This is a genomic window from Pseudomonas sp. PvP089 (assembly GCF_017875165.1).
Lineage (GTDB): Bacteria > Pseudomonadota > Gammaproteobacteria > Pseudomonadales > Pseudomonadaceae > Aquipseudomonas > Aquipseudomonas fortuita.
Map to the genome: position 1 here is coordinate 451609 of NZ_JAGGME010000001.1, position 458050 is coordinate 909658.

Annotated in this window: 411 protein-coding genes, 4 tRNA genes, 1 other RNA gene, 8 pseudogenes, 2 riboswitches and 1 other annotated feature (2 of these 427 running past the window's edge); of the genes and pseudogenes, 251 read left to right on the plus strand and 173 right to left on the minus strand. The window is 60.9% G+C overall.

Translation table 11 applies throughout. The annotated features are described in order from the left end of the window. The 3 genes from J3A71_RS02050 to J3A71_RS02060 all read right to left on the minus strand — a co-directional run. Positions 1 to 507 carry the 5' portion of a 16S rRNA (uracil(1498)-N(3))-methyltransferase gene (locus tag J3A71_RS02050; protein WP_096426859.1) on the minus strand. It extends 213 nt beyond the left edge of the window, so the window shows 507 of its 720 coding nt (coding positions 1-507); its start codon is at positions 505 to 507; its stop codon lies off the left edge, out of view. A gap of 147 nt (positions 508 to 654) precedes the next feature. After that, a complete protein-coding gene (locus J3A71_RS02055) occupies positions 655 to 2061 on the minus strand; it encodes an adenosylmethionine--8-amino-7-oxononanoate transaminase (RefSeq protein WP_095116407.1) in 1407 nt (468 codons plus the stop codon). Positions 2062 to 2140: 79 nt separating this feature from the next. Next, positions 2141 to 2632, minus strand: coding sequence for a hypothetical protein (locus tag J3A71_RS02060; protein ID WP_016489533.1), 492 nt, complete (start codon positions 2630 to 2632; stop codon positions 2141 to 2143). A 211-nt stretch (positions 2633 to 2843) separates the two neighbouring features. Between J3A71_RS02060 and J3A71_RS02065 the strand changes: the two genes are divergently transcribed. The 3 genes from J3A71_RS02065 to J3A71_RS02075 all read left to right on the plus strand — a co-directional run bounded on the left by J3A71_RS02065 (position 2844) and on the right by J3A71_RS02075 (position 6192). Beyond that, entirely contained in the window at positions 2844 to 4709 is a 1866-nt protein-coding gene (locus tag J3A71_RS02065; RefSeq protein WP_096426858.1) for a flavin monoamine oxidase family protein, read from the plus strand. Positions 4710 to 5027: 318 nt separating this feature from the next. Continuing rightward, positions 5028 to 5579, plus strand: a complete 552-nt coding sequence (locus J3A71_RS02070) for a cytochrome b (RefSeq protein ID WP_095116411.1) — start codon at positions 5028 to 5030, stop codon at positions 5577 to 5579. 34 nt (positions 5580 to 5613) lie between these two features. Further along, positions 5614 to 6192 (plus strand): YceI family protein, encoded by a 579-nt coding sequence (locus J3A71_RS02075; protein ID WP_016489530.1) that lies wholly within the window; start codon positions 5614 to 5616, stop codon positions 6190 to 6192. Positions 6193 to 6285: 93 nt separating this feature from the next. Here the strand turns inward: J3A71_RS02075 and J3A71_RS02080 are convergent, their stop codons facing one another. The 5 genes from J3A71_RS02080 to ahcY form a co-directional block, all read right to left on the minus strand. Beyond that, positions 6286 to 8163, minus strand: a complete 1878-nt coding sequence (locus J3A71_RS02080) for a DEAD/DEAH box helicase (RefSeq protein ID WP_016489529.1) — start codon at positions 8161 to 8163, stop codon at positions 6286 to 6288. A 217-nt stretch (positions 8164 to 8380) separates the two neighbouring features. Then, complete coding sequence (locus tag J3A71_RS02085; RefSeq protein ID WP_016489528.1) at positions 8381 to 9169, minus strand: transporter substrate-binding domain-containing protein; 789 nt, start codon at positions 9167 to 9169, stop codon at positions 8381 to 8383. Between the two features lie 47 nt (positions 9170 to 9216). Then, positions 9217 to 10293, minus strand: coding sequence for a hypothetical protein (locus J3A71_RS02090; RefSeq protein WP_096426857.1), 1077 nt, complete (start codon positions 10291 to 10293; stop codon positions 9217 to 9219). Positions 10294 to 10385: 92 nt separating this feature from the next. After that, a complete protein-coding gene (gene metF / locus J3A71_RS02095; protein ID WP_023046975.1) occupies positions 10386 to 11231 on the minus strand; it encodes a methylenetetrahydrofolate reductase [NAD(P)H] in 846 nt (281 codons plus the stop codon). Between the two features lie 108 nt (positions 11232 to 11339). Then, positions 11340 to 12749 (minus strand): adenosylhomocysteinase, encoded by a 1410-nt coding sequence (gene ahcY / locus J3A71_RS02100; protein ID WP_016489525.1) that lies wholly within the window; start codon positions 12747 to 12749, stop codon positions 11340 to 11342. A 20-nt stretch (positions 12750 to 12769) separates the two neighbouring features. Continuing rightward, a riboswitch (S-adenosyl-L-homocysteine riboswitch) is annotated at positions 12770 to 12866 on the minus strand. A 178-nt stretch (positions 12867 to 13044) separates the two neighbouring features. Here ahcY and J3A71_RS02105 point away from each other — a divergent pair. After that, the gene (locus J3A71_RS02105) at positions 13045 to 13446 is read left to right on the plus strand and encodes a hotdog domain-containing protein (RefSeq protein WP_016489524.1); all 402 of its coding nucleotides are present in this window, start codon (positions 13045 to 13047) and stop codon (positions 13444 to 13446) included. Between the two features lie 116 nt (positions 13447 to 13562). On the opposite strand, the gene J3A71_RS02110 is transcribed toward J3A71_RS02105, so the two are convergent. Then, the gene (locus J3A71_RS02110; protein ID WP_023046976.1) at positions 13563 to 14798 is read right to left on the minus strand and encodes a sodium:proton antiporter; all 1236 of its coding nucleotides are present in this window, start codon (positions 14796 to 14798) and stop codon (positions 13563 to 13565) included. Positions 14799 to 14991: 193 nt separating this feature from the next. On the opposite strand from J3A71_RS02110, the gene J3A71_RS02115 reads away from it, so the two are divergent. Beyond that, on the plus strand, positions 14992 to 15825 hold the full coding sequence (locus tag J3A71_RS02115) for a DMT family transporter (RefSeq protein WP_016489522.1): 834 nt from the start codon (positions 14992 to 14994) through the stop codon (positions 15823 to 15825). Positions 15826 to 15852: 27 nt separating this feature from the next. Continuing rightward, the gene (locus J3A71_RS02120; protein WP_016489521.1) at positions 15853 to 16239 is read left to right on the plus strand and encodes an MAPEG family protein; all 387 of its coding nucleotides are present in this window, start codon (positions 15853 to 15855) and stop codon (positions 16237 to 16239) included. Between the two features lie 49 nt (positions 16240 to 16288). Here the strand turns inward: J3A71_RS02120 and J3A71_RS02125 are convergent, their stop codons facing one another. After that, complete coding sequence (locus tag J3A71_RS02125; protein WP_016489520.1) at positions 16289 to 17440, minus strand: MltA domain-containing protein; 1152 nt, start codon at positions 17438 to 17440, stop codon at positions 16289 to 16291. Between the two features lie 119 nt (positions 17441 to 17559). On the opposite strand from J3A71_RS02125, the gene J3A71_RS02130 reads away from it, so the two are divergent. Then, positions 17560 to 18006, plus strand: coding sequence for a cytochrome c (locus J3A71_RS02130; protein WP_016489519.1), 447 nt, complete (start codon positions 17560 to 17562; stop codon positions 18004 to 18006). Between the two features lie 128 nt (positions 18007 to 18134). Here J3A71_RS02130 and J3A71_RS02135 read toward each other — a convergent pair whose 3' ends face one another. From J3A71_RS02135 to J3A71_RS02150, 4 genes are all read right to left on the minus strand, one after another. After that, a complete protein-coding gene (locus tag J3A71_RS02135; RefSeq protein WP_023046978.1) occupies positions 18135 to 18527 on the minus strand; it encodes a DUF1090 domain-containing protein in 393 nt (130 codons plus the stop codon). Between the two features lie 132 nt (positions 18528 to 18659). After that, on the minus strand, positions 18660 to 20360 hold the full coding sequence (gene ligB / locus J3A71_RS02140) for an NAD-dependent DNA ligase LigB (protein WP_096426997.1): 1701 nt from the start codon (positions 20358 to 20360) through the stop codon (positions 18660 to 18662). A 144-nt stretch (positions 20361 to 20504) separates the two neighbouring features. After that, positions 20505 to 21695: a methionine adenosyltransferase gene (metK, locus tag J3A71_RS02145; protein WP_016489516.1), complete on the minus strand. Its 1191-nt coding sequence runs from the start codon at positions 21693 to 21695 to the stop codon at positions 20505 to 20507. Between the two features lie 18 nt (positions 21696 to 21713). Continuing rightward, positions 21714 to 22706, minus strand: coding sequence for a metalloregulator ArsR/SmtB family transcription factor (locus tag J3A71_RS02150; RefSeq protein WP_209953623.1), 993 nt, complete (start codon positions 22704 to 22706; stop codon positions 21714 to 21716). A gap of 227 nt (positions 22707 to 22933) precedes the next feature. Between J3A71_RS02150 and tkt the strand changes: the two genes are divergently transcribed. The 9 genes from tkt to J3A71_RS02195 all read left to right on the plus strand — a co-directional run bounded on the left by tkt (position 22934) and on the right by J3A71_RS02195 (position 32323). Beyond that, positions 22934 to 24931, plus strand: coding sequence for a transketolase (gene tkt, locus J3A71_RS02155; RefSeq protein WP_023046980.1), 1998 nt, complete (start codon positions 22934 to 22936; stop codon positions 24929 to 24931). A gap of 150 nt (positions 24932 to 25081) precedes the next feature. After that, positions 25082 to 26143 carry an erythrose-4-phosphate dehydrogenase gene (gene epd / locus J3A71_RS02160; RefSeq protein WP_023046981.1) on the plus strand — a complete coding sequence of 354 codons (1062 nt, stop codon included), beginning with the start codon at positions 25082 to 25084 and terminating at the stop codon, positions 26141 to 26143. A gap of 12 nt (positions 26144 to 26155) precedes the next feature. Next, positions 26156 to 27319 carry a phosphoglycerate kinase gene (locus tag J3A71_RS02165; RefSeq protein WP_016489512.1) on the plus strand — a complete coding sequence of 388 codons (1164 nt, stop codon included), beginning with the start codon at positions 26156 to 26158 and terminating at the stop codon, positions 27317 to 27319. Further along, entirely contained in the window at positions 27319 to 27570 is a 252-nt protein-coding gene (locus J3A71_RS02170) for a hypothetical protein (RefSeq protein ID WP_016489511.1), read from the plus strand. Before J3A71_RS02165 ends, J3A71_RS02170 begins: the two co-directional genes overlap by 1 nt. Positions 27571 to 27632: 62 nt before the next feature. Next, positions 27633 to 27962 carry an MliC family protein gene (locus J3A71_RS02175; protein WP_016489510.1) on the plus strand — a complete coding sequence of 110 codons (330 nt, stop codon included), beginning with the start codon at positions 27633 to 27635 and terminating at the stop codon, positions 27960 to 27962. A 100-nt stretch (positions 27963 to 28062) separates the two neighbouring features. Next, positions 28063 to 29127: a class II fructose-bisphosphate aldolase gene (gene fba / locus J3A71_RS02180; protein WP_016501943.1), complete on the plus strand. Its 1065-nt coding sequence runs from the start codon at positions 28063 to 28065 to the stop codon at positions 29125 to 29127. A 214-nt stretch (positions 29128 to 29341) separates the two neighbouring features. Further along, positions 29342 to 31474, plus strand: a complete 2133-nt coding sequence (locus tag J3A71_RS02185; protein WP_096426856.1) for an EAL domain-containing protein — start codon at positions 29342 to 29344, stop codon at positions 31472 to 31474. A 39-nt stretch (positions 31475 to 31513) separates the two neighbouring features. Then, positions 31514 to 32014 (plus strand): M48 family metallopeptidase, encoded by a 501-nt coding sequence (locus J3A71_RS02190; RefSeq protein WP_031311603.1) that lies wholly within the window; start codon positions 31514 to 31516, stop codon positions 32012 to 32014. 12 nt (positions 32015 to 32026) lie between these two features. Further along, the gene (locus J3A71_RS02195; protein WP_016489506.1) at positions 32027 to 32323 is read left to right on the plus strand and encodes a winged helix-turn-helix domain-containing protein; all 297 of its coding nucleotides are present in this window, start codon (positions 32027 to 32029) and stop codon (positions 32321 to 32323) included. 132 nt (positions 32324 to 32455) lie between these two features. Here J3A71_RS02195 and J3A71_RS02200 read toward each other — a convergent pair whose 3' ends face one another. Continuing rightward, positions 32456 to 32908, minus strand: a complete 453-nt coding sequence (locus tag J3A71_RS02200) for a GNAT family N-acetyltransferase (RefSeq protein ID WP_024717355.1) — start codon at positions 32906 to 32908, stop codon at positions 32456 to 32458. Between the two features lie 155 nt (positions 32909 to 33063). Between J3A71_RS02200 and J3A71_RS02205 the strand changes: the two genes are divergently transcribed. Then, entirely contained in the window at positions 33064 to 33801 is a 738-nt protein-coding gene (locus J3A71_RS02205; RefSeq protein WP_016489504.1) for a transporter substrate-binding domain-containing protein, read from the plus strand. Positions 33802 to 33912: 111 nt separating this feature from the next. Here the strand turns inward: J3A71_RS02205 and yccS are convergent, their stop codons facing one another. From yccS to J3A71_RS02240, 7 genes are all read right to left on the minus strand, one after another. Then, positions 33913 to 36096 (minus strand): YccS family putative transporter, encoded by a 2184-nt coding sequence (yccS, locus tag J3A71_RS02210; RefSeq protein ID WP_016489503.1) that lies wholly within the window; start codon positions 36094 to 36096, stop codon positions 33913 to 33915. A gap of 128 nt (positions 36097 to 36224) precedes the next feature. Then, positions 36225 to 37406, minus strand: coding sequence for an NAD(P)/FAD-dependent oxidoreductase (locus tag J3A71_RS02215; protein WP_016489502.1), 1182 nt, complete (start codon positions 37404 to 37406; stop codon positions 36225 to 36227). A gap of 79 nt (positions 37407 to 37485) precedes the next feature. Continuing rightward, entirely contained in the window at positions 37486 to 38823 is a 1338-nt protein-coding gene (gene dbpA, locus J3A71_RS02220; RefSeq protein ID WP_231995348.1) for an ATP-dependent RNA helicase DbpA, read from the minus strand. 113 nt (positions 38824 to 38936) lie between these two features. Then, positions 38937 to 40364, minus strand: a complete 1428-nt coding sequence (gene mdtD, locus J3A71_RS02225) for a multidrug transporter subunit MdtD (protein WP_016489500.1) — start codon at positions 40362 to 40364, stop codon at positions 38937 to 38939. A 129-nt stretch (positions 40365 to 40493) separates the two neighbouring features. Next, positions 40494 to 41813, minus strand: coding sequence for a TldD/PmbA family protein (locus J3A71_RS02230; protein WP_096426855.1), 1320 nt, complete (start codon positions 41811 to 41813; stop codon positions 40494 to 40496). Then, positions 41813 to 43255, minus strand: a complete 1443-nt coding sequence (locus J3A71_RS02235) for a TldD/PmbA family protein (RefSeq protein WP_102667695.1) — start codon at positions 43253 to 43255, stop codon at positions 41813 to 41815. Before J3A71_RS02235 ends, J3A71_RS02230 begins: the two co-directional genes overlap by 1 nt. Before the next feature lie 32 nt (positions 43256 to 43287). Beyond that, positions 43288 to 45090: an acyl-CoA dehydrogenase gene (locus J3A71_RS02240; protein ID WP_096426853.1), complete on the minus strand. Its 1803-nt coding sequence runs from the start codon at positions 45088 to 45090 to the stop codon at positions 43288 to 43290. A gap of 756 nt (positions 45091 to 45846) precedes the next feature. Between J3A71_RS02240 and J3A71_RS02245 the strand changes: the two genes are divergently transcribed. Next, positions 45847 to 46089, plus strand: coding sequence for a hypothetical protein (locus J3A71_RS02245; protein ID WP_096426996.1), 243 nt, complete (start codon positions 45847 to 45849; stop codon positions 46087 to 46089). Between the two features lie 93 nt (positions 46090 to 46182). Further along, on the plus strand, positions 46183 to 46446 hold the full coding sequence (locus J3A71_RS02250; protein ID WP_096426852.1) for a DUF3077 domain-containing protein: 264 nt from the start codon (positions 46183 to 46185) through the stop codon (positions 46444 to 46446). 431 nt (positions 46447 to 46877) lie between these two features. On the opposite strand, the gene putA is transcribed toward J3A71_RS02250, so the two are convergent. Beyond that, on the minus strand, positions 46878 to 50831 hold the full coding sequence (gene putA, locus J3A71_RS02255) for a trifunctional transcriptional regulator/proline dehydrogenase/L-glutamate gamma-semialdehyde dehydrogenase (protein WP_096426851.1): 3954 nt from the start codon (positions 50829 to 50831) through the stop codon (positions 46878 to 46880). Positions 50832 to 51189: 358 nt separating this feature from the next. Here putA and putP point away from each other — a divergent pair, with 358 nt between their 5' ends. Then, positions 51190 to 52668 (plus strand): sodium/proline symporter PutP, encoded by a 1479-nt coding sequence (gene putP / locus J3A71_RS02260; protein WP_016489493.1) that lies wholly within the window; start codon positions 51190 to 51192, stop codon positions 52666 to 52668. A gap of 77 nt (positions 52669 to 52745) precedes the next feature. On the opposite strand, the gene J3A71_RS02265 is transcribed toward putP, so the two are convergent. Beyond that, positions 52746 to 53000: a hypothetical protein gene (locus J3A71_RS02265; RefSeq protein WP_016489492.1), complete on the minus strand. Its 255-nt coding sequence runs from the start codon at positions 52998 to 53000 to the stop codon at positions 52746 to 52748. 186 nt (positions 53001 to 53186) lie between these two features. Here J3A71_RS02265 and rlmJ point away from each other — a divergent pair, with 186 nt between their 5' ends. The 8 genes from rlmJ (at position 53187) to J3A71_RS02305 (ending at position 62383) form a co-directional block, all read left to right on the plus strand. Beyond that, positions 53187 to 54023: a 23S rRNA (adenine(2030)-N(6))-methyltransferase RlmJ gene (gene rlmJ / locus J3A71_RS02270; protein WP_016489491.1), complete on the plus strand. Its 837-nt coding sequence runs from the start codon at positions 53187 to 53189 to the stop codon at positions 54021 to 54023. A 220-nt stretch (positions 54024 to 54243) separates the two neighbouring features. Continuing rightward, positions 54244 to 56001, plus strand: a complete 1758-nt coding sequence (locus J3A71_RS02275) for a carbamoyltransferase (protein ID WP_016489490.1) — start codon at positions 54244 to 54246, stop codon at positions 55999 to 56001. Continuing rightward, positions 55985 to 57115, plus strand: a complete 1131-nt coding sequence (locus J3A71_RS02280; RefSeq protein WP_096426850.1) for a glycosyltransferase — start codon at positions 55985 to 55987, stop codon at positions 57113 to 57115. The genes J3A71_RS02275 and J3A71_RS02280 overlap by 17 nt, the downstream gene beginning before the upstream one ends. Next, positions 57115 to 58011 carry an antimicrobial resistance protein Mig-14 gene (locus J3A71_RS02285; RefSeq protein WP_016489488.1) on the plus strand — a complete coding sequence of 299 codons (897 nt, stop codon included), beginning with the start codon at positions 57115 to 57117 and terminating at the stop codon, positions 58009 to 58011. Before J3A71_RS02280 ends, J3A71_RS02285 begins: the two co-directional genes overlap by 1 nt. Next, the gene (locus J3A71_RS02290; RefSeq protein WP_060516864.1) at positions 58008 to 59411 is read left to right on the plus strand and encodes a PIG-L family deacetylase; all 1404 of its coding nucleotides are present in this window, start codon (positions 58008 to 58010) and stop codon (positions 59409 to 59411) included. The genes J3A71_RS02285 and J3A71_RS02290 overlap by 4 nt, the downstream gene beginning before the upstream one ends. Positions 59412 to 59459: 48 nt before the next feature. Then, entirely contained in the window at positions 59460 to 60416 is a 957-nt protein-coding gene (locus J3A71_RS02295; protein ID WP_060516862.1) for a glycosyltransferase, read from the plus strand. Positions 60417 to 60480: 64 nt separating this feature from the next. Next, positions 60481 to 61254, plus strand: a complete 774-nt coding sequence (locus J3A71_RS02300) for a hypothetical protein (protein WP_016489485.1) — start codon at positions 60481 to 60483, stop codon at positions 61252 to 61254. 37 nt (positions 61255 to 61291) lie between these two features. Next, positions 61292 to 62383 carry a glycosyltransferase gene (locus J3A71_RS02305; RefSeq protein WP_095116431.1) on the plus strand — a complete coding sequence of 364 codons (1092 nt, stop codon included), beginning with the start codon at positions 61292 to 61294 and terminating at the stop codon, positions 62381 to 62383. A 3-nt stretch (positions 62384 to 62386) separates the two neighbouring features. Here the strand turns inward: J3A71_RS02305 and J3A71_RS02310 are convergent, their stop codons facing one another. After that, positions 62387 to 62992 carry a hypothetical protein gene (locus J3A71_RS02310; protein WP_016489483.1) on the minus strand — a complete coding sequence of 202 codons (606 nt, stop codon included), beginning with the start codon at positions 62990 to 62992 and terminating at the stop codon, positions 62387 to 62389. Between the two features lie 101 nt (positions 62993 to 63093). On the opposite strand from J3A71_RS02310, the gene J3A71_RS02315 reads away from it, so the two are divergent. The 3 genes from J3A71_RS02315 to hldE all read left to right on the plus strand — a co-directional run bounded on the left by J3A71_RS02315 (position 63094) and on the right by hldE (position 67645). Next, positions 63094 to 64269: an O-antigen ligase family protein gene (locus J3A71_RS02315; protein WP_024717358.1), complete on the plus strand. Its 1176-nt coding sequence runs from the start codon at positions 63094 to 63096 to the stop codon at positions 64267 to 64269. Between the two features lie 15 nt (positions 64270 to 64284). Then, on the plus strand, positions 64285 to 66093 hold the full coding sequence (gene msbA / locus J3A71_RS02320; RefSeq protein WP_016489481.1) for a lipid A export permease/ATP-binding protein MsbA: 1809 nt from the start codon (positions 64285 to 64287) through the stop codon (positions 66091 to 66093). A gap of 130 nt (positions 66094 to 66223) precedes the next feature. After that, positions 66224 to 67645 (plus strand): bifunctional D-glycero-beta-D-manno-heptose-7-phosphate kinase/D-glycero-beta-D-manno-heptose 1-phosphate adenylyltransferase HldE, encoded by a 1422-nt coding sequence (hldE, locus tag J3A71_RS02325; protein WP_016489480.1) that lies wholly within the window; start codon positions 66224 to 66226, stop codon positions 67643 to 67645. Between the two features lie 132 nt (positions 67646 to 67777). Here hldE and J3A71_RS02330 read toward each other — a convergent pair whose 3' ends face one another. Genes J3A71_RS02330 through J3A71_RS02340 form a run of 3 tightly spaced genes read right to left on the minus strand, consistent with a single transcriptional unit; the run spans position 67778 to position 70783 of the window. After that, positions 67778 to 68746, minus strand: coding sequence for a hypothetical protein (locus J3A71_RS02330; protein WP_016489479.1), 969 nt, complete (start codon positions 68744 to 68746; stop codon positions 67778 to 67780). A 52-nt stretch (positions 68747 to 68798) separates the two neighbouring features. Continuing rightward, on the minus strand, positions 68799 to 69611 hold the full coding sequence (locus J3A71_RS02335; RefSeq protein WP_016489478.1) for an aldo/keto reductase: 813 nt from the start codon (positions 69609 to 69611) through the stop codon (positions 68799 to 68801). Beyond that, on the minus strand, positions 69608 to 70783 hold the full coding sequence (locus tag J3A71_RS02340) for an FAD-dependent oxidoreductase (protein ID WP_095116435.1): 1176 nt from the start codon (positions 70781 to 70783) through the stop codon (positions 69608 to 69610). Before J3A71_RS02340 ends, J3A71_RS02335 begins: the two co-directional genes overlap by 4 nt. Positions 70784 to 70989: 206 nt before the next feature. Here J3A71_RS02340 and J3A71_RS02345 point away from each other — a divergent pair, with 206 nt between their 5' ends. Then, a complete protein-coding gene (locus J3A71_RS02345; protein ID WP_146018909.1) occupies positions 70990 to 71547 on the plus strand; it encodes a hypothetical protein in 558 nt (185 codons plus the stop codon). Between the two features lie 72 nt (positions 71548 to 71619). Here the strand turns inward: J3A71_RS02345 and J3A71_RS02350 are convergent, their stop codons facing one another. After that, positions 71620 to 71952: a multidrug efflux SMR transporter gene (locus J3A71_RS02350; RefSeq protein ID WP_024717360.1), complete on the minus strand. Its 333-nt coding sequence runs from the start codon at positions 71950 to 71952 to the stop codon at positions 71620 to 71622. 87 nt (positions 71953 to 72039) lie between these two features. Here J3A71_RS02350 and J3A71_RS02355 point away from each other — a divergent pair, with 87 nt between their 5' ends. Continuing rightward, the gene (locus tag J3A71_RS02355) at positions 72040 to 72930 is read left to right on the plus strand and encodes a LysR family transcriptional regulator (RefSeq protein WP_016489474.1); all 891 of its coding nucleotides are present in this window, start codon (positions 72040 to 72042) and stop codon (positions 72928 to 72930) included. A gap of 11 nt (positions 72931 to 72941) precedes the next feature. Further along, entirely contained in the window at positions 72942 to 74213 is a 1272-nt protein-coding gene (waaA, locus tag J3A71_RS02360; RefSeq protein ID WP_209953625.1) for a lipid IV(A) 3-deoxy-D-manno-octulosonic acid transferase, read from the plus strand. Positions 74214 to 74365: 152 nt separating this feature from the next. Here the strand turns inward: waaA and J3A71_RS02365 are convergent, their stop codons facing one another. Further along, positions 74366 to 75799, minus strand: coding sequence for a TolC family outer membrane protein (locus J3A71_RS02365; RefSeq protein ID WP_016489472.1), 1434 nt, complete (start codon positions 75797 to 75799; stop codon positions 74366 to 74368). A gap of 160 nt (positions 75800 to 75959) precedes the next feature. After that, positions 75960 to 76066: riboswitch (TPP riboswitch) on the plus strand. Positions 76067 to 76220: 154 nt separating this feature from the next. Here J3A71_RS02365 and thiC point away from each other — a divergent pair. After that, a complete protein-coding gene (gene thiC, locus J3A71_RS02370; RefSeq protein WP_016489471.1) occupies positions 76221 to 78101 on the plus strand; it encodes a phosphomethylpyrimidine synthase ThiC in 1881 nt (626 codons plus the stop codon). Between the two features lie 148 nt (positions 78102 to 78249). After that, positions 78250 to 79533, plus strand: coding sequence for a putative hydroxymethylpyrimidine transporter CytX (cytX, locus tag J3A71_RS02375; protein WP_016489470.1), 1284 nt, complete (start codon positions 78250 to 78252; stop codon positions 79531 to 79533). Here cytX and J3A71_RS02380 read toward each other — a convergent pair. Continuing rightward, positions 79502 to 80248 (minus strand): RsiV family protein, encoded by a 747-nt coding sequence (locus tag J3A71_RS02380; protein ID WP_016489469.1) that lies wholly within the window; start codon positions 80246 to 80248, stop codon positions 79502 to 79504. The genes cytX and J3A71_RS02380 overlap by 32 nt on opposite strands. Before the next feature lie 184 nt (positions 80249 to 80432). Here J3A71_RS02380 and J3A71_RS02385 point away from each other — a divergent pair, with 184 nt between their 5' ends. From J3A71_RS02385 to J3A71_RS02425, 9 genes are all read left to right on the plus strand, one after another. After that, a complete protein-coding gene (locus tag J3A71_RS02385; protein WP_016489468.1) occupies positions 80433 to 81050 on the plus strand; it encodes an NUDIX domain-containing protein in 618 nt (205 codons plus the stop codon). Next, entirely contained in the window at positions 81041 to 81493 is a 453-nt protein-coding gene (locus J3A71_RS02390; protein ID WP_016501905.1) for a DUF1249 domain-containing protein, read from the plus strand. Before J3A71_RS02385 ends, J3A71_RS02390 begins: the two co-directional genes overlap by 10 nt. Position 81494: 1 nt before the next feature. After that, positions 81495 to 82292 carry a 3',5'-cyclic-AMP phosphodiesterase gene (gene cpdA, locus J3A71_RS02395; RefSeq protein ID WP_095116437.1) on the plus strand — a complete coding sequence of 266 codons (798 nt, stop codon included), beginning with the start codon at positions 81495 to 81497 and terminating at the stop codon, positions 82290 to 82292. A 240-nt stretch (positions 82293 to 82532) separates the two neighbouring features. Continuing rightward, positions 82533 to 83141, plus strand: a complete 609-nt coding sequence (locus J3A71_RS02400; protein WP_016489466.1) for a YqiA/YcfP family alpha/beta fold hydrolase — start codon at positions 82533 to 82535, stop codon at positions 83139 to 83141. A gap of 35 nt (positions 83142 to 83176) precedes the next feature. Beyond that, on the plus strand, positions 83177 to 85081 hold the full coding sequence (parE, locus tag J3A71_RS02405; RefSeq protein ID WP_016489465.1) for a DNA topoisomerase IV subunit B: 1905 nt from the start codon (positions 83177 to 83179) through the stop codon (positions 85079 to 85081). Then, positions 85078 to 86064, plus strand: a complete 987-nt coding sequence (locus J3A71_RS02410) for an esterase-like activity of phytase family protein (protein ID WP_023047363.1) — start codon at positions 85078 to 85080, stop codon at positions 86062 to 86064. Before parE ends, J3A71_RS02410 begins: the two co-directional genes overlap by 4 nt. Next, complete coding sequence (locus J3A71_RS02415) at positions 86061 to 86579, plus strand: TIGR02281 family clan AA aspartic protease (RefSeq protein WP_060516852.1); 519 nt, start codon at positions 86061 to 86063, stop codon at positions 86577 to 86579. Before J3A71_RS02410 ends, J3A71_RS02415 begins: the two co-directional genes overlap by 4 nt. A gap of 10 nt (positions 86580 to 86589) precedes the next feature. Then, positions 86590 to 88848, plus strand: coding sequence for a DNA topoisomerase IV subunit A (gene parC, locus J3A71_RS02420; protein WP_016489462.1), 2259 nt, complete (start codon positions 86590 to 86592; stop codon positions 88846 to 88848). Between the two features lie 171 nt (positions 88849 to 89019). After that, the gene (locus J3A71_RS02425; RefSeq protein WP_016489461.1) at positions 89020 to 89730 is read left to right on the plus strand and encodes an ABC-type transport auxiliary lipoprotein family protein; all 711 of its coding nucleotides are present in this window, start codon (positions 89020 to 89022) and stop codon (positions 89728 to 89730) included. A 111-nt stretch (positions 89731 to 89841) separates the two neighbouring features. Here the strand turns inward: J3A71_RS02425 and J3A71_RS02430 are convergent, their stop codons facing one another. Beyond that, positions 89842 to 91296, minus strand: coding sequence for an AhpA/YtjB family protein (locus J3A71_RS02430; protein ID WP_016489460.1), 1455 nt, complete (start codon positions 91294 to 91296; stop codon positions 89842 to 89844). 134 nt (positions 91297 to 91430) lie between these two features. Here J3A71_RS02430 and serB point away from each other — a divergent pair, with 134 nt between their 5' ends. Continuing rightward, the gene (gene serB / locus J3A71_RS02435) at positions 91431 to 92645 is read left to right on the plus strand and encodes a phosphoserine phosphatase SerB (RefSeq protein ID WP_060516846.1); all 1215 of its coding nucleotides are present in this window, start codon (positions 91431 to 91433) and stop codon (positions 92643 to 92645) included. Between the two features lie 108 nt (positions 92646 to 92753). On the opposite strand, the gene asd is transcribed toward serB, so the two are convergent. From asd to J3A71_RS02445, 3 genes are read right to left on the minus strand one after another with little or no spacing between them, the layout of a single operon-like run. Continuing rightward, positions 92754 to 93617, minus strand: a complete 864-nt coding sequence (gene asd, locus J3A71_RS31255; RefSeq protein WP_024717361.1) for an archaetidylserine decarboxylase — start codon at positions 93615 to 93617, stop codon at positions 92754 to 92756. 9 nt (positions 93618 to 93626) lie between these two features. After that, complete coding sequence (locus J3A71_RS31260; protein ID WP_016489457.1) at positions 93627 to 94436, minus strand: rhodanese-like domain-containing protein; 810 nt, start codon at positions 94434 to 94436, stop codon at positions 93627 to 93629. A 44-nt stretch (positions 94437 to 94480) separates the two neighbouring features. Then, positions 94481 to 96016, minus strand: coding sequence for an HDOD domain-containing protein (locus J3A71_RS02445; protein WP_023048988.1), 1536 nt, complete (start codon positions 96014 to 96016; stop codon positions 94481 to 94483). A 130-nt stretch (positions 96017 to 96146) separates the two neighbouring features. Between J3A71_RS02445 and motA the strand changes: the two genes are divergently transcribed. Further along, positions 96147 to 96998, plus strand: a complete 852-nt coding sequence (gene motA / locus J3A71_RS02450) for a flagellar motor stator protein MotA (protein WP_016489455.1) — start codon at positions 96147 to 96149, stop codon at positions 96996 to 96998. Between the two features lie 3 nt (positions 96999 to 97001). Continuing rightward, positions 97002 to 98036 (plus strand): flagellar motor protein MotB, encoded by a 1035-nt coding sequence (gene motB, locus J3A71_RS02455; protein WP_096426848.1) that lies wholly within the window; start codon positions 97002 to 97004, stop codon positions 98034 to 98036. Between the two features lie 174 nt (positions 98037 to 98210). On the opposite strand, the gene rsgA is transcribed toward motB, so the two are convergent. Continuing rightward, the gene (gene rsgA, locus J3A71_RS02460) at positions 98211 to 99242 is read right to left on the minus strand and encodes a small ribosomal subunit biogenesis GTPase RsgA (RefSeq protein ID WP_016489453.1); all 1032 of its coding nucleotides are present in this window, start codon (positions 99240 to 99242) and stop codon (positions 98211 to 98213) included. Positions 99243 to 99394: 152 nt separating this feature from the next. On the opposite strand from rsgA, the gene orn reads away from it, so the two are divergent. Together orn and J3A71_RS02470 are read left to right on the plus strand one after the other, a co-directional pair. Further along, on the plus strand, positions 99395 to 99937 hold the full coding sequence (gene orn, locus J3A71_RS02465; protein WP_016489452.1) for an oligoribonuclease: 543 nt from the start codon (positions 99395 to 99397) through the stop codon (positions 99935 to 99937). Between the two features lie 91 nt (positions 99938 to 100028). After that, positions 100029 to 100640 carry a trimeric intracellular cation channel family protein gene (locus tag J3A71_RS02470; protein ID WP_003249516.1) on the plus strand — a complete coding sequence of 204 codons (612 nt, stop codon included), beginning with the start codon at positions 100029 to 100031 and terminating at the stop codon, positions 100638 to 100640. Between the two features lie 40 nt (positions 100641 to 100680). On the opposite strand, the gene queG is transcribed toward J3A71_RS02470, so the two are convergent. After that, positions 100681 to 101745 (minus strand): tRNA epoxyqueuosine(34) reductase QueG, encoded by a 1065-nt coding sequence (gene queG / locus J3A71_RS02475; RefSeq protein ID WP_023048990.1) that lies wholly within the window; start codon positions 101743 to 101745, stop codon positions 100681 to 100683. Positions 101746 to 101810: 65 nt separating this feature from the next. On the opposite strand from queG, the gene J3A71_RS02480 reads away from it, so the two are divergent. The 12 genes from J3A71_RS02480 to J3A71_RS02535 all read left to right on the plus strand — a co-directional run bounded on the left by J3A71_RS02480 (position 101811) and on the right by J3A71_RS02535 (position 116290). Further along, positions 101811 to 102671 carry an NAD(P)H-hydrate dehydratase gene (locus tag J3A71_RS02480; protein ID WP_024717362.1) on the plus strand — a complete coding sequence of 287 codons (861 nt, stop codon included), beginning with the start codon at positions 101811 to 101813 and terminating at the stop codon, positions 102669 to 102671. Beyond that, positions 102659 to 103132 (plus strand): tRNA (adenosine(37)-N6)-threonylcarbamoyltransferase complex ATPase subunit type 1 TsaE, encoded by a 474-nt coding sequence (gene tsaE, locus J3A71_RS02485; protein WP_016489449.1) that lies wholly within the window; start codon positions 102659 to 102661, stop codon positions 103130 to 103132. Before J3A71_RS02480 ends, tsaE begins: the two co-directional genes overlap by 13 nt. A gap of 11 nt (positions 103133 to 103143) precedes the next feature. Next, positions 103144 to 104574 carry an N-acetylmuramoyl-L-alanine amidase gene (locus tag J3A71_RS02490; RefSeq protein ID WP_016489448.1) on the plus strand — a complete coding sequence of 477 codons (1431 nt, stop codon included), beginning with the start codon at positions 103144 to 103146 and terminating at the stop codon, positions 104572 to 104574. Further along, a complete protein-coding gene (mutL, locus tag J3A71_RS02495) occupies positions 104571 to 106469 on the plus strand; it encodes a DNA mismatch repair endonuclease MutL (RefSeq protein WP_060516842.1) in 1899 nt (632 codons plus the stop codon). The genes J3A71_RS02490 and mutL overlap by 4 nt, the downstream gene beginning before the upstream one ends. Before the next feature lies 1 nt (position 106470). After that, positions 106471 to 107442 (plus strand): tRNA (adenosine(37)-N6)-dimethylallyltransferase MiaA, encoded by a 972-nt coding sequence (gene miaA / locus J3A71_RS02500; RefSeq protein WP_023048022.1) that lies wholly within the window; start codon positions 106471 to 106473, stop codon positions 107440 to 107442. A 94-nt stretch (positions 107443 to 107536) separates the two neighbouring features. Continuing rightward, on the plus strand, positions 107537 to 107797 hold the full coding sequence (gene hfq, locus J3A71_RS02505; protein ID WP_016489445.1) for an RNA chaperone Hfq: 261 nt from the start codon (positions 107537 to 107539) through the stop codon (positions 107795 to 107797). 12 nt (positions 107798 to 107809) lie between these two features. Next, complete coding sequence (gene hflX / locus J3A71_RS02510) at positions 107810 to 109111, plus strand: ribosome rescue GTPase HflX (protein ID WP_016489444.1); 1302 nt, start codon at positions 107810 to 107812, stop codon at positions 109109 to 109111. Between the two features lie 96 nt (positions 109112 to 109207). Next, positions 109208 to 110389 carry an FtsH protease activity modulator HflK gene (gene hflK, locus J3A71_RS02515; RefSeq protein WP_016489443.1) on the plus strand — a complete coding sequence of 394 codons (1182 nt, stop codon included), beginning with the start codon at positions 109208 to 109210 and terminating at the stop codon, positions 110387 to 110389. Continuing rightward, positions 110389 to 111258, plus strand: coding sequence for a protease modulator HflC (gene hflC / locus J3A71_RS02520; RefSeq protein WP_012274454.1), 870 nt, complete (start codon positions 110389 to 110391; stop codon positions 111256 to 111258). The genes hflK and hflC overlap by 1 nt, the downstream gene beginning before the upstream one ends. A 301-nt stretch (positions 111259 to 111559) precedes the next feature. Continuing rightward, positions 111560 to 112747, plus strand: coding sequence for an ATP phosphoribosyltransferase regulatory subunit (locus tag J3A71_RS02525; RefSeq protein WP_016489442.1), 1188 nt, complete (start codon positions 111560 to 111562; stop codon positions 112745 to 112747). A 56-nt stretch (positions 112748 to 112803) separates the two neighbouring features. Continuing rightward, entirely contained in the window at positions 112804 to 114096 is a 1293-nt protein-coding gene (locus J3A71_RS02530; RefSeq protein ID WP_016489441.1) for an adenylosuccinate synthase, read from the plus strand. 259 nt (positions 114097 to 114355) lie between these two features. After that, entirely contained in the window at positions 114356 to 116290 is a 1935-nt protein-coding gene (locus tag J3A71_RS02535; protein ID WP_096426847.1) for a methyl-accepting chemotaxis protein, read from the plus strand. A gap of 292 nt (positions 116291 to 116582) precedes the next feature. On the opposite strand, the gene J3A71_RS02540 is transcribed toward J3A71_RS02535, so the two are convergent. The 4 genes from J3A71_RS02540 to J3A71_RS02555 form a co-directional block, all read right to left on the minus strand. Continuing rightward, the gene (locus tag J3A71_RS02540) at positions 116583 to 118148 is read right to left on the minus strand and encodes an iron ABC transporter permease (protein ID WP_016489439.1); all 1566 of its coding nucleotides are present in this window, start codon (positions 118146 to 118148) and stop codon (positions 116583 to 116585) included. After that, a complete protein-coding gene (locus J3A71_RS02545; RefSeq protein WP_016489438.1) occupies positions 118148 to 119161 on the minus strand; it encodes an extracellular solute-binding protein in 1014 nt (337 codons plus the stop codon). The genes J3A71_RS02540 and J3A71_RS02545 overlap by 1 nt, the downstream gene beginning before the upstream one ends. Positions 119162 to 119345: 184 nt before the next feature. Next, positions 119346 to 119432, minus strand: a tRNA-Leu gene (locus tag J3A71_RS02550). A gap of 87 nt (positions 119433 to 119519) precedes the next feature. Next, positions 119520 to 119606, minus strand: a tRNA-Leu gene (locus J3A71_RS02555). A 271-nt stretch (positions 119607 to 119877) separates the two neighbouring features. Between J3A71_RS02555 and rnr the strand changes: the two genes are divergently transcribed. Both rnr and rlmB read left to right on the plus strand, forming a co-directional pair. Continuing rightward, on the plus strand, positions 119878 to 122463 hold the full coding sequence (rnr, locus tag J3A71_RS02560) for a ribonuclease R (protein ID WP_070086515.1): 2586 nt from the start codon (positions 119878 to 119880) through the stop codon (positions 122461 to 122463). Further along, complete coding sequence (rlmB, locus tag J3A71_RS02565; RefSeq protein WP_016489436.1) at positions 122460 to 123206, plus strand: 23S rRNA (guanosine(2251)-2'-O)-methyltransferase RlmB; 747 nt, start codon at positions 122460 to 122462, stop codon at positions 123204 to 123206. The genes rnr and rlmB overlap by 4 nt, the downstream gene beginning before the upstream one ends. Before the next feature lie 232 nt (positions 123207 to 123438). Here rlmB and J3A71_RS02570 read toward each other — a convergent pair whose 3' ends face one another. Continuing rightward, complete coding sequence (locus tag J3A71_RS02570; RefSeq protein WP_016489612.1) at positions 123439 to 124374, minus strand: IS110 family transposase; 936 nt, start codon at positions 124372 to 124374, stop codon at positions 123439 to 123441. 433 nt (positions 124375 to 124807) lie between these two features. Here J3A71_RS02570 and rpsF point away from each other — a divergent pair, with 433 nt between their 5' ends. The 5 genes from rpsF (at position 124808) to dnaB (ending at position 128367) form a co-directional block, all read left to right on the plus strand. Continuing rightward, positions 124808 to 125233 carry a 30S ribosomal protein S6 gene (rpsF, locus tag J3A71_RS02575; protein WP_003249557.1) on the plus strand — a complete coding sequence of 142 codons (426 nt, stop codon included), beginning with the start codon at positions 124808 to 124810 and terminating at the stop codon, positions 125231 to 125233. A 28-nt stretch (positions 125234 to 125261) separates the two neighbouring features. After that, the gene (gene rpsR, locus J3A71_RS02580) at positions 125262 to 125492 is read left to right on the plus strand and encodes a 30S ribosomal protein S18 (protein WP_003249563.1); all 231 of its coding nucleotides are present in this window, start codon (positions 125262 to 125264) and stop codon (positions 125490 to 125492) included. Between the two features lie 33 nt (positions 125493 to 125525). Continuing rightward, positions 125526 to 126389: a hypothetical protein gene (locus tag J3A71_RS02585; RefSeq protein ID WP_016489435.1), complete on the plus strand. Its 864-nt coding sequence runs from the start codon at positions 125526 to 125528 to the stop codon at positions 126387 to 126389. Between the two features lie 20 nt (positions 126390 to 126409). Next, positions 126410 to 126856: a 50S ribosomal protein L9 gene (gene rplI / locus J3A71_RS02590; RefSeq protein ID WP_012316464.1), complete on the plus strand. Its 447-nt coding sequence runs from the start codon at positions 126410 to 126412 to the stop codon at positions 126854 to 126856. Between the two features lie 113 nt (positions 126857 to 126969). Further along, positions 126970 to 128367, plus strand: coding sequence for a replicative DNA helicase (dnaB, locus tag J3A71_RS02595; RefSeq protein WP_023046912.1), 1398 nt, complete (start codon positions 126970 to 126972; stop codon positions 128365 to 128367). 171 nt (positions 128368 to 128538) lie between these two features. Here the strand turns inward: dnaB and J3A71_RS02600 are convergent, their stop codons facing one another. Then, entirely contained in the window at positions 128539 to 130143 is a 1605-nt protein-coding gene (locus tag J3A71_RS02600; RefSeq protein WP_209953627.1) for an ATP-binding cassette domain-containing protein, read from the minus strand. A gap of 1157 nt (positions 130144 to 131300) precedes the next feature. Between J3A71_RS02600 and J3A71_RS02605 the strand changes: the two genes are divergently transcribed. Next, positions 131301 to 133601 (plus strand): YgiQ family radical SAM protein, encoded by a 2301-nt coding sequence (locus tag J3A71_RS02605; RefSeq protein WP_096426844.1) that lies wholly within the window; start codon positions 131301 to 131303, stop codon positions 133599 to 133601. 128 nt (positions 133602 to 133729) lie between these two features. Here J3A71_RS02605 and J3A71_RS02610 read toward each other — a convergent pair whose 3' ends face one another. Continuing rightward, a complete protein-coding gene (locus J3A71_RS02610) occupies positions 133730 to 134317 on the minus strand; it encodes a TIGR00730 family Rossman fold protein (protein ID WP_096426843.1) in 588 nt (195 codons plus the stop codon). A 349-nt stretch (positions 134318 to 134666) separates the two neighbouring features. On the opposite strand from J3A71_RS02610, the gene azu reads away from it, so the two are divergent. Next, positions 134667 to 135116: an azurin gene (gene azu / locus J3A71_RS02615; RefSeq protein ID WP_024717363.1), complete on the plus strand. Its 450-nt coding sequence runs from the start codon at positions 134667 to 134669 to the stop codon at positions 135114 to 135116. Between the two features lie 114 nt (positions 135117 to 135230). On the opposite strand, the gene nadE is transcribed toward azu, so the two are convergent. Both nadE and pncB read right to left on the minus strand, forming a co-directional pair. Continuing rightward, positions 135231 to 136058 (minus strand): ammonia-dependent NAD(+) synthetase, encoded by an 828-nt coding sequence (gene nadE / locus J3A71_RS02620; RefSeq protein WP_016489425.1) that lies wholly within the window; start codon positions 136056 to 136058, stop codon positions 135231 to 135233. Positions 136059 to 136061: 3 nt separating this feature from the next. Next, the gene (gene pncB, locus J3A71_RS02625; RefSeq protein ID WP_016489424.1) at positions 136062 to 137267 is read right to left on the minus strand and encodes a nicotinate phosphoribosyltransferase; all 1206 of its coding nucleotides are present in this window, start codon (positions 137265 to 137267) and stop codon (positions 136062 to 136064) included. Positions 137268 to 137736: 469 nt separating this feature from the next. Here pncB and J3A71_RS02630 point away from each other — a divergent pair, with 469 nt between their 5' ends. From J3A71_RS02630 to J3A71_RS02655, 6 genes are all read left to right on the plus strand, one after another. Next, complete coding sequence (locus tag J3A71_RS02630; protein ID WP_095116455.1) at positions 137737 to 138873, plus strand: branched-chain amino acid ABC transporter substrate-binding protein; 1137 nt, start codon at positions 137737 to 137739, stop codon at positions 138871 to 138873. A gap of 154 nt (positions 138874 to 139027) precedes the next feature. Beyond that, on the plus strand, positions 139028 to 139942 hold the full coding sequence (locus J3A71_RS02635) for a branched-chain amino acid ABC transporter permease (RefSeq protein WP_016489422.1): 915 nt from the start codon (positions 139028 to 139030) through the stop codon (positions 139940 to 139942). A gap of 2 nt (positions 139943 to 139944) precedes the next feature. Beyond that, entirely contained in the window at positions 139945 to 141246 is a 1302-nt protein-coding gene (livM, locus tag J3A71_RS02640) for a high-affinity branched-chain amino acid ABC transporter permease LivM (protein ID WP_096426842.1), read from the plus strand. Beyond that, positions 141243 to 142118, plus strand: coding sequence for an ATP-binding cassette domain-containing protein (locus tag J3A71_RS02645; protein WP_016489420.1), 876 nt, complete (start codon positions 141243 to 141245; stop codon positions 142116 to 142118). The genes livM and J3A71_RS02645 overlap by 4 nt, the downstream gene beginning before the upstream one ends. Next, positions 142115 to 142831 carry an ABC transporter ATP-binding protein gene (locus J3A71_RS02650; protein ID WP_016489419.1) on the plus strand — a complete coding sequence of 239 codons (717 nt, stop codon included), beginning with the start codon at positions 142115 to 142117 and terminating at the stop codon, positions 142829 to 142831. Before J3A71_RS02645 ends, J3A71_RS02650 begins: the two co-directional genes overlap by 4 nt. Positions 142832 to 143425: 594 nt before the next feature. Next, positions 143426 to 144193 (plus strand): SDR family oxidoreductase, encoded by a 768-nt coding sequence (locus J3A71_RS02655; RefSeq protein ID WP_209953629.1) that lies wholly within the window; start codon positions 143426 to 143428, stop codon positions 144191 to 144193. 118 nt (positions 144194 to 144311) lie between these two features. Here J3A71_RS02655 and J3A71_RS02660 read toward each other — a convergent pair whose 3' ends face one another. The 3 genes from J3A71_RS02660 to J3A71_RS02670 all read right to left on the minus strand — a co-directional run bounded on the left by J3A71_RS02660 (position 144312) and on the right by J3A71_RS02670 (position 146573). Beyond that, a complete protein-coding gene (locus tag J3A71_RS02660) occupies positions 144312 to 145409 on the minus strand; it encodes an AGE family epimerase/isomerase (protein WP_060516800.1) in 1098 nt (365 codons plus the stop codon). A 43-nt stretch (positions 145410 to 145452) separates the two neighbouring features. Next, positions 145453 to 146088: a TetR family transcriptional regulator gene (locus tag J3A71_RS02665; protein WP_023046917.1), complete on the minus strand. Its 636-nt coding sequence runs from the start codon at positions 146086 to 146088 to the stop codon at positions 145453 to 145455. A gap of 122 nt (positions 146089 to 146210) precedes the next feature. Continuing rightward, positions 146211 to 146573, minus strand: coding sequence for a hypothetical protein (locus tag J3A71_RS02670; RefSeq protein ID WP_016489415.1), 363 nt, complete (start codon positions 146571 to 146573; stop codon positions 146211 to 146213). A gap of 340 nt (positions 146574 to 146913) precedes the next feature. Here J3A71_RS02670 and J3A71_RS02675 point away from each other — a divergent pair, with 340 nt between their 5' ends. After that, positions 146914 to 148980, plus strand: coding sequence for an AsmA family protein (locus tag J3A71_RS02675; protein WP_096426840.1), 2067 nt, complete (start codon positions 146914 to 146916; stop codon positions 148978 to 148980). 111 nt (positions 148981 to 149091) lie between these two features. Here J3A71_RS02675 and J3A71_RS02680 read toward each other — a convergent pair whose 3' ends face one another. Together J3A71_RS02680 and osmE are read right to left on the minus strand one after the other, a co-directional pair. Then, positions 149092 to 149622 carry a ferritin-like domain-containing protein gene (locus tag J3A71_RS02680; RefSeq protein WP_016489413.1) on the minus strand — a complete coding sequence of 177 codons (531 nt, stop codon included), beginning with the start codon at positions 149620 to 149622 and terminating at the stop codon, positions 149092 to 149094. Positions 149623 to 149664: 42 nt separating this feature from the next. Beyond that, positions 149665 to 150006: an osmotically-inducible lipoprotein OsmE gene (gene osmE / locus J3A71_RS02685; RefSeq protein ID WP_096426839.1), complete on the minus strand. Its 342-nt coding sequence runs from the start codon at positions 150004 to 150006 to the stop codon at positions 149665 to 149667. 123 nt (positions 150007 to 150129) lie between these two features. Between osmE and J3A71_RS02690 the strand changes: the two genes are divergently transcribed. Further along, entirely contained in the window at positions 150130 to 151020 is an 891-nt protein-coding gene (locus tag J3A71_RS02690) for a triacylglycerol lipase (RefSeq protein WP_016489411.1), read from the plus strand. On the opposite strand, the gene J3A71_RS02695 is transcribed toward J3A71_RS02690, so the two are convergent. Beyond that, on the minus strand, positions 151017 to 151889 hold the full coding sequence (locus tag J3A71_RS02695; RefSeq protein ID WP_016489410.1) for a DMT family transporter: 873 nt from the start codon (positions 151887 to 151889) through the stop codon (positions 151017 to 151019). The two genes, J3A71_RS02690 and J3A71_RS02695, sit on opposite strands and share 4 nt — an antisense overlap. A gap of 127 nt (positions 151890 to 152016) precedes the next feature. On the opposite strand from J3A71_RS02695, the gene J3A71_RS02700 reads away from it, so the two are divergent. The 3 genes from J3A71_RS02700 (at position 152017) to J3A71_RS02710 (ending at position 154234) form a co-directional block, all read left to right on the plus strand. Then, positions 152017 to 152805: a helix-turn-helix transcriptional regulator gene (locus tag J3A71_RS02700; RefSeq protein ID WP_095116465.1), complete on the plus strand. Its 789-nt coding sequence runs from the start codon at positions 152017 to 152019 to the stop codon at positions 152803 to 152805. 63 nt (positions 152806 to 152868) lie between these two features. Then, positions 152869 to 153156: a PsiF family protein gene (locus J3A71_RS02705; protein WP_012274424.1), complete on the plus strand. Its 288-nt coding sequence runs from the start codon at positions 152869 to 152871 to the stop codon at positions 153154 to 153156. A 70-nt stretch (positions 153157 to 153226) separates the two neighbouring features. Further along, positions 153227 to 154234 (plus strand): hypothetical protein, encoded by a 1008-nt coding sequence (locus tag J3A71_RS02710; protein WP_096426838.1) that lies wholly within the window; start codon positions 153227 to 153229, stop codon positions 154232 to 154234. A gap of 36 nt (positions 154235 to 154270) precedes the next feature. Here J3A71_RS02710 and J3A71_RS02715 read toward each other — a convergent pair whose 3' ends face one another. Next, a complete protein-coding gene (locus J3A71_RS02715; protein ID WP_023046920.1) occupies positions 154271 to 155542 on the minus strand; it encodes an Hsp70 family protein in 1272 nt (423 codons plus the stop codon). A gap of 164 nt (positions 155543 to 155706) precedes the next feature. Between J3A71_RS02715 and cbpA the strand changes: the two genes are divergently transcribed. Next, positions 155707 to 156660: a curved DNA-binding protein gene (gene cbpA / locus J3A71_RS02720; protein ID WP_016489405.1), complete on the plus strand. Its 954-nt coding sequence runs from the start codon at positions 155707 to 155709 to the stop codon at positions 156658 to 156660. A 2-nt stretch (positions 156661 to 156662) separates the two neighbouring features. Continuing rightward, on the plus strand, positions 156663 to 156968 hold the full coding sequence (locus tag J3A71_RS02725; RefSeq protein ID WP_016489404.1) for a chaperone modulator CbpM: 306 nt from the start codon (positions 156663 to 156665) through the stop codon (positions 156966 to 156968). Positions 156969 to 157100: 132 nt separating this feature from the next. Here J3A71_RS02725 and J3A71_RS02730 read toward each other — a convergent pair whose 3' ends face one another. The 17 genes from J3A71_RS02730 to cbiE all read right to left on the minus strand — a co-directional run bounded on the left by J3A71_RS02730 (position 157101) and on the right by cbiE (position 174979). Next, positions 157101 to 157616, minus strand: coding sequence for a GNAT family N-acetyltransferase (locus J3A71_RS02730; RefSeq protein ID WP_016489403.1), 516 nt, complete (start codon positions 157614 to 157616; stop codon positions 157101 to 157103). 31 nt (positions 157617 to 157647) lie between these two features. Continuing rightward, positions 157648 to 158346: an urea ABC transporter ATP-binding subunit UrtE gene (gene urtE, locus J3A71_RS02735; RefSeq protein WP_023046921.1), complete on the minus strand. Its 699-nt coding sequence runs from the start codon at positions 158344 to 158346 to the stop codon at positions 157648 to 157650. Between the two features lie 146 nt (positions 158347 to 158492). Further along, positions 158493 to 159350, minus strand: coding sequence for an urea ABC transporter ATP-binding protein UrtD (urtD, locus tag J3A71_RS02740; RefSeq protein WP_096426836.1), 858 nt, complete (start codon positions 159348 to 159350; stop codon positions 158493 to 158495). After that, positions 159347 to 160435 carry an urea ABC transporter permease subunit UrtC gene (gene urtC, locus J3A71_RS02745; RefSeq protein WP_096426835.1) on the minus strand — a complete coding sequence of 363 codons (1089 nt, stop codon included), beginning with the start codon at positions 160433 to 160435 and terminating at the stop codon, positions 159347 to 159349. Before urtC ends, urtD begins: the two co-directional genes overlap by 4 nt. Further along, entirely contained in the window at positions 160435 to 161883 is a 1449-nt protein-coding gene (gene urtB, locus J3A71_RS02750) for an urea ABC transporter permease subunit UrtB (RefSeq protein WP_231995347.1), read from the minus strand. The genes urtC and urtB overlap by 1 nt, the downstream gene beginning before the upstream one ends. 178 nt (positions 161884 to 162061) lie before the next feature. Then, positions 162062 to 163327: an urea ABC transporter substrate-binding protein gene (urtA, locus tag J3A71_RS02755; RefSeq protein WP_016395201.1), complete on the minus strand. Its 1266-nt coding sequence runs from the start codon at positions 163325 to 163327 to the stop codon at positions 162062 to 162064. Positions 163328 to 163590: 263 nt separating this feature from the next. Then, positions 163591 to 164997, minus strand: a complete 1407-nt coding sequence (cycA, locus tag J3A71_RS02760; protein WP_016489398.1) for a D-serine/D-alanine/glycine transporter — start codon at positions 164995 to 164997, stop codon at positions 163591 to 163593. Positions 164998 to 165235: 238 nt separating this feature from the next. Continuing rightward, complete coding sequence (locus tag J3A71_RS02765) at positions 165236 to 166603, minus strand: PepSY domain-containing protein (RefSeq protein ID WP_096426833.1); 1368 nt, start codon at positions 166601 to 166603, stop codon at positions 165236 to 165238. A 58-nt stretch (positions 166604 to 166661) separates the two neighbouring features. Continuing rightward, positions 166662 to 168728, minus strand: coding sequence for a TonB-dependent copper receptor (locus tag J3A71_RS02770; protein ID WP_096426832.1), 2067 nt, complete (start codon positions 168726 to 168728; stop codon positions 166662 to 166664). 66 nt (positions 168729 to 168794) lie between these two features. Beyond that, positions 168795 to 169226, minus strand: a complete 432-nt coding sequence (locus J3A71_RS02775) for a DUF2946 domain-containing protein (RefSeq protein ID WP_096426831.1) — start codon at positions 169224 to 169226, stop codon at positions 168795 to 168797. A gap of 22 nt (positions 169227 to 169248) precedes the next feature. Continuing rightward, positions 169249 to 169734 (minus strand): copper chaperone PCu(A)C, encoded by a 486-nt coding sequence (locus J3A71_RS02780; protein WP_016489394.1) that lies wholly within the window; start codon positions 169732 to 169734, stop codon positions 169249 to 169251. A 46-nt stretch (positions 169735 to 169780) separates the two neighbouring features. Beyond that, complete coding sequence (locus tag J3A71_RS02785) at positions 169781 to 170170, minus strand: DUF2946 domain-containing protein (protein WP_060518567.1); 390 nt, start codon at positions 170168 to 170170, stop codon at positions 169781 to 169783. Between the two features lie 220 nt (positions 170171 to 170390). Continuing rightward, the gene (locus tag J3A71_RS02790) at positions 170391 to 171245 is read right to left on the minus strand and encodes an SPFH domain-containing protein (RefSeq protein ID WP_016489392.1); all 855 of its coding nucleotides are present in this window, start codon (positions 171243 to 171245) and stop codon (positions 170391 to 170393) included. 26 nt (positions 171246 to 171271) lie between these two features. Next, entirely contained in the window at positions 171272 to 171709 is a 438-nt protein-coding gene (locus J3A71_RS02795; RefSeq protein WP_016489391.1) for an NfeD family protein, read from the minus strand. Positions 171710 to 171940: 231 nt separating this feature from the next. Further along, entirely contained in the window at positions 171941 to 172684 is a 744-nt protein-coding gene (locus J3A71_RS02800; protein WP_016489390.1) for a cobalt-precorrin-6A reductase, read from the minus strand. Beyond that, a complete protein-coding gene (locus J3A71_RS02805) occupies positions 172681 to 173775 on the minus strand; it encodes a cobalt-precorrin-5B (C(1))-methyltransferase (protein WP_016489389.1) in 1095 nt (364 codons plus the stop codon). Before J3A71_RS02805 ends, J3A71_RS02800 begins: the two co-directional genes overlap by 4 nt. Further along, positions 173768 to 174979 carry a precorrin-6y C5,15-methyltransferase (decarboxylating) subunit CbiE gene (gene cbiE, locus J3A71_RS02810; RefSeq protein WP_102667840.1) on the minus strand — a complete coding sequence of 404 codons (1212 nt, stop codon included), beginning with the start codon at positions 174977 to 174979 and terminating at the stop codon, positions 173768 to 173770. The genes J3A71_RS02805 and cbiE overlap by 8 nt, the downstream gene beginning before the upstream one ends. 244 nt (positions 174980 to 175223) lie before the next feature. Here cbiE and cobG point away from each other — a divergent pair, with 244 nt between their 5' ends. The 7 genes from cobG (at position 175224) to J3A71_RS02845 (ending at position 181732) form a co-directional block, all read left to right on the plus strand. Next, complete coding sequence (cobG, locus tag J3A71_RS02815) at positions 175224 to 176555, plus strand: precorrin-3B synthase (protein ID WP_096426828.1); 1332 nt, start codon at positions 175224 to 175226, stop codon at positions 176553 to 176555. After that, positions 176548 to 177174: a precorrin-8X methylmutase gene (locus tag J3A71_RS02820; RefSeq protein WP_016489386.1), complete on the plus strand. Its 627-nt coding sequence runs from the start codon at positions 176548 to 176550 to the stop codon at positions 177172 to 177174. The genes cobG and J3A71_RS02820 overlap by 8 nt, the downstream gene beginning before the upstream one ends. Beyond that, positions 177174 to 177905 carry a precorrin-2 C(20)-methyltransferase gene (locus J3A71_RS02825; RefSeq protein WP_016489385.1) on the plus strand — a complete coding sequence of 244 codons (732 nt, stop codon included), beginning with the start codon at positions 177174 to 177176 and terminating at the stop codon, positions 177903 to 177905. Before J3A71_RS02820 ends, J3A71_RS02825 begins: the two co-directional genes overlap by 1 nt. Further along, a complete protein-coding gene (cobJ, locus tag J3A71_RS02830) occupies positions 177893 to 179590 on the plus strand; it encodes a precorrin-3B C(17)-methyltransferase (protein WP_096426827.1) in 1698 nt (565 codons plus the stop codon). Before J3A71_RS02825 ends, cobJ begins: the two co-directional genes overlap by 13 nt. A gap of 92 nt (positions 179591 to 179682) precedes the next feature. Beyond that, complete coding sequence (locus tag J3A71_RS02835; RefSeq protein WP_016489383.1) at positions 179683 to 180363, plus strand: hypothetical protein; 681 nt, start codon at positions 179683 to 179685, stop codon at positions 180361 to 180363. 59 nt (positions 180364 to 180422) lie between these two features. Beyond that, positions 180423 to 181112, plus strand: a complete 690-nt coding sequence (locus J3A71_RS02840) for a hypothetical protein (protein WP_024717366.1) — start codon at positions 180423 to 180425, stop codon at positions 181110 to 181112. Then, on the plus strand, positions 181109 to 181732 hold the full coding sequence (locus J3A71_RS02845) for a hypothetical protein (RefSeq protein ID WP_096426826.1): 624 nt from the start codon (positions 181109 to 181111) through the stop codon (positions 181730 to 181732). The genes J3A71_RS02840 and J3A71_RS02845 overlap by 4 nt, the downstream gene beginning before the upstream one ends. Here J3A71_RS02845 and J3A71_RS02850 read toward each other — a convergent pair. From J3A71_RS02850 to J3A71_RS02890, 9 genes are all read right to left on the minus strand, one after another. Continuing rightward, positions 181729 to 182325 (minus strand): MarC family protein, encoded by a 597-nt coding sequence (locus J3A71_RS02850; protein ID WP_016489380.1) that lies wholly within the window; start codon positions 182323 to 182325, stop codon positions 181729 to 181731. The genes J3A71_RS02845 and J3A71_RS02850 overlap by 4 nt on opposite strands. Positions 182326 to 182422: 97 nt before the next feature. Next, positions 182423 to 185194 (minus strand): hybrid sensor histidine kinase/response regulator, encoded by a 2772-nt coding sequence (locus J3A71_RS02855; protein ID WP_023049271.1) that lies wholly within the window; start codon positions 185192 to 185194, stop codon positions 182423 to 182425. 150 nt (positions 185195 to 185344) lie between these two features. Then, positions 185345 to 186640: a phosphoribosylamine--glycine ligase gene (purD, locus tag J3A71_RS02860; RefSeq protein WP_016489378.1), complete on the minus strand. Its 1296-nt coding sequence runs from the start codon at positions 186638 to 186640 to the stop codon at positions 185345 to 185347. Between the two features lie 182 nt (positions 186641 to 186822). Beyond that, positions 186823 to 188430 (minus strand): bifunctional phosphoribosylaminoimidazolecarboxamide formyltransferase/IMP cyclohydrolase, encoded by a 1608-nt coding sequence (gene purH, locus J3A71_RS02865; protein ID WP_016489377.1) that lies wholly within the window; start codon positions 188428 to 188430, stop codon positions 186823 to 186825. Between the two features lie 81 nt (positions 188431 to 188511). Continuing rightward, positions 188512 to 188832, minus strand: a complete 321-nt coding sequence (fis, locus tag J3A71_RS02870; protein ID WP_012274390.1) for a DNA-binding transcriptional regulator Fis — start codon at positions 188830 to 188832, stop codon at positions 188512 to 188514. After that, positions 188829 to 189842, minus strand: coding sequence for a tRNA dihydrouridine synthase DusB (gene dusB, locus J3A71_RS02875; protein ID WP_016489376.1), 1014 nt, complete (start codon positions 189840 to 189842; stop codon positions 188829 to 188831). The genes fis and dusB overlap by 4 nt, the downstream gene beginning before the upstream one ends. A gap of 196 nt (positions 189843 to 190038) precedes the next feature. After that, positions 190039 to 191400 (minus strand): DUF3426 domain-containing protein, encoded by a 1362-nt coding sequence (locus J3A71_RS02880; protein WP_096426825.1) that lies wholly within the window; start codon positions 191398 to 191400, stop codon positions 190039 to 190041. A gap of 42 nt (positions 191401 to 191442) precedes the next feature. Next, the gene (gene prmA / locus J3A71_RS02885) at positions 191443 to 192321 is read right to left on the minus strand and encodes a 50S ribosomal protein L11 methyltransferase (RefSeq protein ID WP_016489374.1); all 879 of its coding nucleotides are present in this window, start codon (positions 192319 to 192321) and stop codon (positions 191443 to 191445) included. Positions 192322 to 192517: 196 nt separating this feature from the next. Beyond that, a complete protein-coding gene (locus J3A71_RS02890) occupies positions 192518 to 192973 on the minus strand; it encodes a MaoC family dehydratase (RefSeq protein WP_209953631.1) in 456 nt (151 codons plus the stop codon). Positions 192974 to 193116: 143 nt separating this feature from the next. Here J3A71_RS02890 and J3A71_RS02895 point away from each other — a divergent pair, with 143 nt between their 5' ends. The 3 genes from J3A71_RS02895 to J3A71_RS02905 are packed head-to-tail and all read left to right on the plus strand — an operon-like array spanning position 193117 to position 194792. Beyond that, the gene (locus J3A71_RS02895; RefSeq protein ID WP_016489372.1) at positions 193117 to 193479 is read left to right on the plus strand and encodes a CidA/LrgA family protein; all 363 of its coding nucleotides are present in this window, start codon (positions 193117 to 193119) and stop codon (positions 193477 to 193479) included. Further along, positions 193476 to 194192 carry an LrgB family protein gene (locus J3A71_RS02900; RefSeq protein ID WP_016489371.1) on the plus strand — a complete coding sequence of 239 codons (717 nt, stop codon included), beginning with the start codon at positions 193476 to 193478 and terminating at the stop codon, positions 194190 to 194192. Before J3A71_RS02895 ends, J3A71_RS02900 begins: the two co-directional genes overlap by 4 nt. A 9-nt stretch (positions 194193 to 194201) precedes the next feature. Then, positions 194202 to 194792, plus strand: a complete 591-nt coding sequence (locus tag J3A71_RS02905) for an LON peptidase substrate-binding domain-containing protein (protein ID WP_016489370.1) — start codon at positions 194202 to 194204, stop codon at positions 194790 to 194792. Positions 194793 to 194920: 128 nt separating this feature from the next. Here J3A71_RS02905 and J3A71_RS02910 read toward each other — a convergent pair whose 3' ends face one another. Together J3A71_RS02910 and J3A71_RS02915 are read right to left on the minus strand one after the other, a co-directional pair. Beyond that, entirely contained in the window at positions 194921 to 196237 is a 1317-nt protein-coding gene (locus J3A71_RS02910; protein ID WP_016489369.1) for a bifunctional DedA family/phosphatase PAP2 family protein, read from the minus strand. A gap of 2 nt (positions 196238 to 196239) precedes the next feature. Further along, on the minus strand, positions 196240 to 196908 hold the full coding sequence (locus tag J3A71_RS02915) for a DNA-3-methyladenine glycosylase (RefSeq protein WP_023047864.1): 669 nt from the start codon (positions 196906 to 196908) through the stop codon (positions 196240 to 196242). A 297-nt stretch (positions 196909 to 197205) separates the two neighbouring features. Here J3A71_RS02915 and J3A71_RS02920 point away from each other — a divergent pair, with 297 nt between their 5' ends. The 13 genes from J3A71_RS02920 to J3A71_RS02980 all read left to right on the plus strand — a co-directional run bounded on the left by J3A71_RS02920 (position 197206) and on the right by J3A71_RS02980 (position 209642). Beyond that, positions 197206 to 198477 carry a glutamate-5-semialdehyde dehydrogenase gene (locus J3A71_RS02920; protein ID WP_016489368.1) on the plus strand — a complete coding sequence of 424 codons (1272 nt, stop codon included), beginning with the start codon at positions 197206 to 197208 and terminating at the stop codon, positions 198475 to 198477. Position 198478: 1 nt separating this feature from the next. Continuing rightward, the gene (nadD, locus tag J3A71_RS02925) at positions 198479 to 199138 is read left to right on the plus strand and encodes a nicotinate-nucleotide adenylyltransferase (protein ID WP_016489367.1); all 660 of its coding nucleotides are present in this window, start codon (positions 198479 to 198481) and stop codon (positions 199136 to 199138) included. Positions 199139 to 199181: 43 nt separating this feature from the next. Continuing rightward, positions 199182 to 199613 carry a ribosome silencing factor gene (rsfS, locus tag J3A71_RS02930; protein ID WP_016489366.1) on the plus strand — a complete coding sequence of 144 codons (432 nt, stop codon included), beginning with the start codon at positions 199182 to 199184 and terminating at the stop codon, positions 199611 to 199613. Positions 199614 to 199622: 9 nt separating this feature from the next. Beyond that, positions 199623 to 200090: a 23S rRNA (pseudouridine(1915)-N(3))-methyltransferase RlmH gene (rlmH, locus tag J3A71_RS02935; protein WP_003249722.1), complete on the plus strand. Its 468-nt coding sequence runs from the start codon at positions 199623 to 199625 to the stop codon at positions 200088 to 200090. A 16-nt stretch (positions 200091 to 200106) separates the two neighbouring features. Next, positions 200107 to 201996 (plus strand): penicillin-binding protein 2, encoded by a 1890-nt coding sequence (mrdA, locus tag J3A71_RS02940; RefSeq protein WP_016489365.1) that lies wholly within the window; start codon positions 200107 to 200109, stop codon positions 201994 to 201996. Between the two features lie 38 nt (positions 201997 to 202034). Then, a complete protein-coding gene (gene rodA, locus J3A71_RS02945; RefSeq protein WP_049275595.1) occupies positions 202035 to 203138 on the plus strand; it encodes a rod shape-determining protein RodA in 1104 nt (367 codons plus the stop codon). A 17-nt stretch (positions 203139 to 203155) separates the two neighbouring features. Next, the gene (gene mltB / locus J3A71_RS02950; protein ID WP_016489363.1) at positions 203156 to 204166 is read left to right on the plus strand and encodes a lytic murein transglycosylase B; all 1011 of its coding nucleotides are present in this window, start codon (positions 203156 to 203158) and stop codon (positions 204164 to 204166) included. After that, a complete protein-coding gene (locus tag J3A71_RS02955) occupies positions 204166 to 205167 on the plus strand; it encodes a septal ring lytic transglycosylase RlpA family protein (protein ID WP_016489362.1) in 1002 nt (333 codons plus the stop codon). Before mltB ends, J3A71_RS02955 begins: the two co-directional genes overlap by 1 nt. 272 nt (positions 205168 to 205439) lie before the next feature. After that, positions 205440 to 206600 carry a D-alanyl-D-alanine carboxypeptidase family protein gene (locus J3A71_RS02960; protein WP_016489361.1) on the plus strand — a complete coding sequence of 387 codons (1161 nt, stop codon included), beginning with the start codon at positions 205440 to 205442 and terminating at the stop codon, positions 206598 to 206600. 73 nt (positions 206601 to 206673) lie between these two features. Then, the gene (locus tag J3A71_RS02965; RefSeq protein ID WP_016489360.1) at positions 206674 to 206949 is read left to right on the plus strand and encodes a DUF493 domain-containing protein; all 276 of its coding nucleotides are present in this window, start codon (positions 206674 to 206676) and stop codon (positions 206947 to 206949) included. Further along, positions 206949 to 207596: a lipoyl(octanoyl) transferase LipB gene (gene lipB / locus J3A71_RS02970; protein WP_016489359.1), complete on the plus strand. Its 648-nt coding sequence runs from the start codon at positions 206949 to 206951 to the stop codon at positions 207594 to 207596. Before J3A71_RS02965 ends, lipB begins: the two co-directional genes overlap by 1 nt. A 2-nt stretch (positions 207597 to 207598) precedes the next feature. Next, a complete protein-coding gene (lipA, locus tag J3A71_RS02975; protein WP_016489358.1) occupies positions 207599 to 208615 on the plus strand; it encodes a lipoyl synthase in 1017 nt (338 codons plus the stop codon). Positions 208616 to 208703: 88 nt separating this feature from the next. Then, positions 208704 to 209642: an LD-carboxypeptidase gene (locus J3A71_RS02980; protein WP_060518556.1), complete on the plus strand. Its 939-nt coding sequence runs from the start codon at positions 208704 to 208706 to the stop codon at positions 209640 to 209642. 106 nt (positions 209643 to 209748) lie between these two features. Here J3A71_RS02980 and J3A71_RS02985 read toward each other — a convergent pair whose 3' ends face one another. From J3A71_RS02985 to leuS, 5 genes are all read right to left on the minus strand, one after another. After that, positions 209749 to 211065, minus strand: coding sequence for a lytic murein transglycosylase (locus J3A71_RS02985; protein WP_016489356.1), 1317 nt, complete (start codon positions 211063 to 211065; stop codon positions 209749 to 209751). A gap of 60 nt (positions 211066 to 211125) precedes the next feature. Further along, positions 211126 to 211290 (minus strand): alternative ribosome rescue factor ArfA, encoded by a 165-nt coding sequence (gene arfA, locus J3A71_RS02990; RefSeq protein WP_016489355.1) that lies wholly within the window; start codon positions 211288 to 211290, stop codon positions 211126 to 211128. A gap of 113 nt (positions 211291 to 211403) precedes the next feature. After that, a complete protein-coding gene (holA, locus tag J3A71_RS02995; protein WP_016489354.1) occupies positions 211404 to 212441 on the minus strand; it encodes a DNA polymerase III subunit delta in 1038 nt (345 codons plus the stop codon). A gap of 39 nt (positions 212442 to 212480) precedes the next feature. Continuing rightward, positions 212481 to 213086, minus strand: coding sequence for an LPS assembly lipoprotein LptE (gene lptE, locus J3A71_RS03000; protein ID WP_016489353.1), 606 nt, complete (start codon positions 213084 to 213086; stop codon positions 212481 to 212483). 61 nt (positions 213087 to 213147) lie between these two features. Further along, the gene (gene leuS / locus J3A71_RS03005) at positions 213148 to 215754 is read right to left on the minus strand and encodes a leucine--tRNA ligase (protein ID WP_016489352.1); all 2607 of its coding nucleotides are present in this window, start codon (positions 215752 to 215754) and stop codon (positions 213148 to 213150) included. A gap of 228 nt (positions 215755 to 215982) precedes the next feature. On the opposite strand from leuS, the gene J3A71_RS03010 reads away from it, so the two are divergent. Together J3A71_RS03010 and J3A71_RS03015 are read left to right on the plus strand one after the other, a co-directional pair. Next, entirely contained in the window at positions 215983 to 216297 is a 315-nt protein-coding gene (locus J3A71_RS03010) for a hypothetical protein (protein WP_016489351.1), read from the plus strand. A gap of 143 nt (positions 216298 to 216440) precedes the next feature. Then, positions 216441 to 217202, plus strand: coding sequence for a YdcF family protein (locus J3A71_RS03015; RefSeq protein WP_095116493.1), 762 nt, complete (start codon positions 216441 to 216443; stop codon positions 217200 to 217202). Between the two features lie 129 nt (positions 217203 to 217331). Here J3A71_RS03015 and lnt read toward each other — a convergent pair whose 3' ends face one another. The 4 genes from lnt to J3A71_RS03035 are packed head-to-tail and all read right to left on the minus strand — an operon-like array spanning position 217332 to position 221187. Beyond that, positions 217332 to 218849, minus strand: a complete 1518-nt coding sequence (gene lnt / locus J3A71_RS03020; RefSeq protein WP_016489349.1) for an apolipoprotein N-acyltransferase — start codon at positions 218847 to 218849, stop codon at positions 217332 to 217334. 8 nt (positions 218850 to 218857) lie between these two features. Beyond that, positions 218858 to 219697, minus strand: a complete 840-nt coding sequence (locus J3A71_RS03025; RefSeq protein WP_003249762.1) for an HlyC/CorC family transporter — start codon at positions 219695 to 219697, stop codon at positions 218858 to 218860. 25 nt (positions 219698 to 219722) lie between these two features. Continuing rightward, on the minus strand, positions 219723 to 220196 hold the full coding sequence (gene ybeY, locus J3A71_RS03030; RefSeq protein WP_023048414.1) for an rRNA maturation RNase YbeY: 474 nt from the start codon (positions 220194 to 220196) through the stop codon (positions 219723 to 219725). Continuing rightward, on the minus strand, positions 220189 to 221187 hold the full coding sequence (locus J3A71_RS03035; RefSeq protein ID WP_096426824.1) for a PhoH family protein: 999 nt from the start codon (positions 221185 to 221187) through the stop codon (positions 220189 to 220191). Before J3A71_RS03035 ends, ybeY begins: the two co-directional genes overlap by 8 nt. Before the next feature lie 232 nt (positions 221188 to 221419). On the opposite strand from J3A71_RS03035, the gene J3A71_RS03040 reads away from it, so the two are divergent. Further along, a complete protein-coding gene (locus tag J3A71_RS03040; protein WP_016489346.1) occupies positions 221420 to 221746 on the plus strand; it encodes a DUF1820 family protein in 327 nt (108 codons plus the stop codon). A 3-nt stretch (positions 221747 to 221749) separates the two neighbouring features. Here J3A71_RS03040 and J3A71_RS03045 read toward each other — a convergent pair whose 3' ends face one another. From J3A71_RS03045 to J3A71_RS03060, 4 genes are all read right to left on the minus strand, one after another. Next, positions 221750 to 222295, minus strand: coding sequence for a tetratricopeptide repeat protein (locus J3A71_RS03045; RefSeq protein WP_016489345.1), 546 nt, complete (start codon positions 222293 to 222295; stop codon positions 221750 to 221752). A gap of 200 nt (positions 222296 to 222495) precedes the next feature. Continuing rightward, the gene (gene hemL, locus J3A71_RS03050) at positions 222496 to 223779 is read right to left on the minus strand and encodes a glutamate-1-semialdehyde 2,1-aminomutase (protein WP_016489344.1); all 1284 of its coding nucleotides are present in this window, start codon (positions 223777 to 223779) and stop codon (positions 222496 to 222498) included. Between the two features lie 17 nt (positions 223780 to 223796). Continuing rightward, a complete protein-coding gene (thiE, locus tag J3A71_RS03055) occupies positions 223797 to 224420 on the minus strand; it encodes a thiamine phosphate synthase (RefSeq protein WP_016489343.1) in 624 nt (207 codons plus the stop codon). 13 nt (positions 224421 to 224433) lie between these two features. Beyond that, complete coding sequence (locus tag J3A71_RS03060; RefSeq protein WP_096426823.1) at positions 224434 to 225231, minus strand: hydroxymethylpyrimidine/phosphomethylpyrimidine kinase; 798 nt, start codon at positions 225229 to 225231, stop codon at positions 224434 to 224436. Positions 225232 to 225496: 265 nt separating this feature from the next. Between J3A71_RS03060 and J3A71_RS03065 the strand changes: the two genes are divergently transcribed. After that, the gene (locus tag J3A71_RS03065; protein WP_060518548.1) at positions 225497 to 227485 is read left to right on the plus strand and encodes a hybrid sensor histidine kinase/response regulator; all 1989 of its coding nucleotides are present in this window, start codon (positions 225497 to 225499) and stop codon (positions 227483 to 227485) included. 394 nt (positions 227486 to 227879) lie between these two features. Next, on the plus strand, positions 227880 to 228140 hold the full coding sequence (locus tag J3A71_RS03070) for a DUF3077 domain-containing protein (RefSeq protein ID WP_016501785.1): 261 nt from the start codon (positions 227880 to 227882) through the stop codon (positions 228138 to 228140). An 85-nt stretch (positions 228141 to 228225) separates the two neighbouring features. On the opposite strand, the gene J3A71_RS03075 is transcribed toward J3A71_RS03070, so the two are convergent. Both J3A71_RS03075 and J3A71_RS03080 read right to left on the minus strand, forming a co-directional pair. Then, positions 228226 to 228612, minus strand: coding sequence for a hypothetical protein (locus tag J3A71_RS03075; protein ID WP_082422026.1), 387 nt, complete (start codon positions 228610 to 228612; stop codon positions 228226 to 228228). Further along, positions 228605 to 230011 carry a PAAR domain-containing protein gene (locus J3A71_RS03080; protein WP_096426822.1) on the minus strand — a complete coding sequence of 469 codons (1407 nt, stop codon included), beginning with the start codon at positions 230009 to 230011 and terminating at the stop codon, positions 228605 to 228607. Before J3A71_RS03080 ends, J3A71_RS03075 begins: the two co-directional genes overlap by 8 nt. A gap of 267 nt (positions 230012 to 230278) precedes the next feature. Here J3A71_RS03080 and J3A71_RS03085 point away from each other — a divergent pair, with 267 nt between their 5' ends. The 3 genes from J3A71_RS03085 (at position 230279) to J3A71_RS03095 (ending at position 234225) form a co-directional block, all read left to right on the plus strand. After that, a complete protein-coding gene (locus J3A71_RS03085; protein WP_016489334.1) occupies positions 230279 to 231931 on the plus strand; it encodes an acyl-CoA dehydrogenase family protein in 1653 nt (550 codons plus the stop codon). Positions 231932 to 232116: 185 nt separating this feature from the next. Next, on the plus strand, positions 232117 to 233580 hold the full coding sequence (amn, locus tag J3A71_RS03090) for an AMP nucleosidase (RefSeq protein WP_016489333.1): 1464 nt from the start codon (positions 232117 to 232119) through the stop codon (positions 233578 to 233580). 6 nt (positions 233581 to 233586) lie between these two features. Beyond that, a complete protein-coding gene (locus J3A71_RS03095) occupies positions 233587 to 234225 on the plus strand; it encodes a pseudouridine synthase (protein WP_245353434.1) in 639 nt (212 codons plus the stop codon). A 120-nt stretch (positions 234226 to 234345) separates the two neighbouring features. Here the strand turns inward: J3A71_RS03095 and J3A71_RS03100 are convergent, their stop codons facing one another. Next, positions 234346 to 234549 (minus strand): DUF2788 domain-containing protein, encoded by a 204-nt coding sequence (locus J3A71_RS03100; protein WP_003249787.1) that lies wholly within the window; start codon positions 234547 to 234549, stop codon positions 234346 to 234348. Positions 234550 to 234603: 54 nt separating this feature from the next. After that, a complete protein-coding gene (locus J3A71_RS03105) occupies positions 234604 to 235080 on the minus strand; it encodes an Lrp/AsnC family transcriptional regulator (RefSeq protein WP_016489331.1) in 477 nt (158 codons plus the stop codon). A gap of 395 nt (positions 235081 to 235475) precedes the next feature. Here J3A71_RS03105 and J3A71_RS03110 point away from each other — a divergent pair, with 395 nt between their 5' ends. Continuing rightward, entirely contained in the window at positions 235476 to 236312 is an 837-nt protein-coding gene (locus tag J3A71_RS03110) for a DUF6515 family protein (RefSeq protein WP_096426821.1), read from the plus strand. A 115-nt stretch (positions 236313 to 236427) separates the two neighbouring features. Here J3A71_RS03110 and J3A71_RS03115 read toward each other — a convergent pair whose 3' ends face one another. Continuing rightward, positions 236428 to 237297 (minus strand): cation diffusion facilitator family transporter, encoded by an 870-nt coding sequence (locus J3A71_RS03115; protein WP_016489329.1) that lies wholly within the window; start codon positions 237295 to 237297, stop codon positions 236428 to 236430. A gap of 25 nt (positions 237298 to 237322) precedes the next feature. Then, positions 237323 to 237742 carry a polyribonucleotide nucleotidyltransferase gene (locus J3A71_RS03120; RefSeq protein WP_096426820.1) on the minus strand — a complete coding sequence of 140 codons (420 nt, stop codon included), beginning with the start codon at positions 237740 to 237742 and terminating at the stop codon, positions 237323 to 237325. Positions 237743 to 237859: 117 nt separating this feature from the next. On the opposite strand from J3A71_RS03120, the gene hrpB (J3A71_RS03125) reads away from it, so the two are divergent. The 9 genes and pseudogenes from hrpB (J3A71_RS03125) to J3A71_RS03165 form a co-directional block, all read left to right on the plus strand. Further along, positions 237860 to 240343 (plus strand): ATP-dependent helicase HrpB, encoded by a 2484-nt coding sequence (gene hrpB, locus J3A71_RS03125; RefSeq protein ID WP_095116501.1) that lies wholly within the window; start codon positions 237860 to 237862, stop codon positions 240341 to 240343. Between the two features lie 98 nt (positions 240344 to 240441). Continuing rightward, positions 240442 to 241935, plus strand: coding sequence for a site-specific integrase (locus J3A71_RS03130; RefSeq protein ID WP_028698519.1), 1494 nt, complete (start codon positions 240442 to 240444; stop codon positions 241933 to 241935). After that, on the plus strand, positions 241925 to 243817 hold the full coding sequence (locus tag J3A71_RS03135; protein WP_028698520.1) for a hypothetical protein: 1893 nt from the start codon (positions 241925 to 241927) through the stop codon (positions 243815 to 243817). The genes J3A71_RS03130 and J3A71_RS03135 overlap by 11 nt, the downstream gene beginning before the upstream one ends. After that, the gene (locus tag J3A71_RS03140; RefSeq protein ID WP_028698521.1) at positions 243817 to 245868 is read left to right on the plus strand and encodes an integrase; all 2052 of its coding nucleotides are present in this window, start codon (positions 243817 to 243819) and stop codon (positions 245866 to 245868) included. The genes J3A71_RS03135 and J3A71_RS03140 overlap by 1 nt, the downstream gene beginning before the upstream one ends. Before the next feature lies 1 nt (position 245869). After that, positions 245870 to 246283 carry a hypothetical protein gene (locus tag J3A71_RS03145; RefSeq protein ID WP_028698522.1) on the plus strand — a complete coding sequence of 138 codons (414 nt, stop codon included), beginning with the start codon at positions 245870 to 245872 and terminating at the stop codon, positions 246281 to 246283. 131 nt (positions 246284 to 246414) lie between these two features. Continuing rightward, a pseudogene (hrpB, locus tag J3A71_RS03150) lies at positions 246415 to 248517 on the plus strand (ATP-dependent helicase HrpB); the annotation flags it as partial. A 202-nt stretch (positions 248518 to 248719) separates the two neighbouring features. Further along, complete coding sequence (istA, locus tag J3A71_RS03155; RefSeq protein WP_019437638.1) at positions 248720 to 250234, plus strand: IS21-like element ISPpu7 family transposase; 1515 nt, start codon at positions 248720 to 248722, stop codon at positions 250232 to 250234. A 17-nt stretch (positions 250235 to 250251) separates the two neighbouring features. Then, complete coding sequence (istB, locus tag J3A71_RS03160) at positions 250252 to 251007, plus strand: IS21-like element ISPpu7 family helper ATPase IstB (RefSeq protein ID WP_019437637.1); 756 nt, start codon at positions 250252 to 250254, stop codon at positions 251005 to 251007. A gap of 115 nt (positions 251008 to 251122) precedes the next feature. Then, positions 251123 to 251551: pseudogene (locus J3A71_RS03165) on the plus strand (ATP-dependent helicase C-terminal domain-containing protein); the annotation flags it as partial. A gap of 79 nt (positions 251552 to 251630) precedes the next feature. Here the strand turns inward: J3A71_RS03165 and J3A71_RS03170 are convergent. Beyond that, a complete protein-coding gene (locus J3A71_RS03170) occupies positions 251631 to 252143 on the minus strand; it encodes a helix-turn-helix transcriptional regulator (protein WP_080693987.1) in 513 nt (170 codons plus the stop codon). Positions 252144 to 252340: 197 nt separating this feature from the next. Between J3A71_RS03170 and J3A71_RS03175 the strand changes: the two genes are divergently transcribed. The 4 genes from J3A71_RS03175 to J3A71_RS03190 all read left to right on the plus strand — a co-directional run bounded on the left by J3A71_RS03175 (position 252341) and on the right by J3A71_RS03190 (position 254386). Continuing rightward, positions 252341 to 252721: a hypothetical protein gene (locus J3A71_RS03175; protein ID WP_028698525.1), complete on the plus strand. Its 381-nt coding sequence runs from the start codon at positions 252341 to 252343 to the stop codon at positions 252719 to 252721. Positions 252722 to 252724: 3 nt separating this feature from the next. Then, entirely contained in the window at positions 252725 to 253120 is a 396-nt protein-coding gene (locus tag J3A71_RS03180) for a hypothetical protein (RefSeq protein ID WP_028698526.1), read from the plus strand. A 79-nt stretch (positions 253121 to 253199) separates the two neighbouring features. After that, positions 253200 to 253928 (plus strand): metallophosphoesterase family protein, encoded by a 729-nt coding sequence (locus J3A71_RS03185; RefSeq protein WP_028697835.1) that lies wholly within the window; start codon positions 253200 to 253202, stop codon positions 253926 to 253928. A 62-nt stretch (positions 253929 to 253990) separates the two neighbouring features. Beyond that, positions 253991 to 254386: a hypothetical protein gene (locus tag J3A71_RS03190; RefSeq protein ID WP_042131944.1), complete on the plus strand. Its 396-nt coding sequence runs from the start codon at positions 253991 to 253993 to the stop codon at positions 254384 to 254386. A 17-nt stretch (positions 254387 to 254403) separates the two neighbouring features. On the opposite strand, the gene J3A71_RS03195 is transcribed toward J3A71_RS03190, so the two are convergent. Continuing rightward, positions 254404 to 254697, minus strand: coding sequence for a hypothetical protein (locus J3A71_RS03195; protein ID WP_042131946.1), 294 nt, complete (start codon positions 254695 to 254697; stop codon positions 254404 to 254406). A gap of 188 nt (positions 254698 to 254885) precedes the next feature. Here J3A71_RS03195 and J3A71_RS03200 point away from each other — a divergent pair, with 188 nt between their 5' ends. The 3 genes from J3A71_RS03200 to J3A71_RS03210 all read left to right on the plus strand — a co-directional run bounded on the left by J3A71_RS03200 (position 254886) and on the right by J3A71_RS03210 (position 256980). Beyond that, on the plus strand, positions 254886 to 255203 hold the full coding sequence (locus tag J3A71_RS03200; protein ID WP_028697834.1) for a hypothetical protein: 318 nt from the start codon (positions 254886 to 254888) through the stop codon (positions 255201 to 255203). 272 nt (positions 255204 to 255475) lie between these two features. Then, positions 255476 to 255694 carry a sensor histidine kinase gene (locus J3A71_RS03205; RefSeq protein ID WP_080693989.1) on the plus strand — a complete coding sequence of 73 codons (219 nt, stop codon included), beginning with the start codon at positions 255476 to 255478 and terminating at the stop codon, positions 255692 to 255694. Positions 255695 to 255840: 146 nt separating this feature from the next. Next, positions 255841 to 256980 (plus strand): glutathione-independent formaldehyde dehydrogenase, encoded by a 1140-nt coding sequence (locus tag J3A71_RS03210; protein ID WP_028697833.1) that lies wholly within the window; start codon positions 255841 to 255843, stop codon positions 256978 to 256980. Positions 256981 to 257071: 91 nt separating this feature from the next. Here the strand turns inward: J3A71_RS03210 and J3A71_RS03215 are convergent, their stop codons facing one another. The 3 genes from J3A71_RS03215 to J3A71_RS03225 all read right to left on the minus strand — a co-directional run bounded on the left by J3A71_RS03215 (position 257072) and on the right by J3A71_RS03225 (position 259709). Then, positions 257072 to 257320: a hypothetical protein gene (locus tag J3A71_RS03215; RefSeq protein ID WP_028698527.1), complete on the minus strand. Its 249-nt coding sequence runs from the start codon at positions 257318 to 257320 to the stop codon at positions 257072 to 257074. A gap of 78 nt (positions 257321 to 257398) precedes the next feature. After that, positions 257399 to 257863 carry a hemerythrin domain-containing protein gene (locus J3A71_RS03220; protein ID WP_028697831.1) on the minus strand — a complete coding sequence of 155 codons (465 nt, stop codon included), beginning with the start codon at positions 257861 to 257863 and terminating at the stop codon, positions 257399 to 257401. A 91-nt stretch (positions 257864 to 257954) separates the two neighbouring features. After that, the gene (locus J3A71_RS03225; protein WP_028698528.1) at positions 257955 to 259709 is read right to left on the minus strand and encodes a glycoside hydrolase family 15 protein; all 1755 of its coding nucleotides are present in this window, start codon (positions 259707 to 259709) and stop codon (positions 257955 to 257957) included. Positions 259710 to 260050: 341 nt separating this feature from the next. On the opposite strand from J3A71_RS03225, the gene J3A71_RS03230 reads away from it, so the two are divergent. Further along, the gene (locus J3A71_RS03230; protein WP_167398654.1) at positions 260051 to 260191 is read left to right on the plus strand and encodes a hypothetical protein; all 141 of its coding nucleotides are present in this window, start codon (positions 260051 to 260053) and stop codon (positions 260189 to 260191) included. A 35-nt stretch (positions 260192 to 260226) separates the two neighbouring features. Here the strand turns inward: J3A71_RS03230 and J3A71_RS03235 are convergent, their stop codons facing one another. From J3A71_RS03235 to J3A71_RS31265, 6 genes and pseudogenes are all read right to left on the minus strand, one after another. Continuing rightward, entirely contained in the window at positions 260227 to 260670 is a 444-nt protein-coding gene (locus J3A71_RS03235) for a YetF domain-containing protein (protein WP_028698529.1), read from the minus strand. A gap of 9 nt (positions 260671 to 260679) precedes the next feature. Further along, a complete protein-coding gene (locus J3A71_RS03240) occupies positions 260680 to 261132 on the minus strand; it encodes a hypothetical protein (protein WP_080693988.1) in 453 nt (150 codons plus the stop codon). Positions 261133 to 261197: 65 nt separating this feature from the next. After that, positions 261198 to 261701 (minus strand): CinA family protein, encoded by a 504-nt coding sequence (locus tag J3A71_RS03245; RefSeq protein WP_028697827.1) that lies wholly within the window; start codon positions 261699 to 261701, stop codon positions 261198 to 261200. Positions 261702 to 262068: 367 nt separating this feature from the next. After that, complete coding sequence (locus tag J3A71_RS03250; protein ID WP_028697826.1) at positions 262069 to 262926, minus strand: SDR family oxidoreductase; 858 nt, start codon at positions 262924 to 262926, stop codon at positions 262069 to 262071. Between the two features lie 252 nt (positions 262927 to 263178). Then, positions 263179 to 263718, minus strand: a complete 540-nt coding sequence (locus tag J3A71_RS03255) for a type 1 glutamine amidotransferase domain-containing protein (RefSeq protein ID WP_028697825.1) — start codon at positions 263716 to 263718, stop codon at positions 263179 to 263181. A gap of 280 nt (positions 263719 to 263998) precedes the next feature. Then, a pseudogene (locus J3A71_RS31265) lies at positions 263999 to 264274 on the minus strand (short-chain dehydrogenase); the annotation flags it as partial. Between the two features lie 198 nt (positions 264275 to 264472). Here J3A71_RS31265 and J3A71_RS03265 point away from each other — a divergent pair. The 5 genes from J3A71_RS03265 to J3A71_RS03285 all read left to right on the plus strand — a co-directional run bounded on the left by J3A71_RS03265 (position 264473) and on the right by J3A71_RS03285 (position 266155). Further along, positions 264473 to 264766, plus strand: a complete 294-nt coding sequence (locus J3A71_RS03265) for a DUF6555 family protein (protein WP_028697823.1) — start codon at positions 264473 to 264475, stop codon at positions 264764 to 264766. 36 nt (positions 264767 to 264802) lie between these two features. Continuing rightward, the gene (locus tag J3A71_RS03270; protein ID WP_162838439.1) at positions 264803 to 264961 is read left to right on the plus strand and encodes a hypothetical protein; all 159 of its coding nucleotides are present in this window, start codon (positions 264803 to 264805) and stop codon (positions 264959 to 264961) included. A gap of 17 nt (positions 264962 to 264978) precedes the next feature. Next, entirely contained in the window at positions 264979 to 265203 is a 225-nt protein-coding gene (locus J3A71_RS03275) for a DUF2188 domain-containing protein (protein ID WP_028697822.1), read from the plus strand. Continuing rightward, a complete protein-coding gene (locus tag J3A71_RS03280; RefSeq protein ID WP_028697821.1) occupies positions 265200 to 265634 on the plus strand; it encodes a DNA methylase in 435 nt (144 codons plus the stop codon). Before J3A71_RS03275 ends, J3A71_RS03280 begins: the two co-directional genes overlap by 4 nt. A gap of 83 nt (positions 265635 to 265717) precedes the next feature. Continuing rightward, positions 265718 to 266155 (plus strand): response regulator, encoded by a 438-nt coding sequence (locus tag J3A71_RS03285; RefSeq protein WP_028697820.1) that lies wholly within the window; start codon positions 265718 to 265720, stop codon positions 266153 to 266155. Here the strand turns inward: J3A71_RS03285 and J3A71_RS03290 are convergent. Beyond that, positions 266152 to 266568, minus strand: a complete 417-nt coding sequence (locus J3A71_RS03290) for a low affinity iron permease family protein (protein ID WP_028697819.1) — start codon at positions 266566 to 266568, stop codon at positions 266152 to 266154. The genes J3A71_RS03285 and J3A71_RS03290 overlap by 4 nt on opposite strands. Before the next feature lie 165 nt (positions 266569 to 266733). Here J3A71_RS03290 and J3A71_RS03295 point away from each other — a divergent pair, with 165 nt between their 5' ends. Further along, positions 266734 to 268068 carry a cation:proton antiporter gene (locus J3A71_RS03295; protein ID WP_028697818.1) on the plus strand — a complete coding sequence of 445 codons (1335 nt, stop codon included), beginning with the start codon at positions 266734 to 266736 and terminating at the stop codon, positions 268066 to 268068. 15 nt (positions 268069 to 268083) lie between these two features. Here J3A71_RS03295 and J3A71_RS03300 read toward each other — a convergent pair whose 3' ends face one another. After that, positions 268084 to 268464: a response regulator gene (locus J3A71_RS03300; RefSeq protein ID WP_028697817.1), complete on the minus strand. Its 381-nt coding sequence runs from the start codon at positions 268462 to 268464 to the stop codon at positions 268084 to 268086. 142 nt (positions 268465 to 268606) lie between these two features. Between J3A71_RS03300 and J3A71_RS03305 the strand changes: the two genes are divergently transcribed. Together J3A71_RS03305 and J3A71_RS03310 are read left to right on the plus strand one after the other, a co-directional pair. Continuing rightward, the gene (locus J3A71_RS03305) at positions 268607 to 269587 is read left to right on the plus strand and encodes an IS5-like element ISPa41 family transposase (protein ID WP_014003920.1); all 981 of its coding nucleotides are present in this window, start codon (positions 268607 to 268609) and stop codon (positions 269585 to 269587) included. A gap of 232 nt (positions 269588 to 269819) precedes the next feature. Beyond that, positions 269820 to 271373, plus strand: a complete 1554-nt coding sequence (locus J3A71_RS03310; RefSeq protein WP_028697816.1) for a histidine kinase dimerization/phosphoacceptor domain -containing protein — start codon at positions 269820 to 269822, stop codon at positions 271371 to 271373. 376 nt (positions 271374 to 271749) lie between these two features. Here J3A71_RS03310 and J3A71_RS03315 read toward each other — a convergent pair whose 3' ends face one another. Together J3A71_RS03315 and J3A71_RS03320 are read right to left on the minus strand one after the other, a co-directional pair. After that, positions 271750 to 272034 (minus strand): general stress protein, encoded by a 285-nt coding sequence (locus J3A71_RS03315; RefSeq protein ID WP_028699941.1) that lies wholly within the window; start codon positions 272032 to 272034, stop codon positions 271750 to 271752. A 136-nt stretch (positions 272035 to 272170) separates the two neighbouring features. Then, positions 272171 to 272623 (minus strand): response regulator, encoded by a 453-nt coding sequence (locus J3A71_RS03320; protein ID WP_009681427.1) that lies wholly within the window; start codon positions 272621 to 272623, stop codon positions 272171 to 272173. A 267-nt stretch (positions 272624 to 272890) separates the two neighbouring features. Between J3A71_RS03320 and J3A71_RS03325 the strand changes: the two genes are divergently transcribed. Then, positions 272891 to 273169 carry a hypothetical protein gene (locus J3A71_RS03325; protein WP_028697813.1) on the plus strand — a complete coding sequence of 93 codons (279 nt, stop codon included), beginning with the start codon at positions 272891 to 272893 and terminating at the stop codon, positions 273167 to 273169. Positions 273170 to 273226: 57 nt separating this feature from the next. Here J3A71_RS03325 and J3A71_RS03330 read toward each other — a convergent pair whose 3' ends face one another. The 3 genes from J3A71_RS03330 to J3A71_RS03340 are packed head-to-tail and all read right to left on the minus strand — an operon-like array spanning position 273227 to position 276034. Continuing rightward, entirely contained in the window at positions 273227 to 274552 is a 1326-nt protein-coding gene (locus tag J3A71_RS03330; RefSeq protein WP_028699940.1) for an SDR family oxidoreductase, read from the minus strand. Between the two features lie 32 nt (positions 274553 to 274584). Further along, complete coding sequence (locus J3A71_RS03335) at positions 274585 to 274818, minus strand: PLDc N-terminal domain-containing protein (protein ID WP_028697811.1); 234 nt, start codon at positions 274816 to 274818, stop codon at positions 274585 to 274587. Between the two features lie 13 nt (positions 274819 to 274831). Further along, a complete protein-coding gene (locus J3A71_RS03340; RefSeq protein WP_028697810.1) occupies positions 274832 to 276034 on the minus strand; it encodes a zinc-dependent alcohol dehydrogenase in 1203 nt (400 codons plus the stop codon). A 206-nt stretch (positions 276035 to 276240) separates the two neighbouring features. Here J3A71_RS03340 and J3A71_RS03345 point away from each other — a divergent pair, with 206 nt between their 5' ends. Beyond that, positions 276241 to 276549 carry a hypothetical protein gene (locus J3A71_RS03345; protein WP_028699939.1) on the plus strand — a complete coding sequence of 103 codons (309 nt, stop codon included), beginning with the start codon at positions 276241 to 276243 and terminating at the stop codon, positions 276547 to 276549. 1 nt (position 276550) lies between these two features. Here the strand turns inward: J3A71_RS03345 and J3A71_RS03350 are convergent. Beyond that, positions 276551 to 277773 (minus strand): IS3 family transposase gene (locus J3A71_RS03350; RefSeq protein ID WP_154670344.1). Its coding sequence is split into 2 segments (ribosomal slippage): positions 276551 to 277488 and positions 277488 to 277773, totalling 1224 coding nucleotides; the frame shifts between segments, so codons are not numbered across the junction. Further along, positions 277379 to 277495: a sequence feature (AL1L pseudoknot), on the minus strand. (Overlaps the previous gene by 117 nt.) A 181-nt stretch (positions 277774 to 277954) precedes the next feature. Here J3A71_RS03350 and J3A71_RS03355 point away from each other — a divergent pair. Further along, positions 277955 to 278809, plus strand: coding sequence for a hypothetical protein (locus tag J3A71_RS03355; protein ID WP_049275214.1), 855 nt, complete (start codon positions 277955 to 277957; stop codon positions 278807 to 278809). Between the two features lie 155 nt (positions 278810 to 278964). On the opposite strand, the gene J3A71_RS03360 is transcribed toward J3A71_RS03355, so the two are convergent. Continuing rightward, a complete protein-coding gene (locus J3A71_RS03360) occupies positions 278965 to 280086 on the minus strand; it encodes a YiiX/YebB-like N1pC/P60 family cysteine hydrolase (protein WP_028699936.1) in 1122 nt (373 codons plus the stop codon). A gap of 86 nt (positions 280087 to 280172) precedes the next feature. Continuing rightward, positions 280173 to 280745: a hypothetical protein gene (locus J3A71_RS03365; RefSeq protein ID WP_028699935.1), complete on the minus strand. Its 573-nt coding sequence runs from the start codon at positions 280743 to 280745 to the stop codon at positions 280173 to 280175. Between the two features lie 388 nt (positions 280746 to 281133). Here J3A71_RS03365 and J3A71_RS03370 point away from each other — a divergent pair, with 388 nt between their 5' ends. Next, entirely contained in the window at positions 281134 to 282045 is a 912-nt protein-coding gene (locus J3A71_RS03370; RefSeq protein ID WP_028699934.1) for a CAAX amino protease, read from the plus strand. An 88-nt stretch (positions 282046 to 282133) separates the two neighbouring features. On the opposite strand, the gene J3A71_RS03375 is transcribed toward J3A71_RS03370, so the two are convergent. The 3 genes from J3A71_RS03375 to J3A71_RS03385 all read right to left on the minus strand — a co-directional run bounded on the left by J3A71_RS03375 (position 282134) and on the right by J3A71_RS03385 (position 286596). Next, positions 282134 to 284614: a DEAD/DEAH box helicase gene (locus J3A71_RS03375; RefSeq protein WP_028699933.1), complete on the minus strand. Its 2481-nt coding sequence runs from the start codon at positions 284612 to 284614 to the stop codon at positions 282134 to 282136. Then, positions 284615 to 285409, minus strand: coding sequence for a Hachiman antiphage defense system protein HamA (locus J3A71_RS03380; RefSeq protein WP_028699932.1), 795 nt, complete (start codon positions 285407 to 285409; stop codon positions 284615 to 284617). 533 nt (positions 285410 to 285942) lie between these two features. Continuing rightward, complete coding sequence (locus tag J3A71_RS03385) at positions 285943 to 286596, minus strand: YciC family protein (protein ID WP_023048888.1); 654 nt, start codon at positions 286594 to 286596, stop codon at positions 285943 to 285945. A 167-nt stretch (positions 286597 to 286763) separates the two neighbouring features. Here J3A71_RS03385 and J3A71_RS03390 point away from each other — a divergent pair, with 167 nt between their 5' ends. The 5 genes from J3A71_RS03390 (at position 286764) to J3A71_RS03410 (ending at position 291205) form a co-directional block, all read left to right on the plus strand. Further along, on the plus strand, positions 286764 to 287528 hold the full coding sequence (locus J3A71_RS03390) for a DUF2076 domain-containing protein (protein WP_096426819.1): 765 nt from the start codon (positions 286764 to 286766) through the stop codon (positions 287526 to 287528). Between the two features lie 159 nt (positions 287529 to 287687). Next, positions 287688 to 288167: an NYN domain-containing protein gene (locus J3A71_RS03395; protein WP_016489324.1), complete on the plus strand. Its 480-nt coding sequence runs from the start codon at positions 287688 to 287690 to the stop codon at positions 288165 to 288167. Between the two features lie 9 nt (positions 288168 to 288176). After that, positions 288177 to 288782, plus strand: coding sequence for a 3'-5' exonuclease (locus J3A71_RS03400; protein ID WP_096426818.1), 606 nt, complete (start codon positions 288177 to 288179; stop codon positions 288780 to 288782). A gap of 124 nt (positions 288783 to 288906) precedes the next feature. Further along, on the plus strand, positions 288907 to 289827 hold the full coding sequence (gene yedA / locus J3A71_RS03405; RefSeq protein ID WP_023048887.1) for a drug/metabolite exporter YedA: 921 nt from the start codon (positions 288907 to 288909) through the stop codon (positions 289825 to 289827). Between the two features lie 55 nt (positions 289828 to 289882). Beyond that, positions 289883 to 291205, plus strand: a complete 1323-nt coding sequence (locus tag J3A71_RS03410) for a DEAD/DEAH box helicase (protein WP_060518539.1) — start codon at positions 289883 to 289885, stop codon at positions 291203 to 291205. A gap of 34 nt (positions 291206 to 291239) precedes the next feature. Here J3A71_RS03410 and J3A71_RS03415 read toward each other — a convergent pair whose 3' ends face one another. From J3A71_RS03415 to J3A71_RS03425, 3 genes are all read right to left on the minus strand, one after another. Next, positions 291240 to 292481 carry a TIGR03862 family flavoprotein gene (locus tag J3A71_RS03415; RefSeq protein ID WP_016489320.1) on the minus strand — a complete coding sequence of 414 codons (1242 nt, stop codon included), beginning with the start codon at positions 292479 to 292481 and terminating at the stop codon, positions 291240 to 291242. Between the two features lie 148 nt (positions 292482 to 292629). Further along, positions 292630 to 293544, minus strand: a complete 915-nt coding sequence (locus J3A71_RS03420; protein ID WP_016489319.1) for a histone deacetylase — start codon at positions 293542 to 293544, stop codon at positions 292630 to 292632. A gap of 154 nt (positions 293545 to 293698) precedes the next feature. Then, entirely contained in the window at positions 293699 to 294385 is a 687-nt protein-coding gene (locus J3A71_RS03425; RefSeq protein WP_016489318.1) for a histidine phosphatase family protein, read from the minus strand. Positions 294386 to 294564: 179 nt separating this feature from the next. On the opposite strand from J3A71_RS03425, the gene J3A71_RS03430 reads away from it, so the two are divergent. The 4 genes from J3A71_RS03430 (at position 294565) to J3A71_RS03445 (ending at position 298008) form a co-directional block, all read left to right on the plus strand. Next, a complete protein-coding gene (locus J3A71_RS03430) occupies positions 294565 to 295134 on the plus strand; it encodes a GNAT family N-acetyltransferase (RefSeq protein WP_023048884.1) in 570 nt (189 codons plus the stop codon). A 96-nt stretch (positions 295135 to 295230) separates the two neighbouring features. Then, entirely contained in the window at positions 295231 to 296100 is an 870-nt protein-coding gene (tesB, locus tag J3A71_RS03435) for an acyl-CoA thioesterase II (protein ID WP_016489316.1), read from the plus strand. After that, positions 296097 to 296687, plus strand: coding sequence for an HAD family hydrolase (locus tag J3A71_RS03440; RefSeq protein ID WP_016489315.1), 591 nt, complete (start codon positions 296097 to 296099; stop codon positions 296685 to 296687). Before tesB ends, J3A71_RS03440 begins: the two co-directional genes overlap by 4 nt. Before the next feature lie 310 nt (positions 296688 to 296997). Then, on the plus strand, positions 296998 to 298008 hold the full coding sequence (locus J3A71_RS03445; RefSeq protein WP_209953634.1) for an NAD(P)-dependent alcohol dehydrogenase: 1011 nt from the start codon (positions 296998 to 297000) through the stop codon (positions 298006 to 298008). A gap of 58 nt (positions 298009 to 298066) precedes the next feature. Here J3A71_RS03445 and J3A71_RS03450 read toward each other — a convergent pair whose 3' ends face one another. Beyond that, positions 298067 to 298768, minus strand: a complete 702-nt coding sequence (locus J3A71_RS03450; RefSeq protein WP_096426817.1) for a FadR/GntR family transcriptional regulator — start codon at positions 298766 to 298768, stop codon at positions 298067 to 298069. 261 nt (positions 298769 to 299029) lie between these two features. Between J3A71_RS03450 and J3A71_RS03455 the strand changes: the two genes are divergently transcribed. The 3 genes from J3A71_RS03455 to J3A71_RS03465 all read left to right on the plus strand — a co-directional run bounded on the left by J3A71_RS03455 (position 299030) and on the right by J3A71_RS03465 (position 303546). Then, positions 299030 to 300382, plus strand: coding sequence for an MFS transporter (locus J3A71_RS03455; protein ID WP_016489312.1), 1353 nt, complete (start codon positions 299030 to 299032; stop codon positions 300380 to 300382). Between the two features lie 19 nt (positions 300383 to 300401). Then, entirely contained in the window at positions 300402 to 301757 is a 1356-nt protein-coding gene (gene gudD, locus J3A71_RS03460; protein ID WP_070086784.1) for a glucarate dehydratase, read from the plus strand. Between the two features lie 397 nt (positions 301758 to 302154). Then, entirely contained in the window at positions 302155 to 303546 is a 1392-nt protein-coding gene (locus J3A71_RS03465) for an amino acid permease (protein WP_016489310.1), read from the plus strand. A gap of 68 nt (positions 303547 to 303614) precedes the next feature. On the opposite strand, the gene J3A71_RS03470 is transcribed toward J3A71_RS03465, so the two are convergent. Next, a complete protein-coding gene (locus tag J3A71_RS03470; protein ID WP_060518531.1) occupies positions 303615 to 304478 on the minus strand; it encodes a LysR family transcriptional regulator in 864 nt (287 codons plus the stop codon). 280 nt (positions 304479 to 304758) lie between these two features. Here J3A71_RS03470 and J3A71_RS03475 point away from each other — a divergent pair, with 280 nt between their 5' ends. The 23 genes from J3A71_RS03475 to J3A71_RS03585 all read left to right on the plus strand — a co-directional run bounded on the left by J3A71_RS03475 (position 304759) and on the right by J3A71_RS03585 (position 329305). Then, entirely contained in the window at positions 304759 to 306291 is a 1533-nt protein-coding gene (locus J3A71_RS03475) for an MFS transporter (RefSeq protein ID WP_016489308.1), read from the plus strand. A gap of 849 nt (positions 306292 to 307140) precedes the next feature. Beyond that, on the plus strand, positions 307141 to 307407 hold the full coding sequence (locus J3A71_RS03480) for a hypothetical protein (protein ID WP_016489307.1): 267 nt from the start codon (positions 307141 to 307143) through the stop codon (positions 307405 to 307407). Then, on the plus strand, positions 307397 to 308161 hold the full coding sequence (locus J3A71_RS03485; protein ID WP_016489306.1) for a DotI/IcmL family type IV secretion protein: 765 nt from the start codon (positions 307397 to 307399) through the stop codon (positions 308159 to 308161). The genes J3A71_RS03480 and J3A71_RS03485 overlap by 11 nt, the downstream gene beginning before the upstream one ends. 2 nt (positions 308162 to 308163) lie before the next feature. After that, entirely contained in the window at positions 308164 to 309177 is a 1014-nt protein-coding gene (locus tag J3A71_RS03490) for a DotH/IcmK family type IV secretion protein (protein ID WP_016489305.1), read from the plus strand. Then, positions 309174 to 310607 carry a DotG/IcmE/VirB10 family protein gene (locus J3A71_RS03495; RefSeq protein ID WP_016489304.1) on the plus strand — a complete coding sequence of 478 codons (1434 nt, stop codon included), beginning with the start codon at positions 309174 to 309176 and terminating at the stop codon, positions 310605 to 310607. The genes J3A71_RS03490 and J3A71_RS03495 overlap by 4 nt, the downstream gene beginning before the upstream one ends. A gap of 10 nt (positions 310608 to 310617) precedes the next feature. Beyond that, entirely contained in the window at positions 310618 to 311241 is a 624-nt protein-coding gene (locus J3A71_RS03500) for a hypothetical protein (protein ID WP_016489303.1), read from the plus strand. A gap of 14 nt (positions 311242 to 311255) precedes the next feature. Beyond that, on the plus strand, positions 311256 to 311840 hold the full coding sequence (locus J3A71_RS03505; RefSeq protein WP_016489302.1) for a hypothetical protein: 585 nt from the start codon (positions 311256 to 311258) through the stop codon (positions 311838 to 311840). Positions 311841 to 311877: 37 nt separating this feature from the next. After that, positions 311878 to 312258, plus strand: coding sequence for a hypothetical protein (locus J3A71_RS03510; protein WP_016489301.1), 381 nt, complete (start codon positions 311878 to 311880; stop codon positions 312256 to 312258). Between the two features lie 72 nt (positions 312259 to 312330). Next, positions 312331 to 313077 (plus strand): HNH endonuclease, encoded by a 747-nt coding sequence (locus tag J3A71_RS03515; protein WP_096426816.1) that lies wholly within the window; start codon positions 312331 to 312333, stop codon positions 313075 to 313077. Between the two features lie 63 nt (positions 313078 to 313140). Then, complete coding sequence (locus J3A71_RS03520; RefSeq protein WP_016489299.1) at positions 313141 to 316203, plus strand: type IV secretion system protein IcmB/DotO; 3063 nt, start codon at positions 313141 to 313143, stop codon at positions 316201 to 316203. An 11-nt stretch (positions 316204 to 316214) separates the two neighbouring features. Beyond that, complete coding sequence (locus J3A71_RS03525; protein WP_096426815.1) at positions 316215 to 319154, plus strand: type IV secretion protein DotL; 2940 nt, start codon at positions 316215 to 316217, stop codon at positions 319152 to 319154. 117 nt (positions 319155 to 319271) lie between these two features. Continuing rightward, positions 319272 to 319889 (plus strand): hypothetical protein, encoded by a 618-nt coding sequence (locus tag J3A71_RS03530; protein ID WP_096426814.1) that lies wholly within the window; start codon positions 319272 to 319274, stop codon positions 319887 to 319889. Between the two features lie 2 nt (positions 319890 to 319891). Then, complete coding sequence (locus tag J3A71_RS03535) at positions 319892 to 320416, plus strand: transglycosylase SLT domain-containing protein (RefSeq protein ID WP_016489296.1); 525 nt, start codon at positions 319892 to 319894, stop codon at positions 320414 to 320416. Between the two features lie 64 nt (positions 320417 to 320480). Then, positions 320481 to 320981, plus strand: a complete 501-nt coding sequence (locus tag J3A71_RS03540) for a DotD/TraH family lipoprotein (protein WP_231995295.1) — start codon at positions 320481 to 320483, stop codon at positions 320979 to 320981. Positions 320982 to 320995: 14 nt separating this feature from the next. Beyond that, positions 320996 to 321943, plus strand: a complete 948-nt coding sequence (locus J3A71_RS03545; RefSeq protein WP_224372393.1) for a type IV secretory system conjugative DNA transfer family protein — start codon at positions 320996 to 320998, stop codon at positions 321941 to 321943. Then, positions 321940 to 323139 carry an ATPase, T2SS/T4P/T4SS family gene (locus J3A71_RS03550; RefSeq protein WP_016489293.1) on the plus strand — a complete coding sequence of 400 codons (1200 nt, stop codon included), beginning with the start codon at positions 321940 to 321942 and terminating at the stop codon, positions 323137 to 323139. The genes J3A71_RS03545 and J3A71_RS03550 overlap by 4 nt, the downstream gene beginning before the upstream one ends. A gap of 46 nt (positions 323140 to 323185) precedes the next feature. Further along, on the plus strand, positions 323186 to 323458 hold the full coding sequence (locus J3A71_RS03555; RefSeq protein ID WP_172455929.1) for a hypothetical protein: 273 nt from the start codon (positions 323186 to 323188) through the stop codon (positions 323456 to 323458). Between the two features lie 54 nt (positions 323459 to 323512). Beyond that, positions 323513 to 324832 (plus strand): type IV secretion protein, encoded by a 1320-nt coding sequence (locus tag J3A71_RS03560; protein WP_096426812.1) that lies wholly within the window; start codon positions 323513 to 323515, stop codon positions 324830 to 324832. Between the two features lie 134 nt (positions 324833 to 324966). Beyond that, positions 324967 to 325935, plus strand: a complete 969-nt coding sequence (locus tag J3A71_RS03565; protein WP_096426811.1) for a hypothetical protein — start codon at positions 324967 to 324969, stop codon at positions 325933 to 325935. 12 nt (positions 325936 to 325947) lie between these two features. Continuing rightward, positions 325948 to 326751 (plus strand): hypothetical protein, encoded by an 804-nt coding sequence (locus tag J3A71_RS03570; protein WP_096426810.1) that lies wholly within the window; start codon positions 325948 to 325950, stop codon positions 326749 to 326751. Between the two features lie 249 nt (positions 326752 to 327000). Next, positions 327001 to 327843, plus strand: a complete 843-nt coding sequence (locus tag J3A71_RS03575; protein ID WP_016489288.1) for a hypothetical protein — start codon at positions 327001 to 327003, stop codon at positions 327841 to 327843. Positions 327844 to 327847: 4 nt separating this feature from the next. Next, positions 327848 to 328420 (plus strand): hypothetical protein, encoded by a 573-nt coding sequence (locus tag J3A71_RS03580; RefSeq protein WP_245353432.1) that lies wholly within the window; start codon positions 327848 to 327850, stop codon positions 328418 to 328420. A 36-nt stretch (positions 328421 to 328456) separates the two neighbouring features. Next, a complete protein-coding gene (locus J3A71_RS03585; protein WP_016489286.1) occupies positions 328457 to 329305 on the plus strand; it encodes a hypothetical protein in 849 nt (282 codons plus the stop codon). A gap of 82 nt (positions 329306 to 329387) precedes the next feature. On the opposite strand, the gene J3A71_RS03590 is transcribed toward J3A71_RS03585, so the two are convergent. Together J3A71_RS03590 and J3A71_RS03595 are read right to left on the minus strand one after the other, a co-directional pair. Then, entirely contained in the window at positions 329388 to 329741 is a 354-nt protein-coding gene (locus J3A71_RS03590; protein ID WP_023049287.1) for a hypothetical protein, read from the minus strand. An 11-nt stretch (positions 329742 to 329752) separates the two neighbouring features. After that, positions 329753 to 330298: a hypothetical protein gene (locus tag J3A71_RS03595; RefSeq protein WP_016489284.1), complete on the minus strand. Its 546-nt coding sequence runs from the start codon at positions 330296 to 330298 to the stop codon at positions 329753 to 329755. 961 nt (positions 330299 to 331259) lie between these two features. Between J3A71_RS03595 and J3A71_RS03600 the strand changes: the two genes are divergently transcribed. The 5 genes from J3A71_RS03600 (at position 331260) to J3A71_RS03620 (ending at position 337653) form a co-directional block, all read left to right on the plus strand. Further along, entirely contained in the window at positions 331260 to 334190 is a 2931-nt protein-coding gene (locus J3A71_RS03600; RefSeq protein WP_209953636.1) for a DotA/TraY family protein, read from the plus strand. A 164-nt stretch (positions 334191 to 334354) separates the two neighbouring features. Beyond that, positions 334355 to 334732, plus strand: a complete 378-nt coding sequence (locus J3A71_RS03605; RefSeq protein ID WP_016489282.1) for a hypothetical protein — start codon at positions 334355 to 334357, stop codon at positions 334730 to 334732. Positions 334733 to 334791: 59 nt separating this feature from the next. Further along, positions 334792 to 335244: a hypothetical protein gene (locus tag J3A71_RS03610; protein ID WP_096426808.1), complete on the plus strand. Its 453-nt coding sequence runs from the start codon at positions 334792 to 334794 to the stop codon at positions 335242 to 335244. Between the two features lie 28 nt (positions 335245 to 335272). Continuing rightward, positions 335273 to 337093 (plus strand): DUF2235 domain-containing protein, encoded by a 1821-nt coding sequence (locus J3A71_RS03615; RefSeq protein ID WP_231995293.1) that lies wholly within the window; start codon positions 335273 to 335275, stop codon positions 337091 to 337093. Between the two features lie 125 nt (positions 337094 to 337218). Then, the gene (locus tag J3A71_RS03620) at positions 337219 to 337653 is read left to right on the plus strand and encodes a hypothetical protein (protein ID WP_016489279.1); all 435 of its coding nucleotides are present in this window, start codon (positions 337219 to 337221) and stop codon (positions 337651 to 337653) included. A 31-nt stretch (positions 337654 to 337684) separates the two neighbouring features. Here the strand turns inward: J3A71_RS03620 and J3A71_RS03625 are convergent, their stop codons facing one another. Both J3A71_RS03625 and J3A71_RS03630 read right to left on the minus strand, forming a co-directional pair. Next, positions 337685 to 338938 (minus strand): DUF6685 family protein, encoded by a 1254-nt coding sequence (locus tag J3A71_RS03625; RefSeq protein ID WP_060518517.1) that lies wholly within the window; start codon positions 338936 to 338938, stop codon positions 337685 to 337687. Between the two features lie 34 nt (positions 338939 to 338972). Further along, positions 338973 to 339506, minus strand: a complete 534-nt coding sequence (locus J3A71_RS03630; protein WP_096426806.1) for a hypothetical protein — start codon at positions 339504 to 339506, stop codon at positions 338973 to 338975. A gap of 306 nt (positions 339507 to 339812) precedes the next feature. Between J3A71_RS03630 and J3A71_RS03635 the strand changes: the two genes are divergently transcribed. Further along, positions 339813 to 340304, plus strand: coding sequence for a hypothetical protein (locus J3A71_RS03635; RefSeq protein WP_209953639.1), 492 nt, complete (start codon positions 339813 to 339815; stop codon positions 340302 to 340304). After that, positions 340301 to 340954 carry an OmpA family protein gene (locus tag J3A71_RS03640; RefSeq protein WP_016489275.1) on the plus strand — a complete coding sequence of 218 codons (654 nt, stop codon included), beginning with the start codon at positions 340301 to 340303 and terminating at the stop codon, positions 340952 to 340954. The genes J3A71_RS03635 and J3A71_RS03640 overlap by 4 nt, the downstream gene beginning before the upstream one ends. A 22-nt stretch (positions 340955 to 340976) precedes the next feature. Here J3A71_RS03640 and J3A71_RS03645 read toward each other — a convergent pair whose 3' ends face one another. After that, positions 340977 to 341324 carry a hypothetical protein gene (locus tag J3A71_RS03645; protein WP_016489274.1) on the minus strand — a complete coding sequence of 116 codons (348 nt, stop codon included), beginning with the start codon at positions 341322 to 341324 and terminating at the stop codon, positions 340977 to 340979. Between the two features lie 113 nt (positions 341325 to 341437). Here J3A71_RS03645 and J3A71_RS03650 point away from each other — a divergent pair, with 113 nt between their 5' ends. Next, a complete protein-coding gene (locus tag J3A71_RS03650) occupies positions 341438 to 342049 on the plus strand; it encodes a hypothetical protein (RefSeq protein WP_016489273.1) in 612 nt (203 codons plus the stop codon). Between the two features lie 102 nt (positions 342050 to 342151). Next, entirely contained in the window at positions 342152 to 342910 is a 759-nt protein-coding gene (locus J3A71_RS03655) for a hypothetical protein (RefSeq protein ID WP_096426805.1), read from the plus strand. Positions 342911 to 342954: 44 nt separating this feature from the next. Here J3A71_RS03655 and J3A71_RS03660 read toward each other — a convergent pair whose 3' ends face one another. The 9 genes from J3A71_RS03660 to J3A71_RS03700 all read right to left on the minus strand — a co-directional run bounded on the left by J3A71_RS03660 (position 342955) and on the right by J3A71_RS03700 (position 350898). After that, the gene (locus J3A71_RS03660) at positions 342955 to 343386 is read right to left on the minus strand and encodes a hypothetical protein (protein WP_245353431.1); all 432 of its coding nucleotides are present in this window, start codon (positions 343384 to 343386) and stop codon (positions 342955 to 342957) included. 28 nt (positions 343387 to 343414) lie between these two features. Then, complete coding sequence (locus J3A71_RS03665; protein ID WP_016489270.1) at positions 343415 to 343840, minus strand: hypothetical protein; 426 nt, start codon at positions 343838 to 343840, stop codon at positions 343415 to 343417. Positions 343841 to 343928: 88 nt separating this feature from the next. Continuing rightward, positions 343929 to 345278, minus strand: a complete 1350-nt coding sequence (locus tag J3A71_RS03670; RefSeq protein WP_023047579.1) for a hypothetical protein — start codon at positions 345276 to 345278, stop codon at positions 343929 to 343931. 27 nt (positions 345279 to 345305) lie between these two features. Next, positions 345306 to 346439 (minus strand): M23 family metallopeptidase, encoded by a 1134-nt coding sequence (locus J3A71_RS03675; RefSeq protein ID WP_095116520.1) that lies wholly within the window; start codon positions 346437 to 346439, stop codon positions 345306 to 345308. Positions 346440 to 346452: 13 nt separating this feature from the next. Next, a complete protein-coding gene (locus J3A71_RS03680) occupies positions 346453 to 347628 on the minus strand; it encodes a hypothetical protein (protein ID WP_096426803.1) in 1176 nt (391 codons plus the stop codon). A gap of 7 nt (positions 347629 to 347635) precedes the next feature. Further along, positions 347636 to 348772, minus strand: coding sequence for a hypothetical protein (locus J3A71_RS03685; RefSeq protein ID WP_096426802.1), 1137 nt, complete (start codon positions 348770 to 348772; stop codon positions 347636 to 347638). Position 348773: 1 nt separating this feature from the next. Then, the gene (locus J3A71_RS03690) at positions 348774 to 349529 is read right to left on the minus strand and encodes a hypothetical protein (protein WP_016489265.1); all 756 of its coding nucleotides are present in this window, start codon (positions 349527 to 349529) and stop codon (positions 348774 to 348776) included. A gap of 12 nt (positions 349530 to 349541) precedes the next feature. Beyond that, positions 349542 to 350387, minus strand: a complete 846-nt coding sequence (locus J3A71_RS03695) for a hypothetical protein (RefSeq protein WP_016489264.1) — start codon at positions 350385 to 350387, stop codon at positions 349542 to 349544. Further along, positions 350380 to 350898: a type IV secretion protein IcmW gene (locus J3A71_RS03700; RefSeq protein WP_095116522.1), complete on the minus strand. Its 519-nt coding sequence runs from the start codon at positions 350896 to 350898 to the stop codon at positions 350380 to 350382. The genes J3A71_RS03695 and J3A71_RS03700 overlap by 8 nt, the downstream gene beginning before the upstream one ends. Positions 350899 to 351022: 124 nt before the next feature. Between J3A71_RS03700 and J3A71_RS03705 the strand changes: the two genes are divergently transcribed. After that, the gene (locus J3A71_RS03705; protein ID WP_096426801.1) at positions 351023 to 351661 is read left to right on the plus strand and encodes a hypothetical protein; all 639 of its coding nucleotides are present in this window, start codon (positions 351023 to 351025) and stop codon (positions 351659 to 351661) included. 158 nt (positions 351662 to 351819) lie between these two features. After that, positions 351820 to 354213 carry a TonB-dependent siderophore receptor gene (locus J3A71_RS03710; RefSeq protein WP_023047584.1) on the plus strand — a complete coding sequence of 798 codons (2394 nt, stop codon included), beginning with the start codon at positions 351820 to 351822 and terminating at the stop codon, positions 354211 to 354213. 96 nt (positions 354214 to 354309) lie between these two features. Here the strand turns inward: J3A71_RS03710 and J3A71_RS03715 are convergent, their stop codons facing one another. After that, on the minus strand, positions 354310 to 354957 hold the full coding sequence (locus tag J3A71_RS03715) for a TetR/AcrR family transcriptional regulator (protein ID WP_016489260.1): 648 nt from the start codon (positions 354955 to 354957) through the stop codon (positions 354310 to 354312). A gap of 122 nt (positions 354958 to 355079) precedes the next feature. Here J3A71_RS03715 and J3A71_RS03720 point away from each other — a divergent pair, with 122 nt between their 5' ends. From J3A71_RS03720 to J3A71_RS03750, 7 genes are all read left to right on the plus strand, one after another. Then, the gene (locus J3A71_RS03720; protein WP_096426800.1) at positions 355080 to 357116 is read left to right on the plus strand and encodes an NADH:flavin oxidoreductase; all 2037 of its coding nucleotides are present in this window, start codon (positions 355080 to 355082) and stop codon (positions 357114 to 357116) included. 100 nt (positions 357117 to 357216) lie between these two features. Continuing rightward, positions 357217 to 358524, plus strand: coding sequence for a Xaa-Pro peptidase family protein (locus J3A71_RS03725; RefSeq protein ID WP_096426799.1), 1308 nt, complete (start codon positions 357217 to 357219; stop codon positions 358522 to 358524). Between the two features lie 13 nt (positions 358525 to 358537). After that, entirely contained in the window at positions 358538 to 359347 is an 810-nt protein-coding gene (locus J3A71_RS03730; RefSeq protein WP_016489257.1) for an amino acid ABC transporter ATP-binding protein, read from the plus strand. After that, positions 359347 to 359988 (plus strand): amino acid ABC transporter permease, encoded by a 642-nt coding sequence (locus J3A71_RS03735; protein WP_016489256.1) that lies wholly within the window; start codon positions 359347 to 359349, stop codon positions 359986 to 359988. The genes J3A71_RS03730 and J3A71_RS03735 overlap by 1 nt, the downstream gene beginning before the upstream one ends. Then, positions 359985 to 360644: an amino acid ABC transporter permease gene (locus tag J3A71_RS03740; RefSeq protein ID WP_016489255.1), complete on the plus strand. Its 660-nt coding sequence runs from the start codon at positions 359985 to 359987 to the stop codon at positions 360642 to 360644. The genes J3A71_RS03735 and J3A71_RS03740 overlap by 4 nt, the downstream gene beginning before the upstream one ends. 58 nt (positions 360645 to 360702) lie before the next feature. Next, positions 360703 to 361536: a transporter substrate-binding domain-containing protein gene (locus J3A71_RS03745; RefSeq protein WP_016489254.1), complete on the plus strand. Its 834-nt coding sequence runs from the start codon at positions 360703 to 360705 to the stop codon at positions 361534 to 361536. Positions 361537 to 361626: 90 nt separating this feature from the next. Continuing rightward, a complete protein-coding gene (locus J3A71_RS03750; protein WP_096426798.1) occupies positions 361627 to 362634 on the plus strand; it encodes an Ldh family oxidoreductase in 1008 nt (335 codons plus the stop codon). A gap of 113 nt (positions 362635 to 362747) precedes the next feature. Here the strand turns inward: J3A71_RS03750 and J3A71_RS03755 are convergent, their stop codons facing one another. Beyond that, the gene (locus J3A71_RS03755; RefSeq protein WP_016489250.1) at positions 362748 to 363011 is read right to left on the minus strand and encodes a DUF3077 domain-containing protein; all 264 of its coding nucleotides are present in this window, start codon (positions 363009 to 363011) and stop codon (positions 362748 to 362750) included. Positions 363012 to 363098: 87 nt separating this feature from the next. Then, a pseudogene (locus tag J3A71_RS31270) lies at positions 363099 to 363340 on the minus strand (hypothetical protein). A gap of 557 nt (positions 363341 to 363897) precedes the next feature. On the opposite strand from J3A71_RS31270, the pseudogene J3A71_RS03760 reads away from it, so the two are divergent. After that, a pseudogene (locus J3A71_RS03760) lies at positions 363898 to 364298 on the plus strand (transposase); the annotation flags it as partial. A gap of 1500 nt (positions 364299 to 365798) precedes the next feature. Here the strand turns inward: J3A71_RS03760 and J3A71_RS03765 are convergent. Beyond that, entirely contained in the window at positions 365799 to 366479 is a 681-nt protein-coding gene (locus J3A71_RS03765) for a hypothetical protein (RefSeq protein WP_146018919.1), read from the minus strand. A gap of 661 nt (positions 366480 to 367140) precedes the next feature. On the opposite strand from J3A71_RS03765, the gene J3A71_RS03770 reads away from it, so the two are divergent. From J3A71_RS03770 to J3A71_RS03780, 3 genes are all read left to right on the plus strand, one after another. Next, positions 367141 to 368001 (plus strand): hypothetical protein, encoded by an 861-nt coding sequence (locus tag J3A71_RS03770; protein ID WP_146018918.1) that lies wholly within the window; start codon positions 367141 to 367143, stop codon positions 367999 to 368001. A gap of 78 nt (positions 368002 to 368079) precedes the next feature. Next, positions 368080 to 368259, plus strand: coding sequence for an AlpA family transcriptional regulator (locus J3A71_RS03775; RefSeq protein ID WP_023442851.1), 180 nt, complete (start codon positions 368080 to 368082; stop codon positions 368257 to 368259). Positions 368260 to 368748: 489 nt separating this feature from the next. Continuing rightward, the gene (locus J3A71_RS03780) at positions 368749 to 369417 is read left to right on the plus strand and encodes an inovirus Gp2 family protein (RefSeq protein WP_034100791.1); all 669 of its coding nucleotides are present in this window, start codon (positions 368749 to 368751) and stop codon (positions 369415 to 369417) included. Between the two features lie 239 nt (positions 369418 to 369656). Here the strand turns inward: J3A71_RS03780 and J3A71_RS03785 are convergent, their stop codons facing one another. After that, positions 369657 to 370304 (minus strand): HEPN domain-containing protein, encoded by a 648-nt coding sequence (locus tag J3A71_RS03785; protein WP_033968774.1) that lies wholly within the window; start codon positions 370302 to 370304, stop codon positions 369657 to 369659. A 219-nt stretch (positions 370305 to 370523) separates the two neighbouring features. On the opposite strand from J3A71_RS03785, the gene J3A71_RS03790 reads away from it, so the two are divergent. From J3A71_RS03790 to J3A71_RS03800, 3 genes are all read left to right on the plus strand, one after another. Next, a complete protein-coding gene (locus J3A71_RS03790; protein WP_096426795.1) occupies positions 370524 to 372005 on the plus strand; it encodes a hypothetical protein in 1482 nt (493 codons plus the stop codon). A 65-nt stretch (positions 372006 to 372070) separates the two neighbouring features. Beyond that, entirely contained in the window at positions 372071 to 375481 is a 3411-nt protein-coding gene (locus tag J3A71_RS03795; RefSeq protein WP_096426794.1) for a TM0106 family RecB-like putative nuclease, read from the plus strand. 229 nt (positions 375482 to 375710) lie between these two features. Continuing rightward, on the plus strand, positions 375711 to 375923 hold the full coding sequence (locus J3A71_RS03800; protein ID WP_172901756.1) for a hypothetical protein: 213 nt from the start codon (positions 375711 to 375713) through the stop codon (positions 375921 to 375923). 195 nt (positions 375924 to 376118) lie between these two features. On the opposite strand, the gene J3A71_RS03805 is transcribed toward J3A71_RS03800, so the two are convergent. Continuing rightward, on the minus strand, positions 376119 to 376994 hold the full coding sequence (locus tag J3A71_RS03805) for a WYL domain-containing protein (protein ID WP_096426792.1): 876 nt from the start codon (positions 376992 to 376994) through the stop codon (positions 376119 to 376121). 119 nt (positions 376995 to 377113) lie between these two features. On the opposite strand from J3A71_RS03805, the gene J3A71_RS03810 reads away from it, so the two are divergent. The 5 genes from J3A71_RS03810 to J3A71_RS31275 all read left to right on the plus strand — a co-directional run bounded on the left by J3A71_RS03810 (position 377114) and on the right by J3A71_RS31275 (position 381283). Then, positions 377114 to 377371 (plus strand): hypothetical protein, encoded by a 258-nt coding sequence (locus tag J3A71_RS03810; RefSeq protein ID WP_096426791.1) that lies wholly within the window; start codon positions 377114 to 377116, stop codon positions 377369 to 377371. 9 nt (positions 377372 to 377380) lie between these two features. Further along, positions 377381 to 378457, plus strand: coding sequence for an ADP-ribosylglycohydrolase family protein (locus J3A71_RS03815; protein WP_209953641.1), 1077 nt, complete (start codon positions 377381 to 377383; stop codon positions 378455 to 378457). Between the two features lie 151 nt (positions 378458 to 378608). After that, on the plus strand, positions 378609 to 380123 hold the full coding sequence (gene istA / locus J3A71_RS03820) for an IS21-like element ISPpu7 family transposase (protein ID WP_019437638.1): 1515 nt from the start codon (positions 378609 to 378611) through the stop codon (positions 380121 to 380123). A 17-nt stretch (positions 380124 to 380140) separates the two neighbouring features. Beyond that, complete coding sequence (istB, locus tag J3A71_RS03825) at positions 380141 to 380896, plus strand: IS21-like element ISPpu7 family helper ATPase IstB (RefSeq protein ID WP_019437637.1); 756 nt, start codon at positions 380141 to 380143, stop codon at positions 380894 to 380896. A 186-nt stretch (positions 380897 to 381082) separates the two neighbouring features. Then, on the plus strand, positions 381083 to 381283 hold the full coding sequence (locus tag J3A71_RS31275; RefSeq protein ID WP_034100781.1) for a hypothetical protein: 201 nt from the start codon (positions 381083 to 381085) through the stop codon (positions 381281 to 381283). Between the two features lie 85 nt (positions 381284 to 381368). Here the strand turns inward: J3A71_RS31275 and J3A71_RS03830 are convergent, their stop codons facing one another. From J3A71_RS03830 to J3A71_RS03840, 3 genes are read right to left on the minus strand one after another with little or no spacing between them, the layout of a single operon-like run. Further along, positions 381369 to 383714: a dynamin family protein gene (locus J3A71_RS03830; RefSeq protein ID WP_096426789.1), complete on the minus strand. Its 2346-nt coding sequence runs from the start codon at positions 383712 to 383714 to the stop codon at positions 381369 to 381371. Next, entirely contained in the window at positions 383711 to 385954 is a 2244-nt protein-coding gene (locus tag J3A71_RS03835; RefSeq protein ID WP_096426788.1) for a dynamin family protein, read from the minus strand. Before J3A71_RS03835 ends, J3A71_RS03830 begins: the two co-directional genes overlap by 4 nt. A gap of 13 nt (positions 385955 to 385967) precedes the next feature. Further along, positions 385968 to 387674 (minus strand): dynamin family protein, encoded by a 1707-nt coding sequence (locus J3A71_RS03840; RefSeq protein WP_096426787.1) that lies wholly within the window; start codon positions 387672 to 387674, stop codon positions 385968 to 385970. Positions 387675 to 388375: 701 nt separating this feature from the next. Here J3A71_RS03840 and J3A71_RS03845 point away from each other — a divergent pair. Beyond that, positions 388376 to 388861 (plus strand): hypothetical protein, encoded by a 486-nt coding sequence (locus J3A71_RS03845; RefSeq protein WP_096426786.1) that lies wholly within the window; start codon positions 388376 to 388378, stop codon positions 388859 to 388861. A 52-nt stretch (positions 388862 to 388913) separates the two neighbouring features. Here J3A71_RS03845 and J3A71_RS03850 read toward each other — a convergent pair. Beyond that, a pseudogene (locus J3A71_RS03850) lies at positions 388914 to 389192 on the minus strand (WYL domain-containing protein); the annotation flags it as partial. Positions 389193 to 389296: 104 nt separating this feature from the next. Here J3A71_RS03850 and J3A71_RS31280 point away from each other — a divergent pair. The 9 genes and pseudogenes from J3A71_RS31280 (at position 389297) to brxL (ending at position 404812) form a co-directional block, all read left to right on the plus strand. Continuing rightward, positions 389297 to 389519 (plus strand): annotated as a pseudogene (locus tag J3A71_RS31280) (hypothetical protein). Positions 389520 to 389695: 176 nt separating this feature from the next. Next, complete coding sequence (locus tag J3A71_RS03855; RefSeq protein ID WP_096426785.1) at positions 389696 to 389893, plus strand: helix-turn-helix domain-containing protein; 198 nt, start codon at positions 389696 to 389698, stop codon at positions 389891 to 389893. Next, positions 389890 to 390504, plus strand: coding sequence for a DUF1819 family protein (locus J3A71_RS03860; protein ID WP_096426784.1), 615 nt, complete (start codon positions 389890 to 389892; stop codon positions 390502 to 390504). The genes J3A71_RS03855 and J3A71_RS03860 overlap by 4 nt, the downstream gene beginning before the upstream one ends. Next, the gene (locus J3A71_RS03865) at positions 390501 to 391157 is read left to right on the plus strand and encodes a DUF1788 domain-containing protein (protein WP_096426783.1); all 657 of its coding nucleotides are present in this window, start codon (positions 390501 to 390503) and stop codon (positions 391155 to 391157) included. The genes J3A71_RS03860 and J3A71_RS03865 overlap by 4 nt, the downstream gene beginning before the upstream one ends. Before the next feature lie 11 nt (positions 391158 to 391168). Next, positions 391169 to 394726 carry a BREX system P-loop protein BrxC gene (brxC, locus tag J3A71_RS03870; RefSeq protein ID WP_096426782.1) on the plus strand — a complete coding sequence of 1186 codons (3558 nt, stop codon included), beginning with the start codon at positions 391169 to 391171 and terminating at the stop codon, positions 394724 to 394726. A gap of 90 nt (positions 394727 to 394816) precedes the next feature. Then, positions 394817 to 398320 (plus strand): BREX-1 system adenine-specific DNA-methyltransferase PglX, encoded by a 3504-nt coding sequence (gene pglX / locus J3A71_RS03875; RefSeq protein ID WP_096426781.1) that lies wholly within the window; start codon positions 394817 to 394819, stop codon positions 398318 to 398320. A gap of 1 nt (position 398321) precedes the next feature. Further along, on the plus strand, positions 398322 to 400196 hold the full coding sequence (locus tag J3A71_RS03880; protein WP_209953643.1) for a DUF262 domain-containing protein: 1875 nt from the start codon (positions 398322 to 398324) through the stop codon (positions 400194 to 400196). Further along, positions 400193 to 402700, plus strand: coding sequence for a BREX-1 system phosphatase PglZ type A (gene pglZ / locus J3A71_RS03885; RefSeq protein WP_096426779.1), 2508 nt, complete (start codon positions 400193 to 400195; stop codon positions 402698 to 402700). The genes J3A71_RS03880 and pglZ overlap by 4 nt, the downstream gene beginning before the upstream one ends. Positions 402701 to 402712: 12 nt before the next feature. Beyond that, on the plus strand, positions 402713 to 404812 hold the full coding sequence (gene brxL / locus J3A71_RS03890) for a BREX system Lon protease-like protein BrxL (RefSeq protein ID WP_096426778.1): 2100 nt from the start codon (positions 402713 to 402715) through the stop codon (positions 404810 to 404812). 193 nt (positions 404813 to 405005) lie between these two features. On the opposite strand, the gene radC is transcribed toward brxL, so the two are convergent. The 5 genes from radC to J3A71_RS03915 all read right to left on the minus strand — a co-directional run bounded on the left by radC (position 405006) and on the right by J3A71_RS03915 (position 408998). Next, positions 405006 to 405503, minus strand: a complete 498-nt coding sequence (gene radC, locus J3A71_RS03895; protein WP_096426777.1) for a DNA repair protein RadC — start codon at positions 405501 to 405503, stop codon at positions 405006 to 405008. Positions 405504 to 405559: 56 nt separating this feature from the next. Continuing rightward, the gene (locus J3A71_RS03900) at positions 405560 to 406471 is read right to left on the minus strand and encodes a hydrolase or metal-binding protein (protein ID WP_096426776.1); all 912 of its coding nucleotides are present in this window, start codon (positions 406469 to 406471) and stop codon (positions 405560 to 405562) included. Positions 406472 to 406548: 77 nt separating this feature from the next. Next, positions 406549 to 407553: a lambda-exonuclease family protein gene (locus tag J3A71_RS03905; RefSeq protein WP_096426775.1), complete on the minus strand. Its 1005-nt coding sequence runs from the start codon at positions 407551 to 407553 to the stop codon at positions 406549 to 406551. A gap of 75 nt (positions 407554 to 407628) precedes the next feature. After that, complete coding sequence (locus J3A71_RS03910) at positions 407629 to 408597, minus strand: DUF932 domain-containing protein (RefSeq protein ID WP_096426774.1); 969 nt, start codon at positions 408595 to 408597, stop codon at positions 407629 to 407631. 71 nt (positions 408598 to 408668) lie between these two features. Continuing rightward, positions 408669 to 408998: a hypothetical protein gene (locus J3A71_RS03915; protein WP_096426773.1), complete on the minus strand. Its 330-nt coding sequence runs from the start codon at positions 408996 to 408998 to the stop codon at positions 408669 to 408671. 263 nt (positions 408999 to 409261) lie between these two features. On the opposite strand from J3A71_RS03915, the gene J3A71_RS03920 reads away from it, so the two are divergent. From J3A71_RS03920 to J3A71_RS03930, 3 genes are all read left to right on the plus strand, one after another. Further along, positions 409262 to 409594, plus strand: coding sequence for a transposase (locus J3A71_RS03920; protein ID WP_009684096.1), 333 nt, complete (start codon positions 409262 to 409264; stop codon positions 409592 to 409594). After that, positions 409591 to 409926 carry an IS66 family insertion sequence element accessory protein TnpB gene (tnpB, locus tag J3A71_RS31285; RefSeq protein WP_009684097.1) on the plus strand — a complete coding sequence of 112 codons (336 nt, stop codon included), beginning with the start codon at positions 409591 to 409593 and terminating at the stop codon, positions 409924 to 409926. Before J3A71_RS03920 ends, tnpB begins: the two co-directional genes overlap by 4 nt. Before the next feature lie 61 nt (positions 409927 to 409987). Next, positions 409988 to 411523: an IS66 family transposase gene (locus tag J3A71_RS03930; protein ID WP_009684098.1), complete on the plus strand. Its 1536-nt coding sequence runs from the start codon at positions 409988 to 409990 to the stop codon at positions 411521 to 411523. Between the two features lie 33 nt (positions 411524 to 411556). Here J3A71_RS03930 and J3A71_RS03935 read toward each other — a convergent pair whose 3' ends face one another. The 9 genes and pseudogenes from J3A71_RS03935 to J3A71_RS03975 form a co-directional block, all read right to left on the minus strand. Then, complete coding sequence (locus J3A71_RS03935) at positions 411557 to 412090, minus strand: NUDIX domain-containing protein (protein ID WP_024947944.1); 534 nt, start codon at positions 412088 to 412090, stop codon at positions 411557 to 411559. Positions 412091 to 412181: 91 nt separating this feature from the next. Next, a complete protein-coding gene (locus J3A71_RS03940) occupies positions 412182 to 413033 on the minus strand; it encodes a universal stress protein (RefSeq protein WP_024947943.1) in 852 nt (283 codons plus the stop codon). Positions 413034 to 413044: 11 nt separating this feature from the next. Next, positions 413045 to 414532 (minus strand): SulP family inorganic anion transporter, encoded by a 1488-nt coding sequence (locus tag J3A71_RS03945; RefSeq protein WP_053870531.1) that lies wholly within the window; start codon positions 414530 to 414532, stop codon positions 413045 to 413047. 611 nt (positions 414533 to 415143) lie between these two features. Further along, positions 415144 to 416402 (minus strand): annotated as a pseudogene (locus tag J3A71_RS03950) (integrase domain-containing protein). Between the two features lie 184 nt (positions 416403 to 416586). Beyond that, positions 416587 to 416985: a transfer-messenger RNA gene (ssrA, locus tag J3A71_RS03955) on the minus strand. Positions 416986 to 417084: 99 nt separating this feature from the next. After that, positions 417085 to 417375, minus strand: coding sequence for a hypothetical protein (locus tag J3A71_RS03960; RefSeq protein ID WP_023047600.1), 291 nt, complete (start codon positions 417373 to 417375; stop codon positions 417085 to 417087). 581 nt (positions 417376 to 417956) lie between these two features. Further along, complete coding sequence (locus J3A71_RS03965) at positions 417957 to 420767, minus strand: FAD-binding and (Fe-S)-binding domain-containing protein (RefSeq protein ID WP_096426770.1); 2811 nt, start codon at positions 420765 to 420767, stop codon at positions 417957 to 417959. A 75-nt stretch (positions 420768 to 420842) separates the two neighbouring features. Further along, positions 420843 to 421988 carry an FMN-dependent L-lactate dehydrogenase LldD gene (lldD, locus tag J3A71_RS03970; RefSeq protein ID WP_019470436.1) on the minus strand — a complete coding sequence of 382 codons (1146 nt, stop codon included), beginning with the start codon at positions 421986 to 421988 and terminating at the stop codon, positions 420843 to 420845. A 63-nt stretch (positions 421989 to 422051) separates the two neighbouring features. Continuing rightward, complete coding sequence (locus J3A71_RS03975; RefSeq protein ID WP_016489185.1) at positions 422052 to 423722, minus strand: lactate permease LctP family transporter; 1671 nt, start codon at positions 423720 to 423722, stop codon at positions 422052 to 422054. Between the two features lie 254 nt (positions 423723 to 423976). Between J3A71_RS03975 and J3A71_RS03980 the strand changes: the two genes are divergently transcribed. Beyond that, complete coding sequence (locus tag J3A71_RS03980; protein ID WP_016489184.1) at positions 423977 to 424744, plus strand: FCD domain-containing protein; 768 nt, start codon at positions 423977 to 423979, stop codon at positions 424742 to 424744. 134 nt (positions 424745 to 424878) lie between these two features. Here the strand turns inward: J3A71_RS03980 and smpB are convergent, their stop codons facing one another. After that, positions 424879 to 425361 carry an SsrA-binding protein SmpB gene (smpB, locus tag J3A71_RS03985; protein ID WP_016489183.1) on the minus strand — a complete coding sequence of 161 codons (483 nt, stop codon included), beginning with the start codon at positions 425359 to 425361 and terminating at the stop codon, positions 424879 to 424881. Between the two features lie 163 nt (positions 425362 to 425524). Between smpB and J3A71_RS03990 the strand changes: the two genes are divergently transcribed. After that, positions 425525 to 425959: a type II toxin-antitoxin system RatA family toxin gene (locus J3A71_RS03990; RefSeq protein ID WP_016489182.1), complete on the plus strand. Its 435-nt coding sequence runs from the start codon at positions 425525 to 425527 to the stop codon at positions 425957 to 425959. Positions 425960 to 426022: 63 nt separating this feature from the next. Here the strand turns inward: J3A71_RS03990 and J3A71_RS03995 are convergent, their stop codons facing one another. After that, complete coding sequence (locus tag J3A71_RS03995) at positions 426023 to 426559, minus strand: outer membrane protein assembly factor BamE (protein ID WP_096426769.1); 537 nt, start codon at positions 426557 to 426559, stop codon at positions 426023 to 426025. Between the two features lie 97 nt (positions 426560 to 426656). Between J3A71_RS03995 and fur the strand changes: the two genes are divergently transcribed. Continuing rightward, positions 426657 to 427061, plus strand: a complete 405-nt coding sequence (gene fur, locus J3A71_RS04000) for a ferric iron uptake transcriptional regulator (protein WP_003249922.1) — start codon at positions 426657 to 426659, stop codon at positions 427059 to 427061. Positions 427062 to 427168: 107 nt separating this feature from the next. Here the strand turns inward: fur and recN are convergent, their stop codons facing one another. Continuing rightward, positions 427169 to 428842 (minus strand): DNA repair protein RecN, encoded by a 1674-nt coding sequence (gene recN / locus J3A71_RS04005; protein ID WP_016489180.1) that lies wholly within the window; start codon positions 428840 to 428842, stop codon positions 427169 to 427171. A gap of 192 nt (positions 428843 to 429034) precedes the next feature. Here recN and grpE point away from each other — a divergent pair, with 192 nt between their 5' ends. From grpE to J3A71_RS04045, 8 genes are all read left to right on the plus strand, one after another. After that, on the plus strand, positions 429035 to 429592 hold the full coding sequence (grpE, locus tag J3A71_RS04010; RefSeq protein ID WP_016489179.1) for a nucleotide exchange factor GrpE: 558 nt from the start codon (positions 429035 to 429037) through the stop codon (positions 429590 to 429592). Positions 429593 to 429693: 101 nt separating this feature from the next. Beyond that, the gene (gene dnaK, locus J3A71_RS04015; RefSeq protein ID WP_003249929.1) at positions 429694 to 431619 is read left to right on the plus strand and encodes a molecular chaperone DnaK; all 1926 of its coding nucleotides are present in this window, start codon (positions 429694 to 429696) and stop codon (positions 431617 to 431619) included. 196 nt (positions 431620 to 431815) lie between these two features. After that, entirely contained in the window at positions 431816 to 432940 is a 1125-nt protein-coding gene (gene dnaJ, locus J3A71_RS04020; RefSeq protein ID WP_016489178.1) for a molecular chaperone DnaJ, read from the plus strand. Between the two features lie 13 nt (positions 432941 to 432953). Continuing rightward, complete coding sequence (dapB, locus tag J3A71_RS04025) at positions 432954 to 433757, plus strand: 4-hydroxy-tetrahydrodipicolinate reductase (protein WP_016489177.1); 804 nt, start codon at positions 432954 to 432956, stop codon at positions 433755 to 433757. Positions 433758 to 434084: 327 nt separating this feature from the next. Next, entirely contained in the window at positions 434085 to 435221 is a 1137-nt protein-coding gene (gene carA / locus J3A71_RS04030) for a glutamine-hydrolyzing carbamoyl-phosphate synthase small subunit (protein WP_016391781.1), read from the plus strand. A 105-nt stretch (positions 435222 to 435326) separates the two neighbouring features. After that, on the plus strand, positions 435327 to 438548 hold the full coding sequence (gene carB, locus J3A71_RS04035; protein ID WP_016489176.1) for a carbamoyl-phosphate synthase large subunit: 3222 nt from the start codon (positions 435327 to 435329) through the stop codon (positions 438546 to 438548). Continuing rightward, on the plus strand, positions 438545 to 439027 hold the full coding sequence (greA, locus tag J3A71_RS04040; RefSeq protein ID WP_003249939.1) for a transcription elongation factor GreA: 483 nt from the start codon (positions 438545 to 438547) through the stop codon (positions 439025 to 439027). Before carB ends, greA begins: the two co-directional genes overlap by 4 nt. Continuing rightward, a complete protein-coding gene (locus J3A71_RS04045; RefSeq protein WP_080641087.1) occupies positions 439005 to 439454 on the plus strand; it encodes an MFS transporter in 450 nt (149 codons plus the stop codon). Before greA ends, J3A71_RS04045 begins: the two co-directional genes overlap by 23 nt. 12 nt (positions 439455 to 439466) lie before the next feature. Here the strand turns inward: J3A71_RS04045 and J3A71_RS04050 are convergent, their stop codons facing one another. Then, the gene (locus J3A71_RS04050; protein ID WP_016489174.1) at positions 439467 to 439775 is read right to left on the minus strand and encodes a YhbY family RNA-binding protein; all 309 of its coding nucleotides are present in this window, start codon (positions 439773 to 439775) and stop codon (positions 439467 to 439469) included. Positions 439776 to 439877: 102 nt separating this feature from the next. On the opposite strand from J3A71_RS04050, the gene rlmE reads away from it, so the two are divergent. The 16 genes from rlmE to J3A71_RS04130 all read left to right on the plus strand — a co-directional run bounded on the left by rlmE (position 439878) and on the right by J3A71_RS04130 (position 455844). After that, a complete protein-coding gene (gene rlmE, locus J3A71_RS04055) occupies positions 439878 to 440504 on the plus strand; it encodes a 23S rRNA (uridine(2552)-2'-O)-methyltransferase RlmE (protein WP_012274251.1) in 627 nt (208 codons plus the stop codon). A gap of 203 nt (positions 440505 to 440707) precedes the next feature. Continuing rightward, positions 440708 to 442612, plus strand: a complete 1905-nt coding sequence (gene ftsH / locus J3A71_RS04060; RefSeq protein ID WP_016489173.1) for an ATP-dependent zinc metalloprotease FtsH — start codon at positions 440708 to 440710, stop codon at positions 442610 to 442612. Between the two features lie 8 nt (positions 442613 to 442620). Then, the gene (gene folP / locus J3A71_RS04065; RefSeq protein WP_023047603.1) at positions 442621 to 443472 is read left to right on the plus strand and encodes a dihydropteroate synthase; all 852 of its coding nucleotides are present in this window, start codon (positions 442621 to 442623) and stop codon (positions 443470 to 443472) included. Between the two features lie 16 nt (positions 443473 to 443488). Further along, positions 443489 to 444829: a phosphoglucosamine mutase gene (gene glmM / locus J3A71_RS04070; RefSeq protein ID WP_016489171.1), complete on the plus strand. Its 1341-nt coding sequence runs from the start codon at positions 443489 to 443491 to the stop codon at positions 444827 to 444829. A gap of 65 nt (positions 444830 to 444894) precedes the next feature. Continuing rightward, positions 444895 to 445650 carry a triose-phosphate isomerase gene (gene tpiA / locus J3A71_RS04075; RefSeq protein WP_016489170.1) on the plus strand — a complete coding sequence of 252 codons (756 nt, stop codon included), beginning with the start codon at positions 444895 to 444897 and terminating at the stop codon, positions 445648 to 445650. 4 nt (positions 445651 to 445654) lie between these two features. Beyond that, the gene (secG, locus tag J3A71_RS04080; protein WP_016489169.1) at positions 445655 to 446053 is read left to right on the plus strand and encodes a preprotein translocase subunit SecG; all 399 of its coding nucleotides are present in this window, start codon (positions 445655 to 445657) and stop codon (positions 446051 to 446053) included. Between the two features lie 21 nt (positions 446054 to 446074). Further along, positions 446075 to 446160: transfer RNA gene (locus J3A71_RS04085), tRNA-Leu, on the plus strand. Between the two features lie 100 nt (positions 446161 to 446260). Next, positions 446261 to 446337, plus strand: a tRNA-Met gene (locus J3A71_RS04090). A 130-nt stretch (positions 446338 to 446467) separates the two neighbouring features. After that, complete coding sequence (rimP, locus tag J3A71_RS04095) at positions 446468 to 446926, plus strand: ribosome maturation factor RimP (protein WP_024717415.1); 459 nt, start codon at positions 446468 to 446470, stop codon at positions 446924 to 446926. Positions 446927 to 446985: 59 nt separating this feature from the next. Continuing rightward, positions 446986 to 448467, plus strand: a complete 1482-nt coding sequence (gene nusA / locus J3A71_RS04100; protein ID WP_016489167.1) for a transcription termination factor NusA — start codon at positions 446986 to 446988, stop codon at positions 448465 to 448467. A gap of 27 nt (positions 448468 to 448494) precedes the next feature. Continuing rightward, positions 448495 to 451023, plus strand: a complete 2529-nt coding sequence (infB, locus tag J3A71_RS04105) for a translation initiation factor IF-2 (RefSeq protein ID WP_070086914.1) — start codon at positions 448495 to 448497, stop codon at positions 451021 to 451023. A gap of 116 nt (positions 451024 to 451139) precedes the next feature. Continuing rightward, positions 451140 to 451538 carry a 30S ribosome-binding factor RbfA gene (gene rbfA / locus J3A71_RS04110; protein WP_016489165.1) on the plus strand — a complete coding sequence of 133 codons (399 nt, stop codon included), beginning with the start codon at positions 451140 to 451142 and terminating at the stop codon, positions 451536 to 451538. Positions 451539 to 451541: 3 nt separating this feature from the next. Beyond that, positions 451542 to 452459 carry a tRNA pseudouridine(55) synthase TruB gene (gene truB, locus J3A71_RS04115; protein WP_016489164.1) on the plus strand — a complete coding sequence of 306 codons (918 nt, stop codon included), beginning with the start codon at positions 451542 to 451544 and terminating at the stop codon, positions 452457 to 452459. A 147-nt stretch (positions 452460 to 452606) separates the two neighbouring features. Beyond that, positions 452607 to 452876 carry a 30S ribosomal protein S15 gene (gene rpsO / locus J3A71_RS04120; protein WP_016489163.1) on the plus strand — a complete coding sequence of 90 codons (270 nt, stop codon included), beginning with the start codon at positions 452607 to 452609 and terminating at the stop codon, positions 452874 to 452876. A 249-nt stretch (positions 452877 to 453125) separates the two neighbouring features. Further along, entirely contained in the window at positions 453126 to 455231 is a 2106-nt protein-coding gene (pnp, locus tag J3A71_RS04125; protein ID WP_060518476.1) for a polyribonucleotide nucleotidyltransferase, read from the plus strand. A 262-nt stretch (positions 455232 to 455493) separates the two neighbouring features. Next, entirely contained in the window at positions 455494 to 455844 is a 351-nt protein-coding gene (locus tag J3A71_RS04130; RefSeq protein WP_016489161.1) for a BON domain-containing protein, read from the plus strand. Between the two features lie 77 nt (positions 455845 to 455921). Here the strand turns inward: J3A71_RS04130 and J3A71_RS04135 are convergent, their stop codons facing one another. After that, positions 455922 to 456224, minus strand: a complete 303-nt coding sequence (locus tag J3A71_RS04135) for a putative quinol monooxygenase (protein WP_096426767.1) — start codon at positions 456222 to 456224, stop codon at positions 455922 to 455924. 60 nt (positions 456225 to 456284) lie between these two features. Between J3A71_RS04135 and J3A71_RS04140 the strand changes: the two genes are divergently transcribed. Next, on the plus strand, positions 456285 to 456698 hold the full coding sequence (locus tag J3A71_RS04140; protein WP_010955354.1) for a VOC family protein: 414 nt from the start codon (positions 456285 to 456287) through the stop codon (positions 456696 to 456698). Positions 456699 to 456757: 59 nt separating this feature from the next. Here J3A71_RS04140 and J3A71_RS04145 read toward each other — a convergent pair whose 3' ends face one another. After that, positions 456758 to 458050: the final stretch of a DUF748 domain-containing protein gene (locus J3A71_RS04145; RefSeq protein WP_070087006.1), read on the minus strand. Its footprint extends 1644 nt past the window's final position; only the last 1293 of its 2937 coding nucleotides appear in the window; its start codon lies beyond the right edge, outside the window; its stop codon occupies positions 456758 to 456760.

A 458050-nucleotide genomic window follows, 5' to 3' on the forward strand; every position in this document is an offset into this window, starting at 1 on the left:
GACCAGTTTCAGGTCCGCCTTGCTGCTGCCCAGCCATTCGGCCAGGGTCACGGGTGGGTGGATGACCGGCAAGGTAGAACGACCGCATTGTTCACAGGCGCTGATTGCCACTTGCCGCCAATGGGCCAGGCGCTTGTCGGCGCGCTCGTCTTTCAGCCGCACTTCGCAGCGCTCGCTGACGATCGGGGTGATTGCATTGGCGCCCAGCTCGGTGGCCTTCTGGATCGCCCAATCCATACGCTCGCCGCGGGACAGGCCTTGGCCGAGGTGCACGTGCAGCGGTGAATCGGCCTGGCCGGCAATGACCCGGTCAAGGTTGACGCGTACGGTTTTCTTGCCCACTTCAAGCAGCTGACCGAGGTATTCCTGGCCGCTGCCGTCGAATAGCTGCACGGCGTCGCCGGGGGCCATGCGTAGTACGCGGCCGATGTAGTGGGCCTGGGCTTCAGGCAGGTCGTGCTCGCCAAGGCTCAGGGGGGCGTCGATGAAGAAGCGGGACAGTCTCATGGGTTTGCTCGGTAAATAGAGAGACACAGATCCCCTGTGGGAGCGGGCGTGCCCGCGAATCAGGCGCTGCGGTGCCTGGCAAGGGCTTCGCCCTTGTTCGCGAGCACGCTCGCACCCACAGGAAAAGTGGTGTGGCGAATTGCCGGGCTAGCCCGGGTCGCGGAAATCGGGGTGGAAGTTGGCCGGCACGGCAACACTGACGCTGTCGCGGGTGGCGATGTCGATGCCTTCGCTGGCGACCTCGGCAAGGAAATCGATCTGCTCAGGGGTGATCACGTACGGTGGCAGGAAGTACACCACGCTGCCCAGCGGCCGCAGCAAGGCGCCGCGGGTCAGGGCATGCTCGAACACCTTCAGGCCGCGACGCTCCTGCCAGGGGTAGGCCACCTTGCCAGCCTTGTCCTGAACCATTTCGATAGCCAGGGCCATGCCGGTCTGGCGGATTTCGGCAACGTGAGCATGCTCGGCCAGGTGCGCAGTGGCGGTGGCCATGCGCGTGGCCAGGGCCTTGTTGGCTTCGATCACGTTGTCCTGCTCGAAGATATCCAGGGTCGCCAGCGCCGCAGCACAAGCCAGCGGGTTGCCGGTGTAGCTGTGCGAGTGCAGGAACGCGCGCAGGGTCGGGTAGTCGTCATAGAACGCCTGGTAGACCTTGTCGGTGGTCAGGCAGGCGGCCAGCGGCAGGTAGCCACCGGTCAGGGCCTTGGACAGGCACAGGAAGTCCGGGCGGATACCGGCCTGTTCGCAGGCGAACATCGTGCCGGTGCGGCCAAAGCCCACGGCGATTTCGTCGTGGATCAGGTGCACGTCATAGCGGTCGCAGGCCTCGCGCAGCAGCTTGAGGTACACCGGGTGGTACATGCGCATGCCGCCGGCACCCTGGATCAGCGGCTCGACGATCACGGCGCTGATCGAGGCGTGGTGTTCGGCCAGGGTCTGCTCCATGGCGGCGAACATGTTGCGCGAATGCTCCTCCCAGCTCATGCCTTCGGGGCGCAGGTAGCAGTCGGGGCTAGGCACCTTGATCGTGTCCAGCAGCAACGCCTTGTAGGTTTCGGTGAACAGCGGCACATCACCTACCGACATGGCGGCGATGGTTTCGCCGTGGTAGCTGTTGGTCAGAGTGACGAAGCGCTTCTTGCCCGGCTTGCCGACGTTCTGCCAGTAGTGGAAGCTCATCTTCAGCGCCACTTCGATACACGACGAGCCGTTGTCGGCGTAGAACACCCGGTCAAGGCCGGCCGGGGTCATGGCCACCAGGCGCTCGGACAGCTCGATTACCGGCTGATGGCTGAAACCGGCCAGGATCACGTGCTCCAGTTGGTCGACTTGGTCCTTGATGCGCTGGTTGATGCGCGGGTTGGCGTGGCCGAACACATTGACCCACCAGCTGCTCACCGCGTCCAGGTAGCGCTTGCCTTCGAAGTCCTCAAGCCACACGCCTTCGCCGCGCTTGATCGGGATCAGCGGCAGCTGCTCGTGGTCTTTCATCTGGGTACAGGGGTGCCACAGGACCTTGAGGTCACGTTGCATCCACTGATCGTTGAGGCCCATGGGCACTTCTCCTGGCTTTGCGGCGTGGTTCGACCGCGTAAGCCTAAGCAATGCCGCAGGGCAGGACAACCGCTGCCTTTCAATGACGTTGGGTGCCGGTCCATTCCAGCCGGCGGATGTGCACGGTTCCGGCCTGCGAAGTGGAGATGGTCAGGCGGCGGAAGGGGCCGTCGATCACCTGGTGGTAGGGGTACGTGGCAATGGGGCCGGGGCGCAGGTCGCTAAACCCGCTGCCTTCCACTGTGAGCCAGTAAAAGGTGCGCGGGACCGGGGCGACCAGGTCGTAATCAACCCTTTCAGCATCGAACAGCATGTGCAGGTCGTCGCAGAGAAAGTCGCTGACTACGTAGTATTCCAGGCGCAGGCACTCGACTTCCTGGGCGAAGACGATCTCTACGTCGCTGTGTTCACCGATGACCAGTTCGGTACCGTCTTCACCCTTGAACGCTTCATGAAAGCCGGTCCAAGAGGTGCTGTTGGAGCGGATACTTAGGCCGGAGGCTGTATGAAGCGTTTTTTTGTGCCATAGAAACTGCCGTTCGACGTGTTGGAAGTGCTCCTCGAAGATCATGCGCATGCCCTCCTGGCGGGGCTTCTGGCCAGTTTCGCCAGCTTCGCCTGCCGCCGTGTGACATGGCTACTGGCAAAAATGTCAGTTGCCAAAAGGACTTGATGTCACTGCGCTGGCAGGGCCGGCGGAGCTGACGTATTCTTAACGCATCTCTCTCGGGGCATTCCTGCCTCTCCCTGTTTCTGTAACCTCTGACTCGGAGTTCGCCGACATGGCTGCTGCTTGGGTGCGCCTGTGCGCGTTGGTATTGATTGGTGTCACCAGCGGCGCCGCGCTGGCAAAGGACAAGACGCCCACGGCGATTGTCGTGGGTGGCGGCCTGGCTGGCCTGACGGCAGCCTATGAGCTGCAGGACAAAGGCTGGCAGGTGACCCTGCTGGAGGCCAAATCGGGCATGGGTGGGCGTTCGGGCCTGGCCACCAGCGAGTGGATCGGCAATGCCAAGGCGCAGCCGGTGCTCAACCATTACCTGGACCGTTTCAAGCTTGAAACACTGGCGGCACCGGAGTTCGTGCGTACCCCTGGTTACCTCATCGACGGTGAGTACTTCAGCGCCACCGACCTGGCCACCAAGCAACCGGCTACCGCCGAAGCGCTCAAGCGCTACGAGAAAACCCTCGATGACTTGGCCCGTTCGATCGATGACCCGCTGAACCCGCAGGCAACCAGCACGCTGTTCGCACTCGACCAGATCAACGTCTCCACCTGGCTGGACAAACTGCAACTGCCGGCCACTGCCCGTCAGCTGATCAACCAGCAGATCCGTACCCGTTACGATGAGCCGTCGCGTCTGTCGCTGCTGTATTTCGCCCAGCAGAACCGAGTGTACCGTGGTGTCAGCGACCGCGACCTGCGTGCCGCGCGCCTGCCCGGTGGCAGCCCGGTGCTGGCCCAGGCCTTCGTCAAGCAGCTGAAGACCATCAAGACCAGTTCACCTGTCACTGCCATCGTCCAGGACAAGGATGGTGTAACGGTCAAAGTTGGCAGTGTCGGCTACCAGGCGGATTACCTGGTCATGGCCGTACCACTGCGCGCCCTGGCCAAGATCCAGATGACTCCAGGCCTGGACAACCAGCACCTGGCGGCGCTTAAAGGCACCAATTATGGCTGGCGCGACCAGCTGATGCTCAAGTTCAAGAAGCCCGTGTGGGAAAGCCGCGCGCGCATGTCGGGCGAAATCTTCAGTAATACCGGCCTCGGCATGCTGTGGATCGAGCCCGCGCTCAAGGGCGGCGCCAACGTGGTGATCAACCTTTCCGGCGACAATGCCCGCCTGCTGCAGGCGTTTGGCGACAAGCAGATGGTCGACCAGGTGCTGATCCGCCTGCATGCGTTCTACCCGCAAGCCCGCGGTGCCTTTACCGGTTACGAGGTGAAGCGCTACAGCACCGATGCTGGTACTGGCGGCGCGTACCTGGCCTATGGCCCGGGGCAGATCAGCAAGTACTGGCGCCTGTGGGAGCGCCCAGTGCAGCGCATCACCTTTGCCGGTGAGCACACCGACGCCCTGTACCCAGGCACCCTGGAAGGCGCCCTGCGCAGTGGCCAGCGTGCGGCCAGCCAGGCGCAGGACCTGCTGGCCGGCAAGTCGTTCGTCCCCGCCAAGGCGGTGCCGGTTGCGGCGGCAGCGGCAGCCGGTGCAGCGGCCACCAAGGACAGCAAGGGCGGGTTCTTCTCCAATATGTTTGGTGGTTCGTCCGATAAGGGCGACAAGGCTGACAAGGCGCCGGCCAAAGCTGAGCCTAAGCAGCCCGAAGAGGCCAAGCAGGACAAGCCAGGCTTCTTCAAACGCCTGTTCGGTGGGGCGCAAGCGCCAGAGGTGAAGGCTGAGCCAATCGCCAAAGCTGAGGAAGTGGCGCCGGCACCTGCGCCTGCTCCACAGGCCGCGTCGGCCCCGGCAGCGCCTGCGCCTGTAGCCAAGGAACCGGCTGCCAAGCCTGCGGCAACCAAGGCCGCCCCGGCCAAGCATGCCCCGGCGCACAAGCCAGCTCCCAAGCCTGCCGAAACCAAGAAGGCGACAGCCAAATCCGAGCCGACCAAGAAACCTGTGGCCAATAACCAGGCCAAGGCTGGCTGATTGATCGAAGGTGCTGGCTGCTCCCTCAGAGTCACGCTAACTCCCTGAGTTAGCGGGGACTCTGTGGGAGCGGGCTTGCCCCGCGAACACCGGCAAAGCCGGTGCCAGACACCGCGTGCCCTCCTTCGCGGAACAAGCCCGCTTCCACAGCAGCTTGCTTGTTGCCGGTGTTCTCCCCGACTATCGTTAATGTTTCCTTAATGGGAAGCTTACACAATACATATCGGATTTCTCGATAATCCGAAGCAATTTTTCCCGCTTTTATTCGATACGTTACGCGTTAGTCTGTGCACAGCTTCCACGGAGAAACACGCCAACATGCAACTGCGCAATTCACCTTCTCGCTACGGCGTGGTCAGCATCATCCTGCACTGGGGCGTGGCGCTGGCAGTTTTCGGCCTGTTCGGCCTCGGCCTGTGGATGGTCGGCCTCGACTACTACAGCCCTTGGCGCAAGGCCGGCCCGGACCTGCACAAGAGCATCGGCCTGGTGCTGCTGGCGGTGATGCTGTTGCGGGTAGTCTGGCGTTTCATCAGCCCGCCACCACCGGCACCTGCCAACCACGGCGCGGCCACACGGCTAGCGGCCAAGCTGGGCCATCTGGCGCTGTACCTTGGCCTGTTTGCGGTGATGGCTGCCGGTTACCTGATTTCTACCGCTGACGGCGTCGGCATATCGGTGTTTGGCCTGTTCGAAGTACCGGCACTGGTCAGCGACCTGCCTGATCAGGCAGATGTGGCTGGCGTGATTCATCTGTGGCTTGCCTGGGGCCTGGTGATTTTTGCCGTGCTGCATGGCCTGGCAGCGCTCAAGCACCATTTCATCGACCGTGACGCGACCCTGACCCGCATGTTGGGCCGCAAAGCTTGACTCTCAACCTCAATTGCATAGGAAGGAAATAAGGATGTTGAAAAAGACTTTTGCCGCTCTGGCGCTCGGTACCGCTCTGCTTTCCGCCGGCCAGGTCATGGCTGCCGAGTACAAGATCGACAAGGAAGGCCAGCACGCGTTTGTCGACTGGAAGATCAGCCACCTGGGTTACAGCTTTATTCACGGTACCTTCAAGGATTTCGACGGCAACTTCACCTGGGATAGCGCCAAGCCTGAAGCCAGCAAGATCAGCGTCGACCTGAAAACCGCCAGCCTGTGGTCGAACCATGCCGAGCGTGACAAGCACATCGCCAGCGCCGACTTCCTAGACGTGAAGAAGTATCCTGAAGCCAAGTTCGTCTCCACCGCCGTCAAGTCGACTGGCGACAAGACTGCTGACGTGACCGGCGACCTGACCCTGCACGGCGTGACCAAGCCGGTCACCTTCAAGGCCACCTTCAACGGTGAAGGCAAGGACCCATGGGGTGGTGAGCGTGCTGGTTTCAACGCCACCACCACCCTTAACCTGAACGACTTCGGTATCAAAGGCCCAGGCCCGACTTCGCAGACCCTCGACCTGGATATCAGTGTCGAAGGTGTGAAGCAGAAGTAAGCATTGCCTTGGCAATAGAAAACGCCGCCCATTGGGCGGCGTTTTCATTTCCCGTTCAGGGCCCTGACAGGGCCGCTACAGGCTGCCTCTAGCTTAACCTTTTCGGGTCAACAGGGCGGGACGCTCACCGCGCGGGCGGCTCGGCAGATCATCCAGTTGCTCAGGCGTCGGGAAACGGTCGAGCTTGGACTCCTTGCGGATGATCACCGGCTGTTTTTCCGGCTGGCGCGTGTTGCGCACGGCCGGCTCTTGCCGGGCAGCATCGTCACGGGCCGGGCGCCCACGGCCACCGCCATCACGGCGAGCACCACCACCGTTGTTATTGCGCGGCGGGCGCTTCTCACCGTTTGCAGTGCGTGGCTGGCCGCCGTTGCGAGCCTGACCACCGCCACCGTTGCTACGCGGGGCAGCACCTCCTTGGCTCTGGCCTGCACCAGTACCACCGCCAGGACGACGGTTACGTCCCTGGTTCTTGCCTTGGTACGGGCTGACGTAATCGGCGCGGTTACCGAAGTTGTCGACTTCGTCATCCAGGAACTCATCCGGGGCACGGTCGGCTGGCGGCTTGGGCACGCTGTTCTGGCTGGCCTGCTGCTGGCGCGGCTTGTTGTCACGCGGCTTGCGCTGCTGCGGCTTGTCGCCGGACTTTTCCTTGTCTGCAGGCTTGCCGGCCGCTGGCTGCTTGGCCTTGCCTTTATCCTTGCCTTTGTCCTTGCGGCCACCGTTGGCGTCTTTGCCACCTTCGCCGCGGGGCTGGTTGCGACCGCCACGGCCGTTGTTCTGCGGGCGTTCGCGTACTTCCGGTTTTTCGGCTTCTACCTGGCTGGCGTCGAAGCCCATCAGGTCGCCGTCCGCGATCTTCTGCCGGGTGACCCGCTCGATGCTCTTGAGCAACTTCTCTTCATCTGGCGCGACCAGCGAAATGGCCTCGCCCGAGCGACCGGCGCGGCCAGTACGGCCGATGCGGTGCACGTAATCTTCCTCAACATTCGGCAGCTCAAAGTTGACCACGTGGGGCAACTGGTCGATGTCCAGGCCGCGGGCAGCGATGTCGGTGGCGACCAGTACGCGGACGCTGTTGGCCTTGAAGTCGGCCAGGGCCTTGGTGCGGGCGTTCTGGCTCTTGTTACCGTGAATCGCGGCAGCGGTCAGGCCTTGCTTTTCCAGGTACTCGGCCAGACGGTTGGCGCCGTGCTTGGTACGGGTAAACACCAGTACCTGTTCCCAGGCACCCAGGGTGATCAGGTGTGCCAGCAGCGCACGCTTGTGGCTGGCAGGCAGGCGGTAGACACGCTGCTCGATACGTTCGACAGTGGTGTTCGGCGGCGTGACCTCGATACGCTCCGGGTTATGCAGGAGCTTGTCGGCGAGGTCGGTGATGTCCTTGGAGAAGGTGGCCGAAAACAGCAGGTTCTGGCGCTTGGATGGCAGGCGCGCCAGTACCTTCTTGACGTCGTGGATGAAGCCCATGTCGAGCATGCGGTCGGCTTCGTCGAGCACCAGGATTTCCACATGGGCCAGGTCGACCTTGCCTTGGCCGGCCAGGTCGAGCAGGCGGCCCGGGCAGGCAACCAGCACGTCAACGCCCTTGGCAATCGCCTGGACTTGCGGGTTCATGCCAACGCCGCCGAAGACGCAGGCGCTGACCAGTGGCAGGTCACGGGCATAGACCTTGAAGCTGTCGTGCACCTGGGCTGCCAGCTCCCGGGTTGGGGTCAGGACCAGCACGCGAGGCTGGCGAGGGCCGTGGCGCTGCGACTTGTCGGGGTGACCGGCGGGGAACAGGCGCTCGAGAATCGGCAGGGCGAAGCCGCCGGTTTTACCAGTACCTGTCTGAGCGGCAACCATCAGGTCGCGGCCTTGCAACACGGCGGGAATCGCCCGCTGTTGCACGGGGGTCGGCTGGGTATAGCCCGCAGCCTCGATAGCGCGGACAAGAGCCTCGGAGAGACCGAGGGAAGCAAAGGACATGGGCGATCCTGTTCTCGTGTGGGCTGGGCCCGTTGGGATGTTCTGCCTGGCGCGACGGGCATCGGTGGGATGCGATCGCGTCCGGTCCAGCTGGGCTTTCACTGCACATCCGGGAAACGGAGGGTGACGCGAAGGTGCGTCGGTGCCGATCGGGATGCCTGTTACGAGGCCGAGCGTCCGGGCGTGAGCCGGGCGGGAAGGCCCGAGTATAACAGAGCTATCGCGCTGTGCTGCTTTCCTGCTGCTCAACGGCGTTGAGAATGTTTCCGATGTCGCCTGTGTAACGGTGGCTGATGGCGGCAAAGGCCGGTTCGTGCTTGAACCGCTGCAGTTCTTCGGCAAAGGCCAGGGCCAGTGTTTCGCGCCCTGGCTTGCGCACCAACCCCAGGTACTGGGCTTGGCGGCTGATTGCCAGCGGGAGTTCCTCGACTTGTTGTTCAAGGCCCAGACGGCGAATCAGGTAATGCCCGACCACGCGGTCGGTGATTGCCAGGTCGATACGGCCCAGCAGCAGTTTGCCGAAGTTGGCTTCCTGCGTTGGCGCGGCTTCACGCCGAAAATGGGTCGCCTGGTTGAACGCGTCGCCATAGGCGTAGCCGGGCGAGGTGCCGACGGTGAGGCCCGCCAGGTCCTTGAACCCGGCCACGGCATGGCGGCGTGCGCGGGCCTGAAACAGCACGAACTCGACCTCCGACATGGGCTCGGGGGCGTACACCAGATAGGGCCGCCGCGTCTCGCTCTGGAAGATGTCCAGAATACCGTCGGCCAAGCCTTTCTCGATCATTGCCAGGCAGCGCTTCCATGGCAGGAACTGCCATTCCACCTCAACCCCAAGGCGTTTGAATACCTCGGTGGTGACTTCGTAGTCGATACCGAGGGGCTGGCCCTCGTGCTGATAAATGTAGGGCGCCCAGTCATCGGATACCAGGCGCAGGCGCTCGCCCAGAGCCAACGGGCTCAGGCAGGCGAGCAGCAGGATCCAGAACAGGCGGGCGACGAGTGGCATGGCCGCAGATTACGCGCTCGGCCGATTCAAGGCCAGCACAGGGCTGCTCAAGCCTGGGAAGACCTCAGCAAATATGCCTCGACATCTTTGCGCCGTTCGCCCAGCGACAACCGCAGCCCCGGGTGACGCAGGCATTGACGTAGCCGCTCGGGTGCCATACGGCCATGGCGTGCATGGAGGTTTTCCAGGGCTTTGTCCCACCAGGCCGGCGCGCAGGCGCGGTCGAATTCATTGGGATAGGGGTAGCAGCCATAGAGCAATTCGCGCGCAAACTGGCGCTCGTGGCTGGGCAGGGTCAGGCTCAGTGCCTTGTAACCCAAGCGGTGCAGGGTAGGGGGGCGCGGCAGTTGGTCGTTGACCAACGCAACGTCAGCCAGCGCTTCGCCGCCCAATGGGTCGTGGCCGTGCTTGCGCAGCCAGGCTTGGATCTTGGCACGGAACTGGGCTTTGCGGCTCCAGTAGTGGTGGATGACGTCGGTACACTCGGCCACCTCCAGTTTGCGGTATGCCGCCACTGCCAGGCAGAACTCCTCAAGGGTATAGGCCTCGCGAGCCAAGGGGTAGAACTCGTCCATCATGTCGATGGAGCGGTCCAGGGTGCCGGCATCCTCGGCTGTGAGGCCAATTACCCCAGAGTTGACCAGTGGCATCTGGCAGTCGGCCAGGCCCCGGGTTTGCAGGATGGACAGCAGGTTCCGGTACAGCAGGCACTTCTGGTTTGCGCCATAGCGCGGGCCGATGGCATTGCACAGCAGCTTGCCTGGGGCCACTCGGGCGAACAGGTGCAGCGGCGATGTGCGGAAGAAGGTATCGGTGTCGATCAGCACTGCCAGCGGGTGTCGTTGTAGCACCTGGCGAAGCAGCACATGCTTGCTGCGAAAATGATAACCGTGAGGAGCGTTCCATGCCTGGCGCGTGGCTTCGCCCAGCAAGTGGACAGTGACGGGCAGCTTGGCGTAGGGCTGTGGGTTGTCGGTGTACACCTGGATGCCAATGGCATCGGCTGCTGTCGTCCCCAAGTGGGCGAGGGCGCTGACAATGCTGAAGCAGGCTTCCTGATGATAGGTTGCCGGGCCAAAAGCCAGATAGACAAGCTGTGGGCGCGATGGCTGGGGATGCTGCATGGCTGGCAAGACCTGTATACCCGAAAATGATTAAGGCTTTAGTCTATGACCAAAGCCTTAATCATTTCTTAAGCAGACTTTGCCAAAAGGTTTCAGCGCGGCAGCTTCAGGTTGTTCCAGATCGCCAGGCTTGGGTCGGCCTGGTTCAACGTGTAGAAGTGCAGGCCCGGTGCGCCGCCTTGCAGCAGCTGTTCGCACATGCGGGTAATCACTTCTTCGCCGAATGCCTGGATGCTGGCGGTGTCGTCGGCATAGGCCTCCAGCTGCTTGCGGATCCAGCGCGGGATTTCGGCGCCACAGGCGTCGGAGAAGCGCGCCAGCTTGCTGTAGTTGGTGATCGGCATGATGCCGGGTACCACCGGGATGTCCACGCCCAGCTTCTGTGCGCGCTCGACGAAGTAGAAGTAGCTGTCGGCGTTGAAGAAGTACTGGGTGATGGCGCTGTCGGCGCCCGCCTTGACCTTGTGCACGAAGTTGGCCAGGTCGGTTTCAAAATTACGAGCCTGCGGGTGCATTTCGGGGTAGGCGGCCACTTCCAGGTGAAAGTGGTCAGCGGTTTCCTGGCGAATGAACTCGACCAGGTCGCTGGCGTAGCGCAGTTCACCACTGGCCATGCCCATGCCGGAGGGCAGGTCGCCACGCAGGGCGACGATGCGCTTGATGCCGGCAGCCTTGTATTCCGCCAGCAAGGCGCGCAGGTCGTCCTTGGAGTCGCCCACGCACGACAGGTGCGGTGCGGCCGGTACCTTCACTTCGCTCTCCAGCTGCAGCACGGTGTTCAGCGTGCGGTCGCGGGTCGAGCCACCGGCACCGTAGGTGCAGGAGAAGAAGTCCGGGTTGTAGGTGGCCAGCTGGCGAGCGACGCCCATCAGCTTTTCGTGACCGGCGTCGGTCTTGGTCGGGAAGAACTCGAAACTGTAGCGGCGTTCTTGTGACATCACTCGTTCCTCAAGCAGCCTGCTTCAAGCGGCAGGCTGCAAGTAAAAGCCAGGGCGGTGTGGGCCGGCCTGGCTTGGGCATCGTTGCGAAGCGTTGCCTGCGGCTACTTAGTAGCGGTAGGCGTGCGGCTTGAACGGGCCTTCGACGGTCACGCCGATGTAGTCGGCTTGCTGCTTGGTCAGCTTGGTGACCACGCCGCCGAAGCCGCGGACCATTTCCAGGGCCACTTCTTCGTCGAGTTTCTTCGGCAGTACTTCAACGGTCAGGCGCTCGGCTTTCTGCTCGGCCGACAGGTCGGCGTACTTCTGCTCGAACAGGAAGATTTGTGCCAGCACCTGGTTGGCGAACGAACCGTCCATGATGCGGCTTGGGTGGCCAGTGGCGTTACCCAGGTTGACCAGGCGGCCTTCTGCCAGCAGGATCAGGTAGTCGTCGTTCTGCGGGTCGAAGCTGCCAGCGCCGGTGCGGTGGATCTTGTGCACCTGCGGCTTGACCTCTTCCCAGGCCCAGTTCTTGCGCATGAAGGCGGTATCGATCTCATTGTCGAAGTGGCCGATGTTGCAGACCACGGCACGCTTCTTCAGGGCCTTGAGCATGTTGGCATCGCAGACGTTGACGTTACCGGTGGTGGTGACGATCAGGTCGATCTTGCCCAGCAGGGCCTTGTCGATGCTGGCTTCGGTGCCGTCGTTGATACCGTCGATGAACGGCGAGACCAGCTCGAAGCCGTCCATGCAGGCCTGCATGGCGCAGATCGGGTCAACTTCGGTGACCTTGACGATCATGCCTTCCTGACGCAGGGACTGGGCCGAGCCCTTGCCCACGTCACCGTAGCCGATCACCAGCGCTTGCTTGCCCGACAGCAGGTGGTCGGTACCACGCTTGATGGCGTCGTTCAGGCTGTGACGGCAGCCATACTTGTTGTCGTTCTTGCTCTTGGTGACCGAGTCGTTGACGTTGATCGCCGGGACTTTCAGCTCGCCCTTGGCCAGCATGTCCAGCAGGCGATGCACGCCAGTGGTGGTCTCTTCGGTTACACCGTGCACGCGGTCCAGCACTTGCGGGTATTTCTTGTGCAGCAGCTCGGTCAGGTCACCACCGTCGTCGAGGATCATGTTGGCGTCCCATGGCTGGCCATCCTTGAGGATGGTCTGCTCCAGGCACCACTCGTACTCTTCTTCGGTTTCACCTTTCCAGGCGAATACCGGGATACCGGCGGCGGCGATCGAAGCGGCGGCCTGGTCTTGAGTAGAGAAGATGTTGCAGGACGACCAGCGCACTTCGGCACCCAGGGCAACCAGGGTTTCGATCAGCACGGCAGTCTGGATGGTCATGTGGATGCAGCCCAGGATCTTCGCACCCTTGAGCGGTTGCTCGGCCAGGTACTTGCGACGCAGGCCCATCAGCGCAGGCATTTCCGATTCGGCAATGATGGTTTCGCGACGGCCCCAGGCGGCCAGGGAGATGTCAGCGACTTTGTAATCGGTAAAACCAGCAGGCATGTTTGCAGCGCTCATGAGAGCCTCCATTCGTAGTGCGCGAATGGGCGCCGTTGTGCGTTAAGCGCCCGCGAGAGCGAGCAACGCCCCATCCGAGCCTGACAGGCCTAGCCTGCTGCAGCGCCCCTCGGACAGGTGGCGGGCATGGCACCGCTGTGGGCAACCATGTGAAGCGGCGCAGATTATAGCCGCCCCCGGCAGCTTGCCCAAGGTTTTCCGTCGATTAATCGCGACGATAGTCGATGTTCAATGGAGCGAAGGCAGCCGCTCTGCCATCATTGCTACACGTTAGCCAAGCAGGTCAGGAGCAAAGATGAACTTTCACACCCGTAAGTGGGTTAAACCCGAAGACCTCAACCCTAATGGCACCCTGTTCGGTGGCAGCCTGTTGCGCTGGATCGACGAAGAGGCGGCCATCTACGCCATCGTCCAGTTGGGCAACCAGCGTGTAGTGACCAAGTACATTTCCGAAATCAACTTCGTCAGTGCTTCGCGTCAGGGTGACATCATCGAACTGGGCATTACTGCCACCGAATTCGGCCGCACCTCGATCACCCTCAAGTGCGAAGTGCGCAACAAGATCACCCGCAAGAGCATTCTTACCGTCGACAAGATGGTGTTCGTCAACCTCGGTGACGACGGCTTGCCGGCAGCGCACGGGCGCACCGAGATCAAGTATGTCCAGGACCAGTTCCCGGATTCGGCAGTCGAGTGATTTTCTGGGGCTGCTCCGCAGCCCATCGCGACACAAGGCCGCGCCCACAGGAAGTCGCATTCTCGCTGTGGGAGCGGCCTTGTGCCGTGAGTGGCCGCAAAGCGGCCCCGGCAATCTCAAGGCTGGGCGCTGACCTTGCGCACCACTCGCCCGATGCTCAAGCCCTGCACCAGGATCGACGACAACACCACGATGTAGGTGATCGACAGCAGCAGGTCACGCTCCTCGCCCAGTGGCAGCGACAGCGCCAGGGCCACCGACACCCCGCCACGCAGGCCACCCCAGGTCAGCACCCGCACCGTGCCTTTGGGCACCGGGCGCCAGCGGCGCAGCAGGACGATGGCCGGGGCCACGGTCAGCAGCCTCGACAGCAGCACCGCCAGCGCCAGCACGCTGCCGGCCGCCAGGTGCATCCAGTTGAACGGCAGCAGCAACAGCTCCAGGCCGATCAGTGCGAACAGCAGGGCATTGAGCATGTCATCGATCAGCTCCCAGAAACCGTCCATGTAGCGACGGGTCATGTCGTTCATCGCCAGGTTGCGTCCCAGGTTGCCGATGATCAGGCCGGCCACCACCATGGCGATCGGCGCCGAAACGTGTAGCTCGTAGCACATGGCCGAGCCACCGATGACCAGCGCCAGGGTCAGCATGACTTCCACCTGGTACTGCTCGATGCTCTTGATCATGCGGTAGGTGGCGTAGCCGATCAGGCCACCAAACACCACGCCACCGATGGCCTCGCGGGCGAACAGGATCGCCGTGTCGGTCATGCTCGGCGTTTCACCCAGCTGGATGATGCCCAGCAACACGGTGAACACCACTACCGCAGTGCCGTCGTTGAACAGCGACTCGCCGACGATGGTGGTTTTGAGCGGTTTGGAGGCGTTGGCGGTACGCAGCGCGCCCAGCACGGCAATCGGGTCGGTGGGCGAGATGAGCGCACCGAACAGCAGGCAGTAGATCAGCGGCACTTGCCAGCCAAACATCGCGAATACCCAGTGCGACAGGTAGCCGATGACCACGGTGGCGATCAGCACCCCAATCGTTGCGAGCAACCCTATCGGCCAGCGGTAACTGCGCAAATCGCTGAGGTTCACGTGCAAGGCGCCGGCAAACAGCAGGAACGCCAGCATCCAGTGCATCAACAGGTCGTTGAAATCGATCTGGTTCATCAGCCCTTCGACGCGCTCTTCCAGGCCAGGGAAGCCGATCAGGCTAAGGCCCTGCAGTATCAGGGAGAACAGCAGTGCCGTGACCATCACACCGATGGCGGGCGGCAGGCCGATGAAACGGTAATTTACATAGGTGAGGAGGGTGGTGAGGCAGATAAACGCGGCAACTAATTCAAGCATCCCGAATCCTGTGACAGTGGCTTCCAAGTCGTTACCCGAATGGCTCGGGCAGTTCTTTGATGACCTGGCACGGGGTTCGGGACACAAGCTTTGACCGGATTCGTTCCAATCGTTCCCATGTAAGGGGGCCGCACAGCGGCCCCTGAACGCTATATATTCACAGCAATAAAAAAGCCATTAAGGATAAGAAGGCGTGTTGGCAACATCCCTGGTGCTGGTCGCCGCCCTGCTGCATGCGACCTGGAATACCCTGATCAAATTCAGCGGCGAGCGCTTGCTGGTGATCGCCAGCATGGACACGGTGGCCCTGGTGTTCGCGGTGCTGGCGGTCGCCTTCGTCGATGTGCCGCCGGCGGAAATATGGCCCTGGTTGGTTGCCTCGGCGCTGGCCGAGCAGCTGTACCGCTATCTGCTGATCAAGGCCTACCGCGTGGGCGACCTGGGGCTGGTCTATCCTCTGATGCGCGGGCTGTCACCGTTAGTGGTGCTGGGCTTGACCTTGGCCTTTGCCGGGGAGTCGCTGAGCCAGCAGCAGATCATCGGCATCTTGCTGATCCCTTGTGGCATGGCTTGCCTGTTATGGCAGGGCGGTGGCGGTGACCGGCTGCCCTGGTCGATGCTGCCGGTGGTCGCCCTGATCGGTCTGTGCATCGGCTGTTACACCTGGTTCGACGGCCAGGCGGTGCGCTTATGGGGCAAACCGTGGGATTACCTGGTGTGGCTGACTCTGCTCAGTGCCTGGCAATTCCCGCTGCTGGCCGGTGTGGCGCGGCGGGCTCCGTTCGCCCTGTTCTGGCGAACGCAATGGCGCCTGGGCCTGGCGGTAGGGCTCTGCGTGTTGTTCAGTTATGCGCTGGTGTTGTGGGCCATGCACCTGGGGTCGGTGGCCGAGGCGGCTGCGTTGCGGGAGTTGAGCGTGATCCTGGTGGTGTTGCTGGGTATGCGTTACCTCAAAGAACCTTTTGGCGGGCCAAGACTCCTAGCTTGCGGGCTGGTCCTTGCAGGCATGCTGGTGATGAAGCTCTAACCTATTTTCGAACAAGGAGTCCTGAGCATGACCGTTGCCCTGTGGTGCATCCTGATCGCGCTGATGCTGAACCCGCTGTGTGCCTTGATCGCCAAAGTGGCCAGCGGCCGGTTTGGCCTCAAGGACAATCACGACCCGCGCGCTTTCCTTGATACCTTGTCGGGCTTGCCGCGGCGGGCCCATGCAGCGCAGCAGAATGGCTACGAGGCGTTCCCGGCGTTTGCTGCTGCGGTACTGGTGGCGGATATCGTCGGCAATGCCGAGCAGGTGACGCAGGATGTGCTGGGGGTGATGTACATCACCAGCCGCTTGCTTTACATCATCTGCTACCTGGCCGATTGGGCGGCCTTGCGCTCGCTGGTGTGGTTTGCCGGGTTGGCAATTATCGTGTCGTTCTTCGTGGTTTCCATCTGAAACCGCGTTGCCTGCTTCGCGGGCGAGCCCGCGAAGAATCCACCGCCGATCAAGGTACCTTAGGTACCTCAGGTAGTGGCTGGCCTTTAGGCCAGAGCATCCAGATCTGCCCCTGCTGCTTCATGTTCCCCGCCAGCTCGCCGGCTTCCGGCCCGGTGCCCCAGAACAGGTCGGCGCGCACTTCACCCGCAATCGCCCCTCCCGTGTCCTGCGCACCCACCGGGCGCACCACTGGCGAGCCGTCCGGGCGCGTGGTGGAAAGCCACAACAGGCTGCCCAGCGGAATCACCTTGCGGTCGATGGCCACGCTGTAGCCCGCTGTCAGCGGTACGTTCAACGAACCGCGCGGGCCTTCGTTACTGTCCGGGCGGGTGCTGAAGAACACATAGCTGGGGTTGCTGGCCAGCAGTTCCGGTACTCGCTGCGGATTGGCCTGGGCCCAGGCATGAATGGCACCCATGCTCACGTCTTCTTTTTTCAACTGACCCTGCTCCACCAGCCAGCGGCCGATCGGCCGGTAGGGGTGGCCGTTCTGATCGGCGTAGCCCAGGCGCAGCTGACGGCCGTCTTCCAGTTGTACCCGCCCAGAACCCTGGATCTGCAGGAATTGCAGGTCCATCGGGTCGGTCAGCCAGGCCAGCACCGGTGCCTTGACGCCGTTACGGTTGATCACTTCGGCAGTGTCGTATGGCTTGAGCACCCGGCCATCAAGCCGGCCGCGCAGGCGTTTACCCTTGAGTTCGGGGTACACGCTGGCAAGGTCGACCACGATCATGTCATCAGGAATGCCGTAGACCGCCACATGGTTGGTCGCTGACTGGCTCAGGCTGCCGGGGTAGACCGGCTCGTAGTAGCCGGTAATCAGGCCGTTGGCCTTGTTCTCGGCGGAGCGCAGGCCGTATACCTGCAGGTTCTGTTCAAGGAATGTACGTACCTGGGCGGCGCTCGCCGTGGCGTTGCCGGCCGCTTCGCAGGTGGCGGCCCACACTGGGTCGCGCTTGAGTTTCTCACAGCCGTTGCGCCAGGCGTAGAAACCGGCCAGCAGGTCTTCGTCGCTGACTGCGGGCAGGTCTTTGAATGTGGCCGGAGCATAAGTGGCGATGGCGTGGGGCTCGGGCTTGGCGGTCTCGCCGCCGTTGCAGCCGGCCAGCAACGCCAGCACCGGAAGTGTCCAGGCCAGGTGGCGCAAGGCAGATGTCATGTGTGCATTCCTGTCATGGGCGAACATGAAGATTCGCCCCTGTTTTTTATGTGGCTATTGGTGTTTGGCCCTTGGACGGCGATACTGGCCGCCCATTTGCGTAGGCCGAAGTGAGCGTGATGTTGAAGCGATTGACCGTTGTTCTGCTGGCAGCCCTGGCCCTGAGCGGTTGCGACCGGGTTGACCCGAACTCGCCGCTGGGCAAGCGCAAGGTAATCTTCAAGGACATGCTCAAGACCAGCGAAGACCTGGGCGGTATGCTGCGTGGCCGGCTGCCGTTCGACGGGCTGAAGTTTGCCGATGGCGCGCTGAAGCTGGACAGCCTTTCGCACCAGCCCTGGCAGCACTTCCCCGAGGTACGCGATGGCGGTGATAGCGCCGCGCGCGCAGCGGTATGGGAGCGCCAGGCGCGCTTTCATGAACTGGCCCGGCAGCTGGAAAGCGTTACGGGCGAGCTGGTCGATGTCAGCCGCAGCCAGCCGCTGGACGCTGCACAGCTGAAAGCGCCGATGGACAAGGTCGAAGCGGCGTGCAAGGCGTGCCATACCGAGTTTCGTAATCATTGATGGCCTGCTGTGGCCTCATCGCCGGCAAGCCAGCCCCCACAGGTACTGCGCAGTAATTGAGGGCAGTGTGATACCTGTGGGAGCTGGCTTGCCGGCGATGAGGCCAGTAAGGGCAACGCAAATCGCTGTCAGTGATCCAGATCGTCTACCGCTTTCTGCAATTCTTTACGCGATTCGGCAAGCTTGTCCTTGCGCTTGTTGATCTTCTCCGCGTCGCCTTTTTTCTCGGCTTTCTTCAGGTCTTTTTCCCGCTGCACCACTTCGTGACGTGCATCCAGCACCTTCTGCTCACGCTCTTTGCGCAGGCTCGCGTCGGTGCAGTTGTCCACGCCACGCAGTGCTTCCTCCAGCCCTGCGACCTGGTCGCTGTTGCCGTGGTCGCGGGCGATTTTCAACTGGTTCTCGATGGCGCTGCGTTTGGCGGCGCAACCGGTCAGGCCTGGGTCCGGCTGGGCCGCTTGTACAGCTCCCGCAGCCAAACCCAGTGATGCGAGCAGGAAAAGAGTCGAAATGCGTTTCATGAAAAGCCTCCTGAACGGGGCGGGGCAGCAAAAGTTGGTGGAAATCCTGCCTTGGTTTTGCCCATTTAGGAACCCTTGGTGAGGTTTTCGGCTTGAATCTCGGGTTTTTCCTACGAGCTAAATGGTAAAAAATCATTGCTCAATGCGCTGGGGGCTAGCGGGGAACCCCTCTATGCCGGTTTTCGCCAACCGTGCAGCAATGGCCTGCACCTCAGGGGCCGCGAAGAAATCCACAAGTTGGCGCGAGCGTTTTGCGCCAATGCCGGGCACGGTTTGCCATTGCCCGGCACTGCGTGAAGCCAGCTCTGCCCAGTCGCCCGTCAGTTGCAGATGCTTGCTGACGGGCGCGCCAATGCCCCGCAGCCACAGATCGAATGGCCGTGAGCGTGCTTGGTCGAAACTGCCCAGCAGCTGTGCGGCCGTCAGGCTACTTATGCCGGGTACCTGCTGCAGGCGCTCGGCATCAAGATGCAGCCAATCGGTCATTGATGTTACCAAGCCCGCTTCGACCAGCCGGCGCCACGTGCCGGGCCCGGTACGCGGCAAGGCCAGGCCTTGTTTTCCGCCAAGCCAGGTAAGCCGGGCGATGAATTGCTCTTCACAGCCTTCGCTGGCCTGCCAGCAGCTGTGGGCATGATGCTGGTCGGGTGCAGGCGCGGCCAGTGGCTGGCGCTCGACAGCGCGGTGCACGACGTGGTCCAGGCGTGGAATGGTCAGCCCGGCAAGACTGATGGCCACCTGGTCGCCGGGGCGGATGTCCAAGGCTTGCCAGCGCGCCAGCGAGCCAAGGCTTACCTGGGAAATGCGCCGGTCATCGAGGGTTACCGGCTGTACCTGCACAATGGGCGTGACCCTGCCGGTGCGGCCAACCCGAAAGCGCACGTCGCGCACTTCGGCCAAGGCTTGTACATAGGGGTATTTCCAGGCCGCGATCCAGTACGGTGCCTTGGCCTGCCAGCGCTTGGCGGGCGGCCGGCGGCCCTGGCGCAGGATCACGCCGTCGGTGGCGAAGGGCAGGGGGGAGTTGTACCAGTGCCCACGCCAGTGCGTTGCATCTTCCAACGTGTCGATGGCGATGCTGTAACGCTGGCTATCCGGGAAACCCAGGTGCGCGAGCTGTGCGAGGCGTTCGGCTTGTTGGTCGGGGCCCTGCGGCCAGCCCCATACGAACAGGCCGATAGTGTCCCCTTGCTCGGCGGTCAGTTGCTTGCGTGCGAGCAGCCCGGCCACAGTGCCGCGGGCGTTGGTACTGCCTGCCTTGGCTTGTATATGTTCGTTCAGGCGCAGATACAGCTCACCTTGCAAGTGCAGGTCAATCGGCATGGGCAACTGTCGGGTGACTGCGCCCAGTTGTGGAATGTGTCGGCTCCAGTCATGGCCATGTACACCGTCACCCCGGCTGGTGAGCTGCACCAATCGACCCTGCTGGTAAGTGAGGGAAACTGCAACACCGTCGACCTTGGGCTGTACCCACACGCCGGTCTTGCCGGCCATCCATCGCGCTACGGCCTGGCGGTCTGCCAGCTTGTCGACGCCGGTATGCGGCACGGGGTGGGTGACCGGGCCACGAGCGCTGGCCAAAGGGGAGGGGCTGCTGCCAACCGCGAAGCACTGCTGCAGGTGATTCAGGCGCTCGCGGCTTTGGTCGTACAGTTCATCGGCGACCAGGGCAACACCCTGGCGATGGTAGTGCTCGTCCCATCGGGTGAGCGTGGCGCGCAGCTGCGCAACTTCGGCCTCGGCCTGTTGCGGGCTCCAGTCAGGGCATGAGGTAGCCCTGGCCAATGGGGCGTTCAGCGTAAATAGCAGGGTGAACAACAGCAGATACGGCATGGCCAGCATCCTTGCATGGCGGGTGGGCCCTCCAGCCTAGGCAGGTTCGCGGGCGCTTGCCGCCGCGCGATTGTCAGCCGATATGTCACAAAAAAGCCCCTGCCGATTGCTCGGCAGGGGCTTTCGCCTGGTGCTGTAGGAGGCTTACAGGCCGGCAGCGTCACGCAACGACTGGGCGCGGTCGGTGCGCTCCCAGGTGAAGGTGGTGAAGGTGTCGTCGCCGACAGTCTTCTGCTGCGGCTCGCGGCCGAAGTGGCCGTAGGCAGCGGTTTCCTGGTACATCGGGTGCAGCAGGTCGAGCATGGTGGTGATGGCGTACGGACGCAGGTCGAAGCACTCGCGCACCAGCTGGATGATCTTGTCGTCGGAGACCTTGCCGGTACCGAAGGTGTTGATCGAGATGGAGGTCGGCTGGGCCACGCCAATGGCGTACGACACCTGGATCTCGCAACGCTCGGCCAGGCCGGCGGCAACGATGTTCTTGGCTACGTAGCGGCCGGCATAGGCGGCGGAACGGTCGACCTTGGACGGGTCCTTGCCGGAGAACGCACCACCACCATGGCGGGCCATGCCGCCGTAGGAGTCGACGATGATCTTGCGGCCGGTCAGGCCACAGTCACCCACCGGGCCACCGATGATGAAGTTGCCGGTCGGGTTGATGTGGTACTGGGTGCCCTTGTGCAGCAGCTCGGCAGGCAGGGTGTGCTTGACGATCAGCTCCATCACGGCTTCTTGCAGGTCTTTCTGCGAGACTTCAGGGTTGTGCTGGGTCGACAGCACCACGGCGTCGATACCGACCACCTTGCCGTTTTCGTAGCGGCAGGTGACCTGCGACTTCGCATCCGGGCGCAGCCACGGCAGCAGGCCGGACTTGCGCGCTTCGGCCTGGCGCTCAACCAGACGGTGCGAGAAGCAGATCGGTGCCGGCATCAGTACTTCGGTTTCGTTGCTGGCATAACCGAACATCAGGCCCTGGTCACCGGCGCCCTGGTCTTCAGGTTTGGAGCGGTCCACGCCCTGGGCGATGTCCACAGACTGCTTGCCGATGATGTTCATCACGGCGCAGGTGGCGCCGTCGAAGCCGACGTCGGAGCTGTTGTAGCCGATGTCGATGATGACCTTGCGCACCAGGTCTTCCAGGTCGACCCAGGCCGAGGTGGTGACTTCGCCGGCAATGATGGCGACACCGGTCTTGACCAGGGTTTCGCACGCTACGCGGGCATATTTGTCCTGGGCGATGATGGCATCAAGGACGGCGTCCGAAATCTGGTCGGCGATCTTGTCCGGATGCCCTTCGGACACGGACTCGGAGGTGAAAAGGGAGTATTCGCTCATCTCGAAGGTTCCTGAAATTTACCGATGGTGTATGTCGCCAGCCGTCCGCTGGAAATGGCGGACCTGGATCTGGAAACCGTTACGCAAGCCCACGTACAGGCTGTCCCCATGGGCCAGCCCGGCAGCGTTGGCCCAGCGGGCCAGGTCGTCCTGTTCAAAGCCAAGCCAAAGGTCGCCGCAGGCGTCCCGCGCCCACCCTTGGTCATGGCTGCACAACTCGGTGACCAGCAGGCTGCCGCCTGCCTTCACCCGCTTGGCCAGCTGGCGCAAGGCCAGGGCCGGATCGCTGAAATGGTGCAGCACCATGTTCAGCACAACGCAGTCGGCGGCCACATCCGTTGCACCCAGTGCATCGGCCAACTGCAGGTTCACGTTGTCGAGCCCCTCGCGCTGGCAGACCTGGCGCGCCAGTTCGAGCATGGTCGGGCTGTTGTCCAGCGCGGTGACCCGGGCGAAGCGCCGGGCCAGGTCGGGGAGGAAGCCACCGTCCCCGGGGCCGACCTCCAGGGCACTGGCGGCCGGGTCGAAATGCAGTTTGTCGAGCAGCGCCAGCAGGCTTTCGCGGTACTGCGGCAGCCCGGCGATCAGGTCTTGCTGTGCGCGAAACTTCTCTTCCACGCGCAGGAAGAAATCCTGGCTGATAACCGCGCGGCGTTGTTGCACCTGGGCTATTCGCGCCTGCACGGCCGGCGGCAGGGCCAGCTCGTCGACTTCTTCGAGCAGCGCCGCATGCAGCCGACCGCCCAGGCGCAGGCTGTCGGGCAGTGCACGGCGATAGAAGATGGCGTTGCCTTCGCGGCGCGTTGCCACCAGCTCGGCCTGGGCCAGCACCTTCAGGTGGTGGCTCATGCCCGACTGGCCGATGTCGAAGATCTGCGCCAGCTCCAGCACGCCGAACGAGTCGTTGGCCAGGGCGCGCAATACGTTCAGGCGCAGCGCGTCCCCACTGGCTTTGCACAAGGCGGCCAATGTTTCGTGTTGCTCGGGGTTTGATTGCGCACGCAGGTTCATGGGGCGGCAGTCTAGACAGGCATCGATGCCCTAGCAAGGCCAATATCAAAAAGTTTTGATATTGGGTGATGGGCGGGGCGGTTAACCCGGTTTTGCCCCGAATTGAATGCCAATCACAGGAAAATCCCCCGACTGCGACCATACGTCATTGCCCCAAGCCCCCCCAGTGGGCGAAAATGGCCGCCTTTTTCGTAACACTACCTATTCAAGCCCCCAGGAGATCAGCGATGCCCAGCCGTCGTGAACGTGCCAACGCCATTCGTGCCCTCAGCATGGATGCCGTGCAAAAGGCCAACAGCGGCCATCCAGGTGCCCCCATGGGCATGGCGGATATCGCCGAAGTGCTTTGGCGCGACTATCTGAAGCACAACCCGAGCAACCCGAGTTTCGCCGACCGTGACCGCTTTGTGCTGTCCAACGGCCACGGCTCGATGCTGATCTACTCGCTGCTGCACCTGACCGGCTACGACGTCACCCTCGATGACCTCAAGTCGTTCCGCCAGCTGCACAGCCGTACCCCGGGCCACCCGGAGTTCGGCTACACCCCGGGTGTCGAAACCACCACCGGCCCGCTGGGCCAGGGCCTGGCCAACGCCGTGGGCTTTGCCCTGGCCGAGAAAGTACTGGGCGCCCAGTTCAACCGTGAAGGCCACAACGTCGTCGACCACCACACCTATGTGTTCCTGGGCGATGGCTGCATGATGGAAGGTATCTCCCACGAAGTCGCCTCGCTGGCCGGCACCCTGGGCCTGAACAAGCTGGTCGCCTTCTACGACGACAACGGCATTTCCATCGACGGTGAAGTGGAAGGCTGGTTCACTGACGACACGCCGAAGCGTTTCGAGTCCTACAACTGGCTGGTGATCCGCAACGTCAACGGCCACGACGCCGACGAGATCCGTACCGCCATCGAGACCGCCCGCAAGAGCGACCGTCCGACCCTGATCTGCTGCAAGACCATCATCGGTTTCGGTTCGCCGAACAAGCAGGGCAAGGAAGACTGCCACGGTGCTCCGCTGGGCAACGACGAAATCGCCCTGGCGCGCAAGGAACTGAACTGGAACCACGGTCCGTTCGAAGTCCCTGCCGACATCTACGCCGAGTGGGACGCCAAGCAAGCCGGTGCCAAGGCCGAAGCCGAATGGAACCAGCGTTTCGATGCCTATGCCGCTGCCTTCCCGGAACTGGCCAGCGAACTCAAGCGCCGCCTGAGCGGTGAGCTGCCGGCCGACTTCGCAGAAAAAGCCGCTGCCTATATTGCTGAAGTCGCGGCCAAGGGCGAGACCATTGCCAGCCGCAAGGCCAGCCAGAACACCCTGAACGCCTTTGGCCCGCTGCTGCCGGAATTGCTGGGCGGCTCGGCCGACCTGGCCGGCTCCAACCTGACCTTGTGGAAAGGTTGCAAGGGCGTCAGCCATGAAGATGCCAATGGCAACTACATGTACTACGGCGTGCGCGAGTTCGGCATGACCGCGATCATGAACGGCGTTGCCCTGCACGGTGGCCTGGTGCCTTACGGCGCGACCTTCCTGATGTTCATGGAATACGCCCGCAACGCCGTGCGCATGTCTGCCCTGATGAAGCAGCGCGTGATCCACGTCTACACCCACGATTCCATCGGCCTGGGCGAAGACGGCCCGACCCACCAGCCGATCGAGCAGCTGGCCAGCCTGCGCAGCACGCCAAACCTGGACACCTGGCGCCCGGCCGATGCGGTGGAATCCGCCGTGTCCTGGAAGCACGCTCTGGAGCGCAAGGACGGCCCGTCGGCGCTGATCTTCTCGCGTCAGAACCTGCAGCATCAGGTGCGCAGCGATGCGCAGATCGCCGACATCGCCCGTGGCGGTTACGTGCTCAAGGATTGCGCTGGCGAGCCTGAGCTGATCCTGATCGCCACCGGTTCGGAAGTGGGCCTGGCTGTTCAGGCGTTCGACAAACTGACCGAGCAAGGCCGCAAGGTGCGTGTCGTGTCGATGCCGAGCACCAGCGTGTTCGACGCTCAGGATGCAGCCTACAAGCAGTCCGTGCTGCCGCTGGAAGTGGGTGCGCGCATCGCCATCGAAGCTGCCCACGCCGACTTCTGGTACAAGTACGTCGGCCTGGAAGGCCGTATCATTGGCATGACCACTTACGGTGAGTCGGCGCCAGCTTCGGCACTGTTCGAAGAGTTCGGCTTCACCCTGGAAAACATCCTCGGTACTGCCGAAGAGCTGCTGGAAGACTGATACAAGGAAGGCGAGGGCCGTTGGCCCTCGTTCGCGGCACAAGGCCGCTCCCACAGGGTATTGCGCATGCCGTTCTCTGTGGGAGCGGCCTTGTGTCGCGAATGGGCCGCATGGCGGCCCCGTTCAACTGCCGGAGTTCAAGAGCTACCTATGCCCCACCTGCGTCCCTACAAAGTTGCACTCAACGGTTATGGCCGCATCGGCCGCTGTGTCCTGCGCGCGCTGGTCGAGCGGGGGGCAAAGGCCGGGTTCGAGATCGTCGCGCTGAACGACCTGGCCGACCAGGCCAGCCTTGAGTACCTGACACGCTTCGACTCCACCCACGGGCGTTTCCCCGGCGAGGTGAAAGTCGACGGTGACTGTCTGCATATCAATGGCGACTGCGTGAAGGTTATGCGCAGTGCCACCCCCGAAGGCATCGACTGGGCTGCGCTGGACATCGACCTGGTGCTGGAGTGCACCGGTGCCTACAACACCCGTGCTGATGGCCAGCGCTTTCTCGACGCCGGCGCGCCGCGCGTGCTGTTCTCGCAACCGATGGCCAGTGAAGCCGACGTCGATGCCACGGTGGTCTACGGCATCAACCAGGCGTGCCTGACCGGCAGCGAGCGCCTGGTGTCCAATGCCTCGTGCACCACCAACTGCGGCGTGCCACTGCTGCGTGTGCTGGACCAGGCGTTCGGCATCGAATACGTGCAGATCACCACCATCCACTCGGCGATGAACGACCAGCCGGTGATCGACGCCTACCACCACGAAGACCTGCGCCGCACGCGTTCGGCCTTCCAGTCGGTGATCCCGGTGTCCACTGGTCTGGCCCGTGGCATCGAGCGCCTGCTCCCGGAACTTGCCGGGCGAATCCAGGCCAAAGCGGTACGTGTACCGACCGTCAACGTCTCGTGCCTGGACATCACCCTGCAGACCGCCCGCGACACCAGCGCGGCCGAGGTCAACCGGGTGTTGCGCGAGGCCGCGCTGGAAGGCCCGCTGAAAGGCTTGTTGGCCTACACCGAGTTGCCGCACGCCAGCTGTGATTTCAACCATGACCCGCATTCGGCGATTGTCGATGCCAGCCAGACCCGTGTTTCCGGCCCCCGCCTGGTGAACTTGCTGGCCTGGTTCGACAACGAATGGGGTTTTGCCAACCGTATGCTCGACGTTGCCGAACACTTTCTGCACGTCGTTCACCCAACCCGCAACAAACAGCCCTGAAGGACTGCATTCATGACCGTGTTGAAGATGACCGACCTCGACCTGCAAGGTAAGCGCGTACTGATCCGCGAAGACCTCAACGTGCCTGTGAAGGACGGTGTGGTAACCAGCGACGCGCGTATCCTGGCAGCGCTGCCGACCATCAAGCTGGCGCTGGAGAAGGGCGCGGCGGTAATGGTCTGCTCGCACCTGGGCCGCCCGACCGAAGGCGAATTCTCTGCCGAGAACAGCCTCAAGCCGGTTGCCGACTACCTGAGCAAGGCCCTGGGCCGTGATGTGCCGCTGGTGGCCGACTACCTGGACGGTGTCGCGGTACAGGCCGGTGAGCTGGTGCTGTTCGAGAACGTGCGCTTCAACAAGGGCGAGAAAAAGAACGCCGACGAGCTGGCGCAGAAGTACGCTGCCCTGTGCGATGTGTTCGTCATGGACGCTTTCGGCACCGCTCACCGCGCCGAAGGTTCGACCCACGGTGTGGCCAAGTTCGCCAAGGTTGCCGCTGCCGGTCCGCTGCTGGCGGCCGAGCTGGATGCCCTGGGCAAAGCTCTGAAAGCCCCGGCCAAGCCGATGGCGGCCATTGTTGCCGGCTCCAAGGTGTCTACCAAGCTGGACGTGCTGAACAGCCTGAGCAGTGTGTGCGACCAGCTGATCGTCGGTGGCGGTATTGCCAACACCTTCCTGGCTGCGGCCGGCCACCCGGTGGGCAAGTCGCTGTACGAGCCGGACCTGGTAGACACCGCCAAGGCCATCGCCGCCAAGGTCAGTGTACCGCTGCCAGTCGACGTGGTGGTTGCCAAGGCGTTCGCCGAGAGCGCCGAAGCTACCGTCAAGGCTATTGCCGACGTTGCTGCCGACGACATGATCCTGGATATCGGCCCGCAAACCGCGGCCAACTTCGCTGAGCTGCTGAAGTCGTCGAAGACCATCCTGTGGAACGGCCCGGTCGGCGTGTTCGAGTTCGACCAGTTCGGCAACGGCACCAAGGTGCTGGCCAAAGCCATTGCCGAGAGCGCAGCGTTTTCTATCGCCGGTGGCGGTGACACCCTGGCCGCCATCGACAAATATGGCGTTAGCGAGCAAATCTCCTACATTTCTACCGGTGGTGGTGCTTTCCTCGAGTTCGTCGAGGGCAAGGTCCTGCCAGCGGTAGCAATCCTGGAAGAGCGGGCCAAAGCCTGATGACGTCGGCGCTTGGCAAAGGGAGTGGCCTGATGGTCAAGCAATTGCCTGTGATGATGCTGGCTGGCCTGCTGAGCGCCTGCTCCGGCAGCCCGGCCTCGGATGGCGACCCGGCGCATCCGCCCAAGGGTGGTTGCTACCAGTCCGAGTGGCAGGCCGAAACCGTGCCGGTCATCAGCAAGCGCGTAGGCCCGGAAGGCCTGGAAAAGTACGACGAAGACCACCAGCGCAAGGCGCCGGGTTGCCCATGACCCCGCGTTTCGTCGGGCCAGGCAACCAAGCGGCTGCTCTGTGGTCATCTAGAGGAAATGTAATGAAAGCGCTTTTGGCCGTAACGGCCCTGGCGACACTGGCAGGATGCTCACTGCTGCAGCCGGCGCCACCCGCCCCGGCAGACAACTGGACCCGTTGGGTCTGCGACACCCAGGTCGAAGTGCTGTGGCGCTTCGCCGATGCACAACGCGACCAGGTCGACGTGCGCCTTGGCGGCGGTGACCAGGTCTACCGGCTCAAGTCCGAGCCGGGTGCTTCGGGTGCGTTGTACAGCGATGGCATGCTGGCCTTCCACACCAAGGGCGAAGAAGGCCTGGTGTACTGGGTGGCAACCAACGATCTGATTGGGCGGGGCTGCAAGGCACCGTGACTGGCCGGGCTGCGTGAATGGCCCACACTACTTGAACAGCAACCGCCCCTGCGGCAGGCTTGCACGAAACAAACGACGCTTGTCGGGAGAGAGATACACAATGGCACTCATTAGCATGCGCCAGATGCTGGACCACGCCGCCGAGTTCGGTTACGGCGTACCAGCTTTCAACGTCAACAACCTCGAGCAGATGCGCGCCATCATGGAAGCGGCTGACAAGACCGACTCCCCGGTGATCGTCCAGGCCTCGGCCGGCGCCCGCAAATACGCCGGTGCCCCGTTCCTGCGTCACCTGATCCTGGCCGCCATCGAAGAATTCCCGCACATCCCGGTGTGCATGCACCAGGACCACGGCACCAGCCCTGACGTTTGCCAGCGCTCCATCCAGCTGGGCTTCAGCTCGGTGATGATGGACGGCTCGCTGGGTGAAGACGGCAAGACCCCGACCGACTACGAGTACAACGTCCGCGTTACTCAGCAAACCGTTGCCATGGCGCACGCTTGCGGCGTTTCGGTTGAGGGCGAGCTGGGCTGCCTGGGTTCGCTGGAAACCGGCATGGCCGGTGAAGAAGACGGCATCGGTGCCGAAGGCGTGCTGGACCACAGCCAGATGCTGACCGACCCGGAAGAAGCGGCCGATTTCGTCAAGAAGACCCAGGTGGACGCCTTGGCGATCGCCATCGGTACCAGCCACGGTGCTTACAAGTTCACCAAGCCACCTACCGGTGACGTGCTGGCCATCGACCGCATCAAGGAAATCCACAAGCGCATCCCCAACACCCACCTGGTGATGCACGGTTCTTCCTCGGTCCCGCAAGAGTGGCTGGCGATCATCAACCAGTACGGCGGCGACATCAAGGAAACCTACGGCGTACCGGTCGAAGAGATCGTCGAAGGCATCAAGCACGGCGTGCGCAAGGTCAACATCGACACCGACCTGCGCCTGGCGTCCACCGGTGCAATGCGTCGCCTGATGGCGCAAAACCCGAGCGAGTTCGACCCACGCAAGTTCTTCGGTGAAACCGTCAAGGCCATGCGTGACGTGTGCATCGCCCGTTACGAAGCCTTCGGCACTGCCGGTAATGCCTCGAAGATCAAGCCGATCTCCCTGGAAGGCATGTACCAGCGCTACCTGAAAGGTGAGCTGGCCGCCAAGGTCAACTGATCGACTGGCAGCAGTAAAAAAACCCGCAGCGATGCGGGTTTTTTTATGGGCAACAAAAAGGCGGAACATAATTCCGGCAAACCGACCGTTAGTCGGCTACCGTACAGTTGAACCACTGATAGCGTTCTGATTCCATTGCGTGTTGACACCTCAGGGCTAGAGTACTCATGGATCCAACCGTATTTTGAAGTCGGTCACATAACAGAGAAGCAGCATGGATGGCGCTCAAGCTCAAGTTCAACCACAGCCACTGGATGGCAGCTCGGTCCTTCTGGTGGTAGATGACTACCCCGAGAACCTCATCAGCATGCGGGCGTTGCTGGCCCGGCAGGATTGGCAGGTGTTGACGGCAAGCTCGGGGACGGAAGCCTTGAGTGCGTTGCTCGAACACGATGTCGACCTGGTGTTGCTGGATGTACAGATGCCGGAGATGGATGGTTTCGAAGTCGCCCGGCTTATGCGTGGCAGCCAGCGCACCCGGCTGACACCGATCATATTCCTCACCGCCAACGAACAGTCCGAAGCGGCCGTACTCAAAGGGTACGCCAGCGGCGCTGTGGACTACATGTTCAAACCGTTCGACCCGCAAATTCTCAAGCCCAAGGTCCAGGCCTTGCTCGACCAGCAGCGCAACCGGCGCATGCTGCAGCGCCTGACCCGCGAGCTGGAGGCAGCCAGGGCGTTCAATGCGTCGGTCCTGGAGAACGCTGCCGAGGGCATTCTGGTGGTGGATGCCCAGGGCGTGATCAGTTTTGCCAACCCGGCCATTTCGCGCTTGCTGGCGGCCCCGGTGCAGCATTTTCAGGGGGTACACCTGCTCGACCTCGTGCAACTGGCCAGTGCCAGCCTGTGGGCGGAGTCTGACTTCTACCAGGCCTACCTCGGGCGGCGTATTTTCCGCGTGCATGATGCTCAGTTGCGTACCCTCGATGGCGAACTGGTGCCGGTGGCGTTGTCCTGCGCACCGTTGCCGGCGGACCAGCAGGCCATGGTTGTCACCGTGCTGGACATGTCGGTGGTGCGCAACCTGCACCAGCAGCTGGAATATCAGGCCGTCACCGACCCGCTGACCGGCCTGCTCAACCGCCGTGGTTTCTACCAGGCTGCCGAAGGTGCGTTGCTGCGCAACGAGCGCTCGGACAAGGCGCAGGCATTGATGTACATGGACCTGGATGGCTTCAAGCGCATCAACGACTCGTTGGGCCACGACACCGGTGACCGTGTGCTGCGTTGGGTGGGCGAGCAACTGAAGGATTGCCTGGGCAGCCAGGCCCTGCTGGCACGGATGGGAGGGGATGAATTCACCGCGCTTTTCGACAGCCTGCCCTATCCCGAACAGGCCGGGCGCTATGCCGAGCAATTGCTTGAGCGTATTTCGATCAGCCACCAGATCGAAGGGCTTGATGTGTGCCTTGGGGTCAGTATCGGCATTGCCACCTACCCGGACTGCGGAGCCAATGTCGAAGGCCTGCTGCGCGCAGCCGATGCGGCGATGTACGCCGCCAAGCAGGCTGGGCGCCAGCAGTACCGTTTCTACGACCAGGAGCTCAACGGCCGGGCGCGCTCGCGGCTGATGCTGGAAGACGGTGTGCGCACCGCCATCGAACAGCAGGATTTCACCTTGGTGTATCAGCCGCAAGTGTCTTTCATTGATGGCCGTCTGCGTGGCTTCGAGGCCTTGTTGCGCTGGCAGCATCCCAGCGTGGGCGACGTACCGCCGGGGCTGTTCATTCCGTTGCTGGAAGAAGCACGCCTGATCAACCGCCTGGCCAGCTGGATCTACCGCCAAGGGGCGGCCCAGCGCCAGGCCTGGTACGAACGCTTCCCGGCAGACCTTGTGCTCGGCATCAGCCTGAGCCGCGCGCAGTTTGTCATGCCCGGCCTGGTCGAAGAGTTGCAGCGGGTGATCCAGCTTTACCAGCTTGACCCGGCGCAGCTGGAGGTGGAAGTCGCGGAAACCTCGCTGATGTACAACATTGATGCAGCTATCAAGCAGATACACCGCTTGCGTGAGCTGGGGGTACGTGTGGCCCTGGACGATTTTGGCGCAGGCGACTGTTCGTTGCGCATGCTGCGTGACTTGCCGATCGACACCTTGAAGCTCGACCGCCACCTGGTGGCGCGCTTGCCTGATTCGGCGGTGGATGCTGCCTTGGTCCGCAGTGTGATCGGCCTGTGTGCCGACTACGGCATCACGGTGATCGCCGAGGGTGTTGAAACCCAGGCCCAGGCGGCCTGGCTGAAGGCCAATGGTTGCGAGTATGTGCAGGGTTTTCTGGTGGCTCACCCGATGACCGCGGCGGATGCCAGCGGCTTTCCGGCAATTTTCTCCTGGCTTGGGCCATGATTGGCTAGAATCGGCATTCGTTACGCCGAATGCAGCGCCATGACCGTATTACGTTATCTGCAAGCCTACCCACCGCACCTGCAAGAGCAGGTGCGGCAGATGATCGACAGCGACCGCCTGGGTGACTACCTGCAGCGCCGCTACCCCGACCGCCATGATGTGCAAAGCGACAAGGCGCTGTATGGCTATGCCCAGGATCTGCGCCAGCAGTACCTGCGCAGTGCGCCGAACCTCGACAAGGTGCTGTTCGACAACCGTCTCGACCTGACCCATCGGGCCTTGGGCCTGAACACGGCAGTGTCGCGGGTGCAGGGCGGCAAGCTCAAGGCGAAGAAGGAAATCCGCATTGCCTCGCTATTCAAGGAGGCTGCGCCGCAGTTCTTGCGCATGATCGTGGTGCACGAACTGGCGCACCTGCGCGAGCGCGATCACAACAAGGCGTTCTACCAGCTCTGCCAGCACATGGAGCCGGACTACCACCAACTGGAATTCGACCTGCGCGTCTACCTGACCTATCGGGAGCTGCCGGGCAACTGCTAAGGACCACGCAGCATGGAAGTGAGCAAGACCAAGAGCAGCTTCTACCGTCGCCTGTACGTCGCCTGGCTGATTGACAGCCAGACCGCGACCAGCGTGCCCGCCCTGATGGAGGCTACCGGCATGCCACGGCGCACGGCCCAGGACACCATCGCCGCGCTGGCCGACCTGGACATCGTCTGCGAGTTCGAACAGCTGGAAGGTGCACGCAACCACGCCGGGCATTACCGCATTCATGACTGGGGGGCGATCGACAAGCAGTGGATCATCCGCCACTTGCGCCAGATCCGCGAAGTGCTGGGTTACCCCTGAGATTTCTGGCGTCTGTACTGGCCTCATCGCCGGCAAGCCAGCTCCCACAGATAAGGCGTGTCTCTGAGGCCTGCGCGGAACCTGTGGGAGCTGGCTTGCCGACGAAAGGGGTGCAAAGCACCCCTGGCAATGTCAGCCTTTGCGCATCCCGATGTGCGGGATGTCATCTTCAAGATGTTCCTCGCCCACCACCGCAAACCCATGGCTGGCATAAAACGCCTGCAAATGCGTCTGCGCCGACAGGTAGACCGGCACCCCCGGCCAGCAATGCTCCGCTGCCTCTAGCCCTTTGAGCAGCAGCTGTTCTTCAAGACCTGACTCGCGTGCCGCAGGTGAAGTCACCACTCGCCCGATCACCACATCCCCGCCTTGGGACTGCGGATCGAGCAGGCGCAGGTACGCCACCAGCTTGTCATCCTGCCAGGCCATGAGGTGCAGGGTATCGTCCGTAAGGTCCTGGCCATCGACTTCCTGATAGGCGCAGCGCTGCTCCACCACGAGCACTTCCGTGCGCAATTGCAGAATGGCGTACAGCTGGTCTTTGCCGAGGTCGGTGTGGTGCTTGCAGAGCCAGTCGACGGACATTGGCGCGAACTCCTTGAGTGGGCCTTCGATCATCGCATGGTCTATGCCCTTCGGCCAAAATAGAGGCTAAATGACACTATTGGCGGCTGCCCTCGGCGGCAGCTTTGTGTAATCTCGTCGGCAGTGTGTGCCCTCCATAACGAAAGGACGTGAGCATGCGGCCACTGCTTTGTGTTCTGGGGTTACTGGCAATGATGCTGGCAACCCCCGCACCGGGTCACGGCAAGCTGCGCCTGGTGGCTGATAGCTGGCCACCGTTTACTGATGCCAATATGCCGGGCGGCGGCCTGGCGACCAGCATCGTCACCACGGCGCTGGCCCGTGCCGGCTACACCAGCGGCTATGAAGAGGCGCCCTGGGCGCGGGCGCTGCTGGGGGTAGGTGAGGGGCGCTACGACGTACTGATCAATGCCTGGTACAACGACTCACGCGCCAACATCGGGCAGTTTTCCAACGCTTACCTGACTAACCGTATTCATCTGTTGCAACGCAAGGGTGAGACATTCCACTACAAGCGCCAGTCGGATTTGTACGCCTACAGCATCGCCGTGGTGCGTGATTACGCCTACTCGCCGGAATTTGACGGCGATACCCGTCTGCACAAGGTGCCGGTGCGCAACTTTTCATCGGCGGTGCGAATGCTGGCGGCAGGGCGGGTGAACCTGGCGGTGGAAGACGAGTATGTGGCCCGCTACAACTTGCAGCGTGAGCCGCAGGAAGTGCGTGATGGGGTGATGCTGGTCGAGCCGCCGCTAGGGGAGAACACCCTGCATATTCTGGTGAGCCTGAAGCACCCGGAACATAAGCGCATCGTCGAGCGCTTCGAGCAGGCGATTGCGGCGATGAAGGCCGATGGCAGCTATGCCCGGCTAATGCGCCAGCATGGCTTCTGATCTGTATCGCCTGTGCCGGCCTCTTCGCGGGCACTCCATATGTCTCAAGCCCTGTGAAGTCCCTGTGGGAGCGGGTTTACCCGCGAAGAGGCAATCACAGGCACCCTAAAATCAGGCCGGAGCACCTTCCTTGATCAGGTGTGCCGCCAAGGTCCGTAACGGCCCCAACTGTCGGCAAATCAACGCCAACTGTGTCTGCACCAATCGCTGATGTTCATCCAGCTCTTCCGGCATCTGCTCCAGTGCATTGGCCAGCGCCTCTTCGGCATCGCTGTGAATCGCCACCGGTAACCGCGCGGCCAGGCCGTTGGCAATCTCGTCCAGGCTGCTGGCCAGGCTTTGCCCGGCGCCTTCGATCAACTGCTCCTGCACCTCTGCCGGCAAGGCCGTGTCGCGGTGCGCGCCCAACCCCGAGAGGTAGCTGAGCAAGGTGTGCGACAACACCAGGAAGCGGAAGCCAACGTCGGCCTCCTTTCGGAAATGCCCTGGCTCCATCAGCATGTTGGCCAGGGTAGTGGACAGCGCCGCGTCGGCGTTATGGGCATTGCGCCGGGCCAGGCGGTAGGCCAGGTCGTCCCGCTTGCCATGGGCATACTGCTGCATGATCTGGCGCAGGTACACGCTGGCGCAGGCCAGGGTATTGGCCAGTGCCTTGTTCAACCGTCGTCCTTGCCAGTCAGGCAGGAACAGGAACACCGCCAGAATGGCGATCAGGCTGCCCACCAGGGTATCGAACAAGCGTGGCAGGAACAGCCCATAGCCATCGCCGATCTGATTGAAGCAGAACAGCACCATCAAGGTGATCGCGGCCGTGGCCAAGGTGTAGCGGGTGGTGCGGTTGACGAAGAACACCACCCCGGCGACCACGGCGAACAAAGACTGGATGACCGGGTTGGGGAACAGGTCGAACAGGGCCCAGCCCACTGTCAGGCCGACGGCAGTGCCGAAAATTCGCTGCACCAGTTTGCGCCGGGTTGCCCCGTAGTTTGGCTGGCACACGAACAGCGTGGTCAGGATGATCCAGTAGCCCTGGGTCGGGTGAATCAGGTGCACCATGCCGTAGCCGATCGACAGCGCCAGCGGCAGGCGCAGGGCATGGCGGAACAACAGCGAGGTCGGCGTGAGCTGGGTGCGCAGGCGTGTCCATACGTCTTTCAGCGAGCGTGGCGAGCGGTCGAGCAGGCTGCTGTCGCTGGCATCGGCCAGGCTGTCCGGGTTGCTGGCGGCGCTCAGCAGGCGGTCCAGTGTTGCCAGGTTGGCGGCCAGTGCCCGCAGCGAGCGCAAAAGGCTGCGCCAGGCCGGGTTGTTCTGGAGGCGCAGGTGCTCCAGCGAAGCGTTGAGGTCTTCGAGGGCTTCTGGGTAACCACTGGCCAGCACAAACGGCTGGCGCAGGCGGATCGAGCGGGCCAGCTCCTGGCAGGACGAGCCTTGTTTACGCAGCAGGCGCTGGCAGCGGAACATCACGTCGCTGTGGAAAAACGCCTCGGTCAGGCCGTTGTAGGGGTAGTGCGAGGCACTGACCCGCTCGTGAATGTCCTGGGCCAGGAAGTACAGCTTCAGGTAGCGGCTGACCTTGGAGTTTGGCTGGCTGTTGCCCACCCGGTGCAGGATGATCTCCTTGGCTGCGTTGAGCGCTGCCACCACCTTGCCGTTCTGCTGGGCCAGCTCCAGGCGCCTGGCCTCGACGTCGAGGGTGCGGATGGGCTCGAACAGGCTGGCCTTGAGCTTGAGGTAACTGCCCAGTTCGAAGAACAGCTTGGCCAGGCTCTGCTGCACAGGCTGGTTGGAAAACAGTGCCTGCCACAGTACCGAAAGCAGCCCGTACCAGGCCGCCCCAGCCACCAGCAGCAGCGGTTCGTGCCAGAAGTCCGTGACTTGGCCGCCGCGCTGGTCCACCCCGATCATGGTGTAAACCGCCGTGATCAGTGTCGCCGAGGCAATCGCACCATAGCGCTCGCCCAAGGCGCCGAGCATGGTCAGGCCAAACGCCGCCAAGGCCAGGGCGACGGCAAAGATCCAGGGGTAGGGAAACAGCAACTCGACCGCCAGTGCAGCGATGGCGAAACACACCAATGTAACGGCCAGGGCGCTGAGGCGGCCCTGCCAGCTATCGTCGGTTTCGGCCAGGGCGCTGGCGATAATGCCGAGGAACAGCGGAATCAGCAGGGCCATCTCGTTCTGGTACCAGCACAGGGCCAGGCTGCCGGTGAGGGCGATGGTGACCCGGATGCTGTAGCTGAACTTGTCTTGGCCCCACAGGCGACGCAGTGACTGACGGAACGAGCTCGATGACATGATGGCCTGCTAGGCAGTGATCAGAAGAATACCTTTCAGGGCCGGTTATTGGGGCGCGCGGCGGCCCCAGTAACGGCTCCAAGCACGGGCCAGCAAGAAGCGTTCCGTGCTGCTGAATGGATTCTACTCTACACGAACTGCGCTGCGGCGTTGGCCGACGCCCACGCCCACTGGAAGTTGAAGCCACCCAGGTGGCCAGTGACATCCAGCACTTCCCCGATGAAATACAGCCCGGGGCTTTTCAGCGATTCCATGGTCTTGGACGACACCTCGCGGGTATCCACGCCGCCCAGGGTCACTTCGGCGGTGCGGTAGCCTTCGGTGCCGGCCGGCACCACTTGCCAGTTCGCCAGTTTTTCTGCGATCTGTGCCAGTTCCGCAGGGGTGTACTGCTTCATCGGCCTGGACTCGAACCATTGCTCGGCCAGCAGGTTGGCCAGCTTGCGGGTGAATACCTCGCCCAGCACGGTCTTCAGCTCGGCATTGGCACGTTCGGCCTGCATCTGTTGCAGCCAGGTCAGCGCATCGCGGTCCGGCAGCAGGTTGATCTCGACCGTGTCACCGGCTTCCCAGAACGACGAAATCTGCAAGATCGCCGGGCCGCTCAGCCCGCGGTGGGTGAACAGCAGGTTCTCGCGGAAGCTGGTGCCGTTGCAGCTGGCGGTGCAGTCCAGCGAGGTGCCGGACAACTCGGTGCACAGTGCCTTGAGTTGGGGCTCGGTGATGGTGAACGGCACCAGCCCGGCGCGGGTTGGCAGCAGGGTGTGGCCAAACTGGCGCGCCACCTGGTAGCCGAAGCCGGTGGCGCCCAGGGTCGGGATCGACAGGCCGCCGGTGGCGATCACCAGTGACTGGCAGGCGAACTGGCCGCCGCTGGTCTGCAGCAGGTAGCCGCTTTCGGTCTTCTCGATGTGTTCGATGCTGGTGTGCATGCGGATCTCGGCGCCGGCCTCGTCGCATTCGGCCAGCAGCATGTCGAGGATGTCGCTGGCCTTGTTGTCGCAGAACAGCTGGCCGAGTTTCTTCTCGTGATACGCAACGCCATGCTTGCACACCAGTTCGATGAAGTCCCACTGGGTGTAGCGGGCCAGGGCCGACTTGCAGAAGTGCGCGTTGTGCGACAGAAAGTTGGCTGGCTCGGTGTACATGTTGGTGAAATTGCAGCGGCCGCCGCCGGACATGAGAATTTTTTTGCCGGGCTTGTTGGCGTGGTCGAGCAGCAGCACCCGGCGACCACGGCGGGCGCTGAGCTGGGCGCACATCAGGCCTGCGGCGCCGGCGCCGAGGATGATCACGTCGGTGGAGTGCACGGTATGAACCTTCAGATTTGAAATGCTGAACCCTGTGGAAGCGGGTTAATCGGAGCGCCCACAGGGACCTTGCCGAATTTTAGAGAATACGGACTTTCAGGGCGCGGCCCTTGATCTTGCCGCTGTTCAGCCGCTGCATGGCCTGCTTGGCCAGGGCGCGCTCGACGGCAACAAACGCCTGGAAGTCGAAGATGGCAATCTTGCCCACCTGCTTGCCCGGGATGCCGGCATCACCGGTCAGCGCACCAAGAATATCCCCAGGGCGCAGTTTGTCCTTGCGGCCTGCGGCAATGCACAGCGTGGTCATCACGGGCAGCAGCGGTTCACCGCCCTTGTTCTTCAAGCTGTCCAGCGAGTCCCAGCGCAGCGGGCTTTTCTGCAGGTCTTCGATGGCCTGGGCACGGTGGCCTTCGGCTGGCGCCACCAGGCTGACCGCAACACCTTTCTCGCCGGCACGGCCTGTACGGCCCACGCGGTGCACGTGGATTTCTGCATCACGCGCCAGTTCCACGTTAATGACCATGTCCAGGCCATCGATGTCCAGGCCGCGTGCGGCCACGTCGGTGGCCACCAGCACCGAGCTGCTGCGGTTGGCGAACATGGCCAGTACCTGGTCACGGTCGCGCTGCTCCAGGTCACCGTGCAAGGCTTGGGCGACGATGCCCTTGGCCGTCAGGTGGGCAACCACGTCCTCGCACTGCTGCTTGGTGAAGCAGAACGCCACGCAGGATTGCGGGCGGTAGTGGCCGAGCACACGGGTGACGGCTTCAAGGCGGTGCTGTGGGTCGATCTCGATGAAGCTCTGTTCGATCTGGTTGTCGGTGTGCAGGCTCTCGACCTTGACCTGTTGCGGGTTGCGCATGAAGTCGGCGGCCAGCTGCTTGATGCCGGACGGGTAGGTGGCCGAGAACAGCAGGGTCTGGCGGCGCGATGGGGTCTTGCCGATGATGCTGGCGATGGCGTCGAAGAAACCCATGTCGAGCATGCGGTCGGCTTCGTCCAGCACCAGCGTGTTCAGGCCGTCGAGCACCAGGGTGCCTTTGTCCAGGTGCTGCTGGATGCGCCCCGGGGTGCCGACGATGATGTGCGCACCGTGCTCCAGCGAAGCGATCTGCGGGCCCAGCGAAACGCCACCGCACAGGGTCAGGATCTTGATGTTGTCCTCGGCGCGGGCCAGGCGGCGCAGCTCTTTGGCCACCTGGTCGGCGAGCTCGCGGGTAGGGCACAGCACCAGCGCCTGGCAGCCGAAGTAGCGCGGGTTGATCGGGTTGAGCAGGCCGATGCCGAAGGCGGCGGTCTTGCCGCTGCCGGTCTTGGCCTGGGCGATCAGGTCCTGACCCTTGAGGATGACGGGCAGGCTCTGGGCCTGGATCGGCGTCATCGAGGCATAGCCGAGGGCGTCCAGGTTCGCCAGCATGGCGGCGGACAACGGCAAAGTGGCAAAGGCGGTGGATTCGGTGGTCACGAGGCGGGCCTGCGTTGCGAAGCGAAAAAATGCCGCACAGTCTACCAGCCTCGTGGCCATTCGCCCTACGGTTCCATGTGTTGTTCCGGACGACGGGCACGCCTTCCGTCCGTCGGCGCCAGTTGCAGGAAGATCGCTGCCGCCAGCATCGCCATTATGCCAATGGTGACAAACGTCAGCTGGAAGGCGCCGAGGGTGGTCTCCACGCCTTCGGCACTGCCCGCCGCGGTAAAGCCGCCCAGCAGGGCGCCGGCACAGGCTACGCCCAAGCTCAGCGCCAACTGTGCGACTACTGACAGCAGGCTGTTGCCACTGCTGGCGCTGGCGTCGTCGAGGTCGATCAGGGTCACCGTATTCATCGCGGTGAACTGCATGGAGTTCACCGCGCCCAGAAGGCCAAGTTGGACCAGCAGCAGCCAATAGGGCGTCTGCTCGTCCACCAACCCCAGGCTTGCCAGCAGCACCCCCAGCAGCAATGTGTTGCCAGTGAGAATGATGCGATAACCGAACCGTTCGATCAGCGGCCGGGCAATCGACTTGGCCAGCATGGCCGCCGCTGCCAGCGGGATCATGCTCATGCCGGCCTGCGCCGGCGAGTAGCCCAGCGCCACCTGCAGCAGCAACGGCACGAGGAACGGCAGGGCGCCGCTACCCAGGCGAGCGAACAGGTTGCCGAGGATCCCGATGGCGAAGGTGCGCACGCGGAACAGGCTGGGCGAGAACAGCGGCTCGGGGTCGCGCCCGGCACGCAGCCAGTAGGCGGCCAGGCAGGCCATGCCGGCGAACAGCAGCAACATCACCCGCAGGTGCGGCAGGTGCAATTCGCCCAGGCCTTCCATGGCGATGGTGATGAGTACCATGGCTGCGCCAAACAGCAGGAATCCAGGGCCGTCGAACGAGGTTCGTTCCGCGCCGCGCAGGTCCGGGATGAACTTCCACACGGCAATGCAGCCGATCAGCCCTACTGGCAGGTTGAGCAGGAAGATCCAGTGCCAGCTGAGGATTTCCACCAGCCAGCCGCCGACGGTTGGCCCTAGCAATGGCCCGAGCAGGCCTGGGATGGTGATGAAGCTCATGATCCGCACCAGCTCGCTGCGCGGGTAGGCGCGCAGCACCACCAGCCGCCCGACCGGCAGCATCAGCGCACCGCCCAGGCCCTGCACGACGCGGGCGAAGATCAGAAAACCGAGGCTGTTGGCGGCGGCGCACAGCAGCGAGCCGAAGCTGAACAGCAAGATGGCGCTGAAGAAGATGCGCTTGGTGCCAAAGCGGTCTGCAATCCAGCCCGAGGCGGGGATCAGCAGGGCCACCGTGAGCATGTAGGCGATGATCACACCCTGCATGCGCAGCGGGTCTTCAGCGAGTGAACGGGCCATGGCCGGCAGCGCAGTGTTGAGGATGGTGCCGTCCAGGGATTGCATGAAGAAAGCGATGGCTACCACCCAGGGGATCCAGCGGGCGGTGACGGGGTCCAGCGGGGTGCGCTCAGGCATGACGTCCTCTTTTGTCTGTGCCGGCCTCTTCGCGGGGCAAGCCCGCTCCCACAAAATCTCCACTGCCCTCTGATGTGGTGAGATCTCTGTGAAAGCGGGCTTGCCCCGCGAAAGGGTCGGTAATGCCAATCACAATGTCAGGGTCAGGCCTTTGACCAGTGCGCCGGGTAAATGACTCGACCCGGTGCTGCGCTGCCCATAGGTGCTGGTCGACAAGATCATCTCGCGCTCCCGGGTCAGGTCCTCCAGCTGGCTACCCAGCAGGCTGTACAGGCTGTCATCGAAGCGCATGGTGCTCACCGGCCCCTGGATCTGCCCGTTTTCCACCCAGAAGGTCGCGAAGCGGGTCAGCCCGGTCATCCGCGCTGCCGGCAGGTCAGAGTAGTTCAGGTACCACAGGTTGCTGATGTACAGCCCGGTGCCTAGCCGCTCAAGGATCTGTTCGCTGGCCAGGTTGCCAGGCGCCAGGCTGAGCGCGCAGGGCGACTCGTAGCTGTCGGCACCGTTGGCCTGCAGTTCGAACTCGGCCGCACTGCGCGCACTGACCAAGCGTTGCAGCGCTGCGCCTTGCTGGATCAACGGCACATCCAGGCGTGGCGCTCCTTCATCGGAAAACGCCGGGCTCAGCGAGCCGCTGACCTGTTCGGTGAAGCTCACCAGCGCGCTTAACCGTGCATCGCCGTTGTACAGGCGCTGCAAGGCGCTGTTGCCGGTGGCGAGGGCCTGCGCGGAAAACCCGCCCCAGCACAGCATGCCGGCAATTTCGTCCATGGCCGCAGGCGCCAGGTAGGCGCGGTAGCTGCCGGGCTTGAGGGTGACCGCCGTGCGACCTAGGAATCCCAGTTGTTCACGTGCCTGGCGCAAGCGTGCGATGAAGTCGTCGGCGCTCCACAGCTGGCCGGCACAGTTGGCCTTCACCGCCTGGCCGTTTTCGTGGAACAGGCTCCAGTCAAAGTTGAAGCTGTTGGCCTGGTGCCAGCCAAAGGCCCCGAAGGAACTGGCAAAGCCCCGGCAGATCGGGCCGGCGGCGTAGATGCCGACCAGGTCCAGGTCGCCAGCTTCACGGTCGAGCAGGGCCAGTACTTCGTCCAGTGCGGGCAGGGGGTGTTCCTGCTGGCTGTGGCTGTGCCAGGCGCTTTGGTCCAGGCGCAGGTAAGGGTCGAGGGCCAGCAGCGGCAAGGTCTGGCGCAGCTGCTCAAGCGCATCGCTCAGGCGCTGGCGATCCAGTTGCACGTCGCCACTCAAGGTCACCTGCTGTTCCGCCTGGCGCCCATCGCGCACCAGCCGCAGCTGCGCGCTGGCCTGGCTCACTTCACCGGCCTGGCGAACCTTGGCGTGATTGAAGCGCACGAATTGCGACTGTTCTGCGCTGTAGCCGAGGGTGAACTGCTCGCCTGCTTGCAGGGCGGCGCGCACATCCGCAACCAAGGTTTCGAAAGCATGCTTCATCAGGCGTCTCCTCCGAATACATCGATCTGGCGGAACACACAGGCCGGCGATGCGTGGCCGACCCGCACCACCTGGTTGGGTTCGCCCTTGCCGCAGTTGGGCGTGCCCAGCACCTGGAAGGTACTGCGGTCGCCGACCGCCGACAGGTTGCGCCAGAACTGCGCGGAGATGCCACGGTAGTTGGGGTTTTTGACGATGCCTTTGAGCTCGCCGTTTTCAATCAACTGGCCCCATTCACAGCCAAACTGGAACTTGTTGCGCGCATCGTCGATGGACCAGGAGCGGTTGGTACGCATCAGGATGCCGTGCTCGATGCCCTGGATCAGCTGGTGCAGGCTCTGGTCACCCGGCTCGATGTTGAGGTTGGCCATACGGTCGATCGGCGCACGGTTCCAGCCACAGGCGCGGCTGTTGGCCACGCCGTCCAGGCCTGAGCGGAACTGCGACAGCGCGCCGCCCAGTGGGCGCAGCAGCAAGCCGTCGCGGATCAGGAACTGCTTGCTGGCCAGGGTGCCGTCATCATCAAAGCTGTAGCTGGCCAGTTCTTCGCCGATGGTCGGGTCGAAGGTCACGTTCAACAGACGGGAGCCGTACTGCAGGTGGCCGAAGTCGCTGGCTTTGACGAAGCTGGTGCCCGCGTAGTTGCGCTCGTCGCCAAGGATGCGGTCCATTTCCAGCGGGTGGCCGATGGACTCGTGGATCTGCAGCATCATCTGGTCGGGCATCAGCAGCAGGTCGCGCGGGCCGCTGGGGGTGTTGGGGGCCAGCAGCAGTTGCAGTGCCTCGTCGGCCACCCGCCGGGCGGCGCCGACCAGCCCGCAGCGCTCGATGATTTCGAAACCGCCCTGCTGGCCGAAGTTGTCGCGGCCCAGGCTGCGGCTCTGGCTGTCCTGGCCATCGCTGGCGGTTACGCCCAGCCCCGGGAACAGGAAACGCTGTGCGTGGCGCAGTTCGGCGCCCGCGGAGTTCAGGTAGGTTTGCTCCACCAGGCTCAGGCCCAGACTGGCCTGCCAGTCCACAAGACGGCTGTCTTTGGGCACGCTGGCCGATTCGGCGGCGAGCAGGCCAAGGCAGTCGGCGAGGGAGGGGACGGGCTGGTCGAAGTTGGGCGAGATATGGTCGTGGCGTGCGCTGGTCACCGGCTGGTTGCGCAGGTCCAGCAGGCTGTGTCGGGCAATCTGCCGGGCCAGCGCCTCGGCTTGTTCCAATGCGCGTTGCAGGCCAGCCTTGGAGAGGTCGGCGGTGGCCGCATAGGCCTCCACGCCATTGACCCGCGCGGTGAGCATGGCGCCTTCGTCCTGGCTGAAGAGCGGCGGTTCGGCAACATTGCGGCGAACCGACAGCGCCTGGTGCGACTGTTTCACATGGCGCAGGGAAAACAACTCGGCCGTACTGCGCAGCGCGGCAAAGCGCTGGCGCAGCAGGGCGCTGGAATCGAACATGCAAAAGCCTCCGTGTACACGGTGGCTCCCCCTTAGAACCACTCGTCCTGCATGGTGAGGCAAGTGTTGTCGCGCGCCTCTAGCAATGCCAGCTCATTATGGCAGCCCGGTACTTCCCAGGTCAGGAAATAACGCGCGGCCTGCAGCTTGCCCTGATAGAAGTCGCGATCGGCAGGGCGACCTTTCTGCAGGCCAAGCTCGGCGTGAATGGCCTGTTCCAACCAGCGCCAGCCGATCACGCAATGGCCGAAGGCCTTGAGGTACAAGGCCGAATTTGCCAAGGCACCAGCGACTTCGCCTTGGGCCATGTCGCCGAGCAGGGCCAGTGTCACGCCCTGCAGGCGGTTGACCAGTTGCTCCAGTGGCTGGCGCAGTGGGTCGAGTTTGGGGTGGTGGCTTGCACGTTCGCCGGTGGTGGCGATCAGGCGGATCAGTTGCTTGAGGCCGGCACCATGGTTCTGTGCCAGCTTGCGGCCGAGCAAGTCGAGCGACTGGATGCCTTCGGTGCCCTCGTGGATCGGGTTCAGGCGATTGTCGCGGTAGTACTGTTCCACCGGGTATTCGCGGGTATAGCCGTGGCCACCGAGAATCTGGATCGCCAGTTCGTTGGCCTTGAGGCAGAACGTCGAGGGCCACGACTTGACGATCGGGGTCAGCAGGTCGAGCAGCGCCTGCGCTTGTGTGCGGGACGTTTCGTCATCGGCGGTGTGGGTATCGTCGAACAGGCGCGCGGCGTAAAGGCCCAGGTCGAAGGCGCCTTCCACGTACGCCTTCTGTGCCAGCAGCATACGTTTCACATCGGTGTGCGCGATGATCGGCACCGCCGGGCTGAGCGGGTCTTTGTTGTCCGGCATCCGGCCTTGCGGCCGTTGGCGGGCATATTCCAGCGAATACAGGTAGCCGGCGTATCCGAGCATCACCGCGCCCATGCCAACGCCGATACGCGCCTCGTTCATCATCTGGAACATGCAGGCCAGGCCTTGGTGCGGCTGGCCGACCAGGTAGCCGACGCACTGGTCGTTGTCGCCGAAGTTCAGCGCGGTGGAGGTGGTACCGCGCCAGCCCATCTTGTGGAACAGCCCGGCCAGCAGCACGTCGTTGCGCGGGCCACGGCTGCCGTCGGGGTTGACGTTGTACTTGGGCACGATGAACAGCGAGATGCCTTTCACCCCGGGCGGTGCGTCCGGCAGCTTTGCCAGCACCATGTGCACGATGTTTTCCGACAGTTCGTGGTCGCCACCGGAGATGAAGATTTTGTTGCCCTTGAGCCGGTAGCTGCCGTCGCCCGCAGGTTCGGCACGGGTGCGGATGTCGGCCAGAGACGAGCCAGCGTGGGGCTCGGTCAGCGCCATGGTGCCGAAGTAGCGGCCCTCGATCATTGGCTGCAGGAACAGACGCTTCTGTTCCTCTGTGCCGAAACTTTCGATCAGGTTGGCTGCGCCCATGGTCAGGAACGGGTAGGCCGTGGTGCCGGCGTTGGCAGCCTGGAAGTGAGCGAAGCAGGCCTGCGAAACCAGGCTGGGCAGCTGCATGCCGCCGAACTCGAAGTCCCGGTTGGCGTTGAGGAAGCCGGCTTCGAGGAATGCGTCGACGGCAGGCTTGACCTCGGGGATCAGTTCAGCGCGGCCGTCCACGTAGCGCGGCTCGTTTTCGTCGGCCTTGCGGTTGTGCGGGGCGAAGTACTTTTCGGCGATGATGCGGGCGGTAGCCAGTGCCGCGTCGAAGGTTTCGCGGCTGTGCTCGGCAAAGCGCGGGCGCTGGGTGAGGGCTTGGGCGTCGAGCACTTCGTAGAGCTCAAAGGCCAGGTTGCGGGGGCTGAGCAGGGTCTCGGGCATGGGGGCGGTCCTGAGGCGGGATGCTGCGAGTGTAGGGAATCGGGTGGGGTGGGGGGAGGTTAATAGGTTTGGGTGATATGGGTTTAGAACGGGTGGGGCATACAGGTGCTTGCCTTGATTTTTTCTGCGCCTGCAAGACCGAGCGCCGCCCGCGCGGCGCATCGCGACGCAAGGCCGCTCCCACATTTGTTTCGGGCCAATCCATCCTGTAAGGCCACCGCTGTCCGCCTTGGTTGTTCCATGCGGTATTGAAGGGGGTGCAGTCGCTCTTTATCGATCTCCAGCCATGCACCCAGGGTGCGCGCGCCATAGGCACAGGAGAGACTGGCCCGAAACAGATGTGGGAGCGGCCTTGCGTCGCGATGCGCCGCGCGGGCGGCGCGCGATTTCACAGGCGCTGCAAAAGGTGAGCGAACACCTTCCAGCCTCACCGCATTCCGGCCAGTTTCGGCAGATCATTTTAGGTTTTCACCTATTCCATGTAGTCCATTTCCCAAACATACTCCCAACCCCCTTCAAGCCATTGCGGTGCTCTGGATCGGGCCCTAGTCTCGGGTGGTCGCTGCCAAATCAGTGACCGGCTTTGACAGGCCGCTTAGGTCAAACCGCATCGCTTTGCCTTTATGGCAGCTGTGCATGGGGCACTTCGTGTGCGCCGGGTTTTGGTTTGCCTACCGGTCTGTCAACCCATGTACAGCTGCCACCCTCTTGTTTGACAGCAGGTGTGTAGTGGTCTTTATCACTAGGTGAACCATGATGCTGAAGATAGTCCCCGATCCACCCCTTAACGCCCATTCCCTTGAAGACACCCTGATCCAGGCCACGGATCACGCGCTGTGTGCCGCAACCGTGGTGCACCACGCCATACAGCTGCAGCCCAGGTCGCCGGCTTCGATCCTGATGATGACCACGATGCATGAACTGGAGGCGCTGCGGGCTTTGCTTGAGTCTGCATTGGTTCAGGTGCAGATGCCCGCTGAGGCCAGGCCTGTGCATTGAGGCTGCGTAATGTGTTGCCTGGGCTGGCCTCTTCGCGGGTAAACCCGCGAAAGGGCCAGGCCAGGCAGTCGAGAATTATCAGGGGATTGAACAATGACAACAGAAGACACCCAGTTCACCGTCGGCAAGACAACTTTCTACCAAGGCGAAAACCGCACGCATCGATTGTTCCGCATCGAGCCCGGTATCCCGTGCAGGGATGCCCGCGAGCAGTCGTCGGAATTGATGGGCTATGTGCGCGAACTGACCATTACCGGGCTGATGGATGAGAAGCCAATGATGATATGGGCTGCCCATTACCTGAGTGCCATGGCAAAGGCACTGATGGATGATGCCGAGTTGGGCATGAAGCAGTGAGGGCTTGCCTTCCGGTTGCGTGAAGGCGGCCAGGTGTTAGTCACAACATTTTCTGCGCCTGCAAGACCGAGCGCCGCCCGCGCGGCGCATCGCGACGCAAGGCCGCTCCCACATTTGTTCCGGGCCAGTCCATTCTGTGAGGCCACCGCTGTCCGCCTTGTTTGTTCCATGCGGTATTGAAGTGGGCGCAGTCGCTCTTTATCGATCTCCAGCCATGCACCCAGGGTGCGCGCGCCATAGGCACAGGAGAGACTGGCCCGAAACAGATGTGGGAGCGGCCTTGCGTCGCGATGCGCCGCGCGGGCGGCGCTCGGTCTCACACGCGCAGAAAATGTTGTGGCGAGCACCTGTCAGCCCAACCCAATCTCAAACAAACCCCCATAAAAAAGGGAGAGCCGAAGCTCTCCCTTTACTTTCAACAACCCTCAGCCTCAGCCAATGGTCATCAAGCTGGCATTACCGCCGGCAGCAGCAGTGTTCACACTCACCGCCCGCTCAATCACCAACCGCTCCAGCGCAATCTGGTGATCCCCGCTGGACAGCCCGTGCACACCGACGATGGCACCAGCACGCTTGGCCACCTGCTGGCAGACGCTGCGCAGCTGGTCCGAATCGCCATGGTGAATCACGGCGTCGAACGCCACTTCATCCTTGTTCCAGTCTGCCACCAGCTTCACCTTGGCCTGCAGCTCACGCGGCAGGCGGGCACGCAGGGCTTTGCCAGGCTCGCTGTCTGCCCACACCGCCGAGCTGCCGACGGCCAGTACGGCGGCCAACTGCGCCAGCAGGTCAGCCTCGTTGTCGGCCAGGCACAGCACGTGCTCACGCGGCAGGATGGTGTAGCTGTTGCGCTCGCCGGTCGGGCCTGGCAGCAGGCGGGCGATGCCGCTCTGCGACTGGCTGGCGAACTGGTCACAGAGCGCAGCCAGGTCGGCCAGTTGGTTGCTCTGGGCCCAGGCCTTCAGGCCGTGCAGCGGCTTGACCAGCTGTTCGTGCAGGGTGCGGTCTGGCTTGCCTTCGCCGTCCTGCTGCTGGAAGTAGCGGCCAATGGCATCGGCCGGGCGGGTCGACAACAGGCGGTACAGGTACAGTGGGCCGCCGGCTTTCGGGCCGGTGCCAGACAGGCCTTCACCACCGAACGGCTGCACGCCCACCACTGCACCCACAATGTTGCGGTTGACGTACATGTTGCCGGCGTTGGCGGTTTCCACCACCTTGGCGATGGTCTCGTCGATGCGGGTATGCACGCCGAGGGTCAGGCCGTAGCCGGAGTTGTTGATCTGCTCGATCAGTTGGTCCAGGTTGCGGCGGTTGTAACGCACCACGTGCAGCACCGGGCCGAAGATTTCACGCTTCAGTTCGTCGAAGCTTTCCAGCTCGATCAGGGTCGGCATCACGAAGGTGCCACGTTTGACCTCGGTCGCGTCGGCAATGGCCACCTGATAGACCGCGCGGCCTTTCTCGCGCATGCCCTGGATGTGCTTCTCGATGCCGGCCTTGGCTTCGGCGTCGATCACCGGGCCAATGTCCACGGCCAGGCGGTCCGGGCAGCCCAGACGGCTTTCGGCCATGGCGCCCTTGAGCATTTCGATTACGCGGTCGGCGGAGTCTTCCTGCAGGCACAGCACGCGCAGGGCCGAGCAACGCTGGCCGGCACTGTCGAAGGCCGAGGACACCACGTCGATCACCACCTGCTCGGTCAGCGCCGAGGAGTCGACGATCATCGCGTTCTGGCCGCCGGTTTCGGCAATCAGCGGGATCGGGCGGCCCTGGTTGTCCAGGCGGCCGGCGACGTTGCGCTGCAGCAGGCGGGCAACCTCGGTGGAGCCGGTGAACATTACGCCTTTAACGCGCTCGTCACCCACCAGGCCGGCGCCGACGGTTTCGCCGCGGCCCGGCAGCAGTTGCAGCACGCCCTCGGGGATGCCGGCTTCCAGCAGCAGGCGCACGGCCTGGGCGGCGATCAGCGGGGTTTGCTCGGCGGGCTTCGCCAGCACCGGGTTGCCGGCAGCCAGGGCCGCAGCTACCTGGCCGGTAAAGATCGCCAGCGGGAAGTTCCATGGGCTGATGCACACCACTGGGCCCAGGGGGCGGTGGGCGTCGTTGCTGAAATCGTTGCGTGCCTGCACGGCGTAGTAGCGCAGGAAGTCCACGGCTTCACGCACTTCAGCGATGGCGTTGGCGAAGGTCTTGCCGGCTTCGCGGATGAGCAGACCCATCAGCGGCTGGATTTCGGCCTCCATCAGGTCGGCGGTGCGTTCCAGAATGGCCGCGCGCTCGGCGGGTGGGGTGGCCTGCCAGATCGGCGCGGCGTTCAAAGCGCACTGGATGGCGTTGTCCACGTCGGCAACGGTGGCTTCCTGTACATGGCCGACCACGTCGCGGTGATCCGCTGGGTTCAGTACCGGCGCGGCAGCGCTTTCACTGGCGGCGCAGGCCAGCATCGGGGCGGCCTTCCAGTCGTTGTGAGCGGTGGCCAGCATGGCGCAGGACAGTGACGCCAGGCGGTGCTCGTTGGCCATGTCGATGCCGGCCGAGTTGGCCCGCTCAGTGCCATACAGGTCGCGCGGCAACGGGATACGCGGGTGTGGCAGGCCGATGTTGCCTTCCTGGGTGCCCATGCGCTCGATGCTGGCGACCGGGTCGGCGACCAGTTCCTGAATGGAGATCGAGTGGTCGGCGATGCGGTTGACGAACGAGGTGTTGGCGCCGTTTTCCAGCAGGCGGCGTACCAGGTAGGCCAGCAGCGTCTCGTGGGTACCAACCGGCGCATAGACCCGGCACGGGCGATTCAGCTTGCCATCGGCAATCTTGCCGACCACTTGCTCGTACAGCGGCTCGCCCATGCCGTGCAGGCATTGGAACTCGTATTGGCCCGGGTAGTAGTTCTGCCCGGCAATGTGGTAAATGGCCGACAGGGTGTGGGCGTTGTGGGTGGCGAACTGCGGGTAGATGGCTTCTGGTACGGCCAGTAGCTTGCGGGCGCAGGCGACGTAGGAAACGTCGGTGTACACCTTGCGGGTATAGACCGGGTAGCCTTCCAGGCCTTCGACCTGGGCGCGCTTGATCTCGCTGTCCCAGTAGGCGCCTTTTACCAGGCGGATCATCAGGCGGTGGCGGCTGCGCTTGGCCAGGTCGATGACGTAGTCGATCACGTACGGGCAGCGCTTCTGGTAGGCCTGGATAACGAAACCGATACCGTTCCAGCCCGCCAACGACGGCTCGAAGCACAGGCGCTCGAGCAGGTCGAGCGACAGCTCCAGGCGGTCGGCTTCTTCGGCGTCGATGTTCAGGCCGATGTCGTACTGCTTGGCCAGCAGGGTCAGCGACAGCAGGCGCGGGTACAGCTCTTCCATCACGCGCTCGTACTGGGCGCGGCTGTAGCGCGGGTGCAGTGCCGACAGTTTGATGGAGATGCCCGGGCCTTCATAGATGCCGCGGCCATGGGAGGCCTTGCCGATCGAGTGGATGGCTTGCTCGTAGGAGGCCAGGTACTTTTGCGCGTCGTGCTCGGTCAGTGCGGCTTCGCCGAGCATGTCGTAGGAATAGCGGAAACCCTTGGCCTCGAAGCGGCTGGCGTTGGCCAGGGCTTCGGCAATGGTCTCACCGGTGACGAACTGCTCGCCCATCAGGCGCATGGCCATGTCGACGCCCTTGCGGATCATCGGCTCGCCGCTCTTGCCGATGATGCGGGTGAGCGAGGAGGTGAGGCCGGATTCGTTGTGGGTGCTGACCAGCTTGCCGGTCAGCAGCAGGCCCCAGGTGGCGGCGTTGACGAACAGCGACGGGCTGTTGCCCAGGTGCGGCTGCCAGTTGCCGGTGCTTATCTTGTCGCGGATCAGCGCATCGCGGGTGCCCTTGTCGGGGATGCGCAGCAGGGCTTCGGCCAGGCACATCAGCGCCACGCCCTCCTGGGACGACAGCGAGAACTCCTGCAGCAGGCCCTGGACGATGCCGGCGCGACCGCCAGCACTCTTCTGATTACGCAGTTTTTCGGCAATGCCGGCGGCCAGCTTGTTGGTGGCTTCGGCCAGCGGTGCGCTCAGGCGCGCCTGTTCCAGCAGCATCGGCACCACCTCTTGCTCGGGGCGGCGGTAGGCGGCGGTGATTGCCGCGCGAAGTACCGACTGCGGCAGGATGCTCTCGGCAAATTCGAGGAAGCACTGGTGGCTGTGGTCGGCCGGGATCTCACCGGCATCGTCGACAAGGTTGCCGACATGGCCGTTAAGTTCGGTCAGGGTGGCACCACCCTCAAGCTTCTCCAGATAATTGAAGATCGCTTGCTTGATCAACCAGTGCGGCGTGCGGTCAATGGACTGCGCAGCTGCTTTGAGTCGCTCACGGGTCGGGTCGTCGAGTTTGACCCCAAGGGTGGTAGTCGCCATTTCTTATCCTCGTTATTGCCACGGCTGTGGCCTAAGCTGGCGCCAAGAGTAGCTGTAGGACAATTCGGGTGCAACCAGGTGCAACCGCATTTTTTGGCGCTATAGGTGCAACTCGTCTGACAGACATTTCCATGCCCTTCAATAAGGGCTTTAAGGGTGAGTTTTCTTATGAAAAACCCCTGTGATGCTCCAAAAAGGAGCAAAAAAGTGCCTCCTACGGAATATTGACGAGCGGGTGCAACTTCCAAATGAAAAATGGTTGCACCTGCTTTGCGTTGTTGCATAGGATTCGCCGCCTGGGTGCAACCGTCACGACTATGGTTGTGCATGAGATAAAAACAAACGCCAGGGCACACGCATGGGCAATCCACTTACGATCACTTTCGTGGTCTACATCGCAGCAATGGTACTGATCGGCTTCGCCGCCTATCGCGCCACCAACAACCTTTCCGATTACATTCTGGGTGGTCGCAGCCTGGGTAGCGTTGTTACAGCGCTGTCTGCCGGGGCATCCGACATGAGCGGCTGGCTGCTGATGGGCCTGCCGGGCGCCATCTACTTTTCGGGCCTGTCCGAGGCCTGGATCGCCATCGGTTTGACCGTTGGTGCTTACCTGAACTGGCTGTTCGTCGCTGGCCGGTTGCGTGTCCAGACCGAGCACAACGGCGATGCGCTGACTCTGCCGGACTACTTCTCCAGCCGATTCGAAGACAATAGCGGCCTGCTGCGGATTATTTCGGCGATCGTCATCCTGGTGTTCTTCACCATCTACTGCGCTTCTGGCATCGTTGCCGGTGCCCGCCTGTTCGAAAGCACCTTTGGCATGTCTTACGAGACTGCCCTGTGGGCTGGCGCCGCAGCGACCATCGCCTACACCTTCGTCGGTGGTTTCCTGGCGGTGAGCTGGACTGATACGGTTCAGGCTTCGCTGATGATCTTCGCGCTCATCCTGACCCCGGTGATCGTGCTGATTTCCACGGGCGGTTTCGACACCACCTTTGCTGCCATCGAGGCGGTGAACCCAGCCAATTTCGACATGTTCAAAGGTGCTACCTTCATCGGCATCATCTCGCTGATGGGCTGGGGCCTGGGCTACTTTGGCCAGCCGCACATCCTGGCGCGCTTCATGGCCGCCGATTCGGTGAAGTCGATCGCCAAGGCTCGCCGCATCTCCATGACCTGGATGATCCTGTGCCTGGCCGGTACCTGCGCCGTGGGCTTCTTCGGCATCGCCTACTTCTCGGCCAACCCTGACCTGGCGGGCCCGGTCACCGAGAACCATGAGCGTGTGTTCATAGAGCTGGCCAAGATCCTGTTCAACCCATGGGTCGCCGGCGTACTGCTGTCGGCCATTCTTGCGGCGGTAATGAGCACCCTGAGCTGCCAGTTGCTGGTGTGCTCCAGTGCATTGACCGAAGACTTCTACAAGGCCTTCCTGCGCAAGAACGCTTCGCAGCTCGAGCTGGTGTGGGTCGGTCGCCTGATGGTGCTGGCCGTGGCCCTGATTGCCATCGCCATGGCTGCCAACCCGGAAAACCGCGTGCTGGGCCTTGTGGCCTACGCCTGGGCTGGCTTCGGTGCCGCCTTCGGTCCGGTGGTGCTGATTTCGGTGCTGTGGAAAGGCATGACCCGAAACGGCGCGCTGGCCGGTATCGTGGTGGGTGCACTGACCGTTATCCTGTGGAAGCAGATCGATACCTGGGGCCTGTACGAAATTATCCCGGGCTTCCTGCTGGCGAGCATCGCCATCGTTCTGGTGAGCAAGCTGGGCAGCCCCTCCAGGGCAATGGTGCAGCGCTTCGAGACGGCAGACGCGGCGTATCACGCTGACAAGTGATGAGTGCTGGGTAGGCAACGAGTACGGCCCGAACAACAGTGTTGTTCGGGCCGTACTCGTTTGTAGCGGATGATTGCTTACAGGGTGAACTCGCACCGCGTTGGTTCGAACGCACCGGCCACACGTGGCACGATCAGGGCTTCATACTTGCCAGGGCCATGCCGGTCCAGGCCAACCTCCCATTCGTCGGATTTCGAGCTTGGCACTACCAGTGTCTCAGTAACGCCTTCAGGGTTCTTGAGTTTGAGCTGGGCGGTATAAGGCACATTGTCCAGGCCCAGTTTGCCGTGCAGGCGGTTTTGAGTTTTATCGTATTGGATGGAAGCTTTCATTTCATTTGCTCCTGGTTGGTGGAGACTCGATTCTTGGGATTTGCAGGGGCGCAGCGAATCAGGAATTCATTCCGAACGATGAGGGTTTTCATGGCTTCTCAACGGCGCGAGGGCGTTTGCGGTTGATTGCTGCACCTGACTCCGTCTGCAAGGCAAGGTAAACTTGCCACCCCCGCAGGAGTTGCCATGAACTATCGTCACGCCTTCCACGCCGGCAACCACGCCGACGTCCTCAAGCACATCGTGCTGACCCGCCTCATCGCCTTGATGTCGCGCAAGGAGCAGCCATTTGCCTACATCGATACCCACGCTGGGCTTGGTCTGTACGACCTGCAAGGCGACCAGGCAACCCGGACCGGCGAGTACCTGGAAGGCGTCGCCCGCTTGTGGGGCCGCGATGATGTGCCAGCCATGGCTGCCGACTACCTGCGCGTCATCAAGCGCCTGAACGCGGACGGCGAGCTGCGTTACTACCCCGGTTCGCCCGAGCTGGCTCGCCGCCTGATGCGCCAGCAAGACCGCGCCCTGCTCAACGAAAAGCATCCTGAAGACGGGCCGCTGCTCAAAGAGAACATGAAAAAAGACCCGCGTGTGGTCGTGCACCTGGGCGAAGGCTGGCATGTGCCCAGGGCCCTGCTACCGGTGCAGGAAAAGCGCGCGATCATGCTGATCGACCCGCCGTTCGAGCAGGCCGATGAGCTCAAGCGCTGCACCCATTCCATGAAAGAGGCCATCAGCCGCATGCGCCAGACCGTCGCGGCTATCTGGTACCCCATCAAGGACCAGCGCTCGCTGACGCGTTACTACCAGGACCTGACCAGCACTGGCGCGCCAAAATTGCTGCGGGTCGAGCTGTATGTGCACCACCAGGACAGCCCGCAGGGCCTTAATGGCTCGGGCCTGGCCATCGCCAACCCGCCATGGGGCCTGGAAGAAGAGCTCAAGGAGCTGCTGCCGTGGCTGGCCAAGGAGCTGGCGCAGACGGACGGTAGCTATCGCATGGACTGGCTCATCGCCGAATAGTATTGCCTGCCTGTACTGGCCTCATCGCCGGCAAGCCAGCTCCTGCAAGTACTGCATCTCCCTTGAGGGCAGCGGTGTTCCTGTGGGAGCTGGCTTGCCGGCGATGAGGCCAGTACGGGTTGCCGCGTTGCGCGCATGTTTGCGTTATAATCCCGCCCTTTAGCCGCCACCCGCCCATGAGGCCGCTGGCGCATTTTTACCGAATGAAGAGGCTAATCCCTTGGCATTGACGATTCTTGGCCTGTCCGGCGCCCTTAGCCATGACCCTTCCGCGGCCCTGTACATTGACGGCAAGCTGATTGCCGCCGCCGAAGAAGAGCGCTTCGTGCGTGACAAGCATGCGAAGAACCGCATGCCCTACGAGTCGGCGAAGTTCTGCCTGGAGCAGGCAGGCATCAAGCCGTCCGACGTCGACGTGGTAGCCATCCCGTTCGCCCCGATCAGCCTGTTCGGCAAGGCGCGCTGGCACTATGCCAAGCGCTATTGGTACGCCCCGGATCGCGCCCTCGATGCGATCCTGATGGGCAACCGTCGCTACAAGCGCTATCGCAAGAAAATCGTCTGGTGCCTGGAGCAGCTGGGCTTCGACCCGAAAAAGGTCAAGATCGAGCCGGTCGAGCATCACCTGGCCCACGCCTCCAGTGCCTACCACTGCTCTGGCTTCAAGGAAAAAACCGCGATCCTCGGCATTGATGGTAAAGGCGAATACGCCACCACCTTCTTTGGCTACGGCGAAAACGGCAAGATCCACAAGATCAAGGAATTCTTCGACCCGGACTCCCTGGGTGGCCTGTACGGTGCGATCACCGAGTTCCTCGGCTTCGAAATGCTCGACGGCGAGTTCAAGGTCATGGGCATGGCGCCGTACGGCGACGCCAGCAAGTACGACTTCTCGCGGTTGGCCAGCTTCGAAAACGGCGAACTGGTGATCAACACCGATTACGCCAACGTCATTGGCCTGCGCCGCTATAAAGAGAAGGGCAAGGGTTTCTACTTCTCGCCGAAGCTGATCGAATGGCTGGGCCCCAAGCGCGAAGGCGACATCGCAGACGAGCCGTACATCCATTACGCCGCCAGCATGCAGGCGCTGTTCGAGAAGCTGGCGCTGCAGATGATCGACCACTACCTGGGCGACACCCTGCGTGAAACCGGCAAGCTGGCCTTCGCCGGCGGCTGCGCGCTGAACGTCAAGCTCAACCAGAAGATCATCGCCCGCCCGGACGTGAAAGAGCTGTTCGTCCAGCCGGCCTCCGGCGACGCCGGTACTGCTGTCGGCGCCGCAGCCTATGTTTCCCACGCCCGCGGCGTACCGGTGGAGAAGATGGAGCATGTGTATCTCGGCCCTTCGTACTCCAACGAAGACGTGATCGCCGCCTGCGCCCGTCACCCGAACCAGCCCAAGTGGCGCAAGCTCGACAACATGCCGCAGCAAATCGCCCAGATCATGGTCGACGGCAACCCGGTGGCCTGGTTCCAGGGCCGCATGGAGTTCGGCCCGCGCGCCCTGGGTGGCCGTTCGATCATCGGCTGCCCGAGCGTCGAAGGCGTGGCTGACCGCATCAACCACCAGATCAAGTTCCGCGAGCGCTGGAGACCTTTCTGCCCGTCGATGCTCGACACCGTCGCCCCGCAGATGATCAAGGTCGACCACCCGGCACCGTTCATGACCTTCACCTTCGAAGTGGCTGAAGAGTGGAAGACCCGCGTACCGGAAGTGGTGCACGAGGACGGTACTTCGCGTGCCCAGGTGCTCAAGCGCGAGTACAACCCGCGCTACTACGACATGATGAAGGCGCTGGAAGACCTGACCGGCAATGGCGTGTCGCTGAACACCTCGCTCAACCGTCGCGGTGAACCTATGATCTGCTCGCCGACCGATGCCCTGAACATGTTCTTCGGCTCGGACCTGCAGTACCTGATCATGGAAGACATCCTGGTGGTGAAGGACGGCGCGGCCGCCTATGACCAGCCGCTCTGAACCGCGCATCCTGCAGTTCTGCCATGGCTATGACGGGCCGTTCCTCGACTGTGCCCGTCAGTACGCCAGCCTGTTCCAGGGGCGTGGCTACCAGGTCACCACGGTGTTCCTCACCGGTGCCGCCGACCCGCAGGTGGCGGCCGGTTGCGCGTCTGACGAGGTGCTGTTCCTTGAGTTCAGCTCCAAGGCCGTGCGTGGCCTCAAGCTCGGTGCCATCCGTGCCTTGCGGCGCATTGCGGCCGAGCGCAACTTCGCCTTCTGCATTGCCCACCGCTTCAAGCCCATCTACGTGGCCCTGCTGGGCACCGGCCTGCCGGTGATCGGCGTGCACCATGCCTTTGGCGACTATGAGCGCAAAGGCCGCCGGCTGTTCGCCAACCTGTTCAGCAAGCGCCTGATCCTGCTGGGCGTGTCAGACGCGGTGCGTGACGACATGCGCCGCTGCCTGCCACAGTGGCCAGCCGAACGCATCCAGACTTTGTATAACCGCATCGACATCGACGCCCTGCAAACGGCCCTGGTGCCGCGCGCCGAGGCTCGCCGGGCTCTGGGCCTGGACACGCAGGCGTGGGTCGTCGGCAATGTCGGTCGCCTGCACCCGGACAAGGACCAGGCCACTTTGTTGCGTGGTTTTGCCCAGGCGCTGCCCAAGCTGCCGGCCGGCGCGCGCCTGGCGATCCTCGGCAAGGGCCGGCTAGAGGCCGAGCTCAAGGCCTTGGCCGCCGAGCTGGGGATTGCCGGCCAGGTGAGCTTCCTGGGCCAGGTGCCGGATGCACGCCGCTACTTCGAGGCATTCGATGTGTTCGCCCTGAGCTCCGACCACGAGCCGTTCGGCATGGTCCTGCTCGAAGCCATGGTCGCTGGCGTACCGGTGCTGGCCACGGCTTGCGGCGGGGCTCGTGAAGTGGTCGAGGGTGTGGGTGTGCTGTTCCCGTTGGGCGATGCTGCCCAGTTGGCTCAGGGCCTGGAGCATATGGCCACGCTGAGCGCCGAACAGCGCCAGGCCTGTGCTGAGCACATGCTGCAACGCCTGCGTGAACGCTTCTCCGACCAGGCGGTACGCGAGACCTTCTGGCAGTTGCCGCAGGTACGTGCACTGGTGGGGCAGGCTTGATGCTCAATCGTATCCAGGCCTTCCGCGAGCGCGGGTGGCAAACGATCGACGCCAAGGCCTACGCCGAGGCATGGGCGCGTTTTGGTGGCAGTGTCGCCACCCATCCGCTGGTGGTCGAGCAACTGGCTGACCTGGCGCAGATCCCGGTACGTTACCTGGGCTGGTATCAGGCCGGCGAGCTGAAAGCCGCCATCCCGACCTGGGGGCGCCACCTGGCGCTGGCCAAGGACGTGCTCAAGCGTGCCGGCAAAAAAGCCCTGTTCGACTTGGGCAATGCCGAAATCATCCTGCCAGCTGCGGCCGATGCCGCTGCACCGTTGCGCCATACCGCACGCTACCTGTCCGAACTGAGCCAGGGCCGTTTCACGGGCCTCAAGGAACAGAAGGAACAGCTGGCGATGGCGCGGGCGCACGAAGACCTGTCGAAGAAATTCCGCTACAACCAGCGCCGCGAACTGCGCCTGCTGGAAGAGGCGGGTGGCGTGGTGCGCCCGATCAGCGACTTCAGTGCCCAGCAAATCGCCAGCATGTACTGCGACCTGTTCCAGCGCCGCTGGGGCTTCCCTGCCACCGGTGCCGAGCGCATGGCCGAGGTGCTGGAGCGTCTGCGCGAGCTGCTGATCGGCTCTGTGCTGATGCTGGACGGCAAGCCGATTGCCATTCAGCTGGTGTACCGCGTCGAAGCGCCGGACTGGGTCAGCGTCGAGTACATCAATGGCGGTGTAGACCCTGAAACCAAGGCCTTCAGCCCAGGCAGCGTGCTGAGTTTCCTCAATACCCAGGCCGCCTGGGAAGACGCCCGGGCGCGCAACAAACCATTGCGGTTCTCGTTCGGCCGTGCCGACCGCGAATACAAGGACCGTTGGTGCAACCCTGTGCCGGTGTATCAGGCGTGAGCCGTAAGCAGCAGTTGCTCAAGCGCCACCGGCGCAACAAGCGTCTGGGCTTGCTGGCAGGCCTGGTTGCGCTGGTCGCCCTCGGTGTACTGGCCTGGTGGTGGCTGCCGCTGTTGCTGTTGCCGCTGCTCTGGGCCGCCCACGAGGCCTGGTTTGCCGACCACCTGTTCTACGCACCCGGCGAGGACTACGCCTACGACTTCGGTGACCAGGCGCGGCAAGTACCTGCCAGCCTGCACGCGGGCCTGCTCAAGGCCGACTGCGTGCTACAGGGCGATGAAACCCTTGTGCTTGAGCTGCGGGTAAAAGGCAGCTGGCTCGGTCGGTTCCTGGACCCGCAGGTCGCGCTGCTGGCGGGTGAGCAGGCCGATCGGCAAACCTTCGAGCGTGGCGTCGATGGCGTGCGCTTCCTCAACCTGACCGGCCTGGCTGCGCCGCTCCAGGCCGGCGCATTGCGCCTGCGTGGTCGCCATTGCCGGCTGCTGGGCGAGCCGCGTCTGTGGATAACGCCGGCGGTCGAACTGCAACGGCGCCGGGTGATGGTGATTGCGCCGCATGCCGACGACGCCGAGCTTGCTGCGTATGGCCTTTACAGCCAGGCAGATGAAACCTGGGTAGTGACGCTGACCGCCGGTGAAATCGAGGCCGAGCACTATCAGCAGATGGGCCTGGGCAAGGCCGAGGCCGCGCGCCTGAAGGGCCGCCTGCGCGCCTGGGACAGCATCGCCGTGCCGCGTTGGGCCGGTGTGCCGGAGTCGCGTTGCGTACAGCTGGGCTACTTCTGCCTGCAGTTGCCTGCCATGCAGGCCGCGCCAGAGCAGCCTGTTGCGTCACGCGAGGCCGAGCTGGCCGATATCCGCGTATTTCGCCAGTTCAACCCGTTCCCGCTGCCGGCCGACAGCGATGGTGCGCCAACCTGGAACAACCTGCTGGCCGACCTGCGTACCTTGCTGGAAATGGCCAGGCCGCAAGTCCTGGTAATGCCGCACCCGCAACTCGACCCGCACCCCGATCACATCTGCGCTCAGGCAGCGGTGCTGGAGGCCTTGCAAGGCCTGGCCTGGCAGCCACAAACCCTGCTGTGCTACGCCAACCACCTGCATGACAACGACCGCTGGCCCATGGGCGACAGCGGCGATGGTGTGGCCTTGCCTCCGCAGTTGAGTGCTGTGCAGGCCTGGGCACCTTGCAGCCTGGTCCTGGACGTGGCTACCCAGCACGACAAGGCCATGGCCCTGGGCATGATGCACGACCTGCAGCCGGCCCCGCCATTCAAGCGCCGCCTGCGCCGCTTGCTGCAACGCTGGCTGGCCGGACGGCGGCCGTCGCCTTATGGGGAGAACGAGTTCTTCCGCAAGGCCGTGCGCCGACACGAACTGTTCTGGCGGCGCGAGCTGTAAGTACGCCCAATGGTTGACCGCGATGGCGCAGAGCGCCCAAGGAAAGCAATGAAAGTCCTATTTCTGGTGCAGAAGGAACAGCGGGCGATTCTCGACCGCCTGTACGATGGCGTCGCGGCCAACTGCGAGTGCGACCTGCGTTGGCTGACCAGCGAAGACCAGCGCAACCTGCGTCGCTACTTCAAGCGTGAAGTGCAGGTCGAGCGTTATGACCGCATCGTGTTCTTTCTGCGCTTCAAGCAGGAAATCCGTCAGGTGGCCTTCATCCGTACCGTACCGAACCTGGTCATCCTCGAGCACGACGCCTACCAGAACTACATCCCGTGCAAGTACACCGGCAAGTTCAGCGCCCATTACCGCCAGTTGCCATGGGCGCGGGTGATCAGCTCTGGCTACATGGTCAGCGAGCGCCTGCGCCAGGAAGGTTTCGATGCGGTGTTCGTGCCCAAGGGCTATGACGAGCAGTTGCTGGCCGACCAAGGGCGTGAGCGCGACATCGAACTGGCCTTCGTCGGCAGTGTCAACAGCGTGGCCTACAGCGGTCGCAAGGCGCTGCTGGATGAGTTGGGGCAGGTCGAGAACCTGCTGGTCACCCGCACCAAGTCGGGTGAAGACTACTGCAACACGCTCAACCGTATTCGTTTCTTCGTCAGTGCCGACGTCGGCATGGGCGAATACATGATCAAGAACTTCGAAGCCATGGCCTGCGGCTGTGTACTGCTGGCGTACGACCAGGGCGAGGAGGAAAACCGCGCGCTGGGCCTGGAAGACATGCACAACGTGGTGTTCTATGACAACATCCCGACCCTTCAGGAAAAGCTCCGCCGTTTGCGTGCAGACCCAGAACTTGCCCGGCAGATTGCTGAAAATGGCCGCCATCTGGCGGTTTCCCGTTTCAGTTTCGCCGCCGTTGGACGTAGCATCGTCGACCACATGCGCCCGGCGCTCAGGCCCCACCCGCCGTTGTCTGCGTGGCAGCGGCTACGCCTGACGCTGGGCATCTAAACAAGAGCTTTCGCGCCCAGGAGCGGGTGTTGAAAGCCGATAGTCGCAATGCGGAGGGAGTCCGGTGCGCTTTTCAGAAGAAAGTGATGTCACGCTCGTCGTGACCAGTTGTGGGCGGTTCGATCTGCTCAAAGACACCCTTGAGAGTTTCGATCGCTACAACACAGCGCCCATTCGCGAAGTGTTCATCACCGAAGATTCCGGTGACGATGCCGTGCATGCTGCGGTGCCTGAGCACTGGAGACCGTACTGCAAGGTGTTCGTCAACCGGCCCAAACTCGGCCAGTTGCCCTCGATCGACCTGGCCTACAGTCACGTCACGACGCCTTACATCTTCCACTGCGAAGACGACTGGCACTTCTACCGCCAGAGCTTTGTCGAAGACTCGCGGGCTATCCTGGATGCCAGGCCTGACCTGCTGCAAGTGTGGCTGCGCAGCCATGCCCATGACTTGGCTATCCACAGCCCTTACATTCACCTGGGCGATCGCCAGGTCATTGCCGGCGTGCCGTGTTATCCGCTGCTGTCCGACAAGGCCGAATGGCAAGCGTTTTCGCTCAATCCCGGCCTGCGTCGATTGAGTGATTATCAGCGCTGTGCGCCATTCGCCGCCTATGCTGGAGAGAAGGCGCTTTCCCGACGCTACGCTGAGTTTAATTTGACAGCGGTCACCTTGGAAGGTGATGCAGTGTTGCACACTGGCTTTGGCAATCACGTGACCTTGCCCATCGAAGTGGCGCGCAAGGCCAAACGTCGTCAACGTGATCGTATCAAGCTGGCATTGACGCTGGTGACAGGTGCTTTGATCGGCATGGGTATCACCCTTTTTGTTCAATGAAGTCGCTGTCCCACCTGACATGAGCGGGAGAGGGCCCATGAACATCGTCAATATGATGTGGGCGGGTGGAACGCCGTACATGTCCATCCACAAGGTGCATCGGCAAGTGCTGTCGCACGCCGGCACCGATGCCCGGATCAGTAACTGGTTGCTGCTGGGTAGCGGGCTGTGCTGTGGGCTCGGTTCAACACGGGAGTGGCACATGCCACCACGAGCTCTGAAAGGGCGGCACCTGTGGCGCCTGCTGCGGCCGTGGTTGCGCATGCGCTTGCGCAAGGGGCTGACAGAGGCCAAGGCAGAAATCGTACTGCTCGATGGTATTGGGGTTGCGCGGCTGGTATTGCCGCTACTGCGGAACATTCCCCATGTTCGGGCCAAGGTGCTGTTCCATGGCAAAACGCGCCTGAACAACAGTGACATTCGCCTGTTGCGCATGTTTCCGGGCGAGCGGCTGAGCATCGCGGCCGTGTCGCATACGCTGGCCAAATCGCTGGAACATGACCTGGGCAGGCCAGTGCAGACCCTGCGCATGGCGCTCGACCCGCTGGCGTTCGTCGAACCGTTGCTGAGCCGGAACCAGGCCAGGCAGGCGTTGCAGCTGCCTCAGGCCGACGGGGTGATGCTGGGCGCGGTAGGGCGGTTGGTAGAGAGCAAAGGATTTGAAATGCTGATCGAGGCCTTCGCCAAGGCCAGTGCGCGGCAACCAGGCCTGCAGCTGGCGATTATCGGCGAGGGGCCACAGCATGCCTTGCTGCAGCAGCGTATCAATGCGCTGGGCCTGGCTGGGCGCGTGCATCTGCGCGGTCACCGCGAAGACCTGCAGCTGCTGTATCGAGCGTTCGACTGGCTGTTGGTGCCCTCGCGTTCCGAGGGCTTGGGGCTGGTGGTGCAAGAGGCTGTGATGGCCGATGTACCGGTCGTGTGCAGTGACCTGCAGGTGTTCCGCGAACAGTTGTGCGACACCGGGGTCTACCTGCCCATCGCCGACGAAAGCGCCTGGGCTGATGCGATCGAGCGTTGCACAGCCCTCAGCGCCCCGGCGGTTGCCGCGCGGCAGCGTCAGGCACTGGCGCCGGAGCAGGCCTGGCAGGCGTTCTGTACCGGCTCACAGAGCCTGTTGCGCAACTGACGCTCAGCGCGCCAGCAGGGCTGCCTCGAAGGCGGCGAGGGGGAACTGGTCGCCCAGGTTCTCCCGCTCGATATAACGCACCATGTGCTGCACATTGCGACGAATCATGCGTGCCGAGAGCGGCGGGCGCAGGAAGCGCATGTCGGCCACATCGATCAGGCCCAGGTGCTGGTCGGGGGTAACCACCACATTGCCCAAGTGCAACGAACGGAAGTACACGCCACTGCGGTGCAGCTGGCGAACCAGCTGGATCAGTTGCGGCAGGTAAGTATCCCAGCTGAAGCCGTCATCACGCGACATTTGCAGCAAGGTGCGGCCGGGTAACGGGCGGTACAGCACGGCAGTGCGGCCTGGCACGTCGAGCTTGTGCTGGCTGATCACTTCGAGCGTGGGGATACCCAGTTCCGCCAGCCGCGCGGCGTTATCGACGAATCGCTGGGAGTATGGGCGCAGCAGTGCAGATGAAATCAGCCGCTTCCTACGAAAAACCTTTAGGAAATTACCATCCGCGAGCAGGTAGACTTTGGCGCCATGGCTGTCTGCCTCAAGCACCTGTGCGCCTTGTGTCAGCTGATCGAAGTCGACCTGGGTGAGCCGGGAGCATTGCATGAATAGAGCCTTGTCGTCTGGCGAGCAAAATGACCGGCAATAATGCCGAAAATAATGTTCTAGCACCATGGATGGTGTTTTTGATTCATCGGGGGAAATGGATGCTGTATCAAAAAAACTGGGCGCAGGCCTGGCTGGGATTGGGTCTGGTCTGGTTTCTGGCAGCGATTGCCCTGGCGCCGAGCAACAAGATTTATCAGCAAGGCCTGGTGCTGTTCCTGTGGCTACCGACATTGGTGCTGGCATGGTCCGCCCGCGAGGTGCTGGTGCAAGGCTGGAAGCGTCAGCCGGCGCTATGGATGAGTGTGATGGTGCTGTTGGCCTGGAGTGGCTTGAGCCTGGCCTGGTCGCCCGCAGAGGACACGGGGCGTGAAATCAAGCGGCTGCTCTACATTCTGGTGTTCCTGCTCGCGTTCCCCTTGTTGGCTCAGCTTGGCCTTGCGAGGATTCGCCAGCTGTTGCTGCTAGGGAGCGGCCTGCTGGCCCTCGCTGCGCTGGTGTCGATCATCAATTTCTACGGGCTGCAGGGTGAGCCGTTGCTGGTCCGCCTGGCCGGGATTGGCGAGATATCACACCCCATTCTGGGCGCTTATGTCGTTGGCTCGGCCGTTCTTTTCCTGCTGTATGAGCCGCCGCAGCAGCGTGGCCCGCAGCTGTTGTGGGTGCTCGCACTGGCTTGTCTTGGCGCGTTTGCCGTGCTCAGTCAAAGCCGTGGCGCGCTGTTGGCCCTGGTGCTCACCGTCATGATCGCACCGCTGTGGTTCCGTGACCGCCACAGCCGGGTGTTCGCCATCCTGGCAGTCATTGCAACCGGCTTTGCCTTGTATGCGGCGTATGACCTGATCGCCGAGCGCGGTTCATCCTACCGGCCAGAAATTTTCCATGCCGTGGTCAACATGATTGCCGCGCACCCCTGGACAGGCCTGGGCCTGGGGGCTGACTACGATGTCAGTGCGGTGGGCAGGCACTTCGACCACACCCACAACATGTTCACCCACGTTGCCGTGGAGATGGGCCTGCCTGGCATGCTGCTCTGGGTCATGGTGTGGTTGTTCACCTTGGGTGAAATCATCCGCGCGCGCGGTACCCTGTTCGGCAAGCTCCTGCTGGGCTTATGGGTGTACTCGACACTGGCCATGCAGTTCGATGCCGCCAGCCTTACCGGTACGCCACGTGCAGAATGGTTCATCAGCTGGCTGCCTGTTGGCCTTGCCATGATGCTGCCATGGGGGCGTGCCGAAAATGACGCCTGTGGTAAAATTTCCGGTTCAACCTGAACAGCGAGCTCGATAATGGCCGAAACACCGCGACCGGCGGAGCACACCTCCAGCCTGAAGATCTATTTCCGGCTGTTGGGCTATGTGAAACCCTATGTCGGCATTTTCCTGCTGAGCATTGTCGGTTTCGTGATCTTTGCCTCGACCCAGCCGATGCTGGCCGGCATTCTCAAGTACTTTGTCGATGGGCTGAGCAACCCTGAAGCGGTGTTGTTCCCCAACGTCCCCTACCTGCGCGACCTGCAATTGCTGCAGGCGGTGCCGTTGCTGATCATCCTGATCGCTGCGTGGCAGGGCCTGGGGTCTTTCCTTGGCAACTATTTCCTGGCCAAGGTTTCCCTGTGCCTGGTGCACGACCTGCGCGTGGAGTTGTTCAACAAGCTGCTGGTACTGCCCAACCGCTACTTCGACAACCACAACTCCGGGCACCTGATTTCGCGTATCACCTTCAACGTGACCATGGTCACCGGTGCTGCCACCGATGCAATCAAGGTGGTCATCCGTGAAGGCCTGACCGTGGTGTTCCTGTTCGCCTACCTGTTGTGGATGAACTGGCACCTCACCTTGGTCATGGTCGCCATCCTGCCGGTGATCGCGGTAATGGTCAGCATCGCCAGCAAGAAATTCCGCAAGCAGAGCAAGAAGATCCAGGTGGCGATGGGTGACGTCACCCACGTCGCGTCGGAAACCATCCAGGGTTATCGCGTTGTCCGTAGCTTCGGCGGCGAGGCTTACGAAGAGCAGCGGTTCAGCAAGGCCAGCCAGAGCAACACCGACAAGCAGCTGCGCATGACCAAGACCGGCTCCCTGTACACGCCAATGCTGCAGCTGGTGATCTACAGCGCCATGGCGGCGCTGATGTTCCTGGTGCTGTTCCTGCGTGGTGAGTCCACCGCCGGTGACCTGGTGGCCTATATCACTGCTGCCGGCCTGCTGCCCAAGCCGATTCGTCAGTTGTCGGAAGTCAGCTCGACCATCCAGAAGGGCCTGGCAGGTGCAGAAAGCATCTTCGAGCAACTGGACGAAGAGCCTGAACTGGACACCGGTACGGTCGAGAAGGACCGTGTGGAAGGCCGCCTGGAAGTGCGCAACCTGAGCTTCACCTACCCAGGTACCGAGCGTGAAGTGCTGAGCGACATCAGCTTTGTCGCCGAGCCAGGGCAGATGATCGCCCTGGTTGGCCGCTCTGGCAGCGGCAAATCGACCCTTGCGGCGCTGATCCCGCGCTTCTATCACCATGACCAGGGGCAGATCCTGCTCGATGGTGTGGAGATCGAGAACTACCGCCTGCGCAACCTGCGCCGCCACGTTTCGCAGGTGACCCAGCACGTTACCCTGTTCAACGACACCGTGGCCAACAACATCGCCTATGGCGATCTGGCAGGTGCCCCACGCGCAGACATCGAAGCCGCTGCGGCCGATGCCTACGCCAAGGAGTTCGTCGACCGCTTGCCGAAGGGCTTCGATACCGACGTGGGTGAAAACGGCGTGCTGCTCTCCGGCGGCCAGCGCCAGCGCCTGGCCATTGCCAGGGCACTGCTGAAGAACGCGCCGCTGCTGATTCTGGATGAGGCCACCTCGGCCCTGGATACCGAATCCGAGCGGCACATCCAGGCTGCCCTGGACCATGTGATGCAAGGCCGTACCACGCTGGTGATCGCCCACCGTCTGTCGACCATCGAGAAGGCCGACCAGATCCTGGTCATGGACCAGGGCCGTCTGGTAGAGCGCGGCACCCATGCTGAACTGCTCGCGGCTAATGGCCATTATGCCCGCCTGCACGCCATGGGCCTGGATGAGCCGGTCAAGGCCGATATCACCTGAGTCCTCCCTCATCGGGGCCGTAACGGCCCCGATTGTCACGGGAATTTTCCGGGGGCGATCTGGCCATAAAGCCGTCGACTACCCTGTGCTAATATCCTGCCCCTGTTCATTATTTCCATATGGGTTGCCCATGAAGTTGTCCATGCCGCGTTTCGATCAAGCCCCGGTTCTGGTGGTCGGCGATGTCATGCTCGACCGCTACTGGCATGGCGGTACTTCGCGTATCTCGCCTGAAGCGCCAGTGCCGGTGGTCAAGGTCGATCAGATCGAGGATCGCCCCGGCGGCGCGGCCAACGTTGCCTTGAACATCGCTGCGCTGGGCGCACCGGCGTCGCTGATCGGCGTTACCGGCCAGGACGAGGCCGCCGACAGCCTGGCCAACAGCCTGCAGGCTGCGGGGGTGCGGTCTGTGTTCCAGCGCATCGCGCACCAGCCGACCATCGTCAAGCTGCGGGTCATGAGCCGTCACCAGCAACTGCTGCGTATCGATTTCGAAGAGCCGTTTGCCACCGACCCGCTATCGCTGGGTGCCGAAGTCGACAGCCTGCTCGAAGGTGTCAAAGTGCTGGTCTTGTCGGACTACGGCAAGGGTGCTCTGAAGAACCACCAAAGCCTGATCCAGGCGGCACGGGCCAAGGGCATTCCGGTGCTGGCCGACCCCAAGGGCAAGGACTTTTCCATCTACCGTGGCGCTAGCCTGATTACCCCGAACCTCAGCGAGTTCGAAACCATCGTCGGCCGTTGCGCCGATGAGGCCGAACTGGTTGCCAAAGGCTTGCAGCTGCTGCAGGACCTGGACCTGGGTGCCGTGCTGGTAACTCGTGGCGAGCATGGCATGACCCTGCTGCGCGTTGGCCAGCCTGCGCTGCACCTGCCGGCGCGGGCGCGCGAGGTGTTCGATGTGACCGGTGCCGGCGATACCGTCATCTCCACCCTCGCCGCAGCCATTGCCGCGGGTGAGGACCTGCCCCATGCGGTGGCCCTGGCCAACCTGGCGGCAGGCATTGTGGTCGGCAAGCTGGGTACCGCTGCGATCAGCGCCCCCGAGCTGCGCCGCGCAATCCAGCGTGAGGAAGGCTCCGAGCGCGGCGTGCTGGGCCTGGAGCAATTGTTGTTGGCCATCGATGATGCGCGGGCGCACAACGAGAAGATCGTCTTCACCAATGGCTGCTTCGATATCCTGCATGCCGGGCATGTCACCTATCTGGAGCAGGCGCGCGCCCAAGGCGATCGCCTGATCGTCGCGGTCAACGACGACGCCTCGGTCAGCCGCTTGAAAGGGCCGGGCCGGCCGATCAACAGCGTCGACCGGCGTATGGCCGTACTGGCCGGGCTGGGCGCGGTGGACTGGGTAATCAGCTTCCCGGAAGGCACCCCGGAAAACCTGCTGAGCCAGGTCAAGCCGGATGTGCTGGTCAAGGGTGGCGACTATGGCATCGACCAAGTGGTAGGCGCTGATATCGTCAAGGCCTATGGCGGCACCGTGAAGGTGCTGGGCCTGGTCGAGAACAGCTCGACTACCGCGATTGTCGAGAAGATTCGCAAGAACTGATACAGCCAGGGCCTTTTTGCGGCCCAATCGCCGGCAAGCCAGCTCCCACACGCACAGCGCAGGCCTTGAGTCCTGCACAGGCCTTGTGGGAGCTGGCGTGCCGGCGATTGGCTGCGCAGCAGCCCCAGGGACTCACTTGTGAAGTGAGGTGCGGGCGCGCTCCAGCAGCGCCCGGGCCTTGTCGCCAAACCGCTGCAGGTGCGACGCCCGCGCCGGCTTGCTCTCCACCAACCCCTGCTGTTTGACCCAGTCCTTCCAGCGCACCCGCTCCTCCGTCACCACCCAGCCTTCCTGCCGGGCAAAACTCTCGGCCAGATACAACCCGCGTGTGCTCGCCGGCACCAGCTCATCTTTTTTCAGCGTATACAGCTCCGCCACTGGCTGGCCGTCCTTCAACGGCATCAGATACAGGTCTGGCCGCTTGCGGTTGAGGCGGGCTTCCAGTTGGTCACCCTCCAGTCGCTCGTCGACATGGAACAAGCTGAGCTTCTTGGCTTCCCGAGGCACCTGCAGACGCATGTCGTAGATCAGCTGGAGCGACGCGGTGGGCAAGTGCACGTAGGCCCGTGGCCGCTCCATTAGCATCAGCTTGCTGCAGTGCACGGGGCGGGCGGCACCGGACTGTGGGGTAAGCACGAAATGTGGCGTTTCGCGGTAGTGCAGGGCGGCGGCGTAGGGCACGGGCAGCCAGGTGTCGTTGAAACGCCCGCCCAGCCAGCCTTCCGGGGTTTCCAGCAGGCATTCCTCGGCCACTTCCTGAACCGCCGTGTGCAGCGGGAGGTTCAGTTCCTGCGCCGGCACATAGCCAGAAATCAGTTTCAACACCACATCGCCCCGGTCTTGCCGACGCTGACGTACCAACACCCAGTAATCACGGTTTTGCCAATGCAGGGTAAGCCGCACCGACACACCCAGATTGGCGAGTTCGACCACGAAGCGCTGTGTGTCGGGCAGCTGAATGGCCTTGCGCCGCTGCTGGGTCTGGGCAAAGTTAAGCGGCATGCCGATGCTCTGATAGGTCAGGCCTTCGGGCGTTGCCTCGACATGCAGTGGTAGTGTCTTGAAGTTGCTCGGGTTTTTGCGGATCAACGTTCGCGCCACGAGGCTCCTCCTTGCGTCGGGTCGTACCTCTGGCCCTTGGGCCAGAGGTAACTCAGTGCTGGCCCAGGATACGGGCGACGGTGGCCACGTTGTGGGCCAGGTGCAGCGGATTGATGGTGCCGACGATAGCACTGCTGACACCCGGGTGGGCGAACAGCAGCTCGAAGCTTGCCTGCACCGGGTCAACGCCCGGGGCCAGGCAGATATGCCCGCTGGCCAGGGCCTTCTTTACCAGGATGGCCTTGCCGTGTTCGGCAGCGTAGTCCAGCACCGGGCGTTCTGCCTGTTCGTTGAGGTTATAGGTGACCATGGCACAGTCGCCTTGCTCCAGCGCTTTCAGGCCGCCTGCCACGGTCTTGCCGGACAGGCCAAAGCCGAGGATCTTGCCCTCTTGCTTGAGCTCCGCCAGGGTCTGGTAGACCTCCTGCTGTTCGAGGATGGCCAGGTCGTTGCCGTCGGAATGCACCAGCACCAGTTCGATGCGGTCGGTTTCCAGGCGGCGCAGGCTGCGCTCCACCGAACGGCGGGTGTGGGCCGCACTGAAGTCGAAGTGCGACAGGCCGTTGTCGAATTCTTCGCCGACTTTGCTGACGATTACCCATTCATCGCGCTGGCCGCGCAGCAGCGGGCCCAGGCGTTCTTCGCTGCGGCCATAGGCGGGGGCGGTGTCGATCAGGTTGATGCCCAATTCGCGGGCCTGTGCCAGCAGCATGCGGGCTTCGTCATCGCCGGGGATGGTGAAGCCGGTGGGGTATTTCACGCCCTGATCTCGGCCAAGCTTGACTGTGCCCAGGCCTAAGGGGGACACCTTGAAGCCGGTGCTGCCCAGGGGGCGGTGGAAGTCGTGCAACGTAGGCAGGGTCATGGCAGCAGTTGCTCCCAGGCGGGTACACCCAGCGGTGGACGTGGCAGGCCGGCCAGGTCGGCTTGTGCCTGTGGGCGGATGCCGTCGCGCTCCAGGTTGGCGATTACCCGGTCGCTGAAGTCGGGTGCTAGAGCCAGCTTGGTCGGCCAGCCCACCATCAAGCGTTGCTGGTCGGCGAGGAATGCGTTGTCCGGGCGTACCAGGCCCGATTGTGCGGGTTCTGCACGGTCGACTCGCAGGGTGGCCCAGCGCACCTGGCTCTGGTCGACCCAGGGCAGCAGGTTGGCGATTTCCTTCTGCGCCGCAGCAATCTGAGCGGCAGGTTCGCGCGCCACGCCTTCGGCTTCGGCCAGGTCACCACCGAGGTACCACACCCACTGGCCATCGGCCGCCGGGTGGGTGGTCACCGTCACGCGCGGCTTGGGCCCGCCACCGAGGCAGTGGGCGTACAAGGGTTTGAGGTTCGGTCCCTTGGCCATGACCATGTGCAGCGGGCGGGTTTGCATGGCTGGTTGGTGCAGGCCCAGCGCCTGCAGCAAACCTTCGGTGCCGGCACCGGCGCTTGATACGATGCGTTGGGCACGGATTTCCCGGTCGTCCACGCGCAGGCCGACCAGCGCATCACCTTCACGCAACGGTTCGATGTGTTCACCTGCCAGCAGGGAGTCGCCGGCCAGCTCGGCCAGGTTGGCCAGCAGGCTCGGGACATCGATTACCAGTTCCGCCAGGCGATAGACCTTGCCTTTGAACGCGCGGTCCTGCAATGCGGGCGGCAGATGCTCACCTTTAACCTGGTCGACCCGGCCGCGCACGGCCTTGCTGGCGAAGAAGCTGGTGAGGTTCCCGGCCAAGGTCCCCGGCGACCACAGGTAGTGGGCATCGGATAGCAGACGGGTACGCCCCAGGTCGAGTTCGCCGTCGCCAGCCAGGGCCTCGCGCCAGCGCCGTGGCATGTCGGCGATGGCTTCCGAAGCGCCGGTCAGGGCGCCGTGCAGGGCGTACTTAGTGCCGCCGTGAATAATGCCCTGAGACTTGATGGTCTGCTCGCCGCCGAGGCTGGCGCGTTCCACCAGCACGGTCGAGTAGCCCAGGCGGCGCAGCCGGGCATTGAGCCACAAGCCAGCGACCCCGGCGCCGACGATCAGCACGTCAGTGGAAATGGCGGTTGGCATGGATTACCTCCAAGGTTGGACAGCTGGGCAGTATACAAGCTAAGGCCGTGCCTCTGTGTGCCCAGCCTTCTGATAGTAGCGCGCTGCAGCAGGGGGATGATTCGAACTACATGTGGGTTTGCCCAGTACTTCCTTCAAGTCGGCATGGCAACTGTCATATTTGCTAGTTTCGAGTTCGCGAGGGGGGGGTTACGCTGGATTCTCGGTTGTCTATCGCTTTGAATGGCGTTGAAAATACTGAGGGTAAAAATATGAATAGTCTTATTCATCTGACTGATTTCTCGCTTCAGGCAGGCGTTGATTACAAAGAAAAAGATATTCTTAAATATGGTTTGAATGGGTGGCGGCTTTATAACCAGTCTGCGCTCGTGAAAATTCAGGAGGATCCTGAAAAACCAGAACAAGGTTCTGTCCTGCGGTTTGGCAGTAGCGGCAGCGAGGGGCCTCTGCGCCCAGGAATCATAATGTATAAAGTGATTTCGGGTTTTCCACCTGGCTATAAACTGAAATTCGCTATGACCGCCAGGCGCCAGGGTGCTTATAATCAACCTAGATTGTCATTTCATTATAACGGCACCATTCTCAAGACAGGTTTTCACTTAAAAGATGATTACGATAATTATTTTGGAGAATTTACTGTCCGTGATGACGTAACCATACTCGCGATAGAGAACTCGATTACCGAAACTTCTGGGAATGATTTTTTCATTTCGAAATTGGAAATTCGGCCGCAGGGGGTTGGTGAGATATCCGACGAGGGGTGATTCCAATTTCCGAGTGTTTTTTATGTTGCCGGCGCGGCCATTTACTAGCGTGCCGGCAATTTTTTAGAGCGTTCAATGTCCAGCTGATTTCGAGTAGAGCTGAATTATCACCACGCCTGCAACAATCATCGCCATTCCCACCATTGCCGGTAGATCCAGCTTCTGCCCGTATATCACCAGCGCCGCCACGCTGATCAGCACAATCCCCAGCCCCGACCAGATCGCATAGGCGATGCCCACCGGAATGCTGCGTACCACCAGCGTCAGCATCCAGAACGCGATGCCGTAACCCACCACCATCAAAAGCAAAGGCAACGGCGTGCTCAGGCCTTTGACCGCTTTCATGGAGGCAGTGGCGACGACTTCGGCGCAGATGGCGATAGCGAGATAGGTATAGGCGTTCATGATGCGTTTCTCCGGTGACTGGTCGAGCATTCTAGACGCGCCCTGGATGCGGTAAAGTCATTACCTATCAGAAATGGAGATAGGTTAATGGCAGAGCGCTGGGATCTGGAACAACTGCGCCTGTTTGCACGGGTTGCCGAGCTGCGTTCGTTCTCCGCCGTTGCGCGCGAGCAGCGCAAGGCGCAATCGGCCGTAAGCAACGCCATCGCGCTGCTGGAAACCGACCTTGGCGTCACCTTGTTCGAGCGCAGCAGCGGCCGCCAGCCCAGGCTGACCGAAAACGGTACGGCCTTGCTGGAAGATGCCCGTGAACTGTTGCGTCAGTGCGAACGCCTGGATGGCCGGGCGCTCGCGCTGATGCGTGGCCAGGAAGCCCTGCTGCGGGTTGCCCAGGACGAAGCCATGCCGTATCAGCCGGTGATCGACAGCCTCGACGAACTGGCCAGCCGCTACCCGTTTCTGGAGGTGCAACTGGCCAGCGGTGCCCAGGGCGATGTAGCGCGTAAGCTGGTGGAGCGGCGCGCCGATCTGGGCCTGTTCTTCCTCCACGAGAGCATCCCGGCATCGCTGGAGCGGCGGGCGCTGGGCAGTGTGGAGATGGTTACGGTGTGCGCGGTCGGCCACCCGCTGGCGGGCGAAGGCCGGGTCACCCGGCAACAACTCGCACGCCACCGGCAGTTACTGATCACCCCACAGCAAAGCGGTTATCCCGGCGGCGAGGCGATCAGCCCTCAGGTATGGCGCGCCGACAGCTTCTACGCCATGGCCGAACTCCTGATGCGCGGCCTGGGCTGGGCATGGTTACCACGGCATGTGGTGCAGTATCCGACCTACCAAGCGCATATGGTTGAACTGGACAGCGATTGGCGGCCTCCGGCCTTGGTGGCCGAGCTGGCCTGGCGCCGCGATGAACCCTTGGGCCCGGCCGCGCAGTGGCTGGCAGAGCGCTTTGCAGTGCACCTGCGCGCGATCGGGTAAACTTCGCCGCCATGAACAGAACACTCTATACCTTGCTGTTTCACCTGGGCCTGCCGCTGGTTGCGCTGCGCCTGTACCTGCGCGCGCGCAAGGCGCCAGCCTATGGGCAGCGTATCGGCGAGCGTTTTGCGCTCAACCTGCCCCTTATGCACCAGGGCGGGATCTGGGTGCACGCGGTGTCGGTAGGCGAGAGCATTGCTGCAGCGCCCATGGTTCGCGCCTTGCTCAAGGCTTATCCCGAACTACCGATCACGCTGACCTGCATGACGCCGACCGGTTCCGAGCGTATTCGCGCCATGTTCGCCGACGAACCGCGCGTGCAGCATTGCTACCTGCCCTACGACCTGCCGTGGGCTGCGGGGCGTTTTCTCGACCATGTCCAGCCGAAGCTGGGCATCATCATGGAAACCGAACTGTGGCCCAACCACATTCACCAGTGTGCCAAACGCGGGATTCCGGTGGCGCTGGCCAATGCACGATTGTCCGAGCGCTCGGCACGCGGCTACGGGCGCTTTGCCAGGCTGACCCGGCCGATGCTGGCCGAGATGAGTCTGATTGCCGTGCAGACTGAAACCGAGGCTCAGCGCTTCCGTGATCTGGGCGCACGCCCTGAATGCGTAAAAGTCACCGGCTCGATCAAGTTCGACCTGAAGATCGATGAGCAACTGCTACCGCGTGCCAAGGCATTGCGTGAGCAGTGGGGGGCCGAGCAGCGCCCGGTGTGGATTGCCGCCAGTACCCATGACGGTGAAGATGCGCTGATTCTGCAGGCTCATCGGCAGTTGTTGCAGGTGCATGGCGATGCCTTGCTGATCCTCGTGCCGCGTCACCCTGAGCGGTTTGCTGCGGTGCATGCGCTGTGCAGCGAGCAATTCGCCACCGTGCGCCGTTCTTCTGCAGCGCCGGTCGATGCCCAGATCCGCGTGTTGCTGGGCGATACCATGGGGGAGTTGCTGTTCCTCTATGCGTTGGCCGATATCGCCTTTGTCGGCGGTAGCCTGGTGCCGACGGGAGGGCACAACCCGCTGGAGCCTGCGGCGCTGGCCTTGCCGGTGCTCATGGGGCCACATGTGTTCAACTTCCTCGAAATCAGCGCGATGTTGCGTGAAGCGGGGGCGTTGCAGCAGGTGGACGATGCCGACGGGCTGGCCGGTGCGGTGCGGCGGCTGGTCGAGTTGCCGCAGGATGCGCAGCGCATGGGCGAGGCGGGCAGGGCGGTGATGCGGGCCAATCAGGGCGCGTTGCAGCGCTTGCTCGATGGCCTGGATGCGCTTGTCCGCTGACGTTTGCTTTGGTTGTCCTGGCCTCATCGCCGGCAAGCCAGCCCCCACAGGTACTGCACAGGGTTTGAGGCCAGTGAGGAACCTGTGGGAGCTGGCTTGCCGGCGATGAGGCCATCAAAAGCAACCCGGTCTGTGAGAAATACGCCCCTATTTCAAGGGCGACGCTCAAAGTTCTTGGCCGCTGCCGCAGCCAGGTCTGGCGGCAGGAAGTCCTTGTCCGGGTTGTAGTCCGGTTTCAGGTAGCGCTTGAGGTCTTGCAGGTCTTGCGGGCTCAGGGTGCCGGCCGCCTGCTTCAGGCTCAGGTTGTCGAGGATGTAGTCATAGCGGCTGTTGTTGTAATCCCTCACCGAGGTGTACAGCTGGCGTTGGGCATCGAGCACATCGACGATGTTGCGGGTACCTACCTGGTAGCCGATTTCAGTGGCTTCCAGCGCGCTCTGGTTAGAGATGATCGACTGCTTGCGCGCCTGTACCTGTTCTACATCGGTGTTCACCGCGCGGTGCAGGTTGCGGGTGTTTTCTACCACCTGGCGGCGCAGGCTTTCACGCTGCTGTTCGCTCTGGCTCAGGCGTTGGTATGCCTCGCGTACCTGCGAGCTGGTCAGGCCTCCGCTGTAGATCGGGATGTTCAGTTGCAGGCCAACGCTGGTCTGTTCGACATCGCCGCTGTAGCGCACGCCCAGTTGCGAAGGGTTGGTAAAGCCGAGGCTGTCGTTGTCACCTTTCTGGTACTTGGCCACGGCATCCAGGGTCGGCGCATGGCCGGCCTTGCGCTGGCGCAGGGTCTCTTCAGCAGCAGAAACCGCATAGTTGGTGGCCAGCAGGTTGAGGTTCTGGCGGCCGGCGGTTTCGACCCAAGCCTTGGCGTCGTTTGGCGTGGGGACCTGCACGGGCAGGGTATGCACCACGCCTTGAATCGAGGTGTATTCACGGTTGGTCAGGGTAACCAGCGCTTCAAAGGCATCCTGCACCTGGCGCTCGGCGATGATCCGGTTGGCCCGCGCCGTGTCGTAGCTGGCCTGGGATTGCAGCACGTCGGTCTTGTCCGACAGGCCCACATCGAAGCGTTCGTTGGACTGGTCCAGCTGGCGCTTGAACGCGGCTTCCTCAGCCTTGGTCGCGGCCAGGTTGTCCTGCGCGCGCAGCACGGCGAAGTAGTTTTGCGCGGTTTGCAGGATCAGGTTCTGTTCAGTGGCCGACAGCTCCAGCGCTGCCTGTTCGTTGACCGCTTCGGCGGCCTGCAGCTGGAACCAGCGATCAGCGCGGAAGATTGGCTGGGCCAGGGTTGCGCTCCATGAATTGCCGCTGCGGTTGGAGGTGATGGAGGGCTCGTCCAGCTTGGTGCGGGTGTTCATCATTTCGGCATCGGCCGACAGGTTCGGCAGCAACCCGGCGCGGGCCTGCGGTACCACTTCGCGGCGGGCGCCATAATCGGCGCGTGCTGCTGCCAGGTCGGCGTTGTTGTCTACCGCTTCCTGATAAACGCTGACCAGGTCGGTTTTAACTGTCGGGAGCATATCCGCTGCCCAGACCATTCCGTTGGACGCACAAGACACGGCTATCGCCAGTGAGAGTTTGCGCAGCATAGAGGCAATCCTTGTACGAAATTTAATTACTGAACTGTTGAGTATCGAGCGATGGGCCAGTGTAGTGCCATGCGCACCCGGCAACAATCGCTCGGTGTGCCTTTCATCATCCGCGCATTTACCCGCTTGGCTTTGCCGACCACTCCAGTCTAGACTGCGCATGTTCTTGTCGGGGTGCCTTGAAGCAAAGGCTGAGATCGCAGAGGTGCGGATCCCGTTGAACCTGATCAGGTTAGCGCCTGCGTAGGGAACAAGATTGCTCGCCTTCCCGGGGAGCCTCTTGTGCCAGGTCCGGGAATGTCGCAGCTGCATGCAGCTTCAGGCACCCCCTATCCGGCACTGCACGCCTCCATGGGTGCGTCCGCGCTTTTCAGGTTCTCCCCGACATTCCACTGCTAGGAAGCCGTCTGGAGAGCCTGTGATGACCAAACAAGAAAAAGCGATCAACCTCAGCGAATCGGCACAAGTCGATCAGCAGTCCGTGCAACCGTTCCCGCGCTCGCGCAAAATCTATGTCGAAGGCTCGCGGCCGGACATTCGCGTGCCCATGCGTGAAATCAGCCTGGACGATACCCCGACCGATTTCGGTGGCGAGACCAACGCGCCGGTACTGGTCTACGACACGTCGGGCCCGTACACCGACCCCAACGTCATCATCGACGTGCGCAAGGGCCTGGCCGACGTGCGTTCGGCGTGGATCGAGGCCCGCGGCGACACCGAGCGCCTGGGCGGGCTCAGCTCCGACTTTGGCCAGCAGCGCCTGAACGACGCCGAACTGGCCAAGCTGCGTTTCGCCCACGTGCGCAACCCGCGCCGTGCCAAGGCCGGCGCCAACGTCTCGCAGATGCACTATGCCCGCCAGGGCATCATCACCGCCGAGATGGAATATGTAGCCATCCGCGAAAACATGAAGCTGCAAGAAGCCCGCGCCGCTGGCCTGCTTAACGAGCAGCACGCCGGCCACAGCTTCGGTGCCAACATCCCGAAAGAAATCACCCCCGAATTCGTTCGCCAGGAAATCGCCCGCGGGCGCGCGATCATCCCGGCCAACATCAACCACCCGGAGGTGGAGCCGATGATCATCGGCCGCAACTTCCTGGTGAAGATCAACGGCAATATCGGCAACAGTGCCCTCGGGTCCTCGATCGAGGAAGAAGTGGCCAAGCTGACCTGGGGCATTCGCTGGGGTTCGGACACGGTCATGGACCTGTCCACCGGCAAGCACATTCACGAAACCCGTGAGTGGATCATTCGCAACTCGCCGGTGCCAATCGGTACCGTGCCGATCTACCAGGCCCTGGAAAAGGTCAATGGCGTGGCCGAGGACCTGACTTGGGAACTGTTCCGCGACACCCTGATCGAGCAGGCCGAGCAGGGCGTGGACTACTTCACCATCCACGCGGGTGTGCTGCTGCGCTATGTGCCGCTGACCGCCAAGCGCGTCACCGGTATCGTCAGCCGCGGTGGCTCGATCATGGCCAAGTGGTGCCTGGCGCACCACAAGGAAAACTTCCTCTACACGCACTTCGACGAAATCTGCGAAATCATGAAGGCCTACGACGTCAGCTTCTCGCTGGGTGATGGCCTGCGCCCTGGCTCGATAGCCGACGCCAACGACGCCGCGCAGTTCGGTGAACTGGAAACCCTCGGCGAGCTGACCAAAATCGCCTGGAAGCACGACGTGCAGTGCATGATCGAAGGCCCTGGCCACGTACCGATGCAGCTGATCAAGGAGAACATGGACAAGCAGCTGGAGTGCTGCGACGAGGCGCCGTTCTACACCCTCGGCCCACTGACCACCGACATTGCCCCGGGCTACGACCACATCACCTCGGGCATCGGTGCGGCGATGATCGGCTGGTTCGGTTGCGCCATGCTCTGCTACGTCACGCCCAAGGAACACCTGGGCCTGCCGAACAAGGATGACGTCAAGACCGGCATCATCACCTACAAGATCGCCGCGCACGCCGCCGACCTTGCCAAGGGCCACCCCGGCGCGCAGATTCGCGACAACGCCCTGTCCAAGGCGCGTTTCGAGTTCCGTTGGGAGGACCAGTTCAACCTGGGTCTGGACCCGGACACTGCCCGTGCCTTCCACGACGAGACCCTGCCGAAGGAATCGGCCAAGGTGGCGCACTTTTGCTCGATGTGCGGGCCAAAGTTCTGCTCGATGAAAATTACCCAGGAAGTGCGTGAATACGCCGCCAAGATCGAGGCCGTGGATGTAACGGTCGAGCAAGGTATGCGCGAGCAGGCCGAGCGTTTCCGCCAGGAAGGCAGCCAGCTGTACCACAAAGTGTAAGAACGTCATTTCCCTTTGTGGGAGCGGGCTTGCCCCGCGAATGCGTCAGCTGCGCCAACGCGTTCGGCAGGCCAGACGCCTTCGCGGGGCAAGCCCGCTCCCACAATGGCTCGGCGAAGCCCCATCCATTCCTCTGGCGAACATGACAATGACCACCCCCAGCCAATTCTCCCCCGACCACCCGGTCCCCACCCACCAGCGCATCTTCGGCGCCCGCGACCTGTTCTCGCTGTGGTTCTCCCTCGGCATCGGCCTGATGGTGCTGCAAGTCGGCGCCATGCTCGCCCCAGGCCTTGGCCTTGCCAGCGCGGTGCTGGCCATCGCCCTGGGCACCGGCGTGGGTGTGCTGTTGCTGGGCGCCGCCGGTGTCATCGGCAGCGACACCGGCCTTTCTGCCATGGGCACCCTGAAACTCAGCCTGGGCAGCCATGGTGCGCGCTTGCCGGCTGTGCTCAACCTGCTGCAACTGGTAGGTTGGGGCGCATTTGAGATCATTGTCATGCGCGATGCCGCCAGCCTGCTGGGCGCGCGGGCGTTCGGCGAAGGCAGTGCCTGGAACAGCCCGATGCTCTGGACCCTGTGTTTCGGCGCTCTGGCCACCCTGCTGGCCGTCAGCGGGCCGCTGGCCTTCGTGCGCAAGGTGCTGCGCGCCTGGGGTATCTGGGTGTTGCTGGGCGCCTGTCTGTGGCTGACCTGGAACCTGTTCGCCAAGGCCGACCTGGCTGAACTGTGGGGCCGCGCCGGTGACGGTTCGATGTCGCTGGCCGTGGGCTTTGACATCGTCATCGCCATGCCGCTGTCCTGGTTGCCGCTGATCGCCGACTACTCGCGCTTCGCCCGCAACGGCAAGCACGTGTTCGGCGGCACGGTACTTGGCTATTTCATCGGCAACACCTGGCTGATGAGCCTGGGCGTGGCCTACACCCTGGCCTTTGCCGCCAGTGGCGAAGTCAATGCCTTGCTGCTGGCCCTGGCGGGCGCAGGCATGGGTATTCCGCTGCTGCTCATTCTGCTGGACGAGTCGGAAAAGGCCTTTGCCGACATCCACTCGGCGGCTGTTTCCACCGGCGTGCTCGTACCTGTGAAGGTTGAGCACCTGGCGCTGGGCATTGGCGTACTGTGCACCCTGATCGCCCTGCTGGCCCCGCTGGCCCAGTACGAAAACTTCCTGCTGCTGATTGGTTCGGTGTTCGCGCCGCTGTTTGGCGTGGTGCTGATGGACCACTACGTGATCCGTCGTCGTCGCCTGCCGGCGCAGGTGGGTGGCTTGCACTGGCAGGCACTGGTGGCCTGGTTTGCGGGGGTGGCGGCCTATCACCTGATTGCCGCCAACGCTCCAGAGCTGGGGGCTACCCTGCCAGCACTGTTACTGGCAGGTGTGCTGCACGGGCTGCTGAGCTTCAGCCGCGGCCGGGAAACAGTTCAGGCTTGAGTACGCCATTCAGGCGCGGGTAGGGGATCTTCAGTTCCACGTGGCCCATGGAATAGGGCGCGATGGCGTAGACCTCGTACTTGACCACTACCGCGCCGTACGTCAGGGCGATGTGCGGCGACTTCTTGAACGGCCAGGTCTTGACGAACTCGGCGTCCTTGTCCATGCCCACGCTCATCAGCCAGGCCCGGTGCGACTCCTCGACGGTTTTCCAGAAGGTCTCCTCCTGGCCTGGCACAAGCATGTCCTGCAGGGTCAGCACCTTGTCCAGCTTGCGCGAGTAGTTGATGAAGCCGCGCCCGGGCATGCCATGCGCGCCACCACTGTCCAGGTAGCTGGACAATTCGATGATCACCAGCCCGTCATGCTGCTCGCGTACCTTGGCTTGCAAATAACTGCTGTTACGTTTGTCGGCACTGGCCAGGTATTGCTGTTCGTAGGCCTGCAAGGTGCTGGGCGCGGTGCCATGCTGATTGTCTTCGGTCAGTTGCAGCAGGCGCTTTTCGACAATGCCGTCGAGCGCGGGCAGGGCGGGGAAGTGGACCGTGTCGATGTTCACCAGCGGGCAGTCGCTTTCGCTGCAGCCGGGTTTGACATGCTCCCAGGCGTCGCGCTTGACCTCGAGCGGGGCCCGGTAGTTGGGCGTGAACAGGCTCTGGCAGGCGCCCAGAGCCAGTGCCAGCACAGCCACGGAAGTCAGTTTGACAAGTGTCATGGTGATCCTTGCAGAACAGGGAAAGTCGGCCTTTGACCGTCTGCGCGGCCTTCAGTTCGCCACTAAGCTAACAGAGTGAAGACGCGCTGTCCCGAGTGTGCGAACGGTTGCCGGAAAGGGGTGAAACGGGCAAGCGTGCAGAGTAGGATGGCGCGATGCGGTAATTGAGGTAACGAGGATTTCCATGTCAGACACGTTGAATTCGGTGCCCAAGGCGGTCGAGATCGTCAAGCGGGACAATTGCTTCCAGGGCTTCTACAAGCTCGACAAGGTGCACCTGCGCCACGAGCTGTTTGCCGGTGGCATGGGCCGCGAGATCAGCCGCGAACTGTTTGTGCGCCACGATGCAGTGTGTGTGCTGCCTTACGACCCGTTGCGTGATGAAGTGGTGCTGATCGAGCAGTTCCGCGTCGGCGCACTGGACAAGGTCGGTAACCCCTGGCTGATCGAGATGGTTGCCGGGCTGATCGACAAGGATGAAGAACCCGAGGAAGTCGCCCATCGCGAAGCCGAAGAAGAGGCTGGCCTGACGTTCAGTGCCTTGTGGCCGATGACCCGCTACTTCCCGTCGCCCGGCGGCAGTGACGAATACGTTCACCTGTTCCTTGGCCGTTGCAGCAGCGAAGGCGCGGGAGGGCTGCATGGTCTGGAAGAAGAGGGCGAAGACATCCGCGTGCGCGTGTGGTCGTTCGAGGATGCCTTGCAGGCGGTACGCGATGGGCGCATCTGCAACGCGGCGACTATTATCGGCTTGCAATGGCTGGCGCTGAACCGTGACGAAGTACGAGGTATGTGGAAGTGAACCTGCTGCGCGAGCGCTATCGAGTCGACCTGGTCGGGCTGCAGGCCGCCTGCGAGGCCAACTACGCCCGGCTGATGCGCCTGTTGCCCGACATGCGCACCACCCAGAGCTCGCGCCGCATCGGCATGACCCAGGGCGACCAGATGCTCGGCGTGCTGGTGCTGGACGTGGTGCTGGCCTGCCCGTACACCACCACCTTGCATGTGCGTCAGGAGCACAGCCTGCCGTGGCTGCCGGTGCCGCACCTGGAAGTGCAGGTGTACCACGATGCACGCATGGCCGAAGTGGTCAGCGCCGAACACACCCGGCGCCTGCGCAGTATCTACCCGTATCCGAACGAGGCCATGCACCAGCCGGACGAAAAGGCCCAGCTCAACCTGTTCTTGGGTGAATGGCTGAGCCACTGCCTGGCCTGCGGCCACGAACTGGCAAGCGTTCGCTGACATGCATCCAGACCAGACGCGCCCTGTACATGTGCTGCAACTGACCGACGCCCATCTTTTCGCCGATCCGGCCGGCAGCATGCTGGGGCTCAATACCCGTGACAGCCTGCGCCATGTGGTGGCCCAGGTGCGGCGCGAGCAACCGCTTGTCGACCTGCTGTTGTGTACAGGTGATCTGTCCCAGGACGCTAGCGTTGCCTCTTATGAGGCGTTCCGGGAGCTGACGGCGCCGTTAGCCGTGCCCACCCGCTGGTTGCCGGGTAACCACGACGAGGCCCGGATAATGGCTGAAGTGGCCCCGGAGCTGGTGCAAGCGGTAACTGATGTTGGGGCCTGGCGTATTGTCATGCTCAACACTGCGGTGCAAGGGGCGACACACGGTCTGCTGGAGAGCGACCAGCTGGCGGTGCTGGAGGCCGCCTTGAACGAGGCGGGCGAGCGGCATTGCCTGGTGTGCTTCCACCATCAGCCGGTAGACATCGGCTGCGCCTGGATCGCGCCGATCGGCTTGCGCAATGCCCAGGCCCTGTTCGATATCGTCGAGGCTTATCCACAGGTGCGGGCGTTGCTGTGGGGGCATGTGCATCAGGAATGGGATGAGGTGCGCGACGGGCGGCGCCTGCTGGCCACGCCTTCAACCTGTATTCAGTTCGCGGCGCGCAGCGAAGACTTCAAGGTGAGCGAGGAGCAGCCCGGGTACCGCTGGTTGCGCCTGCACACCGACGGGCGGTTGGAAACCGGAGTGGAGCGGGCCACGGACTTTGCGGTGAAACTCGACTTCGATAGCCCGGGGTATTGAGGATCTTGGGGCTGCTGCGCAGCCCATTCGCGGCACAAGGCCGCTCCCACAGGAGACCGGGAATCCCTGTGGGAGCGGCCTTGTGCCGCGAATGGGCGCAGAGCGCCCCCGGTACTTTCAAGTCTGTTGAAGAATTTGTTGCTAAAACCACGGTGCGGCGCCAAAACCCGGCGAACGCGCTACACTGCGCGTCCCTGCGCCCACATCATCAGGCGCGAAGCCACAGATTTCGGGGGCAGCATGTCGGGTTCCATCCTCTATATCCATGGCTTCAACAGCTCGCCGCTGTCGACCAAGGCGCGCCAGCTCGACGCCGTGATGCAGCAACTGGGCCTGTCGGCCCAGCTACGTGTGCCCGCCTTGCATCACCACCCGCGGCAGGCCATCGCCCAGCTTGAAGCGGCCATCGCCGAACTGGGTGCGCCACTGCTGGTGGGCAGTTCGCTCGGCGGCTACTATGCCACCCATCTGGCCGAGCGCCATGGCCTCAAGGCCCTGCTGGTCAACCCTGCGGTAACGCCGCACAAGCATTTCGACGGGTACCTGGGCACTCAGCGCAATCACTACAGCGGTGAAACCTGGGAGCTGACCCACGATCACGTACAGGCCCTGGCCGAGCTGGAAGTGCCGGCCCCGGTGGATGCCGGCCGCTATCAAGTGTGGCTGCAGACCGCCGATGAAACCCTGGACTATCGCCATGCCGAGCGTTATTACCGTGCATGCGCCCTGCGTATCCAGGCCGGTGGCGATCACAGCTTCCAGGGCTTTGCCGAGCGCCTGCCGGCTCTGCTGGCGTTTGCCGGCATTGCTCGCGGGCACTACGCGGCGCTCGATTTTTCTGTATTTTGACCTTTTTGCATTCACCAGACTGACGACGAGACCCTATGGCCAATCCCAGCGCTAGCGCCTATAACGCAGACGCCATCGAAGTCCTCTCGGGCCTTGACCCGGTCCGCAAGCGGCCGGGCATGTACACCGATACCAGCCGCCCCAACCACCTGGCCCAGGAAGTCATCGACAACAGTGTTGACGAAGCCCTGGCTGGCCACGCCCGTTCTGTGCAGGTCATCCTGCATGCCGACCATTCGCTGGAGGTCAGCGACGATGGCCGCGGCATGCCGGTGGACATCCACCCGGAAGAGGGCGTGTCCGGTGTCGAGCTGATCCTTACCAAGCTGCATGCCGGCGGCAAGTTCTCCAACAAGAACTACCAGTTCTCCGGGGGTTTGCACGGTGTGGGTATCTCGGTGGTCAACGCCCTGTCGACCCAGGTACGTGTGCGCGTCAAGCGCGACGGCAACGAATACCAGATGACCTTCGCCGATGGCTTCAAGGCCAGCGAGCTGGAAGTGGTCGGCTCGGTCGGCAAGCGCAACACCGGTACCAGCGTCTACTTCAGTCCAGACCCGAAGTACTTCGACTCACCCAAGTTCTCCATCAGCCGCCTCAAGCATGTGCTCAAGGCCAAGGCCGTGCTGTGCCCGGGGCTGCTGGTAAGCTTCGAAGACAAAGCCAGCGGCGAGAAGGTCGAGTGGCACTATGAAGACGGCCTGCGTTCTTACCTGGTCGATGCGGTCAGCGAGTTCCAGCGCCTGCCTGACGAGCCGTTCTGCGGCAGCCTGGCGGGCAACAAGGAAGCCGCAGACTGGGCGTTGCTGTGGTTGCCAGAAGGCGGCGACAGCGTCCAGGAAAGCTACGTCAACCTGATCCCCACTGCGCAGGGCGGCACCCATGTCAACGGCCTGCGTCAGGGCCTGCTGGATGCCATGCGCGAGTTCTGCGAGTTCCGCAATCTGCTGCCGCGTGGGGTGAAGCTGGCGCCGGAGGACGTGTGGGAGCGCATCTCTTTCGTGCTCTCGATGAAAATGCAGGAGCCGCAGTTCTCCGGGCAGACCAAAGAGCGCCTGTCGTCGCGCGAGGCGGCTGCCTTTGTCTCCGGCGTGGTCAAGGACGCCTTCAGCCTGTGGCTCAACGCCCACCCCGAGCTGGGCATGCAACTGGCAGAACTGGCCATCAGCAACGCCGGGCGCCGCCTGAAGGCCAGCAAGAAGGTCGAGCGCAAGCGCATCACCCAGGGCCCGGCTTTGCCGGGCAAGCTGGCCGATTGCGCCGGCCAGGACCCGATGCGTGCCGAACTGTTCCTGGTCGAGGGTGACTCGGCGGGTGGCTCGGCCAAGCAGGCACGGGACAAGGAATACCAGGCGATCCTGCCGCTGCGCGGCAAGATCCTCAATACCTGGGAAGTGGACGGTGGCGAAGTTCTGGCCAGCCAGGAAGTGCACAACATCGCCGTGGCCATCGGTGTTGACCCGGGTGCCACAGACCTGGCGCAACTGCGTTACGGCAAAGTCTGCATCCTCGCCGACGCCGACTCTGACGGCCTGCACATCGCCACGCTGCTGTGTGCGCTGTTCGTCCAGCACTTCCGTGCGCTGGTGGAGGCGGGGCATGTGTACGTGGCCATGCCACCGCTGTATCGCATCGACCTGGGCAAGGAAATCTACTACGCCCTCGACGAAGCCGAGCGTGACGGCATCCTCGACCGCCTGGTGGCCGAGAAGAAGCGCGGTAAACCGCAGGTTACCCGCTTCAAGGGCCTGGGTGAGATGAACCCGCCGCAACTGCGTGAAACCACCATGGACCCGAACACCCGGCGCCTGGTGCAGCTGACCCTGGATGACGTCGAGGCCACCTGCGAGCTGATGGACAAGCTGCTGGCCAAGAAGCGCGCAGGTGACCGCAAGAGCTGGCTGGAAACCAAAGGCAACCTGGCCGAGGTCATGGTTTGATTCGGCACGTTCTTGCCGTTTGCGTTGCGTTGGTTGCCCTGCCTGCCCTGGCGGGTAACTGGCCCGAGCTGAAGCTCACTGCCGAGCACCCGATTGACGGCATGCGCGGTGGCAACTTGTCCGGCCTGGCGCAATGCCGGGGCGGGCTGTGGGGCGTGTCCGACCGCGACGACGACCGCATCTACCGCTTCGACCAGCAGAACCCGACGTGGCGCGCGCAACCGCTAACCTTTACCCCGCCATCGCCTCCGGAAAGCGGCCTGCCATGGGGCCTGAAATCGCGTAATTGGGCGGCCTCGTACATTCGCGGGGGCGAGCTGGATTTCGAAGGTATCACCTGTGACCAGGCGGGTAACCTGTACCTGGCCAGTGAAGCCCATGCCGCCGTATTGCAGTTACCGGTACAAGGCGAGCCGGACTGGTTGAAGATCGACCCGGCCATGGTGCGCCAGGCCCGCGCCAGCGGCATGCTGCTGAACTTCAATGCCTTGTTCGAAGGCCTGGCGATCAACCCGGCGGGCGACCGCCTGTGGCTGGCCGCCGAACGCGAGCGCCGTGGCCTGGTGGCCATCGAGCGCCAGCAATCGGTGTGGACCTGCGGACGCAGCTGTGTGCTGCTGAGCGAGGCCGGAGTCGAGATGCAGCCTGCACAAATGCCCAATGCCAGGGCGCTGTCGCGCGATTTTGCCGACCTGGCCTGGTTCGAGGGCAAGCTCTTCACCCTCGAACGCAATGCTTACCGGGTCTGCCGGCGTGATACCGACAGCGGTCAGGTCGAGCGCTGCTGGTCGTTTGCGGCCGACGCCCTGGCCGAGGCGCGCCGATACCCGCAACCATTCGGCCTGGCCGAAGCCCTTGTGATTGATGCCAAGGGCGCATGGATCGGCCTGGACAACAACAACGGCGCCCGGGCCGATGGCGAGACGCGCCCGATTGTCTGGCGCTTCGCTGCACCGGAAGGTGGCTGGAGCGCCAAACCATGAGCCAGGCGCCGGGCAAGCGGGCGGGCAGGGTACTGATGATCGTCGCCTGGGCGGCGGCACTGTTCCTCGCCACGCGCTTTTTCGGCCAGTGGGAAGACAGCCAGCGCAACCCTAATGCCCAGGTGCAGTCCGAGCACGGCGAAGGCTTTGTCGAAGTGCGCCTGCTGGGCAACGGCCAGGGCCACTTCATGGTGGATGGCGCGATCAACGGCCAAGCGGTGCATTTCATGCTCGACACCGGTGCCACCGATGTGGCGATCCCCGAGGCGCTGGCCCGTGACCTGAACCTTGAGCGCGGCAGCCCGGTGTTGCTCAGCACCGCCAATGGCCGCACCGAAGGCTACCGCACACGCCTGGTCAGCCTGCAACTGGGCGATATCCGCCTGCAGGATGTGCGCGCCATCGTGGTGCCGGGGCTGGACGGGCAAACCGTACTGCTGGGCATGAGTGCCCTGAAACAACTTGAATTTACCCAGCGCGGCGGCACCATGCTGCTACGCCAGAACCTGAAATGACGAGGCCCGCATGAGCGACTCACTGGAACTCAGCCTGGACGGTGTCGAACGCCGCTCGCTGGCTGACTTCACCGAACAGGCCTACCTCAACTATTCCATGTACGTGATCATGGACCGCGCCTTGCCGCACATCGGCGATGGCCTGAAGCCGGTGCAGCGACGCATCGTCTATGCCATGAGCGAGTTGGGGCTCGATGCCGATGCCAAGCACAAGAAGTCGGCGCGCACCGTCGGTGACGTGCTCGGCAAGTTCCACCCCCACGGCGACTCGGCCTGCTACGAGGCCATGGTGCTGATGGCGCAACCGTTCAGCTACCGCTACACCCTGGTCGACGGCCAGGGTAACTGGGGTGCGCCGGACGATCCGAAGTCGTTCGCCGCCATGCGTTATACCGAGGCGCGGTTGTCACGCTACGCCGAAGTGCTGCTCAGCGAAGTTGGCCAAGGCACCGTGGATTGGGTACCGAACTTTGACGGCACCCTGCAGGAGCCGGCCGTGCTGCCGGCGCGCCTGCCCAACATCCTGCTCAACGGTACCACCGGTATCGCCGTGGGCATGGCCACCGACGTGCCGCCGCACAACCTGCGTGAGGTGGCCAGCGCCTGCGTGCGCCTGCTCGACGAGCCCAAGGCCACCATCGAGCAGCTGTGCGAGCACATTCAGGGGCCGGACTACCCCACCGAGGCGGAAATCATCACGCCGCGGTCAGAAATCCTCAAGATGTACGAAAGCGGCCGCGGCTCGATCCGCATGCGTGCCGTTTACCGCGTCGAGGATGGCGATATCGTTGTGACTGCACTGCCACACCAGGTCTCCGGGGCCAAGGTGCTGGAGCAGATCGCCGCACAGATGCAGGCCAAGAAACTGCCGATGGTGGCGGACCTGCGTGACGAATCCGACCACGAGAACCCGTGCCGCATCGTCATCATCCCGCGCTCCAACCGTGTGGATGCCGACGAACTGATGCAGCACCTGTTCGCCACCACCGACCTGGAGAGCAGCTACCGGGTCAACGTCAATATCATTGGCCTGGACGGCCGCCCGCAGTTGAAGAACCTGCGTGCAATATTGGTGGAATGGCTGGAGTTCCGCACCAACACTGTTCGCCGGCGGCTGCAGCATCGCCTGGACAAGGTGGAAAGGCGCCTGCACCTGTTGGACGGTTTGCTCACCGCATTCCTCAACCTGGATGAAGTGATTCACATCATTCGTACCGAGGAGCACCCCAAGCAGGCGCTGATTGCCCGTTTCGAGCTGAGCGAAATCCAGGCTGAGTACATCCTCGAGACCCGCCTGCGTCAGCTGGCGCGCCTGGAAGAGATGAAAATCCGCGGCGAGCAGGACGAACTGCTCAAGGAACAGGCCAAGCTGCAGGCGCTGCTGGGCAGCGAGGCCAAGCTGCGCAAGCTGGTGCGCAGCGAACTGATCAAGGATGCCGAAACCTACGGCGATGCGCGCCGTTCGCCCATCGTCGAGCGCGTCGAAGCCAAGGCCCTTTCGGAAAACGAACTGATGCCGACCGAGCCGGTCACCGTGGTGCTGTCGGAGAAGGGCTGGGTGCGTTGCGCCAAAGGCCACGACATCGACGCCACCGGCTTGTCGTACAAGGCCGGCGATGGCTTCAAGGCCGCTGCGGCCGGGCGTTCCAACCAGTTTGCCGTGCTCATCGACTCTACGGGCCGCAGCTACTCGGTGGCTGCTCACAGCTTGCCGTCGGCACGTGGTCAGGGCGAGCCGCTGACCGGCCGCCTGACGCCACCGCCAGGGGCCACCTTCGAGTGCGTGCTGTTGCCGGACGACGACGCGCTGTACGTGGTGGCCTCGGATGCGGGCTACGGCTTTGTGGTCAAGGGTGAAGACTTGCAGGCCAAGAACAAGGCCGGCAAGGGTTTGCTCAGCTTGCCCAACGGTGCCAAGGTCATGACCCCGCGCCCGGTGGCCAATCGCGAGCAGGACTGGCTGGCAGCCGTGACCACCGAAGGTCGCTTGCTGGTGTTCAAGGTCAGCGACTTGCCGCAGCTGGGCAAGGGCAAGGGCAACAAGATCATTGGCGTGCCGGGCGACCGGGTGGCCAGTCGTGAAGAATATGTCACCGATCTGGCCGTTATTGCCGAAGGTGCGACCCTTGTATTGCAAGCCGGCAAGCGTACCCTTTCTCTGAAAGCGGACGACCTGGAGCATTACAAGGGTGAGCGCGGACGGCGAGGCAGCAAGCTGCCACGCGGCTTCCAGCGCGTCGATGGGTTGCAGGTGGAAGTGCCGGCGTAACGTGCAGAAATGTCTGGAACGGCAATTTCAGCGCCGTTCCGGGCAGAAATGCTGGAGTCGGACGGTTATTTCGCGGATGATATGGCCCTTGCGGTGCCGACGTAGTCGTGTGCCCGTTTGAATCTATATGTATCACTGCGGTGGCCTATAGGCGACCGCCTGGATGGGATGATGAAACTTCTGCGCCTTCCATTTGCGCTGTTGATGACTGGCCTGCTGGGCCTTGGCGGGTGCACCATGCATCAGCCGGTTGCCTTGTACCAGCTCGACAGTGGTGATCCTGGCCAGCCTTCGCAGAGTGCAGGCATGGCCGTGGTGCTCGGCCCGGTATCGGTAGCCGATTACCTGCAGCGTGAGACGTTCCTGCAGCGTCAAGCCGATGGCAGCCTGAGCGCGGCGACTGACGGCCGTTGGGCGGGTAGCCTTTCGTCGGATATCGACCAGTTGCTGGTGCGTCAACTGGCCTGGCGCCTGGACAGCCAGCGCGTTGTGCTGGCGCCGGCGACCGCTGGCTTCAGCCCGGACGTGCAGGTACTGTTGTCGATCACGCGCCTGGACTCGGGCAAAAACCAGCCGGCCATCCTGGATGCCCAGTGGCGTCTGCTGGACCGCCGGGGCCATGTGCGTGACAACCGTATCGTTCACCTCGAGCAGCAGCATGAGGGTAGCGAGTCGTCGCAGGTACAGGCTCAGGGCCAACTGCTGCAGAAGCTGGCTGAACAGCTGAGCACCGCAGTCAAGCCGCTGGCCAACCAGCCGGCGATTGCCGAAGAAGCCCCGAAAAAGCCCGCTGCACCGGTGCAGGTGAAGAAGGGGCCGGAGAAGTCCAAGATTCCGATGGCCTCGCCGATTCGCACCGACATGGAAGTTTATCGGTTCTGATCCAACAGCCATCCACAAAAAAGCCCGCATAGGTTGCGGGCTTTTTTGTATCTAAAGGATAGATACGGACTTTGTGGGAGCGGGCGTGCCCGCTCCCACAGGGGGAAACTGTCAGGCGCGGCGTTCGTGCATGCGGGCCAGCTGGCGCTCCAGCATCGACGGGTAAGGCTCCATCAAGCGCTCCACACAGCAGGCGCCTTCTGGGCTGGCAATCGGGCGAATGCGGGCGCGCTGGCGAATCAGCGCGTCATCGCTGATCTGCCGCTCCACCAGCAACAGGTTGCGGCTGTGCTGTGACAGCGCCAGGGCATCCTGGGCCTTTTCGGTCATCAGCAGGTCCACCAGCTCCAGCCCTTGCAGGTCGTTGCCCAGGACCAGGCCCAGCTGCAGCTGAAGGGTGATGCCGCTGTCAGCCACTTCGATCTGCAGGGCATGACCCAAGGCGCGCAACAGCTCACCGCAGCAGATGGCGTTGGTCAGGTAGTCCTCGCCACAGTCGCGGCTGTGGAACAGCACCAAGGTGCTGCCGTCGTTGAGCGTGTGGGTTTCACCGTCATAGAGCGAGGCTGCATGCTCCAGGCAATCGCGGTAGCGTTCGGTCAGCTCGGTCAGGCGTGTGCGGGGCAAACGGCGCAGTTGTTCCTGCGAGCCCAGTTGCACGGCAAGTACGGCGCTGTACTGCGGCTCGTCAGACTCGACCGGGGCGGCTTTGGGCGCACTGTCGTCGTCCAGCAGGCCGGCAAAGGCGTCGTCATCCTCCTCAGCCAATGCGGCAACCCTGGGACGCGACGCAGCCGTGGAGGCCGGTGCTGTGTCGTGGAAGTCGTCGAAATGCTCGTCGTCCTCCTCCTCAAGCTCTGGCTCCGGCGGTGGCGGCGGGGCCAGGCGCGCATGCAGCTGGCGCGCGATGTCGCCGATCTCGTCCTGGCGGTCTGTGGCCGGGGTATAGGGTTGCGGGTCACGCAGCCACACCCGCAACTGCAGCAGCGGCAGGGTGATGAAACGGCCCTGTCGCAGGCTCAGGCTGAGGGCCAGGGCCAACAGGATGGCCGCCATGATCCCCATGCTCTGCAGGCTGATCAGCATCGGTTGCTGGAACTGGCTCATGTCCAGGCTGATGCGCAGTTGCCCGGCTGTCACGTCCTGGAAGGTGATCTTGGTCTGGTACAGGCCCTCGGCCTCGCCCAGCAGGCTATTGCGCGGGCGCTGGCCGGCTTCGGCGAGGATACGGTTGTCCACGCTATAGATAGCCGCGTGGGCCACCAGCGGGTTTTTCACCAGGTTGCCCAGCAGCACATTGAGACTGAGGATGTCGTTGGACACCAGCAGCTCGGTCGCCGAGGTGGCGGTCTGGGTGGTCAGGCTCTGGCCAAGGGCATCGGCCTGCTCGTGCATGGCCTGCTTGAACTGCAGGCCCATCACGCAGGCATAGATCACCAACGCCAGCGCGACCAGGAAGATGTTGGTGCAGGCGATGCGCAATGCCAGCGGCACGCGGCGTTGACTCAGGGCACGATAGATCATCAGGAAGAAATTGTCTGGTTTGACGGGCGTGGGCCGGTTCACTGAGCTCGGCTCTTAATGGCAGAAAGTGTGGGGCAGTATAGCGACCCCGGTTTTGTCGGCAAAGTATCGTTGGCGCCCGATGGTCACGGAAAATCGGTAGAATGCGCATTTTTCATCGAAGTCGGAGCCAGGTTGTGCGCGAAATCGTCCTGATCAACATCACCGGTGAGGACCGTCCCGGTCTCACTGCGGCAATCACCGGCGTCCTGCTGCAGGGCGGTGTGAGCATCCTCGACATAGGCCTGGCAGTCATGCACGGCACTTTGTCGTTCGGTATCCTGGTCGACATCCCCGACAACGAAGTGGCTACCGCCCTGCTGCAAAGCGTACAGGCCAAGGCCCACGAACTGAACCTGCAGGCCCGCTACACGCCTATTTCCGAGGCCGACTACCAGCACTGGGCTGACGGCCAAGGTGAAGCGCGCCACATCGTCACCCTGCTCAGCCGCAAGATCACCCCCGAGCAACTGCAGCGGGTGAGTGCGGTGATCAGCCAGTACGGGCTCACCATCGAGCGCATCGAGCGTTTGTCTGCGCGCGTGGCGCTGGATGCCGAAACCGAAAAAGGCAAGGCGGCCATCGAGATCTCCGTGCGTGGCGCACCGAGCGATGCCCAGGCCCTGCGTGCCGACTTCTTTGCCCTGGCCGAAGCGCTGAGCGTCGATATCGCCTTCCAGAAGGACGACCTGTTCCGCCGTAACCGCCGCCTGGCGGTGTTCGACATGGACTCGACGCTGATCGAAGCCGAAGTCATCGACGAACTGGCCAAGGCGGCCGGCGTGGGTGAGCAGGTGGCGGCCATCACTGAGCGGGCCATGCGCGGTGAGCTGGACTTCCGCGCCAGCTTCAAGGAGCGCATGGCGCTGCTCAAGGGCCTGGATGTGGGTGTGCTGGACGAAATCGGTGCCTCGCTGCGCCTGACCGAGGGTGCCGAAAACCTGTTCGCCGAGCTCAAGCGCCTGGGTTATAAGACCGCGATCCTGTCCGGTGGCTTTACCTACTTCGCTCGCCAGGTGCAGGCGCGCCTGGGCATCGACTATGTGTTTGCCAACGAGCTGGAAGTGGTCGACGGTAAAGTGACCGGCGTAGCTGTCGAGCCGATCGTCGATGCCCAGCGCAAGGCCGAGCTGCTGCAAAAGCTGGCCCACGAAGAAGGCTTGCAGCTGGAGCAGACCATTGCCGTGGGCGATGGCGCCAATGACCTGCCGATGCTGTCGCTGGCCGGCCTGGGCGTAGCGTTCCGCGCCAAGCCGCTGGTGCGCCAGTCTGCCAAGCAGGCGATTTCCACCCTGGGGCTGGATGGCGTGCTGTACCTGCTGGGCCTGCGCGACCGCGACGCCCGCGGCTAGTTTGCCGTTTAATCTTCAGCGCCTGTGAGATCGAGCGCCGCGCGGGCGGCGCTCGATCTCACAGGCGCAAAATAAACCGCGACATGCATCCCAAAGCAAAAACCGCAATCAAGCCTGTGCAGGCGCCGCCAACAGTTGCCCCATGCGCACTGCAGAACCAGCGCCCAGGTTCTCTGCCCACTTCACCTGCTCCGGCCCGAACAGCACAATGGCGGTCGAGCCCAGCTTGAAGCGGCCCAGCTCGGCACCTTTCTCCAGGTGGATCGGCGCACGGCTGGCTTCGTCGTAACGGAAGGTCTTCAGCTCACGCTTGGGCGGCGTCACTAATCCAGCCCACACGGTTTCGATCGAGGCGACGATCATCGCACCCACCAGCACCACGGCCATCGGCCCGCGCTCGGTGTCGAACAGGCAGACCACGCGTTCGTTGCGGGCAAACAGCTCGGGAACGTTCTCTGCGGTGGTCTGGTTGACCGAGAACAGACGACCCGGCACATAGACCATTTCGCGCAGGGTGCCGGCCAGCGGCATGTGCACGCGGTGGTAGTCCTTGGGCGAGAGGTAGATCGTGGCAAACTCGCCGCCCATGAACGGCGCTGCCATGGCCGGGTCGCCGCCCAGCAGCTCTTGCGCGCTGAAACCGTGGCCCTTGGCCTGGAAGATGCGACCGTGCTCGATCGGGCCGAGCTGGCTGACGGCACCGTCGGCCGGGCACAGGATGGCGCCTGGGGTTTCGTCCAGCGGGCGGGCGCCCGGCTTCAGGGCGCGGGTGAAGAACGCATTGAAGTGCTCATAAGCGCTCAAGTCCTCGACCAGGGCTTCAGACATGTTGACCTGATAGCGCTTGGCGAACCAGGCGGTAAAGGCATTCTTGAACCAGCGCACGCGGCACTCGGCAATGCAGCCGGCCAGCCGCGACAGCAGGTGGTGCGGCAGCAGGTACTGGCTGATGATGAACAAACGGGATTTCATGCAGGTTCCTTAAACTTCTACAGGCGTGTCCGGGTGGTTGCCCCATTCGCTCCACGAGCCGGCGTAGGCCTTGACGCGTGGGTAGCCCAGGGCCTTGGCCACCAGATAAGTGAAGCCGGAGCGGCGGTGGGTCTGGCAGTGGGTGATCACTTCCTTGTCAGGAGTGATGCCCAGTTGCGCGAGGACTTGTTTGATGTCCTGGCGAATGCGCAGGTTGTCGTTGAGGTCCATGCCGGCTGTCCACTCGAAGTTGATAGCGCCGGGGATGTGACCGCCCTTGGCTGCCAGTACCTTCTCGCCGTTGAATTCCTGCGGGCCGCGAGCGTCCCAGATGACCAGGTCATCGGCGCCCAGGCGGCTTTGCAGGTACTCGCGGGTGGCGGTGGGCGCGTTGTCGATACGCAGGTGCACCGGACTGTTGCTGCTGGCGGGCACTTCGGTGGACAGCGTGTCTGCCGGCCAGGCCTGGATACCGCCATTGAGGTAGTGATACGCCTTGTGGCCAATCACGTCGAGCAGCCAGATGAAGCGCCCGGCCCAGCCACCGCCTTCATCGTCGTACACCACATAGACGGCGTCGTCGCGGTGGCCGAGCTCGCTGAACAGTTTTTCCAGCTCGCCCTGCGGCGGCAGCAGGCCGGGGGCAGGAGGCTGGCCAAGCTGGGTACGCTTGCCTTCGACAAAGCGTGCGCCGGGGATGTGCCCGCTGACATAGCGGTTGGCACTGCTCAGGTCGACCAGGATCAGCTGTGGCGAACCCAGGCGTGGCAGCAGGTCAGCCGCTTCGATCACCAGGGGCAGGCCGGAAAAGTCAGTCATCCACGGTCTCCAGTGTGGAAAGAGGGGCGATTGTAGCGCAAGGCTCAGCCCTTGCGGTTGGCAAACACCGACAGTGCCCGCTCTGTGCATTGTGCGGTCTTGCCGAAGGCCTGCACGCTGATGTCGGCCAAAGGCCGGCAGCCTTGGTCGGCCACCATCAGCATAAGAACCTGGTCATTCACCGCCAGCGAGCGCAGCAGCACGTGCTCGCTGCGGAACAGGGCACGTAGCGGGGCTGGCAGCAAGGCCGAGAACTGGCTGTGGTTTTCCGGAGTGATGCGCAGTTGCCCGGCCTGGGCCATCAGCTTTTGCAGCAGTTTGTTTTGTGACACCGGCAAGGCCAAGGCACCTGCCTCGTTGGGTAGCCCCGCAATCTGCTGCACGCGCAGGCTGTCGCTGGCCTTGTCCAGGCTCAGCAGCATGATGCGTTGCATGCCGCAGGCCAGCAGGGCTTCGCGGGCCTGGGTAGCCAGGTGCACGGTGTTGGTGAACGGGCTGGGCTGTGCCAACAAGTCCTGGCACAGCTTGCGCCAGCGCGCCAGGTCGTCGCTGCTGGGCGGTGGCGGCGCCAGCATGTCCGGGTGCGGGCGGCGCTGGTGCCAGGGCCAGATCAGGGCCTCGGCCGGGTGGAACAGGGCATGCCTGGCGTGGCGGCGGGCGCTGGCGGCAGCCTGCTGGTGTACTTGCTGCTGCACATCTTCCAGCGAAGTTTGCAGGTACAGCGCAGTCAGCAGCTGCCAGCGCAGCAGGTGCGGGTTGTCCCAGCCCACTTGCGCCGCCAGCGCAAGGTTGTTGGCCAGCAGCACGGTGTTGGCCGGCTGGTTGAACCAGCGGCGCAGGCCAGGCTCGGCGTCCAGGCGGTGTTGCTGGCTGAGCAGGTCTTCGTCGCGGGCGATGTTGAGCACCAGGGCCAGTTGATCGCGTTCTTCCAGCAGCAGGCGGTAACCTTGTGTCACCCACTGCGGCAGGCGCCAGTACTCCGCCATGGTCTGGCACAGCGCCATGATGCGCACGCCAAACAGCTCATCCTCTACCAAGGCGGCGTCCTCGCCCTTGTGGATAACCCGAAGCTCCCAGGTGTCAAGCAGCTTGGGGTAGGCCAGTGCCAGCGGCCACAGTGGAGACAGGAAAAGCAGGCTTCCCCAGTGAATTTCCTGCCACAGGCGTGCCAGGCGGCTGGCAAACAGGCCGCTGGCCTGCTGCGAGGCGTGCTGGCTGATCAGCTGGAACTGGCTCAGTACGGGCGGTATTTCTTCGACGGGCAGCGCGGGCAGGCGCTTGAGCAGTTGCTCGCTGCGCTCCAGCCCCAGGCGATTCAGGGCCACCTCCAGGCTTTCGGCGGGCTCGGCCTGGCTGGCGTTGGTGGGATGGTTTGCTTCGCGCATCACCGAAAGCACCAGCGCCGGGCTATCTTGCATCAGTTCGGCGATATCGCGCAGCGAGCGGCGGCTGTCGTGAATGGCAGCCATGACCCGGTCGTAGCTGTGCTTCGGCACGGGGATGCGAACACTCTCTAGCAGCTTTACCCAGGCCTCTAGCGTACGCGGGGCCTGAGCGGGCACCTTGGTTTCGATTGGCATTTTGACATCAGTCCGAACTGGCTTTTCGCATTGAGTGGCTATAGTCTGGCGCAGTTCTGCCGATAAGTAGAAGAAGAGTTTTAAAGCTCCCGTCTCTTCCCCTGACCACGACAGCAAGTGCTTTGAACCTATGGCTAAAATTATCGGCATCATCGTCGTATTCGCGAGCGTGCTCGGCGGCTACGTGCTCTCCCACGGCAAGATCGCGGCGCTGATCCAGCCGTTCGAAGTTCTGATCATCGGCGGTGCCGCCTTTGGTGCATTCCTGCAGGCCAACCCTGGCCACATGACCATGCACGTCATCAAGAAGTCGATGAAGATGTTCGGCTCGCGCTTCACCCACGCCTACTACCTGGAGGTACTGGGCCTGGTGTACGAGATCCTCAACAAGAGCCGTCGCGAAGGCATGATGGCCATCGAGGCCGACATCGAGGACGCCGCCGCCAGCCCGATCTTCGCCAAGTACCCGACAGTACTGGCCGATGAGCGCATGACCGCGTTTGTCTGCGACTACCTGCGCATCATGTCCACCGGCAACATGGCCCCGCACGAACTCGAGGGCCTGTTCGACATGGAGCTGCTGAGCATGAAGGAAGAGCTGGAGCACCCGTCCCATGCGGTGACCGGCATCGCTGACGGCATGCCCGGTTTCGGTATTGTCGCGGCGGTACTGGGTATCGTGGTGACCATGGCCTCGCTGGGCGAGGGCGACCAGGCGGCCATCGGCATGCACGTGGGTGCGGCGCTGGTCGGTACCTTCTTCGGTATCCTGGCTGCCTATGGCTTCTTCGGCCCGTTGGCCAAGTGCCTGGAGCACGATGCCAAGGAGGAGCTGAACCTCTACGAATCGATCAAGGCTTCGCTGGTCGCCTCGGCCTCGGGCATGCCGCCTTCGCTGGCCGTCGAGTTCGGGCGCAAGGTGCTGTACCCCATGCACCGCCCAAGTTTCGCCGAGCTGGAACAAGCGGTTCGCGGTCGCTGAGTCATGGAAAACAACCAGCCCATCATCGTCAAGCGCGTCAAACGCTTTGGCGGCGGCCACCACGGCGGCGCCTGGAAAATCGCCTTTGCCGACTTTGCTACGGCAATGATGGCGTTCTTCCTGGTGCTGTGGTTGATGTCCACAGCCACCCCGGAGCAGAAAATCGCCATTGCCGGCTACTTCAAGGACCCGATCGGCTTCTCGGAAAGCGGCACGCCCTATGTCATCGACCTGGGTGGCTCACCTGAACTGGCACCGGAAAAAACCATCAACCCGGAAGTCAAATCCGAGCCGATGCCCGAGTCCAGGACCCAGCTGAGCAAGGACCAGGTCGAGACCATGGCCGAGCAGGTCGAGCGCGAGCGCCTGGAGTTGCTGCTGCAGGAGCTGCAGAACAAGGTAGAAGAGAACCCGCAGCTGCAGAAGTTCAAGGACCAGATCCTGTTCGAGATCACCCAGGACGGCCTGCGCATCCAGATCATGGATGCCGAGAACCGGCCGATGTTCGACATCGGTAGCGCCCGCTTGCAGCCGTACTTTGAAGACATCCTGCTGGCCATGGCCGACACCATCAAGGCGGTGCCGAACAAGATCAGCATCAGCGGCCACACCGATGCCAAGCCGTATGCCGGCAGTGGCGAGTTCGGCAACTGGGAGTTGTCGGCCAACCGTGCCAACGCTGCGCGCCGTGCACTGGTAGCCGGTGGTTACCCGGATGGTCAGGTGGCGCGGGTGGTGGGTTATGCCTCGTCGTCGCTGTTTGACCGCAAGGACCCGTTCAACCCGGTCAACCGCCGTATCGATATCATCGTGCTGACCAAGAAGGCCCAGCGCAATATCGAGGGTGAGCAGGGTGCGCCCGAAGCGCCGGCCGCCGACCCTGCTGCACCGCCAGCCACTGGCGCTGCGCCAGGGGCTGGCGTGCCGGATGCCCCAGGGGCAGCGGAACAAGCGCCGATGCAGCCGCGTGAGCTGCGCCAGAAGCTGAACATCTTTGAAGATGGCACGCTGAAGATGGATGAGGCCAAGGAGCAGTAAACGGCTTTTTTTGTGCGGGCGACTGCTCTACACAAAACCTGAACGCTGGCGCGATCAGTGTGGGAGCGGGTTTACCCGCGAAGCATCCAGCGCGGTGGATGGCACCGGCGTTGCCGGTGTTCGCGGCTAAAGCCGCTCCCACAGGGGATCGCGGCAGCTTTCATTTCAAGCGTTTCAGTAGCTGTCTTCTGTCAGGCTGGCGATGATCGAGCGGTAGCTGTTCATGCGTTGCGGCGTGATGCGCCCCTCGTCCAGTGCCTTGAGCAGCGCGCAGCCCGGTTCGCGGTCATGCTTGCAGTCGCGGAAGCGGCAGGTGCCGAACAGGTCGCGGAACTCGATGAAGCCATCTTCCACGTCGTCGCGGCTGACATGGCCAAGGCCAAACTCACGGATGCCCGGCGAGTCGATCAGGTCGCCGCCATTAGGGAAGTGGTACAGCCGTGCCGTGGTGGTGGTGTGGGTGCCCTGGCCAGACCATTCCGACAGGTCGCCGACACGGGTGCCCGCGTCCGGCAGCAGGCTGTTGACCAGCGACGACTTGCCCACCCCGGACTGGCCGACGAACACACTGATGTGGCCGTCAAGTAGTTGCTGCAGGCGCTGCATGCCGTCGCCCTGGTGTGCCGATACTTCCAGCAGCGGGTAGCCCAGTTCGCGGTAAACCTCCAGCAGCGCATGCAGGCCGGGGCCGTTCTCGTCGTTGATCAGGTCGGCCTTGTTCAGCAGCAGCAGCGGCCGCAGGCCGGCGTGCTCGGCCGCTACCAGGTAGCGGTCGATCAGGTTCGGGTGCGGCTCCGGTGCCGGGGCGAACACGATCACGATCAGGTCGACGTTGGCTGCCACCGGCTTGAGTTGCCCGTGGTTGTTCGGCCGGCACAGCTCGGTGCTGCGTGGCATCTGCGCCACGATCACGCCAATGCCCTGGTTGCCCGCACGCCACACGACACGGTCGCCGGTGACCAGCGCCGGCAGGTTGGCCCGCAAATGGCAGCGGAACACCTGGCCTGCGGTTTCGCCATCCTGGGCTTCAACTTCTACCTGCACGCCGAAGTGCGCGATCACCAGGCCCAGTTGCTCGGGCCCCAGGTCGCCGCCCTCCAGTTCCTGCAGCGCATGCTGCTCGCGTTTGGCGGCGCGAGCGGCGCGCTCGCCCTGGATTTTTTCGATCCGCCAGTTTTGGCGGCGATTGAGCTGGCGTTTGGCCATGAAGGTACCGTGAGAAAGGCCCGGGTAGGGCATTGAAAACGGCTGGCAGTTTAGCACGCCAGGCGCTGGACCATTCCGCTTACCTTTGATGCAGTGAATGGGTTTGCTTTGACCACTAGGCTAATATGACGGCCTATATGAGGAGCCCCTGCATGCAAAACCCACAGAACCTGATCTGGATCGACCTGGAAATGACCGGCCTGGATCCGGACAGTGATGTCATCATCGAGATGGCCACCATCGTTACCGACAGCGAGCTGAACACCCTGGCTGAAGGGCCGGTGATCGCCATCCATCACAGTGACGAAGTGCTGGCGCGCATGGACGAATGGAACACCCGTACCCACGGTGCTTCGGGCCTGACCCAGCGCGTGCGCGAGAGCAAGCTCAGCATGGCAGAAGCCGAAGCGCAGACCATCGCCTTCCTCGAGCAGTGGGTGCCCAAAGGCAAGTCGCCGATCTGCGGCAACAGCATCTGCCAGGACCGCCGCTTCCTCTATCGCCACATGCGCAACCTGGAAAACTACTTCCACTACCGCAACCTGGATGTCTCCACCCTGAAGGAATTGGCCGCGCGCTGGGCGCCGGGCGTGCGTGACAGCTTCAAGAAGGGCAACACCCATTTGGCGCTGGACGATATCCGCGAATCGATCGCCGAGCTGCGTCACTACCGCGAGCACTTCATCAAACTGTGAGCCCACAAGGCGCAGATATTGTATCTGCGCCCCCTTTTGGTGCCTTGGGCAACTGGTTAGACTGCGCGCCTTTCCTGCACGGACCCGCGCCATGTTGTTGATGCTCTACCTCATCGCTATCACCGCCGAAGCCATGACCGGCGCGCTGTCTGCCGGGCGCCGCGGCATGGACTGGTTCGGCGTGGTGCTGATCGCCTGCGTCACCGCCCTGGGCGGCGGCTCGGTGCGCGACGTGCTGCTCGGGCATTACCCGCTGACCTGGGTGAAGCACCCGGAATACCTGGTGCTGACCAGCTTTGCGGCGTTGCTGACCATCTTCATTGCGCCAATGATGCGCCGCCTGCGCTCGCTGTTTCTGGTGCTCGATGCCCTGGGGTTGGTGGCCTTTACCTTGATTGGCTGCATGACTGCACTCGAGATGGGGCAGGGCATGCTGGTGGCGTCGATCAGCGGGGTGATCACCGGGGTGTTTGGTGGGATCTTGCGCGATATCTTCTGCAACGACATTCCACTGGTGTTCCGCCGTGAGCTGTATGCCAGCGTGTCGTTTGCGGCGGCCTGGTTCTACCTGGGGTGCGTGTATTTCAAGGTGCCGGCAGAGCAGGCGATGCTGCTGACCTTGTTTGGCGGGTTTCTGGTGCGGTTGCTGGCTATCCGCTTCCACTGGGAAATGCCCAAGTTCCACTACAACGACCAGCAGTAGGTCATTTTCAGCCCTGATGCAGTCTTTGTGGGGCGGGTGGTTACTGGATGTTGTGCCGGGCCAAAGCCCACGCCACATGCTCGCGCACCAGTTCTGATTCATCCTCGCGGCGGGCCTTCAGGGCCTCGATCACAGGAATGGTGGAAGGCGCATTGCCCAACCCCACCGCCAGGTTGCGCAAGAACCGCTCATACCCCGCCCGCCGCAGCGGCCCGCCCTCGGTCTTGCGCAGGAAGGTACGTTCATCCCACAGGAACATCTGCGCCAACTCGGCATTCTCCAGCCCATGCCGTGGCTGGAAGTCCTGTTCCTGGCTGTGCTTGGCAAAACGGTTCCAGGGGCAGACGATCTGGCAGTCATCGCAACCGAACACCCGGTTGCCCATCATTGCCCGCAACTCGACAGGGATCGCGCCCTTCAGTTCGATGGTGAGGTATGAGATGCAACGCCGGGCGTCCAGCACATAAGGCCCGACAAATGCCTGGGTCGGGCAAATGTCCAGGCAGGCCTGGCAGCGCCCGCAATGCTCGCTGGTGGTCGCTTCGTCCACCGGCAACGGCAGGTCCACAAACAGCTCGGCAAGAAAGAAGTAACTGCCCGCCTTGCGGTTGAGCAGCAAGGTGTTCTTGCCGATCCAGCCCAGCCCGGCCTGTTCGGCCAGGGCCTTCTCCAGCACCGGGGCGCTATCGACGAATGCGCGGTAACCGAACGGGCCGATAGCCTCCTGAATGCGGTCGGCCAGGAACTGTACGCGCTTGCGCACCAGCTTGTGGTAGTCCCGGCCCAGCGCATAGCGCGATATGTAGGCCTTTTCCGGCTGCGCCAGGCGCTGCGCCATCTGTGTGTCGCCGGGCAGGTAGTCCATGCGCAGCGAGACCACCCGCACCGTGCCGGGAATCAGTTGGTCGGGGTGCGAGCGCTTGCTGCCGTGCGCGCCCAGGTACTCCATTTCGCCCTGGTAGCCGGCATCGAGCCAGCGCTGCAGGTGGTGTTCGTGTTCGCCAAGGTCGACCCCGGCGATGCCGACATGGGCAAAACCGAGTTCCTGGCCCCAAATCTTGATCGATTGGGCCAGTTGGGCGAGGTCAGGTGTGCAGCTGGACATGGATGGGTAAGGCAATACGGGCTCAGGTGCGTATAATTCTGCCAGACAATGGAGCCTTTGACCCCATGCCGCAGACCAAACACCCCAGCCATGCCCCGCAACTGCTCAGCAGCGTGACCGTCGCGCACCTGCCGACACGGCATGCGCATGCCCATAAAGGCGACTTCGGTCATGTACTGGTGGTCGGTGGCGACCTTGGCACAGGCGGCGCTGTGCTGTTAAGCGCTGAAGCCGCCCTGCGCTGTGGCGCCGGGCTGGTCAGCGTGGCGACGCGCCCTGAGCATGTCGGCGCGAGCCTGGCCCGTCTGCCCGAAACCATGTGCCTGGGTGTCAGCTCGGCCAACCAGCTGATGGGCGTGCTGGAGCGCGCCTCGGTACTGGTGGTTGGCCCGGGGCTGGGGCAAGCGGCGTGGGGGCGTAGCCTGCTGTCGGCAGTGGCCAACGCCGAGCAGCCGCAGGTATGGGACGCCGATGCCCTGAATTTGCTGGCGCGTACCCCCCTGGCCCTGCCCAGTGGCAGTATCCTCACCCCGCACCCGGGGGAGGCGGCGCGGCTGCTGGGCATTTCCACCGAGGCGGTGCAGGCCGACCGCCAGGGCGCTGCGCGCAAGCTGGCGCGCCGTTACAACAGCGTCTGCGTGCTCAAGGGGGCCGGTACCCTGGTCGCCGACCCCGCCGGGCAACTGATGCTGTGCGAGCGAGGCCACCCGGCGATGGCCGGGGCCGGCTTTGGCGATGTGCTGACCGGTGTGCTGGCGGCCTTGCTGGCCCAAGGGCTGGACGCCTGGCAGGCCGCTGGGCTGGGTGTGTGGTTGCATGCCTGTGCGGGGGAGCGGCTGGGTGTGCAAGGTAGAGGCCTGGCGGCCAGTGATCTGGCGCCGGTCATTCGTGAGTTTCTGGAGGAGCATTCTGCGTGTCTGGCATAACCCTGTTTCTGGCCGATGAAGATGCCACGGTCAAGTTTGGCGCAGCCCTGGCTGAGGTGACCGGCGGTCGCGGCGTGATCTTTCTTGAAGGCGACCTGGGTGCGGGCAAGACTACGCTTTCCCGAGGGCTGATCCGTGGCCTGGGCCATACGGGTGCAGTGAAAAGCCCGACCTTCACCGTGGTCGAACCCTACGAAATCGGTGAGGTGCGGGCCTTCCACTTCGACCTGTATCGCCTGGTCGATCCGGAGGAACTGGAGTTCATGGGAATCCGTGACTATTTCGAAGGCGACCCGCTCTGCCTGTTCGAGTGGCCACAAAAGGGTGCGGGCGTTTTGCCAAAGCCTGACCTGACCATTACCATGACCCCCCAAGCGGGCGGACGCTCGCTGATCCTTTCGCCGCAGGGGGCTCGCGGCGAGGCCTGGTGCGTGGCACTGGCCAAACACTATAAACAGTAAGTGGGGTAGGTATGCGCATACGCGCACTGGTTGCCATCGTTGGGCTGCTGCTGACAACGGTGACCGTTGACGCTCTGGCCGTCACTCAAGTCAAGAGCGTGCGCCTGTGGCGCGCGCCAGACAACACGCGGCTGGTCTTCGACCTGTCTGGCCCCGTGCAGCACAGCGTCTTCACCTTGAGCGCGCCTGATCGTCTGGTTATCGACATCAATGGCGCCACGCTGGCCGCGCCATTGAACGTGGCCACCTCCAACACGCCGATCAGTAGCGTGCGTTCAGCCCAGCGCACCCCCACCGATCTACGGGTGGTGGTAGACCTGAAAAAGTCGGTCACCCCGAAAAGCTTTACGCTGGCGCCGAATGCCCAATACGGCAATCGCCTGGTGGTCGACCTGTACGATCAGGAAGCCGACGCCATTGCGGCCAGCGCGCCACCTCCGGCGCCCGTGCCGGTGCAGACGCCGGCGACCACGCCAGCGGTGCCGGTATCCCCGGCCCAGCCCGCCATCAAGTTGCCGCCGGTGCCTAGCGGCAAGCGTGAAATCGTGGTTGCCATCGACGCCGGCCACGGTGGCGAAGACCCGGGTGCGTCCGGTTCGCGTGGCCAGCATGAAAAAGACATCGTGCTGCAGATTGCCAAAGAGCTCCAGCGCCAGATCAACAGCGAAAGAGGCTTTCGTGCCGAGCTGACCCGTACGGGCGATTACTTCATTCCGCTGCGCAAACGCACGGAAATCGCCCGCAAGAAGGGGGCCGACCTGTTCATCTCGATTCACGCCGACGCCGCGCCGTCGCGTGCTGCATTTGGTGCCTCGGTGTTCGCCCTGTCTGACCGCGGCGCCACCTCCGAGACCGCGCGCTGGCTTGCCGACACGGAAAACCGTTCTGACCTGATCGGCGGTGCTGGCAACGTCAGCCTCGATGACAAGGACCGGATGCTGGCCGGCGTGCTGCTGGACCTGTCGATGACTGCCACGCTCAGCTCCAGCCTCAATGTGGGGCAGAAGGTGCTGGGCAACATGGGCCGTGTCACCTCGCTGCACAAGCAGCGTGTGGAACAGGCCGGCTTCATGGTGCTGAAGTCGCCAGATATTCCGTCGATCCTCGTTGAAACCGGGTTCATCTCGAACAACAACGAAGCCGCCAAGCTGGCCACCGCCAGCCATCAGCAGGCCTTGGCCCGTTCGATCCATACCGGTGTGCGCCAGTACTTCCAGCAGAACCCGCCGCCGGGTACCTATATTGCCTGGCTGCGTGATACCGGCAAGCTTGCCGCCGGCCCACGTGAGCACACAGTGCGCCCTGGCGAGACCCTGGCGATGCTCGCCGTGCGTTACCAGGTCAGCGTGGCCAGCCTGCGCAACACCAACAGCCTCAAGACGGATGAGCTGAAGGTCGGCCAGCGCCTCGACATCCCTGCTACCACATTGGCCGCGCAATGAGTGGCGGTTCGCGCATCCAGCTGCTCAGCCCGCGGCTGGCCAACCAGATCGCCGCCGGTGAGGTAGTCGAGCGGCCGGCCTCGGTTGCCAAGGAGCTGTTGGAAAACAGCCTGGACTCCGGTGCCCGACGTATCGACGTGGACGTGGAGCAGGGCGGCGTCAAGTTGCTCAAGGTGCGGGACGATGGCAGTGGTATTTCTGCTGACGACCTGCCGCTGGCCCTGGCCCGTCACGCCACCAGCAAGATTCGCGAGCTGGAAGACCTTGAAGGGGTATTGAGCCTGGGTTTCCGTGGCGAGGCCCTGGCGTCGATCAGTTCGGTGGCGCGCCTGACCCTGACTTCGCGTACCGCCAATGCCAGCGAGGCCTGGCAGGTCGAAACCGAAGGCCGTGACATGACCCCGCGCGTGCAGCCGGCGGCGCACCCGGTGGGTACCTCGGTAGAAGTTCGCGATCTGTTCTTCAATACCCCGGCGCGGCGCAAATTCCTGAAGGCCGAGAAAACCGAGTTCGATCACCTGCAGGAAGTGATCCGCCGGCTGGCACTGGCGCGTTTCGACGTCGGCTTTCATCTGCGCCACAACGGCAAGAGCATCCTCAGCCTGCACGAGGCCCATGACGAAACGGCCCGGGCGCGGCGGGTAGGCGCCATTTGCGGCCCCGGTTTCATGGAGCAGGCGCTGCCGATCGACGTCGAGCGCAACGGCCTGCGCCTGTGGGGCTGGGTTGGCCTGCCGACCTTCTCGCGCAGCCAGGCAGACCTGCAGTACTTCTTCGTCAATGGCCGTGCGGTGCGCGACAAGCTTGTTGCCCACGCTGTGCGCCAGGCCTACCGTGACGTGCTGTTCAATGGTCGGCACCCCACATTCGTGCTGTTCCTGGAGCTGGAACCCAACGGCGTCGACGTCAATGTGCACCCGACCAAGCACGAAGTGCGCTTCCGCGAGGGGCGCTCGGTGCACGACTTCCTGTATGGCACCCTGCACCGCGCATTGGCCGATGTGCGTCCGGAAGACCAGTTGGCCGCGCCTGCCGCCGTACCTGAGCTGATCCGCCCCACCGGTCAGCAGGCCGGTGAGTTCGGCCCACAGGGCGAAATGCGCCTGGCTTCGCCAGTGCTTGAACGGCCTCAGGCGCCGCAGCATGCGATCTCCAACGGCGGCAGTGGCGCCGGTTACCAGTATCAATACACCCCACGCCCTTCGCAGCCGCTGCCGGCCGCCGAGGCACAGGCGGTGTATCGCGAGTTCTACAAACCGCTGGAAGGCGGTGCGGCACCGGTCACGACGTTGCCCGAAAGCCAGGGTGATATTCCCCCGCTGGGCTACGCACTGGCGCAGCTCAAGGGCATCTATATCCTGGCCGAGAACGCGGTTGGCCTGGTGCTGGTGGACATGCACGCTGCTCACGAGCGCATCATGTACGAGCGCCTCAAGGTGGCCATGGCCAGCGAAGGCCTTAGCGGCCAGCCGCTGCTGGTGCCCGAAACCCTGGCCCTGAGCCAGCGTGAAGCTGATTGCGCCGAAGAGCATGCGCAGTGGTTCCAGCGCCTGGGCTTCGAACTGCAGCGCCTGGGCCCCGAGACGTTGGCGATACGCCAGATTCCGGCCTTGCTCAAGCAGGCCGAGGCCAACCGCCTGGTTCAGGATGTGCTCGCCGACCTGATGGAGTACGGCACCAGCGACCGTATTCAGGCGCACCTCAATGAATTGCTTGGCACCATGGCCTGCCACGGCGCCGTGCGCGCCAATCGGCGCCTGGCCATTCCTGAAATGAATGCCCTGCTGCGCGACATGGAAAATACCGAGCGCAGTGGCCAGTGCAATCATGGCCGTCCCACCTGGACCCAGATGGGCCTGGACGATCTGGACAAACTCTTCCTGCGCGGTCGATGAAATGAGCGGCAAGCCCCCTGCAATATTCCTGATGGGCCCGACGGCGGCGGGCAAGACCGACCTGGCTATCGAACTGACCAAAGTGCTGCCGTGCGAGCTGATCAGCGTCGACTCGGCGCTGGTCTATCGCGGCATGGACATCGGTTCGGCCAAGCCGTCCAAAGAAATCCTGGCTGCCCACCCGCACCGGCTGATCGACATCCGCGACCCGGCCGAGAGCTATTCGGCCGCGCAATTTCGCGCCGATGCCCTGGAGGCCATGGCCGACATCACCGCGCGTGGCAAGATCCCGCTGCTGGTAGGCGGCACCATGCTCTATTACAAGGCGTTGATCGACGGCCTGGCCGACATGCCGGCAGCTGACGCTGCGGTGCGGGCCGACCTGGAAGCCCAAGCCGAGGCGCTGGGGCTGGCCGAACTGCACCGCCAATTGGCCGAGGTCGACCCGGAATCGGCGGCGCGCATCCACCCCAACGACCCGCAGCGGCTAATCCGCGCGCTGGAAGTGTATCGGGTGAGCGGTGAGAGCATGACAGCCCATCGCCAGCGTCAATTCGCGGAAAGTCGCGCCGCAGACGCAGGCGCTGGCGGACATTTGCCCTATACTGTCGCGAGTTTGGCGATTGCTCCTACAGATCGTCACATTTTGCATCAGCGAATTGCGTTACGATTTTCGCAGATGTTGGAACAGGGCTTCGTTGACGAGGTCCGATCGCTGCGAGCCAGAAGTGACTTGCACGCCGGGCTGCCGTCTATACGGGCTGTGGGGTATCGGCAGGTCTGGGATTACCTGGACGGCACGCTGACTGAGAATGAGATGCGAGAACGCGGTATCATTGCTACCCGGCAGCTGGCCAAGCGGCAGTTCACCTGGTTGCGTGGCTGGCCTGATGTGCACTGGCTTGACAGCATGGCCTGCGACAATCTGTCCCGCACCTTGAAATACCTTGGGGCCATCTCCATATTGAGCTGAGTCCCTGCTGATTGCCGTCTATTCTTGCGAAGGGGCGGCCTAATTTATCGATTTTCTTGATTTTCTATTATTTATCCTTACAGGAGTGCGGCATATGTCAAAAGGGCATTCGCTACAAGACCCTTACTTGAACACCTTGAGAAAAGAAAAGGTTCCGGTATCCATCTACCTGGTCAACGGCATCAAATTGCAGGGCTCGATCGAATCGTTCGACCAGTTCGTGGTACTGCTGAAGAACACCGTCAGCCAAATGGTCTACAAACACGCCATTTCGACTGTAGTGCCTGCCCGTCCGGTTCGCCTGCCAAGCCCGTCCGATTCCGACCTCGGCGACAGCGAGCCAGGCAACGCCTGATAGGAGCCTGCATTGTTCTTTGAGCGCCACGGTGGTGGTGAGCGGGCGTTGCTCGTTCACTTGGAAGGTCAGAACCCTGAGGCGCGCGAAGATCCGCAGGAGTTTCGGGAGCTGGCATTGTCGGCCGGGGCGGACATCGTCTCGCTGGTGACAGTGACAAGGCATCAGCCCACGGCCAAATACCTGATTGGCAGCGGCAAGGTCGAGGAATTGCACGACCTGGTCCATGCCGAACAGGTAGACCTGGTGATTTTCAATCACACCCTTACGCCCAGTCAGGAGCGCAACCTTGAACGTGTGTTCGAGTGCCGTGTGCTCGATCGTACCGGGCTGATCCTCGATATTTTCGCCCAACGGGCGCGTACCCATGAAGGCAAGCTGCAGGTCGAACTGGCCCAGCTTGATCACATGAGCACGCGGCTGGTGCGTGGCTGGACCCACCTTGAGCGACAAAAAGGTGGTATCGGCCTGCGTGGCCCGGGTGAAACCCAGCTGGAAACCGACCGCCGCCTGTTGCGGGTGCGCATTCGCCAGATCAAGTCACGCCTGGAGAAGGTACGCAGCCAGCGTGAGCAGGCGCGTCGCGGGCGCAAGCGCGCGGATATCCCTTCAGTATCGCTGGTGGGTTACACCAACGCCGGCAAGTCCACGCTGTTCAACGCCCTGACCGAATCCGAGGTGTACGCCGCGGACCAGCTGTTCGCCACCCTCGACCCGACCCTGCGCCGGCTCGAGCTCGACGACCTGGGGCCGATCGTGCTTGCCGACACCGTGGGCTTCATTCGCCACCTGCCGCACAAGCTGGTCGAGGCTTTTCGGGCTACGCTCGAAGAGTCGAGCAACTCCGACCTGCTGCTGCACGTGATCGACGCCCATGAGCCAGAGCGCATGGAGCAGATCGAGCAGGTGCTGGCCGTGTTGGGTGAGATTGGCGCTGAAGGCTTGCCGATCCTTGAGGTGTATAACAAACTCGACCTGCTCGAAGATGTCGAGCCACAGATCCAGCGCAATGCCGACGGCAAGCCGGAACGGGTCTGGGTATCGGCACGTGATGGGCGTGGTCTGGAGCTGGTTGGTCAGGCGATTGCCGAGTTGCTGGGGGATGATCTGTTTGTCGGTACCCTGTGCCTGGAGCAGCGTTTTGCCCGCTTGCGCGCGCAATTCTTTGCTCTGGGTGCCGTGCAGAGTGAAGAGCATGATGAAGAAGGGCGCAGCCTGCTGAGCGTGCGACTGCCCAGGGTCGAATTGAATCGCCTGGTCAGCCGCGAAGGCATGGAGCCGCAAGTGTTTGTCGAGCAACACACTTTGCAATAAATGCTCGTCGAGGTCGCCGGGCAGCAGTGACAGGCATTCTGTAGCATTGGACGGCGCGCCGTGGGCGCGTCTTTGCTTTATCAGATGGAGAGCGCTATGGCTTGGAACGAGCCGGGTGGCAACTCGAACAATCAGGATCCCTGGGGCGGCCGCCGTGGTGGCGGTGGCGGTGGTGGTGACAAGAAAGGTCCGCCGGATCTGGACGAGGCCTTCCGCAAACTGCAGGACAGCCTGAATGGCATGTTCGGCGGTAACAAGAAACGTGGCGGCGGTGACCGCAATGTCGGCAAGGGCGGTGGCCTTGGCCTGCTGGGCATAGGCCTGGCGGTGCTGGCTGCCATCTGGCTGTACAGTGCCGTGTACGTGGTCGACGAGCAGGAGCAGGCCGTGGTGCTGCGCTTCGGCAAGTACCACGAGACGGTCGGTCCCGGCCTGAACATCTACTTCCCGCCGATTGATCGCAAGTACATGGAAAACGTCACGCGTGAGCGTGCCTATACCAAGCAGGGCCAGATGCTGACCGAAGACGAGAACATCGTCGAGGTACCGCTGACCGTCCAGTACAAGATCAGCAACCTGCAGGACTTCGTGCTTAACGTCGACCAGCCTGAGGTGAGCCTGCAGCACGCGACCGACAGTGCCCTGCGCCACGTGGTGGGTTCCACCTCGATGGACCAGGTGCTCACCGAAGGCCGTGAACAGATGGCCGTGGATATCCGCGAACGTCTGCAGCGCTTCCTCGACAACTACCGTACCGGTATCACCGTTACCCAGGTCAACGTACAGAGCGCGGCAGCCCCGCGTGAAGTGCAGGAAGCCTTCGACGACGTGATCCGTGCCCGCGAAGACGAGCAGCGTGCCCGCAACCAGGCCGAGTCCTACGCCAATGGCGTGGTGCCGGAAGCCCGTGGTCAGGCCCAGCGCATCATCGAGGACGCCAACGGTTACCGCGACGAAGTCATCGCCCGGGCCAAGGGTGAGGCCGACCGCTTCACCAAGCTGGTTACCGAGTACCACAAGGCACCTGACGTGACCCGTCAGCGTCTGTACCTGGAGACCATGCAAGAGGTCTACAGCAATTCGAGCAAGGTCATGGTGGCGACCAAGGACGGGCAGAACAACCTGCTTTACCTGCCACTGGACAAGATGGTCGAAGGCAGCCGCAACCCGTCCACGCCAACCACCAGCGTGTCGCCATCGGCCAACGATGCGGCCGCCCGTGCGGCGCAGGACCTGCAACAGCAACAGCAGCCGCTGCGTACTAGGGAGAGCCGCTGATGAGCAATAGATCGCTGATCGCCCTGATCGCCGCCGTCGTTCTGGCCATTGTGGCCTGGAACAGCTTCTACATCGTGTCCCAAACAGAACGTGCGGTACTGCTGCGCTTCGGTAAGGTGGTCCAGGCAGATGTTCAGCCCGGCCTGCACGTGAAGATTCCGTACGTGAACCAGGTGCGCAAGTTCGACGCCCGCCTCATGACCCTCGACGCCCCGACCCAGCGGTTCCTGACCCTGGAGAAAAAAGCGGTGATGGTCGACGCCTACGCCAAGTGGCGCGTCAAGGATGCCGAGCGCTTCTACACCGCCACGTCCGGCATGAAGCAGATCGCCGACGAGCGTCTGTCGCGTCGTCTGGAAAGCGGCCTGCGCGACCAGTTCGGTAAACGTACCCTGCACGAGGTGGTTTCCGGTGAGCGTGACGCACTGATGGCCGACATCACTGCATCGCTGAACCGCATGGCCAACAAAGAGCTGGGCATCGAGGTGGTCGACGTGCGCGTCAAGGCCATCGACCTGCCGAAGGAAGTCAACCGCAGCGTGTTCGACCGCATGAGCACCGAGCGTGAGCGTGAAGCTCGCGAGCACCGTGCCAAGGGTAACGAGCTGGCTGAAGGTATTCGTGCCGATGCCGACCGCCAGCGCCGTGTGCTGCTGGCCGAGGCCTACCGCGAAGCAGAAGAAACCCGTGGTGACGGCGACGCCCAAGCGGCTGCCATCTATGCCAAGGCCTACAGCCAGGACGCTGATTTCTATGCGTTCCACCGTAGCCTGCAGGCATACCGCGAGAGCTTCTCGAGCAAGAGCGACGTGCTGGTCCTGGACCCGAAGAACGAGTTCTTCCGTTACCTGGACAAGAGCAAGCCGTGATGCTCAGGCCCTGATTTTCATGCAGCGGTGCCCCGCCTGGCAGCTAAAACACCAGGCGGGGTGCATCCTGAATGAAAAGGGGTGTATGATGAGGCAGCCGGGAAATTTCCCGGCTTTTTTGCGTCTGAAAGGTTGATTGGCACAGCGCCAGTTGACGGTTTGGTCAGCTCGCAAGGCAATTCGAGGGTATCGGGTACGGTGGCTGCGCTGGGATCAGTGCTGCCCGCTGCTGTGCGCGATACCGGCTTTACTGACGGCTCGCCAGCTGGCAAGCCGCCCGGACCAGAGGGGAAAAGGCGTAATGGCAACGGTAGACCGCTGGCTGCTGCCAGATGGCATCGAGGAAGTACTGCCACCTGAAGCCGCGCGCATCGAGATCGCGCGCCGCCAGGTGTTGGACCTGTTCCAGAGTTGGGGCTACGAGCTGGTCGTCACCCCGCATATCGAGTACCTGGAGTCGCTGCTCACCGGCGCCGGCCAGGACCTGGATCAGCGCACCTTCAAGGTAGTGGACCCGCAGTCCGGTCGCCTGATGGGCTTCCGCGCCGACTTCACCCCGCAGGTGGCGCGCATCGACGCGCACACCCTGCGCCGTGAAGGCCCGAGCCGCCTGTGCTACGCCGGCAGCGTGCTGCACGCCCAGCCGCGTGCACTGTCCACCTCGCGCAGCCCGATCCAGCTAGGCGCCGAGCTGTATGGCGATGCCAGCCCGACCAGCGACGTGGAAGTCATCAGCCTGATGCTGGCCACGCTGCAACTGGCCGATGTGCCGGACGTACACATGGACCTGGGCCACGTCGGTATCTACCGCGGCCTGGCCCGTGCTGCCGGCTTGTCCGGTGCGGTCGAGCAGCAGCTGTTCGACGCCCTGCAGCGCAAGGCCGTCGATGAAGTGCAGGCATTGACCGCCGACCTGCCGAAGGACCTGGGCAACATGCTGCGTGCATTGGTCGAGCTGTGCGGTGGCCGTGAAGTGCTGGCCGAAGCCCGCGTGCGCCTGGGCCGTGCCCCGGCCAGCGTGCTGGCGGCGCTGGACGACCTGCTGGCGATCGCCGATCGCCTGACGTCGCGCTATCCGGACCTGCCGTTGTACTTCGACCTTGGCGAGCTGCGCGGCTACAACTATCACACCGGCGTGGTGTTTGCCGTGTTCGTGCCGGGCGAGGGTCAATCGATCGCCCAGGGCGGGCGCTACGACGACATCGGCGCCGACTTTGGCCGGGCCCGCCCGGCCACCGGTTTTTCCACGGATTTGAAGACCCTGGTCACACTGGGGCGAGCGGAGGTCGTATTGCCAACTGGCGGCATCTGGATGCCGGACAGTGGCGACGCGGCCCTCTGGCAGCAAGTCTGCCAGTTGCGCAACGAGGGCCAGCGTGTGGTCCAGGCCCTGCCTGGCCAGCCGTTGAGTGCTGCTCTCGAGGCGGATTGTGATCGGCAATTGATTCAGCAAGACGGGCGCTGGCAGGTTCTGCCGCTGGCCCAGTGAGTTTCTGCGTCGGCAACAGGCCGGCAACCAAGTTTGCGTGAATGAGGACCAATGTAATGGGTAAGAATGTCGTCGTCCTGGGCACCCAGTGGGGTGATGAGGGCAAAGGCAAGATCGTCGATCTGCTGACCGAACATGCTGCCGCCGTAGTGCGCTACCAGGGGGGCCACAACGCGGGTCACACCTTGGTGATCAACGGTGAAAAGACCGTTCTGCACCTGATTCCGTCCGGCATCCTGCGTGAAGGCGTACAGTGCCTGATCGGCAACGGCGTGGTCGTTGCCCCGGACGCCCTGATGCGCGAAATCACCAAGCTGGAAGAAAAAGGCGTACCGGTGCGCGAGCGCCTGCGCATCTCCCCGGCTGCGCCGCTGATCCTGTCGTACCACGTGGCCCTGGACCAGGCCCGCGAAAAAGCCCGTGGCGAAGCCAAGATCGGCACCACCGGCCGTGGTATCGGCCCAGCCTACGAAGACAAGGTCGCGCGCCGCGGCCTGCGCGTGGGTGACCTGTTCCACCGCGAGCGTTTCGCTGCCAAGCTGGGTGAGTTGCTGGACTACCACAACTTCCAGCTGGTGAACTACTACAAAGAGCCGGCCATCGATTTCCAGCAAACCCTGGACGAGTGCATGGCCTACGCTGAACAGCTCAAGCCGATGATGCTCGACGTCACCGCCGAGCTGCACAACCTGCGTCGCGCCGGCAAGGACATCATGTTCGAAGGTGCCCAAGGCTCGCTGCTGGACATCGACCACGGTACCTACCCGTACGTCACCAGCTCCAACACCACCGCTGGCGGTATTTCCACCGGTTCCGGCGTTGGCCCGATGTACCTGGACTACATCCTGGGTATCACCAAGGCGTACACCACTCGCGTAGGCTCCGGTCCGTTCCCGACCGAACTGTTCGACGAGACCGGCGCTACCCTGGCCAAGCGTGGCCACGAGTTCGGTTCCACCACCGGCCGCGCTCGCCGTTGCGGTTGGTTCGACGCTGTGATCCTGCGTCGCGCCATCGACGTCAACAGCATCTCGGGCATCTGCCTGACCAAGCTGGACGTGCTGGACGGCCTGGAAACCATCAACATCTGCGTTGGCTACAAGAACGAGAACGGTGCTGTCATCGACGCGCCTTCCGATGCCGACAGCTACATCGGCCTGGAGCCGGTGTACGAAGAGATGCCAGGCTGGAGTGAGTCGACCCTGGGTGCAAAAACCCTGGAAGAGCTGCCGCAAGCTGCGCGTGACTACATCAAGCGCATCGAAGAGCTGGTTGGCGCGCCGATCGACATCATTTCGACCGGCCCGGACCGCAACGAGACCATCGTGCTGCGTCACCCGTTCGCCTGATCTGCCCTCCAGGCTGATCTGACGCCGTGGCCCTGAAAGGGGCCGCGGCGTTTTCATTTGTGGGGTATGCCTGCACTGGCCCTATCGCCGGCAAGCCAGCTCCCACAGCATCTCCACAGATCTCGGGATAGGCCGGTACAGGCAACCCTCTTCCTGAAACTTGGCGTTTATCCCTGCTGCCTTCGGCACAACCCTTGCTGTAAGAAGTTTCTGTAGATGCCATCAAAATAGTGGCGCCAGTAAACACGAGGGTTACACCGTGTCTGCCATCCTCTCACTGTTACGAAGCCGCCTTTTGCGGCCTGTGTTTGTTGCCCTTGGTATCGCTCTTTTGGTGCAGGTGCTGGTTGCCGTTGCGCTCACCCGAAGCACGGTCACCGCCCTGGAAGCCGACCTTGGCGAACGCCTGGGCAACGACAGCCGCCAGCTGGCCAACGACCTGGAGCAAGCCGGGCAAGACGTGCGCTCGGGCCTGGACAGCCTGTCCAGCAGCACCCGCCAGCGCCTGAGCGCCGGGTTGTCGGAGCGCCTGCAAAGCGAACAGCAGCAACTGCGCAGCACCCTGGAAAAGAACCTGAAGGACTCTGCCAACGACATGGCCGAGCTGCTGGCTTCGGTGGCCCCGCGGGCGATCTGGGACAACGACGTGCCAGTGCTCTCTGACTTTGCCCGGCGTGCCCAGCGTAACCCCAACGTGCTGTTCGTGGTGTACGACGATGCCCAAGGCCAGCACCTGACCCGCTACCTGAACCGGCAAAACCCGATCAACCAGGCGTTGATGGACAAGGGCCAGGGCGAGCGTGCGCTGGACAAGGTGATCGATGCCGCCCGGCGCGACCCGGCGGTGTACTTTGTCGAAGCCTCGATCAACCCTAATGGGGCGGAAATCGGCAAGGTGGTGATGGGTGTTTCTACGGCCGCTATCGACCAGGAGCTCAAGGCCCTGGATCAGCGTTTCACGGCGCTGATTGCCAGCGGTGAGCAACTGGTTGCAGACAGCCTGGTGGGCGCTGCCGCCGACAGCGGCAAGACCCTGCGCGAGCGCCTGGAAAAGGCGCAAGGCAGTGCTGCAGCAATGCAGGCCAATACCGCGCAGACCGTGCGTGATGCCGCCGCCGAGCTGCGCTGGCGCATTGGCCTGGGTCTGGTGCTCGTTGGTCTCGGCGTGCTGCTGGTGGTGGCCGTGGTGCTTGGCCGCCGAGTGCTGAGCAAGCTGCGCCTGTTGATTGCTGCCCTGGACGACCTGGCGGCGGGCGAAGGCGACCTGACCAAGCGCGTGCCGCTCGACAGCCGCGACGAAATTGGCGACATGGCTTCGGCGGTGAACCGCTTTGTCGACAAGTTGCAACCGATCGTGCGTGAGGCGGGCGAGGTGGCCCAGCGTACCGGTGTCGAGATTGGCGCGATGGCCCAGCGCAACGCCGGCGCGGATGCTGCCGCCGCATTGCAACGCGATGAAGTGGCAGCCAGCCTGCGCGACCTTTCGAGCATGGCCGATGAAGCCCAGGCCGAAAGCCATGCGATGCAGGCGGCCTTGAAACAGGTGGTGGATATCCGCCAGGCCACCGACGAAAACAGCCGCACCTCGACCCAGCTCGCGGGATTGATCGAGAACCTGGCAGGCCAGGTAGAGACCGGCTCCCAGGTGATCGAGCGCCTGGCCAAGCAAAGCGAGCAGATCGAAGTGGTGCTGACGGTGATCCACGGCATTGCCGAGCAGACCAACCTGCTGGCGCTGAACGCGGCCATCGAGGCCGCCCGGGCAGGTGAGACCGGGCGCGGGTTTGCCGTGGTGGCCGATGAGGTGCGGGCGCTGGCGAGCAAGACGCAGAGCTCCACAGGGGATATCCAGTCGCACATCGCGGCGCTGCAGAAGGGCGCCAAGGAAGCCGTGGCGACCATCAGCCAGGCCGGGCTCAAGGCCAGCGAAGGGCTGCTGGTACTGCGTGATAACGAGCGCCGGCAGCAGTCGGTGCAGGCGGCGGTGGAGCAGGTGCATGCGGCCATTGGCCTGGCCACCCGGGCAGCTGAGCAGCAGGCGAGCGGGGCGCAGGCCGTGCGGGGGCGGGTGGAGACTATCCATGCCCAGGCTGAGCGCTCGGCCGAAGTGGTGATCCAGACCACGGCCAGCAGCAAGGTGCTGGATGACCTCGCCGCGCAGCTACGGGCAAGCCTGGGGCAGTTTAGAGCTTGAGATGGAGGCGGTCGTGAGGTTTTCGGCGCCTGTGAGATCGAGCGCCGCCCGCGCGGCGCATCGCGAGCTGTCGCTCGCTCCTACGTTTGTTTCGGGCCAGTTACGCTTGTGACAGGCGCGCGCGACCGCTTTGTTCGTACGACGCGAAATCGAGCCGTGCGCCAAGGCGTTCGCGCGCAAATCCAACAGGAATCATTGGCCCGAAACAAACGTAGGAGCGAGCGACAGCTCGCGATGCGCCGCGCGGGCGGCGCTCGATATACGCAACGGCACAGCAATCGAGGTGGACCATTCAAGCCTTGTTCAGGTACATCCGCGTAGTCAGCAAATACACCGGCAGCCCCGAAACCACGATCAGCAGTGCCGCATAAGGCGCCGCTGCCGCGAACTCGACGTTGGCCGTATGCGCCCACACCTCGGTGGCCAATGTGGTCATGCCCGTGGGGCTGAGCAGCAGCGTGGCCGTCAGCTCCTTCATGGCATCCAGGAATACCAGCGCGAAAGCCGCCGCCATGGCCGGGAAGATGATCGGCAGCGTCACCCGGCAGAACGCAGTAAAGCTGCTCGCGCCCAGTGTGCGTGCAGCTTCCTCCAGCGTTGGCGAAGCCTTGTTCAGCGCGGTGCGCACTGGCGACTGCGCCAGTGGCAAAAACAGCAGCGCATAGGCCAGCAGCAGCAGTGCCGTGGTCTGGTACAGCGCCGGCACGTAGTGCAGGGCGAAGAACACCAGGGTCAGGGCAATCACCAGGCCGGGCAGGGCGTGCAGCAGGTAAGGCAGGCGCTCGGCCCAGATCGCCAGGCGACCCTTGTAGCGCACCACCAGGAAGCTGATCGGCAGGGCCAACAACACGCAGAAGCCAGCACCGCCAAGCGACACCGACAGCGAAGTAAACAGAGCCTTGGAGATAGCCGCCACCGGGAACGCTGCCGACGAACCCACGCTGAGCCAGTAGCCGAGCATGGCCAGTGGAATACCGCTGCCCAGCACCGCCAGGCCCACGCAGAACAGCTGCGCCAGCACCGCCCAGCCGCGCAGCCGCACCGGTTGCGCCCGCCGCGCTACGCCCTGGCCGATGCGTACATGGCGGGCTTTGCCGCGTACGCGCAGTTCCAGCCACAGCATCACCAGGCACATTGCCAGCAGCACGGCAGACAGCATGGCCGCGTTGGCATTGCTGAACTCCAGTTCGAACTGTTGGTAGATGGCGGTGGTGAACGTCTGCAGGCCGAGGATCGACAGCGCGCCGAACTCCACCAGCATGTGCAGGGCAATCAGCAGCGCGCCACCGAGCATCGACGGCCACAGCAGTGGCAGGGTGACCTTGCTGAACACGCCCCAGCGGCTGCAACCCAGGGTGCGCGCCGACTCTTCCAGCGAGGTATCGAGGTTACGCAGGGTTGCGGCCACCGGCAGAAACACCAGCGGGTACTTGGACAGGGCCATGACCATGATCGCCCCGCCGAGGCCTTCGAAGTCCGAACTCAGCGACACCCAGGTGAAGCTGCTGACGAACGACGGCACGGCGAACGGCAGGCACAACACCACGCCCCACAGTCGACGACCTGCCAGGTTGCTGCGCTCCAGCAGCCAGGCCAGCGCCAGGCCGACCACCATGCAGGTCAGCGTCACCCCGACCATCAGCAACAGGGTGTTGCGCATCAGCCCCCAGACAAAGGGGCGCCACAGCAGGTGCAAGGCTTCGCGCCAGCCGGCTTCCCAGGCTTTGATGGCGACATAAGCCAGGGGCAGCAGGCTCATCGCGACCAGGAACAGCACAGGCAGCACGACCCAGATGGAGGGGCGCTTGCGGCGCGGTACAAAGCGCACCGGCGCCGGTGCAGACAGGGCGGCAGTCATCAGAGCAGGCCGACCTCGCGCTCAAGCTCGATGGCTTCCTCGGCGTTACCCAGGTCGGCCGGCGAGATCTTCGGCGGGCGCAGCTCGTCGAACGGCTTCAGGCCGCGGTCAGAAACCATGCCCTTGTGCAGCGGGTACTCGGCGGTGGTCTGGGTGATGACGCGCTGGCCTTCTTCGCTGGCCATCCAGTTGAGCAGGGCCTGGGTCTCTTTCGGGTGCTTGCTGGCCTTCACCACGGCTGCGCCGGAGATGGTGACCAGGTTGCCGGCGTCACCGTCGGCCAGGTAGTAGAGTTTGGTGTCCAGTTTGCCGCGTTCGCGTTCAAGCGCGTACCAGTAGTAGTTGTTTACCAGTACCGCAGCCACTTCGCCTTTTTCCACGGCTTTGAGGGCGACCATGTTGTTGGTGTAGGTCTTGCCGAAGGCTTTCAGGCCGGTCAGCCATTCCTCGGTGGCTTCACGACCGTGCATTTTCAGGATGGCCACAGCCTGTTCCTGGAATGCACCACTGGTAGGCACATAGCCGACGCGGCCTTCCCACTCAGGGTTGGCAAAGTCCATCACTGTGGTAGGCAGGTCTTTTTCGTCGACCTTCTTCGGGTTGTACACCACGATGCGCGTACGGGCCGTGATGCCCATCCACGTACCGTTGGCGCCAACGTATTCCTTGGGCACCATGTTTGCGGTGGCGTCGTCGATCTTCGCCAGCAAGCCCAGCTCGCCCAGGTTGTTCAGCGGCGGCGACTCTTCGGTATAGATGATGTCGGCTGGCGAGCGGTCGCCTTCCTCGATTATCTGGCTGGCCAGCTGGTTGCTGCTGCCTTTGCGGATATTGATGTGAATGCCGGTCTTGGCCTCGTAGGCCTTGGCGATGGCTTCGCCGATTTCCTTATGCTGACCGTTGTACATGGTCAGGGTGACCGGTGCGTCTGCCATGGCGGCCGGAGCGCCGATGACCAGGCTCAGCACGGCGGCGGCCAGAGTACGCATCAGCAGTTGCGGGCGGATCGTCATGCGGGTACTTCCTCGCTTACGGCTACATATTTGGAAACAATGGTAAACGAAATTGTTTCTCAAGTGGCCGGGTGACGAGAAATTCATGGGCAGACCATGGTGCAGGACGGGGAGTGCGCGGGGAGGGTGGGGGCAAAAAACGCAGGCAAGAAAAAACCCACTAGCAAGCTAGTGGGTTTTTGTATGGTGCCCAGGAGAAGACTCGAACTTCCACGACCTTGCGGTCACTGATACCTGAAACCAGCGCGTCTACCAATTCCGCCACCTGGGCAAAGCTTTGCATCATCTGTAGAAGGCGACTATCGTTCGCTTCACACAGTAGTAACAGATCCTTGGTCATCTGTTACTTGAAAATATTTGGTGCCCAGGAGAAGACTCGAACTTCCACGACCTTGCGGTCACTGATACCTGAAACCAGCGCGTCTACCAATTCCGCCACCTGGGCACACATTCGAGATTAAAAGATGCTTTACAGCGCCGTTCATCTCTACTACAACGTTGGGGTTGTCCGTCGTTGTGGTGCGCACTATACGGACGCTCCCCAAGGCTGTAAACCCCCCAATCAAAAAAAATTTCAAAAATTCAACTTGTTGATTCCACAGGCCTATTACTGCTCTGGATGCACAGCAGTGGGGGCTGTCCAAGGCAGACATTTCCGGTTTCAATAGGCCTATGCCAGAATTCATATCTATATACCCCAAGGTGAACCCCTTCTGATGGCCGATTGGCAATCCCTCGATCCCGAGGCCGCTCGCGAAGCGGAAAAATATGACAACCCCATTCCCAGCCGTGAGCTGATCCTGCAACGCCTTGCCGACCGTGGCGAGCCCGCTGCGCGCGAGGAACTGGCGAAAGAGTTTGGTCTGTATGAAGAAGACCAGATCGAAGCCCTCCGTCGCCGTCTGCGTGCCATGGAGCGCGACGGCCAGCTTATCTATACCCGGCGCGGCACTTATGCCCCGGTGGATAAGCTCGACCTGATCTGCGGCCGTATCTCCGGCCACCGCGATGGGTTTGGTTTCCTCATCCCCGATGATGGCAGCGATGACCTGTTCCTCAGCCCGTCGCAAATGCGCCTGGCCTTCGATGGCGACCGCGCACTGGCGCGCGTGTCGGGTACCGACCGCCGTGGGCGCCGTGAAGGCGTGATCGTCGAGGTCATCTCCCGTGCCCACGAAAGCGTGGTCGGCCGTTACTTTGAAGAAGGCGGCATCGGCTACGTAACCCCGGACAACCCGAAGATCCAGCAAGAAGTGCTGGTGACCGCCGGGCGTAACGGTGGTGCCAAGATCGGCCAGTTCGTCGAGATCAAGATCACCCACTGGCCAACGCCGCGCTTTCAGCCGCAAGGCGATGTGGTAGAAGTCATCGGCAACTACATGGCGCCGGGCATGGAAATCGACGTTGCCTTGCGTAGCTACGACATCCCGCATGTCTGGCCCGATGATGTGGTCAAGGAAGCGCGCAAGTTCCGCTCTGAAGTCGAAGAGAAAGACAAAGAGAAGCGTGTCGACCTGCGTCATTTGCCATTCGTCACCATCGACGGTGAGGACGCCCGCGACTTCGATGACGCTGTCTATTGCGAGCCGCTGGGCAAACTGCGCCTGTTCTCCGGTGGCTGGCGCCTGTATGTGGCCATCGCCGACGTGTCCAGCTACGTGCGCCTGGGCTCGGCCCTGGACGTCGAGGCCCAGCAGCGCGGCAACTCGGTGTACTTCCCCGAGCGTGTGGTGCCGATGCTCCCCGAAGAGCTGTCCAACGGCCTGTGCTCGCTGAACCCGCACGTCGACCGCTTGGCCATGGTCTGTGAAATGACCATGAACAAAGCCGGCCAGATGGTCGACTACCAGTTCTACGAAGGTGTCATCCACTCCCACGCCCGCCTGACCTACAACAAGGTCAGCAGCATGCTCGAGCACGCCCGCACCCGTGAGGGCAAGGCGCTGCGCGAGGAGTACAAGGCGGTCGTGCCTGACCTGAAGAACCTGTACAACCTGTACAAGGTGCTGTTGGATGCCCGTCACACCCGGGGTGCGATCGACTTCGAAACCCAGGAAACCCGCATTATCTTCGGCGATGAGCGCAAAATTGCGGAAATTCGCCCGACCGTGCGTAACGAAGCCCACAAGCTGATCGAGGAATGCATGCTGGCGGCCAACGTGGCCACCGCCGAGTTCCTGCAAAAGCACGGCGTGCCTGCACTGTACCGCGTGCACGACGGCCCGCCGCCGGAGCGCCTGGAAAAACTGCGTGCCTTCCTTGGCGAGCTGGGCCTGAGCCTGCACAAGGGCAAGGACCCGTCGCCAAAGGATTACCAGGCCCTGCTGGCGAGCATCGCCGGGCGCCCGGATTTCCACCTGATCCAGACGGTCATGCTGCGCTCGCTGAGCCAGGCGGTGTACAGCACCGAGAACAACGGCCACTTCGGGCTGAATTACGAGGCGTACACCCACTTCACCTCGCCGATCCGCCGTTACCCTGACCTGCTGGTGCACCGCGCCATCCGCAGCATCATCCGTTCCAAGGTCGATACCCCGCACGTCAAGCGTGCCGGCGCCATGAGCATTCCAAAGGCGCGCATCTACCCATACGACGAGAACACCCTCGAGCAGCTTGGCGAGCAGTGCTCGATGACCGAGCGCCGGGCTGATGAAGCCACCCGTGACGTGGTCAACTGGCTCAAGTGCGAGTACATGAAGGATCGCGTGGGCGAAACCTTCCCCGGTGTGATTACTGCGGTGACCGGTTTCGGCCTGTTCGTCGAACTGACCGACATCTATGTGGAAGGCCTGGTGCACGTCAGTGCGCTGCCGGGCGACTACTACCACTTCGATCCGGTCCATCACCGTCTGTCAGGTGAGCGCACCGGGCGCAGCTTCCGCCTGGGCGACTCGATTGAAGTCAAGGTCATGCGTGTTGACCTGGACGAGCGCAAGATCGACTTCGAAGTGGCTGACAAGACGCTGGCTGCGCCAATCGGCCGCAAGCAGCGCGGCGCCGCGTCGGCTGCCGACAAAGCCGACAAGCCCGAGCCAGCACCGGTCGAGGCCAGGGCCACGCCGAAGCCGCGCAGCCGCAAGAGCGAAACCTCCGAGGCGTATTTCCCGAAAGACGCCGTGCAGCGTAACGCCGAAGTGCGCAAAAGCCGTGAAATGAAAAAGGCGCTGATGAGCGATGCCCGCACCGGCAGCTCGTCCAGCAGCAAGTCGGACAAAGGCGGCAAGCCCGCCGGCAAGCCGACCAAGCACCGTAAAGGCCCGCCGAAGTCCGGTGCGCCACGCAAGAGCAAGAGCAAGTCATGAGTCAGCTGGAAAAGATCTACGGCGTGCACGCCGTGCAGGCGTTGCTGCAGCACCATCCGAAGCGGGTCAAGCAGATCTGGCTGTCGGAAGGGCGCAGCGAGCCACGCCTGCAGACCCTGCTGGCGCTGGCTGCAGAAAACCGTGTGCAGGTTGGCCAGGCCGAGCGCCGTGAGATGGATGCCTGGGTCGAAGGCGTTCACCAGGGTGTTGTCGCCGAGGTGAGCCCAAGCCAGGTGTGGGGCGAATTGATGCTCGAGGAGTTGCTTGAGCGCACCGAAACGCCACCGCTGATCCTGGTGCTGGACGGTGTCACCGACCCGCACAACCTTGGCGCGTGCCTGCGCACCGCCGATGCGGCCGGTGCCACGGCGGTGCTCGTGCCCAAGGACAAGTCTGCAACCCTTACGCCTGTTGTGCGCAAGGTGGCCTGCGGCGCGGCAGAGGTGATTCCGCTGGTGGCCGTGACCAACCTCGCGCGCACGCTGGAAAAGCTGCAGCAGCGTGGCTTGTGGGTGGTGGGTACCGCCGGCGAGGCTGAGCAGGAGATCTACCAGCAAGATCTGACCGGGCCTCTGGTGATGATCATGGGCGCAGAAGGCAAAGGCATGCGCCGGCTGACCCGCGAGCATTGCGACTTCCTGGTGAAGTTGCCGATGGGCGGTAGCGTCAGCAGCCTGAACGTTTCGGTGGCCACCGGGGTTTGCCTGTTCGAGGCTGTGCGTCAGCGTCAGGCCAAGCGCTGATCTTCCCCTGTTGCGGGCCATTCGCGGGCGCGCCCGCTCCCACAGGATTTTCACTGGCTTACAAGCAGTGGGGGCCCTGTGGGAGCAACTGTCTTGCTCAACTTCTAAAAGCTGGCGCGATCCCTGTGGGAGCGGGCTTGCCCCGCGAACACGGGCGAAGCCCGTGCCATCCACACGGTGTCTTCTTCGCGGGTAAACCTGCTCCCACCCTGATTTGAGCTGCGCTATGTTTTCATGGCTGCGGTAAGTCATCCCGCCACGGCGTGCCCGATCTGAGCATCGCGTTGAGGCGCACGATGAAGATTCTCATGCAGGCCACAATCGCAACCTTGGCAAGTTTCCCCCGCCCACGCAGCGCTTCATATCGGGCTTTGAGCGTTGGATTATGTTTCACCGCCACCAGGCACGCCATGTACAGCGCACGCCTGACCTCAAATCGGCCTCCTGAAATAAAGCGCTTGCCCACGGACTTTCCGCTGTCGTGATTGAAGGGGGCCACACCGACCAAAGAGGCTATTTCCCTGGACTCCACATGCCCCAGTTCCGGCAAGAGCGCTACCAGCTTGGTCGCGGTTACCATCCCGATGCCTTTGACTTCGTCCAATTTGGCAATCCGTTCATCGTTGAGCACTGTGGCCTGCTGCTTGATCGCTTGCTCCACCAACTTTATCTGCGAGGCAAAGTGCTGGAGATTGGTGTTCAGGAAAATGGCGACCATCGCTGACTGAGCCTGCTTCAGGCGCCGCCGGTCGTCATCTCGCTGTTGGACTAGGCGATCACGCTGCTGAAGGAGTTCCCGTAACAGGGCCCTTTCAGGGCTTGTCTTCAGGGTTGGCTTGTCTGGAATGACCTCAGCGAAATGGGCCAGCACTGCGGCGTCGATGGCATCGGTCTTGGCCTTGATACCCAAGGAATCCGCGAACGATCTGGCTCGTGTGGGGTTTACGCGTATGACCTTGTAGCTGGCGTCTTGGAGAAAGCGCATGACATCACGCTCGTAGCCGCCTGTAGCTTCCAGCAAGACGCGCTTGATGCTGAGCCCTCGAAGGCTCTTCACCAGTTCCTCAAAGCCCGCTGGATCATTGCGCACGCTGATCTTGATGCCCTGGGGCCGCACCAGTGCATCAAGGGAAAGACTGGATACATCGATACCCAAGAAGGAAGCCATCACCAAAACCTCCTAGACTTAACAGTGTGAGAGAGCTTTGGCTTGGCCCACGCTTGTGGTTCGAGATTAGGCCCTCATCCAACTGTTCGGGCTCTCGCCAAAGTGGAACGGTGAATGGCAGCTTGTGCTCCCACACGTGCTCAAGGCACCTTCGGCATTCAGCTTGCCATTCACCGCTCTCACTCCTAATTCTAATCCCCTCTCAAGACACAAGCGGGTTTACCCGCGAAAGGGCCGGTAGCCTGTGAATATGTTTCAGGCTGTTCAAATATTCGCCAATTACCTTGCTTGTGCGCCACGCCTTCTCTACAATTGCGCCCCTTGCCGAGCTGGCAGGCGCACATGTGCCTCCCCTCCGTGCAAGACATACAGTGTCATTCACTCCTTGTCTGACCAGATTCGCTGGCAGACTACTAACCCGTAAGGAGCATTCATGCGTCATTACGAAATCATCTTCCTGGTTCACCCGGACCAGAGCGAGCAAGTCGGCGGCATGGTTGAGCGTTACACCAAGCTGATCGAAGAAGACGGTGGCAAAATCCACCGCCTGGAAGACTGGGGCCGTCGTCAACTGGCCTACGCAATCAACAATGTTCACAAGGCTCACTACGTGATGCTGAACGTTGAGTGCACCGGCAAGGCCCTGGCCGAGCTGGAAGACAACTTCCGCTACAACGATGCCGTTATCCGTAACCTGGTCATCCGTCGCGACGAAGCCGTTACCGGCCAGTCCGAGATGCTGAAGGCTGAAGAAAACCGCAGCGAGCGCCGTGAGCGTCGTGAGCGTCCTGAGCATGCTGACTCCGCCGAAGGCGACGACAGCAATGACAGCGACTCCAGCGATAACGCTGACGAGTAATCCACGGACCTTTAGAGGAGCCTATTAAATGGCACGTTTCTTCCGTCGTCGTAAATTCTGCCGCTTCACTGCTGAAGACGTGAAAGAGATCGACTTCAAAGATCTCAACACCCTGAAAGCTTACGTATCCGAAACCGGCAAGATCGTTCCAAGCCGCATCACCGGTACCAAAGCTCGTTATCAGCGTCAGCTGGCTACCGCTATCAAGCGCGCCCGCTTCCTGGCCCTGCTGCCCTACACCGACAGCCACGGCCGCTGAGACCGGGTCGTCGACAAGCAGTAAGGGATTAGCATGCGAGCGTTAGCAAGTTTCATCATGCGCGGTCGTGTGCAGGCCACCCTCGTGGTGGTCATCAGCGCGGTACTGCCGCTGCTGTTCTGGTTGAGTGCCGCTGCCTGCAGCCTTGTGCTGCTGCGGCGTGGGTTCAAGGATGCTACAACGGTCATCGCCGGCGGCCTGCTGGCGGGTCTGGCCGTGTGGGTCATGGGTGATCCCATCACCTTTCTGGTGATTGCGGGTGCCTTGGCCCTGGCCGCCATGTTGCGTGCCGAGCATCCCTGGAGCCGGGTGTTGCTGGTCAGTGCCGTGTTCGCCGTGGCTTTCAGCCTCGTGCTCGATCTGGCGCTGGCCCAAACCTTCGATGTGCTGGCCAAGGCGTTTGCCGAAGCCATGCCGAAAATCGAGGGGCAGCCGGTACTCTCCGGTGAGCTGATCCGCCCTGTGCTGGTCGCCTCCACAGCAGTGACGGTGCAATTGTTCAGTGTGCTGGCCTTGGTGCTGGCGCGCTACTGGCAGGCAGCGTTGTACAACCCTGGAGGCTTCGGTCGCGAGTTTCGCGCGCTGAAGCTGCCAAAACAGACCATGGCGGTCTTGGTGGCAGTGATGGTGGTGGCTCCGTTTATCGGGCCGCAGTTCATCATCCTGGCATCGGCTTCGAGCCTGGTACTGGTACTGGCCGGCATCGCTTTGATGCATGGGCTGGTGGCACAGGGCCGACTGGCCGGTTTCTGGCTGGTGGGCATGTACGTGACGTTGCCGCTGATCATGCAGCTGATTTATCCGTTGCTGGTGGTTTTGGCCATTGTCGACAGCCTGATTGATTTTCGCGGTCGCAAGTCCCCCAAGGGGAATGACTCCGCGAACGGTGAAGGTTAAAAGTTAAGAGGTTTTACCAAATGGAACTGATCCTGCTGGAAAAAGTCGCTAACCTGGGCAACCTGGGCGACAAAGTAAAAGTTAAGGCTGGTTACGGCCGTAACTTCCTGCTGCCATTCGGCAAGGCCACCGTTGCCAACGCCGCCAACCTGGCTGCGTTCGAAGAGCGTCGCGCCGAGCTGGAAAAAGCAGCTGCTGACCGTAAATCGTCGGCTGAAAGCCGCGCTGCCCAACTGGCCGAGCTGGAAGTGACCATCACTGCCACCGCTGGCGACGAAGGCAAGCTGTTCGGTTCGATCGGCACCCACGACATCGCTGACGCCCTGACCGCCTCCGGCGTTGAAGTGGCCAAGGCTGAAGTTCGTCTGCCGAATGGCACCATCCGTCAGGTTGGCGAATACGACGTAGCCGTGCACCTGCACAGCGACGTTGAAGCCACCGTACGTGTGGTTGTCGTAGCTGCCTAAGCTGCGCTAACTGGCTGGCTCCTTGCGAGTCAGGCGGTTAACATCGGGCACGGTCCTGTTTTATACAGGCCGTGCCCTTTGTCTTTTTCATCCTCCAGAATTCTTTCGTGGCCATGAACGAGATCACAACCTCCGAACAGCTTGACCTGCAAACCGCCGCCCTGAAGGTGCCGCCGCATTCCATCGAGGCCGAACAGGCCGTGCTCGGTGGCCTGATGCTGGACAATGAGGCCTGGGAGCGGGTGCTGGACCAGGTGTCGGACGGCGATTTCTACCGGCATGACCACCGGCTGATCTTCCGCGCCGTGCACAAGTTGGCCGATGCCAACCAGCCATTTGACGTGGTGACCCTGCACGAGCAGTTGGACAAGGAAGGCCTGTCCTCGCAGGTAGGCGGCCTGGCTTACCTGGCCGAGCTGGCCAAGAACACCCCGTCGGTGGCCAACATCAAGGCCTACGCCGCGATCATTCGCGAACGGGCCACACTGCGCCAGCTGATCAGCATCAGTTCCGACATCGCCGACAACGCGTTCAACCCGCAGGGGCGCAACGCTGCAGAGATTCTCGACGATGCCGAGCGGCAGATCTTCCAGATCGCCGAAGCACGGCCAAAGACCGGCGGCCCGGTAGGCGTCAACGAGCTGTTGACCATGGCCATCGACCGCATCGATACGCTGTTCAACTCCGACAGTGATATCACCGGTATTTCTACTGGCTACACCGACCTGGACGAGAAAACCAGCGGCCTGCAGGCAGCCGACTTGATCATTGTCGCCGGTCGTCCGTCGATGGGTAAAACCACCTTCGCCATGAACCTGGTGGAAAACGCCGTTCTGCGCAGCGAAAAGGCGGTGCTGGTGTTCTCCCTCGAGATGCCAGGTGAATCGCTGATCATGCGTATGCTGTCGTCGTTGGGCCGTATCGACCAGACCAAGGTGCGTTCAGGCCAACTGGACGACGACGACTGGCCGCGGCTTACCTCCGCAGTCAACCTGCTCAACGACCGCAAGCTGTTCATCGACGATACTGCCGGCATCAGCCCGTCGGAAATGCGTGCGCGCACGCGTCGTCTGGCGCGTGAGCATGGCGAAATCGGCATGATCATGGTCGACTACCTGCAGCTGATGCAGATTCCGGGCTCTTCCGGTGACAACCGCACCAACGAAATTTCCGAAATCTCCCGCTCGCTCAAGGCCCTGGCCAAGGAGTTCAACTGCCCGGTCATCGCCCTGTCGCAGCTGAACCGCTCCCTGGAACAGCGCCCCAACAAACGCCCGGTGAACTCCGACTTGCGTGAATCGGGTGCAATCGAGCAGGACGCCGACGTGATCATGTTCGTGTACCGGGACGAGGTTTATCACCCCGAGACCGAGCACAAGGGGATTGCGGAAATCATCATCGGTAAACAGCGTAACGGCCCTATCGGTTTCGTACGCCTGGCATTTATCGGCAAGTACACCCGCTTCGAGAACCTTGCGCCGGGCATGTACAACTTCGACGATGACGAATAACGCCAGTAAGTCATAAGTGGTTCAAGACTTTTGGTGCTGCTGCGCCGCCCATCGCCGGCAAGCCAGGCTCCCACAGGTACGGCGTAAATCTCAAGCTTTGCACCGTACCCGTGGGAGTCTGGCTTGCCGGCGATGGGCCGCAAAGCGGCCCCGATTAAAGAAACGTGGCTTTTAGCACTGACTGACAATCCGCCCTTCGCTCATCGTGATTACCCGATCAAATCGCGACAGGGCACTTTGATCATGAGTAACGCAGATCAGCCCCTTCCCGTGGAGTGTTTCGAACAGCAGATCCCAGGTCTGCTCTGCCGATCCGGCATCTAGGCCGCTTGTAGGCTCGTCAAAGAAATTGAAATCGCCAGGCTGGTTAAGTACCCGCAGCAACGTCAGCCTGCGCGCCTCGCCACCCGAAATGGATTCTGCGCGTGCATCCAGATCAAGTTCGTACCAGTCTTTGCTCAAGCCCAGTCGCTCAAGCCATTGTTCGATCTGAGCGCGATCATGAGCATGTTCGAACAGCACTGCGCGGGACAGGGGGCCGGGTATGAAATGCGCATCCTGAGGGCAGAGTCGTAAACGACTGAACTGCTCACACCCCTCGAGCGCAGCCAGGCTTCTGCCATACAAGTGAACGTGCTTGCGCAACTGGAATACCGTTCCTGCGAGCGCATGCAGAAGTGTCGATTTACCACACCCGCTGGGCCCAACCAGCGCGACTCGTTCTCCTGCCCGTATTACCAAGGGCTCATTGATCAGCAGTTGCAGCGTATTTCGAGCGCTGAGTTGGCAGGGGGTGATGCGAAGCCCTGCGTTTTCATCCAAGGGCTCTGCCTCCATGGAGTCTGTCGGGCCGAACACTGGGAGTTGGAGCCAGTGTTCGAGCTTGCGTTTGTCGAGCCGGAACTGGTCGAGTACCCGCCAGGCTTCCGCCAGTTGTGCAACGCTTGCGAGCAACCCAGTCACCAGCGTAATGAGGGCAACAAGCTCGCCCAGGCTCAGATGCGGCGTTGCCTGGGATTGATCATGGATGCCCCACAACAGCAAACCACCACTGCCCAGGCCAATGAACAGGGTACGCAAGCCCTGAAGCCAACCCCCGCTGCGGGCTACCCGCACTGCTGAATCGGCATAGTCCGAGAGTGTCTGGTTGACCGGGAGCATTGCCGCATCCTCAGCCCTTTCCAGTTTGACCGTTGCCGCGCTGGCGAAGGTATCCACCCATTGTTCCGCCAGTTCATCCTCTCGCGAGTTTACGGCCTCGATATGAGGCCTACGCCAGCGTACCAGGCGATCGTTGGCCCATAGATATGCCAAGCTCAAGGGGATGAGGCCGATTAATACCGAAGTAGCCCCGAGGTATGCGAACAGTGTGACCAGCACCACCGCTTCGGCCAGTACCGGCCATGCTGAGCCAATCAGAAAGCCTAGCCATCGTTCCTGGGCCGTTATTCCTCTATCCAGTACCTTTACCAAGGTCCCGCCATGGAGTTGTCCATAAGCCTCGAAGCGTTTGTCCAGCAACCCTCGGCACCAGCGCATCGAAAGCTGCTTCACGCGCTCTTGGCAGAGCCGCGCCAGGCACCAGGCTTGCAAAGGGGTCAACGAGGCTTGTAGCGCGACAAGGCATATGAAGGCACCGAGCAGAATGAATGAAGACGAGGCCGATGTGGACAGGTTGTCGATAATGTCAGCCAGGATCAGGGCTGGTACGACGGTCGCGACTTTCAACACTAGTGTTGCGCTCAGAGCTGCGATGATTCCTCGATAGATATGCATATGCCTTGCGTGCGTTCTGCAGGAGGTGGATGCCGGGCCTGATTGGCTAGAGAGGCTGTGGAATGGTGTGTTGCTGGAAGGGCGTATCTTTCAACAAGTCCGGCTGGTTGTCTGCCTGCCAAGAGTTTGGAAATGTATCCGGCTGGCGCTGTTTGGCAGGACATGATCAGATTTTTCCCGTTGCGCGTAGGCCATTTCTGAAATAGCTTCCTACGGCCTTTACACCATTGCGGTGGTTTTTCTGGGCGGCCTAGTCTGGCCCTGTCGTTGTAAAAACAGCGACCGGGCCTACAAGCCCGATCAGGAACGAATGTTGTTCACCGCAAGCCAATGGCACGCGCCATCGGGCTCGCTTGATGGTGGCTGCGTGCGGGAGGTTTTCGTTCTCTGTCCGGTCTTGCAGACCCGTACGTGGCCGCCACCCATCACACTGCAAGTCATGAGTGCGGCTCTGTGTGAATCTACAGAGAGCTGTAGCATGCTGAAAATTATCCCCGATCCACCCCTCGATCCCCACTCCTTGAACACAGCTCTATTCAGGCCGAATGCCCACCGTAAGGCTTGATTGATAGTGCGTCTGGCCGGGCCCTTTCGCGGGTGAACCCGCTCCCACAAGACACCACAGCTTTCAGGCTTGCACAGTACCTGTGGGAGCGGGCGTGCCCGCGACGCATGAGGGCTGACAGGTGTTCGCCACAGCAGTTTCAGCGCCTATGAGATCGAGCGCCGCCCGCGCGGCGCTTCGCGGGGCAAGCTCGCTCCCACATCTTTTTCGGGCCAGCCCCTTCTGTGAGTCCACCGCTGCCCGCTTTGTTTGTTTCCTTCGATATTGAAGGTTGCATCGCTGCTCTTAATCAATCTTCAGCCATGCACCCGGGGTGCGCGCGGCTATTGCTCAGGCATAACTGGCCCGAAACAAATGTGGGAGCGGGCTTGCCCCGCGAAGCGCCGCGCGGGCGGCGCTCGATCTCACAGGCGCTGAAACTGCTGCGGCGAACACTTGGCGACCTCATCACAAGCCCCAAGCCCAGCACCTGGCAGCCTACACCCAACCGTCGCCCAACCCACCAATCCCCACGAAGACAGTCGGATTTGGTCAAAATTTGTGCTATATTCCGCGCCCGCGATTTCCCTGCACACCAGAACCGGTCACTGACATGCAAGCAGCCAAACCACTCTACGACTATCCCAAGTACTGGGCCGAATGCTTCGGGCCAGCACCTTTCCTGCCGATGAGCAGGGAGGAGATGGATCTGCTCGGCTGGGATTCCTGCGACATCATCATCGTGACCGGGGACGCCTACGTCGACCATCCGTCGTTCGGCATGGCCATCATCGGCCGTCTGCTGGAAGCCCAGGGCTTTCGCGTGGGCATCATTTCCCAGCCAAACTGGCAGTCGAAAGACGACTTCATGAAGCTTGGCGAGCCGAACCTGTTCTTCGGCGTGGCCGCAGGCAACATGGACTCCATGATCAACCGCTACACCGCCGACAAGAAGATCCGTTCCGACGACGCCTACACCCCTGGTGGCCTGGCCGGCAGCCGACCGGACCGCGCCAGCCTGGTGTACAGCCAGCGCTGCAAGGAAGCCTACAAGCATGTGCCGATCGTACTCGGCGGCATCGAGGCTTCGCTGCGCCGCATCGCCCACTACGACTACTGGCAGGACAAGGTCCGCCATTCGATCCTGATCGACGCCAGCGCCGACATCCTGCTCTTCGGCAACGCCGAGCGTGCGGTGGTGGAAGTGGCTCAGCGCCTGGCCAGTGGCGAGACGATCGAGAGCATCACTGACATCCGCGGCACCGCGTTCGTGCGCCGTGATACCCCGCAGGGCTGGTACGAGATCGACTCCACCCGCATCGACCGCCCAGGCCGCGTCGACAAGATCATCAACCCGTACGTCAACACCCAGGACACCCAGGCCTGCGCCATCGAGCAGGCCAAGGGCGACCAGGAAGACCCGAACGAAGCCAAGGTGGTACAGATTCTCGACAGCCCGGCCGTGACCCGGGAAAAGTCGGTGATCCGCCTGCCATCGTTCGAAAAGGTACGTAACGACCCGGTGCTCTATGCTCACGCCAACCGCGTGCTGCACCTGGAGACCAACCCGGGCAACGCCCGCGCCCTGGTGCAGAAGCATGGCGAAGTGGATGTGTGGTTCAACCCGCCACCCATCCCCATGACCACCGAAGAAATGGACTACGTGTTCGGCATGCCTTACGCCCGTGTCCCGCACCCGGCCTATGGCAAGGAGCGCATCCCGGCCTACGAGATGATCCGTTTCTCGGTGAACATCATGCGTGGCTGCTTCGGTGGCTGCACCTTCTGCTCGATCACCGAGCACGAAGGCCGCATCATCCAGAACCGCTCGCACGAGTCGATCCTGCACGAGATCGAAGAAATGCGCGACAAGGTGCCGGGCTTCACCGGCGTGGTCTCCGACCTTGGCGGGCCGACCGCCAACATGTACCGCATCGCCTGCAAGAGTCATGAAATCGAGAAGCACTGCCGCAAGCCGTCGTGCGTGTTCCCGGGTATCTGCGAAAACCTCAACACCGACCACAGCTCGCTGATCGAGCTGTACCGCAAGGCCCGTGCCTTGCCAGGTGTGAAGAAGATCCTGATCGCCTCGGGCCTGCGCTATGACCTGGCCGTGGAGTCGCCAGAGTACGTCAAGGAACTGGTTACCCACCACGTTGGCGGCTACCTGAAGATTGCCCCGGAGCACACCGAGCGTGGCCCGCTGGACAAGATGATGAAGCCGGGCATCGGCTCGTACGACCGCTTCAAGCGTATGTTCGAGAAATACTCGAAAGAGGCGGGCAAGGAGCAGTACCTGATCCCGTACTTCATCGCCGCGCACCCGGGCACCACCGACGAAGACATGATGAACCTGGCCTTGTGGCTGAAGGGCAACGGCTTCCGCGCCGACCAGGTGCAGGCGTTCTACCCGTCGCCGATGGCCTCGGCCACGGCCATGTACCACTCGGGCAAGAACCCGCTGCGCAAGGTGACCTACAAGAGTGAAGGGGTGGAGATCGTCAAGAGCGACGAGCAACGCCGCCTGCACAAGGCGTTCTTGCGCTACCACGACCCGAAGGGCTGGCCGATGCTGCGTGAAGCGCTGGAGCGTATGGGCCGCGCCGACCTGATTGGGCCGGGCAAGCACCAGCTGATCCCGCTGCACCAGCCGCAATCCGACACGTACCAGAGCGCGCGTCGCAAGAACTCGACGCCAGCGGGCAGCCACAAGGTGGGCAAGGAGCAGAAGATCCTGACCCAGCACACCGGCCTGCCACCGCGTGCCAGCGATGGCAGCAAGCCGTGGGACAAGCGTGAGAAGGCCAAGGCCGAGGCGTTTGCGCGTAACCAGCAGGCGGCCAAGGAACGCAAGGAAGCAGCCAAGGGCGGCAAGGGCAACAAGAAGCCGCGTCAGCCCGTTATTCCGCGCTGATTGATCTATTTGGGGCTGCTTTGCAGCCCTTTCGCGGCACAAGGCCGCTCCTACAAGAAACCGCGATTCCCTGTAGGAGCGGCCTTGTGCCGCGAAAGGACCGCAAAGCGGTCCCAAAAATCTCAGCTTTAATCAGGCTGCTTGTCGACCCACTTCGGCACCACCGGCGCCACAAAGCTGTCCATCCCGTCCAGCAGCGCGTCTGGCTTTTGCCCCAGCAGCAACATCGCCCGATGTTGCGGCCGCACAAAGCCTTCTTCGACGATATGGTCGAGGAACCCGCCCAGCTTCGCATAGAAGCCGTTCACATCCAGCAGCCCCAGCGGCTTGGCGTGATAGCCCAGTTGCCCCCAGGTCCAGACTTCGAACAATTCTTCCAGCGTACCCAGCCCGCCCGGCAGGGCGATGAAGGCATCGCTCAGCTCGGCCATGCGTGCCTTGCGTGCGTGCATGCCGTCGACCACTTCCAGGCGGCTGAGGCCCTTGTGGCCGATTTCGGCGTTCATCAGGCTTTCGGGGATGATCCCGATCACTTCGCCACCGGCCGCCATGGCCGCGTCGGCAACGGTGCCCATCAGGCCGACCGCACCGCCGCCATAGACCAGGGTCAGGCCGCGACGCGCGATGGCCTGGCCAAGCGCGATGGCAGCATCACGGTAGGCAGGGTTGGCGCCGATGCTGGCGCCGCAGAACACACAAACGGAACGTACGGGCATTGCTCATCTCCTGTCACTCAGGTGAACAGGGTACGGCGCACGCCCGCCGCTTCCAAGGCCGCGTTCATTCCGGGCGGGAGAATTCGCAGATGGCGCCGGTGGCCCCATGGGCGTAGGCGGCGAGCAGGCTGTTGATAAATGCAGAGATGGGCATTTGGTATTGCTCCTAAATGAGAGGTTGTCCCATCGTCTATTAAAAGGGCATGATGTGCTCTTAGATTGGTTGTATACAATCCATTGAACAATTCTACTGGCTGGCCTGTTGACACCCCCTTGACCCATATCAGCAAGGGGCTGAACGGTTTCAGGCAGTCTCGCAATTGATAAAACCCTGCCAAGGAGATTCATGATGTTTGCGAAAGCTGTAGCGGTATCCCTGCTGACCCTCGCCAGCGCCTCTGTCTTTGCAGCCGAATGCTCGGTGACTGTTGAATCGACGGACCAGATGTCCTACACCAGCAAAGAATTCACCGTCGACAAGAGCTGCAAGGAATTCACCGTCAAACTGACCCACTCCGGCAACCTGCCTAAGAACGTCATGGGCCACAACCTGGTGATCAGCAAGACTGCCGACATGCAGGGCATTGCCACTGAAGGCATGACTCAGGGCATCGAAAAAGGCTACCTGAAGGAAGATAACGCCAACATCATCGCCCACACTGCGATGATCGGCGCACCGGAAAAAGAGACCGAAGTGAAGTTCGACACTTCCAAGCTGGAGGCCGGTGGTGACTACAGCTTCTTCTGCACCTTCCCGGGCCACATCTCGATGATGAAAGGCAAGGTTGTAGTCAAGTAATGACAGCTGTGTAGGCCTCTCGGGCCTATTCGCGGGCACGCCCGCTCCCACAGGGTAAGCACTGTCTTCAAGGGCAGTGAAAATCCTGTGGGAGCGGGCGTGCCCGCGAAGCTTTTATGGGGCGAACGGCAGTTCGCGCTTGTGCTGGGTCTTGCGGTAGGTGGCGACGATGATGTCGAATGCCGCCTGATCAACCGGCAACCCATGCAGGAAGGCGTCGATCTGCTGGTAGGTCACGCCATGGGATGCTTCGTCCGGCTTGCCCGGCTCCAGGTCTTCAAGGTCCGCCGTCGGCACCTTCTCCACCAGTGACTCCGGTGCGCCAAAGCTGCGCGCAATCGCCCGTACCTGGTTCTTCACCAGCCCGCTCAGGGGCGCCAGGTCGCAGGCACCATCACCAAACTTGGTAAAGAAGCCCATTACCGCCTCGGCGGCGTGGTCGGTACCGATCACCAGGCCCGCGCGGGCCCCGGCGATGGTGTACTGGGCAACCATGCGGGTACGTGCCTTGACATTGCCCACCACGAAGTCCACAAGCGTCGGCGAGCCGTTCTTCAATTCCACCACTTCAGCGGCCAATGCCCGCACCGCCGGGGCGATATCCACGGTGTGCACTTCATCGGCCTTGATCACGTCCAGGCACGCCTGGGCGTCATGCTCGTCATGCTGCACCTGGTAGGGCAGGCGCACGGCAATGAAGGTGTATGCCTTGTCGCCGGTTTCTGCGCGCAATTCATTCACGGCGCGCTGGGCGAGCAAGGCGGCAGTCAGCGAGTCGACACCACCGCTGATGCCCAGCACCAGGGTCTTGAGCCGGGCATTGGCCAGGCAGTCCTTGATGAAGGCCACGCGGCGGGCGACTTCGGCCTCGAGCGCGGCGGTGTCGGCGAACGGCGGCTGTACCTTCAGTGCCTGGGCAATCTCTTGCTGAACCGCTTGCATGGGTTACTCCTTGCTGGGGACTTTGAATACGTGACGCATGTAGGCGACGAAGTTTTCGTCACGGCACTGGGTCTTGGCTGATTCATCCGAGATCTTGGCCACTGGCGCGCCGTTGCAGTCGGTCATTTTAAGCACGATGCTCATTGGGGCCACACCCGGTATGTCGCATGTCAGGTTGGTGCCAATGCCAAAGCTGACGTTGATGCGACCGCGCAGGGCACGGAAAATCTCCAGCGAGCGGGTCAGGTTGAGGCCGTCGGAAAACACCAGGGTCTTGGTCATCGGGTCGATCCCCAGTTTCTGGTAATGGGCTATGGCCTTTTCTGCCCAGGCGATTGGCTCGCCCGAATCGTGGCGCAGGCCATCGAACAGCTTGGCGAAGTACAGGTCGAAATCGCCGAGGAAGGCATCCATGGTGATGCAGTCGGTCAGGGCGATGCCAAGCAGGCCGCGGTACTCGCGTACCCAGCAGTCCAGTGCGGCGATCTGGCTGTCGATCAGCCGTGGGCCGAGCTGCTGGTGGGCCATGAACCATTCATGGGCCATGGTGCCCAGCGGCTTGACATCCAGTTTCCATGCCAGGTCGACGTTGCTGGTGCCGACGAAGCGGGCGGGGAAGTCATCGCGCAGCACGCGAACCACTTCTTCCTGCACGCGGCTGGAAAAGCGCCGACGGGTGCCGAAGTCGGCGACCTGCAGTTCGGCCAGTTCGTCATCACTGGCATGCGCACGCAGCCAGTCGAACTTGCGGTACAGCTGGTCGCGCGCTTCGGCCAGGCGCATATGCGGGTGCAGATGGCGGTTGCGCACTTCGCTGATGATGGCCAGCAGCGGCACTTCGAACAGGATCACATGCAGCCATGGGCCTTTCAGGCGCAGGAACAGCTGGTCGTTTTCAACGCCGACGCGCACGTAACGCAGGTTGAAGCGGAACAGGCGCAGAAAACGCAGGAAGTCGGGCTTGAGGAAACTGATGCGTTCAAGAAAGGCCAGTTGGCCATCATCCAGGGTGAGGTCGCTGAGCAGTTCGAGCTGGTTGCGGATCTCGCCCAGGTAAGGGCGCAGGTCCTCGCCGTTGCGGCAGCGGAATTCCCATTCGACGTCGGCGTCCGGGTAATTGTGCAGCACGCCCTGCATCATGGTGAGTTTGTAGAAGTCGGTGTCGAGCAGGTTGTGCACGATGCGCTCGGCGAATGCGCTTTCGCTCATCAAGGGGGCTCCGGAAGCGGCGAATGGCCGACATTGTGCCAGCCTTTTGGGCCTTGATGTGTCTGGGCTGGCCTCTTCGCGGGTGAACCGGCTCCCAAAGGGCTGCGTATCTGCCAAAACAGAGGTGTTTTTCCGTGCACCGGCTAGCCTTGAAACGGTGCCGCCTGTAGCAGTCGCGCACCAGCGGTGTGCACTTCGGTGACGTCCGCTGTTACAGGGCGGTTGCACGTAAACACTTGCCAGGGTTGCAATGATGGCACATGGCGGTTGCTCCTTGTCTGTACGTGTGGTGGCGCCTGCCGCGCAGCAGACGGTTGCACGCTCAATAAAGAAAAGGCCGTCGGTCGCCTGCAGTGCACCTGCGCAGTGTGTTTTCCCGGAAGACAAAACCGATGGCACGGCCCTTGCTCTGAGCACAGGGTTGAGAAGTTGTAGTGCCAACCAAAAAAAACTCTAGGAGCACCACCTCATGTCGCAGACGTTTTACAAGAAAGGTTTCCTGGCACTGGCCGTAGCTACGGCCCTGGGTGTTTCTTCGTATGTTCAGGCCGACGTCAAGATCGGTGTAGCGGGCCCGATGACCGGGGCTAACGCGGCGTTTGGCGAGCAGTACATGAAAGGTGCGCAGGCAGCGGCCGACAAGATCAACGCAGCCGGTGGCGTCAACGGCGAGAAAATCGTACTGGTGGCGGGCGATGACGCCTGCGAACCTAAGCAGGCCGTGGCTGTGGCCAACCGCCTGGCCGATCAGGACAAGGTGATCGGCGTAGTGGGCCACTTCTGTTCTTCCAACACCATTCCGGCGTCTGAGGTGTATGACGAAGCGGGCATCATCGCCATTACCCCGGGCTCGACCAACCCACAGGTGACCGAACGCGGCCTCAGCGCCATGTTCCGCATGTGCGGCCGGGACGACCAGCAGGGCATTGTCGCCGGCGACTACATCGTCGATGTGCTCAAGGGCAAGAAAGTCGCGGTGCTGCACGACAAGGACACTTACGGCCAGGGCCTGGCCGACGCGACCAAGGCGCAGCTGGAGAAACGCGGCGTGAAGCCTGTGCTGTACGAAGGCCTGACCCGTGGCGAAAAAGACTTCAGCGCCGTGGTTACCAAGATCCGCTCCACCGGTGCCGATGTGGTCTACTTCGGCGGCCTGCACCCAGAGGCTGGCCCGCTGGTACGCCAGTTGCGCGAGCAGGGCCTGAAGGACGTCAAGTTCATGTCCGATGATGGCATCGTCACCGATGAACTGGTGTCCACCGCTGGCGGCGCGCAATACGTCGATGGCGTGTACATGACCTTTGGCGCCGACCCGCGCCTGCTGCCAGACAGCAAAGCGGTGGTGGAGGAGTTCCGCAAGGCCGGTACCGAACCTGAAGGCTACACCCTCTACGCCTACGCCTCGCTGGAAGCCTTGGCCGCTGCGTTCAACGGCGCCAAGTCGAACAAGGGCGAAGACGCGGCCAAGTGGCTGAAAGCCAACTCCGTCAAGACCGTCATGGGCGAGAAGAAGTGGGACAGAAAGGGTGACCTGACCGTGTCCGACTACGTGGTCTACCAATGGGACAAAGACGGTAAATACCACCAGCTGGAAAAACAAAAATAATAACGGCCCATGGCCCGGGCTGATGCTCGGGCCCAAGCCCCGCGGTACCTGTCTTTATTCGTAGATCTGCACAGTTCTGCGCTGCGAGGGCCCCGCACCGGTGGCCCGCGCCGTGGTCGGCGCTCGTGCAATCTCAATCAGGTGAGATTGCGTTATGGATGGTATTTTCCTGCAGCAACTGGTCAACGGCCTGACCCTCGGGTCGGTCTATGGCCTGATCGCCATCGGCTACACAATGGTCTATGGCATCATCGGCATGATCAACTTCGCGCACGGCGAGGTGTATATGATTTCCGCGTACCTCGCGGCAATCAGCCTGGCATTGCTGGCCTATTTCGGCGTCGAGTCGTTCCCGCTACTGATGTTGGGCACGCTCTTGTTCACCGTCGTCGTCACGGGCGTTTATGGGTTCACCATCGAACGCATCGCCTACAAGCCCCTGCGTAACTCCACCCGCCTGGCGCCGTTGATCAGTGCCATCGGCATCTCGCTGATCCTGCAGAACTACGCACAGATCAGCCAGGGTGCCCGCCAGCAAGGCGTGCCGACCTTGCTTGAAGGGGCCTTGCGTGTCGAAGTCGGCACCGGCTTCGTGCAACTGACCTACACCAAGATATTCATCCTGATCGCTGCCTTCGTGGGCATGGGCCTGCTCACTTACGTGATCAAGTACACCAAGCTCGGCCGCATGTGCCGTGCCACCCAGCAAGACCGCAAGATGGCTTCGATCCTGGGCATCAACACTGACCGGGTGATTTCCTACGTGTTTGTCATCGGTGCAGTCATGGCCGCTCTGGCGGGCGTGCTGATCACCATGAACTACGGCACCTTCGACTTCTACGCCGGCTTCATCATCGGCATCAAGGCGTTCACCGCCGCAGTGCTCGGTGGTATCGGCTCGCTGCCTGGCGCCATGCTCGGCGGCATCATCCTGGGGATTTCCGAGTCGCTGTTCTCTGGCCTGATCAACTCCGACTACAAGGACGTGTTCAGCTTCTCGCTGCTGGTGATGATCCTTATCTTCCGCCCACAAGGCCTGCTGGGTCGCCCGCTCGTGGCTAAGGTGTGAACATGTCCGTTGCCAAAACTGCCTCTGTTAGCGAAACCAAAGGTTTCGACCTTAAACGCAGCCTGCTGGAGACCCTTGTCGCCGGCCTGCTGGCTCTCATTGTGTTTGGCCCGGTCGTGGGCGTAGTGCTCGACGGCTACACCTTCAATGCCGAACCGCGCCGCGTAGCCTGGCTGGTTGGCGGGGTGATGGTGGGGCGCTTCCTGCTCAGCCTGTTCCTGCAGAGCGCCGCTGGCGTGCGCATGCTCCAGGGCTTCGACAGCGGTGGCTCGGGCGTGCATGTGAACGCGCCGGACTACAAGTCGCGCCTGCGCTACATCATCCCGGCGCTGGTGGTGATTGCCATCGTCTTCCCGATCTTTGCTAACAAGTACCTGCTGACCGTGGTCATCCTCGGCCTGATCTACGTGTTGCTGGGGCTTGGCCTGAACATCGTGGTCGGCCTTGCCGGCCTGCTCGACCTGGGCTACGTGGCGTTCTATGCCATTGGCGCCTACGGCCTTGCTTTGGGTTACCAGTACCTCGGCCTTGGCTTCTGGAGCGTGCTGCCCTTGGCGGCCATCGCCGCAGCGCTGGCGGGGTGCATACTTGGCTTCCCGGTGCTACGAATGCACGGTGACTACCTGGCAATCGTGACCCTGGGTTTTGGCGAGATCATCCGTCTGGTGCTGAACAACTGGTTGTCGTTCACCGGTGGCCCCAACGGCATGCCGGCGCCTTCGCCAACCTTCTTCGGCCTGGAATTCGGCCGCCGGGCCAAGGATGGCGGGGTGCCGATCCACGAGTTCTTCGGCTTCGATTACAACGCCAACCTCAAGTTCGTGTTCATCTACGCGGTGCTGTTCCTGGTGGTGCTGGCCGTGCTGTACATCAAGCACCGCCTGACCCGCATGCCGATAGGCCGGGCGTGGGAAGCGCTGCGCGAAGACGAGATCGCCTGCCGTTCGATGGGCCTGAACCACGTACTGGTCAAGCTTTCGGCGTTTACCCTGGGGGCGTCCACTGCGGGCCTGGCCGGTGTGTTTTTTGCCACCTACCAGGGCTTCGTCAACCCGTCGTCTTTCACGTTCTTCGAGTCGGCGCTGATCCTCGCCATTGTGGTACTGGGTGGCATGGGCTCGACCGTGGGCGTGGTGATTGCAGCGTTCGTGCTGACTGTGGCGCCCGAACTGCTGCGCAGCTTCTCCGAATACCGGGTGCTGCTGTTCGGGGTGCTGATGGTGCTGATGATGATCTGGCGACCGCGTGGGCTGATCCGCATCAGCCGTACCGGTGTGACCCCGCGTAAAGGAGTGGCGCCATGAGCGACGATATCATTCTCTCGGTCGACAACCTGATGATGCAGTTCGGTGGCATCAAGGCGCTGAGTGATGTCAGCCTGAAGGTACGGCGCAACCAGATCTTCGCCCTGATCGGCCCCAACGGCGCCGGCAAGACCACGGTGTTCAACTGCCTGACAGGCTTCTACAAGGCCAGTGGCGGGCGCATCGAGCTGAACGTGCGCGGCAGCCACACCAACGTCATCCAGTTGCTTGGCGAGCGCTTCCAGGCGGCGGACTTCGTGTCGCCGGCGCGCTTTGCCAACCGCCTGTACTACAAGATGTTCGGCGGTACCCACCTGGTCAACCGCGCAGGCCTGGCGCGCACCTTCCAGAACATTCGCCTGTTCAAGGAAATGTCGGTGGTGGAGAACCTGCTGGTGGCCCAGCACATGTGGGTCAACCGCAACCTGCTGGCCGGGGTGCTCAACACCAAGGCCTACCGCAAAGCCGAGAGCGATGCGCTGGACCACGCGTTCTACTGGCTGGAAGTGGTCGACCTGGTCGATTGTGCCAACCGCCTGGCCGGCGAGCTGTCGTACGGCCAGCAGCGCCGCCTGGAAATTGCCCGGGCCATGTGCACGCGGCCAAAGATCATCTGCCTGGACGAACCGGCGGCCGGCCTGAACCCGCAGGAAACCGAAGCCCTCAGCCGCATGATTCGAGTGCTGCGTGACGAGCATGACATCACTGTGGTGCTGATCGAGCACGACATGGGCATGGTCATGAGCATTTCCGACCATATCGTGGTGCTGGACCACGGCAACGTGATTGCCGAAGGCGCGCCGCAGGAAATCCGCCACAACCCGACGGTGATCGCCGCCTACCTGGGTGCAGATGAAGAGGAACTGGTATGAGTGCACCCATTCTCGAACTGAAGGACCTGGACGTGTTCTACGGGCCGATCCAGGCGCTGAAAAAGGTTTCGATGCACATCAACGAGGGCGAGACGGTGAGCCTGATCGGTGCCAACGGTGCTGGCAAGTCGACCCTGCTGATGTCGATCTTCGGGCAGCCGCGGGCAGCGTCCGGGCATATCGTCTATCGCGGCACCGACATTACCCGCAAATCGTCGCACTATATTGCTTCCAACGGCATTGCCCAGTCGCCGGAAGGGCGCCGGGTGTTCCCCGACATGACCGTCGAGGAGAACCTGATGATGGGTACCATCCCCATCGGTGACAAGCATGCTGATGAAGACATGCAGCGCATGTACGAGCTGTTCCCGCGGTTGAAGGAGCGGCGTAACCAGCGAGCCATGACCATGTCCGGGGGGGAGCAGCAGATGCTGGCGATTGCCCGGGCGCTGATGAGCCGACCGAAGTTGCTGTTGCTGGATGAGCCTTCGTTGGGGCTGGCACCGATCGTGGTCAAGCAGATCTTCTCGACCCTGCGTGAGCTGGCAAAGACCGGGATGACCATTTTTTTGGTGGAGCAGAACGCCAACCATGCGCTGAAGCTCTCCGACCGGGCCTATGTGATGGTCAACGGGGAGATCCGCATGACCGGGACCGGGCAGGAGCTGCTGGTCAACGAGGAAGTGCGCAACGCCTATCTGGGCGGGCACTGAGTTACATTCGGGGCTGCAAAGCAGTCCCATTTCCAATGTGGACAACTTACCCCGCGATACTCTCGATCCACGCTAATAGTCTCTCGCAACCCCTTGTTTCCACAGGCTTGATCTTGTCCACGGATAATGTGGAACTGCCTGTGGAAAACATGGTGGCATCTCGCTCCAGCCCTTTGATATCAGGCCCTGCATCGATGCGATCATTTTTTGATCACATCCTTCCTGTGGATGATTTTTCAAGGTTTTTCACAGATCCGAAAGCACCTCGAAACCAGCATCAAGGCTGTGGATAACTCTGTGGGAAAACCTTGGACAGACTGCTGCAGGCAGCATGTTTGAAAGCTTTGCACCATCACCAAAAAACTATCCACCGACCCTGCATCGCTGAAAGGGTTCCGCACAGTAGACAAGTTGCCCCCAATCCGTGGGGAAAGCCTTGTGGATAACATGCGCATAGCTGGCGCCGAGCCTTCTGCCGCAAGGGTTTGCCGGATATGAACAAAAAATGTACAGCGCCCCGAACGGCTTGCTGCCAGCGCGCGGCGCGGGCATGCTGCAAAGCTGCCGATGACAACCTACCGTGAGGAACAGAGCATGACGTCCACCGTATTCATCACTGGCGCCACTTCCGGTTTCGGCGAGGCCACCGCCCGCCGTTTTGCCGACGCTGGCTGGAAGCTGGTGCTCACCGGCCGCCGCAAGGAGCGCCTGGGCGCCCTGTGCGCTGAGCTGTCGGCCAAGACCGAGGTGCACGGCCTGGTGCTTGACGTGCGTGATCGCAAGGCCATGGAGCAGGCGATCGCCGGCTTGCCGACCGGGTTCGAGAAGCTTCGCGGCCTGGTCAACAACGCCGGCCTGGCACTGGGGGTGGATGCGGCGCAGAACTGCAGCCTGGACGACTGGGAGACCATGGTCGACACCAACATCAAGGGCCTGATGTACACCACCCGCCTGCTGTTGCCACGGCTGATCGCCCACGGTCGTGGCGCGTCGATTCTCAACGTAGGTTCTGTGGCGGGCAACTACCCGTACCCGGGCAGCAACGTGTATGGCGGCACCAAGGCCTTCGTCGGCCAGTTCTCGCTGAGCCTGCGCTGCGACTTGCGCGGGACCGGCGTGCGCGTGAGCAACATTGAGCCGGGGCTGTGCGAGAGCGAGTTTTCGCTGGTGCGCTTCGGCGGCGACCAGGCCAAGTACGACGCCACTTACGCGGGTGCCGAGCCGATCCAGCCGCAGGACATTGCCGAGACCATCTTCTGGATCCTCAACCAGCCGGCGCATATCAACATCAACAGCCTGGAGCTGATGCCGGTGAGCCAGGATTGGGCAGGGTTCTCCATCGACCGTTCGGTCAAGGGCTGAAAATAGTCACCGGGGCCGCTGTGCGGCCCATTCGCGGGGCAAGCCCGCTCCCACAAGGTAATTCACTAGCCTAAGGACGGTGCAGCACCTGTGGGAGCGGGCTTGCCCCGCGAATGCGTCAGCTCAGGCGCTGCAACCCTTCCAGGCAGGTCGCCAAATGATAGGGCGTAGTAGAAGGCATATCATGCCGGCTGACGTTGCCCGCACCATCCCGGCACTCATACCAGCCCGCTTCCCGCAAGAACTGCGCTTCCAGCAACTGCAACTGCTCCCGCAACTTCGCCTCGCCGCCAGCACGCAGCACCAGCGCTCGCAGGTACTCCGCCTGTGCCCATACCCGTTGTGTGGCATCCAGCACCTGGCCATCCACATCCAGCATCGCCAGCACTGCCCCGTTCTTCACCCCGAACTGCTCGGCAAAGCCGAACGCCCGGTCGATGGACGCATGCAGCGGCGTGTCACGCAGCAGCGGTGAGGTGTGCAGCAGGTAGAACCACTCGAACTGATGCCCCGGCTCGAACCAGTTATCCACAGCCCCGCGTGGCTTTTCCAGCATCAGGCCATGGGCTGGTTCAATGAAGTGAACCTGCAGCGCTTCACACAACTGCAGCAGCGACTGCTGGGTATGGCTATCGTCACGCACTGCCAACACCTGCAGGAACGCCTCGGCCAGGTGCATCTGCGGGTTCTGCAGCGGGCCGCTGGCGAGGTCTGCCCAGTCTTCGCCCAGGCTGGCTTCGTACAGGCCGTCGTCACGGGCGAACTGCTGGTCGATGATGTCCAGCGCGGCATTCAAGGTGGACTCCACCAGGCTTTCGCGCACCTTGCCCCAGTAGTGCGCGCAGGCAAAGACGATGAACGCATGGGTGTACAGGTCCTTGCGGCGGTCCAGCGGTTTGCCTTGGGCGTCGATGCTGTAGAACCAGCCACCGTGCTCGGCGTCGTGGAAGTGCTTTTGCAGCGAGCGGAACAACGCTGCTGCGCGCTCGGCCGCGCCCGGTTGCCCGATACGGCTGCTGAACAGGTACAGCTGGCGTGCGCAGGCCATTGCCCGATAGCGCTGCACAGGCAACGGCTGGTGGTGGGCGTCCAGGGCCTCGTAGGGCAGGGCCATGTCGGCATTCCAGCCCGGGCCTTGCCACAACGGCACGATGCATTCGGCGAAGTGCTGGTTGAAGCGGGCCAGTTCTGGCAGGGTGGGGCGGGGGTCAGACATTTCGGCGCTCGTCGCTGTCGGGCAGGGCGCAATGGTAGCAGAACTACGGTTGTGGGTTGCCCAGCCCTTGCCAGTGACGGGCGCCAACAAAGATGAAGCGCAATTGCTGAGTGATCTTTTCCTGCGCCGTCAGTGCTTGTGGATAACTTGAGTCGGGGCTGTCGATAAGCTCGGGCAGGGTAGCGAACACGGTCTTCACCACCAGGTCGGCCATTACCGCCAACGCGGCGCTGTCCAGGTGCTGCCAGCGCTTCATGCGCGCCAGGTCGGTGGCAAGGTCGTCGCTTATGTCCTGGCGCAGCCGGGCAATGGCCTGGCGGACGGCTTGTGAGCCCCCGTACTGTTCGCGGGCCAGAAACAGGAACTGCGCGCGGTGAGCGGCGACCACGTCGAGGAAGATGCGCACCGAAGCATCGGTGATGCCGCCCAGCTCGAATTCGTTCTGGCGCACCAGGCGGATGGTCTGGCGGAAGGTGGTATCGATTTCGGCCACAAGCGCCAGGCCCAGGGCGTCCATGTCGGAAAAATGCCGGTAGAAGCCGGTCGGCACGATGCCTGCGGTCTTCGCCACTTCGCGCAGGCTGACACTGCCGAAACCACGGCCACTCTCCATGAGCAGGCAGGCGGCATCGAGCAGGGCCTGGCGGGTCTGTAGCTTCTGTTCGGCGCGCGGCAGCATGATGCGGGCTTCTGTGACGGTAAGGCTGGGCACTCTAGATAAAAAAACAAAGCCCGGTCAATGGACCGGGCCTGGAGGGGAGCAAGCGATGTGACAGAGGTTGTTCTTTTCGGCCATGGTGATCAGCTCACACGGCTGAGTTCAACCAGGCGATCCGAGCCACCTTCAGCAACGCGGCCACTGCGTTCGATCAGGCGATCAGAACCACCTTCAGCTACACGGCCAGAGCGTTCGATCAGGCGATCAGAACCACCTTCGGCTACGCGGCCAGAGCGTTCGATCAGGCGGTCAGAACCACCTTCGGCTACGCGGCCAGCGCGTTCGATCAGGCGGTCAGAACCCCCTTCGGCAACGGTTTTCAGCGGCTGGGCGATTTCGGCAGCGCTGGAGCGGGATTCGGCGGTCAGGTGCTGTTCGTCGGCTGGCAGGGCGAAAGCGTTGGCAGCCAGGATGGACAGGGTCAGGGTCAGCAGGTGGCGTTTCATGATTTCGGTGCTCCTCTCGGGGGCTGGAAAGTGGGTACGGAGCCAATGCTACGCTCGGTAACGCCAGAGAGAAGTTCATACGGGTAATGGTAACAATCGACCGCATTGATAGAGGTCGGCAACCGCTCTGGAAAGCGCTTTACAGGTCTTCTGAGGATGACGTGAAGGTCCTGATGCCGGGTAGCGGGCAGCGCCTGACGCGACGTATTGCTGAGCAAAAGGCCAGGAAAACTTCGCTATGATGCCGCTCTCGATAAAACCCCACGGGTTTTCCACAGTCCGACATATTGACTGCCATCGCTGCACCCGTTTTGTGCCATACCGCAAGGAGAATCACGCAATGACGCGTCCCGCCAGAATCCTCCTCTGGGCCCTCGCCACCCTCCTTACCCTGCTGGCGATTCTGGTGGTGGTGATTGCCACCTTCGACTGGAACCGCGTAAAGCCCCTGCTCAACGAAAAGGTGTCCGAGGCCCTGCACCGGCCCTTCGCTATCAACGGCAACCTTGCCGTTCACTGGCGCACCGAGCCTGAAGAGGGTGGCTGGCGTGCCTGGGTGCCATGGCCGCATTTCATTGCCGAGGACCTGACCCTGGGCAACCCGGAGTGGCTCAAGGAGCCGAAGATGGTCGGCCTGGAGCGCGTGGAGTTCCGCCTGGCGCCTCTGCCGCTGGTGTTCCAGCAGATCAGTATCCCGCGCATCGACCTGACCAAACCCACTGCCAGCCTTACCCGTCTGGCCGATGGCCGTGCCAACTGGACGTTCGACTTCGGCCCCAAGGATGAAAACGCCGAACCTTCCAAATGGCAGCTGGATATTGGTGCGATCGGTTTCGACCAGGGCAATGTCAGCTTCGACGATCAAACCCTGAAAACCAGCATGAAGGTGCAGATTGACCCGCTGGGCAAGCCGATCCCGTTCAGCGAGATTGTCGGCAAGGCCAGCGCCGAGAAGGCGGGTGGTGCACAGGACTACGCCTTCGGGCTCAAGGCACAAGGCCGCTACAAGGATCAGCCGGTGTCCGGCACCGGCAAGATCGGCGGCCTGCTGGCGCTGCAGGACGCCCGCCAGCCGTTTCCGCTGCAAGCCGACGTGCGCATCGCCGACACCCATGTGGTGCTCGCCGGCACCCTGACCGACCCGCGCAACCTCGGCGCCCTGGACCTGCGCTTGCGCCTGTCCGGTGCCAGCCTGGGCAACCTCTACCCATTGACCGGGGTGACCCTGCCGGACACCCCGGCCTACTCGACCGACGGCCGCCTCAGCGCCAACCTGCATGCGCCACAAGGCGCGATGTTCAACTACCAGGGCTTCAATGGCAAGATCGGTGACAGCGACATCCACGGTGACCTGGCCTTCGTCGCCAGCCAGCCACGGCCTAAGCTGTCCGGCAACCTGGTGTCCAACCAGTTGCTGTTCAAGGACCTGGCGCCGCTGATCGGCGCCGATTCCAACGCCGAGCAGAAGGCCCGTGGTGGTGCCAGCAAGCAGCCAACGGGCAAGGTGCTGCCGGTGGAAGAGTTCCGCACCGAGCGCTGGCGCGCGATGGACGCCGACGTCACCTTTGCCGGCAAGCGCATCGTGCACAGCACGCAACTGCCGTTCAATGACCTTTCGGCCCACGTGATTCTCGAAGACGGTCTGTTGCGCCTGGAGCCCCTGCGTTTCGGCGTGGCCGGCGGCAACCTGGCCTCCAGAATTCGCCTGGACGGTCGCAGCGTGCCTTTGCAGGGCCGCGCCCAACTGACTGCCAGGGGCTTCAAGCTCAAGCAACTGTTCCCGACTTTCGCGCCGATGCAGACCAGCTTTGGTGAGTTGAACGGCGATGCCGACATCAGCGGCCGTGGTAATTCAGTGGCGGCGCTGTTGGGTACGGCCAATGGCGACCTGCGCATGCTCGTCAACGATGGCGCGATCAGCCGCAGCCTGATGGAGATTGCCGGCTTGAACGTGGGCAACTATGTCATCGGCAAGCTGTTCGGTGATGAGGATGTGAAGATCAATTGCGCGGCGGCCGATGTGGGTATCAAGGAGGGGTTGGCAACGACCCGTCTGTTCATCTTCGATACCGAGAACGCGATCATCTACATCAACGGTACGGCCAACTTCAGCAGTGAGCAGCTGGACTTGAAAATCACCCCCGAATCGAAAGGCCTGCGGCTGTTCTCGCTGCGTTCGCCACTGTATGTGCGTGGGCCGTTTGCCAAGCCGAGTGCTGGGGTGCAGGCAGTCCCGTTGGCACTGCGTGGTGCGGGGATGGTGGCGCTGGGTGTGGTGGCCGGGCCGGCGGCGGGGTTGCTGGCGCTGATTGCGCCCAGCAGCGGGGATGATCCCAACCAGTGCACGCCGCTGTTGCAGCAGATGAAGGCGGGCAAGGCGCCGGCAGTGGTGAAAGGTCGGAAATAGCAGGGGGCCGCTCTGCGGCCCATCGCGGCACAAGGCCGCTCCTACAAGGGATCGCTTTCCCCTGTAGGAGCGGCCTTGTGCCGCGAAGGGCTGCAAAGCAGCCCCTTGCGATTACAGCCCTTGCAGCAGGTCGGACATGTCGTCCGCGTGCTCTTCTTCCTGGGCCAGGATGTCTTCGAAGATGCGTCGGGTGGTCGGGTCTTTATCACCGATGTACTGGATGATCTCGCGGTAGCTATCAATGGCAATCCGCTCAGCCACCAAGTCTTCCAGCACCATTTCCTTCAGCGAATTACCCGCCACGTACTGGGCATGGGAGTTCTTGGTCAGGTTGTCGGGGTTGAAGTCCGGCTCGCCGCCCAGCTGCACGATGCGCTCGGCCAGCTTGTCGGCATGTTCGGCTTCCTGGTTCGCATGCTCCAGAAATTCCTGGGCAGCCACACTGGCTTTGATGCCGCTTGCCATGAAGTAGTGGCGCTTGTAGCGCAGTACGCAGACCAGCTCGGTGGCCAGCGACTCGTTCAGCAGGCGCAGGATTTCCTGACGGTCGGCGTGGTAGCCCTCGGTCACCGCGCCTTGCTCCACATGCTGGCGGGCACGTTCGCGCAGGGTTTTCACATCGGTCAGTTCAACGTTGCTCATGGTTATCTCCAGGCATATCAGGGTCAGGGTGGGGACGCAGGCTCACGCGCCGGGGACGGCGTCGCTGTCCTCTTGGCGTTGTTTACAAGTCTTGAACCCTTTGGCATCGACGTGGCCAGTGGCGTCGAAGCGCACGTAGTAGGGCTGTTGTTTGCCGTCGCGGTTGAGAATGTAGTCGTTGCAGGTGCCCCCGTGCGGCAGGTCGATCACATTCGATGGGCTGCCACCGATGGCGATGACCTTCTGCATGGTCATGCCGTGCTCCACCTGCTTGACCAGCGGTTCGTCACGGTAGGTGACATAGTCCGCCGGGTTTTCCGGGCGGCTGCCACAGGCGGCCAGGGCGGCGCTTGCCAGAAGGATTGCCAGGGTCTGCTTGTACATGGTCCCGCTCCTTGCAAAGGGTCTGTGTGGTTTGGAACCCCAGCGCGGGCCGGGAGTTCGATTGCGATGGTCATGATTGGCGCTGTAGTGTTGACCGGTCGTCCACGGAAAGGGGCTGGTGCAATGCAACAGGAATTGGCCACGCGATACCCGTTGGTGCTGGTGCCGGGCATGCTCGGTTTTGTCCGGCTAATGCTCTACCCCTACTGGTTCGGCATCGTGCCAGCCTTGCGCAAGGGTGGGGCGCAGGTGTTCCCGGTGCAGGTTTCGCCGCTGCATTCCAGCGAGGTGCGCGGCGAGCAGTTGCTGCTGATCATCGAGGATATCTGCACGCGTACCGGTGCCGAAAAGGTCAACCTCATCGGCCACAGCCAAGGTGCCCTGAGCGCGCGCTACGCAGCGGCCAGGCGGCCAGAGCGCGTGGCTTCGGTCACCTCGGTGGCCGGCCCCAACCACGGCTCGGAACTGGCGGACCACCTGGACCGCACGGCGCCTGGCGATTCACCCCAGGGGCGCATCCTCAAGGCTGTGTTGCAGGGTCTTGCCGTGTTGCTGGTGTGGCTGGAAACCGGCTGGCGCCGCGACCCGCTGCCGGTTGACCTGCACGCCTCGCACCAGTCGATGACCACTGCCGGGGTGGCGCTGTTCAACCAGGCATATCCCCAAGGGCTGCCGCAGACCTGGGGCGGGGAAGGGGCCTATGAAGTCGATGGTGTGCGTTATTACTCGTGGTCTGGCACCTTGCAGCCCGGCCTTACCGACCAGGGTCGCAACCGCTTTGACGGCAGCAATCGCTTCTGCCGCCTGTTTGCCCGCAGCTTCGTCAAAGAAAAGGGGCATTGCGACGGCATGGTCGGGCGTTTCAGTTCGCACCTGGGGCAGGTGATCGGCGACGACTACCCGCTCGATCACCTGGATATCGTCAACCAGTCTCTCGGCGCCGTGGGCAAAGGCGCCGAGCCGGTGCGGTTGTTCACCGAACATGCCGCCCGGCTGAAGGCTGCCGGGCTTTAGCGGCGTATCGGGGTGGTCCAGCGCTCGGCCAGCACTACCCCGGCCAGGGTCAGCAGGCCGCCGACCAGGTGATAGCGCGCCAGTTGCTCATCGAGCACCACGGCGGCGATCAGTGCGGTGACCAAGGGCAGCAGGTTGAAGAATAGCGTGGTGCGGCTTGGCCCCAGGCGATGCACGGCCTGCATCCACACCCGCGGCGCGATCATCGAGGCCAGCACGCAGGCATACAGCACCAGGCCGATATTACGGCTGTTCAGGCCCGTCTTGTCCGACAGCAGGAACAGCGGCAGCAGCACCACGATTGCCACCAGCACCTGCAAATACAGCAACTGCAGGGGTGGCAGGCGCAGTTGCCATTTCTTCAACAGGAAGCTGTACAGCGCATAGGCCAGGGTGGCGACCAGCATCAGCAAGTCGCCGCTGTTCAGGCCCTGCTGCAACAGGCTCGCGGGGTGACCGGCACTGACCACCTCCAGCACGCCGAAGAATGACACCACCGCACCCAGCAGGGCACCGTAGCTCAGGCGCTGGCCCAGCCAGGCGATGGACAGCGCCAGAGACATCAGTGGCATCAGCGAGAGGATGATCCCCATGTTGGTGGCGCTGGTGATGCCGGCGGCAAAGTAGGCCAGGCTCTGGTACATCGCCATGCCCAGCACGCCCAGCACGAACACTTTGCCCAGGTGTGGGCGGATGGCTGCGCGGTTGCGCCACACGGCGGGCAGCAGGAACGGCGTGAACAGCAAGCCGGCCAGCAGCCAGCGGTAGAAGCCGATTTCGGCAGGGTGGATGGCACCGGCGGACATCTTGGTGACCACGGTGTTGCCGGCCCAGATGAGGATGGCGGTGAGGGGGAACAGGTAATTCATGTAGCGGGTTACTCATTGGGGCCTGGATTGGGCCTGCAAGGCAGGCCCTCGATAGGCCTGTATTATCGAGTGTCTGTCCACAAGCCTATACTCTTATCCAGACAACCCACCCCGCAAAGCAGACAGCATGCCGCGCAAATACCTCGATATACCCCAATTCACCCAACTGCCGGCGCCGGTGTACTTCCGACACGATGAGTTCGTTGCCGATACCCACAGCGCCGTGCATAAACACGCCTGGGGCCAGCTGAACTACACCGCCCACGGCGTGATGCAACTGGAGGTCGCCGGCCAGCGTTTCCTGTCTCCGCCGCACTACGCCGTCTGGGTACCGCCCGATACCGCGCATGGCTGTTACAACCCCCAGGCCATCGTCTACCGCTCTATCTATCTACACCGCAGCCTGTGCGCAGCCCTGCCACCGCAACCGTGCAGCCTGATGATCAGCGATATCCTCAAGGCCATCCTCGGCGACTTCGCCCGGCGTGACCTCAAGGTGGCCGAGGACGAGCGCGACCAGCGCCTGGTGCAGGTACTGCTCGACCAGTTGCTGCTGGCGCCCGCCCAGGCCTGCTACCTGCCGTTTGCCCAAAGCGATGGCCTGCGCCAGGTACTGGACGCCCTCAGTGCCGAGCCGGGTGACAACCGCCCGCTGGCCGACTGGGCCGCCCGTGTGCATGTTAGCGAACGCACCCTGGCCCGCCAGTTTCTGCGCGAACTGGGCATCAGTTTTGGCGAGTGGCGCCTGCGCCTGCGTTTTCTGCGTGCCATCGAAGCGCTGGAGGCCGGCCTGCCCATTCAGGCCATTGCCTTCGACCTTGGCTACAGCAGCGCTTCGGCGTTCATCGCCATGTTCCAGCGCCAGGCCGAGTGCACGCCCGAGCAGTACCGCCGGCAGGCGCGGGCGGGGCGCTGAAAAATCTTGGCTACACTCAGCTCGACCCCCGTGCGTCGGGCACGGAGCCAAGGAGACTACTCCATGAAAGTGCTGCACATCCCATTACTGGCGCTGGCAGTGTTGTTCAGTGCCCAAGGCTTCGCGGCCAATACCGCGCAGCAGGAAAAAATGAAAACCTGCAATGCCGACGCTACTACCAAAGCCCTCAAGGGCGATGAGCGCAAAGCGTTCATGAGCACCTGCCTGAAGAAGGACGTGCCACAAACCCAGCAAGAGAAGATGAAGACCTGCAACGCCGACGCCACGACCAAAGCCCTGAAGGGTGACGAGCGCAAGGCGTACATGAGCGACTGCCTGAAGAAGAAATGACCTGCGCCTATGCCTGCGCCGCCAAGGCTGGCAGACTGCGGGCATTCCCGCTGTCTGCCGTCGAGGCTGTATGACCTTTACCCCCCGTCAGATCACCCTGGCCAGCCTGTTCATCGTCATGGCCGGCCTGCTGCTGGCTTTGCCCCTTAAGTTGTTGCCCAGCCTGCTGGCTGGCCTGCTGGTGTTCGAACTGGTCAACATGCTGACCCCGCGCCTTCAGCCGCTGCTGGCCGGCCAGCGTGCGCGCTGGCTGGCCGTGGCGCTGCTTGGCACGCTGGTGGTCATTACCTTGACGCTGCTCATTGCCGGTGCCTTCAGCTTTTTGCTGCACGAGGCGGAAAACCCCGGCGCCTCGCTGGACAAGTTCATGGCCCTTGTCGAGCGTGCCCGCGGTCAGCTGCCGCCCTTCATCGAGGGCTACCTGCCCGCCAGTGCCGCAGAGTTCAAGGTCGCCATCGGCGACTGGATAAAAAGCCACCTGAGCGATTTGCAGCTGGTGGGCAAAGGCATGGCGCACATGTTCGTGACGCTGCTGATCGGCATGATTCTCGGCGCCATCATCGCCCTGCAGCGTATTCCCGATGTTTCCCGGCGCAAGCCCCTGGCGGCAGCGCTGTTTGAGCGCCTGAACCTGCTGGTGAAGGCGTTTCGCAACATCGTGTTCGCGCAGATCAAGATCTCGCTGCTCAACACGGCCTTTACCGGCATCTTCCTGGCGGTGGTGATGCCGCTGTTCGGCGTGCACCTGCCGCTGACCAAGACACTGATCGTGCTGACCTTCCTGCTGGGCTTGCTGCCGGTGATCGGCAACCTGATGTCCAATACCCTGATCACCATCGTCGGCTTGTCGTTGTCGATCTGGGTGGCGGCGGCGGCGCTGGGTTACCTGATCGTTATCCACAAGGTCGAGTACTTCCTCAACGCGCGGATTGTTGGCGGGCAGATCAGTGCCAAGGCATGGGAACTGCTGCTGGCGATGCTTGTGTTCGAGGCGGCGTTCGGGCTGCCGGGGGTGGTGGCGGGGCCGATATACTATGCCTACCTCAAGAGTGAGCTTAAGCGCGAACAGCTGGTCTAACAGATTGTCGGGGCCGCGTTGCGGCCCCAAAATAGCTCAGGCTGCGCCGTAACGCTTGCGGGCCTCGATGGCCAGCCCGCTACCAATGCTGCCAAAGATGTTGCCTTCCACATGCCGCGCATTCGGCAACATCGCAGACACACTGTTGCGCAGCGCCGGAATGCCGCTGGAGCCGCCCGTGAAGAACACCGTGTCTACCTGGCTCTCGCTCACGCCAGCCTTGGCCAGCAGTTCGGTCACGCTGCCGCGTACGCGCTCAAGCAGGCCTTCGATGGCGTCTTCGAACAACGCTCGGGTCAGCTGCGCAGTCAGCTCGGGCTCGACACGGCGCAGGTCGATGTGGCGGCTGTCCTGTTCGGTCAGCTCGATCTTGCTGGCTTCCACTTCCATCGCCAGCCAGTGCCCGGCGCGCTGCTCGATCAGTTTGAACAGGCGGTCGATGCCGAAACTGTCCTCGATGTCATAGCGCATGCTGCTCAGCGCCAACTGCGACTTCTGCGAGTACAGGGCGTTGATGGTGTGCCAGGTGGCCAGGTTGAGGTGGTAGCTGGTGGGCATCAGTGCGCCGCTCTTCATGCGGCTACCGTAGCCGAACAGCGGCATCACGCCCTGCAGGCTTAGCTGCTTGTCGAAGTCGGTACCGCCGATGTGCACGCCGCCGGTGGCGAGAATATCGCTTTGGCGCTCTGCGACCAGGTGGCGCTCGGGCGACAGGCGGATCAGGGTGAAGTCCGAAGTACCGCCGCCGATGTCGACGATCAGTACCAGTTCTTCACGGCTGATGCCCGACTCGTAGTCGAAGGCCGCGGCAATCGGCTCGTACTGGAACGACACATCCTTGAAGCCGATCTTGCGCGCCACGTCGGCCAGGGTGTCCTCGGCTTCCTGGTCGGCAGCCGGGTCTTCGTCGACGAAGAACACCGGGCGGCCCAGAACCACCTGGTCGAACTCGCGGCCAGCGGCGGTTTCGGCGCGCTTTTTCAGCTCGCCGATGAACATGCCCAGCAGGTCCTTGAACGGCAGGGCGCTGCCCAGCACGCTGGTGTCGTGCTTGATCAGCTTGGAGCCCAGCAGGCTCTTCAGCGAGCGCATCAGGCGGCCTTCGTAGCCTTCCAGGTATTCGTGCAGTGCCAGGCGGCCATACACCGGGCGCCGCTCTTCGATATTGAAGAACACCACCGAGGGCAAGGTGATCTTGCCGTCTTCCAGGGCAATCAGCGACTCCACGCCAGGGCGGTGCCAGCCGACCGTGGAGTTGGAGGTGCCAAAGTCGATGCCCAGGGCGCGGGCCGGGGATACGTCAGACATGGGAAATGGGCTTCCGGAGGCAAAACGGCCGCGCAGTGTATGCCAGTTGGCTACAGAATCAAGACCAGTCGTCTGCCTTGAGGCAAACCCAAGTCGGTCTTGAAAGGCTATGCTTGACCCCTATCTTCTGTTGCAACACGCACATTCACATTGGTGATCCACAAATGGACTTCAAAGACTATTACAAGATACTCGGCGTAGAGCCCACGGCGGACGAAAAGGCGATCAAGGCCGCGTACCGCAAGCTGGCGCGCAAGTATCACCCCGATGTCAGCAAGGAGCGCGACGCCGAGGACAAGTTCAAAGAGGCCAACGAGGCCTATGAAGTGCTGGGCGACGCGCAGAAACGTGCCGAGTTCGACGAAATTCGCAAGTATGGCGGCCAACATGGCCGACCGTTCCAGGCACCACCGGGCTGGGAGAGCCGCGGCGGTGGCGGCGGCTTCGAGGGCGGCGACTTCTCCGACTTCTTCAGCTCGGTCTTCGGTGGGCGGGGTGGCAACCCCTTTGGTGGCGCCCGGCAGCAGCAACGCAGTGCCGGCAGGCGAGGGCAGGATGTGGAGCTGGAACTGGCAGTATTTCTTGAAGAGACCCTGAGCAAGGAGTCCAAGCAGATCAGCTTCCAGGTGCCGCAAACCAATGCCATGGGCCAACGCACCGGCTTCACTACCAAGACCCTGAACGTGAAGATTCCGGCCGGTGTTACCGACGGCGAGCGTATCCGCCTCAAGGGCCAGGGCGCGCCGGGCAGCGGTGGTGCGGCCAATGGCGACCTGTTCCTGACCATCCGCATGGCACCGCACCCGCTGTTCGATGTCGAAGGCCATGACCTGATCATTACCGTGCCGCTGGCACCGTGGGAAGCGGCCCTGGGCACCAAGGTGGCGGTGCCGACCCTGGAAGGCAAGATCAACCTCACCATCCGCCCCGACAGCCAGAGCGGTCAGCGCCTGCGCGTGCCGGGCAAAGGCCTGGCGAACAAGCGCGGTGAGCGCGGCAACCTATACGCGCAACTGAAAGTGGTCATGCCGCCGACCTCCGATGAGGCTGCCCGCGAATTGTGGACGAAGCTTTCCGAGAAAGCGGCGTTCAACCCGAGGACACAATGGAGTAAGTGATCATGAGCAGCACCCTGATCGTTCAACTGGACATGCGTACCCTGTGTCAGGAAGCCGATGTCACGGCTGACTGCGTGATCGAAATCGTCGAACACGGCATTGTCGAACCCTCCGGGCGAACGCCTGAGGACTGGTTGTTCGACGATCAGGCGCCGTTGTTAGCCAAACGCGCGGTGAAGTTGCACCAGGAGCTGGAGCTTGAGTGGGAAGGGGTGGCGTTGGCGCTGGAGCTGTTGCAGGAAGTGCAGCAGTTGCGCAGCGAAAACAGCATGCTGCGCCAGCGGCTGGGCAGGTTTACCCAGATATGAGTGTGTTTGCCTGCACCAGCCTCTTCGCGGGACAAGCCCGCTCCCACAGGTACTCCGCTGAATCTCAAGCGAGTGGGGTATCTGTGGGAGCGGGCTTGCCCCGCGAAGAGGCTGGTTCAGCCGGCATCAATTTCAGGTCGGTTCGGTTCCGGGGTTCAGCACCAGTTGCATGAAGGTCAGGTCCAGCCAGCGGCCAAATTTCACCCCCACCTGCGGCATCTGCCCGGTCACCACGAAGCCCAGCCGCTCATGCAGGCGCACCGACGCCGCGTTGCCACTCTCGATGGCTGCCACCATCACATGCTTGCCGCACCCGCGCGCACGCTCGACCAGCGCTGCCATCAATACCGGCCCCAGCCCTTTGCCACGCTGGTCGCCGCGGATATACACCGAGTGCTCCACGGTGTTGCGAAAGCCCTCGAACGGCCGCCAGTCGCCAAACGAGGCATAACCGAGCACGCCACTGTCGTCCACCGCCACCAGTATCGGATACCCCTGCTGCGCCCGTGCTTCAAACCAGGCCTGACGGTTGCCGAGGTCCACCGGGGTTTCGTTCCAGATCGCCGTGGTATTGCGCACTGCGTCGTTATAGATGTCGAGGATGCCCGGCACGTCGGTGGGCAGGGCGTCGCGGATTTGGTAACTCATGACAGGGTCTCGCAGGGTCGTTGCTTGCAGATTAAATGGTTACCAGGCCACGCACACCTTCGGCTTGCATGTTTTCGCCGCGGCCGTGCTGCACGATCTCGCCACGGGCCATGACCAGGTACTGGTCGGCCAGTTCCTCGGCAAAGTCGTAGAACTGCTCCACCAGCAGGATCGCCATGTCGCCGCGCTCGGCCAGGCGGCGGATGACGGCACCGATTTCCTTGATTACCGAGGGCTGGATGCCCTCGGTCGGCTCGTCGAGAATCAGCAGCCGTGGGCGGCTGGCCAGGGCGCGGCCGATTGCCAGCTGTTGCTGCTGGCCGCCAGAGAGGTCGCCGCCACGGCGCTGTTTCATTTGTTCCAGCACCGGGAACAGTTCGTAGATGAACGCGGGGACTTCGCGCGCCTCACGGGCCGGGAAGCGTGACAGCCCCATCAGCAGGTTTTCCTCGACGGTGAGACGCGGGAAAATTTCGCGGCCTTGGGGCACGTAGGCGATGCCGGCCTGCACCCGTTGCTGGGGCTTGAGGCGGGTAATGGGCTTGCCCTCCCATTCGATGCTGCCGTCACGGGCGGGTACCAGGCCCATCAGGCAGCGCAGCAGGGTGGTCTTGCCCACGCCGTTGCGGCCCAGCAGGCAGGTGACTTCGCCGACCTTGGCTTCGAACGACAGGCCACGCAGGATGTGGCTGCCGCCGTAGTATTGGTGCAGGGTGTCGATTTTCAGCATGTCATGTCCTTGGTGTTTTTGTTGTGGCTGCACCGGCCCTTTCGCGGGACAAGCCCGCTCCCACAGGTTCACCACAGTTTTGGAATGAGTGATTTCCCTGTGGGAGCGGGCTTGTCCCGCGAAAGGGCCGGTGCAGGCTGCTTGAATCATCGGCCCAGATACACCTCGACCACCCGCTCATCCGCCTGCACCTGCTCCAGCGACCCTTCTGCCAGCACGCTGCCCTGGTGCAGCACGGTCACATGATCGGCAATGCTCCCCACAAAGCCCATGTCATGCTCCACCACCATCAGCGAATGCTTGCCAGCCAGGCCTTTGAACAGCTCGGCGGTAAATTCGGTCTCGGCATCGGTCATGCCGGCCACCGGCTCATCCAGCAGCAGCAATTGCGGCTCCTGCACCAGCAGCATGCCAATCTCCAGAAACTGCTTTTGCCCGTGTGACAGCAAGCCGGCCTGGCGCTGGGCCAGGGGCAGCAGGCGCAAGGTGGTCAGCACTTCTTCGATGCGCTGGCGCGGCTCACTGCCCAGGCGCGCCGCCAGGCTGGCCCATACCGACTTGTCGGTCTTCAGCGCCAGCTCCAGGTTCTGGTATACCGTCAACGCCTCGAACACCGTGGGCTTCTGGAACTTGCGACCAATACCTGCCTGGGCGATCTGGTACTCGCTCATGCGCGCCAGGTCGAGGGTGTCGCCAAAGAAGGCGCTACCGGTGTCCGGGCGGGTCTTGCCGGTGATCACGTCCATCATCGTGGTCTTGCCGGCACCGTTGGGGCCGATGATGCAGCGCAGCTCGCCCACGCCGATGTACAGGTTCAGCCCGTTGAGCGCCTTGAAACCATCGAAGCTGACGCTGATGTCCTCCAGGCTCAGCACCGTGCCGTGGCGGGTGTCCAGGCCCGCCTCGCGGCGGCTGCCCAGGCCAATGGCATCGCGGCCGGCCCCGAGGTTGTCGAAGACCGGTTCAAGCATGAATTCGGGGTGAGCAGGGGGCACGCCTCTCATGGCTGACTCCTTTTTTTCAACAAGCCGACCACGCCCTTGGGCAGGTACAGGGTGACGAGGATGAACAGCGCGCCCAGGAAGAACAGCCAGAACTCCGGGAAGGCCACGGTGAACCAGCTCTTCATGCCATTGACCAGGCCGGCGCCGAGCAGCGGGCCGATCAGCGTGCCGCGCCCGCCCAAGGCCACCCACACGGCGGCTTCGATGGAGTTGGTCGGCGACATTTCGCTGGGGTTGATGATGCCCACCTGCGGCACATACAACGCGCCCGCCAGGCCGCAGAGTACGGCGCTTAGCACCCACACCAGCAACTTGAAGCCGCGCGGGTCGTAACCGCAGAACATCAGGCGGTTCTCGGCGTCGCGCACGGCGGTGAGCAGGCGGCCGAACTTGCTGCGGGTCAGGCGCCAGCACAGGTACAGGCTGGCCAGCAGCAGGCCGACGGTGAGCAGGAACAGCACCGCGCGGGTCCCTTGGGCGGCAATGTCGAAGCCCAGGATGGTGCGGAAGCTGGTGAAACCGTTGTTGCCGCCAAAGCCGGTTTCGTTGCGGAAGAACAGCAACATGCCGGCGAAGGTCAGGGCCTGGGTCATGATCGAGAAGTACACGCCCTTGATCCGCGAGCGGAAGGCGAACCAGCCGAACACCAGTGCCAGCAGCCCAGGCGCCAGCACCACCAGGCACAGCGCCCAGGCGAAATGCTGGGTACCGGCCCAGTACCATGGCAGCTCGGTCCATGACAGGAAGGTCATGAACCCCGGCAGGCCATCACCGGCCGCCTGGCGCATCAGGTACATGCCCATGGCGTAGCCGCCCAAGGCGAAGAACAGGCCGTGACCCAGCGACAGCAGGCCGGCATAGCCCCAGACCAGGTCCAGGGCCAGGGCGACGATGGCGTAGCAGAGGATCTTGCCGACCAGGGTCAGGGTGTAGGCCGATACCTGTAGCACGTGATCCGCCGGCAGCAGGGACAGCAGCGGCAGGGCCAGCAACAACAGGACGACGATGGCGCCGATGGCGCCGATGGCCAGGGTCAGGCGTGGCCCGGCCTTTTGCGTAGCGGTGACAAGCAGTGGCTGGTTCATCAGTCGATTACCCGTCCCTTGAGGGCGAACAGGCCTTGCGGGCGCTTCTGGATGAACAGAATGATCAACGCAAGGATGAGGATCTTGCCGAGCACGGCACCGATCTGCGGCTCCAGCAATTTGTTGGCGATGCCAAGGCCGAATGCGGCCCAGAGGCTCCCGGCCAGTTGCCCGACGCCACCCAGCACCACCACCAGGAACGAGTCGATGATGTAGCTCTGGCCCAGGTCCGGGCCGACGTTGCCGACCTGGCTCAGTGCCACGCCGCCGAGCCCGGCGATGCCAGAGCCCAAGCCGAAGGCGAGCATGTCGACGCGCCCGGTGGACACGCCGCAGCAGGCGGCCATGTTGCGGTTCTGGGTGACCGCGCGCACGTTCAGGCCCAGCCGCGTACGGTTGAGCAGCAGCCAGGTGAGCAGCACCACGGCGAGGGCGAAGCCGATGATGACCAGGCGGTTGTAGGGCAGTACCAGGTTAGGCAGCAGCTGGATACCGCCCGACAGCCACGCCGGGTTGCTGACCTCGACGTTTTGCGCGCCGAACAGCAGGCGGATGGCCTGAATCAGGATCAGGCTGATGCCCCAGGTGGCCAGCAAGGTTTCCAATGGGCGGCCGTAAAGGTGGCGAATGACCGTGCGCTCCAGCGCCATGCCCACGCCGGCACTGACCGCGAAGGCTACCGGCAGGGCAATCAGCGGGTAGAACTCGATAGCGCCCGGGGCGTAGCGCTGCACCAGCACCTGGACCATGTAGGTGCTGTAGGCGCCGAGCATCAGCATCTCGCCGTGGGCCATGTTGATCACCCCGAGCAGGCCGAAGGTGATCGCAAGGCCCAGTGCCGCCAGCAGCAGGATCGAGCCCAGCGACAGGCCACTGAACGCCTGGCCGAGCAGTTCGCCCACCAGCAGCTTGCGCTTGACCTGGGCCAGGCTGGTCTCGGCAGCAGTACGCACGCCCGGGTCGGCTTCTGCGTCGGGTTGCAGCAGCGCTTCAAGGCGGGTGCGGGCCACCGGGTCACCGGTTTCGCCCAACAGGCGCACGGCGGCCAGGCGTACTGCCGGTTCGCTGGCGCCCAGTTGCAGGTTGGCCAGGGCCAGGCCGATGGCGGCGTGTACGGCGGCATCCGGCTCGCTGGCGAAGCGCCGGTCGAGGAAGGCCATTTGCGCGGGTTGTGCGCTTTTTTGCAGTTGTTGGGCGGCGGCCAGGCGCGTTTCGCTGTTGTCGCTCAGCAACTGGTGGCTGGCCAGGGCGTTGTCGATCAGGCCGCGCAGGCGGTTGTTCAGGCGTACCTTGCGGGTGTCGTCAGTGCCAATGCGGCCCTGGCGCAGGTTGTCCAGCAGCGGCACGCGCGCGGCATCGGGTTGCGCCGCCCAGCTTTCGAGCAGGCGAGCCTGCTCGGCGGGCTTGGCAGTGAGGAAGAATTCGCCCTCGCTGGCCTGGGTGGCCATGGGGAGTAGCAGAAGCAGGGTGAGCAGCATTCTGAGCATGCGGGCAATCCTGGAATACAGTGGTGGATTCTTCGCGGGCTTGCCCGCTCCCACAGGTATTTCACTGGTCCAGAGGGCAGTGAAATACCTGTGGGAGCGGGCAAGCCCGCGAATGGGCCGCATAGCGGCCCCAGTGCACTCAGTTACCTTTCACTGCGTAGTCAGGTCGTTTGTCATTGCCTGGAATGAACGGGCTCCAAGGCTGCGCCCGCAGCGGCTGCTCGGTTTCCCACACCACACTGAACTGCCCGTCATCCTGGATCTCGCCGATCATTACCGGTTTGTGCAGGTGGTGGTTGGTCTTGTCCATGGTCAGGGTAAAGCCCGACGGCGCCTTGAAGCTCTGCCCGGCCAGTGCTTCACGCACTTTGTCGACATCGGTGGACTTGGCCTTCTCGGCGGCCTGCGCCCACATGTGGATGCCCACGTAGGTGGCTTCCATCGGGTCGTTGGTCACCGCCTTGTCAGCGCCTGGCAGGCCCTTGGCCTTGGCGTAGGCCTTCCAGTCGGCGACGAATTTCTGGTTCACCGGGTTATCCACCGACTCGAAGTAGTTCCAGGCAGCCAGGTGGCCCACCAGCGGTTTGGTGTCGATACCGCGCAGTTCTTCTTCGCCCACCGAGAACGCCACCACCGGTACGTCGGTGGCCTTCAGGCCCTGGTTGGCCAGTTCCTTGTAGAACGGCACGTTGGAGTCGCCGTTGACCGTGGAGATGACCGCGGTCTTGCCGCCGGCGGAGAACTTCTTGATGTTGGCAACGATGGTCTGGTAGTCGGCGTGGCCGAACGGGGTGTACACCTCTTCGATGTCCTTGTCGGCCACGCCTTTGCTGTGCAGGAAGGCCCGCAGGATCTTGTTGGTGGTGCGCGGGTAGACGTAGTCGGTGCCCAGCAGGAAGAAGCGCTTGGCGCTGCCGCCATCTTCGCTCATCAGGTATTCAACGGCTGGAATAGCCTGCTGGTTGGGGGCGGCGCCGGTGTAGAACACATTCGGCGACATCTCCTCGCCCTCGTACTGCACCGGGTAGAACAGCAGGCCGTTGAGTTCTTCGAACACCGGCAGCACCGACTTGCGCGACACCGAGGTCCAGCAGCCGAACACCACGGCGACCTTGTCCTGGGTCAGCAGCTGGCGGCTCTTTTCGGCGAACAGCGGCCAGTTGGAGGCCGGGTCGACCACCACCGGTTCGAGCATCTTGCCGTTGACCCCGCCTTTGGCGTTGATCTCGTCGATGGTCATCAGCGCCATGTCCTTGAGCGAGGTCTCGGAAATGGCCATGGTCCCCGACAGCGAATGCAGGATGCCAACCTTGATGGTCTCGGCGGCCTGGATACTCCAGCTCAGGCCCATCGCCGCAATCGATGCGCTGAGGGTAAAGGCCTTGATCAGACTGCGACGCTTCATGTGCTCTCTCCGCTGAGTTTTTTTGGTTTTGGCCAAGCGGGGAGGGCGTTGCAAGGGGTGTGCCTAGTGGCGCAAGGGGCGTGATAGAGGGGTTGTGCGAGGTGTTGGGGCGTTTGCGAGGTCCAGGTTGGTGCCTGGGACATCGATGTGCACAGGATTGGGGCCGCTGTGCGGCCCATCGCGACACAAGGCCGCTCCCACATCTGACGGCGTGTGGGAGCGGCCTTGTGTCGCGATGGGCTGCAAAGCAGCCCCCTAGGCCATCAGCCGTTACGCACAGCCGAACGCGGATGGCGCCTGCTGCGTACAAACTGATACGTCACCGCCAGCAGCACGAACCAGATCGGCGTTACCACCAACGCCGAGCGCGTATCCGCCTCCAGGCTCAGCAACACCAGAATGAAGGCGAAGAACGCCAAACACACGAAGCACATGAAGCGCCCGCCCGGCATCTTGTACTTCGACGCCTGGTGCAGCGCCGCGCGGTTCTTGCGGTACTTCAGGTACGACAGCAGGATCAGCGTCCAGACGAACATGAACAGCACCGCCGAAACCGTGGTCACCAGGGTGAACGCCTCGACCACGTTTGGCACCAGATAGATCAGCACCGCGCCCAGCAGCAGGCAGGTGCACGAGAAATACAGGCCGTTGGCCGGCACCGAACGGCTCGACAGTTTTTCGAATGCCTTGGGCGCGTCACCTTCTTGCGACAGGCCGTAGAGCATGCGGCTGGTGGAGAACACGCCACTGTTGGCCGACGAGGCCGCCGAGGTCAGCACCACGAAGTTGATGATGCTGGCCGCCGCAGGCAGGCCAGCCAGCACGAACAGCTCCACGAACGGGCTCTTGCCCGGTACCACGTCGCGCCATGGGGTCACGGCCATGATCGCGATCAGCGCCAGCACGTAGAACACGATGATGCGGATCGGGATCGAGTTGATCGCCCGCGGCAGGGTGCGTTCCGGGTTCTTGGCTTCGGCGGCGGTGGTACCCACCAGCTCGATGCCGACGAAGGCGAACACGGCAATCTGGAACCCGGCGAAGAAGCCCATCAGGCCATGGGGGAACATGCCGCCGTCATTCCACAGGTTGGCCAGCTGTGCAGTGCGCCCGCTGGGCGAGGTGAAGCCGGTGATGACCATGTACAGGCCGGTAGCGACCAGGCCGAGGATGGCGATGATCTTGACCAGGGCGAACCAGAATTCCATCTCGCCGAACATTTTTACCGTCACCAGGTTCAGCGACAGCAGCAGCCCTACGCAGGTCAGCGCCGGTATCCACTGCGGCAGGTCGGGGAACCAGAATTGTGTATAGGCTGCGATGGCGACCACGTCGGCGATACCGGTGACCACCCAGCAGAACCAGTAAGTCCAGCCGGTGAAGTAACCCGCCCAGGGGCCGAGCAGGTCGGCCGAGAAGTCGATGAACGATTTGTAGTTCAGGTTCGACAGCAGCAGTTCGCCCATGGCGCGCATGACGAAGAACAGCATGAAGCCGATGATCATGTAGACGAAGATGATCGACGGGCCCGCCAGGCTGATGGTTTTGCCCGAGCCCATGAACAGGCCGGTCCCGATTGCGCCGCCGATGGCGATCAGCTGGATATGGCGGTTGGTCAGGTTGCGTTGCAGGTGCTGCTCTTCTTGTGGTTTGGGTGAAATTGCGGTCATAAGCTGCATTCCCTTGAAAGTCGCCGGCTAGGCTAACACGAGCGTTCCAATTCGAGATCGCGACAGATCGACACGATCTTCAGATGGCAGCCGTGCTTTCGCAGGAAAAGTTCGAGACCTTCACCGGCCTCTTCGCGGGCATGCCCGCTCCCACAGGTATCGCGCCACGCCTGAGGGCGGCAGAGATCCTGTGGGAGCGGGCAAGCCCGCGAAGAGGCCAGTGCAGGTTATGCAGGGGTCAGGCGCTGGCCAGCTCCCGGCGGCGGCGCACCACCAGGCTGTCCACCACCCACATCACCACCATCGACACCCCCACCAACGGGAACATCACCCCCAGCACCAGCATCACGCCCACCGCCGCCTTCCAGCGCGGCAGGTCATGGCGCAGCGGTGGCACGCCCAGCCCGCCTTCAGGCCGGCGCTTCCACCACATCACCAGCCCGCTCACCGAACCGAGCAGAATCATCAGGCACACCCCCAGGATGATGATCTGGTTGAACGCCCCGAACATCTTGCCCTCGTGCAGCATTACGCCCATCTCGGTGGCGCGGGCGACCGGGCTGTAGTCTTGCCAGCGCACATCGGCCAGGACCTTGCCGGTGTACTGGTCGACATGCAGGGTAGCGTCGTTGCGCGGGTCGTCGGCGAACACGGCAATGGTGAACACGCCGTCTGCCGTAGTCGGCAGGGTGATGCTGTAGCCAGGCTCGACCTGGCGCGAGGTGGCGATGTCTTCGACCTGCTGCACGCTCACCTGGGGTGCTGCGGGCTTGTCCGACATCATGTGGTGCCCAGCGTGCTCGGCGTGTGCGCCGGACTGCGGCATCGGTGTGTTTTCCATTGCCCAGGGCACGGTCTGGCGGTGTGCGTTGTTCAGTTCGCCTGCCTGCTGGTCCGACTTTGGCACGTCGTTCCACATGGCCGCCGGGAAGCGGTTCCACAAATCGGCGTACTGCTTGCCCCATAGGCCGGTCCAGGTCATGCCGCTGACCAGCATCAGCAACAGCAGGGCCGAACCCCAAAAGCCTGTTACCGCGTGCAGGTCGCGCCAGAACAGCCGGCCGCGTGCCGACAGCCGTGGCCACAGCACGCCAGCGCCATTGCGCCCGCGTGGCCACCACAAGTACAGGCCCGACACCACCAGCACGATGCCCCAGCCTGCGGCCAGTTCCACCAGGCGGTCACCGACCGTGCCGACCATCAGCTCGCCATGCAGGGCGCGGGCGATGGCCTGCAGGTTCTGCTTGCCGTCCTGCTCGCCGAGGATCTTGCCACTGTACGGGTCAACGAACACGTTCAGTTCGCGCCCGCCGTCATGCACCACGAACTGCGCACTGCGCTCGGCGTTCAGCGGGGGCAGGTACTGGCCGACGTGGCCTTCGGGGTAGGCCTGGCGCACTTCGGCCAGCATCGCATCGGCGCCCTGCCGATGGTGGCCGGCTTCGACCACCATCAGGTCGCTGTACAGCAGCGGGTCGAGCTGCGGCTTGAACAGGTAGATGATCCCGGTAATCGCCAACAGGATCATGAACGGGGCCACGAACAGCCCCGCATAAAAGTGCCAACGCCAGGCCAGGTTATAGAAATTGGTGCGTGTTCCTCTCATGGGAACCTCCTGTTTGACCAGCAGAGGGGCGCAACCGAAGCTGCGCCCGTGGTTGTTGTCAGAAGCTGAAATCGACCTTGGTCCAGAAGGTCCTGCCTGGCTCGTTGACCGGCTGTGGGTCTGTAGCCGGGTAGCCGAACCCGGCGTTCCCGGCCAGGTTCAAGTGCTCGGCGTAGGTTTTGTCGAACAGGTTGTCGACCCCTGCGCTGAGCTTGAGGTTGTTGTTCACCTTGTAGGCGCCGTTCAGGGAGAACACGCCAAAGCCGGCGCTCTTGTCATAGTCCTTGCCGACCACGTTGCCCTGGTTCTCGGCGATGCGGTTCTGCGCAGCCACCAGCCGCCACAGTGCGCCGACGCTCCATACATCGCGGCTGTAGGTCAGGCCCAGGCGGCTTTCCAGGGGCGGCATTTGCGGTAACGCTTTGCCGTCACTGCTGTTCTTGCCCCACGCATAGGCCAGCGTGCCGTCGGCCTTCCAGTTTTCCGTCAGTTGGTAGGCCGCACCCAGTTCGCCACCCATGATGCGGGCGTCGATGTTCTGTGCCTGGGAAGTGCTCATGCCCATCATGCCGGTGCGGTAGTCGAACAGGATGTAGTCGCGGATCTGCCCCACATAACCCGAAGCCCAGGCTTCAAGGCGTTCGGTGCGGTACTGGATGCCGAAGTCGAGCTGGGTGGTTTTCTCTGGCTTGATGCCGTCGAAGGCATTAGCCGAACCGGGTGGCGCCAGCTTTGGCGAGAACAGCTCCCAGTAGTCGGGGAAGCGCTGGGCATGGCCGAGGCCGATGTAGGTGGTGGCCGGGATGGCTGCCAGATCGTGCTCGTAGCGGATAAAACCGCTGGGCAGGGTGTCGGCGCGGGTATCGCCTTCGGTGGCGCTGCCTTGGCGGAAGTCGCGGGCCGAGGCACGGTCCAGGCGGGCACCGGTGATCAAACGGTCCTCACCGCTGACGTACCAGGTCAGTTCGCTGAAGGCGCCGTAGTTGTGGAAGTCGGCGTCCTTGGTCCAGGCCTGGCCCTTGTGTGCGTCCACACCCATGCCGCCACGTTGGCGATGTTCGTTGGTTTGCGCGTCGATGCCGCTGATCAGCTGCACATCGGCCCAGCGCCAGGTGGCCTTTATGCGTGCACCCAGGGTGCGGCGATCGACGTTGCTGACCATCGGCATGCCCATCATGCCGCTGCCGGACGGGGTACGCAGGCTGTAGTTGTCCATCACATGATCGGCGTAGTTGTAGTAAACCTGCGCCTCGACCTTGTCGAGCACTTCGCCGAGGTTGGACTTTTCAAACCGCAGGCCCAGGCTTTCACGCTTGAACTGCGAGCCGTCCATGCCGCGCCCGGCATAGCGGGCCTCGCCATCGCCCTTGCCGGCGGTGAGCTCCAGCAGGGTGTCCTGGTCGGGCGTCCAGCCGAGGGCAATATCGCCGTTCCATTTTTCCCAGCGTGACGGCACGGTGTCGTCGTTGCCGTCGTGGTAGTCATCCGACCGTGACTGGTTGCCGACGAAGCGGGCGTAGGCCTGGCTGTTGCCGGCGGCGGCGTCCAGCACCTTGTCGAAGCGGCCATTGGAACCTGCCAGCAGGCTGGCGTTTACGCGGCTGCCGAGGGTGCCGAACTTTTCCGGTTCACGTTCGAAGAGGATGGTGCCTGCCGAGCCGCCCGGCCCCCAGATCACGCTTTGCGGGCCCTTGATCACGGTCAGGCGGTCGTAGGTTTCCGGTGAAATGTAGGAGGTGGGGGCGTCCATGCGGTTGGGGCAAGCGCCCAGCATCAGGCCGCCGTTGGTGAGGATGTTCAGGCGCGAGCCAAACATGCCGCGCAACACCGGGTCGCCGTTGGTGCCGCCTGCACGGATCGCCGAAAAGCCTGGGATGGTCTTCAGGTAGTCGGCGCCGTCGCTGGCCGGCACTGGCTGGCGCGGGTCTTTCGGGTTGGTGACCACGGTCAGTGGCGAACTTGGGGCCACGGCAGTTATCACCGTGGGGCTCAGCTCGGGAGCATCGTGCCCATGGCCTTCATGGCCAGGGTCGGCGGCCAGGGCCACGGGCGCGAGCAACGAGCCGCACACGACGGCGAGGGTCCCACGCAGGGACAAGGCGAAAACAGGGGTGCAGCCGGACATAATGATTCCAGTCGATCAGTCATGAATTAGCGCGAAGCCTCCTGGCTTCGTGCACAAAATGTGGGTTCAGACGCTGATCGAGGAAGGCGGGGCGCGGCTGCGCGCACCGGGGAATACAGCCTGCCGGGCATGGCCTTGGTGCGTTGGTGCAAGCAGGTGGGTGGTGGGGGCGACGCTGCCGGCGCTGAGCGGGCTGAGGGCCTGGGGCAGGGCCGGGCAGTTGAACAACAGGGTGCAATAACCGCACTTTTCCCACATCACATGCAGCTGGCCATCGCCGCCGTGGCCGTGATGGGCGTCGCCGCCATGCTCATGGGCAGCCGCCATCGGCATGTCCATCGGCATGCTCATACCGGCGTGGTGGTCCATCGGCATCGACTGGGAAATCAGCGGGCCGATGAAAATCATCCACATGGCGAACAGGCTCAGCCATCCGCCACCGGCGCGCCTGCGGTCAGGGCGGGTGGTACGGCTGATGCTGTTGCGCGGCAGGCTCATGGCGAGTGCCTGTCAGCAGGTGTCAGTGCGCGTGTTCGTGGGCTTGCGGCTGGTCCGCTGGCGCCTGCTTCTGCACGGCCACTTCGACTGTAATGTCGCCGGCCTTTTCGAAATGCAGGGTCAACGGGAAGCGCTTGCCGTCGCTGAGCAGGCTGCGGTCTTTTGGCTGCATCAGCATCACGTGGTAGGCGCTGGGGGCGAAGGTCAGGTCCTTGCCGGCAGGCACCACCACGCTGGGCACTTGTTGCATTTTCATGGCGCCGCTGGCGCTCATGGCATGCTCGTGCAGTTGCGCGTCATCGCTGATGGGGCTGTCGACGCTCAGCAGGCGGTCATCGGCCTGGCCATTGTTGTGCACCACGAAATACGCGGCGACATTGGGGGCGTTGGGGGGCAACTGCAGCGACCAGGGGTGGGCGATGTGCAGGTCGCCCACGCTGTATTCGTGGGCATTGGCAAAGGCGCCGGGCAGCAGCAGGGCGGCCATGACGAGGGCGTGCTTGAGCATGGTGAATCTCCGTTGTGTTCAGGTTCAGGCAGACAGCGTGATGAACTCAGGCCAGCGGAGAGGCACGGGGATTTAGCGCGGGCCAGAGCTGGCGCGGCGTGGGTTGGTAGTCGGCGGGGGGCGGCAGCAGGCCGGCAAACAGTGTTGGCGGGTTGTGCAGTTGCGGCGGGTAGCCGGGCAGGGCCAGCAGCGGCGCTGCGCCGGAGCAGCACCAGCAATTCATCATGCTGGCGCTGTCGTCGCTTTGCGGGCCAAGGTCGATCTTGGCCAGGGCCTGGACATCGACCTTGGCTTTGTTGGCCATGCTGGAACAGAAAGCCCCCCACAGCAGCTGCTCGGCCGGGCCCTTGGGCGCGGCAGAGGCCAGCGGCATGGCCAGCAGGTTGAACAGCACTGCAAGGCAGGCTATCCAGGCGATGGGCCGACGTGGGGGCATGGAGAGATCCGGTCAGGAATCGTGGTGGCTATTGTAAGGCGCAGTATAGGTAAAAAAGGCAGGGTGCGGTGAAGTGACGCAGGTGGCCGGGTATGGGGGCTGCTGCGCAGCCCATCGCGGCACAAGGCCGCTCCTGCAGAAGTGCCGCAGCCTCGAATACTGCGCTGTCATGTGGGAGCGGGCTTGCCCCGCGAATGGCCGCAGAGCGGCCCCGGCAATCTCAAGCCTTGTTGCGGCCCATCAGGCCACGGACGGTTTCCTGCAGATCCGCCGGCAACACCACCACCTTGGCGTTGTTGCTGCTCGCCAGGTTCTCCATGGCCCCGACATAGCGCTCACCCAGCAAATACATCGCCGGCACGGTTTCGTTGCCCACGGCCTCCTTGACCAGCGAAATCGCCCGCGCCGAAGCCTCGGCCAGGCTGATCTGCGCTTCGGCATCCAGCCTGGCGGCCTGCAGGCGAGCTTCCGCTTCAAGGATCGCGGCCTGCTTGGCGCCTTCGGCGCGGGTCACATCGGCTTTGCGCTCACGCTCGGCCGCCGCCTGGCGCTCCATGGCCAGTTGCATGTTTTCCGAAGGCTTGATGTCCTGGATTTCCACCGAGCGCACGGTCACGCCCCAGTCTTCGGTCTGCTCCGACATTGCCTCGCGCAGGCGTGCCTTGATCTGCTCGCGGCTGGACAGCGCTTCGTCCAGGTCCATGGCGCCGACGATGGCGCGTAGCGACGTCATGGTCAGGCTGGTGACGGCGAACGAGAAGTTCTGCACGCCATAGGAGGCCTTCTGCGGGTCGACCACCTTGGCGAAGCACAGGGCGTTGGCAACGATGACGGCATTGTCCCGGGTGATGATTTCCTGCTGCTGTACATCGAGGATGATGTCTTTGGTCGGCAGGCGATAGGCGACCACATCCATGTACGGGATGAGGATGTTCAGGCCGGGCTTGAGCGTGCTGTGGTAGCGGCCCAGGCGCTCGACGATCCACTCCTCGCCCTGGGGCACGATGCGTACCCCCTTGAACACGGTGATCAGGACGAACAGGGCGATGGCGCCGACGACGATGAGGCTGGTCATGATGCGAAATTCCTTTTAGTGCGGATTCAGGCCCGGATGACGCGGGCGATGTTCCCCTCGATGGCGGTCAGGCGCACCCGTTCGCCGGGAGCGATCTGGCTATCGGCGATGCAGGTCCATTCTTCGCTGCCAAGGATCGGCTTCTGGAAACGCACGCGGCCTTTCTGGAACTCCGAAACGCCAGCGGTCAGCAAGCCCACCTCGCCGATCACGCTGTCGGCGGTCCAGCGCACGTCTGGCTGCTTGCGCCGGAACACGTTGAACCACAGCGCGGTGGTGGCCGATGACAGCACGACCCACAGCAGGCCCTGCATGTCCAGTTGCAGGCTGGGGGCGGCAAGCGAGATGAGAGAGACCAGCACGGCACCGATGCCGAACCAGAGGATGAAGAACGTTGGTAAGACCAGTTCGAGCAGGATCAGCGCGATGCCGAAGACCAGCCAGATCCACCATTGCATTTCCATATGGGTGAAACCTTCCGGGGGAGGGGAGTTGAGTTTACGGCAGCAGTACGACCCAGAGCCACGTGCGGGGTTGAAAGAAAGATCCGAAAGGGCTGTAGGGCAACGGTCATATACAGGTTTCAAGACGGGTACGGTCTTTTGTGGGAGCGGGCGTGCCCGCGCAGAAGACGACTCGATGTATGGCACCGGCTTCGCCGGTGTTCGCGGGCTTGCCCGCTCCCACAGTCATCTCTAGCGTGCTTGCGAGATGTGTTGATGCAGGTCGAGTGCTGCTGCCATGTCAGCCTGCGATTCGAATGCGCGGTCAATATCCGGCAACCCCGGGCGCTTGAGGATCAGCACCGGCAGACCAAGTTCCCGCGCTACCTCGAGCTTCGGCTCGGTCGCCACACTGCCGCTGTTCTTGCTGATCAGCACATCGATACTGCGGCGTTGGAACAATGCCCGTTCATCTTCAATGTTGAATGGCCCACGCGCGCCAATCACTTCGCAGCGCGCGTTTCCAGGGCACGCTTCCAGCGCCCGCAAGGTCCAGAACTGCTCCGGCGGAATCTCGTCCAGATGCTGTAGTGGCTCACGCCCCAACGTGAACAGCGGTCTGCGAAACGGCTTGAGTGCTTCGATCAGCCCTGCCCAGTCCTCGACTTCGCGCCAATCATCCCCCGCTTGCGCCTGCCAGGCCGGGCGGCGCAAGGCCCAGCACGGGATGCCGGCGCTACGTGCAGCACTGGCAGCATTGCGGCTGATCTGCGCGGCATAGGGATGGGTAGCATCGATCAGCAGGGTGATGCCTGCCTCGCGCAGGTAGTTGGCCAAGCCCTCGGCACCGCCAAAGCCCCCGACCCGTACCTGGCATTGCAGGTCCTGTGGCACACGACCGATACCGGCCAGGCTATAGACATGCTGAGGGCCGAGCCGGCGGGCGATGGCGAGGGCTTCGGTGACACCACCCAGTAGCAGGATGCGCGCAGTCATTGCACACCTGCCCGGCCGACGATGCCGCCCTGGCGGTCGATGGCGAACACTTCCACTTGCACAAGCGCCGGCACGACGCTGCGGGCGAAGGCCAGGGCGTGGGCGCACACTGCGTCACCCAAGGCAATGCCGGCCGCATGAGCCAGTGCAAGCGCTTGCTGGCTGGTGTTGGCGCCGATGATGGCTGCCTGCAGTGTTTCGTCAGCGCCAATGTCGGCAGCCCAGCCGGCCAGTTGCGGCAAGTCGATGCTGGAGTGGCGGCTGTGCAGGTCCATGTGCCCGGCGGCCAGTTTGCTGATCTTGCCGAAACCGCCACACAGGGTCAGGCGCGGCACCGGCACCTTGCGCAGGTGCTTGAGCACTGCACCGACAAAATCGCCCATCTCGATCAGGGCGATTTCCGGCAGCCCGTAGACCCGGCGCATGGTGTCTTCGCTGGCGTTGCCGGTGCACGCGGCGATGTGCGTGTAGCCGTTGGTGTGTGCTACATCGATACCCTGGTGGATCGAGGCGATATAGGCCGCACAGGAGAACGGCCGCACGATGCCGCTGGTGCCAAGGATCGACAGCCCGCCGAGGATGCCCAGGCGCGGGTTCATGGTCTTGAGCGCGAGTTGGTCGCCGCCCTGCACATTGACCGTGACCTCGAAACCACCGAGGTAGCCGCACGCGTCGGCCAGGCGTTGCAGGTGTTCAGTGATCATGCGCCGTGGCACCGGATTGATGGCCGGCTCACCCACCGCCAGCACCAGCCCCGGGCGGGTCACGGTGCCGACGCCGGTGCCGGCGACAAAGCGGATGCCCGGCTCGCCCAGCAAGCGCACCTGGCTGTAGAGCAGGGCACCGTGGGTCACGTCCGGGTCGTCGCCAGCATCCTTGAGGGTGCCGGCTTCGGCACGCTCGCCAATCAGGCGGCAGAATTCCAGGCGCATCTGCACCACCTTGCCCTTGGGCAGGGTAATGCTGACGGCGTCGCTGCTTTCGCCGATCAGCAGCAAGCGAGCGGCTGCCAGGCTGGTGGCGGTGGCGCAGCTGCCGGTGGTCAGGCCGCTGCGCAGGGGCGCGGGCTGTTCGCGGGTTTCTTCACGCATCGACGGGTTTCACCACTTCCAGCAGGGTGATCGGCAGCGCCTGGCGCCAGGTGTCGAACGCGCCCAAGGGCTGGGCATGGGCGACATGGATGCGGGTCAGCTCACCACCGTGCTGTTCGCGAAAATGCGCCAGGGCCAGTTCGCTTTGCAAGGTCACCGCGTTGGCTACCAGCCGCCCGCCGGGGCGCAGGTTTGCCCAGCACAGGTCCAGCACGCCTTCGCGGGTGACGCCGCCACCAATGAAGATTGCATCAGGCTGCTCCAGGCCTTGCAGTGCTGCAGGCGCCTTGCCGCAGATCAGCTGCAGGCCGGGTACACCCAGCGCGTCACGGTTGTGTTCGATGAAGCCTTGCCGGCCTTCATCGGCCTCGATGGCCAAGGCGCGGCAGGCCGGGTGGGCGCGCATCCATTCGATGCCGATCGACCCGCAGCCCGCGCCCACGTCCCACAGCAGTTCGCCGGGCTGAGGCGCCAGGCGTGCCAGCGTGATGGCGCGGACATCGCGTTTGGTCAGCTGGCCATCGTGCCGGAAGGCGCTGTCCGGCAGCCCGGCCAGGCGGTGCAGGCGTGGGGCATCGGGCGTGGCCAGGCACTCGATGGCCACCAGGTTGAGCGCAGCGATCTCGGCGTGCGGCCAGTCCTGGGCGGTGCCGGCCAGTTCGCGTTCTTGCTGGCCTCCCAGGTGCTCCAGCACCCGCAGGCGGCTTGGCCCGAAGCCACGCTCGCGCAGCAGCGCGGCAATGGCCGCCGGGCTGTAGCCATCGTTGCTCAGCACCAACAGGCGCACACCGCTGTGCAGGTGGGCATTGAGCGCCGACAGTGGCCGGGCCACCAGCGACACCACCTGCACCTCCTGCAGCGGCCAGCCCAGGCGGGCGGCGGCCAGGGCGCAGGAGGAGGGCATCGACAGCACACGCATCTCACTGGCAGGCACCTGCCGCGCCAAGCTGGCGCCGACACCGAAGAACATCGGGTCGCCGCTGGCCAGCACGCACACTGGCTCGCCGCGCAGGGCCAGCACCGGGCCCAGGGAAAACGGGCTTGGCCAGCCCAGCCGTTCCCCGGGCACGCAGCGCGGCAGCAAGTCCAGCTGGCGCGGGCTGCCGAAGATCCGCGCAGCGCCCAGCAGCGCGCGCCGGGCCTGCTTGCCCAGGCCACTGAAGCCGTCTTCGCCGATGCCTACTACTGTCAGCCAGGGTGCCATGTATTTCATTCCGCCATTTTTTGGGGCCGCTTCGCGCCCTTTCGCGGGCACGCCCGCTCCCACAGGTACAGCGCAGCCATTTAGGGAAGCGATGATCCTGTGGGAGCAGGCGTGCCCGCGAAGAGGGCGACACAGCCCTGAATTTCTCCTCAATCGCTGAGGATGCTCGACCACCGGCTTTTCATGCCGCCGGACAAAGCAGGCATAATACCGCGCCTTCTACACTCAAGCGCATTTTCACAGATTGCCGGACGCCCCTTTGACGCAGGCCCATGCCCCCAACGTTTCGCCCCGCCCCTCGGCCTGCCCGGGGTTGTGGCGTATTGTCAGTGCCCGTGATGGCGGCATCTGCCGCATCAAACTGCCAGGCGGCTTGCTGCTGGCCGACCAGGCCGACGCGGTGGCGACGGCAGCCGAGCGCTTTGCCAGCGGCGTGATCGAGGCCACCAACCGTGGCAACCTGCAGATCCGCGGCATTGGCAACGCACATCGCGCCCTGGTCGAGGCACTGCTCGCAGCCGGCCTGGGGCCGCGCGATGTGGCCGGTGACGATGTGCGCAACCTCATGCTCAGCCCGCTGGCCGGGCATGATCCGGCGATGCTGCTGGATGCACGGCCGTTGGCAGGGCAGATCCTCGACCTGCTGGAAGGCACCCCGCGCTTTCACCAATTGTCGGCCAAGTTTGCCGTGCAGCTGGATGCCGGCGAGCGCCTCGCCATGCTCGAGCACCCCCACGATTTGTGGCTATCGGCCCTGCGTCTGGAGCAGCAGACCTGGCTGGCGTTTGGCCTGGCGGGCTGCCCGGCGGACGGCCAGGTGCTCGGCGCCGTGCCGCTGGCGCAGGGCCTGGCGTTGGTGCGTGCGGTGCTGGAGCGCTTTCTCGACCTGGCCACCCTGACGCAGTCGCGCATGCGCCAGTTGCTCGAGGTGTGCCCGGCAAGCGATTTCGTCGATGGGCTCGGCCTGGACATCCGCCGTGATACCGCCGTGCTCGCCTGGCGCCGTGAACAGCACCGCGCCTCCTGGCTGGGCACGCTGCCGCAGGCAGAAGGCGTTGCCCTTGGCGTAGCCCCGCCGCAAGGCCGCCTGACCCCGGCCATGCTGCGCGGGGCTGCGCGGGTGGCCCGGGAACGGGGCGATGGCAGCTTGCGGCTCAGCCCTTGGCAAAGCCTGGTGCTGACCAACCTGCAAGCACACCACATCGACACCGCCCAGGCCGAACTGTCCGCCCTGGGCCTGCTGTGCCACGACCATGAGCCGCTGGCGCGCATCAGTGCCTGCACCGGTGCCAGCGGCTGCGCCAAGGCGCTTGGCGAGACCAAGGCCGACGCCGTTGCCCTGGCCGCGCTGCTGGGCCCTGGCTTGCCCGCCAGCGTGCACTTGTCTGGCTGCGCCCGTTCCTGCGCCGTGGCCCATGTTGCCCCGGCCACCCTGCTGGCCCGCTCGCCGGGCCGATATGACCTCTATCTGCGTGACGCGCGCCAACCGGGCTTTGGCGCCCTGCGCGGCACCGACCTTACCTTGAACGAAGCAGGCGCCATGCTCGACCTGCCGACGGAGCACCTTGATGATTGACTACATCCGCGATGGTCAGGAGATCTATCGCAATTCCTTCCGGATCATCCGTGAGGAAGCCCGACTCGAGCGGATCCCCGCAGACCTCGAAAAGCTCGCCGTGCGCGTGATCCACGCCTGCGGCATGGTCGATGCCATCGATGGCCTGCAGTTCTCCGAGGGCGCCGGCCGGGCCGGGCGCGAGGCGCTGCTTAACGGCGCGCCGATCCTGTGCGATGCGCACATGGTCGCCGAAGGCATCACCCGGGCCCGCCTGCCTGCCGACAACAAAGTCATCTGCACCCTGCGCGACCCCAGCGTGCCAGGCCTGGCCAAGGACGCCGGCAACACCCGTTCCGCGGTAGCCCTGGAGCTGTGGCGCCCGTACCTGGAAGGCAGCGTGGTGGTGATCGGCAACGCGCCCACCGCCCTGTTCTACCTGCTGGAGATGATCGACGCCGGTGCACCCAAGCCGGCGCTGATCCTAGGCTTCCCGGTCGGTTTCGTCGGTGCGGCCGAGTCCAAGGCGATGCTGGCCGCCGACAGCCGCGGCGTGCCGTTCGTGATCATGCAAGGCCGCCTGGGCGGTAGCGCGATGGCTGCCGCTGCAGTCAACGCCTTGGCTACGGAGGTGGAGTGATGGCGCCGCGTGGACGTCTGCTTGGCCTGGGCGTTGGCCCGGGTGACCCTGAACTGATCACTGTCAAGGCCCTGCGCCTGCTGCGCGAGGCGCCAGTGGTCGGCTACTTCGTGGCCAAGGGCAAGCGGGGCAATGCCTTCGGCATCATCGAGGCGCACCTGCAAGCGGAGCAGACGCTGTTGCCGCTGGTCTACCCGGTAACTACCGAAGCCCTGCCGGCACCGCTGTCCTATGAGCAGGTGATCAGCGACTTCTACGACGAAGCCAGCGTGCAGGTGGCCGAGCACCTGGATGCCGGTCGCGACGTGGCGGTGATCTGCGAAGGTGACCCGTTCTTCTACGGTTCCTACATGTACCTGCACGACCGCCTGGCGCAGCGCTATGAGGCCGAAGTGATCCCGGGCGTCTGCTCGATGCTCGGTGGCGCCTCGGTGCTGGGCGCGCCGTTGGTGTACCGCAACCAGAGCCTGTCGGTTTTGTCTGGTGTGTTACCCGCAGAGGAGCTCAAGCGCCGCCTGGCCGACGCCGATGCGGCGGTGATCATGAAACTTGGGCGCAACTTTCCCAAAGTCCGCGACGTACTGGCCGAGCTAGGCCTGGATGGGCGCGCGCTGTATGTGGAGCGGGCTACCATGGCCAACCAGAAGATCGTGCCGCTGGACCAGGTCGACCCTCAGTCGTCGCCGTACTTCTCGCTGATCATCGTGCCGGGGGAAAAATGGCAGGGATGAGCACGCACAATGCCCCGGCAATCGTCATGCTTGGCCCGGGTAGCCTGGCGACGGCGCAGCGTATCCAGCAATGGTATCCACAGGCGACGATCCATGGTCTGGAGGGGCGTGTCGAGGGTGCAGACCAATCGTACCGTTCGTTCGGCGAGACCCTGCGCGGGTTGTACCAGCAGGACACGCCGATCATCGCCCTGTGTGCTGCCGGCATTGTCATCCGCAGCCTGGCCAGCCTGCTCAGTGAGAAAGGCACCGAGCCGCCGGTGCTGGCCGTGGCCGAGGATGGCAGTGCTGTGGTGCCGCTGCTCGGTGGCCTGGGTGGCGTGAACGTGATGGCACGCGAAATCGCAGAGGCACTGGGCGTTGCTGCAGCGATCACCACCAGCGGCGAGCTGCGGTTCGGCACTTGCCTGCTGAACCCGCCGCAGGGTTATGCACTGGCGGACATCGAGCAAGGCAAGCGCTTTGTCTCTGATTTGCTGGCTGGCGAGGCGGTGCGCATCGAAGGTGATGCGCCGTGGCTGCAACAGGTGCAGTTGCCTGCCAGCGATGCAGCACGGCGAACCATTCATGTGGGGCATCAGGCGCGCCCGGCCAACCGAGACGAATTGCTGATCCACCCCCGCTCGGTGGTAGTGGGGGTTGCAGGTGGCAACCTGAACGGTATTCGAGCTGCATTGCAGCAGGCCGGCATCGCTGAGCGATCCGTAGCCTGCGTGCTGGCGGACGAGCAAACCATGGCCGACAGTGCCTTGCACGAGGCCGCGCAGGCTTTGGGTGTCGCCTTGCGCTTCGCTGCCAGGCCAGGCGATGTGGCCAGCATGGTGGCTGCAGCGTTGCCAGGCGCAGAGTTGATAGAACAGGCCGAAGTGGTCATCGCAGTGGCGCCGGCGCCGGTGGATGCCGCGCAGGTCGGCCGCCGTCGTGGCCGGCTGGCGGTGATCGGCCTCGGCCCTGGCGCTGCCGAGCTTATGGTGCCGGCGGTCAAGGCCGAGCTGGCACGCGCCGAGGATATCCTCGGCTACGAAACCTACGTGCGCATGGCCGGGCCGTTCCGTGACGACCAGGTGATGCACTGCACCGACAACCGTGAAGAGATGCAGCGCGCCCGGCATGCCTTCGAGCTGGCGGCACAAGGCCGTTCGGTGGTGGTGGTCTCGTCGGGCGACCCAGGCGTGTTCGCCATGGCCGCTGCAGTGCTCGAAGCGCTGCACGAATCCAGTGACCCGGCCTGGCAGCGCGTCGACCTCGAGATCCTGCCTGGGGTGTCGGCCTCGCTCGCTACGGCTGCGCAGGCGGGTGCACCGCTGGGGCATGACTTCTGTGTGATGTCGCTGTCGGACAACCTCAAGCCCTGGTCGATCATTGAAAAGCGCCTGGACCTGGCGGCCCAGGCGGACCTGGTGCTGGCCTTCTACAACCCGATTTCCAAGTCCAGGCCGCACCAGCTCGGGGTGGCACTTGAGGTTGTGCGTCGCCACCGCGAGGGGAACACGCCTGTAGTCCTTGGCCGCGACATCGGTAGGCCGGGGCAGACGCTGAAGGTAGTCACCTTGGCCGAGCTGCTGCCGGAAATGGTCGATATGCGCACCATGGTTTTGGTCGGGTCCTCTACAACCTGTGTATTCCCTCGCCTGTCGGGTGGGGTGTGGGCGTACACGCCGCGTTGGTACCCCACCGCCAACTAGTTGCGTCGGAAACCCTTCAGCGCGCTTCGTGGCCAACGCGCTGGCTAAGGTGGTTGCCCCTGACTCAAGGGGCAACCATCAAGGAGTTTCCAATGTCCGATGCAACACAAGTCACCACCACCAACGCTGCCATCCTGGTAGAAGGCAACCTGCTTGCCTGCGGCGCGGGCATGTCTGCGCAAAGCCGTCACGATGTGAAGAATGCCTTCCACTTCGCCACGCTGGTCGCCGACAAAGCCTTTAACGCCGAAAAGCAGAGCCGGGAGTGGTACGACAAATTTATCGACGTCATGCGTGACCTTGGCTTCACCATCCCACGCCGTACCTTCGAACTTGAAACTTCGGCGGAACTGTCTGTCACCGTCGGCGCCGTGGCGATCCGCGCGATCGGTGTGGTGGGCAATGCGATGCTGGGCGGCACGAAGTTGGGCGAAGTGGCAAAGCTGGCCTTCGACAAACTGACCACTGTCGAAAACGATGCCAAGGTGCTTGATCACAAGCGCAAGAACAAGGCCAGGGGCATGGTCGGCATGGCGGCCTGCATTGAAACCGAAAACAACGATGTGGTCATGGTGGTGAGCTGCATCCAGGCCTCTGCCCCGCAACTGGACGACGACGTGCTGGGTATCCAGTGGAAGCTGGACAAAACCTCGTACTACGCCGGTACGGCAGTGCTCACGCTCAACAACTTCGTCTACGACAAAGTGCGCGAAACCGTAGAAAACAAACTTGGCGTGCGCAGCGTCGAGAACGTTCTCGAGTACGACATCTGATTGCTCGGCGGCGTCGTCGCAACGCCGCCTTGTTCGGTTCTTTGTGATGAGGTAACACGATGGATAGAGCAGCTGAGCAATTGATGTTGATTGGCGGAACAGCATTGCTGTATTCGCCGGGCACGGTCGAGGCACAACGCCAGGCCGCTTTTGATTCAATCCTTTACGCACAGTTGGTGGCCAACAAGCACGCCGGTTCACGCATCGACAATTATGAACGCTGGTATGCCGCGTATCGCGAGGCTTACCGCCAATTGGGCTGGATCAAGCTGGCCAGCACACATGACCTCAAGCAGTTGGGGCGACCCGTGCGCAACGCGCATATACAGCCACTTGAAGCCTGGCTGAAAATTCGCTCGTTACGCCATGAGGCCGTGCTGGCGGGAATCAAGTCGGGCCTCGCTCGATCTGCTGAGGGCTTGCGGCACCTGCTGAAGTTCAGCGCACACGACCAGGCCCAGTCCTCCACGCTGGTCATCGAACTCGGCGTACTCAAGCCGGGACCGACACTGGACCTGTGCAGCATCTCGATGCAAATCGACCAGCCACTCTCGCTGGTCTCGACGGAGACATTTACGAGCGAACACGTGCTTGATGGCGAAGCCGAGTTCAATGGCGTTTCCCTGGCGTTGGATGAAGGGCGCTTCCAGCACCAGCGTGGTGAATTGCAAGCCTTGATGCAAAGCAAAGACGCACAAGCTGCTTACCGCTTTGACCCTTACGCGCAACCTACAGGAGCAGCATCATGAGTGAAGCCACGTCTGCCGTGATCGGCGCCGGGATCGTTTCCTTTTTGCCAGGCATTGATGCCGCGCAGAAAGACAAGGTGAAGCTGGCCCTGGCGATGGCCGAACGAGCCACCGATACCGCTTACAAGGAGGGGCTGATACAAGACTGGTTCGCTTATTACCGTAACCAGCTCAAATTCATGGGGTGGGATGCCGTAACGGCCGAGCAGATCCATTGGCCGGACAAGACGCGTACGCAGCAGACGGATCAACTGCTGCAGACGCTGTCCAAAACGGCCGGAGACAGCTTTGCTACATCGGTGAAAGTGTCTATTCAAACATTGCTGAAGAAGCCCTCGGTGCTGAAGGAACTTGAGACAAAGGCATTCGAGAGGCAACACTTTCAAGTGTTGGCCTGCGCGCCGGCTGGCAACAACCGGGTTGATATGGTGGTTTACCACGAAGCGGACAAACAGTCTGTTTTCAGTGCAGGGTTCATCAGCCGCAAGCGCAGTCACAAGAATGTGCGTGCGGAACTGGTACGGTTCAATATTCTGGCCTTTGAGAACAGCGTATTGCCAAAAGTCCAGGAAAGCGTCGTCAAGGTGTCCCAGGCGCGCATTCATGACTATGCCATCTAAGGCACCAGATACCCTTTGATCCCGGTAAAAATGATCTGCGCCGCCAGGGCACAGACGAACAGCCCCATCAGACGGCTGACGATCTGCAGGCCCTGGTCGCCAAGGATCCGCTCGATACCGTGCGACAGGTAAAGCACCAGGCCGACGGTAAAGCTGGCCAGCGCGATACTGACGATGGCCAGCAGTTTGTCGTCCCAGTGCGGTTGGCTCACACCCATCACCAAGAGGGCACCGATGGTACCGGGGCCAACCGTCAGCGGAATGGTCAGCGGCACGATCGTCACGTCCTGCTGCACGTTGTCGGCCTGTACCGCCGGCTTGCCCTGCGCCATCCCCAAAGCCGAAATGAACAGCACGCTGCCGGCCCCGATGCGGAAGGCGTCGGCGGTAATGCCGAAAATACCGAAGATCACCCGACCGAACAGGTAGAGCAGCACGCTGGCGACCAGGGCTGCGAAAGCGACCTTCCAGGCCAGTTGCTTGCGCTCCTTGCTGGAGTGGCCGCGGGTCAGGCTGATGAAGCACGACAGCACGAAGAACGGACTGTAGAGCACGAGCATTTTCAGGTAGACGCTGAACAACTCATGGAGCATGAGCGCTGGTCCTCGGAAACTCAAAAAGGTTGCGCAATTATTGTGGGAGCGGGCCGTATGGATCTGGTGATCAGTGTTCACTGCACGACAGCGTAGTCTAGGAAGTAGGCGCCGGGTCCACCTTGGCTTCCCGGTGATTGGCCCAGTACTGGATCAGTTCGCGCAATTGCGACAGCTCGACCGGCTTGGCCATGTGCCCGTCCATGCCCGCCAGCCGGGCGCGTTCCTTGTGTTCTGTAAGAATGTGCGCGGTCAGTGCCACTACCGGGGTGCGCTGGCGCTGGTTGGCGGTTTCCCACGCACGCAGCTGCTGGGTGGCCGAGAAACCGTCCAGAATGGGCATCTCGCAGTCCATCAGCACCAGGTCATAGCGCTGGTTTTTCATTGCCTGCAGGGCCTCCTCGCCATTGCAGGCGGTGTCGGGCTCAAGGTTGAGCTTGCCGAGCATGCCGCGTATTACCTTGGTCGAAATGCTGTTGTCCTCGGCGACCAGCACGCGGAAGTCGCCTGGCAGGTCCAGTGCCTGGGGGATACCGGGCAGGCTGGCCGGCACCGCCTGATCGCGGCCGCGCTGAGCCAGTTCTTCGGCCAGGGTGGTTTTGAGTGTGTAGCCGGCCACCGGCTTGGCAAGTATCCGTTTGACCCCGGCGTTGCGTGCGATGACCTTGCTCGGTGCATTGCTGATACCGGTGAGCATTACCACCAGAATGTCGTGGTTCAGGCTCGGGTCTTCCTTGATCTTGGCGGCCAGTTGCATGCCGGTCATGCCCGGCATGTTCTGGTCCAGCAGCACGGCGTCGAAGTAGTCACGCAGGTGCGCCTTGGTGCGTAACAGGGCCAGCGCTTCCTTGCCCGAAGGCACCGCGCTGACGTTCATGCCCCAGGCGCTGCATTGTTGCACCAGCACCTTGCGGCAGGTGTCATTGTCGTCCACCACCAGCACGCGGGCATCGCGCAGCGGGCTGTCGAGATCGGTTGGTGGCTGCTCCAGGCGAGAGGGGTCCAGCGGCAGGGTCAGCCACAGGGTGTTGCCCATGCCGGTGCTGCTCTTGATGCCGAACTCGCCCTGCATCAGGCCGATCAGCTGTTTGGCAATGACCAGCCCAAGGTGGCCGCCCAGCTTGTTGCTGGACAGGAAGTGGTGGCTGTGCAGCTCGGCTTGCAACAACGCTTCACGGTCTGCGGCGGCCAACGGTTCGCCGCTGTCCTGCACAGCGATGCGCAGGCGCGGTAGCTCACCCCGTTGGTCCAGTGCCACTACCAGCAGGATTTCGCCCTGATCGGTGTTTTTCAGGGCGTTTTCCAATAGGCTCGACAAGGCCTGGCGCAGGCGTGTCGGGTCGCCACTGATCACTCGCGGTACCTGCGGCTGTGTGAAGCTGATCAGCTCGATATTCTGCTGCTCGGCCTTGGCGCGGAAGATGTTCAGGCAATCCTCGATCAGTGCATTGAGGTCGAACTGCACGTCATCCAGCTCGATCTGCCGGGACTCCAGTTTGGAAATGTCGAGAATTTCGTTGATCAGTGTCAGCAGCTCGTTGCCGGCACTGTGGATGGTCTGCACATAGTCGCGTTGCTTGACTGACAGCGGTGTGCCCAGCAGCAACTCCGTCATGCCCAGCACGCCGTTCATGGGGGTGCGGATTTCGTGGCTGATCTTGGCCAGGAACTCGGCCTTGGCGTTCATTTCGGCATCGCTGGCGGCCAAGGCGCGGCTGGCGCTGAAGCGCTCTTCGCTCATGCGGCGCAGGCGTTCGCTGACTGCCAGGTTGAGCAGCAGGCCGCTGGCCACGGCCAGCCCCAGCAGAATGCACAATAGCCAAGGCGTAGCGGTACGGGTCAGGCCCAGCAGTGCCGGCAGCAGCACCAGGCCACCCAGGTTGAACACCACCATGGCCAGGCTGAACAGCCGGCCGGGTGCATAGCCCCGGTACCAGTGGTAGCTGCTGACCAGCAGCATGCTCACGCTGCCCAGCGCCAGCAAGGCGTAGGTCATCAGGTTGAGGGGCAGGGTGTCGACGAACAGCAGCACCAGCCCGCTGACCCCGACCACCAGCATTTCGCCCTGCAGCAGGCGGTTGATCCGCGGCGAGTTGCACGGGTTGAAGAAGTGCTGGGTGAAATACAGCCCCGCCAGGCCGGCCAGTACCAGTGTCAGGTAGGCGGCCGGGGTTTGCGCGTTGTGCCACACGTGCCACCAAGGGCCGCTGAGGTTCAGCAGGATCAGGCCGCTGAGCAGCATCAGGCTGTGGTAGAGCGCCAGGATCAGGGTGGTGGTGGAGTGGCTGTAGAGGAAGCGGATCAGGTTATGCAGGATCAGCATGACCAAGCCGCCGAACAGCATGCCGAACAGCAGTGGCTGGCTATGGTCCGAGGCGGCTACGGCCGCAGGTTCAAGGCTGATGGCCGGGCGCAACTGGTGCTCGGAGACCAGGCGCAGGTAGATGTCCAGTGGTTGCCTGCTGTTGGGCAGGGGCAGTACATGGTCGCTGCCACGCAGGGTCGGGCTGGCATTGCCGGCCTGGCGCCCGTGGTGCAACTGACGCAGAAGTTGGTCGCCCTGGAGGGCGTATAGGTCAAGCCCAGACAGGTCGGGGGCGAATACCCGAAGCAGTTGCTCCTGGTCGCCTGGTTCCAGGCGGTAGTGCAGCCACAAGGCCTGCTCCGGCGGAGCGGCATCCAGTTCGGCAAGTACCAGCGGGCTGAACTGGTTGCGATAGCGCTCGGAGCGTACATCGCTAAGTTGCAGGTTGGCCTGTTCGTCGAGCAGAACGGTCCAGCCTCCGTCATGCTCGGCTGCAGCCGGTAACATGAAGAGCAAGGTCAGCAAGGTGACGATCAGAGCTGAGGCAATCCGAAGCCGACGCACTACGAAATCCCTTCTTAGCCGATGTGCCGGGTACTAACTATGCGCGGCGCGCCAAGTCGAAGGCAAGGCCCGTGCCGGGCCTTGTCGACGAGCCGGATGCCGTGCGCCGGGCGGTTGACAGCCCCGGGCGGTACGGCGTTCCGGTAGTGCTTACTGCTGGTGTTCACCGCGCTCGCGGGCGATGGCCCGGTAGCCGATGTCAGTGCGGTAGAAACTGCCGTTCCAGCTTACTTCCCTGGCCAGGCGGTAAGCCTGCTGCTGCGCATCGGCAACCGTGCTGCCCATTGCCGTGGCGCACAGCACGCGCCCGCCGTTGGTGACCACTTGGCCGTCCTTGAGCGAAGTACCGGCATGGAACACCTTGCCTTCGATCTTGGCTGCTGCGTCCAGGCCGCTGATCACGTCGCCCTTGGCGTAGTCGCCCGGGTAACCGCCAGCCGCCAGCACAACGCCCAGGCTCGGGCGTGGGTCCCACTGGGCTTCGACCTTGTCCAGCGCCTTGGCGAAGGCGGCTTCGATCAGCAGCACCAGGCTCGACTCCAGGCGCAGCATGACCGGCTGGGTCTCTGGGTCGCCGAAGCGGCAGTTGAACTCGATGACCTTGGGGTTGCCCGCCTTGTCGATCATCAGGCCAGCATAGAGGAAGCCGGTGTAGACGTTGCCTTCCTCGGCCATGCCGCGCACGGTTGGCCAGATCACCTGGTCCATCACGCGCTGGTGCACGTCGGCGGTAACGACCGGGGCAGGGGAGTAGGCACCCATGCCGCCCGTGTTCGGGCCGGTGTCCTGGTCGCCGACGCGCTTGTGGTCCTGGCTGGTGGCCATGGGCAGCACGTTGTGGCCGTCGACCATGACGATGAAGCTGGCTTCTTCGCCGTCGAGGAACTCTTCGATCACCACGCGCGAACCGGCTTCACCGAAGGCATTGCCGGCCAGCATGTCACGCACGGCGGCTTCGGCTTCTTCGAGGGTCATGGCGACGATGACGCCTTTGCCCGCAGCCAGGCCGTCGGCCTTGATCACGATCGGCGCGCCTTTTTCTTGCAGGTAGGCCAGGGCCGGCTCGATTTCGGTGAAATTCTGGTAGTCGGCGGTCGGGATCTTGTGACGCGCCAGGAAGTCCTTGGTGAAGGCCTTGGAGCCTTCCAGCTGCGCTGCACCCTTGGTTGGGCCGAAGCAGTCCAGGCCACGGCTGCGGAACAGGTCGACCACCCCGATGACCAGTGGTGCTTCCGGGCCGACGATGGTCAGGTCGACGTTTTTCTCGGCAAAGTCGGCCAGTTGTTCCAGGGCGCATACGTCGATGGCGACGTTCTCGCACTTGGCTTCAATGGCGGTGCCGGCGTTGCCTGGGGCAACGAAGACTTTCTCCACGCGTGGGTCCTGGGCAACTTTCCAGGCCAGGGCGTGCTCACGGCCGCCGCTGCCGATGATCAAAACTTTCATGTCAAAACCTCGAATTCTTTCGGGCGCAAGGCGAAGCCTCACGCTGTACGAGGTCGCAATGAAGCAGGTAGATGCAAGGCGGGGCCGGTTCCGATGAGCGGAGTTGCCTTCTGGCAATGAGCATCAGCGGAACCGGCCCCAACGCAGCAGATGCCTGCTTCAGTGCGGCCGATTGCCGTAAATCAGTGGCGGAAGTGGCGCATACCGGTGAATACCATCGCGATACCGGCTTCGTCGGCAGCAGCGATGACTTCGGCATCACGCATCGAGCCACCCGGCTGGATCACGGCGCTGATACCCACTTTAGCGGCATTGTCGATGCCATCACGGAACGGGAAGAACGCATCCGATGCCATGACTGCGCCCTGCACCTGCAGGCCAGCATGCTCGGCCTTGATTGCAGCAATACGCGCGGAGTTGACGCGGCTCATCTGGCCTGCACCCACGCCGATGGTCTGGCGCTGCTTGGCGTAGACAATGGCGTTGGACTTGACGAACTTGGCCACTTTCCAGGCAAACACCAGGTCGTGGATTTCTTGCTCGGTCGGGGCCCGTTTGGTGACGATCTTCAAGTCATCGGCGGTGATCATGCCGATGTCGCGGCTTTGTACCAACAGGCCGCCATTGACGCGCTTGAAGTCCCAGCCGGCAGCGCGTTCGGCTGGCCACTCGCCGCATTCCAGCAGGCGTACGTTTTGCTTGGCAGCCACCACGTCGCGGGCAGCCTGGGAAATTTTCGGCGCGATGATCACTTCGACGAACTGGCGCTCGACGATGGCCTTGGCAGTTTCGCCGTCCAGTTCGCGGTTGAAGGCAATGATGCCGCCGAAGGCCGATTCGGTGTCGGTGGCGTAGGCCAGGTCGTAGGCCTTGCGGATGCCGCCTTCGTCTTCAGGCACAACAGCCACGCCGCACGGGTTGGCATGCTTGACGATGACACAGGCCGGCTTGACGAAACTCTTCACGCACTCCAGCGCGGCGTCGGTGTCGGCCACGTTGTTGAACGACAGCTCCTTGCCTTGCAGCTGGATGGCAGTGGAAATGCTCGCTTCGCCTTTTTTGGCTTCTACGTAGAACGCCGCGCTCTGGTGCGGGTTCTCGCCGTAGCGCATTTCCTGGGCCTTGACGAACTGGCTGTTGAAGGTACGCGGGAATTCGCTGCGTGCGGAAGTCGAAAGGGTGTCCTTGGCCTGGTCGATGGTGCCCATGTAGTTGGCGATCATGCCGTCGTAGGCGGCAGTGTGCTCGAACGCCTTGAGCATCAGGTCGAAGCGCTGGGCGTAGGTCAGGCCGCCGGCCTTCAGGCCTTCGACAATGCCGGCGTAGTCGCTGGCGTTGACCACGATGGCGACATCTTTGTGGTTCTTGGCTGCCGAACGGACCATGGTCGGGCCGCCGATGTCGATGTTCTCGATGGCGGTTGGCAAGTCACAGCCAGGCTTGGAAATGGTGGCTTCGAACGGGTACAGGTTGACCGCAACCAGGTCGATCGGCTTGATACCGTGCTCGCTCATGATGGCGTCGTCGGTGCCGCGACGGCCCAGGATGCCACCGTGGATTTTCGGGTGCAGGGTCTTGACCCGGCCATCCATCATTTCGGCGAAGCCGGTGTAGTCGGCCACTTCCACCGCGTTCACGCCGTTGTCCTTGAGCAGCTTGTAGGTGCCGCCGGTGGACAGGATCTCGACACCGAGCTGCTGCAGCTCACGGGCGAATTCGAGGATACCGGTCTTGTCGGAGACGCTGATCAGGGCGCGGCGGACTGGCAGGCGGGTAGTCTGGTCGGTCATTTCGGGTTCCAATAACGCGGTGGAGTCTGCAAAAAAGGCGCCTCTGTTCAGGGAGCCGCCTTTTCTGGTTGGGATTCTGGCTTACAGCAAGTCGTACTGCTTGAGCTTCTTGCGCAGGGTGCCTCGGTTCAGCCCGAGCATCTCGCTGGCCTTGGTCTGGTTGCCCTTCACGTAATTCATCACGCTCTCGAGCAGGGGCGCCTCCACTTCGGAGAGCACCAGGTTGTACACGTCCGTGACGGTCGCGCCTTCCAGGTGGGCGAAGTAGTTGTGCAGCGCCTTCTCGACGCTGTCGCGAAGGGTCTGGCCCTCTTCGCTCGGCGTGTTGAGGTGCTGTTTCAGGTTGGCGTTGTCGCTCACGGGCGTTGTTCCACTCACAAATGTCTCTGTCATCATCGTCATGCGGCCACCCCTTGTCCGTCCTCTGTCCCAAGGCTCTGTCGACGTTCACTGAAAAACGCGCGAACGTTGGCGCACTGCGCTTGTGTGTCTTCCAAAGCGTTGAACCGGGAGCGAAACTCCTTGCCGCCGGGTCGTGTTGCCAGGTACCAGCCAACGTGCTTGCGGGCGATACGTACGCCCATCACATCGCCATAAAAGGCATGCAACGCGGCCAGATGCTCCAGCAGGATGCGTTCCACTTCGTCCAGTTGCGGCGCTGGCAGGTGTTCGCCAGTGCGCAGGTAATGCTCGATCTCGCGAAAGATCCATGGCCGCCCTTGGGCTGCCCGGCCAATCAACAAGCCGTCGACCCCGGTGGCATCCAGCACCGCCCGGGCCTTTTCTGGCGAGGTGATATCGCCATTGGCAAAGACCGGGATCGACACCGCTTGCTTGATGGCTGCGATGGTGTCGTATTCGGCTTCGCCGGTGTAAAGATCGGCACGTGTACGGCCATGCACCGCCAGCGCCTGGATGCCGGCCTGTTCGGCAATTTTCGCCACGTTCAGGCCGTTCTTGTTCGCCCGGTCCCAACCGGTGCGGATCTTCAGGGTCACCGGGACGTCCACAGCGCCGACCACGGCGTGGAGGATCTCGCTGACCAAGGCTTCATCTCTCAATAAAGCAGAGCCTGCAGCTTTGTTGCAGACTTTTTTTGCCGGGCAGCCCATGTTGATGTCGATGATCTGGGCGCCCGCTTCGACGTTGGCCTTTGCTGCTGCAGCCATCATCTGCGCGTCACCACCGGCGATCTGCACCGAGCGTGGCTCGGGATCGCCTTCATGGATGCGGCGCAGGCTCGACTTGCGGCTGTTCCACAGGCTCATGTCGCTGGAGACCATCTCCGATACCACCATGCCTGCGCCCAGGCGCTTGCAAAGCGTACGGAAAGGTTGGTCCGTGACCCCGGCCATGGGCGCGAGGATCAGGTTGTTACGTAGTGTGTATGGGCCGATGCGTACCGCCGACATAGGTGATCCCTGTTGTGGGGCCGAATCTTGGAGTTCGAAAAAGGGTGGGCATGATACCCGCTCTCGGTGACCGGATAAAGATGGATTTGGATAAAATCTGAACAGTTGTCGGCTTATGACTTTTGGTATGAGCCAAGATCCGGGTACCGCGCGTACCCTCTGGGAGCGGGCATCCCCGCCTCCACAGGGTTGCTGGCTATTCCGGCGAACGGAAGCTGAGGCTGTAATTCACGGCCTTCGGCCCCGGGTCGAGGATGTCCAGGGCGATATGGATCGGCGTCTGGCTTGGCATGTCGCCACGCCCGGCCAATTCGCCGGACAGGTACTCGCTGGGTTTGAAGCGCCGGCTGGCGATCAGTTGGCCATTGAGGTCGGCAAAACGCAGTTCCAGCAGCGGGAACGGTTGGGCGAACGGTGCACGGTTGTAAATGATCGCATCGACGATCAGTGCGCCTTTGAAATCCGGGTGGCTGCGCACCACCAGGTTGCTGCTCTTGATTCTTGAGATATCGACGCGGGTCGGTACCTGGCACCCGACCATCGGGCAAATTTGCTGGAAGATCGGCCGGTACTGGTCCTGGCGGGCCATCTCGTCGAAGTGGAACCACACATACTGGAATGCCAGCAGGCCAGCGGCCAGCAGGGTCAGGAAGCCCCACAGCAGGCGTTTGCCCCAGTTGGGTGCGGGTTTTTCCCAGCCCAGTTGCAGTGGGTCGTCGACCACATCGACCAGCGGCTCCTTGCGCAGCGGGCGCTCGGGCTTGCTGGCAAGGCCCGGCTCCAGGCGTTCACCCGGCAGCGGCTCATCAGGGTCATCGTCGCGCGCCGACAGGTGCAGGGCCAGCGGTTCATCATCGCGGGCGCTCAGGCCTTTTTGCGGGATTTCGTCATCGCTGGCGCGCAGCGGTTCGCTGAATGCGGCCTGGTCATCGATTTCGGCTGCGCGGTGTACGGGCGGCTCGTCATCGTTGTCCAGGTCAAGGTTACTGCCCAGTGTCGGCTCGGTGCGTTCGCCGGGTACAGGCTCCAGGTCCAGTTCCAGGGGCTGCGGCTCCAGCACAGGGGCGGGCTCTGCGGGCGTTTTTGGCTCGAAGGGCTCACCGGTGGCGTTGCCGAACAAGTCGTCCGCGTGCTCGTCCGGGCCCGGTTCGTCACGCCGCGCCTGCAGCCCGTCATCCATGTTGGCGGGGCGTGCCTGGGTCGGTTGGCCGCGCCGCTCCAGGCGTGCGAGCTCCTGGTCGAGGTCAAGTGCGTCCAGCGCCTGGGCGGTCAGGGCCCAGTCCTCGTCAGGGGTAATGCTGCGCTCGCGGGGGACAGGCTCGGGCGTGATTGCCGGCGCGGGCACGGGCTCGGCAGGCGCCGCTGGCACAGGTGCAGGTACTGGCACCGGCAGCTCAGGTGCGCTGGCACGGTTCTGCTCCAGCAGTTGCTTGGCGGCATTGAACACCTGCAGGCAATGGCCGCAACGGACTACGCCGCGGGCCACGCTCAACTGGTGGTGGGTGACGCGAAAGCTGGTCTGGCAATGCGGGCACTGGGTGACGAAACTGTCGGTCATGCGGCAATCCGGGAGCTGTGCAGAAGGATATTCTAGGCCCGCTTAGCGGCGGCGACCACTGATGCGCACCCAGCCATCGCGAACGACGATCGGGTCCAGCTCGAAGTCGGCGGCGTAGGCCGCAGCCACGTCCTCACCCTGTTCGGCCAGAATGCCGGACAGCGCCAGCAGGCCACCTGGGCGCACCAGGCCCGACAGCTGCGGAGCCAGCGACACCAGCGGGCCAGCGAGGATATTGGCGACCAGCACGTCGGCCTGCATGGCCGGCATGTGCTCGGGCAGGTACAGCGCCAGCTTCTCATCGGCAATGCCGTTGCGCTGGGCGTTATCGCGCGAAGCTTCGATGGCCTGCACGTCGATGTCGGTACCGACCGCTTCACGGGCGCCCAGCAGTAGCGAAGCGATGGCCAGAATGCCCGAGCCGCAGCCGAAGTCCAGCACCTGGGTGCCTTCAAGTTGCTGGCCGTCGAGCCATTCCAGGCACAGGGCAGTGGTGGGGTGGGTGCCAGTGCCAAAGGCAAGGCCTGGGTCCAGCAGCAGGTTCACTGCGTCCTTTTCCGGGGCGTCGTGCCAGCTGGGCACAATCCACAGGCGGCGGCCGAAACGCATAGGCTGGAAGTTGTCCATCCAGCTGCGCTCCCAGTCCTGGTCCTCGATTACCTCGGCCTGGTGCTGTGGCAGCTCGGCGCCGGTCAGCAGGCGCAGGTGGGCAAACACCTGCTCGGGCTCGGCATCGGCCTCGAACAGCGCCAACAGGTGGGTGTGCGACCACAGCGGGGTGGTGTTGAGGTCTGGCTCGAAGATCGGTTGATCTTCGGCATCCATGAACGTGACCGAGACGGCGCCTACTTCGAGCAGGGCATCTTCGTAGGTTTCGGCTTGTTCCGGGCTGATGGCCAGGCGTACTTGCAGCCAGGGCATGGCGGGCACCTTTGGTAAATCGACGGGGGCAGCCCTAGGCTGCGCGAAGGCTCGCAGTCTACGCGAGTGCGGAAGATTTGTGGATCGGGGCCGCTTTGCAGCCCATTCGCAGCACAAGGCTGCTCAGGAGATCGCATACCCCTGCGGGAGCAGCCTTGTGCTGCGAATGGGGCGCATTGCGCCCCCGGGGGTTACATCAGCCGAAACAGAGCGAGAGCGACTCAGCTATATAAGCAGGCTTCTCTTCACCCTCGATTTCCAGCGTAGCAATTGCCTTGAGCAGCCATTGCCCCGGCTTCTTCTGCACCACTTCGGCCAGGTCCACCTTCAGCCGCACCTGGCTGTTGACCTTGACCGGCTGGATGAACCGTACGCTGTCCAGCCCATAGTTCACCACCATCTTCAGCCCTTGTGGCAGGACCAGGATGTCCTCGATCAGCTTGGGGATCAGTGACAATGTCAGAAAACCATGGGCGATGGTGCCGCCAAAAGGGGTTTCGGCCGCCTTTTCAGGGTCGACATGGATGAACTGAAAATCGCCTGTCGCCTCGGCGAACAGGTTGATGCGCTGCTGATCGATCTTCAGCCAGGCGGAGTGGCCCAGCGCTTTACCAACATACTGCGAAAGCTCTGTAACCGGCACATAGGGCATCGCGGACTCTCCAGGTTGTCAGTTGGTACGAAAGTGCAAGATCAGCACGGCGAACCGTTTCAGTCAAGTTGTCTGTTTTTCGACGAATATCGGTATATCGCTGTGCGTGCTTATAATGGCGGCCGTGCCCGAGGGAGATGCTTATGCTGTTGCGTGGTTTGACCTGGCTGGTGCTGTTCCAGCTGCTGGGGACGGCGATCAACCACTTGTTGGTGCCGTTTCTGCCGGGGCCGATCATCGGCCTGGTGCTGCTGTTGGGCTTCCTCATGGCCCGCGGTGAGGTGGGCAAGCCATTGAACGAGGCGGCCAGCAGCCTGCTGCGCTACCTGCCGCTGTTGCTGGTACCGCCGGCAGTGGGGGTGATGGTGTATGCCAAAGACATCGCCGCCGACTTCTGGGCGATTGCCGGAGCCCTGCTGATCTCATGCCTGGTGACGCTGGTTTTTGTGGGTGTGCTGATGCAAACGCTCATTCACCGCCAGGGCAAGCGCGAGGAGCGGCCATGATGCCCGATTGGCAAGGCGCGCTGGATGCAGTGGTGCACCATCCTTTGTTTGGTATCGGTATCACGCTCGGTGCCTACCAGGTGGTGCTGGCGGCCTACGAGAAAACCCGCTGGATCTTCCTGCAGCCGGTACTGGTATCGATGTTGCTGGTAATCGGCGTGCTGCTGCTGTGCGGCATTGAATACAGCGAGTATCGCAAGAGCACCGAAATCATGAACATCCTGCTGGGCCCCGCCACTGTGGCGTTGGCCGTGCCGCTCTACCTCAACTTGCGGCGTATCCGACAGCTGTTCTGGCCCACATTTACTACGCTGGTAATCGGGGGGCTGTTCGCCACGCTCTGCTGCCTGTTGCTAGGCTGGTGGTTCGGTGCAGAACACATGATCCTGATGACCATGGCACCCAAGTCGGTGACCTCGCCAATTGCCATGCTGGTGGCAGAGCAGATTGGCGGTGTGGCGGCGCTGGCGGCAGTGTTCGTACTGATCACCGGGGTGATTGGCGCCATCTTCGGCCCGGCGCTGCTGAGCCGCTTCGGCGTGCATAGCCCTGAGGCGCGCGGCATGTCGCTGGGCGTCACGGCGCATGCGGTGGGGACCTCGGTCGCCCTGCAGGAAGGTGACGAATGCGGCGCTTTTGCCGCGCTGGCGATGAGCTTGATGGGGGTAGCCACGGCAGTGTTCCTGCCGCTGGCGGTCAGCCTGGTAGCTTGAGGAATTGTGATGACACTACCGCTGTTTCCGCTCAATACCGTGCTGTTCCCGGGCTGCTTTCTCGATTTGCAGATTTTCGAGGCGCGCTACCTGGACATGATCGGGCGCTGCATGAAGCAGGGCGAAGGCTTTGGGGTGGTCTGCATCCTGGAAGGTGAACAGGTTGGCAAGGCGCCACCGATGGTCGCTTCGATCGGCTGTGAAGCGGTGATCCGCGACTTTGCGCAGCAGGATAATGGCTTGCTGGGTATTCGCGTTGAAGGGGTGCGGCGCTTCAGTCTGGCAAGCACCGAGGTGCAGAAGGACCAGTTGCTGGTGGGGCAGGTGCAATGGCTGCCGGAGCACGCGGACAGCCCGTTGCTCGATTCCGATGATGACCTGCTGGCGCTGCTGGTGGCGCTGGGTGAGCACCCGATGGTCGAGGCGCTGGACATGCCGCGCCCGGTGGATGGGCGCCAGGCGCTGGCCAACCAGCTGGCGTACCTGCTGCCGTTCATGGAAGAAGACAAGCTGGACCTGCTGACCCTCGACTCGCCGCAGCAGCGATTGGGGGAGATTCAGAAATTGCTGGAGCGGATTCAGGGTGAGCTTTTCGCCTGATCTCTTTGTGCTGCTTGGGCTGGCCTCTTCGCGGGCTTGCCCGCTCCCACAGGTATGTCACTTGCTTCGAGGCAGGTGCAGTACCTGTGGGAGCGGGCAAGCCCGCGAAGAGGCCATTAAGGGTGACATCAATATTGGTATCTGAGCAAAGCCTGCGGCAACGCATGCATTGCAAAGAACGCCAGCAGCGCGATACATGCCGGCAACACCAGCCACCACACCCGCAGCGGCAGGGCCGGCAGTGTCTGCTGGCGCTGCGCCACAGTCAGGCTAAGCGCGCATACACAGCAGGCCAGCAGGGCGCCGGCCAGGATGTCGGTTGGCCAGTGCGCCCCCAGGTACACCCGTGACAGGGCAATCGCCAGCGCCGGAATGCAACCCAGCATCACCCAGGTCAGGCGCATGCGCGGCGGCTGTCCGCGCCCTGCCAGCACTGCCATGACCAGAAAGAACGCAAACGACGCCGAGCTGTGCCCGCTGGGCATGCTGTAGCTGGTCAGTGGGTCGGTCAGCACTTCCGGCCGCGCCCGGGCAAACAGCCATTTCAGTGTACCGTTGGCGATCGCTGTGCCCATCAGCGCGCCAGCGGCAAAAAACGCGTGCCGCCACTGGCGGGCAAGCAGCAGCAGGCCGGTCAGCAGGGCGCCGAGAAACAGTTGCGTGCGGAAATCGCCCAGCCGGGTCACCAGTACCACGGCGCCGTCGATGGCCTGGCTGCGATGCTCCTGCACCAGTGTCATCACGCCTTGGTCGAACTCGTGCAGGTAAGGCCAGCCGAGGAATAGCCCGGCCAAGGCAGCGAAGCTCATGCCGGCGATCAGTCGTGTCCCATGGCGCTGGTCGCGAATGCTGGTGGTCAGGCTAAGGCCGATGATGACCGCCAGGGTGCCGGCGATGATGCCGGCGTCCAGCCAGAAACCTTCCGGCAGCGGCAGGCGCATGGCCGCGCCGGTAGCCCAGCCTGGCAGCAGGTAGGCGACCGACCAGCCGGCGCCGGCCACCAGGCTGACTGCGATGAAGCGCGGCAACGGCATGTCGAACATGCCCGCGACCATTGGCAGCATGGGCCGCAGCGGCCCGATGAACCGCCCTACCAGCAGGCTGGCAATGCCGTAGCGCTGAAAATAGGTCTCTGCACTGCCAATCCACTCCGGGTGGTGGCGCAGTAGCGGCAGGCGGCGAATGTTCTGGTGGAAGTACTTGCCCAGTGTGTACGACACGGCGTCGCCCAAAAGGCCGCCAAGAAAGCCCAGCAGCAATGTTTCGCCCAGGCTGAAGGCGCCACTGCCGGCCAGTACCGCGACAGCAAACAGCAGCACAGTGCCAGGCACGATGATGCCGGCAATAGCCAGGCACTCAATGCAGGCCACCAGGAAAATCGCCAGGCCAAGCCACTGCGGGTTGGCGCTTAGCCAGCCGGTCAGGCTGTCGAGCCATTGGCCCATGTTCAGCTTCCTTGTTCGAGAATGAAGAAGTCACGGCCTTCGACTTGGCCGCGACGTAACGGGTTCCGCGTGCAGAACCGGGCGTACTCGGCGTCGACGAAGCGGTAGGGCAGGTGCTCGTCGCGCCCGTGCGGGATGCCCAGCCTTGCAGTCTGGATAACCCTTGGTACGGCGTTGCCGCAATCGTCCACATACAGCCGCTCGGCGTCGAAGCGCTGGGCGTCCCACACTGGCACTTTCAGGCCCAGGGCTCGGCACAGCAGGGTCTGGCCGGCGCACAGGCGTTCATCCGGGCGGAGCTTGCTGCTGGCGTCGGGGTTGTTCAGTTGCATCTGCGCCAGGCTGTCGGGGCCCGAGAGGTCGTCCTGCCAAGGATAGGCAGACTTGATCAGCACCGCGTTGCCCGGCCCGTGGGCGCTGAAGTTCAGCGAGTCGCCGCCGCGGGCGTAGTACATGTAGATGTGCCCGCCATCGAGGAACAGCGCCTTGCGCTTTTCGGTGTAGCCGAGCGAGGCGTGGCTGCCTTTGTCGGTGAGGTAATAGGCCTCGGTCTCGATGATGCGTGCGGCCAGCCACAGGTCGCCGTGGCGGTGGCGGATTACCTTGCCCAGCAGGGCCTTGGCCACGGTCTGGGCGTCACGGTCGAAAAAGCTGTCGGGCAGGGCTGGCATGCGGGCAGTTCGTGGCGGGGGACGCGGGGATGATAGCAATGAATGGCTTAATCTTGGCTGAACCTGTGGGGCGATTGATTGGTATCCATATGTTTCATTGGTAGCGGCTGTCAGGGGTTCGCCTTGATGTGTTTGGTGCCTGTGAAATCGAGCGCCGCGCGGGCGGCGCTCGATTTCACAGGCGCAGACAATCGTGAGACGAACACCCATTTTCTACCATCCGCCACCCGCCGCTGGGCGTACACCTGCGCGGCAGTTATAATCAGCCGATTTCCCCTTCGCCAAGACACCGAACCCATGACTGAGTCCGTTCTTGACTACATGACCCGTTTGGGTCGCGCTGCCCGTGAGGCTTCCCGGGTAATCGGCCGTGCCAGCACCGCGCAGAAAAACCGCGCCTTGCAAGCCGCTGCCGATGCGCTGGATGCTGCCCGTGCGGAACTGACTGCCGCCAACGAGCTGGACCTGGCCGCCGGCCGCGCCAATGGCCTGGAGCCGGCACTGCTCGACCGCCTCGCGCTGACCCCTGCACGTATCGATGGCATGATCACCGGCCTGCGCCAGGTCGCCAGCCTGCCGGACCCGGTTGGTGCCATCCGCGACATGAGCTACCGCCCATCGGGTATTCAGGTTGGCAAGATGCGCGCACCGCTGGGCGTGATCGGGATCATCTACGAGTCGCGCCCGAACGTGACCATCGATGCTGCCAGCCTGTGCCTGAAGTCAGGTAACGCGACCATCCTGCGTGGCGGCTCTGAAGCCATCCATTCCAACCGTGCTATCGCCACCTGCATCCAGCGTGGCCTGGCCGCCGCGGGCCTGCCGGCTGCCGTGGTGCAGGTGGTCGAGACCACCGACCGCGAAGCCGTGGGCGCGCTCATCAGCATGCCGCAATTTGTAGACGTCATCGTGCCGCGCGGCGGCCGTGGCCTGATCGAGCGCATCAGCCGCGATGCCCGCGTTCCGGTCATCAAGCACCTGGACGGCATCTGCCACATCTACGTCAGCCAGCATGCCGACCTGGACAAGGCCTGGAACGTGGCCTTCAACGCCAAGACCTACCGTTATGGCATCTGCGGCGCCATGGAAACCCTGCTGGTCGACCAGCAAGTGGCCGAGCGTTTCCTGCCGGAAATGGCCCGCCGCTTCCAGGAGAAGGGCGTGGAACTGCGTGGCTGCGAGCGTACCCGCGCGCTCATCGAGGCCAAGCCGGCCACTGAAGACGACTGGCACACCGAGTACCTGGACGCGATCCTGTCGATCCGCGTCGTCGATGGCCTGGACCAGGCCATCGAGCACATCAACCACTATGGCTCACACCACACCGACTCGATCATCAGCGAACACCAGGGTGAAGCCCGCCAGTTCATGGCTGAAGTCGACTCGGCGTCGGTCATGCTCAACACCCCGACCTGCTTTGCCGACGGTTTCGAGTACGGGTTGGGTGCGGAAATCGGTATTTCCACCGACAAGCTGCATGCCCGTGGCCCGGTCGGCCTGGAAGGCCTGACCTGCGAGAAGTACGTAGTGATCGGCGACGGCCAGCTGCGCGGTCAGGAGTCCTGCTGAGTTGAGCACGGCCCAGGCAGTCCGGCGCATCGGCATTCTAGGTGGCACCTTCGACCCCGTGCATATAGGCCACCTGCGCAGCGCGCTGGAAGTGGCCGAGTTCATGGGGCTGGACGAACTGCGCCTGTTGCCCAACGCCCGGCCGCCGCACCGCGACACCCCGCGGGTGGCCGCGCAGGATCGCCTGGCCATGGTCCGCGAAGCGGTGCAGGGCGTGGCTTGCCTGAGCGTCGATGCGCGCGAGCTTGAGCGGGACAAACCGTCCTACACCATCGATACGCTGGAATCGATCCGCGCCGAACTGGCCGGCCACGACCAGCTGTTCCTGGTGCTGGGCTGGGATGCCTTCTGTGGTCTGCCGGGCTGGCACCGCTGGGAAGAATTGCTGCAACACTGTCACATCCTGGTGCTGCAACGCCCGGATGCCGACGTAGAACCCCCTGACGAGCTGCGCAACCTGCTGGCTGCGCGCTCGGAGAGCGATCCCGCCGCCATGTCCGGCCCGGCGGGAAATATTTCGTTCGTCTGGCAGACGCCGCTTGCGGTGTCGGCTACACAGATCCGACAGCTGCTGGCCAGCGGCAAATCGGTAAGGTTCCTGGTGCCGGACGCCGTACTGGCCTACATCGAGGCGCACGAACTGTATCGTGCGCCTAACTGACGGTGCCTCTGGCGCCTCATCCAACGAGTTGAACGAGTTTTATATGAGCAAGCAGAAAACCAATGGCATCAGTGGCGAAGAACTGGTCAAACTGACCATTAGCGCTCTGGAAGACGTCAAAGCCCAGGACATCCAGGTCATCGACGTGCGCGAAAAGCACAGCCTGACCGACTACATGATCATTGCCACCGGTACCTCCAACCGCCAGATCAACGCGATGCTGGAAAAGGTCCGTGAAGCGGTCAAGAAACAAGGCGCACAGCCGCTGGGCGAAGAAGGCAAGGGTGACAGCGACTGGGTGCTGCTGGACCTGAACGACGTCATCGTGCACATGATGACCGCCGCTGCCCGCCAGTTCTACGACCTGGAGCGTCTGTGGGCGGGTGCCGAGCAGAGCCGTGCTGCTGATGCCAAGCATCACAGCCCGGAAAACGCCAGCGCCTACTTCGATGACAAGATCAAAGACCGGGAATAAGGAAGCGTCGTGCGTCTGCGCCTGATCGCGGTCGGCTCGCGCATGCCGAAGTGGGTCGAGGAAGGTTGGCATGAATATGCCAAGCGCCTGCCCGCCGAGCTGTCGCTGGAGCTGGTGGAAATCCCGCTGAACACCCGTGGCAAGAATGCCGATGTCGCCCGCCTGATCCGTCAGGAGGGCGAAGCCATGCTGAGCAAGGTTCAGCCTGGGGAACGCATTGTCACCCTCGAGGTCCATGGCAAGCCCTGGAGCACCGAGCAGCTGGCGACCGAGCTCGACCGCTGGCGCCTGGATGCGCGAACGGTGAATTTGATGGTGGGCGGCCCGGAAGGCCTGGCGCCTGAGGTTTGCGCGCGCGCCGAGCAACGCTGGTCGCTGTCGCCGCTGACCCTGCCACACCCGTTGGTAAGGATACTGATCGGCGAGCAGATCTACCGCGCCTGGACCGTGTTGTCCGGGCACCCATACCACAAATGAGCCTGTAAGCAGTCAGATGTCGCAGCCGATCCGCCTCAAGGACCACGAGAAAGACGCCCGCCTGGTGCGCAACCGCGTCGTGGTCGGCGCGGTGGCGATCATGCTGCTTATTTGCGTGCTGATCGCGCGGCTGTACTACCTGCAGATCATCCAGTACGACTATCACTCGACGCTGTCAGAGAACAACCGGGTGCATGTGCAGCCGATCCCGCCGACCCGCGGGCTGATCTTCGACCGCAACGGGGTAATCGTTGCCGACAACCGGCCCAGCTTCAGCCTGTCGATGACCCGCGAACGTGCGGGTAACTGGCAGGAAGTGCTGGATACCATCGTCGAAGTACTGGACCTGACGGCCGACGACCGGGCGCTGTTCGAGAAGCGCATGCGCCAGGGCCGTCGGCCGTTCGAGCCGGTGCCGATCTTGTTCGAACTCAACGAAGAGCAGATCGCCCGGGTGGCGGTGAACCAGTTCCGCCTGCCAGGCGTGGAAGTGGTGGCCCAACTGGTGCGGCATTACCCGCAGGGTGCGCATTTCGCCCATTCGGTGGGTTATGTGGGGCGCATCAACGAGAAAGAGCTGAAAACGCTCGACCCGGTGAACTACAGCGGCACCCACCATATCGGCAAGACCGGCATCGAGCGCTTCTACGAAGACGACCTGCACGGCCAGGTCGGCTACGAAGAAGTCGAGACCAACGCCCGAGGCCGCGTGCTGCGGGTGCTCAAGCGCACCGACCCGAAACCGGGCAAGGACATTGTGCTGAGCCTGGACATCAAGCTGCAGGAAGCCGCCGAGGCCGCCCTGGGTGGCCGGCGTGGCGCAGTGGTAGCACTCGACCCACGCACTGGCGAGGTGCTGGCGATGGTCAGTCAGCCCAGCTTCGACCCCAACCTGTTCGTCACGGGCATCAGCTTCAAGGCCTATGCCGAACTGCGCGATTCGATCGACCGGCCGTTGTTCAACCGCGTGCTGCGTGGCCTGTACCCGCCCGGTTCGACCATCAAGCCGGCGGTGGCCATCGCCGGCCTGGACAGTGGCGTGGTCAATGCCAGCAGCCGGGTGTTCGACCCGGGCTATTACCAACTGCCCAACTATGACCACAAATACCGTAACTGGAACCGCTCCGGCGATGGCTGGGTCGACCTGGACACCGCGATCATGCGTTCCAACGACACCTACTTCTACGACCTTGCGCACAAGATGGGCATCGATCGGCTGTCCAGCTATATGAACAAGTTCGGCATCGGCCAGCGGGTTTCCCTCGACATGTTCGAGGAGTCCGCCGGGTTGATGCCGTCGCGCGAATGGAAGCGTGCCACCCGCCGTCAGGCCTGGTTCCCCGGTGAAACACTGATTCTCGGCATTGGCCAGGGCTATATGCAGGCCACGCCGCTGCAACTGGCCCAGGCCACTGCGCTGATCGCCAACAAGGGGGTGTGGAACCGCCCGCACCTGGCCAAGACCATCGAAGGCCAGCAGCCTGTGGACGACAACCCTATGGAAAACATCGTGCTGCGTGACAAGTCCGACTGGGCCAAGGTCACCCATGGCATGGAGCAGGTAATGCACGGCGCCCGCGGCACTGCGCGCAAGGCTGCCGCCGGTGCCCAGTACCGCATTGCCGGCAAGAGCGGTACCGCCCAGGTGGTGGCGATCAAGCAAGGCGAGAAGTACGACCGCAACAAGCTTCAGGAGCGCCACCGCGACCACGCCCTGTTCGTCGCCTTTGCGCCGGCCGAAGCCCCGAAAATCGTGGTATCGGTGATGGTCGAGAACGGTGAGTCCGGCTCGGGTGTCGCTGCGCCCGTGGTACGCCAGATCATGGACGCCTGGCTGCTCGACGAAAATGGCCGGCTCAAGCCCGAGTTCGCGCCTGCCACCGTTACCCAGGAATCGGCCCTGTGATGAACAATTTCGATCGCATGCTCTCCAGTGAGGATGTGATGCGTCGGCGCGCCAGCTTTCTGCAGCGTATCCATGTCGACGGCCCCTTGCTGATCATTCTGCTGACCCTTGCGGCCGGCAGCCTGTTCGTCCTGTATTCGGCCAGTGGCAAGAACTGGGACCTGCTGCTCAAGCAGGCCACCTCGTTCGGCATAGGCCTGGTGTCGATGTTCGTCATCGCCCAGCTGGAGCCGCGCTTCATGGCCCGCTGGGTGCCGCTGGCGTACTTGACCGGGGTGCTGTTGCTGGTGGTGGTGGACGTGATGGGCCACAACGCCATGGGCGCCACGCGCTGGATCAACATCCCCGGGGTGATCCGCTTCCAGCCCTCGGAATTCATGAAGATCATCATGCCGGCGACCATCGCCTGGTACCTCTCCAAGCGCACCTTGCCGCCCCACCTGAAGCACGTGGCGATCAGCCTGGTGCTGATTGGCGTGCCGTTCATCCTGATCGTGCGCCAGCCCGACCTGGGCACGGCGCTGCTGATTCTCGCCTCCGGCGCCTTTGTGCTGTTCATGGGGGGCCTGCGCTGGCGCTGGATCCTCAGTGTGCTGACGGCGGCGGTGCCAGTGGCGGTGGCGATGTGGTTTTTCGTCATGCACGACTACCAGAAGCAACGGGTACTGACCTTCCTCGACCCGGAAAGCGACCCGCTGGGCACGGGCTGGAACATCATCCAGTCGAAGGCGGCGATCGGCTCGGGCGGGGTGTTCGGCAAGGGCTGGCTGCTCGGCACCCAGTCGCACCTGGATTTTCTGCCGGAAAGCCACACTGACTTCATCATCGCCGTACTGGGCGAGGAGTTCGGCCTGGTCGGCATCTGCCTGTTGCTGATCGTCTACCTGTTGCTGATCGGCCGTGGCCTTATGATCACCGCCCAGGCGCAGACCCTGTTCGGCAAGCTGCTCGCGGGCAGCCTGACCATGACTTTCTTTGTGTACGTGTTCGTCAATATCGGGATGGTCAGCGGCCTTCTGCCTGTGGTGGGCGTGCCGCTACCCTTCATCAGCTATGGCGGAACATCGTTGGTGACGCTGCTGTCAGCGTTTGGCGTTTTGATGTCGATCCACACGCACCGCAAATGGATCGCGCAGGTTTGAATAAGGTGAAGAATTTCATGCAAGCAGTGCGTAACTGGGCTGCCCGTTGTGCGCCGTGGATTGGCGCGGTGGGCCTGTTCGGCGCTGTACAGCTGGCCCATGCCGGCGATTATCAAGGCTCACCGCAGGTGGCCGAGTTCGTTGGCGAAATGAGCCGCGACTATGGTTTTGCCCCTGAGCAGTTGATGAGCGTGTTCCGTGAAGTGCAGCGCAAGCAGTCGATCCTCGACGCCATCTCGCGCCCGGCCGAAAAGGTCAAGCCGTGGAAGGACTACCGGCCGATGTTCCTCACCGACGCGCGCATTGCCCGTGGTGTGGACTTCTGGCGCCAGCACGAAGCCGTGCTGGCCCGTGCCGAGCAGGAATACGGCGTGCCGGCGCAGTACATTGTTTCGATCATCGGTGTGGAAACGTTCTTTGGTCGCAACACCGGCAACTACCGGGTGATCGATGCGCTGTCGACGCTGGGCTTCGACTACCCGCCGCGGGCCGAGTTTTTCCGCAAGGAACTGCGCGAGTTCCTGCTGCTGGCCCGTGATGAGCAGCTCGACCCGCTGACGCTCAAAGGCTCCTATGCCGGCGCCATGGGCCTGCCGCAGTTCATGCCGAGCAGTTTTCGCAACTACGCGGTGGACTTCGACGGCGATGGCCACATCAATATCTGGAATAACCCGGACGATGCCATCGGCAGCGTCGCCAGCTACTTCAAGCGCCATGGCTGGGTGGCGGGCGGGGGCGTGGTCAGTCGCGCCTGGGTGGACGGTGCAGGTGCCGAGCAAGGCCTGACCACCGGTATCGAGCCGGTGAAAACGGTAGGGGAGTTGCGCGCGCTTGGCTGGTCGGTTCATGATTCGCTGCGCGATGATCTGCCGGTTACTGCCTTCCGCCTTGAGGGCGACAATGGTCCCGAGTACTGGGTTGGCCTGAAGAACTTCTACGCGATCACTCGCTACAACCGCAGCGTGATGTATGCCATGGCGGTGCATCAGCTTGCGCAACAGCTGGTTCAAGCACGGGGCGTCAAGTAATGCGCGCAATCATCTCTGCCAACTCCTTCAAACTGCTGACCTGCCTCGCCGTTGGCGTGGTGCTGGCCAGCTGTTCATCCAGCCGCCCGACCCCGCAAAGCAGTGGCAACGTGGTGCGTACCCAGCCGGGGCTGGACATCAACCGGGCCCACAAGGACGGCGCGCCCTGGTGGGACGTGGATGTGAACAAGATCCCCGATGCCACGCCGACCGTGCACACTGGCAACTACAAGGCCAACCCCTACACGGTGCTGGGCAAGACGTATTACCCGATGCAGGACTCGCGCAATTACCGCGCCGAGGGCACCGCATCGTGGTACGGCACCAAGTTCCACGGCCAGAACACCGCCAACGGCGAGCTGTACGACCTGTATGGCATGAGCGCGGCGCACAAGACCCTGCCGCTGCCGGCCTACGTGCGGGTGACCAACCTGGCCAACGGCCGTAGCGTGATCCTGCGGGTGAATGACCGTGGCCCGTTCTATTCCGACCGTATTATCGACCTGTCCTACGCGGCGGCGAAAAAGCTCGGCTATGCCGAGACCGGCACCGCGCATGTGCGCGTCGAGGGGATCGACCCGCAGCAGTGGTGGGCCCAGCGTGGGCAGACGCCGCCGATGGTGCTGAAAGAGCCGCAGGTGGCCCAGACCCAGGCGATCCCGGCCAGTACCGGGCGTGTCGAGCAATGGACTCCGCCGGCACAGCAGCATGCGGCGCCGGTGGTGCCGGTGCAGGTGGGTGGCAACAATGTGCCTGGCGGTGCGGGTGGCAGCTTCCTTCAGGTCGGCGCCTTCGCCAACCCGGATGCCGCCGAGCTACTGCGCTCCAAACTCAGCACCATGGTCAATGCACCGGTGTTCATCAGCTCGATCGTGCGTAACCAGCAGACCCTGCACCGCGTGCGCCTGGGGCCGATCGGCAGCCAGGGCGAGATCCAGCAAGCACAAGACAGCATCCGCCTGGCGAACTTGGGGCAGGCCAAGCTGGTCACAGCAGACTGACCGCGTCGTCTTCTTCGCGGGCACACCCGCGCCTACAGGGGTATGCGACACCCTGTGGGCGCGGGCGTGCCCGCGAAGAAGGCAACACCAAACTGTCGGTTTTGTCATGAATTGCCGGGCGCGGCCATGTACAATGACGGCTTTTGCCCGCAGCGACATAAAGCCGCACGTTCGCGGGCCAGGCCAACGGCCATAAAACCAGACTGACTGGCGCTGGGCACATGATCTTGCCCAGGGAACATCTCAGACCATTAGCGATTTTCGAGAGACGGATGAACATCACCAACCTTGCCAAACGACTTTGCCTGCCTGTACTGCTGATGATCACGCCTGCCGCCTTCGCGGCAGAGCAGATGACGCCGGCGCCACCGCAACTGGCAGCCAAGTCCTACGTACTCATGGACGCGTCCAGCGGCAACGTGCTGGTCGAGAACAACGGTGACGAGCGCCTGCCGCCAGCCAGCCTGACCAAGCTGATGACCGCCTACATCGCCACCCTGGACATCCGCCGCGGCCAGATCGGTGAGAACGACCCGGTTACCGTCAGCGAAAACGCCTGGCGTACTGGCGGTTCGCGCATGTTCATCAAAGTCGGTAGCCAGGTGACTGTCAGCGACCTGCTGCATGGCATCATCATCCAGTCCGGCAACGACGCCTCGGTCGCTTTGGCCGAGCACATCGCAGGCAGTGAAGATGCCTTCGCCGACATGATGAACAAAACGGCTGCCGACCTGGGCATGAGCAACAGCCACTTCATGAACCCCACCGGCCTGCCGAACCCGGAGCATTACTCGTCGGCGCATGACATGGCGACCCTGGCCCGTGCGATCATCACCGTCGATCCGGCCCACTACGCCATCTACTCGCAGAAAGAGTTCTTCTGGAACAACATCAAGCAGCCTAACCGCAACCTGCTGCTGTGGCGTGACAAGACCGTCGATGGCCTGAAGACCGGCCACACCGACGAAGCGGGCTACTGCATGGTGGCTTCGGCTGTTCGCGATGGCCAGCGCCTGATCGCCGTGGTGTTTGGCACCAACAGCGAGCAGTCCCGTGCTGCCGAGACCCAGAAGCTGCTGACCTACGGCTTCCGCTTCTTCGAAACCCAGACCTTCTACCAGAAAGGCACCGAGCTGACCCAGGCCCCGGTCTGGAAAGGCGCCACCAGCCAGATCAAGGCTGGCCTGGCTGACGACCTGACCATGACTATGCCTAAAGGCCAATTGAAGCGTCTGCAAGCTTCGATGACCATGAACCCGCAGCTCACCGCGCCAATCGCCAAAGGTGACGTGATCGGCAAAGTGGAAGTCAAACTGGACGAGAAAGTGGTTCACAGCGCCGACCTGATCGCCCTTGATGGCGTCGAGGAAGGTGGTTTCTTCCGCCGTATGTGGGATAGCATCCGTCTATTCTTCTTCGGGTTGTTCAACTGATACGTGACCTGCATGCCCCCGCGTATCTAGCGGGGGCGTTGTTGTTGCCACGGCTTACGAGGCCGTTTCCGCCATGAGCGAACCAGACGTCAAGTCGCACAAGATCGAATTCCCTTGCGCTGATTACCCGATCAAGGTAATCGGCGATACTGTTGTCGGCTTCAAGGACACGGTGATCGAGATTCTCAGCAAGCACGCCAAGGTCGACCTTTCCACGCTGGCTGAACGCCAGAGCAAGGAAGGCAAGTACACCACCGTGCAATTGCACATCGTTGCCACCAGCGAAGATCAGCTGCACGATATCAACAGCGCCCTGCGCGCTACCGGCATCGTGAAAATGGTGCTCTGATGTCCGCCTGTCTCGGTTTTCGCGAGCTTGGCCTGCAGCCCTATGAACCGGTGCTGGAGGCCATGCGTCGCTTTACCGAGCAGCGCAGCCCGTGCAGCCAGGATGAAATCTGGCTGGTCGAGCACCCCGCGGTCTTCACCCAGGGCCAGGCCGGCAAGGCCGAGCACCTGCTGGTACCGGGCGACATCCCGGTGGTGCAGACCGACCGCGGTGGCCAGGTGACCTACCATGGCCCCGGTCAGCAGGTGGCCTACCTGCTGCTGGACGTGCGCCGGCTGGGCTTTGGCGTACGCGAGCTGGTCAGCCGTATCGAACAGGCCTTGATCGGCCTGCTCGCCAGTTACGACGTGCAGGCATCGGCCAAGCCCGATGCTCCTGGCGTCTATGTCGATGGAGCGAAGATCGCCTCCCTCGGCCTGCGAATTCGCAACGGCCGTTCGTTCCACGGCCTTGCCCTGAACGTGGACATGGACCTTGCGCCATTCCGCCGAATCAACCCCTGCGGCTATGCGGGGCTGGCCATGACCCAGCTGCGCGATCTGGCAGGTCCGATCGAACTCGACGAGGTCAGGACAAGGCTGCGCGGACAGCTGGTCAAGCACCTCGACTACGCTGAGCAGACGACCCTCACGGGCGGAATCGACTGAATATGACAACTGTGCAAGAAGCCGTGCCGAACCTGATATCTACCCAGGATGTCACCCCGCGCCAAGCGCCGAAGAAGGTGGAAGCTGGGGTCAAACTGCGTGGCGCCGACAAAGTCGCGCGCATCCCGGTAAAGATCATCCCTACTGACGAACTGCCGAAAAAGCCTGACTGGATCCGCGTGCGTATCCCGGTGTCGCCTGAGGTAGACCGTATCAAGCAACTGCTGCGCAAGCACAAGCTGCACAGCGTATGCGAAGAGGCTTCCTGCCCGAACCTGGGCGAGTGCTTCTCCGGTGGTACCGCCACCTTCATGATCATGGGTGACATCTGCACCCGCCGCTGCCCGTTCTGCGACGTTGGCCATGGCCGACCTAAACCGCTGGACCTGGACGAGCCGAAGAACCTGGCTGTCGCCATTGCCGACCTGCGCCTGAAGTACGTGGTGATCACCTCGGTAGACCGCGACGACCTGCGTGACGGCGGTGCCCAGCACTTTGCCGACTGCATCCGCGAAATTCGCGCGCTGTCCCCGGGTGTGCAGCTGGAAACCCTGGTGCCGGACTACCGTGGGCGAATGGATGTTGCGTTGGCGATCACTGCGCAAGAGCCGCCAGATGTGTTCAACCACAACCTTGAGACGGTGCCGCGCCTGTACAAGGCCGCGCGTCCGGGTTCGGATTACGACTGGTCGCTGGACCTGCTGCAGAAATTCAAGCAGATGGTACCGCACGTACCGACCAAGTCGGGGCTTATGCTTGGCCTGGGTGAGACTGACGAAGAGGTGATCGAGGTCATGCACCGCATGCGCGAGCATGAAATCGACATGCTCACCCTCGGCCAGTACTTGCAGCCATCGCGTAGCCACCTGCCGGTGCAACGTTTCGTTCACCCGGACACCTTCGCCTGGTTCGCCGAGGAAGGTTACAAGATGGGCTTCAAGAACGTCGCCTCTGGCCCGCTGGTGCGTTCTTCGTACCATGCTGACCAGCAAGCTCACGAAGCCAAGATCAAGCTCTGAATCAAAGAGCAGAGCCACGTATGCCGATGCACGCCGACAGGCGGCGTCGGCATTTTTATTTGCGCCCCACGCGCTGCTAGGAGCTGCGATGAATTGCGCCGAAACCCTCCAACCCAGCCTGCCAGCTGCGCTGCCGGCTAACGCCTGCTTTGCCATTGTCGCGCCGGCGGGCGCGGCGCGTCTGGATACGCACAAGGTCAGCCAGTGGTTCGCTGACCGCGGTTATCGTTGCCGTATCTACCCGGGTGCCCTGCAGGCGCAGGGCTATTTGGCGGGACCGGATCAACAGCGCCTGCAGGACCTGCATGACGCGTTTGCCGACCCGGCCATCGACGCCATCCTCTGCATGCGCGGCGGCTACGGCAGCATGCGCTTGCTCGGCCAGCTCGACTTCGAGCTGATTCGGCGCAACCCCAAGCCGTTGATCGGCTACAGCGACATTACCGCGCTGCACACGGCGATCTACCGGCATAGCGGGCTGGTTACCTTCCATGGGGGGATGCTCAATGCCGACCTGCTGGGCGCCAAGTTGCCGCCGACCGAGTCATCGTTGCTGGCGCAGCTGGGCGGGCACGTACGGGCAGGCGAGCAGCTTGTGCACCCGGCGGGCTATGCCTTGAGCAGTGTGTTGCCGGGTGTGGCCAGCGGCCCGCTGCTGGGCGGCAACCTGTCGATGCTGGGTGCGACCATGGGGACGCTTGCCGAGCTGGAGACCCAGGGCTGCATCTTGTTCATCGAGGACGTCAACGAGCCGTTGTACCGGGTCGACCGGCTGCTGACCCAGTTGCGCCTGGCGGGCAAGCTGGAGGGGGTGAAAGGCGTGCTGGTGGGGGACTTTGCCGGGATTACCACGGCGGCGTTGGCGCCGTTGCTGGAGGAGACCTTCGCGCCGCTGGGTGTGCCGGTGCTGGCGGGGTGGCGCAGTGGGCATTGCGACCCGAATGTGTGCTTGCCGCTGGGGGCTCGGGTCAGGCTGGACAGTGATCGGCAGAGCCTGGTGCTGGAGCAGGACCTGTTCAAGGTTTGAGGTTGTCGGGGCTGCTTTGCAGCCCATCGCGGCACAAGGCCGCTCCTACAGGGGATTGCGATACCTTGCAGTTACGCGGTTGGCTGTAGGAGCGCCCCCAGCATTCTCATTGCTGACGCAGGCTCTCAAGCAGCTTGTGGGTCGGGTAGCCATCTGCTGGCCACCCCAGCCCCTGCTGGGCAGTGCGAATGGCCTTGCGGGTATTGGCGCCGATGATGCCATCGGCATTCCCGGCCTCATGGCCACGGCTGTTCAACAAGTTCTGCAACTCCATGCGCTCGCTGCGACTCAACGGCAGGTCTTCTTTCGGCCAACTGCCGGCAATGAAGCCCCAGCCGCTGAAGCGGTCCCCCAGCAGGCTTACCGCCAGTGCGTAGGACGAAGAGTTGTTGTACTTCAGAATGGCGCGGAAGTTGTCCAGTACCAAAAACGCCGGCCCGCGGGCGCCAGCCGGCAGCAGCAGGGCGGCTGACAGCTGGTTGCTGTTGGCGGGCAACTGCGTGCCTGCAGGCAGTTTCACGCCCATTGCCAGCCACTCGCTCACCGGTTTGCGCAGCGCGCCATCGGCTTGCCAGAAATCGAAACCAGCTGGCACTTGTACCTCGAAGCCCCATGGCTGACCACGCTTCCAGCCCGAGCTTTGCAGGTAATGCGCCGTCGAGGCCAGGGCATCCGGTGTGCTGTTCCAGATGTCGCGGCGGCCATCACCGTCGAAGTCCACGGCATGGGTGTTGTAGGTGGTGGGGATGAACTGGGTCTGGCCCATGGCGCCGGCCCACGAGCCACGCATGGCCTCGGGCTGGATGTCGCCATGCTGGATGATCTGCAGCGCGGCGATGAGCTGGTCCTGGGCGAACTGCGGGCGACGGCCCTCATAGGCCAGCGTGGCCAGCGAGCGAATCACCGACTTGTTGCCCTGGAACTGGCCAAAGTTGCTTTCCATGCCCCACACCGCGACCAGCACCTGGCGATCCACGCCATAGCGTTGTTCGAGGCGGGTCAGCAGCTCGGCGTTCTGCTCCAGCAGCTTCTTGCCGTTGCGTACCCGCAGAGGCGACAGGGCGCCGTCGAGGTATTCCCACACCGGGCGGGTGAACTCAGGCTGGCTGCGGTCGGCCTTGATCACGTCCATGTCGGGGGTGACGCCGAGGAAGGCACTGTCGAACGTGCTCGGCGAGATGCCGGCTTGCAGGGCTTGCTGGCGGAAGCCTGCCTGCCACTGGGCGAAGGTTTGCAGAGGCTGGATTTCAGTGCTGACGTCGGGCGTTGTGCCGGGCACAGTCACCACTGGAGCGGGTTGGGCAGGGGCCAGCGGCAGTGCGTCGGCAGCGGTGGGCTTTTCCGCGCAGGCCACAAGCAGGATGAAGCTGGAGGCCGCGATCAGCTGGCGGGTTTCCCAACGGGGGATAAGACGGAAGAGCATGCACAGATCCAGAATTGCAGGTCAGGTGACGACCATACCATGCCTGCGCTTGCGATGCTTTCATGCTGCCAAAAAGTAGGAAGCCTCCCAATCTCTCGATTGGAAGGCTTCGCGGCGGTAGCTGCCTTTGCCCTTGTCCGGTCGTTCCTGGCGGCAGCGGAACAGGGGTTGGGCAACGATGGACTTGGCCTTGTTGGGGCCGTGCTTTTTCGGCTTTTTGCTCATGGCGGGCTTCCCGGTTTGGGTGGGGTTTCGGGGCGCACTGTAGGGCTTGGGCTACGGGGGAGCCAATTGATTGTGTTTATGGCTGGGATCTTAGGGCCGCTTCGCGGCCCCGGCTATTCCGGAGGTAGCGCCAGGCGCTGGCCTGCCATCAACAGCGACAAGCGCGCAAGACCCGTCCAGGGCGATCCCTCGGCCTGGCCCTTGATCTGCGCATCGATACGCTGGGCATCCTGCAGCAACTGTGCCCAGCGTCGCGCCGACAAGCGTTGCAGGGCTTTGCTGACCAGCGGTCGGCGTTTGTCCCAGATCGGCGGGCGGGCCTGGCTGAAGGCCTTGTCCAGCGGCACCCCCTGGCTGAACTGTTGGGCCAGCCCGGCCAGTTGGCGCAACTCGCGAGCCAGGGCCCAGAGGATCACTGGCGGTTCCACGCCTTCACCACGCAAGCCCTCGAGCATGCGCAGGGCATGTGCTGCTTCGCCATTGAGAATGGCGTCGACCAGGCCGAAGACATCGAAGCGGGCGCTGTCGGCGACGGCGGCCTGCACGGTTTCCACGGTGATCGGGTTGCCATCGGCGAGCAGCTTGAGCTTTTCGATTTCCTGCGCGGCGGCCAGCAGGTTGCCTTCCACGCGCGCAGCGATCAGGTCGACAGCGTCACGTTGAGCCGACAGGCCGGCTTGCTGCAGCCGCTGGTTGATCCACTGCGGCAGCTGGTGCACATCCACCGGCCAGATCTGGATGAACTGGCAGTGCGCACCCTCGATCAAGGCCTTGCCCCACTTGGTCTTCTGCGCACTGCCGTCCAGCTTGGGCAAGCTGACCAGCAGCAAGGTGTCTTCGGCAGGGTTGGCGCAGTATTCGATGAGCGCAGCGGCGCCTTTGTCACCGGGCTTGCCCGAGGGCAGGCGCAGTTCCAGCAGGCGGCGCTGGGCGAACAGCGACAGGCTGGCGCCAGCCTGGAGCAGGGTGCCCCAGTCGAAGTTGGCGTCGGCACTGAATACCTGGCGTTCGTCGAAGCCTTGCTGGCGTGCCGCGTTACGGATGGCGTCAGCGGCTTCCTGGCACAGCAGCGGGTCGTCGCCGCTGACCACGTAGACCGGTGCCAGGGCGCCTTGCAGGTGCTTGTTGAGTTGGGCGGGGGCGAGTTTCATGGGAAACAGGTGAGGCACCCGAGGGTGCCCCACGCGGGCTTAGTTGCCCGGCACTTCTAGCGGCGACTGCTGAGGCGTTTCGGCCTGCTGTCGGCGAGCGGCCTCCAGTGCGTCGGCTTCGGCCTTGGCACGCTCGTCGGCCTTGCGCTGCAGCTCGTCCAGCTGGGACGGGCTCAGCATCTGCAGGCGGACAACCATGGCGTTGACCAGGTCGCGGCGCATTTCTTCACGGGCGCGGTTGGCTTCCTGCTCGGAACCGGTGACGTTCGAGCCGTCACGCACGTAGATCTTGCGTACCTGCAGCTTGTCGCTCAGCAGCTCCAGGTTGTTCAGGCCCTGGATGCTGTAGCTCAGATCGGTGGTCAGCTCGTACTCGGCGGTACGGTTGCCGCTGTTGTAGGTTGCCGAGCGCTCGCGCTCCTGCTCGTTGGTCAGCACCAAGCGGTAAGGCGCGCCAGCATGCACGTTGACACCGCTCCGCTCTAGTACCTTGCGCAGCTCGACCACTGTCGGGCCGTAGGCATTGCGTGCACTGACATCCATTTCCTTCACACTCAGCTCGGTAGAGCCGGTGCCGCGCAGCTGGAAACCGCAGGCGCTGAGCATGACCGCCAGGCCGATTACCAGCAAATTGCGTTTGATCATGTTGTTGCTCCCTTGTGGGCCTGTTCCGCCCACCCGCAGCCACTGCGGGTGGGCGTTTTCATCAGTTGGCGACGATGTTGACCAGCTTGCCCGGTACCACGATGACCTTGCGGATGGTGAGGCCATCGATGAAGCGCAGGACATTCTCGTTGCTGCGGGCGGCGGCTTCGACTTCTTCGCGGCTGGCCGCGGCAGGCATCTCGACCTGGCCGCGCAGTTTACCGTTGACCTGAACCACCAGGGTAACGGTGTCCTGCACCAGTGCCTGTTCGTCGACGCTCGGCCAGGCGGCATCGATCACCGACCCTGCATGGCCGAGGTGCTGCCACAGCGCGTGAGAAATGTGCGGGGTGATCGGTGCCAGCAGCAGGGTGACGGCTTCCAGGCCTTCCTGCAGCAGGGCGCGGTCCTGTTCGCTGGCCTGAGGGGCCTTTTCCAGCACGTTCATCACGGTCATCACCTGGGCGATGGCAGTGTTGAACTTGTGGAACTGGCCTACATCGGTGCTGGCCTGCTTGATGGCTGCGTGGATGGCGCGGCGGATGACCTTCTGTGCGTCGTCCAGGGCAGCGATATCCAGCTTGCCCGGCAGGCCTTGGCTGACGTGAGCCTGGGCCAGGCGCCAGACACGGCGCAGGAAGCGGCTGGCACCCTCGACGCCGGAGTCGGACCACTCCAGGCTCATGTCGGGCGGCGAGGCGAACATCATGAACAGGCGGCAGGTGTCGGCGCCGTAGGCTTCGATCATCGATTGCGGATCGACGCCGTTGTTCTTCGACTTCGACATCTTCTCGGTGCCGCCGATTTCCACCGGCAGGCCGTCGGTCTTCAGGCGGGCGCCGATGATCTTGGCCTTGGCATCGCGCTCGATCTCGACATCGGCCGGGTTGAACCAGTCCTTGCCGCCATTGCTGGCCACGCGGTAGTAGGTTTCGGCGACCACCATGCCCTGGGTCAGCAGGTTCTTGAATGGCTCGTTCGAGGTGACCAGGCCTTCGTCGCGCATCAGCTTATGGAAGAAGCGCGCATACAGCAGGTGCAGGATCGCGTGTTCGATACCGCCGATGTACTGGTCTACCGGCAGCCAGTGGTTGGCGGCTTTCGGATCGACCAGGCCCTTGTCGTAGTTCGGCGAGGCGTAACGGGCGAAGTACCAGGACGATTCGACGAAGGTGTCCATGGTGTCGGTTTCGCGCTTGGCTGCAGTACCGCATTTCGGGCAGCTGCATTCATAGAACTCAGGCATGCGCGCCAGTGGCGAACCGGCGCCGTCCGGCACCACGTTCTCGGGCAGGGTGACCGGCAGTTGGTCTTCCGGCACCGGCACGTCGCCGCAGGACGGGCAGTGGATGATCGGGATCGGGCAGCCCCAGTAGCGCTGGCGGCTGATGCCCCAGTCGCGCAGGCGGAACTGGGTACGCGACTTGCCCAGTTCCTTGCGGATCAAGGCGGCTTCGATGGCGTCGAATGCACCGGCGAAGTCCAGGCCGTCGAATTCACCGGAGTTGATCAGCTGGCCGTGCTCGCCATAGGCGGCCTGCCATTCGTTGCCGACTTCATCACCAGCGCTGGTGCGCACCACGGCCTTGACCGGCAGCTTGTACTTGTGGGCGAACTCGAAGTCGCGCTCGTCGTGGGCCGGCACGGCCATTACCGCGCCATCGCCGTAGTGCATCAGCACGTAGTTGGCGACCCATACCGGCAGCTTCTCGCCGGTCAGCGGGTGCTCGACCAGCAGGGAAGTGGCCATGCCCTTCTTCTCCTGGGTGGCCATGTCGGCTTCGGCAACGCTGCCGCTCTTGCACTCGTCGATGAACGCCTGCAGCGCCGGGTTGCCCTGGGCAGCCTGGGTGGCCAGCGGGTGCTCGGCGGCAACGGCGACGTAAGTCGCGCCCATCAGTGTGTCCGGGCGGGTGGTGAAGACCTTCAAGGTGCCTTCGTGGCCGATGCTGGCCTGGTCGTACGGGAACTGTACTTCCATGCCGCGCGACTTGCCGATCCAGTTGCGCTGCATGGTCTTGACCTGCTCAGGCCAGCCCGGCAGCTCGTCGAGGCTTTCCAGCAGCTCGTCGGCGTAGTCGGTGATGCGGAAGTAGTACATCGGGATTTCGCGCTTCTCGATCAGCGCGCCCGAACGCCAGCCACGGCCGTCGATGACCTGCTCGTTGGCCAGTACGGTCTGGTCCGCCGGGTCCCAGTTCACGGTACCGTTCTTGCGGTAGATGATGCCTTTCTCGAACAGGCGGGTGAACAGCCACTGCTCCCAACGGTAGTAGTCGGGCTTGCAGGTGGTCACTTCACGTGCCCAGTCGATGGCCAGGCCCAGGCTCTTGAGCTGGGTCTTCATGTAATCAATGTTTTCGTAGGTCCACTTGGCCGGGGCGACGTTGTTTTTCATCGCCGCGTTTTCCGCGGGCATGCCGAAAGCGTCCCAGCCCATCGGCTGCAGGACGTTCTTGCCCAGCATGCGCTGGTAGCGGGCAATCACGTCGCCGATGGTGTAGTTGCGCACGTGGCCCATGTGTAGCTTGCCGCTCGGGTACGGGAACATCGATAGGCAATAGTAGGTGTCTTTGCCTGGCTGTTCGGTAACAGCGAACGATTGTTGCTCGTCCCAGAAGTTCTGGGCGGCGGCTTCGATATCACGGGGCGTGTATTGTTCGTGCATGGCTACTTTTGGCTGAGAGAGAAGAGACCTTGTTCCAGGCAGCGGAACCTCGCTGCAACCGGTACTCCGGTGTCGTTTAGAGTGAACGCCGTAGCATACAGCAGCGTTGCGTATCGTGGGAAACCTTCGTTGCGAATGCCCGCTGGTCGCGGCAGGCGGCTGCTTTTCATTGCGCCGCTAAGCTCAGGTGTGGGGGGAGATATTCTTTATCTTCAATGAGGTGAACGGATGGGAGAGACGCAGCTACCCGCAATCAAGCCGGAGCTTTACGAGCGCCTGATCGACCGGCTTGGCCTGGCACTGGAAGCGGCCAGGACCTCGGTGCGATTGCGTGACGAGATGCCAGCCGAGCTGGAATTGCGCGGCCTGAGCCACGCCGAGTTCGAAGTGATCAAGGCCTACCTGGATGCAATCCCGGAGCGCCCAAGTGCCTGTGCCGGCAGTTACCCACAAGCGGAGCCGACATCGGCCAAGATCATCTGGCTCAAGGACAAGAAACGCCCCGCCAATGCGGCGAGATCCAGGACGCTGCCACATCGCTAGCCGTTCAGGATGCCAGCCGCAGGCCATCGCGCGCCGGTTCTGCAATATCACACAACCACACAGCTCACGATTGGCGCCGGTCGCACCCTTGTTGACCGGCGTCGATCCTTTTAGGCTGCACCCCTGCCAAGGAGGTGTGGCCGATGCCGATCCGATTCTTCATCAAACAATGGCTGATGCCGCCCGGCATCCTGTTCCTGCTGCTGCTTGCGGCCTGGTGGCTGCGTGCGCGGCGGCCACGATTGGCGGCGCTGTGCTTTGCCGTGGGGCTTGGTGGGCTGTGGCTGATGAGCCTGCCGCTGGTGGTACAGGAAACCGCCCGTATGCTGGAAAGCGAGCCGCCGTTGGCCGTGGGCGACTGGGGCGCCCTGGCGAGCCGGGCGGATGCCATTGTAGTGCTAGGTGCGGGGCGTGAGCGCGGTGACCCGGCCTGGGGCGGTAGCGACCAGCCTACGGCCACGGCGCTGGAGCGTCTGCGCTTTGCCGCGCAGCTGGCCAAGGCCTCAGGTTTGCCGGTGCTGACCAGCGGTGGGCTGCACTATGGCACGCCGCCGAGCGAGGCGCGGTTAATGGCGGATCGGCTGCAGGAGGACTTTGCGGTCGAGGTGAAGTGGCGCGAAGAGGCTAGCCGCACGACCTGGGAAAATGCCCAGCTCACGGCTAAGGTGCTGCAACCGTTGGGCATTCGTCGCGTAGTGGTGGTGACCCAAGCCTGGCACATGCAGCGCTCGCGCTGGAGCTTTGAGCAAGCGGGATTCGAGGTGGTGCCGGCGCCGGTGGGGTTCCTGGGGCGCGATCATGCGCGGCCGTTTGCCGGGCTGCTGCCGGAGAGCCGGGCGATGTGGCAGAGCGGGCAGCTGCTTAATGAAGTGGTGGGGTTGGTGGGGTATCGGCTCTTCTATTGAACCTTGTGCTGCCTGTGACGGCCTCTTCGCGGGCTTGCCCGCTCCCACAGAATTAGCGCAGCCTTCGAGGCGTGCGCAGTCCCTGTGGGAGCGGGCAAGCCCGCGAAGAGGCCTTCACAGGCAGCATCATCAGACGGTTTTGGCTATGCGCCCTGCCAGCAACGCCCAGCCCAGCAGCAGCACACAGACGATCGCCAGCGGCCACGAGCGCCATTTCAGGTATGGCGTCAATTGCTGCATCGGCACCACTTCGCCATACAGCACCGCCTGCTGGAATTGCGGCACTTGCGTGGTAATGCGGCCAAACGGGTCGATCAGGGCAGTCACGCCGTTGTTGGTGGCGCGGATCATCCAGCGGCCGGCTTCCAGTGCGCGCATCTGTGCCATCTGCAAGTGCTGCAAGGGGCCTATCGATTTGCCGAACCAGGTGTCGTTGCTGATGGTCAGCAGCAGGTCGCTGCGTGCGGCCAGGCCTGCGGCAAACTCGGGGTAGACCACTTCGTAGCAGATGTACGGCGCAACCTGATAGCCCTTGGCCTGCAACAGCGGCTGGTCTTCAGGCCCGCGAGCGAAGTCGGACATGGGCAGGTTGAAGAACTCGATCATGCCCCGCAGCATGTCCTGCAGCGGCACGTATTCGCCAAACGGCACCAGCTTCTGCTTGAGGTAGGTGCCATCGCCTTCACCGGTGACGGTAATGCCGTTGTAGTAGCGGCGCTGGTGATGCACCACTTCACGCACCGGCACGCCTGTGATCAGCGCCGAATGACGCTCGGCGGCGAAGCGGCCCATCACGTCGATGTAACCCTGGGCCTGGTCCTTGAGCACCGGCACCGCGGTTTCAGGCCAGACCAGCAGGTCCACAGGTTTGGAGCTGAAGCTCAGGTCACGGTACAGCGCCAGTTGCGCGTCGATGTGTGCCGGGTCCCATTTCAGGTCCTGCTCGACGTTACCCTGAATGGCTGCCACTTTCAGCGGGTCGCCTGCCGGTTTGGTCCAGGCATGGCCCTTGAGTGCCAGGCCCAGTGCCCACGGGGCCAGTAACAGCAGGCAGGCGACGGCCAGGAACGAGGGGCGGGTGCGCAGGCGGTGCAGGTTGCACAGCAGGGCTGCTGTAAGCGCCAGGGCGAAAGAAACCAGCCATACGCCGCCCAGCGGTGCCAGGCCGGCCAGCGGGCCGTCCAGCTGGCTGTAGCCGGCGTAGAGCCAAGGGAAGCCGGTCAGGAACCAGCCGCGGAAGGCCTCTTGCAGCAGCCACAGGGCGGCGAAGCACAGCGCGTCGGCCAGTGGCGCTTCATTGCGCCTCAGCCAGCGCGCCCACAGCCAGGTGGGCAGGGCAAAGAACCAGGCCAACGCAGCGAAGAACGCCAACAGCAGCAGGATCGCCAACAGCGGCGAGGCGCCGCCGTAGGTGTTCATGCTGACGTAGATCCACCAGGTGCCGGCGCCATACAGGCCGAAACCGAACCACCAGCCCCGCCACATGGCCTGGCGCGGGCTGAGCTCGCGCAGGCCGAGGTAGAGCACGGCGATGGACAATATGGCCAGCGGCCAGATGTCGAACGGCGCCAGGGCCAGAAGGGTGGAAGCACCGGCCGCCAGGGCCAGCAGGTTACCGGGCCAGCCGGGGCGGGTGATCCAACGCATGTTTGTCCTTAACGGGTGATCGGGGTCAGGCGCAGCAAGTGTATCCGCCGGCTGTCGGCGTTGAGAATACGGAACTTGTAAGACCCGATCTCGGTGGTTTCGTTGCGCTTGGGCAGGTGGCCAAAGGCGCTCATCACCAGGCCGCCGACCGTGTCGAACTCGTCATCGGAGAACTCGCTGTCGAAGAACTCGTTGAAGTTTTCGATCGGGGTAAGCGCCTTGACCAGGAAGTCACCGCTGGGCAGCGGCTTGATGTAGCTGTCTTCCTCGACGTCGTGCTCGTCCTCGATATCGCCGACAATCTGCTCCAGCACGTCCTCGATGGTCACCAGGCCTGCCACACCGCCATATTCGTCGATGACGATGGCCATGTGGTTATGGTTGGCGCGGAATTCGCGCAGCAACACGTTCAGGCGTTTGGACTCGGGCACGAAAGTGGCCGGGCGCAACAGGTCCTTGATGTTGAAACTGTCGCCGTTCTCCTTGAGGATCAGCGGCAGCAGGTCTTTGGCGAGCAGGATCCCGAGCACATCGTCGTGGCTTTCGCCGATCACCGGGTAGCGCGAGTGCGCGGCGTCGATCACCGCTGGCAGAAACTCGCGAGGCGACTGGCCTGCCTTGATGCTGTTCATCTGCGAGCGCGGCACCATGATGTCGCGCACCTGCAGGTCGGCGACCTGGATGGCGCCTTCGACGATGGTCAGCGCTTCGCTGTCCAGCAGTTTGTTCTGATGGGCTTCGCGCAGCAACTCAAGGAGCTCCTGGCGGTTTTTCGGCTCATGGGCAAAAGCCTGGGTCAGTTTGCCCAGCCAGGACTTTTGCCCGTTGCTCGATCGATCTTCGCTCATGGCGGTTCTCGTGATCCTTCGTGTTTCAGTGTGTGATTGAGTCGGTTTCATCGTCGGCATACGGGTCGGGGTGACCCAGTTCTGCCAGCAATTCCCGTTCCAGGCCTTCCATTTCTTCGGCTTCCTCATCATCGATGTGGTCATAGCCGAGCAGATGCAGGCAACCGTGAATGACCAGGTGCGCCCAGTGGGCCTCCAGCGACTTGCCTTGTTCGGCCGCTTCGCGCTCGACCACTGCTACACAGATCACCAGGTCGCCCAGCAACGGGATATCGAGCAGGTCGTCGGGTACATCGGCCGGGAACGACAGCACATTGGTCGCGTAATCTTTATGCCGGTAGGTGTGGTTCAGCTCACGGCCTTCGGCGTCCTCGACCAGGCGAATGGTCATTTCCGAGTCGGCGCTGCGCTGGCGCAGGGCCAGTTCGCACCAGCGGCGGAAGGCGGCGTCATCCGGGGCGGCAGCGTCCGTGGCCCGTTGGATATCAAGTTCAAGCATTTTTGCCGGGCGCCTCGGGCTTGGCCTGGTTGGCTTCGAAGCGGTCGTAGGCTTCGACAATACGCTGCACCAGTGGGTGACGAACCACATCTTTGGGCTGGAAGTGGGTAAAGCTGATGCCTGGAACGTCCTTCAGCACCTCGATGACGTGTGCCAGGCCGGACTTGGTGCCACGTGGCAGGTCGACCTGGGTGATGTCACCGGTGATCACCGCCGTGGAGCCGAAACCGATGCGGGTGAGGAACATTTTCATCTGTTCCAGCGTGGTGTTCTGGCTTTCGTCGAGGATGATGAAGCTGTTGTTCAGGGTGCGGCCACGCATGTAGGCCAGCGGGGCGATCTCGATCACCTGGCGCTCTATCAGCTTGGCCACGTGCTCGAAACCGAGCATTTCGTACAGGGCGTCGTACAGCGGGCGCAGGTACGGGTCAATCTTCTGCGCCAGGTCACCGGGCAGGAAGCCAAGCTTTTCGCCTGCCTCGACCGCCGGGCGCACCAGCAGGATGCGGCGCACCTGTTCGCGTTCCAGCGCATCCACCGCGCAGGCGACGGCAAGGTAGGTCTTGCCGGTACCGGCCGGGCCGATGCCGAAGTTGATGTCGTTTGCCAGGATTTCCTTCACGTAGCGCTGCTGGTTGAGCCCGCGTGGGCGGATGTTGCCCTTGCGCGTACGCAGCGACACGCTGACTTCGTTCACGGCCGGGTTGTCGATGTTCTCGACAGCCGACTCCTGAAGGTACAGGTGCACGGTTTCCGGCGACAGGTCGGTTGCCTTGGTCTCGCGGTAGAGACGGCGCAGCAACTGTTCGGCCGCAGAGGTGGTCTTGGGTTCGCCGATCAGTTCGAACTGATTGCCGCGGTTGCGGATTTCGATGGCCAAGCGCTGTTCGATCAGGCGCAAGTGCTCGTCGAACTGCCCGCACAGGTTGGCGAAACGGTGGGCCTCGAAGGGCTCGAGGATGAAACGATGGGGTTCTATGGGTGCGTTCAAGGTCGTTTTTAGCCGCTCGACGGCAATGGGTGTGAACTCAAGAATAACCCTTGAATGCCAGTGGCGAAAGCACTGAAACGTTCAACGGTATGTACTGCCTGTTCTGGCCTCTTCGCGGGTGAACCCGCTCCCACAGGTTGTGTGCATGACCTGTGGGAGCGGGTTCACCCGCGAAGAGGCCGGAGCAGGTATCATGCCTGCCTTTTCTTACGCATGTGTTATCCCTCCCATCATGAGCAAACGCGAACCTGCCATCTATAAAGTGATCTTCCTCAACCAGGGGCAGGTCTTCGAGATGTATGCCAAGCAGATCTACCAGAGCGACCTGTGGGGCTTCCTGGAAATCGAGGAGTTCGTGTTCGGCGAGCGCTCGCAGCTGGTGGTAGACCCGAGCGAGGAGAAGCTCAAGAGCCAGTTCGAGGGGGTGATCCGCAGTTTCGTGCCGATGCACTCGATCGTGCGAATCGACGAAGTCGAGCGCCTGGGCACGGCAAAGATCAGCGAAGCCAAGGGCGGCGGCAATGTGATGCCGTTCCCGATGCCAATGCCGGAAAAGTAACCTTCAGGGGAGCGGCGAGAACGGCGTGCGCCCTTCGGCGTTCTGCAGTTCCAGCAGGTATTTGCGGAAAATCTGGCCGAGCACCTGGGTGGCATGCTCCAGCTCGTCGCGGGGCATTTGCTCGGTCACTTCGTCGGCCATGTCCAATGCATCTTCGGCACCGTTGACCGCGGCCATCTTCAGCAGGATGTAGGCCTGCACGTTGTTGGCCTTGACCCCTTCGCCATGGAAGAACATGGCACCCAGACGGTACTGGGCGTCGGCCTGGCCTTGCAGCGAAGCCTTCTGGAACCAGTCCAGGGCTTTGTCGAGGTTTTTCGGCGTTTGCGTGTAGTAGTACTCGCCCAGTTCGAATTGCGCCTGGGCATCCCCCGCGGTAGCCGTCTGCTCGCAGGCCTTGAGGGCGTTTGCCAGGTCTTCAGGCTGAACATTCAAGGTGCAGCGGCCCGTCGCCGGAATCAGCAACGAGTTACCGCCCTCCGCCAAGGCCAGCAGGGGCTGAAGAAGCAACAGGCAGCCCAGGGTCAGGGCGCGGCCGGTGCGGTTCATGGGGATCGACTTACCTCTGCAAAGCTGCGGCCAATGTCTCTGGTGGCACATTATGGGATAAGCAGCGCCAACCTTACAAAGTTTTACTCGAATTTCTGCTTGGTTGGGGAAGTCAGCTGATTGTGCATGCGTAATTATTACCTGTACCGGCCTCTTCGCGGGGCAAGCCCGCTCCCACAGAGGCCGGTGCAGGCTGGCAATTACTTCAATGCAGCAAAGGCCTTTTCAGCTGCATCCAGGGTGATCTGCAGCTCCTTGTCGCCGTGGGCGATGGAGGTGAAGCCCGCCTCGAACGCGCTCGGTGCCAGGTACACGCCGCCTTCCAGCATCAGGTGGAAGAAGCGCTTGAAGCGTTCGGCATCGCTGCTCATCACGTCTTCGAACGTGACGATGTCGTCGGCGCCGCTGAAGTACAGGCCGAACATGGCGCCGGCCTGGGTGGTGACGAACGGTACGCCAGCGGCATCGGCACGTTGTTGCAGGCCATCAAGCATGCGGCTGGTGTAGTCGGTCAGCTCGGCGTGGAAGCCCGGGCGGCTGATCAGCTTCAGGGTGGTCAGGCCGGCGGCCATGGCCAGCGGGTTGCCCGACAGGGTGCCGGCCTGGTAGACCGGGCCGAGCGGGGCGATGCAGCCCATGATTTCGCGTTTGCCGCCGAAGCAGCCGACCGGCATGCCGCCACCGACGATCTTGCCGAAGGTGGACAGGTCCGGCTTGATGCCATAGTGGCCTTGGGCGCCGCCCAGGGAGACGCGGAAGCCTGTCATCACTTCGTCGAAGATCAGTACCACGCCGTGTTTGTCGCACTGCTCGCGCAGGCCTTCAAGGAAGCCCGGCGCTGGGGGGACGCAGTTCATGTTGCCGGCCACGGGCTCGACAATGATGCAGGCCACGGTCTGGCCGACCTCGGCCAGGGTTTTTTCGACCGCGGCAATGTCGTTGAACGGCAAGGTGAGGGTGTGCTTTGCAAAGTCTGCCGGCACGCCGGCCGAGCTTGGCACGCCTTGGGTCAGCAGGCCGGAACCGGCTTTTACCAGCAGGCTGTCGGAATGGCCGTGGTAGCAGCCTTCGAACTTGATGATGGCGTCACGGCCGGTGTAGCCACGGGCCAGGCGGATGGCGCTCATGGTGGCTTCGGTGCCCGAGCTCACCATGCGGACCATTTCCATGGATGGTACCAGCGAGCAGACCAGGTCGGCCATGTCGGTTTCCATGGCGGTGGGTGCGCCATAGGACAGGCCGTGTTCCAGTTGCTTGCGTACCGAGTCCAGCACGTCCGGGTGGCCGTGGCCAAGGATCATCGGGCCCCAGGAGCCGACGTAGTCGACGTAGCGCTTGTCGTCCTCGTCAACGACGTAGGCGCCTTCGGCATGCTTGAAGAACAGTGGCGTGCCGCCAACGCTCTTGAAGGCGCGGACCGGCGAGTTGACCCCGCCTGGGATGTGCTTCTGGGCTTTGGCGAACAGGTCTTCGGAACGGGACATGAAAGGTTCTCTCGAAATCAGGATGCGAACAAGGCGTTGAAGGCGCGGGCGCGGCGGGTGACTTCTTGCGCGCTGTCGGCACCGAACAGGCCATGGATCACCGCCAGCAGGTCGGCACCGTGGGCGACCAGCGGGGCGGCGTTGTCGAGGGTGATGCCGCCGATCACGGCAATCGGCAGTTTCACCTGGGCACGCGCCTGCTCCAGCAGTTCAACGTTGGCGGCGGGCGCGCCCGGCTTGGTAACGGAATTGAAGAAGCGGCCAAAGGCGACGTAGCTGGCGCCTTCACTGGCGGCCTGGGCGGCCAGCTCGAGGCTGGCGTGGCAGGTGGAGCCGATGATCGCCCGGCGGCCGAGCAGGGCGCGGGCCGGGGTCAGCGGGCCGTCAGTCTGGCCCAGGTGTACGCCAACGCCCAGGCGCGCGGCCAGTTCGGCGTCATCGTTGATGAGCAGCTGGGTGCCGTAGCGCTCGCAGAGCTTCATCAGCCCTTCGGCTTCACGCAGGCGGCGCGCCGCGTCGTCACTTTTGTCGCGGTACTGCAGCAGGCACACGCCACCTTCCAGGGCCGCTTCGACATGGGACAGGAAACGGCCAGCGAGCAGCTGGCTGTCGGTGATTGCGTACAGACCGCGTAGCTTCATCGAAGGCCTCGTATCAGGAGCAGAAGTCCAGGGGCAGGCGGCGCGGCACGAACTGGCCCCTGCCCAGCTGTTCGGCGTCACGCAGGGTGCGCCAGGTGTAGTCCAGGGCGCTGCGCACGGCGCTTTCCAGCTGCTCGCCGAGCGCCAGGCGGCCAGCCAGGGCGCTGGCCAGGGTGCAGCCCGAACCGTGGTAGCTGCCCGGCAGGCGCTGGCAGGTCCAGGTGTGGTGCTGACCGTCCTGGGTGTACAGGCGGTTGTGAATTTCGTCTTCGTCGCCGTGACCGCCGGTAATCAGCAGGTGTCTACAGAACGGCAGCAGCTTTTCGGCACATTCGTCGGCGGTGCCTTCAGGCAGTTCGGCGAGGATGCGGGCTTCGGGCAGGTTCGGCGTGGCGATGGTCGCCAGCGGCAGCAGGCGTTCGCGCACGGCGTAGCCGACTTCGTCCTTGCCCAGGCGGCCACCGCCGCCGGCACGCAGCACCGGGTCGCAGACCAGCGGCAGGTACGGGTGGGCGGCCAGCAGTTCGGCGACGGTGTCGACCATTTCGATCGAACCGAGCATGCCCAGTTTGACTGCGGCCACCGTGGAGTCGGCCAGTACGGCATTGGCCTGGGCCAGTACCCACTCGCGGTCGAGCACGCGGAAGTCGGAAACGTTGACGGTATCCTGCACGGTCAGGGCGGTCACTGCGGGTGCAGCGTGACAGCCTTGCGCGATCAGGGCTTCGATATCTGCCTGCAGGCCGGCGCCGCCACTAGGGTCGTGGCCGGAGAGACAGAGGACAACGGGGCGGGAGCTGTAGGTATTCATGGTCGGCGAGCTTACCACCAAACCTGTTTGGGCGGATCGTCCGACAAACGCGTTTTACTGATCGATTGGTCAGATTTTTGATTGGTGTTCTTCTGAAAGTATTGATTTAGAGCCTTTTCTTCGGTTTTTGAGATGGCCGATTGCCAGGTTGCGAAGCTATGCTAGAGTGCTCGGATAACTCGACAAACGGGTGCTGCCGGATCACGTCGTCTCAAACGGATGGGAGGCTAACGCGACGCGACTGGACAGGCCATGCTGGGGCTGTATGCGCTATTTGCTGATTGTGCTTTTGGGCTTGCTGCCCGTGCTGGCCGGAGCGGTCGATTTCGACGACGCTACCCGGCATCTTCCGTTGGGCAAAGCCATGCAGGTTTACGAAGACCTCGATGGCAGTGCCAGCATCGCCCAGGTGAGTGCCCCCGGGTTCGCCAAATACTTCAAACCTCACCACGAAGACGTGCTGAATGCCGGTTACTCCACCTCGGTGTTCTGGCTCAAGGTCGAGCTGCGCCCGGTTGGCGCGCCCAGCGCTGCCCCACGGCAATGGCTGCTTGAGCTGGCCTATCCGCCGCTGGACCACCTCGAACTGTACCTGTCCGACGGCAGGGGTGGCTTTCACCTGGCCCAGCGCACCGGCGATGCCTTGCCCTACGACAGCCGCCAGATCCGGCAGAACAACTACCTGTTCGAATTGCAGCTGCCGCCTGGGCAGGTAACCACCGCCTATCTGCGCCTGCACAGCCAGGGCTCGGTGCAGGCGCCGCTGGCGCTTTGGTCCCCCGAGGCCTACATGGAGGAGCAGCCCACCCGCTTGTATGTGCTGGGAATGATCTACGGCGTGTTGCTGGTGATGCTGGTGTACAACCTGTTCATCTACCTCAGCGTGCGTGACGTCAGCTACCTCTACTACATCCTCTATATTGCCTCGTTCGGTTTGTACCAGGTGTCGGTGAACGGTGCGGGCGTGGCCTACTTCTGGCCCGACAGCCCTTGGTGGGCGAACGCCTCGACGCCGCTGTTCATTGGTGCAGCAGGCCTGTTCGGCTGCCAGTTCGCCCGGCATTTCCTGCAACTGGGCAACATCAGTCGTGGCTTCGACCGGCTGCTGCAGCTACTGATGCTGGGCGGTGCGCTGGTCATGGTGCTGGCGGTGAGCATGCCCTACGGCATTGCCCTGCGCATGGCCACGCTGCTGGCATTACTGTTCACCGTCAGCATCTTCAGCGCTGGCTTGTACGCCTGGTGGCGGGGCTTGCGCGTGGCGCGCTGGTTCATCATCGCCTGGACGGCGTTCCTGCTTGGCGGCCTGGTCAACACCTTGATGGTGCTGGGCTATCTGCCAAATGTATTCATCACCATGTATGCCAGCCAGTTGGGTTCAGCGCTGGAGGTGGCATTGCTGTCGCTGGCGCTGGCGGACCGCATCAACAGCCTGCGTGAGCAGCAGGCGCAGACCTTGCGCGAGACCGGGCGCACGCTGGAGCAACTCAACCTGCAGTTGGCCAGGAGCAACCGCCTGAAAGACGAGTTCCTGGCCAGCGTGACCCATGAGCTGCGCACCCCGATGAATGGCGTGATCGGCTCGCTGGAGCTGATGCACACCCTGCCGATGGACGCCGAAATGGCCCAATACCACCGCACGGCGGTGGGGTCGGCGCAAGGCATGATGGACATGGTCGACGCCATTCTCACCCTGTCCGAACTGCAGGCCGGCCGCCTGCGTGCGCAGCCGACGCCGTTCAGTCTGCGTGCGCTGCTGCAGGGCTTGCGCGCTGGTTATGCAGGGCAGGCCCTGCGCAAAGGCTTGTACCTGAGCCTGGACATACCGGCCGACCTGCCGGACGGGCTGCTGGGTGACGGGCAGAAACTGGCCCAGTGCCTGGGCTGCCTGGTGGACAACGGTTTGAAGTTCACCCATCAGGGCGGGGTGATGATCCAGGTGCGCGGCCGCCGGTTGGGGCCGGGCGACCTGGCCTTGACCTTTACCGTCAGTGATAGCGGGATCGGCTTCGATGACCTGGAGCAGTCGACCCTCTATCAGCGGTTCTTCCAGGTCGACGGTTCGATGACCCGGCGGTATGGCGGTTTGGGGATTGGTTTGTCGATCTGCCGGCAGATGGGGGAGTTGCTGGGGGCGCGGTTGGCGCATGAGTCAACGCGCGGGTTGGGGAGCCGGTTTGAGTTGAGTTTGAACATGGCGATTTCGCAGGTGCAGATGACTCCGAATATCCAACAGACGAGGCGTTCGCTGTAGGTTTTTATTGGGGCTGCTTTGCAGCCCTTCGCGGGCGTGCCTGCGAAGGGCCGCAAAGCGGCCCCAAGAGATTCATTGGCTACGATGATTTCAGACTCTTCCTACGGCTCGGGGCTGGCAACTCCACCCTCCTGCGAAATACCCTACAACCTCTGTCGACACGCATCTGATTGTTCCTGCAAATCCCGCCCTCTAGGCTTTGCCTGTCGCTGACGGTTCAGCGATCGGGTGTGGAAACCTGGCAGTACATATGGTGCTTGTTGTCATGACAGCTGTACGCGGGAGGCTTTCGCCTACCGGGTTTGCCATATGCCTGGATTTCCACTCCGTGTGCAGCTGTCACCCCAACGTGTGGAAACTGACGGGTGGCACATAACGATATGGTGCCCAATCGATGACCGACGAAACCAAAACCACCCCAGGCGTAACCTATTTCTACCAAGGCGAAGGCCAAACCCATCCTCTGTTCCGCATAGCCGAAGGCATCCCCTGCCGCAGCGCCCGCGAGCAGGCCTCCGAGTTGATGGGCTATGCACGGGACTTGTCGCTGACCGGTTTGATGGATGGCGACCAGCAAATGATGTGGGCATCGCATTACTTCGCAGCCATGGCCAAGGCGCTGCTGGATGATGCCGAGCTGGGCTTGATGCGCTGACTTTTGTATTGGCTGTACCGGCCCCTTCGCGGGTAAACCCGCGAATTAGCTGTGCGCTCAGCTTTTTCTGAAACATGTTTGTGTCTCATTTGATCAGCTTCATTAGGTAATATGCCGCTACCCAGGCAATGCCAACAGTATTTAGCGAAGATGCAATGAGTATTTTTCTTCTTAAATACCTGGGGAATTGTAAGTGGTCTTGCTCATCCAATAGCCCAAGGCGAATGCTGGAGGCGGGGGATCCAATGGCACCGGCGATTACAGAAATAACTAGAATTCTGGAACCAATTCTTTGCTCTCCCCACATGCCGGTCGCAAATGGAAGGCACGCGCTACGTTGGAGTGCTGAGGTCATTTCTTTATATTGGCGAGAACAGGCGATGTGAAGGTCAGCTACAAGCCCGATTAAAGCGAGGCAGATAGGAGCGCCTAACAGAAATAATCTTATTTTTACGTCAAGGTGATCAATCATCTCCAAAGACCTCGAAGACTAGTTCGCCTAGCTCCTCGCCTGCTTCCATACCACCGATGCTGCCGGCCAAGGCGCCTCCACCAGTGATCACTATTCCACATGCAACGGCGTAGGGTCCGACTCTCCAGCAAACCTTCGCAGAAATCCTGCCCGCGAGTTTTCCTGCCAACCAGCCACCCGCTAAGCCACCGGAAAAATTACCTGCCTCAGTAACGCTGACTTTTTTACAGGCATGTGTGTTGCCCTCTTTGCACACCTCAGAAATTTTCATAGCAGCTCCGCTACCGCCGATAGCAGTGCCAATACGCCCTCCGGTTTTTAAATATTTAGCCATTTTGGCCAGCTTGTCCAAATGTGTCGAGTAACCAGGGATGTGGCTCGGCGCCCCTGCTTTACGCCAGTGGTGTACTAAGCTTCTTGACGATATACCTAAATCCCGGCGGAGGTTTTCATGATTTCCAAGGTTGAGGCGTTTGTTTAAAAGGGTGGCTTTTAAGTTTGCACTCAGTTGCGTGAACAGTTTTTGACGTTCCGCAAAGAACTCAGGGTGCCTAAGGTGCCCATGCTTGATGAATTGATCTTTATGCAGGTCTTCAATTTTTCGCAGTATGTCGCTGAGTTCATCCAGCGACTTGCCAACCATCGCCTCACTTACCCCCATCGCCAGGCTCACATCGCTGAGCAGCCCGGCAATCTCGGCCTGATGGCGCATCATGAACTCGGCCTCTTCTGGCGTCAGGCTCGCCAACGCTTCCCGCGCCTGTTTCGCCGCACTCATTGCAGTCAGTTCTTCACGCGTACACACCGGCCGCTGCAACCCGTCGCCAATGACAAAGATCTCACCTGCCTTGAACCCACGCTGATAGGTCGGGTTCAGTCGTTCCAGAATCGAGCTAGGCAGGTTGGCCTGCGGCGCGCCGAGTTCTGCCAAGACTTCCTGATACGTCATGCAGCGCGGAACGATGTAGAAGCCAGGCTCCACGCCCTGCGCTGTTTTTGAGGGCTGATGCGCCCCAGGTTGATAGCTGCTGCTTACTTGGTTACTCGCTTGGGCCTGTGGTGGTGCCTCATGAACAGGCTCAGGTGCAGGCGCCCTGCGCGGCGGCGCAGGTGCATATCCACTTGCAACCAGGCGATTGCTGCCCGATGGGCACCCGCATTGCACCAGCGCTCCATCCAGAGCAGTGGGTATGTCGTCCTGCCGCCAACGAGATTCGCCCTCGATGATGGTGCCCGCTTGTCCACAGAGCGGGCAGGGTGTGGTCGGGTCGCCTTGAAGCAGCCAGTTGCGGCCATGCACGCGGCCCCTGGCCCGGCTGGCAATACAAACAGCGCCTGTGGTGGTTTGGTCGCCCTCAAGGCCCTGGTATCGGCCGAAGATGTTCATGCGCATGCTCATGGCTTGCCTCTTTTTTGAGGATGAAAGCCAGGAACCTAGCAGCCTGTAGACGGGTATTTTCGGAGCAGGGGGGCTTTAGGAAGCGTCCTACAGGGGATAGAGAATTGGACTACAAGCCTTGCTGGGTGGCACCGCCTGTCAGCCCTGATGCATTCCCAAGGCATGCGCCACCCCCACCACACGTTTAGTCATTAATGCCCCTTTGACTCCCCGGCGAGCAGTGCTTCACTGGGTCTCTCAAGCCTACCCGGATCCAGGAGCCCCCCGATGAACCTGCACCAGTACGCTGAAACCCACGAAGTCACCAACCAGCCACCGTCCCTCGACGGCGCCAACCTGTACCGCCTCGACCTGCCATTGCAGGAGTGGTCACGGCGTTTCGGCGCGGGCTGGGCCGAGTCGCGGATCGATGCCTATGGCGCCCTGGCGGGGGGGCCGCTGATGCAGGCAGGTTTCCTGGCCAACGCGCACAAGCCGGAGTTCATCAGCCACGACCGCTACGGCCATCGCATCGACCTGGTCGAGTTCCACCCGGCCTACCACCAGCTGATGCGCACCGCCGTCGAGCACGGCCTGCCTTCCTTGCCTTGGGCCGAACCCCGCGCTGGCGCCCATGTGGCACGGGCTTCGATGACCTACCTGCACAGCCAGGCCGAAGCTGGTACCGGCTGCCCGCTGACCATGACCTTCGCCGCCGTGCCGGCGCTACGCCTTCAGCCCGAACTGGCCGAGTACTGGCTGCCGAAAATCCTGGCCTGCGAATATGACCCGCGCAACGTCGGCGACCGGCACAAGGCCGGGGTCACCCTGGGCATGGCCATGACCGAGAAGCAGGGCGGCACCGATGTGCGCGCCAATACCACGCGGGCGTATCCGGTGGGCGCACCTGGCCCGGGGCAGCCGTACGAGCTGGTCGGGCACAAGTGGTTCTGCTCGGCGCCGATGTGTGATGCATTCCTGACGCTGGCGCAAACCGAAAAAGGCCTGAGCTGCTTCCTGCTGCCGCGCCACCGCCCGGACGACAATCGCAACCAGTTCTATATCCAGCGCCTGAAGAACAAGCTGGGCAACAGCTCCAACGCCTCCAGCGAAGTGGAGTTCCGTGGTGCGCTGGCGTGGATGATTGGCGAAGAAGGGCGGGGTGTGCCGACCATCATCGAGATGGTCGCCATGACCCGTTTCGACTGCATGGTGGGCTCCAGCGCCCTGATGCGTCAGGCGCTGACCCAGGCGACCCACCACTGTGCGTACCGCAAGGTTGGCGGGCGGGTGTTGAACGAGCAGCCGCTGATGCAGAACGTGCTGGCCGACCTGGCCTTGGAGAGCGAGGCTGCACTGGCCCTGAGCCTGCGCATGGGGCAAGCGCTGGAGCAACTGGACGACCCGCAGCAGGCGCATTTCGCCCGGTTGGTCACGGCGGTGGGCAAGTACTGGATCTGCAAGCGCGCGCCGGCCATGATCAACGAGGCCGCCGAATGCCTGGGCGGTGCGGGTTATGTCGAAGACAGCATCCTGCCGCGACTGTACCGCGAGGCGCCGGTCAATTCGACCTGGGAAGGCTCTGGCAACGTACAGTGCCTGGATGTGCTGCGGGCCTTGTCCAAAGAGCCGGGCGTGCTCGATGCGCTGTTCACCGAATTGGGCGATGGGCATGGGGATCCGCGCCTGGCGGCGCATATCGGCAACCTCAAGGGGGCATTTGTCGACACCGGCGACATACAGTACCGCGCGCGGCAGCTGACCGAGGATATCGCCCTGGCGCTTCAGGCCAAACTGTTGCTGGAGGCGGGCAATGCGGTGGTCAGTGACGCGTTCATCGGTAGCCGGCTGACGGGTGGTGGACGGGTGTATGGGGCGCTGCCTCGGGGTGCCGATGTGCAGGCACTGGTGAGCAGGGCAACACCTGCCTGGCCGAGTTGAGCTGGCTTTGAAGGGCTCACCGCCGGCAAGCCAGCTGCCACAGGTCATGCACAAGGTTCGATGCCGGTGGAGTACTTGTGGCAGCTGGCTTGCCGGCGATGAGGCCGGTACTGACCGCCGGGGATGTAATTGCCACGAAACGCAGGCAAGATGGCCCACATGCATGTCCAGACAGGAAGCACAGTGTGAGCCACGCTTTTGTAGTCGTTGATACCCCCGAACAGGCCGTCGACCGTCTGGCGGCCCTGCATGAACAGGCCACGGGGGCCCTTAGCCAGGCCCTCAAGCGATACCTGAAGGACCGTACCGAGCCGGGCGCCGACGAGCGCGACCTGTTCCGTTACCCGGCACTGCGCCTGACCTACTACAGCCACGGTGAGGTTGCCGCCACCACGCGGGCCTATGCCAAGGTCCAGGTGGCCGGCACTTACAGCGTCACCGTCACCCAGCCCGCCGCGTTTCGCGGCTACCTGCTGGAGCAACTGCGCCCACTGATGCACGACTACACCGTCACGGTAGAAGTGGGCATCAGCGAGCAGAACATTCCCTACCCTTATGTGGTTGACCAGGGTGACGAACTGGCCGGCAGCGGTATTACCGCCGCGCAGCTGGCACGGGTATTCCCCAGCACCGACCTGTCGGCCGCCACCGACAACATCGCCGATGGCCTTTACGACTGGGACCGTGCCGAAATTTTCCCACTGGCGCTGTTCGACGCCGCGCGCGTCGACTTTTCGCTGCGCCGCCTGGTGCACTACACCGGCAGTGACTGGCGCCATGTGCAGCCGTGGATCCTGCTGACCAACTACCACCGTTATGTCGACCAGTTCATCAGCCACGGTCTTGAGCAACTTCGCGACGACCCGCGCTTCGTGCGCATGGTGCTGCCGGGCAACGTGATCATCGAAAAAGCCATGGACCATGGTGAAACCCAGGCCCTGGTCGCCAGCGTGATCTGGCACCGCTACCAGATGCCGGCCTACCACCTGATCGCCGCCGATGGCGACGGCGTGACCTTGGTCAACATTGGTGTCGGCCCATCCAACGCCAAGAACATCACCGACCACCTGGCCGTGCTGCGTCCGCACTGCTGGCTGATGATCGGCCACTGCGGCGGCCTGCGGCAGTCGCAAACCATTGGCGACTACGTGCTGGCCCACGCCTATATGCGCCGTGACGGCATTCTTGACCGGGTAGTGCCGCCGAACATCCCGATTCCCGCCCTGGCCGAAGTGCAGATGGCCTTGCAGGAGGCTGCCGCGCAGGTCACCGGTGAGCGTGGCGAACAGCTGAAAAAGCGCCTGCGCACCGGTACCGTGCTGACTTACGACGACCGTAACTGGGAGCTGCGCTGGGCGCAGGAGCGTCCGCTCATCAACTTGTCGCGCGCCGTGGCGGTGGACATGGAAAGCGGCACCATTGCCGCCCAGGGTTATCGATTGCGCGTGCCGTACGGCACCTTGCTGTGTGTCTCCGACAAGCCGCTGCACAGCGAGATAAAGCTGCCAGGTTCGGCCAACGCCTTCTACAACCGGGCGGTCAGCCAGCACCTGAAGATCGGCATTGCGGCCCTCGACCTGTTGCGCACCGAGCTCAACTCGCTGCACTCGCGTAAACTGCGCAGCTTCGATGAGCCGCCGTTCCGCTGAGGATCCATGTCACTGCCACCCCGTAACAAGCCGCGCCGTCCCCAGGCGCGGCCTGCCGCCGGCCCGCGTCGCCAGCCCAAGGCGCCACCGGCCGAGCCGCGCCTGATCCTGTTCAACAAACCGTTCGACGTGCTGACCCAGTTCAGCGACGGCGAAGGGCGCGCGACCCTCAAGGACTTCATCGACATCGCAGGCGTGTACCCGGCCGGCCGGCTGGACCGTGACAGTGAAGGCTTGCTGTTGCTGACCAACGATGGCGGGCTGCAGGCGCGTATTGCCGACCCCAGGCACAAGCTGGCCAAGACTTACTGGGTGCAGGTGGAGGGGGAACCGAGCGACGAGCAGTTGCAGCGTTTGCGTAATGGCGTGGAGCTGAACGATGGGCCGACCTTGCCGGCCGAGGCACGGCGCCTGGAAGAACCCGAACTGTGGCCACGCACCCCCCCGGTGCGCTTTCGCAAGAGCGTGCCGACCAGCTGGCTGGAACTGGTGATCCGGGAGGGGCGTAACCGGCAGGTACGGCGGATGACGGCGGCGGTTGGGCTACCGACCTTGCGCCTGGTGCGGGTGCGGATCGGGGATTGGGCGCTGGATGGGCTGGAGCAGGGTTGCTGGCGCGAAGTAGTTCCGAAGCTACAGCGATAAGGGGGGCCGCTTTGCGGCCCATCGCGACACAAGGCCGCTGTGACAGGTACAGGGCCAGCCTCAGGCATGTGTATTCCCTGTTGGAGCGGGCTCGCGTCGCGAAAGGAGCGCAAAGCAGCCTTACACCCCTTCGAGAAACCCCACCACCACGCTCTTGATGATAAAGGCCAGCACCCCCAGCCCCAGCACGAAGAACAGGATCAACGTCCCGAACTTGCCGGCCTTGGACTTTTTCGCCAGGTCCCAGACGATGAAGCCCATGAAACCGATCAATACGGTGACCAGGATGATCATCATCCACTCTTCGAATACGGCGGGATCCATCTGTGTTCTCCAGGCAGGCTGAGCAGCTGATTATACGCGGGCTACCGTGGGTATTTAACGCAGGTGGGTCAATGGCAGCTCGGTGCTGGCCAACACCTGGTTGAGCACAAAGCTCGAACGCACGCTGGTGACGCCCTCGATGCGGGTCAGGCTGCCTAGAAGCAGTTTTTGGTAATGGTCCATGTCTGGCACCACCACTTTGAGCTGGTAGTCGGCATCCATCCCGGTGACCAGGCTGCATTCAAGCACCTGCGGCAGGACACGGATGGCCGCCTCGAAGGTTTCGAAGCGCTCCGGGGTGTGGCGGTCCATGCCGATCAGCACGTAGGCGGTCAGGCTCAGGCCCAGCTTCTTGCGGTCGAGCAGGGCCACCTGGCGCGAGATGTAGCCGTCGTCCTCCAGTTGCTTGACCCGACGCGAGCATGGCGACGGCGACAGGCCGATGCGTTCGGCCAGTTCCTGGTTGGAAATGCGCGCATCGCGCTGCAATTCGGCGAGGATGCTCAGGTCGTAGCGGTCAAGTTTGCTCATGGCATTTGCCTTTTCTGTACGTATTGCGGCGAATTATCAATCCAGGGTGAAAAATTGCGCAAGTGCTATTTATCTGAGCAATCTTCGCAATCCTCTGCCGCAACCTCTCCGGTATCTTTATCCACAGAATCACTGCCCGGACATCAGTCCACGGCGACGCGCTCTAGGCGGGCGGTCGCGGCCAGCCATCCAACAGGATGCGCCAGGCCCCCGGGCTACACACCCTTCAGAAGACGGTGTGAGGTGAGCCGGCGCCACAAGTGCCGAGCACGGACGACAATTTCAGAAGGGAGGCCCTGCGGCCTCCCTTTTTTCTGTCTGGAAATTTAATTGGCCTGGGTGGCCGTCACGGTAGACTGGCTGTGATTGCAGCATTTTCTACCGAGAGGAACACCATGAAGTCGCGCATCTGGCAGTTGGCAGGTGTTGGTTTGCTAGGTTTGAGCATCAGCCTGGGGGCTTTGGCCGAAGGGCCGGTTGAGGGGCATGGCGAACGAGGCCAGCAAGGGCAAGCAGATGGTATGCCCGGCCGCTCGCTGAACTCACGCGACGAAGTGCGCCAGACCCAGCCGCCAAGGCAGGGCTACTACCAGGACATTCCCCGGCGCCATGGCGATAACCGTCAATGGGAAGCCGGCGGCCCTGGGCAACGCCCGGGTGGTGATTGGCAGGGGCGCCCGGATGGCCATGGCAACGGCTGGGGGCCTGGGCCGCAGTATCGCCCGGGGCACACGGTGGATCATTTCCCCGACCGCTACTGGAAAGTGCCCTACCGTGGTGCTGACTACTTCTACTCCGGTGGCTACTGGTATCGCCCGCATGGCGGCAGTTACATCGTGGTGACGCCGCCTTACGGCGTGCGGATCAATTACCTGCCGCCCTATGCGCAGGAGGTATGGCTGGGTGGTGCGCTGTTCTTCCTGGTGGCGGACACCTATTACCAGTATCTGGCTGACAGCCAGGAGTATGTGGTGGTCAACCCGCCCTCCATCGCGCCGGCACCCGTACCGGTGTCACCGGCCAACGGCGGGTACGACGTGGTGGCTTACCCGATGAACGGGCAGGGGCAACAGCAGCAGGAGCAGGACCGCTACCAGTGCCATCGCTGGGCGGTGAGCCAGTCGGGATTCGACCCGGCGACGGCGACTTACGCACCGGCGGCCAATGTGCTCGACACCTATCGCCGGGCGCTGGGTGCCTGCTTCAGTGGCCGGGGTTACAGCATCAACTAAGCCAGTTGTGCTGTCGGTCCCGGCCCTGTCGCCGGCAAGCCAGCTCCCACAGGTATTGCGCATGCCCTCAGGCCGGTCACGCCTGTGGGAGCTGGCTTGCCGGCGATTTGCAGATTCACACCGGGTCGGCGTGCACCATCACATCCGCTTGTGGATAACGCTGGCGGATCACCCGCGACGCCTCCACACACAACCCATGCGCGTCATGCAGCGGCAACTGCCCCGGCAGCTCCAGATGCAACTGCACGAACCACTGATTACCCGACACCCGCGTGCGCAGGTCATGCACACCTTTCACGCCGGGTATGGCCAGAACCAACGCGCTCATGTCTTCGCCCACATCGCCGGGCAGTTCCTTGTCCATCAGTATCGACGTACTTTCGCGGGCAATCTGCAATGCGCTCCAGAGGATGTAGCAGGCAATGCCCAGGCCGAACAGTGCATCCAGTTGTGGCCAGCCAAAGCGTGCCAGCAACAGGGCCAGCAGAATGCTGCTGTTCAGCAACAGGTCCGAGCGGTAGTGCAGGGAGTCGGCCCGTACTGCGGTGGAGCCGGTCAGGCGAATGACCTTGTGCTGCAGTGCCAGCAAGGCAAGCGTCAGCACCAGTGACAGCAGCATCACTGCAATGCCGACACCGGTGTCGCCCAAAGGCTGCGGCGTGTGCAGGCGTTCGGCCGCCTGCACGCCAATCAGCACCGCACTGACGCCGATGAACAGCGCCTGCGCCATACCGGCCAAGGCTTCGGCCTTGCCATGGCCAAAACGGTGGTCGTCGTCGGCGGGGCGCAAGGCGTAGTGCACGGCGAGCAGGTTGATAAACGACGCGACAGCATCCAGTGCCGAGTCGGTCAACCCGGCCAGCAGGCTGACCGAGCCGCTCAGCCACCAGGCCAGGGCCTTGCTCAGCACCAGGATACTGGCCACCGCCAGTGAGGCGCGGGTGGCCAGGCGTAGCAGGCGCTGGTGTTCGGCTGGGGTGATCATCCGTGGTCAAGTCCGTGTGTGGGGTTCAGGCTGCCGGCACCAGGCCCAGGCTGGCCAGCTGTTCGACGCTGCCGCGGTGCTGGATCAGCCGTGGGTCGTTCAGCGGCAGGCGCTGGCCCAGTTCGCTTTCGAGAATGGCCTGCAACTTCAGGTTGTCGACCTTGCCGTCGGGGCTTACCGCTTCTTGCAGCTTGGCCGGGTCGACCTGGGCGGTGCGGCCACCCGGGTAGTAGATGGCGCCGGTGGCAAAGTCGATGCCGAAGGCAATCAGCCCCGGGATCACGTAGAACAGGATGCCGATGGCGTCCATTACGGCTACCACGGGGTCGATCTTGCCGCCGATCTGGCCGCGCCGGTCCGGGTAGAAAATGGTGCCGCAGGCCGTCAGCTGGGTCAGCAAGGTGGCGATGAGAGCGCCGCCGATGACGCGGGATGGGATGCGCATGTAAATCTCCGAGAGGGTTTTCAGCAGGGCAAGCGAAGCGCCTGCGCCTGAAGCTTAAGACCATGATAGAGCAGGCTGGGTTCGCCGTTATACTCGCCAGATTGTTCGAGGACCACCATGATTTCATTACCGATCGATGCCGTCTTGCCTGCCTTGCGCCAAGCCCTGGAAAACCGTCACGAAGCCGTGCTCGAAGCGCCACCCGGCGCCGGCAAGACCACCCGCGTGCCGCTGGCGCTGCTGAACGAGCCGTGGCTGGCCGGGCAGACCATTCTCATGCTCGAACCCCGGCGCCTGGCGGCGCGGGCGGCGGCCGAACGGCTGGCCAGTGAACTGGGCGAGCAGGTCGGTGAAACGGTGGGTTATCGCATTCGCCTGGACAGCAAGGTCGGGCCGAAAACCCGTATCGAGGTGGTGACCGAAGGCATTCTTACCCGCCGCCTGCAAGCCGACCCGGCGCTGGAAGGTGTGGGCCTGCTGATCTTCGACGAATTTCACGAGCGCAGCCTGGATGCCGACCTGGCCCTTGCCCTGAGCCTCAATGGCCGTGAGTTGCTGCGTGACGACCCGCCACTGAAGATCATGCTGATGTCCGCAACCCTGGAGGGCGAGCGCCTGTCACGGCTGCTGGATGAAGCCCCGGTGGTCAGCAGCGAGGGCCGCATGCACCCGGTGGATATCCGCTGGGGGCGGCCTTTCCAGCCGGGCGAGTTCATCGAGCCACGGGTCGTGGACAGCGTGCTGCAGGCCTTGGCCGAGCAGACGGGGAGCGTGCTGGTGTTCTTGCCCGGCCAGGCCGAAATCCGCCGGGTGCACCAGAGCCTGCAGGAGGCACTGGGCGAGCGGCCGGAGATTTTGCTGTGCCCGCTGCATGGCGAACTTGACCTCAATGCCCAGCGCGCAGCCATCGACCCGGCGCCCAAGGGCCTGCGCAAGGTGGTGCTGGCCACCAATATCGCCGAGACCAGCCTGACCATCGACGGCGTGCGCGTCGTGATCGATGCCGGCCTGGCCCGGGTGCCGCGGTTCGATCCTGGCAGTGGCATGACCCGGCTGGACACCCAGCGTATCTCCCGCGCCAGCGCCACCCAGCGCGCCGGCCGTGCCGGCCGGCTGGAGCCGGGCGTGTGCTACCGGCTGTGGTCCGAGGCCCAGCATGACCAGTTGGCTGCCCATGGCAGCGCCGAAATCCTCCAGGCCGACCTGGCTGGTTTGGCCCTGCAACTGGCGCGTTGGGGCGTCGCACCTCATCAGTTGCGCTGGCTCGACCAACCGCCCAGCGCAGCGTTTTCCCAGGCTCAGGACCTGCTGGCGCGCCTGGGGGCATTTAAACCGGGCAGCCGCGACAACCTCAGCGATCACGGCCAGGCCATGGCCGAGCTGCCGGCTCACCCGCGTATCGCCCATTTGTTGCTGCGTGGTCAGGGCCTGGGTTTGGCCGCCATGGCCTGTGATGTGGCGGCGTTGCTCGGCGAGCGGGATATCCAGCGTGGCGGCGGTGCCGACCTGCACAGCCGGCTGGCGTTGATCAGCGGCGAGACCAAGGCCAGCCGAGGCGGCCAGGGTGGCGTGCAGCGCGCCCGGCAGCTTGCGCGTCAGTACCGTGGCCTGTTGCGCGGCAAGGCCAAAGCCGCCGTCGCTGACCCTGATCACCCGCGCTGGCTTGGGGCCCTGCTGGCGCTGGCCTATCCCGACCGGGTTGCGCAGCAGCGGCGTGAAGGGGGCGCCGAGTATCGTCTGGCCAACGGCCGTGCAGCCTTGTTCGGTGAGGTCGATGCGTTGATGAAACACCCGTGGCTGGTGATCGCCGACCTGGGCAGCCGCCAGGGCCAGCGCGAAGAGCGTATCTACCTTGCGGCAGCATTCGACCCGGCGCTGCTCGATGATGTGCTGGCCGAGCAGGTAGAACGCGTCGATCTACTCGACTGGGACGAGCGCGAGCAGGTGCTGCGTGCCGAACGCCAAACCAAAGTGGGTGAGCTCATACTAAGCCGCGAACCACTGACCGGCCTGGGTGATGAAGCGCGCGCCAAAGCGCTGCTCGGCCTGGTACGACGCAAAGGCCTGAACCTGCTGACATGGACACCGGAACTGCGCCAGTGGCAGGCACGGGTGGCACTGTTACGCCAGCTGGACCTGGACAGGGGCGGGCAAAGCGAATGGCCCGACCTGGGTGACGAGGCGCTGCTCGCCAGCCTGGAAGACTGGTTGCAGCCCTACCTTGGCAAAGTGTCCCGCCTCAGCCACTTCAGCGCGCTGGACCTGCCGTCGATACTGCGCAACCTGCTGCCCTGGCCGCTGCCGCAACGCCTGGACGAACAGGCACCCGCGCATCTGGCCGTGCCGTCCGGCTCGAACATCCGCCTGGACTACAGCGAAACCCCGCCGATTCTTGCCGTGCGCCTGCAAGAACTGTTCGGCCTTGCCGACACCCCGCGCATTGCCAATGGCCGGCAGCAGGTCAAGTTGCACCTGCTGTCACCGGCACGCCGACCCGTGCAGGTGACCCAGGACCTGGCCAATTTCTGGCGCACCACTTATGCCGAGGTAAAGAAAGACCTGAAAGGGCGGTACCCCAAGCTATCATGTCTCGTTAAATGAAAGTGTTTATCGTGAAACATTCTGACATTGACTGATATCTTGTTTTTCTTACGCATAACATTCAGGCTTGACACTCGAAGAATGGGTGGGGCGGTTTGGTGGCAGCGTTTGAAAATCCGGCACACAAAGGCCGCATTGTAATAATCCCCGAAGTCAGCGAAGTTTTTGCTGAACTGCACGTTAGTAATGAACCTTCTAATTCAATGCCAGTAACTATTAATGGCATTAGTGAAAGTATCATTGCTTATCAAGTAAATGAGGCGGCGCTTCCTGATGCGCTCACTAGGGCTGTATATAATCTGCCGTTTATCTTTCATAAAGATGGCACTCCGTGGATAGAGGCAAATTCTTTCCTGCTTAGTTTGATTCAGAACAAGCATGCACAGAATCGCCCAACAGATGATGCGAGAAGAAAGGCAAGTCGCCTTCTCGATTATTTGATGTTTTGTGAAAGCCATGGTATCGACTGGCTGGACTTTTCTGGGCGACGCCTTCCGCAGCGACCAACATACAAATACCACAGATATCTGCTCGATAATCCAAATCGCGGTGCGGCGGTTGCCAATCAATATACGGGTGTGGTTTATCAGTTCTACAAGTATGTGTCTAGATTTTGGCATGATCTAGATATAGAACGTGTTGATACAGTTAAGCAAATAAGTATCTATATTGAAGGGGCTCACGGGTTCCAAAAGAAGGTAACTGTAGAAAAACGTAGCCAAACCAGAGCATTAGCGCCGAAAGCCCCTACGCCAGCTGGATTTGTTAATGATGAAGGTGAGCTTCTACGGCCTTTAACGAATGTTGAGCTAGCGCATGTTGTGAAAGTAATTGAAGGCGACGCTTGGACAGCTCAAGAGCGACTGATCGTCTTGTTCGCGCTTATGACAGGCGCGCGCAAACAAACCGTGCTGACGCTGAGAGTGAGGCATGTTGAAGCGCTAGCGAATGGGTTGCTACAGCCAGATGGCTCCTATCTTTTGAAGGCTGGCCCTGGTACTGGGATCGACACTAAATTTAGTAAGGCTCAAAACCTATATGTCCCTCAGCAATTGGCTCAGGACTTGCTGACGTATTTGCGAAGCCCCTTTGCTATAAAAAGGCGTGAAAAATTCCAATCTGAGTTTACCCTAAACCATCCAGGGCTTGAAAAAATTGATGATAAGGATATGTATGTTTTCTTGTCTGAGCAGTGTAATTGTTATTACATGGCGTCGACGGATCCGAGGTACATGTACGCGAAGTCACGACCAGTAGGTGCTGTTGCGAACACATTGAAGAAAAAACTTTTAAGAAAAGCGAATAAAGAGCTTTCCACGGAATTTACATACCATTGGCTTCGTGCGACGTATGCATATCAGATTTATCAACGACTAGTTCCCCGGATAGCTGACGGTACACTTCAGCCCGGAGAAGAAATCACAATTATTCAAGCTCGGCTTCATCATGAAAGGCGTGAGACGACGGAGAACTATCTTAAATTGTTCTTGATGACGTCCGAGAAGATCAGTGCTCAAGAAAGCTACGAGAATGTGCTTTTCAAAATGTCTGGTTACAGTGACTTGATTTTGGATAATGTTGATGTCGGCTAATCGTGTGCCTCGTAAAATCCACGCTATTGATTTGTCCTATGTTGGTCAAGAACATGAGATTCTCCATCCTGAGAGTTTAGCTCTTTCACTGTCAAATCGAGTTTCGGCCTTAGATATCGGCGTGTTCGTATATTCTGTGCGTGAAAAAATACGGGGAGCTGGATATTGGGTGGATGAGAGCTCGCTGATTCCTAGTCGACGGAAGATGGTCATCGCCTGGCTTGACAAAATGTGGTCGTCAGGCACTAAAGGGAATAGCATTGAGACTGACGTAAAGAATTTTGAGTACGCAATAAATTGGTGCGATGGGTATGGTTACCGTGATGTAATGTGTACGCCTGAAGGCGCTCAGCGTGCATATATGGCGTTCACCAGCTATCTGTATCAGGAAATCGCCAGTGGCCAAGCGAAGCCACTAAGTTGCCAAGCCCGTCAAACTATTCTTCGTAGAGTTCTGGCGTTGCAATTTCCGGAAGACTATGGGTACATAATCGCAAGTGCTCCACCAATAAAAAATCGTCGTGAAGGTCTGGAACCGCCTGATGAAGACGACGTAAAGCTATACATAGACATCACACTAAATATTGCGCTATCTGTATCAAGGTTCTTGGTGGGTTTTCAAGCCTTCCCTCTAAGATTCGATACCAACGAATATCATACGTATTTTTTTCCAGGTACCGGTAAATTCATTACTCCATTGACAGAGGGTGAACATGGTTATTCTGCGTACGATTACCGAGAGGGCCGCCTCCTTACTATCGAAGAGCTAAGTATAGCTAAACCTGAGGCTAGACTAGCTGACCTGCGCGAAACTCTTAAGCGAGCTCAGCGTGTGATTGATGATGCAAATGCGGATTCCCATCATCAATTTAGGGTAAGGCTGGCAGGCCTCGCCATGAAGGCTTACGCGTGTCTTATAAACTTAGTGGTCGGAGCCAACTCCGGTGAGGTTATACAGTTTCTTTACGAAGACGCCCTTGAAGTTGTCCGTTCTCCTTTGAAAAAAGAGCTGTCAGCAGTGAAATTGAGAGCGAAGGGGTTAGTAGTTAACTACTCTATAGGCAGAGGGCCTGGCATGAAGCTTCTGCGCGAATATCTTGAGTTTCGTAGCTGGATCCTGAACGGCCGCTCATCAGAACTGCTTTTCTTTCATGTAGTTGATGGTCGAGGGCTGCCGTCCACTGATTTCCCTAGTCTCGAAAATAATTTCTCCACGAAATTTTATAACAAATTGCAAGGGGTTTTTGTTAGTAATAGTTCGAAGAATATTCCACCTAGGCTTGTCCGCAAGTTTAAGAGTTTGACTCTGCACCATCTGCGTCATTCGCCAATGCTGGTGAGTGCAGTGCTTAACCATACTGAGCGCACGAATGCGCAGTTTTACAGTGGAGTAACTGATAAACAGCAGAAGGAAGAGTTTGGAGGGTTCTGGGCCTCAATGCTGGAAGCAGCCAAGCGCTTTAGTTCTGAAAGCCAAGTGGGAGGGATACCTATTGCTGCAGGCCACTGTGACGGTTTGAATGATCCAGTGGCAGAAATTCCCGTGGTTACTATTGAACCTGATTGCAATAGCCAGTATGGATGTTTGTACTGTATACATTACTTGGTGCACTCTGATGAGGCTGATATCCATAAGCTGATGAGCTTCAAATATGTAGTCGAAGCCATTAGGGAAAATGCTCCGAATTTTGAATTCTCCGAAGAAGTTTTAAAAGGCGTAATCGTCCGTATTAGTTTTATTTTGGAGGGGATTTCAAAAAGATCCAAGAGTGCGTCTGATTTGATAGGGGTTATGAATAAGAAGGTTTTTGAACTGGGTATCCTCACTCCTTTCTGGGAGCGCCGCTTACAACGCTATGAGAAAATGGGGATCTACATCTGATGAAAAACTTTTTTGATGAATTGAATCAGGGGTTACAGGTTGCAGAAGTTATTCAGCAATCGCATGGCAAAAGCTGGAGGCCTTCGGCGGACTTTGTTCTTTGTAGGGATCTTGAGGGAAACCCGACAGCTGTCTTTGGTAAGCCTTATTGGGACTTCAATCCAATGCGGCTTAGAGCTAACAAAATCTGGGCCATTCGCTTTGATGGCGTGTTTGGCACAAGTGGCACAGCTCAAAACTCACTGACCGAGGAGATCAAGTGGATTCTTTTTTGTTTGCTTTTTTTTGTCAGCACTGGCCATATTGGTCGGATGAGCGTAAGTATGCTGTCACAGTATTTTCTAACACTGCGTACCGCTGCGCGATTTTGCTATGAGAAGGGTGCTGGTGAACTGGCGGGAGTGATTTCCCTACAAGAGCTTCTTACCACGCCTGCCTACTTGACGGCATACGCTCGCTGGATGAAGGTTAATGAGGTTGGAAGCACGCAGCGCAAGCTGATGCGAGCCCTTCTCGGCCATCTGGTGAGCGTGGGCGAGGATCGGCTTGGCTATAAGTTACAGGGGGTATTTGATATCGATTTCGATATTGATGAAGACGCTAAACAGCACCCTGTGATTCCGACCAAAATCTATCTTGCTGTAATCAATGCACTTGGTCTGTCTCTTGATGTTCTTTATGATCATCGCGAGCCGCTTGAGCAGTACTTGGGCGAGTTCGATAATCCTCGTTACGGGTATACTCATTATCACCAAAAAAAGGTCAATGGAAACAAAGCCCCTAAATCTTATGAGCCAGTCTTCGAAGAAACTTTGAAGATTCATAAGATAGAGTCTCTGTTCAGTGGTGATTTCTCATGCTCAGGAAGAGGCGTTTTGTCATCAACTGTTTTGAAGATGCAGTGGGTAGCTAAGACGGTTATTCATTTGTATACAGGCATGAGAGACCAGGAGGTGTTGCGATTGCCTTACGATTGTATCGATCAAGACGAAGTGGTGTCAGCTACGCTCGATGAGGGTGGCTTGGCACGGGATAAGCCCATCATAGTCAAGGTTTTGTCTACCACTACTAAGTTTACCGGGTATCGTAAAACAGTATCTTGGTTAGCCACTGATGAAGCTGTTCGCGCGGTAGAGGTGGCCCGTGCCATATGTCGTGGTATTTCCAAGTTGTACGGTGTTGACCCTAAAGCAATGCCGCTATTCTTAAATCCGGCCATCATTAATCGTGCTCAAACTGAAATCGGCGTACCGTTTTGGAATGATGTTTCGAAGCCGGACTTCCTGCTGGAAGGGTTTATTATAACTCCATCTGATTTAGAAGAGTTGCAGCTCACCGACCCCAGTCGTGATTTTTCAAATGAGAAATTTTTCCAGGTAGGGAGCCCATGGAATTTCACTAGCCATCAGTTTCGTAGGTCACTGGCATTCTATGGCAGCAGCAGTGGTTTCATATCCATGCCTAGCCTTAGGAAGCAGTTCAAGCATTTGTGCACTCAGATGACACGTTACTATGCCAATAACTTTGAGCTTCTCAAAACGATATTTGGATACTATGACGAGAAGAAGGGTGAGTACGTACTTCCTAAGACTCACGTTCTCTTTGAGGTGCAGACCGGTGTGCCAATGAACATCGCATATGATCTTTTGGCACATGCATTTGGAGATGACGCTCCTCTGTTTGGTGGAGTTGGTAGCTATATTTCAAATCAACGTGGCAAATTAGAAAGCGGTGATGTGCATATAGTTGACATGCGAAAGGAAACGGAGAGGCAGGCTGCCGATGGCAAGATCTCATACCGTCCGACCTTGCTAGGTGCATGCACACGAACTGGCAAATGTGAGCACTTCCTACTCGGTGCGGCTGTGAGCTGTCTAAGTTGCGCTGATGGCATTATCGAGAAGGAAAAACTCGACGAAGCTATCGAGGATAACGAGCGTGATCTCGAATTGTATGAGCCCGGAAGTGGTGAGTATCAAGTTGTACAGTATGAGCTGAGCAATATGAGAAAATTCAGGGAGCGTCTCATTCCAGCAGTGGAGGTAGCCTGAGATGGCGAGTGATGGTGTAAAAGCCTGCGTAGAGGCATTTGAGCGTCTTAAGGCTGGGAAGCCTCACGTTGCTGCTCACGTTGGACTTGATGGCACGAAGATCACTGCTGGGATCGTCAGCTTTGAGGCCGGTTTCGACAGAGGCTACCTCAAGAGAAAGAGACCCAGTCACCAGGCATTGATTGCTCAGATTGAGGCGTTCCGCACTAGCTTCGGTAACTTGGCTGCCTCAAAAACTCTTCAGATAAAGCGCGCTAACGATAAGGTCGTCAAGGCTCGTAGTGAGCTGGATGTAGTGCGGGAGCAGTTGTATCAAGTGATGACGCACAACATCCAGCTTGTAGAGCGGGTGAGGCTTTTGGAGGATCAGTTGAAGCGTCTATCCAACGTCAAGACCATGCCGAAGCGAGAGTAGCGCCGGCTAGGCGAGGCGCCCCTAGCAAGGTCGCCTTAGCTTTTCCAAGGTCGCCCTTTTTCACCGACTTCACCTGCCCTCTGTCTCCTATCGAACGCTTGTATACTGCCGAGCATTAAGCAGGAGTACACATGAGTTCGTTGCCAATTGACGCTGCGTTGCCAGCTCTTCTCAAAGCCCTTCGCGAACGCAATGAGGTGGTGCTGCAGGCGCCACCTGGTGCAGGTAAAACGACGAAAGTCCCGCTCGCTTTGCTCGAGGAGTCCTGGCTGCAGGGCCAAACGATCATCATGCTCGAACCACGTCGTCTTGCCGCACGCGCCGCTGCGGAGCGAATGGCCAGCGAGCTTGGTGAGAAGGTTGGCGAAACGGTGGGCTATCGGATTCGCCTCGATAGCAAGGTCGGGCCGAAAACCCGTATCGAGGTGGTGACTGAGGGGATTCTTACGCGCCGCCTGCAGAGCGATCCTGCCCTCGAAGGTGTCGGCCTGGTGATCTTCGACGAATTCCACCTTCGAAACTTGGATGCCGATCTCGGTTTGGCGCTGACGCTCAATGGGCGCGAGCTTTTCCGGGACGATGCTCCATTGAAGGTGCTGCTGATGTCGGCAACGCTCGAAGGTGAAAGGTTGTCGCGCCTGCTGAATGACGCTCCGATCGTGACGAGCGAGGGTCGAATGTTCCCGGTCACCACCATCTGGAGCAAGCCGCAGCAACCGGGTGAGTACATCGAGCCCCGGGTCATCAGCGCATGCCTGGACGCCCTCACCGATCAGGCCGGCAGCCTTCTGGTTTTCCTTCCCGGCCAGGCCGAAATTCGCCGCGTGTTGTCAGGGCTTGAGGAAGGGCTCAATGCCTCACCGTCGCTGCAGAAAAACACGCTGCTTTGCCCGCTGCACGGCGAGCTCGATCTTAATCATCAGCGAGCTGCAATCGATCCCGCCCCTCCAGGCATGCGCAAGGTTGTGCTGGCCACGAATATCGCAGAGACCAGTGTGACCATCGACGGTGTGCGTGTGGTCATCGACGCTGGCCTTGAGCGTGTTCCGCGTTTTGATCCTCGCAGTGGCATGACCCGGCTGGATACTCAGCGGATATCCAAGGCCAGTGCCACCCAACGGGCAGGGCGTGCCGGTCGACTGGAACCGGGTGTCTGCTATCGACTCTGGTCTGAAACCCAGCACGACCAAATGGCGGGTTTCAGTTCGCCCGAAATTCAACAAGCGGATCTCACAGGTTTAGCCCTGCAGCTTGCTAAATGGGGCGTTCATCCAAGTGACCTGAAGTGGCTTGATGCCCCACCTGCAGCTGCTTACTCGCAAGCGAACGATTTGCTTCGACGGCTCTGCGCCTTGCAACCAGATGGGCAACTTACTAAGCACGGCCAAGCGATGGCCGAGCTGCCGAGTCATCCACGGATTGCTCATCTCCTGCTGCGAGGTCACGAGCTGGGACTGACTGAGACAGCGTGCAACATCGCAGCATTGCTCGGTGAGCGCGATATTCAGCGTGGTGGCGGAGCAGACCTTCATAGTCGTTTGGCCATCCTATCTGGTGAGCAACGTGCGCAAAGAGGTGAGCAAGGTGGTGCTCAACGTGCGAAGCAACTCGCCAGGCAGTATCGGTCATTCTTGCGTGGCTCAGGATCGCAATCAGTCGCTGATTCAGACCACCCGAGGTGGGTGGGCTGCCTTCTTGCGTTGGCGTATCCCGACAGGGTCGCTCAACAGCGTCGTGCGGGTGGAGCTGAATATCGATTGGCAAATGGTCGTGCAGCGATGTTCACCGAGACCGATGCACTGATGAAGCATTCTTGGCTGGTGATTGCCGACTTGGGTAGCCGGCAAGGCCAGCGTGAGGAACGTATATACCTCGCTGCCGACCTAGACGAAGCGTTGTTCGACACTGTCTTGAAAGACCAGGTCAGCCAAGTAGATGAACTTGAATGGGATGAGCGGGAGGGGGGACTCCGCGCTGAGCGACAAGTGAAAGTAGGGGAGTTGGTTCTGTCCCGCGCGCCGCTAACGAACCTAGGTGATGAAGCGCGAGTTCAAGCGTTGCTCAACTACGTGCGTCGAAAAGGGCTGGAGCTTCTGCCGTGGACACCTGAGCTCCGTCAGTGGCAGGCGAGGGTCGAATTGCTGCGCGTGCTTGATGAGGAAGCTGGTAGTAAGAGTGCGTGGCCTGATTTACGTGATAAAACATTGCTGCAGTCGCTGGAGGAGTGGTTGGGTGCGGATTCCACGCTGACTCGGACACCCATTCCACGCGCATCCGGACAGTGATTCCACGCTGATCCGGACACTCATTCCACGAGCATCCGGACACCGACTCCACGGTCATCCGGACACTTTTCTGGCAGGCAGCCACGCAGGATTTATTCACTACCATCGATCTCTTTTTCGAAGCAGAGAGGTCGTTGTGGAGCGTTTATCCATGCGTAAAATCCGAGAGGTGTTACGCCTCAAGTTCGACTGCGGCCTGTCCGTGCGCAAGATCGCCCGCAGCCTGGGCATTGGCCACAGCAGTGCCGGTGATTACCTCTGCCGTTTTGCCGCCAGCGGCCTCACCTGGCCCTGTTCGTTGTCCGATGCCGAGTTGGAGCAGCAACTGTTCCCGCCGGCCCCGGCGGTTGCCAGTGAGAAGCGGCCTTTACCCGATTGGGCATGGGTGCATGCCGAACTGCGCCGCCCCGGGGTGACCCTGGCGCTGCTCTGGCAGGAGTACCGCCTGAGCCAGCCTCAGGGCTTTCAGTACAGCTGGTTCTGTGAGCACTACCGAGCCTGGCAGGGCAAGTTGGACGTGGTGATGCGTCAGGAGCACCGCGTCGGCGAGAAGCTGTTCGTCGACTATGCCGGCCAGACGGTGCCGGTTATCGATCGCCACAGCGGCGAGATCCGCCAGGCGCAGGTGTTCGTCGCGGTGCTCGGCGCGTCCAGCTACACCTTCGCCGAAGCCACCTGGTCGCAGCAGCTGCCGGACTGGCTAGGCTCCCATGCCCGCTGCTTCGCCTTCCTCGGCGGCGTGCCGGAGATCGTGGTGCCGGACAACCTGCGCAGCGCGGTGAGCAAGAGTCACCGCTACGAGCCGGACATCAACCCGAGCTACCGCGATCTGGCCGAGCACTATGGCGTGGCGGTGGTGCCGGCGCGGGCACGCAAACCGCGCGACAAGGCCAAGGCCGAAGTCGGCGTGCAGGTGGTCGAGCGTTGGATCCTCGCCGCACTGAGGAATCGGCAGTTCTTCTCCCTGGATGAACTCAACACGGCCATCGCCGGGCTGCTGGAGCGGCTCAACCAACGCCCGTTCAAGAAGCTGCCGGGCTCCCGGCAGTCGGCCTTCGACAGCCTGGATCGTCCGGCGCTGCGCCCCCTGCCGGAGCAACCCTACGTCTACGCCGAGTGGAAGAAGGCGCGGGTGCACATCGACTACCACGTCGAGGTCGATGGGCATTACTACTCGGTGCCGTATCAACTGGTGAAGAAGCAGCTGGAGGTGCGCCTGACGGCGCGCACCGTCGAGTTTTTCCACGCCAACCAGCGAGTGGCCAGCCACCTGCGCTCAATGCACAAGGGCAGGCACAGCACGCAGGCCGAGCACATGCCCAAGAGCCATCGCGAGCATGCCGAGTGGACGCCGCAACGGCTGATCCGCTGGGCCGAGCAGACCGGGCCGAACACCGCCGGCGTGATCCGGCACATCCTCGAACGGCGCATCCATCCGCAGCAGGGCTACCGGGCCTGCCTGGGCATCCTGCGCCTGGGTAAAACCCACGGTGAGGCGCGTCTGGAGTTGGCCTGCCGTCGCGCCATCAGCCTCGGCACGTGCAGCTACAAGAGCCTCGAATCGATCCTGCGCCAGGGGCTGGAAAACCTGCCGCTAGCTCAAACCAACCTGCCGCTACTACCGGACGACCACGCCAACCTGCGCGGATCCGCCTACTACCACTGACCCCAAGGAATCCCACCATGCTGCCCCATCCGACCCTGGACAAGCTGCAAACCCTGCGCCTGCACGGCATGCTCAAGGCGCTGAATGAACAACTGAAAACCCCGGACATCGACAGCCTGAGCTTCGAAGAACGCCTCGGCCTGCTGGTCGACCGCGAGCTGACCGAACGCGATGACAAGCGCCTGAGCAGCCGCCTGCGCCAGGCCCGGCTCAAGCACAACGCCTGCCTCGAAGACATCGACTACCGCAGCCCGCGCGGACTGGATAAGGCGCTGATCCTGCAACTGAGCAGTGGTCAGTGGCTGCGCGACGGCCTCAACCTGATCATCGGCGGCCCCACCGGTGTCGGTAAAACCTGGCTGGCCTGCGCCCTGGCCCACCAGGCCTGCCGGGAGGGCTACAGCGTGCGCTACCTGCGCCTGCCACGTTTGCTGGAAGAACTGGGTCTGGCCCATGGCGACGGCCGCTTCGCCAAGCTGATGAGCAGCTACGCCAAGACCGACCTGCTGATCCTCGACGACTGGGGCCTGGCCCCGTTCACCGGCGAGCAACGGCGCGACATGCTGGAGCTACTGGACGACCGTTACGGCCAGCGCTCGACCATCGTCACCAGCCAGATGCCGGTGGACAACTGGCACGAACTGATCGGCGATCCGACCCTGGCCGATGCCATCCTCGACCGCCTGGTGCACAACGCTTATCGGATCAATCTGAAGGGTGAATCAATGCGCAAACGGACGCAGAAATTGACGACGCCAGCCAACCCGGACTAACAATGCCACCCCTGCGTCGCTGCGCTCCGACTGCCTGTCCGAATGAGCGTGGAACAGGTGTCCGGATCAGCGTGGGCTGAGTGTCCGAATGGCGTGGAATCCGCAGTTGGGGCCATACGTGGGAAAGGTGACCCGGCTCAGTCATTTTGGCCAGCTCGATCTGTCCAGCATCATTCGCAACTTGTTGCCCTGGCCTCTGCCGCAACAGTTAGACACACAGGCGCCTCAGACGATTGCAGTACCCTCGGGATCGAACATCCGTGTGGACTATGGTGAGCGTCCCCCTGTACTTGCCGTGAGGCTACAGGAACTCTTCGGGCAAGCGGATACGCCGCGCATTGCTAATGGTCGCCAAGTGCTCAAGCTGCACTTGCTATCGCCTGCTCGCCGACCGGTTCAGGTTACTCAAGACTTGGCGAACTTCTGGGCTTCCACTTACGTTGAGGTGAAGAAGGATTTGAAGGGTAGGTACCCCAAGCATTTCTGGCCTGACGATCCCCTTGTCGCACAAGCAACTGCAAGAGCTAAGCCTAGGGGGACATGATCTAGATGTGAGGCATGACCACGTCTCAATGTCGCATACGTGAAGTGGCGGTCGACCTATAGCGTTCCGCCATCTTACGTCACTGATCTGCAACTGGCATGTGCCAGAACTTGTGGACTGTGGAATATGGCATTTCCAGCTTCACTGAGGTCTCTTTTTGAGTGAGGCCCTCTGCCTTGCAGTCGAGGATTGCTTGAATTCTGTCTGGTGGGATTGGCGGCTTACCTGATTTCGCTGCGATCAATGCTTTACCCGAGAATTGCGCAGGCAGGCTTTCCATCACACGCATCTCACCCAGCTTGCCCAGCTCCGCCCAGAGGTGGGTCATAAACTCTTCGAGTGATTCCTGGCGTTCGTAGGAGGCGGCAGCGGCGAGGAGTGCCACCGAATCGACGTCCAAGCGCTTACTGATGTCTTCGAGCATCTCGAGGCTGACATTGGATTTCGCGTGCTCGATCTTGTGCAAATGACTAGGCTCCACCGTGGAGGCGAGCTGTTCTTGGGATAGGCCACGAGCGGCACGCGTGGTGCGAAGGACTGCTGCCAGAGTGTATCGCGTTGGCATGGGAGAGCTTCCCGCAAAGGGAAGCATAAGGCCACACTGAAAACTCTACATCCACGTACTATAGGCAGTGAATGTGGAATGGTGGTATGGTGGTCTCACTAGCTCCCACAGATGACTTGCGTTCTGCATGGACATTTACTGCTGGGCGCAAAGTTGTCAATTTATATGAATCGTTTCTGGGCGAAGTGCTAGCTAGTTGCCCCGATTGATAGGTGGAGTGTGTTGTGCTGGTCACCCAAAGAACCAAACTCCGAGGGCAGTTTTTAGCTCTGGACAGCCTGAATCTGTTTTGGGATTCAGCAAGTCTCAATCCCGATTGCTATTACTTTGTCGTTGAAGGAAGTGGCTTCGTGAATGGATGCCTAGGCCCGTCTGTGCGTTTGGTGTCGAGCGTTGAGGTGGTTGACTCCCTGTGCAAAGGGGATGCGGTGGATTTCCTGAGTGTCAATCGAGTTCATTTGCTTGCTCCACCGGCGATGACCAATCAATCCGAGTTTTCGATGAAGCTGCTTTCCGAGATTCGGATCAAGGATGGTACCCAGCCGACCCCGGTTTACGAATTTGTCACGTCTGAAGGACACGTCTACTCGAGCGCGAGAGGTTGATTCATGGCGGTCACGTTGGATGAGGTTACAGAGTTTCTTTACGGCGGCGGCGAGGTTGTCCATGGTTGGGCTGACGATAGAGGAGAGCTGGTTCAAGCAGCAGAGCAGCGCTTTCCAGGAAAAGCGTTTTGCTTGGTGAAGCGTTGGATCATCGTTGAGATTCCCGCGAATGAGGTTGAGCCGTTGCCGGACGGGATCGCGCCGATGATTGTGCTCGCTCATGAGGTCATATACGACAGCCGTGGACGGTTCGTACCTGGTTGCTGGGTGAGATCTACGTACGCGATCTCGCATGAGCATCCTTGGATTTTTGAGACTCGCAACACCGTCTATCTGCTTATCGGCGACGGATACAAGAAGCAAGCCTCGCTCGAGATGGTTCTGTCATTTCGTCCGTGATGACCCAGTTCTTGAAGCCCGGGCGTCCGTCGGACGGGCCCGGGATTAGCGACCCAGCCCTTGTATCATGGAGCGAGGTATGAAGATTGCGGTTTACTCCGACCTACACAACGAGTTCTCCGAGTTCGTGCCACCTATGCTGGACGTCGAGCTGGTCGTGCTCGCGGGTGACATCTCTGTGCGCGGTCAAGGGGTCGAGTGGGCAAACGCGGCGTTCGACTGTCCAGTGATCTACGTCCCTGGGAATCACGAGTTCTACCGGGGGCACTTAGACCGAACGCTGACGAAGATGCAACAGGCGGCAGCTGGGCATGTTCATGTTCTGGATAACCATACACTGATCGTTGGTGATGTGAGATTTTTAGCGGCGACGGGGTGGACAGATTTTACGTCCACAGGGGATTACCGCGTAGCGATGTCGTTGTGCTGGGAGTGGATGAGCGACTTCACGCAGATCCGAATCGGCGAGGGCTTTAGGAAGCTTCGCCCTGTCGATCTCATCGCTCGCAACATTTGTGCGCGGGACTTTCTGGCTACGGAGTTGGCTAAGGACTTCGGTGGCAAGACGGTCGTCGTCACGCATCATTGCCCGATTGAAGCGGTCGCTGGTGATGCTCATGAGGGCCACCTCGGTGCTGCGTACTTCAACCAGTGGGGTGACCTAGTTTCGCAGGCTGATGCCTGGATCTTCGGCCATACCCATTACGCGGTCGACACGATCGTTTCGGGATGTCGGCTCATATCGAACCCCAGAGGGTATCCAGGTGAAAAGACCGGCTTTGTACCGGACTTCATCATTGAAATCTAAGCACCTCTAGGAGCGAAACCTCTCAGAGGGGTATTGAATTGGACGCAGGAGCGCATGAACACATGACAGATGAGATCGTCAGGTACCCAGGTGAAGAACCATCGATTTTTCAGCTCACGCGCATCATACAAGCGATGGGTCAGCAGTATTCTGTGCCGATCACTGCCTATCTGAGCGACGTCGAAATTTTGAACGATTGCGCAGTGGGGGTCGTGGTTGGTCAGATCGTTCCAGGGCTTATTGAGAAGCGCACAGGGGCATATTTGCTTACGACCACGCCGATCTTCTCGTTGAAAAGGGTAGGGCGCTTCTGGGTGGTTGATACAAAGGCAGGAAATTTTGTTCTGACTTCATTCAAGCGCGGAGCGGGCCGGAAGAGTCTTCGAGCATTCATTACAAGCGCAGACCAACCTGACGCTTCGCCAACGAGCGAGCCAGGCGCCTTTGCGGGCGCCTGAAAGGTCGATTATGCGGATCAGGTGAGCGTCGCGAGGAGTGTACGCAAAAAATCCTGACGGCGATGAATCGAGCTAAGAATCACGTAGTCGCGTTCGCCATCTGGTGGTAGATGACCACTTTCCATTAGGCCGATGATGTAACCCTCCGCCTTCCCTCGGGCCTCACGCAGGTCTTGCTCTGTCGTGGATTTGTGAATGTCATCCACCAGGCGTTTCCAACGCTCGGCTTGGCGTTTGCCGGCAGGGTCGCTGGAGAAAGTAGGAGCGTGAAGCAGTGAATCGTAGTAGCCGGTAGCAGGTTGCGTGCTCAAGCGGGAAGCTCCACAGATTAAATCTGGAGCGATTTTATCATGCGTACACTCAATCGCCTGTTACTGCTCCGCCAGGGCCTGGCGACCCGTGCCTGGCTTAAAGCTGTGGAGCATTAGGTTGGGGAGTCTGGATGGGTTGAGATCGGGAAGGTGCGACTCATGATGGCAGATGGTGACGGAGGCTCAGAATGAAGGTCACACAAGCAGGTGAGTCCGATGTAGTTGTCGACGTGGTATGCGATGTCTGCGGTATGTCTACGCGAGATGGCGAAGGTGAGCCCCAGTACGGAACGATGCATGCGGCATGGGGCAAAGGCTCAGCGCATTGCGGCCAAGAGTACGAGCTTCACCTCTGCGAAGGCTGCTTTTTCTCTCAAATAGCTGAGATGAAGAGGGCGCGGTGGCTCGCTGTGATGTTTGATCAGGAAGGCGACGCGATTTTAGGTGATGACACCTACGGTCGGATCAGAACACCTATCTCAGATGGTGGTTGCGAAGATACATGACCGTTTGCTCGATCTCGTTTTAGGGCAAATTATGGAATACCAATAATTATTGCCCTAGAATAATTTTCCGTAATTCTGAACCCGTTGTCATGCTTGCGCTCCGCCTTTTGGCTCCACACGGCTGCGTACTGCACTGCTCCAGCAGTGGTTTTACGGAAAATGCGCGGTGAGCCTCACATCTCAAGGGGATGCGGAGCTCCTCTAAAAATGCAGTCAATGGAGTCTTAGCTTGAGCACTCTGCGCACTCTGCTTGCTAAGCCGCTTCGCGAAAATGCGACCCTCATACCTAGCGCGGTTTATCGTTGGGGATGACTGGCGTGGCCAGACCCTCTATTCGCGTTTGACTTCGGAGCACCATGCAGCGTCAGGGGGATTGGGCCTTGGCCTGTTCATCGTCGGTGAAATTGTTGCCCGACATGGTGGTGCCATCGATGTCGAATCCAGTGTGCAGTATGGCAGTGTGTTCCGATTCTCGCTTCCAACCTCATAGTCCACGCGATCCCTGCTCCGGTGGGAGCGACAGCATTTAGCGCCACCGGTCTGCCTCTACCATCAACATGCTGAACGTACTGACGCTGCATTCACCTGAACAGAGTAGGGCGCATTTCTGTAGCCCCTGACGATCGGGAGTTCAGCATGAAAGCAATCGTGTACAACGGCCCACGTGACGTCTCGGTCAAGGATGTACCGGACGCGAAAATCGAAAAGCCTATGGACGTGCTGGTACGCATTACCACGACCAACATCTGCGGTTCTGATTTGCACATGTACGAGGGCCGAACCTCGTTCGAAGCCGGGAGAGTTTTTGGTCACGAAAATCTCGGTGAGGTAATCGAGGTAGGGGCAGGGGTCGACCGGGTCAAAGTCGGTGACCGAGTCTGTCTACCTTTCAATATCGGCTGCGGGTTCTGTGAGAACTGTGAGAAAGGCCTCACTGGATTCTGCCTTACAGCGAATCCTGGTGCTGCGGGCGCGGCTTACGGTTTTGCCGAGATGGGCCCGTATCAGGGCGGGCAGGCCGAGCTGCTGCGTGTGCCCTATGCGGATTTCAACTGCCTGGTGCTGCCGGAAGATGCCCAGGAGCGTGAGGATGACTATGTCATGCTCTCGGATATCTTCCCTACAGGCTGGCATGCAACAGAGCTTGCCGGTTTGCTGCCGGGTGAAAGCATTGCGATTTACGGCGCAGGGCCTGTCGGCCTGATGGCGGCCCATTCGGCAATCATCAAAGGCGCGTCCCAGGTGTTTGTCATCGACAACCAACCGGATCGCCTGCAACTCGCCGCGCAGCTTGGCGCAACCCCTATCAATGCAGTCGAGCAGAAGGCCGTGGAAGAGATTATGAACCTTACTCACGGCAAAGGCACCGACAGAGGCTGTGAGTGCGTCGGTTACCAGTGCTGCGACAAGCATGGCCATGAAGCGAACTACCTCACCATGAACAACTTGGTCGCTTCAACCAAGGCCACTGGTGGCATAGGCGTGGTTGGAGTGTTCGTGCCAGAGGATCCTGGAGCGAAAAACGAACTGGCGAAGCAGGGCAAGATGGCCTTCGACTTCGGTGCGTTCTGGTTCAAGGGCCAACAGATCCGGACAGGCCAGGCGAATGTGAAGGCCTATAATCGCCGCCTGGCAGAGCTCATCCATCATGGGCGCGCCAAGCCCTCGCAGATCATTTCCCATCGTTTGAAACTGGCCGAAGGCCCAGATGCCTACAAGCACTTTGATGCGCGGGATGATGGCTGGACGAAAGTGGTGCTCAAGCCTGCGGCCTGATCTGCTCTCACTGCTTCCAGGGACGGAAGCGTGGTGAGGAGTGCAACCTGTATATTTTAGAAGCAACCTTTACCGGCTTGTCAGTGCGTTATCACCCGGCAATTTCCAGTTGCGTGTTCTTGCGCCACCCTCGCAGATTCATGGCGCAGAGACAGAACTGCAGGATGATCAGAGCCCAGGCATGTGCTTGCCAGCCCCACACAGCCCACAGCACGTTGCTTGCGATGAAGCAGCAAAATCCTATCTTCCTTCTACCCGGACGACGCGAACCAATGCACCAGGCTGCCAGTACGGTCATCACCATGGCGGGCCATTCAAGTAATCCAATCCAATATTCCATGAAACCTTCCAACTGATGATGGGGTATCTGAAGCTGATCACCTGCCAGCGTCCTGAGCGCTGGCAGGTGATCGCTCGACTAAGCCGCTCGCTGCTCGCCCTTGAGCATCTTTTTCTGCATTTCCATCGTTCGCCCCAGCTCCTCGAGGGTGTCCTTGCTGAGCAGCTTCTTCGCCGTGGGGAACAGCTCGCCTTCTTCTTCCGCGATGTGATGCTCCAACAGCTCTTTCATGACCTTGACCCGCCCGGCGAATTCGACGGTGCCAGTTTCGGTATGCAGCAGGTCGGGTAGGACGAGCGAATCGACAGTCCGGTGCTCCTCCTTGGCCTCGTAGTACATCTTCGCTTCTTCCTTGCCTCCCGCTTCCTTGATGGCCGGATAAAGAATTTCTTCTTCGAGCGCGGTGTGAATCTGCAGTTCCTGCTCGATCCTGTGGAGTAACTCGGCCCGTTTCTTCACCGCTCGCTCGGTGGTGGTCGACAATTCTTCGAGTAGCTTCTTCACCAGCTTGTGGTCTTGAATCAGCAAGTCGATAGCGTTCATTGGCGTTACCTCATCACGGATGGGATGTAAGAACTTGCCTCTGGTTGAGTCCCCGCCAAACGACACGGTTCAATGGAGATGATGTCTGGCGTCACCGTTCAGGATGGCAACCACTGATGGCCATCGCAGCTCTGAGGGCTGCCAGGTGAGTCAAGCCCTGCGGAAGGTTGCCCAGATACTGCCCCGTCTGCGGATCGACCATCTCCGAGTAGATGCCTACTCCATGTGATAGCCCTTTCAAAGCGTCTGCATAGGCGGCTTCGGCGCGTTCCTGGTTACCCAGAATGGCCCAGGCTTCGATTAACCAGAATGTGCAGGCTAAGAAGCAACCTTCCTCTTCCTGTGCATCGGTGCAGCGATAATGGAAAGCGCCGGCCCCTAGATCATGATCAATTGCTTCCAGCGTGCTGCGCATACGTTCCTTGCTTGGGTAGCCGAACCTGACGGCCAGTGCCAGTGAAGCGTCCAGTCGGTCGCTGTCTGGATAGAACAGGTAAGCCTGGCGTTCTTCGCTCCAGCAGTGCGCCTCGATCCATTGTTGGATGCGCTGTCGCTCGCGATCCCAGCGTTCACGGCAGGTGGTGGGAAGGTGGCCGCCATCTGCCAGTTCGATGGCCCGGCTCAAGGCTTGCCAGCAACTGACCTTGGACATCGTGTAGTGCTGTTTTTCCGGCAACTCCCAGATACCGGCATCCTGCTGACGCCAACAGTCGGCGCACTGGTCGGCAAGGCCTGAGAGGAGCATGGCGCTCGGGGAATCAAGAATGTTGCCGCTGTCGATGAAGCAGCGCGCTGTTTCGAAGATATCGCCGAACACACCGTGTTGGAGCTGGTCGCGGGCATCATTGCCGACGACTGGAGGGGAGTTCTTGTAGCCAGGCAGATCGACCGGGCGCACGCAATCACCGATTGCACCGTCCAGGGTATAGAACACCCGTGGCCCATGTTCATCCAACCGGCGCAGTAGCCAGGTGAATGCAGCCTTAGCCTCTGGCTGTGCGCCGATGCCCAGAAACGCCTCGATGGTGTAGCCGGCATCGCGTATCCAGGCGAACCGGTAGTCGTAGTTCTTGCAGCCGCCAATCCGTTCGGGAAGGGACGAAGTCGCTGCCGCCATGATCGAGCCACTTGGAGAGGACAGCAGAAGCTTGAGGGCCAGCGCATTTCGGATGACCTGAGTCTGGTACGGGCCGTCGTAGACCAGTCCCTTCGACCATTGGCACCACTCCCGGTGCGAGCCGTCGATGCGTTCATCGATCAGGGCCAACGGCGGTGCCACCAGGGGCTCATCACGCCCTGCGATAATTGCAACCACTGAGCGTTGTCCAGCTGCAAGGCTAAGGACAGCACGGACGCCCATGTCGTCTTTGCGTTCGATGTGCACATGATGGTCGTGCAGGAACATGCCGAGTATTCGCCCCGCATGAAAAACGCAGGCATTGTCATTCGGCGCCACGTAGGGGCTTACCGTGTCGGCTTGGGTTCCGAAGTCGATGGCTAACTCGAAATCGACCGCACCCTCGACACACTCAATGCGCCTGGCGAGTTCGGCCCAAGGCAGGCGTCCGGCTGGCCCGCTGTTCAAGGATTCCGTCAGCCGGGCACGACCCTGAGTGGTGATGAAAATTGTCTCAAGGACGTTGCTGTCTGCTAAGTAGCGGCGCTCAGCAACGAACGGCTCGCTAGGGGTAATGGAAAAGAAGCCTCCTGTTTCAGGGGCCAGCAGCTTGTCGAATAGGGGTGGTGAATCCATGTGCGGCACACACCACCAGTCGATGGAACCGTCCAGGCCAATCAGTGCCACGGAACGCCCATCGCCGAGCGCACCATACTGCTCCAAGGGCAACCATCCACCCTCATCTCGTTGAGGTGCACCCTGTTGAGCTTCTACCGGTTCTCTTTCCATCAGCATGCCTTCGAGATCACGTGTTCTCATTCCGACAGGGCTATCTGGCGTCTGGTTCGTCTTATGTGAGCGCTGCGTAAATAGAGGGAATTTAGAATTGGCATGGATATCTCATGTAAAGCGAGACACAAGGGAGCTTCGTTGCCTCGCATTTACCCTGCAGGGAACAAGAACAAAAGGGGGCTTACATGAGTTGTCTGATTTGCGCGGGGCAAGCTGAGTCCGTTGAATGCACCGGTGGCTGGGAAGAGCGACACTGTTCTCAATGCGGCTGTTACCGAATGTCCCAAACGCTCATTCTGGTGATGATGGAAGAGGGTCAGATTTTTGATACCGAGCGGATGCGGGCCTGGCTGGTATCTCGGCGCGAACTGATGCCCATCCCTACCATCGACCATAGCCAGGCGATATTGGCACTCTAAACGGACATGGGTTCTACCACTGACAGCCTGTTGTCTTACTCGGCAGGAATGATTGAAATCTTTCCATTGCGTTCGACGATAGCGAACTTCACTTGCTCAATTTTTTCGATGCCTTGGCTGTCTCGTGCTGACTCGAGGATATCGTCCTCCGTGAGTCGTGCCCGACGCATGCGGTGATGCAGAAAGCGCCCATTCTCAACAACCAGGGTAGCGTGCCCGTCCAGAAGTCGGGCCAAGGGCTTGGAGTTCAGCTTTGCTAGTGAAAGGCCGACGTCCAGTACGATCAGCGTGGCGATCACCAGCGTGGCATTGGTGAATGAAAAATCGTCACCCAGAAGCGCCTGCTGGGTGGCTTCCCCGATGATCAGCAACAACACGAAGTCGAAGGTCGTCAAATCGGCCAGCGAGCGCCGCCCGGCCACGCGAAACAGCAGCATGAGGGCGACATACATTCCGGCTGCGCGGAGGATCGAATCCATGACGCACTCCTAGGGGTAAAGAAATGTGGAGAAGTGAACGGCGCTTTCAGGGCCAGCCCTGACGCTGCCCTCCAGAGTGCCTACGTGCTCACTTCGAAGGGTCAAGTACAAGGTGGCGACCCCATCTTCTTTAGTACCCAATTGGAACAGCAGGGCCTGGCCATGCGACATCGACTGTTGTGGCTCCGGTTGCAACGTCTCGATACTGGCGTCACGGAGCAATGATCCCTCGATTTGCACTTCCACCGGCTGACCAGGGATACCCTGAACGGTGATGAATAGACTGTCTGTCGTGCCGCTTCGGCTGAGGCGCTGGTACTCAACCCGTACCCGGCCATCCTGGCTCACCACCTCGGCATCGCTCAACGGGCCATTACCGAACAGGCCTGCCAAGGCAAGCAATACGATGGCCACGAGCACGTACCAGCCCACGCGCTCGAAGCGCCAGACGCGCTGCTGCATCGGTATATCTTCATGAACAGGGTGACGCCTGGATAGCAGTTCATCTTCCGACATGATCACAGCCCTCAGGCGCGCTCGCCGCGTAACCAGCGCTGGTGATAGTGGGAAAGCCGGGTCAACCCGAAAACGGCGCCTTGGCGCATCACTTCAGACCGCTCGCCGAAGAAACGCTGAGTGCGCGTGAAAACGGCAATTGGCTCGCCGGCGAAAGCCCACGCAAAGCACATCGTCCCCGGTGGTATCCCGGATTCGGGTGCCGGCCCGGCTACCCCGGTGGTGGCGATCACCACGTTCGCATCGCTGTCTCTCAAGGCGCCCAAGGCCATTTCCCAGGCTACTGCTTCGCTGGTCAGGCCATATCGTTCGATGGTTTCGGCGCTGACGCCCAGCAAGCGCTTCTTGGCGCTGGGCGAGTAGACGACATAGCCGCTTTCCAGCACCTCGCCGGTACCCGGTACCGCCGCCAACAAAGCCACAAGGCAGCCCGCAGTGCACGATTCTGCTGTGCTCAAAATCAGTTTGTTGTTTTTGAGATAGCCGAGAGCGGCCAGTACAGGGTCGTTTTCCATTTCAGAATCGACTCGCTTGTTTTGCGGTGGACGCGATGCTGGGGTATTTGGTTCATCGCATCTAATGCCCGGCTATCTCGGGGAGTGAACCTGACCTGAACTTTGCCTCGTACATTGGCTTCTTTTATTCAAAGACAAGGGTAGGAGAGCAAGATGAAGAATGAGAGCGATAGGCAAAATGCAGGTGCGCAGACGAGGCCGCATGGGGAAGAGGAGCGAGACAACGATGCTCATCGTCCGGACGGATCAACGGGGACAGCCCACGACTCCACGGCGCAAAAAACGGCCCGTGATCACGATCAGCAAAAACGCTGAAACTGCCCACGAAAAGGGTTTGAGGCTCGCCAACTCGGCGAGCCTCTTTTCGCTAAAGGATCGGTTTACCGCCAGTCACTGCGTAACGTGAGCCACTGATGTAGCTGGCCTCGTCGGAGCCCAGCAGCACGTAGATCGGCGCGACTTCGACCGGCTGCCCCGGGCGCCCCATCGGGTAGCTGGAACCGAAGTTCTTGACGGCCTCGTCCGGCATGGTTGCCGGAATCAAAGGCGTCCAAATAGGGCCTGGCGCGACGCTGTTGACCCTGATGCCTTTCTTGGCTAGCAACTGAGCCAAGCCAGCAGTGAAGTTGGCAATGGCTCCCTTGGTCGTGGCATAGGCCAGCAGGCTGGGGGATGGATCGTCGGAATTGACCGAGCTCGTATTGATGATCGAGCTTCCCTTGGGCATGGAAGGCAGAGCCGCCTGGCAAATCCTGAAGATCGCGGTGATGTTGGTATCGAAGGTCTTCACCCATTCGTCATCGTCGATTTCTTCCAAGGTCTCGTGGGACATCTGGAACGCCGCGTTGTTGACCAGGATGTCGATGCGCCCGAACTGGCTAACGGTCTTTTCGACGATGTCGTAGCAGTGCTGTTTCTGCGCCAGGTCTCCGGGCAACAGCAGGCATTGACGGCCTGCGGACTCAACCCAGCGCGCGGTTTCTTGGGCGTCTTCATGCTCATTCAGATAAGCGATGGCGACGTCGGCTCCTTCACGGGCATAGGCAATCGCTACTGCCCGCCCGATGCCGCTGTCTGCTCCGGTGATGAGTGCAATCTTGCCTTCGAGTCGATTGTGGCCGGTATACGATTGCTCACCACAATCCGGGTAGGGCTCCATCTTGCGCTGTGAGCCGGGGACATTTTGAGGCTGTGAAGGGAAGGGCGGGGTAGGGAAGTCTCGCATGGTGGAAGCTCCTGCAGTTGAGAACGCTTGTTATCGTTCGAACGGAGCTAAGGGCCGACGTTGAGATGAATTCAGGGTTTGAACGACGGGCGGTCACTCCTTCTATCTCCATTGAATTATCGGGAATTGGTCGGCTCTACCGCTGACCCGTGTCGCGCTTTCTGTGTGAGGCTCCACTACATCCAGCTGGCGTGACCCGCGCCCTCCAGGTGCCTGAGGCATCACCGGAGGGCGCGAAGCAGAAAGCTGGACTCAGCCTGCCAGCGCTTTGATCAACTGTTCGTTGAAAGCCGGAATATCGTCTGGCTGGCGGCTGGTGATCAGGTTGCCGTCCACTACAACCTGCTCATCCACCCAATTGCCGCCCGCATTGCGAATGTCGTCCTGCAATGTCTTGTAGCTTGTCATCCGCTTGCCTTTGGCCAAGCCACTGGACACCAGGAGCCAGCCTCCGTGGCAGATGACGGCCAGCGGCTTGCCAGCCGCGTCGTGGCTCTTCACCAGGTTCTGCGCACCGGGGATCAAGCGAATCGTGTCGGAGTTCTGAACGCCGCCGGGCAGCACGAGGGCATCATAGAGATCGAGTTGGGCACCTTCGAAGGTTGCATCCACGGCAAACTCGTCGGCGGGCTTGTCGTGATTCCAACCACGCACAGTGCCTTCCTTATCAGCGAGGATGTCGATCACCGCACCAGCTTTCTCCAAGGCCTCACGAGGCCCTGTTAACTCGACTTGTTCAAAACCATCAGTCACCAGGAAGGCAACGCGCTTGCCACTCAGTTGTGTACTCATCTTTGAATCTCCATTTTCGATAAAGCTGACAGGGGAGGCCTCAACGGCGTCGACGTTGGGCATGAGCGATGAGAAGTCCCGCGAGCAGACCGATGACTGCCGCACTTAGCAACAGCGGTATCTTGTCTTTAGGGGTTAGGCCGATGCCGTCCATGCTTCCCGGCCTACCTGTTGGCGTGGACAGATTCTCGGAGGACTCCAGTGCGTCGGAACTGCGGTTCAATGGTGTGTCCGGACTGGACTGAGCGACGGGCTCAACCTCCTCAGCCGTGGCGCTGACGTCCAATTGGTTCAGCTTCAACGCTGTGCCGTCCACCAGGGTCAGTGTCAGGTTTTCAATGTCTCCCGCTGCGCGACCTGGAAAAACCGGTTCGCCTGCAGCATCGAGGTTGTCGTAAATGAAGCGCTTGCCCTCCAGCCAGCCAACGGCTGTGAGTAACTCGGGGCCGAGGTAGTATTTTCCATCGAGGAAGAAGCCTGGAAACTGGTGAGCGCGTTCGACGTTCTCCACGGAGTAACGCTCACCCGCCTTCATGCCTGTTGTTGGATCAATCATGACCACGACCTCCGTATGCTGGTATAGCCATGGAGGTTGCCGAGGCAGTACGTGTTCCTAAGGGATGACCAATGGACTTCAGTCCAATCTGTTGGTGGGTGGCCGGTGGTTGAGCGCAGGGTCTGCCGTCTGACTTTTCAATTGAATTTTTACGCGTACATCCCCCTCTGTAAATTTGGGTCAAAGGGAGATACTCACGTGCCTGGGCAGCAATTATTTGTTATCGATTACACACTCCATGGCGAGAGCCGGGCGTTCATTATTCGCTTGGAAAAAATGGACGATCCCGTGGCCTGGCACTGGGCTAGTTGCGATGCCGGTGTTGGCATCATCCCGCGATTCAGTCAGCAGAACATCAAGCTGGTCAGTCGTCCAATGGCAGAGGGCTATGGCATCGCGAACGTGAAGTGGCGACTTGCCGGCAATGGCCCTGAATTCATTCCCCAACCTATCGATGTCGGCAAATTTTCAGGTGCTGGAGAAGGTGCCTGAACCCCTGAGGCCGGCCACTTTTTTGGAGATGTTGCTATGCAGCCTAAAACCGAAGGCTCTGAAGAGAAAGGCCCAAGCGACTTACCTTTCATTAACGATCCGGAAAAGCCCACGTCGCCTCCTTTGAATGACGCTGATGCCACTGAAGCAGCCGAGGCAGAGGAAGACATTGAGGATGACGGCCAACCCATATGAGCCAGGAGGAGCACACGATGGACAATTACCACCTCAGCCCTACAGCAAATGGATGGGAATTGAAGAAAGCCGGTGCTGAACGCGCCTCCAAGCGAGCGGCGACTAAGCATGAATTGGTCAGCGCCCTCGCAGATTTCTTTGATGGCAAGACGGCATCGGTGAAGATCCATAAGGCGGATGGCACTATCGAAGAGGAGCGCACCTACCCACGATCTGCTGACCCGCGCCGTAGTAAAGGTTGAAGACCGTAAATGCCTGTGATCTCGGCATCGAAGTCACGGATGTCGGGGGTGTGTTCAGGTGGTTGATGGCCAGCTTTCTCATGGGCAAGCGCATACGATCTACTGTCGCCTTGAGGGCGTACCGGATACTTGTCGATCAGCAGGGGCTTGATACGCCGCAAAAGCTTGCGCAGGCCACACATGCGACCCTTGTGAGGCTGCTCGGGCAGGCTGGGTATGCGCGATACGATGAATCCACTGCCCGACGATTGCATGCCCTTGGTAAGAAGGTAGACGCGGAATTGGGTGTTCAACTTGAGGCGCTGCGGGACGATCCAGGTTGTGAGAACTTCAAGCGCTGGCTGCTAAGCTTCGAGGGTATAGGCCCTAAGACGGTGGAGATTTTCATGCGAGAGGCGCTTGGCTATTTGTCAGTGTCGGAAGGCCATTGAGCGGATGACGGCGATTGGCCTCCATCGACGCGCGTCCAGATGAGTGGAACACTCAAAGAATCAATTATGGACTGGAGAGGGTGATGAAGCTTGACATCGAGAGTTTATCGCTATCAGGGAAGACAGTAGTTGTCGTGGAAGATGATCCAACGCTTCAGACCCTGCTGGTGGAGATCCTAATCGAGTTGGGCGCCGCCTGCGATGCCTTCGATAACGCCGAAGACGCTTTGATTCACTTGATGGGACTTGGGAGCGACTGCTCGTTGATCGTCGCCGATCACGGTGTTCCTGGAAGCATCAAAGGCATGGAGTTCATCTCCATGGCCCACGAAAGGTGGCCAAGATTACCAGCCATTCTCACCTCGGGCTATCAGCTTGATCCATCGCAGGTCACCCCACCTGTCACTTACCTGTTCAAACCATGGTCAATTGACGAGCTCGCTGAAGCTATTAACCAGGCGCTCAGCTCTGCAAGTGTTCCGCCAGCTCTGCCCGCATCGTCCGACCATAACGCTCTTTAGCGCTGCAGGTTGTCTCGATCTGCATCGTCCGCCCGCTGCTCGCTAGACATTTGGTGGGGCGTCTCGCAGTGGCTGCCCATCGCCTGATATTCCTTGCGAAGTTTATGGATTTCTCGATTGTCGAGTGCTTCAAGATCGAGCACCGACTGCTCTGCGGATTTTGTAGCACGGATAAGCTCGTCGAGCTTCACGTGGATGATGTCGTTGTCCCGGTTCTGGGTATTCTGAATCAGGAAAACCATCAGGAATGTGATGATGGTGGTCGACGTATTAACGATGAGTTGCCAGGTGTCGTTGTAGTGAAACCAGGGCCCGGATGCAGCCCATGTGGCAATTAGTACCACGGCGATCAAGAAGGTACTCGGTTTACCGGCGTGGTTAGCGAGCGATTGGCAGAACTGGGCGAATTTCATGACGATAACTCCAATGCGACCTATCGGTTTTGACAGCAGAGGAGCGCTGAAATCTTTTTTTACATTTCGCCGTGATGATGGACGAACGTAGTAAGTGCAGCGGAACGACGTGTTTAGCCAGAAAGTCAAAAAATAATCGAAAATTCTCCCAAGGCTTCTGCGCAGATGACCTTCATCGTCTGGTTCGCCATGCTGGGTGCAGTGCTCCTGCTACTCTCGCTTTCATCCTCGTACCTGCGCTGGATTCCAGTTACAACGTCCGTTGTGTGCCTTGGCTTAGGTATGGCTCTGGGAACATCGGGCCTGGGTTTCCTACAGCTCGACTTGAGCAAGTCGAGTGGCTGGATGGAGCACCTCACCGAAGTCGCGGTGTTGTTTTCGCTGTTCTTCAGTGGCCTGAAGTTGCGCTTGCCCTTGCACAACCGCAGCTGGTTGAGCGCTTTCTATCTGGCGGGGCCGGTGATGTTGCTCTGCATCGGTGGGGTAACGCTGGTGCTGCATTACGGCCTCCACCTGGGGTGGGGAGTGTCCGTTCTGATTGGAGCTATCCTGGCACCCACAGACCCGGTGCTGGCAACCCTGGTACAGGTGGTTGATGCCCAGGACGATGATCCTGTCCGTTTCAGCCTGTCCGGTGAGGCAGGGCTCAACGATGGAGTGGCTTTTCCCTTCGTCATCCTCGGCCTGTTCCTGCAACAGGATACCGGGCAAGCCTGGTTCTCTAGCTGGCTCCTCAAGGACATGCTGTGGGCAGTCACTGCAGGTCTGCTGCTGGGCTATTGGATGGGGCGTGGCTTGGGCAAACTCACGCTTTTCTTGCGTTTGCGCAACGACGACAGCACCGTGTCGCCCAACGACTATCTCGCCCTTGCCCTGATCGCGCTGGCTTATGTGAGCGCCGAGACTATTCAGGCCTATGGGTTTCTCGCGGTGTTCGCTGCGGGCCTCGGTTTGCGCCAGGCGGAGGTTCACACCTCAAATAGCCCCGAGGATCCAGCTGCCGAGCATCTAGTACAGCCTGTGGTAGGACACCAGCATGTCGCGCCGGAGCTGGCCGTCAAAGGTGATGTGGAAGGGCTCGATGACTCACAGGTGGCAGCGGGGATAATGTTGGGGGACATGCTGGCATTCGGTAGCTTGATCGAGCGGGCACTGGAAGTGTTTCTCGTCACCATGCTCGGGGTAGTGCTCATTGAACATTGGGACTGGCGGGCAGTGCTGGTAGCCGGCGCCTTGTTCTTTGTCATTCGCCCCGTCAGCATTCTGCTTTTCCCGGCTCGGGGAATGCTGGATATCCGTCAGCGCGGGCTTCTGGGGTGGTTTGGCATCCGAGGTATCGGCAGCTTCTACTACCTGTTCTATGCCCTCAATCATGGGCTGCTTCCCACCTTGGCCGCACAGAGCATTAGCTTGGTTTTGTCGGTGGTGGCGTTGAGCATTCTGCTACATGGATTGAGCGTTCAACCGCTGCTAGCCAAATACGAAGCATGGAAGGGGTAGGCAGCGTTCTTTGGATCAAGCTTCTACTTGCGGCGGGAGCGTTACTAATTTGTTGATCAGCGAGGCGAGATCAGAAATCTCCCAAGGTTTGGGGAGAAATGCTGTCCGAGCAGGCAGCAAACCGGTGTCGATTACTGCGTCGCCCGAAGTCAGAATCACTGGCAGGGTAGGCCATCGACGCCAAATCTCGTGTGCAAGGCCTAAACCGTCCATGCTTCCAGGCATATGAATATCGGTCATCACCAAGCTAGGGACATCCTTATTGCAAAGGTAATGCAACGCCTCGTCAGCATTTGCGCAGCACGTCATAGCAACGGCGTAGAGTGACGAGAGGCTCTCGGCAGTTAGGTCTCTCAGGAGGTCGTCGTCTTCCACAATGAGGATGGTTTTCGGCATGTAAGGTTTGCTCGCGGGTCATATGCATTAGGGCTCTGGGCCTCTACGCCGTTGCTCCTGGGCGATAAGTGGTGCCCTAGGGAATCTCCGAACAAGCCTTCAGTTATGCGAGAATCCCCGCAACACCTGATCCGAGCCGCCCATGAGCCAGATGAGCTTTTCCGACTTTGAGTACGCCGGCAAGCGCAAGCAAACCCGCCGAGAGCGCTTCCTCGCCGAAATGGATCAGGTGGTGCCCTGGGCAGGCCTGCTGGAGCTGATCGAACCGTTCTACCCCAAGGCCGGCGGCGGTAGAAAACCCTATCCTCTGGAAACCATGCTGCGCATCCATCTGTTGCAGAACTGGTTCTCCCTGAGCGACCCGGCCATGGAAGAAGCGCTCTACGAAATCACGCCCATGCGCCAGTTCGCACGCCTGACGCTGAGCGCGCCAATCCCCGAAGACACCACGATCATGAACTTCCGGCACTTGCTGGAGAAGCATCAGCTCGCACCGGCAATCCTTGCGGTCATCAATGGTTATCTGCAGGAAAAAGGCCTGTCGCTGCGCCAAGGCACCATCGTCGATGCCACCATTATTCATGCCCCCAGCTCGACCAAAAATAAAGAAGGCAAGCGTGATCCCGAGATGCACCAGACCAAGAAAGGCGGTCAGTATTTCTTCGGGATGAAGGCGCACATCGGTGCCGATGTCGAGTCCGGCCTGGTGCATCACGTCCATGGCACCGCTGCCAATGTGGCCGATGTCACGCAGGTGGCTGAACTGCTGCATGGCGAAGAAAACGCCGTGTATGCAGATGCCGGTTACACCGGTGTCGAAAGGCGCGAAGAGCATGAAAATCGGGGGGTGATCTGGCAGATTGCAGCGCGTCGCAGCACCTATTCCAAGCTGAACCAGCGCAGCGTACTGTACAAAGCCAAGCGCAAGATCGAGTTCTGCAAGGCTCAGACACGGGCCAAGGTCGAGCATCCGTTTCGCGTGATCAAGCGGCAGTTTGGTTACGTGAAAGTACGTTTTCGTGGGCTGATGAAAAACACGGCTCAGTTGACCACGCTGTTCGCCCTGGCAAACCTGTGGAGGGTTCGAAAACAGCTCATGGGTATGGGTGAGGTTCGCGTTTAACACGGAGAACCGGTCGAAAAAGCTCTCCGTACATGATTTTTCGGTCACTTTTCGTCCAATGACGCTGTAGGTGCCTGGAAAATTGCAACTTGCCGCGGCTGCACGACAAGTTGATCGGAGCATCCCTAGGCGCCGTCATGAATTAGCGGCTATGGTAGGAAAGCGGTAAGCGAAACGACTGTACGCTCTGAAAGGATTCTGGGCGTTTCCCGTTATTGCGGAAGGGAAGACTATGCAGCAGCTACCAGTGGACGAAACCATCCGAGCGGCATTGAAGAAGACTCATGCGCGCTTGCACCGCCAACATGAGCTCGTGGTCGAGTTTGGCGTAATGTCCCTGAAGGCTGCGGACTTGGATCTGTTGCTGACCCGTGCATGTGAAGTAGTCGCTGAAGGGATGAGCACTCGTTTTTCCAAGGTGCTCCAGCCAGCAGAGGACGGGGAAGGGGAAGGGTTTGTTCTGACCCACGGCGTTGGCTGGGATGCTTCTGACATCGGGCGGGCAACCGTGGGCGGCGATGTGGCTAGTCCCGCAGGCTATGCATTGGCCACCTACAGGCCCGTACTCTCGAATCATTTGGGTATGGAAAACCGCTTTCGAACGCCGGAACTGCTGAAAAAATATGGAATCGAGCGGGCCATCAATGTCCCGATCCGGGGTTTGCTCAGCCCGTTTGGTGTACTGGAAGCCGACAGCAGCAACGGGGACGATTTTGTAGAGAGCGATCTGGTATTTCTGGAAGGCATCTCGAACGTCATTTCCATGGCTGTCGAAAGAATATCTGCAGGCGTGGATGTTCCAGTTCCCGACCCTTATTCCGAGACCATTCTGAACGCAAGCCCTGACTGGGTGGATATCTTGGCCCCGAACGGCGAGATCGAGTTCATGAATGAAGCCGGGCTGACATTCCTGGATACCCAACTGACCACTGTTAAAGGTCAGCGATGGTATGACTTGTGGCCTGAGGAGTCGCGATCATTTGTTTGGGAGGCGGTAGCTAAAGTCAGCGCTGGCGAAACCATGAGGTTCGAATCGTACTGCCCAATCGCTCCCGATGAACCCAAATGGTGGGACGTGACGGTGGCGCCGATCCTCGGAGCGGACGGCAAGGTCGAGCGAATGATTGCCGTATCGCGAGATATCACCGAGCGTCATCAATATGAGGCTCAATTGCTGTCGCTCATCGAGGCTCAGAATAGCAAGCAGAACCGAAGCGACCTCTATCTCGAAGAGATCCACCATCGCGTCAAGAACAGCCTTCACCTGGTAAACACACTGCTGTTGCTACAGGCCAATCTCACGCCCGATGCAGCGGTTAAATTGCAGCTTGAAACCGCTGCAGGCCGAGTAGTGACCATTGCCACGGTTCACGAGCGGCTGTACCAGGCTGCCGAAGATCAAGAACTTCGTGCGCGTGATTACCTCACTGCTCTGTTGGGGGATCTGGGCAGAGCCTTAGCCGAGCGCAAAATTGTGCTGGACGCTGACGAGTTCGTATTGCCTTCAGAAAGAATGGCGCCCCTGGGACTGGTAATTTCTGAACTGATCACCAATGCCCTCAAGTATGGTAAGGGCAACATTGAGGTGGCCGTCAAGCATGCCGGCGACCATGCGCTACTCACCGTCAGGGATGAGGGCGACGGCTTCCCTGATAATTATCCAAAGCCGACAGGTACGGGGCTTGGCATGCGATTGGTCAAAAGCTATTCCGGTTACGGTAGCGCGGCAGTGGAGGTTGATCGGCAGGATAGTAAAAGCTGTATCCATGTACGCTTCAAACTTTAGGCGCGCCTGCACACACCGATGGCACTTAGCCAAATGCGTATGGTCGTAATGAGGCTGATTCGAGACCTGGGATCATCATTGGAGGAGTAGGGTATGCGTAACTGGGGATGGCTGATGACTGCGGTAGGTTACGCTGGGCTTTCAGGAATGTTAGCCATAATCGGCGTTGCGGTTTCAGGGTTTCACAACCTCACTAGCGAGATGCTAGGGGTGAGCCTGTTGCTAGCGGCAGCGTCATTGGCGCTGGTGTTCGTTGGTGGTCGTCTTCGAGCGAGAGGCAAACCCTTGTTGCCCATTTCGCTGTCTTCTTAACACCGCTTTCATTTTCTCTAAAAGTGGCCAGAGTGCCATGCACCCCGGCCTGGCTCATTTCAAGTTAACGGTTCTCGCTACCGCGACCGCCGCCGTGGCTGTTTTGCCCGCCTTTACGGCCAGCCTCCGAGGCACGCTCACGGTCGTTGGCAAAGTTGCCGCCTGAGCTCTGCCCGCCTTTACGGCCAGCCTCCGAGGCACGCTCACGGTCGTTGGCAAAGTTGCCGCCTGAGCTCTGCCCGCCTTTGCGACCTGCCTCCGACGCTTTCTCGCGATCATTGGCAAAATTGCCAGGATTGTTCTGAGCAGTACCACCTTGATGGCCACGATTGGTTTGGTTGTTAGCCATGATCTTTCACCTCATGTCGTCACACAGGAAAGTCTGTGTTCAACTCGGACGTCCTGGGGCGGGGTGTTTACTCAGTGGGTTTTGGCCAAGGCCGACGGGTTGCGCGAAAGAACCGGTGCAGGCGTGTGTGGCGTCCTTAAGCTTTGTTCGCGAACGTTTGGGAAAGATCAAGCTTGGCAGACGCCGACCTCCCACCCCCGTCGGCGTGGTTCAGCTGAGCGCAGAGCAGTTCCTGGAGCTGGGTTATTGGCCACGGCTTAGGAAGGAACTCCGCACCTGGCGGCAACACTCTCCCTGCAAATTCGTAGTATCCGCTCATGACAATGATGCGCGTCTGAGGTTTTTGCTGGCTTGCCATCCAGGCAAGATCAACCCCATTGAGTAAACCAGGCGTTTGTACATCCGTTATCAGCAGCGTCCAATCTTGCTTCCTCAACGCCTCATTACCGTCATCGGCAGTCGCCACCGCTGTCACCATGGCCCCCCATTCTTCCAGGTACAGGGTCAAAAGCTCTCGAATCATGGGTTCGTCCTCAACGATGAGAACAGTTGGGCGAATTATCTTCGCAGCGGAAAGCAGCTCTTTCATATGTGTACTCGGACATGCGGCTGCAGGAAGGGAGGGACATCCAGGTCTGCTTGCTTTCTTCCAGCAAGACGTAGCAGCGCGCCATCACTACGACATCGCTAGCGTTCAAGAAATTCACTCCAGCTTGAGTCAGTGCCATACATTCCCATCCGTGAGCGGATCTATAACGGGGGCGACCATCTGGACGCATCCATGCCGCTGACACCGCCCTACTGAACCTCTGCAATCTGCGTGACTCAACCCTCCATCAGCGTATGAGGCCTCCTGATGCGAACGCTCGAGAAAAACCTGTCTGCCGCCCAATTGCTGAAGCTCAATTGTTTGGCGGTTTGGTATCGGATGCTTGAAGACAGGGCATTGCGCATGGACTCGCCTGACGACTATCACGAGGAACTGCTTCGCCAGGCCGATGAGATGGATCGTCGAGGGATTATCTGCTGGCAGGAATGGCGCGATCTTCGTCTGGAGGCTGACGTTGCTTACCTGAGAGCGGTAGCAGGGGAGGACTATCACCCGGTTAAACCCACGAGCTCGTCAGCAGAGTAGGGATCGAACGTGATCTCGCAATGAAACCACGCTCATTCCTCTGTAAGCAGATCTTCTCTATCTATCCCTGCGTCGTGAATGTGTGAGTGTAAAACCCACAAGGATTCCCAGCGCCGCTGCGCCGATCAGCAGGGGCGTTTTATCTTTTGGCTTCCTCCAACCTCCTTCGATACCCCTCCCGCCACTTGGAGGCTCAAAGAGGTTGCCTGATGATGCTTCGGCTATGGGGCTGCGATTTATCCCCCAGCGCGACAGCCTTCCTGACAACAGAGGCAGGCCTGGTATCAGGTAGCTGGCCAAATGCGCGAGGCGCGCCGCAGCGCCAACCGTGGTGTGAGCACGAGGCGAGATTGCGCAGGCCACCATAGCCTTCGCCACCATTTCGGGATCGTATATGGGGCCTGGTGGTGTCAGCGCGTGCCCTGTGTAGTTGCCGCCGTCTCGGAAGCCAGGTGTGTCCATGACTGCTGGATAGATATCGCAGACATGGATGTTGGGATATTCAGTCAGCTCGCCTCGCAATGCCTCGGTCAGTCCACGTAAGCCGAATTTGCTCGCCGAATAAGCGGCGGCGTAGGGCTGGGCCACCCAGCTGCCCAGCGACAGCGTGTTGATGAGCGTGCCGTTACCCTGAGCCTTGAAGTAGGGAAGGGCGACGTAGGCACCTCGCAGGTAACCGATCAGGTCAGTCTGGATGACCTGCTCGTGCGCCTCCAACGGCGTTTCTTCGAAATTGCCGACCGCGCCGACCCCGGCATTGTTGACCCAGATATCGATCCGTCCATGTCCAAAGTCTGCGGCCTGAACGGCAAGCGCTTGAACCTGGTCGCTGTGGGTAACGTCGGTCGTGATCGCTATGGCGTCCGTACCGCAATCGGTGCATTCATCCAGTACGTCGAACAACGCCTCTTCGTCGCGTGCGGCGAGTACCAGGCGAGCACCTTTGCACGCAAAGGCATGCGCGGCTGCTCGGCCTATGCCGCTGGATGCGCCGGTGATGACCACGACCTTGCCGCGCAGAGGCCCTTTGAGCGGAGCGCCACGGACAGGCGCTTCTCGTTGCGCACCCGAGGCGCTGGGGTCAAGGGGGGCAACGGTTTCGCTGGCCTCGATCCGCGAGAGCTCAAGAGAGGTGCCATCGATCAGGGTCAACGTCAGCCCTTCCACCGTGCCTGCCTCCCGGTTTGGAAATACGGGCTCACCTTCGGCATCCAGGCTGTCGTAGATGAAGCGCGTACCTTCGAGCCAGCCCACGGCGGTGAGAAGCTCAGGGCCGAGATAATACTTCCCGTCTTGAAAGAAGCCGGGGAACTGATGAGCGCGCTCCACGTTTTCCACGCGATAGCGTTTGCCTGATTTCATGCCTGTCGCTTGATTGATCATGTTGAAACCCCTGTAAGTGGAGCTCGGAAATGTCAGCCTTTGCTGTGCTCATCGGAAGTGGGCCCGGTGCCTCGCTTGATGCCTCGCGGGCCGGCAACGCCCCAGATACCCAGGCCAACCAGCGGTAGCGCGAGTATCAGCAGAGCCCAGGCCGCTTTGACTGCATCTGACTTGTCGCTTCTGAAGACGCTGACGATGGCCCACAGATCGATCAGTAAAAGGATTGCCGCGACGGCAATCCAGAAGTAGCTGGCGATACCGTTCATGTGCTTGACTCCTCTACACGAAGTCAGGGCCCAAGGCGCCCGCTGCCGCGCCTGGCACGAGGATGACCTTGCGACAGTTGTCCTGCTTCTGATCGAACATTTTGTAGCCCATGGCCGCTTCTTCGAGGGCCAGGCGGTGGGTGACGATCAGCTCTGGTTGCAGGCGTCCTGCCTCGATGTGTTCAAGAAGTTCAGGCAAATATTTCTGCACATGGGTCTGGCCCATCTTGAAGGTAAGGCCTTTGTCGAAGGCATCGCCGAACATGAACGCGTGGATGAAGCCGGCGTACACACCGGGGACGCTGACAACGCCACCACGACGCACTGCAGCAATGCTCTGGCGCAGCGCCTTGCCGCTGCTGCCTTCGATCTTCAGCGCCGTCATTACCGTTTCGGCAGTGCTGCCTTTGGCCTCGAATCCGACCGCATCGATCACCGCATCGACCCCGCGCATGCCTGGAGTCTGACGGATGATGCTGTCGGCTGGATCGTCGTCCTGCTCGAAGTTGATGGGTATGACGCCGTAAGCCTCGCGGGCGTAAGCCAGGCGGTAGCCGTTGTCATCGACCATGAAGATGGTCTGGGCACCGAGCATTCGCGCACAGGCGGCGCTCAGCAAGCCCACCGGCCCGGCGCCGTAGATCGCCACCGATGACCCTTGGCCTATTTCGGCATTGATGACCGCCTGCCACGCGGTCGGCAGGATGTCCGAGAGAAACAGTACCTTGTCATCGGCCAGCTCGGTGGGCACTTTGAACGGGCCGACGTTGCCCTTGGGCACCCTCACGTAATCCGCCTGGCCGCCAGGGATACCGCCATAGAGATGGCTATATCCAAACAGCGCGGCGCCTGGGGGAATCCCCTTCTTGTTGATGATCGCACCACGACCTGTGTTGGTGGTTTCACAGGCAGCAAACAGATCGTGCTGACAGAAGAAGCAACTGCCGCAAGCGATCACAAAGGGAATCACTACGCGGTCGCCGATCTGCAGATTGGTGACGGCACTGCCAGTATCTTCGACGATGCCCATGAACTCATGGCCGAAGATATCACCCGCTTCGGTTTCTGGAATTTTGCCTCGGTAGAGGTGCAGGTCAGAGCCACAAATGGCCGTGGCGGTGACCCTGAGGATGATGTCGTCTTCGTGCTCGATGATGGGATCGGGGACGTTATCGACCCTGACGTCGTGTGCTCCGTGGTAGGTGAGCGCTCTCATGAGGGTAAGCTCCTGCAGGCGTTTTTCCGTGGTAGGTATGCAGGGGAAGCCAGGACAGATGGCAAAGTTCAGCCCAACAAGTCCGGTGGTACTTAAAACTCATTCTCGACGCCACCATTTCAAGCTGAACATTCCTGATCACACCGGTATCGAACGATCTGAGCCCGTGCCACAAGAGCCAGGCCGATTAAACGAGGGGCGGGGCGATGGACGACACGATGTTGGCATTCATGGTGTTCGCTGCCTCACGACCTGAAGTGCTTGAGCAGGTACAAGCGCTTACAGAAGCGGAGGCATTGGAGGCTGGCGAAGCACTCCCGGATCTGCGTGAAACCATGGCCGTTCAGATCCTCACTGCTGAAGCCAAGGCTCAGCGCAAAACCCTGGCCACGCTCGTTGAGGTGATTTTGGGCAAGGTCGTCATCGAGCCCGATACGGCCACCAATCCCGGTGCCTCCAGCCTTGAAAAATACAACCTGAATCGCCCCGGGTTTCGTGGAGGCCGTTTCGTTTAAGTCAGGCCGCAATGGCCTGACCTGCTTGTTGCTGGTGGAAGTTTGCCTCAGCCTCCGCAGGCGGGATATAGCCGATTGAGCTCAGCAACCGCTGGTGGTTGTACCAGTGCACCCATTTCAAGGTCGCCATCTCAACAGCCTCGCGGCTCTTCCACGACTGGCGGTAGATCAGCTCGGCCTTGTACAGCCCGTTGATAGTCTCAGCCAGGGCGTTGTCATAGCTGTCGCCCTTGCTGCCAACTGAAGGTTCAATGCCGGCCTCTGCCAGTCGCTCGGTATAGCGGATCGAGACGTACTGGCTGCCACGGTCGCTGTGATGGATCAGGCCACCCGTACGATGTGGCTGGCGGGCATACAGGGCTTGCTCCAGGGCATCCAGCACGAAGTCGGTCTTCATGCTGGTACTGACTCGCCAGCCGACGATACGGCGTGCAAAGACGTCGATCACGAACGCCACATACAGCCAGCCCTGCCAGGTCGACACATACGTGAAGTCCGATACCCACAGCTGATTTGGGCGGTCGGCATGGAATTGGCGCTGCACGCGATCCAGCAGGCAGAGCGACTTGTCGCCGGCCACCGTTGTGCGCAGGATCTGGCCGCGCCTGATGCCCTGCAATCCAGCCCGACGCATCAACCGCTCTACCGTACATCTGGCCGCCTCGATACCTTCTCGCCTGAGTTGCTTCCAGACTTTCACTGCGCCATAGCACTGCATGTTGGTGTCCCACACCCGCTGGACTTCCAGGGTCAACGCGTCATCACGCTTAGCACGGCAGCAGCGTAGTGCCGGGTTGCGTTGCTGTGCCGCGTGCCTGCGGTAACCGGACGGGGCGATTTGCAAGACACGGTAAATCGACTCGACCCCGAGACGGTCACGATGCTGATCGACGAATGCCCTCAGGACTTGGTGCGGCGGTCGAGCTCCGCCTGGGCAAAATACGCACTGGCCAGGCGCAGGATCTCGTTGGCTTTGCGCAGCTCGCGATTCTCTCGCTCCAGGGCCTTGATGCGCTCACGCTCTTCACTAGTCTGACCGGGGCGCTGCCCCACATCTGTCTGCTGGCGACGAATCCAGCCATGCAGGGTTTGCGCGGCACAGCCAATCTTCGGGGCAATGGCCTCAATGGCCGCCCACTCGGAGGGGTAGTCATTCAGGTGTTCCAGAAACATGCGCACGGCACGTTCACGGACTTCAGGGGAGCAGGTCGTAGTCTTTCTCATGGCCTCATCTTCTCAAGAGTTGAGGCCTCCACGAAACCCGGGGCTATTCAGAATAGATTGTCTGCGATGATGTCATTAAGCTATGATCGTGAAATTACTTATCAAATACGCTAGAGGATCCCTTTGAGGATATTGATCCCTTTGAGGATATTTAGTGCTTTCATTGTCTGAGCCAGTGTGAATGAATAAGCCGGTTAAATTTCTAAAATTTCTTTGGTCGCCTCCGCAGTCTGTCGAGATGCTTATCTGGATGGTTGTGCCATTACTTTTGTTCTTCCGTCAGACATATGTTTACGGGTACAGAGCTATTGATTATTCTCTTCAGGAAAATTTTGGATTAATTATTGTTTCTACGCTATTTATCCTTTTTCCAATATTCTTTAGGCAAATATTCTCAAGCTTTCCTTTGGAGTTTTTGCTGAAAGGTAAGGCTTTCCATCAGGCATCTGCCAGTCTAGAACATAATGTCCCACCAAGGGTTGGGGATGGTTTAGACGGTAGCCATGCAAAGCGTTCTCGCGTTGCAAGCGGAGCGGATCTCCTGTTTGATCAGGCTGAAAATTCCCGCAATTTGGCCAGAAGCATTTATGGGCGTGCTGGCGTATATCTACTTCTCGGTATATTGGTGGCATTTTCCGGCCTTGCTTTTTTCTATATCCAGACGCCCGTTTTAAATGAGCCGGGTCAGCTGATCGATAAGCTGCTGCTTTTGGCGCCAAAGTTCGGGATACTGTTCTTTATTGAGTTTGTTGCTTTCTTTTTCTTGAGGCAGTATCGATCGGCTATGGATGAGTTTAGGTATTACGAGTCGATCGCAAGAAGGCGGGAGGAAGTCAGCGCGCTGCTCATACTCTCAGCTGAATCCGAGCCGAAGATCAATTTGATGGAGCTTCTGAAAAGCGACTGCTATTTCTCAAAGATTTCCGCACTTGAGAAAGATCAGTCTACAGAGATCCTTGAAGCCAGAAAGCTGGAGAAGGGTGAACTTGAGCTCTTGGAAAAAGTCGTAGATACGCTTGCTAAAGTTAAGCGCTGAGGATAAATAGGCTGCCATTCCTTTTGGCGATTCCAGGTTCTCGGAAGGGCGGCGTCACCCCATCGGCATTCGTGTAGAGGCTACATGCTGATAGGTGGCGCATCCAAGTGTCTGCTTTCGTAGCATCCCTATCAGCGCAACCCCTGTGATCTTATTCAGATTGGGCGATGTCCATCCAACAACTCTTGCCCTTGGCGAACCACAGATGCAACGGTCTCAATGGTTGAATTCAGATTTTGGGCCTCTTCCGGCATTCTAAGACTAAGGTAAGTGTCCCGAATTACCGATACTCGGATAAGGATTTCCTTAAGCATATTGTTGTAGAGTCTTATCTGTAGCCAGAAAAAATTAAGATTTTTTTCTTTATATAGCTGCGAAAGCTGATATTGCATTGTTCCAAACCTTCGGAAAAGGCCAGGCTCCTTTTCAAGCTCGTCGTCGATATAGTCGCCAGGATCTTCAATTTGCCTAAGTTGATGTATGAGGAGTTTGCTGCTGTATCGATGCGGGTTGTTTATTGATTCTATTTTGTAGAATTCAAGATAACCGCTGCTCTGCATGAATTCAGATATTTGTTGGTCGTACTCTGGGTGAGCAAGCAGGAAGCTGTTGACATCATCAAGCGCTTGGATATCCCATTTTTTAGCCAGTTCCTCATTCTCACCTACTAGATGTCTGACCTTGCCTAGCCAGTCATAGGTTTGCCGCTGATGCGTCTGGTTTGGATCCTCCGTCATCGCGAAGGTAACCTCTGCTTCGCTAGCAGGCCTAACCACCCCTGGAACGGGCTCAAAGGCTTGACACAGCGAGAGTTGTCTCGGAGTGCAGAACGCGGGATTTCTCAAATTGATGAGATTGAAGTTTGCGTGTTCAAAGGACTTAGCTACCAAGCGAGAACAGAACTGTCGTTCACTTTCCTTGTGCCGCAGTAGCGATCTCGCTCTTACCGTGATTGCCTCATTGACCGAGTAAAGACTTCCAACCTTCGATTGTGCATAGTCGCATATAGCGTTTACCTCTTCTTCGGAAAGTGGCCGTTTGGCGCGTAGTACAAGAATATCAGTTGCTTTGTCAAAGATCAGGCGCTGTGGACTTTTGGAAAACACACCATCGAGAGTAGCTTCGATTGTGGTTCCTCCGATGTAAAGGGCAGCATGAGAGTATCTGCTTGCGGTGGCGGCTCGGATCCCCAGACTGGTGAGGCTCTTATCACCGGTCAGAAGGATATCGGCACGGCGGAGCAGTGAACGCTCTAGGATGAATTTATTGGAAGACATCGAAAGTCCTTCTTCTAGTTCTCAAATATGATTTTAATTGAGGGGTAGTGACGAAGGCCACGATTGGCATTTCTGCCGCCTGCGGCTCATCGGCGCCTAGTCCTGGTATGGCCGGAGACATGGTGCGATCTCACCGCCACGGGGCCATTGCGGGTGTTTCGGATGTGACCGCTTCGAACGTGTCCACTGACATGCTGAAAGATCGGCCAATCGGGCAGGAATGACAGCCCCTGTGTGTGGTGCCTGTAAACCTCAGGCATGTATTTCTTCAGGTACTCCTCCAGCGAGTCCTCTGCCACCTCGAAGTTGTAGACCCGCCAGTAGGCCTCGACCAGGTCTCGGTTTCGACGAAGGTAGTAGCGCTCGAGCCATCCTGGGTTATCCGTCTCGTATTCGTATTTTGCCAAGGCAGCAGCGTCGCTCAGCGATGCCTTGAAGCCCTCCTTCCAAGCCAGGAGCAGCATCAGGAGCACGCCTACGACGGCCATGTGATCTTTGTCGTAGATGAAGAAGTAGACGGCTGCCGGCGAAGCAAATCCGAATGCCAGCCAGCCAATAAGAGTGAAGGGAAAGAACAGGATCGGAGCAATGAGCAGGACAACCGCGGAGACGAACCAGGCTCCGAGAACGCCCGACAGCTTGAGCCAAATGTTCGGCATGAGTTCCCTCTGATCAACCAGTTCTGAGCCTGAAGGCCTAAACGAGCGTTACGAAGTGATGGCTATATGGTGGCAGGTCGATGGTAGCCTAACGGCTGACTAGCAAGGAATACGTGAACGATTTAGGGCGCTTTTTAGGTGCAGGAATGGCGGTTTGGAAGCGGGATGATAACGGGGGAGGCGACGTGTACGAGGGGGTGAAATGAGTACTTATATTCCAGAAACGAAAACCCCGGCTCGAGGCCGGGGCGGGTGTTTCGTGGTCTTTGCAAGGAGTCGTAAGCTTTCGCTCATTGGAGCTCAATGCCAACCGTTTCTCAATCCTACGAGCGGTTGACACTGATGTCAACCCCCTTTATACAGGCACCTGGCCAGTAGGAAGCCGAGCATGCCTCACACCATCCAGTATAGACCCCAGCTGATCGACCACCTCATCAGCTCTCACCGAATCGCCAGTTACAGCAAGGTATTTTCGACCAGCAATGACGCTGAGCTAGTGGGGGCCTACCTGTGGAACTCGCACGTTTGTGGGGTTCTCTACCCCCTGCTCAGCGCGGCGGAGGTCACGTTACGGAACTCGATTGACACCGCCCTGACGGCTGATCTTGGGAAATTTTGGTGGAAGGCAAAGACGCTTAAGTACAAGAGCTTTACTCCCGGAGGCCAGGTGCCCGATGCGGTCGCGAAACTGACTAAAAATTTCGGGTCAGCCTTCAACACCGCCTGGTACGAGCGCAAAAGCCGGCAGGTCAGTGGGCAGCCAGACCACCAAGAGGTCGTATCCAAAACGGAATTTTCCACGTGGGAATTCGTTCTGGACAACGAATATATGGGTAACAACCTTATCTGGCCGAAGAATCTTGGGCGGGTTTTCAAGGGCCAGTGGCCAACGAGTCAGGCGAGCGCCATGCTGGCCGGGTGCAAGGATCAGGTTGCGCCGGTACGGAAGTTCCGAAATCGAGTGTTCCACCACGAACCCGCTTGGAAGCGCTTCAACGTCAATGATGAACACCAAGCAGTGGCCCACCTGCACGAGAAAATCAGCAAAATCACTGAGCTGATCTCATGGATTTCGCCCGAAAAGATCGACCTTCTAGAGAGATCCGGGGTGATCCGAACGGCCTACCGTGCCTGCTCCGTGGCCGAAATCGAACGGTTCAAGTACCAGTCCAAGACGAGCACGGTCAACAGCATGGTCAAGCTCATCAAGGTTGCAGAGGCTGCAAGCGCTGGAAATGAGGTTATGAAAATCGCGTTATATGGAAAGCGGAAGGCGGTCTATACCCTTCAGGCTGACTGATAGGTGTTCTGCTGGCCGCCTCCGAGTCCTGCCCGCCCTCCCGGTATCAACCAGGCCAGCGGGCATCATCCTTCAGCTCTCTGTGGAGCTACGCCGACTGCTCTGGCACAGGTTTCAAGTTCAGCTGGGCTTCAAAGATCAGCAGGTCACTTTCTTCGTTCCGTCTCATCAGCCCGATTACATGGGAGCTGACCTCGATCTCACCATTCGCATTCATGCGCACATACCGAGGGTATCGATCAAGCAACAGTTCGGATAATCCGCGACTATACCCCTCGCGAATCAATTTGATTTTTGATTCATCGTCGGTACCGTACTTCACTCGCTTGTAGAAGCTAGGCTCTACGGCGCCCACTCCATTGAGGATCTCAAGGAATCTGAAGATTTTGTTGTCAAAAAAGTCGTCTTCGTCTTTGAGCCTTACGATTGCGAGATTGACTCGTTCTACGTCGTTCTTTCGTGAAATTCTTACATAGTGAGCACTATGGCTATTTTTGTACTTGGTGTCGCCCCAGCTGGACACGTATACATAGTCAGTGCCTTTCGTTTGGGGGAGATCTTCCCAGTATTTTAACGTGTGTCTGATGATTTGTTTTGTAGTGCGTTTTTTTAGTTTCCAATCCAGGAACATTGCGTAAAAGTCCAACGCTGCCTGATTTTTTAGGCGCAGCATGTCGCTATTTTTTGTTCCTGCATGAAACTTTTCGATGAAGCAAGTCTTGATGTCGGTTAAGAGCCGGTCGGCGGTATTGATTGGCCCATTCGCCTCGAGTGATAGGCTAATGGCTTCGTCCACGTCTTCTTCTGAGGCAAATACGTCGATTTCGCTGACGCTGTTGGCGATCATTAAGCGGCCAACCTCTGTCTTTACATATTTGCATTCTTCGCCAGTGACAACGCCTGGCTGAAGGTTTTCAAGCCTTGATACCGCGTCCTTGTGGCGTAGGGCGGCCTTGTCATCACTTATGTCAGCTGCTTCGAGGAGAACATTGTTGACCGTGTCTTCGTCTTCTTTCGAGACGTTTACGGAATTTTCGTAGAACGTCTTGAGGTTCGCTCTCTTGTGGGTGTATTCATCAACACCCAAAAGGTAAATGCTGGATTCAAGCTTTTGCAGCGCAGAACCCGCCTTGGGGTCAAATACCTCACTAAATCTGTTTACCCGACCAATCAAATTTTTGAACTGTGATGACGTCAGGTTTCCTATTCCTTTGGAGTAGTCAAATATAAACAGTCGCTCGATTGGTAAATTTACTCCTTCAAGCAACGTTGAGTTGCATACCAGGTATTTCATCGCCTTGGACTTATTGAACAGATTTTCAAGATAAAGACGGATGGTATCTGGGATTGAACCGTGATGGTACATCACACCCTTTCGTAGGCAAGCGATGAGCCGATAGCGCTTGTCGAACGTTTCCTCGAGTTCGTCGCAAGCTGTTTGAACCAGTGGGCATTCAATGTTTGGCAAGCTCTCGGCTAGTTCGAGCGCAAATTGCTCGATCCGTTTTTTCGTGTTTCCGTAGATAATGTTCTTGGCAAGGGATTCATTTTTAATAAGGTCAAAGCAGTTCTTGTGCTTGCGATCTAAGTCAATCCAGTGGTTAAGGAAATGATCATAGAGCTTAAGCTTTCCATCATCCTTTCCGGTTCTGAAGTCCCTAACAAGGAAACGCTCGGATTTTATATACTCATCAATCCTGAATCCCTTCGGTGTCATGTCCAAGTAGCGAACACGAACATTAAGCTCATTGCAAAGGAATGGAGTTAGAAACTTGAAGGAAGTGTCGGGGTTGCGAGCTCCCAAAATACATAGCATCGTGGCCAATAGTTCGTTGCGGCTATCGCCCTGGAGGAGGTTGTGCGCCTCGTCCACGAACACCATGTCGAATTTTAAATAACTATGCTCGTTAAGCATGCGATTCAGTCGTTCTTGAGTCAGTACAAAAACGCGGCAGTTTCGCTCAGGAGAATACATCTCGGGGTGCGTGATGACTTTGCCCATGTCGTTGATGTCAGCATAAATCAACCGCTTTTTTGTCTGAGCCAGTAAGGCTTTTGAGGGTACAAGAATGAGTACACGTTTTTCAGGGTTGTCTCTAACGGACTTAATGATCAGCTCTGATTTGCCGTAAGAGGTCGGAGCTACTACAACTGATGAATTTTCATACTCAGCTTGTACGAAAGTTCTCAAGGTGTCCTGCTGCTCTGTAAGCACCATCTCTTGATCGCGGAAGGTATCTACGTAGCTACTTACGATGTTCTGGATAAAAGAGTTGCTCAGCCGTTCATCTTGCTCAAACGACTTTCCGATAACGGCAGAAACTGGGAGAAGCCCGCTGTTCACGGCTACGTCGTAAAGAGGCTCGTATCGGCCAGTAAGGTTTCCATAAAGCAGGGTGATTCGATAACCTAGGCGCTTAATTTCTGCCGCGCTGTGATTAAGTAGTAATACAGCGATAGCGAGAAGTTTTACAGTTTCCCCATCGGACATTTCATGACCGCGCAGAAGGTTCATGTAAATGTCTTTGAAACGGGTTTTTGCTAACTCCTTGATGGTGAGCTCTTGCATTTAGCATCCTGCCTCTGTGCGAAGGAAGTCTTCTAGCTTCTGAAGCGTTCCTTTCTGAAGCGATAGCACTAGAACGGTTTTGAATATCGGGTTGGCTATCAGCTTGTTTGTGAAATGTTCGACTGTCTTCTCTTCTACTTTTCGCGTCGCATCGTTGAATAGCGCAGATACCAGAACGACATTGTTGTCTGAGGCAACAGCAGTGTTCAGGTAGGCGTTGTCACCCTCTAGACCTAGAATCTCAAGAACTGATTCTTTGTAGCCTTTACTTTCATTGATTGATTTCTGGGCGGCATTGATCGCGTTGTGCCAATGGTTCGTCTCGGCCTCGGCAAGTCGGCCCTTTAAGTCATCTCGAGCCTTGGCCAGCAATGCGCTAGTAGCTGCGCAAGAGGTTCTTGTGCCTGCTCCGCCCGACTTTACCTCGGTGATCCACACTTCATTCGAAGCGGATTCGTACAGGACGAGGTCAAAGCCTTTCCTGATGTGTTTTTCTTCCATGTTGAAGAGCGGGGAAATGACATCGAAGCTATCGAGCTTTTTAAGAATGATCACGTGTGCCAGGAGTTCTCCAAGCATACCAATTCGCGTCTTATCTTCTTTAGTCGAATAGCGATCCCAGAATGATTTGAGGGTGGCTGCATACTTGAACATGATTGAGCTGCGGCTGGCGAGATCGGCGCCATGGCAGATACGCGTTAGGTTGTCTCGTATCGTGGTCTTTAGCTCATCAGAAAAGTTTTCAACACAGCACACTGCGTACTGACCGGTTTGCTTGAAAATTACGCCATCCATAACACGATCTTTCCAAAGGGGCCGCAGCCTTTGCTTTCCCCATCGCCGTAGGCGACAGGACTCGAGGATCTGGCAGAAGAATCAGCTCCCCGGTGAGCGTCTGCGCTCGCGATCAGAGAGGCAATTCACGGCAATCAATGCCATGGAGGCACTGTGCCATTTAGTAGGAAGTATAGCGAGAGGTGTCTTTCACACCCCGAGATTTTCCCGCTCCCAAACTTAGCGTGGATTACCGTTTTAGGGTGAGGGGCGCGGGGTGTCAATCGTTGTGGAGCTGGATGCAGTCTGCGCACATTTTGGCTGTCAATATGTCCTCAAAATACCTGCAGAAGCGTCAATCCAGGGCGAATCCATTGACAGTCAATCACCGTCAATGGGTATGCGGGAGAAACCCAGGTTTTCTGCTGGTTTGAGCGTGTCAATCTATGCATCGCAGTTGCGATGCGGGGCATTACTGGCCGGACGACCCGCTGGTGGCCGAGGCTACAGCACGGGCCAAGCCCAGGGGGACGTGACCGTAGCCGGGCTGGTGGTCAGTCGGCTTCACCTTCCAGCAGCATGAACAGGCGGTACAGCACCACAGTGCTGAACAGCTGCAGGAAGCCGCTGAGGCTGTCCATGGCCAGCTCCATGCCGGGCGATGGCTCGGGGAACGCCATCAGCAGCAGCCCGTCGATCAGCCAGATCGGTGCCAGCACTGCCAGCACGCAGATCATGATGCGCATGAAGTGCCCGGTAGTCATGCGGGCGCTTTCGCGCATCGACTGCACCACCGGCAGGCCGCGCAGCACCAGCAGGTACTCGGCGAACACCAGGTTGATCATGATCCACACGCCCGGGAAGATGAACAGCGCAAGGCCGGCCATGATCAGCAGCGAGCTGATCAGGATCAGCAGGGCCAGTTGTGGCCATAGTTGCAAGGCGCGGGCGAACAGGTCGCGCTTGCCGATGTCCTGGCCGTTGCTGCGGGTGTGCAGGTAAAGAATCAGTGCCGCACTGTACAGCGGGTAGAACAGCAGGCTGACCAGCATGCCGTAGGCCGGCGATGCCTGGTCGCCCATCTGCCGGTACAGCAGCTGGGTGAGCAAGGCTTCCAGCACCACCAACGGCAGGCACAGCTGGAGAATGTTCGGCAGGTGGCGGCGGAAGAAGTACAGGGAGTCGCGCAGAACGCTCAGCGGATTCATCAGTCAACATCGCATGGCAGTAAAAACAGGGGCATAACTTTAGCCCAAAGCAGGCGTGGGGCTGTCACTTGCTGAAAAAAGTTTCACGGCGCCGGTGATTGAATCCTGTGCCGCTACACCCCATCTTTGACGCTGTCCGTTGTCACGCTACCCCACGAGGTCGCCCCATGAACACTGAAGAACAAACCCTGATCGACGGCCTGTTCGGCCGCATCAAGCAAGCCGAAGACCCGAACCAGCCGCGTGACGCGCAGGCCCAGGCGTGCATCGAGCAACACCTGCGTCAGCAGCCGGCGGCGCCTTACTACATGGCACAGGCAATTCTGGTGCAGGAGGCGGCAATCAAACGCCTCGACGAGCAGAACAAGCAACTGGAGGCCGAGCTGAAGCAGGCCCGCGCCCAGGCCGAGGCCGCACAAGCCGGTAACAGCGCACCAGGCAACGGCGGCGGTGGCTTCTTGTCCAGCATCTTTGGCTCGGGCGGGCGCAGTGCGGCCCCGGCTGTGCAGCCTCAGCGCCCTTCGGCGCCGCCTGCAGCATCCGGCGGTGGCTGGCGCGAGCCGTCGTCCCCAGGTTTCTCCCAGCCTCAGCCTCAGCCGCAGCAGCCTGGCTTTGGCGCCGCGCCGGCGCGCGGCGGTGCCAGCAGCTTCCTCGGTGGGGCCATGCAGACCGCAGCCGGTGTGGCCGGTGGTGTGTTGCTGGCGCAGGGCATCAGCAGCCTGTTCAACCATAACTCGCAGCCGGAAGAGGTGGTCGAGGTGATCAAGGAAGAGCCAGCACCGGCCAGTGACAGCGGCGGCTGGAACGACCAGGGCGGGCAGCAGCAGGTGGCTGACAACGGTGGTTGGGGCAGCGACCAGGGCGGTTATGCCGACACCGATTACGGCAGTGACGATGGCGAGTTCTTCTCGGACGACGATTCGTACGTCTGACAGGTCTGGCATACTGCTGGCAATTCTGGGGGCGCTTGGCGCCCCTTCGCGGGCACGCCCGCTCCCACAGTGACATGTACGACACCTGTGGGAGCGGGCGTGCCCGCGAAGGGCTGCGCAGCAGCCCCCGGTATCCCAGGCCAGACATGAGGTTCCCAGGTGAAAAAGATCGCGCTGTTCGCCGATGTGCAGAACCTCTACTACACCGTGCGCCAGGCGCACGGCTGCCATTTCAACTACACCGCGTTGTGGGCTGACGTCAGCCGTGAAGGCCAGATTGTCGAAGCGGTGGCGTATGCCATCGACCGTGGCGACAGCAAGCAACAGCAGTTCCAGCAGATTTTGCGCAACCTTGGTTTCGATGTCCGCCTCAAACCCTTCATCCAGCGCAGCGATGGTTCGGCCAAAGGGGACTGGGATGTGGGTATTACCCTGGATGTGATCGACGCGGCCAGCCGGGTCGACCAGGTGGTGCTGGCCTCTGGCGATGGTGACTTCGACCTGTTGCTGGAACGGGTGATCCAGCGCCACGGTACAGAGGCCGTGGTGTATGGCGTGCCTGGGCTTACCGCCTTGTCGTTGATCCGTGCGGCCACCCGCTATGTGCCCATCGAGGGTAAGCTATTGCTCAAACATTGAGGCCCTTTGATGGAACGTATTGCTGTAATCGACTTTGAAACTACCGGCATCAGCCCTGGCGCCGGCTGCCGCGCTACCGAAGTGGCGGTGGTGATGCTGGAGGGCGGGCGCATTGTCGAGCGCTACCAGAGCCTGATGAACGCCGGTGTACCGGTGCCAGCCTTCGTCGCCGGGCTGACTGGCATTACCACCGCCATGGTGCGCAGCGCGCCGCCGGTGGACAAGGTAATGAACGAAGTCGCCGAGTTCGTCGGGGTCACCCCGTTGCTGGCGCACAACGCTGCCTTCGACCAGAAGTTCTGGGACTACGAGCTGAGCCGCATTGGCCGTAGCCGTAGCCAGTCTTTCGCCTGCTCCCTGCTGCTGTCCCGGCGCCTGCTGCCGATGGCACCGAACCACAAGCTGGGCACTTTGACCCGCTGGGCCGGCCTTCCGGATACCGGTACCGCGCACAGGGCCATGGCCGATGCCGAGATGGCCGCCAACCTGCTGCAACATTTGGTAGGCGAATTGCGCCAGGCCCATGGTGTACAGCAACTCTCGCACGACCTGCTTTGCCGTTTGCAGAAGACCCCGGCTGCGAAAATGCGCGAAGCGCTGGCCAAATACCGTTAGGCAACACTGCCCCTAAACCGGACGCACCACAATTGTGCCGCTCATTTGCGCCCGTTCTGTAACGTACCTTGACCCAGGCAGGCCGTTAGACTGAATGACCCGTAAACGGATTTCGAGTTTTCCCATGCCTGCCTCCCGTCGCTTCCCGTTGTTGCTCATCGGTGCTTTCCTGGCCTTGTACCTGGTCTGGGGCTCTACCTACCTGTTCATTCGCATTGGTGTGGAGAGTTGGCCGCCGATGCTCATGGCCGGGGTGCGCTTCCTGATTGCGGGTGGTCTGCTGTACGGTTTTCTGCGCTGGCGTGGTGCGCCGGCGCCGACCTGGGCGCAGTGGCGGGCGGCAGGGGCAATCGGTTTTCTGCTGCTTAGCTGTGGCAACGGCGGCGTGACCGTGGCCGAGCATGCAGGGGTGGCATCGGGCGTGGCGGCGCTGGCAGTGGCCACAGTTCCCTTGTTCACCTTGCTGTTCGGCCTGTTGTTCGGGCACCGCAACTCGAGATTGGAGTGGGCCGGGATCGCCCTGGGGCTGGTAGGTATCGGCCTGCTTAACCTGGGCTCCAACCTGCAGGCAAGCCCGATGGGTGCGGCGCTGATTGTTTTCGCGGCGGCGTCGTGGGCGTTCGGTTCGGTGTGGAGCAAGACCTTGCCGTTGCCCCAAGGGCCGATGGCCAGCGCTGCAGAAATGCTGGTGGGTGGCGCGGCGCTGTTGCTGGGCAGCGTGCTGTCTGGCGAGCGTATGACGCAGATGCCGACTGCGGCCGGCTGGGGGGCGTTGGCCTACCTGGTGTTCTTCGGCTCGATCCTGGCGTTCAGTGCCTACATGTACCTGCTCAAGCACGTACGCCCGGCGGCGGCCACCAGCTATGCCTACGTTAACCCGGCGGTTGCCGTGCTGCTGGGCATTGTCTTTGCCGGCGAACAGATTGGCGCCGAGGAGTGCGTGGCCATGGCGGTGATTATCGGTGCGGTGGTGCTGATCGGCCTGCCACAGTGGCGCAAGGCACCTGCGCCTGCGCAGCCGTTGGAAGGCGAAATCTGCAAGTAGGCCGGGGTGATGCGGTAAACTTGCCGCCTTCGCTGAACCCCCTGACGGTATTGCCATGAATTTCGCCAAACTCGGCCTGATCGAACCCCTGCTGCGCACGCTGCAGCAGCTGGACTACACCACCCCGACCCCGGTGCAGGCCAAGGCCATCCCCGCCGTGCTGGCCGGCCGCGACCTGATGGCCGCGGCCCAGACCGGCACCGGCAAGACCGCAGGCTTTGCCCTGCCCGTGCTGCAGCGCCTGGCGCTGGAGGGCGAGAAGGTGGCCAGCAACTCGATCCGCGCGCTGGTGCTGGTGCCTACCCGTGAGCTGGCCGAGCAGGTGCACAACAACGTGCGCGAGTATGCCGAGAACCTGCCCCTGAGCACTTACGCGGTGTACGGCGGCGTCAGCATCAACCCCCAGATGATGCGCCTGCGCCGTGGCGTCGACCTGTTGGTGGCCACCCCGGGCCGCTTGCTCGACCTGTTCCGGCAGAATGCGGTGAAGTTCAACCAGGTGCAGACGCTGGTGCTGGACGAAGCTGACCGCATGCTCGACCTGGGCTTTGCCGAAGAACTGCAATCGGTGTACGCCGCGCTGCCGCGCAAGCGCCAGACGCTGTTGTTTTCTGCCACGTTCTCTGACCAGATTCGCGTACTGGCGGGGCTGGCGTTGAATGACCCGCTCAGTATCGAAGTGAGCCCGCGCAACGCCACTGCAACCAGCGTCAAACAGTGGCTGGTGCCTGTGGACAAAAAGCGCAAGGAAGACCTGTTCTGTCACCTGCTGCGCAAACAGCGCTGGAGCCAGGTGCTGGTGTTTGCCAAGACCCGTAACGGTGTCGACCAGTTGGTGTCGCGCTTGCTGGCCGAAGGCGTAAACGCCGACGGCATCCACGGTGACCGCCCGCAGGCCACCCGCCAGCGGGCGCTGGACAGCTTCAAGGCCCGCGAGATTCAGGTACTGGTGGCGACCGACGTGGCGGCCCGTGGCCTGGATATCGACGACCTGCCGCTGGTGGTCAACCTCGACCTGCCGATCGTCGCCGAGGATTACGTGCACCGCATCGGGCGTACCGGGCGGGCGGGTAACAAGGGCGAGGCGATTTCGCTGGTGTGCGCGGATGAAGTGCAGTTGCTGGGGGCTATCGAAGTGCTTACCCGGCAGACCCTGCCACGCCATGAAGAACCGGATTTCATCCCTGATCACCGGGTGCCGATGACCGACGCCAGTGGCCAGGTGATCAAGAAGCCGAAGAAACCCAAAAAGCCGAAAGAGAACAGCGCCAAGCGCGGGCTGGGGCGTTGGATGGACAGTGGGGAGCCGGAGCCGGCAGTGAAGGCGGTGCGCAAGGTGCCGAGCTTCAATGGTGGGCCGCGTAAGCGTAAGCCTTGAGATTGATGGGGCCGCTTTGCGGCCCCAAAATTTGTCAGGAAACCCGCGTAACCCACTCCGCCGCCGCCCGCCCGGCACGCAACCCGCTGGCAAAGCAAGCCGTCAGCAGGTACCCCCCGGTCGGCGCCTCCCAGTCCAGCATCTCGCCGGCACAGAACACCCCCGGCATGCTTTTGACCATCAACCCCTCATCCAGCCCCTCGAAGCGTACCCCGCCGGCACTGCTGATTGCTTCATCCAGTGGCCGCGTACGCACCAATGTGATCGGCAAGGCCTTGATCGCCTGGGCCAGCGCCAATGGGTCGGCAAAGGTCGCCTGATCGGTCAGCTCGCGCAGCAGCGCCGCCTTGACGCCATCAATGCCCAGCTGGCTGTGCAGATGCTTGGCCATGGAGCGCGAACCGCGTGGCTTGGCCAGTGCCTGGGCAATTTTGTCCACAGGCTTGTCTGGCAGCAGGTCGAGCAGCAGTACCCCTCGGCCTTCGCGGTTGATGGCTTCGCGCACCGGTGCCGACCAGGCATACACCAGGCTGCCTTCAACACCCTGCGCGGTGAGGATGAACTCGCCTTTGCGCGGCGCGCTGCCGGGGACGCTGAGGGCAATGTTCTTCAGCGGTGCGCCCGCGAATTTCTCCTTCAACAATGCGCTCCAGCCATCCACCTCAAACCCGCAGTTGCTGGGCTGCAAAGGCGAGATATCCACAGCCCGTTCAGCCAGTAATGGCTGCCAGGCGCCATCCGAACCCAATCGCGCCCAACTGCCGCCACCCAGCGCCAGTACCACGACTGCAGCCTGCACCGCGCGCTCGCCCTGTGGATAAGCGATCCGCAAGGCACCGTCGGCATTCCAGCCCAACCAACGGTGGCGGGTGTGGATAACTACCCCGCAGTCGCGCAGCCGCTTGAGCCAGGCGCGCAGCAGGGGGGCGGCTTTCATGTCGGTGGGGAACACCCGCCCCGAGGTGCCGACGAAGGTTTCGATGCCCAGGCTGTGAATCCACTGGCGCAAGGCTTCGGCGTCGAAGCCGCGCAGCAGCGCCTCGACTTCGCCCTGGCGCCCGGCATAGCGTGAAACGAACGCCGGGTACGGCTCGGAGTGGGTGATGTTCATCCCGCCAACACCCGCCAGCAGGAACTTGCGCCCCACCGAAGGCATGGCGTCGAACACCTCGACCGCCAGGCCTGCCTGGGCCAGTGCTTCGGCAGCCATCAGGCCGGCGGGGCCACCACCAATAACGACGGCGAGAGGAGGGGAGGCGGGGTTCAGATCGGACATGGTGGGCAGCAGGCTGTGGAAAAGATGCGCATTCTAGCGCAGCTCTGCCCATGGAAGCACTGGTCAAAAAATGATCATAGTTCTGCAGGCCTTGCGTACAAAGGGCTACAGCGCCTTTCTCGCAGGTTATCCACAAGCGGTTCCACAGTCACTGTGAACAACCGATGACGCGTGCCGCGCTGTGGTGAAGGATGCCATGGCGCCTGGCCAACGCTTCGCGGTCCTTGCTGTAGCCGCCGCCGATCACGCCAACCACCGGGATGTCACGGCCCAGACAATGGCGCAGCACCGCTTCGTCACGGGCGGCCAGGCCGGCGTCAGTCAGTTGCAGGTAGCCAAGGGCGTCGTCCTTGTGCACATCGACGCCGGCGTCATACAGCACCAGGTCGGGTTGATAGAGCGGCAGCAGGTAGTTAAGGGTGTCGTCCACCACCTTCAGGTAGGCCGCATCGCCCATGCCACGGGGCAGGGGAATGTCCCAGTCGCTCTGCGCCTTGCGGGCCGGGAAGTTCTGTTCGCAATGCAACGACACGGTGATGGCCTCGGGGGTGTCGTGCAGGATGCGCGCGGTGCCGTCACCCTGGTGCACATCGCAATCGAAGATCAGTACCCGGTGTACCCGGCCAGCCTCCAGCAGGTAGCGGCTGATCACGGCCAGGTCGTTGAAGATGCAGAAGCCGGCGGGGTGGTCGTAATGGGCATGGTGGGTGCCACCGGCGAGGTGGCAGGCGATGCCATGTTGCAGCGCCATCTCGGCGGTCAGCAGCGAGCCACCCACAGCCCGCACCGTGCGCCGGGCCAGGGCTTCGCTCCAGGGCAGGCCGAGGCGACGCTGGTCCTCGCGGGACAGGTCGCCGTTCATGTAACGCTCGATATAGCCACGGTCGTGGGCCAGGGCGAGGATGTCGTTGGGGCAGATGTCCGGGCGCAGCAATGCCTGGTCGGTGGTCAGCCCGCTGTCCACCAGGTGGTCATGCAGCAGGCGGAACTTGTCCATCGGGAAGCGGTGTTCGGCGGGGAACTCCGGGCTGTAGTCTTCGTGGTAGATCAGCGGCAACGGCATGGGTGGGGTCGCAATCAGGGCCAGTGCTGATCTTGCCATGACGGGTGACTGCAATGGGAGTACCTGTTTTTTTCGCCGGTACTGGCCCTTTTGTGGGAGCGGCCTTGTGTCGCGATTGGGCCGCTCCCACAGGGATCGCGTTTACGTTTGAGGGCTATTTTCCTGTGCTGGCCAATACGCGTTGCCAGTCGGGTTCGTTCAGTCGCCCGAGGATGCGTGCCTTGCCATTGCCATCCACCGACACGAACAGGGCACTGGCATAGCCACTCTCGCGCTCGCCACCCGCAACGTTCTGCTGGCGGGCGAAATGGTCGATGCAGCCATTGTGGGTCACCAGCACCAGGTTGTGGCCGGGGCGCTTGCGTGACAGTGCTTCACTGGCGAACTGGTTGTCACAGCCTTCCAGCCAGTTCTCGCTGGCCACCGCCTGGCCGAGGATGAAATGCGCGGTTTGCCGGGTGCGCAGTTTCGGGCTGCTAAGCATATCGGCGTTGTCAAGGCCCAGTTGGTGCAACCCTTGGCCAACGCGTCCGGCGGCCTGGCTGCCGGCCACAGTGATGCCGGTGGGGTCGCCCAGGCAGGGGCCGGGGGCGCTGTCGCAGCGTTCGGCGTGGCGGATCATCACGATCACTGCGCCGTCGGCCCAGTCCTGCAGCAGGCCGCTGTCACTCAGTTGTTGCTCGTTACCAAGGTCCACGATATGCGTCCTCGTCGCCAGCCAGGTGGTCACCGCCGCCACGACCATGCAAAGCCCAAGGGCGGCACCGAGGGCTTTGCGTGACAGGCGCCGCTTGCGCCGGGCGTGAATGGCAGGGTGTCCCAGGGTGTTGCTCGATAGCATGTGTTGCTCCGTTGGCGGTGCCGCGGTTGGCGCGGAGGTGGATGGCAGCATCCTGCCAAGTGGCCTGTCGGGGACCGGTGAAGGGCGTGTGAAAATTGCATTTGGCGGCTGCCGGCTGGGTGAACCCCGCGCCCGCGCCTACGCTGTAAACTGCAAGGCGGTAAACCGGAGCAGGCACGATGACCCCCATTCTTGAACTGGAAAGCGCACGGCTGGTGCTGCGTCAATGGCATGACGATGACTTGCGCGAGTTCGCCGCGCTGTGCGCCGACCCACAGGTGATGCGCTATTTTCCGGCGCCGCTGACGCGTGTTGAGGCGGCAGCGTTGATCGGCCGGGTACGCGGGCATTTCAATGAGTACGGCTTTGGCCTGTGGGCCTTGGAGCGCAAGGACAGTGGCGCATTCATCGGCATGACCGGGTTGCTCAATGTCAACTTCGACGCGCCTTTTGCCCCGGCGGTGGAGATCGGCTGGCGCCTGGCACGTCGCCACTGGGGCCTGGGCTTTGCCAGCGAGGCGGCGTGGACCTGCCTGCGTTGTGCTTTCGCCCAATTGCGCCTGGAAGAGGTGGTGTCGTTCACTAGCGAGAGCAACTTGCCGTCGCAGAAGGTGATGCAGGCCATCGGCATGCAGCAGGACCTGAACGGCAGCTTCGAACACCCCCGCCTGCCCGTGGGGCACCCGTTGCGCCCGCATGTGCTGTACCGCATCGACCGCGCGCTTTGGGAGCGCACCCTGCGCGCCTGAACGCACGGCCATGCCCGGTAAGAATGACAAACCCTGTATCATTTGCCTTCATAACGAGCGCTGTAGAGACGTGTTGCCTTGCGAGGAGAACCCCCAATGAGTCATGTGTTGGACGACCTGGTCGACCTGTTGAGCCTCGAATCCATCGAGGAGAACCTGTTCCGTGGACGCAGCCAGGACCTGGGCTTCCGTCAGTTGTACGGTGGGCAGGTGCTGGGCCAATCGTTGTCGGCGGCCAGCCAGACAGTCGAGGACGCCCGCCATGTGCATTCGTTGCACGGCTACTTCCTGCGCCCGGGCGATGCCAGCCTGCCGGTGGTGTACTCGGTGGACCGCGTGCGCGATGGCGGCAGCTTCAGTACCCGACGGGTGACGGCGATCCAGAAGGGCCAGACCATCTTCACCTGCAGCGCGTCGTTCCAGTACGACGAGGAAGGTTTCGGGCACCAGGCGCAAATGCCTGACGTGGTCGGCCCGGAAAACCTGCCCACCGAGGTGGAGCTGGCCCGCGCCATGGCCGACCAGTTGCCCGAGCGTATTCGCGACAAAGTGCTGTGCGCCAAGCCAATCGAGATCCGCCCGGTCACCGAGCGCGACCCGTTCAACCCCAAGCCCGGCGACCCGGTGAAGTACGCCTGGTTTCGCGCCGACGGCAACCTGCCCGACGTACCCGCCCTGCACAAGTACCTGCTGGCCTATGCCTCGGACTTCGGCCTGCTGACCACGGCGTTGCTGCCGCATGGCAAGTCGGTGTGGCAGCGCGACATGCAAATCGCCAGCCTCGACCATTCGCTGTGGTTCCATGGCAACCTGCGCGCCGATGAGTGGCTGCTGTACGCAACAGACAGCCCCTGGGCCGGGAACTCCCGCGGTTTCTGCCGCGGCAGCATCTTCAACCAGGCCGGGCAACTGGTGGCATCGTCGAGCCAGGAAGGCCTGATTCGCCATCGCAAGGACTGGGCATGAGCCTGGGCGAGGTGCGTCACTGGGTGTTCGACATGGACGGTACCCTGACCGTGGCCGTGCATGATTTCGACGCCATTCGCGTGGCGTTGGAGATACCGGCCGAGCACGACATCCTCACCCACCTGGCGGCGTTGCCGGCAGACGAAGCGGCGGCCAAGCATGCCTGGTTGCTGGAGCACGAACGCGACCTGGCGGTAGCCTCCACGGCGGCCACCGGGGCGGTGGAGCTGGTGCGCGAGTTGGCCGGGCGCGGGTGCCGGCTGGGCATCCTGACCCGCAATGCCCGCGAGCTGGCGCATGTGACGCTGGAGGCCATCGGCTTGGCAGACTGCTTCCCGGTGGAGCACATTCTTGGGCGTGACGAAGCGGCGCCCAAGCCAAGCCCGGATGGGCTGCTGAAAATTGCCGGTGCCTGGGGCGTGGCGCCGAGCGAGCTGGTGATGGTGGGGGATTACCGGTTTGACCTGGACTGCGGTCGTGCAGCGGGTGCGCGCACGGTGCTGGTGAACCTGCCGGATAACCCATGGCCGGAGCTGGCGGACTGGCATGCGGCCGATTGCCGGGCACTGAAGGTGATGCTGGGCTGATTTTGTGTTGGCAATGCGGGCCTCTTCGCGGGCATGCCCGCTCCCACAATGGCACTTGCTCCCTGCGCGACAGCGCAGCCCAACTGATTTACTGATTTAGCAATGACTTTGTGGGAGCGGGCTTGTCCCGCGAACCCCGGCGCAGCCGGGGCCATCCATCGCGTCGCCTGCTTCGCGGGGCAAGCCCGCTCCCACAGGTATTGCGCAAGTCTCAGGGCTGTGGTGCCCCTGTGGGAGCGGGCGTGCCCGCGAAAGGGCCGAACCTGTCTATGCTGAACCCCATTCTTTCCTCTGATACGGAGACCCACCCATGACCAGCAAGGCCATCTACGTACAACCCGGCGGCGGCTACGACAAGGTCGAGGTCGGCACAAGCGAGGCCGCTGCCCCCAAGGCCGGCGAAATCACCGTGCGCCTGCACGCCAGCTCCCTCAACTATCACGACTTTGCCGTGGTCAGCGGCATGTGGGGCCCGAGCGAGCGGCGTATCCCCATGGCCGATGGCGCTGGTGAAGTGGTTGCGGTGGGCGAAGGTGTCAGCGAGTTCCAGGTGGGCGACGATGTGGTCAGCACCTTCTTCCCCGACTGGCTCGACGGCCAGGCCAACGTCGAAGGCTTTGGCAGGGTACCCGGCGACGGTCTCGATGGTTATGCCCGTGAGCAGGTCACTGCCCGTGCCACCGCGTTCACCCTGGCCCCCAAGGGCTTCAGCCACGCTGAAGCGGCTACCCTGACCACCGCAGGCCTCACCGCCTGGCGTGCGCTGATGAGCGACGACCACCTCAAACCTGGCGACACGGTACTGGTGCAAGGCACCGGTGGTGTGTCGATCCTCGCCCTGCAGTTCGCCAAGCTGGCTGGCGCCACCGTGATCGCCACGTCGTCCAGCGACGCCAAGCTGGAGCGCCTGAAGGCCCTGGGCGCCGACCACCTGATCAATTACAAGAGCACCCCGGCTTGGGGTGAGAAGGTGCGCGCGCTCACCGGCAACCGCGGTGTCGACCATGTGATCGAAGTGGGCGGCCCGGCGACGCTGGAGCAGTCGATGATTGCCGCGCGCATCGGTGGGCATGTGTCGCTGATTGGCATCCTTACCGGCGTGGCCGGTCAGCTGCCGCTGGTGCAGGCGCTGGTGCGGCAGATTCGTCTGCAAGGTGTGCTGGTGGGCAGCCGCGCCCAGCAGCAGGCGATGGTGCGGGCGATCGATGCCAACGGCCTGCGGCCGGTGGTGGACAAGCACTTCGAACTGGAGCAGATCGTCGAAGCGTTTCGCTACCAGGAAAGCAACCGGCATTTCGGCAAGATCTGCCTGACCTGGTAAATGCCCATACGCGGTACCTGTGGGAGCGGGCGTGCCCGCGAAGGGCTGCGCAGCGGCCCTAGTCCGGCAGCATCCGGTCGCGGCTGTTGGACAAGTGCAGGCAGACCGCCGCCCGCGCTGCGTCCGGGTCTTGCCGGCGGATGGCATTGAGGATTGCCTCATGCTCCAGGTTGGCCAGATACGCCTGCCGCGCCAGCTTCGCCCCCCCGCGTTCGGCCAGGGCTATGCGGTTGCGCGGGATCAGGCTGTTGCCCAATTGCAGCAGCATCTCGGTGAAGTACAGGTTGCCGGTAGCCTCGGCAATCAGCAGGTGGAAGCGTCGGTCGGCCTCGATACAGCTGTCGCCGGCGGCTGCCAGGTCCTGATAGTCATCCAGCGCCTGGCGCATGCGCACCAGGTGCCCCTCGTCACGGCGCAGCGCAGCCAGGGCGGCGGCTTGGCCTTCCAGGCCAATACGCAGTTCCAGCAGGTCACGCACATTCGCCGCGCTTTCCGCTGCCATACGCAGCCCGGCCTGGGCCTGGCGCGCCATCACGAAGGTACCGATGCCGTGGCGCGGCTCCACCAGCCCGGAGGCCTGCAACTTGGACAAGGCCTCACGCACCACCGTGCGACTGACCCCGTGCTCGCGCACCAGCGTGTTCTCTGAAGGCAGCTTGTCGCCCGGCTTGAAGGTGCCCAGCAAAATCTGTTGGGTCAGGCTGGAGACAAGGTCATGGGCGCGGCTGTGGCCGTGCTTGCGGGCGTTTTCGGGTTCCATGCTGTGATCCGTTTCGCGCTTAACTTGTACGACAAGTTAAACCATCAAATTATTTTTTGCCGATTTTTTGTGCCTTCAGACTGCTGTTTAGCTTCGCTGTTTTTGAAAGATCGCAGCATGTTTACATTATGACAGCTTGTATTTTGCTGTTTTACCGACATTGTTGATCTTGTCGTACAACATCGCCACGCATATGCTCATCCCCACTGCCATGTCAGACAACCCAGACCCGCACAAAAACAATTAGTGGGAGATTTGCAAGTGAACGACACCCTCACTCCGTCTGCCCGGCACGACAGTGACGCCTTGGCCAGTGCCGTGGCCAAGGTCAAGCGTCATGTCCTGCCGCTGTTTGTCATCATGTTCATCGTCAACTACCTCGACCGCGTCAATATCGGTTTCATCCGCCCGCACCTGGAAAGCGACCTGGGCATCAGCGCTGCGGCCTATGGCTTTGGCGCCGGCTTGTTCTTCATTGGTTATGCGTTGTTCGAAGTGCCTTCGAACATGTTGCTGCAAAAGGTGGGGGCGCGGCTTTGGCTGACCCGCATCATGTTCACCTGGGGCTTGGTAGCCACGGCCATGGCCTTTGTGCAAAACGAAACCCAGTTTTACGTGCTGCGCTTTCTGCTGGGGGTTGCCGAGGCGGGATTCTTCCCTGGGGTGATCTACTACTTCACCCGCTGGCTGCCAGGCGCCGAGCGCGGCAAGGCGATTGCCATCTTCCTCAGCGGTTCGGCGCTGGCTTCGCTGATTTCCGGGCCGCTGGCCGGGGCGTTGATGCAGATTCAGGGCCTGGGTATGCATGGCTGGCAGTGGATGCTGTTCATCGAAGGCATGGCCTCGGTTGCACTGTGCTTCTTCGTGTTTTTCTGGCTGGATTCCAAGCCGCAAGATGCCAAGTGGTTGAGCCAGGCCGAGCAGGACGCGCTAGTGGCCGCCATCGACCGTGAGCAACGTGAGCGTGAAGCCGTTGGTACAGTCAAGGCATCGGCCTGGACCCTGCTCAAGGATCGCCAGATCGTGCTGTTCTGCGTGATCTACTTCTGCATTCAGTTGACCATCTACGCTGCCACCTTCTGGCTGCCTAGCATCATCAAGCGCATGGGTGACCTCAGCGACCTGCAGGTCGGCTTTTTCAACTCGATCCCGTGGCTGATCTCGATCCTGGCCATGTACGCCTTTGCCGCTGGTTCTGCGCGCTGGAAGTTCCAGCAGGCCTGGGTAGCCGGTGCCCTGTTGGTCGCCGCCATCGGCATGTTCATGTCCACCACCGGTGGGCCGGTGTTCGCCTTTGTCGCCGTGTGCTTCGCGGCCATCGGGTTCAAGTCGGCATCGTCACTGTTCTGGCCGATCCCGCAGGGTTACCTGGATGCCCGCATCGCGGCGGCAGTGATCGCCCTGATCAACTCGGTCGGCAACCTCGGCGGCTTTGTTGCCCCCACCACCTTCGGCCTGCTGGAGCAGCAGACCGGTTCGATCCAGGGTGGGCTGTACGGCCTGGCCGTGACCTCGGTGCTGGCGGCCATTGCCATCTTCTTTGTACGCACTCGCCCCAAGGGCGCCCCTACCGATGACCTCAAGGCCCCCTCGGCCCTAGGCCATACCCACTGATGACTGCGAGACAACAATCATGACTATGCAGACCAATCCCGCCGTTCATACCAGCACTCCGGTGGTCACCGACCTGCGCGTTATTCCCGTGGCCGGCCATGACAGCATGCTGCTGAACCTCAGTGGCGCCCATGGCCCGTATTTCACCCGCAACGTGGTAGTGCTGCGCGACAGCGCTGGCAATACCGGGCTGGGCGAGGTGCCTGGCGGTGAAAACATTCGCCAGACCCTGGAAGACGCCCGCAACCTGGTGCTCGGCCAGCCGATCGGCCACTACCAGCGCGTGCTCAATGCCATGCGCCAGACCTTTGCCAGCCGTGACTCGGCTGGTCGCGGCCTGCAGACGTTTGACCTGCGCATTACCGTACATGCGGTAACGGCCATCGAGTCGGCACTGCTCGACCTGCTTGGCCAGCACCTCAACGTGCCTATGGCGGCCTTGCTGGGCGAGGGGCAGCAGCGCGATGCGGTGAAGATGCTGGGTTACCTGTTCTACATCGGCGACCGTCAACACACCGACCTGGCCTACCGCAATGAGGCCGATGCCGATGACGACTGGTTCCGCGTGCGCCACGAGAAGGCCTTGACCCCGGAAGCGGTGGTGCGTCTGGCCGAAGCGGCCGAGCAGCGCTATGGCTTCAGCGACTTCAAGCTCAAGGGCGGTGTGCTGCGTGGCGAAGAGGAGATGGAAGCAGTGACGGCGCTGGCCGAGCGCTTCCCCGAAGCGCGTATCACCCTGGACCCTAACGGCGCCTGGTCACTGAAAGAGGCCATTGCCCTGTGTCGCGACAAGCATCACGTACTGGCCTATGCCGAAGACCCCTGCGGCGCCGAGAACGGTTACTCGGGCCGTGAGGTGATGGCCGAGTTCCGCCGTGCCACCGGCCTGCCCACCGCCACCAACATGATTGCCACCGACTGGCGGCAGATGGGCCATGCGATTCAGTCGCAGGCAGTGGATATTCCGCTGGCCGATCCGCACTTCTGGACCATGCAGGGCTCGGTGCGGGTAGCGCAGATGTGCAATGACTGGGGGCTGACCTGGGGTTCGCATTCGAACAACCACTTCGACATTTCGCTGGCGATGTTCACCCAGGTGGCGGCGGCGGCGCCGGGCGAGATCACCGCAATCGACACCCACTGGATCTGGCAGGACGGCCAGCGCCTGACCCGTGAGCCGCTGCGCATTGTCGACGGGCATGTGCGGGTCCCGGCCCGGCCGGGGCTGGGGGTGGAGCTGGATGAGGACCAGTTGGCCAAGGCCCATGAGTGCTACCGCAACATGGGGCTGGGGGCGCGGGATGACAGCGTGGCGATGCAGTTTCTGATCCCGGGCTGGCGCTTCGATCACAAGCGGCCTTGCCTGGTGCGTTGAGGCGGTTACAGGCCCGCAGTGCAAAGACAGCCCCGGGTGACCGGGGCTTTTTTGTGAGTAGCTGAAATCGCCTGGGCCGGCACTGGCAACCCACATCCAGATGAAAAACAAAAGCTCCAGATGGCGAGGTGGCGCGATCGGGCATGCCATTCGCGACATCTGGCGGTAATGGAACTGCCCTGTCGTGATCGAACAGTTCCGGGGCGTTCTCGTGTAATTTCCCGCAGCCCTGCAAGGCTTAAATGAAGCCCGAACCGCACGGACATGTTGCTCTGTGATGCGCGCCAAAGATCAACAACAGCGCGCGAGCAACCTGTCGACTTACTGATTTGAAAGGAGATATTTTCGCCTACACCTGCCCGTCCATCCTTGTGTCAGCAAAAAGAGAACAACATCAATGAGCACCGTGGGATCTGATGGCAACCTTGCACAAGGTTTCAAGCCTCGTCATGTAACGATGCTGTCCATCGCCGGCATCATCGGCGCCGGACTTTTCGTAGGCTCTGGCCACGCCATCGCGGCGGCCGGGCCAGCTACCATAGTTTCTTATTTCGTGGCCGGAACCCTGGTGGTACTGGTCATGCGCATGCTCGGCGAAATGGCCGTGGCACACCCTGATACCGGGTCATTTTCCACCTACGCCGACCAGGCCATCGGCCGCTGGGCTGGTTACACCATTGGCTGGCTGTACTGGTGGTTCTGGGTACTGGTGATCCCTATCGAAGCGCTGGCTGCCGGGCACGTGTTGAATGCCTGGTTCCCGCAGGTGGACAGCTGGATCTTCGCGCTGGCTTCGGTGCTGCTGCTGGCCTGCACCAACCTGTTCAGCGTGGCCAAATACGGTGAGTTCGAGTTCTGGTTCGCCATCCTCAAGGTTACGGCGATTCTGGGTTTCATCGGCCTGGGCTTTGCAGCGTTGATGGGCTGGTTGCCTAACCGCGAGGTCAGCGGCCTGAGCGGGCTGATGGCTGAATATGGCGGCTTCGCTCCGAAAGGTTGGTCGGCGGTGGTGGGTGCGTTCATCACCGTGATGTTCAGCTTCATCGGCACCGAGGCAGTGACCATCGCCGCGTCCGAGTCCAGCGACCCGTCGCGCAACATCGCCAAAGCCACCCGCTCGGTGATCTGGCGTATCAGCACCTTCTACATCCTGTCGATCTTCGTGATCATCTCGGTGGTACCGTGGAACGATCCGCAGTTGGCAGTGGTGGGCTCATACCAGCGTGCGCTGGAAATCATGAACATTCCCAACGCAGCGTTCATGGTCGACCTGGTGGTGCTGGTGGCAGTGACCAGTTGCATGAACTCGTCGATCTACATTGCTTCGCGGATGATGTATTCCCTGGCCAAGCGCGGTGACGCCCCGGCCTTCCTCAACAAGACCTCCAAGGTTGGCGTACCGCGCGCTGCCGTGTTTGGCAGTACCCTGATCGGTGCAGCTATCGCCGTTCTCAACTACTTCGCGCCAAAGGGGGTGTTCGAGTTCCTGCTGGCCAGCTCTGGGGCCATCGCCCTGCTGGTGTACATGGTCATCGCCATCTCGCAGCTGCGCATGCGCCGCCGCCTGGAGCGGGAGAACACCGAGCTGAAGTTCCGCATGTGGCTGTTCCCGTACCTGACCTGGGCGGTGATCATCTTCATTGCCGGGGCCTTGGCGGTGATGATGTACACGCCCGAGCACCGGGTAGAGGTAAGTTCTACGTTGGGCCTGGCGATCGTGATTTCCTTCCTGGGGATCGTTACCTCGCGCGGCCATGTGCAACCTGTGGGGGCGCGGTCGATGGGGTGATTCAGTTCACCTGGCGGTAGGGCGAAGGGCACCCGAGGATGGGTGCCCTTTGTTTTTCAGGGCGACGGTCAGGCCGTCATCATCTCGATGTACCTCATCACCGCCGGCGCTTTCTCGAAGCGCCGGTGAACCAGGCTTAGCCACGAGCTAGCTTGGCAATCGACGACCCGCCGGTAATTCACCTGTGGCAGGTTGATGCGCTGCACCACCGATTCCGGGACGACGGCAACGCCTTGCCCCAGTGATACCAAGGTAATCACTGCCACCAGGCTGCCGGGTTGTGGGCCAAGCCTGGGGACGAAACCACCTTGCGCGGCCACTTCCAGCGTGCCGGAAATTTGCTCGGGCAGGATGAAGGATTCGTTGGCCAGGCGCGAGGCCGGGATCTGCGGCATTTCGTTGATACGCGAGCTGGCGGGCAGGGCGAGGACGAAACCTTCCTGGTGCAAGGCGATGGCTTCCAGTTCGTCAGGCAGCTCCATCGGTGAGCGCACGTAGGCAAGGTCGAGCAAGCCGTCGCGGACCATGCCGGGCAGTTCGGCCATGGGCAGTTCACGGATATTCAGGCGCACGCCAGGGCAGGTTTCGCTGTAGCGGCTGACTTGCTGCTGGAGCATGCCCGAGTAGGCGGCCGAAGCCACGTAGCCCAGTTCGATACGCCCGCTTTCGCCACGGGCGGCCTTTTGTGCGCCCAGTTGCGCCGCATCGAACTGACGCACGGCGTGCTCCGCCTCGATCAACAATGCCTGGCCGGCGGCGGTCAGGTTGACCTCGCGCTGGCTGCGCTCGAACAGGCGTACGCCCAGTTCGCGCTCCATGTCCTGGATCTGGCGGCTGAGAGTGGGCGGGGCGATCCCCAGTTGCTCGGCGGCACGGGTGAAATGACCGTGGCGGGCGACGCAGAGGAAATAGCGGAAATGGCGGATTTCCATGGGTGTTACCTACAGGGTAATGACGCAGGCCGCCGGGGCTAACAACGCTTTGGGTTGGCGGCGTTATGGTTGAGGCCAACACTACAAGGCTGGTGGCTTGGGGGTAAAGGCCGCTTGTGGAATAGCCGGACACTGCTTTGCAGGGGGCTGCACCGCTCGCGAAGGTTAGGCAAAACCTGTGGGAGCTGGCTTGCCTGCGATGGGCTGCAAAGCAGCCCCCGGCGATGCTGCAACTTGACCGTACCGCCAAGCCAACCCGCTCTGCTTCCGGAGCCTTATCATGCCCTCTGCACGTTTCACCCTGCTCACTGCCTCCCTGGTCTGCGCCCTGATCATTCTCGACACCAACATCGTCGCGGTCAGTCTGCCCAGTATCGCCCGTGACCTGGCCGGCTCGTTCGCCGATATCGAGTGGGTGGTCAGCGCCTACCTGCTGGCTTTTGCTGCCTGCCTGCTGCCTGCCGGTAGCCTGGCCGACCGCTTCGGCAGGCGGCGCATGCTGCTGCTCGGCCTGGTGCTGTTCGGCATCGCTTCGTTGGCTTGTGGTGCAGCGCCAAGCCTGTTGTTCCTTGACATGGCCAGGGCCGCCAAGGGTGTGGGGGCAGCGTTGTTGCTGACCTCGGCACTGGCCGCCATCGGCAACCGCTTTCATGAGCCGCAGGAACGCATGCGCGCCTGGGCCTTCTGGGGTGCCTGCATGGGTGCCACCATCACCTTCGCGCCGCTGTTGGGCGGGATAATCGCCAGTACCTTGGGCTGGCGCTGGATCTTCTACATCAACCTGCCGTTGGTGGCAGTGCTCGCGGTCATGGTGCTGTACAGCGTCGATGAGTCTCGCGACAGTGCGGCGGCCCGGCTCGACCCATGGGGCAGCCTGACTTTCGCCGGCGGCCTGGGTTACCTGATCTGGGCGATGATCGATGCCAGCCAGGTGGGCTGGGGCAGTGCGCAAACGCTAGGTAGGCTGGTGATCAGCGCCTTCCTGTTCGGCGTGTTCGTCATGGTCGAGCGCAGCCAGCAGCGGCCAATGATCGACCTGCGGCTGATGCGCAGTGCGCGTTTCGTCGGTGCCTTGCTGGGCATGTTCGCCTACGCCGCTTGCGCCCAGGTGATGATGACCCTGCTGCCGTTGTACCTGCAGAACGGCCTGCAGCTGTCGGCCCTGGCCGCGGGTGCGGGCATGTTGCCATTCGCCGTGGCCATGCTGCTGATGCCGCGGGTTGGCATGCGCCTGGCCGCGCACTGCAGCGCTGCGCAGGTGTTTGCGCTTGGGCTGATGCTGGTGGGGGTAGGCAACCTGTTGTGTGCCTGGGCTGCAAACCATGGCGGCTACAGCGCGTTTGCAGTGGCCAGCCTGGTGCTAGGTGCGGGCGCCGGGCTGCTCAATGGCGATACGCAGAAGAACATCATGGCCTGTGTGCCCCGTGAGCGTACTGGCATGGCGTCGGGGCTGAGCACCACCACGCGGTTCGGCGCGATCGTGCTGGCAATAGGTGTACTGGGCGCAGTGCTGGCCGCCCGTACCGGCCAGTTGATGAAGGAGGCGATGGCAGTGGTGGCCCCAGCGCACCTGGGAGAAGTTACAGCGATGGCCACGCGAGTGGCTGCCGGTGACCTGGCCGCCGCGTTGGCCATGCTGGATCCCGCCTTGCGTGCCGAGGTTGCTCCCTTGGCTCGGCAGGCGTTCATCGGTGGTTTTGAGAGCGTGCTGCACGTCGCAGGCATTGCCGCCATGGTGTTTGCCATTGTCGTGGGTGTGTTGCTGAGCCGCCCGCCAGTGCAGCTGGAGGCGTGGGCAGAGCACGGTGCGTGAGCCCTCATGCGGCGTTACAGGATAGCGTTTTGCAATTATTTCTCCCGGGCCCTCAACTATTTCGAACGGCGAATGTCATTGATTGCGGGCCTGTTGAGTGATGCCAAAGTGCAATGAGCACCATCTGCCGTCCTGATGGCAAAAAGCCGCTATCGCACAAAACTGTGTAGATGGTGGAAAATCACGTTTTCGCCATACCAAGGCAGTACCCTGGGTAGAAGAAACCGCCCCTGAGCATCGGGCGATTCCGCCAGCGGTTGCCGCAATCTACTGCTTGGTGTGTGGCTTAAAAATGGATTTATCCCTTGTTTTACAAGGGTTTTAGTAAAAGTAGCGCTCAGTTCTATGGATACTCACGGAGGAGGGCTGGACCAAGATTCAGGTTTGTCATGGAGGATACGCTGCAAACCCCGCCATCAACCCTGCCGATCTTCCTGATCAGGTGCTGGAGATCACGGTTTACGTGGCCTTCAAGGCTTTTCGCACATTTTTCCGACCGCTGACTTCAGCCATTTTAAATGTCCGAATGGTCAGGTTTTGCACATCGAAAATATAGGTCGACGGTAATTTTTTAGAGTTGGCCGGTCAGCGCTGTTGTGCATGCCGGCGAGGTGCAGTAAACACCACCTAATTCGTTGATTTCCCCAGTGTAATCAGGGCTATAGCCCTGATTTTGGCGTGGCCTTATTGGCCGGCGCCCCGCTTTGATTTTGGGTATTTAGCGTCAAAAGCTTTTACATGGGTGTGCAGAAATGCGTCGCGGATTGCAGGTATTAACCCAATCTGTCAAAATTTCGCTGTTGCACATTTCTAAGTCTTGGATGAAAATGCTGCTTCATGGAGCGAGATATGGACGAACTGGGACCAACCACAACGTCATGGGGCAGCGGTGCGGGCGAGGATGTGGATGTTCGCGCGCTACGACGCTACAACCGGTTGCTGGGTGTTTTGCTGGATATCGGGGAGTGGGCCTGCATCGGCTTGCTGCCTTGTGTAGCGGTGGCCGCCATCTGGCTGGTGACGCAAACGAATTTTGAAAATGTCGTGTTCTATGACGGAACCGACTCGATTTGCATTTACGACGGAACGACAGGGGAAATCCGCAATGTCGAGTAAGGAAACCCAACACGGAACCCCTGATGGTGATGCGCCGCAGGCCCGGCGGGGCACCGATGAAGAAAAGCTGCTGGAGCTGGCACTGGACGAAACGCCCGGTGAGGCCGCAGCCACCGTCAGGGAAGTCAAGCGTCTGCAGCTGGAGTGCCTGGATCTCAAGCGCCGTAACAAGCGCGTCTGGGGGCAGCTGCTGGCCCTGACTTGCGTGTTCGGCGTAACCATCGCGGCGGTGGTGTTCTGGTACCCGAAGTACCGCTGGATTCCGACGATTGACAACCATGCCATCTGTGAAGTCTCCACTGAAAGCAACCCGCGCGTCACCCCTGCGACGCTGGCCGAGTACGCCAAGGATGCGGTGGTCAACTCGTACTCCTACGACTATGTGAACTACCGCTCCAACCTCAATGCCGCAGGTGCGCGCTGGTACACCGATGAGGGGCGCAAGGCCTTCCTGAAGACGCTTGACGATTCCGGCAACCTGGAGCGCGTGCTCAAGGGGCGGATGATCCTGCGGGCCATGGCCACCCAGGTGGCCCAGGTCGAAGAAAGCGGTGTGCTGGCGAGCGGGCAGAACTACTGGGTGGTACAGGTGCCGATTGCCATCGAGTTCTATGTCGGCGGTGATCAGCAAGCACGCTCGCGCCAGGATTTCCTCGCAGCCGTAACCATCGTCCAGATCCCCGCTTCGGCCACCAACACCAAAGGCATCGCCGTCGATTCTGTTCAGCTGTCGCCGTACACCTCAAGGAAGTGACCATGAAGAAGCATCTGATCGCATCGTTGCTTGCGAGCGCTATCGCCATGCCGGCATTTGCCAACGAGGCGCCAGAAGCGCCGGCCGCCCAGGGTGGCATGGGGCAGATTGGCGCGACGCAAGCTGGCGAAGCTCCGCCCCAGCCACCGATGAATGGCCTGGGCCGGCAAGTATCCAGTGTTGCTCAAGTGGTCTACCCGCGCCCGGAAGATGTCATCAGCGACACGGTACAGGACGTTCAGGATTCGCAGCTGACGTCGTCGCAGGTAGAGCTGATCAAGCAGCTATGGCTGGAGCGTGAAAAGCAGAAAGCCACGGCCTACATAAGCCCGGCCAAACCTGTGACCCGCACGCTTGCACTGAACCTGGACCCGGGCGTGTCGCCACCCATCGTTCGCCTGAGCAAGGGGCAGCAGTCGTCGATCGTGTTCTCCGACTATGCCGGGCAGCCATGGATGATCCAGAACGTGTCGATCAACCGCGAACTCTTCAGCGACGGGCGCGAGCGAGGCGGTCAGAACGGTCAGAACGGCACTGCCGCACCGACCAACATCCTCACCCTGGACCCCGCCACAGCGGCGGCCTACGGCAACGTCACCGTCACCCTGCGCGGGCTGGCCACGCCCATCATCCTGATCCTGGCTGCCGGCCAGGAAGAAGTGGACATGCGCGTGGATGCGAAGGTACCCGGGCGTAATCCGGATGCTGCGGCTTCTGTGGCAATGCTGAGGATGCCGGGTATCGATGATGCGCTGACCTACTTCCTGGATGGTGTGCCGCCGAAAGAGGCCAATCGCCTGAAGGTGACCGGGCTGGAGGGCGTCGAGGCCTGGAGCTATGGCCCGAACATGTACGTGAAAGCCAAGGCTGATGCGCAATACCCGGCCTACACCAACGCTGCGCGAAGCACCACCGGTGTGGCGGTGTATCGCTACGCGGGCCTGCAGAACAGCGTCACGTTCACGACTGGCGGGCAAGCCGTAACCGTCTTCATCGAGCAAGGGAATCTGCAATGAGTGATCACAACATGCCGCCGAACGACTCGGGCTTCGATGAAGAGGACGAGCACCTGGTAGCCGACCGCGACGGGCCGGCTGGCTCGCACGTGAAGAAGGCGCGCAAGTCCGATGAGATGCAGCGCAACCTGCACGCCGTGTTCGGTTCCGGTGTGGGCAAGGTGTCGCTGATTGCGGCCGGCTTGGTGGTGCTTGCGCTGGGGGCGCTGGCCTACAACGGCATGACCAGCAAGGACGAACCTGTCGGCAAGGCCTCTACGGTGGATGTCCCGCGTGCACCGCAGCCCGAGGTGTCGGTCGACCCTATTTCCGCTGCCGAGGCGGAGCGTCGCAACCAGCGAAGCTCGCTGGAGGCCGAGCAGGCTGCCGAGCGCGGCATGTCGTACCAGCCTGGCTTCGACCCCAATATCGTTCAGTCCACCGGCAGGGATGCTGCCCGTGGCCAGAATGCCCAGTTCAATGTGCCCGGGCAGCCGTACAACGATGCCAGCATGCAGCCGCCGCCGATCTATGTCGGGGCGGGGCAGCCGCCCCGCGAGGCCGCCCAGAACCAGCGCGCCGGCGCGAGCAACGCACAGTCTGATGAACAGGAACGCCTGCGCCTGGAAGAGCAGCTGAAAAAGGCCGAGCAGCAGCGCGACCTGTACGTCAACGAGCTCAAGGCCGAGACGCTCAAGTCGATCAAGCAACTGATGGGTGAGTCTGAAAGCGCAAAAGGCTTCGCCGAAAAAAGCAGCTTCAGCACGGTCAGCTATTACCCGACCGAGCGTGCTGGCAGCAGCGAACGTGATGGCGTCTTGCGTGCCGGCAACGACAAGAACAAGAAGGACCCCAACGACATCGAGGCCGTGGGTGACACCGACCGGGAGTTGCTCATCAAGACCGGTACCATCATGTACGCCACGCTGGATGCGGAGGTCAACACCGACGACGGCGGCGACGTGCTGGCAACCATTCGTGGCGGCAAATGGAACGGCTCCAAGCTGATCGGCAAGATCGAACAGGCGCCGGACAACATCCGTGTGAAATTCACCATTCTGGCGCCACCGGTGAACGATTCCCGCCCGACCATGCGCATCAGCGCCGTGGCGCTGCGAGAGGATGATGCCAAGCAGGGTATTGCCGAGACCAAGGACCACCACACCATGGAGCGCTACTTCGCCCTGGGGGCTGCCTCGCTGCTGTCTGGCTACGGTCGGGCTTACCAGCAGACGGCAGGTACCACGATCATCAGCCCCAGCGGTGTAGTGGCCCAGACCACGACCGAGCCTTCGACCAAGCAGGTCATCGGTTCGTCGGTGGGCGAGATGGGTACCGCGATCGCGTCGGAAGTACGCCGTGGGTTCAACCGTCCGGCTACCTACGCAACACCTGCGAACAAAGGCTTTGGCCTGTTCTTCCTGCAAGACGTTCACGATCAATCTCGATAAGGAGTTCGACATGAAGAACTGGTCATTCGGAAAACTCATAGGCGTTTTTGCCGGTAGCTTCGTGGCGCTGATCGTGGTCGCCGTGGTCGTGATCAAGGCCTCCTCGTCGCCGGTCGCCAAGGCCAAGCGCACAGCGCAAATCCAGGCTCAGTCGGCACAACAGCCACGCATGGATGTGCTGAGCATCGAGCTGGCCAAGTCCAGGGAGCAGGCGCAAGCGGCCCTGCAAGCCCAGGAGAACAGTGAAAAGCAACTGAAGATCGTGCGTGAGGAATCGCAGCGCAATACCCAGCTGCTGCTGAGCCAGATCAAGAACCTGGATAACAGCATGTCCCAGCTGGCCCAGCGCATGAACAGCTACGAGCAGAACCGTCAGCGTGTGGAAATCGTCAAGCCGCCGCGCAGGGCGCCAGCACCTGCCGCGTCGCAGGGGTACGCCAGAAGCGCTCACCCGATTCCGCAATCGAGTGGCTACAAAGTGCAGGCCGTGGTCGGGCACCGGGCCTGGGTGAAGAATGGTGAGAGTGAAGACAGCGTAAAGGCCGGCGACACGTTGCCACCGGTGCAGCGCGAATTGAAGGTGCTTTCAGTTGATCGCGACAGCGGTATTGTAGTGACTTCACCCGCTCTTTAAACAAGGACGTTGCCATGGCGGCCGGATTTGCCGATCTAGTAGATGTATTGGTCAATATCGGGAAAGTAATCCCGACGGCGATCATGATGTGCCAGGGTATTGCCGCACTTATCGGTCTTTACCTGACAGGTGCTGCGTTGATTGAAATCTGGGGTGTTACCCATGACAACGCATTGAAGTATGTAGCCGGGCGACAGCGTTTTTCTGTCGGCTCCGCCTGTGTGCAACTGGTGATCGGCTCTATTTTGCTGGCCATTGGCACACTGGAGTGGATGGGGATCATGTCGCGAACGTTGACCGGGGATTATGCCAACTCGCGCATGTTGTCCTATTCCTCTACCGGCACCACGTTGCAGCAACAGGCACAACTGGCCACGCTCGCCCTGCTGGGCATCATGCAGGTGGTCGGTCTGATTGCCATGGTGAAAGGTTGGTTGACGGTAAACGGTTATTACAACAATCAAACTCAGGCCGGCCTGGGGACCGCCAGTGGATGGATCATCGGCGGTGTGCTGGCGTGGAACTTCAAATGGTTCAGCGATGTACTCAACAACACAATCGGATTCAATCTGGTTGGACTTTTCACGCCGTGGTCGTAACGGCTTTTCGAAATATGAAACCCAAGGAGCGTCACTCATGAAAGCACTCAAAACCCTGAAAGCTGCTTACGATTCGGCCAAAGTTCGTGCGACCACTGCAGTTATCGGTGCCCTGGCAGCACCGTCGGCATTTGCCATTACCAAGACTGACCTGACCCAGGACACCTCGGGCGGCAAGACCGCTGACGACGTGATGACCAACATCGACAATACCGCTCAGGGCGGCGCCACGCTGCTGATCTCGCTGGTGTCGATTGGTGGTTTCGTGGTCGTTGCCATTTCGCTGTACACCCTGTGGAAAGCGTCGAAGGATGAGCGTGAAAAGCCGATGTCGGCCATTGTCGGCCTGTTCATCGGTGGCCTGATGGCGGGTGTCGGCACCGTGATGTGGATCATGCGCAACACCATGGTCAACTAAGGCTGCGCGCCGCTGACCCTAAAGCGGGGCGCCAGGCCCCGCAATTTCCAGACAGTTTCGGGGATATCGGACGTGAGCGAAACAAACTCTGCGCAGGGCAGGGCAGTGACTGTGCCCACGCTGGCGAGTGGTTATGTCAGCCGTACTGCCAACCAACCGGTATTCGGCGTGCGCCGGCCACTGTGGCGCTCTGACGATGATCAACGAAAACTGTTCAGTGAAGCGCACAACACACTGCGCACTTCGGTGTGGCAACGCGACAATTACACCTGTCGCTTCTGTGGTTTCAAGTCTGCCAAGTTTCAGGAACTCCATGCACTGGATGGCAATGCCGACAATTGCACCAAGGACAACCTGATCACCGCGTGCAACTTGTGCCGCCAGGTTCATCACCTGGGTGCCTGCGCCATGAATGGCACCGGTTTTTTCGTGGCAGTTCAGGAATTGACACAAACCGAGATCAACAACATTGCCCGGTGCATCTATGTCAATGAGTTGCTCGGCGACAGGGCGGTCAACGAGAAACTGACCAGCCTGTTGGCAGCGTTCCAGTTTCGCGGGGGCGACACGCTCAAGGACGTATTCGGCGGAGAAGTGATCACGGTATTGAGTGTGGCAGAAACACTCGCAAGCAAAACACTTGTCAGCGATGAAGAATATGAAAGACGTGCTGGATGGTTGGCCCCGCTGCGGCTGTTTCCAACCAAGGGCGCGTTCAAGGATGGGCAGCTTGAATATTACGCGGCCAATAACCGCGCCTTGTTCCTGCCCGGCAACTGGTCGGCATTGACCGGCCAGCTACTGAAGCAATTCGCTTGATGCAACCTGAAGCAGAGCTGATCAGCCTCGCCATTGAGAACCTTACACAGGAAGAACAAGGAAATGTTTAACAAACTCGAGGCGGTGATCCTGACGGTTCTGAGCCAGCTCAAGGCAGACGTGCAGGACTATTGCGACCTTGAAACGGTCGACGGTGGGCAGTCCATCGTCGCCAACGACGGTTCACTGGCGTCCATCGTACGTTTCAACGGCACCAAGAGCGTACTGGGGCGCGAACAGTTCGAGCGCCTGGTGAGCCTGCTGGAAGCGTCGCTTTCGGTGTACTTCAAGGTGCGCGGCCATCACCTGCAGATTGTCTTCAGCCGCGACCTGGATGCGACTGCGCCGCTGGAGCAGAACGCCTCGCAGCAGGCAGCAACTGCCGAGCGGTTGAACCTCAACGTGCGGCACCTGATCAACGAGGGCGTGAGCAAGTACGCCCAGTATGTGTATGACGAAGAATGCTACCTGGTGTTCTGGTCGCGGCCCGCGCTGCTTGACCAGACCGAACGGTCGATGGCGCGCGAGGCGCTGAACGAGTTCAGGAAGGCATCGGAATGGCCGGCCACCGCCGAAGCGCAGAACCTGTTGCGGCCCATTTCCTACCTCAAGGACCGCCACCTTTCCTTTGTCACCAAGATTTCCGAAGACCTGACGTCCCCCGAGTTCGGTTGCTCGGCGGATGTGCTCGACGTCAGTGAAGCAATCCGCGCCATCCGCGCGAAGGTGAACCCCGACATCACGCCGCGTACCTGGAAGCCCTACATTCCGGGCAGCGCCATTCCGATGCGCTGGAAGACCAGCAAGCGCAGTGGGGACATGTCAGAGTTCATGTACCCAACGCTGCCCAGCCAGATCATGGTCACGTCGGCTGAAATCGGCAGTGGCGAGCGCACCAGTCTGCTGCCCGACCCTACCAGCGTGCGGGTTGGCTCGCGCGTGTATGCGCCGTTGCTGATGTCGATTCCACCGGCAGAGCCGCAATACTTCAACACCCTGTTCAACAGCCTCAACCGCGCGGAAACCCAGGAAAACGGTGTGTCACGCGCCTTGCCGTATTCGGTGTCGATCATGCTGTCGTCCGATGGCATGAGCGTGCTGGCCTGGAAAAGCCTGTTTGCCCAGTTGCTTTCGGTAACCTCCGAGCAGAACCGCAACATCAACCTGGCCACCAAGGAGCTGCGCGAGCGGGTGCGTGACGGTGAGTGCATGGTCAAGCTGCAGGTTGCCGCCATGACCTGGGCCAGCCCGGACGAGAAAGGCGTGAAGGAGCTTGCGCTGCGCAAGTCGAAGCTCTGGCGCACGCTGGAGTCGTGGGGCCAACCGGTGTTCATCGAGCGTACCGGCAACCCGATGCAGGCGTTCCAGTCCAACTGCCTGGCCTTGACCACCAAGCATCTTGGCGACCCTGCCGCAGCGCCGCTTGGCGATGCCGTGGCCATGCTGCCGCTGACCCGGCCAGCCTCGCCGTTCCAGGAGGGTTCGACCATCTACCGCAGCCTGGACGGCAAGATCCTCAAGTACCAGCGTTTCTCGTCTCAGCAGACCACCTGGATCACGCTGATCGCAGGCAAGCCGGGTTCGGGCAAGTCGGTGCTGATGAACAACAACCACTTCGAATCCTGCCTGATGCCGGGCCTGACCGGCCTGCCTTACATCGGCATCACCGACATCGGGATTTCCTCGTCCGGTTTCTGTGACCTGGTGCGCGACAACCTGCCACCACGGCTTCATCACCTGGTGGTGTACAAACGTTTGCAGAATGCCAGGAAAGACTGCATCAACCCGCTGGATACGCCGTTGGGCCAACGTTATCCACTGCCGAAAGACCGTGAGTTCAACAAGAACTTCCTGACCATTCTTGTGACGCCGCCCGAGCGCGAAAAGCCCTATGAAGGGATGAGCAACTTCGTCGGCCGGATGGTTGACCTGGCCTACCGGCGCAAGGATGACAAGATCGAGCGGGCCAGCCCGGAAACCTACAAGCCGGGGCACAACGATGTCGTGGATACTGCCGTGGCGCAGCTTGGCTTCCGGATTCTTCCGGCGACTACCTACTGGGAGCTGGTCGACGCGATGTTCGATGCCGGCATGGTGTACGAGGCAGAGGTGACCCAGCGCTACGCGGTGCCAACCCTCAATGACCTGGTGGCGGTGGCGTCGACCGAGGAGGTGCGGGCCGAATACGAGGGGTCCGGCGAGGTCGGGCGTAGCCTGGTCGACGCCTTCATCCTGGGTATCCGCGAGGCGGTGGGTGACTTCCCGGTGTTCTCCGATCACACCCGCTTTGACGTGGGCAGTGCCCGCATCGTGGCCCTCGACCTGCAGGACGTGGCGCTGCAAGGCTCTGCATCGGCGAAAAAGCAGACGGCCTTGATGTACATGATCGCCCGCCAGTGCTTCATGAAGAAGGTGGCCTTCTCGAAGGAGGACTTCCCGTTCTTCACCGAGAAGTACCTGCCATTCTACGAGCGCCTGGTGGCGGACCTGGTGGATGAATACAAGGTCATGTGCATGGACGAATTCCACAAGACCGGTGGCCACGTGGGCTTGCAGGAGCAGATGCAGACCGATGGCCGTGAGGCCCGTAAGTGGAACATGGAGATCATCCTGGCTTCGCAGTTGATGGAAGACTTCGGCCAGCTGACCAAGATCGCCACGGCCACCTTCATCCTCGACTCGGGTACCAAGGAGACCCGCGACTGGCTGCGCAAGAACATCGGCCTGTCCGACACCGAGGAGCATGCGCTGGTCAACTTCGTGCACGGGGCCAACAAGCATGGCTGTACCTTCCTGGCGCGCTTCGAAACCAAGAACGCCACCTACAGCCAGCTGTTCACCATGTCTGCAGGGCCGATGCGCCTGTGGGCACTGACCACCACCGCCGAGGACCGGAAACTGCGCACCATGCTCTACGAGCACATGCCGCGCCCGGACGCGCTCGCATTGCTGGCCCGCCGCTTCCCGTCGGGTGGCTGCAAGGACATGGTGGAGCGGCTCAAGCGCGAGACGTTCAAGGATGTCGAGTTCGTCGATGACGACATGGAGCAGTCCGTGATTGCGCGCATCGCCAAGGATCTGGTCGCTGACTACATCAGCGCCAGTGCATACGAAGACGTAGTGTGAGGGAGTGACAGATGGCTCAGTACAAGGGCGCATCCCGTCAGCATGAAGTCAGCACCAGCCGGCGGCGCAAAGACACGCGCCTGGCCGGGCAGCGCTTCAGCGATTTTTTCCAGTCTGCTGATGGCGCAGTGTTTGGCACCTTCGCGCTGCCGATCCTGGCGCTGGTTTCGATCAAGGTGCCCTTCTCGGGTGAGCTGCTGTTGCTGCTGGCCTGGGTGTTCAAGCGAAAGTTCGTCGATGTCGAAAACCGTGCCTTCGATTTCCCTTACCGGGTACCCAAGCTGGCGGATGTCAATGACGGCTCGTACAAGGGCAAAAAGAAAGGCGAGGGGGTTACCCTTTTCGGCAATGACCTGGAGACCCGCGAGCAGATCTACGCCGGCGATAGCGACCTGAGGACGCACCAGCTGGTGTTGGGCACCACGGGCTCCGGTAAGCCGCAGCCCAAGCATGCCAAGGTGCTGACGCCGGGCGGCTGGGTGGAAATGGGCCGCATCCGGGTCGGAGACAGCGTGTGCACGCCCGATGGCAAGCAGGCTGCGGTGCTGCGGGTGATCGAGCAGGGCGTTCAGCCGATCTGGACGATTGCCACCCGCGACGGCCGCAGGGCCCAGGCCACCGGTGACCACCTGTGGCGAGTGCTTACACGCGGCCAGGATGGTAGCGAAGCAGCGCACACCGTGACGACCGATGCCATCCGTGAGCTGATGGGGCGCGGCGTGGTGGTGATGCTGCCCAAGGTGCGCAAGAAGCGTGGGTCTGCCAAGTTCAATGGCTGGGCCGAGGTGTGGAAAGTAGACGCTGCCGGGCAGGCGCCCTGCCAGTGCATCGAGATCGATCACCCACACCACCTGTATATCACCGACGACAGCCTGGTCACCCATAACACCGAGCTGTTGCTCGGCATCGTGTTCAACGCACTGGTGCAGAACACGGGTTTCATCTACGTCGACGGCAAGGGTGACCCCAAGCTGCAGAAGGAAATCTTCCGCCTGTCGCGCTACCTCGGCCGCGAAGATGACCTGTTGATCATCAACTTCATCACCTCTGGCCGCGACTTCGTCGAGAAGCAGGTCGACAAGGTGACCAACAACATGAACATGATGGGGAATACCTCGTCGGGCATGTTGATCGAGCTGATCGTGTCGCTGATGGATGACTCCGGTGGCGGCGGCGACATGTGGAAGGGGCGGGCGATCATGTTCGTGGCAGCCCTGACGCGGCCACTGACCTATCTGCGGGACAAGGGTCACATCAACCTGTCCCCCGAGAAGTACCTGGAGTACTTCGAGCTGAACGTGATCGAAGAACTGGTGTGGGAGCACGGCGGCAAGTACGGCGAGATGTTCGATGTGATCGTGGCCCCGCTGCGCTCCTACCTGCTGACGCTGCCGGGTTACCAGAAGGCGAAGTTCAAGAAGCAGGAAACCAAGACCCTGGAGCAGCACGGCTACATCGTCATGCAGCTCGGGCGGATCTTCAACGACCTGACCTTCAACTACGGCCATATCTTCAAGACACGCGTCGGTGACGTGGACTTCTACGATGTGGTGATCAACCGCCGCTTGCTGGTGGTGCTGCTGCCGGCGCTGGAGCGTGCACCTGACAGCATGCGCATGCTTGGCAAGATGATTGTAGGCAGCATCAAGCAGATGATGGCCGGCTGCCTGGGCAACCGGGTCGAAGGGGTGGTACGCGAAATCATCGACAGCCGGCCAACGGGCTCCAAGTTCCCGTTCTATACCATCCTCGACGAATACGGCTATTACGCCGTGGTCGGCTTCGCCGTGGCCCCGGCCCAGGCGCGTAGCCTGGGCTTCAGTGTCACCTTCGCGGCGCAGGACTTTTCCTCGCTGAAGAAATCCAGCGCCGAAGAAGCGGATGCCACCTGGGAAAACACCAACATCCGCGCCGTCGGCCGCCTGACCTCGGGCACCGAATCGGAAACCTGGCGGCGCGTGCAGGGCGCGGCGGCCGAGTCTTCGCAGGCCATGCTGGGTAATTTCGAACGCACTGCGGGCAACGAAAAGCTGCGCCAGTCGGACAACATCGGCATCGAGCAGCGCAGCCGGTTGAACTACGACGACGTTGCCATGCAGGAAAACGGCGAGTTCACCTTCCTGGTCGGCAAGAAATCGCAGAATGGCAAAACCGGCGGTGTGGCCCTTATCCGCGGCATGGGCTTCTACACAGCCGGCCCGGCACCGAAAGAAATGCGCATCAACGATTTCATCCCGGTCGAGCCGCCCGAGCCGTCAGACCTTCCGCAGAACAGGCAATCGCGCCAGGCATTTGTCGACAGCCTGAAAGATGGCTCGTTCGCCAGGCGGGTGCGGGCGGTGGTCAAGGGCGACCCTACCTTTGCCCGTATGCACAGTGCGTTCGAACACAACTACGCAGACCCGGACCGGCCACTGCTGGGTAGGCTGGATACTTCGTTCGCCGTGCTCGGGGGGTATTTGACCGGTGCGTTGAAAAAGCCGGCTCCGGCTGCGCCATCTCCGCAGCAGGTGCTGGAGACACCCGTTACGCCACCCGCTGCGCCCGTAGCGGCAGCCCAGGAGGATCCACTGAGCCCAGGGGCGATCGAGGCGAGCATTCTGGCGGTGGCGGACCTGATCGTCGGGAACACGGTGGCGCCAGAGGTGCCCGCTGTTGCGGCTGCGGACGAGCAGACGCTGGACGATGAATGGGCCCGTGAACTGGCAATCGTCATGCCCAAGCAAATGCTCGACATGCAAGTGGTGGCTGCCGGGGAAGGGTTTGCATCGCTGTCGGACAAGTGGGCCGCCGAAGAACGCATCCGCGAAGCCTGCGATGCCATCGCTCGCGAAACGGCCTATTCCGTAGCGCCCGCGCCTGAGGCGCAGGATGTGGCGGGTATGCGTGAACGGTTGAATGAACTGCAGGCGCAATGCCGCGCGCTGATGAAGAACAAACCGCATGAGTAGGCATCGAGCCCCCCGTCCACTGGTCGGAAGCAGATTCTAATTGGTGTCATAAATTGACGACGATAGATATCTAACAGATAATCAGAAACTAGAATTTTTGCATGCCAAGGTGACGTGATGGGGTTGTTCGATTCAGGGAAGAAGGCAGCGAAGTTCGCGTTCATCACCATGCCCATGGCGGCCTTGGGCGTGAACCAGCTGCGCATGGGCAACCAGCACATCAAGTCGCTGTGGCGTTCCAATTTCAGCCCCACTTGCCCCGAGTGCGAGCGCGGGGTCCTGCTCAAGACCGAAGGCGATCATCAGGAGCTTGAGCAGAGCCCGAAAGGCAAGCTGCGTGTGCTGCACAGCTGGGGCTGCAACAACTGTGACTTCGCCTTGTTCGAAGAGGACAATGTCAAAAAGGTCCGCGAGCATGCTGCGCGCTACCGCAATGAGCGCGTCAAGGCACAGCTGACGACCATCGAGCGCGACGAACTCGACCGTATCGCCCGCAACCACCGGCTGCATTCCAGGGCGTTTTTCATCGCCAGCCTTTTCGCCGTTGTCGGGTTCGTCTACATGCTGGCGACCGGCGCCGGCATCATGATCGCCCTGAACTGGTTGTCGATCGGCTTTGCGCTGTGGGTATTCGGCATGAAGAAGTCCTATCGCAGCTGGCAGGTCTCGACCGGGCAGCTGTTTGTCGAAGGCGCGTTCTGGTTCTGGTTCCAGCATCAGAAGTGGATTATCTGAACATGGCGCGCAACGGGCTCCAATGGGTAGTCGCCGTGCTGGCGCTGTGGTCTGCGCAAGTGCTGGCCGACGACTTCTATGCCGTGCGGCCTGCGGATATCGACTGCGTCGTGCAGGCCGCACAGCGCCAGGGTGTGCCGGCCAACGTGCTGCTGGCCATTTCCAGCAAGGAGAGCGGGAAGAACGGGCAAAGCGTGTCGAACAGCAACGGCACCTTCGACCTTGGCCATTTCCAGATCAATACCACCCACTGGGGGCCGAAAGGCGTATTTGCCTCGTACCCGGCCATTACCAAATCCGATGTCGCCTGGCGCGGTTGCTACAACGCAGAGCTGGCGGCCTGGCTGCTGCGCCAGAAGCTTGCCGAGAACAATGGTCAGGACTTCTGGACCCGTGCGGCCAACTACCACTCCCGCACCCGCAAATTCAACGACATCTACAAGAAAGACCTGATCCCGCTCGCGGTGAAATGGGGCAAATACCTTGAACGGCAGCGCCATGACCGGCTGGTGGTCAGCTACCAGTAACCAGGCCGCCGCAGGTTGCCCCTGCGCAGGGTCGATCAGAATGACAAACTTCAGGAGTTTTTAAATGAAAGGAATGCTCATGGGTGCACGCTGCTGCAAGGCCGGAGGCGTGCTGCTGGCATTGGTTGCGCTGGGGGGCTGTGCCAGTTCTGCCAAACCGACCACCGACGACACCGAGGCGTTTGCCAGCCGGATCATCGCCGACAAGGTATCGGTAGCGGTCAACTCTCAGCACAACTACGTGTCGCGCCTGAACGCTGACCGTGTGCAAGCCGCCTCTCGCCAGGCTGCGGTCGACACCGACCAGGTGGATATCGATTTCATCGGCAAGCCCCAGGAGCTGCTGCAGACCTTCGCCAGCCGCTACGGCTATGCCTACGTCGAGAGCGGCAAGCGTGTGGACCTCAAGCCCATCAACGTGTGGGTCCGCAAGGCTACCCCGATCAACGTGCTCAAGGATGTGGGCGCGCAGATCGACACCGGTGCCGATGTGGTGCTCGACAAGAGCACCAATACCCTGCGCCTGATCTACAAGCCGGTACCGTTGGCGCTGGGGAGGGGCTGAACATGGCGATGGACATGCCCCCGATGACCCTTGAGGACGCCGAGCGCCTCTATGACAAGCCTGCCTACGTTCAGCAGCAGGGCGACACCGGCGATGCCAAGTCCGCTGTCGAGGCCATGCGCGATGAGAAGAACCAGGCATCGGCAGCCCGTGGCGAAGCCATTCTCGATGCCGCGCTGCAGGTCGGTGTAAAGGCTGGCCTGGCCTGGCAGCTTACCAACATCAACAAGGCGCTGAAGGTGCGCGAGCGCGAGTTCGATACGGTCTATGACTTCAGCAGCCTGATGATCCAGGACCGCGTGGTGCCGCCGGTGATCACCGAGGCGCGCCACCTGTACAACCAGGACGGCGATTACACGCTGCGCCTGTCGGGGGCGGCCTACAAGATCGAATCGCAGGCGCGCTTTTCGTCCGTTCCGCCAAGCTGGCGCGAGTACCTGACCTTCCCGCTGCCCAGCTTCGACCGCACCTCGCTGGTTTCTGCGCTGGTGCCGCGTTCCGACGAGGAAGAGCGGGTATGGAAACTGGCTGTACGTGAAGGCTGGAAGCAAGGCGTCGAGCAGGCAAACCTGATGCTGACCTACGGCTTCGACCGGATGAACCGCGATATCGATGGCATGCGCCGTTTCAGTGAGTTTGCCCGCCACGGCCAGGTCACCCTGCCGATCATCTCCGGAGCGGCCATCCCTGTTACCAAGGAAGGGCGGTCGATGGCGGTGGACGAAACCCTGTTGCGCATCACGGCGCTGCCAGAATTCAACGACAACATGAATGTCTGGCGCAGCTCGATTGCCACCTCCACCACCGCCGATCCGGTGCGACGTGCTGCGCCAGCCCGTGCCGCGAACCCGGCACCGTCGCCGGCCGCCGCCCGTCAGCCTGCAGCGGCCGAGGCATTCGCGGCCCCCGGTGGCAGCCGCTTGCGCACGCAGCCCGCTGCCGGTGAAGGCGGGCCGCAATGAAGCAGGACTTCCACGATGACGTGATGATGCTGGAGCCGGGCGCACTGATCGAGCGGCTGGAGCGGCTGACCAGCTACGAAGACCCGTTTCGCTTCGACCGCGCCGACCAGTTCAAGGCGATGATGCTGGAAACCCTTACCCATGGCGTCAGCGATATCTTCATCCAGCCCGCATTGCCGGTGGTGGTGAAGAAGTACGGGCGGTTGTATGCGGTCACCCGCCGTACGCTCGATGTCGGGGAAGTCAACGAACTGTTGAAGATGGCGGCCAACCGGGACACCGCCACTACCGATATCGTGTCCGGGACGGCGGTCAACGAGCGGTACGAGTTGTTCGACCCGCAGCGCAAGGATGCGCGAGGCGCCCGCCTGCGTTATGCCTACCGGGTAAACGCCTCGCCTATTGCCTGCCATGGCGATACGTCGTGCCAGATTGTCATCCGGGCCATTCCCGATGACCCGCCCCGAATCCAGGACGTCGGTTTGAGCGAGGACATCGTCAGAATGGCCACGCCGCGTGATGGCATCGTCTATGTGGCCGGGGCCACGGGCCATGGCAAGACCACCACGTTTGCCGCCATCAACCGTTTCATTCTGGAAAACGACACGCCGATCAAGGGCAACCTGATCAGCCATGAAGAGCCGATCGAGTTCACCTACGACAAGATCCAGAGCAAGCATTCGATCTTCGTGCAGTCGCAAATTCCCACGCACTTCAAGGATTTCTACCGGGCCAACCGCGAGGCCATGCGGCGTGCCCCCGGCCTGTGTGTAATTGGCGAATTGCGAGACCAGGAAACCATTCGTGCGGCGGTCGAGCTGTCGCTGACTGGCCACCCGGTGTTCGGCACGGTCCACGCCAAGGACGTGGCGGCGATCATGCGCCGGATGATCTCCCGCTTCCCCGAACAGGAACGGGCGACGGCCATCTACGACCTGGTCGACACCAGCCGTTTCATGATGGCGCAAAAGCTGGTGCCAACGGTCGATGGCAAGCGCACGGCGGCGCGCTCTTGGCTGAAATTCACCGAGCAGGTGCGTGACACCTTGATGGACCTGACCGACATGGGGCGGGTTACCCAGCGTGTCGCCGAGTTCGTGCGCGATGAAGGGCATACGTTTGCTGCCGAGGCGGACCGCCTGCTGGCAGCGGGCGTGATCAACGAAGCGGCTGCCCGCGACTTGCGCCACGGCTGAGCCGGGGCTCTCGTAAAGGCTACCCAACAGAATTCAGGGGAAGAACATGGCAACAGGACGGTATCACTGGAGCAGAAGTGCTCCACCCGCACGTTTCTTCGTGATCAACGCAAGCGCTGCCTTGCCTTGGTTGCTGTTGTTGCTGGTGCCGGCGCTGTGGAAGTTTCTGCTGCCGCTGGCGTTGTGCATGACGCTCGGGCTGGTCTACATCGAAGTGGTCAAGAAAATGACCGTACGTGCTGTTTTTCGTCAGGCTGCGGTGTTCATGGTGGGGCGTGTGCGTACCACCCACAACATCCTCAAAGAGCTGGTCAGGTAGGGGCACGGCAGGCATGACCGGCGAAAATCTTTGTGGCGGCAGAAGGGGCGTAGAATGAAGCAGCAAGGCGGTGGGCAAAAAAGTTTCACGTGGGATGATCCCGCGATATTGATAGGGATCATCGTGGTGCTTTACCTGGGGGGGTGGGGTGCCTGGTACTTCGCCCACGAAAAGATTTCCGCCGCCTACACCTACATCCGCTACGTGGAACTCTGGTTGCCGAGCGTGCTTGGCGACTTTGCGGACATACCGGGTATTTCGTCGATCAACGAATGGGTCGGGCGCATGTGTGCGCCCGACGGCATTGTGGGCGCCTGCCAGCGTGACTTTTCAAACGTGGCGTGGGGCGAAATTACCTCGTCCTCCCTGTTCATGAACGGGTTCTTGCTGGTACTCATGGTAGTGCTTTCGGTGCGCATGTTCCTGCGCATAAACAAGACCCACCCCAAGCTCAGGTTCACCCGGACACACAACATCAAGAGCTATGTGCAAGAGAACAAGGCGCAGTACCCGCACCTGCGGATGTTCGCCGAGCTCGACCTGATCGCCCAGCCACTGGACCACCCTGTATTCGGCATGTCGCAGACCTCCCGCCAGTTTGCCTACGAGCATCTGCTGATCAGTGGCTGGCAAGCGCAGTCGGACCGAAGCTGGGCGCCGACGCTCGACCGTGAGAAGGCCACCGAAGTGATGCGGCGTCAGTTGGGCCAACACTGGACCCGGGTTGGCAGCTTGTCTGCGGCAGAAACCCTGCTGGTGGCAATTGCCTTGCCACGGGTGGTTGCCACAGACACGTCGCTCGATGACGAAGCCTTCAAGGCGGCGATGGCCGACAGCGACTACATGGTTGCGTGGTGTTGGGACCAGTTCAAGGCGCCTTCGGCGAAGGGGGGTAAAGGCGCTGGTGCCGCCGACCCTTATGCCTGGCTGAAGCCTGAGGTGCCACTGGAGGTGCCGCGGGCAATCATCCAGAAATACATAAAGCACCCTAACGCCAGTGCGATCCTGCATGCCCATGCGTTCGTCAGGACCATTATCTTCGCCATGTTCTTCCAGGCGCGGCGCCTGGGCGTGTTGCCTCCCGCCGAGATGCGCTGGCTGCGCTTTTTCGACAGGGACATGTGGTATGCCCTGCAGACGATCGGGCGCCAGGCCGGGTTCCCGGAGGCGCCGGGCATCCTGTCGCACTTCCTTTATGAGTGCAAGGCAGGTGCATCGCTGGCAGAGCCCCAGCTGGACAAGGCAGTCAATGGCCTTGAACAGGCCATGTCGGCGTACAAGTATACCGACGCCGACAAGAAGCGTTACGAGGCCGTCCAGGAAGAGAAGGAAGCCGCGGCACGGAAGGCGATGAACGATGAGAAAATGACATGAAGTGGCACTGCTGAGCCGGCAGTTCGCTGTCAGGGGGTCATCATTCAATATGACCATTTTTTGTTTTTTAGTGCCTTTTTCTGCTTTTTTGTTAGAATGCGGTCGTATTGGATTATTAATAAGGACGTTGAGCCATGAAGGGTGTGTTTGCAAGACCTGTTGCCGTGCTTGCGGCGCTTGCGGCGGGGGTTTCAGTCGCCCATGCCGCCCCGGCTCAAACGGCGGACCTCTCTGCTTTCATCACCGCTCAAGCCGTTGCGCCGGCCACTCAGGCACAGCAGGAACTCGATGACCTGACCGCGCAACGGGTATCGCGCTATGGCCGCATCGTCAACGCCCGCCCGGTGGGCCTGGGCGGGTTGACTGCCTGGACGGTGGAAAAAAACGGCCATCAGGTGGTGTTGTTCAGCACCCCGGATTCTGCGGTGCTGTTCACCGGTGTGGCCTGGAATGCCGAATCGGGCGCCAACATCTCCGACGCCTTCCTGCCGGGCGCTGCGCAGGTCGCCAACCCTGCTCCTGCTCCTGCAGCCGTTGCTGTTGCACCTGCCGCGCCGATGATGTCGCCGGTTGTCGCACCGAACGTGCGTGAGGCCGCAGCGATGGATGGCAGTTTCAAAGGGGCTGTACCGGAGTCGATGAAGACGGTCGACTCCCTTGCCGGGGTGAAGGAAGGCAAGGGCGGTATTGGCGATACCGTCTACATCATCATCGACCCCCGCTGCCCATACTGCCGGGAGGCGTACAACCTGACACGGGCGTATGCGGCAAAGGGCCACTCGATCAAGTGGATCCCCTCAGCAGCGCTGGGCAACCCGGAAGATGGCGTGCCGCTTGCGGCCACTATCCTGCAGGCCAAGGACCAGAAAACGCTGGCGCGAGTGCTGGGCAAGCACGAGCAGATCCGCTCTGAGCCATCGCCGGAAACGGTCGAACAGTTGAGCACCAACCTGGCGTTCCTGTTTGCCGCGTTCGAAAACAACGGCAAGGAACAGGCGGGTGTCCCGGCTGCGTTCTTCATCGACCACCGCACAGGGAAGCCAAGGATGATGACGGGCCTTTCACAGGCCGTCGTACTTGAAGACATCTTTGGGAAACTTTAAGGAGCAACGTACATGAAATCCAAAGCGCCGAACTTCGAGTTCGATCCCGGCATCCGCATCTTCGGCTCGGGCGAGCACTTGCTGGTGGTGTTCGACAGCCAGAGCCCCCATGACGTGCTGCGGGCGCCCCGGACCGTGCGTATTCCCAAGGGGTTTCAGCAGTTGTCCCTGTTGGTTGCCGGTTTTGATACGGCTGAAGACGATGGTCATCAGCGCTTGCTGAAGGGCAGCGTCAGCCTGGCAATCGAGGATGCCACTGGCGCGCTGTCCAACCACGAGCTGGCCGCCCTGCAGCTGGTATTCCATGCCGAGGCAGATCGCAAGGGCGCGCTGACCCACATTGATCCGGCCCTGGTTGCCTACACCGTTCGCCAGGCCCTTGCGCAATGCTTGAACGAGGCCCTGAACGACTACTTCCAGCGCGATGAAGCTCAAAGGGTGGGTGGGCAGCTGCAGCCGGCGGCATTTAATGCTTCGCTTCCCGTGGCTGCGCCACAGCTTGCAGGGGCGGCGCCGCAACCGTCACGCAAGGCCCTGCGCGAACAGGCCGCCGATGATGCAGCTCGCCAGGCCCGATCGCGCCGGCGCAAGACTGCATTGGCCTGGGTTGTTCCGCCATTGGTAGTGGTTGCGGTAATGGCCACCATGTCTCATCTTGCTTCCTCCCCGTCGCCGATTGAAAATGCTGTCGCGCAGCAGATGGCGAATGACCCTGAGTCAATCAAGGCGCAGGTGGAGCTTACCAAGCAGACGCTTCAGTCCATGGGCCTTGACCCAGGTCAAGGCGGCGATCTCGGGTGCCTGGCACCGCAATGATTGCCGTTGCTTCCATCTTGAGGGATGGGTTATGCCTTTCGCTGGTTTGCGGGCGTGTGAAATGGCGTAATGCCTTTTCGCTTTGCCCGATTGTTGCCAAGCGGTGCCGAAGGTGGTTCTTTTCCAGGATTGGAGATTAAGAGCAGGCAAGGGCCGCGAAGCCTTCCGTGCTGTTCTGCTTGAGCAGGGTGTTGCTCTCCCTGCAGGCACTTTAAGACTATTTTGGATTGGAAAACCTTAGGTACGTATATGCGACCAGCGAATGAAGTGAAAGACGGGACCAAGTTGTTGTCGCTTGCCCAAGGCTTGCGGTCCCTGCTGGTCCCCTCGCCGGATGTACTGGCAGACACCGTCAAAGAGTTGCACCCGCTGGTCAACCTTTCCGACAAGGTGCTGCCGCTGAAATCGTATTTCAACATGGTCCAGGACATTCAGCGGACCAAGCACACCCATGCCGCCATGCGCGCAGCTGGCGAACCCCTGAGCCGCGAAGCCATTCAGCAAGGCGTGTCGCGCAAGCTCTGCACTGAAGACATTTTCATGGTTGCCTGCTCGTTCCTGGAAGTGGAAATAGCCAAGCAGGGCTCGGTCTACTACCTCAGTGGCGAGTCGCCCGATTTCAAGGAAACCAAGAAGAACCGAAACCCGCTGGACCTGTCCGATGAAGTCGTGCTGAAAAACCTTTCCAGCGGGCTGGCCCGGCCGGACACCGACCGCGGTGCCGTTGAGCGAGGTCAGATCGACAGTGGCTTCAATCACCTGGTGCGGCTCAACCAGTTGCACAACCTGATGCTGGAGTCGGTGCGGCTGATGAAGGCGGACGAGCGCCTGACCAAGGTCGATATCCGCAAGAAGTTCAACATTTCGCATACCGATTATGAGCGCATGATGTCGATGGCGCGCCGTTCTGGGCTGATCTCGTTCCGTAACCGGAAAAAAGATCCGTCCAATGCCTACACCTTGCGCAACGACAATCATGAGCGGGTGTCGGAACATGCCAAGAACTTTGGCCATACGCCGCAAAAGATGTTGAACAAGATTCTTGATGATTTCTTCGGGATGCTGGAAAAGCGCAAAAAGCACGAGGACTGATTTGATGGGAACCCAAGGCCATAAGGATGTCGGGCCGGCTATAAGCGCAGATGAGCGAGCCCGGATAGCGCGGGCCGCCAGGCAGGTGGTGGCGTACGCCAACTTTCTGCGCTGGACGGCGAACTTCAAACGGGACGAAGTGCTGCGCCATCCTGAACACGACCGCGTGATGTTGCTCTCGCCCATGCAAAGTGGGCGATTCAGCTTTGCGCTGGAAGGGGACACCCTGTATGTGGGTGTGCAGCCCTTCGAGGCCGCCTGGGCCGGGTGCATGCCTTTCGAGGCTGCCTACGTATCCGACCGGCTGTATTTGTCGGTTGAGAGCGTCAACTTCATGGACTCTCGCATGCCGCCGCTGGCGCTTGGCATTTTTGTCGACGAACAGGGCAAGCGGGAACTCATGGCTCAAGCCAGGTTCGTCCAGTTCGTGCGGGTGAGTGTGCATGAAGGCTATGTGGCTGAGGTCGGCGAGCCTTGTGGCGAGGCTTTTGCGATGCGGCCGGGCGATGTGGTGGGTCAGCTGCGCGAGACGCGAAAGGTGAAGGCACAGCAGCAAGACATGGGGCGGTTCTTCTGACGCGCTCAAGCAGATTTTTCAAGTAAGGACACGAGCATGACCAAGTGCAAACTCATCCTGCCCCTGCTGGCCGCTGCGGCGATGGCGGGTTGTGTAACCACCGAGCAGATGCCGGACGGGACCACCAAGATTCGTTTTTCGGACGAGGCTGTCAGTTCGCTCACCTCGATGATGCCTGGCAGCCTCGTTACCGGGATTGCAGGTGGCGCAGGTGGGGGAGGGATCAACCTTGTTCCGACAACAAGCCCGCTTGGCACGGGCGAGCAACTGTATCTCAACGGGCAGTTTGAGCTGGAGTGTGCTTCTGCCCTGCTCTACAGCGCAAAGTCTGGGCGCCCCATGGACGCGCAGATCAGCAACAAGTGCCGCTCCAGCTACTTCTTGCGCCAGGAGCAGCTGAGGATGGCGGGCAAGCCCTATGATCGGGGGGCGCCAGCTTATGATCCTTCGAACCCGCCCAATGAGTACTGGGCCAAAGTGGTGGGCCGCACTGTCAGCCAGTTGGCGGCTGCTGACAAGTTCACCGCGCGGTTTGCCGGATACCCGCGTATCGAGAGCAGCGGCGGCATCACCATTGCCGTGCGCTTGCTGGGAGAGTCCCAGGGCGCCCACGTAGCGCTGGCGACCACGCCGGCACGTACGCCGGTTGTTCTGGATGATGCGCAGTTCGAACTGGGTATGCGCCAGCGTGCCTCTCAGGTCAGCAGCCAGGTGGTGGATGCGATAGCGTGCGATGCGGTGCTTGCCTACAGCAAGACCGTAGACAAAGGCCCCAGGCCATCACGTGTTTCTGCAAGCGCCTACACGCGGTATGAAGTGTTGTTCACGGTTGCATCCATGGGTTGCAAAGACAGCACTCGTCAGTTCAAGACCGCTTCGCGATAACCTGTGATGGGCCGACCTCGCAGTCGGAAGCAGGCACAAAAAAACCGGACGCAGGTCCGGTTTTTTTTGCCTGCTTGTCAGGCTAGGGCTCTGCGTTCCAGGTGTCGTCCGCAGCTGCCGCTGACTCATCGATCCCCGTCCGTTGCGTATCGGCAGCGTTCAGCCACTCCTGGCTGACGTCCGCCTGCTGAGCCACGCGTTCGTGGGCAAATTCACGAAGCAGGATGGAGTCCTCGATCGACGTCATGAGCGCCGGGGATGCCTGGCCATAATCGCCGAGCAGCGTCCGTGTGGCTTCAGGTGGCAGCTGGCTGATTGCGTTGCGCAGCTCACGGCCGTAGTCGGCCAGTACGGGCTGCTTGGCAATGACAGTCTCCGCCGCCTGGGAAGGGAACACGGAGGCGGTGAAGCTCTGAAATTCCTGCGGGGTCGGCATGGCTTGAATCCTTACATGCTGTAGTCGTTACTGCTTTCGCTGCGTGGTAGCGATGGGTTGGCGTAGCGGGCGAACGTCTTGTCCAGGTCGGCAGCCAGGTAGGCTTGTTCGCTTTCACGCACCATCCGCTTCATGCTGTCGGCGTCGGAGGAGGCCGCGATTACCTGATCGCGCACGGAGGCCAGCAAACCTTCCCTGTCTGCCCGTGAGCCAGGGGTATTGTCGATTGCTTCGAGTGCATCGAGCAGCGACTGGCGCAGCTCGGACTCGGCGCCGCTCCTCCCGGACGGGCTGGCCATTTCCAGGGTCACGCTGCTGATCACGGCACGATGGATGGCTGTGAATGCGCTGGCTTCGGCTTCTCTGCTTTGCATTATCCGCTCGGAGCGCAGGGTGTGGGGAGGCGTGTTGCGCAAATATTCAGACGCTTGATCGGCCAGTGTGTCGATCGTCTGGCGGACTTTCTGGCCGTCAGGGCCTTCCCGCAGGGCGGCTTGCGCTACGTTGCCAAGGCTGATTGCCGGGTTGCCTGAGGCCTCGATGGCCTTTTGTCGCATTAGCCCGGCGCCGATCACGAATCGGCTCGCATCGCGTATTGATAGCTGCATCTATGTCCGTCGTTTTTTCACGGGGCTTGAACGTGCCCGAGTCAGTCGGCATTCAGCAACATCTGCTTCCCTGTGCGGCTCGCCGTACCCAGGCGCATAGGCTGATGCGGGCGGTCGAATGAGTCTGCGCTGACGTGCTGTGCCAGTCCACCGCGAACCCTGCGGTTCGCTTGCTTGAGTGACCATAGCATTTTTACTGTTATTTTTCTTGTGCTTGAGTCGGATAAATAGGTTTTTTGGTTGAATCAGGTATCCCCTGGAGCAAGCGCTGGCTTGTGTCCTCAAAAGCCCTCATCAGGACGCTGACGAGCGGGAGGCCCACTAAAAACGGGCTGTTGTGGCCAATCATGCCGCCCCTTTCGTGTGCTGACCAGTAGGTGAAATGTCTATTTACACAACTTTACAAGCCTGTAAGCCGTTCAATTGAGAGCCTTCTGTACGTTTTTTGTGCAGAAAAGGCAGGTTGACGGGGCTCCCGCCGGCATCTGAATAACGTGCTAGCCCGAAGGTTCAAAAAACCTCATGTTTGGCCTAATTATGAAATTTCGCGCTCATATCTCTTTATTTAAGCCAAATTTTCGGCATTTTCACGAATTTACAGGTTGGTCGCTTTCCCCGTGGCGTTAAAAGCACGGCTTCATGATCAGTATTGATCCAGATTTTGTTAATTTTCTTTCGTAGCATTATTTTGATTTTTTTGTCATTTGTGGTTTAAGATTGCCGCGTTTTCCATATCTTCAGGATCATGCCTGCAGAGTAGTATCATGAGCTCAGGCTCAAAGCATCGGTGTAAGCCATCGCCTACCGGGTGCAGCGAGCTCAATTCAAGGACGACGGAGCATTCCAAGGGGAATTCGTCGCGAGCGATTTAGATCAACCGTCCGCAACTCGATTCAGGTAGGTATTCTCAATGGCTCAGATGCCGTTTTCACCGTGCAGCGATGCAAACGCCTGCACCGACCAGTCAGTCGAGATGCTTGGCAGGATCTTTGGCCCGGTAATCGATGCCCTGGTCAAAGGCACCGACCCCAACGCTGTGCAGGCAAGCGCCAATATCCTCGCGACGATGTTCGGCTTCTTCAACAGCGGGATCCTCATCATCGGTTCGCTGATCGTTTCCTACGTTGCCGTAATGGGTGTCACCAACACGGCCAACGACGGGGAGGCGATGGGCAAGAACTGGTCCTCGCTGTGGACGCCGGTACGGATCGTGGCGGGCGGCGCAGTGTTGCTGCCCACAACAAGCGGCTTCTCTTTCATACAGCTCATTGTGTTGATGTTTTCCCTGTGGGGCGTCGGCTTTGCCAATGGCACCTACAAAGCAGGCATGGCCATGGGCGTGCTGTCGCCGAACGGCATCGTCGAAGGGGTTAACTCACCTGGCAATTTCTACGGCTTGCGCGATTTCGCCCGCAGCTACCTGGCGGCGTCGTATTGTGCCAAGGCGGCCAACTCGATCTATGGCAACAACCCGGCATCCGGTGCGGTTCCCGAAGTAAGGGCGAACAACACGCAGGACAAGCTCAACACGGTAAATGGCCGCACGGAATACGTCTTCGAAATCAAGGACCGCAACGCCGATACAAACCTGGCCGGTGGGGCGGCTTTCTGTGGCACCGTTAAGGTGGCGGTGTATTCGGCACAGACCCAGACGGAGGCGATGGCCAGGGCTCTGGAATCGCTGCGGGTGAATGTGCAGGGCAAGAAGCGCGAAGCGGCCATGGGCATGATGACCCAGCTGGACACCTGGGTGAGAAGCTGGCCTGCGACGATCAACGACGCTGGCTGGGATGCGGTCGACTCCGACCAGTTCAATACCATCGTGAACGCGGCGGAGCAGAAGGTGGCCACGCAACTGTTCGCCCAGGTGAGCAGTGATCAGGGCGATGTCGACAATGGCCTCAAGGACTTCCTCGGCACGCTGACCGATGATGGCTGGTCGGCGGCTGGCGGATGGTTCCAGCGCGTGGGTATGGTCCGAGGCCAGATTGCCGGGGTGCTGTCCGAGCCGGTCGGTTCGGTCAGTGCGCCTTCTCTCGGTGCACTGCCTGCCGATGCCCGGGCCTCTCTGCTGACGCACAGCGTGACCACGGTCACCGAGGCAATCGACAAGAAGTCAGAAGAGAAGCCAGGGTACAAGCAATCGACCACGGCCAAGCCTGAGGATATTGCCAGCCTCATTCCCAAGGACCCCAACAGCGATATCAACGTCGGGTCCTTGAAAGCTGACATGGACTCCAAGATGTCTTCGTACGTCAACAGTGTCATGTTGAACGTGGTGGAGATTGCCACGGGTGCGGGCAGCAACGGGCAGACACCCCTGTGCGGAACGGCCGGGCAGATGGGGGGCTCGCTCAATCGCATGAAGTGTGTGGGCGATTACCTGACCGTTGCGCGTGCCGGCATTCTTGTGGCCGATGTAGCCATCAAGACTGCCGGGACAGCGATTCGGGTGATTGCCGGCGCGCTTTCCTCGGTCAAGGGCTTGGGCAACGGCCTTGATCTGGACAAGGTTGTGACCCCGCTCTGGGACTGGGTAATGACCGTGCCGGTCAAGCAGCTCGCCCTGATGGCCTCGTACATCGAGCCTCTGGCGTTCTACTTTGCGGTCTTTCTTCCAAGCCTGCCGTACACGCTGTTCATGATCGTCTTTGTTGGCTGGGTGCTGGCCGTGCTGCAGTCGATCATTGCTGCGCCGCTGTGGGCGGTCATGCACATGACACCGGATCGAACGTTCGTAGGCTCCCAGACCCAGGGTTACCTGCTTCTGCTTTCGCTGTTCGCCCGCCCTGCGCTGGCTGTTCTGGGGCTGTTTGCCGCGGTGCTGGTGTCAGACCCGGTGATCGACTATATCGCCCAGGGCTTTTTTGCCATGCGGGGGGCTGTGGTGTCTTCTTCAGGTGGTGTAGGTGCCATCTCCGAGTTCCTGACCTTTGCCTGGTGGTTCATGGTGTTCGGGCTGACGTTGTTGCCCGTGTTGTACATGATCTTCGGCTTGCCGCAGACATTGCCTGACCAGGTATTGCGCTGGATCGGTGCAGGCATTGGCGACCTGGGTGAGACCAATGCTGTCGGCCAGATGCGGGGCGGTATGGCTTCTGTAGGCGCAGGCATTCAGGGTTCGGGTTCTGGCATGCGCCTCGGTAATGACAAAGGCAAGCTGCCACCGCCCGATGGCTCTTCGCCTGGCGGCGGGCCCAGAGGTGGCGGGCCTCGAGGCGGGGCGGGTGGCGCAACACCTCTGCTTAATGCCAACGGCCAGGGCGCCGGTGGGGCAGCTGCCCGGGATTCAGGCGCACAGGCTTCGGCCGAGTCGGGTGACACCCGAAGCCTTGGCGAAAAGCGCTCCGAGGCTGCTGGTGTCGCGCTGGGGCGGGCAATCACGGGCGGCACTGCTGCAACTGCCAGGTCGCTGCGCAGCGCGGGGAGCGCCGCGCTATCGGCAGGGCGTTCGGGGGTGGAATCCTTCCAAAGCTCGGGCTCTGGTTCGATGGGCGGGCGGCTGCGTGACGGCGTCAGGGCCGGCGCGCTGACTGCCGGTGCGGGCCTGGCTTCCACGGCCAGCGCTGCTGGGGCTGACTATAAGCAAGCCTTCTCGACTGCCAAGGCAGAAGGCAAGGCGGCGTACCACGAAGGTGCGGGCGCCCGGGTTCAGGCATTCAAGGACTCGCTCAAGGGTGGTTCGGCACCGGCCGGGAGTGATGCGGGCCAGGATCAGGCCGCTTCGGCTGATGCTGCTCCTGAAACTACCGGCTCCCGGGGGCAGCAGTTCAATGACGCTGGGCTTCCTGTCGGGGCTGGTTCGGCTAACGCCAAAGACGACGATGAAGAGGGTCGATGAGCGGCAAAGTGCCGCTCTTGTTTTGGCATTTCGTGGGTGCAATGACGGTCCGTCGGCTGCCTGCGGGGGTGGGAATTTTTCAAACCTTCGGTTGTCTTGGACGATGACGCGCAATCGTGTGCGCACCTTGATACGCGACTCGGATCGCTTGGCGGAGACATCGCATGGATGAGAATCAACTGGAAGATCAGCTTCGACGGCTTCTTACCGGGTTGGCTGACCAGGCCATCGTGCGCGGTGAGCAGTTCATCTATGACGGCGGGGAACTGTACGCTGATGATGTAGCGGACATCGGGCTGGTCTCGGTGCTGTGCATTGCGCAGGCGTTGTCCGAGCGGGCCGGGTTGGGTGGGTTTGGTTATGAATTCCAGTTGGCTGCACCGGCCAATCCGGTGTTCCCTATTCACGCCACTGCGCCGGAGGTGCTGCCCGACTTTTTCAGGGTGGCGCCTTTTGTATCGGCGGTTTTTCACAGTGAAGTGCTGAATGCCAGGCAGGACCTGACGCTGCTCTACCATGCGGCCGTGCTGCGATTGCAGTAAGTATCCGGAACGTGAAACAAGGCTGGCCGATTTTCTACCTGTAGCCCAAGGAAGTTTTTATGCACGACGAAGACAGTTCAAATGAAGGGAGTGGCCCAGCCGTCGAGCTGCCGCCTGGTGTGTTTCCGCCGATGGCGGGTTACACCATTGGAGATCTTCTGGCGGTAGCCAATGCCCCGTTCGAGGCATTGCTGGAAAGTCGCGATATCGACCCTGGGCTGATTCGTGAAACGGTTATTGCGCTGGCCCAGCACTTGTACGCGGCATTCGAAAGAGAGGACGCCCAGTACCAGATTGCCACGTGGTATCAAAAGCCATATGACCAGCCTGGAAAGCGCCAGCGCAGTATCGAGATCATCGCCGAGCAATTCGGCGTCATCACGCTGAAGGCAACGGCCGAATCATTGAAGGGATCACCGTTGCTCGGCCTGGGCAAACCGTTCTATCTGAGCCTTGTCGAGGCAGCCGGGCAGGCCATAAAGGCGCATATTCTGAAGTTGAATCAGGACTGATGCGGCAGTTTGTTCATAGGGATATGAAGTGACTAATACAATTTATTTTAGTGTCTACATGGATGGCACCGATAACAACAAGGACAGGGACACGCCTCTCGGTAGCCATACCAATGTGGCCAGGCTTTATGAATACGACACCGCGCACGGCACCAACCTTTCCCTCAACTCCGGCGCTGCGCCCCGCAAGTATGGCCCTGGCGGCCTTACCGGCCAGTCGGAGAAAATTTACCTTGATGGGGTGGGGAGCCAGAAGGGTAATGCGCCTATCGCCTTGATCGAGCGGGGCACAGGGCGCGGCAGCCAGAACCGGATCGAGCAGGCTTATGATGCCTTCGTCACGTTCTGCAACAAGAACCCTGATCTGAATATTGAATTGAATGTGATCGGCTTCAGTCGCGGGGCGGCGCAGGCCCGTGCTTTTACCAACGAGGTGATCGACCGTGGTGTGCCTCGACTCGACAGCCAATGGAAAGCCACCGACGATTACCTGATCCCGCCTGGTGAGGCGCAAATCAACAAGCTTGCCATTTTTGACACGGTTGCCTCCTACGGTATTCCCATTACTGAAAGCCACGTCAGGAAAAACCTGGAGATTAGTAACAACGTCAAGTCCACCACGCATTTGGTGGCCATGCATGAATACCGTGCGACATTTCCCTTGACCAGCGCGCTGCGCAATGACGACAACTCGCGCATCGAAGAGGTCAAGTTTGCAGGGGCCCATTCGCAGGTTGGGGGTGGCTACCGTAATGACTTGCTGGCAGCTGGCCCGCTTGCATTCATGTATGACCGCTTGAAGTCAGCAGGCGTGGAACTGGTGAATTTTCCGGCCAAAGAGCTTGAGCGTATCGAGCAATATAATGCGTTGATCAAACAGCCCGAGCGGTTGCAGGAGGCTTTGATTGACTCCCGGTTGCTCAAGGGTAATGAAGCGTTCAAGCGGGAAGCGGATGGGTCTTACACCCGCATCAATAACCGGCCGTTTCCTGCTGAGAGCGGCACATTGAATTTTATTGGGTGGGAAAGCACGTCCGGGTTTATGGCATGGCAACGAAAACCCTTCGACCATCCAGTGAGCGGTCGTAAAGTCATTTTCGAAAATGATCGCTCGCTCGCTGCACCTCTCATCCAGCAAATAGGCAGGCATGTGGGGCAGACGCTGGCTGGGTGGAACGGCAAGGTCAGCAACGATTCAGCCGTGCCGGATAACCCTTCAGAAAACATGGCTGGTGCCATGGAGCTGATCGATGACGACTTCGATGCCAATGCCGCCGAGCCGCGCAAGCAATTGGCAGAGCTCTCGTCATTGCTCGCGGGCTCAAAGCCGGAGGCCGAACATATCCAGCGCCTGGCCCTGAAGGAAGTGCCTCTTCCCGGCGCGAGCGTGTCGGCGAAGTATGCAGTGCTTCGCGTCGATCCCGAGGGTTCTTCTGCCTTTGCTGACCTGGGCTTTGGCTACGAGGCCGCCCGCATTGTTGCCGATGCCGGTGAGTTGACCGGCAATCGAGGGCCGCTGAGTATCAATGACCCGATCGCGCTCCACGATACCAATGGCAATAGGGTGGGTAGCCTGGAGGCTGTGCGTGAGGCGCCGGCATTTGCGGGAGAGCGCGGCATCCTGATCGCAATAGACATGCAGCATGTGGCGCCAGGTGCACAGGCGGGGGTCATTCGCGAGGGCCTCACTCAGGTTGCGCAATGGATCGCTGAACGGCCGGAAGGCAGCTTGAAAGACGAATACGAAATTGCCGGGGCGGATGGCAGGCCACGGGTTCGTGCCATGGTTGACTGCCCTGTTGTGCCCGAGCAGCAGCGAACCGTTGCCTGGGAGGCCCCAGCGCCCTGAGTGAGCCAATGCTGTTACACATACGGGCGATGGCACACACTGCAGTAACGCTTTTTGCAACCTGCTTGCTTAGAATGCACCTGTTGCCGGCGATGGTCGGCCAGTCAATCGGTAAGGGTTAGAACATGAAAATCCACAAATACCAGCCAGGCAGCTTCATCGAGGTTGATGACATGGCGGGTGGTCGCCGTGTGGGCATGGTCTGCAAGGACGGCGTGACATTTTGGGATTTGCTCGATTCCGAGCGCTGCACGCCACTGACGATTCATCCTTCAATGAATCCGCAAGAGCTGGGCAACCTGGTGCAGTTCAGCCGGGACAAGGGGTTGGGTAAAGCGACCCAGGCACTGGTCGGCCACATGCAGGCGGCGGATGACCAGCGCCTGAGCGGCGACCCGCTTTTCGTCATGCGTGCGCTGTGGTTCGTGGCCAAGAAGGCGAGCGGTGAGGACTATGTTCCTGATGCCGGAACACTGCGATGGGCCTGCGAGCAGGCCCAGGCGCAGACGCAATCGGCGGAGCGTGTCCACCAGCTGGCAGACCAGTACTGCTCCGCTTAGCCCGGAATGAAACTGCCCCTGCAGGGGCCGATCAGTCTGGGCTCGGTGCTTGCGGAGTTGCCTGCTTGGCCACCTGGTGCTCATGCAGGGCGGCATAGCCGTCCACCGTGGCGCGCAGGGTATGCAAGGCCTGGCTGGAGATGGCGCCTGGGCTGTGCCGGGCCAGCGCATCGTAAACGCTCTGGGCATCTAGCCGGTGCACGCCAAAGGCTTCATCCATTGTCGCTTGCTCGACGCTTTGCCAATTCACCGCGGTCGGCAACTCGTCACGAAGGCTGGCTGCTGCGTGCTTGCCGAACAAGTGCGCCGCGCCGGCCTTTGCTTCCAGTTCGGGCAGGGCTTGTATGCGGCTGCGTATTTCATCCTGGCGGGCGCGACGCTCGACTGTGGCGTCGGGAGAGGCCAGCGCCATCAGTAGTTCGCCCACATTGGTAAAGCCTTCACTCTCGAAGATCTCTGCGACCTTGCGTGAGCGTGCTTCATCTCTGGGCAGGAAGATGGCTACGCCATTGTCATAAGGCTGCGGCAGGTCGCCCCAGTAGTGGGTGGCCTTGAAGTCGCGCATGGCATCGAGACCTTCAGCAAAGAACACGTCCTTGGTGACGGCGTAGATGGCGTAGTCATCGTTCAGCTGGGCAGCGGCTTCGGCATCGAGGCCGTTACGGACGAGGCGGCCTTGCAGCGCAACCGTTTGCTGCAACTGCCTGGCGATATGCTGGGCGGCGACGAAATGATGCGAGCCACCGCTGTTGGCCAGGTACAGTCCGTCATCCCAGTCATACTGGACCAGGAAGTCGCTGGTGCCATGAACAATGCCGATCTCGGGCCAGCGCAGGTTTTGCGCAAGCCCTTCCTGGCTCACATCCCGGATCAACGCCTGGCAGGCCTGTTCCGCCATCTGCTGCATGGAGTAGAAACGATACAGGTCGGACTTGGAGGCCGACAGGCCCGTCACGTCAGCTATGTCACAGGTGAAGTGGGCCGTGGTTTCGCTGCTGCCCAGTCGGGCGAGTGCCGGGATATGCCGGTGTTCGCTCTGGTAGTGGCCGTCGCTGGCGCGCCAGCCCCTGACCTCACCGTTCTTTTCGCTGCCTTGGCTGAAGCCGATATGGTTCGACCACTCATGCCAGCGCACCACGCTCGAGGAGGCGATGACGGCGGCGGTGTCATCCACCCGCATTCGAATGTTCGGCGCCTGCGCGATGACCCGGCGCAGCCGGGCGGGGATGCCCAGGTCGTCCTTGACCGTTTCCAGAAACTTGGCAGCCAGTGTTCTGAAGCTCATGGCGTGACTCCATTCAACGCAGGGTGATTGGCACTTACTGGGTGACGCGCTGCACTGCGTCCGCTGCCTCGCGCGCTTTGCGTTTGAGGGTTTTCACCACCGTGCGTACATCGTACGAACAGCTGATGTAGGTATCGCTGCCGTCTGCATAAAGCCACAGGTCATGGTTGCCGACTTCTTTCTTGTAGTCGCCAACCTCGTCCTTGGGAATGTCGGCCAGCTTGGCGACCGTCTGGATGCTTTCGCCGCTGAATGCGCCGCCGTAGGCGTTGAAGTCGCCTTCGCCATTGGAACCAGGGTGCAGCGACAGCCGGGTGACGGGACGGCCGTACACGTCCAGCGGGTTTGGAACGGTGAATTCACCGTCGGACAGGTCCGATGCCTGGACCATGGCTTTACCGTTCGCGGCCTTGATCAAGGCTTCGAACTGCTCGGGCGATACATTGCGTTTGCAAGTGAGCGCCTGGGTCAGGCGGGCACTGGCTTCTGACGGGTCGATTTTTTCTGCGTAGGCCGAGGTGCAGGCGAGCGAAACCAAAAGCGGCAGGGCGAGTTGCAGGGGGTTCATGCGTCAGATCCTTCTGGATGACAAAATGCTATCAATTTTAGTTGTCAGAAAAATGTTTTTTGCATAGGGCGAGTGTGCGCTACGCCTTGCCCAGGGTCAAGCGATCAGCTGCTCATGAGCAGGATTCAAACCTTGACGGGGCAAGGCCTCAAATTCATACTCGCTATCCATATCAACATTTTTCTAACAGGCCATTTTGATAATTGACAGGACGTCGAGCAGTGGCTGACGCACTTCGCTGTCAGTTGTTGCGGCGTTTGCGCTGGACCTTACCGTTCAGCTGGCCCTTACAAGGAGTTTCCTGGCATGTCCTACCCATTACCTCCACTTGCCGTGGAGTCGGGCCTGAGGGTGGTGGGCGATCGCCGCGCAGCCTTGTGGCTGTTGTCGGTGCCTTTGCTGGCGGCGCTTGTCGCTTTTGCCATCGCGGTCATTGCAACCCTGATGGGTGAAATGGCGCAAGGATCACCACGTTTCTACGCCGCCGCGCTGTCCTTTTCGACCTTGCTGCTAAGCGTGATGCTGCTGCCTGCGTACCTGTTGAGTCTGGGCTGGTACGCATGGTGGACGCGCGAAGGTGACCATCATCGTCTGCGCCTGGGCCTGTGGCTCGCGCCGCTGGTAACGGTGTTGTTCGCATGGTTCCCGGCCACGCTGGTTCCCGGGTTGCAGCCGCTTGGCCAGGATGCTATCGACCCGCTGCGAACCTATTTGCTCGCAGGCATGCTCACCCTGTTGCTGGGCTATGCCTGGTCCGTCATCGTTTTCGTGATCCTGCGGTACTGGAGAGATGTATGAACACCGTGCTTGCCACCCCACGCAGCGTGCTGCCGCTTGTTCTGGCCGTCATGTCGGCGGTAATGGTGCCCAGGGCTTTCGCAGGGTTCGAACTGGTAGAAAGCCCCGCGGCGCCGGTCCCTTATGCCGCACCTTCTGCCCAGGGGCAGGACACGGCGCACATGCAGCAGACCATCAACGCCTTGAATGTCGAGATCCAGAGCCTGCGGGTTCGTCTGGCGGCTGCAGAGGCCGATGCCAATGCTAGCCGCCAGGAGCTGCTGGCAATTCGTGCGCGGCAGGACCACATCCAGTCCTCGATCAACCACATGACCCTGAATTTCGCCTTCGGCCACTCACGGTTCAGCCCCAGTGCCGATGATGGCGACGTCCTGGTGCGCTCCGCGCAAGACGCACTGCAGGTGAAGATCGTGGGTTTCACCGACGGTGTTGGCACGGTAGAGGCGAACCGCCGTGTGGCCTTGCTCAGGGCCCAGGCTGCGAAGATGTACCTGGTTCGCCGGGGGGTGGCAGCGTCGAAGATCAGTGCCGAAGGGCAAGTGGGCGATTACATTGCCCCGAACGACACTGCAGATGGCCGCGCCGCCAACCGCCGGGTTGAATTCGAGTTTTTCGGCCAGTATCAGGCAAGCACGCCCGTCAATCGTTAACGGCCAGGGCCATGCCGATGGGTCAGGCCTGCAGGCGCTGGTTGTCCAGGAACAACCGCGCCTCGGCGGCCGCGGCGATGGTGGCGTCGGCTGGCGCCTCCCAGGCTACCCCGTTGTAGCGCAAGCTGTAGCTTTCGCGGCAGGAGTGAAAGCCGATATGGGCCCAGTCAATGCTTTCACTGCCAGCCCATTCACCCAGAATCTCCGACCTTGCTGCGCCAGCCGCCCGGCGCTTTTCGATCTGCCCGACCACATCGGCGAACAGCCGCAGGTTTTCAAGGTCGATGCTGACCGAGGCAGGGCCAATGTTCAGCACGCCGCCGACATTGCCGGGCGCGGGTTGAAATGCACAGTGAAACTGATGGGTCATTGCTACATCCTTGAAGTGTGGGCTGCAAACATACAAAACACGAACGACTGCCGGCTGGACCTTTCAGCAGGTTGAAGTTCAGTCTAGCCGAGCCGGTGCGAGGGAGTTGGACCATGTATACGCTGTATGAACTCGAGGCTTTTGTGGCGCAGGCCATCAGTGGCGATATCTTTGCGCAGGCAGGGGGTGGCTTCGTCAGCGTTATGGCCAAAAGCTCGCCTGCCATCCAGAAGGACATTCCCGCGGCTTTCGAGATGTACACGCTGCTGGAGCATTACCTGAAATCACTGCCCGTTCGGCACGCGGCAATCGGCTACGGCGCAAAAATGCTCGACCTTGAGCCGGGCATCGTGGTTGATGACGACGGGCGCAAGGTGATCGCACTGCTGCCGATTCAGGCCAACCAATTGGCGCAAGTGGCCTTCTGGCTGGCCGATGCGTTGCCCAGCCAGGAGGTGAAGGCGATGCCCGGGACGCTTGCGTTGATGTTCAGCGTTGAAACCCATGAAGGCACGGAACACTTGCTGCCGGAATGGATGGCCGTATTTTATGTCCAAGGCGATGCAAGGCATTGTGTGCCGATTCTCGCGCTCAAGTCTGTGCTGGAGGACGAGCGTTTCGGGGGTGACTGGGTAGCGGTTGCCTTGCACCGGCTGACTGATTTTTCTTTGCCTCAGGCGGATGCCCAGCAGGCCGCCGGCGCTGAAGTACACACGACAAAGTAGCCCTGATCCGCCCCCTTTCGCGGGCAATGGGCTGACCGATTCACCCTGAAGCTGATGTCGGCAGCGCGTGTGCCGGCGATATGCAGATGCCTGGAGGCAGCAATGGACCATAACTGGGGGGCAGGGCGGCGCAGTGGCGGCCTGGATGGCGGGTATACCGGGTCGCTTGATCATGCAATCTCCAACCTTCATGTCGGCCGCAGCCAAGGCCGCAAGCAAGGCCTTGAGGAGGGCCACAAGGACGGCTTTGAAGAGGGGTACTCGCAAGGCTGGTATGCCGGGGCGGCACGTGCCAACGAAAAACTGGAGCCGCTGCGTGACTATGTTCGCCAGTACTTCGACGAAGCCGTGCAACTGCGGGCCGAAGTAGAGCGCCAGCGTGAACTGATCAAGCTGATGCACGGGCAGATGCTGCAGTTTGCACAGGCCAGGCGCGCCGGGGCGCAGGAGGGCGGACCGGAAGCAGGGCTGGCCGAAGAGGTTGCCGCGCTCAAGAAAGCCAATCGGCTATTGCATGCAACCATCGATTCGATGGAAACGCAGTTCCAGTCCACGTTTGCGCAGTCCGCCCTGAAGACGCAGCAATACAATCGAACCCTGGTGTTCGCGCATGCGGCGCAGGCGCTTGTGGCTGAGCTGGTTGCCGATGGCACGCCTGAGGCTCAGCTGGTACGTGAGCGATTCGTGGAGCACTACCGGCAAGAAGTTGCGCATAGCCTGCGTGAAGGCGATATCCAGATAGCCCCGGAGCTCGATGAGGCGTTTCAGAAACAGCTGCCCGAAACGCATCGGTTCATCATCGACATGCTGCAATCGGTTGCACCCCGGCCAGAAGCGGGTGAACCTGACCCAATGCCGTAGGCGCCGGGCCAGGGCAGCTGCCTGTCGCAAGGGGTACCGAGGGGCTATTGAGCAGGCTGGTCGATTGCGGGTGGCGGCGCAGGCTGAGGCGCGGAGGGCGACTCGTGGCCTGGGTTGGCGGGGGCATCACCCGGCGTGCCCTGGCTGTCGATGGGTACGCATACCAACGCCGTGCGTACCTGCGCAGGGTATTGCTGCACTTCGTAGCCGTATGCCGGCGGCTGTCGCATTTCCGGGGCCTGGCAGGTGCCTTCGATCACGCCCTGGCGAGGGGTGGAGAAGTCACAGCTTTCGCCTTCGTAGCGATTGGCGCACGAACGGTAAGCGGCCACCGGCGTGACCTGCTTCGGCACAGGCACGTAGATGGTGGTGTTGCGCGGTAGCTCCTGCCACTGCTCCTCACGGGGCGCGGGGGCGTCCTGCGCCAGGGTGGTATTGGCCATGGCCAGCGCGCCGAGCGCCAGCACTATCGTCATGCTTGCTTTCACCGAGCCCCTCCAGCCGTCACATGCCGGGTTCATAATCCGAACCACTGCGGTTTCTGGGCGCAGGTTCGCTGTGGTCCAGGCCTGCGTCCACTTCCACGCCGCGCTCTTTCATCTCGCTGATCATGTATTCATAGCCGATCGTGAAGTGGGCCAGGTCGTAGCCAGGGTCGGCCTGCTTGATCTTCGAGGTCAACTGGACGATTTCCAGTTTCACCGGGTCCGGGGTTTCGTCGGTGTCCCAGTTGCCCGAGTTGTTTTCCAGGTTGTTCAAGTGGAAGGCCTGGCTGAAAGCCTTGCCATTCACCGTGATTTCCTTCGCCAGCTTCTCGTACAGGTTTTTGCCACCCAGGCCCTCTTCCAGGCTGGCGTCAACCACCCGCAAGAAGTCCAGATGGGCCTCTGGCGTGGCGGTGACTTCTTTCCAGTTGCTGTACTCTTTCATTCCGTTCTCCTTGCTTGGATGAATGCCTGCGCCCTCATGGCTCCCGTTCGGCATTGGCTGGGGGGTGAGCGTGTACGCGTGTCTGGCCTCAGGGAGTGAAACCGTTGTCTTGCGATGAGCCTGAAGGCTTGCCGCGGACCAGGCTGACGATGCCCTGCACCATTTCCTTCAGGCGCTCGAAAATGCGCTGCATGGCGTCTTGCAAACGCTCCAGGTGCGATTGCGATTCGCCTGCGAATGCGGGGGTGTTGCCTGCATTGTGGTGCATGCTCTCGCTGGAGTTTTCCAGCCGGTTCTTGAGCTTGTCGTAATGCGGGCTGCCTTCGGTCTCGGGGTTCAGCAGCTCTTCCTGGGCGCGGCCGTACTGCCTGGCCCAGCCGGTGAGTGCCTTGTCCATGGCCTTCTTGCTGGCCTGTGCGTCAGGTGACTGCCCTACGGCTTCGACGAATGCCTCGTGCAAGTCGGTGAATTCACCGTCGGGTTTCATCTTCTCGACCACTTCGGGCACGGTAAGGCCGGTTTGTACAGCGCGTGCTTCGATCTGTTCACGAACCTGGGGCAGTTCGCCCGCGTTCCAGAAAGCCTGATGAGCCTTCTCGTAATTGCTGGCGGCTTTCTCGACCTGATCCACCCGGTATTCGGACAGGCGGGGCAATACCTGCACCCGGCCAGCCAGCTCTTCAGCAAACGCAGACTCACCCGCAGCGGCAGGTTGTTCCTGCGTTGCCGGCTGCGCCGCAGCGGCCTCTTCAGGCTGCTTGCTCGTGCCTGCACGCAAGGTACTGGCCAGCGCGCTGGCACCCTTGCCCAGGCCTTGCATGGCTGCACCCGTCAGCGAAGCCACGCCACCCACGAGCTCGGCACTGCCTTGCAGCAGCGTTTCGGCAGCGTTGCGCTCTCGCGCCTGCCGGTTGGGTGCGTCTGCAGCATTGGCGGTATCCGACTCGTGGAGGGTGGCGTTGATGCGTCGCACTTCTTCCGGGTCGAGCGAAGCGCCTTCGGGCTTCAATTCGCCGGCAACCTTCATGATGGCGTCAAACACGCTTGCGTCGAAGTCTGGGCTGCCTTGTGCCTGGCTGGCGTGTGGGGGTTGGCCAGCGCTCATCCCACCGGCTTCGACGTTGTAGGCCGGCAGTGCAGTTGCATCGATCGAGCGCGCTACCCAGGCGTCGCCCTGGTAGTCCATCAATACAGGTTCGCCGCGCTGCGCCGTTGTGTCGTGCATGGCCTGTTCAAGCCCTGCCCCCCACAGCGTCCGGCTGCCGTCGGGTGTTTCCAGGGTGACGTAGTAACTGCTCTGGTTGGTAGGGTCATGTTTGTAGGGCGCTGCGCCATGATGGACCAAGATGCCTGCATAACTCCGCCCTGGCTGGGCGGGTTGCCCGGCCGCAGAATCAGCGACGGCTTGATCAGGCTTGTCGAGTTCTTTGGGTTCCATCTGTGTTTACCTTTCGTGGGCGCCGCATTATTCAATGGATCTGGACACAGCTCCTTTCTGAGCACGCTGGTGCGCCCATTCGGTCTGTGCCCTTTGACCTGCCAATTTCTGCGACGCGTAAACGGCAAGCAATGCTTCAACTTTTTCCTTTTTGCGATAAATCGCTTCCGACAAGTAGTTGCTGACACCTATCGCCCGGTTGTAGTCAACCCATAGCGCGCGGCTGGAAACATGGGTGATGCTGTTGTTCCACTCGGCATCGCTGAACCGTCGGGAGGCTTCGGTCATCATCATTTCCGAAACCGACATGGTGTCGTAACCACCGATGGGTGGCGTCGGCAAGGCACCATAGCCATCGGCGTCGGACAAGTACATCGGTGGCGTCTTGCCGTCAGCCTCTGCCAGCGCCGCATCGGCATTGGCCGCTGCCACTTGCACGGGCTCGGCTGTGGAGTCTGGCGCAACGCCGCCTGAAGGTACATTGCCGAACAGGATCTCGTGCTGTGCCTTGGTATCCTTGCCCAGGATGCGCTGATGCTCCGGGTGGCCATCCTGAATGGGGTAAGTTTGGCAGAAATAGGGTGCCGGGTCAGTCTTCCAGCCAATGCCGTCCTGACGCTTGAACACCGGTGGCAGCTGCGCGGGGTTGAATGGCCCGCGCTGTGCGTTTTCGGTGAATGCCTTGGCCCTGGCGGCGTCTTTGGTGGAGGTGCCGTAGGTGAAGTGCAAATGCTTGGTCATCGAGCTACTGGGGGTATTGCCCGAAAGGCCCAGCTGTTGCCCGGGTTTGACCTGGGCCTTGCGCTTTACGCCGTTGGCAAAGCCGCTGAGGTGGTAGTAGGCGACGATGTCGCCGTTGGCCCGCTTGATCAGCACGGCGTTACCCGCAGAACCTAGCGCCCCGGCGAAGGTGATTTCGCCCTCGGTGGTGGCATAGACCGGTTGCGACGCGCCACTGGTGGAAAAGTCCAGGCCGTCGTGCATGTGCGCTTTCTGGTTGGCCGAGCCAAAGTTGCCCGAGCCACCACCACGGAATTTGCCGAAACGACCAGAAACAACTTCCTTGTCGGTTGGCGATACCATGCAGGTGTCTGCAACGGCACTGTGGGCGCAGGCCAGCACGCCCAATGTCACAACGCCGCGCAAGATCGTTTTTTTCATCCCTTGCGCTCCGTCACTTCACGCTCTGCTGCATGTTCTGCCTGGCAGCATCCGTTGCCGCTTTGCTGGTCAGGGTCTGGCCGCCAGCTGTGCTGACGTTCATCGATACCAGCGACGCCAACTGAGCTTCCATGTTTTCGTACTGCCGGTACTGCTTTTCCTGGATGGCCAGGTCCAGCGCCTTGATCTTCAGCAACTCGACCAATGCACCACGCTCGTTCTGTGCCGCCATGACCCGCGCCCAGCTGTCGTACTCCGCCGTGTTGCCCGAATAGCGCTTCACTTCGTTACGGAAATGCACTGCCAACGGCAGGTCGGTACCTGTTTCCTTGCCTTCAACGCCTGAGTAGTCGAGCTGGATCGCCTTGAGGCTGGACAGCGCAGGTGAAACCAGTGCGTCCTTGCGGGCTTTGGAAAGGGAGTAATCCTCGGCAGCAGACGATTTGCCCGCCGACGACGGGACCGGGCCGTCTGGCAGGCCGGCAACGTTGTTCACGAACCCGACCTTTGCCTTGTACAGGGTTTCGTTTTCCATGGCGGGTTCGAACAAGGTGGCGACGGTGAGGTCGGCGCCCGGCATCGTCCCCACCGATTTGCACAGGCCAGAGTCTGCCTGGTCCTGGGTGCAGAACGGCTTGCGTGCTTCTATCAGTGCCGTCTGGGCGCTGATAGGTTCGGCGTAGGTGCCCGGTGCGGCCACGATCTCGGCCTTGACCCGCTGGCGAACCTCGGTGCCCATGTCGGCATCCCGGTTGCTGATCAGCGTACGGGTCGAGAAGATCTTGCAGGGCGAATAGCCTTGCCCGAACTCGCCGCCGTAGTCGAAGCGCGCCTGTTTTACCCGCTGTGTCTGGGCCAGTACGTTGAGTGCCGTCGCTGTCTGCTGCGCTGCATTGCGCCCGGCCTCGGCAACCGTGTTGGCTGAAAGGGCTTTCTGCTTGGTCATGACCGCAATGGCCGATGTCAGGCGTTGGCTTTCGGTTTCGAGCAAGGCGGAGAGGGACGCATCGACAGCAGAAACGGCTGCGTTGAGCGCCGTGGTAGCCGCCGAGAACACAGGGGCTACGGTGTTTTCCTGGTATTGCGGTGGGCAATAGGCCCAGGCCAGTGTGGAGGTCAGGGCCAACGATACGCCGAATGAAACCTTCCATCTGCGCGCATCGCGTGTTTCGTCGAAATCTTTTTTCATGGCTACCTCACTTCACCGACCGTGCAGCGGTTTCAGACAATACCTTCTGGTACCGCGCTTCCAGCGTGGCATCGAGGCTGTCGGAGGAGGCGACCACCAGCGTTGCCAGGTTGGCGAGCAGCCGTTGGTTCTGCTCGTACTGCTGCTGATGAATCCATACCTCAAGCCCACCCATCTTGGCCGCCTCTACCAGCAACCCGCGCTGGGTCTGGCGTGCCAGGTTGCCTGACCATTGTTCCGCTTCCTTTCCACCGAAGTACTGGTTCACACGCAGCTTGAGCACTTCATTGGGGGACTTGTTGCCGAAGCCCGCGCTGCGGGTGTTGGCTGCGTTGATCATCGACAGGCTGTAGGCCGGTACCGAGAGCAGCGAGTCCTTGCGATTTTTCTGCACCATGTAGGTTTCACCGGCAGGCGTCGCACCGGCCTCTTTGCTCAGCGCCTGATCTGGCGGGCCCATTACATGCTGGATATAGGCCGTGCGTGCCTCGGTGGTCAGCGAGTTTTCGTCCGCGGGCTCGAACAGCAACGCTGCGTTCGTATCGCCGCCTGGCAAGGTGCTAAGCGTGCACAGGCCGGCGTTGGCTTCAGCTTCGGTACAGAACTTGTCGCGATGCTGCTTGAGCCGTTGCTGCATGGCCTGGCCCGTCGAGGCAACCAGGCGCCCTGGCGATGCGTCCAGTTCACCAACCGAGGCTTTGGCCTTGGCCGCCATGGTGCTGAAGGCGATGTCCATCGACTTGTTCTTGGCCACCGTGCCGCAGGGGTCAAAGCCCTGGCCGGTCGCTGCGTTGAAGTCGAGGTAGGCTTTGGCAACGGCCGTGTTCTGCTGCTGGGCGCGGATGGCGTTGACCAGTTGCTCGGATGTCTGCCGGTTGTTGTCTGCTACCACGTTGGCAGACAGCGCTTCCTGCTTGGTGGCAATGGCCACTGCCGAAATGATCTGCTCGAACTTGTACGACATCTGGGTACCGAAGCTCGTGCCAAAGGCCGTTATATTGGCGGACACACTTTTTGTCAGCGCTGCGATCTGGGCGTTGGTCCAGGCTTCTGCCGGGCCGAAGCCATACAACGCGCCATACGAAACACTCGAGAGCATCGTCGAGCCTGCGACGATGCTGGCCAGTTTGAGCCGAAAATTCATATCACTGCCCTGTGAGCATTGGCACGCGACGGTCCGTCACCTGCCCAACAAGAGAATTGGCAGCCATCGCGCTCATCGCCGAGGCAGCGAGCTGTTGCGACTGGGCGTCATTGCAGGCCACCGAGGTGCAGTCGATGTGCGCTTCGGCACGTTGGTCGGTGATCATCGCGGTATAGGCGTAGGCTGCCGCCTCGCCTTCAGGGGCGAGGGTCTTTTCGCTGAACGGCCCTGCGTAGTCCACGTCCCAGCCCTGCATGCCGTTGGCATTGAGCGCGCACATACCCTGCCTGGCTTCGGACACCGTGCAATAGGTATCCCGGTGCATGGCCAGGGTGGCCTGGTCGGCACCCGCCCTGGAGCCGACCCGCTGTGAGGCATAGGTGGCCATCAGCCGCGCTGCATCCTTGTCACGCTGTGATACCGCCTCGACGAAAAGCTTGCCCTGCTCCTGGGCGGTGCACTTGATGGTCACCGGCTGCCCGACTGCGGAGTCGAACGAGGTTGCGGCTTTCATCACCCGGTCGGACATGTCGATGGCCCCTACCGCGTTGGCAAGCTGCTTCTTCGAATCGCTGTCCATTTGCGAGACAACGTTGGCCGACAGCGCGGTCTGCTTGACCGTCACCGACCAGGCACTCATTTCTGTCTGCATGGTGCTGATGAAGGTCAGCACCGACGCCCAGGACAGCGCCTGGGCCGGCAGCGCAGTTGCCCCCAGCCCAAGGCCCACGGCCAGAACTGCCGCGACTTTTTTCATTGCCGGCCCCCTTTAGTTGAACAGGCCGGCAGCCGAGCTGGATGACCCGCTGCTGCTACTGGAAGAGGAGCTGCCGGTGCTGCTCGAAGAGGTGTCAGGTGCGGGGCTGGGCGCCGGTGCCACGGCTCGGGTTGCCGCCGCGCTGCCGGTCGTGGTGCCGCTGCCGGTGCTGGCGCCACCACCAAAGTCGGTCTGTACGTAGTTGAACGGGTTTACATCCACCGTGTAGGTGGCCTCGTACCCGGCGGCGGCGTTGTGGTAGCCGCTGCCCAGTTGTGGGTCGAGCGTGCTCATGCCTTTGCTGACCAGGCCATTGGTAAGGCCATTCAGGTCGCCCAGAGAAGTACCACTGCTGACCTTGCCGATGGCCTGGTTGATCGGGCTGGTCACCATCGAGGCAACCTGCTGGATCGCGGTGCAGACCTTTTTCTGTGCGTACTGCAGCACGGCAGCCTGGGCCGAGGCCAGGATGCTGCCCAGGCTCGGGATCGAGCCGGACAGGTCGAACAGGCTGCTCAAACCGCCGAAGCAGTCTGCCGTGGCACTGAACAGCGACTCGACATTTGGCGTTGCCGACGCCAGCTCGGTATGGATTTTCAGTGCGTCACTGATGGAGGCGCCAATGGTGCCTTCCTTGGTGCCTTCGGCGCAGGCTTCGGCGTCGGCCTTGATGGCTTCGGCCACCACCGAGTCTTGTTGTGAAATCAAGTTGCTGGAGGTGGCGCCCAGGCTACTGGTTGCCGCAACAGCCGGCCCGGCCAGCAACAGCCAGGCCCCCAGCACGCCGCCCATGACTGCGCGTTTGCCCACAGATTTGCCCACTGCCACAGCGACAGGGTTCAGTCGTCCGTCATACATCTGCGTAACTCTCCATGATCTGTGATATCTCGCGCAGCCGCTCCCCGGAGAAAATCTCGCTGAGCAGGTGAGCCTTGCTGAACGCCTCCAGCCGGCGGCGAAATGCCGTGAGCTCTGCGGGCTGCGACAAGTCGCCAGCCAGCAGGGGGGCCAGCGCGCCGGTGAATGCGATGTTGCGCTGTGCCACATACCGCACCAGGTACATGCAGCGCGAAGAGGTGAGGTGGGCCAGCAGCTCGGTGAAGGGTTGTGGAACCTGGTGCAGGACGAGTGCGTAGGCTTCGACGAAGGCCTGGATTTCTTGCATCAGCAACTGGATTTCGAACTGCTGCGCAGGGGCATCCTCATCGAAATCCACCGCCCAGCGGTCAAGCCGATCCATGCTCATCAGGAAACCCACCAGCTGGGCGTTGCGCGACGACTTGGCAAAATGCCCCAGAACGCCGTGTGCCGTGAGGTCCAGCTGATCGATCGGCGGTGTGCCCGCGTCGGAGGTTGTGTATTCGTCCATTCCCTGCACTCGCTTAAAGCATACTGAAATACGCTAAAATGCATCCTGTTTCTAATTCTGTATCAAAAATGCTGGCGTATCAACTTTTTGACATGTCTAGCGTGTAGAGTCATGGAGATTGTTCATGGAAGAACCCACACCGCATCCTTCGCGTTCTATCCCTGAGTTGCAGCGCGATGTGCAGCTCAAGCTCGGGCGCTGCCTGCTGAAACTGCAGGGGTACGAGATGCTGTTGAAGAGCATGGTTCCCTCAAGCGAGTTGAGCGGCGCTGCTGATCAGCTTGAGGCCGTTCGTGAAAAGAAGACGGCTGAACACCACCGGCATACTCTTGGTGCGCTGGTTAAAGCTTTTACCCAGGGTTACTTGAAACCATCAGGTTTACCCGACGACCCGGAAGACGATGGCGTACGAGACGAAAGGTGCTGGATGAGCTTTCGCTTCGGCATGGAGCTGCCGGAGGCGGAGTACGCGCAGACCAAGGCATCGCTCAACGAGTTGGTAGGCTTGCGAAACGATTTGGTGCATCACTTCATCGGGCATTTCGACCTTGGGTGTGCAGACGGATGGGCAGCCGCCGAGGCATATCTTGATGAGCGCTACGACTTTATCTGCCGCCACTTCCTGGAGTTGCGCGAATGGGCCAAATCCATGGATGAGGTCAGGCAGCGCGTGTACGCAATTATGCAAATACGGGAGCTCAGGGAATTGATGGTATCGGCGCCAAGCGATGAGGATTCTGTTTTCACCTACCGCGTTGAATGAGCTATGCGCTCTAGCCCTTGCAGCAGCGCTCGCGTGGGTGTCGTTGGGGTGGGGGCAACTGGGTAAAAATAAATGAGGTGATTTCTCATTCTCGTCCGGCCTGTAGAGAAGGCCGGATTACAGGCCACCCCGCCGACCCTCTTACACGGAGCGAGAGAATGAGTTCTACCCCGGTTCCACAGCGCCATCCACTGAGCCGTGCCTTGCACGCTGCACTGTTCGGTTTGATGGTCAGCAGCTACGCACTGCCGTCGCTCGCGCAGCCTTTGAGCGCTGATCACGACACCCCGCTCAAGCAGTGGAACATTCCTGCCGGCCCGCTGGCGCCCGCACTGGACCGCTTTGCACGTGAAGCGGGTATCAGCCTGTCGTTCGATGCGCAGAGCGTGGCCAACCGCAATACCCAAGGGGTGCAGGGTGCGCTGGATACCCCGTCGGCATTAGCGCGGCTGTTGCAGGGGACCGACCTGCAGCCCGAGCAGCAAAGCCAGGCTGCCTACCTGGTGGTACCGCAACCCCAGCCTGCCGGCCCGCTGGAGCTGGGCGCGACCGAGGACTACCGCCTGGCGCCCGTCATCATCAATGCCAAGGTCAAGGCCAGTGCCGACGATGACACCCACTCGGTGGTTGCCAAGGAACTGTGGGTGGGCGGCAAGGTGGCGACCAGCATCCTCAACACGCCAGCCTCCGTGTCGGTAGTGACCAACAAGGAAATGCAGCAGCGCAGCGTCAGCACTACTGAAGAGGCGCTGCAATACACCCCAGGTGTGGTCAGCGACTTCTACGGCTCGGACGACCGCAACGACTACTTCCAGATCCGCGGCTTCCAGGCCACCACCTACCGTGACGGCCTGACCTTGAGCTCGATGCGCGGTGTGCGCGAAGACCCGTTCGCCTACGAGCGCATCGAAATTCTGCGCGGCGCCAACTCCACTCTGTTCGGCCCGGCAGACCCAGGCGGCTCGGTCAACTTCGTGACCAAACAGCCGCGCTTCGAAAAATTTGGCCAGGGCTACGTGACCTACGGCTCCTATGACCATGCCGAAACCGGTATCGATGTAGGCGACGCCCTGAACGACGAACAAACGCTGGCCGGCCGCTTCACTGCCAAGATGCAGAACAGCGACCGTGAGTACGACCATTCGCAGGACGACAACCGCTTCGTGATGGGCGGCCTGACCTGGGCGCCTACCGACTTCACTTCGGCCACGGTGATCCTCGACTACCTGAAGACCAACAGCTCGCCAAACAGCGGTGGCTACCCACTGGACAAGGAATACGACCGCAGCGATTTCTACGGCGAGCCTGGCTACAACTTCCACGATGTCGAGCGCACCAGCCTGAGCGGCAACATCACCCACGACTTCGATAACGGCTTCACGCTGCGCGGCAACCTGCGCTACAGCGAGTTGAGCGATGACTTTGGCTATGTCTATCTGAGCGACAGCGCTTCGCGGGTTGGTACCACCCTGCCGCGCTATGTATTCGGAACTGACAGCGATGCCGATCAGCTCAACGGTAACCTGATGCTGCAATACGATGCCCAGTTCGAGCACATCGACAGCAGCACCCTGGTGGGTGTGGAATACCTCGACTCCACCACCAAGCAGAGCTCCGTATACAGCCTGGCGCCCTCCATCGATATCGCCAACCCAGTGTTCACCGGCGTGCCGGGCGGCATCACGCCCTATACCCGCAAGAAGAACGACGCCACCACCAAGGCCGTGTTCCTGCAGCAGAACCTGTCCTTCTATGACCGCTTGATCGCTACAGCGGGTGTGCGTAATGACTCCATGGACCTGTCCAGCACGGAGTACGTCGGCGGGGTGAGCAAGCAAAGCGACAACTTCTCTGAAACGTCCTACCGTGGCGCGCTGACTTACATCGTCAACGATGAAGTCTCCACTTATGTGAGCATGGTGGAATCGGTTTCGCCGCCGCAGGTGGGCGTAACGCCGCAGACCGGCAGGCAGTACGAAGTGGGTGTGAAGTACTCGCCACTGGGCATGGATGCGTTGTTCTCTGCTGCCGTTTATGACCTGACCCAGGAAAACGTCACCATCGCCGTGGTGCTGCCGAGTGGCATCATCGAGCAGCAGACGGTGGGCGAGTCACGTGCCCGTGGCCTGGACCTGGAAGCCAAGGCGCAAGTCACGCAAAACCTCAGCCTGATCGGTGCCTATTCCTACATGGAAACCGAGGTGCTGCGCGGTGCGCTGTATGACGGCAGTTCGCTCAAAGGCAAGGAATTCACTGTGGCGCCGAAGCATACGGCTTCGCTGTGGAGCTACTACGACATTGCCAACACTGATGTGAGCGTTGGTCTGGGTGCCAGGTACGTTGGTGGCTATTACATGGATGCTGCCAACACCAAGAAGAGCGACGGCACCACGCTGTTTGACGCGGCGCTGAACTACAAGATTGCCAAGGGGACTGACCTTGCCCTGAATGTCAGCAACCTGTTTGACGAGCAGCATGTGGTGGGCTCGGGGACGGCGAATTACTACAACCCGGGGCGTGAGGTTACGGCGAAGGTGAGTTACAGCTGGTAATACGGCTAGCGGATGGCACGGGTTGCGCCCTGTTCACGGGCAAACCCGTGGCCACAGGTGCGCAAATCCTGAAGCTTGCAAAGGCCCCGGTGTTTGTCAGGCGCTCAAATCGGCACTACTAAAACCGTTGCGCTGATAAAAGCGCTCCAGCTCACGGGCTTCCGGCTCCCTGCCGGTAAAAATCTTCAGGTACTCGGGGATGTAGCGCATGCGCTGAGCCAACGGCTCCCGGGTTTTCATGCTGATGTAGCCGATTTGCGTAAGGTAGATCGACCGGGCGCGGGTAATCGCAGCATCGTTTTCAAAGCCGAAACGGTCAAACATCTGCCGTAACGCCTCGACGCGCTGCGCGTCTGCCTGGCCGATTTCCTGCGCCACTTCCGGTGACTGCAGCGCCCAGCTGCGCATGGCGAACTCGAATTGCGAGTCGAACAGTTCGCTGTTCAGCCAGCAGTCGAAGACGTTGAGAATCGCCTCGGTGATGGACTCGGCATAGGCCTGGGACTGGGTCACCAGGTTGAAGGTGTTCTTGTTTTTCCACTGCTCGATCAAGGCTACGAGCAGGGCATCGCGGTCTTCGAAAAACCAGTAGAAGCTGGTGCGCGACAAATTCAGTTTTTTTGCCAGCGGCATCACGCGCACGGCATCGACACCTGACTCAGTCAGGCTTTCATAAGCCGCATTAAGCCAGCTTTCCAGTGAGCCTCGGCCTGCGGGTTCCGCCTTTGAGGTGGCGCCTTTCATGGGCATTTCTCCCTTTTCAATCTGCTGTTTGTGGCAACTGTACACCATCGTCAAGAGTATTGACACCTGTGTACAGAGGGGCATATTGTCGGCTTGCCTGATGACCTGTTTGCGAGACCGATATGAAAAACGATCCGCTACTTCAGCCTTATCGCCTCAAGCATCTGACCCTGCGCAACCGCATCATCACCACGTCCCACGAACCGGCTTACCCGGAAGACGGGATGCCGAAAAAGCTCTATCGGGCCTACCACGTCGAGCGTGCCAAAGCCGGTGTAGCCATGACCATGACCGCAGGCTCCGCCGCGATCTCCCGTGACAGCCCGCCCGTGTTCAACAACATTCTGGCCTACAAGGATGAAGTGGTCGGCTGGATGAAAGACCTGACTGACGAGTGCCACGAACATGGCGCGGCGGTGATGATCCAGCTTACTCACCTGGGCCGGCGTACCCGCTGGGACAAAGGCGACTGGCTACCGGTGGTGTCGCCCTCCCACAATCAGGAACCCGCACACCGCGCCTTCCCCAAGCAGCTGGAACATTGGGACATCGACCGCATCATTGGCGACTATGCCGATGCCGCCGAACGCATGAAGGCCGCCGGCCTGGACGGCATCGAGCTGCAAGCCTACGGCCACTTGATGGACCAGTTCTGGTCGCCCCTGACCAATGAACTGGAAGGGCCTTACGGCGGCTCGCTGCAAAACCGCCTGCGCTTCACCTTCGATGTGCTCACGGCCATTCGCAAACGCGTGGGCCCGGACTTTATTGTCGGCATCCGTTACACCGGGGACGAAGTGCTTGCCGGTGGGCTGCAAAAAGAGGAGGGCTTGCAGATCTCTCAACTGTTGAAAGAAAGTGGCATGATCGACTTCCTCAATGTGATCCGCGGCAATATCGCCACCGACGCCGGGCTGACCGACATCATCCCGATCCAGGGCATGCGCAATGCGCCGCACCTGGACTTTGCCGGTGAAATCAGGGCGCTGACCGGCTTCCCGACCTTCCATGCAGCGAAGATCCCCGACGTGGCCACAGCGCGTCATGCCATTGCCTCGGGGTTGGTGGACATGGTCGGCATGACCCGCGCGCACATGACCGACCCGCACATCGTGCGCAAGATCATCGAAGGCCGTGAAGACGATATCCGCCCATGCGTGGGCGCCAACTATTGCCTGGACCGCATCTACAACGCTGGTGCTGCGTACTGCATCCACAACGCCGCGACCGGGCGTGAAACCACCATGCCCCATGAAATACCCAAGGCGGTGCACAAGCGCAAAGTGGTGATTGTGGGCGCCGGCCCTGGTGGCCTGGAGGCGGCACGTGTGGCAGCAGAGCGCGGCCACGAGGTGGTGGTGTACGAGCTGGCGGACAAACCCGGCGGGCAGATTCGCCTGACCGCGCAGTCCGAGCGGCGCAAAGAAATGATCAGCATCATCGATTGGCGCATGGCGCAATGCGAGCGCCTTGGCGTGACGTTCCACTTCAACACCTGGGCAGACACCGCGGTTGTGCTCGATGAAAATGCCGACGTGGTGATCGTGGCGACCGGGGGCATGCCGCACACCGAAGTGCTGGCACACGGCAATCAGTACCTGGTTTCAAGCTGGGACATCATTTCTGGCGATGTGAAGCCTGGGCGCAATGTGCTGGTGTACGACGATGCGGGCGACCATGCCGGCCTGCAAGCCGCCGAGTTCATAGCCCGCAGTGGCGCCAAGACTGAAATCATGACCCCCGACCGTTCGTTCGCGCCAGAAGTCATGGGCATGAACCTGGTGCCCTACATGCGCGCGTTACAGCACCTGGACACCACCTTTACCGTCACCTACCGGCTCAAGGCGGTGGAGAAACAAGGCGACCAATTGCTGGCCACGATCGGCACCGATTACAGCGACCTGACTAAAACGCGCCTGGTGGACCAGGTGGTGGTCAACCACGGCACCCGGCCGCTGGACGAGCTGTATTTCGAACTCAAACCCCTGGCCATCAACGAAGGCGCCGTGGAGTACATGGACCTGATTGTCGGCAAGCCGCAAACCGTTGTCAGCAACCCCGACGGGCGCTTCCAGTTGTTCCGCATTGGTGATGCAGTGGCGTCGCGCAATACCCATGCGGCCATCTACGATGCCCTGCGGCTGGTCAAGGACCTGTAGCTACTGTGTGTTGCCCACAACAATAAAGACAGCCGTCACCCGATTTAGAAACCTTAAGTTACTGCCCCGAAAGTTGGTCTGACTCAGCGGAGGTTGTTGCATGCAAACGGGTTCTGATTCCATTGAGCTGCTCACGGCGTTAACCGAACGCGACCTGCGCTTTCGCAGCGATGCCAAAGTCACTGAACATGCCATCGCGCCGGTCGACACGGCGTTACTCGATGCCTATGCCGCCATCGACCGCAAAACCTTGCGCCATTACCGCCTGGAGCGCATTCGCGAGCAACTGCGCGCCCAGGATTACGCCGGCATTCTGTTGGCCGACCCGATCAATATTCGCTATGCCACCGACACCAATAACCTTGGTTTGTGGGTGATGCACTCGCCCAGCCGCTATGTGTTCGTGGCCACCGACGGCCCGGTGGTGCTGTTCGAGTTCACCAGCAGCCGGCACAACAGCGAGCACGTTGAAACCATCGATGAAATTCGCCCGGCGATTCCCTGGCTGTATTTTCTTGCCGGCCCCCGCGTGCAGGAAAAAGCCGAGCGCTGGGCACAGGAGGTGGCAGACCTGATGGCCCGCCACGCTGGCGGCAACCGCCGCTTGGCGGTGGACCGCTGCGATCCTTGGGGTGCCCAGCGCCTGACGCAACAGGGCATTGAACTGTTCGATGCGCAGCCCTTGATGGAGCAGGCACGCTTGATCAAATCGGCGGAAGAAGTGGCCAGCCACCGGGTGTCCATGGGTGTGTGCGACCTGGCCATTGCCCGCATGCGCACAAGCCTGGTGCCGGGGGTTACCGAAAACCAGCTGTGGAGCATCATGCACGGCACCAACGTCGCGCACGGCGGCGAGTGGGCCGAAAGCCGCTTGCTCAGTTCCGGGCCGCGCACCAATCCGTGGTTTCAGGACGCCACCGACAAGGTCATCAAGGCAGGTGAAATGGTCTGCTTCGACACCGACATGGTCGGACCCGGCGGTTACCTTTCAGACATCTCGCGCAGCTTCATCTGCCCCGGCAAGGCGCCAACCATGGCCCAACGCGACTTGCTCGACATCGCCTCGCAGCAGATCAATCACAACGTCGAGCTGCTGCGCCCAGGCCTGTCCTTTCGCGAGTTTGCCGAACACTGCTGGCCGGTGCCCAAGCGCTTTGAGCACAACCGCTACATGATGATGCTGCACGGCGTCGGGCTGGTGGACGAGTACCCCAGCGTCGCCTACGCCGTGGATTTCGCCGAGTGGGGCTACGACGGCCTGTTCCAGGAAAACATGGTGGTGTCGGTGGAAAGTTACATCGGTGAGCAAGGCGGTGGGGAAGGGGTGAAGCTCGAAGAACAGGTGCTGATCAGCGCCAACGGGCCGATCAAACTCTCGCGCACGCCCTTAGTCGACGGCGATCGATAGCTGGAGCAAAACCATGAGCAGCATGACCGTGATTGAAACCGCACCCACCTTGGCGCCGCGGCCGGTGGCCAGCGCCGAACCGTTCTTGCGCCTGGAGGGCATTCATAAACAGTTTGGCCCTTACCCCGTGTTGCACGACGTGTGTTTTGAAATGAACAAGGGCGAGGTGGTGGCCATTATCGGCCCCAGCGGGTCGGGCAAAAGTACCTTGCTGCGCTGCATCAACCAACTGGAGCCGCCGACCAAGGGGCGGGTCAGCATGGATGGCGTGCACATCGAAGCGGGCAAGGCGTTGCCCCGTACCGAGCTGCTCAAGTTGCGCCGGCGCATTGGCATGGTGTTCCAGTCGTTCAATCTGTTCCCGCACCTGACAGTGCTGCGCAACGTCAGCCTGGCGCAAATCCGCACCCTGGGCCGCACCCCCAAAGACGCCGACGTCCGCTCCTTGCAACTGCTCGAACGCGTCGGGCTGGCCGACAAAGCCCAGCATTATCCGGCGCGCTGTTCCGGTGGCCAGCAGCAACGCATCGCCATCGCCCGCGCCCTGGCATTGGACCCTGAGCTGATGCTGTTCGATGAGCCGACCTCGGCGCTGGACCCCGAGCTGGGCCTGGAGGTGCTGGCGGTGATGAAAGAGCTGGCCGGCGAAGGCATGTCGATGATTGTGGTAACCCACGAGATGCACTTCGCCGAAACCGTGTCTGACCGTGTGGTGGTCATGGCTGACGGGCGCATCATCGAGCACGGGCCAAGCCAGCAGGTGATGCGCGAGCCCCAGCATGAACGGGTGGTGCAGTTTCTCCAGGCCGTGAGGAATCGCTGATGCAAGACATCCTGATGATGCTGTTGAACGGCGTGCCCTGGACCATTGCCGTTACCGTGCTCGCTTTCTGTGTGGGCGTAGTGCTGGGGTTTCCGATCTGTGCACTGCGCATGTCCAGGGTCAAGGTGCTGAGTGTGCTGGCTGCCATGCTGGTCCTGACCCTGCGCTCGATCCCCCCGATTGTCTGGCTGTTTTTCATCTTCTTCGGCATCGGTGGCGGCTATGTCAGCCTGTCGCCGTTTACCGCAGCGGTGGTTGGCCTGGGGCTGATTACGGCGGCGCACATGTCCGAGGTATACCGTGGTGCGTTCGCGGCGATTCCTGCCGGCCAGTTCGAAGCCGCCTACGCGCTTAACCTGTCGGCGCCGCAACGGTTTTTCGATGTGGTGTTGCCGCAGTTGGTGCGCATCGCCATTCCCACCTCAGCCACCTACGCGATTGGCCTGCTGAAGGATTCGGCCGTGGCCTCGACCATTGGCGTGGGTGATATCAGCTTTCAGGCTTATCAGGTTTCACAGCAAACCTTTCAGGGCCTGAGCGTCTACAGCGCGGCGGCGGTGGTGTACCTGGTGCTCAGCGTGCCAGTGGCCCTGTGCTCACGTTGGCTGTCGGCCACGTTGAAACAGAGGATTGCCCGATGAGCGAACTGCTGACGATGTGGGCGCAATGGTTGCCGGAGTTGTGGAAGGGCTTTGTGCTGTCGATGCAGGTGACAGCGGTAAGCCTGGGCCTGGGCGTTGTGCTGGGCCTGCTGCTGGCCCTGGGCGTTTCGGCGCCGAACCGCTGGTTGCGTTACCCCTCCCTGGTAGTGGTGGAACTGGGGCGTGGTGCACCGGCATTGATCCTGCTGCAGTATTTCTACTTCGGCCTGCCCAGCGTCAACCTGACCCTGACCTCGTTCTGGGCCGCTGCGCTGGCCATGGCGTACTGCACGGCGGCCTACACCAGTGAAATCATCCGCGGTGGCATCGAGTCGGTGGCCGCAGGGCAAACCGAGGCCGCCGAAGTGATCGGCCTCAACCGGCTCGACGCGCTGCGCTTTGTGATCCTGCCTCAGGCCTTGCGGGTGGCGCTGCCATCACTGCTGGGGTTCTCCATCATGATGTTCCAGGCCTCGTCGCTGTGTTTCACCATCGCCCTGCCAGAAATTGTAAGCCGGGCATCGTCCATTGGTTCCTCCACGTTCGAGTACATGCCAGTGCTGATACTGGCCGGTTTGATGTATGCCGCTGTCTGTGCCCCGGCGACCCTGGGCGTGGCAGCGCTGGAAAAAAGACTGGCCCCCAGCCAGCCATAACAACAAATGCCACTCGCGCCGATTTCGGCTGCTGCTCTCTTAATGCAAAGGTGACGTCATGACTCGCTCATTCAAACGTTTTACCCGTTGGATGTTCTTGTGCTCGACCTTGGCCGGCGCCCCGTACGCCCTGGCCGAATGCACCCCCGCGAACCAGTTTGAAACCATCACCCCAGGTGTACTCACCGTGGCGGCGTATGTGTTCCCGCCCTACTCGATACCGGGGCCCAACAACCAGTTGAGCGGCGTGGATGGCGAGATCATCAAGCGCATCGCCGAGCGCGAATGCCTGAAAGTCAAAACCATGGTGGTGGACACCGCCGCCGTCGTGCAGGCGGTGGTGGCAAAGCGCGCCGATGTCGGCATTGGCGATTGGTACCGCACGGCAGAGCGCAGCAAGGCATTGGGCTTGTCGGCACCGTTGTACCTGGACGTGATGGGCATTATTTCGGATGAGGGTTACACCAAGATCTCCGAACTGGATGGCAAGCGTATCGGCACCGTGCAGGGCTACCTGTGGGTGGACGATTTGAAGAAAGCCTTTGGCGATAACCTGGTGCTCTACCCAAACCCGGTGGCCATGGCCCAGGACTTGGCGTCCAGGCGCATCCAGGTTGGCGCGGACAGCTTCGCAGTGGCCGTTTCTTCGCAGCAAAAGGGCGGCTACCCCGGCAAGAGCATCAAGGTGTCCGAGCCCGATCAACGGGTCAAGGCCACGCTTGAGCCCGGGCAGAGCGCCTTCCCGTACACCAAGGCCAACGCCGCCTTGGGCGAGGCGCTGGGCAAGAACATCCAGGCGTTGCACGCCTCGGGCGAAATCGCAGAAATCCTCGCCACGTTTGGCCTGGACCGCGAGGCTGCAAAAGTGGGTGAGCCAAGGATGATTCAGTAACGGTCATCAAATCCTGCAGGAGCGGCTAACGCCGCCCCAGCAGGTTCTTAGGCTGCGGCACACCAACAATCCGAGAACACCGAAGCCACCATGGAAAACCACAAACCCGAAAAGCGCCTGTCTCTGGCCGATGCCACCGCCTTTGCACACCAACTCTGCCTGGCCCACGGCGCCAGCCACGCGGTAGCCTCGGCGCTTGCCGACGCCACGGTATCAGCCCAGGCCCATGGCCAACACGAACTTGGTTTCGGCCATTTGCCGGACTACCTCAGCGGCTTTGCCACCGGCCGAATCGCCCCGGCTGCCGAGCCCATCGTGACGCAGGTCGCGCCGGCCATGATCCGCTGCGACGCGGCCCGAGGGATCGCGCAACTGGGGTTCGATCGCGCTTTCCCACAGCTGTGCAGCAATGCGCATCAACTGGGTATTGCCCTGTTTGCGCAGTTCAACGCTTTTACCTGTGGCGAGTTGGGTTATTACACCCGTCGCCTGGCGCGCGAGGGGCTGGTCGCGTTGGCGGTTACCAATGGTCCGCCACTGCTCACCGTAGCGGGCCAGCGCCGGCCGATGTTTTCCACCAACCCCATCGCATTTGCCGCCGCCAGTGAGGCGGGGCGGTTACTGGCGATTGACCAGGCCAGCAGTGCCACGGCCTACGTGAACCTGCTGCGGGCCGCTGAAGCGGGGGAGGCGATACCGGCAGGCTGGGCGGTTGATGCACAAGGCAATGAGACGTGCAGTGCGCGGGAGGCATTGCGTGGGACGTTGCTGGCGTTTGGGGGTGGGCGGGGGGCTAATATTGCGTTGATGGTTGAGGTGCTGGCGGCGGGGGTGACGGGGGCTAATTGGTCGTTGGATGCAGGCGATTTTCGGGCTGGGAGCGAATCGCCTGGGGCTGGGATGCTGGTGATTGGGATTGCTCCCAGGTTGTTGGATGAGTGCTTTGCTTCGCGGTTGGGTGAGCAGATGAGCCGGCTTGAAGGCCTGGGCGTTTACTTGCCGGGGAAGGGGAAGGAGCAAGCTTATGCTCGTGCGGTTCGTGAGGGTATTAGCTTGCCGTTAGCAGCGTACGATGCGTTTAAGGTGCAGGTGGGATAAAAACCGAAATGGAGATCAACCATTGAGCGTTTGAAAGAACACTTTCCGCATTTTGATGATGTGGCCGCTACCTAGGTCATGTGGTTGCGGCCACGTAATATGAGAGTTAGGCCTCAACGCATCATGCCGAGTTCGGCATCATCCAACAGCGCTTTACCCAACGCACAGAGGTAATGCGCCGCCCAGATCAGTTTGGGCTTGTCTTCCATCAGGCCATCGATGGTCAGGTCCCGTGCGTAGCCCATCAGTTCCGAGGCCTGTTCGCGAGCGTTCTGGCAAGGGATGCCGGGTTCGATGCGGAACAGTGGGTGGGTCTGGTTTTCGCCTTGAAAGAAGATGGTTTTACCGACAGTGCAGTTCGTGTCTTCGGTGGTCATTGATCAGTCTCCCTGGTCTGGTGGTTGCCTAGGCGGCCCTATCGCCGGCAAGCCGGGCTCCCACAAGGCTTTCGCTCGGTATGCGAATCAGTGCATCGGTTGGGGGTTGGCTGGCTGCTGTATTTGCACCGTGCTGATTCGAGTAAACGGCGCAGGGTTTCGAGCTCGTGCACTGAGGCCATGATCAAAACCGATGCGGGCGACCTGGGCTGCATCAGCATCGCCTGCTGGGCTACGGCTTCTGCACAGAGTGCGTAGTCCGAGGCCATCATGATCGTGTCTTCCAGGGAGTGAGGATGGTGAGGTGGGTCGGGGACTATTTTCAGCATGGCGTGGCTCCTGTCGTAGTGAAGCGACCACCCACCGCGGCTAAACAGTAAGGTGGCAGCTGTACGCGGGTTAGCCGACCGGGACGTCAGGCACCCGGCGCACCCGAAGGTGCCCCACGCACAGCCGCCATAAAGCATCAATGCCGATTGCTCGGAATTGCACGGCTGTGTTGTCTGACGATATCGGGCGGCTAAACCCGGTCGTTGAATGCCAACGACACGTCGAGACTAGAGACCGCATTTCACGTGTGCAACGGAAAACAGGCGTTGGGAGTATCTTTGGGAAACGCCCTACAAGAAAGGGGTTAAATCCGATTTTTTCGCCCACCGCCCTCAAAATCCAGACACAAAAAAAGACGCCCGACGTCGTCTTCTTCTTTGGATTTGGTGGGCCGGGGTAATCTGAACAGAAGTTATAACTTATTGATTATAAAACAAAATATCGGTTTGATTTTTTTGTTGGAATGCCATTTGGAATGCCGATAGGATTTGCTTGGTCCTTGGGGGGGCTGACAGTGTGCTATTGCTAGATCGTTCCTTCACAACCGCTTACCTAGGGTACGTCCGCGAATGTAGCTGACGTCACCCAGGTCGCAGAGCTGCTGCATGCGACGAAAACGCGGTGTACGCGGACGCCGGATATACCGGTGTCGAGAAGCGCGAGGAGCACAAAAGTCGTAAGGTGATCTGGCAGATCGCTGCCCGGCGCGGCACCTATTCCAAGCTCAACAAGCGCGGTCTGATCTACAAGGCCAAGCGTAAAATCGAGTATCTCAAAGCCCAAACGCGCGCCAAGGTCAAGCACCCGTTTCGGATGATCAAGCGCCAGTTTGGATACGTGAAACTACGCTTTCGCGGGCTGATGAAAAACACGGCTCAGTTGACCACCCTGTTCGCTCTGTCGAACCTGCGGATGGCTCGAAAACACCTGATGAGTATGGGCGAGTCACGCGCTTAATACGGAGAACCGGGCAGAAAACGCCCTCGACGCACGCTGCGTCAGGCTGTTTTCAGCAAATAGCGCTGCTTGCCGAGCAGATTACGACTTGCCGTCACTGCGCAGCAAGTTGATCGAGGCATCCCGAGAGATCGGACTGGCTGATGTGCGCAATGAGCGAGAAATACTAGGTCACGGATTTTCTGGGGTGTCCGCCCGGCACACAACAGACAGGCCGAACAGCTTGTACAAGACTACGTGGATTGTGCTGCATATGATGCTTTCATCTTTGTTCGCACAGTAGAACTCTGCAGGGCGGATTGGTGGGATTTGATCTGGATCCTGTCCGAATTGCGTCTTCCGGCGGTCGAGTTTCTACGTGAGCTTCTCACCTATATGGAGCGAATCGGTTGCTATTTCCTTATTATCGCAAGCCGGATGAGTGCATGACAGCAACGACATTGAGTCGAGGACCCGAACGCATGGGTAAGGACCGCATCGGCTTTTCAGCCCATGACATTCGCGCCAGCGCCTGGACCATGCTCAACTAGATGGAATCTCGCTCGGACGTGATCGAGCGTGAATTGGCGCATGCCGAGAGGAGCAAAATCCGGACAAGTTATAATCAGGCTAGATATCTCACCTAGTTGTGTCAGGTGATGCAGTCTTAGGCTTACATGGCCGACGCTATGATCATGAGTTATAAAGCGTTATTGATTTTTTATTTTGGTTGCATAAGGATTTCCTTGGTGGTTGATAACTAAATCCCTAGCGGCAAGTTGGCTTTCGCCCGACTGTAATGAGCTGGTCATGCAATTAGTATAAAGTTTCTTGACGCTTGCGAGGATATGTTGAAGGGTCAGTTGCTACCCTGAGGGTACTTACTTTGCGAGGTATTAAGAATTTGTATCTTTCACTAGCTGCTACCTGGTGATGTTTTCGCCGGTCCAGCCGGCCAGGTGCTGGATCTTTTTTGGCTGAAGTGGCCAATCAATCAAGAGCAGGTTTGGAAAGCTTTGACCGAGTTTTAGCTTTTGAGTATTTTTGGTCGTCTATAGAAAGATAGTCTTTGAGGGTTTTGAAAGGAATAAAAGTCGGGTCTAAGTAGTGTTGCCGAGTTCGCGGATCTTACTCCAAGACTACCTAAAGTGACGGTGCAGTATCTCCCGTAACAGACCTGACGGAATACTTCTGAAAACTTGGTTGTGGCAGAGGTGCTTTCCAAGTATGGGTGTGATTTGGTACCAGTGGCCAGGCTAGAAAAGTCGGTCAGAAGGTGCTGGGTGACACGCTAAAGTTTGGTCTTAGTGATTCTCCAAGTCGTATCTTCAGACGTATGAAGCCTCGGTTTAGTAAGTAAAGAATATCTAAGGTTGCTGGTGTAATTGCATTGTTATGCCGAAAATTAAAATTCATAACCAGTTAGGTATCAGACGGAAATAGAATACTGAGCGCAGGACGCGGTTTATCTTCCGATGATTTTTCGGTTGCAGTACTGATTGGGTGATTTTTAGGAGCTATTCATTTCTCCAGCTCCTGCTCAAGGTGGTGGATTGTTGGTTGTATCTGCCTTTCGTGTATGCGTATGGCTTCTCTTTTGATGATTGAACTTGATTTCAAGAGTGTTGATTTTTTCTTTCTGAAAAGATTTTCGATCTGGTCCTTATGTGGGGTTGGAAGACTTTTCGGGGTGGGGGTTAATGCTTCGATTTGAAGGGTTAATTTGCAGTTTTCGGTTAGAGATTCGCTTAGTTTTTCAGTGAGAGTGATAGCCGCTATTTGATAATCGTCGAGTTGTTTGCGGTGGGACTTGTTTAGCTCGTTGAGTTGGTCGCGGTATTGATTTTTTATTTCAACTCCATTTTTAATTAACCACTCCAGTGTTTCGGTTATGGTGCTGTGTCTTGATTTGGCTAAATTTTCCAGACATTTCTTTGCTGAATTCGAAAGTATAAAGTTGCTGGGCTTTTTCCCATTTAGGCTTTCTCTCAGTTTCTTTTGGCGCCAGGCGCCTTTCATCTTTTTTAAGAGCTCTCGTATTTCACTGCCTTCAGGCCATTTCTCAGATTCCCTTATAAGCCCGTCGTAGGTGATTTGCTCGGGAATACTTGCTCTGTGATTGTTTAAATATCGAATGGCCCACTTCAGCATGTCTTGGTTGTCTTTTTTTATCCATCCAAGTCTGTTTTGTGCCTTTTCCAAGGAATCCCTCGCTAATGCGCTTATTAGAATTAAAGGTTATATAGGGTAATTTTTAATGCGTCGTTACGGAGTGACGTTACGTAGTAGCATAGACTATTCTACATGTGCTTGAAACAGGGTGTTATTCTACGATTTAATGGCTGCCTTCCTGAAGAAGTGAGGGTGGGTGATGCACTGCGTTCTGTTGGGTCTTGGATTGGCTGGGGTGAGCCCTGAGGCGAAGTTTGTCCTTGTAAGGTTCGTGCAGATGTACGGGTTGTGGGAGTCGATCACAATCGGGGTTAAGGAGTTAGCCAAGGCCTCAGGTGCTACGGATCGTGTGGTATCTAGCGCTCTGGCTGAATTGGTGGCCGAAGATCTTTTGATACGCACACCTATCGTCTGCGGGCGGGGACGCCCCAAGAGTGGGTATCGGGCGTCAAGTAAGTTGTCTAGGTTGTTAGAAGACGAAAACAAAAAGCTCAATGTGATAAATAGACCGAGAATTGATCACGTACTGAACCCTTCTGCGGAATATTGTGAGGGTGGCTTGAGTGTTTGTAATCGGTTGCTACTGTCCACTCTGCTTCTATACGCCGATCAATTTGGGGTTGTACGGGGAATCGGAGTATCCAGGCTGTCCCAGGCTACTGGTCTGAATCGAGATCGAATAAAGGCCCAGGTGCACAAGCTGATCGCTCTGAGGGTCATGAGAGGGGTGATTCCGGGTGTTGCAACATCTGTTGTATTGGGCGTTTCAAAGTCAGTTTACTTTATTAATTTTCATCATGGTTTTTTTCAAAAAGGTACTTCGGGAGCGATCGTGCTAACTTTCGTCTCGAAATCCAGTGGGGATTCGGGGGAGATGAGTGAGGTTGCAGTCATCATTGGCTCTGCGGGGCTTGGCAAAGGGCTGGAATTCGAGAGGCATAAAAAGTTTTCTGGAATACTGCCTGATAGCGATAGATTTAATGCGCTGGCGGGGTTGTTTTCTTCTTTAGCCAAGGATAGAAGCTCGTCGAGGGCGCTTCAGGTTAGATTGGAGGAGTACGCGTCAGGGCTACTGTCCAAGCATTGGAAAGCCTTGGAACTAGGTCAGTTTAATTCTGATGATGAATTGCAGCTGCGAATCAAGAAAGATTTCAGTAAAGGAACGGGCACAGGGCGAGATTTCAAGGATGATGGCCTTCGAAGCGAGCTGTTTTTTGAGTTCGTTTATGTAGTTGCTGTTTTGATGGCTCGGCGTGTGCAGAGTTTGGTTTTAAGTGCTAAGGGTTTTGCGTACGAAATTGCCGGGTTGCAGATCCTGCCGAGTTTTGAGCCCGGCACATACTTTGGGCGGTTTGCTGTTGGCCGGTCTCTGTTGATTGTTCCTGGTAATAGTTTTCGAGCAGGAGAGTGCTATGTCATGAATGAGAGCAATCTTGGCGAGCCTACGTGTGAGAGGTTTTCAAATGAGGAGGAGATGCCTGAGATTGACCGTTATCGTTTTGGCCTTCTTTTTCAGGTTCATACTCCCACGCGCTATCGGTATCGGGGGTAAATCGCTCTGTATGCCAGTAATGGTCAGTAACTCTTTACCGGCCTCCTAGATCCTGTGTACGGATTTGAGGAGTTGGTCATGCGCATACTTCGAATGAAAACGGTTATTGAAATTACTGGTCTGGCCCGATCTACGGTGTATAAGTACGTTGCTGAAGGGATATTTCCGAAGCCTATTTCGTTAGGCGGGCGCTCTGTTGGCTGGTTGGAGTCAGAGGTTCATTCCTGGATTCAGTCTAGGCTAGTTGAGAGAAATTAGTAGGTATTGATGGGGTTGTTCTTGGCAGCTGGTCTGCTTCTTGTTTGCTTTATTTTCTTTCAATGAAAACATCATGTCCGGTTGACTCCCGGACATGATGTTTTTTTGCCGGACCTTTTGGTGGCGTTGTTTTTCTGGCTCTGAACAGGAATGCTTAAACTTTCTCTAGGGTTTATGCTTTTGGAGCTTTCGGTGCGGGTAGTATGCTTTAGTGTTCTAAGCGCTACTGTTTAATAACTCCTGCCTGTCACTCATGCAGGGCCTGATATTGAATCATTAGGTTAAGGTCATAGATGTCCCTCTAGCGGGTATCTATCATGAATGTCTACTTTATACCTTGCGGTTGGCAGTATGGTTTAGGTGGTCGATATTGAACTTTGGTATCTGCGTGATGAGCTCGTTGAGGTCTAGCTCAATGGGTTGCGGTGAACGTGTAAATAACTACCAAGCCGACTGAAGATATGAACTTCAGTAGAGTAGGTAGTAACCATGCGTCGTTTTTCAGAGAACCGTAATCTTCGTTTGTACTCAGCAGATACTTTTCAGGGCCTGCCGATAATGGGTGAAAAAGGCCCTTTTATACTTGGATACCTTGAAGCCCTGAGTCGCACCATCAACCTTGCACTTGATCAGTATCCTAGGGTGATTGCGTTCAGGGTGGACCTGCGTCTTCCGCGTTTTGGGGGTATTCCGGATGATGCGTTGTCAAACCGTGTGATTAGTAGGTTCATCGAGTCGTTCAAAGCAAAAATTGAGCACAATCGTGAGAAAGCACGTGAGCAGAACAAGTACGCCCATGACTGCAGGGTGCGTTACGTCTGGGCGAGAGAGAGGAGCGAGGCAGGGCGACAGCATTACCACCTGCTGATCCTGCTCAACAGGGACGCCTACTACACAATCGGGCGGTTGCAGCCACAGAGGCCGAACATGATCAGCCGCATGCAGGAGGCTTGGGCCAGTGCGTTGAAGTGCGAGGTTGAGCAAGTGAGAGGCTTGGTACATATCCCGTCTAATGCGGAATACCGAGTAGACAGGGAGGTCCGGCCAGGGAATGTGGATTACTTACCTGATCTGTTTCATCGTGCCAGCTACCTTTGTAAAGCTGCGACGAAGCGTTATGGGGAGGGCGCTCATGGCTTCGGATTCAGCCGAGGATAGAGGGTAAGTAGCTTGTTCCCAGTCCAGCCCTCAGGTCAGTTTGCCTTCCTGAGGGCTTGGAGGGCTTTGTCACTGAGGACAAATTCGAGCCCCGAATTCAAATTCTTGTTGCGTTGACTTCCTACAGGCAAAGCATTCGCGCATATTCAAACGCGTGTGAACGCCTTCCACTCAGTGTAAGCAGCAAGCGGAATCACTTGGTTTTTCACCGGTCATCGCGGGATTGGAATGTGGTCTGCCTAAGCAACAACCGGATAACAAGCATCACCCCATAGCGTTTCCGGGTTATCCAACATCAGCAAAATAATCACAGGCACCAGCTTGCCGAGGAGGTTCGAGCAGTCACGCAGTTGATCCCGGTTCACACTGCTGTTCCAGGTTGCGCCCCCATGCATTACCTGGTTACGCAATGTATAGATTCGATTGAACAGAACACCGAGTACTGCTGGGGTATTGCGGTTGGCTAACGCTTGCTGCGCTGCTCGTCGACCGCTGGCAAACCGCTCGGTCCACTGTTGCTCGCTGATCTTGCCGTTCTGGTTGTCCCAGAAACTCTGAAATACGTAGGGGTTGTCCAGCAATGCGCGGATACTGCCTGAGAACTCGGACCAGACCAGGTTCTCGATCAGGTTGGCCGTGTCTAGCGCACAGAGTTTGTCCAGGAACGCCTTGAACGTGGACTGCTCGGAAAGTCGGAACTGCTCATCAATGTCCGTGGCATAGGCAGAGTTGAAGGCGATCCACAGAAAGATAAAGCGCCCATCAAGATCATCCGCCTGCTCGGCGCGATTCAGCCAGCTTAATGCGCGATGAACGCGCAAGGTGAGGTTGGGATGGTGGCCTTCACGTTCCTGGCGGTGACGGGCTTTGAGTGCTTGATGGTCCATGAAGTGCCGATCCTTGAAGTCGTGGGCGGTCGGTAAAGAGGTAGCGTGTGCCTGAAAACTTTACAGGTGGCCGGGCCAATCGCCGCTGGCGTTGAAAAGCGTCTATTCAGGGCATTAGAACCTGCTCAATTTGTTTACCTGTATGAACAGACAACGTGGACGTGGCCTGCCATTTTGCTTAGGGTATGGCCATTCGACATTGCCCGCAAGGCGGCTTGCATGAAGCGTGAACAGTTCCTGGCACAACCCGAAGTGGAATCTTTCGTTGCATGGCTGGCAGCCAACTTGCCGGCGCTCACGTTCAAGCTGCGCTTCAAGTCCAGCAAGTTTGTACCTGGCGGTTTGACGGTTGATGTCCAGGGGATTGAGCGGGTACTTGAGCACTATCGCTGGAAGGCAAGCTGGCACGACTCCAACCAGAGTGTGGTTGAGTCTGAAACCTGGGCTGAAACCCAACGCTCTTTGGGGCAACTGCGTGAGTGGCTGACGAGTGCGGTCAACGCAGGTGATGAGCAACAAGCGCTTCAGGCGTGTTTGCAGATTCTTCGTTGGGGCGGCGTGCGGGGCGCCATACCGTTCTTGCACCGGCTGGCGGCCAAAGGCGAGTTGTCGGGCTACCTGAATAAGATGGCCGGACTCATGACGCTCGAGGGTGACAATGACCTGGATGACCTCGACGCTAGCAGTGTCGAGCGTTTCGATTCTGGACTGACCAAGATTCACGCCTTGCTCGATTTGTCCGGTTCTCCAATCTATGACAGCCGTGTGGGCGCTGCGATTGCCATGTTGTATTCGCTGTTTCGCCAGCAGTGGGCGGGGCGTGGTAAACCCTTGCTGATGTTCCCGTCCGGCGGCGCGCGAGGCAGCCAGATCCGCAACCCGGGAGCGTTCCTGAACAGCGTGGCGGCGCCGCAGTTTTCGACGATCGACTATGCCGAGTGGGCGCGTTGGCAAGTGCGCTTGGGCTGGATTATTCGAGCGCTGCTCGAGCGTACCAATTGGTTTGCTGGGCAAGGGACTCTCCCCGCGCGTTGCCATGCCCTCGAGGCCAGCCTGTTCATGCTTGGCTATGACCTTCGCTGCTTTGGTCTGGCGCTGGCGTCTAATTCCATAGCGGGTAAGCCAGAAGTCGAGGCGCAGGACTGCCAGCGTGGAGGCAATAATTGGGTGCCCACGGGGCATCCTTTCAGCCAGGTTCTCAAGGATTATCTGGCCTTCCGCTACAGCGGTGCTCTCGATAACAAAGCCTCGTTTGTTGAATGGCTGGTGGCCCAGCCGCGTGACGAGAAGCCGCTCACGCGTACCACTGCACAGGGCTACTGTTTCCCGTTTTCCATTGAAGAGTTCGACTTGTTCGGCCGACCGCTTGCACAGCTTGAGCGCATCGTCGCCGGTGGTGAGGACGGATTGCGTGCGGCCCTGGCTACCGAGGCCCTCGAGCCGTTCACAGTCGGTGATGAGCGCGTCAGTGTCTGCTTGGTGGATGTGTTGATCACGGGCAACGCGTATGCGCGAGCGACGACCGACAAGGATCGTGTCGACTACATCGTGAGTGCCGGCTATGCCGGTACCGAGAACTCTGCAAGGACACTCATGGCCCTGGGGCGTAACGTGGGCAAGCACTTCGGCCTGCTTGATGCGCAGCACTCGCCAACGAGTCTGTTCGAGCAGTTTTACCAGGACTGCTCGCTCGACGCCTGAGCAACACACGCAACATTTGCGCAGCACCATGTGCCCCTTGGCCTTTCACAGGGTGGAATACAACCATGCAAACCCGGAACGGCGTTCAGTTGTATTCCGCCTCAGACATCTGTGGTTTTCTGGAGTGCCAGCACCTAACGGCACTGGACCTTCAGCATCTTGTTGCCCCTATGGAAAAAGCGCCGGCAAGCGAGCAGAACCGCCTGATCCAGGGCAAGGGGCTCGCTCATGAAGCGACGTTTCTTGAACGACTCAAACGCGAAAATGCTCACGTAGTCGACATTGCCGAGGGCAATCCGAGTTTCGCGCGGCGGGTGGAACTGACCATTGAGGCCATGAAGGCTGGTGCGGACATCATCTTCCAGGCTTCGCTCCAGGAAGGTGCCTTTATTGGGCATGCCGACTTCCTGCGTAAGGTGCCGCGGGCGTCGACGCTGGGCGATCATAGCTATGAGGTGATCGACACCAAGCTGGCCAAGTCTGCAAAGGCCAAGTTCCTTGTGCAGGTTGCGCTTTACTCGCGAATGCTGATTGCAATCCAGGGCATACAGCCGCAGTTCATGTATGTCGTACTGGGTGATTCTGCGCGTACGGAGCAGGCGTTTCGGGTCGCTGACTACGCCGATTATCTGGAGCAAGTGCTGCAGCGTTTCACGGCGTTCGTGAACGGTGACGGACAACCTGTGACGTACCCGGAGCCATGCGGGCATTGCGGGTTTTGTGTGTGGCGCGATCGCTGTGACGAACAACGGCTGCAAGACGATCACCTCTCGGCAGTCGCCGGCATCAGCCGCTCGCAAATCAAGAAATTGCAGGCTGGTGGAGTGACCACATTGCAGCAGTTGGCGAACAGTACCGATGACTTGCGCATCCCCAAGTTGCAAGTGGAGTCGCTGGGCAAGTTGCGCCATCAGGCGCGTTTGCAGTTCCAGGGGCGTTCCAGTGATGGCCCGTTGTTCGAGTTTCTGCCGGTCGTGGGGAAAAGGCGTGGTTTTAGCCGAATGCCCACGGCGGTTGAAGGCGATCTGTTTTTCGACATGGAGGGCAATCCGCTGGAGGAGGGCGGCCTGGAATATCTCTTCGGTCTGTATATCGACGAAGGTGGCCAACAATCCTTCAAACCCTTCTGGGCACATAGCCGAGAGGAAGAAAAGATCGCGTTCGAGCAGTTCATCGACTGGGTCATCGCCCACCTCAAGCGTTACCCCAGCGCACATGTCTACCACTATGCCAGCTATGAAGAGACGGCCATCAAGCGCCTGATGAGCCAGCACGGTACACGCGAGGCACAAGTGGACTGGTTGCTGCGCAACGGCAAGCTGGTCGACCTCTACAAGGTCGTGCGCGAAGCGATCCGGGTGTCTGAGCCCAGCTACTCGATCAAGAACATCGAGCATTTTTACATGGGGCAGCGCGACGGCGACGTTACCAATGCCGGTGCGAGCATCGTGTTTTATGAGCGTTGGAAAGAGACTGGCGAGTCGGCGTTGCTCGAGCAGATCGAGCGGTACAACGAAGACGACGTGCTATCCACCTATCTTCTGCGCAACTGGCTTTTGAGCATTAAACCTTCGGATGCGAGCACTCTTTCCGAGCCTGAAGCAGAAAGCGAGAAAGCTGTAGCGGAACAAAAGGAGATCGAGGTTCGTCTGGAAAGCTATCGCGATCGTTTGCTCGCTGGCTTGTCCGCCGCCGAATGTGCTCTGAGCGAAGCGGATCAAGTCAGGTTGCTCACCTTCCAACTGCTCGACTTCCACCGTCGGGCAGACAAGCCGACATGGTGGCAGTTGTTCAGTCGTCAGGACATGACCACTGAGGAGCTGCTGGAGGATATCGAGAGCCTGGCCGGTTTGCGGCGTACAAAAACGCCGCCCGAACCGATCAAGAAATCATTTCTGTTTGAATACAGTTTCGAACCTCAAGAAAGCAAGATGCGCACGGGTTCCCAAGGCGTCATCACCGAGTCCCTGGCCAATGTGCAGTTGGTTAACCTGGACAGTCACGCGTGTCTGGCGATGTTCAAAGCCACCGCGAACAAAGCGCCACCGGATGACTTCGACATGATTCCCGGCAGGCCGATTCCATCGACTTCGCTGCGCGAGGCACTGTTTCGCTATGCCGACAGCGTCTTGGCCGGTGAGCAGCGCTTCCAGGCGGTGGCGGACTTTCTCCATCGACGCGTTCCACGGGTGAAAGACGTCCAGCCGGGTGCGCCACTGCTGGATCCACGCCTGACGACGACGGATGCCATCAAGCAGGTGGTACGCAACCTCGAGAACAGCGTGCTGTTTATTCAGGGGCCACCGGGTGCCGGCAAGACCTACACGGGCTCGCACGTCATTGTTGACCTGCTCAAAGCAGGCAAGCGCATCGGTGTGACCTCCAATTCGCACCATGCCATCAACAACCTGTTGGCTGCTGTTGAGTCTCGTGCACAAGCAGAGGGCGTTGCATTCAAGGGGTTGAAAAAGTCATCGGAGGGAGATGGCACTGAGTTCACTGGTCGCTGCATTCGCTCCATCGAAGACAAAAAGGATTTCCTTGATGCCTGGGGGCCGGGAATTGACCTGACTGCGGGTACCGCCTGGCTATTTGCCGACGAGACCTTCACCGAGGCGTTGGATTACCTCTTCATCGACGAGGCCGGGCAAGTGAGCGTGGCGAACCTGGTCACCATGGGCATTGCGGCACGCAACATCGTCTTGATGGGAGACCAGATGCAATTGTCGCAACCCGTGCAAGGCGTGCACCCTGGCCGTTCCGGTGACTCTATCCTCGATTATCTGCTGGATGGCACGCCCACCATTGCGCCTGACCGTGGGGTGTTTCTGGCGCAAACCTGGCGGATGCATCCGCACGTTTGCTCATTCATTTCTCATGCGGTGTACGAAGGTCAGCTGTCGTCGGCACCAGGAGCCGAGCGGCAGGTGTTGCGACTGGATGGCCAGCGCCCGGACGTACCGGGCAGCGGACTGATGTTTTGCCCTGTTGAGCACGACGGCAACGGCCAGAGTTCCGATGAAGAAGCCGCGTACGTCAAAGCGCTGTACACGTACTTTCTGCAGCAGCGCTTTGTGGATAACACCGGCGAGGAGCACGCGGTGTCTCTCGAAAACATCCTTGTCGTGGCGCCCTACAATTTGCAGGTACAGCTGTTGAAGCAAGTGCTGCCGGCGGGTGCGCGCGTCGGCACTGTGGATAAGTTTCAGGGGCAAGAGGCAGAGATTGTCATCGTCTCGATGGCGACGTCGAATGAAGACTACCTGCCCAGGGACATCGGCTTCCTGTACTCGAAAAACCGTTTGAATGTAGCAGTCAGTCGGGCGAAGTCCCTGGCTTGTATCGTCGCCAGTCCTGATCTGATGGCCATTCGTTGCCAGACGCCGCAAGACATGAACCTGGTCAACGGCTTGTGCATGGCGGTCAGGTTCGGAACGGTCGACGAAACCCGTCAATCCCAAGAGGTTGTGCTATGAAAAATCTGTTCGCAATTATCGGTGTCATCGTCGTTGCCAAGAAGGGCTACGAGTTTGTCCGTGAATACATGGAGATGAAACAGGAGCTGGACCGACGTGCCTCTGATTCGGCCTGACAAACGCCGATAACGTCGACAACTCCGTCCTTTTTCTGCTTCCAACGGGTGTCTGCTTGGGCCAAGTTGGCGCGACCGTTCAGCTAAGGTCCCATTTCAACGCGAGGTTCGTGATGTGTAACGATCAAGAGGATGGTCACTCGGATGACCCAGCACCTGCGCAAGTTGAAACCGAGGGTGAGGTCGAATACAGCGAGGAATTCGCCGCCATGATCCTGGAGCAGGAGGCGAAGGGCTGCTTCCAGGAAATTGACGTCGATGACATGCTCGCTCTGCTCGACTGCATGATCATCGAGGCCCAAGGCATGGGGCGGAAGCTACAGTGACTGGGGACAGCCCTGACTGTTGATACAGATGTCGCCAGCCGGTATGGCTGAAATCCTCGACGGTTGGATCTCTTCTTGGCTGGCCGTGGGTGAGTCGTCCTCCGAATAGGGTTGAGCAGATACACCCGCGGCTGAACGAGCATTAGCTGGCCATCGACTCGGGACGTCATGCCCCTCGTCTCAGGGATTTGAGCGTCAGTCATTCATCAGCCACGGCCTCAGTTCCTTGAGGTTGCTCACCACAATTTGCTGGGCCTCAGGGCTCGTCGCCAGGTTGCGCGGGTCGATCCGATAACGCATCAACACATACTTCACCAAGGCCCTGCGGCTGGGCACCACCAATTGTCCTTGCGTCATTCCGAAGTCGGTTTCAATGATTGCCTTCTGTGCCTCGTTCAATCGCCCATCGGGCTCGAAGATAACCGGAATCTCGACATTCCAGTCTTCATCCAGCTCCCGTGTATTCGGCGATTCGTCGAGCAGGTCCGGCTGCCCGCGCAGGCGGCTGAGCACGAAGTCGCGGTACTGGCCATTCTTTTCGCAGTAAGCCCGCACATGCCAACGCATGCCGGTGTAGACCAGCGTGTGAGGGGCGATGAGGCGAACCTCTACGTTCGGGGTATTAAACGACACGTACTCGGTTTCCAGGCGCAGGCCTTCGCGGCAAGCCTTGAGCAAGGGGCGCAGGATCTCCGGCCGAATGGGGCGATCCGGCACTTCCAACACTTTGGTGTGCGCATAGGCCAGTGCCAGTCCGTCGATGTGCGGGGCACGCTCATTGTTCTGATAGAGCAGGTGCAAATAGGCACTGGCACTGTCGTCGATGAACAGGGGTTTGAACTGCTTGCTCGGCACATACCCTTTGAGCTGCTTGTCATATGTCAAGTTTTTGGGCGCATGCTCGCTGATGTAAGTATTGATGTCCTTGGACGCCTGCTGGCGGCTGATGCCAAAGCTCTGCATCAAGTGCCCCGTGGTCAGCCTGCCTTCCCACCAGGTAACGGTCTCGATCAAACGATAGCGAAGTGCCAGGTCCCAGCGTACCTGTTCAATGGATTGCTTGCGTTTCATACCCTCTCCATGTGCGCGAATACTTTACCTGTATAAGTCTACATTCTAGACCTGTCGTTAATCACTACATATCGTGTGTCTGTCTTCGAAATAAGTTGAAGTCACGAAAGGAAGTGGACATGACTATGTCTGAAGCGGTTTCGACAGGGGCGCTGGTGTTGATCGGGATGATCCTGACGGTGCTCCTGATGCAGTACCTGAGGTTGCGAGAAATCTGGCACGTGGCGCTCGCCTGTCGCAAGGACGCGCGTTGGGCGCGGATCTGGGAAATGGAAAACCGGGAGCTACGTTCGGCACTGCGTGCTGAGAAAAGGCACATCGAGCAGTTGCAAAGCAAGCTCATGATTTTGCAGAACTTGATCTGTGCAGAGCGATAAGAGAAGGGCATGAACAGACTTGAACGGATCAAAGGCTGCCTGCTAGGCGGTGCTGTCGGAGACGCGCTCGGCGCCCCCGTGGAGTTTCTTGAGTGGCCTGCCATCGAGGCCAGGTTCGGTCCGCAGGGCATCATTGATTTTGCCCCGGCTTACGGCATTACCGGTGCCATCAGCGACGACACGCAGATGATGTTGTTCACCGCAGAAGGTTTACTGCGCGCTTTTGTGCTTGGCAGTTCACGGCAGGCGTGCCATGTCCCGAGCGTTATTCACCACGCGTTGCTGCGCTGGCTGCTGACCCAGGATTACCCCTCGACGACACCGGTCGCCGCAGATGGCTGGCTGATCGAGCAGGTGGAGCTCTGGTCTCGTCGCGCCCCTGGCACAACCTGCCTGAGCGCACTCAAGGCCAGCGCGCAGCTGGGAGCGGTTGCCGAAAACAACAGCAAAGGCTGTGGCGCGTTGGTACGTGTTGCGCCCTGTGCATTCTTTGCCAATGCATTTGACTACGCAGCGCAATCTGGGCGCCTGACGCACGGGCATCCGACGGGCTACCTGGCGGCTGGGCTATTCGCAGACATTCTTCAGCGTGTTGTCGATCTACAAGACAGCCTGGAACACGCCGTGACTCAAAGTTTGGCCAAGTATGGGCAAGTGCCTGGTATGGAAGAAACGCGCAGCCTTATTGAACGGGTGCTGTTCTTCTTTTACGAGGGCTATAAGCCAACCCCGCAACGCATTTGCGATCTTGGCGGTGGTTGGGTCGCCGAACAGACGCTGGCGATTGGACTGTGGTGTGCGCTGACAGCACGATCACTCGAAGAAGGGGTGATCACGGCAGTGAATCACAGTGGCGATAGCAACAGCACAGGGCTTGTCGCCGGGCACTTGTTGGGTGCCCAGTATGGTGCTGCTGCCATTCCTGCCCGCTGGTTCGAACGCCTGGAACTGCGCCAGGTGATCGTGCAGGTAGCCGAGGATCTTGAGCGTGTTCCACGTGATTACTGCGGGGTTGGTGGCGCGTTCGACGAGCATGCGGATTCCACGCTGACTCGGACACCCATTCCACGCGCATCCGGACAGTGATTCCACGCTGATCCGGACACTCATTCCACGAGCATCCGGACACCGACTCCACGGTCATCCGGACACTTTTCTGGCAGGCAGCCACGCAGGATTTATTCACTACCATCGATCTCTTTTTCGAAGCAGAGAGGTCGTTGTGGAGCGTTTATCCATGCGTAAAATCCGAGAGGTGTTACGCCTCAAGTTCGACTGCGGCCTGTCCGTGCGCAAGATCGCCCGCAGCCTGGGCATTGGCCACAGCAGTGCCGGTGATTACCTCTGCCGTTTTGCCGCCAGCGGCCTCACCTGGCCCTGTTCGTTGTCCGATGCCGAGTTGGAGCAGCAACTGTTCCCGCCGGCCCCGGCGGTTGCCAGTGAGAAGCGGCCTTTACCCGATTGGGCATGGGTGCATGCCGAACTGCGCCGCCCCGGGGTGACCCTGGCGCTGCTCTGGCAGGAGTACCGCCTGAGCCAGCCTCAGGGCTTTCAGTACAGCTGGTTCTGTGAGCACTACCGAGCCTGGCAGGGCAAGTTGGACGTGGTGATGCGTCAGGAGCACCGCGTCGGCGAGAAGCTGTTCGTCGACTATGCCGGCCAGACGGTGCCGGTTATCGATCGCCACAGCGGCGAGATCCGCCAGGCGCAGGTGTTCGTCGCGGTGCTCGGCGCGTCCAGCTACACCTTCGCCGAAGCCACCTGGTCGCAGCAGCTGCCGGACTGGCTAGGCTCCCATGCCCGCTGCTTCGCCTTCCTCGGCGGCGTGCCGGAGATCGTGGTGCCGGACAACCTGCGCAGCGCGGTGAGCAAGAGTCACCGCTACGAGCCGGACATCAACCCGAGCTACCGCGATCTGGCCGAGCACTATGGCGTGGCGGTGGTGCCGGCGCGGGCACGCAAACCGCGCGACAAGGCCAAGGCCGAAGTCGGCGTGCAGGTGGTCGAGCGTTGGATCCTCGCCGCACTGAGGAATCGGCAGTTCTTCTCCCTGGATGAACTCAACACGGCCATCGCCGGGCTGCTGGAGCGGCTCAACCAACGCCCGTTCAAGAAGCTGCCGGGCTCCCGGCAGTCGGCCTTCGACAGCCTGGATCGTCCGGCGCTGCGCCCCCTGCCGGAGCAACCCTACGTCTACGCCGAGTGGAAGAAGGCGCGGGTGCACATCGACTACCACGTCGAGGTCGATGGGCATTACTACTCGGTGCCGTATCAACTGGTGAAGAAGCAGCTGGAGGTGCGCCTGACGGCGCGCACCGTCGAGTTTTTCCACGCCAACCAGCGAGTGGCCAGCCACCTGCGCTCAATGCACAAGGGCAGGCACAGCACGCAGGCCGAGCACATGCCCAAGAGCCATCGCGAGCATGCCGAGTGGACGCCGCAACGGCTGATCCGCTGGGCCGAGCAGACCGGGCCGAACACCGCCGGCGTGATCCGGCACATCCTCGAACGGCGCATCCATCCGCAGCAGGGCTACCGGGCCTGCCTGGGCATCCTGCGCCTGGGTAAAACCCACGGTGAGGCGCGTCTGGAGTTGGCCTGCCGTCGCGCCATCAGCCTCGGCACGTGCAGCTACAAGAGCCTCGAATCGATCCTGCGCCAGGGGCTGGAAAACCTGCCGCTAGCTCAAACCAACCTGCCGCTACTACCGGACGACCACGCCAACCTGCGCGGATCCGCCTACTACCACTGACCCCAAGGAATCCCACCATGCTGCCCCATCCGACCCTGGACAAGCTGCAAACCCTGCGCCTGCACGGCATGCTCAAGGCGCTGAATGAACAACTGAAAACCCCGGACATCGACAGCCTGAGCTTCGAAGAACGCCTCGGCCTGCTGGTCGACCGCGAGCTGACCGAACGCGATGACAAGCGCCTGAGCAGCCGCCTGCGCCAGGCCCGGCTCAAGCACAACGCCTGCCTCGAAGACATCGACTACCGCAGCCCGCGCGGACTGGATAAGGCGCTGATCCTGCAACTGAGCAGTGGTCAGTGGCTGCGCGACGGCCTCAACCTGATCATCGGCGGCCCCACCGGTGTCGGTAAAACCTGGCTGGCCTGCGCCCTGGCCCACCAGGCCTGCCGGGAGGGCTACAGCGTGCGCTACCTGCGCCTGCCACGTTTGCTGGAAGAACTGGGTCTGGCCCATGGCGACGGCCGCTTCGCCAAGCTGATGAGCAGCTACGCCAAGACCGACCTGCTGATCCTCGACGACTGGGGCCTGGCCCCGTTCACCGGCGAGCAACGGCGCGACATGCTGGAGCTACTGGACGACCGTTACGGCCAGCGCTCGACCATCGTCACCAGCCAGATGCCGGTGGACAACTGGCACGAACTGATCGGCGATCCGACCCTGGCCGATGCCATCCTCGACCGCCTGGTGCACAACGCTTATCGGATCAATCTGAAGGGTGAATCAATGCGCAAACGGACGCAGAAATTGACGACGCCAGCCAACCCGGACTAACAATGCCACCCCTGCGTCGCTGCGCTCCGACTGCCTGTCCGAATGAGCGTGGAACAGGTGTCCGGATCAGCGTGGGCTGAGTGTCCGAATGGCGTGGAATCCGCAACGAGCAGATCGAATTGGCTTATCCGGGCAGTTGAATGCACCGATGGCAATACATCAGCGAAGAGACCAAGGAGCTTTAGAATGCCCATCAAACCCAGGCCCTTCACCTTTGAATGTGAAGGATGCGGTTGGACAAAGACAGTGGCACCGCAAAGTGATGTGCTGATGCCCGGCGAGTGGTTTGACCAGTGCCCGAGGTGCGGGAGCAAGGCACTGAAGATGCGCACCGCCGGGTGGCTTGAAGGGGCGTTGGCGGAGTTGCTGGCGCGGCGGCGATTTTGAGCGCACAGGCCAGGGTTCAGCGCCCTGGCCAGCAACGGCCTGCCAGCAGGCAGGCCTGGGTTAGTAACACGCTGTGTGCCGGCGTTTAGCGGCGTATTCGAGTGCGAAGGAAGTCATCAGACTCGACAGAGGTTCTGGTGCGAACGAGTTCGCAAACCTCCAGGGCTTTTCGAGCGGCCAGCTTGAGCGTTCGACGAAGGCCTTCGCATTCATCAACGAGTTTTTCCAGCCCGGAAGAATCGAACATTTGCTCAGAGATGGGGAATGCTCGATCAATTCTGTCAAACAGCGCCGTTCCGCCTATTTCCAGTGCATCGAGCTTGAACGCATTGAACTCGCCCTTGCGGCCTTCCAGTTGCGCAATATCGGCCTGGATGGCCTGCTTGTAGGCATCGAATACGGTATCGAGCTTGCTGTTAACCTTGCCGACTACATCCACTTTACGGTTGATCGAGCGCAGGAACTGCTCGAACGTCAGGCCGCTGGAGGGGTAGTCTTTCTTGCGCGTGGACGAATAGGCGCACATGCCGGCGTACTCGATACCCGCGAAACTCAGGTCGTCGGCTACTTGCTCCATGATCTCGAGAATATCGTCCTGAGACTTCACATCCGCCTTGTTCAACACGATATACAGCGACTCTGCGCGGAACGGCGTGGACTCGATGAACTCGATGTCGGACTGGTCGATGGTCCCGGCCGGGTCAAGGCCGATGACCCAGACCAGCGCCGATGCCTGATTGACCAGGGAGGCTGCAGTGCTACGGTCGGAGGCCGCGGCCCCACCCGTGGTACCCGGGTTGTAGCCGGGCGTATCGATGATGCACAGGTTGCCGAACAGCTCCGGGTCCATGGGAACCTTGACGCTGATGAAGGGCAGGATGCGCCGCAGGTCGAAGCCGAAGGCCTGAACATATTCGTGGCACATCGACGCGTACAGGCTGGGCTCCAGGTCGATGGCCCCACCGTTATACGAATAACCCTTGATCCGGGTTTCTTCGGAGCACACCACGTAGCTGGGGACCACGGTCACCGGGTTGATGCCGGTCGCCAACTTCACGCTCGGGTTACGGATGAAGCTGTTGACGAACGCCGACTTTCCGCTGCTGAAACCACCCGCAATGCTCAGGATGGTTTTGCCGGCAATGCTCGGGAAGTTGTTCAGCATCTGCATCTCGGCGAGGATCGCCTGCATGTCGAGCACTGCTTGGGCTTCACCGGCCAACGACGATTCTCGGCTGGCGAATTCCATATAGTCGTGGTTGATCAGGTCGGCGAATTTGGCCAGCTCTTCATTACCGGGCGGTTGCTGGGCCAGGACTTTGCTCACCAGGGAAAATTTCTCGGTTAGCGACAGGTGCTGCTTGTTGATGTCGGCGTAGTTGTCTTCCAGGTGCTGCTGGGAGGCCTTCAGTTGTTCGGTCAGGCTTTCCAGTAGGTCGACGTTCTGCTCCGTGGAAATCAACTGGTTCTTATGTTCCTCCAGGTACGTCTCCAGCTCGGCAATTTGTGCCAGCGCCTGTGCCTTGCGTTCCTCTAGCTCGGCCGCATTGGCTCGCTCTGCCTGCAACTGGGTTGTTAGCGCTTCATTGTCCGACTCCAGCGAGTCGATCTGTACAGCCTGCCCGGTGCACTGTTCGGCCAACTGCTGTTTGGCGTCGTTCAGTGCTTCGATCTGCTGCTGCGCGTCCGAGAGGGTGTGCCCAAGTTCAGCGATGCGCTGTTCTTTTTCCGCCAGCGCCTGCTTGCGATCTGCTAGCTGCTGTTGAAGGGTGGCGATCTCGGCAAGCGCCTGGTCCTTGCGTGCTTCCAACTCTGCCGTATTGGCCTGTTCTGCCTGCAACTGGTCGCTGAGCGTCTCATTGCGCGACTCCAGCGTGCGGATCTGCTCAGTCTGCTCGGCGCACTGCTCGGTCAACCGCTGTTTGACGTTGTTCAGCGCTTCGATCTGCTGTCGAGTATCGGCCAGGGTGTGCTGGAGCTCCTGAATGCACCGCTCTTTGTCGACAAGCTCCTGTTTGTGGTCGGCAAGGTGCTCTTCGAGCCCTGCGATCTGGGTCATGGCCTGAGCCTGACGCTCTTCCAGATCCTTGGCGTACACCTTGGCCTGGGCCAGTGCGAGCATAGCCTTCTGGAGCTTGCCCTTCTCCTGCGCTAACGCTTCGGAGGTCGAGGCCAAATTGGCTGTTTCAAGCTGCAACGCATCGACTAGCGAGCCGTTGCGTGATTTTAGCTCGCCGATTTCGTCGTTCTGGCCCGCGCACAGCGCGGACAATTGCTGATTGGTGCTGAAAAACGTGTCGAGCTGGCACTGGGCATCATCCAGGTGGCCCTGAAGTTCAGCTGCCAGCTTCTTGCGTTTGAACTGCCAGAAGCGGGACAGCGACTCCAGCGTCGAGCGTGCCTGTTCATGAATGGCTGGCGGGTTGCTCACAGGGTGACCTCTTCGGCCTTGCGTGCCAGACGTTCAAGCCGGTCAATGGTTTGAGCCGCGTTGTCGACCTGATCCTTGAGCACATTGATCCGGCGTTGAATTTCATCGACGAAGGAGTTGGAGATGGTGGAAGGTGCGTTGCGTTCAACATCGTTGATGAACGAACTGATCTTGCTTTTGACCTTGCTACCCAACGAGCCAATGAAGTCATCGGCGGCATCCTTGAAACGTTCGGCCTCGTAGCCCTTGAGTGTGCCGTTACTTTTCAGGGAGTCAGGCAACGGAATGCCCAAATCAAAGTCATCGTCAGGAATCGATTGAATGATCGAAAGAATCGCGAGCTTGATCATTTGCGCATTGGCATCCTGTTCAAGCACCTCACGGATCTTCGGCGTGAGGGTCCGGGCCAGTTCTTCGTTCAACCCGCGATGAGAGCTCTCCACCTTGGCGCCCAGCTCATCCTGGATGTCGTTCATGAACTCGTTGATGGTGGAGATGACCTGACTACTGATGATCTTGGAGCGGACGACCGTTTTCTCGGTAGTGCCGCCGCCCCAAAGCTTGCGGGCAAACCAGCTGCCAACCCCAGGGTTGTCGACGACAATGGTTTCACTGAAAGAGCCTTCCGCATCTTTGACAGTGGACTGCGTCTCGCGAAGCAATTGCGCAGCTGTCTTGCGCATGTCGTCACGCAACTTCTGGCGGTAGTCGGCCATGGTGTATTTGAAGCTGACATCCAGTTCCAGCGAGAGATCCAGTCGCTTCGATTCCAGCGAAGCCAGTTGTTCGTCCAGCTGATCGACGTTGGCGTTCTTGATCTGGATGACCTGGTTGCGTGCCAGGGTGATGATCAGCGCCTTGAATGCCTCAAGGTTCTTTTGTTTCCGAACCATCAGGTTGGCGATTTTTTCCCGTGTGATCTCCGTTTTCTTCTCGCGCACCTGGGCAAGCATGGCGTTGATCGCGTCAATGTTTGCCAAGCTGTCCAGGCTGCTCAACGACAGTGCCTGGTTGTCGCGAGTGAAGTAATCCGGGTAATCGGTGGACAGGTTGTCCCAGGTCACCTGCTCGTTCGAGTCCCAGGTTTCGGGCGTTTCGAAGCGGCGGTTGAGGCTGTGGCACAAGCCGGAGCTATGCAGCAGGTTACGGTGCACCGAACCGATCAGGTTGTCGAACACCGAGCCCACTTCCGGGCTGCTCATCTTGAGGTCTGCAAGGGTGCTCTGTGCCCGTGCCGACAGCTGGGCACGGATGGCTTCCACGGCATCGCTCAAGCGCGCGCGTTTTTCGCTGCCGTACAGTTGTGTGTCGATCTGGCTGGCCACCAGTACCAGTTCCTGAATGCCTTCCTTCTGGGTAATACGCCCCATCACCTCAAGGTCTTGCTCATTGAGGAACTGGCCGGCCGGGCTGACGATGAACACCACGTCGCAGGTTTTCAGCAATTCGACCGTGCGCTCTTCGCGCGACTGGACCGGATCGTTCATGCCGGGGGTATCGATGATGCAGATATCGCGTAGTGCCTCCAGCGGCATGGCGACATGAACCGTCTTGGTGAACGGCATGTACGTGCCGTCGGCACCGACATAGTTGTACAGACGAGCCGCCAGCTCTTTCGGGTTACCTGCCTGAATCTCGCTGTGCAAGTGCAGGGTGGCCGCATCGAGCCCTGACCTCTTCATGCGCTGGAACTGGTCGTATGCCGCGAACAAGCCTTCTTCGCGTTGCAGTTCGCTCAAGGCTTTTTTATCGGCCATGATCGTCAGCTGCGCCATATCGAGGGGCGCGCTATTGGCTTGGGCGTTACGACGCTTCACCAGCTCTTCCAGGCATTCGCGCTTGCGCGTGGCAAGGCGTTGCTCGAACTGGTCCGATTTGAAGCGGATCGCGGCGATGTCCGTTTCGCTGTAGAACTCAACCTTGGCCTGGAACACTTCGCCCCAGGTAATGGTGGTCAGTGCAGCGGTCATGGGTGTTGCGGCCTTGGGCAGGATCGGTTCGCCATTAAAAATCAGCGCATTGAGCAGCGATGACTTTCCGGCTTTCACACGACCAACAATACCGATGTTCATCAGCCGGTTCTGGTCCTGCAACGTCTGGCACGCTTGCGCGAGCTGTTGCGGTTGGTCGATGCCGTTCAGCCGCTTGAACTGCTCGATTTCGCGCTCAAACAGGTCCTGGTTGCTTGCTGCCAGCGTGTGCAGGCTTTCGCTAAAAGCGACGAGTGATTGGTAATCCATTAGGTCGTTCGCCTTACTTGTAGAGGTGTTCGTTTGCAGCGGCTTTTACTGCGGTGGCAAGGTTTTCCAGCACAGCAGTCTTCTCGCTGATCTGTGCTTCAAGCTGCAGTCTTTCCTGTGCAATTGAGTCGATCACATGCTTTTGCTTGGTGATCTGCTCTTCGAAACCGTCGCTGATCTTCTTCAGCATGGCGTTGAGCTGCTCGTCGATGATTGCAGGAATTTTTCCGCGCAGTTCCGCCTTGATGTTGGGGAACACTTCGCCGGTCAGTTTCTGGCGAAACTTCTCGCGCTCGTTACCGCCACCGTTAAACATCTTGAGAATTTCGGGCAAGAAGATGATCACCAGCTCTACCAGCGGATTGACCACGGTGGTGGTGACAGCGAGCACGGTAGAGAGGCTGCGGTAGAGCATGACGCCGCTGTTCTTGTCTTCCTCGGCACGATTGCTCAGGCGTGTCGACCAGTCGCTGAGCATTTCCGTGGTGCGCTCCAGCGAGAACTTGACTTTGCTGGAAAGCTCCTCGCTCCAGTTGCCGCTGATGTCCAGTACGGACATCTGGCTGCTGGTGGCACTGAGGTTGCTGGCAATCCGGTCGACCATGTTGGTGGAGATGTCCTGCACTTCAGATTTGATCGTGCTGGACAGGCTGCTGCGGATGATGTCGGAGAGTGCATTCGACAGGGCACTCGGGTTCTTACTGCTGCCCAAGGTGACCAGTTCGTCGAGGGAGTCGTTAAGGGCGTTGTCCAGGCCGCGCAGGCTACGGTCGAGCATTTTCCCCGAGTAGCGATCTTTCAGGTCCGACTCGACGTCTTTGCGTTGCTCCAGCAGCTTGGCCAAGGCCTGCTCGAGTGCGCGTGCGGTTTGCTCGCTCTCGGCCTTGTCCTTTTTCAGCATGCTCAGCGCCAGGTTGATCTGCGCCAGTACTTCGAAGTTCTGGTCCTTGAGGATGTCGATGAACAGGCGCGAGAACAGCACGTCAGGCTGCAATGCGGTCAGTGCATTTGTCAGTTCCTCACCACCACGGTTACCGATAGTGATGCTGCGGTAGTGCTCGCCGAAATACACCCCGAGCTGGTCGTCAATGTAGGCCTGCACGTCTTCAACCTGGTCGGCGGCGCGCAGGTTGCATTTGCTCAGCAGGAAGGTGAAATCGGTGTTGTAGGTTTTTAGCTCGTCGAGTTTGCGCAGCATCGACTGCGTAATGTTGCCGTCCTCGATGCTGGTCAGCACCACGAAGTGCACACCGCGCGGCAGGTAGTAAGCAATGGCCTTATTGTGGTTTTCCAGCGATGAGCCGAAGCCCGGCATGTCGACCAGCACCAGGGGCGCAATGGCTTTCAACGCCTCGCTGTCGAGGTACAGGCGCAAGTGAGAAAACTCGCTGGAACGACGGTTGATGGTACTCAGTGCTTCAACAGGCAAACGTTCCTGCACGCCGTCGGGCTTGATCGCCAGCAGATAAGGCTCGGAGGAATAACGAAGCTCGGTCGCCAGTTCAGTTTCTGGCGCAATCCCGACCGGCAAGATGTCCTTGCCCATCAGCGCGTTCAACAGCGAGCTCTTACCGGCACTGAAGGCCCCGATCACGGGCACTACAAGCTCGGTCTCCATCACTTTTGGAAGCAATGACTGATCGAATGAAAACGCTTGGTCATTGAGCAGCACCTGCATTTTCTTCAAGTAAGTGGCGAACTCTTTCTGGCTTTCGAGCATGGTGATATTCCTTTAAGTGTTGATGGTCTGCGCGAAGGCATGGCATAGGGTGCACAGAGGCTTATGCGCTGGGATATTCAAGTAATCGCTGGTCTTTTCTCGTCGTGCGAGAAGGGGGCCGGCCCGAGAAGGTTACAACCGCAGTTGCCGCATTCGGGTCGCGTTCAGGGCCGTTCACGAGGTCAGTGCGTCACTGCTTGGCTCGTGGTCTTGTTACAGAAGCATTGAGTGCAATGGAAGGGGAGGGCAAAGGCATGCACACGTCCTTGTCTGTAGGGTGTTGATCGCGCATACCAAATAACTGATGGCATATCGCATCCCGGATGAGATTGCGTTGGGTGAAACCAATAGATCGGCGCAATCTGTTCTGCCTGTATGATGGCACTTTGATTCGGCATGGTAAACTGTCAACAAAACGCCCATATCCCGGGGTTTTTCTTCAGATGCAACGCGCATTTTCAAGGCCTTGCGCGGAGGTGCATGGTTGAAATATTTACCTGTATGCTTAACCAGTATTCAGGCGCTGCACGTGTAACTGCAAGCGGTAGGGATAGAACGAAAGCAAGTCAAGCTATTTTCTCGCCAATAAGCATTTGGCGAAGGCTTCATTTTTTAGTGGCGGCCTATTGGCATTATGCTGGTCGCGTTTTTGGTGATGGACCTCGCTTGGTTATCCAGCGAACTGGCAGGAGCAGCAATGAATGGTGTGGGTTATCGGTATCGTCGTCGCGTTGATCGGCTTTGCGATGATGTCTCGTCCTTTCAGGATTGGTTTCGCCCTCTATTTGGTCTTCCTGATTTACTACATCTACCTGTATGGCGGTAAAGGGGATCTGGCAGAGGCGTCCACCGCACTTTCACTCGTGTCCGGGGCGGTAGGCCTTTTGGTCCTCGGGGCAGTGCTGGGTGGCATACGGTCGAGTGCTGGCAGTGAGTCGGAGTACATAGCCAAACGTAAGCGAGTCTGGATTTTTCTGCTGAAGTTTGGTGGCGCATACGTTGTGTTTACCCAGCTGCTGACTGTGGCATTGTTTTTGGGCGGAGGGGGCGGTTCCTGGGAAGACTGGACAGCAGCAGGGTTCATGGTGAAATTACTGCCCTACAAGTGGGTTGGGTATTTGCTGATGTTGGCGGGGTACTACTGCTTGAAAGGCAAATCCAAAACGCCCCGGCCCCTACGCACTTGATGCCTTTTTATCTCTTTTCAGAACTATCAAGCATTACCACCACTGTTGGACGTGCGCTGGCACTGTCGTCGATGAGCAGCGGCTTGAACTGCTTGCTTGGCATATAACCCTTGAGTTGCTTGTCATATGTCAAGTTTTTGGGCGCATGTTCGGTGATGTAGGTATTGATATCCTTGGACGCCTGCTGCCGACTAATGCCAAAGCTCTGTATCAAGTGTCCCGTGGTCAGCCGGCCCTCCCGCCAGGCTGCGGTTTCAATCAGGCGATAGCGAAGAGCTAGGTCCCAGCGAACCTGTTCGATGGATTGCTTGGCTTCATACCCTCTCCGTATGCTCGAATTCTTTACCTGTATAAGTCTACATTATAGACGTGTCACTTTGAGCTACATATCGTCTTGCTGTCTTCGGAATTATCAGGGTTTTGAAGGGGGCGAACATGGCTGCGTGGGATGGGGTTTCTATAGGCGCATTGCTGTTGATGGGGGCTACGCGAGCTCTGGAAAATGGCTCTCGACTTCAAAAGGTATGTGCGTTGGGCTCGCATTTGGGGGATGGAAATTCGGGAGCTGCGTTCAGCACTGCGGGCTGAGAAAGCGCACATTGAGCAGTTGCAAAGGAAACTGGTGATTCTGCAGGAGTTGATTCCGGCAGAGGGCTAAGGGGAGGGCATGGGCAGCGTTGGGCGTGTCAGCCTGATAGAAGGTGCTGTCACTGATGCGTCAGGTGCTTCAGTGGATTTCTTTAGTGCTCCTTAACAGGCTTGACCCAAATAAATCAGTCTTAACCCTAGCAAGTCAGCTAAAATCTTCGACTCTTAATCGATATGGATCTGGAAATGACCGATCGGTGGTTGAGTGTCGAGGAAATCGGTGAGCACTTGGGCGTGAGTAAGGACACTGTCTATGCATGGATCGCAAAGCGACACATGCCTGCGCACAAGGTGGGGCGGCTCTGGAAATTCCAGAAGGCTGAGGTCGATTCGTGGGTTAAAGCTGGTGGGGCAAGTGATGATGCGACTTTGGGGTCAGCATGAGTGCCGAGCGCTACCGTCTGTCATTCACCACGGGTGGTCTATTTCTGCAGGAAGCCCCGTTGGTTGCCGAGCGTTACCTGTCATTGCGCGACTGGTCGCAGACCCGTGCAGAGGTACGTAATGGCAACCTCCTGCAGGCGCGTACAGCCAGCTCTGCGAAGCGCATTAGCATCGAGTTGTTCGGGCGACTTGAACTGCTTGATATCGAAGAACTGGAGGCTCTGGTCGACGGTAACCGGCGAGAGCGCAGTTACTTGCTCTGGTCGGCGGTCTGTCGCCGTTATGGCTTCATCCGTGATTTTGCCATTGAGGTACTGCACGAGTACTACCTCAGCCGGCGTCACCGGATCATGACTACTGACTATGAGGCTTTCTACAACGCCAAGGCGCTTTGGCATAAGGAGCTGGATGAAATTGCAGTCTCCACCCAAAAGCGTTTGCGCCACAGTGTATTTCAGATGCTGCGCGAGTCCGACCTGCTCTCAGAGCAAGGTCAGATCCAGCCTGCACTGCTTACCCCGCATCTGGTCCGATTGATAGCCAAGCATGGGCGCGAACATCTGCTGGTTTTTCCAGCCACGGACAGTGAAATTCAAAGGTGGCTTCAATGAGCCGAAAAATCAGCCAGCAGCCCCTGGCCACGCGCTTCGAGCACCTGCTGGGCGTAATCAGCAGCCAGCGATTTCTGGAGATGAAAGGGCTGAACAACGACCTGCCGTTCTACATTTGCGAGTTCAAAGCCTCCGAGTCCTTCGAGATGCAGCGCATGCAGCGGCAGCTAGTCAACAACCTGGCCAGCATGAGTATCGGCTGCCTACAGGGACGTGGCGTGCGCGTCATGGAGATCAACCTTTACGATCTGTCCATTGAGCTGCTCAAGGCCCGCGATGGCAGTAGCGATGACAGCAGCCTCTGGGACGAGATACTCGCTGTCGAGTCCGAGGTAGAGAAAGATGCCCTGCTGGAGCTGCTGCAGAATGTCCTAGGCGTCGAAGAGTACCTGGTCCCGGCGATTGGCGAGCGCCTCGCTGGGGCGGAGTACGACGTTCTGTTTCTCTCCGGGATTGGCGAGGTGTTCCCCTACATTCGCTCGCACAACGTGCTCAACAACCTGCAGAGCACGGCCAAGGGAAAACCAACCGTGATGTTCTTCCCTGGCGAGTACCGTCATTCACTGCAGGAGGGGGCTTCGTTGGAGCTGTTCGGCCTGCTGCACGACGACAAGTACTACCGCGCATTCAATATTTTCGAGATTCAGGGCTGAGGAAGTAGTAGATGGAACTCAACGGTATTTTCCTGAACCCCGTCAGCCGCCCCATCGAGGGGGTGATCAAGGCCGACGATGAGACCAGCTTGTATGATGAACTGAGCGAGTACGTCCTTACCGACGAGGTTGCCAAGCGCTTGGAGCACTTCCTCGACGCCTACACCGATTACCACGGTGCCAACGGGGTATGGGTTTCGGGCTTCTTCGGTTCGGGTAAGTCGCACCTGCTCAAGATGCTGGCTCTGCTACTGGAAAATCGCTGCATCGATGGCACCTGTGCCCTGGAAATTTTTCTGCCCAAGATCCACGGGGACGATGCGTTGCTGCGCAGCAAGCTCAAACAGGCGGTCACCATCCCCTCGAAGAGCATCCTGTTCAACATCGATCAGAAGGCCGACATCATCAGCAAGACCCAGATCGACGCCTTGCTGTCGGTTTTCGTCAAGGTCTTCAACGAGATGTGCGGCTACTTCGGCAAGCAGGGCTACATTGCCCAGTTCGAGCGTGATCTCGACAGCCGCGAACAGTTCGAGGCCTTCAAGGACGCCTACCAGATCATCGCCAAAAAGCCCTGGGGGCGCGGACGTGAACAGGCCCTGCTTGAGTCCGGCAACATTGCCAAGGCCTATGCGCAGATCACCGGCGAAGATCCGGCTTTGGCCAAGGGCATCCTCGACAAGTACCGCACTCAGTACAGCGTTTCCATCGAAGACTTCGGCAACCAGGTCAAGGCCTGGCTGGACAAGCAGCCGGCCAACTTCCGCCTGAATTTCTTCGTTGACGAGGTGGGGCAATACGTCGCCGACAACACCAAGCTGATGACCAACCTGCAGACCGTCGCTGAAAGCCTGGCGACCAAGTGCCAGGGGCGAGCCTGGATCATCGTCACAGCTCAGGAGGACATGAACTCCGTGCTCGGCGATATGAGCAAGCAGCAGAGCAACGACTTCACCAAGATCCAGGCGCGCTTCGCCAACCGCCTCAAGCTGACCAGCGCCGATGTGGCCGAGGTGATCCAGAAGCGCCTGCTGACCAAGAACTCGGTGGGCACTGGACTGCTGGAAAGCGTCTACGGCCAGCAGTTCAACAACTTCAAGACGCTCTTCGAGTTCGCTGATGGCGGTCAGCACTACCAGAATTTCCGCGATCTTGAGCACTTCACCTACTGCTATCCATTCGTGCCCTACCAGTTCCCGCTGTTCCAGTCGGCCATCCGCGGCATTTCACTGCACAACGGCTTCGAGGGCAAGGCCAACTCGGTAGGTGAGCGCTCCATGCTCGGTGTGTTCCGCGAGGTGGCCATGGCCATCGACAATGAGCCGGTTGGCCAGCTGGCGACCTTCGACCGTATGTTCGAAGGCATTCGAGGCGCGCTGAAGAGCTCGATCCAGAGCGCGATCAACAACGCCGAACGTCACCTGGGTGATCCCTACGCCGTGCGCGTGCTCAAGGCGCTGTTCCTGGTCAAGTACGTCAAGGAGTTCAAGGCCACCTTGCGCAACCTCAGCGTACTGATGCTGGAACGCTTCGGCGAGGATGTACCAGCCCAGCGCAAGAAGCTGGAGGCCGCACTCAACCTGCTGGAGCTGCAGACCTACATCCAGCGCAATGGTGATCTCTACGAGTATCTGACCGACGAAGAGAAGGACATAGAGGAAGAGATCAAGAACACCGAGGTCGAGTCGGCCGACGTGATCAAGGAGCTGGAGGGGCTGCTGTTCGAGGGCGCAATCAAGCAGCGCAAGATCCGCTACGAGAACGGCCAGGATTACCCCTACGCGCGCAAGATGGATGACCGGGTGCTCAGCCGCGAGCATGAGCTGGCCATCCACGTCGTCACGCCGCTCAGCGACAACTTCGACAACCCCACGGTGCAGCGCATGCAGAGCATGGGGCGCGATGAGTTGCGTGTCGTGCTGCCCGCCGACGCGCGTTTCATGCAAGACCTGACTATGTACAAGCGCACCGAGAAGTACATCAGGCAGAACAGCAACACTCAGCAGGAGGCGGTCAAACGCATACTCGATGCAAAGGGCTTCCAGAACACCGAGCGTCTGGCCGAGTTGCAGGAGCGTGCCAAGTATCTTCTCGGCCACGCGCAACTGATTATCAATGCGGCCGATGTGGACGTGTCCAGCAACGATGGCCAGACCCGCATCCTCAAGGGTTTCTACCAGCTCATCGAAACCACCTATCCGAACCTGCGCATGCTGCGCGATGTGGCGTTCAGCGAAAACGACGTCGGCAGATACCTGCGCCAGGGGCAGGATGGGCTGCTGGGCAACGACGTCACCAGCCTGAGCGAGCCGGAGCAGGAGCTGCTGGCCTTCATCCAGACCAATGCGCGCAGTGGCGTGCGGACCACGGTGAAGAGTCTGCTGGAGCGATTCGAGCGCAAGAGCTATGGCTGGTACTACGCCGCCATCCTCTGCAACCTCGCGCTGCTCTGCGCACGCGGCAAGGTCGAGGTGCGACAGGACAGCAACCCGCTGGAGGGGGACATCCTGGAGCGCAGCCTGCGCAATACCAACGCCCATTCCACGTTGGTGCTGGAGCCGCAGATCGAGTTCACTGCCTCCCAGGTGCGGACGCTCAAGGATTTCTTCGCCGACTTCTTCGATCGGCCGACCAGCAGCAACGAGGCCCGCGCCCTGGCCCGTGAAACCATCGATGCCATCAAGGATCTGGAGCTGGAGCTTGCCGAGCTGCACGGCCAGAAGACGCAATACCCCTTCCTGGTGACTCTAGACGGGGTGCTGGCGACCCTCAAGGAAATCGCCGCGAAAAACCCCAGCTGGTTCCTGACCGACCTGTCTCGTGCGGAAGACGCGCTGCTCGAAACCAAGGAGCAAATCATTGATCCGCTGCAGCGCTTCATGCGCAGCCCGCTGCGTGAGATCTACGATCAGGCCCGCCAACTGATGCAGGAGCAGCAAGACAACTTCACCTATGTGAACGTCGTCGAGGTTGAGGCTATCCGTGCCGTGCTGGCCGACAGCAGGCCCTGGCAGGGTAACCGCTTACAGCAGGTCAGGCCGCAGCTGGAGACGCTCCAGCTGGCCATTGCCAACCAACTGGCCAGCGAGCAGCAAGCCAGCGAGCAACTGCTCGACGAACTGGAGCAGCGCCTGTGTGGTGCTGACGGCTACGCAGGGCTAAGTGTGGGGCACAAGGAACAACTGGCATCCTCCTTTAGTGCTGCTCGCCAGGCACTGAATGGACAAAAACTGATTGCAGTACTGCGTGATCAGCGCCGGCGTTTCGAGGATGAGCGCTACCCGCAACTGTTGCTTAACCTCGAACTATTGGCCCGCCCACAACCTGTAAAGCCCGAGCAACCCGAGCCGTCACCGCAGCCCAGCAAGGAACTGACGGGGGGCGGCAATGTGCCGCCCGGCCAGCCGCCGCAGAGAGTTGCTGAGCCGCGCATCGTACAGGCGCGTCAGATCAAGGTCGGTTACGGCAAGCCGTGGCTCACCAGCGAGGCCGAGCTGGACGATTACCTGCAGAAGCAGCGCGAGGCCTGGCTGAGAGAGATCCAAGCCGGTAACCGCGTACAGATCTGATTTTGTAACGAATTCAAGTGGCCTGCCTGCTGCGGGCCACTCTAGGTTGAGACTGCCCGGTCGAGTGCCGGGAGCAGGAGAGTTGGAAAGATGGAAACCGCCAAGCTGAAGAAGTTTGCCCAGGCTGCCCGCACCGAGCTGCGCAAGCAGGTCGAAACCAAGTTGATCCAGGTGCTGCACGCCAGCAGTGCTGCGCGTCGCGAGAATCCGCAGGCTGTGGCTCAGTTGGAAAGGCAGATCCAGGAGTCCAGCAAGGAGCAGGTAATCGAGAGGGTCGCCTACACCTGGTTCAACCGCTTCTGCGCCTTGCGTTTCCTCGATGTGAACGGCTTCACCAATCCCCGTGTGCTGACGCCCATGGAGGGACAGATCACCCCGGAAATCCTCGCCGAGGCGAAGATGGCGCTCCTGGACGAGGAGCTAGTCACTGGCAAGACGCGAGAAAAGGTTCTGGATCTGTTGGCCGGCAAGGCACCCAGTTCCGATCCTCAAGGAGAGGCATATCGCCTGTTGCTGGTGTCGGTGTGCAACCACTGGTATGGGCAGATGCCCTTCCTCTTCGAGCAGATCGCCGACTATACCGAACTGCTGATGCCCGAAGACTTGCTGTCGCAAGGTTCCATAGTTACCAGTCTGCGTGAGGTGATGAATGAGGAAGTCTGTCAGGACGTTGAGGTCATCGGCTGGCTCTACCAATTCTATATCGCGGAGAAGAAGGATGAGGTCTTCGCCGGACTGAAGAAGAACATCAAGATCTCTGCGGAGAACATCCCCGCCGCGACGCAGCTGTTCACCCCGCACTGGATCGTCCGCTATCTGGTCGAGAACTCGCTGGGCCGCCTGTGGCTGCTCAACCGTCCGCAGTCGAAGCTGGCCGAGAGGATGGACTACTACATTGCGCCGGAAGAGTCGGAGACGGACTTCCTGCGCATCTCCAGACCGGAAGAAATCCGCATCTTCGACCCGGCCTGCGGGTCGGGGCATATGCTGACCTACGCCTTCGATCTGCTTTACGCAATCTACGAGGAAGAGGGCTATGACCCGACCGAGATCCCGGCGCTGATTCTGACCCATAACCTCTATGGAGTTGAGATCGACGACCGTGCCGGAGCGCTGGCGGCCTTTGCGCTTGTGATGAAGGCCGCCGCTCGGCTCGGGAGGCGTCGTTTCCTGCGCATGAAGGCACAGCCCAATATCTGCGTGCTCGAGAATGTGAGCTTCACCCAGGATGAGCTGCACGACGTGGTTGCCATCATGGGGCGTGACCTGTTCACGGATGAGCTGCGCGAGACACTCTTGCAGTTTGAGCAGGCTAAAAACTTTGGCTCGCTGATCGTACCTAAACTGCGGGATCCAGTGGAGACGGCTCGGCTGGTAGCGGCAAAGGACTTTGGTGGCGATCTGTTGCTGAAAGAAGTGCAGGGGCGCGTATTGGCTGTGCTACGTATGGCCGAGTTTCTCTCGAATAAATATCATGTTGTAGTTGCTAACCCGCCGTATATGGGCGGGAAAGGGATGAATGCAGATCTACAGGAGTTGGCGAAATCAAATTACGAAAGTGGAAAGTCTGACCTGTATTCGATGTTCATCCTCAGGGTCAGCGAAATGCTGCCACGCTTAGGTGTTACGGGTCTAATGACTCCCTTCACATGGATGTATCTTTCCTCGTTTGAGGAGCTTCGGTCAAAGCTTCTTGAGGTTGGTCAGCTTATTTCACTGGTCAAACCTCAATATCACACAATGTTTGATAGCGCAGCGGTCCCGATTTGCGCTTTCTGTTTTGAGGTCGGGAAAACAGAAAGTACGGGCGTGTTTTTCAACTTGGAGCAATTCAAGAGAAGGGAGCATCAGTCAGCAAAGTTGCTTGAGGCAATCAAAAACCCAGTTTCGCCCTGGCGCTACGAGATGAAGTCAAAGGTGTTTCGTTCGCTCCCAGGTACTCCAATCTCCTTCACTCTTCCAAAGCAAGTTATCAATATTTATCAGGTGGGTGGAACGGTAAAGGATCATTTTCCCCCGAGACAAGGCATTAAGACTGGAAGCAACGATAAATTTCTTAGGCTGTGGCATGAAGTAGAAAGAAATAATTCTGCTGTAGCGTCGGGAGATAGCGATATCCAAGCGCGACGTTGGTTCCCATGTTCGAAGGGTGGAAGCTTTCGTAGATGGTACGGTAATTATGAGCATTTGCTTGATTGGGAGAACGAAGGCGCGCGGATAAAGAACTTCAAAGATGATAGTGGGAAGCTATTATCGCGTCCTCAAAACATTCAGCATTTTTTCAAGGGTGGGCTAACTTGGTCGACCCTGACAATCGCGTCGATGTCGATGCGATTGCTTCCAAGTCACTTTGCTTTCGAGAGCAAGGGATCTGCAATACCGATCGAACATACTAGAGATCGGTGGCTGATGCTTGCGTATTTGAACTCATCCGTCGTCGACGCACTTATTGCAGCGACATCTCCTACTATGGATTACGGGGAGGGCGCAGTTGGAAGATTGCCATTTCCACCGAAAATCGAGAGAACAGTGGATCTTGCCCATGCGGCTTCAGAGTTGTCCCGCTCTGACTGGGATGCCTATGAAACCTCTTGGGATTTCACCAACCTCCCGCTCCTCTCGCCCGTTCATCGAGGGAAGACGCTGGAGGACAGCTACGCGTACCTACGCACCCTTTGGCAGAGCATGACTGACGACATGCAGCGGCTGGAGGAAGAAAACAACCGAATCTTCATCGATGCATATGGCCTACAGGACGATCTGACCCCCGAGGTGCCTATCGAGGAGGTCACCATCACCTGCAATCCTACATACCGCTACGGTGGCAAGGCCACGGCGCAGGAGAGAGAGGAGCGTCTGCGAGCAGACACCATCGCCGAGTACCTCAGCTATGCAGTGGGTTGCATGTTCGGCCGTTACAGCCTGGACAAGCCGGGCTTGGTGCTGGCCAACCAGGGCGAGTCGCTGGCGGATTACCTGCGACAGGTACCTGCGCCGCGCTTCATGCCGGATGAAGACAACGTGATCCCGCTGCTGGATGGTGAATGGTTCGCCGATGATGTGACCGAGCGCTTCCGCCAGTTCCTGCGCGTGACCTTTGGCGAGGAGCGCTACGAGGAAAACCTGGCCTTTATCGAAAAGGCGCTGGGCAAGGATGTGCGCAAGTACTTCCTCAAAGATTTCTACGCCGATCACGTCAAACGTTACAAGAAGCGCCCGATCTACTGGCTGTTCTCCAGCCCCAAGGGTACCTTCAGCGCCTTGGTCTACCAGCACCGCTACCGGCCGGACACCGTCAGCGTGGTGCTGCAGTACCTCCGTGACTTCCGTAAGAAGCTCGCTGCGCGACTGGACTACCTGCAGCAGGTGGCCATGAGCACCTCAGCCAGCCAGGGCGAAAAGACCAAGGCCAACAAGGAAGCGGAGAGCATCAAGAAGCAGCTGCTGGAGCTGGACGACTACGAGCGCGAAACCCTCTACCCGCTGGCCACCGAGCAGGTGCAGCTGGATCTTGACCTTGGGGTTAAGTCCAACTACCTCAAGCTGGGAGCAGCCCTGAAGAAAATTCCAGGACTGGAAGCCAAGGAAGACTGATATGGCAGGCCGATTCGAAAAGGCGATCACGATTCGCCAGGCAATACGCAACATCGATGACCGGACATTTTTGTTGCCGGCGATCCAGCGCAATTTCGTCTGGTCGACGCAGCAGATCTGCACGCTCTTTGACTCCCTGATGCGTGAGTACCCCATCAACACCTTCATGATGTGGGATGTGACGAGTCCGGAAATCAAGAACAAATACCGCTTCTACAGCTTCCTGACCGACTACTGCCAGCGCTTCAAGGAGTCCAACGACTATGTCCCGACTCAGGGGGACTTCAAGGACTTCAAGGCGGTCATAGATGGGCAGCAGCGGCTGACCTCAATCTACATCGGCCTGAAAGGAACTTATGCCTACAAGCAGCCTCGAGTCTGGTGGCCCAACACGCGAAACAATCAGGTTCTCCCGCCACGCCGGCTCTATCTCAACCTGAGCAAGGGCGTTGAAGGAGATGACAACGAGTCGATGGCCCAGTACGACTTCCGCTTCCTGACCGAAAAGCAGGCGGCATCGTATAAGAGCGATAGAACCTCGTATTGGTTCGAAGTGGGCAAGGTCTTGAGCCTGCCCGATGTGCGCTCTGATGATGAGATACTGATGGAGGTTGTGCTGCCCTACTTGGCGGAGCAAGGGCTGGCTAGCAACAGGTTTGCAGTCAAGACCCTGAATCGTCTGTACTACCTCGTCCGGCGGGAGGAGGTCATCCACTACTACAACGAGGAAAGTCAGGACATCGACCATGTCCTTGACGTGTTCATTCGCACCAATAGCGGGGGTACGCCGCTGGCGTTCTCCGACCTGTTGATGTCCATCGCCATTGCCAACTGGCAGGGCGATGCCCGTAAGGACATCGACGAGCTGGTCGCTGAGGTAAGGCAGAGCTCGGAGATGCAGTTCTCGATTGCCCGTGACTGGGTTCTGAAGACCTGTCTGATGCTGATCGGCGCCGATGTGCGGTTCAAGGTCAAGAATTTCGATACTGATCAGGTCAGTGTCATTCAGGCGCAGTGGCCGCAGATCCGATCCTGTATCGTCGCAACCTTCAAGCTACTGCGCCTATTCGGTCTGAATGACCATTCGCTGAGAGCAAAGAATGCTGTCATCCCGTTGGCCTTCTACCTGTATAAGCAGCTCTTCCAGGGCAAGCCGCTTTATCTGAGCATCAACAACATCAACCATTTGCGCGATGAGCGCCTGGCGCTATCGCGCTGGTTGCATATGGTGCTGCTGCGTGGGGTGTTTGGCGGTCAAGCCGATGGTGTGCTCACGAAAATGCAGCGCCTGCTTGCCAGGCATCTTGGCAAGAAGGGATTCCCTCTGGAGGAAATCATCGAAGCATTCACTGCGACCAACAAGGATCTGCGCTTCGACGAGGCCTACCTCAGAGGGCTGATCGACATCGAGCATGGGGACTCGCGGTGCCGTTCGGTACTGAGTTTGTTGTACCCCGAGATCAACGAAAACCTGCAGCTGGACGTTGATCACCTGCATCCGCAGAGCGCCTTCACCAAGGCAGAGCTATCCAAGCAAGGCTTCCTCAATAATGATCCTGAGTTGATGGCGTTCTACCGGAACTCGCTCAACTGGAACTCGATTGCCAACCTGCACCTGCTGAATGCCTCGCAGAACCGCTCGAAGAAGGATATGCCGCTGATCGAATGGCTGGCCGACAAGGGCTGTGGCATCAAACCGGCCGATCTGCTGCTGGACGAGAGTGACAGCCTGCGTTTTGAGGACTTTCAGGCTTTCTGCCATGCACGGCGTGAAGCACTCCTGCAGCGCTTGCGCTGCAATGTGGTGGTCAGCGGTCCACTACCAGTACCTGAGGAGGTGCTGGATGAAGAGGAAGAAATCGAGGCTGTGGCATGAGCAACCCGAAGATCACCCAGGCGCTGACCAACCTGTTCGAGAAGCAGCGTATCGTCTTCTGGTACGACAACCGCCTGGAGTTCCGCTCTGATTTCAAGGCTCTGGAGCTGCCGGGGGTCGAGAAGATCGAGCTGGCCAACAACGAGTTTTGCGTGAAGTACCGCATCCTGCGCGAGCAGCCGGAGCAGAAGTTTCTGCTCTACCGCGAGGGTGCAGAACCGCCACATCTGGAGAACTGGCTGCTCGACGTGCAGCTGGCCAGTGGCAATAGCTTCCGCACCGATCAGGTCGCCCTGTGGCTGGCTGAGCTGGAGTTGGGGCCAGATTGCTATCCGTTGCTGGAAGCCCATGCTGCGTTTTTTGAGTCCGCCAAGCGGCGCGAGGATCTGCGCAAGCTGCAGCAGCAGGTGGACTCGAACAACATGCTGCGTCTTAAGATGCTGGCGGTCTGTGCCGACGCTGAGCCGCGCTTGGATGTGATTTTGGAGGCACTGCTGGCTGAGCTGGCCAGTGCCGGCGATGCGCGAATCAAGCTGATCGAGAGCAGTGGCTTGAGTGGCTTCCTGTGGGAGCAGATGAGGCGTGCCTACGGTTATGTCTCGGACCAGCCGGGCCTCCATGACTTCGTCATCGAGCTGTTCAAGGCCTGTTTCCTGATGGGAACCGATCCGGAGCACAAGGCACGGCTGTCGGCCGAGTCGCTGGTGTTCCTTAAGCGCTGGAAGGACAGCCGCTCCCATCAGCAGAGCTTCGAGCTGCTCTCCGAGCAGTGCGCCGAAGTGCTGCAGATCAGTGATCGGCTGCATGGGCTCGATTACCGCAAGCTGATGGAGCTGGACTACTTCGAGCTGATCGACCGCAAGATCCTCAGTGAGCTGGTGCATGAGGTGGTGGCGAGGACGGTGACCTCGCAGGAGGTCGAGCAGTGGGTGCGCCAGCGCCGGCAGAGCCACTGGTTTACCCACTTCGAGGATGTCTACCTGGCAGTCGACCATGCCGCGCAGTTCCTGCAGTTACTGGATACGGCGCAGTTGGAGATGACATCGCTGAGCGATGGCGTGGAGAAGTATGCGCAGAGCTGGTATCGACTCGACCAGTTGTACCGCAAGTTCGTCTATCACGCCCGCGAATCGGGGCAGGCCTCGTTGCTGGAGGAGCTGAACACTCAGGTTGAAAACCATTACACCAACAATTTCCTGGTGCGCCTCAATGACCGCTGGCAGCAGCACGTCGATGCCGCGCATCGCTGGGAAGCCGCACCGATCATGCTGCAGCGGAATTTCTTTGGTCGCTATGTGAAGCCATTCGTCGAGCGCAAGACCAAGGTCTGCGTGGTGATCTCCGATGCATTCCGCTACGAGGTTGGCGAGGAGCTGCAAAGCCTGATTCGCCGCGAGGACCGCTTCGAGGCCGAGCTTGAGCCTGCACTGTCGATGCTGCCGAGCTACACCCAGCTGGGCATGGCAGCGCTATTGCCCAACCAGGCACTGCAGCTGGCTGAAAACGACAGTGGCGGTGCCATGGTGAACGGTCAGAGCGCTCAGGGGGCGGTCAATCGCGGCAAGATCCTCGCAGCAGCAGTGCCGAACTCTGAGGTAGTGCTGGCCAAGGATCTGCTGGCCATGAACCAGGTTGACTCACGGGCGCTGCTGCGTGACAACGATGTGGTCTACGTCTATCACAACTTGATCGACAAGACCGGTGATACCCGTGACACCGAGGAGCGAGTGTTTGCGGCGGCAGAGGAAACCCTGTCCGAGCTGGTCCGCCTGGTGAAGAAGCTGACCAATGCCAATGCCAGCAATCTGCTGATCACTGCGGACCACGGCTTCATCTACCAGAACCTTCCCCTGGAGGAGAGTGACTTCCTCAGCACTGAGCCGGATGGTGATGAGGTGCTGTATCGCGACCGGCGATTTGTCTTGGGGCGTGGCCTGTGCAGCCACGCTGGCTTCAAGACCTTCAGCCCTAACCAGCTGGGCCTGGAAGGAACTCTGGAGGTGCAGATACCCAAGTCCATCAACCGTCTGCGTCTGAAAGGCTCCGGCAGCCGCTTCGTGCATGGCGGGGCGACGCTGCAGGAGGTGGTGATTCCGGTGGTCCGCATCAACAAGAAACGTCAGAGCGATGTGGGCCGTGTGGAAGTCGATTTCATCGGCGCTGGTGGCAAGACGATCACTACCGGGCAATTGGCCGTGGTGCTGTATCAGACCGAGGCGGTCACCGAGAAGAAGCAGCCACGCAGACTGCGCGCTGGCCTGTATACCCTAGACAGTGAGCTGATCTCGGATGCGCATGAGCTGACCTTCGACTTTGCGTCGGAAAATCCACGTGAACGCGAGCTGTCGGTACGCTTCATCCTCAGTCGCAAGGCCGATGAGGCGAACAACCAGCAGGTGGAGCTGCGGCTCGAAGAGCAGGTGGAAGGCACCTCGCATTTCACCCGGTACAAGGCTGCTCGGTATACGATTCGTCGTTCGTTCACCAGTGAATTCGATTTTTAAGCGGGAGCCTTCATGAGTCAGCTCGATGACAAGATCAACCAGTATTTCGCCGGTCTGGTCGTCCGCAAGGATCTGGTCAAGGCGGTAAAGGGCAACGCCATTGTGCCCTCCTATGTGCTGGAGTACCTGTTGGGCCAATACTGCGCCACCAACGACGAGGCCACGATCCAGGCCGGCATCGAGACGGTCAAGGAGATCCTGCGCAAGCACTATGTGCATCGCAATGAAGCTGGCCTGGTACGCTCTATCATCAAGGAGAAAGGCCGGCATAAGGTGATCGACCGCGTCAGCGTCTCCCTGAACGACAAGGATGACGTCTACGAGGCGGAATTCGCCAACCTCGGCATCAAGAAGGTGCTGATCGACTCCAGTACGGTGAAGTCCCACCAGAAGCTGCTGGTCGGCGGCGTGTGGTGCATCGCCGATCTGGAGTACGAGTACACCGAAGACAAGTCGGCCTCACCGTGGGTGCTTGCATCGCTCAAGCCGATTCAGATCTCCCGCTTCGACTTCGAGGGCTACTTGGATGCCCGCAAGCAGTTCACCACCGATGAGTGGATCGACTTGCTGATCCAGAGCGTCGGCTTTAACCCTCAGATGTTCGGCAAGCGCAATAAGCTGCTGCAGCTGATCCGTCTGATTCCGTTCTGCGAGCGCAACTACAACCTGATCGAGCTGGGGCCGAAGGGCACCGGCAAGTCGCATGTCTACTCGGAGTTCTCGCCTCACGGCATTCTGATCTCCGGTGGCGAGGTGACGGTGCCTAAGCTGTTCGTCCACAACGGCACGGGCAAGCTCGGTCTGGTGGGCTACTGGGATGTGGTGGCCTTCGACGAGTTCGCCGGCAAGCAGAAGCGCGTGGACAAGGCGCTGGTCGACATCATGAAGAACTACATGGCCAACAAGTCGTTCTCGCGGGGAGTGGAAACCCTTGGGGCCGAGGCCAGCATGGTATTCGTGGGCAACACCGATCACACAGTGCCGTATATGCTCAAGCACAGCGACCTGTTCGACCCTCTGCCGGAGAAGTTCCACGACTCCGCCTTCCTCGACCGTCTGCACAGCTACATTCCGGGCTGGGAGGTGGACGTGATCCGTGGGGAGATGTTCTCCGGCGGTTACGGCTTTGTGGTCGATTATCTGGCCGAGATCCTCCGTTCATTGCGCAGCCATGACTTCTCGGATCGCTACAAATGTCTGTTCACGTTGTCGGATGAAATCTCCACACGTGATCGTGACGGCATCAATAAAACTTTCTCCGGTCTGATGAAGATCCTCTTCCCACATGGTGAGGCGACTGAGTCGGAGGTCGAAGATGTGCTGCGCTGTGCCATCGAAGGGCGCAAGCGGGTCAAGGATCAGCTGCTGCGCATAGACACCACCTACCCAGCTGTGCGTTTTGCCTATCAAGGAAAAGATGGCGTGGAGAGGCTGGTCAGCGCCCTTGAGGAAGGGGAGTATCCGAACCAGTACCACCGGCGAGTGGCGAGTGACGTCTCGGAGTCGGATCTATTCGATATGGCTAAGGTCGTTCCCAGCGAGTCGGATAGCGATGCAGCCAGTCCTCTGCCTATTCAACAACTTGCTGTTTCGGCGAGCAGAGAGCAAGAGCTGAAGCCTCAGCATCTGGTTATTCAGGAGAATCAGCGCGGCGTTACCTTTGATAAATTGTTTGGGCCCTATTTAAAAGGGGCCAAGCGGATCATCGTTATAGATCCGTACCTGCGGATGTTCCATCAACTGCGCAATCTCATGGAGCTGCTGGAGACGATCAGCAAGCAGCTGATCTCAGGTGAGGAAGTGGCTGTACATGTAGTCACCGTGGAGGATGAGTTCAACGGTGATCGTCAAACCGAAAGCCTGCAGAAAATTGCCGACGCCTGTGCGGGGGTGGGTATTCAGTTCAGCTGGGCGTATGACACGACAGGGACTAAGCATGATCGTGACATTACTACTGACACTGGCTGGAAAATTATTCTTGGACGTGGGTTGGATATCTTCCAGCGCTTCGAGTTGAACGACGCGTTTAGCTTTGTGAATCGCTTACAGCAACATCGCCAATGCAAGGAGTTCAGCGCGACGTTCGTCAGGGTCGAGGATGCCGGAGAGTGAGAGGCTCTGGTTGCGTCTCCGTAGATCGGCAGCCCTTAGGGGCGTTGCGCGAGGTGATCATGCAGATTGTCGAGGATAATGTGATTCGGTATGACGGCAGTGTTGTCACATCAAGACAAAAAAATAAAAAACTTCCTGTTTGGAAGGTTTACCCCTGGGGATCTCCAGGGGCAACCTTCATATGCGGCATTGGTTAGAGGTAACCTCGTTCGGCCAAGGATGCGCAACCTTCATGGCCCACCACCACATGATCCAATATCCGGGTGCCGACCATGTTCAGAGCGTTCTTGAGGATGGTGGTCAGGGTGCGATCAGCTTGACTGGGCTCTGGATCGCCGGAGGGATGATTGTGAACCATAATGACGGCCGCAGCGTTGTGTTCCAAGGCGATCTTGACCACTTCTCGTGGGTACACACTGGCCCCATCCAGCGTGCCTCTGAACAGTTCTCTAAAGCCTATAACTCGGTGTTTGGAATCGAGCAACAGCAAAGCGAAGACTTCGTACTCATGGTATTGCAACAGTGTTTGCAAGTGGTTGAACACCTGCTTCGGCTCAGTCAGTGCCCGGCCTTTAGACAGACGACTCATGGCCAGTTGCTGCGCCATCTGAAGGATGTCGGCTTCGGTGACTGGTGATTCCATGACGTAGGTGCCGGTCGTTTCACCGGCTTTGAGTTTGTGATATTTCATGACAATAGTCCTATACGAACGGGGGCATGCTGTGGAGGAGGAGAGCGTTACTGGACCTATGGCCTAGTGCTGTTCTGAATAGCCTGAGCCTCCAGCTTCTGAGCCAGTGAGGGTTTTCCAAGTGCTACCGGTTGGGCTTGGGGCCCTCCAGGGCTGGGCTGATCTTCAATGTTGGGGAAGAACTCCTCGACGATGGCGCTGGTGTCCTCTTCGCTGTCTTCGAAAGCGCCATTGTTGAAGCCCTGACGGGCTGCGTGATCCAAAGCGCTCTGATGAAAGCCCGACGCTTGTCGAACTTCTTCCCGTTGTTTGGCTTCCAGCAATGCCTCTTCCAGGTTCATGCCGTGACGCACGGTGATGTCCACATAGAAGATCGGTGTCCCGTGGCTCTGCCGCGTAGACTTACCCCGCAGACGCAGTTCTAGTGGCAGGCATGCCAAGCGATTACCAGAGATGGCGCTGAAGTACTGCAGACGCGCCGCCAAGGTACGGATGCTGTTGAACCCCGTGGTGCGAAAGACAAAACTGCCCAGTGGATCATCTTCACCGATCACCACGTTCAGTCGGCCGTAGGGCTTGCAGGCATTGCCTTGGGCCAGTGGGCAGCCATCTGGCGAAGGGCAGGGCAGCGACTGGATGCCGTCCTTGGTCAAACGCTTGCAAGTTTCACCATTGCCGACGCACAACGGCCTGCCCGTAGTACGGTCGAACAGGCTGTAGTCCGCGCGAAAGTTGAGGTCCGGTTCGTTGAACAACAAGCGGATCGGAATGCTGCGCAGCTTGCCATCCTGGCCATTGCGTAGTTCGTCATTGAGTGGGTGCAGTAACCAGCCGTCACGACTCTGGACTTGCGAGGTGATGGTGAACTGATCGTCTTTTTCGGGTAGACGCTTGCCGTTTTTCTCGACGACCTTGCCGATGGAAATGCGCCCGAGTACCGGCGGGGTGATGGCTAAGCCTTTGAGCATGGTGGTACTCCTTGATCTGCAAATAAAAAAGCCACCGGGACTTGAACGGTCCGGGTGGCCAGGATGAACAGGCTGCTTCAGGCGATCAGGAAGCGACGGCTTCCGGCTTTGGTCTTGGGATAGCGGGCCTGCAGGTAGGGTTTGTCTTTGAGCATCTGTTCGACATCCAGGCCAATGCTGTCCTTGGACTTCTTCCAGCTGACATAGCCCTCGGCAAACTCGGCACGGGTGGCTTCTCCCATGGCCTGTTGCAGAACCTGCTTGAGCTGCGCTTCACGTGTCTCCTGCTGGGCAATGGTTTGGCGAATAGACTTGAGTTCTAGAAAGGTGCTGGCCAGTTCCGTGTGCTGGCTGAAGTCCAGGGTCTGTCCGTTATCCTCGGGAAAGAGGCAGCGTAATGCCGCTTCCGCAGACGCTGTGCCGTCGGCCGGTGGCGAGGTGTCACTGACGACGTAATCCCAGAACAGCCGTTCCAGATCAATCAGCCGAGCAATCAGTGCCTCGTCGCGTGTGATGCGATGGATTTCCAGATGCTGGCCACCGAGCAGGACCGCCACATCAGCGGCCTGCTTACCAGTGACGGCGAGCTGGTGCATGACTTGCAATTGCACGTACTCGGGCACGCCTTCTTTCCAGAGGCGTGCCCCGTTTATGCCGGCAGTTTTGCATTCGAGGATTTGCACCTCTGGAGCGCCGATCACCTCGCGGTCGATATTGGCGAGCATCCAGGGCAGCGCCGGATCGGGATGCTGTAGCACCGCGTTGATCCGTCGAACCTTGTGTTGGCTGCGTTTGCTGTAGTGCCAAGCCACGATGGGCTCCAGCACATTGCCCCAGTACAGCGGGCTTTGCTCATCGTGAGGATCGGCCTTCGGTAGCCCAGCATCGCGACCGGTCTTCTCTAGCCACAGCTCCAACTGCGACTTGTAGGGATTCAGGCCCACCGCAGCGGCGGCATCCGAACTGCCGATGCCTTGCTTGCGGATCTGCAACCAGTCCTCGCGGGGCAGCTCCTTGGTGCTGACCAGGCGCAGGGCAGTGTGTTTCTTACGGGTGCTACTATTCAATGACGTTGCTTTCATCGTATTCACCGGCAGACATAAAAACGCCCGACCAGCACAAGGCTGACCGGGCGCAAGGGTTGATGTGAGTTAGAGTTAGGCGGCGAGTTGCAGAGCGGCATCCAGAGCGCGTTGCTTGATTTGCGCCCCTTGGCCGAACCAGGCTGAGTCCAGGCGGTACTCGTTGCTGCGCGCACGGCGTTCGTGGTCGACATATTCGGTCACGGCGTTGAGCAGACCCCAGGCGGTGCCGCGTGCCGAGTCAATCTGGCTACCCCGGCCACGCCCTTCGTACAGTTCCTGAACCTTGCGCAGGGCACGCTCATTGGGCAGCACCTCCGGCAGAGCACCGGTCGGAGTGGTTTCACAAAGCACGTTCATGAAGAAACCCAGTGCCTCATGCCACTGCACCTTGCGTTCAGCCAAAGCCCTCATGCGGTACATAAACTCGTCCCAGCCAGAGACGGCGATGCCTAGCTGCTTTTTCACCGTCGCCGGGTCAAAGCGAGTGTTGTGTGGCACCTTGATGGCGCGGCTGCTGCCATCCAAGGCGATGGTCAGGGTGTTGTTACACACCACCCGCACCGTGGTCGGTGTGGCGGTAGTGGCCAGAGTGCCGTCGCAGGAGGTGGCGAGCAGGAGGTAACCGTTGACCTGATCGTTACCCTTGAGCACTGCACCTTGCCCGGTACGTGCAAGCGCCCAGAACTTGCGCCCGCCTTTAAGCACGCCTGCGGTTTCCAACTCGTAGCCGGACACCTCGGTGAGGTCGCGGTAGAACTCCAATACCTCACGGGGTTGTACGGTGTGATAGCGCTTTGAGACCACCGACAACGGCGCCTTGGTATCTGAGCGGTAGAGTACTTTTTGTTCGGGGAAAGAATGGATGGTGCCCAGGTGGCCGACTGCGTCCGACTTGAAATGCACCGGGCTTTCGAGAATCTGCCAGTCCATGCCGGCTTCGCTCTGCCAGACCTCAATAGGTTGTTTACGGGGCAGGTTGTTGCCCAGGCCATGCCAGGGAGTAGCGCCAGCGTAGGCCATGGTATCAACGAGATGAGCCATGAGAATGATTCCTTACAGATGAAGGGGAAAGAGCGTCGCTTCATCAACGAGCGACGCCTGTTCACAAAGGCTTAACGGCTGGCGCTGAAGCTGTAACCGCACTCCAGACATTGGTAATTGGCCAGCACGTTGTCGTCGATCTGCTCGCCCAGCGTGGCCCCGGCGATGCCGCCAGCGACCCCGCCAAACAGGCCACCCAAAATCGCCCCGGCGATGCTTCCGATAGCAATGCCCACCGGCCCACCGACTACACCCAGTACCGCGCCGGCTTCCGCACCTGACAGGGCACCGGCGGCGCCACTGGCTGCACCGCCTGCGGCACCAATTAAACCTCCCGTTTGTTTACCGATATTTTTAGTGATGACGCGTCCAGAGTTACAGCTTGGGCAAGGTGTATACATACGCAGATCCTCTCAAGTGATGGGCGTGCCGAGGTAGAAGCTGGCACGCCAAATCCCCCTGCAGCAGTCGATACTGCGGGGTGTTCAATGAGGTGATATAGGTTTGAAATATTTTTGGATCCAATTTCGATTAATCTAGCGCTGTAGACGTAACCGGAAAGTAACCGTCCGGCCAACTCACCTTCCTGACCCCGACGCCAAAGGCGATGGTGTCCACCTAATTTAAGTGGACACCATTTCTAGCCTTTTAAGCGGGTCTTTCCATGCAGTCACAACGCCGTTCCTATTCAAAATCCTTCAAGGCCCAAGTTGTCCAAGAGTGCGCCCAGCCCGGCGCATCGATTGCCAGCGTCGCGCAGAAGCACAGCCTTAACGCGAACCTCGTACATAAATGGATTAGGGTACTCACGAACAAAACCATGGCGCTGCAACCTGCTTTCATTCCAGTGCCCTTGCCGCTAGCCGGAGGACATTCGCAGGCAGCTTCATCAAGTATCTGCATTGAAATCCAGCACCCGCGTGGCACCGTCAAAGTGAACTGGCCGACCGAAAGCGCTGTCGCCTGTGCCACCTTTCTGCGAGACCTGTTGGAATGATTCGGATCGATGCCATCTGGCTTGCCACCGAGCCTATGGACATGCGCGCCGGTACCGAGACCGCGCTGGCCAGGGTGATCGCGGTGTTCGGTGTGGCGAAGCCGCACTGCGCATACCTCTTCGCTAATCGCCGTGCCAACCGAATGAAAGTCTTGGTGCATGACGGTGTGGGCATTTGGCTGGCAGCGCGACGATTGAACCAAGGCAAGTTTCATTGGCCCGGCATCCGTCACGGATCGGAAGTCGAACTCGATAACGAGCAACTTCAAGCCTTGGTACTGGGTTTGCCGTGGCAGCGGGTCGGCGCAGGCAGCGCGATCACAGTGCTTTAGCCCCTGCCATTAGCCCATCGGTTTATCGCTGTTGACGACCTACTCTGACACAATCAGCGGCATGACTTCCTCGCCCAATCTCGACCAGATGACACCGGAACAGCTGCGCGGCTTGGCCGAACAGGCTATGCAGTTGCTGTCCCAGGTCGACTCCATGAGCCAGAAAATCCAACGCCTCGAAACGGTCAACGAGCAACTGGCTCATGAAATCGCCATCCTCAAGCGACACAAGTTCGCCAAGCGCAGCGAGCAACTGAGCCCCGACCAAGGCAGTCTGCTTGATGATCTGCTCGATACCGATATCGCAGCTATCGAAGCCGAGCTGAAGGCAGCCAATCCGCCGGCCGCACCGGCCGAGCCACGTCATAAGCCCAAGCGTGCACCACTGCCGCCGCAGTTTCCGCGAACCGTGATCCGTCACGAACCAGAGAATACTCAGTGCGTGTGCGGCTGCCAGCTTCAGCGAATCGGCGAAGACGTCAGCGAGAAGCTCGATTACACTCCGGGCGTGTTCACAGTTGAGCGGCATGTGCGTGGAAAATGGACGTGTCGTCAGTGTGAAACACTGATCCAGGCGCCTGTACCGGCCCAAGTGATCGACAAGGGCATCCCGACCGCAGGCCTGTTGGCCCACGTGATGGTGGCGAAGTTCGCCGACCATTTACCGCTGTACCGGCAGGAGAAGATTTTTGGTCGGGCCGGACTGCCCATCGCCCGTTCGACACTGGCGCAATGGATCGGACAGACCGGTGTGCAGCTCCAGCCTCTGGTCGATGCGCTGCGTGAGCATGTGTTGGCCCAGGGCGTGATCCACGCCGATGAGACCCCGGTTCAGATGCTCGCACCAGGCGAAAAGAAAACCCACCGCGCTTACGTGTGGGCCTATAGCACCACGCCTTTCTCGGCCCTAAAGGCCGTGGTCTACGACTTCAGCCCCAGCCGTGCCGGCGAACATGCGCGTAACTTCCTGGGCACGTGGAACGGTAAGCTGGTCTGCGATGACTTCGCCGGCTACAAGGCCAGCTTCGAGCTGGGCATCACCGAAATCGGCTGCATGGCCCATGCACGCCGCAAATTCTTCGACCTGCATGCAGCCAATAAAAGCCAGTTGGCGGAGCAGGCGCTTCACTCGATTGGCGGGTTGTATGAAGTCGAGCGACACGCCAAGGAAATGAGCGACGAAGCCCGCTGGCGATTACGTCAGGAAACAGCGGTGCCCATCGCTGAAAAACTGCATGAGTGGATGTTGGCCCAACGCGAACTTGTGCCCGAGGGTTCGGCCACGGCCAAGGCCCTGGATTACAGCCTTAAACGCTGGGTAGCGCTGACGCGCTACCTGGAAGATGGTGCTGTGCCCATCGACAATAACCAGATCGAGAATTTGATCCGGCCGTGGGCGCTTGGGCGCTCGAACTGGTTATTTGCCGGGTCGCTGCGCAGTGGAAAAAGGGCGGCGGCAATCATGAGCCTGATCCAGTCGGCGCGTATGAATGGGCACGATCCGTATGCCTATCTCAAGGATGTACTGATGCGGCTTCCGACACAGCGGGCGAGCGAAATCACGCAATTACTCCCGCAGCATTGGATGCTTGCCTGAGGCAGGCTAAGTGGACTTCGCCAAATAGTCAGCTCAAAGGCTGATTGGCATCAACAATTCGGAAGCGACTTTTCTCAGCATGTAGGTTTCGCGCAGAATTGATTGCCCCATCGAAGACTCGTGCCGCTGCATAACGGCTTCATTGTGCGTGATTGCTTCATGCAGGTTGATCCAGACAGGCCGCATACCATTAGCGATTTCGTGGCTTTCCATTCTCACGGGCTCTAGCTGGGGCGCTACTTCGCATTGATAAAAATGCGAGGTCATGTGCATCAGATCGTACTGTGGCTTCCAGTAGGACCGGTACTCCTCGATGTAACCGTAGTGCTGGAGCACCTGTATTTCACGGGCACCAGTCTCTTCCTCCAGCTCACGCTTCAGGCCTGTGACAATGTCCTCGTCAACATCAAGGCCGCCTCCAGGAAAGCTGAAGTCGTTATAGCGCTCGGTGAACAGCAACAGGATCTGCTCACCCCGCATCACGATGCCGCGTGCTGCATGTCGACGGAATACTCTGCCCTGCTTGGATTTCAGCTCGGGGTGAACAATTTCAGTTATGAGTTGCATGGGGCTCGTTACGGCAAGATCAGTTAGTCATCGTCCAGGGTGGCCACGGCATTTCCGCAGTTCTGGAAATACTGTGGCCAGTGGAACTGGCTCAGCGAAGCAGCAATACGGGTAAAGTGGATGTTCGCAGCATCGTCGTGGTCGTGCTACCTATCAGAAACTGCCTGATGCGTGAGTGCCCGTACGCCCCCATGACCAAGAGGTCAATGCCGTGCTCTGCCTGATACGCATGCAGTGTGGACTCTACTTCGCCTGGGCGGATCTCGGTATGCACCAGCGAGCCGGAAGAGGCAAGCGTGGTTCGTGCCTTCTCCAGCGCGTTCTGGTTGTCTTCAGAATCCGCTCCAACCATGACGATATGAATTGGCAGGCCTTCACACAGCGGGCTTGAAGCAAGCATCTGTACGGTCTTGTGGCATGTAGCACTGCCGTCAAATGCCACCATGACCGTTTCAGGTTTCCTGAAATGGCTGGTTGTAATCAGGATGGGGCGGTGGATAGTTCGGACTACCGCTTCAATCTGGCTGCCAAGACTTTGGGCACTGCGCGTGCTGTCCTCACCGACTCTTCCAATCACCAGTAACCGAATATCGTCTTGGAGATCGCTCAGGCTCTCGACGAGATGGCCATGGCGCTGCTTCATATCGGGTGACATGGCGCCAGAGTGGACTGTTCGCTCGCGAGCTTTTTCAAGCATGTGCTGCCCATGCTCCAAGGCCAGTTTTGCCCGCTGCGCATCCAGCGTGGCCAACTCTTCCAGTAGATGTTCTCTGCTACCGAGACCGATATTGCCGCTAAGATCAGCGGATGCAGGATACTTCTCCTTATCCAGCACATGAAGCAAGGTCAGGGGAGCGCTGAGTCGTTGCGAGGCCCATGCTGCGTAATCGCAGACCGCCAATGAGGATTGTGAGTTATCAATGCATGCCATTACGTGGGTCATTGTCGTTCTCCTTAGTGGCTCATGAGCTTGTCGATGGCGCCGGGCTTGTCATGCACGCCGAAGCGGTCAACGATTGTTGCGCTGGCTTCATTGAGACCGAGCACTTCAACCTCAGCTCCTTCGCGTCGGAACTTGATTACGACCTTATCCAGCGCTGCGACGGCGGTGATATCCCAGAAATGCGCCTGTGTGAGATCGATGGTGACCTTGTTGAGCGCCTCCTTGAAGTCAAAAACCTCAGTGAACTTGTCCGCAGAGCTAAAGAACACCTGGCCCACGACGCGGTAAGTCCGATGCGATTTCGTCTCTTCAAGAGTGCTCTTGATATCCAGGTAGTGCCCGACCTTGTTTGCGAAGAACAGGGAGGCCAGCAGCACACCTACCAGTACGCCGTAAGCCAGATTGTGAGTGGCCACGACGACCACGACGGTCGCCACCATGACGAGGTTGGTCGACAGCGGATGCTCTTTCAGATTACGCAAGGAATCCCAGCTAAAGGTGCCGATGGACACCATGATCATTACAGCCACGAGTGCGGCCATAGGGATTTTGGAGAGCCATTCGCCAAGAAATACCACCATCAGCAGCAGGAAAACGCCGGCACACAATGTCGAGAGACGGGTGCGGCCGCCAGATTTCACGTTGATGATCGACTGGCCGATCATGGCGCAACCTGCCATACCGCCAAGCATGCCGGCAGCGATGTTGGCCACACCCTGGCCTTTGCACTCGCGGTTTTTGTTGCTGGTGGTATCCGTCAGGTCGTCGACGATGGTCGCGGTCATCATCGACTCCAGTAGGCCTACAACTGCCAGCGCTGCGGAGTAAGGAAAGATGATCCGCAGGGTTTCAAAGTTCAGCGGCACTTCAGGCCACAGAAAAATCGGCAGCGTGTCCGGCAGTTGGCCCATGTCACCGACGGTGCGGATATCCAAACCGAGGTAAATGGCGATGGCAGTCAGCGTCAGAATGCACACCAACGGAGAGGGAATCAGCTTGCCGATTTTCGGTACATACGGGAACAGGTAGATGATTCCCAGGCCCGCAGCGGTCATGGCATAGACATGCCAGGTGACATTGGTCAGCTCAGGCAATTGCGCCATAAAAATCAGAATCGCCAATGCGTTTACGAAGCCGGTGACTACCGAACGTGAAACAAAGCGCATCAACGAGCCAAGCTTCAGGTAGCCGGCAAGGATTTGAAGTACGCCACATAGTAGAGTCGCGGCCAGCAGGTACTGGAGTCCATGCTCTTTTACCAGCGTAACCATCAGCAGTGCCATGGCGCCTGTCGCCGCCGAGATCATTCCGGGGCGCCCGCCGACAAAGGCGATGACAGCACAGATACAGAAGGAGGCGTAGAGACCGACTTTGGGATCTACCCCGGCGATGATGGAAAAGGCGATGGCTTCCGGGATCAGCGCGAGTGCGACCACCAGCCCCGCGAGCACGTCGGCACGGACGTTGGAAAACCACGTTTGTCTAAGTTTTTGCAGCATATAAATATCCAAGGCAAAGCATCGCGCACGCCAAGGGAGTGGCGAGCGAATCGATACAAATTCAAATTTTGAGGATTTTTTGCTGTGTGCTTAAGGTGTAAAACCAGGCGTACAGCAGTGAGCACCCGCGAGCGAGGCTAGCGGAAGCAGGTTGTTGCGAGGGGGCGTAGCGCTAAGGCGGCGTAGGCTGCCAGTAGATCGTTTGGAGTACAGTCATGCTGATGTTCCTGTAGCTCAAGGGGTATGCGGAGCCGAAGTATACAATGAAGCCATCGTCGATTGCGACCCGCTGGCAGGCTCTGCATGACCTACGTCAGATACAGGCTTATTCAATGGGTATACCTGCGGGCAAGGCTTTGTTTTCCACCCGTTCTTGTCCGAGCTGGTCTGTGTGCTGAGGGGTGAGTTGGCCAGACGGTTACACCGGAAAGGGGTCCCTCAGGCTTTGAGAAGGGCGAGGAAGGTCGATAATTAAATTATGAGGAACTGGGACGCTCGCGGTCCTGAGCGAAAACTGATCCAAGTGAACCACAGCACATGGGTCACCATCGGCAACCCTGTGAGGTAGCATCATGTCCGTAGCCCGCTTTGGGCTAGGGGCTGACGTTGGGTCAACGTATCGAGACGACTTTTTTATCTTGATTTTCTCTGATGGCTGACACCGACAGGTTGCCTGTAGCAGCTTCCTGAATGTGGTCGCTCCACCACGCCATCAGAGGGCGTCTGCGTTCTATGTAATCTGCTCGGTTGTACGCGCTACGTACCTCGTCTTTATCGACGTGGGCAAGCGCAACCTCGATCAATTCAGGATCCCAGCCGTGCTCGTTGAGGATGGTGCTCGCCATAGAGCGCATCCCATGGCTTACCAAGCGCCCTTCGAAGCCCATGCGCTTTAGCGCCATGTTGGCGGTTTGGCTATTGCAGTGGGTACGAGAGGGTTTCGGTCTGCGGGAAACACAAATTCCCGATGTCCACTGTAAGGCTTGATTGCTTCTAGGAGCGCAAGAGCCTGGTCGGTGAGTGGGACAATGTGCGCGCGGCGCTTCTTCATGCGCTCCGCAGGAATCGTCCAGATCTTCTTCTCGATGTCGATATCTGCCCAGCGGGTGGTTGCTGCCTCGACTGGCCGGGTCATGGTGTGGAGCTGCCACTCAATCAGGCAGCGGGTAGTTCTTTTTATGCTGGCATTGGCGATTGCCACCATGAGCTCTTTCAGCTCTTCGGGGGGTAGTGCCGCCATGTTTTTCTTTTTCGGTTTCTTGAAGACGGAGCGGATACCGCTGAGCGGGTTCGCGTGAATCAGTCCAGAGTTGACCCCGTAGGTCATGATCTCGTTGAGCCGCTGCGTCAGCCGCTTCACGGTTTCAAGGCTGCCCTTGGTTTCGAGTGGCCGGAGCAGGTTGATGACTTGAGGTGCGCTGATGGCTGAGATCGGTGTGGCGCCCAAGTCCGGGAATATGTGCAATGTTAGCGAGCGCCAGATGTCCTCAGCGTAGGCCGGCGTCACAGCATCCTTCTTCAGTTCATACCAGGACGTCGCCACATTCTGGAATGTGTGCTCAGTCGCAGCTTGTTTAGCTTGCAGCACAGCGGCCCGTTTCTCTTTAGGATCGATGCCGTGGGCAAGGGCTTCCCTCGCTTCAACGGAACCCTTGCGTGCTTGCGCTAACGAAACTTCGGGGAAGGTTCCCAGTCCCATGTTGATCCGCTTCTTCGTCACAGGGTGTCGATAGTTGAAGTTCCATAGCTTAGAGCCATTGCTTCTCACTCGCATTTGAAGTCCGCCGCCATCAAATAGGACGTAGTCCTTTTCAGCAGGCTTGGCAGATTTGACTTTGAGTTCAGAGAGGCGGGTAGCTTGTGCGCACATTGGCATTCCAGACTTGATTTTGGCATTCCAAAAATTAGCACCTACGGGCTTGGAATGCCATTTGGAATGCCAAAAGGTGTAGCTTCTCATGGACGTGCGTGGACGCTGATAGCGTTGAAAGCCTCGTATTTACTGGCTTTCAGGCACAAAAAAAGACGTCCGTGGACGTCTTTAGATGTTAATTTGGTGGAGCCGGGGGGATTTGAACCCCCGTCCGCCAGTACTCCGCTGTCGGTACTACATGCGTAGCCGTGTCTATTGATTTAATCCGCAGCCGCCCGACGGGCAGGGTGCTTTGGATGAGTTGTGTAAGTTTTAGTCACTTCGCCCACAACGTGCTACGCGACGATCCTGTTCTGTATGACAATCAGTTCGGGTTTACAGGCATCCCCTAGTGATTGCTGGAGCCGAAGCTACCAGAAGCAACGGGTCAAGAGGACTGCTTACGCAGCCAGCTTGTACTCCGCGCCGTAGTTTTCGTCATTGGCAACTATAAAAGTTGCAACAGTGGATTTACGAGTTCTGTTACCAACTCGGCATGCACCTAGAGTTTCGCTACCGGCGTCGAATCCTAATCGGCCCCATACTAGCGTTACGCTAACGCACCTTACGGCACGTGGGATGGAGTATACGCCATTGCGCGGGCGACGTCGACAGCCGGTCCTGTCGCCCGCTTCATGGTTCACGCGCCGCCGCTGCCGGAGCCGCTGCCTTTCTCGGTTTTCTCCAGGCGCTCCAGCACTTTGCTGGTGATGGCGATGCATTCCTTGGTGTCGCCCGAGGCCTGGGCGGCTTTGGCTTTGTCCACCTGCTCGGTAAGGGCCTTGTCCAGGCCTTCGGAGGTGGCGCCGGCGGTGGCCATGCTGTCGTCGATCTTTTGCAGGTTGGTGTTGCAGAGGTCATCGGCGGCGAACACCGGCGAAGCCAGCAGGGTGGCGGCCGCGAACAGGGCCGAAAGCGCGGTACCTTTCATGGGTGTCTCCTCTGGGGCCTCTGGAAGGTGGGCCTGTAGGGTGGACTGTGGGGGATTGGCGGGGGTTCAATCGGGATGGTGGCGGGGCGATATTGAGGTGGGTGATGGCACCGGCTTTGCCGGTGTTCGCGGGGCGAGCCCGCTCCCACATGGATCGTGCTTGGGCCGGGGGATACGCTGTGCCAGGTGCCTTTAGCTTGTAAACCATGTCCCCGGTTTGAAATGTAAACGATGTCTCCGGTTTGTACCCGGGGCGAGCCCACACATGGATCTTGGTTGGCTCGGGGATAGGCTATAGCGGGGGCTTTAGGGGGGTGTAGGGATTGGTTTGTCGGGATGGTGGCGGGGCGATGTTGGGGTGGGGGATGGCACAGGCTTTGCCGGTGTTCGCGGCTGAAGCCGCTCCCACAGGAATCGTGCTTGGCATCGGGGATGCGCTGTACCTGTGGGAACGGCCTTGTGCCGCGAAAGGGCTGCAGAGCAGCCCCGGCGATCGATGCAGCGCTACTGAGAACCAGGGGGCCGCTTTGCGGCCCGATCGCGACGCAAGGCCGCTCCTACAACAGTGAAGGTGTCTGCCTTTAGATGCTGCGTGGCCGGGTAACACGGTCTACCAGGTAGACCAGGCCGTGGTAGTCGATGCCGCTGTGGCTCGACAGGCCTATTTCGCAGGTGCGGCTGGTGGAGATGCCTTCGCTGCAATACTGCACCGCATCCTTCAGGCTGCGCAGCGAGTGGGCGTTGAGCTCGGGGGTGGTGAAGCCTTTGTCACCGGCAAACCCGCAACAATGGATGCCTTCGGGGATTACCACCTGTTTACTGCAGCGCCGCGCCAGGTCGATCAAGGCCTGGCTTTCGCCCAGGTGCTGGGTGCTGCAGGTCACGTGCACGGCCACCGGCTCGTCCTGGGGGGTGAACTCCAGGCGGTCAAGCAGGTGGGTGCGGATGAAGCGCACCGGGTCGTACAGGTCGAGGCGGGTTTCGCCCAGGTCTTGCACCAGGCGCAGGGTGCAGGGGCTGGTGTCGCAGTAGATCGGGTCAAGGCCGCCGCGGCTGGCGTGCAGCAGGGCGGTGATCAGCTCCTGGCGCTTGTGCTCGGCCTGCTCGGGGTAACCCTTGGAGGCGAAGGGCTGGCCGCAGCACAGGCTGTCGGCGTTGTCGGGGAACACCACCTGGTAACCGGCCTTTTCCAGCAGGGCGCGGGTTTTGTCCAGCAGCGAGCTTTGCTCGCGGTCGGCATAGGCCGGGCCCATCACCCGTGACACGCAGGCGGCCAGGTACACCACGCGGGGGCGGGCGTCGTTGCTGGCCGGGCCGAAGCTGATCGGGCGCAGGGGTTGTGGCATGGCCGGGGTCCACTGGGGCAGGCGGCCTTTGCTGGCTTTGCTCAGCGAGGCGCTAAGGCGGCCCAGGCGCGGGGCGCCGAGCAGCTTGCGTGCAGTGTTGGCGGCTGTGAGGGTAAGGCGGGCGCCACCCAATGCGGTGTGGAAGTGCTCGGCCAGCCAGTCAGCAGTCTTGTTGTGTTCGGCGGCCTGGCTGCGCAGTTTTTTCACCAGCTCGCCGGTGTTGATGCCGACCGGGCAGCGCTGGGCGCACAGGCCAGTGGCTGCGCAGGTGTCGATGCCTTGGTACTGGTAGGTCTGCATCAGTTCGCGGGTGTCGATGCCGGCGCGTTGCTTGGCCTGGATGTCACGCCACATGACGATGCGCTGGCGTGGGCTGAGGGTAAGCCCCTTGGACGGGCACACCGGTTCGCAGAAGCCGCATTCGATGCACTTGTCGACGATTTCGTCGGCGGCAGGCAGCGGCTTGAGGTTTTTCAGGTGGATATCAGGGTCATCGCTCAGCACCACGTCGGGGTTGAGGATGCCGTTGGGGTCGAGCAGGCGCTTGAGCTTCCACATCAGCTGGTAGGCGTCATGCCCCCATTCCAGTTCCACGAATGGGGCCATGTTGCGCCCGGTGCCGTGTTCGGCTTTTAGCGAACCGCCAAACTCCACGGCCACCAGGTGCGCCACGTCGTCCATGAAGGCCTGGTAACGGGCGACTTCCTCGGCGCTGTTGAAGCCTTGGGTGAAGACGAAGTGCAGGTTGCCTTCCAGCGCGTGGCCAAAAATGATCGCTTCGTCATAGCGGTGCTTGTCGAACAGCAGGATCAGGCGGTTGACGCCTTCGGCCAGTTGCTCGACGGGGAAGGTCACGTCTTCGATGATCACCGTGGTGCCGGTCTGGCGCACGGCGCCGACGGCGGGGAAGGTGTCCTTGCGGATTTTCCACAACTGGTTGTACACGGCCGGGTCTTCGCTGAAGTCCACTTGCTGTTCCAGCGGGAAGTCGGCGATCGAGGCCATTACCTGGTGCAATTGCTCGTGCAGCAGGCTCTGGCTGGCGGCGCGGGACTCGATCAGCAGGGCGCAGGCGTTGTCCGACAGGCCTTTTACCCACAGCGGCATGCCGGGCATGTTCTGCACCGAGCGCAGGCTGCGGCGGTCGAGCAGTTCCACGGCCGAGACCGGCTGCTGCTTGAGCACGGGTACCGCGCGGCAGCAGCTTTCGACGCTGGGGAACACCAGCAGGGCGCTGGCCTTGTGCGGGTGGTCGGGCACGGTGTTGTAGGTGACGGCGCTGATGAAGCCCAGCGTGCCTTCGGAACCGACCAGCAGGTGCTGCAGGATGTCCAGCGGCTGGTCGTAGTCCACCAGTGCGTTCAGCGACAGGCCGGTGGTGTTCTTCAGCCGGTATTTGTGCCGGATGCGCTCGGCCAGCGCAGTGTTGGCGCGGGTCTCGCGGGCCAGGCTGGCCAGCGATGCCAGCAACTCGGCGTGGCTGCTGGCAAAGGCGGCGACGCTGGCCGGGTCTTCGCTGTCCAGGCGGGTGCCGTCGGCCAGCACCAGGCGCAGGCCGGCCAGGGTGTGGTAGGTATTCTGCGCGGTGCCACAGCACATGCCGCTGGCGTTGTTGGCAACGATGCCGCCAATTTTGCAGGCGTTGATCGAGGCCGGGTCGGGGCCGATCTTGCGCCCGAAGGGGGCCAGCCAGGCGTTGGCCTGGGCGCCGATCACGCCGGGTTGCAGGCGGATCTGCTCGCCCTGGCCACGGATTTCGCGGCCGTTCCAGTTATCGCCGAGCACAATCAGCACCGAGTCGGTGATGGCCTGGCCAGACAGGCTGGTGCCGGCTGCGCGGAAGGTGACCGGCACCCGCTCGCGCTGGGCCAGTTTGATCAGGCCGACCACTTCGTCCTCGGACTCGACGCGCACCACCAGCCTGGGGATCAGCCGGTAGAAGCTGGCGTCGGTGCCAAAGGCCAGGGTGGACGTGGGGTCGTCGAAGCGGCGTTCGGCGGGTATCAGGCGCTCGGCATCACGCAGGAACGCGGCGGGCAAGCTCATGCAGTCTCCTCGCGGGGCTGTGGCGTCTGTGCGCCACATGCCCCGGGTCAATCAGGCGGTGTTTCTTGCAGGCGGTCAGGCGCCCAGTTCGCGTACCAGCGAGTCACGGGTGATCTCGCTGATCGACTTGGCGCCGGTCAGCACCATGGCCACGCGCATTTCCTTCTCGAACAGCTCAAGCAGGTTCTTCACCCCGGCCTGGCCATGCACGGCAAGGGCGTAGAGGAAGGCGCGGCCGATCAGTACGGTGTCGGCGCCCAGGGCGATCATGCGCACCACGTCGAGGCCACTGCGGATGCCGGAGTCGGCCAGAATCTTCAGGTCACCTTTGACGGCGTCGGCAATGGCCGGCAGGGCGCGGGCGCTGGACAGCACGCCATCGAGCTGGCGGCCACCGTGGTTGGACACCACGATGCCGTCGGCGCCGAACTTGACCGCATCGCGGGCGTCATCGGCATCCAGAATGCCCTTGATGATCATCGGGCCGTCCCAGTACTCGCGGATCCACTCCAGGTCTTTCCAGGAGATGGACGGGTCGAAGTTGTTACCCAGCCAGCCGATATAGTCGGCCAGGCCGGTGGGGTTGCCGCGGTACTTGGAGATGTTGCCCAGGTCGTGCGGGCGGCCCATCACCCCCACATCCCACGCCCACTCGGGGTGGGTCATGGCTTGCAGCACGCGGCGCAGCGGGCCGTTGCGGCCGCTCATGCCCGAGTGGGCATCGCGGTAGCGGGCGCCGGGTACGGGCATGTCGACGGTGAACACCAGGGTTTTGACACCGGCGGCCTTGGCCCGCTCCAGGGCGTTGCGCATGAAGCCGCGGTCCTTCAGCACGTACAGCTGGAACCACATCGGCCGGTCGATGGCCGGGGCCACTTCTTCGATCGGGCACACCGACACGGTCGACATCGTGAACGGGATGCCGTGGGCCGCCGCTGCACGTGCCGCCTGCACTTCGCCACGGCGGGCGTACATGCCGGTGAGGCCGACCGGGGCCAGGGCCACCGGCATGCTCAGGGTTTCGTCGAACAGCTTGGTTTCCAGGCTGAGCTCGGACATGTTGTTCAGCACGCGCTGGCGCAGCGCAATACCGGCCAGGTCCGACACGTTGTGGCGCAGGGTGTGCTCGGCGTAGGCGCCGCCGTCGGCGTAGTGGAACAGGAAAGGAGGCAGCTTGCGTTGGGCCGCGGCGCGATAGTCGGTAGAGGCAGAAATGATCATGGATTCTCGCAGCGTTGCTTGTGGGGAGTGCCGGGCACGCGATGGCGCCCGGCCCCTTTCACTTTAGTGATGAACCAGCATGCCGGTCAGCCAGTAAGCCTGCACCAAGGTGATCAGGCCCACGATGGTGGCAAAGAACAGGCTGTGCTTGACGGTGAAGCGGAACAGGTCGGACTCCTTGCCCACCAGGCCGGTGGCGGCGCAGGCCACGGCAATGGACTGGGGCGAGATCATCTTGCCGGTCACGCCGCCGCTGGTGTTGGCCGCTACCAGCAAGGTGTCGTTGACGCCGATCTGGTGTGCGGTGGTGGCCTGCAGCGAGCTGAACAGGGCGTTGGACGAGGTGTCCGAACCGGTCAGAAACACGCCCAGCCAGCCAAGGAACGGCGAGAAGAACGGGAACGCGGCGCCGGTGCCGGCCAGTACCAGGGCCATGGTCGAGGACATGCCCGAGTAGTTGGTGACGAAGGCGAAGGCCAGCACCATGCCGATCGACAGGATGGGCCAGCGCAGCTCCCAGAAGGTCTCTTTGAAAGTGGTCAGACCAGTTTTGAAGTTGATCTTCAGCACTGCCATGGAAATCAGCGCCGAGAGGAAGATCGCGGTGCCGGTGGCGGAGATCGGGTCGAGCTTGAACACCGCTGGCATGGCAGTGGGCGCGGCAACGATCGGTGCGGTCTTGATCACCAACTGGTCGAGGTGCGGGATGGCGAAGTTGAAGACGAAGTTGTACATCGCGCCGCCCGGGGCGAACGCTGCCTTGAACGGCTTCAGGGTCCAGATGGTGACCAGTACGGTCAGGATCAGGAACGGCGACCAGGCCTTGAAGATTTCGCCAAAGCTGTAAGGGCTAGGCTGGCTGCCGCTTGGCTGCACAACGGCTGCGCCGACGCTGCCTTTGGCTTCGCTGAACGAACGCTTTGGCTGCCAGACTTTCAGGAACAGGGTGAGGCAGATCAGGCTGGCCAGCGCCGAGGTGATGTCGGGCAGTTCAGGGCCGATGAAGTTCGAGGTGAAGTACTGGGTGACGGCGAAGCTCAGGCCGGCGACCAGGGCGGCAGGCCAGGTTTCTTTCACGCCACGCAGGCCGTCCATCATGAACACCAGCCAGAACGGCACGAACAGCGACAGCAGCGGCAGCTGGCGGCCAGTCATGGCGCCGATGTGGAAGGCGTCGATGCCGGTGACCTGGCCGGCCACGATGATCGGGATGCCCAGGGCGCCGAAGGCCACGGGGGCGGTGTTGGCGATCAGGCACAGGCCGGCGGCGTACAACGGGTTGAAGCCCAGGCCCACCAGCAGCGCGGCAGTGATTGCCACGGGGGCGCCGAAGCCCGCCGCGCCTTCCAGGAAGGCACCGAAGCAGAAGCCGATCAGCAGCACTTGCAAGCGCTGGTCGTCGGTAATCGACAGCACCGAGCTGCGGATCACTTCGAACTGGCCACTCTTGACCGTGAGTTTATACAGGAACACCGCGGCAACGATGATCCAGGCGATTGGCCAAAGGCCGTATAGGAAGCCATAACCCGCAGCAGCCAGGGCCATGTCGACAGGCATCTGGAAGGCGAAGATCGCCACCAGGATCGACAGGGCAAGGGTGATGCTGCCCGCTACGTGGCCTTTCAGGCGGAACACGGCGAGGGCAAGGAAGAAGAACACGATAGGGATGACTGCCGCCAGTGCGGACAGGCCAAGACTACCAAGCGGGCTATAGAGTTGTTGCCAGGTTTGCATATGGGGTGGCCCCTAATTGTTGTTGGTCAGCACTGGCATTGGATAATTGGTAAGACCAATTTACAATGACTGGTCGCTAGGTTAAAAGCGCTGTCGTGGGTGTGTCAATTTGTCCTGTGCAAAACTTTGGTCGCGTGCCGATGAGCGGGCGCCTGATGCGCTGGCAAAATCGCGGCTTGATGGGTGTTTGCGCGGCCTGGATCGGCGAGAATAGGCGCCCCTGAAATTTGCCGGGGGTTTGTGGAGAGCATGTGATGGTTTTTGATCAGGTCCGCCAACGGCGCCTGTCCGACGACATCGTCGATCGGTTGGAAGGGATGATTCTGGAAGGCACGCTGACCTCGGGGCAGCGGCTGCCGGCCGAACGCGCCCTTGCCGAGCAGTTCGGCGTGTCCCGCCCGTCACTGCGTGAGGCGATCCAGAAGCTGGTGGCCAAAGGGCTGCTGGTCAGCCGCCAGGGCGGGGGCAATTTTGTTGCCGAATCACTGGGCTCTACCTTCAGCGACCCACTGCTGCAGTTGCTTGAGCACAGTGCCGAGGCGCAGCGCGACCTGCTCGAATTTCGCCATACCCTGGAGGCGTCGTGTGCCTACTACGCCGCCCAGCGCGCCACCGACCCGGACCGGGCGCGTTTGAAGGCGGCCTTCGATGCGTTGCAAGACTGCTACACCCGGGTCGATGAAGTGACCCGGGCGGAGGAGGGCGCGGCGGATGCACGCTTTCACCTGGCGATTGCCGAGGCCAGCCATAACGCGGTCTTGCTGCACACCATTCGGGGCTTGTTCGACCTGCTCAAGCGCAACGTGGTGACCAACATTGGCGGCATGTATCAGCAGCGCACCGAAACCCGGGACATGCTGATCAGTCAGCACCGGGAGCTGTACCTGGCGATTGTCGAGGGCAGGGCGGAAGATGCGCGGGAAGTGTCCAGCCGGCACATTCTGTATGTGCAGGAGGTGCTGGAAGAAGCGCATGAAGAGGCGCAGCGTGTGGCGCGCGCGGAACGGCGCAGCGGGCGCTGAGGTTTGTATAGGCAGTGCTGGCCTCTTCGCGGGGCAAGCCCGCTCCCACAGGCCCCCCACAGCGTTCAAAGGCTGTGAAGGCCATATGGGGGCGGGCTTGCCCCGCGAAGAGGCCGGAACAGGCTAAAGACCGATTAGTCTTCCTTGCCCTTGTTCCGCACAACCCGCTGCAGCTCGCGGTTGGAATCGCGTTCGCGCACGGTGTCGCGCTTGTCGAATTCCTTCTTGCCCTTGCCCAGTGCGATTTCGCACTTGATCAGGTGCTTGCTCCAGTACAGCGACAACGCCACGCAGGTGTAGCCTTTTTGCGCTACAGCCGCTTCCAGCCGCTCGAGCTCACGCTTGTTCAGCAGCAGCTTGCGGGTGCGGATGGGGTCGGCGATGACGTGGGTGCTGGCAGTGGTCAGCGGGGTGATGTGGCTGCCGAACAGCCAGGCCTCACCGTCCTTGAGCAGCACGTAACTGTCAACGAGGTGCGCCTTGCCAGCTCGCAGGCTTTTTACTTCCCAGCCGGACAGGACCAGCCCGGCCTCGAACTTGTGTTCGATGAAGTAATCGTGTCGCGCTTTTTTATTCTGCGCGATGGTCCCGGTCGGATGTTTTTTTTGCTTAGCCATAGGGGCGGCATTATAGGCAAAGCCGCGCGTCGTTCGCTATGGGATTTCGGTGTGCTTGAGCCACCGGAATGAATACCGGACAATACAAACCCTGTCATACGCACAGAACCTGTTTTCGGCACGCTGCGAAGCGAAGCCACCCAGCCTTGGAAGTGACGCCTGGATGACTACCCATATTCAACGCTCCGCCCTGCTGCCATACCCCGCCCAGGCGCTCTACGATCTGGTCAACGATGTGGCCAGCTACCCAGAGTTTCTGCCGTGGTGCTCGGCCTCGACGGTGATCGATGCCAGTGATACGCACATGCATGCCAAGCTGGAGGTGGCCAAGGGCGGCATGAGCCAGTACTTCGTCACGCGTAATGTGCTGGTGCCGGGGCAGTCGATCGAGATGAACCTTGAAGAGGGGCCGTTCACGCAGCTGCATGGCGTGTGGGTGTTCAAGCCGTTGGGCGAAAAGGCCTGCAAGATCAGCCTGGACCTGTCCTTCGATTATGCCGGGCCGATTGTGCGCGCCACGTTGGGCCCGCTGTTCAATCAGGCGGCCAACACACTGGTCGATGCGTTCTGCCAGCGTGCCAAGCAATTGAATGGCTGACGCATAAGCTGCAAACAAAAAGCCCGGACCAGGTCCGGGCTTTTTTGCATCTGCTGTTCCCGGTTAACGGGTTTCCAGCGGTGCCGGGGTCGGGACCGGGGTGGTCTCGATGGTGTCGATTTCGCGCTGAATGGCCTCTTCAGTCGAACCAGGCTTGGCTGGTTTTTCTTCAGGCTGCGCTGCTGGCTGTTCGATCTGGCCTGGCTCGGTGGCCGGGCTGACGGTGGTGTCGCTGCTGCCACCGAGGATTTCCTGGTCGCGGCTGACGCCTGGCATGAAGTCGCCCGACAAGCTGACCAGTTGGTCGCTTTCGTTGAAGAAGATGCTCATGCGCTCTTGCTGGCGTTTACCACCACCCGGCTGCAGGCTGTACAGGTAATCCCAACGGTTGGTGTGGAAGGTGTCCTGAATCAGCGGGTTGCCCATGATAAACCTTACTTGCCGGCGGGTCATTCCCGGGCGTAATTGGTCTATCATGTCCTGCGTGACGACATTGCCCTGCTGGATGTCGATTTTGTAAACCCCGGGAAACGAGCAACCGGCGAGTGCGAGCAGTCCCACTAGGGTGAGGCTGGTTAGCAAGAGCTTGGTGTTTTGCATCGGTGGGCGACTTCCACTATCTTGGCTGGACAACGTAAACCCCGATCATACCCGTATTAAGAGAAGCTGCGAAGCAGCATCGGCGAGAAAGCTGACCATGGTTGAAAATAGCGAATTGCGCAAAGCCGGTCTCAAGGTGACCCTGCCTCGAGTCAAGATCCTTCAGATGCTCGATTCCACCGAGCAGCGTCACATGAGTGCCGAGGATGTTTACAAGGCACTGATGGAAGCAGGCGAGGACGTAGGCCTGGCCACCGTCTATCGCGTACTGACCCAGTTCGAAGCGGCGGGGCTGGTGGTTCGCCACAACTTCGACGGCGGCCATGCAGTGTTCGAGCTGGCCGATGGCGGTCACCACGACCATATGGTGAACGTGGATACCAGTGAAGTCATCGAGTTCATGGATGCCGAAATCGAGAAGCGCCAGCGCGAAATCGTAGCCGAGCATGGCTTTGAGCTGGTGGACCACAATCTGGTCCTGTATGTGCGTAAGAAGAAGTAACGGTTTTTATCGTTATGAATGACAAAGGCGACCTTCGGGTCGCCTTTGTGCTTTCTGCTTCGGGCAGATTAATTTGCTTGCCGGCGATAGGGCCAGTACAGGTAGCATCAGGCCTTGCCAGAAACCACCATCTTGCGCGCATGCGCCAGGGATTCCTTGGTCAGGTCAATGCCGCCCAGCATTCGCGCCACTTCCTCGACCCGCTCACGCTTGCCCAGGCTGGCCACGGCGGTGTGGGTGGTGTCGCTGTTGCGCACCTTGTGCACAAACAGGTGGTGATGCCCTTGCGCGGCGACCTGTGGCAAGTGGGTCACGGTCAGTACCTGGCCGCGCTCGCCCAGGCGGCGCAACAACTGGCCGACAATTTCGGCCGTAGGGCCGCCGATGCCCACGTCGACTTCGTCGAACACCAGGGTAGGTATGCGTGATGTCTGCGCGGTAATCACCTGGATCGCCAGGCTGATACGCGACAGTTCGCCACCTGAGGCCACCTTTGCCAGGCCCTTGAGCGGTTGGCCGGGGTTGGCGCTGACCAGCAGTTCGATCTGCTCCAGGCCATGCGGTGACAGGTCTGCGCCCTCGGTGGGAGTGAGCTCGATACGGAACCGCCCGCCGGGCATGCCCAGGCGCTGGATTTCCTGCTCGACGGCGCCCGCCAGTTGCTGCGCGGCTTGCTGGCGCAGGGCGCTGAGCTCGCGAGCCCGCTCTTTATAGTGGTGTGCGAAAGCGGCCAGTTCTTCGCCTAGGCGCTCGATCGACTCATCACTGGCGTTCAGGCCTTCGATCTCTTCCATCAACTGTTGTTGCAGGTGAGGCAGTTCAGTGGGGTGCACGCGGTGTTTGCGTGCCAGCGTATAAATGGTGTCCAGGCGCTCTTCCAGTGCTTGCAAGCGCATCGGGTCGGCGTCGAAATTGTCGAGGAAGCGATTGAGTTCGCCCACGGCTTCCTCGACCTGAATCTGTGCGCTGGCGATCAGGTTGGCTGCTTCGCTGAGTGCCTTGGGCGAGTGGGTAGCGGCACCCAGGCGGTTCAGGCTGGAGGTGAGGGCGCTGAGCACGTTGCCCGAATCGCTTTCACTGCACTGGTCGATCACCTGGCGACAAATGCCGAACAGGGCTTCGGCGCTGGTCAGGTTCTTGTGTTCCTGTTCCAGTTGCTCCAGTTCGTGCTCACCCAGGCCAAGGTTGTCCAGCTCTTCCAGCTGGTAGCTGAGCAGTTGATGGCGGGCACGCTGCTCGTCACCCGAATTGGACAGCCGCTCCAGCTCTAGGCGGGTCTGGTTCCAGCGCTTGGCGGCCAGGTGCACCTGGCGGGCCAGGTCGACGGCGCCGGCGTACTCGTCGAGCAGGCGGCGGTGGGTGTCGGTCTTGAGCAGCGATTGGTGCTCGTGCTGGCTGTGGATATCGATCAGCAGCTCGCCCAGCGCCTTGAGGTCGCCCAGCGGGCACGGCGTGCCATTGATGTAGCCGCGGCTGCGGCCTTCAGCGGTGATTACCCGGCGCAGGATGCACAGGCCGTCGTTGTCCAGGTCGCGTTCAGCCAGCCAGGCGTGGGCCTCGGGGATGTCTACCAGGTCGAAGGTGGCGAGGATGTCCGCCTTGTCGGTGCCAGGGCGCACCACGCCACTGTCGGCCCGATCGCCCAGGGCCAGGCCGAGGGCGTCGAGCATGATCGATTTGCCAGCGCCGGTCTCACCCGTGATGACGGACATGCCGCGGGCAATTTCGAGGTCGAGGTGCTCGACGATGGCGTAGTTGTGAATGGACAGGTGCACCAGCATGGGGGCGGCTCCCGAAAGTCAGGTCTGGTTATTTATACAGTACTTTTTTCGGGCCTGCCAATGCCCTTCACAGAATCTGTTGCAGTGGGGAAAAGCACCTTGCCCCCTTGAAGCTGGTTTTTCCGGCCCCATATAGCCGACATCACAGGCGAGCCTGGCTCGCAGTCCACAAAATTGCGCAGGAGAGACCCCATGGCTGATGAACAGCTGAACGAGAAAGACCTTAACGTGGAAGAAACCGGTGCAGGCACTGCAGCTGACACCCGTGTTCTGGAGCTCGAGGAACAGCTGGCCGCAGCCAAGGACCAGGCGCTGCGCGCCGTTGCCGACGTGCAGAACGTGCGCCGTCGTGCCGAGCAGGATGTGGAGAAAGCCCACAAGTTTGCCCTGGAGAAGTTCTCCAGCGACCTGCTGCCGGTGATCGACAGCCTGGAGCTGGCCCTGGCCCACTCCAGCGCCGAGGACGAGCACGTCAAGCAGATCCGCGAAGGCGTCGAGCTGACCCTGAAGATGTTCCAGGACACCCTCAAGCGCTACAACCTCGAAGCGGTCGACCCGCACGGCCAGCCGTTCAACCCTGAGCACCACCAGGCCATGGCCATGCAGGAAAACGGCGAAGTCGAGCCAAACAGCGTGCTGAATGTGTTCCAGAAGGGTTACCTGCTGAACGGCCGCCTGCTGCGCCCCGCCATGGTGGTGGTCAGCAAGGCGCCGAGCGCGGCGCAACCCTCGATCAATGAAAAGGCTTGAAATCCATCGGGGCATCCCCATCTAGGTGTCAAGCCTTCAAGTATTACCGCAGTTGGCCAAAGTAGTCGCTGCTACCAAATTCAAGTTTCGGGAGAGTTAACATGGGTAAAATCATCGGTATCGACCTGGGGACCACCAACTCGTGCGTCTCCATTCTGGAAAACGGTAACGTCAAGGTCATCGAAAACGCCGAAGGTGCGCGTACTACCCCTTCGATCGTGGCCTACGCCAACGATGGCGAAATCCTGGTAGGTCAGTCGGCCAAGCGCCAGGCTGTGACCAACCCGCACAACACCCTGTTCGCAGTGAAGCGCCTGATTGGCCGCCGCTTCGAAGAAGATGTCGTGCAAAAAGACATCAAGCTGGTGCCGTACAAGATCGTCAAGGCGAACAACGGTGACGCCTGGGTCGAAGCGGCTGGCAAGGAAATGGCTCCGCCGCAAATCAGCGCCGAAGTCCTGAAGAAAATGAAGAAGACCGCCGAAGACTACCTCGGCGAGCCAGTGACCGAAGCGGTCATCACCGTTCCGGCCTACTTCAACGACAGCCAGCGTCAGGCTACCAAAGACGCCGGTCGTATCGCTGGCCTGGACGTAAAGCGCATCATCAACGAGCCGACCGCCGCTGCACTGGCGTACGGCATGGACAAGGCCAAGGGCGACCACACCGTCATCGTTTATGACCTGGGTGGTGGTACCTTCGACGTTTCGGTCATCGAAATCGCCGAAGTCGACGGTGAGCACCAGTTCGAAGTACTGGCTACCAACGGCGACACCTTCCTGGGTGGCGAAGACTTCGACATGCGCCTGATCGACTACCTCGTCGACGAGTTCAAGAAAGAGTCGGGCATGGACCTGAAGAACGATCCTCTGGCCCTGCAGCGCCTGAAAGAAGCCGCAGAAAAAGCCAAGATCGAACTGTCGTCCGCTCAGTCGACCGACGTCAACCTGCCGTACATCACTGCAGATGCCACCGGTCCTAAGCACCTGAACGTGAAGATCTCCCGCGCCAAGCTGGAGTCGCTGGTCGAAGACCTGGTCAAGCGTACCATCGAGCCTTGCCGCATCGCCCTGAAAGACGCCGGCATCGACGCCAGCAAGATCGACGACGTGATCCTGGTCGGCGGTCAGACCCGTATGCCGCTGGTGCAGAAAGAAGTAGCCGACTTCTTCGGTAAAGAAGCCCGCAAGGACGTCAACCCGGACGAAGCCGTTGCCATGGGCGCTGCCATCCAGGGCGCTGTTCTGGCCGGTGACGTGAAAGACGTGCTGCTGCTGGACGTCAGCCCGCTGACCCTGGGTATCGAAACCATGGGCGGCGTGATGACTGCGCTGATCGAGAAGAACACCACCATCCCGACCAAGAAGTCGCAGGTGTTCTCCACTGCCGATGACAACCAGGGCGCCGTGACCATTCACGTACTGCAAGGCGAGCGTAAGCAGGCTGCGCAGAACAAGTCGCTGGGCAAGTTCGACCTGGCTGACATTCCGCCAGCACCGCGTGGCGTTCCACAAATCGAAGTAACCTTCGACATCGACGCCAACGGCATCCTGCACGTAGGCGCGAAAGACAAGGCTACCGGCAAGACTCAGTCGATCGTGATCAAGGCCAACTCCGGCCTGTCGGACGAAGAGATCGAGCGCATGGTGCGTGACGCCGAGGCCAACGCCGAGGAAGACCGCAAGTTTGAAGAGCTGGCCGCGGCCCGTAACCAGGGTGATGCACTGGTTCACTCGACCCGCAAGATGGTCGCTGACGCGGGTGACAAGGTCACCGCTGAAGAGAAAACTGCCATCGAAGCGGCTGTGGTTGCCCTGGAAGCCGCCGTCAAAGGCGACGACAAGGCTGCCATCGATGCCAAGGTCGAGGAGCTGTCCAAGGTCTCTGCCCCGGTTGCCCAGAAAATGTACGCCGAGCAGTCGGCTGAACAGCCTCAGGGTGGCGCGCAGCAGGCCGAGCCGGAAGCCAAGCACGATGACGTGGTTGACGCCGAGTTCGAAGAAGTGAAAGACAACAACAAGCAGTAATCCCTGCATGTTGTCGGCCAGCTCACCGCCGTTTGGCGGTGAGCTGGTAGGATGTCGCCGCGCGGGGGCTTGCTCCCGCGTTGGCGTATCTGGAATTCGAGAATTTTTACAGCATCTGTCAGCCACCTTTGGAGGCGCAGACAGGTGCTGATGGCGCGGCGCAGATGCCAGACGCCCAACAAGGTGCAAATGACCTATGTCCAAGCGTGATTATTATGAGGTTCTGGGCGTCGAGCGCGGCGCCAGTGAGTCTGACCTCAAAAAGGCTTACCGCCGTTTGGCGATGAAGTACCACCCGGACCGCAACCCGGGTGACAAAGAGTCTGAAGACAAGTTCAAGGAGGCCAACGAGGCCTACGAAGTGCTGTCTGATGCCAGCAAGCGCGCGGCGTTCGACCAGTATGGCCACGCAGGTGTCGACCCAAGCATGGGCGGTGGTGGTGCCGGCTTCGGTGGCGCCAACTTCTCCGATATCTTCGGTGATGTGTTCAGCGACTTCTTCGGTGGCGGCCGCGGTGGCGGCCGTGGCGGTGCCCAGCGCGGCAGCGACCTGCGCTACACCCTGGAGCTGAACCTGGAAGAAGCAGTGCGTGGCACCACGGTCAGCATCCGTGTGCCTACCCTGGTCAACTGCCAGCCTTGCGATGGCTCTGGCGCCAAGAAGGGTTCGACCCCGTCCACCTGCCCGACTTGTGGTGGCATCGGCCAGGTGCGCATGCAGCAAGGCTTCTTCTCGGTGCAGCAGACCTGCCCGCGCTGCCATGGCCAAGGCAAGATCATCACCGACCCGTGCGCCTCGTGCCACGGCGAAGGCCGTGTCGAGGAATACAAGACGCTGTCGGTCAAGGTGCCGGCAGGTGTCGATACCGGTGACCGCATCCGCCTGTCGGGCGAGGGCGAGGCCGGGGCCCATGGTGGCCCCACTGGCGACCTGTACGTGGTGATCAGTGTGCGTGAGCACGAGATCTTCCAGCGCGATGGCAAGCACTTGTACTGCGAAGTGCCAATCAGCTTCACCGATGCCGCCCTGGGTGGCGAGCTGGAAGTGCCCACCCTCGATGGCCGCGTGAAACTGAAAATTCCGGAAGGTACCCAGACGGGCAAGCAGTTCCGCCTGCGTGGCAAGGGCGTGGCGCCGGTCCGCGGTGGTGGTGCCGGTGACCTGCTGTGCCGGGTGGCGGTGGAAACCCCGGTCAACCTCAGCCGCCGTCAGCGCGAGCTGCTCGAAGAGCTGCGTGACTCGCTGGAAGGCGACAGCTCCCACTCGCCCAAGGCCAGTGGCTGGTTCGATGGCGTGAAGCGCTTCTTCGGCGATCTCTGACAAGGAACAGGCTATGCGACGTATTGCAGTGATGGGTGCGGCAGGGCGGATGGGCAAGACCCTTATCGAAGCCGTGCAGCAAACCCCGGGTGCCGGGTTGACGGCGGCGATCGATCGTCCTGATAGTTCGCTGGTCGGGGCTGACGCCGGTGAGCTGGCGGCACTTGGCCGGATTGGCGTGCTGTTGTCCGATGATCTGGCCAAGGTCGCCGATGAATTCGATGTGCTCATCGACTTCACTCACCCCTCGGTCACCCTGAAAAACCTGGCGTTTTGCCGCAAGCACGGCAAGGCGATGATCATTGGCACCACCGGTTTTACAGCTGAAGAGAAGCAGCTGTTGGCCGAGGCCGGCAAGGACATTCCAATCGTGTTCGCCGCCAACTTCAGCGTGGGTGTAAACCTTAGCCTGAAGCTGCTGGACATGGCAGCGCGGGTGCTGGGCGATGATGTCGACATCGAGATCATCGAGGCGCACCACCGGCACAAGGTCGATGCACCTTCGGGCACTGCGCTGCGCATGGGTGAGGTCGTTGCCAATGCGCTGGGCCGAGACCTGCAGGAAGTGGCCGTGTATGGTCGTGAGGGGCAGACCGGCGCGCGTGATCGCAAGACCATCGGTTTCGCGACTGTGCGGGCTGGTGATGTGGTGGGTGACCACACCGTGCTGTTCGCTGCCGAAGGCGAGCGCCTGGAAATTACCCACAAGGCTTCCAGTCGCATGACCTTCGCCAAGGGCGCCGTGCGTGCGGCGCTGTGGCTGGATGGGCGCGCGCCTGGCCTGTACGACATGCAGGATGTGCTCGAGCTGCGCTAAGCCGTTCGAGTGGTGTTGGCTTCTTCACGGGCTTGCCTGCTCCCACAGGCATTGCGCAGGTCTTGGGGTCTGTGGTGTTCCTGTGGGAGCGGGCGAGCCCGCGAAGAAGCCCCCGCCGATGTCAGTCTGTCGCATTGATGTGTTTTAGAGACACATATGCGGTAGACCGAAAACGCACTTTTCTGTAAGCTACAGCTTTAGTGTGTCCACTAAAAGCGCGCAGCGAATTGAATTCAGCACATGAAAGCGGGGTGACGTGTCCATACGTCACTCCGCTTTTTTGCAACCTGCGATCGCCCTTTCATGCTTGATTTACGGGAGGTCTTCTTGACAAAGCCAGCCATACTCGCCCTTGCCGACGGCAGTATTTTTCGCGGTGAAGCCATCGGTGCCGACGGTCAGACCGTTGGTGAGGTGGTGTTCAACACCGCTATGACCGGCTACCAGGAAATCCTTACAGACCCTTCCTACGCGCAGCAAATCGTTACCCTGACCTATCCGCACATCGGCAACACCGGCACTACGCCGGAAGATGCCGAGTCGAACCGCGTCTGGTCCGCTGGCCTGGTCATCCGTGACCTGCCGCTGCTGGCCAGCAACTGGCGCAACACCCAGTCGCTGCCTGAGTACCTCAAGGCCAACAACGTTGTTGCCATCGCCGGCATCGACACCCGTCGCCTGACCCGTATCCTGCGTGAAAAAGGCGCTCAGAACGGTTGCATCCTCGCCGGTGACAACATCAGCGAAGAGGCAGCCATCGCCGCCGCCCGTGGCTTCCCTGGCCTGAAGGGCATGGACCTGGCCAAGGTCGTTTCCACCAAGGAGCGTTACGAGTGGCGCTCCAGTGTGTGGGAGCTGAAAACCGACAGCCACCCGACCATCGAAGCTGCCGACCTGCCGTACCACGTGGTCGCCTTCGACTACGGCGTCAAGCTGAACATCCTGCGCATGCTGGTTGCCCGTGGCTGCCGCGTGACTGTGGTGCCGGCCCAGACCCCGGCCAGCGAAGTGCTGGCACTCAACCCGGACGGTGTGTTCCTGTCCAACGGCCCTGGTGACCCCGAGCCGTGCGACTATGCCATTCAGGCGATCAAGGAAATTCTCGAAACCGAGATTCCGGTATTCGGCATTTGCCTCGGCCACCAACTGCTGGCCCTGGCGTCCGGTGCCAAGACCGTGAAAATGGGCCACGGTCACCACGGCGCCAACCACCCGGTCCAGGACCTGGATACCGGCGTGGTCATGATCACCAGCCAGAACCACGGTTTTGCTGTTGACGAAGCCACCCTGCCGGGCAACGTTCGCGCCATCCACAAGTCGCTGTTCGACGGCACCCTGCAGGGTATCGAGCGCACCGACAAGAGCGCGTTCAGCTTCCAGGGCCACCCTGAAGCGAGCCCTGGCCCGACCGACGTCGCGCCACTGTTCGATCGTTTCACCGATGCCATGGCCAAGCGCCGCTGAGCATCCTGCTTCAAGGCCCCGGGCCGGCTCGCGCCACGCCCGGAAGCGCCTGACCCAGATTGTTCAAAGCGGCTTGCCGACTGACCCCGGATTTGAGTGACCACCATGCCAAAACGTACAGACATCAAAAGCATCCTGATTCTCGGTGCCGGCCCGATCGTGATCGGCCAGGCCTGTGAATTCGACTACTCCGGCGCCCAGGCCTGCAAGGCCCTGCGCGAGGAAGGTTTCCGCGTCATCCTGGTGAACTCCAACCCAGCCACCATCATGACCGACCCGGCCATGGCCGACGCCACCTACATTGAGCCGATCAAGTGGCAATCGGTGGCCAAGATCATCGAGAAAGAACGCCCGGACGCCGTCTTGCCGACCATGGGCGGCCAGACCGCACTGAACTGCGCCCTGGACCTGGAGCGCCACGGCGTTCTGGAGAAGTTCGGCGTAGAGATGATCGGTGCCAACGCCGACACCATCGACAAGGCTGAAGACCGCTCGCGCTTCGACAAGGCGATGAAGGACATCGGCCTGGAGTGCCCGCGCTCCGGTATCGCCCACAGCATGGAAGAGGCCTATGCGGTCCTCGAGAAGCTTGGCTTCCCGTGCATCATTCGCCCGTCGTTCACCATGGGTGGCACTGGCGGTGGTATCGCTTACAACCGTGAAGAATTCGAAGAAATCTGCACCCGCGGTCTGGACCTGTCGCCGACCAAAGAGCTGCTGATCGACGAATCGCTGATCGGCTGGAAAGAGTACGAGATGGAAGTGGTCCGCGACAAAAAGGACAACTGCATCATCGTTTGCTCGATCGAAAACTTTGACCCGATGGGCGTGCACACCGGTGACTCGATCACCGTTGCTCCCGCGCAGACCCTGACCGACAAGGAATACCAGATCATGCGCAACGCCTCGCTGGCGGTGCTGCGTGAAATCGGTGTTGAAACCGGCGGTTCCAACGTGCAGTTCGGTATCTGCCCGAACACCGGCCGCATGGTCGTCATCGAGATGAACCCGCGGGTATCGCGTTCGTCCGCCCTGGCTTCGAAGGCTACCGGCTTCCCGATCGCCAAGATCGCCGCCAAGCTGGCCATCGGTTACACCCTCGACGAACTGCAGAACGACATCACCGGCGGCCGCACCCCGGCTTCCTTCGAGCCGTCGATCGACTACGTCGTCACCAAGCTGCCGCGCTTTGCCTTCGAGAAATTCCCGAAAGCCGACGCCCGCCTGACCACCCAGATGAAATCCGTGGGTGAGGTCATGGCCATCGGCCGTACCTTCCAGGAGTCCCTGCAGAAAGCCCTGCGTGGCCTGGAAGTGGGTGCCTGTGGCCTGGACCCGAAAGTCGACCTGGCCAGCCCGGAAGCTGCCGGCATCCTCAAGCGCGAGCTGACCGTGCCGGGCGCCGAGCGTATCTGGTACGTGGCTGACGCCATGCGTTCGGGCATGACCTGCGAAGAGATCTTTGCCCTGACCGGCATCGACATGTGGTTCCTGGTGCAGATGGAAGATCTGATCAAGGAAGAAGAGAAGGTCAAGACCCTGGCCCTGTCGTCGATCGACAAGAGCCTGATGCTGCGCCTCAAGCGCAAAGGTTTCTCGGACCAGCGCCTGGCTGTGCTGCTGGGTATCACCGACAAGAACCTGCGCCGTCACCGTCACAAGCTCGAAGTGTTCCCGGTGTACAAGCGCGTCGACACCTGCGCTGCCGAGTTCGCCACCGACACTGCCTACCTGTACTCCACCTACGAGGAAGAGTGCGAGGCCAACCCGTCGACTCGCGACAAGATCATGATCCTGGGTGGCGGCCCGAACCGTATCGGCCAAGGCATCGAGTTCGACTACTGCTGCGTACACGCCGCCCTGGCGCTGCGTGACGACGGTTACGAGACCATCATGGTCAACTGCAACCCGGAAACCGTCTCCACCGACTACGACACTTCTGACCGCCTGTACTTCGAGCCGCTGACGCTGGAAGACGTGCTGGAAGTGTGCCGCGTCGAGAAGCCAAAAGGCGTGATCGTCCATTACGGCGGCCAGACCCCGCTGAAACTGGCCCGCGCCCTGGAAGAAGCCGGCGTACCGATCATCGGTACCAGCCCGGACGCCATCGACCGCGCCGAAGACCGTGAGCGCTTCCAGCAGATGGTTCAGCGTCTGAACCTGCTGCAGCCGCCAAACGCCACCGTGCGCAGCGAAGAAGAAGCTATCCGCGCTGCTGGCAGCATCGGTTACCCGCTGGTGGTGCGCCCGTCGTACGTACTGGGCGGCCGCGCCATGGAGATCGTCTACGAACTGGACGAGCTCAAGCGCTACCTGCGTGAAGCCGTGCAAGTGTCCAACGACAGCCCGGTACTGCTCGACCACTTCCTCAACTGCGCCATCGAGATGGACGTGGATGCGGTGTGCGACGGCACCGACGTGGTGATCGGCGCCATCATGCAGCACATTGAGCAGGCCGGCGTTCACTCCGGTGACTCGGCGTGCTCGCTGCCACCTTACTCGCTGAGCAAGGAGGTGCAGGACGAAGTCCGCGTACAGGTCGCAAAAATGGCCCTGGAGCTCGGCGTTGTCGGCCTGATGAACGTGCAGCTGGCCCTGCAGGGCGACAAGATCTACGTGATCGAAGTCAACCCGCGCGCCTCGCGTACCGTGCCGTTCGTGTCCAAGTGCATCGGCACTTCCCTGGCCATGATCGCCGCCCGCGTAATGGCCGGCAAAACCTTGAAAGAGCTGGGCTTTACCCAGGAAATCATCCCGAACTTCTACAGCGTCAAGGAAGCCGTCTTCCCGTTCGCCAAGTTCCCAGGGGTTGACCCGATCCTCGGCCCTGAGATGAAATCGACCGGTGAAGTCATGGGTGTCGGTGACACCTTCGGTGAAGCGTTCGCCAAAGCCCAGATGGGTGCCAGCGAAGTGCTGCCGACCGGTGGTACCGCGTTCATCAGCGTGCGTGACGACGACAAGCCGCAAGTGGCTGGCGTTGCCCGCGACCTGATCGCCCTGGGCTTCGAAGTGGTTGCAACTGCTGGCACTGCCAAGGTTATCGAAGCGGCAGGCCTGAAAGTGCGCCGTGTGAACAAGGTGACCGAAGGCCGCCCGCACGTGGTCGACATGATCAAGAACGACGAAGTGTCGCTGATCATCAACACCACCGAAGGCCGCCAGTCGATTGCCGATTCCTACTCGATTCGTCGCAATGCGCTGCAGCACAAGATTTACTGCACCACTACCATTGCGGCCGGTGAAGCCATCTGCGAGGCGCTGAAATTTGGTCCGGAAAAGACCGTTCGTCGCCTGCAAGATCTGCATGCAGGACTGAAAGCATGAGCATTACCAAGTACCCGATGACCGTCCAGGGCGCTCGCGCCCTGGAAGAGGAGCACCTGTTCCTGAGCAAGACCGAACGCCCGCGCCTGAGCCAGGCGATTGGTGAGGCACGCGAACTGGGCGACCTCAAGGAAAACGCCGAGTACCATGCCGCCCGTGAAGAACAGGGCATGGTCGAGGCGCGTATCCGCGATATCGAAGGCCGTTTGCAGAACTCGGTCGTAATCGACGTGACCACGATCCCCCACACCGGCAAGGTGATTTTCGGTACCACCGTGGTACTGGCCAACACTGAAACCGATGAAGAAGTGACCTACCAGATCGTCGGCGAGGATGAAGCCGACGTGAAACAGGGCAAACTCTCGAGCGGTGCGCCGATTGCCCGTGCCATCATCGGCAAGGAAGAAGGTGATACTGTCGTCGTCAAGACGCCTAGCGGCACGGTCGAGTACGAGATTGTCGAAGTCAAGCACATCTGACCGGCGCCTGCGGGCGCCATCCCTCGAGGGGATCCTCTGGCAACTGGCCCAGGTTTTCTGGGTCGGTGGCTTATGGGTGTTCCATGTGGGGCTGGTGCCTGCGCTCAAGGTCAGTGGTCTGGCCCCGCTGCTGGTGCAGGATATCGCCGGGCAGATCGACCGCTGGTTGATCGGCGTGGCGTTGCTTGGCTTGTTGACCCAGCTGGCAGTGCTGGCAAGGGTGGACGGCCTGGCGGCCTGGTGGCGGCAGTTCCGTGGCCAGATGCTGTTGCTCGGCTTCAGTGCCTGCGTGGGGTATTACACCTTGCGCTACGGTATTTCCGTGGGCGAGCGCTGGCAGATGTTCTGCTTCCTGGTCCTGGGCTTTTCCGGCATCGTGCTGGTGGCCCAGCCGGTGCCGGTCAGGGCGCGCTCATCGCGCCACTGACCGGAGCCACCGTTACTTGTAGCGGTGGATATTGGACAGCTGCTTGTTCGGCTGTGGGTTCTTGCGGTAAATCAGCGCTTTTTTGCCGATGGTCTGCACCAGCTCGGCACGGCCGGCCTTGCACAGCTCGGCAATGGTTGCTGCACGTTCTTCGCGGTCTTCCGAACGAATCTCGACCTTGATCAGCTCATGGTCGACCAGCGCACGCTCCAGTTCGGCGACTACGCCTTCATTCAGACCGTTCCCGGCAACGATCAGGACCGGCTTCAGGTCATGACCAATGGACTTGTATTGCTTCTTCTGCTCGTTATTGAGCGGCATAATCTGACCCTTTCCGTCTGATTCTGTAAAATTGACGGGCATTTTACCCGAGGGCCACCGGCTCCGCCCAGTCAATCACGACGCATATCATCGAGGTGCCCCGTGGTACAACGTTCCAAAAGCAGCGCAAACTGGCTGCGAGAGCATTTTAACGACCCTTTCGTCAAACAGGCGCAGAAGGATGGCTACCGCTCGCGTGCGAGCTACAAACTGCTGGAGATTCAGGAAAAGGACCGGCTGATCCGCCCGGGCATGAGTGTTATCGACCTCGGCGCGGCGCCTGGTGGCTGGTCGCAGGTGACCAGTCGTCTGATTGGTGGCCAGGGGCGCCTGATTGCTTCCGACATTCTGGAAATGGACTCGATCGCGGATGTGACCTTCATTCAGGGTGACTTCACCCATGACGAAGTGCTGCAGCGCATTCTCGAAGCGGTCGGCGATTCGCACGTGGACCTTGTGATTTCCGACATGGCCCCCAATATGAGTGGTACGCCCGCGGTAGATATTCCACGGGCCATGTTCCTCTGCGAGTTGGCGCTCGATCTGGCAACCCGCGTACTCAAGCCTGGCGGCGATTTCCTGATCAAGATTTTCCAGGGCGAAGGTTTTGACGTGTACCTGAAGGACGTGCGTAGCAAGTTCGACAAGGTGCAGATGCGCAAGCCATCGTCGTCGCGGGACCGTTCCCGTGAGCAATACCTGTTGGGCAGGGGCTTCAAAGGGGCATGAAAGGTGTGAAGCGGGGTGGCCGATAGTTAATTCCAATCGGCCACTGCGTCAGGATCGTCCGAACTTCGTGTAGTCTAGCTTTCACAAAGGGTTACAGACGGTGCCTGCGGCTGCGTAGGTAATGTAGTAAGTTAGGGCGATGAATATCATGCGAGGCACGGCTGCGTCGTGCGCCGGCCTCAGAGGGTAGCGAATTGAACGACATGGCAAAGAATCTGATCCTGTGGTTGATCATCGCAGCTGTCCTGGTGACAGTGATGAACAACTTCTCCAGCCCTAACGAGCCGCAGACCCTCAACTATTCCGACTTTATCCAGCAGGTCAAGGATGGCAAGGTCGAGCGTGTGACCGTCGACGGCTACATCATTACCGGCAAGCGCGCCGACGGCGACAGCTTCAAGACCGTGCGCCCGGCCATTACCGACAATGGCCTGATCGGTGACCTGGTTGACAACCACGTGGTTGTCGAAGGCAAGCAGCCAGAACAGCAGAGCATCTGGACGCAGTTGCTGGTCGCCAGCTTCCCGATCCTGGTGATCATCGCGGTGTTCATGTTCTTCATGCGCCAGATGCAAGGCGGCGCGGGTGGCAAGGGCGGGCCGATGAGCTTCGGCAAGAGCAAGGCGCGCCTGCTGTCCGAAGACCAGGTCAAGACCACATTGGCCGACGTTGCAGGTTGCGACGAAGCCAAGGAAGAAGTGGGCGAGCTGGTCGAGTTCCTGCGCGATCCGGGCAAGTTCCAGCGCCTGGGCGGTCGTATCCCCCGTGGCGTGCTGATGGTCGGCCCGCCCGGTACCGGTAAGACCCTGCTGGCAAAGGCCATTGCGGGCGAGGCGAAAGTACCGTTCTTCACCATTTCCGGTTCGGACTTCGTTGAAATGTTCGTCGGTGTCGGTGCCAGCCGCGTGCGCGACATGTTCGAGCAGGCCAAGAAGCACGCCCCGTGCATCATTTTCATTGACGAGATCGACGCCGTTGGTCGCCACCGTGGCGCCGGCATGGGTGGCGGTCACGACGAGCGTGAGCAAACCCTCAACCAGTTGCTGGTAGAGATGGATGGCTTCGAAATGAACGATGGCATCATCGTCATTGCCGCTACCAACCGCCCTGACGTACTCGACCCGGCGCTGCTGCGCCCTGGCCGCTTCGACCGTCAGGTGGTGGTAGGCCTGCCAGACATCCGTGGTCGCGAACAGATCCTCAAGGTGCACATGCGCAAGGTCCCGATTGGCGAAAACGTCAACCCGGCGGTCATTGCCCGTGGTACCCCCGGCTTCTCCGGTGCCGACCTGGCCAACCTGGTCAACGAGGCCTCGCTGTTTGCTGCGCGTTCCAACAAGCGCCTGGTCGAAATGAAAGAGTTCGAACTGGCCAAAGACAAGATCATGATGGGCGCCGAGCGCAAGACCATGGTCATGTCCGAGAAAGAAAAGAGGAACACTGCGTACCACGAGGCGGGGCATGCCATCGTTGGTCGCCTGGTGCCTGAGCACGACCCGGTCTACAAGGTTTCGATCATTCCGCGCGGTCGCGCCCTGGGCGTGACCATGTTCCTGCCGGAAGAAGACCGCTACAGCCTGTCCAAGCGTGCGCTGATCAGCCAGATCTGCTCGCTGTACGGTGGCCGTATCGCTGAGGAAATGACCCTGGGCTTCGATGGCGTCACCACGGGCGCTTCCAACGACATCATGCGGGCCAGCCAGCTCGCTCGCAACATGGTGACCAAGTGGGGCTTGTCGGAAAAACTCGGCCCGTTGATGTATGCAGAAGAAGAGGGTGAGGTGTTCCTGGGTCGTAGCGCGGGCAGCCAGCACGCCAGTGTTTCTGGCGAGACTGCCAAGCTGATCGACTCTGAAGTGCGCAGCATCATCGACCAGTGCTACGCCACCGCCAAGCAGCTGCTGATTGAAAATCGCGACAAGCTCGAGGCGATGACTGAAGCGCTGATGAAGTATGAGACCATTGATGCCGATCAGATCGATGACATCATGGCTGGCCGTACGCCACGCGAACCGCGTGATTGGGACGACGACAAGCATTCGGGCACCCCTGCTGCCCAGGATGATCGCCCTGAATCGCCAATTGGCGGTCCGGCAGCTCAACACTAAGGGCGTTTATGAGCTCAGTGCAGTACCCGACCCGGTTGCCTTGCGGCAACCGGGTTCTTGATTTGTCGCGTACCCATGTCATGGGTATTCTCAATATCACCCCCGATTCCTTCTCCGATGGCGGGCGCTTCAGTCAGCGCGACGAGGCCCTGCGCCATGCCGAAGCGATGGTTGCGGCCGGCGCCACGCTGATCGACATCGGCGGTGAGTCCACGCGCCCCGGCGCGCGAGCGGTATCGGTGACCGAGGAGCTGGAGCGTGTGGCGCCGATGGTGGAGGCCATCAACGGTCGCCTCGATGTCGTCATCTCGGTCGATACCTCGACGCCTGCCGTCATGCGTGAATCGGCGCGCCTCGGTGCCGGGTTGATCAACGACGTACGTGCCCTGGAGCGCGATGGCGCCCTGGACGCCGCTGCGGATACCGGCCTGCCGGTGTGCCTCATGCACATGCGCGGCGAGCCGGGTAACATGCAGGACGACCCGCACTACGATGATGTGACCGCTGACGTCACGCGTTATCTAGAGCAGCGGATGGCTGCCTGCGCTTCGGCGGGCATTGATGCGAGCAGAATCATCCTTGACCCGGGCTTTGGTTTCGCCAAGACACTGGCGCACAACCTGAGCCTGTTCAAGCACATGGAAGCGCTCTATCGCCTTGGGCGCCCGCTACTGGTGGGCGTATCACGAAAGAGCATGATCGGCCTGACGCTGGAACGTCCGGTCGGCGAGCGCTTGTACGGCAGCCTTGCGCTGGCGGCGTTGGCCATGACTAAAGGGGCGAGCATCCTTCGAGTCCATGATGTGGCTGAAACTGTCGATGTGGTACGCATGATTGCTGCGGTGCAAAACGCCGAATAAGAACATTGGAGTCCCTATGAGCAGAAAATACTTTGGTACCGACGGCATTCGTGGCCGCGTCGGCGAATTCCCGATCACGCCTGACTTCATGCTGAAGCTTGGCTGGGCGGCCGGCATGGCGTTCCGCAAGCAGGGCCATTGCCGGGTGTTGGTGGGCAAGGACACGCGTATTTCCGGCTACATGTTCGAGTCTGCACTCGAAGCCGGCCTGGCTGCGGCAGGTGCCGACGTCATGCTGCTGGGGCCAATGCCTACACCGGCCATCGCCTACCTGACCCGTACCTTCCATGCGCAGGCGGGCATTGTCATCAGTGCCTCGCACAACCCACACGAAGACAACGGCATCAAGTTTTTCTCGGGCCAAGGCACCAAACTGCCGGACGAAGTCGAGCTGATGATCGAAGAGCTGCTCGATCAGCCGATGACGGTTGTCGACTCGGGCAAGCTGGGCAAGGTGTCGCGCATCAACGATGCTGCCGGCCGCTACATCGAGTTCTGCAAGAGCAGCGTGCCTAGCAGCACCAGCTTCGACGGCCTCAAGCTGGTGGTCGATTGCGCCCACGGTGCAACCTACAAGGTGGCGCCGAGCGTGTTCCGTGAGCTGGGCGCCGATGTGACCGTGCTGCATGCGCAGCCAGACGGCCTGAACATCAACGAAGGTTGCGGCTCGACCCACATCGAATCGCTGCAGGCCGCCGTGCTGGTTGGCCATGCCGACCTCGGCATTGCCTTCGACGGTGACGGCGATCGCGTGTTGATGGTCGACCATACTGGCGCCATCGTCGACGGTGACGAGCTGCTGTTCATCATTGCCCGCGACCTGCACGATCGTGGCAAGCTGCAGGGCGGGGTGGTGGGTACGCTGATGAGCAACCTCGGCCTGGAGCTTGCGCTGAAGGACCTGGATATTCCGTTCGTACGGGCCAAGGTCGGCGACCGCTACGTCATGGCCGAGCTGCTGGAGCGTGAGTGGCTGATCGGTGGTGAAAACTCCGGGCACGTCGTGTGCTGCAACCACACCACCACCGGTGACGCGATCATTGCCGCGCTGCAGGTGCTGATGGCGCTCAAGCGCCGTGGCGAAACCCTGGCACAGGCCCGTCAGGCCCTGCGCAAGTGCCCGCAGGTACTGATCAACGTGCGCTTCGGCGCCAGCAAGGTCGACCCGCTGGAGCACCCGGCAGTCAAGGAAGCCAGTGCCAAGGTGACCGAGGCCCTGGCGGGGCGCGGCCGTGTTCTGTTGCGCAAGTCGGGTACAGAGCCGCTGGTGCGGGTTATGGTCGAAGGCGAAGACGAAAGCCAGGTGCGCACGCACGCTGAAGCGTTGGCCAAACTGGTCGGCGAAGTTTGTGCCTGAAGGCGCTTGCCAGCGCAGATCTGGTTGGGTAAGATCTGCGCCCACTTTGACCGACGAGGTAAAGCATGCGTCGCCCTATGGTAGCTGGTAACTGGAAGATGCACGGTACCCGCGCTAGCGTCGCTGAGCTGACCGAAGGCTTGAGCAATCTCGCCTTGCCGAGCGAAGTGGAAGTCGCAGTGTTTCCATCGGCCCTGTTCATCAATCAAGTGATCGATGGCCTGGCGGGTAAAGAAATTACTGTCGGTGCACAGAATTCTGCTGTACAACCCGAACAGGGTGCGCTGACCGGGGAAGTTGCTCCGGAGCAGCTGGTCGAGGCAGGTTGCAAGTTGGTGTTGGTTGGCCATTCGGAGCGTCGCCAGATCATTGGTGAAACCGACGAAGTGCTCAATCGCAAGTTTGCAGCGGCCCAGGCCAAAGGTTTGAAGCCAGTGCTTTGCATAGGGGAAACCCTTGAAGAGCGCGAGGCTGGCAAAACGCTTGAAGTTGTCGGGCGTCAACTAAGCAGTATCATCGAAGCATTCGGTGTTAAGGCTTTTGCCAATGCAGTAATTGCCTATGAGCCTGTATGGGCCATCGGCACCGGCCTCACGGCCACGCCACAGCAGGCCCAGGATGTGCACGCCGCCATCCGTAGCCAGCTGGCGGCAGAAGATGCTGAAGTAGCTGCGAAGGTGCAGTTGCTCTACGGCGGCAGCGTGAAGGCGGCCAATGCGGCCGAACTGTTCGGCATGCCGGATATCGATGGGGGTCTCATTGGTGGGGCTTCCCTGAACGCAGACGAATTCGGTGCAATTTGTCGCGCCGCAGGAAACTGAACAAATGCTGGAAACAGTCATCGTTGTTTTTCATCTGTTGGCAGCGCTGTCGCTTGTAGTGCTGGTTCTGTTGCAACAGGGTAAGGGTGCGGAAGCAGGTGCATCTTTCGGCGCGGGTGCTTCAAACACCGTGTTCGGGAGCCAAGGCTCTGCAACGTTCCTAAGTAAATTCACTGCTATACTCGCTGCCACTTTCTTTTTGACAGCACTTGGGTTAGGATACTTCGCGAAGCAACAAGCTCACCAGCTTAGCCAAGCAGGTCTTCCAGATCCAGCAGTGCTAGAAGTGAAAGAGCCGCAAAAACCGGCAGTTAATGATGATGTACCGGTGCTCCAACAGCAGAAGAGTGAAACCACCAATAACACTGGTGATGTACCTCCTCCGGCTCAAGAGCAGAAGTAACGGGTTTCAAGTAGTAATATTGCCGAGGTGGTGGAATTGGTAGACACGCAACCTTGAGGTGGTTGTGCCCATAGGGTGTAGGGGTTCGAGTCCCCTTCTCGGTACCAATTGAAGCTTGAGAGCCCGCTTTAGCGGGCTTTCTTGTAGGTGAACGTTTGGATTTGACCCTTAACAGGGTTCGGTCTTATACTTTCGCCCCAGCTTTGTCGCGGGGTGGAGCAGCTTGGTAGCTCGTCGGGCTCATAACCCGAAGGTCGTTGGTTCAAATCCAGCCCCCGCAACCAGCTTCAGCGGAGCCCCTTTTCAGGGGCTTTTTGCTAACCGAACAGTTTTCGGCGTCGTTGTCCAACGGCGCTTTCAGGGATGGGCGCTTTGCCCATTTTTTATTTGCACAGCATGCACGAGGGGGTTCAGGTGTCGAGCAAGCTAGAACAGTTGCAGGCCTTGTTGGCCCCGGTTGTCGAGGGTCTGGGCTATCAGTGCTGGGGGATCGAATTCGTTTCCCAGGGTAAGCATTCGGTACTGCGCATCTACATCGACAAAGACGGCGGCATCCTGGTGGAGGACTGCGAAGCGGTCAGTCGTCAGGCCAGCGCCATTCTCGATGTGGAAGATCCAATCAGCAGTGAGTACACCCTCGAGGTGTCTTCTCCAGGCATGGATCGCCCACTGTTCACTCTGGAACAGTTTGCCTCGCATGCCGGCGAACAAGTGAAGATCAAGCTGCGCTCACCCTTCGAGGGTCGTCGTAACTTCCAGGGCCTTCTCCGCGGTGTGGAGGAGCAGGATGTGGTTGTCCAGGTGGACAATCAGGAGTTCCTGTTGCCGATCGACTCGATCGACAAGGCCAATATTATTCCCAGTTTTGACTGAGACGTGCCGGGCCCGGCGGACTATCCGGGCCCAATGGCTTGCGCAAGGCGAGGCGTACGATGAGCAAAGAAGTACTGCTGGTTGTTGAATCGGTATCCAACGAAAAAGGTGTACCGCCCGGCGTCATTTTCGAAGCGCTGGAGGTGGCCCTGGCCACTGCGACCAAAAAACGTTTTGAAGACGAAGTTGATCTGCGTGTGGAAATCAACCGCCACACCGGTAGCTACGAGACCTTCCGTCGCTGGACCGTGGTCGACGAAGCCGATCTTGATGACCCGGCGATCGAAACCTGGTTGGACAAGATCAAGGACACTCATCCGGAAGCCAAGATTGGTGACGTGATCGAGGAGAAGATCGAGTCCATCGAGTTCGGTCGTATCGCCGCCCAGACCGCCAAGCAGGTCATCGTGCAGAAGGTCCGTGAGGCCGAGCGTGCCCAGGTGGTCGATGCCTACCGCGAACGCGTAGGCGAGATCATTTCCGGTACCGTCAAAAAGGTTACCCGCGACAACGTCATCGTTGACCTGGGCAACAACGCCGAGGCCTTGCTGGCCCGCGAAGATATCATTCCGCGCGAAACCTTCCGTGTGGGTGTGCGCCTGCGTGCACTGCTCAAGGAAATTCGCACTGAAAACCGTGGTCCTCAGCTGATCCTGTCGCGCACCGCGCCACAGATGCTGATCGAGCTTTTCCGCATTGAAGTGCCGGAAATTGCCGAGGGCCTCATTGAAGTCATGGCTGCCTCCCGTGATCCGGGTTCGCGAGCCAAGATCGCCGTCCGCTCCAAGGACAAGCGCATCGACCCGCAAGGCGCCTGTATCGGCATGCGTGGTTCGCGCGTCCAAGCTGTATCCGGGGAGTTGGGTGGTGAGCGTGTGGATATCGTCCTCTGGGACGATAACCCGGCGCAGTTCGTCATCAACGCCATGTCGCCGGCTGAAGTCGCGGCGATCATCGTTGATGAAGATGCCCATGCCATGGACATCGCCGTCGCCGAGGATAACCTGGCCCAGGCCATTGGTCGTGGCGGTCAGAACGTTCGTCTTGCCAGTCAGTTGACCGGCTGGACGCTGAACGTGATGACCGAGAAGGACATTCAGGCCAAGCAGCAGGCCGAAACCGGTGACATCCTGCGCAATTTCATTGATGAGCTGGAAGTCGACGAGGAGCTGGCCCAAGTGCTGGTCGACGAAGGCTTTACCAGCCTCGAAGAAATTGCCTACGTACCGTTGGAAGAAATGCTCAACATCGATGGCTTTGACGAAGATATCGTCAATGAGCTCCGCGCTCGAGCCAAGGACCGTTTGTTGACCAAGGCCATCGCTACCGAAGAAAAACTGGCAGACGCCCACCCGGCCGAAGACCTGCTCTCTCTTGAGGGTATGGACAAAGACCTGGCGGCTGAACTGGCGGTGCGCGGCGTGGTTAACCGCGAAGACCTGGCCGAGCAGTCGATCGACGATCTGCTCGACATCGACGGCATCGACGAAGAGCGTGCCGGCAAGTTGATCATGGCCGCCCGAGCCCATTGGTTCGAGTAATTAGGCGCGGCCTGAGGAGAGAAGTGCATGACGCAAGTCACGGTGAAAGAACTGGCCCAAGAGGTCGAGGCACCGGTAGAGCGCCTGCTGCAGCAGATGCGTGAGGCAGGTCTGCCGCACACCGACGCCGGTCAGGTAGTGACCGACAATGAGAAGCAGACCCTGTTGACTCATTTGAAGAGCAGCCACAAGAGCAAGGCGGAAGAACCGCGCAAGATTACCTTGCAGCGCAAAACCACCAGCACCCTGCGTGTCGCCGGTAGCAAGAGCATCAGCGTAGAAGTACGCAAGAAGAAAGTATTCGTGCAGCGCAGCCCGGAAGAAATCCAGGCTGAGCAGAAGCGTGAAGTGGAAGAGCGCCGCGCGGCTGAAAACGCCGCTCGCGACAAGGTTGACGCCGATGTTCGCCAGCGCAACGAAGATCAGGCTCGCCGTCAGGCAGCCAACTCTGCTGTAGCCGCCCCTGCGCCTGCCGCCAAGCCAGAGCCGGCACCTGCCGCTGCCCCGGCCCCGGTAGTCGCCGACGCCCCGGCCTCCGAAGACGCTGCAGCCCGTGCTGCCGAGCGCAAGAAGGACGAGACCCGTCGCAACGAAAGCCGCACCCGTGATGACGACCGTCGTCGTGGCGAGGCGCCTCGTGTGTCGATCAAGGTCAAGGTCAAGGAAAAGGAAAAGGCGCCGACTCCGCGTGCTGCTCCGCGTACCACCGACGAAGAGAGCGATGGCGCTCGTCGCGGCCGTGGTGGCAAGGGCAAGCTGAAGAAGCGTAACCAGCATGGTTTCCAGAACCCGACCGGCCCCGTCATCCGTGACGTGACCATCGGCGAGACCATCACGGTTTCCGAACTGGCCAACCAGATGTCCGTCAAGGGCGCTGAAGTCGTCAAGTTCATGTTCAAGATGGGCACCCCGGTTACCATCAACCAGGTGCTCGACCAGGAAACCGCCCAGCTGATCGCAGAAGAGCTGGGTCACAAGGTCACCCTGGTCAGCGATACCGCCCTGGAAGACTCCCTGGCCGAATCGCTGAAATTCGAAGGCCAGACCGAGTCGCGTGCGCCGGTGGTCACTGTCATGGGTCACGTTGACCATGGTAAGACCTCGCTGCTCGACTACATCCGTCGTGCCAAGGTTGCCGCTGGCGAAGCCGGTGGTATCACCCAGCACATCGGTGCCTACCACGTGGAAACCGATCGTGGCATGGTCACCTTCCTCGACACCCCGGGCCACGCAGCTTTCACCCAGATGCGTGCACGCGGTGCCAAGGCGACCGACATCGTCATCCTGGTGGTGGCAGCGGACGACGGCGTGATGCCACAAACCCGCGAAGCCGTTCAGCATGCCAAGGCAGCTGGCGTTCCGTTGGTAGTTGCGGTGAACAAGATCGACAAGCCAGGTGCTGACCTCGATCGCATCCGCAACGAACTGTCCGTCGAAGGTGTTACTTCCGAGGACTGGGGTGGTGACACTCCATTCGTCAAGGTTTCGGCGAAGATGGGTACCGGCGTCGACGAACTGCTCGAAGCCGTCCTGCTGCAGGCCGAGATCCTCGAGCTGACCGCAACCCCGACCGCTCCAGGTCGTGGCGTGGTCGTCGAATCGCGCCTGGACAAGGGCCGTGGCCCAGTGGCCACCATCCTGGTTCAGGACGGTACCCTGCGTCAGGGCGACATGGTGCTGTGCGGCTCCAACTATGGCCGCGTGCGTGCCATGCTGGACGAGAACGGCAAGCCTGTGAAGGAAGCCGGCCCGTCTATCCCGGTCGAGATCCTCGGCCTGGACGGTACTCCGGAAGCCGGTGACGAGCTGTCCGTGGTTGCTGACGAGAAGAAAGCCCGCGAAGTTGCCATGTTCCGTCAAGGCAAATACCGTGAGGTCAAGCTGGCCCGTGCTCATGCGGGCAAGCTGGAAAACATCTTCGAGACCATGGGTCAGGAAGAGAAGAAGACCCTCAACATCGTCCTCAAGACCGATGTGCGTGGTTCCCTGGAAGCGTTGAACGGGTCGCTCGCCGGCCTGGGCAACGACGAAGTCCAGGTGCGCGTGATCGGTGGTGGTGTTGGTGGTATCACCGAAAGCGACGCCAACCTGGCGCTGGCTTCGAATGCAGTACTGTTCGGCTTCAACGTGCGTGCCGATGCCGGCGCGCGCAAGATCGTCGAGCAGGAAGGTCTGGATATGCGTTACTACAACGTGATCTACGACATCATCGAAGACGTCAAGAAGGCCCTGACCGGCATGCTCGGCAGCGATGTTCGCGAGAACATCCTGGGTGTCGCCGAAGTGCGTGACGTGTTCCGTTCGCCGAAGTTCGGCGCCATCGCTGGCTGTATGGTCATCGAAGGTACCGTGTACCGTAACCGTCCGATCCGCGTTCTGCGCGAAGACGTGGTTATCTTCGAAGGCGAGCTGGAATCGCTGCGTCGCTTCAAGGACGACGCCGCCGAAGTGCGTAGCGGCATGGAGTGCGGTATTGGCGTCAAGAGCTACAACGACGTCAAGGTCGGTGACAAGATCGAAGTCTTCGAGAAAGTCCAGGTGGCTCGTACCCTTTAAGGGCGAGCAAGCCGCAAACCTCCGCTACAGGGCGGTTTGCGGCACCTCTTCAGGTAGCGCCCGGTCAGGCATTGGTCTGACCGGGCGTTTGCCGCTTTAAGTTACAGGTAGCAAAAATGGCCAAAGAATACAGCCGTACCCAACGTATCGGCGATCAGATGCAGCGCGAGCTGGCCGAGCTGATCCGTCGCGAAGTCAAGGATCCACGTGTCGGTCTGGTTACCATCACCGCCGTGGACGTCAGCCGTGACCTGGGCCATGCCAAGGTGTTCATCACCGTCATGGGCGAGGAAACGCCAGATGCCGTGAAGCAGTCGTTGAAGGCACTGAACAGTGCTGCCAGCTTCCTGCGTCTGCACCTTGGCCGCTCGATGCAACTGCGCAGCGTGCCGCAGCTGCACTTCCACTTCGATGAAAGCGTCAGCCGCGGTGTGCACCTGTCGGCGCTGATCGAGCGTGCAGTGGCCGAAGACCGCCTGCACAAGGATACCGACGAGCTGGACACCAAGGAGTAAGCGGTGGCCCAGGTCAAACGTATCCGCCGCAATGTCAGCGGCATCATCCTGCTCGACAAGCCTTTGGGCTTTACGTCCAACGCCGCCCTGCAAAAGGTGCGCTGGCTGCTCAACGCGGAAAAGGCCGGCCATACTGGCAGCCTCGACCCGCTGGCAACCGGCGTGCTGCCACTGTGCTTTGGCGAGGCGACCAAGTTTTCGCAGTACCTGCTCGATTCCGACAAGGGCTACGAAACCGTCATGCAGATGGGGCAGACTACCAACACCGGCGATGCCGAAGGTGAGGTGCTGCAGACCCGCGAGGTGACCGTTGGTCGTGCCGACATCGAGGCAGTACTGCCACGATTTCGTGGCCCTATCAGCCAGATACCGCCGATGTACTCGGCGCTCAAGCGTGACGGCCAGCCACTTTACAAGCTGGCGCGTGCAGGAGAGGTAGTGGAGCGCGAGGCGCGTTCTGTTACTATTAACCGCTTGGAGTTGCTGGAGTGTGAAGGCACCCGTGCACGGCTGAGCGTCGGATGCAGCAAAGGCACCTATATCCGCACCCTGGTGGAGGATATCGGCGAGGCCCTTGGTTGCGGCGCCTATGTCGCCGAACTGCGCAGGACCCAGGCCGGGCCCTTTGCGCTGGCACAGACGGTCACGCTCGAAGCGCTCGAACAGGCCCATGCCGAAGGTGGCAACGAAGCGCTCGATCGCTTCCTGATGCCCTCGGACAGCGGTCTGCAGGACTGGCCCATGGTGTGCCTGTCCGAGCACAGTGCGTTCTACTGGCTGCATGGGCAGGCAGTACGCGCGCCGGACGCGCCACAGTTTGGCATGGTCCGGGTACAGGATCACAATGCGCGCTTCATCGGTATCGGTGAAGTGAGCGAAGACGGGCGTATTGCGCCGCGTCGGCTGATTCGGTCGGAATGACCGAAACCGCGGGGTGAGGCTTCGGCCGAGCCCTACGGAATCAAGGGTGGCTGTCAGTAGGCACGGTCACACCTTTCTTATTAATACAGGGATTTGTCCCTGGCCTATTGGACCCCGCTTGCGGGATCCGTTATCAGGAGAAGCCAAATGGCCCTCAGCGTTGAAGAAAAAGCTCAAATCGTTACCGACTACCAGCAAGCTGCTGGCGACACTGGTAGCCCGGAAGTTCAGGTTGCTCTGCTGACCGCGAACATCAACAAGCTGCAAGGCCACTTCAAGGCCAACGGTAAAGACCACCACTCGCGTCGTGGCCTGATCCGCATGGTAAACCAGCGTCGTAAGCTGCTGGACTACCTGAAGGGCAAAGACACCACTCGTTACAGCGCCCTGATCGGTCGCCTGGGCCTGCGTCGCTAATAGCGGCCTGGTCAGTGGTGTGCATGGCGTGTCTCATGCATTGGCAGCGCTGCCTGGCAGCGTTGTCTATGGGCATGCCATGCGTATCTCCGAGGTTGGCAGCCTGGTGAAGTGGAGCGCTTTGCGCTCTTCAACCAGGCTCCCAGCCTCGTGTTGTATCTGGACGGTCAATGGGGCCGATTCCCCGTTCTGCCCACACATTCGCAAGAAACCAGTTCCCCCAAGAGCCACTGAAAAAGGTAGGAAACCGTGAACCCGGTAATCAAGACATTCCAGTTCGGTCAGTCGACCGTTACTCTCGAAACGGGCCGTATTGCCCGTCAGGCAACCGGCGCCGTGCTGGTTACCGTCGACAACGACGTCACCGTGCTGGTGACCGTGGTAGGTGCCAAACAGGCTGATCCAGGCAAGGGTTTCTTCCCGCTGTCGGTTCACTACCAGGAAAAGACCTACGCCGCCGGCAAGATCCCGGGTGGCTTCTTCAAGCGTGAAGGCCGTCCTTCCGAGAAAGAGACCCTGACCTCGCGCCTGATCGACCGTCCGATCCGTCCGCTGTTCCCGGAAGGCTTCATGAACGAAGTGCAGGTCGTCTGCACCGTGGTTTCCACCAGCAAGAAGACCGACCCGGACATCGCCGCGATGATCGGTACCTCGGCTGCCCTGGCCATTTCCGGTATTCCGTTCGAAGGCCCGATCGGCGCCGCCCGCGTTGCCTTCCACGAGAGCACCGGCTACCTGCTGAACCCGACCTACGAGCAACTGGCTGCCTCGAGCCTGGACATGGTCGTTGCCGGTACCTCCGACGCCGTACTGATGGTTGAATCGGAAGCTCAAGAGCTGACCGAAGACCAGATGCTGGGTGCCGTACTGTTCGCCCACGACGAATTCCAGGCTGTTATCCAGGCTGTCAAAGAGCTGGCTGCCGAAGCTGGCAAGCCAACCTGGGACTGGAAACCTGCCGTTGCCAACACCGAGCTGTTCAACGCTATCCGCGCCGAGTTCGGCGAAGCGGTTTCGCAGGGCTACACCATCACCGTCAAGGCTGACCGCTATGCGCGCCTGGGCGAGCTGCGTGATCAGGCCATCGCCAAGTTCTCCGGTGAAGAAGGCCAGCCTTCGGCTGCCGAAGTAAAAGAAATCTTCGGCGAAATCGAATACCGCACCGTTCGCGAAAACATCGTTAACGGCAAACCGCGTATCGATGGCCGCGACACCAAGACCGTTCGTCCGCTGAACATCGAAGTAGGTGTTCTGCCGAAGACCCACGGTTCGGCGCTGTTCACCCGTGGCGAGACTCAGGCACTGGTCGTTGCGACCCTGGGTACTGCCCGTGACGCACAGCTGCTGGATACCCTCGAAGGCGAGAAAAAAGACCCGTTCATGCTGCACTACAACTTCCCGCCGTTCTCGGTAGGTGAGTGTGGCCGTATGGGTGGTGCTGGCCGTCGCGAAATCGGTCACGGTCGTCTGGCTCGTCGTTCGGTACAGGCCATGCTGCCGGCCGCTGACGTGTTCCCGTACACCATTCGCGTCGTTTCGGAAATCACCGAGTCCAACGGTTCCAGCTCCATGGCGTCGGTCTGTGGCGCTTCCCTGGCGCTGATGGACGCGGGTGTGCCGATGAAGGCACCGGTTGCCGGTATCGCCATGGGCCTGGTCAAGGAAGGTGAGAAGTTCGCCGTTCTGACCGACATCCTGGGTGATGAAGACCACCTGGGCGACATGGACTTCAAGGTAGCCGGTACCGCCAAAGGCGTGACCGCGCTGCAGATGGACATCAAGATCAACGGCATCACCGAAGAGATCATGGAAATCGCCCTGGGCCAGGCCCTGGAAGCGCGCCTGAACATCCTCGGCCAGATGAACCAGATCATTGGTCAGTCGCGTACCGAGCTGTCGGCCAACGCCCCGACCATGATCGCGATGAAGATCGACACCGACAAGATCCGTGACGTCATCGGTAAAGGCGGCGCCACCATTCGTGCCATCTGTGAAGAGACCAAGGCTTCGATCGACATCGAAGACGACGGCTCGATCAAGATCTTTGGCGAAACCAAGGAAGCGGCAGAGGCTGCCAAGCAGCGCATCCTGGGCATCACCGCCGAGGCCGAAATCGGCAAGATCTACGTCGGCAAGGTTGAGCGTATCGTCGACTTCGGCGCCTTCGTCAACATCCTGCCTGGCAAGGACGGCCTGGTGCACATCTCCATGCTGAGCGATGCTCGCGTCGAGAAAGTCACCGACATCCTGAAAGAAGGCCAGGAAGTCGAAGTACTGGTATTGGACGTGGACAACCGCGGCCGTATCAAGCTATCGATCAAAGACGTTGCCGCGGCCAAGGCCTCGGGCGTCTAAGCGACTGCCACGCTACACAGAAAGGGCCCTTCGGGGCCCTTTTTTCATGGGGTACGGGAACCTTTTGCGGACTTGCATCTTGCATGCAGGTTTACCGCGCTGATTGCAAAATGCACGACATTGAGTTTGATAGCAATTAGCTAACTTGTTGATTTTAAAGGGAACAAGCGAAGCGGAAAAGCTGGCACAGCCCATGCAACTACCTTCATACCTGCCGCCAGGACATACGGCGCAGACCTTTCGAAAAACAGGAGTGACCCACATGAAGAAGTTCGCCATTGCTGCCGCTACTGCTACCGCTCTGACCCTGACCATGGCTAACGCGGCATTCGCCCAACAGTCCACCCAGGCCCCGATGACGCTTGCGGCCGGTGAGGTGACCAAAGCCAAGGAAGCCACTTCCGATACCTGGATCACCACCAAGGTCAAATCGGACCTGCTGACTGAGAAAGGCATCCCGGGTTCCGACATCAAGGTTGAAACCAACAAAGGCGTCGTGTCGCTGTCGTCGACCACCGCCGTGACCGAATCGCAGAAAGAAATGGCGATTGCTATCACCAAGAAAATCAAAGGCGTGAAGGCCGTTTCGGCCGATGGCCTGAAAGCCGAATAAGGATTGTCCCGTCGGCCAAACGGATTTGGCCACTTACACATAAAGCCCCGGCGTGAGCCGGGGCTTTTTCATACCTGCTAGTACACCGGGTTGCGTGCGATCACATCGCTTTCGAAGCATTCCTGCTCGGCGATCAGCGGTTCTACCAGTGGGCGGCTGTCGCGAAAGTGCGCGGTCTGGGTATGGGCTTCATACGCGGCATCGTCGCGATAGATTTCGTACAGGTAAATAAGCTCTGGGTCGACCCGGTCCTGCGACACATCGAACACCAGGCAGCCTGGCTCGCTGGCGACGGAAGCGGCGGCATTGACCTTGATCGCTGCCAGAAAGACCTCCGCGCAACCAGGCTTTACACGGGTCTTGATGAACAGGCTATACACAAGTCGCTCCTTTTGTTTTAAATTCAATTATGAATTGTATACAAAAATGGAGCTCCGCCAATGTCTGAATTGCCCGCACGTCCTGGCCGCCTGAATGGCCTGCGCCATATCGCCTTGCTGGTACCCAACCTGGAGGAATGCGAGCGCTTCTACGTCGATGTGCTGGGGATGGAAGTACTGAACCGCGCCAATGAAGACCTGGTGTACCTCACCTGCGGCAACGACAACCTTTCGTTGGGGCGTGGGGCGGGGGCGGCCAATGGGCTGCAGACTCTGGATCACTATGGGTTCATTGTGGACAGCGTGGAGGAGCTGGAAGCGTGGTACCAATACTTCAAGGCCCATGGCGTGACCTTGCTCGACCGGCCGTTCAACCATGGTGACGGAGCGCGCAGCTTCCACTTGCTGGACCCGGCGGGGAACAAGGTGCAGCCGCTGTACCACCCGGCGGTGTCGGGGCAGCGGTTGGTCTGAAGCCTGTGCCGGCCTCTTCGCGGGCGCGCCCGCGAAGCGGCCAAGCCTGCTAGAGGGGTTTACTCGGCATCCAGATGCATCGGCGTCACCACCCGCCCATCGCTTTCAGGCTGGCCCAGGCTGGTATCGATGAAATACACCCGGTCGTCTTCCAGCTTGCCCTTGTCCACCAGGTAATCCTTGATGCTGCTGGCCCGCTCCTGGCCGAGTGTACGCAGCAGGGCGGTGCTTTCGGCCCACGACTTGATCACTGCCTCGCGTAGCCTGGTGGTGCGTTCTTCGCGGCCCAGTTGCTCCCATTCGGCAGGCGGCTGCTGTTTCAGACGGGTGCGGTAGATGCCTTCAAGCATTGCCGGTTTGTCGCTGTCGTCGACCACCAGCATCGAAGCATTGGCCGGCACTTTGTCACCGCGGCGCTGCAGGATCTTGTACCAGGTGGACTGGTACTCGCGCTCCAGGCGTTGCTGGGCGATCAGTGGGCCGTCGCTGGCCTGGGCGCTGGTGCCTTCGATTTCCAGGCGCAGTTCGGGGCGCTCTTTCAGCGCCGCAGCCAGCTTGTCCAATGACGACTGGGCATCGCCAGAGAGTTCGCTGGAGCCTGGGGCAAACGCCACGTTACCCAGGTCTTGCGAGCCCCCGCCGGTAATCAGCCCACCAATGAACTTGAACGGTGCCTGCGCCGCGCGCAGTACCAGGTTGCGCAGTGTTTGCCACACAATCGGCATTACGCTGAATTGCGGGTTGTTGAGGTCACCCGTCACCGGCAGCTCGATCGAGATCTTGCCCTCGGTATCCTTCAGCAGTGCCACTGCCAGGCGGATCGGCAGGTCTACGGCGTCCGGGCTGTCGACTTTTTCGCCCAGTTGCAGCTGCTCCACCACTACCTTGTTCTCGGCCTTGAGCTGGCCGTTGGTAATCAGGTAGTGCAGGTCGAGGTTGAGCCGGCCCTTGCGGATGCGGAAGCCGGCAAACTTGCCGGAATAGGGCGTCAACGTGGTCAGCTCGACCCGCTTGAAGCTGGTGGCGATGTCCAGGCTCGCCAATGGGTTGAACGGGTTGAGTGCGCCCTTGATGGTCACCGGTGCGTAACGGTCGACCTTGCCCTTGACGTCAACCTTGGCCGGCAGCGGCTTGCGGTTGTCGATGGTGCCGATCTGGCCGTTGAGCTGTTGAACGGCGGTGGCGAAGTTCGGGGTGAGCGACAGGTCTGCGAAGTTGGCCGAGCCATCATTGATGTCGATCTGGCCGATGTGGATGCCCAGGGGCTTTTCGTTGCTGGCCGAGGCCGGCTTGGCATGGCTGCTCGCCGGGGCGCCGGCCGGTTGCGGGACCAGCAGGTCATTGACGTTGGT

Bases quoted from the DNA above. Each gene is read 5' to 3' on its own strand.
- J3A71_RS02185 (WP_096426856.1), top strand. From the start codon at position 29,342: ATGGATGGCGCTCAAGCTCAAGTTCAACCACAGCCACTGGATGGCAGC.
- fba (WP_016501943.1), top strand. From the start codon at position 28,063: ATGGCACTCATTAGCATGCGCCAGATGCTGGACCACGCCGCCGAGTTC.
- J3A71_RS02600 (WP_209953627.1), bottom strand. From the start codon at position 130,143: ATGCATATCTATCGAGGAATCATCGCAGCTCTGAGCGCAACACTAGTG.
- J3A71_RS03910 (WP_096426774.1), bottom strand. From the start codon at position 408,597: ATGGCTCATCTCGTTGATACCATGGCCTACGCTGGCGCTACTCCCTGG.
- rsfS (WP_016489366.1), top strand. From the start codon at position 199,182: ATGAGCAAGCAGAAAACCAATGGCATCAGTGGCGAAGAACTGGTCAAA.
- dapB (WP_016489177.1), top strand. From the start codon at position 432,954: ATGCGACGTATTGCAGTGATGGGTGCGGCAGGGCGGATGGGCAAGACC.
- tesB (WP_016489316.1), top strand. From the start codon at position 295,231: ATGAGTCATGTGTTGGACGACCTGGTCGACCTGTTGAGCCTCGAATCC.
- dnaJ (WP_016489178.1), top strand. From the start codon at position 431,816: ATGTCCAAGCGTGATTATTATGAGGTTCTGGGCGTCGAGCGCGGCGCC.
- J3A71_RS02955 (WP_016489362.1), top strand. From the start codon at position 204,166: ATGCGCGCAATCATCTCTGCCAACTCCTTCAAACTGCTGACCTGCCTC.
- J3A71_RS03240 (WP_080693988.1), bottom strand. From the start codon at position 261,132: ATGCAGCAGCGCGTCTGGCGCTTCGAGCGCGTGGGCTGGTACGTGCTC.
- urtE (WP_023046921.1), bottom strand. From the start codon at position 158,346: ATGCTGAAAATCGACACCCTGCACCAATACTACGGCGGCAGCCACATC.
- yccS (WP_016489503.1), bottom strand. From the start codon at position 36,096: ATGTCATCGAGCTCGTTCCGTCAGTCACTGCGTCGCCTGTGGGGCCAA.
- J3A71_RS02425 (WP_016489461.1), top strand. From the start codon at position 89,020: ATGAAACTTCTGCGCCTTCCATTTGCGCTGTTGATGACTGGCCTGCTG.
- J3A71_RS02695 (WP_016489410.1), bottom strand. From the start codon at position 151,889: ATGAATTACCTGTTCCCCCTCACCGCCATCCTCATCTGGGCCGGCAAC.
- J3A71_RS02790 (WP_016489392.1), bottom strand. From the start codon at position 171,245: ATGACCAGCCTCATCGTCGTCGGCGCCATCGCCCTGTTCGTCCTGATC.
- J3A71_RS03640 (WP_016489275.1), top strand. From the start codon at position 340,301: ATGAACACCGTGCTTGCCACCCCACGCAGCGTGCTGCCGCTTGTTCTG.
- J3A71_RS03835 (WP_096426788.1), bottom strand. From the start codon at position 385,954: ATGGATTACCAATCACTCGTCGCTTTTAGCGAAAGCCTGCACACGCTG.
- glmM (WP_016489171.1), top strand. From the start codon at position 443,489: ATGAGCAGAAAATACTTTGGTACCGACGGCATTCGTGGCCGCGTCGGC.
- J3A71_RS03315 (WP_028699941.1), bottom strand. From the start codon at position 272,034: ATGGCTAACAACCAAACCAATCGTGGCCATCAAGGTGGTACTGCTCAG.
- J3A71_RS03180 (WP_028698526.1), top strand. From the start codon at position 252,725: ATGGCGGTCACGTTGGATGAGGTTACAGAGTTTCTTTACGGCGGCGGC.
- J3A71_RS02825 (WP_016489385.1), top strand. From the start codon at position 177,174: ATGGCGCCGCGTGGACGTCTGCTTGGCCTGGGCGTTGGCCCGGGTGAC.
- J3A71_RS03340 (WP_028697810.1), bottom strand. From the start codon at position 276,034: ATGAGAGCGCTCACCTACCACGGAGCACACGACGTCAGGGTCGATAAC.
- J3A71_RS03905 (WP_096426775.1), bottom strand. From the start codon at position 407,553: ATGAAAGCAACGTCATTGAATAGTAGCACCCGTAAGAAACACACTGCC.
- J3A71_RS03335 (WP_028697811.1), bottom strand. From the start codon at position 274,818: ATGAACGGTATCGCCAGCTACTTCTGGATTGCCGTCGCGGCAATCCTT.
- cbiE (WP_102667840.1), bottom strand. From the start codon at position 174,979: ATGGCACCCTGGCTGACAGTAGTAGGCATCGGCGAAGACGGCTTCAGT.
- J3A71_RS03060 (WP_096426823.1), bottom strand. From the start codon at position 225,231: ATGAATACCTACAGCTCCCGCCCCGTTGTCCTCTGTCTCTCCGGCCAC.
- J3A71_RS03755 (WP_016489250.1), bottom strand. From the start codon at position 363,011: ATGACCACCGAAGACACGAACTGCACTGTCGGTAAAACCATCTTCTTT.
- J3A71_RS03965 (WP_096426770.1), bottom strand. From the start codon at position 420,767: ATGAGCTTGCCCGCCGCGTTCCTGCGTGATGCCGAGCGCCTGATACCC.
- J3A71_RS02200 (WP_024717355.1), bottom strand. From the start codon at position 32,908: ATGTCCGTCGACTGGCTCTGCAAGCACCACACCGACCTCGGCAAAGAC.
- rodA (WP_049275595.1), top strand. From the start codon at position 202,035: ATGCGTCGGCGCGCCAGCTTTCTGCAGCGTATCCATGTCGACGGCCCC.
- J3A71_RS03630 (WP_096426806.1), bottom strand. From the start codon at position 339,506: ATGAACCCCCTGCAACTCGCCCTGCCGCTTTTGGTTTCGCTCGCCTGC.
- J3A71_RS03730 (WP_016489257.1), top strand. From the start codon at position 358,538: ATGAGCAGCATGACCGTGATTGAAACCGCACCCACCTTGGCGCCGCGG.
- ybeY (WP_023048414.1), bottom strand. From the start codon at position 220,196: ATGCTTGAACTTGATATCCAACGGGCCACGGACGCTGCCGCCCCGGAT.
- J3A71_RS03920 (WP_009684096.1), top strand. From the start codon at position 409,262: ATGCAGTCACAACGCCGTTCCTATTCAAAATCCTTCAAGGCCCAAGTT.
- J3A71_RS02805 (WP_016489389.1), bottom strand. From the start codon at position 173,775: ATGCGTGAAGAAACCCGCGAACAGCCCGCGCCCCTGCGCAGCGGCCTG.
- miaA (WP_023048022.1), top strand. From the start codon at position 106,471: ATGAGCGGCAAGCCCCCTGCAATATTCCTGATGGGCCCGACGGCGGCG.
- J3A71_RS03215 (WP_028698527.1), bottom strand. From the start codon at position 257,320: ATGGAATATTGGATTGGATTACTTGAATGGCCCGCCATGGTGATGACC.
- J3A71_RS03935 (WP_024947944.1), bottom strand. From the start codon at position 412,090: ATGCAACTCATAACTGAAATTGTTCACCCCGAGCTGAAATCCAAGCAG.
- urtC (WP_096426835.1), bottom strand. From the start codon at position 160,435: ATGAACCAGCCACTGCTTGTCACCGCTACGCAAAAGGCCGGGCCACGC.
- J3A71_RS03695 (WP_016489264.1), bottom strand. From the start codon at position 350,387: ATGTATGACGGACGACTGAACCCTGTCGCTGTGGCAGTGGGCAAATCT.
- J3A71_RS02065 (WP_096426858.1), top strand. From the start codon at position 2,844: ATGGCTGCTGCTTGGGTGCGCCTGTGCGCGTTGGTATTGATTGGTGTC.
- J3A71_RS03465 (WP_016489310.1), top strand. From the start codon at position 302,155: ATGAGCACCGTGGGATCTGATGGCAACCTTGCACAAGGTTTCAAGCCT.
- smpB (WP_016489183.1), bottom strand. From the start codon at position 425,361: ATGGCTAAGCAAAAAAAACATCCGACCGGGACCATCGCGCAGAATAAA.
- J3A71_RS03495 (WP_016489304.1), top strand. From the start codon at position 309,174: ATGAGTGATCACAACATGCCGCCGAACGACTCGGGCTTCGATGAAGAG.
- J3A71_RS03810 (WP_096426791.1), top strand. From the start codon at position 377,114: ATGACTATGTCTGAAGCGGTTTCGACAGGGGCGCTGGTGTTGATCGGG.
- J3A71_RS03275 (WP_028697822.1), top strand. From the start codon at position 264,979: ATGGACAATTACCACCTCAGCCCTACAGCAAATGGATGGGAATTGAAG.
- hflK (WP_016489443.1), top strand. From the start codon at position 109,208: ATGGCTTGGAACGAGCCGGGTGGCAACTCGAACAATCAGGATCCCTGG.
- osmE (WP_096426839.1), bottom strand. From the start codon at position 150,006: ATGTACAAGCAGACCCTGGCAATCCTTCTGGCAAGCGCCGCCCTGGCC.
- epd (WP_023046981.1), top strand. From the start codon at position 25,082: ATGCCCCACCTGCGTCCCTACAAAGTTGCACTCAACGGTTATGGCCGC.
- J3A71_RS03085 (WP_016489334.1), top strand. From the start codon at position 230,279: ATGAACCTGCACCAGTACGCTGAAACCCACGAAGTCACCAACCAGCCA.
- J3A71_RS02985 (WP_016489356.1), bottom strand. From the start codon at position 211,065: ATGCTCTTCCGTCTTATCCCCCGTTGGGAAACCCGCCAGCTGATCGCG.
- J3A71_RS03545 (WP_224372393.1), top strand. From the start codon at position 320,996: ATGCCCCCGATGACCCTTGAGGACGCCGAGCGCCTCTATGACAAGCCT.
- J3A71_RS03570 (WP_096426810.1), top strand. From the start codon at position 325,948: ATGAAATCCAAAGCGCCGAACTTCGAGTTCGATCCCGGCATCCGCATC.
- J3A71_RS03650 (WP_016489273.1), top strand. From the start codon at position 341,438: ATGTATACGCTGTATGAACTCGAGGCTTTTGTGGCGCAGGCCATCAGT.
- J3A71_RS03010 (WP_016489351.1), top strand. From the start codon at position 215,983: ATGGGAGAGACGCAGCTACCCGCAATCAAGCCGGAGCTTTACGAGCGC.
- J3A71_RS03015 (WP_095116493.1), top strand. From the start codon at position 216,441: ATGCCGATCCGATTCTTCATCAAACAATGGCTGATGCCGCCCGGCATC.
- J3A71_RS03365 (WP_028699935.1), bottom strand. From the start codon at position 280,745: ATGCCGAACATTTGGCTCAAGCTGTCGGGCGTTCTCGGAGCCTGGTTC.
- J3A71_RS03490 (WP_016489305.1), top strand. From the start codon at position 308,164: ATGAAGAAGCATCTGATCGCATCGTTGCTTGCGAGCGCTATCGCCATG.
- J3A71_RS03075 (WP_082422026.1), bottom strand. From the start codon at position 228,612: ATGATTGATCACCTTGACGTAAAAATAAGATTATTTCTGTTAGGCGCT.
- J3A71_RS02525 (WP_016489442.1), top strand. From the start codon at position 111,560: ATGGCAACGGTAGACCGCTGGCTGCTGCCAGATGGCATCGAGGAAGTA.
- J3A71_RS02305 (WP_095116431.1), top strand. From the start codon at position 61,292: ATGAACATCGTCAATATGATGTGGGCGGGTGGAACGCCGTACATGTCC.
- J3A71_RS03360 (WP_028699936.1), bottom strand. From the start codon at position 280,086: ATGTCTTCCAATAAATTCATCCTAGAGCGTTCACTGCTCCGCCGTGCC.
- J3A71_RS03705 (WP_096426801.1), top strand. From the start codon at position 351,023: ATGGAAGAACCCACACCGCATCCTTCGCGTTCTATCCCTGAGTTGCAG.
- J3A71_RS03690 (WP_016489265.1), bottom strand. From the start codon at position 349,529: ATGAAAAAAGTCGCGGCAGTTCTGGCCGTGGGCCTTGGGCTGGGGGCA.
- J3A71_RS03915 (WP_096426773.1), bottom strand. From the start codon at position 408,998: ATGTATACACCTTGCCCAAGCTGTAACTCTGGACGCGTCATCACTAAA.
- J3A71_RS03610 (WP_096426808.1), top strand. From the start codon at position 334,792: ATGCACGACGAAGACAGTTCAAATGAAGGGAGTGGCCCAGCCGTCGAG.
- J3A71_RS02070 (WP_095116411.1), top strand. From the start codon at position 5,028: ATGCAACTGCGCAATTCACCTTCTCGCTACGGCGTGGTCAGCATCATC.
- J3A71_RS02385 (WP_016489468.1), top strand. From the start codon at position 80,433: ATGTCAGACACGTTGAATTCGGTGCCCAAGGCGGTCGAGATCGTCAAG.
- J3A71_RS02650 (WP_016489419.1), top strand. From the start codon at position 142,115: ATGAGTGCACCCATTCTCGAACTGAAGGACCTGGACGTGTTCTACGGG.
- mdtD (WP_016489500.1), bottom strand. From the start codon at position 40,364: ATGCCTGAGCGCACCCCGCTGGACCCCGTCACCGCCCGCTGGATCCCC.
- rlmB (WP_016489436.1), top strand. From the start codon at position 122,460: ATGAGTCAGCTGGAAAAGATCTACGGCGTGCACGCCGTGCAGGCGTTG.
- pglX (WP_096426781.1), top strand. From the start codon at position 394,817: ATGGAAACCGCCAAGCTGAAGAAGTTTGCCCAGGCTGCCCGCACCGAG.
- hemL (WP_016489344.1), bottom strand. From the start codon at position 223,779: ATGTCCCGTTCCGAAGACCTGTTCGCCAAAGCCCAGAAGCACATCCCA.
- rpsR (WP_003249563.1), top strand. From the start codon at position 125,262: ATGGCACGTTTCTTCCGTCGTCGTAAATTCTGCCGCTTCACTGCTGAA.
- J3A71_RS03980 (WP_016489184.1), top strand. From the start codon at position 423,977: ATGGTTTTTGATCAGGTCCGCCAACGGCGCCTGTCCGACGACATCGTC.
- J3A71_RS02365 (WP_016489472.1), bottom strand. From the start codon at position 75,799: ATGCTGCGCAAACTCTCACTGGCGATAGCCGTGTCTTGTGCGTCCAAC.
- J3A71_RS02310 (WP_016489483.1), bottom strand. From the start codon at position 62,992: ATGCAATGCTCCCGGCTCACCCAGGTCGACTTCGATCAGCTGACACAA.
- thiC (WP_016489471.1), top strand. From the start codon at position 76,221: ATGACCAAACAAGAAAAAGCGATCAACCTCAGCGAATCGGCACAAGTC.
- J3A71_RS03625 (WP_060518517.1), bottom strand. From the start codon at position 338,938: ATGAGCTTCAGAACACTGGCTGCCAAGTTTCTGGAAACGGTCAAGGAC.
- J3A71_RS02075 (WP_016489530.1), top strand. From the start codon at position 5,614: ATGTTGAAAAAGACTTTTGCCGCTCTGGCGCTCGGTACCGCTCTGCTT.
- J3A71_RS03595 (WP_016489284.1), bottom strand. From the start codon at position 330,298: ATGCGACAAAAGGCCATCGAGGCCTCAGGCAACCCGGCAATCAGCCTT.
- J3A71_RS02470 (WP_003249516.1), top strand. From the start codon at position 100,029: ATGTTGTTGATGCTCTACCTCATCGCTATCACCGCCGAAGCCATGACC.
- J3A71_RS02105 (WP_016489524.1), top strand. From the start codon at position 13,045: ATGAACTTTCACACCCGTAAGTGGGTTAAACCCGAAGACCTCAACCCT.
- cbpA (WP_016489405.1), top strand. From the start codon at position 155,707: ATGGACTTCAAAGACTATTACAAGATACTCGGCGTAGAGCCCACGGCG.
- J3A71_RS02910 (WP_016489369.1), bottom strand. From the start codon at position 196,237: ATGGGCCAATGGCTCGACAGCCTGACCGGCTGGCTAAGCGCCAACCCG.
- J3A71_RS02245 (WP_096426996.1), top strand. From the start codon at position 45,847: ATGCTGAAGATAGTCCCCGATCCACCCCTTAACGCCCATTCCCTTGAA.
- J3A71_RS03390 (WP_096426819.1), top strand. From the start codon at position 286,764: ATGAACACTGAAGAACAAACCCTGATCGACGGCCTGTTCGGCCGCATC.
- J3A71_RS03270 (WP_162838439.1), top strand. From the start codon at position 264,803: ATGCAGCCTAAAACCGAAGGCTCTGAAGAGAAAGGCCCAAGCGACTTA.
- J3A71_RS02915 (WP_023047864.1), bottom strand. From the start codon at position 196,908: ATGCCAGCCCTGCCCGACAGCTTTTTCGACCGTGACGCCCAGACCGTG.
- brxC (WP_096426782.1), top strand. From the start codon at position 391,169: ATGGAACTCAACGGTATTTTCCTGAACCCCGTCAGCCGCCCCATCGAG.
- J3A71_RS03450 (WP_096426817.1), bottom strand. From the start codon at position 298,768: ATGGAACCCGAAAACGCCCGCAAGCACGGCCACAGCCGCGCCCATGAC.
- J3A71_RS03880 (WP_209953643.1), top strand. From the start codon at position 398,322: ATGGCAGGCCGATTCGAAAAGGCGATCACGATTCGCCAGGCAATACGC.
- J3A71_RS03485 (WP_016489306.1), top strand. From the start codon at position 307,397: ATGTCGAGTAAGGAAACCCAACACGGAACCCCTGATGGTGATGCGCCG.
- J3A71_RS03345 (WP_028699939.1), top strand. From the start codon at position 276,241: ATGGACGACACGATGTTGGCATTCATGGTGTTCGCTGCCTCACGACCT.
- J3A71_RS02055 (WP_095116407.1), bottom strand. From the start codon at position 2,061: ATGGGCCTCAACGATCAGTGGATGCAACGTGACCTCAAGGTCCTGTGG.
- J3A71_RS04130 (WP_016489161.1), top strand. From the start codon at position 455,494: ATGAAGAAGTTCGCCATTGCTGCCGCTACTGCTACCGCTCTGACCCTG.
- rnr (WP_070086515.1), top strand. From the start codon at position 119,878: ATGGCCGATTGGCAATCCCTCGATCCCGAGGCCGCTCGCGAAGCGGAA.
- J3A71_RS03720 (WP_096426800.1), top strand. From the start codon at position 355,080: ATGAAAAACGATCCGCTACTTCAGCCTTATCGCCTCAAGCATCTGACC.
- J3A71_RS02170 (WP_016489511.1), top strand. From the start codon at position 27,319: ATGACGTCGGCGCTTGGCAAAGGGAGTGGCCTGATGGTCAAGCAATTG.
- purH (WP_016489377.1), bottom strand. From the start codon at position 188,430: ATGACCGACCAGACTACCCGCCTGCCAGTCCGCCGCGCCCTGATCAGC.
- grpE (WP_016489179.1), top strand. From the start codon at position 429,035: ATGGCTGATGAACAGCTGAACGAGAAAGACCTTAACGTGGAAGAAACC.
- J3A71_RS03665 (WP_016489270.1), bottom strand. From the start codon at position 343,840: ATGAAAGAGTACAGCAACTGGAAAGAAGTCACCGCCACGCCAGAGGCC.
- lldD (WP_019470436.1), bottom strand. From the start codon at position 421,988: ATGATCATTTCTGCCTCTACCGACTATCGCGCCGCGGCCCAACGCAAG.
- J3A71_RS03095 (WP_245353434.1), top strand. From the start codon at position 233,587: ATGTCACTGCCACCCCGTAACAAGCCGCGCCGTCCCCAGGCGCGGCCT.
- J3A71_RS02775 (WP_096426831.1), bottom strand. From the start codon at position 169,226: ATGAGCCTGCCGCGCAACAGCATCAGCCGTACCACCCGCCCTGACCGC.
- J3A71_RS03250 (WP_028697826.1), bottom strand. From the start codon at position 262,926: ATGCGAGACTTCCCTACCCCGCCCTTCCCTTCACAGCCTCAAAATGTC.
- J3A71_RS03300 (WP_028697817.1), bottom strand. From the start codon at position 268,464: ATGCCGAAAACCATCCTCATTGTGGAAGACGACGACCTCCTGAGAGAC.
- J3A71_RS02700 (WP_095116465.1), top strand. From the start codon at position 152,017: ATGCCGCGCAAATACCTCGATATACCCCAATTCACCCAACTGCCGGCG.
- J3A71_RS03505 (WP_016489302.1), top strand. From the start codon at position 311,256: ATGGCGGCCGGATTTGCCGATCTAGTAGATGTATTGGTCAATATCGGG.
- J3A71_RS03555 (WP_172455929.1), top strand. From the start codon at position 323,186: ATGGCAACAGGACGGTATCACTGGAGCAGAAGTGCTCCACCCGCACGT.
- J3A71_RS02355 (WP_016489474.1), top strand. From the start codon at position 72,040: ATGGCAGAGCGCTGGGATCTGGAACAACTGCGCCTGTTTGCACGGGTT.
- queG (WP_023048990.1), bottom strand. From the start codon at position 101,745: ATGTCCAGCTGCACACCTGACCTCGCCCAACTGGCCCAATCGATCAAG.
- cobJ (WP_096426827.1), top strand. From the start codon at position 177,893: ATGGCAGGGATGAGCACGCACAATGCCCCGGCAATCGTCATGCTTGGC.
- metF (WP_023046975.1), bottom strand. From the start codon at position 11,231: ATGTCACAAGAACGCCGCTACAGTTTCGAGTTCTTCCCGACCAAGACC.
- J3A71_RS02230 (WP_096426855.1), bottom strand. From the start codon at position 41,813: ATGAAGCATGCTTTCGAAACCTTGGTTGCGGATGTGCGCGCCGCCCTG.
- J3A71_RS03550 (WP_016489293.1), top strand. From the start codon at position 321,940: ATGAAGCAGGACTTCCACGATGACGTGATGATGCTGGAGCCGGGCGCA.
- J3A71_RS03945 (WP_053870531.1), bottom strand. From the start codon at position 414,532: ATGCTGCAAAAACTTAGACAAACGTGGTTTTCCAACGTCCGTGCCGAC.
- J3A71_RS03135 (WP_028698520.1), top strand. From the start codon at position 241,925: ATGTCGGCTAATCGTGTGCCTCGTAAAATCCACGCTATTGATTTGTCC.
- J3A71_RS02175 (WP_016489510.1), top strand. From the start codon at position 27,633: ATGAAAGCGCTTTTGGCCGTAACGGCCCTGGCGACACTGGCAGGATGC.
- J3A71_RS03680 (WP_096426803.1), bottom strand. From the start codon at position 347,628: ATGAAAAAAGATTTCGACGAAACACGCGATGCGCGCAGATGGAAGGTT.
- J3A71_RS02820 (WP_016489386.1), top strand. From the start codon at position 176,548: ATGATTGACTACATCCGCGATGGTCAGGAGATCTATCGCAATTCCTTC.
- J3A71_RS03805 (WP_096426792.1), bottom strand. From the start codon at position 376,994: ATGAAACGCAAGCAATCCATTGAACAGGTACGCTGGGACCTGGCACTT.
- J3A71_RS02585 (WP_016489435.1), top strand. From the start codon at position 125,526: ATGCGAGCGTTAGCAAGTTTCATCATGCGCGGTCGTGTGCAGGCCACC.
- lipB (WP_016489359.1), top strand. From the start codon at position 206,949: ATGTCCGCCTGTCTCGGTTTTCGCGAGCTTGGCCTGCAGCCCTATGAA.
- J3A71_RS03220 (WP_028697831.1), bottom strand. From the start codon at position 257,863: ATGAACGCTATCGACTTGCTGATTCAAGACCACAAGCTGGTGAAGAAG.
- J3A71_RS02130 (WP_016489519.1), top strand. From the start codon at position 17,560: ATGTTGAAGCGATTGACCGTTGTTCTGCTGGCAGCCCTGGCCCTGAGC.
- J3A71_RS02480 (WP_024717362.1), top strand. From the start codon at position 101,811: ATGCCGCAGACCAAACACCCCAGCCATGCCCCGCAACTGCTCAGCAGC.
- J3A71_RS02540 (WP_016489439.1), bottom strand. From the start codon at position 118,148: ATGACTGCCGCCCTGTCTGCACCGGCGCCGGTGCGCTTTGTACCGCGC.
- mutL (WP_060516842.1), top strand. From the start codon at position 104,571: ATGAGTGGCGGTTCGCGCATCCAGCTGCTCAGCCCGCGGCTGGCCAAC.
- J3A71_RS03585 (WP_016489286.1), top strand. From the start codon at position 328,457: ATGACCAAGTGCAAACTCATCCTGCCCCTGCTGGCCGCTGCGGCGATG.
- J3A71_RS03670 (WP_023047579.1), bottom strand. From the start codon at position 345,278: ATGGAACCCAAAGAACTCGACAAGCCTGATCAAGCCGTCGCTGATTCT.
- J3A71_RS03140 (WP_028698521.1), top strand. From the start codon at position 243,817: ATGAAAAACTTTTTTGATGAATTGAATCAGGGGTTACAGGTTGCAGAA.
- fis (WP_012274390.1), bottom strand. From the start codon at position 188,832: ATGACGATGATGACAGAGACATTTGTGAGTGGAACAACGCCCGTGAGC.
- J3A71_RS03500 (WP_016489303.1), top strand. From the start codon at position 310,618: ATGAAGAACTGGTCATTCGGAAAACTCATAGGCGTTTTTGCCGGTAGC.
- J3A71_RS02645 (WP_016489420.1), top strand. From the start codon at position 141,243: ATGAGCGACGATATCATTCTCTCGGTCGACAACCTGATGATGCAGTTC.
- J3A71_RS03995 (WP_096426769.1), bottom strand. From the start codon at position 426,559: ATGCAAAACACCAAGCTCTTGCTAACCAGCCTCACCCTAGTGGGACTG.
- J3A71_RS02705 (WP_012274424.1), top strand. From the start codon at position 152,869: ATGAAAGTGCTGCACATCCCATTACTGGCGCTGGCAGTGTTGTTCAGT.
- J3A71_RS02690 (WP_016489411.1), top strand. From the start codon at position 150,130: ATGCAACAGGAATTGGCCACGCGATACCCGTTGGTGCTGGTGCCGGGC.
- J3A71_RS02715 (WP_023046920.1), bottom strand. From the start codon at position 155,542: ATGTCTGACGTATCCCCGGCCCGCGCCCTGGGCATCGACTTTGGCACC.
- J3A71_RS02110 (WP_023046976.1), bottom strand. From the start codon at position 14,798: ATGCTTGAATTAGTTGCCGCGTTTATCTGCCTCACCACCCTCCTCACC.
- J3A71_RS03210 (WP_028697833.1), top strand. From the start codon at position 255,841: ATGAAAGCAATCGTGTACAACGGCCCACGTGACGTCTCGGTCAAGGAT.
- J3A71_RS03635 (WP_209953639.1), top strand. From the start codon at position 339,813: ATGTCCTACCCATTACCTCCACTTGCCGTGGAGTCGGGCCTGAGGGTG.
- secG (WP_016489169.1), top strand. From the start codon at position 445,655: ATGCTGGAAACAGTCATCGTTGTTTTTCATCTGTTGGCAGCGCTGTCG.
- folP (WP_023047603.1), top strand. From the start codon at position 442,621: ATGAGCTCAGTGCAGTACCCGACCCGGTTGCCTTGCGGCAACCGGGTT.
- J3A71_RS02280 (WP_096426850.1), top strand. From the start codon at position 55,985: ATGACCAGCCGCTCTGAACCGCGCATCCTGCAGTTCTGCCATGGCTAT.
- J3A71_RS03080 (WP_096426822.1), bottom strand. From the start codon at position 230,011: ATGAGCATGCGCATGAACATCTTCGGCCGATACCAGGGCCTTGAGGGC.
- J3A71_RS03475 (WP_016489308.1), top strand. From the start codon at position 304,759: ATGCCCTCTGCACGTTTCACCCTGCTCACTGCCTCCCTGGTCTGCGCC.
- J3A71_RS02400 (WP_016489466.1), top strand. From the start codon at position 82,533: ATGTCGGGTTCCATCCTCTATATCCATGGCTTCAACAGCTCGCCGCTG.
- J3A71_RS03480 (WP_016489307.1), top strand. From the start codon at position 307,141: ATGGACGAACTGGGACCAACCACAACGTCATGGGGCAGCGGTGCGGGC.
- J3A71_RS02250 (WP_096426852.1), top strand. From the start codon at position 46,183: ATGACAACAGAAGACACCCAGTTCACCGTCGGCAAGACAACTTTCTAC.
- J3A71_RS02490 (WP_016489448.1), top strand. From the start codon at position 103,144: ATGCGCATACGCGCACTGGTTGCCATCGTTGGGCTGCTGCTGACAACG.
- J3A71_RS31275 (WP_034100781.1), top strand. From the start codon at position 381,083: ATGCCCATCAAACCCAGGCCCTTCACCTTTGAATGTGAAGGATGCGGT.
- J3A71_RS03600 (WP_209953636.1), top strand. From the start codon at position 331,260: ATGGCTCAGATGCCGTTTTCACCGTGCAGCGATGCAAACGCCTGCACC.
- J3A71_RS02380 (WP_016489469.1), bottom strand. From the start codon at position 80,248: ATGACACTTGTCAAACTGACTTCCGTGGCTGTGCTGGCACTGGCTCTG.
- J3A71_RS03750 (WP_096426798.1), top strand. From the start codon at position 361,627: ATGGAAAACCACAAACCCGAAAAGCGCCTGTCTCTGGCCGATGCCACC.
- J3A71_RS03580 (WP_245353432.1), top strand. From the start codon at position 327,848: ATGGGAACCCAAGGCCATAAGGATGTCGGGCCGGCTATAAGCGCAGAT.
- J3A71_RS03530 (WP_096426814.1), top strand. From the start codon at position 319,272: ATGGGGTTGTTCGATTCAGGGAAGAAGGCAGCGAAGTTCGCGTTCATC.
- J3A71_RS03420 (WP_016489319.1), bottom strand. From the start codon at position 293,544: ATGCCGTTGCCGCTGATCTACCACGAAGACTACAGCCCGGAGTTCCCC.
- J3A71_RS02265 (WP_016489492.1), bottom strand. From the start codon at position 53,000: ATGAAAGCTTCCATCCAATACGATAAAACTCAAAACCGCCTGCACGGC.
- J3A71_RS03205 (WP_080693989.1), top strand. From the start codon at position 255,476: ATGCGACCCTCATACCTAGCGCGGTTTATCGTTGGGGATGACTGGCGT.
- J3A71_RS02905 (WP_016489370.1), top strand. From the start codon at position 194,202: ATGACACTACCGCTGTTTCCGCTCAATACCGTGCTGTTCCCGGGCTGC.
- J3A71_RS02315 (WP_024717358.1), top strand. From the start codon at position 63,094: ATGCTGTATCAAAAAAACTGGGCGCAGGCCTGGCTGGGATTGGGTCTG.
- ftsH (WP_016489173.1), top strand. From the start codon at position 440,708: ATGGCAAAGAATCTGATCCTGTGGTTGATCATCGCAGCTGTCCTGGTG.
- ligB (WP_096426997.1), bottom strand. From the start codon at position 20,360: ATGCCGTATCTGCTGTTGTTCACCCTGCTATTTACGCTGAACGCCCCA.
- J3A71_RS03775 (WP_023442851.1), top strand. From the start codon at position 368,080: ATGCGCATACTTCGAATGAAAACGGTTATTGAAATTACTGGTCTGGCC.
- fur (WP_003249922.1), top strand. From the start codon at position 426,657: ATGGTTGAAAATAGCGAATTGCGCAAAGCCGGTCTCAAGGTGACCCTG.
- J3A71_RS02725 (WP_016489404.1), top strand. From the start codon at position 156,663: ATGAGCAGCACCCTGATCGTTCAACTGGACATGCGTACCCTGTGTCAG.
- J3A71_RS03675 (WP_095116520.1), bottom strand. From the start codon at position 346,439: ATGAAAAAAACGATCTTGCGCGGCGTTGTGACATTGGGCGTGCTGGCC.
- J3A71_RS02840 (WP_024717366.1), top strand. From the start codon at position 180,423: ATGGATAGAGCAGCTGAGCAATTGATGTTGATTGGCGGAACAGCATTG.
- leuS (WP_016489352.1), bottom strand. From the start codon at position 215,754: ATGCACGAACAATACACGCCCCGTGATATCGAAGCCGCCGCCCAGAAC.
- J3A71_RS03290 (WP_028697819.1), bottom strand. From the start codon at position 266,568: ATGAAATTCGCCCAGTTCTGCCAATCGCTCGCTAACCACGCCGGTAAA.
- J3A71_RS03190 (WP_042131944.1), top strand. From the start codon at position 253,991: ATGACAGATGAGATCGTCAGGTACCCAGGTGAAGAACCATCGATTTTT.
- J3A71_RS02785 (WP_060518567.1), bottom strand. From the start codon at position 170,170: ATGCCCCCACGTCGGCCCATCGCCTGGATAGCCTGCCTTGCAGTGCTG.
- J3A71_RS02850 (WP_016489380.1), bottom strand. From the start codon at position 182,325: ATGCTCCATGAGTTGTTCAGCGTCTACCTGAAAATGCTCGTGCTCTAC.
- hflC (WP_012274454.1), top strand. From the start codon at position 110,389: ATGAGCAATAGATCGCTGATCGCCCTGATCGCCGCCGTCGTTCTGGCC.
- radC (WP_096426777.1), bottom strand. From the start codon at position 405,503: ATGAAATATCACAAACTCAAAGCCGGTGAAACGACCGGCACCTACGTC.
- J3A71_RS03040 (WP_016489346.1), top strand. From the start codon at position 221,420: ATGAGCAAACGCGAACCTGCCATCTATAAAGTGATCTTCCTCAACCAG.
- J3A71_RS03975 (WP_016489185.1), bottom strand. From the start codon at position 423,722: ATGCAAACCTGGCAACAACTCTATAGCCCGCTTGGTAGTCTTGGCCTG.
- J3A71_RS02895 (WP_016489372.1), top strand. From the start codon at position 193,117: ATGCTGTTGCGTGGTTTGACCTGGCTGGTGCTGTTCCAGCTGCTGGGG.
- prmA (WP_016489374.1), bottom strand. From the start codon at position 192,321: ATGCCCTGGCTGCAAGTACGCCTGGCCATCAGCCCGGAACAAGCCGAA.
- J3A71_RS02285 (WP_016489488.1), top strand. From the start codon at position 57,115: ATGCTCAATCGTATCCAGGCCTTCCGCGAGCGCGGGTGGCAAACGATC.
- J3A71_RS03645 (WP_016489274.1), bottom strand. From the start codon at position 341,324: ATGACCCATCAGTTTCACTGTGCATTTCAACCCGCGCCCGGCAATGTC.
- J3A71_RS02295 (WP_060516862.1), top strand. From the start codon at position 59,460: ATGAAAGTCCTATTTCTGGTGCAGAAGGAACAGCGGGCGATTCTCGAC.
- J3A71_RS03400 (WP_096426818.1), top strand. From the start codon at position 288,177: ATGGAACGTATTGCTGTAATCGACTTTGAAACTACCGGCATCAGCCCT.
- J3A71_RS03855 (WP_096426785.1), top strand. From the start codon at position 389,696: ATGACCGATCGGTGGTTGAGTGTCGAGGAAATCGGTGAGCACTTGGGC.
- J3A71_RS03940 (WP_024947943.1), bottom strand. From the start codon at position 413,033: ATGACCCACGTAATGGCATGCATTGATAACTCACAATCCTCATTGGCG.
- J3A71_RS02415 (WP_060516852.1), top strand. From the start codon at position 86,061: ATGAGCCAGGCGCCGGGCAAGCGGGCGGGCAGGGTACTGATGATCGTC.
- parE (WP_016489465.1), top strand. From the start codon at position 83,177: ATGGCCAATCCCAGCGCTAGCGCCTATAACGCAGACGCCATCGAAGTC.
- hrpB (WP_095116501.1), top strand. From the start codon at position 237,860: ATGATTTCATTACCGATCGATGCCGTCTTGCCTGCCTTGCGCCAAGCC.
- J3A71_RS02780 (WP_016489394.1), bottom strand. From the start codon at position 169,734: ATGCTCAAGCACGCCCTCGTCATGGCCGCCCTGCTGCTGCCCGGCGCC.
- J3A71_RS02675 (WP_096426840.1), top strand. From the start codon at position 146,914: ATGACGCGTCCCGCCAGAATCCTCCTCTGGGCCCTCGCCACCCTCCTT.
- J3A71_RS03070 (WP_016501785.1), top strand. From the start codon at position 227,880: ATGACCGACGAAACCAAAACCACCCCAGGCGTAACCTATTTCTACCAA.
- rlmJ (WP_016489491.1), top strand. From the start codon at position 53,187: ATGAACTATCGTCACGCCTTCCACGCCGGCAACCACGCCGACGTCCTC.
- istA (WP_019437638.1), top strand. From the start codon at position 248,720: ATGCGTAAAATCCGAGAGGTGTTACGCCTCAAGTTCGACTGCGGCCTG.
- infB (WP_070086914.1), top strand. From the start codon at position 448,495: ATGACGCAAGTCACGGTGAAAGAACTGGCCCAAGAGGTCGAGGCACCG.
- J3A71_RS02190 (WP_031311603.1), top strand. From the start codon at position 31,514: ATGACCGTATTACGTTATCTGCAAGCCTACCCACCGCACCTGCAAGAG.
- J3A71_RS03320 (WP_009681427.1), bottom strand. From the start codon at position 272,623: ATGAAAGAGCTGCTTTCCGCTGCGAAGATAATTCGCCCAACTGTTCTC.
- J3A71_RS03385 (WP_023048888.1), bottom strand. From the start codon at position 286,596: ATGAATCCGCTGAGCGTTCTGCGCGACTCCCTGTACTTCTTCCGCCGC.
- J3A71_RS02800 (WP_016489390.1), bottom strand. From the start codon at position 172,684: ATGACTGCGCGCATCCTGCTACTGGGTGGTGTCACCGAAGCCCTCGCC.
- J3A71_RS03380 (WP_028699932.1), bottom strand. From the start codon at position 285,409: ATGGATGGCGTAATTTTCAAGCAAACCGGTCAGTACGCAGTGTGCTGT.
- J3A71_RS02965 (WP_016489360.1), top strand. From the start codon at position 206,674: ATGAGCGAACCAGACGTCAAGTCGCACAAGATCGAATTCCCTTGCGCT.
- urtA (WP_016395201.1), bottom strand. From the start codon at position 163,327: ATGAAGCGTCGCAGTCTGATCAAGGCCTTTACCCTCAGCGCATCGATT.
- J3A71_RS03845 (WP_096426786.1), top strand. From the start codon at position 388,376: ATGGTGTGGGTTATCGGTATCGTCGTCGCGTTGATCGGCTTTGCGATG.
- msbA (WP_016489481.1), top strand. From the start codon at position 64,285: ATGGCCGAAACACCGCGACCGGCGGAGCACACCTCCAGCCTGAAGATC.
- J3A71_RS02770 (WP_096426832.1), bottom strand. From the start codon at position 168,728: ATGTCCGGCTGCACCCCTGTTTTCGCCTTGTCCCTGCGTGGGACCCTC.
- arfA (WP_016489355.1), bottom strand. From the start codon at position 211,290: ATGAGCAAAAAGCCGAAAAAGCACGGCCCCAACAAGGCCAAGTCCATC.
- tpiA (WP_016489170.1), top strand. From the start codon at position 444,895: ATGCGTCGCCCTATGGTAGCTGGTAACTGGAAGATGCACGGTACCCGC.
- J3A71_RS02530 (WP_016489441.1), top strand. From the start codon at position 112,804: ATGGGTAAGAATGTCGTCGTCCTGGGCACCCAGTGGGGTGATGAGGGC.
- cycA (WP_016489398.1), bottom strand. From the start codon at position 164,997: ATGACCGCAATTTCACCCAAACCACAAGAAGAGCAGCACCTGCAACGC.
- J3A71_RS03815 (WP_209953641.1), top strand. From the start codon at position 377,381: ATGAACAGACTTGAACGGATCAAAGGCTGCCTGCTAGGCGGTGCTGTC.
- J3A71_RS02665 (WP_023046917.1), bottom strand. From the start codon at position 146,088: ATGCTGCCGCGCGCCGAACAGAAGCTACAGACCCGCCAGGCCCTGCTC.
- azu (WP_024717363.1), top strand. From the start codon at position 134,667: ATGTTTGCGAAAGCTGTAGCGGTATCCCTGCTGACCCTCGCCAGCGCC.
- J3A71_RS03285 (WP_028697820.1), top strand. From the start codon at position 265,718: ATGAAGCTTGACATCGAGAGTTTATCGCTATCAGGGAAGACAGTAGTT.
- J3A71_RS03235 (WP_028698529.1), bottom strand. From the start codon at position 260,670: ATGGATTCGATCCTCCGCGCAGCCGGAATGTATGTCGCCCTCATGCTG.
- J3A71_RS02845 (WP_096426826.1), top strand. From the start codon at position 181,109: ATGAGTGAAGCCACGTCTGCCGTGATCGGCGCCGGGATCGTTTCCTTT.
- J3A71_RS02605 (WP_096426844.1), top strand. From the start codon at position 131,301: ATGCAAGCAGCCAAACCACTCTACGACTATCCCAAGTACTGGGCCGAA.
- tkt (WP_023046980.1), top strand. From the start codon at position 22,934: ATGCCCAGCCGTCGTGAACGTGCCAACGCCATTCGTGCCCTCAGCATG.
- nadE (WP_016489425.1), bottom strand. From the start codon at position 136,058: ATGCAAGCGGTTCAGCAAGAGATTGCCCAGGCACTGAAGGTACAGCCG.
- J3A71_RS03960 (WP_023047600.1), bottom strand. From the start codon at position 417,375: ATGAAAGGTACCGCGCTTTCGGCCCTGTTCGCGGCCGCCACCCTGCTG.
- motA (WP_016489455.1), top strand. From the start codon at position 96,147: ATGGCTAAAATTATCGGCATCATCGTCGTATTCGCGAGCGTGCTCGGC.
- J3A71_RS02090 (WP_096426857.1), bottom strand. From the start codon at position 10,293: ATGCAGCATCCCCAGCCATCGCGCCCACAGCTTGTCTATCTGGCTTTT.
- J3A71_RS02710 (WP_096426838.1), top strand. From the start codon at position 153,227: ATGACCTTTACCCCCCGTCAGATCACCCTGGCCAGCCTGTTCATCGTC.
- purD (WP_016489378.1), bottom strand. From the start codon at position 186,640: ATGAAAGTTTTGATCATCGGCAGCGGCGGCCGTGAGCACGCCCTGGCC.
- J3A71_RS03440 (WP_016489315.1), top strand. From the start codon at position 296,097: ATGAGCCTGGGCGAGGTGCGTCACTGGGTGTTCGACATGGACGGTACC.
- parC (WP_016489462.1), top strand. From the start codon at position 86,590: ATGAGCGACTCACTGGAACTCAGCCTGGACGGTGTCGAACGCCGCTCG.
- greA (WP_003249939.1), top strand. From the start codon at position 438,545: ATGAGCATTACCAAGTACCCGATGACCGTCCAGGGCGCTCGCGCCCTG.
- J3A71_RS03735 (WP_016489256.1), top strand. From the start codon at position 359,347: ATGCAAGACATCCTGATGATGCTGTTGAACGGCGTGCCCTGGACCATT.
- J3A71_RS03425 (WP_016489318.1), bottom strand. From the start codon at position 294,385: ATGCTATCGAGCAACACCCTGGGACACCCTGCCATTCACGCCCGGCGC.
- J3A71_RS02980 (WP_060518556.1), top strand. From the start codon at position 208,704: ATGAATTGCGCCGAAACCCTCCAACCCAGCCTGCCAGCTGCGCTGCCG.
- tnpB (WP_009684097.1), top strand. From the start codon at position 409,591: ATGATTCGGATCGATGCCATCTGGCTTGCCACCGAGCCTATGGACATG.
- istB (WP_019437637.1), top strand. From the start codon at position 250,252: ATGCTGCCCCATCCGACCCTGGACAAGCTGCAAACCCTGCGCCTGCAC.
- J3A71_RS02165 (WP_016489512.1), top strand. From the start codon at position 26,156: ATGACCGTGTTGAAGATGACCGACCTCGACCTGCAAGGTAAGCGCGTA.
- J3A71_RS03120 (WP_096426820.1), bottom strand. From the start codon at position 237,742: ATGCGCATCCCATCCCGCGTCATCGGCGGCGCTCTCATCGCCACCTTG.
- J3A71_RS03045 (WP_016489345.1), bottom strand. From the start codon at position 222,295: ATGAACCGCACCGGCCGCGCCCTGACCCTGGGCTGCCTGTTGCTTCTT.
- J3A71_RS31260 (WP_016489457.1), bottom strand. From the start codon at position 94,436: ATGACTGACTTTTCCGGCCTGCCCCTGGTGATCGAAGCGGCTGACCTG.
- J3A71_RS02350 (WP_024717360.1), bottom strand. From the start codon at position 71,952: ATGAACGCCTATACCTATCTCGCTATCGCCATCTGCGCCGAAGTCGTC.
- J3A71_RS02135 (WP_023046978.1), bottom strand. From the start codon at position 18,527: ATGAAACGCATTTCGACTCTTTTCCTGCTCGCATCACTGGGTTTGGCT.
- J3A71_RS03185 (WP_028697835.1), top strand. From the start codon at position 253,200: ATGAAGATTGCGGTTTACTCCGACCTACACAACGAGTTCTCCGAGTTC.
- J3A71_RS03800 (WP_172901756.1), top strand. From the start codon at position 375,711: ATGTGTAACGATCAAGAGGATGGTCACTCGGATGACCCAGCACCTGCG.
- J3A71_RS03245 (WP_028697827.1), bottom strand. From the start codon at position 261,701: ATGGAAAACGACCCTGTACTGGCCGCTCTCGGCTATCTCAAAAACAAC.
- J3A71_RS02630 (WP_095116455.1), top strand. From the start codon at position 137,737: ATGTCGCAGACGTTTTACAAGAAAGGTTTCCTGGCACTGGCCGTAGCT.
- rpsF (WP_003249557.1), top strand. From the start codon at position 124,808: ATGCGTCATTACGAAATCATCTTCCTGGTTCACCCGGACCAGAGCGAG.
- J3A71_RS03700 (WP_095116522.1), bottom strand. From the start codon at position 350,898: ATGGACGAATACACAACCTCCGACGCGGGCACACCGCCGATCGATCAG.
- J3A71_RS02080 (WP_016489529.1), bottom strand. From the start codon at position 8,163: ATGTCCTTTGCTTCCCTCGGTCTCTCCGAGGCTCTTGTCCGCGCTATC.
- J3A71_RS03230 (WP_167398654.1), top strand. From the start codon at position 260,051: ATGTCCCAAACGCTCATTCTGGTGATGATGGAAGAGGGTCAGATTTTT.
- J3A71_RS02570 (WP_016489612.1), bottom strand. From the start codon at position 124,374: ATGGCTTCCTTCTTGGGTATCGATGTATCCAGTCTTTCCCTTGATGCA.
- gudD (WP_070086784.1), top strand. From the start codon at position 300,402: ATGACTATGCAGACCAATCCCGCCGTTCATACCAGCACTCCGGTGGTC.
- J3A71_RS03115 (WP_016489329.1), bottom strand. From the start codon at position 237,297: ATGATCACCCCAGCCGAACACCAGCGCCTGCTACGCCTGGCCACCCGC.
- J3A71_RS03430 (WP_023048884.1), top strand. From the start codon at position 294,565: ATGACCCCCATTCTTGAACTGGAAAGCGCACGGCTGGTGCTGCGTCAA.
- J3A71_RS02240 (WP_096426853.1), bottom strand. From the start codon at position 45,090: ATGCCCGAGACCCTGCTCAGCCCCCGCAACCTGGCCTTTGAGCTCTAC.
- rplI (WP_012316464.1), top strand. From the start codon at position 126,410: ATGGAACTGATCCTGCTGGAAAAAGTCGCTAACCTGGGCAACCTGGGC.
- J3A71_RS03025 (WP_003249762.1), bottom strand. From the start codon at position 219,697: ATGAGCGAAGATCGATCGAGCAACGGGCAAAAGTCCTGGCTGGGCAAA.
- J3A71_RS02205 (WP_016489504.1), top strand. From the start codon at position 33,064: ATGCGGCCACTGCTTTGTGTTCTGGGGTTACTGGCAATGATGCTGGCA.
- J3A71_RS03410 (WP_060518539.1), top strand. From the start codon at position 289,883: ATGAATTTCGCCAAACTCGGCCTGATCGAACCCCTGCTGCGCACGCTG.
- urtD (WP_096426836.1), bottom strand. From the start codon at position 159,350: ATGAGAGGCGTGCCCCCTGCTCACCCCGAATTCATGCTTGAACCGGTC.
- holA (WP_016489354.1), bottom strand. From the start codon at position 212,441: ATGAAACTCGCCCCCGCCCAACTCAACAAGCACCTGCAAGGCGCCCTG.
- motB (WP_096426848.1), top strand. From the start codon at position 97,002: ATGGAAAACAACCAGCCCATCATCGTCAAGCGCGTCAAACGCTTTGGC.
- J3A71_RS03900 (WP_096426776.1), bottom strand. From the start codon at position 406,471: ATGCTCAAAGGCTTAGCCATCACCCCGCCGGTACTCGGGCGCATTTCC.
- J3A71_RS02900 (WP_016489371.1), top strand. From the start codon at position 193,476: ATGATGCCCGATTGGCAAGGCGCGCTGGATGCAGTGGTGCACCATCCT.
- J3A71_RS02150 (WP_209953623.1), bottom strand. From the start codon at position 22,706: ATGAACCTGCGTGCGCAATCAAACCCCGAGCAACACGAAACATTGGCC.
- J3A71_RS03840 (WP_096426787.1), bottom strand. From the start codon at position 387,674: ATGCTCGAAAGCCAGAAAGAGTTCGCCACTTACTTGAAGAAAATGCAG.
- J3A71_RS02445 (WP_023048988.1), bottom strand. From the start codon at position 96,016: ATGCCAATCGAAACCAAGGTGCCCGCTCAGGCCCCGCGTACGCTAGAG.
- J3A71_RS03105 (WP_016489331.1), bottom strand. From the start codon at position 235,080: ATGAGCAAACTTGACCGCTACGACCTGAGCATCCTCGCCGAATTGCAG.
- putP (WP_016489493.1), top strand. From the start codon at position 51,190: ATGGGCAATCCACTTACGATCACTTTCGTGGTCTACATCGCAGCAATG.
- J3A71_RS03710 (WP_023047584.1), top strand. From the start codon at position 351,820: ATGAGTTCTACCCCGGTTCCACAGCGCCATCCACTGAGCCGTGCCTTG.
- nusA (WP_016489167.1), top strand. From the start codon at position 446,986: ATGAGCAAAGAAGTACTGCTGGTTGTTGAATCGGTATCCAACGAAAAA.
- J3A71_RS02125 (WP_016489520.1), bottom strand. From the start codon at position 17,440: ATGACATCTGCCTTGCGCCACCTGGCCTGGACACTTCCGGTGCTGGCG.
- istB (WP_019437637.1), top strand. From the start codon at position 380,141: ATGCTGCCCCATCCGACCCTGGACAAGCTGCAAACCCTGCGCCTGCAC.
- J3A71_RS02730 (WP_016489403.1), bottom strand. From the start codon at position 157,616: ATGAGTTACCAAATCCGCGACGCCCTGCCCACCGACGTGCCGGGCATC.
- mltB (WP_016489363.1), top strand. From the start codon at position 203,156: ATGCAAGCAGTGCGTAACTGGGCTGCCCGTTGTGCGCCGTGGATTGGC.
- J3A71_RS03510 (WP_016489301.1), top strand. From the start codon at position 311,878: ATGAAAGCACTCAAAACCCTGAAAGCTGCTTACGATTCGGCCAAAGTT.
- thiE (WP_016489343.1), bottom strand. From the start codon at position 224,420: ATGAAGCTACGCGGTCTGTACGCAATCACCGACAGCCAGCTGCTCGCT.
- J3A71_RS03725 (WP_096426799.1), top strand. From the start codon at position 357,217: ATGCAAACGGGTTCTGATTCCATTGAGCTGCTCACGGCGTTAACCGAA.
- J3A71_RS04050 (WP_016489174.1), bottom strand. From the start codon at position 439,775: ATGCCGCTCAATAACGAGCAGAAGAAGCAATACAAGTCCATTGGTCAT.
- ahcY (WP_016489525.1), bottom strand. From the start codon at position 12,749: ATGAGCGCTGCAAACATGCCTGCTGGTTTTACCGATTACAAAGTCGCT.
- J3A71_RS03565 (WP_096426811.1), top strand. From the start codon at position 324,967: ATGAAGGGTGTGTTTGCAAGACCTGTTGCCGTGCTTGCGGCGCTTGCG.
- rsgA (WP_016489453.1), bottom strand. From the start codon at position 99,242: ATGGCCAAACGCCAGCTCAATCGCCGCCAAAACTGGCGGATCGAAAAA.
- J3A71_RS02920 (WP_016489368.1), top strand. From the start codon at position 197,206: ATGACTGAGTCCGTTCTTGACTACATGACCCGTTTGGGTCGCGCTGCC.
- dnaK (WP_003249929.1), top strand. From the start codon at position 429,694: ATGGGTAAAATCATCGGTATCGACCTGGGGACCACCAACTCGTGCGTC.
- J3A71_RS02060 (WP_016489533.1), bottom strand. From the start codon at position 2,632: ATGATCTTCGAGGAGCACTTCCAACACGTCGAACGGCAGTTTCTATGG.
- J3A71_RS03110 (WP_096426821.1), top strand. From the start codon at position 235,476: ATGAAGTCGCGCATCTGGCAGTTGGCAGGTGTTGGTTTGCTAGGTTTG.
- J3A71_RS03355 (WP_049275214.1), top strand. From the start codon at position 277,955: ATGAATAAGCCGGTTAAATTTCTAAAATTTCTTTGGTCGCCTCCGCAG.
- J3A71_RS02880 (WP_096426825.1), bottom strand. From the start codon at position 191,400: ATGACCGACAGTTTCGTCACCCAGTGCCCGCATTGCCAGACCAGCTTT.
- J3A71_RS03375 (WP_028699933.1), bottom strand. From the start codon at position 284,614: ATGCAAGAGCTCACCATCAAGGAGTTAGCAAAAACCCGTTTCAAAGAC.
- J3A71_RS02890 (WP_209953631.1), bottom strand. From the start codon at position 192,973: ATGCCCTATGTGCCGGTTACAGAGCTTTCGCAGTATGTTGGTAAAGCG.
- J3A71_RS02765 (WP_096426833.1), bottom strand. From the start codon at position 166,603: ATGAGAGGAACACGCACCAATTTCTATAACCTGGCCTGGCGTTGGCAC.
- carB (WP_016489176.1), top strand. From the start codon at position 435,327: ATGCCAAAACGTACAGACATCAAAAGCATCCTGATTCTCGGTGCCGGC.
- pncB (WP_016489424.1), bottom strand. From the start codon at position 137,267: ATGAGCGAAAGCGCATTCGCCGAGCGCATCGTGCACAACCTGCTCGAC.
- J3A71_RS03065 (WP_060518548.1), top strand. From the start codon at position 225,497: ATGCGCTATTTGCTGATTGTGCTTTTGGGCTTGCTGCCCGTGCTGGCC.
- mrdA (WP_016489365.1), top strand. From the start codon at position 200,107: ATGTCGCAGCCGATCCGCCTCAAGGACCACGAGAAAGACGCCCGCCTG.
- J3A71_RS03295 (WP_028697818.1), top strand. From the start codon at position 266,734: ATGACCTTCATCGTCTGGTTCGCCATGCTGGGTGCAGTGCTCCTGCTA.
- J3A71_RS03535 (WP_016489296.1), top strand. From the start codon at position 319,892: ATGGCGCGCAACGGGCTCCAATGGGTAGTCGCCGTGCTGGCGCTGTGG.
- J3A71_RS03100 (WP_003249787.1), bottom strand. From the start codon at position 234,549: ATGGATCCCGCCGTATTCGAAGAGTGGATGATGATCATCCTGGTCACC.
- J3A71_RS03620 (WP_016489279.1), top strand. From the start codon at position 337,219: ATGAAAATCCACAAATACCAGCCAGGCAGCTTCATCGAGGTTGATGAC.
- J3A71_RS02235 (WP_102667695.1), bottom strand. From the start codon at position 43,255: ATGTTCGATTCCAGCGCCCTGCTGCGCCAGCGCTTTGCCGCGCTGCGC.
- hfq (WP_016489445.1), top strand. From the start codon at position 107,537: ATGTCAAAAGGGCATTCGCTACAAGACCCTTACTTGAACACCTTGAGA.
- J3A71_RS03605 (WP_016489282.1), top strand. From the start codon at position 334,355: ATGGATGAGAATCAACTGGAAGATCAGCTTCGACGGCTTCTTACCGGG.
- J3A71_RS02120 (WP_016489521.1), top strand. From the start codon at position 15,853: ATGACCGTTGCCCTGTGGTGCATCCTGATCGCGCTGATGCTGAACCCG.
- orn (WP_016489452.1), top strand. From the start codon at position 99,395: ATGCAAAACCCACAGAACCTGATCTGGATCGACCTGGAAATGACCGGC.
- J3A71_RS03715 (WP_016489260.1), bottom strand. From the start codon at position 354,957: ATGAAAGGCGCCACCTCAAAGGCGGAACCCGCAGGCCGAGGCTCACTG.
- J3A71_RS03200 (WP_028697834.1), top strand. From the start codon at position 254,886: ATGAAGGTCACACAAGCAGGTGAGTCCGATGTAGTTGTCGACGTGGTA.
- rbfA (WP_016489165.1), top strand. From the start codon at position 451,140: ATGGCCAAAGAATACAGCCGTACCCAACGTATCGGCGATCAGATGCAG.
- J3A71_RS03415 (WP_016489320.1), bottom strand. From the start codon at position 292,481: ATGTCCGATCTGAACCCCGCCTCCCCTCCTCTCGCCGTCGTTATTGGT.
- dnaB (WP_023046912.1), top strand. From the start codon at position 126,970: ATGAACGAGATCACAACCTCCGAACAGCTTGACCTGCAAACCGCCGCC.
- rpsO (WP_016489163.1), top strand. From the start codon at position 452,607: ATGGCCCTCAGCGTTGAAGAAAAAGCTCAAATCGTTACCGACTACCAG.
- cpdA (WP_095116437.1), top strand. From the start codon at position 81,495: ATGCATCCAGACCAGACGCGCCCTGTACATGTGCTGCAACTGACCGAC.
- J3A71_RS03445 (WP_209953634.1), top strand. From the start codon at position 296,998: ATGACCAGCAAGGCCATCTACGTACAACCCGGCGGCGGCTACGACAAG.
- J3A71_RS03370 (WP_028699934.1), top strand. From the start codon at position 281,134: ATGCCTCACACCATCCAGTATAGACCCCAGCTGATCGACCACCTCATC.
- J3A71_RS03170 (WP_080693987.1), bottom strand. From the start codon at position 252,143: ATGCTTCCCTTTGCGGGAAGCTCTCCCATGCCAACGCGATACACTCTG.
- J3A71_RS02655 (WP_209953629.1), top strand. From the start codon at position 143,426: ATGACGTCCACCGTATTCATCACTGGCGCCACTTCCGGTTTCGGCGAG.
- urtB (WP_231995347.1), bottom strand. From the start codon at position 161,883: ATGGCCACCCAGGCCAGCGAGGGCGAATTCTTCCTCACTGCCAAGCCC.
- livM (WP_096426842.1), top strand. From the start codon at position 139,945: ATGTCCGTTGCCAAAACTGCCTCTGTTAGCGAAACCAAAGGTTTCGAC.
- brxL (WP_096426778.1), top strand. From the start codon at position 402,713: ATGAGTCAGCTCGATGACAAGATCAACCAGTATTTCGCCGGTCTGGTC.
- J3A71_RS03930 (WP_009684098.1), top strand. From the start codon at position 409,988: ATGACTTCCTCGCCCAATCTCGACCAGATGACACCGGAACAGCTGCGC.
- J3A71_RS03655 (WP_096426805.1), top strand. From the start codon at position 342,152: ATGGACCATAACTGGGGGGCAGGGCGGCGCAGTGGCGGCCTGGATGGC.
- hldE (WP_016489480.1), top strand. From the start codon at position 66,224: ATGAAGTTGTCCATGCCGCGTTTCGATCAAGCCCCGGTTCTGGTGGTC.
- J3A71_RS03470 (WP_060518531.1), bottom strand. From the start codon at position 304,478: ATGGAAATCCGCCATTTCCGCTATTTCCTCTGCGTCGCCCGCCACGGT.
- J3A71_RS02680 (WP_016489413.1), bottom strand. From the start codon at position 149,622: ATGAGCAACGTTGAACTGACCGATGTGAAAACCCTGCGCGAACGTGCC.
- J3A71_RS03865 (WP_096426783.1), top strand. From the start codon at position 390,501: ATGAGCCGAAAAATCAGCCAGCAGCCCCTGGCCACGCGCTTCGAGCAC.
- waaA (WP_209953625.1), top strand. From the start codon at position 72,942: ATGAACAGAACACTCTATACCTTGCTGTTTCACCTGGGCCTGCCGCTG.
- J3A71_RS02670 (WP_016489415.1), bottom strand. From the start codon at position 146,573: ATGAAACGCCACCTGCTGACCCTGACCCTGTCCATCCTGGCTGCCAAC.
- J3A71_RS03145 (WP_028698522.1), top strand. From the start codon at position 245,870: ATGGCGAGTGATGGTGTAAAAGCCTGCGTAGAGGCATTTGAGCGTCTT.
- J3A71_RS02195 (WP_016489506.1), top strand. From the start codon at position 32,027: ATGGAAGTGAGCAAGACCAAGAGCAGCTTCTACCGTCGCCTGTACGTC.
- lnt (WP_016489349.1), bottom strand. From the start codon at position 218,849: ATGCGTTGGATCACCCGCCCCGGCTGGCCCGGTAACCTGCTGGCCCTG.
- cytX (WP_016489470.1), top strand. From the start codon at position 78,250: ATGACCACCCCCAGCCAATTCTCCCCCGACCACCCGGTCCCCACCCAC.
- J3A71_RS03785 (WP_033968774.1), bottom strand. From the start codon at position 370,304: ATGGACCATCAAGCACTCAAAGCCCGTCACCGCCAGGAACGTGAAGGC.
- J3A71_RS04140 (WP_010955354.1), top strand. From the start codon at position 456,285: ATGTCTGAATTGCCCGCACGTCCTGGCCGCCTGAATGGCCTGCGCCAT.
- J3A71_RS02545 (WP_016489438.1), bottom strand. From the start codon at position 119,161: ATGACGATCCGCCCGCAACTGCTGATGCGTACTCTGGCCGCCGCCGTG.
- J3A71_RS03740 (WP_016489255.1), top strand. From the start codon at position 359,985: ATGAGCGAACTGCTGACGATGTGGGCGCAATGGTTGCCGGAGTTGTGG.
- putA (WP_096426851.1), bottom strand. From the start codon at position 50,831: ATGGCGACTACCACCCTTGGGGTCAAACTCGACGACCCGACCCGTGAG.
- J3A71_RS02335 (WP_016489478.1), bottom strand. From the start codon at position 69,611: ATGACCCTGCCTACGTTGCACGACTTCCACCGCCCCCTGGGCAGCACC.
- J3A71_RS03685 (WP_096426802.1), bottom strand. From the start codon at position 348,772: ATGAATTTTCGGCTCAAACTGGCCAGCATCGTCGCAGGCTCGACGATG.
- yedA (WP_023048887.1), top strand. From the start codon at position 288,907: ATGCCTGCCTCCCGTCGCTTCCCGTTGTTGCTCATCGGTGCTTTCCTG.
- lipA (WP_016489358.1), top strand. From the start codon at position 207,599: ATGACAACTGTGCAAGAAGCCGTGCCGAACCTGATATCTACCCAGGAT.
- pglZ (WP_096426779.1), top strand. From the start codon at position 400,193: ATGAGCAACCCGAAGATCACCCAGGCGCTGACCAACCTGTTCGAGAAG.
- J3A71_RS02660 (WP_060516800.1), bottom strand. From the start codon at position 145,409: ATGTCTGACCCCCGCCCCACCCTGCCAGAACTGGCCCGCTTCAACCAG.
- J3A71_RS02795 (WP_016489391.1), bottom strand. From the start codon at position 171,709: ATGGAAATGCAATGGTGGATCTGGCTGGTCTTCGGCATCGCGCTGATC.
- J3A71_RS03310 (WP_028697816.1), top strand. From the start codon at position 269,820: ATGCAGCAGCTACCAGTGGACGAAACCATCCGAGCGGCATTGAAGAAG.
- metK (WP_016489516.1), bottom strand. From the start codon at position 21,695: ATGAGCGAATACTCCCTTTTCACCTCCGAGTCCGTGTCCGAAGGGCAT.
- J3A71_RS02610 (WP_096426843.1), bottom strand. From the start codon at position 134,317: ATGCCCGTACGTTCCGTTTGTGTGTTCTGCGGCGCCAGCATCGGCGCC.
- J3A71_RS03520 (WP_016489299.1), top strand. From the start codon at position 313,141: ATGTTTAACAAACTCGAGGCGGTGATCCTGACGGTTCTGAGCCAGCTC.
- J3A71_RS03255 (WP_028697825.1), bottom strand. From the start codon at position 263,718: ATGAGTACACAACTGAGTGGCAAGCGCGTTGCCTTCCTGGTGACTGAT.
- J3A71_RS03540 (WP_231995295.1), top strand. From the start codon at position 320,481: ATGAAAGGAATGCTCATGGGTGCACGCTGCTGCAAGGCCGGAGGCGTG.
- J3A71_RS03780 (WP_034100791.1), top strand. From the start codon at position 368,749: ATGCGTCGTTTTTCAGAGAACCGTAATCTTCGTTTGTACTCAGCAGAT.
- J3A71_RS02835 (WP_016489383.1), top strand. From the start codon at position 179,683: ATGTCCGATGCAACACAAGTCACCACCACCAACGCTGCCATCCTGGTA.
- J3A71_RS02340 (WP_095116435.1), bottom strand. From the start codon at position 70,783: ATGCCAACCGCCATTTCCACTGACGTGCTGATCGTCGGCGCCGGGGTC.
- J3A71_RS03330 (WP_028699940.1), bottom strand. From the start codon at position 274,552: ATGATCAATCAAGCGACAGGCATGAAATCAGGCAAACGCTATCGCGTG.
- J3A71_RS02085 (WP_016489528.1), bottom strand. From the start codon at position 9,169: ATGCCACTCGTCGCCCGCCTGTTCTGGATCCTGCTGCTCGCCTGCCTG.
- J3A71_RS03745 (WP_016489254.1), top strand. From the start codon at position 360,703: ATGACTCGCTCATTCAAACGTTTTACCCGTTGGATGTTCTTGTGCTCG.
- J3A71_RS03560 (WP_096426812.1), top strand. From the start codon at position 323,513: ATGAAGCAGCAAGGCGGTGGGCAAAAAAGTTTCACGTGGGATGATCCC.
- J3A71_RS03305 (WP_014003920.1), top strand. From the start codon at position 268,607: ATGAGCCAGATGAGCTTTTCCGACTTTGAGTACGCCGGCAAGCGCAAG.
- J3A71_RS02635 (WP_016489422.1), top strand. From the start codon at position 139,028: ATGGATGGTATTTTCCTGCAGCAACTGGTCAACGGCCTGACCCTCGGG.
- J3A71_RS02960 (WP_016489361.1), top strand. From the start codon at position 205,440: ATGAACATCACCAACCTTGCCAAACGACTTTGCCTGCCTGTACTGCTG.
- J3A71_RS03575 (WP_016489288.1), top strand. From the start codon at position 327,001: ATGCGACCAGCGAATGAAGTGAAAGACGGGACCAAGTTGTTGTCGCTT.
- J3A71_RS03660 (WP_245353431.1), bottom strand. From the start codon at position 343,386: ATGACGATAGTGCTGGCGCTCGGCGCGCTGGCCATGGCCAATACCACC.
- recN (WP_016489180.1), bottom strand. From the start codon at position 428,842: ATGCTGGTGCACCTGTCCATTCACAACTACGCCATCGTCGAGCACCTC.
- J3A71_RS03790 (WP_096426795.1), top strand. From the start codon at position 370,524: ATGAAGCGTGAACAGTTCCTGGCACAACCCGAAGTGGAATCTTTCGTT.
- istA (WP_019437638.1), top strand. From the start codon at position 378,609: ATGCGTAAAATCCGAGAGGTGTTACGCCTCAAGTTCGACTGCGGCCTG.
- J3A71_RS03795 (WP_096426794.1), top strand. From the start codon at position 372,071: ATGCAAACCCGGAACGGCGTTCAGTTGTATTCCGCCTCAGACATCTGT.
- J3A71_RS03860 (WP_096426784.1), top strand. From the start codon at position 389,890: ATGAGTGCCGAGCGCTACCGTCTGTCATTCACCACGGGTGGTCTATTT.
- J3A71_RS03525 (WP_096426815.1), top strand. From the start codon at position 316,215: ATGGCTCAGTACAAGGGCGCATCCCGTCAGCATGAAGTCAGCACCAGC.
- J3A71_RS03590 (WP_023049287.1), bottom strand. From the start codon at position 329,741: ATGCCGACCCCGCAGGAATTTCAGAGCTTCACCGCCTCCGTGTTCCCT.
- J3A71_RS03990 (WP_016489182.1), top strand. From the start codon at position 425,525: ATGACTACCCATATTCAACGCTCCGCCCTGCTGCCATACCCCGCCCAG.
- J3A71_RS03325 (WP_028697813.1), top strand. From the start codon at position 272,891: ATGCGAACGCTCGAGAAAAACCTGTCTGCCGCCCAATTGCTGAAGCTC.
- dusB (WP_016489376.1), bottom strand. From the start codon at position 189,842: ATGTCGGCGGTACGCATCGGCCCATACACACTACGTAACAACCTGATC.
- dbpA (WP_231995348.1), bottom strand. From the start codon at position 38,823: ATGCTGGCGAACCTGGACGCCCTCGGCTATGCCTCGATGACGCCGATC.
- lptE (WP_016489353.1), bottom strand. From the start codon at position 213,086: ATGATCAAACGCAATTTGCTGGTAATCGGCCTGGCGGTCATGCTCAGC.
- asd (WP_024717361.1), bottom strand. From the start codon at position 93,617: ATGAAATCCCGTTTGTTCATCATCAGCCAGTACCTGCTGCCGCACCAC.